Consider the following 457,926-nt stretch of genomic DNA (forward strand, 5'->3'; position numbering starts at 1 on the left):
ACAGCCAGAGCGGGTGACAGCCCCGTATAGGAAGCTCTGAGGGACGTATTAAGTAGGGCGGGACACGTGAAATCCTGTCTGAAGATCGGAGGACCACCTCCGAAGGCTAAGTACTCCTTACTGACCGATAGCGAACCAGTACCGTGAGGGAAAGGTGAAAAGCACCCCGACGAGGGGAGTGAAACAGTACCTGAAACCGAACGCCTACAATCAGTTGGAGGCTCCTTGCGAGCTGACAGCGTACCTTTTGTATAATGGGTCATCGACTTGGTCTTACGAGCAAGCTTAAGCCGTTAGGTGTAGGCGCAGCGAAAGCGAGTCTTAATAGGGCGCATGAGTTCGTGGGATCAGACCCGAAACCGAGTGATCTAGGCATGACCAGGATGAAGGTGCGGTAACACGCACTGGAGGTCCGAACCCACACCTGTTGAAAAAGGTCGGGATGAGTTGTGCCTAGGGGTGAAAGGCCAATCAAACTCGGAGATAGCTGGTTCTCTGCGAAATCTATTTAGGTAGAGCGTCATCCGAATACCCCGGGGGGTAGAGCACTGGATGGGTAATGGGGCCCCACAGGCTTACTGATCCTAACCAAACTCCGAATACCCGGGAGTACTAGATGGCAGACACACTGCGGATGCTAACGTCCGTAGTGGAGAGGGAAACAACCCTGACCTCCGGCTAAGGCCCCTAATTCATGGCTAAGTGGGAAAGCAGGTGGGATGTCCAAAACAACCAGGAGGTTGGCTTAGAAGCAGCCATCCTTTAAAGATAGCGTAACAGCTCACTGGTCTAAATAAGACGTCCTGCGGCGAAGATGTAACGGGGCTCAAGCCATGAGCCGAAGCCGAGGATGCACATAGTGCATGGTAGCAGAGCGTAGTGTGACATAGAACAGCTCCTCCTTAACGCCTTCGGGCGTATTGGAGGAACAGTTCTTTCGATGAAGCGGGCGCGTGAGCGATCCCGTGGAGAGATCACTAGCGAGAATGATGACATGAGTAGCGACAAAGAGTGTGAGAGACACTCTCGCCGAAAGTCCAAGGGTTCCTGCTTAAAGCTAATCTGAGCAGGGTAAGCCGGCCCCTAAGCCGAGGCCGAAAGGCGTAGGCGATGGGAACCAGGTTAATATTCCTGGGCCAGGAGGATGTGACGGATTGCGAAGGTAGTTTGCTCTTATCGGATTGAGCAGGCTGCTGAGCAGTCCCTGGAAATAGCCCTCCATCAGACCGTACCCTAAACCGACACAGGTGGACTGGTAGAGAATACCAAGGCGCTTGAGAGAACGATGTTGAAGGAACTCGGCAAAATACCTCCGTAAGTTCGCGAGAAGGAGGCCCGGGTTCAAGGCAACTTGGATCCGGGGGCACAAACCAGGGGGTGGCGACTGTTTATTAAAAACACAGGGCTCTGCGAAGTCGCAAGACGACGTATAGGGTCTGACGCCTGCCCGGTGCCTGAAGGTTAAAAGGAGGGGTGAGAGCTCCGAATTGAAGCCCAGGTAAACGGCGGCCGTAACTATAACGGTCCTAAGGTAGCGAAATTCCTTGTCGGGTAAGTTCCGACCTGCACGAATGGCGTAACGACTTCCCCGCTGTCTCCAACATCGACTCAGCGAAATTGAATTGCCTGTCAAGATGCAGGCTTCCCGCGGTTAGACGGAAAGACCCCGTGCACCTTTACTACAGCTTCGCACTGGCATCAGGATTGTGATGTGCAGGATAGGTGGTAGGCATCGAAACTGAAACGCAAGTATCAGTGGAGCCAACCTTGAGATACCACCCTTCGCACTCTTGATGTCTAACCGCGGTCCCTCAACGGGATCCGGGACCCTGCGTGGCGGGTAGTTTGACTGGGGCGGTCGCCTCCTAAAGCGTAACGGAGGCGCGCGAAGGTGGGCTCAGAGCGGTCGGAAATCGCTCGTTGAGTGCAATGGCAAAAGCCTGCCTGACTGCGAGACTGACAAGTCGAGCAGAGACGAAAGTCGGCCATAGTGATCCGGTGGTCCCGAGTGGAAGGGCCATCGCTCAACGGATAAAAGGTACGCCGGGGATAACAGGCTGATACTGCCCAAGAGTCCATATCGACGGCAGTGTTTGGCACCTCGATGTCGGCTCATCTCATCCTGGGGCTGGAGCAGGTCCCAAGGGTACGGCTGTTCGCCGTTTAAAGAGGTACGTGAGCTGGGTTTAGAACGTCGTGAGACAGTTCGGTCCCTATCTGCCGTGGGTGTAGGATACTTGAGAGGAGTTGCCCCTAGTACGAGAGGACCGGGGTGAACGATCCACTGGTGGACCTGTTATCGTGCCAACGGTAGTGCAGGGTAGCTATGATCGGAAAGGATAACCGCTGAAGGCATCTAAGCGGGAAGCCCCCCTCAAAACAAGGTATCCCTGAGGGCCGTGGAAGACCACCACGTCAATAGGCCGGAGATGTAAGCGCTGCAAGGCGTTCAGTTGACCGGTACTAATCGCCCGATTGGCTTGATCTGATCCAGTAAAAGACAGCCAAAACCAAAAACGCATACAATAAACTTGGACAACACGTTGATGATAAAATCGTCAACCCGTTGATCTCCTGAAAAGGACGATCAACACGTTGATGATCTCGATCCTGGAGTGCGCCATAAACCGGCAAGCCATCCGGAGGCTTACGAGACTTGATACTCAAGTCTCTCACAGCCGACCGAATAACCTCCTCAGGATCGAAGATTATGGGATGATTATTCGGTTTGGTGGCCAGAGCACAAGCGAAACACCCGGTCCCTTCCCGAACCCGGAAGTTAAGCGCTGTTGCGCCGATGGTACTGCGTCTTAAGGCGTGGGAGAGTAGGGCACCGCCAAACCTAATAATCACCCCAAAAACAAAATCCTCTCTAAACAAAACACAAAAACAAACACCGCGGGATGGAGCAGCCAGGTAGCTCGTCAGGCTCATAACCTGAAGGTCGTAGGTTCAAATCCTACTCCCGCAACCAATACTAATAAACAAAGGCCGCAGTCAAAAGACGAGCGGCCTTCTTGCTGTCCGCAGTACTCAACAATCCCAACAGCTTGCCGCGAACCGTAAGCGCGTCGTGCTCCTTTTGGGTGCGTGCAGTGGTCACCCAAAAGAACGCGCCCATGAAGCAAAGCGCTCCACTTCGGCAAAACGAGGATGATCGCCGCGGCTCACCGCCCAAAACCTTCTGCCAGGCAAACCCACGTCAGATAGGCGCACCAAGTGCCCGGCTGCGACAGCGGCGCCAGCCAAGACGCTGGACGCCAGTACCACGCCCTGACCGGCAAGCGCCGAGTCAATGGCATTGATTTCCTCGGAAAAGTGCTGTGTGATCTCCGGCACCATCGCCCCGAGCCCGGCTGCGCGAGACCAGCGCTGCCAGCTTGGTGACGCTTCCGCGCCGCAATTCCAACGGTACTCGATCAGCGGCAGGCGTAAAATACCGGCGTCATCGTTGATCGGAGTCCGGCGCAGAAGTTCCGGTGCGCAAAGCGGGACCAGCTTGTCTTGGAACAGCGGCAGCCAATGATCTTCGGGCTGCGCCTGGACGGCGTAGCGAACCGCAAAGTCGACATCGCTCCCCGAGAGATCTACCGGCTGGTTATCGGCCTCGACCTTCAGGTTCAATCCGGTCTGACTGCGCAACGCAGGCAGGCGCCGCATGAGCCAGAGGCTGGCAAAGGCCACCGTGACGGACACCGTTAGCGGACGGTCCGTCTCCTGCTGCGAAATCCCCGCGACGGCGCTGCTCATGCGGTCGAAACTCTCGCGCAGTACCGGGTACAATGCCGCGCCTTCTGCCGACAGGCGGATTGGGCGCGGATAGCGGTGGAAGAGTTTCACCTCCAGGATCTCTTCCAGCTGGCGGACCTGGTGACTGATCGCGGTTGGCGTCAGGTGAAGCTCGGCCGCTGCCCGGGCGAAATGCAGATGCCGCGCGGCGGCTTCAAAAGCACGTAGCGCGTGGAGCGGAGGCAAGCGCCGCATCGGTTCAATCCTTTCCGTTCGGGGGGGGGAGCCAGGGTGAATTTCACACACCCTGACCATGAGAAATTCGCTTTCGCCAAAGGGTTGGCCGCTTGGTAGGCACAATGTGCAGTGCATAAACTCAGGAGATTGCCCATGCCCACTCTGTTGCGAATTGATGCCAGCGCCCAGCTTGAAGAGCGCTCCCTCACACGTCATCTGACCGGGCTGTTCACGCAGACCTTTCTGGCGCAAGCACCGGACACGAAAGTGATCACCCGGGATGTCGGCCTGAACCCAATCCCTGCGATCGACCACAAATTCATCCATGCGGCCTTTACCCCGTCGGACGCGCGTGAGCCGTGGATGACCGAGCGTCTGGCCCTGTCCGACGAGTTGGTCGATGAGGTGATCGCGGCGGATATCGTCGTTCTGGGCGCGCCGATGTACAACTACGGAATGCCGGCCGCCCTGAAGGGCTGGATCGACCACATCGCGCGGATCGGTCGGACCTTTTCCTTTGACCTGGCCCGCGGCGACACGCCGATCGAACCGATCCTGTCGGGAAAACGGCTGGTGGTGCTGTCGTCGCGTGGTGAATTCGGCTTTGCCCCCGGTGGGCCGCGTGCCCATCTCAACGCGCTCGACCCGGCGCTGGCAGCTTGTGCGCATTATTTCGGCGTCGCGCAGGCGGATATCGAGACGATCGCGATCGAATATCAGGAATTCAAAGACGCGCGTCACGAGGCGTCGGTTGAATCGGCAGAGGGCCGTACCCGCTACCTGGCCATGAAACTGGCCGGTGGGGCGGTGCAAGCGGCCTGACACAACCCTTTGAAACGATAAAGCGGGGTGGCGCGGAACGACATCCGCGCCACCAATATGTTGTGCGGTCAGGTTCATTCGGGCACCCGGCTAAGCTTGACCTCCAGCGCGCTTGGCTCAGCATCTTCGCCATTGATCGGCAGAAGGTCCATCGGGCAGCAGGAAATCACCACCACAGCATCCATTTCAGCGCGGAACAGTACATGATCCCCTTTGCTCGAGACAGGGGGCCGCCATTCCATCGCGCCACCTTCGATGACGGGCGTATTCATCCAGAGGTTCAGCGGGCAGGGCACCGATGTCGGGCGCAGGCCGATGGCCCGCAGCGCCATGCGCAGGTTGTCGGTACAATTGTCGTGATACCCCTGATGTCCAAGTTGGGCGTACCGGTGAATATCGCAGGATGCGACAAGCGTGTCGTGAACGCCGGGTGAGCTGTCCTCAACCAGTGTCAGGATCGGGCGCCGCCGGTTGGTCACCAGCGCGTCGCCGGGACGTGGCGAAATGCGACGCAGCGTCGGACGCAGGTGCTCCATCGACAGATATTCATTGCAGTCCCTTTCGGCAAAGGCCCAGAAATCGCCGATCTGGCTGCCGTCGCGGTTGATAACCGACAGCAGGTCCCCCTTTTTCACGCGCATTGCCCGGCCCTGACGGGCGGGAATGGTGTAGGTGGTATCTGGGCTGAGGCGACCATCCTCTGCAAGCGTCTGATGTGCGCTCGGGTTTTCGCCGTCGGGTCGTGCGGCATCAAACGGGGTATCGCGGGTATCCATGTTTATTTCTCCATCAGGACGGGATGAGCGTAGGGGGCTGCGGGCTCACGATGCGGCTGCCAGGTGCCTTCGGCCTCCTGGCTGGCGGCATGGGCGGCGATTTCTTCCAGCGGTGCGAACCAGACATCGCCACGCGACAGCACCTCTTCGAGCCAGCGCTCCACCACGCGCCAGCGGGCCAGCCGCCCGGTCAGGAAGGGGTGCCAGATCCCGGTCCAGAGCCCGCCAGCCTCGTATTGCGCCTCGAACTCCTCAAAGGAGGCCTCCAGCCCGCGGCGTGGCGACATCACCGGCATCTTGTAGCCGATCTCGTCGAAATGCGCGAAAGGCGGCCAGTCATCGCTGCCCCAATGCACCGGCAATTCGAACAGAGAGCCGGCTGCGGTATCGATCCGATAGGGCAGATCGTCCGCCATCATCGAGCTTTCATAGGTCAGCCCGTGCTTTACCGCGAGCGACAGCACCTCGGGAGTGACATTATAGACCGGGGCGCGATAGCCGCGCGGGGTGGTGCCGGTCATCTGCCGGTGAACCTCAAGCGCGCGTTCGAACCAATAGGTCTGCTCCTCGGCGCTCTGTTCGGCGGGGTCTTCGTGCAGGTATCCGTGGTGGCCGATCTCATGCCCACCGGCAAGGATCGCCTCGACCGTTTCGGGGTATTGTTCCATCACCCAGCCGGGCATGAAAAAGGACTGTTTGAGCCCCAACCTCCGGTAGGTGTCCAGAATACGCGGCACACCGGAATTCGGACCATAGCGGCCCATGCTGATCGGGTAGAGGCGGCGGTGCCCGTCGTCCGGACGCGCGATGTGGATCAGGCTGTCGGCGTCCACGTCAAAGGTGATCGCACAGGCACAGCGGGCACCGTTTGGCCATTTTATCGGGTTACGGATCATGTCAGGGGTTCCTTTTGCATCAGCAGCGTTTCGACCATTTCTGCAGTGGCAAGCAGGGTGCGGTCGCTGTCTGGCGGACCGACCAGCTGCAATCCCACCCAAGCCCCCGCGTCCGTTTTCCCGATGGGGAGAGAAATGGCGGGCAAATCCAGCAGGCTGGCGGGCATGGTCAGACGTAGAGCCGCGGTATTTGTTGCGGCAAAGCTCTCGGGATCTTCCAGCAGCGGCCCCAGATGCGGGGCTTCGATGGCAACCGTCGGCAGGAGGTAGATGGTATCGGAGACCCGGACGGTTTTGCGCAACACTCTGGCACCCTGTTTGACGCGCGCGATCTTGTCCGGGTCCAGACCGGCCGACGCGCGCAGCCGCGCCGCGACAAAGGGGTCGAGATGAGGAGCGTTGTCGGTTTCGAGCAGATGCCCATAGGTTTCGACCGCCTCAATGGCGCCCGGCCAGCCGCCCGTGCGGATCAGCACCAGCGCCGCATCCAGAGGCGACTGTCTGGCGTGCTCCATCAGGACGCCCGCCTGTTCGAGTGCTGTGACCGCCGCCTTACAGCGCTGGGAGATCGGCGCGGCAACATCGCCCGCGTTGAGCGCGTCGCTGAGCACCGCAAGGCCTCTGGCCGCGTCTGGGCGGGCGGTGTCGCCGGACAGAATGGCATCCAACTCGATGATATCGGCAACCGAGCGGGCAAAGCTGCCGACCGTGTCATAGCTGGGCGCGAGTGGCATCACGCCGCGCATCGGATACCGTCCGCGCGTGGGCCGAAAGCCGACCACGCCCTGAAACGCCGCGGGCACCCGGCAGGAGCCTGCCGTATCGGTACCGACCGCGAGGCGGGTGATCCCGCGCGCAACGGAGGCCGCAGCCCCCGAGGAGGACCCGCCCGGCACCCGCCCGTCGAGGAGCGGAGTGCCGTGATGCGGATTGTAGCCGATGCCGGAGAACGCCAGTTCCGATTGATTGGTGACACCAATGCTGACCAGACCGGCCTCGCGGGCGCGCGCCACCACCTCAGCATCCGCTGCGGCAGGGGCCTCGGGGCGCCACTGGGCGGAGCCAGCACGCGAGGTGACGCCCTTGATCGCAATCATATCCTTCCAAGAGACCGTGCTCCCATCGAGGGGGCCCAATCTCTCGGTGCGACCATCGCTTTGACGTGCCTCCGCGCGGGCCCGATCCGGCAACAGGGACAGAAAAACCTCCCCTTCCCGACCGGCTCGACGCAGAGCCTCCATGGTCTTGTCGACAACAGACCTCATGCGGCCCTCACCCTGGGTCCCGGCCCCGATTGTTGCGCACGCTCCAGAAGAAAGCCGTCATCGGAGTGCCAGGATGCATAGACCCGCGCGCCGATGCTTGCGTCCAACTGCTCCAGATCCCGCTGCTGAAGCTGCGCCACAAGGCTGCGGCCTGATGCGGTTTCCAGGTGCAGATTGACGACGGCCCCGGCAAACTCCTCTGACACCAGCGTGCAGGCGATTTCGTTTTCGCCCCAGCCCGGCTCGACCGTCACGGAGATCCGGTCCGCCCGTACAGCCAGATCTGCGGCTGCGCCTTCGGCCAGCCCGCCGCTGTTGGCGAGCCGGACTTTGCCGTCGCGTGTGTCCAGAAAGCGTTTGCTGCCCTCGCTGCCCGATACCTTTCCTTCCAGCAGGCTGATCCCGCCGACAAACTGTGCAACAAATTTGCTGCGCGGCCGCAGAAAGATGTCCTGCGGGCTGCCAATTTGTTCGACCCTGCCAGCGTTCATGATGACAACCCGATCGGCGAGCGAAAAGGCCTCTGAATGGCTGTGGGTGACATAGACAAAGGTGATGCCGAGCTCGCGCTGGAGTTTCTTCAGCTCGCCCTGCATCTTGATGGCCATATGGGCGTCGAGCGCCGAAAGCGGCTCGTCCAAAAGCAGCACTTTGGGTTCCAGCACCAGGCTGCGGGCAAGGGCGACGCGTTGGCGCTGACCACCTGACAGCCGCGCGACATTGCGGTCTGCATAGGTGGAAATGCCCAACCGGTCCAGCCAGTCATCGGCGCGGCGACGGCGTTCTGGCCCGGTAACGCCGCGCATCTTTAGTCCGAACTCGACGTTTTCCCGCACGGTCATAAACGGAAACAGGGCCAGGCTTTGCCAGACCATGGGGGTTTCCCGCTCCCAGACCGGCAGTTGGTCGATCCGGTTGCCTGCAAGGGTGATCTCACCGCGGTCTGCGGTTTCAAGACCGGCAAGCATGCGCAGGCTCGTGGTCTTGCCGCAGCCGGACGGCCCCATGATTGCGATGAACTCCCCTTCGGCAATATCCAGCGAAAACTCTTCGACGGCGATGAAGCTACCATAGGACTTGGCAAGCCCCGCCAGTTTCAGATGTGTGTTGGTCATGATGTCTCCTCCTTGGACATAGCGCCGCCGCTCTGGCGCAGGACCACGGCAAGCGCGATCAGAACCAGCGTCAGCGTGACGGAAAAACTCAATGTGCCGATGACGTGGATGGTCGGGTCGACCTGCCCCTGAAGCGTGGTCAGAACCGCAACGGGAATGGTCTGATTCAAGCCGCCCGTGAACCAGGAGATCACATATTCGTCGAATGATACGGCAAAGGTGATCAGGAAGGCAGCCAAAATGGCCGGCAGCGTATGCGGCAGCACGATCCGGGCAAGGGCGGAATGCGGCAGCGCACCGAGGTTCTGGGCTGCGGTTTCCAGCGTCTCGTCCAGTTGCGCCAGCCGCAGACGGCAGACCGCCATCGCAAAGGGTGCGGCGATCACCACATGCGCGGCCACCACGGCGGCAAGCGTGCCGGCAATGCCGATGCGGGAGAAAAAGGCCAGCATCGCCAGACCCAGGATGACCAGCGGCACCGTCGGCGGCAGCAAGGCCAGCGCCAGCACGGCTTTCTGGCCAAAAAACCGAAACCGATAATCCGCATAGGCGGCGGCAAATCCCAGTGCGGTGGCGATCAGCGCGGTGATCCCCGCAACCGTCAGGCTGTTGCCGAGGGCCTCCAGCATGGCGCGGTCGGTCAGGACCTGCGCGTACCACTTGGTGCTGAACCCGGACATGCTGAGGCTTGGGAAGCGGTCAGCGCTGAAGGAAAACAGGACCGCCGACAGAATTGGTGCATAAAGCAGCAGGAAAACCAATGCGAGTCCGGCAACCCAGAAGGCTTTTGGCAAGGCGTGTTTCAGATGCGGAGGCATGTCTTATCCTTTCTCGCGATAGGCCCAGAGGACGGTTACAAAGGCGGTGACGAGCAGGCTGGCGATCATCAGCAACGACACCACGGCGGCGCGCGGCCATTGTTGACCGGCCCGGACAAGGTCCGTCACGAGGATTGGCAGGGTCTGGAAGGTGCCGCCGCCCAGATAGGAGGCGCTGACGAACTCCGCATAGGACAGCAGGAAGGCAAACAGCAGCCCCAGTGTCAGCCCGGGCCGGGCCGCGGGCAGGATGATGCGGAACAGGATGGCTCCGGGACGGGCGCCAAGGTTGGCGGCAGCCGAAATCCCGGTCCGGTTCACATTGGCAAGGGCGATGGTCTGCAGGATCAGCACCACCGGCAGCGCCAGCGTTGCATGGCCGAGAAACAGCGCGAAATAGGTGTTGAGAAGGCTTTCCCCCTTGCCACCAAACGCCTGAACAACCGAAGAGATCACGCCGCCTTCTGTCAGGAAGACCTGCCAGGAATAGATGCGCACGAGATAGCTTGTGAAAAACGGCGCGATCGCAAGCCCCAGCAGGATCAGCCGCTGGCGCGGGGCCGCGACAAAGGCCATCGCGTAGGACGCCGGGAAGGCCAGCAGCGAAATCGCGATCGCGCTGGCCATCGACAGACCGTAGCTGCGCCAGAAACTGGCCCAGAGGAAGTCGAGGCCGAGGACATACCGCCAGGCCGACAGCGTGGCATCCGGCGTCAGCCGGTAGTTCACCACGGACCAGAATGAAATCGCCACCAGCAAGCCAAGCGGCACCGCAAAGAACAGCAGCAGCCAGGCAGGCAGAGGCAGGACCCAAAGCGCCTGCCAGGCACGATTAAAGAGAAAGTGGAGCCGGCGCCCCGAAGTGCGGGCCGGAAAAGCAGGGGAAGTCATGTTGATATCTCCGATAAGGCTGCGGCCCCGACGACTGCGCCGGGGCCGGATCGGCCATCAGGCGTTCTTGTAACGCGTCCAGGCGTCGTTCCAGGCTTCCAGCGATTGCTGTACCGGAAGCTCCCGCAGCCGGATGCGCCCGGCGCGGATCTCATCGAGCGCATTGGGGCCGTTCAGTACCATGTTCTGGCGCTGCGCCTCTCCCGGCAGTTCATCATTCAGCCGCGCCCAGCCCGCCCGCGTCGGGATCATTGCCGGATAGGCCTTGAGCGTGGCGGTCTTTACCTGCCCCTCTGGCGACAGCATGTACTGGATGAATGTCCGGGCCAGATCCTGGTTTTCTGACCGCGCGCCGATCGACAGCGACTCTGTCCATTGCAGGCCGCCTTCTTCGGGGATGGTCGTGGTGACATCCGCACCATCGCGGGCCAGCACGCCGGTGATCCAGTCGCCGATGCCGGGGATCGCGGCTACCTCGCCCGAGCGCAGCGCCGACAGCATCCCGCCATAATCATAGAACCCGCGCACCTGCGGCCGGAGCGACATCATCGTCTCGGTCAGTTCCGCCCAATGCGCCTCATCAAGGTCAAACGGCGACGCGTTGCCATTGAGGAGGCTCAACGCGCCCAGGTTGGGCAGATGCCAGTCGAAATGGCCGATGCGTCCCTCGTGCTGCGGTCCCCACATGCTGCGATAGCTGCGGGCGTCCGCCTCGCTGATCGCGGCGCGGTTATGGGACAGCCCGAGGAAACCGAACCGCAAGAAGACCGCATAGGGCTGACCGTCGAACCAGTGGCCGCGGAAATTCTGAAACTCCGGGAAGAAGTCGTCGAACGGGTAGTCCTCAGGCGTCAGCGGTTCAATGAAGCCCGCTTGCTGCAATTGCACGACGTATTCCGCATCCGACAGGATAACATCGTAGGTTCCGGCCGGAGACTGCGCCATTTGCGCAAGCATTTGATCGCCGCCGACATACTCCTTGGCACGGATGCGAACATTGTGCGTCTCCTCGAATGCGCCGATCACATCGGGGTCGGCATGGCCTGCCCAGGTGAGCATCGACAGGTCACGGCGACCCTGTGCGCGCAGGACGGCCGGGGCGGTGATGACCGCCGCGCCCGCAAGCGCCCCCTTGATCAACCGCCGCCGGGTGGTGATAATATTATGTGTCATTTTTCCCTCCCTTTTCATTCCACAAGCTTCAGAAAGAGGAGGCCCAAAAACAAATGACCATTCGTCAGGCCAAGCTGAGTTTTCTTTGCGCAAGTGGGCGACGTCATGCGTAAACTACCGCCGTTAAACGCAATTCGAGCCTTCGAAGCGGTCGCCCGGAGGCTCAGTTTTGCCGAAGCCGCGGAAGAGTTGAGCGTCACCGCCACTGCCATCAGCCACCAGATCAGACATTTGGAAGCCTATCTTGGCTACCAAGTGGTAGAGCGCCGCCCCCGTCAGATCGCCCTCACTCCCGCCGGGCAAGAATTGTTCCCCAAGCTGCAGTCGGCGTTTGATATCTTGGGCGAAGCCTTCGCCATGCTCGACAAGGACGTCGAGCAATCGCTGGTCCGGGTCACGACCACATATGCCTTTGCGGAACGTTGGTTGGTTCCGCGCCTGCCAGATTTTTTCGACAAGCACGGCGAGATCCGGGTGGAGGTCGAAACCGACGACGACGTTTTGGACTTGCGGGTTGACCGGCTGGACCTGGCGATCCGATATGGCCCCGAGGCCTCGGTGAACGAGGACGTCGAGGTTCTGTTCTCGGATCGCTTCATTCCCGTCAGTCTTGCTGATCGTCCGGAAACCGGCGTGCAGGACAGCCGGCTGCTGGGCTTCCGCTGGCGCAACCCGGATATGGGCGGCCCGACCTGGGAAGAATGGTTCAAGGAAGCCGGGGAGCCGTTCCCGTCGGACCGCATTATCCGTTTCAGCGATGAAAGCGCCGCCTTTAACGCGCTGGATCAGGGGCTGGGGCTGCTTTTGTCCAGCAGCGCGCTAGTAGAAAGCGGACTGCAATCAGGGCTCTACCGGCAAATCTCAGGTCCTGATCTGCGCGGATTTGCCTATTGCCTTGTGCTCAATCCGCTGTCGCGCAACAAGCACGGCGTTAAGGCCTTCGCCGATTGGGTTCGGCACGCCGCGAAACAGATATGAGCCCAATCGCCCCCGTATCGACAGCATTCATCGTTCCACGTTTCACATATGGCCAGACATAGAACTGGGCATCTGGCGCACAAAAACTCTGGATCGCAATCGGTTCACACGCGCAATGATGCGTTGATCCACATGCCTCACTACCGATCAAGCAATCGGGACGTGCTTCGAAGAGTTTCAGCAATTGCCTGCGCGGGGTCGACCGATTGAAGGCAACAGCATCGCTGGCCGCAATGCTGTGACCCTGAAATATACTCCGTTACCGAGATGCTATTCTTCGGTTGTGCTTTCCAAGGCGGGAGCTCTCTCCTGCCGGAAGATGAACTCCTCCGCTCTCCACAACGCAGGGCGGCAGGCCAGGGGCGGGATCCGGGATCTGCACGGCAATCGGCGCCCGCCGTCGATGCAAGGTCGAAAAGTCTGGCAACGGCCAATCGCGTCCGGCAATCTAGATCAAACTCTCGACAAGCCCGACCGTAGAAGAGCGAAGAGCACCTTGAGCGTCAGGCAGGTTTGGATCGCGTTCGTCAGGCAAACGATCTCCCAGATCGTTGCCTGACCCTCCTCATTCCAAAAACATCTCGGGCCGTCCCGGCTTGTCGGATGTCTCTGCATGCCAAACCATGTCAGAGACGAACCAGACCGAGAGCGAACCGCGTTGCCTGAGCGACGCGTTGTGGGTTGACCTGTTTGTTGTGCGGTCTCGGGGGGATTCAGGCTTCGGCATGTGCCTGATCTCACCATCAGGACCCGCTTAGTGAATCCCTCTTTCCCATTAGCGCGACAACGCCGTCCTGACCCGAAGACTAGCTTAGCCCTCGGTTTCGAGTCTTGGGGTCGGTAAGGTAAGCCATCAGAGCAGCTTCTGTTTTCGCCTCGTCAAAATATCTGGTCGGGGCCAGCGTCTTGCCGCCGAACCACCTGAGCCAATCGAAGAAAAACACTGGGCCGCGCTGGAGTTTGTTCAGCCAATCGCCATTCCATGGTGCTCGATTTCCAGACTCATCATATAGATAACCGGACATGAAAGCCTGAATGAACATAAGCACATCGATGTTGTGATGTTCGTGGCAGGTTGGATAGGGACCCACCTGAAATTCCCGTTTATTTTCAGGATTATCCGCCTGAAACATCTGAATGGAAACCGGACCGGTGAAAGTTCCGAACATAATCGGGCGTCCTTTGGCAGCAGGGGCGATATCTGCGTGCAAACCATATAGGGAGGGGGAGACATCGGCGACGTAGAACGTTTTGCGGAACCAACTGGTGTGCCATGTGTAAATTACCTCGCGCTTGCGATCAAAGCGCACCGGGCAAGGGCGGGGCCAGAGCAGGCCGAACAGAAGGACCCAGAGGGGCGAGCCGAGGATAATATAGAGAGGGCTTGTTCTCAGGAATCGATTGCTATGGCCAGCCTCCATCTCTGACAAAAACTCATCCTCAGTGACAGTATCACCCAACCCATTTTTCCAAAAATCTTGATATTCACCTCTAATTTTTTCCTCAAAATTAAAGACATACTCGTAGTCATCCATAATCTGAGCCTTGGCTGCAGACAGCGACCCAAATGAAAAGATCAGGGCAAATAGCATTACGCCCAACAGAAAAACCGACAAGACATAGAAATGCACCCGAAAGATCTGGTCCCTGAAAGTCTTGATCTCCGCAATATCGGGACTTTTGAGCGTAATCGCTCGCGCGAGCGTATGCCAGTAATCTGCCCGATCATACGTGGGGAGGGATTTGTAATCGCGAGGGCGTTCGGGTTCGGACCAGCGATTGCTTGCCATAGTGTTTTCCTTGGCACCGTCAGGGATTTTTCAAATGCGCCGCCATGGGGGAGGCTCGATCACCCTTCTCTGCTGCGGGTTCCGGGCGCGGTCAGATATGCCATCAGCGCAGCCTCAGTCTGGGCCTCGTCAAAGTAGCGGGTCGGGGCTAGAGTCTTGCCGCCCAGCCACCTGAGCCAATCGAAGAAAAACACCGGGCCGCGCTGGAGTTTGTTCAGCCAATCGCTATTCCATGGTGCTCGATTTCCAGCCTCATCATATAGATAACCGGACATGAAAGCCTGAATGAACATGAGCACGTCGATGTTGTGATGCTCGTGGCAGGTTGGATAGGGGCCGACCTGAAATTTCCGTGTTTTTTCAGGGTTATCCGCCTGAAACATCTGAATGGAAACCGGGCCGGTGAAAGTTCCGAACATAGTGGGGCGTCCGTTGGCGGCAGGGGCGATATCGGCGTGCAAGCCAGACAAGGACGGAGCGACATCCGCGACGTAGAACGTTTTGCGGAACCAGCTGGAGTGCCATGTGTAAATCACCTCGCGCTTGCGATCAAAGCGCACCGGACAAGGGCGGGGCCAGAGCAGGCCGAACAGAAGGATCCAGAGTGGCAAGGCAGTAAATAAGATATAAAATGGAGCGCGCTTGAGAAAACGATTACCATGGCCACGTTTCATATCCGAAACAAATTCGCTCTCGGTTCGGCGCGCTTGCTCTCTAAGGACCCTTCTTTGGTATTGCTCCTTCACGCGCTCTTCAAAATTAAAAACGTAGTCATAATCATCCATGGCAGCTGCCGTGGCATTCGAGAGGGAGCCGTACGAGTATGTATATGCGCATAGTATTACGCCCGTCATAAAAACGGACAATACATAAAAATGCACGCGGAAGATCTGATCTCTGAAGGTCTTGATTTCCGCGATATCAGGACTTTTAAGCTTCACCGCACGAGCGAGTGTGTGCCAGTAACCTGCTCGATCATAGGCGGGGAGGGATTTATAGTCGGCGGGACGCTCAGGTTCAGCCCAGCGGTTGCTCACCATAGTGTATTCCTTTGAACTGTCAGAGATTCCTGAAAGACACCACCATGTGGAACGCGGGCCAAACGCACGTGAATTCGCACTGATCGAAATTTCGGATCATAATTCCCGTTCGGGATTGTGGCACTGGCGACGCCTGGAGAAACAAAATTCAGTTGGATGCCGCTAATATCTTCGGTTTCAACCCACATCGCGGGTCCAGGCTGCTGATATCGCAACTCTGCGGTGGCAGACAGGCGAGTCATATCTGCAGCGCTTTGTAGTGTACCACAGCGAATTTCTATTTTACCGTCTTTCTTCAGATCATCCGCCAAGGCAAGTTGGGATGTTACGTCCAAGTAGTAGATGACTTCTTGTTCGAAGAAGTTCTTGATGCGCGAGTAGTCAGCTGATTGGTCATTTGACAAGACCTTTGCGTCTGCAATTCGTTGAATCGCATCTTGATCTCGGTCTTCATCCCAGTAGTCGTCTGACGTTCCCCAAAAGCCCAGTTTCACCCACATCTCGCGATCCGAATAGGAAAACAGAGAGACGACGAAGCCGATGGCAATTGCGGCTACCGCCACCAGACCAAGTCCCCATCCGATTGGGCAAAGCAGGATAAGTGCACCCACCGCCATCAGGCCATTGCCGGTCGCCATATAGGCATCACCACGGTGCACCCCTTCGATTGCCATCGCGGCGCTCATTGCAACGCCAATAGCCCCTGCTGCCCGCGCCGACCATCCCAGTACTTTGCTCGCAATCGCGCGACCACCAAGCGTGGCGTTGGAGGCCGCGGCGCCGCGCAGCATTGCATTGTTCCCAAAAACTTCGGCCAGAACTGTGCGCGTGGCGGCGCTGTTAGCGCGCCCGACAATTGTCTTGGTGACCTCATAAGTGGCTTCATACGCGCCTGCAAAAGCGGCAGTCAGTTGCGATTCCGCACCTCCTGCGATTTGGCCGATATCCGAAAGGTTGCGGTTGGCGCTGGACCGCGCATTCAGACTGGTCATCAAACTTAATGTGGCGGCGACAAGACCGAAGCCATTTACGCCGAGGTCGAAATTTTCCGCCCGGCGGGCAAAAGAGTGAAACGAGGAAGAGAACTCCAGATCGATCTGTGCGTGAAACTCGACGACACCAATTTGGCCACTCTGTCCCGTGGTCTCCGTCAGCAGTGTCCTGGCCGATACGGCGTCCCCCAATTGTTCGAGTTCCGAAGGCATTTCCGCTGCGCCGTAACCTTCAGGTGTCAGCATGTTGACGAAGGCCTGTTGCAGATCATCAGCCGTGTGAAACTGCACGGACTCGCGAAAAAAGACCGTGGTCAATCGCCGTGCGGAGCTTCCACTCTGCATTGCAGAAGCGGCGGCGACCTGGGTGCCGTAAACGGTAAAAAACGCGCTGAGAGCGGGTTTGAAAATACGGTGAGTTTGCTTTCCGGAGGAAATCGCGATGCCCACAGCCTTGGTCGCATTCACCAGCTTTTCGAGCCATGACTTGTTCTCAGGAGCGGATTGAAGCGAGACCGCGCCTTGTAGGCCAAAGCGATCATTGAGGATTGCGGCGATCTGCCGGGAACTGGCAGCAGCGGTCATCACGCGGGCCGCCAGAAAAAGCCAAAATCCGATGACTTCTGTATGATCAAGCGGATGGTTTTGCAGACTGTAGCGGTTGGATACTGTCTCGCAGGCGTCTTCGAGGGCTTTTAGAGTACCAAAACCGGTACGTGCCACCATGTTGTCCCAACACTGGGCTAGGGCGGCGGACGTGTTTTCAAGACTCTGTACCGTATTGTCTAGCCGTGTGTACTCAGCCTCGAATTCTTTTGATAAGGGGCCATCAAAGAGCCCAAGCATTGCGGAGGTGGATATTTCATTATCCGCGTTGAGATTCTCAACGGCCTTTCCGATCACCAGAGGGTATTGGTGTTCTATCAGGAAGTTGCTGAGTGTCGTTGAGTACACCGTCATCAAGCCCAGCAAATCCTGTGTTTCCCCAACGGGGTCATGCAAAGCCACAAGGACGCCTGTGTCCTTGGTGCTTTGGCAGTTCAGAATCCGACCAGAACGCTCGATCTCCACGCCGGTATGGCGAATGGCGTTCTCAAGGGTGTAGTCCTTTTGAGGGAATGCCTGTGAGCCCTTGCGGAAGGCGGGCACTCGTTCTTCGAGATCTGTGATGGGGGCGCAGAAATCCCCTGAACGCGCGGCGAGGTCTACTTTGACCATCACCTTTGCACGAAAGGTGGCATTGTTCTCGGCTTCGTCGAAGAAACGCGTAGGCCAGAGTGTTTCACTGTAGGCGACCCATGCCTCTGGGGTGTCTTTCGGCACGAAGAGGAACGGGTACTGCGTGCCTTCTTGCGTCCACTCACCGCTCGCGGCGCCATCGCTCCATTGGTACTTGGTGAATGTGTAAGGAGGTTCGATGTTCTGTGCGACATCCTCGCGATAGATCCCGCAGTTTTCATCATCAGCGTAAGTGGTGAATTTGAACACCTGCATGTTGCCGTTGTGAAAAACATACACCCATCCTTTGCGGATCCGGACCAGTTCATGATGCGAGAGGTCATCGATGCTGGCAGGGGGTGTCGGCAAAGGCGCGCCTGCACCCTTCATGGCAAGAAGAGTTTCGGATTTCAGGGCAAAACGGACGGGAAAGATCGGAATAATACTGGGGTCGCAGGCGGCGACGGCACCTTCGGTGTCATTCTCTTCGGAAAATTCATCTTCGCTCATGTTGTTTGGCTTCTCAAATTGTCTTTCAAATGGTTCCAAATCTGCTTGGATCGTACTAAGGGGGACAGCTCCAGATGCGGGTCGACCTGGCGCTCAAGGTCTGAAAAAGACACGCCTTTAGACTGCGCGAGCAAGTTCGCACGAATGAAGTTGTAGGACGCCAGTTCGACGCTGTAATTTTGGCTGCGGCCCTGTTGATACAAATCCGCAATGCGGTTTTTGTCGGTGAAGCCGAGTAGAGAGGGATGGTCTTTTTCCAGCGCACGGGTCACTTTTTTGATGAAGTCAGCCCGCCTCATGCCTCCGGCCACCTCAAGATCACCGGAGCGCAAACGAACAGGTCCCTTCTTTCTGTCACGGTCTAGAACCGGACGTATGAAGACGTTTTCATCCTCGCGTAGAATGATGACACTGTGGACGATAGGGTCATGCCACACTGCAACAAAAGGTGAGGCGCCGTCCGTCTTGTGGTGCTCCAGAACTGTGGCGTTTCCCGGTTCCCAAAATCGGAAGTAATACCATTTACCAGAGGAATTCTGGAGTTTGGTGAACTTGCGGCAGTGGCTCCATACCGTGTCGAAGGTCGCGCGCGAGCGTACAAACAGCCCGACGTGTCGATGCCACAGGTGCAGGCTGCTCTGATCGTCGGCTTGTTCAGGCAAATGCGTGAACAACAGCCTGGTGAAATCACTGGCGATGTCTAACTCGACCAGGTAAGGCGCCGCGTCGCGATATTCTTTTGCCGCGTCTCCTTTGAACAAGGAACGATTTGGCAGTTGTGACGTCTCGATCAGATCAGCAAGCCCCATGGCCTTTGCCGCATCAACAATCGCGTAGGTTTTTAACGCCGGGACGTCTCCGGCCTGCCCATAGTGCGTGTGTTCAAGCTGTGATGGAACAGGTTGGCCAAACAGGTCTTCTGTTAAGGCGTCGGGAACCGACTTGCGCGGCCACTTTCCAAGTTGTGCATCCAGCGGAGGCGTGGCCGAGGCCGTTTTGATGGTCAGGAACTCAGCAGGCCATGAGGTGCCTCGCTCCTCGAACTCCGGAGAAAGCACCACAGGTGTTGCGGCTGAAACGCTTAGGGTCGGGCGCGCGTACTCGGTGGTACAGTGGTCTGCAGGCTGGCATTCATCAACCCATAGGATGCGGTAACCCTGTTTCTCCAGATGCTCTGCCAAGCGACGAATAGCGGTGTCATGACTGTTCGCCCAAATCGCAGCCCGACAAGAGACCTCTTGAGCGTCATCTCCTCCCACCAACAGGAGATCTGCGATCCATGACTGAAAATGCGCCATTCGAAACTCCAAAAACAGCAGTCACCTAACAACCATACGGAGATCGGGCAAGCGGCCAAACCACCATAGTCGGCGGTGTTCTGCCTGATCAGTCCCCTTCGGGAGAGAGCGAATGTTGTTTCCGCGGAGTAAGGAACGCGGCACGTTTAACCTAGTGCTTTCATCAAGGTGTATTTCCGCGGTCCATTCGAGTTTCGAGCTGTTACCTGTGAGGTGTCATTCGCAGGAGCTGTTGCAAAAGGTATCGGGGGCCTGCCCCTGCCACCTTAGTGCCACCTTTCTTTTCAACTGATCGCTGGAAGGGGCGGGAGGTTACGATGGTTGCCTGTCCTGCAACCAGAAATTCTGCACATTCCGCAACCGTCTCATCCGAGGCGGTTCTTGACTTTTGCGCCCCCTTCCAACTGCCAAGATACAGCCCAGAATAAGCCCCGCCTAATGCCTCCCGAAACTCGCGCTCGGGTTCGGTCAATGGCCAGTTTGCGCAATCTGCCTGGTCGGGTGCAGGACGCTTGAGGGCAGCTACCCTTGACCTCCGGCGCCAACGTGACAATCGCCGAAGAGGTAGGCGATTCGGGTTGGAATCGCACAAATTGTAGCAATTTTGGGATCAATACCCCTCCTGACGGTCAATTGTTGATGTCGCTCTGTGACTGCAGCGTGCCTACATTCAGCGCCAAAGGGGGACAGCTTTGAGTTGAGGGGTGAGGTGCCATGACACCTACCCAAAAAAGTAAAATTTAAAATAATATTCAAGAAATCATATGGTTAATGATTGGTTAATCAGTGCCCGAAATCACTCATGGGTAGAGTGCTCGTTTTTGGAAACCGGAGGGGGTGTTTGACCATCATTACGCTAAAGATTCAAAGCTATACCAAAGTATCTAAAATTGTTGATTTTGAATATGACCCATGACCAAATGCTCCAGACGTTCACGCAGATCGGTTTCGATCTACTGGGGGAGCGTAAGGCGTTGGCCTTTTTTTAATAGTAAAAACAGGAGCTTAATATGAGAATTTTCGCTGCCGCGGTCACTGCGATGCTTGCGACCGGTGCACTCGCTGACAACAATGAAATCTTCATCGATCAGCTTGGCAACTCGAACGCTGTGGGCTCTGCCGACACACCTGCAACGCAGGATGGGACTGACAACTGGATGAAGTTCACCCAGCGCGGGCACAGCAACGGCATCGGCCTTGATGCAAATGCACCAAACGCGCTGCAGGGCGCTCTGCAGCAAGGTGACCGTCAGAAGATGGAAGTCACTCAGCCGGGCAACCGCAACCTTGCGCGCCGCCTCGAGCAAGATGGTGGAGATCGCAATAAAATGTTTGTCCGCCAAAGCGGCAACGACAACTTGCTGAAACTACTGCGCCAGAACGGTGACAAGAACGACGCAAGCGTTGTTCAAAGCGGCAACGAGAACAACGGTTTGGCACGTCAGGTTGGTGACAACAACGAGATGACCGTTCTGCAGAGCGGCCACCGCAACGATTTCAAGATTCTCTCCGGTGATTTCGGCGGTAATGGACGTCCTGGCAGCTGCTTCTCCTGCGACGTCACGCTGACGCAATCGGGGAACGACAATTACGCGAGCGTCTGGCAGCAGGACACCAATCAAATGGCCACCATTACGCAAAGTGGCCATGGCAACGCGGCATACACCATGCAGAGCGCCAACTGATTGAGTTGACCTTGGGTCCGGTTCTGAAAGGCGCCGGACCCAATCGTATTGGAATGTTTAGGTTTCGAGCCTAAGCTGTTTTTGAAAATGGAGACTCTCCAAATGAAGAAAATCGCCTTTATCTCCAGTGTGTGTGCCGTTCTGGCAACCGCTGCTGTTGCAGATAACAACGATATTTGGATCAACCAGATGGGCAATGGCAACGTTGTCGGTGATGCCCTGAACCCGGTTACTCAAATCGGTAATCAGAATGAAATGACCCTGACCCAGGGTGGCGACGGCAACGCGATTGGCTCGCGTTCGCTTCAAGAGAACCCGGCGCCGACATGGCCCGCCGCGCTCCAGATTGGCTACTCGCAGAAAATGGTTGTGACCCAGCCCGGCAACCGTAACACTGCTGAATTGCTTCGGCAAAAAGGCGGTTCGAACAACGATATGAGCATCCGCCAGAGCGGCAATGACAACCGTATTGTGGAAGTTCATCAGCACGGCGATCAGAACACGTCGGACGTTGTCCAGAGCGGCAACCGCAACTTCGGCAACGCGACCCAGGTCGGCGCGAACAACCTGCTTGAGGTGCTCCAGTCCGGCAACGACAATGATTATGACGTCTGGCAGGGCGGTTTTGCGTCGGGCACTCAGCCTGGTGCGTGTCAGTCGTGCAAAATCGACATCATTCAGGGTGGCAACGATAACTCCGCAAACGTCTGGCAGCAGGACACCAGCCAGATGGCTCAGGTGATCCAGAGCGGCAGCGGCAACAGCGCCTATACCAAACAGATGCGTTAAGCATCTTGTCCTCCCCCTCTGACCAGAGGGGGAGGCACCACAGCTTTCCAGTCGTTGAGCCTTAGACCCGTGATTTTAGCTTTTTATACTCTCAGATGCTGCGCGTTCTGAAACTCTTCCCTTTGGCGTTGATCTTGCTTTGCCCTCCGACGTGGGCGCAGGGATTGAACCAGATGGCCTGCAAGATTGTTATTGAGCGGGACGGAGACGATGTGCGCGCCTTTGCAATCGCACAAGCCCTGCTCCGATCCAAAGCCAAGTACAAGTTCAAGGCGAGCAAAATCAGTGCGTCAGGGCTGGGGGCTTCAGAACAGAAGGGCGAAGAGGAATTGCCTGCTCAGGAGGTCACGGTCTTGTCTCAAGTCCGGTTTAATCTTGAGGCGAACGGTTGGGTCGACTTCGAGCTGAGTGTCACTGAGCAACTCACTGGTGCCACCTGCACGGCAAAAGAAACCGTTAGTCAAAACTAGGACGAGAGAATGCGCTATACTTGGGTGACGATCAGAGCCGCCGTGTTGTCGTTGGCCGTCAGCGTGTCAATGACCGCACCGGCATTCTCTGACAATTCAGAAATCCATGTCGAGCAGGTTGCCGAAACCCTTCGGATGAAGCCTGCGCATACCACGTCTCCGGTTTTGGGGAATGCTGCTGAGGTTGTTCAGCCTGCACCTCAATCCCTGAACCTGCAGTCACAAAGCACGATTGGCGTTACAAAGAGCCTGTCCATTGTTGAGCAATTGGGTTTGCGCAACACGGCAGAGGTCGCGGTAATCGGGACACGGAATTTTACCCTGCAACGGCAGCAGGGGGCGCTAAACGAGTCCAAAATCGACATAAATGGGTCGCGGAATAATATTCTTGTAGATCAAAGCGGTTTACGCCTGAATTCAGAGATAAATGTTGCTGATGGGGCACAGAAAACAATTCTTCACATTCAAAGAGGCAGAGGTGACGGACGGAGCGGTGACTCGATCGATTTGTCTGGTACAACTGCGCAACGGTTGATCGTTGTTGATACCCCCCTTGGGCGACGCGTTCTTGAGCGCTGATATGCATCTCAGCCAGCCTTTGGAGTAAGAAATGATTAAGCACTTCGTAGTCATGACAGCAGCTTGTCTATTCTCGGTGTCAGCGGCATCCGGAAGCGAGTTGGTTTACCGGCCAATCAACCCCTCTTTCGGTGGCAACCCGCTCAACAGTGGGCATTTGCTGCAGCTTGCTGAAATACAGAACCAGCATCTGGACAGTAATGCCTTTGGAGATTTGTTCGAGGAACCAACTCTTGCGGATGAATTTGCCGACGCAATTCGAAATGGCATGATTACGATTGCTGCGGGCGAGCTTTTGGACGCCGTTGTTCAACGCGAGAACCCCACCGGTACAATGGATCTGGACGGAGCCATAGTGAGTTGGGTCACCTCCGGGGATCGCGTCACTGTCACCATCAACGATGGTGTTTCCACCAATACCCTGGACCTCCCGATCCCGGTTCAAAACTAATCAACGATATATTGCATATCTCCGAGAGGGCCGACGCGAACTAATGAGAACATCTACTATCAGCAAAACCATTTTGGCAATTGTGGCGAGCTGTTCCCTGTCCGCATGTGCTCAAAATCTCCCAAGCCCGTTTGAGCCGGGTGAGCATGAAACACCGGCGCAGATCCTGCCCGATACCATGACAAGCGCTGCTGTCCGCAATCTGCCCGCGCCCTCGCGCGAGGTTACGGTGGCCGTTTATGAGTTCCCGGATCTGACTGGACAGAACAAGCCCAATCCCAATTTTGCAGAATATTCGCGCGCGGTCACCCAAGGGGCTGATGCAATTCTGGTCGATGTCCTTTCTGCGGCCGGGAACGGGAAATGGTTCAATGTCGTTGAACGTCGCGGACTTTCGAACGTGCTGCGCGAAAGGCAGCTTATCCAGGCAACGCGGCAGCAATTCCAGGGAGAGGCGGCTGAACCTCTGCCGGCGATGACGTTTGCGGGTGTGTTGATTGAAGGCGGGGTCGTCTCGTATGAATCCAATCTGCGGACCGGCGGTATCGGTGCGCGCTATCTTGGGATTGGCGGGAATACACAATACCAAGAGGACTATGTTACGGTTAATTTGCGGCTGGTCGCCGTCAATTCCGGGCGCGTTATCTTAAGTGTCACCAGCACGAAACAGATTTACTCCACTCTCGTGCAGGCTTCTGTTTTCCGGTATGTCTCCACAGACTCCCTCTTGGAAATCGATGCTGGATATACACGCAATTCGCCGCCGCAATTTGCACTCAGAGAGGCCATCGAACTCGGCGTATTTGCGCTGATCATGGAAGGCAAAGAGGCGGGGGTTTGGCGTTTCAAAAACCCCTCAGCCTCCAGCGAGGCCGTGCAACTCTACAAGCAGAGATCGGGCGAAGGGGTGCAGAGATCCCCGGCTGTAGAAAGCGCGTCTTTGAAATCGGAAGACGAGACACAGGAAGAGCTGCTTGCTGGGTATCAGGTCGAGGTGACACCACAGGAGTATGGTCTCTCGCTGCACCCGGAGACCGCTGAGGACTACAAAAGATACTCAAAATGGGCAGCATCTGAGCCGCGCAACTATTCTGAAGACATCCTGAACAAATCTCCGACGGAGCCTCGGGCCACGAGCGTTCGTCACTTCGGACTGGCCCCCGCGGCATCACAAGAAGACCTTGAAATCTGAACCACAACTCCATCAGTGAGTGATACTGCGCAGGGCGGACGGGACGACCGGGCCGCTCTGCTGGTCATAGAAATACCCCCAGAGCCGCAATGCTGTCCTGTCATTGCGGCTCTTTCTTTGGGGTCGATGTCCCGGCCCGCAGCGCGCGGTTTGGAGGCTGCATCGCTGTGTTGGTCCCAAGCTCCGCGCTCAAATCGGCAGGCCCGGCGATATCGGAAGCCATCAACCAAGGCGGAAGCGAATGTCTGCGCCGCATTGCAGACGTGGAGAGTGCCGCGCGATCAGTTGGTGTCAGTCACCGGCAAACATTCGAGCGTCGGGCCGCTCAGCTGAGGGCAAGCTCCAGCGTTTCGTGAACCGTGCGGTCGCGCCCCGCTGATTTGGCCTGCAACAGCGCGGAATCGGCCCGGCTGAGCAGTGTTTCCATCGACCCGCCGGAGGGCGCGACCGCAAGCCCTGCCGAAATCGTGATCCGGCCCAGCGATTGCCCGCGGTAGGAGAGCGCCATTTCCGCCGTGCGGCTGCGAATGTTCTCGGCCAAATCAAATGCGGCCCTGCCGTCTTGGCCGGGCAACAGGACCACGAACTCCTCGCCGCCAAACCGATAGCAGGTCCCCCGGTCGCCCACGGCTGCGGCAAGCAGACCGGCAAAGGACTTGATGACCTCATCCCCCGCCTCATGGCCGAAGCCGTCATTTATACGCTTGAAATGATCGATATCGATGATCAGACACGCGGTTGGAAAGGGCGGCGGGGTACAGGCATAGGTGCCAAAGGCCACATCCAGAGAGCGTCGGTTCAACAGCCCGGTGAGGGGATCGTGATCCACCATCTGCGAGAGGCGGTTCCGCAGGTTGAGGTTCACGGCCGCAAGCGCGACATTTTCCGCAATGAGTTCCAGGTACACGCGATCCTCCCGCGTGACCTCGGTTTCCGCGTGGACGCCGGAGAAACTCATCAGCCCGATCGTTTCTCCCTGCGCGGCAAGCGGGATGCACAGGGCGGAGCTGGAAGGATCGGCGAGGTGGCTGCACACAACATCCTCCTTGGCGCCTGAATTGCTGCGGTGGGCACGGCCCCGCCGCAGGGCCCAGCATTCTTCGCAATCGATATCCTCGGGCTCGGGCGGATCGGTCTGCCAGCAAGACGCACAGTGCAACATGCGCTGGCTGTCGCCGCGGACATACAGGACGCCCGCAAGATCGGGAAAGATCTGTGGTGCGTAGCGCGCGATCACAGCGCCCAGTTCATCAAGGGATTGGCAGGCCTGCACCCGGTGCATCAGTTTCAGGATCAGATCCTTGATCTTGATGTCACGGCGGCGCTCCGCATCGAGCTGTTCGCGCTCCAGCCCGTTCTTGCGGAACACATGCACGGCCCTGTTCAACTCACCGATTTCGTCACGCCGGCCATCCAGCGGCACCTCGACCTCGTAGTCCTGACTGGCGAGGCGTTTCACGATCCCGGCCATGCGCGCCAAGGGGACGGCCACACGGCGGCGCAGAACGAAATACAGCACGCCAAGGAACACGGTCGCCGTCAGTCCCAGCATGATCTGCGCAATGAACTCGAACCAGTCGCTGCGCTGATGCGCGGCCTGCAGGTCGCGATCCGTCCGGTTCTGAACCATGCGACGGAACTGTGTGACATCATCAATCAGCTTGAGGTGGAACTGGTAATGCTGCGCGCCAAACAGGAGATCCCGCGCGCGAGTGGTATCGCCCGACTGGTAGGTCGAAACCGCCTCCTGTTCCAACGCCTCCAACGTATCCAGATCCGCAAGAATCCGTTGCAGGAACGCCACCTCTTCGCTGGTGGCCCCGAGAGCGCCGGCCTCCTGCGCGGAGGCTTCCAGCTCCGCTTCGGCCTGATCGGCACGCGTGAAGGCATCCAGGTGGCTCGGGTCGCCGCGCATCACGTAGAGGCGCGCCTCATCGGTGCGGAGTTCCGCCCCGATCGCCAGTTCCTCACCCAGCTCATTCAGGATCAGATGTGTTTGAACCGCATCGCGTTCTTTGGCGGAACTGTTGATCGAAGCGATGAACGCGGCCCCGGACAGAGCGGTCAGCACCACCGTCAGTCCATAGGCCCAATTCGTAATGGTGTTAATCTTCATCAGCAAAGGTCCAAAACTGACACGCGCCCGGGTTATATTGTGCAGTGAAATCTGAGCGGATTTCCCTGTCCCGGGCAGGCCTAGCTTACTGCCCCGGCGATTGATATGCCAAGAGCAGCATATCGGCTGAGCAGGCCATATGCAGTGTGATTTTCGCAACCTATCGGCCGAGGTCCGGGCCTCTGGGGGAGCGGCCGCTGCGCGTTTCGCTTTGCGGCTGTGCTGCGATCTGGCTCCGGTTGGGGGCGTCAGGTGCGCGACCGCTCAAACCTGTCCCAGGCCTCTGCGAATGTCTCAAAATCGAACCCGGGGGCCTTTGCCGGCTCCAGCACCAGCTTCTCGGTCTCCAGCAGTTTGGAGATGGCCTCCGCCAGCATCGGGATCACCGCAGGCGGGATCACCAGGGCGCCATGGCGGTCGGCGTGGATCAGATCACCGGGGGCGACAGTCAGGCCGAAGATCTCGACGGGCGTGTCGATCTCGCGCACATGCACAAACCCGTGGCTTGGGCCGATCGAGCCTGCAACCACCGGAAAGCCCTCGGGCAGATCGCCAACGTCGCGCATGACACCATTGGTGAGCGCGCCGGAAATGCCAAAGCCCTTGTGCACGGTGGTGTTGATCTCGCCCCAATAGGCGCCGATGGCGTTGGGGTAATCCAGATCCTCGATCACGGTGACGGCGGGGGCAGGGGCCTCGGCCATGTATTTGTAATAGGCCATGCGACGGGCCTTGATGACCTCTGGCGGCTCGGATGGCGGCGCGACGGCAGCGATCTTGGCGGTGCGGGCATAGCCGACCATGGCCGGGGCCTCCGGGGCGGAGGCCAGCAGGGTGCCACGGGTAAAGGCGTCAAAGCCGCGTTTGCCCTCTGCGACCTCGATGGCGTTGCAGACCGTGGGCGTGTCCACCTGTCTCAGCAGGGTGAGCAAGTCGGGTGTCATATGTCCTCCAGCCAGCGGGCCAGTGCCGCCGTTGTCTGTTCGGGGGCCTCAAGGGTGGGCAGGTGACCGCAGTCGGGCAGCACGTCGAGGCGGCTGTGCGGCATCAGCTCCTGCATCAACTCGTGTCGCGCAACCGGGCAGAGCCGGTCCTGTGCGCCGCAGAGGATCAGCGCCGGCCCCGCAAAGGAGCGCAGCGTTGCGCATTGGTCCGGGCGATCACGCAGCGCCCGCGACTGGCGCACAAAAACCTCCGGCCCCAGTGTCAGGGCCATCTCCAGGCACAGCGTGGAGATCGGATGCGCGGGGTCGGGCGTGGCGAGGTAGTTGGGGATCATGATGTCGGTCATGAGCTCTGCCAGACGACCGCTCTGTGCGGCCTCGATCTGCGGCGCGCGCTTGGCCTTGACCTCCGGGACTTCGGCCAGCGGGTTGGTGTCCAGCAGCGCCAGCCCGGCCACGCGGTCGGGGGCCTGGCGCAGCACTTCCATCGCAAGGATGCCGCCCATCGACAGCCCCGCAAGGGCAAAGCGCGGCGGCGCGTTGTGCAGCACCTCTGCGGCCAGCGCCGCCATGGTGTCGTGACCGGTCAGCGCCGCGCAGGAGACGGTGCGCGTGGCAGAGAGGGCAGCGATCTGCGGCGCAAACAGCCGCGCGTCGCACATCATGCCGGGAAGAAAGACGAGGGGAGTCATAGCGGCCTCCGTTTGAAAGACGGGCAGCGCGGGGGGCGCTGCCCATGCGTGTGTGGCGGCAGCTTAGGCGGCACCGCTCCAGGTGGCCCCGGCGGGATCGTCGGTCTCGGTCACGCGGTAAAGGCTCGCCTCGCCGGTCATCGAGGGCGCAAGGCTGTAGCTCTCGCCCGGTTTCAACAGGCAGGTATCGCCGGGGTTCAGCACGGTGTCGAAATCGCCCACCCGCAGCGCCCAGTGGCCGCGCATCGGCATCAGCACCACGTGTTTTTCCGGTGTGATCGTGCTGTCGTCCAACGAGGTGCGGGACAGGAAGTCGACCTCGAAACCGGGCTTGTCCTTCAGGAGCGCATCGGTGCCGATCACCTTGGCGGGCTGTTTGCCCGAAAGCGCCATCAGGTCCCAGTAACGCGCCACATAGCGCGGCACCACGGACTCGACCGGGGTTTCGGGGAAGTCTTTCATCTGCTCTTCGGTCAGGGTGGGCATGGGCTGGACGTTGTGCGGCAGCTCCTGGCCCTGCTTGGTGTCGTAGAGCACGCCGTTGTTGCCCAGCACGAGCCCATGGGCGCGGGCTTCTTCGATCACCTGCGGCGCCCATGTGACACCGCCCCCGGCATCGTCACCGCCGAGGATCGCCATGATCATCCCGTAATCGGTGCCGACGTTTTCAAAGCCGCGAAAGATCCCGGTGGGAATGTTGAAGATATCGCCTTCTTCGGCAATGAACTCGCCCGCGTCGCCATTGCGGCCCCAGAAGAACCGCCAGCGGCCCTTGAGGACAAAGAACACCTCCGCCGTGGTGTGGCTATGGAGCGAGTTGCGGCATTTGGGCGGCTGGCCTGCCGCGCCGATGTTGAACCCGGGGGTGTCGCGGATGTGGACGTGCTGATCGGGGGACTCCGAGACGCCGCCGCCGATGATGGTGAAGTTTTCCTTCTGGTCCGACCCCGGTGTGTGGGCGTCGATAAAGGCGGTCTTGCAGGGACGCAGTTCGCCGTAACGGACGATGCGGTCATTCAGAGTGCTCATGGAGTTTATCCTTTGATATAAAACAGAAATACGTCAGCTTGAGAGACCCGCGCCGGGGGGGCGCAGGTTCAGCCGACGCGCCCGCAGTGAGGCGCGGTGCGCATGCATCCGCCCTGTGACCTCGCGGGCATCCAGTTTCATGTCAAAGGCGGGCATGATCACTCCGCCCCGGTTTGCATCAGGATCTGTTTCCAGACCGAGGTTTCATCAAACAGCGTGTATTCGCGGCGCAGCTTCACGTCGCCGCCCACCAGCGCGCCGAATTCGGCGTGGGAAATGCCAAGGATATAGACCTCGGCCCCTGTCGGCACACCAAAGGCGCCCCAGCCTTCGTGTTTGCCGTGCAGGCTCCAGCGCAGGGCGGAGCGCGGCGGCATATGCGGATCATCGCGGCCGATCTGGTGATGGATGGTGAAGGTTGCGTTCGGGAAGGCCGCGCGCAGCCCCATCCAGAAGCGATCCACCGCGCCAAAGGAATGCCCGGTGACACCGCCGGGATATTCGACATGGGCGGCGCGGTCATAGGTTTCCTCGATCGCGGCCATATCGGCATTCATGATCCGGGTGAGGATCTCGGCATGGCGGCTACCCCATTCATTGTCGTTGCCCTGGCCCGCGTAGGGACCGGGGCGGTCCGTGGCCGGGCTCAGGGGTTTAACGCAATTGGCCGCACCGCCTTCATTTTCGATCAACTGAGCGGCGTAGTCCCGAGGTGCCCAACCCATCTGGCGCACGATGGCGCCCTGATCGCGGATCAGCCATTCATCGTTGATCTGATTGTTGATGGCATGACAATCGGCGAGGATCCGGTATTGCAGCTTCTTGCCGGTCGCTTTGCCATAGACCCCGTCGCCCGCATGGGTCGCGGTGGAAATGATCCGGTGTGAGGACAGCATGCCCGTCTCCGGCGTGCCGGACCAGATCACATCCTCGCCCAAGAGCTCCCGGTCCGGGAATTCCGCCAGCGTGGCCATGGTGGCGCCGATCACATTCTGATTGCCGACCACCACAGAGGCAGGCGAGCGCACGACGATGTCCTCGCTGTAATAGCGGTGCAATGTGGCGATGCCGCGATCTTCCCAGATCTCCTTGGTGATGCCGATGATATAGTCGGGGAAGTCGCGAAATTTCGCATCAAAGCCTTGCATGGGGGTTATCCTTCTGTGGGCCAGTCGTCCGGTATACGCGCCGATCCACGCAGGATCAGCGGCGCTTCGATCTGCACATGGCAGGGGCTGGCAGTGTCGGGGGTGTCGATTTGCTCAAACATGGCGCGCACGGTCTCGGCCACCATCAGATTGGCGCGCTGCCGGATCGTGGTCAGGTTATAGGCGCGCCACGCGGCCGGCGGGACGTCATCATAGCCCACCACGGAGACATCCTCGGGGATGCGCAGGCCCAGCTCGAACCGCAGCACATCCATCACCGCAAAGGCCATGTGGTCATTGGCGACAAAGACCGCATCGGGGCGGTCGCCAGCGGGGACGGAGAACATGTCGCGGGCGGCCTGTTCGGCCTGCTCGACGCTGAAATTGCCCACGGCGCGGGCAAAGAGGTCCCGCCCGGCCCCGGAAAGGGCCTCGCGAAAGGCGGCCTCGCGGTCACGCTGGGTGGAGGCGCCTTCCCAACCGGCGATATAGGCGATCCGCTGGTGCCCGCCTGCCATCAGGAACTCGGCCACCCGCCGCCCACCGGCACGATTGTCCGAGGTCACGGCAGCGATGCCGTCGATATCCTGGGCGCGGTTGAACAGCACCACCGGCACGCCAAGTTGCTGACAACGCGCGGAAATATCCGAGGACATGGCAACCGAGGCGAGGATGATACCGTCGACCTGATGGTCGAGGATTTCCTCCATCACCTGATCGATGTTGCCCGCCGTCTGCGAGGCCATGAAGACCAGCACGTGATAGCCCTTGGCCTGCAAGGCGGTGGAGAGTTTCTCCAGCGCTTCGGGGTAGAAGTAGTTTTCCAGATAGGCGACCACCAGACCAATGATGCGCGACCGCCCCGAGGCCATGGCGCGCGCCAGCACATTGGGGCGATAGCCGAGGTCTTCGGCGGCCATGCGCACTTTGTCGGCGGTTTTCTTGCTGACCGAGGCACCGGGGGTGAAAAACCGGCTCACGGCGGATTGGCTGACGCCTGCGCGCTCGGCAACCTGGAGGATGGTGACTTTCTCGCTCATCAGTCTGCCGTCCAGCCGCCGTCGATCAGCATCGAGGTGCCGGTGACCATGGCCGACGCGCCCGAGGCCAGATAGAGCACCGCGCCCATGATGTCGTCCACCTCGCCGACGCGGGGCAGCTTGATCTTGTCCATGATCCAGGCGGCGCGCTCGGGGTCGTCAAAGGTGGCCTGCGTCAGTGGTGTGCGGATGAAGGTCGGGCAGACGGTGTTGATGCGCACGTTCGATTTGCCCCATTCGATCGCCATGGCTTTGACCATCCCCTCCAGCCCGTGTTTGCTGGCGCAATAGACGGCCCGGTCGATGCCGCCCACATGGCCCATCTGGCTGGAGATATGGATGATCGATCCGGGCTTTTGTGCCGCCTTCATCGCCCGCGCCGCCCAGGCCGACAGGAAATAGGCCGAGCGCAGGTTGACCCCCATCACCGCATCGTAGTCCTCGGGTGTCGTCTCAAGGGCGGGGCCATGGCGGGCCAGCCCGGCGGAATTCACCACCACGTCATAGGCCGTATCACTCAGCGCCGCCTCCAGCGCCACAAGGTCGCCCTGATCCAGGGGCAGCGCTTCGGCGCTGTAACCGGCCGCCTGCATCGCCGCCACCGTCGCCTCCAGCCGCTCCGCCCCGCGCGCGGCACAGACCACATGCGCCCCGGCACCCGCCAGCGCGACCGCGCAGCCCTGCCCGATGCCCGAAGAGGCTCCGGTCACCAGCGCGCGTTTGCCAGTGAGATCAAAGGACGGGGGGCGGGGCAGGTCGGTCATCAGCTCATTCCATTCGGGATATTGATCGGCGCAAGATTGCGTGCCTTGTTGAACTCACGCAGCCGGGCAAAGACGTCAACGCCAAGTTGCGCATAGGCATCCAGCAGATCGACCAGAACCCAGTTTTCCCGGATCTTGCCGTTCTCCAGCCGCCAGAAGTCCAGACTGCGCATGGTGATTTTCTTGCCCGCCGGCGCAATCCCCATCCAGCCGTCATGGGTGACGGTCTGGATCATGTTTGGCCAGCCGGTGACGGCGGCATAGTCGCCATCGCCAAAGAAATGATAGTTGATCTCGTCCACATACTGGCCACGATCCGGCATGCCGTTCAGAAACGGGATCTGATGCCAGTTGCGGAACCCCGCAATGCCGCGCCCGGTGCCAATGCCCGACGGACCGTACCAGTTCATGCGCGGATGCCAGAAGCGCTCCATCTCCATCACTTCGGGGCCACCCTGCGCGGGATGCTTCTTCAGATACTCCAGCATGTCGATGATATGCTGACAGGTGGCGGCACCCTTTTCGGTATCATAAGGTCCCGGCAGCAACCCGTCCTGCGTCGCAGGCCCCGGCACATGCCATTCACGCCCCAGCGAGGGCGCCATCGGCCAGGCGTTGGCCTGCATCATCACCTCGGGAATGTCCCAAAGCGCCTGCACCTCCACCACCTTGCCATCCACGATGCGATAAAACTCGTGAAACCGCATGCTGACCTGATGACCAGTGGGCGGAATGTCGAGCCAGGGCGCGGTAAAGACCCCGGTGTAATACCCGCCTGCACCCACCCAATCGTTGCCGAACTCATCCGGCCCGGCGATCACGATGGTGTCGCGACGTTCCAGATCGGGCCAGGCCTTGAAGAGGCCCGCATAAACCGCGTCATAAAAGGCCTCCACACCGGTCAGATCGCCAAAGGGGTGGCAGAACCGAAACACTGCATCCGGCGCGCAGATCGATCCAAGTGCAGCCCGCACGCCCGCCGCGTCAAAATCATACATTGCCGCCCGAAGTGGCGCGATCAGCGCCTTGTTCTGCGTATGAACATCCATGGCTCTTGCCTTCATCTTTTCAAAAATACCTCGGGGGAGGCCCCGCGAGGGGCCGGGGGCAGTGCCCCCTTCTTTACTCCGCTGCCTCGCGATAGGGGGCCGCCTCGCCATAGGGTACATTCACCCCGCCATAGCGGCGCACCCGGATGTTGCATTGTTCGGCATGGCCCACAAATCCCTCAAGCATGCACAGGCGCGAGCCGTATTCGCCCACCAACGTGGCCGCCTCATCGGTCATAACCTTCTGATAGCTGTGGGTTTTCAGGAACTTGCCAACCCAGAGCCCACCGGTGTAGCGCCCTGCCTTCAGCGTCGGCAGTGTGTGGTTGGTGCCGATCACCTTGTCGCCATTGGCCACATTGGTGCGCGGCCCGAGGAACAGCGCGCCATAGCAGGTCATCTGGTCGAGGAACCAGTCATCGCGGTCGGTCATCACCTGCACATGTTCCGATGCGATCTCATCGGCGATCTCGCGCATCTCCTCATAGCTGTCGCAGAGGATCACCTCGCCGTACTCCTCCCAGGAGACCCCAGCGGTGTCGGCGGTGGGCAGGATCTTCAGCAGCCGGTCGATCTCCTCGAGTGTGCCCTCGGCGAGCGCGCGCGAATTCGTCACCAGAACGGCGGGCGAATTATAGCCATGTTCCGCCTGTCCCAGAAGATCTGTGGCGCAGAGCTCGGGGTCGGCGGCGGTCTCATCGGCGATCACCATGGTCTCGGTGGGGCCGGCAAAGAGGTCGATGCCCACGCGGCCAAACAATTGCCGCTTGGCTTCGGCCACAAAGGCATTGCCGGGACCAACCAGCATATGCACCGCCTCGATGGTCTCGGTGCCGAGCGCCATGGCGCCCACGGCCTGAATACCACCAAGGATATGGATCTCATCGGCGCCGCCAAAATGCATAGCGGCGACCACGGCGGGGTTCGGCTTGCCCTTGAAGGGCGGCGTGCAGGCCACGATGCGCGGCACGCCGGCGACCTTGGCCGTGGCGACCGACATATGGGCCGAGGCGACCATGGGGAACTTGCCGCCCGGCACGTAGCAGCCCACCGATTGCACCGGGATGTTCTTGTGGCCGAGGATCACGCCGGGCAGGGTTTCCACCTCGATATCCAGCATGGAGTCGCGCTGCGCCTGCGCAAAGGCCACGACCTGTTCCTGCGCGAACTTGATGTCGGCAATCTCGCGCTCGGTCAGCTCGTCGATCAGGGCATCGATCTGCGCTTGGCTGAGGCGAAAGCTCTCGGGCGCGTAGCCGTCGAATTTCTCGCTGAGGTCGCGCACGGCGGCATCGCCGCGGGCCTCGATGTCGGCAAGGGTGGCCTCCACAATGGCGCGGGTCTTGGCGTTGTCTTCGGCGCGGGCGGCGTCGGATTTGCCGCGTTTGAGATAGGTGATTGCCATGGCTCTTATCCTTGGTTGTCGGTACGCGGAGTGTCGGGGCGCGGCGGGGTCTTTTCGCCGCGGTCATAGGTTTCCCAGCCGTGGCCGTTGAACAGATCCACACCGAGCTGTGCTGCCACATGGGCGAAATCCACATTCACCCAATTGTCGACGATCTTGCCGTCCTGGACCTTCCAGAAGTCCATATAGCGGATCTCGACCCGCTTGCCGGTGGGCGCAATGCCGAGGAATTCGCCCGAATGGGTGGCTTCCTGACGGCCAAAGGCGGCTGCCCATTCGCCCATATAGAGGCGGGCTTCGTCGATGCAGGTCTTGTCGGAGAACGCCGCCTGAAAGGGGCGCTGCCAATTGTCCTGAAATTCCCGCAGGCCGGTCTTGGTGCCGCAGCCCTGATTGCCGAGCCAGCGGAAGTTTTCTGCAAAGAATTCGCCGATGTCGGCAATGCGGTGGTCGTTGAGACCGTCGACCATGCCTTCGATCACGGCGCGGGTCTCTTCGGTCTTGGTCATATCCGTGTCACGGGTCAGCACGGCCTGTTCGGGGCGGGAACCTTTCATGAGGTCACTCCTGTAATGCGGTTTCTGTGGTGAGGGAGGGCAGGCTCCCTGCGGACAGAAAATCCCGTGGCAGGCGGTTCAGCGCCGGGTGGCGGGCGCTGGCCGTATGGCGAAAGGCGCAGCTCATCCCTTGACCGCCCCTGCTGTCAGACCAGAGACAATCTGGCGCTGGAACACCATCACCAGGATGAACAGAGGCGCGGTGATCGACACGGCGGCGGCAACGGCGACCACCTGATCGGTGGTGGTGGTCTCGCGGTTGAACATCCCCGCAATGGCCGGAACCATGGTCTGGTTCTGCGCATCGAGCAGAAGCGAGGTCACCAGAAAATCGTTGTAGGCCAGGAGGAACGAGAACAGCCCCGTGGTAATGACCCCCGGCCACATCACCGGCATGATGACCCGGCGAAAGGCCTGGAAATGGTTGCAGCCATCGACCCGCGCGGCCTCGTCCAGATCGGCGGGGATGTTCTGGAAGAACGACCGCAGCATCCAGATGGTGAAGGGCTGGTTGATCGCCACCAGCACCGCGATCACCGCCATCGGCTTGCCATAAAGCGTCGGCGCGTTCTCCCCGAGGATCGGTGCCAGCCACTCGGACGAGTTGATAAACACCGGCAGATATCCCGCCACCAGCACCGAATGTGGAAGGGCGCGGAACACCAATGCGACGATCAGGATCCAGAACGCCAGCGTCGAGCCGGACCTCGCCAGACCATAGCCCGCAAGCGTGCCCACGGTGAGCGATACGGTCACGACACCTGCCGTCACCACCAGAGAGTTCTGGAAGTTGTGGGAAAAGCCCCGGTCGATCCAGACGGTCTTGTAATGCTCCGTGGTGAGGCCGATCACATCCGCTCCAAAGGCCCCAAGCACCGGGTTCAGCGCGTTCGAGAGCACAGGCAGAAGGCCAAACAGCGTGACAAGCGCGACCAGAGCAAACGCAGCCGCACCGATGAGCCAGCCCAGCCAGACCGTGCCTGCGGGGGCATAGCTCCTGACCATCGAGGGCAGCAGCCGGGCCGCCCCCCGCCACAGCCCCCAGAGCGCAAGTCCCAGCAGGCAGATGTCGAAGAGCGACACGCCATGCCCCTTGGCGCGGGTTTCGGGGCCGAAGATCACATTGAGCGCGTTGGCATCAAAGGCATCCACCGGTGTCTTGAAGCTCATCACCGTGATCCAGAAGATCGGGAAGGCGGCGATGACGCACCACAGGATCAGGAGGCTGTTGGAGGTCAGCCGCAGGCTGAGGGGCTGGCGCATGGCACGGGACGACATGTCAGTGGCCTCCTTTATGATCGCGCCAGGTGCGGCGCAGGGGAGCGATGAGCAGGAGCGTGATGCCGATCATGGTCAGCATGGCGCTGGCGGAGGCGCGGCTGATCGAACGGTTGCCCGCCTGATCCGGAACCAGGAAATCATAGGTCAGCCATTGCAGCGAGATCACGTGCCCCTGGGAGGAGAAGCCGACGACCTCTTCGAACACGCGATAGGCGTCCATCAGGTGGATCATCGACACAAAGATGATCAGCGGCATCAGATGCGGGATCACGATGTAGCGCAGCCGTTGCCAGCGCGAGGCGCCGTCGATCACCGCACTTTCGAGACTGTCGGAATTCACCGTCTGAAGGCCCGCGTAAAAGACGATCGCGGCAAAGGGCGCGACGTGCCACACGCGGTAGAGCATCATCAAAAGCTCGATGGTCCAGGCCTGGGCGAACATGGCGATGTCGCGACCCGAGTACCATTCCATCGCCGCCGTCAGGATGCCGTCGCCGCGAAACAGCCAGTTGATCGACAGCGCGCCAATCACCGGCGTGATGATGAACGGCAGCAGCGAGATAAAGATCACCGGCCCGCGCACCGCACGGGCGGCGTTGTTGATCATCAGCGCAATGCCAAGGCCGAGGCCGATGTTCAGCGGCAGGGTGATGAGGGTGAAGGTCAGCGTAAAGCGCAGCGCCTTCCAGAAGTCGATGGTCTGAAAGGCCGACCAGCTGCCGGATTTCAGCGCATCCCACGCGCGGCCCAGCTCCAGCACATTGCGGTAGCTTTGCAGGCCGACAAATTCGGTGCGCGTCATCACGTCGCCGTTGTCATCCACAACCGGGACGGACTTTTCTTCGGTGGTGCAGGTCTGGGTCAGAAAGCCGGGGGTGCAGGTTTCCACCTCCACCACCTCATAGACGGTCTGGGTGACATAGAAGCTCTGCACAAAAACGCTGATCAGCGGAAAGGCGATGAACAGAAGCATCATAAAGACAGAGGGGCCGACAAAGGCGGCAAAGGTGCGGAAATTCATGTCTCTGCCTTTCTCATGGTTCCGTGGGACTGGGAAAAAGGGGGGAGGGCGCAGCCTCCCCCGAGGTCGACGAGGAGAGGGGAGGGTTACTCCAGGAGGCCCGCTTCCTTGGCGGCGGTGATATAGTTTGCCTCGATGTCGGCCAGCGTGGTTTCCGCATCCTTGGCGCCGGTCAGGTAGGCCGATAGCCCGTTGCCGAGGGCGGAATGCAGGATGCCCAGCGCGGTGGAGGCCGGGTAGGGGCGGGCGCCGTTGGCGGCAGATGCGGCGGCCCCGGCGGCCAGCGGGCCAGCCTCATAGCCGGGCACCAGCCAGACGGCGGCATCATTGTTGGCCTGCACCATTTCGGTGTCGAGCCCTTCCATCACCACCCTGAAGGCGGCCTCGGCCTCCTCATCGCTCATGTTGGCGGCCAGCACGACGCCATCCCACCACAGCGAGGTTGCAGGCGCGGCAGAGCCCATCGGGGCGGAGGCCATCTTGACCTTGCCCACCACCTGGCTTTCGGCGGCATCTTCCATCGCGGCGGCGCGGCTGGCCCAGAGGTTGGCCATGGCGATTTTGCCCTGCTGGAACTGCTGCTGCACATAGGTGGAGTCAGAAACGAGATACTCGGGGTCCATATAGGCGGTCATCGCCTTCAGGGTTTCCAGCGCCTTGATGCCTTCGGGGGTGTTGATGGTGGGGTTGTTGTCGGCGTCGACAAAATTGCCGCCCTCGCCGAGGTACATGTTGACGAATTCCTGCGCCAGGTTCCAGCCGGTCTTGAAGGTACCACCGAGCGGATAGTCAACGACGCCTGCGGCCTTGATTTGTTCGGCGGCGGCGAGGACATCGGCATAGGTCTTGGGCTCTTCGATGCCGAGATCAGCCAGGATGTCCTGCCGGTACATCAGGTGCTGGGCGTTCACCATCATGGCGATCGCCATGGTCTCGCCGTCGATCTTGATCAGCTGGTTGGGTGTCAGGTTTTCCCCGTATTTCGCCACCAGATCATCCAGCGGGCGGATGGTGCCGGCGTTCAGCAGCGGGATCAGCGTCTCGTTGGCGACGCCGCCGATCTGGTAAAGCGCCGGGTTGGCGGCAAAGGCCTCGGGCTGCTTTTCCTTGAACTCCTGATCGAGCGAGGCGGAGAAGTTGCCGCATTCCGCCATCGCGTCGGTCGCGGCCTTCCAGGCCTCAAACCCGGCGGTGAGGGATTTGAGCGGCACGGTGTTTTCAAACGCGCAAGAGGCCGAAGCCGCCGCGCCCGCAAGGGACAGCGCCCCTGCCATCAGAATGGTCTTGAGTGTCATGAAGTTGGCTCCCTGTGGGGTTCCTGTTGAGTTGAGGTCCGCCGGGTTGTCCCGGTCTGTTCTGGAATGGTCAGATGCGTTCGCCGGTTTCGGCATCAAACAGGTGGCAGATCGCGGGCGGCACGCTGAGGTGCACCGGATCGCCGATTTCGGCGCGGAAGGTCTTGTCTGCCTTGACCGAGACCAGCGCCCCACCGACGCGCACGGAAATCATCGTCGCATCGCCCAGGAGTTCGAGCGTGTAGATCGGCGCGGTGATCTGGCCCTGACCCTCGGGGGCGAGGCTGGCATCCTCGGCGCGGAAACCGAGCGTCAGCGGGCCATCCTTGGCCTCAAGGCCCGGAATTTCCACATGTTTGGCGCGGAAGGTGCCGCCGGTGACGGTGCCCTCCATCAGGTTCATTGCGGGAGACCCGATGAAGCTTGCGACAAATGTATTGGCCGGGTGGTCGTAAATTTCCGTGGGCGAGCCGACCTGCTGCACCACGCCTTTTTTCATCACCACCACCCGATCTGCCAGCGTCATCGCCTCGATCTGGTCATGGGTGACATAGATCGTGGTGATGGCCAGTTCGTGGCTGAGGTTCTTGATCTGGGCGCGGGTGGAGACGCGCAGCTTGGCGTCCAGATTGGACAGCGGCTCATCCATCAGGAACACATTGGGTTCGCGTACGATGGCGCGGGCCAGAGCGACGCGCTGACGCTGGCCACCGGACAGTTCCGCCGGCTTGCGATGCAGGAAATCGTCCAGCTCCACCATGGCGGAGGCGCGGCGCACCTTGTCGTCATGGGTCGCGGGGTCGACGCCGCGCACCTTCAGCGGAAAGCGGATGTTTTCATAGACATTGAGGTTCGGATACAGCGCATAGGACTGGAACACCATCGCCACGTCGCGGTCCTTGGGTTCCAGATCGTTCACCACCTTGCCGTCGATCAGGATTTCGCCCTCGGTCACATCCTCCAGCCCGGCGATCATCCGCATGGTGGTGGTCTTGCCGCAGCCCGAAGGGCCGAGCAGCACGAGGAATTCGCGATCGGCGATGGTCAGATCGAAGTTGTTCACCCCGACAAAACTGCCCCAGCGCTTGCCGATATTGCGCAGTTGGATTTCAGCCATTGATACTCCCCGCGTCTGATGGCGCTGCGCTTTGTCACAATCTCAAGGTTGAAATTGCAAGCGCTTGCAAAAAGGGTAGCGACAGGAAGCGCCATCTGGCAAGATGTTTTTGCAAGCGTTTGCAAAACTCTGCGGGGCGGCGGCGCGATCCGAAATCTAAGGGGCTGATTTTCCGAATGAAACCGACAGAACTCCAGCACGCGAAACACCTGGTGCGCGCCTTCTACAAGGCCCTGGACGGGGCCGAGGGGGCTGCGATTCCGGCTGCTATGGCGCGATATTGCAGCCCGAATCTGCGTTGGCGCGGCTATCATCCGTTTGATGAAATCATCGGGCCGGAGGCGGTGGCGCAAGCGTTCTGGCAGCCCCTCAGGGGCGCGCTGACCCGGATGCAGCGGCGGCTCGACGTGTTTATGGCCGGCGAGAACTACTATTCGGACCCGGGCGGGATCTGGGTCTGCTCGATGGGGCATCTGATGGGGCTGTTTGACGCGCCCTGGCTCCAGATCGCGCCGACGGGCAAGCTGGTCTTCCTGCGCTACTGCGCCTTTCATCGCGTCGAAGGAGACCGGATCACCGAGACGGCGATGTATTTCGACATCCCGCATCTGATGATGCAGGCCGGGCTGCAGCCCTTTCCGCCGCAGACCGCCAGCCATCAGGTGCAGCCGGGGCCGCAGACCCATGATGGCGTGATGTTCGACCCGCAGGACCCCGCCGCGGGGGCGCAGACGCTGGAGCTGATACAGCGGATGGTCACCGACCTTGGCACCTGGCAGGGTGCGCTGCCGCTGGAAGAGGAACTGGCCCGCACCTGGCATCAGGACATGCTGTGGTGGGGCCCGGCGGGGATCGGCGCCACCTACACGATCGAACGCTATGCCAAACAGCACTCCGGCCCCTTTCGCGCCGGGTTTTCAGAGCGTTCCAAGACCCAACACATCTGCCGGATCGGCGAGGGCAATTTCGGCGGCTTCTTCGGCTGGCCCAATTTCACCGCGGTGCCGAGCGGCGGTTTCATGGGCATGCCCGCCACCGGCAAACCCGGCGAGTTCCGGGTGATCGACATCTATCGCCGCGACGGTGACAAGCTGGCGGAGAACTGGGTCTTCATCGACCTGCTGCATTTCTGGAAACAGCAAGGCGTCGATGTGCTGGGGCGAATGGCCCAGATCGGGCCCGCAGCGCGCGCAGGGTCCTGACCCTCGCGCCGATGCTCAGGGGCATTTCCGCGCCCTGCGCGGTGACGGGGCTGTCAGGGAGGGGCGATCAGGCATAGACACGGTCGGACAGCGGCGTCGACTCCAGCCGTGCGATCAGGTTCGTGAGCAGCCTGTCCTCGGCGCGATTGCGGATCGTTTCGGGGTGCCAGACCAGGTAGACATCCACTTCGGGCAGGTCCTCGAACGGGGGGACCTGCCACAGCAACCCGTCGCGCAGGTCACGGGCCACCACATGTTTGGGCAATGGGCCGATGCCGAGCCCGGCCATGATCATGCGGCGCACCTCTTCGAGGTTCTCCGATACGCCGGTCACCTGGGACGCGAGGGCGGCGCGGGCGCGCAGCAGGGTCACATCCTGCAGCGCGTCTTGCAGCCGGTCGTTGTCAAACACCACCGCCGCGTGGCCTTTGAGGTCATCCAGTGTCAGGTCGCGGCGACCAAACAGCGGATGGCGCGGGCCGCAAAACAGCGCAAATGTCTCGCGGTAGACCGGGATGTAGCGCAGGTTCGGATCCTGTTCGCGCACCAGGGCGAGGGCAAAGCTCACCCGTTTGGCCGCCACCGCAGAGATCGCATCGCCGCTGGTGATCACGTCGATGGCAAGGCTCGCCTTTGGGTGGTCGGCGTAGAAATCGCCGATGACCGCATCAAACAGCGGACACAGCACATGGCTGGCCACGGCAATGCGCACATGGCCGCTGATTTCAGGCGTCACCGTGCGCATCAGGGTCGCCAGCCGCAGGATGGAGCCGTTGATGTTCACCGCCTCGCGATAGAGCATCGCGCCAGCCTCGGTGAGGGTGAACCGCCCCGGCGAGCGCTCGATCAGGCGCTGGCCCAGCTGGTCCTCCAGCTTCTTCAGGGCGACCGAAACCGTGGGCTGTTTCAGCCGCAACCGCTCCGCCGCCTCGGTGATGGAGCCGCTCTCTGCCAGCACCACAAAGGTGCGCAACAGGTTCCAGTTCATCTCTCGGGTGAGACGCTCGGGGTCGATATGTGGCGGCGCGGAGGCGGAGGGGGGCTGCGTCATGTTATTTGAAAACAATGCCTTATTGCGAGGGGCTGGCCTTGGCCTGTGGGGGTGAATGGATGTGTAATCCTCGCTGTATTATGAAAATCTATGGCGGGTTAATCAATTATCTATTTGATCTATTCCAGATCCCTCCGCAAATTTCACGGAAGATCAACGTGGCGACACGGCCCCTCCGCAGAAGCGGCACCAGCCGACAGAGGGGCCATCCGGTTGCGCGTTGCACTGACAACAGGGAACGGAGATTTTCATGCGTAAGTCACTTTGGACCACCGCAGCCACGGCGGCTGCTTTCACCCTGTCGCTGGGCGCGGCGGAGGCGGCCGATATGCGGCTCAAACTCGCGGGCGTCGTCCCGGTCGAACACTTCGGAAATGACATCCTGAAACAGATCGAGGCCGATATCGAAGGCGCTGATGTGGGCCTCTCGGTGACGTTGTTCGAGGCCGGGCAGCTTGGCTCCGGCGAAGAGCTGTTCGAGGACGCCGCGCGGGGCAACGTCGATCTGGTGCATTCCGTCATCTATGCCCACCGTGATCCGGTGCTGGAGATCAACTCCTTGCCCTATCTGGTGTCGAGCTTTGACGAGATGGAGAATATCTACCTCAACAAGGACAGCGCCTTTAACGCAATCTTTGCCGAACGGCTTGAAGGACTGGGGCTGAAGCTGCTGGCCAATGCGCCCGAAGGGTTTATCGGCGTGGTTGCGGAAAGCCTGCCCGAAAACGCAACATCTGTGGGCGACAAGGGCGTCAACATCCGTGTCTGGTCGAGCCAGGTGATCAAGAACACCGTGGAGGCCATGGGCTTCAACGCCACCACGATGAACTGGGGCGAGGTCTTCCCGGCGATCCAGTCCGGTGTTGTGGATGGCGCGATCTGCTGCACCGCGCAGCTGGCATACAGCGCCTTCGCCACCTCGGATGTGGGCAAGTATTTCATCCCCTATGGCGCGGTGGTCGAGAACACCACCTATTACGCCTCCATGGAGACATGGGAAGAGATGAACGACGAACAGCGCGCCGCCGTGCAGGCCGCGTTTGACAAGGCCGCGCAGAGCTATTTTGCCGAGGCCAAGGCCAATGAAGCGGGCTATATCGATAAGCTCAAGGAAACCGGCTATGAGGTGGTCGAGGTCTCTGACGCCGAGCGCAGCGCTATTGCCGAGACCGTGCGCAAGGATGTCTGGCCGGGGATTGCAGAGATTGTCGGTCAGGATGTGATCGACCGCCTGATGGCCCCCAGCAACTGATCCCAATGATCTGACAGCGCGCAGGCCCCGGCATCCGGGGCCTGTCCTTGATCTCCAGACGGTGACTGCATCATGAAAGACCTGAGCCGGGATTTGCCGCCCGGGCTGTCCAAGCTGGTCCGCACCCTGTTGCGGCTGCAAACGATCTACGTGTGCTTTGGCTGTATCGCCATGGCGCTGACCTTCTTCCTCGTGGTGGTGTTCCGATATGGCTTTAACGCCGATCTGTTCGCCTATGAGGAATGGCTGCTGATCATCTGTTTCTGGCTCTATTTCATCGCCGCCGCCATTGGCACCTGGGAGGGCGTGCATGTGAACGCCGATCTCCTGGACTTTGTGATCCTCGATCCCGTCAAACGGCGCGCGCGGGCGATCCTGATCACCGGGATCGAGCTTTTGGTGACCTTGGTGCTGTTTTACTGGTCCACGGTGATGATGATCGAGGAAATTGGCGATTATCCCCGCTATCAGACCACGATTGCCCTGCAAATTCCGTTCTTTGTGCCGCGTGCGGCGATCTTTGTCGGCTTTGGCCTGATGGGGCTCTACAGCGCGCTGCGGCTTTTTGTTTTCCTGAAACTTCCGGCGGCGCGCTTTGCCGTGCCCGCCGATCGCGACCCTGCCGCAGGAGCCTGACCCCATGATTATCCTCGGCAGTCTTTTGATCCTGTGTGTGCTGCTCCTCATTGGTGTCAGCGTGCCTTTGTCGTTCGGCGGCGTGCTGGTTTTTATCGGCGTCTTTGGCGGCCATGACGTGACCGGGTTCATGCCCACGGGACACTGGAAGATGAACTCCATCGTGCTGCTTGCGATCCCGCTGTTCATCTTCGCCGGTGCCATCATGGAGCGGGGGCGGATCGCTGCGCCGCTGGTCTCGGTGGCGGAGCTTCTGGTGGGGCGCATCCACGGGGGCCTCAGCGCGGCGGCGGTGTTTGCCAGCGGCATCTTCGGGTCGATCTCTGGCTCGGCGGCGGCAACGCTCACTTGCATCGGCTCGATCATGATGCCGCATCTGAAGGCCGCGAATTACCCGCGCGGCCCGGCGGCGGCGCTGATTGTGGCGGCCTGTCCACTGGGGCTGCTGATCCCGCCGTCCTCGTCGCAGATCCTTTATGCGTGGGTGGCGCAGCAATCGGTGCTCAAGTGTTTCCTCTCGACCGTGGTGCCGGGGCTGATCCTGATTACGCTTCTGTGCATCGTGAATTACGTGCTGATGCGCAAGGCGGATCTGAAACTGCTGGAACGCCCCGCAAGCTATCCACAGGAATTTGTGCGGCGCGGCGGGCGGGCCTTTCCGGCGCTGTTGATGCCGATCATCATTCTGGGTGGCATCTACGGCGGTATCATGACCCCCACTGAGGCTGCAGGCGTGGCGGTGATCTATGCCATTCCGGTGGGCCTGTTCATCTATCGCGGCCTTACGCCCCAGAACATCTGGCCGACCCTGCGCTATGCGGGCACCACCATTGGCGTGGTGATGTTGATGGTTTTTGTTGTGGTGATCGTCAGCCGCTTTCTGGTGTTCGAGGACATCCCCGGCATGGCCAAGGATCTGATCTTCTCGATCTCGGACAACCCGATCGTGATCCTGCTGATGGTCAATCTGGTGATGATCCTCATTGGCATGCTGATGGATGATATCTCGGGGCTGTTGCTGTCGGCACCGCTCCTGTTGCCCATCGTGCAAAGCGTCGGCATGGACCCGGTGCATTTTGCCGCTGTACTTGGCGTCAATCTTGGCATGGCCAATATCACGCCGCCGACCGCGCCGCTGTTGTACCTGGGCGCAAAGGTCACCGACACGCCCGTGAGCGAGATGCTGAAGCCCACCTTCATCATGATCGCATTTGCGTGGCTGCCGACGCTGCTGATCACCACCTTTGTGCCAGACGTGGCGCTGTGGCTGCCCAATTTTGTCTTTGGCTAAGGCCGCAAGGAGACCGACATGAAAGCGATCTATGATCCCCGCCAACGCGCCCATAATCCCAGCCAGTTCATGGCCTATGGGGTGATGAAGCCAAACCCGGAACAACCCGAACGTACCGAGATCTTGCGCACCGGCGCCGAGGCGGCAGGCTGTACATTTACCGCCCCCGAGGACGCCGGCCTTGGCCCCATCGCTGCGCTGCATTCGCCGGAATACCTGACTTTCCTGCAGACCATCCACGCCCGCTGGTCCGAGATTGAGGGCGCAGGTCCGGAAGTGATTTCCCACATCAAGCCGGGGGATCGCCGTGACAGCTATCCGCGGTCTGCGCTGGGGCAGGCGGGCTATCATCAGGCCGATACCTCCTGTCCGATCAATGCCGAGACATGGGGCTCTGCCTATTGGTCGGCGCAGACCGCGATCAGCGCCGCCGATCTGGTCGCAAATGGCGAACACGCTGCCTATGCGCTCTGTCGCCCGCCGGGGCATCATGCCTTTGGCGATATGGCGGGGGGCTTTTGTTTTCTCAACAACTCCGGCATCGCCGCGCAGCTGTTGCGGGATCGGGGTCTCAGGCCGGCAATTCTGGATGTGGACGTGCATCACGGTAATGGCACGCAGGGGCTGTTTTATGATCGCGACGATGTGCTGACGCTCTCGATCCACGCTGATCCTGCGGATTTTTACCCGTTCTTCTGGGGCCACAGCTCTGAACGCGGCGAGGGCCGGGGGCGGGGCTATAACCTCAACCTGCCGCTGCCGCGTGGTACCGATGATGCGCCCTTCCTGGCCGCGCTCGACACCTGCCTCGACCGCGTTCGCGCTTTTGGCACCGACGTATTGGTCATTGCGCTGGGCCTTGATGCCTCCAAGGACGATCCGTTTCAGGGCTTTCAGGTCACTGGCGACGGGTTTTCCCGCATTGGCGAGGCGATTGCCTGCGCGGGCCTTCCGACGCTTTTTGTGCAGGAGGGCGGTTACATCTCCGACAGCCTCGGCCATAACCTCACCCGCGTGCTTGGCGGTTTTACCTCTGCCGCACGCTGAGATTCCCTTTAATCCTCAAACCATAAGAGACGACTATGAGTGATATCACCTACGCCCACACCACCCAACGAATGAGCCAGATCGTCACCCATGGCGACACCATCTACCTCGCCGGTCAGGTCGGCACCGCCGGGGCCAGCGTGACCCAGCAGACGCAGGATTGCCTCGACAAGATTGACGCGCTGCTGGCCGAGGCGGGCTCCTCCAAGGAGCGCATCCTGCAAGCGACCATCTGGCTCGCCGATATGGCTGATTTTGCCGAGATGAACGCGGTCTGGGATGCCTGGGTCCCCGAAGGCCGTGCGCCCGCGCGGGCCTGTGGCGAATCCAAGCTCGCCACGCCCGAGTTCACCGTCGAGATCCTCGTTATCGCCGCCAAAGGCTGATTTCCGGGGGCCGTGGCCCCCTGCATGAAACACATCCCACGCCCGCGGCCTGCGGCGGGCGTGCGGGATACGCCTTGCCTACAGGAGCCCTCTCTCATGTCCGAAATTCTGGTTCTTGGTGGCGGCATGGTTGGGATTGCGACCGCGCTGGAGTTGCAGGCGCGGGGGCATGCGGTCACGGTTGTCGACCGCAAATCACCGGGGCAGGAGACCAGCTATGGCAATGCGGGGCTGATCCAGGCCGAAGCGGCAGAGCCCTACGCCATGCCCCGCGCGCTGCCCGAGATCCTCGACATCCTGCTGGGGCGCAGCAACGATGTGGTGTGGTCGCCGCGGGGTGTCCTCAGCCAACTGCCCGCGCTGTGGCAATACTACCGTTATTCCCATCCCCGGCGCCATCAGCTCCTGTCGCAACCCAATGCGCGGCTGATCCGCAGCGCCTGCGCCGATCACGACCGTTGGATCAGCCTTGCGGGCGCCGAGGATCTGATTGCGCGGGATGGCTATCTGTCCGTGTTTCAGGACCCGATCGCATTCGAGGCCATGGCGCGCGATCTCGACCGGCTGCAACAGCGCTACGGGATCGACGCGGTGCCACTCGATGGTGCCGAACTATGCCAGGCGGAGCCGATGTTTCGCACCCCGCCCGCCGGCGCGATCCATTGGCGCGAGGTCTGGAGCTGCACTGCGCCCGGTGAATTGGTCACCCGCTATGCGGAGCTGTTTCGTCGCCGGGGTGGCACCATCCGCCGCGGTGATGCCAGCACGCTGCGCCGTGCGGGCCACGCCTGGGAGGTGCAGACCGACGCAGGGCGGGTGAGTGCGGAACATGCCGTCATCGCACTCGGGCCATGGACGCCGCCCCTGCTGGCGCAATTGGGCTACCGGGTGCGGATGATCATGAAACACGGCGCGCATCGCATGTATCCGCAGGCCGCAACGCTGCGCCGCCCGGTGTTTGATGCCCGCCACGGGGTCGTGCTCTGCAGTATGAAGGGCGGCTTGCGGATGACCTGCGGTGTGGCGCTGGAGGCCTCGGGCCGGGTGCCGGATGTGCGCCAGCTTGACCGGGCCGCCAGCGGGCTTTCGGCCTATCTCGACCTCGGCGCGACCGAGGCCGGGCCGATCTGGCGCGGCACACGGCCCTTTCTGCCCGATATGTTGCCGATGGTCGGCGCTGCGCCCAGACATGACCGTCTCTGGTTCCATTTCGGGCATGGGCACCAGGGGTTCACCCTTGGGCCGACCACCGCGCGCCATCTGGGGGACATGCTGGACGGGGACGCCGATGAGGCCTGCGCGCCGCTGATGCCCGCCCATCGCCCCGCCATTATCACCTAGGGTCCTGACCCTGGCCCGCGACAGAACCAGCCAGCGCGCGTCAGGCGCACCGCACCGCACGTCGAGGCGCGCCGCCTGAGCCAGCCGGGCGGCACCGGCAGCGGTTATTGAAGCGGTGTGGCCAGCCAGCTGCGGAGGTCTTCGGTCATCTCCGCCAGCTGCATGCGTCCATTGACGCTTTTGTGGTATTCCAGCTGGATCGTCTCCCGCGCAAGAAGCGTGCGGCAGTCGTCAGGGCAGGGTTGGTGACGCGACAGCAGATGGACCTCCCAGCAGGATCTGTGCTGGGCAATCATCGCCCGGAGCTTTTCGGTGATCTCGTCACACAGGATGAACACGATCGGATCTCGCGTGCCGGGGCGCAGGCTGTCGAGCGCCGAGATGATCTTGCCGTCCCGCTCCAGATCGCAGAGCACGATGCGTGCGTCCGCGCCCTGGTTGGCCAGCGAAATCGGGAGCAAGTCCCGCAAGGCGGAGGCTTCCCCGTCCTGCGCGCGGCTGTCCGTGGCGGCGGAGGCGGTGCGGCGCCGTTGCGTGTCTCTGTTCTCCGCCCGGAGCGGTTGCAGCCAGGTGGCAGGGCGTGGGATGGCATAGCGTGCAATCCCGTGTTGCTCGGCATAGGTCACAAGCCATTCTTCGGCGCTGTCGCCGGCCTTGTGATCGGCCATCTTCAGGTTCACTGTCCCGGTGTGAAAGCCGCAGGAGCTGGTGGCGGGCACATGGATGCGACGGCGGCGCACCAGTGGATCCGTGGGGCGGAACCTGCTTTTTGCGCGTTTGATGTCGGCGGGCGATGCGGGATATTGCAGCAGGATGCCATCGACGCAGACGATCCCCTTGCCCTCGGTCTGGGCCAGTTCCTGCACCATCCGCAGGGCGTAATCGGTCGGGTAGAGATAGTCGTCGCTGCAGGCCAGGTAGATCGCGTTCTCGATGTGGTCGAGCCCCCAGAACCGACCCGCGTCGCCGGGCTGGGCCGGGTCTTCGCGCAGGACACAGGTGACCTTGTCCATGCGGTGCAGATACTCCGGCACCTCCGTGACGCCATGGAGATGGACAAACAGGCCGTCCACCTGCGGCAGCAGCGAGGTCACCGTTGCCCGCAGCGCGGCATCGTTTTCCACCGAGGTCGACAGCCCCGCATAGAGCCCCGAGGTCGCCGGCAGCTGCTCTGCGACGCTGTCCAGAATGCGTCTGGTGTAGCTGCGGCCGTCCTGCGCCCGCTCCAGACAGGTCCTGAAGAGATAAGCACCACTGTCGCCAAAACGCTCCGCCTTTTGATAGCCGAGGGGCCACAGCAGCTGTTCGATCCGGTTCAGTTCCTCACGACAGCTGGCCTCGGCGACGATCAGCGGTTTGCACCGCTCAATGGTCGACAGCCCCCCCTCCAGCACCTGGTCGCCCTGGCCCCGGACGTCGACCTTCAGGAGATCGACATGACGGGCCTGTGTCAGCGCATCCAGTGTGGAAATCTCCACGCTGCCCTGATCCGTTTCCTCCACGCGGGCGAACCCGAGGTTGCTGGCGGTCAGATCGACGATATCTCCGCGCCCGGCTGTGCGCCCAAGCGCCAGCTGGTGGCGTTCGACCTGATCTCCCAAATCATTGAGCTCGACATTCTTTTCAAGAATATCAAAGGCATCCGGGACCGGTTCGACGCTGATGACCTGCGCATCCAGCACCCGGCCAAAAAACAGGGTATGGTTGCCGATGTTGGCGCCCACGTCGACCACCGTCGGCGTTTCCGGCAGGCGCGCACAAAGCGCGATCAGCAGCTCTTCCTCATGGAAGCGCCCCGTCTCGCGGACGAATTTCTGCATCTGGTCGACCTCGGACGGGAGATAGACCGGGATATCGTGACCAAAGGCCTTGAGCGTCTTGACGTGACGCGTGGCAGTGCTGGCAAGGGGCATGGGGGGGATCTGCGAACTGTTGTGAGGGGCGCTGCGGTTGGTCACGGGCATCTGCTAGTCCTTTGCGACCGGAAAGGTCACGATCCCGGTGCCACCGATACCGCCGAGACATTGCTCCAGACCCACCGTCAGTTTCGCGGTTTGCTCGATCACCTGCGCGGCGACCTCGTTCCGGCTGAGCAGGGTGCAGAAGTGGAACCCGGACTGCGACAGGTATTCAGAGATCGCGGGCAGGGCGACAACGGCGAATGTGCCTTCGTTCTCCTCGGCGCGCGCATCCACGATCACCACGTCAAAGGGCGCGGTCTCGGAGAGCGCCGCGCAGGACGGGAACAGGCAGTCCTGATTGTTGAACTGCACCTTGGTCTTGGGCGCGGCGAGGATCTCGACCGTGCGGTCCAGCCCGAGCAGCGCAAGCCGCGCCCGAAGCGCCTGTTCGTCCCGGGGGCCCGCCATCAGGCAGGTCACGGAGGCCTCTGCGGCCAGCGCCACCACAAGCGTCGCAGTGTCGGGCGCGCCGATGTAGAGCACGCGCCCGGCGTGCCGGCTGATGATCCGAGACAGCGACAACAGTTGCAGCGGGGTTGTCCCGCTGTCCGCTGTCACGGCCAGCGCGGAGAGCAGGTCGGGATGCTGCATCCCCAGTTGACGGGCGGCCTGGGGGTGCCAGACCTGAGCGGGGTCGATGGACGGAACGTCGGACAATTTGATATCTCCGGACACTGAGCTGATGGGGGGGGCAGAGTCTGCGGGGGGCGCTGGCAGAGGCGAGCGCGGTTGATACAGCGGCAGCGGTGGCTTGGCATGGATCTCGATCGCGTTGTTGTACTGCAGCTTCGAGGTCAGAGAATTGAGCTTGGGGGTGCTGTTGTGTAGCGACAGCGGGTTGGTCATCGTGTAGCGATAGGCGAGTTTGGGGATGAACTTGTAGTTCCGCGTCTGATCCAGCACCGGCATCGCGAGCGCGACGTCACAGGCGCCCATATACCAGTCCCCTTTGCCGTCCTTGTAATAGCTCTCCGGGATGTTCTCCAGCAAGACACTGCGAAAGCTGAAGAAATGGCTGGTGCACCAACTTTGGCTCCGCGGCGAGCGCGTGGGGTCCAGGGCGCGGTTCTGCCCTTGCTGACCGCTGTCGGTAAAAAAATTGGTCCAGACCACATCCTTGCCAGCAGCATAATGTGCGGCCATTTCCCGGAGGATGTTTGAATCGGCAAGCTGGTCATCCGCATCCAGGATTGCGATGAAATCGAACCCCGCCGCCAGGGGGCGCAGATGGGTCCAGATGTTTTGCGATTTCCCAAGCCGTGTCGGATTGTGCACATAGGTGTGCCGCGCGGGAAAGAGTTCGGTCAGATAGTGTTGGGCGATCTCGCCTGTCTGGTCTTCGGAACCGTCATCGACATAGAGCACGTGAACGTCCTCATGGGTCTGCCGGGCAACGCTTCGAATGGCCTCTGCGGCGTAGATCTCGCAATTTCGTGCCGGCATGAAGACCAGGCAGTTGTTTTTCTGACTTGATGCCGAATCCAGCATGACAATCCCGACAAGCTTCACACCGTTCTGGTGCTGATGATGGCCTGCCGCGCGTCACAGCTCATGATCGTGCTCTGCGGGCATTGAGCAAGATCTATCACCAGTTTGGTTAAAACTTTCCCAAAGATCCGGCGCAAGATCAGCAGGACTCGTGTTTTTGCGCTTGTGTATTGCAGCCCGCTGCGGTGGCGTCCGCGTGCCGGGGGCGACGCCACAGGCCGGGGGCGGGGCGTGGCGCGGAGAGCTCCGCGCCACCTTGCAAGTGCGGCTTGTGTCTGCCGCTTCGGTTTCCTGCAGGATCAGGCGCGCAGGCGTTCGCCTTTGGGGTCAAACGGTGGCTCGGCCAGGATTTCCGCCCGATGCGGGCGACCCAATACCATGACCTCGACCGTATCGCCGGGGACGGCGCCCTTCACAAATCCAAGGGCAAGCGACATGCCGACCGTATAGCCATAGGTGCCCGAGGTGACCCGTCCGATGCCCTGGCCATCCTTGAAGATCGGCTCGCCACCGGTTGCATCTGCGTTGGAGGCGGTCACATCCGCCTCCTCAAGCCGCAAGAGCACCAGGGTCTCGCGGGCTTCCTGTGCCATGGCCGCTGCGGCGGCGTCCTTGTTGAGGAACGCCTTGTCCATCTTGCAGAGCCGGTCGAGGCCAACCTCCTGCGGATAGTATTCGGGAGAGTATTCCCGGCTCCAGGAGCCATAGCCCTTCTCGATGCGCATCGACATCAGGGCCCGCCCCCCGACAGGGCCCGCGCCGACGGTGCGGCCGGCTTCGATCAACGCCATATAAAGCTTTTGCTGATCTTCTGTGGCGCAGTGCAACTCCCAGCCGAGGTCCCCGGTGAAAGACACCCGCAGCGCCAGCACATTGATCCCATCCAACATCAGGCGCTTGCTGCGCATGAAGGGGAAGTCGGACGTGTCCAGCGACTCGTTGGTCATGCGTTGGAGCATTTCGCGCGACTTGGGACCGGCTACGTTAAAGCCGCAGACCGACTGGGTCATGCTCTCAAAGGACGTGCCCTCGGGCAGGGGCACCGCGCCAAAGAACCGCTTGTGATAGCGTTCCGCCATGCCGGAGCCGATGATCCAGAACTCGTCCTCTGCGGTGCGGGTGACAGTGAAATCCCCGGCAATGCCGCCGCGTTTTGAAATCAGCGGCGTCAGGCAGGAGCGGCCCACCGATTTTGGCATGGTGTTGGCAAAGACCGCGTTGAGCCAGTCTTCGGCGCCGGGGCCCTTGCAGAGGTATTTGGCAAAGTTCGAGATGTCGATGATGCCGGCGCGCTCGCGCAGCATCTTGCATTCCGCGCCCACCGGTTCCCACCAGTTCTGCCGGGTGAAGCCATTGGTGTCCTCGGTGCCGGGCTGATCGGCAAACCACAGGGGATGCTCCCACCCGGCGTTGAGGCCAAAGACCGCGCCCATCTCGCGCTGCATCTCGTAGATCGGGCGGGTGCGGGCCGGGCGGCCGGCGCTGCGTTCCTCGTTCGGGAAGTGGATGGCAAACCGGTGCGCATATTGATCCTGCACGCGGGCCTTGGTGAACTCCTTGGTGGCCCAGTCGTCAAACCGCGCCACGTCCCAGGCGAACATGTCGTATTCGGTTTCGCCCTCGATCATCCATTGCGCCGCCATCAGCCCCATGCCGCCGGACTGCGAGAAGCCGGGAATGATGCCGTTGCAGCAGAAATAGCCCTGCAGTTCCGGCACCGGGCCGAACAGAACGTTTGAATCCGGCGACCAGATCATCGGCCCGTTGATGACCCGCTTGATGCCCGCTTCGCCGACCAGCGGCAGGCGCTCGATGGCGTTCATCATGTTTTCCTCGATGCGCTCCAGATCATCGGGGAACAGGTCATGGGCAAAATCGAGCGGCGTGCCCTCTTCGGCCCAGAATTTCATGTTGCGCTCATAGGCACCGACCAGCAGCCCGTGGCCTTCCTGACGCAGGTAGTATTCGCCGTCGCGATCCGACACCGAGGGCAGGCGTCGGTCCATGTCCGTCACTTCCTTGATGGTCTCGGTGACAAAATACTGGTGCTCGGTGGGCTGCAAGGGCAGGTCCAGACCGGCCAGCTTTGCAACCTCGCGCCCCCAGAGGCCGGCGGCGTTGACCACCCAGTCGGTGCGGATATCGCCCTTGGGGGTCCTCACGATCCAGCTGCCGTCCTCCTGCTGCTCGGTGGCGGTAACCGGGGTAAAGCGATGGATCTCGGCGCCGCGCTGGCGTGCGCCGGTGGCATAGGCCTGGGTCACGCCCGAAGGATCGACATTGCCGCCATCGGGTTCATACATCACGCAGCGGATGCCGTCGTAATTCACCAGCGGATTGAGTTCCTGCGCTTCTTCGATGGAGATCTCGTAGAAATTCATGCCATAGAGCTTGGCCTTGGCGGCCTGCAGGCGCAGCTGGTGCTCGCGCGCTTCGGTCTGTGCCAGGTAGAGCGAGCCGGGCTGGAACACGCCGCAGCCCTGGCCGGTTTCCGCTTCCAGCTCCTTATACAGCGTCATGGTGTAGTGCTGGATGCGGGAGATATTGGTGCTGTCGTGCAGGCCGTGGATATTGGCCGCCGCATGCCAGGTGGAGCCGGAGGTCAGCTCGTCCCGCTCCAGGAGGACCACGTCGGACCAGCCGAGCTTGGTCAGGTGGTAGAGGATCGAGCATCCGATGACCCCGCCGCCGATCACGACGGCTTTGGCTTCTGTACGCATGATATTGGTGCTTTCGCTTTGCTGGTGGTGAAGGTTGGGTTGCGGATCAGTGTTCCACCGCCGCCCCCTGCGGGACAACGTCGAAAATTCTCATCCCCGCATGAGGTGAAGTAAACCGAAGGCGCGCGCGGTCATTCTGCCGCCAGGGGCAGGACCACATCGTCGACGGAGGAGAGGGGCGCCAGCGCATGGTCGCGCAGGGCGGCGTTGGCTCGGGCCCGCATCGGGTCGGCGCGATCCGCCGAGGGGCTGCGGCCGTAGATGCGGCGGTAGATGGCGTTAAAGGCGCTGGCGGTTTCATAGCCGACCGAAAAGGCGATTTCGGACAGGGGCGCATCGGTGTGCAGCACCTTCTGGCGCGCCGCATCCAGTCGCAGTTGCCGATAATAGGCCCCGGGCGTCGTGGCCATCTCCTGTTTGAAAACGCGTTCGAACTGGCGCAGCGACAGCCCCACCAGATCGGCGGCGTCCTGGATCAGCACCCGGTCCTCCAGATGGTCGGCAAAGAACTGTACCGCCTCGCGGATCGGGCGTGGCAGCATGTCCCTGGTCTGGTTGCGCGAATGGCCCGGCAGCAGTTGTGGCGTGCCTTCCCGGCGCTGGGTGGCATGCTGAAAGCGGCAGGCCACCTCCACCGCCACTTCGGCGCTGGTGCGTTCGGCGATCAGGGCCAGCATGTATTCGAACACTGCCGCCGCACCGCTGATGCTGATGCGGCCGCGGTCCTCGCTGAACAGGGTGGGGCAGACCTCCAGCCGGGGAAACCGCTCGCGCACCGCATCGGCATAGGTGAAATGCACGCTGCACCGGGTGCCGTCGAACACACCCGTTTCCGCCAGCGCGAAGATGGCGCCGTTGACCGCCCCGATGCGGCCGCCTTGGCGCAAAAGCCGGCGCAACAGCGCGCTGCTGGCGGCAGGATGGGACAAGGTGCTGTCGGCGGCGGCAAAGGTCAGCAGAACCTCGCTGCGCGCGGCCTCGGACAGAGCCGCATCCGGCGTCAGGCTCAGCCCGCTGCTCGAGTACACGGCTGCCCCATCCTCGCTCGCGGTCTGCCACTGGAAAACAGATGAACCGTGAATGCTCCCGGCCACACGCAGCGCGTCGATCGCCAGCGACAGGGGCGCCAGCGGGAACCCCGGCAGGCACAGAAAGGTGATGGTCATATCAAGCTCCCTCGGTCGGGCTGGGGGACCGCAGTCGGATCAGGCGCCGCAGCGCCTGGATCCTATGATTCCAGCGGCCAGGCGCGGCCATGGGCCACCAGCCTGCGGTTCAGCTCATAGGCGCGGGCCACCCCGGCCTCGAGCGCAAAGACAAAGGCCTGGGTCAGAAAGAAACAGGCGGCGTCCACATCGCCCTGCGCCTCCTCGCCGTCCGCGGCGATGGCGTAGAGCTCGACCAGCTGTTCCAGATCATGCTGCGCATGGGCGGAGAGGATCGCCGCATGCAGCGCTGCGGCGTCCTCCGGGCGAAGGTGTCTCCAGTCCGTGGTCATCATCTGGCGCGGCCCGCCTCAATCTGAGTTGCAACCCAGTGGTGGAAATTATGCGTCGGCCCGTCCATTGCCGGCGAAAACCGTCCGCCGTCGAACATCGGCCCGTGGCGGCCCTTCTGCATGCCCTCGACGACAAAGATGTCTTCCTCGAACACCGTCTTCCACAGTTGCGCGTTCTGATGCCGCATATGGTCGAGACCGGCGGTCTGCTCGCCGGATTTGGCATAGTAGATCTCGATATGCTCTACCGTGTTCTCGCAGTCCTTCGGCTCCAGCACGATGGCGAATGTATGGTCCCGCTGCACGCCCAAGAGCACGTTGGGATAGACCGCCACATATTCACCGCCGGTGTCCCATTTGTCGCTCAGCCCGTCGAAATCCGGGAATACCTCGCCTTCGGCGCCTTGCAGCTGGCGATAGACCAGCGTGCCTTGGCCGGAATATTTCCCCTGCATTTCAATGTTGTAGTGGTCTTCCAGCCGGGAATAGCTGTTCAGGCCCGGGTGCACCCAGGGCAGGTGGTAGCTCTCGCAGTAGTTCTCCACCGCCAGCTTCCAGTTGGTCTTCACCTCAAGCTGGAACGAGCTGTCGATGCCACCGTGATAAAGCGGCTTGTCGAATTCCTGCCAGCGCTCGATCAGATCGGCATGGACCTCCTCAAAGGGCGCGGCATTGCCATCGATATTGACGAAGATCACGTCCTGCCAGACATGGCTGCGAAACGAGATCAGGCTCAGCTCGCCCATCTTGACGTCCTCATGGGTGTTCTGGCCGACGCCCCCCACATGCGGCGCCGCCCGCAGCTTGCCCTTCAGGCTGTAGCACCAGCTATGGTAGGGGCAGCGGATGGTGCCGCGGATGTTCTTGGGTTCGTCCACCAGGACCATGCCCCGGTGGCGGCAGGTGTTCTGATAGACATGCACGGCCCCGTCCTGATCGCGCACCAGCAAGAGCGGCACACCGAGGAAATCCACCGGCTTGGCGTCTCCGGCCTCGGGGATGTCCTTGCCGAACCCCACGCCGGCCCAATTTGCAAAGAGCACCGACTCGCGTTCCTCGGCAAACACCACCGGGTCGATATAATGGGCGTTGGGCAGACCGTTGGCCCGGTTGACCGAGGTCATGACGGTTTCTAGCGAGCTTGGCTTGTTCATCACACTCTCCTGCGAACTGAAGTTGCGGGAGGATGTGGCTGGACGGTGTTTCGCTCAATATCCGAAAATCTCACTCTCGGATTAGCTGGGCTCATCCGAGATCAGCCGGGCCTCGCTGATGATCCAGTCGCGCAGCATGCGGGCGCTGGGCGACAGTTCTTCCTCGGGCTTGCAGATCAGGTAGAATTTCTGCGGCGCAGCCAGAACATGCGGCGTGATGATGCGCAGGTCGCCCCGGTTCAACACCGGAGAGATAAGCTGTTCCCAGCCCAGCGTCAGCCCGGCGCCGTCCTGCGCCGCCTGCAGGGCGATCGAATAGTTGTTGACCCGGATGCCGGAGGCGACCGGCCCCTTGTAGCCCAGCTGCCGGAACCAGTCGTGCCATTTGGTCCAGCTGATGTCATCGCCCTCCAGATGGATCAGGCGCTGCCGCGCCAGGACCTCAAGCGGAGCACCCGCCAGCTCCTCCGCCCGCTCCGGGGCCGCCACCGGCAGGAGGTGATCGCGATAGAGCGGGAATTGCTCCAGCCGCGGGTCCTTTTCCCGCCCATACCAGATGTAGAGGTCCAGCTCGGCCGAGGTGGTAAAGGCCTTGTCGCGCACCACCTGGTTGATGTTGATCTCCGGATGGTCGCGCCAGAACCGGATCACCGCCGGGGACAGCCACATCGTGGCCATGGCCGTGGTCGACCCCACCGTCACCACACCGGCGCTGCCATGGTCGCGAATGGCCTGCAGGCTCTGGGAAATGCGGGTGAAGGACCCGGCAAGCGTGTCATAGAGGGTCTGCCCCGGCGGCGTCAGTTCGACGCCGCGATGCTTGCGCTTGAACAGGGCAACGCCCAGCTCGCCCTCCAGCGCCTTGACCTGATGGCTCACCGCGCCAGGGGTCACCGACAGCTCCTCCGCCGCCTTCTTGAAGCTCAGATTCCGCGCCGCGGCCTCGAATGCGGTCAGTGTCGTCAGAGGCGGCAGATCGTAGTGGCGGCGCGACATGGGCATGTGCTCGTGGCTTGGGTGAAAGTCCCGGGAGTATGGGCATTTGCGGATCGTTTGGCGAGGGGACTTCCCGACATAAGACCGGTCACATCCGACACGCCCCACCAGCGGATCCGGAGGGGCCCGCGCGCGCCCACCGCCGGGATGGCGGAGCGACCCTATCGGCTGGCGCCCGCGCCGCGCGCCCGGCGCGGGTGCGCGGCGCGGGTCGCTTCGGGCCATGCCCGAAGCGAAACCCCTCACCAAGTGCAGGGGGGCGGTGTCCCGTTCAGAGACGCAGCCAGCGGGTCAGTTCCGTCTTGGCGCTGCGGCAGGCCGCGGCCAGATCGGCGCCGGCTGCAAGCTGGCAGGCGATGGCCGTGGCCAGACTGCATCCGGTTCCCCGTTTCCCGGCGGCGACGCGCGGGGCGGCAAACTGTTCTGCCCTCCGCGGTGTAAACAGGTGATCGACACAATGATCGCCGCGCGCATGGCCGCCCTTGATCAAAACCGCCCCGGCTCCCAACGCCAGGAGCGCCCGGGCCTGCGCTTCCAGGGCGTCGGCGCAGACCGCCTCGGGCAGGTCGCTCAGACAGGCCGCTTCGGGCAGGTTCGGGGTCAGCAGCGTTGATCGCCCGATCAGCGGGCGCAGGGCGGGTGCCGCGCTCAGCGTGCCCCCCGAACTGGCCCGCAGCACCGGATCGAAGACCAGCGGCAGATCCTGTGGCAGCAGCTCCGCGAGGGCGGCGACCTGTGCGTCTGTCGCGACCATGCCGATCTTGATCGCAGCGGGCAGGGGGACTGCAAGCGCGGCCTGCAGTTGCGCCCGCACCACCGACGGCGGCACCGGGTTGAGGGCATCGACCCCCGTATCTGTCTGCACCGTGACGGCCGTCACCACCGGTTTCACCTCGCAGCCCATGTGCACCGCCATGGCCGCGTCCCGCGTCAGCCCGGCACCGCCGCTGGGGTCCGTGCCGCCGATCGCGATCACCCGCGTCACGGGGCCTGCACCGCATGCAGGCTGAGGCGCTCGAACCCCGCCGCCCGGAGCTGGTGCGCCGCCTGCCAGGCCCGCAGCCCGCTGGCGCAGGCCAGGGTGATGTGCCTGCAGGTGCGATCATGGGATCGTCCAGCGCGAGAGGCCTCTCGCAGCTGGTCCAGCATCGCGCCGCCCAAGGCATCGGGTGCGATGCGCCAGGCGTCGGGTGTCACCGGCGACGGTGCTTCCTCGGTGCTGCGCAGATCCACCACAATCCGGTCCGGCTGCCTTTCGGCAGGCAGCGCCACAAAGTCAAAGCCCGCCGCCGGTTCCTCCGCCGTGTCGAAGCGAAAGCCCGCGGTCTGCAAACGCCCCATGTCAATGGAGAGCAATTGCCCCGCCACCGGTGGCGCTGTCATCAGGATCTGTTGCAGCACCATCTGCGCCTGGGCGGCACCGATCAGGCCCACCACCGGCCCCATGACACCGGCGCTGGCGCAGGTGGCGGCCCGGTCGGGCAGGTCGGGAAACACCGCCCGCAGCGAGGGGGCGGGCCCGCAGAACCCGCCGACATAGCCGGCGGTGCCAAGTACGGAGGCGGAGATCATCACCGTGCCGGCCACCCGACAGGCATCCGACAGGATATAGGACACGGCAAAGCTGTCAGCGGCATCGACCACCACATCGGCCCCCGCGATTGCGGCCACCGCGTTTGATGCTCCCAGCGGCTCGGCCCGCGCGACCACCTCGAGGGTGGGCGCAAGTCGGCGCAGCCCCCGGGCCGCGGTGTCGGCCTTGGGCGCGCCCACATCATCCGGCGCGTAGAGCGGCTGACGATGCAGGTTGGTCCGCTCGATCCGGTCGGGGTCCATCACGGTGATGCGGCCCACACCGGCCGTGGCGAGATACGTCAGCACCGGACAGCCCAGCCCGCCGGCGCCGACCACCAGCACATGTGCGGCCGCCAATCGCGCCTGGCCCTCCGCGCCGACCTCCGGCAGGGCGATCTGGCGCGCAAACGCGCTCAGGTCCGACACGCGGCCACCCACGCGCGGGTTTGGGCTTCGGGATCTTCCGCCGCCTGGATGTCGGTCACCACCGCAGCGCTGTCCGCCCCGGCCGCAAAGACATCCGGCAGGCGCTCCAGCGTCACCCCGCCGATGGCCACCAGCGGCACGGCGCCCGCGAGGCTCTTCCAGTGGGTCACCCGCTCCAGCCCCTGCGGGTCCCATTTCATCTGTTTCAGCTTGGTTTCATAGACCGGACCCAGGGCCACATAGGCCGGATCCTGCGCCAATGCCCGCTCCAGCTCCGCCTCGTCGTGGGTCGACAGACCAAACCGCACGTCCGCCCGGCGCAGGGCGTCGAAATCCGCTGTCTCCATGTCCTCCTGCCCGAGGTGCACAAAATCACAGTTGAGGTCGAGCGCCGCCTGCCAGTGATCGTTGACCACCAGCTGCGCGCCGTAAACGGCACAGAAGTCACGCGCCCGGGCAATCTGACGGCGCACCTCCGCATCGGGCTGATCCTTGATCCGCAGCTGCACCAGCCGCGCGCCCTGTGGCACCAGCAACTCCACCCGGCCCACATGGCCGACGATCAGATAAAATCGTTCCATCATGTCTTCTCCGCCAAATTCAGGTCCGCCAGCCCCATCACCGGGGTCGAGGGGACCGCCATGTCGCGTCGCTCCATCGGGTCGGCCAGGCAGGCCTTGTGTCCCGCGTCCACCGCCAGCGCCATGGCGCGCGCCATCAGCGCCGGATCGCCCGCCTTGGCCACCGCCGTGTTCAACAGCACCGCATCCATGCCCAGCTCCATCGCGGCCGCCGCATCCGAGGGCCGCCCGATGCCGGCATCCACCACCAGCGGAACATCCGGAAAATGCGCCCGCATCGCGCGCAGCCCCTCGGGGTTCGCCAGCCCGCGACCGGATCCGATCGGCGCGCCCCAGGGCATCAGCACCGCACAGCCGGCTTCCAGCAGCCGTTCGCCCACCACCAGATCCTCGGTGGTATAGGGAAAGACCTTGAACCCCTCGGCAGTCAGCACGCGCGCGGCCTCCACCAGGCCAAAGACATCCGGCTGCAGGGTGTCCGCATGGCCGATGACCTCCAGCTTGATCCAGTCGGTGCCAAAGACCTCCCGCGCCATCTGCGCGGTGGTGATGGCGTCGCGCGCCGAGTGGCACCCGGCCGTATTGGGCAGGATGCGCGCGCCGGTCTCGCGCAGCAGATCCCAGAAGCCCGTGCCAGATCCGTTGGCGGCCTCACGGCGCAAGGATACGGTGACCAGATCGGTGTCGCTGGCGCGGATCGCCGCCTGTAGGACGGCGGGCGAGGGGTATTGTGCGGTGCCCAGAAACAGGCGTGACGTCAGTTTTTCGCCATAGACCTCCATGATCTCAGCCCCCCTGCATTGGCGCCAGAACCTCGATCCGGTCGCCGGGGTGCAGCGGCTGCGCGGCGCGCGCGTCGCGGGCCACGAACTGCCCGTTCAGCGCCGTTGCGATGGCCGGGCTGGTGTAGCCCAGCTCCATCAGCGCGGCGGCCAGCGACGGGCCGGTGATCTCATGCGGTTCGGAATTCACGAGTATTTTCATCGCGGTGCTCCATCAATTGGTCTGCGGCGGCTTCGGCCATGGCCGGGGCCAGCAGGAACCCGTGTCGGTACAGCCCGTTGAGGAACAGCGTGCCGTCACGCCGCTCCAGCCGGGGCAGGTTGTCGGGATAGGCAGGGCGCAGACCGGCGCCGGTCTCCACCACTTCGGCCTCGGCAAAGGCGGGCGACAGCGCATAGGCGGCCCCCAGCAGCTCCATCAGGGCGCGCAGGGTCGGCGGGCCGGCGTGATCGCTTTCCACCATGGTCGCGCCCAGCATGTAGTGACCATCGCCCCGGGGCACGAGGTAGATCGGCGTGCGCGGATGCAGCAGGCGCAGGGTGCGGCTGATTTCCACCTCCGGGCAGCGCAGGATCGCCATCTCGCCCCGGACCGACCGCAAGGCCGGCAGCGGGGCCGCCATGCCGGTGCAATCCAGATCGACCTGCTGCGGGGCCTCGGTACCGAGGCTGATCTCTCCGCCCAGATCCATCACCGCGTGGGCCAGATCCCGCAGCGCCCGGCGCGGGTCCAGATGTGCCTCGCCCTCAAAGAACAGCCCCTGATCGAACCGCCCCGCCAGCGCCGGTTCCAGCGCGCCGATCTCCGCCCCGCCGACCTGCCGGTACGCACGGGTGCGACGTCCGAAACGCGCCACCTCCGCCCGGTCGCGGCGCGGTGCCACCACCAGCGTGCCGCGCCGGTGCACCGGGGTGATCCGGGCCCACCAGTCGAAGGCGCGGCTGCCGAGAGAGATCACCTCCTCCTCGGCGCTTTCGCGTTCGCACCAGGGCGCCAGCATGCCGCCTGCGTAGCGGGCCGCACTGTCGGCACCGATCCCCCCGGAGCGTTCGAACAGGCGCACCACCACGCCCCGGCGGGCCAGGGCATAGGCGCAGGCGAGGCCTGCCAGACCTGCGCCCGCGATGGTGATCACGCCGACTCCTCCGGCGTGTCCGCCGCAGCATCCGCCACCGGCACATAAAGCTCACCGCCTTCGCGGAACTTCGCCGCCATCGCTTCGAAGCCCTCCTTTTGGGCCTCGGCGCGGATGTCGTGGCTGATCCGCATGGAGCAGAACTTCGGCCCGCACATGGAACAGAAATGCGCCACCTTATGGGCCTCTTTCGGCAGGGTCTCGTCGTGAAAGCTCTGTGCCGTTTCCGGGTCCAGCGACAGGTTGAACTGGTCCTCCCAGCGGAACTCAAACCGTGCGCGGCTCAGCGCATCATCACGCCGCTGCGCGCCGGGCAGACCCTTGGCCAGATCAGCGGCATGGGCGGCGATCTTGTAGGTGATCACCCCGGTTTTGACGTCATCGCGGTCCGGCAGGCCGAGGTGCTCTTTCGGTGTCACGTAACAGAGCATCGCGCAGCCAAACCAGCCGATCATCGCCGCGCCAATGCCAGACGTGATGTGATCGTACCCCGGCGCAATATCCGTGGTCAGCGGGCCGAGCGTGTAAAACGGCGCCTCGTGGCAGCACTCCAGCTGCTTGTCCATGTTCTCCTTGATCTTGTGCATGGCCACATGGCCCGGCCCTTCGATCATCACCTGACAGTCCTTGGCCCAGGCGATCTTGGTCAGCTCGCCCAGCGTTTCCAGCTCGGCAAATTGCGCTTCGTCATTGGCATCGGCAATCGAGCCGGGACGCAGCCCATCGCCCAAGGAAAACGACACATCATAGCGGCGGCAGATATCGCAGATCTCCTCGAAATGCTCATAGAGAAAGCTCTCCTTGTGGTGATGCAGGCACCATTTCGCCATGATCGACCCACCGCGCGACACGATCCCGGTGACGCGTTCCACGGTCATCGGCACCATATGCAGCCGCACGCCTGCGTGGATGGTGAAGTAATCGACGCCTTGTTCCGCCTGCTCGATCAGCGTGTCGCGGAACACCTCCCAGGTCAGGTCCTCGGCGATGCCGTTCACCTTCTCCAGCGCCTGATAGATCGGCACCGTGCCGATCGGCACCGGGCTGTTGCGGATGATCCATTCGCGGGTGTTGTGGATGTTGCGGCCGGTGGACAGGTCCATCACCGTATCCGCGCCCCAGCGGATCGCCCAGACCAGCTTGTCCACTTCCTCCTCCATCGAGGAGGTGACGGCCGAGGTGCCCATATTGGCGTTGATCTTTACCTTGAAATTGCGGCCGATGATCATCGGCTCCAGCTCCGGGTGGTTGATATTGGCGGGGATAATGGCGCGCCCGGCGGCGATCTCGGAGCGTACAAATTCCGGCGTCACATAGTCGGGGATATTTGCGCCAAAATCCTCGCCATCGCGGCTGCCATGACAGGGCGACAGCTCGCGCAGCTGGTTCTCGCGAATGGCGATATATTCCATCTCCGGTGTGATGATCCCCGCCCGCGCATAGGCCAGTTGCGTAGGGGCGGCATCCCTGGTCCCGCGCAGGGGTGCGGGCCGCACCGGGAACTCCGGCACTAGCCGGTCGCCCGCGACAAAGCCATTGTCCGCAGGGGTAACATCGCGGCCCTGATAGGCTTCGACATCGCCGCGATCCTTGATCCAGGCGGCGCGCAGCGGCGCCAGACCCTCGCGAATGTCGGTCAGGATCTCCGGATCCGTATAGGGCCCGGAACTGTCATAGACCGGCAGCGGCGCCTCGCCCGCGGTCGGATGGGTGGCGATTTCGCGCATCGGCACACGGATGTCCTTGTGCATCTCGCCTGCCACATAGATCTTGCGCGACGCAGGCAATGCGCCTGTGGTGATCTTTGGGTTGGGGACGTTCATCTTGGTGCTCCTCGAGTCCATTCTCAAAAAGACACCAATTGAGCCGGGCCGGAGGAAAACGGGGCAGGGGGTACAGGTCCTGCCGTGTCAGAGCAGCGGCGGATCAACCCTGTACCGGGGCGATGCGCGACTGTCCTAGCTTCCTACGCCAGTATCAACTGGGTCAGGTTCTAAGGGTCGCGTCACCGGGATTTCTCCCTGTCTGCCTCTCAGTCCCCTCGGCGGGACTCCCCTGCGTGGCCCTAGGCGTAGGGGAGGACATGGCAGCCCGTCAAGAGATTTCTGATCCACGCCCTCCTGCAGAGGGTTGTGCCGTGAACTCGCGCTATGCGCGTATTTTTGATGCGCGCGCCTGAATGAAACTCAAATCTATTCAATGCTGTACTATGTCAAACCATGTTTTATATATTATCTATAAAAGATTCGCGCCCCCTTGGCGTGTAGTGTCATCCGTTATCCAGCGAGGCTTCCCATGCTCGACACCCCCCTTGTCCGCACGGACTGGACCCGGCAGGAGGCAGAGGAGATCTATGCTCAGCCCTTCATGGATCTGCTGTTTCAGGCCCAGAGCCTGCACCGGCAGATGTTTGATCCCAACGCGGTGCAGAAATCGCGCCTCCTGTCGATCAAGACCGGCGGCTGCGCCGAGGATTGCGCCTATTGTTCGCAATCGGCACGTAATGGCGCGCAGCTTCCGGCGTCCAAACTGATCGAGGTGCAGCGTGTCATCGCCGAAGCCAAGAAGGCCCGCGACGCCGGCGCTACCCGCTACTGCATGGGGGCGGCCTGGCGCGGCCCCAAGGCGCGCGACATGGCTCAGCTGGAAGCGATGATCGAAGGCGTCAAGGCGCTGGGGATGGAGACCTGCATGACGCTTGGCATGCTGGAGCAGGATCAGGTGCTGCGCCTGCGGGATGCGGGGCTGGATTACTACAATCACAACATCGACACCTCGGAGCGCTACTACCCGGAGGTCATCACCACCCGCAGTTTTGCGGATAGGCTGGACACCCTTGCGCGGGTGCGCGAGGCCGGGATCAACGTCTGCTCTGGCGGCATCCTTGGCATGGGTGAAGAGCGCGGCGACCGGATCGACATGCTGTTGAGCCTCGCGACGCTGCCGGAACATCCGCAATCGGTGCCGATCAACATGCTGATTCCGATGGCAGATACGCCTCTGGCCGACACGCCTCCGCTTGATCCGATCGAATTCGTCCGCACCATTGCGCTGGCCCGCATCCTGATGCCGCGCGCGCATGTGCGGCTCTCGGCCGGGCGCACCGAAATGAGCGATGAGCTGCAGGCGATGTGCATCTTTGCCGGGGCGAACTCGATCTTCATGGGCGACACGCTCCTGACCGCCGACAACCCGGAGGAGGAAGCGGACGAGGCGCTCTTTGCCCGGCTCGGCCTCAGCGCCATGGCGGCGGGCACACACGGTACGCGCTGATCTGCGACAATCACGGCCTGCGTCGCCACTGGCGGGCGCCGTCCTTTCGCGCTAATCTGCCGCTTGCGCAGACGACATGCAAAGGACGACCCCATGCAGCTTGCCTATGTGATGACCACCGAACGCGGCGCCACCGACCGCCTGTTGACCGCATTGGCAGAGCGGTTGGCCGAAAGGGGTATTCGCACCGCAGGCATCGTGCAGACCAACACCGATTGCTATGACAGCAAGCTCTGCGACATGGATGTGCGCGTCCTGCCCGAGGGGGAAACCATCCGGATCTCCCAGTCCCTGGGCGAGGGCGCCCGTGGCTGCCGCCTCAACCCCGAGGCGCTCGAACGCGCCGTCGGGCTGGTCACCGCTCAGCTTGCCACCACACCCGCGCCGCAGGTGCTGCTGGTCAATAAATTCGGCAAACACGAGGCCGATGGCCGTGGCATGCGCCCGGTCATCGCCGAAGCGCTGGCCATGGGGCTGCCGGTGGTGTCCGGCGTCAACCGGATGAACGTCGAGGCCTTCGAGGGGTTCGCCGAAGGTCTGGCCGTCGAAACCGCCCCCGATCTCGACGCGCTGGTCGCCTGGGTCGAAGCGGCGCTTGCCCAGACGGTCTGACAGCTCGGCCAGCGCGCGTCCGCGATCGGTTCCAGGCGACGCCGAGCTGCGGTCCATACCGCGGCGCTTGCCTTCATCTTCTTGGAAATATCCCGGGGTCCGGGGCAGCGCCCCGGCGCCATCGCTCACGCGCAAAATCTGCAACAATCCACCTGGCGCAGCCGCACTGGTTGCCCCGGTCGCGCGCGGGGGCGGATCACACCATTTGGAAAAACGACCCACAGGACGGCGGTCACCATCTAGTCTCAAGTCATTGATTTTTCAGTTGAAAGAGAGAAGATGGTGGGCGACCTAGGAATCGAACCTAGCGTGCGTCTCCGCGAGGGAGTTACAGTCCCCTGCCACACCTTGCGGCCTGTCGCCCACGGTCAGAAGCATGTTGCACCTGACGTGGAGGCGTGATTACTAGCGCACCAAACGGGCGTCAACCGGAAAATCGCAAGTTTTTTCCGCCGCCTCGCATTTTGTTTTCCGGAGCATGTCATGAACAAGAAACCCAGCAAGAAACCCGCCTGGGTGGTGGAAAAGGAAAAGGCCAAAAAGGCGGCCTCGGCGGAAACCGTCTGGCTGTTTGGCCTGCATGCGGTGCGTGATGCGCTGCTCAATCCCCGGCGCGAAAAGCTGCGCCTTGTGGTGACATTGAATGCCCAGAACAAGCTCGAAGACGCCATCGCCGCCTCCGGCATGACACCCGATGTGGTCGACCCGCGCAAGTTCTCGGTGCCGATCGATCCCGGCTCGGTGCACCAGGGGGCGGCGCTGGAAGTCAAGCCGCTGAACTGGGGCGGGCTTGAGGACAATTGCATCGGCGCGGAAATCCCGCGGGTGATCCTTCTGGATCGGGTGACCGACCCTCACAACGTTGGCGCCATCCTGCGTTCCGCCGAAGTGCTGGGCGCATCGGCGGTGATCGGCACCCGTCACCACTCGGCCCCGGAAACCGGTGCCCTGGCCAAAACCGCCTCCGGCGCGCTGGAACGCCAGCCCTACCTGCGCATGCGCAACCTCTCGGACAGTATCGTGGCGCTGCAACAGATGGGGTATCTGGTGCTGGGGCTGGATGGCGAGGCCGAGGAAACCATCGAGGAGGCGGTCGCGGGCCGCACCTCTGACCCGATCGCCCTGGTGCTGGGCGCCGAAGGGCCGGGCCTGCGGCAAAAGACCAAGGAAACCGTCGATAAGCTGGTCAAGATCGACGCGGCGCGCGGTTTTGGCTCGCTCAATGTTTCAAATGCGGCGGCGCTCTCCCTATATGCTTCGTTGAAGGGCTGAACAGGAGGAGGTCCCCATCGCACACAAGAGCATCCCCGGCGGCAAACTCATTCGCTGTTGTTACTGTGGCGTCCAGTCCACATTTGTGCCCGATGCGGCTGTGCACGCGCTGGTGTGTGGCACCTGCGGCGCGCCGCTGTCGGCGCAAAAGATGCGGCCGCTGGCTGGGCAGAAAACGGCGCAGACCCGTGGCAAACGGCCCAAGGCGCCAAAACCGGCCAAGCCCAACCCCACCCGCGCGGTAAAGACCGGCGATTGGGGCGATCTGGCAGCGGGGCTGGTGGCCAAGCAGCTGAAGAAGAAAAAGAAGAAGAAAAAGAAATCCGGCTGGAAGAAGGTCTTTGACGCGATCGAGGACATCTTCGACTGACACCGCGTGGCAGCCCCCTCAAGGGGGCGCGACAGGGCCGACAGGACAGGCGGGCGGGTCAGCCTGCGCGCAGGCCCGCCGTGGGCGGGCGCATTTTGAATCCTGTGTGCAACACTTGTCACAAGCTGTTCAAATTCCCGTATCCGGTCTTTTCCGAGGCCGCGCCAGGCGGCATTCTCTGTGCCATCTGAAATCGTGCCGGAGGGAGACTGTGCTGCATCATCGTCTGATACCCGCCCTGCGTGGGCTGGGCGCTGTCATCATGACCGCGGGGATGTGTGCCATGGTCCCCGCACCCCAAGCCGTGGCCGGGACGCTCTATATCGCGGTCGAGGACGGAATTGCCATCGGGGGCTACGACCCGGTGTCCTTCCATCTGGCCGACGCGCCGTTGAAGGGGCATTCGGATCACGCGCTGATGTGGAAAGGGGCGGTCTGGCTCTTCCACTCCGCCGAGAACCAGTCGCGCTTCGAGGCGAACCCCAGGGCCTACGCACCCCGTTTCGGCGGCCATTGCGCCTATGGCATGGCCCGCGGTCGGGTGTTCGACGGCAATCCCCTGACGTGGGAGATCGTCGACGGGCGGCTCTATCTGTTTCATACGCCGCGGGTCGAGGCCTTGTGGCTGGCAGAGCCGGACGGGATGATCCGGGCAGCGCGGGCGGTCTGGCCCGGAGTGCTGCAAGCGGATTGATCACGCGCTTGGTGCTGCGCGGGGCAGAGTCAAGCTGCAATACACGCGCCCTCTTCACAAAAAAGAGAGCCGCTCTTTCAATCCGCCGCGACAGCCCCAGATTCAATAACAGGCTGTGGCTTTGGAACCGCCACAGATCTTTTTCACTGTCCCTCGTTCCACACCTCGCGCCCGGAGCTTCTTCGGGCGCTTTTTTCTTGGCGCCTCCGCCCACAGGTCTGTGAGCTGCCTGCGAGGTGTCTGCGTGGCGGGGCTTGCGCTGACGGCACCACCTGCGCAGAGTGTCCGCATGTATTCGGATGCGCATCTCAGAACCATATTGACCCGGACAAAGGTGATCGCCGTTGTCGGGGTCTCGCCCAATCCGGTGCGGCCGAGCTATTACGTCGCCCGCTACCTGTCGCTGAAGGGCTATCGGGTGATCCCGGTCAATCCGGGACATGCCGGAACGCAGCTGTTTGGCGCAACGGTGCACGCGTCGTTATCCGAGATCAAAGAGCCGGTGGATATGGTCGATATCTTCCGCCGGTCGGACGCGGTGCCCGGCATCGTGGAAGAGGCGCTTGCGGCCTTTCCGACGCTGCAGACGATCTGGATGCAGATCGGGGTGGAGCACGCCGAGGCCGCGGCACAGGCGCAGGCCCGTGGCGTGGATGTGATCCAGAACCGCTGCCCAAAGATCGAATACCAGCGCCTGTTCGGGGAGCTGCGCCAGGGCGGCTTTGCAACCGGTATCATTTCCTCAAAACTCTGAAGGGCGGGCGAGGGGCGGCTCCCGCCCGTCGTTGCGCATGGGACATGCGCGCCTCCCGTTGGGCCCGGCGCCTTGCCTGGCGGCAAGGCGCGGCCGTCTGCTGGGGTTAGCGGAGGGGGCGCACGCCATCGTCGAACGTCACGTGGCGTTTCTGAAACCGGGTGCCCTCGATGCAGTGCGGGGCGCTGATCCGGTCCATGCGGAAATGGCGCACCGCCGCGCGGTCTGGATCCCAGGCCACCAGATACCACAGAGGCGGCAGCACCAGGATCGCCTGCGGCTCGACCCGGCGGGTTGAGGTGGCCCCCTTTGCATCGCGGTATCGGAACGCGAGGAGAACCCGATCCAGGAATGCCGTCTCGAAGGCTGGCAGCAGCGCCGGGTCCATCGGGCCGAGGTCGGAAATGTCCACCTGCGGGGCTAGCCTGCCGACATAGAGACAGTCCAGGAAACGCCGCAGGTCGCGGATCTTGTCCGCCGGCAGTGATCTTTCGATCTTGGCCAAACCGCTGTCGGCGAGCCCGGAGAACGGCAGCTGGCCGGCGGCCTTCATGCTTGCAACGCTGATCACCAGCGCAAAGACCTCGGTCACCGACAGGCGTGCGGTGGCCCGCACGGAGCCGGGATCAAGGCAGAGACCGCCGCCGCGCCCGGGATCGGCATGGATCACATACCCCTCATCCCGCAGTGCGGCGATGTCCCGCAGGATGGTGCGGCGCGAGGCGCTGACATCATGGGCCAGGGCGCGCACCGTCGTGCTGCCCCTGCGGCGCAGAATGCGCAGGATGCTGTCCTGTCGGTGACGCGGAGTCATATCCGTCTGCGGCCCCCTTAAATGGTGTCAGAATTTGGCACCATTGCAGATTAGGCCGCGTTTGACGTGTTCAACAAGGAGATAACGCGATGCCTGAGACGACCTTTTTTCCCGCCCCCAGCTTTGTTTGTGTGAATGGTGTCGAGCTGGAGGTGTTCGAGTGCGGCCAGGAAAACGCCGGCCACCCGATCCTGCTGTGCCACGGCTGGCCGGAGCATGCCTATTCCTGGCGCGACCAGATGCCGGCGCTGGCGGCGGCCGGGTACCATGTGATCGCCCCGAACCAGCGCGGCTATGGACGGTCGTCCCGTCCGGCCGAGGTCGAAGCCTATGACATTGCCGCCCTGACGGGGGATCTGGTGGGGCTGCTTGATCACTTCGGCTATCAGGAGGCCATATGTGTGGGGCATGACTGGGGCGCGAATGTGGTCTGGGGGCTGGCGCAACTGCATCCGGACCGGGTGTCCGGCATCGTCAGCCTGGCCTTGCCCTACCAGCCCCGCACACCGAAACCCTGGATCGAATTCATCGAGGAGGTGTTTGGCAGCGACCACTATTTTGTGCATTTCAACCGCCAGCCCGGGGTGGCGGATGCGGTGCTCGACCAGAACGCGGCGCAGTTCCTGCGCAACCTGTTTCGCAAGAACCTGCCGACGGCGCAGCCTTCACCGGGCATGATGATGATGGATCTGGCCCTTGCGCAGCAGCCGCAGGGCGACCCGGTGATGTGTGACGAGGATCTGGCGGTCTTTGTGTCCGCCTTTGCGGAGACCGGGTTCACCGGCAGCATCAACTGGTATCGCAACCTCGACCGCAACTGGCACCTTCTGGCCGATGTCGCGCCCCGGATCGACCAGCGCGCCCTGATGATCTATGGCGCGCAGGACACGATCCCCCAATCCGATAGTCTGACAGCGTTCGTGCCCAACGTGGAGATTGTCACGCTGGAGTGCGGCCACTGGATACAGCAGGAACGCCCGCAGGAGACGACAGAGGCGATCCTGACCTGGTTGACGCAGGCCCCCGCTGCCTGATCCGACCGCCTGAGCCGGGCACCGATCAGCGCGCGCTGCCCATCGATCTGATCGGTGGGCAGGCGTCCGGTGCCGTGTCGCGCCGTGCCGACAGGTGTTATCCCCTGGGGCGGGCGGCTTTTTCGGCGATGCCGCTCAGGCCCTGACGCTCGGCCAGAACCTTGAGCACATCATCCAAGGCCACATCGCGCGCGGCCAGCATCACCAGGAAATGATAGAGCACATCCGCGCCCTCGGACGCGAGCCCTGCCTTGTTATCCTTCACCGCCTCGATGATGGCCTCTATGGCTTCTTCGCCGAATTTCTCCGCACATTTCTCCGGCCCTTTGCACAGGAGTTTCGCGGTCCAGCTGGTGTCTGGATCGGTGCCCTTGCGCGACAGAATGGTCTGTTCGAGGTCATGCAGCAGGGTCATTGGAGCCTCATCGGGATGCCGTTGGCGATCATGTGTTCTTTGGCCTGTTGCACCGTGTATTCGCCAAAGTGGAAGATCGAGGCAGCCAGGACCGCGCTGGCGCCCCCTTTGGTCACACCGTCCACGAGGTGATCCAGAGTGCCGACACCGCCGGAGGCAATCACCGGCACATCCACCGCATCGGAAATCGCGCGGGTCATCTCGAGGTTGAAGCCCGATTTGGTGCCGTCGCGATCCATCGAGGTCAGCAGGATCTCGCCCGCGCCCTTGGCGGTTACAAGGCGGGCAAATTCCACCGCGTCGATGCCGGTCTCGCGGCGCCCGCCATGGGTGAAGATCTCCCAGTGGCCGGGAGCGACGGATTTGGCGTCGATGGCGCAGACGATGCACTGGCTGCCGAACTGGTCGGCGGCCTCGCGGATCACATCCGGGTTGGCCACCGCAGCAGAGTTGAAAGAGACCTTATCGGCCCCCGCCAACAGAAGCGCGCGCACATCGTCCTTGGTGCGTACGCCGCCGCCCACGGTGAGCGGCACAAAGCATTGCTCGGCGGTGCGGCGCACCATGTCAAACATCGTGCCGCGGTTTTCATGGGTCGCGTGGATGTCGAGGAAACAGATCTCATCGGCACCGGCGGCGTCATAGGCGCGCGCGGCCTCTACCGGATCGCCTGCGTCACGCAGGCCGACAAAATTCACGCCCTTGACCACACGGCCATCGGCGACATCGAGACAGGGAATGAGACGGGTCTTAAGCATATTTGCCTTATGGACCGGAACCGACGGCGGGAAAAGAGGGCATCGCGCACGGGCTTGCGAATTGCACGAGGTGGGCGCGGGGCAGGTGCGGGCCAGAGGGTGGCCGGTCTTTGCCGATTTCCGCGCTTGTCGCCTTTGTGACTGGCGAAGCCCGGTGGCGCGCGCCAGATTTTGCGCCAAATCGTCCATTTGTGATTGAGGAGATCTTATGAAAACCTTTGTAACCGCTGCCGCGATTGCCCTGATGAGCGCCGTACCCGCCCTTGCGGATCTGGTCAAAGTCGAAAGCCGCCATTCCGTGCCTGCAACACTGGATGCGCTCGAAATGGCGCTGGACAAGGCAGGCGCGACCGTCTTTGCCCGCGTCGATCATGCCAAAGGGGCCGAAGGGATTGGCGAGGAGCTTGCCGCCTCGCAGCTGCTGATCTTTGGCAACCCCAAGATCGGCACACCGGCGATGCAGGCCGATGCGCGCGCGGGGCTGTTTTTGCCGCTCAAGGCGCTGGCCTATGAGGACAGCGAGGGCAAGGTCTGGCTCACCTATGAGGACCCGGTCATGATGTTTGAAGGGCTTGATATCAAAGCCAACGCTGAATTCATCGCGGGCATGACCGCGGCGCTGCAAAACCTCTCGGAGGCCGCAACGCAGTAGCAGGTTTGCGGAATACTCTGTCTCGGCGTGAAGGCTGCGTTAGTGCGGCGTTTGCGCTGGGGCAGCAGACGTGTCTGCGCGCGCAATCCGGCGCATGGAATCGCGCACGATCAGGATGTGAAACGGCATCACCACCATCAGGTAGATCCGTCCCAGCCAATTGTTACGGTGCACCCAAGTCGCCATGTGAATGCGCCCTGCCTCCTGACGCACGCAGATGCGGAAATTCAGGTGGGTGTCATCGGTTCCCAAGATCACCTCCTGCGCATCTTCATAGGTGACCGGAAAAATCGCGCCTTCACCGGTATCGCTCACTTCGGTCTTGAGGCCCAAAGGGCGCACGATGCGGTTGCGCAACGCCAGCAGAGCACTGGCCCATTTGGGCATGCTGAGGCCGATATCCGCCGCCTCGCGTGGGCCAAGGTGGCTCTCTACCGCATAGCCATCGATGAAGTCGCCCGGTTGAACCATCCTCCACAGGGTGGAGGTTTTTGGCAGCGGGCTGGTCTCGATCTTCGGCATGGCGAGGCTCCTTTTCAGGGAGCGTGACAGGCGCGGGCGTGTGGCGCCAGTGGGCAAGCTGCCGCAGATCAAGCGCTGTGTTCTCCAGCGAGGGGAAGGCTCCCGCCCCCGATGCAATCCCCGCCTTTGGCGAGGATCTTTCGGCGTTGGGCCGGGCGCGGAGGCGCGTGTCCGCAGGACACGCGCCTCCGCGGTCGCTTCGGGCAAAGCCCGAAGCGAAACACCTCTTCGATAGGTCGTCTGAACAGCCGCTGGCGCGAGGCCCTGTGTGGCGGGAACGATCAGCCCTTGAGGACCGCCAGCGCCTCAGAGAGATCAATCGCGCCATCATAGAGCGCGCGGCCCGAAATTGCGCCATTGAGCGGCGCGCCGCAGGACTTCAGCGCGCGCAGATCGTCAAGCGAAGAGACGCCGCCAGAGGCGATCACCGGGATCGACACGGCATTCGCCAGCGCGGCGGTGGCGTCAATGTTTGGACCTTTCATCGCGCCGTCGCGCATGATGTCGGTGTAGATGATCGCTGCAACGCCCGCGTCCTCAAAGGACTTCGCCAGATCGGTGACGTCGACATCGGTTTCCTCCGCCCAGCCTTTGGTCGCAACCTTGCCACCACGCGCGTCGATGCCGACAGCGACCTTGCCCGGAAACGCCCGTGCCGCCTCGCGCACCAGATCGGGGTCCTCCACCGCCACGGTGCCAAGGATCACCCGCGCCAGCCCCTTGTCGAGCCAGCGCTCGATGGTCGCCATGTCGCGGATGCCACCGCCAAGCTGCGCGGGCACCTGACACTGCTTCAGGATCTCCTCAACCGGCGCGGCGTTCACCGGCTCCCCGGCGAAGGCACCGTTCAGATCCACCAGATGCAGCCATTCACAGCCCGCCGCCACGAATTCCAGCGCCTGCGCGGCCGGATTGTCGTTGAACACGGTGGTCTTATCCATGTCACCATGCAGAAGCCGCACGGCCTGGCCGTCCTTGAGGTCAATGGCAGGGTAGAGGATCATCGGCTGTGCCCTTTTGGTCATGGGGGAGAATGCTTTGGCTGCCCTTTTGCCCAAGGTGGCGGCGAATTGCAACGCGGGTGGCATCACCGCGCGTTGCAGGCGCAGGGGCAGGGCGACCCGAGGTCAATCTTGCCTGAATGCGCGCGCCTCGGTCAGACTTCCAACCCATAGGGAGGACGAATGACCATGAAACACCTGATTGCAACCCTTGCCGTGACGCTTGGGCTGACGACAGCCGCCTTTGCCGCCGACCCGATCGAGGGAACGTGGAAGACCCAGCCCGACGATGGCTCTTATGCGCATGTGGCGATGAAACCCTGCGGCAATGCTGTGTGCGGCACCATTGCGCGCACCTTCAACGACAGCGGCGAGTATAAATCCCCGAACCTTGGAAAAACGCTGGTGATCGATATGGTCCCGCAGGGCGGCGGTGCTTATGAGGGCAAGGTCTGGCGGCCCTCCAACAACAAGATCTACATCGGCAAGATGGATCTGAGCGGCGACAGCCTACGCCTGCGTGGTTGCGTGGCGGGCGGGCTGATCTGTTCGAAACAGACCTGGACGCGGGTGAAGTGACGCGCATCCAAACCTGAATGCGGTGGGCTCAGAACAGCCCCATCTGCACCGGGATCGGCACAAAGCCCCGTTTGACCTGCCGGTCCCGCGTGCTCTCGAACAGCGATTGCGCCTCATCAAGCGTGGGGCAGTAGTTGCGCCGCTCCTGCCCGCCGGGCTGGCCGATCGGGCCGGTGGATTGCACCACGCACCAGTCGCCGAACAGCGTCGGCGTCAGGCTCAGCACCAGATAGCGATGCTGCCCGTCCCGGTGGCTGAATTTTTCGAAACGCAAGTACAAGTGGAAGTGGGCCTGACCGTGAAAGTGGTCAGGCCCATATGCCTTGTTGCCAAGGCCATGTCCATTGCTCACATGGGTTTAGGGGACCGGTGATGCAGGACAAAAGCGGTTGGTCTCAGACGCTGCCGGTGTATTCGCCGCGCGCCGGGTAGCTGTTGGCGATGGCAAAATCCAGCGCTGCCACCAGTTCGGAAAAATGCGGGCGCACAAAGGGCATGGTCTGCACGGAGCCATAATAGAGCGTCTGTTCCGGCGTCACCATGAACAGGCCCGGCTCGGAAAACAGCGCCGGCTCTTCAATGCCGATCGAGGTGGTGCCGCGCGACGTCGAGATATAAAGCCCCCAGTCCTTGGCGACATTCAGCGGCAGATCATAGGCAAAGCGCAGATTTTTGGCTTCGATCTTTTCGGCCATCAACCGGGTGCGGTCCTCGTCGTCAGAGCTGATGGCGATGCAGTTGACGCCGCGTTCGGCAAAATCTGCGGCGCGCTTTTCAAACTCTTTCAGGTAGGTGGCGCAGATCGGGCAGTGCAGGCCGCGATAGAAGCAGATGACAGTGCCGCGCTCGGACACTTCGGAGGCAAGGTCGAACTGGCCGCTGCCCAGCAAAGGCAGCGACAGGGCAGGGGTTTTCTGGCGAGGGATCAGCATGGGCAACTCCGGTATGCTTGCGGCCGACAGGGGGTCGGTGTGTTGTGTGGGATCTCTATCGCACGCATTTGTGCTTGGTAATTCCGAAAAAACTGACCTAAAACCCGGATGTGCGCCGGATATGCGTATGTGGAGGATGTGATGGACCGTCTCACCAGTCTTATTTCGCGGTTTCGGATGCGGGTGGATATCGCGGCCTGTCCGCACGCAAATCTGTGCGTTCTGACCGGGCGCGCAGGGGGGCATACCCTGCTGTTTACACCCGGCAGCACAGTGCAGCCCACGGAGGCCGCTGCAGGCGCCGTCTGCCTTGCGCTGCGGGTGGACTGGGACGGGGCGCATAACCCTTTGGTGGCGGCGTTGCCGCAGCGGGTCGAGGTGGCGTTGTCCCAAACCCCGCAGTTGGCCGCGATTCTGGACCTGATGCGGCAGGAGCTTGAGGCCCATCGCTGCGGGGCGGAATTGGTTCTGTCCAGTCTCGGGCAGGCGTTGATGGTGCGGCTGTTGCGCCATCTGATCGAGGCAGGCACCGCAGAGCCGGGTCTGCTGGCAGGGCTTGCCGATCAGCGGCTGGCCCGCGCGATTGTGTCGATGCATGATGAGCCGGGACGGGTCTGGACCACCGCTGATCTGGCGCAGGAGGCGGGGTTGTCGCTGTCGCGGTTCTCGGAGCTGTTCTCAGCGCAGATGAACGAGACGCCGATGGGATACCTGCGACGCTGGCGGTTGACGCTGGCGCGGCAGGATCTGCTCCGGGGCGACCGGGTCGAGGCCGTTGCCCGCCGCTATGCGTATGAGTCACCCGAAGGGTTTACCCGTGCCTTTCGCAAAGCCTACGGCGTGGCGCCGGTGTTGCTGAGGCAAAGCGCGGCCTGAGGCTGGGCTGCGTTTGGCCCACCTGCGCGTGCCCCATGGGCATGGCCGGTGTTGCGTATTCTGACATCTGTTGAGTGTGAGGGCAAACGCCGCGCGCCCGCCCCTCGATGGGGCGGGCGCGCGGGCCTGCCGGTGGCGCGCAAGCGGCCAAGGGCCCCTTGCGCGCGCCGCCCTTCGGGCGGCAGGCGTCCAGATCAGAGCAGGGTGTCAGGGCGTCCAGGTGAGGAAGTTGCCGATCATCCTGAGGCCGACATGCTGGCTTTTTTCCGGGTGGAACTGCATGCCGAGCATGGTGTCGCGCCCGATCACCGCTGTTACATCCCCGGCGTAATCCACATGCGCCAGCCGTTCGGCCGGATTGGCGACACGGAAGTGATAGCTGTGAACAAAATAGCAGTGATCGCCCGTCGAGATGCCATCAAACACCGGGTGCGGGTTGTCTATCACCAGATCGTTCCAGCCCATATGCGGCACCTTGAGGCGCGTATCGGCAGGCGTGATCTTCACCACGTCTCCGCCCACCCAGCCGAGGCCCGGCGTCTCGGCATATTCGTGCCCCGTCGTGGCCATCAACTGCATGCCGACACAAATCCCGAGGAAGGGGCGGCCTTTCACCTCTACGGCCTCGACCATCGCGTCATAAATGCCTTTGTGGCCGCGCAACTCTGCCGCGCAGGCGGGAAAGGCCCCATCGCCCGGCAGCACCAGCCGGTCGGCGCGGGCGACCACATCGGCGTCGGAGGTCACCACAACCTCACCAGCGCCGACCTCGGCCGCCATGCGCTGAAACGCTTTTTCGGCGGAGTGCAGGTTGCCGGATTCATAGTCGATGATGGCGGTCAGCATGGGATCGTCCTCGGGATGGTGTGAACCCCGAGGTGGCGTTGAGCCATCACAGGGTCTAGGGGCACGGGATCAAAGGGCAGGGCAGCAGTCCGGCGCAAGCGCCTCAGAGCGCGCCTTTGGTGGAGGGCACGGCGTCCGCTTTGCGCGGGTCGACCTCGACCGCGGTGCGCAGCGCACGGGCGACGGCCTTGAATGCGGCCTCGGCGATGTGGTGGCTGTTCACCCCATGGATCTGGTCGATGTGCAGGGTGATGCCGCCATGGGTCGCAAGCGCCTGGAAGAACTCGCGCACCAGTTCGGTGTCAAAAGTGCCGATTTTTTGCGTGGGAAGATCCACATTCCACACAAGGAAAGGTCGGGCCGAAAGATCCAGCGCGGCACGCACCTGTGCGTCATCCATCGGCAAGTGGCACTCGCCGTAGCGGTTGATGCCTTTTTTGTCGCCAAGCGCCTGCACCAGCGCCTGACCCAGCGCGATACCGGTATCCTCGACGGTGTGGTGGTCGTCGATATGATAATCCCCCTTGGCGCGGATGGTCATGTCGATCAGCGAGTGGCGCGACAGCTGGTCCAGCATGTGGTCAAAAAAGCCAACGCCGGTCTGATTGTCATATGTGCCGCTGCCGTCGAGGTTGACGGAGACGGAGATCTCCGTCTCGGCGGTCGAGCGGGAAACCTGGGCTGTGCGCATGGTGAAATCCTCAATCTGTCGCCTAGGCTTATAGGGTGCGAGGTGGCGCAGGCTCAAGGGGGATCGCAGGATTGCTGTGCCTCTGCTGTATCTCTGTGGCGCATCAGGAGCGCTCAGCGGCGGGATTGCCCTTTTTCGCGCTGCGTGCGAGGTTGCCGGGCAACCAGACCTGACAGAAGCTGAGGCGAGAAATGTCCACCTGCGTCTTTATCCAGATCCGCTGCAAACCCGGCACCACCTATAAGGTGGCCGAGGATATTGCGCTGCATGAGATCCATTCGGAGCTTTATTCCACCAGCGGGGAATATGATCTGCTGATGAAGCTCTACATCCCCTCGGGCGAGGATGTGGGTAAATATATCAATGACCACCTGTTGCAGATCCCCAATATCGAGCGGTCGCTGACGACGATGACGTTCAAGGTCTTCTGAGGATTACCAAAAAGAGCGCCTTGCGGCGCGCCGGTTGCGCTTTTCCCTGTGGGAAAAGCCTGTTGCGAGGCGCTGCCTCGCGCTCCGGGATATTTGTAAGAAGATGAAAAGGCGCCCGCTTTGGTCGGGGCGCCTTTTGTTTTAGGTCAGCTGTTCAGGAGGCCTTCGGATTTGAGGGTCTCATAGGCGGTGTCGATGCCGGTCTTGGTGCGTTTGAGCATCTCGTCGACCTCTGCCTTTGTGATGATCAGCGGTGGGCAGAAGGCGAGCGCGTTTCCGGCCACGGCGCGCAGGATCAGGCCCGCGTCCTGGCAGGCTTTGACTGCTGCAGCGCCGCCTTTGCCTCCGGGGATGGTGGCGCCGGTGGTCTTGTTGGAGACCAGTTCGAGCGCCGCGATCAGGCCTTTGCCGCGCACCTCGCCCACCAGCGGGTGATCGGTAAAGATCTCGCGCAGCCGCGCTTGCATGTAAGCGCCCACCTCGGCGGCATGTTCAAAGATCTTGTCGCGCTCGTAGATTTCCAGCGTTTTCAGGGCGGCGGCGCAGGCGGCGGGGTGGCCGGAGTAGGTATAGCCGTGGCCAAAGACGCCGACCTCATTGGTCTGATCCACCATCGCCTTGTACATCCAGCCGGGAATGACCGAGGCGGAGATCGGGAAATAGGCCGAAGACAGCTGTTTGGCAAAGGTCATCAGGTCCGGCTTGATGCCCATGGTGGTGCAGCCGAAATCGGCGCCTGTGCGGCCAAAGCCGCAGATGACCTCATCCGCCCAGATCAGGATGTCATGTTTGCGCAGGAGAGCTTGCAGCCCCTCGTAGTAGCCTTCGGGGGGGACGATCACGCCGGAGGCGCCGGTGATCGGCTCTACGATCATCGCGGCGATGGTGTCGGGGTCCTCGGCGAGGATCTGGTCTTCTAGGTTCTGCAGAATGCGTTCGACAAACTGCGCCTCAGTCTCATTTCCCTGACGGCCTGTGTAGTAATGCGGTGCATCGGCGCGCAGGATCGACAGTGCCTCAAGGGGCGCGTCGAAATGGGCGAGGTTGGCGGGCAGGGAGGTCAGCGACCCGGCCGCCACCGTCACGCCATGGTAGCCGCGCTCGCGGGTGATGATCTTGCGCTTTTGCGGCTTGCCGATCGCGTTGAAGTAATAGCGCAGCATTTTGTAGTGGCTGTCGTTTGCGTCGGAGCCGGAGTTGCCAAAGAAGAAATAGGCATCCTCCACCGGCACCATCGCCTTGAGCTTCTCGGCCAGTTGCATCACCGGCGCGTGGGTCTTGCCGCCGAATGTGTGCTGGAAGGGCAGGCGGTTCAGCTGGTCGGTGATCGCCTCCACCACCTCGGTGTTGGAATAGCCCAGCGAGGTACACCACAGCCCCGCGAGCCCTTCGATGTATTCCTTGCCACTGTCGTCGTAGACGTAGATCCCCTCACCATGGGTGATGCAGAGCTGCTCCGTCGCGGTGAAATTCGTCGTCGGGTAGATCACGGAGGACATCTGGCCATTCCTTTGCTGTCTCAGGTTGTCACAAGGATTGGCGCGGTGCTGCGTGGCAGTCAAAGACTTTTGATCAAAAAGTGCAAGTAACTGCCCTGAAACGCGAAAAGCCGCCCCGGAGGAGCGGCCTTTTCGTTTTCGAATGGAGCGGGCGAGGCGATTCGAACGCCCGACCCTAACCTTGGCAAGGTTATGCTCTACCCCTGAGCTACGCCCGCGCTGCCATTCGGTGAGGCGGGGTTTATGAAATCCCGCCGGGGGCTGCAAGCGGAAAATGAAATCCATTGAGACTTTTCTTGGGGTCGTTTTATCACCCAACGGCGCGCGAATGGATGGGCGCGGCGATTGCATCGTCTGATGAAGGTTGCGCCAAAGCTACATCGGAAAACGGTGATGTTATGCTCGACCCTGGGTTGGGCATAGGGAGTTGGTCTCAACTATGTTAAGGACGTTTTCGACTGGGTGAGTTGGAATGACTTTTCAGCAAGGCAACGAATGGCCCCTAAGGTCTATTTGATATAAATGAAACTTCCCTTTCGGGGCGGTGGTTTAGGAGACTCTTCCGTGAAGAAAACTGACTTTTTAAGTGCTTTCTCTAGCGACATTGGCGTGGTTCTACAGTCGGAATTGGCAGCTGACACAGCGCAAAACATGGACCACGGTGAAACACTCACCGGCACTGCAGATGGCGAGCTTATAACGGGCACCAGTACCGATGATGAAATTGATGGCGGTGCCGGGAATGACACGCTGCTTGGCGGTTCGGGGTCGGATGTTCTGGACGGTGGTTCTGGCGACGACTTCATCTTTGGTACGGGCGAGGATGCCTCTGACACAGGTGCCGACACTTTGAACGGTGGTTCGGGGGACGATACGCTGCTTGGTGGCAGCGGTGCGAGCACGTTCTCTGGTGGTTCTGGCAACGATCAGATCACGTCGCTTTCGGGCGCGGACGACATTTCTGGTGGCATCGGGCATGACAGTATCTTTTCCGGTGAGGGGAATGATCGCGTCTTTGGGAATAGTGGCGACGATTTCATCAATGGTGGGGCTGGCAACGATTACCTAAGCGGACACACCGGTGCTGATACGATCTTTGGTGGTCTTGGGCGCGACAGCATCCGTGGTGGTTCAGGCAATGACAGCCTGATCGGTCAGGGCGGCAATGACATCATCGATGCCCATGACGGCGACGATTTTGTTCAGGGCGACATCGGAGAAGACAGCCTCGATGGGGGCGCTGGGAATGACACATTGGACGGCGGGATCGGTCACGACAGCATTCTTGGCGGCGCCGGTGATGATGAAATTTCGGCCGGTCGCGGAAACGATACTGTTTTCGCCGGAGAGGGAAATGACACCATCTCGAGCTGGGGGTTCGGCTCGACCCTCATGGGTGCAAATTATATTGATGGTGGGGCAGGCGACGACGACATCGAGGGCGCTTCGGGCAATGACACACTGATCGGCGGTGCCGGCAATGATACCATTAATGCGCGCAGTGGCGTGAATGATGTTTCTGGTGGCGATGGAAACGATTATGCTTACACTTCAGGCGACGGATCGACAATTCGCGGCGACGATGGTGATGATACAATCTCCGCCACATATGTAGATGATGCGCGCCTCTATGGCGGCACAGGTGACGACGTCATTGTGTTCTCTGGGAACAATACGATCGCGTATGGCGGCGAAGGGAACGACCATATCACAATCGGCGGCTACTACTACGCCAACGAAACTACCGGCGAAGCCCGGGGTGGTGCAGGGGATGATCTGATCGAAGGATCATGGTTGGACGATGTGATCTACGATGGCACCGGAAACGATAGCGTCGACGCAGGTCAAGGCGATGACAGTATTTTCTCATTTGGAGGCAACAACGTGCTCGACGGTGGTGCGGGCGCAGACACATTCTATTTTGGTGGCGCTGCCGGGGTTTCGACGATTGTTGATTTCGATGCCGAAGAAGACAGCGTGGTGTTCGATGCTGACGGTTCGGACTCCGCCGACGACTATGAACAGTTGTCCGCATCTCTGGCGCAGCAGGTCGGTACAGATGTGTACATCTACGCCTCTGTACCCGTGAGCGAAGGTAGCAGTACGATGGTGCCTCATGTGATTATTCTGCAAGAGGTCACTATGGCTGATCTGACTGCCAATGACATCTTGTTGAGCTGATCCACATTTGCGCTGGTGTGCCCTTAACTCGGCAACGCCAGCGCCGCAGCCTGAATTCTATGGTATCGCACAGGCCCGTGAGGGCGCAGTGTCGCATTTGGTTGCGCTTGGTGGGACGCTACCGTGAGTATGCTGGTGGCGTAAAAAAACCGCCCAGAGGGCGGTGCTTTTATTCGAATGGAGCGGGCGAGGCGATTCGAACGCCCGACCCTAACCTTGGCAAGGTTATGCTCTACCCCTGAGCTACGCCCGCGCTGCCATTCGGTGAAGCGGGGTTTATGAAATCCCGCCAAAGGCTGCAAGAGGAAAAATGCGAATTGGCGGAAATTCTTGCGGCGGGACCCGCGTCGCGCCGGGGCAGGGGGTGCTGTTTCATGGAGGCGGGGGAATGCGAAAGGCCGCCCCGACGACGGAGCGGCCTTTTCGATTTCGAATGGAGCGGGCGAGGCGATTCGAACGCCCGACCCTAACCTTGGCAAGGTTATGCTCTACCCCTGAGCTACGCCCGCGCTGCCATTCGGTGAGACGGGATTTATAAAACACCGCCGGGGGCTGCAAGGGCAAATCCCATCTGGGCGCGGATTTTTCTCATGTGCAAACGCCGGCGACGGATCTGGGCGCTACGAGCGTATCACGGAACAGGAGATCACAGCAGGCACAGCCGGGAGAGATGACATGAGCGTTTGGGATACGGTGCGGACAGGGGCCCTGGCGGGCGCCCTGGTGCTGGCGGGCGTGGCGCAGGAGGCGGGGCAGGGTGCGCCGCAGGCGCGTATCCCCGAGGCGCCGTCGGTGCAGCTCGACCCGCTCGCGCCGGTGCAGCCGGAGGCCACCACAACTGCCCCGGACCTGCGCCTGACTGGCCGGGTCGGTGACGAGGCGCAGGGATAACCTGCGCGTCATCCTCAGCTTAGGACCGACACCGGTTCCAAGGCGCAATGGCGTGTTGATACTGTCCCCGGGCGCGGCGCTACTTGACCGGCACCTTGTGTTTCTTAAGGGCCTTGGTCAGTTCCCTGTCGACCAGCGACATCAGCGCCTTGTCCTTTGCGGCGGCCTTGGCGGCCATATCGGTCATCTGGGCCTCGCTTTCCTTGCCGGTGGCGCGCGAAATGATGGCGCCATAGCCGACCTTGAGGCTTTCGTCGCTGACCTTGTTCATCACCTCCGCCCAGAGTTTCGCCTTCAGCGTATTGGGGATGTCGTTTGTCTTGGCGATCTTGGCGAGACGATCCGGGAAGATCTTGCCTTGCAGGATCTCCTTGTTCTTGTAGGCCCATTTCTTCTGGAAACCGCCGAGGTTCTTCACCAGCCCGCCCAGCAGGGCGGAATAGAGGATCGAGGTCACGATCGCCTGGAATTCCTTTTCGGTCGGGGCCTTGCCGCTCTTCATGATGCGGCCCAGTTCCTTGACCGCTTCGCCCAGCACTGTCTTGATCACCTCCTGACCCGAGCCGGCCAGGTAGTTGGCGATGAACTTCTGCATCTGCTTGGTGCTGAGGAAGGCCACCTTGCCGGCCAGTTTCGGCGCCACCCATTTGGCGGCGTCGTCGCAGAACCCCAGCGGGATCTTGCTGCCGATGCCACCGGTCAGCCCGCCGACGGTGCCGTCGATCACGATCGACTGGATAGAGCCCCAGACCGTCACCTTCTGGCCGCTGGCGTGTTTGCCCAGCTCCTGGCTGGCGCTTTGCAACACGCCAACCCCGGCGCCGGAGGCGATCGCCGCGCTGCCCGCGGACATGCCCGCCCCGGTGACCAGCACCGGCGCTGCCAGCGCGCCCACCACCGCAAAACAGGCCGCCGAGGACACCGTCAGCACCGTGGCCGTGGTCTGGGCGGAGCCGGTGAACTCCTTGAGGAACCGCAGCAAGTCGGCGTTGAAGGCGCCAATGGCTTTCTCCGCCTCCGGCAGCGCCTCGTTGATCAGTTTCAGATCCTTGGACACCATCGCCCGTTCCAGCTTGCCGCTGGCAGAGATCGACCTCAGGCAGAGCTTGTTCTTTGGCATTTCGACCGACCCGGCCTGAAGGATGATGGCCTGCGCCACCGCATCCAGGACCCCGTCCTTCATCTGCGCCACATCGAGATAGTGCCGGTAGGTTTCCAGCGCGTTGTCATGGTTGCGCAGCAACGATTTCATATAGGGGGTCAGGCGCTTGATCACATCGGCCTTGACGCTTTCGAATTCCTTCGGCGTGCAGAGGATCTTCTTGCCGCGGAAGTTCACCTCCACCATCGGCTCCTTGGCGGCCTTGGCCTCTTCGGCGAGCTGCTTCTTGTAGCCCGGCAGCAGCATCTTGAAGGTCCGCCCGCCGGGATCGACCACCTTGTCGGGATGTTTGAACCCGGCCTTCTTCTGAAAGGCGGCGATGGCCTTCAACAGCCCCGCGTCCATTTTCTTGGAGGTGCCGAGCGGGCCGATCTTGTTGGCTTCGAGCATCTGGCGCACCAGCAGCACATCGGCGGGCTTGTTCTTGACCTCATCGCCGGAACTAAGACGGGGCGACAGGCCCACCGGAGCGGAAAGTTTTGCAGACGACATGAGCCAACCTCGGAAACAGATAGATCAATAATGAATGGCGACAGTTTTGGGGCGCGGATCAAAAGGTGCAAGCTTGACAGGCGGGAATTGACGCAGCCCCGGGCAATTTTCCCCGGAGTCGGGTCAGTAATGCTGACCCGTTCGCCCGCGTCGCCATCGCCGGTCCGCCTGGGTCGTGCGGGCAGCGCCGGGACCTGTGGCGCAATCGCCGCACCCCTGTGCCTCGCGGGGCCGTGATCCCGCGACGGAGGCAAACTGCGCTACTGCGGTGACCACAGCCGCCACAGGAGCCCCCGGATGCCCGACCGTTCAGAGCAGATCGCGTTCCACCGCCTTCCCGACATCGCGCCGGAGGAGATCACCGCCCATATGTCCGACCCGCGCCTGCGGGACCATATGCCCCTGCTCGACGGGGTGCGCTGGGATGCCGCCACCACCGAGAAATTCGTCGCCGGCAAAGAGCGCTGTTGGGCGCAGGACGGGCTCGGGCATTGGGCCTTTGTGGTCGGGGGCCGCTATGTGGGCTGGGGTGGCTTCCAGAAAGAAGGCGACGACTGGGATTTTGGCCTGGTGCTACGCCCGGATGCGTTTGGCCTCGGCCGGCGCATCGCCGACAAGGCACTTCAGTTTGCCCGGAAGGACCCGCGCATTCCCTATGTGACCTTCCTGCTGCCCCCCAGCCGCCGCCACCTCGGCGCGCTGCGTCGCCTGGGCGCGGAGGAGATCGGGATGGTGCCGTATCAGGGGGCGGAGTTTCGCAAGTTCAGGTTGCTGACCGGCTCGGATGCCTGAGCGGCCCCCTGACACGCGGCCTCCTGACACCCCAGCTGTAATAACTTGAGACGCGCCCATGAAAAAGCCGCAGTCCCGGTGGGGAGCTGCGGCTCAATCCTAGCATGTGGCGTGGATCACTCCAGCTCGACCAGCAGGTCCTTGGCGTCGATCTGGCCGCCGGGCTGGACGTGCACGGCCTTCACCACCGCGTCGCGCTCGGCATGCAGGCCGGTTTCCATCTTCATCGCCTCGATGGTCAGCAACAGGTCGCCCTCATGCACCTGCTGGCCCACCTGCACCCCGATCGAGGCCACGACACCGGGCATCGGCGCGCCGACGTGGTTGGCATTGCCGACCTCGGCCTTGGGGCGCTGCGCGGTGGAGGATTTCACCAGACGGTTGGGCACCCGGATGACACGTGGCTGGCCGTTCAGTTCAAAGAACACCTTCACCTCACCCTGTTCATCGGTCTCGCCGATGGCTTGCAGGCGGATTTCCAGCGTCTTGCCGGGGTCAATCTCGGCGGTGATCTCGTCCCCCGGCTCCATGCCGTAGAAGAACGTCCGTGTCGGCAGCGCGCGCACCGGGCCGTACTGGCGGTGGCGCCCCATGTAATCCAGGAACACCTTGGGATACATCAGATAGCCGTTCAGATCCTCGTCATCGACCTTGAAGCCTTCGAGCTCTTTGGACAGCTCCGCGCGGGTGTTCTCAATGTCGACAGGCTCCAGATGCGCGCCGGGGCGTTCCAGATTGGGGGCCTCGCCCTTCAGCACCTTCTTGACGATGCCTTCGGGGAACCCGCCCGGAGGCTGGCCGAGGTTGCCGCGCATCATGTCCACCACCGAGTCGGGGAAGGAGACGTCGGTTTTGGGGTCCTCGACCTGCGCGCGGGTCAGGCCCTGAGAGACCATCATCAGCGCCATGTCGCCCACCACCTTGGAGGAGGGCGTCACCTTCACGATGTCACCAAACATCTGGTTCACATCGGCATAGGTCTGGGCGACCTCGTGCCAGCGCTCCTCCAGGCCGAGGCTGCGCGCCTGCGCCTTGAGGTTGGTGAACTGGCCGCCGGGCATCTCGTGCAGGTACACCTCGGAAGAGGGCGCCTGCATGCCGGATTCAAAGGCCGCGTAATGGGCGCGCACATCGTCCCAATAGTCCGAGATCTCGCGCACCGCGCCGATGTCGAGACCGGTGTCGCGGTCGGTATGGCGCAGGGCCTCGACCACGGTGCCCAGCGTCGCCTGCGAGGTATTGCCGGAGAAGGCATCCATGGCGCAGTCGACCGCATCGACCCCGGCCTCGGCGGCGGCAAGGATGGTGGCCACGGCGACACCGGCGGTGTCATGGGTGTGGAAGTGGATCGGCAGGCCGACCTCTTCCTTCAGCGCCTTGATCAGCTGACGCGCGGCGACCGGCTTCAGCAGGCCGGCCATGTCCTTGAGGCCCAGCACATGAGCGCCCGCGGCCTCCAGCTCCTTGGCCATGCCGACGTAGTATTTCACGTCATACTTGGCCCGCGCCGGATCGTTGATGTCGCCGGTATAGCAGATGGTGCCTTCGCAGATCTTGCCGCTCTCAACCACCGCATCCATGGCGACGCGCATGTTCTCGACCCAGTTGAGGCTGTCAAAAACGCGGAAGACGTCGATGCCCTTGGCGGCTTCCTTGACGAAGAACTGCACCACATTGTCGGGATAGTTGGTGTAACCCACCCCGTTGGAGCCGCGCAGCAGCATCTGCGTCATCAGGTTCGGCATCGCGTTGCGCAGGTCGCGCAGGCGCTGCCACGGGCATTCCTGCAAGAAGCGATAGGCCACATCGAACGTCGCCCCGCCCCAGCATTCAACCGAGAACAGCTGGCTGAGGTTCTGCGCATAGGCCGGCGCCACCTTGATCATGTCATGGCTGCGCATGCGGGTGGCCAGCAGCGACTGGTGTCCGTCGCGCATGGTGGTGTCGGTGAGCAGCAGCTGCCGCTGCGCCTTCATCCAGTCCGCGACCGCCTTGGCACCCTTTTGTTCCAACAGGTTACGGGTGCCGTAGGGCAGGTTGCCCTTGTCGACCTTGGGCGCGCGGGGCTCCTTCAGGTCGGGATGCGGCGCGGCACGGCCCTCGGTTTCCGGGTGACCGTTGACGGAGATATCCGCGATATAGGTCAGCACCTTGGTGCCCCGGTCACGCCGCTTGGCGAACTGGAACAGCTCCGGCGTCTCATCGATGAACTTGGTGGTGTATTCATTCGACAGGAAGGTCGGATGCTTCAGCAGGTTCTCGACAAAGGCGATGTTGGTGCTGACACCGCGCACGCGGAATTCACGCAGCGCGCGGTCCATACGGGCGATGGCTTTCTCCGGTGTCGGCGCCTTGGCCGTCACCTTGGTCAGCAGGCTGTCGTAATAGCGCGTGATCACCCCGCCCGCATAGGCGGTGCCGCCATCCAGACGGATGCCCATGCCGGTGGCCGAGCGATAAGCCGTGATGCGGCCATAGTCGGGGATGAAGTTGTTGAGCGGATCCTCGGTTGTCACACGGGTTTGCAGCGCGTGGCCATTGAGGGTGATATCACCCTGGCTGGCCTTGCCGGTGGCCTCTGCGAGAGTCTTGCCCTCGGCAATCAGGATCTGCGCCTGCACGATATCGATGCCGGTGACTTCTTCGGTAACGGTGTGTTCCACCTGCACCCGCGGGTTCACCTCGATGAAGTAGAAGTTGCCCGTCTCCATATCCATCAGGAATTCGACGGTGCCCGCACATTCATAGTTTACATGCTGGCAGATCTTGCGGCCCAGATCGCAGATCTCTTCGCGCTGCGCATCCGTCAGATAGGGCGCAGGGGCGCGTTCGACCACTTTTTGGTTGCGGCGCTGCACGGAGCAGTCGCGCTCAAACAGGTGGTAGATCTCGCCGTGCTTGTCGCCGAGGATCTGCACCTCGACGTGGCGGGCGCGGGTGATCATCTTTTCCAGATACCCTTCGCCATTGCCGAATGCGGCTTCGGCCTCGCGGCGGCCTTCCAGAACCTTCTCTTCCAGCTCGTCGTCCGAGTGGATCGGGCGCATGCCGCGTCCGCCGCCGCCCCAGCTCGCCTTGAGCATCAGGGGATAGCCGACCTCTGCCGCTTCCTTGCGGATCGCGTCCATGTCATCGCCCAGCACCTCGGTGGCGGGAATGACCGGCACGCCGGCCTCGATCGCCACGCGGCGGGCGCTGGCCTTGTCGCCCAGGGCGCGCATCGTCTCGGCCTTGGGGCCGATAAAGGTGATGCCGTTGCGTGCGCAGGCATCCACAAAATCGGGGTTTTCCGACAGCAGGCCATAGCCCGGGTGGATCGCATCGGCGCCGCATTCCTTGGCAACGCGAATGATCTCGTCGATCGACAGGTAGGCGGCAACCGGGCCGAGGCCCTCGCCGATGCGATAGGCTTCGTCCGCCTTAAAGCGGTGCAGGCCCAGTTTGTCCTCCTCCGCATAGACGGCCACGGTACGTTTGCCCATCTCGTTGGCGGCGCGCATCACACGGATGGCGATTTCGCCTCGGTTGGCAATCAGGATCTTGTTGAACTCAGTCATCTCTCCCCCGGGGTCTTGATGGATGGCGAAGTGGTAACGGCTGTATGACACGCAGAACATCCCGGCTTGTGGGTATCTGCGGCATGATCGCGTTCACTTGCGCCCCTTTTTCTTGAATTTCGGCGGATGGGAGTGCCGAAACGCGAAGGTTGCGCCGGAAATTCCGGCGTTCTGCCGCCACGGAAGGCCGTTTGGGAAGGCGGGCTGGCGTTGTTTTACCGATCCCGGGGCGCGGGTGCACGCATTTTTTTGCAGTGCAGCATTTCGCCCCTGTGCTTTGGAGGCGTTAACCACTCTAAAGGATAGTGCTTCTATTCGAGAGGATTTCGGATAAATTTTAATCAACAGCACCGGATCTGCAAAACGCGATCCCCAAAGACCACCGCAAACCAAGGTCACAGCCACACGCACCAAGGAACACCGAGATGCACCGCTTTGTCTATGTCAGCACCGCCAGCCAGGATCTCACCGCGCATCAGATCGCGGATATCGCAGGCACCTGTCATCGCAACAACCGCAACGCCGGGCTGACCGGTATGCTGCTGGCGCATCAGGGCCGGTTCCTGCACATTCTCGAAGGCGACGAAGCTGCCATCCGCCGTCGCGCCCAGAAAATCCAGGACGATCCGCGCCACCGCGATTTCGAGGTGCTGCAAGCTCGCGAAATTCAGATGCGCGCCTTTACCGACTGGGTCTTTGTGCATGAAACACCCGAGGCACTGCCGCTTCTGGGCGGCGAGAATATCGCGCCGCTGCGTGCCTTGTTGCCGATCAACAGCAGCCTGCGCGGTCGTGACCTGACGGTGCGCCATCTGGTGCGCGACTTCCTGGCCAGCTTCAGACAATTGCTGGCCGCATAAGGCCGGACGCGTCAGCGCATCACCCATAACAACCAGTCTGACCCGGGGGGGGGATAGGCGGGGGAGGCGCGGTCCTTGGGCGAGGATCGCGCCTGAACTTTTGCGCGCTCAGTCCAGATGCAGCCACCTGAGGTCGCGCAGCTCGGCCAGCGTGCCGATGCCCAGCTGTCCCATATTGGCGCTCAGATCCTTGCTCAGGATGTCATGCAGATGCGCCGGTCCCGCGGCCCCCAATGCTGCAAGCGCATAGTGCCACGCCCGCCCCAGCATCACAAAATCCGCCCCCAGCGCCATGGCGCGCAGAATATCCAGACCGCCCTCGATGCCGCTATCCAGGATCAGCGGCAGGCCGGTGGCGGCGCGCATCTCTTCCAGCACCTCGATCGGGGCAGGGGCCGCATCAAACTGACGGCCCGCGTGGTTGGAGATCCAGATCGCATCAACCCCTGCCGCCTCCAGCCGGGGCGCGTCGCGCGCATCCAACACGCCCTTGACCACCAGCGGCCCCTCCCAGTGATCGCGCAGCCATCGCAGGTAATCCCAATCGGGCGCAGTGCGCAGCAAATAGCCGATATGCGCGGTCGACGACAGCGCCGAGGCCGCGCCCTCGATGTATTTGTCCAGCGTGCGCATATGCGGCATGCCGCCATCGCCCCGATGCTGCCGCGCCATCCCCAGCGCCCATGTGGGGCGTATCGCCACCTGTGCCAGCAGGCGCGGGGTCAGGCGGGGTGGCTGTGTCAGCCCCGACCGCACCTGCCGTTCCCGGCGCGAGGCCACCGGCACATCAACCGTCAGCACCAAGACCTTGAACCCGGCCGCGCGGGCGCGGGCCAACATGTCCTTGCGGATGCCCTCATCCTTGGGCGGATACATCTGAAACCAGCCCTGTTCGCCCAGATGCGGGGCCAGATCCTCGGGGCTTTGGCTCGCCACTGTCGAGAGCCCATAGGGGATCTGGGTCGCCGCCGCATGACGGGCCAGATGACCCTCGGCATCGGGCCAGATCAGCCCCGACATCCCCACCGGCGCAATGCCAAAGGGGCGCGGCAGTCTGGTGCCAAACAGCGTGGTGCTCAGGTCCACCTCCTGCGGTCCCCCCAGGATCGCAGGCATCAGCCCGATCCGGTCAAGACAGCGGCGATTGCGCGCCTGCGTGGCTTCTCGCCCGGTGGCGCTGTCGAGATACTCCCAGACAAAACGGGGCAGGCGCGCGCGGGCCCTGGCGCGCAGATCATCAAGGCCGGGGAAACGTTGATCCAAAGTCATGACCGCCATCATTGGCGTTTCGGCGGCCCTGTCCAGCCCCCTCCGGCCCCGGCGCGGAGCGGGCTGGCGTCAGGCGGCCAGTTGCGGCGTGAACCGCGGCAGCAGATCCCGCAACCCGCGCCGCTGTGGCAGGGACCGCAGCGCGTAGAGAGAACCGAGCGCCTGCCGGGCATCCTCCGGCAGCTGATCCGGCAGCAGCAAGACCATGGGTGTCTCCGGATAACAGCGCAGGCCCGCGGGTGTATCGCTGATCACGGTGATGTCGTGATGACGGGCATCCGTCCGGATTGCGGCAAAGCGGGCGGCGACGGCCGCCTCCGGACCTTCGAGGATTTGCAGGAACGCACCATCGGAAAACACCAGCGCGCCGGTCAGCCCGCAGGCGGCATTCTTGCGCCGCGATTTCTCGACGATGGCGGCGGTCTTTTCCTCCGTCATCGAGGTCAGGGCGTGGCTCAGGTACATCAATCGGCGCATGGTGGCTCTACTCTCTCCGCATCCGGCGCGGTGTCCCGAGTTCTACAGACCGCGCTGCGCAGATGCGAGGTCCCATCGGCGCAGAGCCGTCCGCATTCGACCAGCGTCCCTATCCCTTTGGCGCGCGCAGCCGCCACTTTATTCCCGTGGGCGTCGCTGCTATGCGGATTGCCAGGGCAAACGGAAGGCACCGGTGTGAACGGAGCGTGAACACCTCTTTCCGATGTCGCCGAAACACGCTAGGATCGCCGCATGAGCACATTTGACGAAATGGACGCCTTTGAGGGCGCATCGCTGTCCGCCCGCGCCATGGCTGCGCGCCCCACACCCTATATGGACGGCCTCAACGCGGCCCAACGCGAGGCGGTGGAAACGCTGGACGGCCCGGTGCTGATGCTGGCGGGCGCGGGCACCGGCAAGACCAAGGCGCTGACCACCCGTATCGTGCATCTGTTGACCACCAACAGGGCGCGCACCAACGAGATCCTCGCGGTGACCTTCACCAACAAGGCCGCCCGCGAAATGAAGGAACGCGTGGGCCGCATGCTCGGCCAGCCCGCCGAGGGCATGCCCTGGCTCGGCACCTTCCACTCGATCTGCGTCAAGCTGCTGCGCCGTCACGCGGAGCTGGTGGGGTTGAAATCCAACTTCACCATTCTGGACACGGACGACCAGATCCGCCTGCTGAAACAGCTTATTCAGGCGGCGGGCATCGACGACAAGCGCTGGCCCGCGCGGATGCTGGCCAACATCATCGACGACTGGAAGAACCGCGCGCTGACGCCGGCCAAGGTGCCCGCAGGGGATGCCAGCGCCTATAATCATCGTGGCACCGAGTTCTACGATCAGTATCAGACCCGCCTCAAGGAGCTGAACGCGGTCGATTTTGGCGACCTCCTGCTGCACTGCGTTGAGATTTTCCAGAACAACCCGGACCTGCTGGCGCAATACCACCGCTGGTTCCGCTACATCCTCGTGGACGAGTATCAGGATACCAACGTTGCCCAATACCTCTGGCTGCGGCTCTTGGCGTCGGGGCACAAGAACATCTGTTGCGTCGGCGATGACGACCAGTCGATCTACGGCTGGCGCGGCGCCGAGGTGGGCAATATCCTGCGGTTTGAAAAGGATTTCTCCGGCGCCAAGGTGATCCGGCTGGAGCAGAACTACCGCTCCACCGCCCATATCCTCGCCGCCGCCTCCGGCGTCATTCGCGGCAATGAGGGCCGCTTGGGCAAGGAGCTGTGGACCGAAGCCGACGGCGGTGAAAAGGTCCGCCTGATCGGCCATTGGGACGGCGAGGAAGAGGCCCGCTGGATCGGCGAGGAAATCGAGGCGATGCAGCGCGGCACCCGGGGCATGCGCCAGTATGGCCTCAATGAAATGGCGATCCTCGTGCGCGCCTCGCATCAGATGCGCGCCTTTGAGGACCGGTTCCTGACCATCGGTCTGCCCTACCGCGTCATCGGCGGTCCGCGCTTTTACGAGCGGTTGGAAATCCGCGATGCCATGGCCTATTTCCGGGTGGTGATCTCGCCCGAGGATGATCTGGCCTTCGAGCGCATCGTCAACACACCCAAACGCGGCCTTGGGGACAAGGCACAGCAGACCATCCGGATGGTGGCGCGGGAAAACGGCGTCTCCCTCGTTGAGGGCGCGCGTCTTGCGGTCGAGGACGGGTTGATCAAGGGCAAGGGCGGGGCCGCCCTGCGCCGCCTCGTTGAAAACATCGCCCGCTGGGGGCAGATGACCCGCGCCGTGATCCCGAACGACGGTGACGAGGATGCGGTTCTCGAGGGCGTGCAGAGCTTTGAGGAATTTCAGGCCCGCACGGAGGTCTCTCATGTTGAGCTGGCCGAGATCATCCTTGATGAGAGCGGCTATACCGCCATGTGGCAGGCGGACAAGAACCCCGACAGCCCCGGACGACTCGAGAACCTCAAGGAATTGGTCAAGGCGCTGGAAAACTTCGACAATCTGCAAGGGTTCCTCGAACACGTCAGCCTTGTGATGGACAATGACAAGCAGGATGCGGAGCAAAAAGTGTCGATCATGACGCTGCATGCCGCCAAGGGGCTGGAGTTTCCGGCGGTGTTCCTGCCGGGCTGGGAGGATGGGCTGTTCCCCTCGCAACGCTCAATGGATGAAAGCGGCCTCAAGGGTCTCGAAGAGGAACGCCGTCTGGCCTATGTGGGCATCACCCGCGCCGAGGAGGTCTGCACGATCTCCTTTGCGGGCAACCGGCGGGTGTTTGGCCAGTGGCAGTCGCAATTGCCCTCGCGGTTTGTCGATGAGCTGCCCGAAGAGCATGTGGAGGTGCTGACGCCGCCCGGTCTTTATGGCGGGGGCTATGGCGCGGCGGCGCCCGGCGCAGGGGGCGGGTTCGCCGAGGCGAGCGCCAACCCCTACGGTCGTTCCACCATCGAGGCGCGCATGGCCGAGGCGGACGGGTACAACTCGCCCGGCTGGAAGCGGATGCAGGCGCGCGCCGGTGAGCGCGGGCTGAGCAAGCCGCGCGAAAGCCGGAACCAGGTGATCGATCTGACCGCGACATCCGCCTTCACCATCGGCGAACGCGTGTTTCACCAGAAGTTCGGCTATGGCGCCGTGATCGGAATGGAAGGCGACAAGCTGGAGGTGGCGTTTGAAAAGGCGGGCACCAAGAAGGTTGTGGCGCGGTTTGTGTCGGCCAGCGACGACGTGCCCTTCTGACCGTGGTTACCAAACGGACGGATCGCTGACGCGATCCGGCTGGTTTATGCGGGATCGGATCGCAACGCGATCCGACCCGGGCGGGGCAGGCGCAGAGGCCATGGCCCCCCCCCCCCACCCCCCCCCCAAAAAAAAACACAAATCAAAACACAAAGCCCCCGCCGCGGATGGACCGCTGCGGGGGCTTTTGTCGTTTCAGCTTTGCAGAATGGGGCAGAACAGGAAACGGCGGCGCCCAGGGAGGAGGAGAGGGCACCGCCGTTCTGTCAAACACCAGGTTAAAGGGAGGAGGAAACCCGGTGCATCTGGGTCCGGCTCTGGGCCGGTATAGGGTGCGGTGGCATCAGGGAGGAGGAAGATGCCACCGCCTAGGACAGGTCCTTAAGGGAGGAGGAGAAAGGACCTGATCTCTTGTGTTCTCAGATATTTCCGTAGGCCGCTTCGAGGGCGACCCGCTTCAGCATGGAGCGGTTGAGGCCGAGATCCGCCAATTCGCGACCGCTCAGGGCGTTCAGCTCGGTCAGGGTCTGGCGATAGACGCGGTACTGCGCGATCTTCTCCCGCAGCGCCTGCACCATCTGCGCGACGCCTGCAGGGGCGAAGGATTTCTGGGTGTGGATCTGGTTCAGAAGGGCCATCGTTTCGTCTCGCTCTGGATCGTCGGGGCCGTATGCCCGTTCGCTTGTGTCCGTGTTGTTGATCCTTAAGATAAGCGAATGCTGCAAATGCACAATCCGGGAATTGGTCATTTCTGCTATGCAGCAAGTGCATGGGTAAAACGGATATTTTTCGGAAACTGCCCAAAGCTTGCGCGATTTTATGTCCAGGCGCCACGGATCTGGGCAACAATTGATCGCGCGCGGCGTTACCGCTGCCATTTTGCCGCTTGGGCTGTGGGCGCAGAGCGCATATATGCCGAGACAGCCGCCCGCGGCGCCCACAGAAGGAGTACAGCTGATGTCCGTCACACAGGAAGAGATTCGCAACGCGCTGGAGCGCCTGGCTCTGCCGGACGGGGGAACGCTGGTGTCGCGGGACATGCTGCGTGCCCTGAGCATCGAGGGCGGCATGGTGCGGTTCGTGATCGAGGCCCCGTCGCCGCAGATCGCCGAGCAGATGGAGCCCCTGCGCCGCGCGGCAGAAGCAACGGTCCGCGAACTGCCCGGGGTGGAGGAGGTGTCGGTGGTCCTGACCGCCCATGGTCCGGCCGCGCAGAAACCCGCCCCAAGCCTCAAGCTGGGGGGGCACCCCAAACCCCAGGCGGCGCCGATGAAACCGGCCGGCGTAAAGCGGATTCTCGCGGTCGCCTCCGGCAAGGGCGGTGTCGGCAAGTCGACCGTCAGCGCCAACCTTGCGGTGGCGCTTGCGCGGCAGGGGCGCAAGGTGGGTCTGCTGGATGCGGATATATATGGCCCCTCGCAGCCGCGCATGATGGGGGTCTCGGGTCGTCCTGCCAGCCCCGACGGCACCACCATCGAACCGCTGCATGCGCATGGGGTCACCGTGATGTCGATCGGCTTCATGGTCGAGGAGCGCAAGGCGGTGGTCTGGCGCGGCCCGATGCTGATGGGGGCATTGCAGCAGATGCTGGGGCAGGTGAACTGGGGTGAGCTGGATGTGCTGATCGTGGATCTGCCGCCGGGCACCGGCGACGTGCAATTGACCCTGTGCACCAAGGCGGAGTTGTCCGGGGCCATCGTGGTCTCGACCCCGCAGGATGTGGCGCTTCTGGATGCCCGCAAGGCGCTGGACATGTTCGAGACGTTGAAGACCCCGGTGCTGGGTCTGATCGAGAACATGTCCTTCTTTACCTGCCCGGATTGCGGCGGCACGCATGAGATCTTTGGTTCCGGTGGCGTCGCGGCCGAAGCGGAGGCGCTTGGTTTGCCGCTTCTCGGCGCTTTGCCCATCGATCTGGAGACCCGCCTTGCAGGGGATCGCGGCACCCCTGTCGCCGCAGGGGCGGGCGTCATGTCAGATGCCTATGCGCGTATCGCAACCGGGCTTGTACAGGGTGGGATGGCCTGACACCGGCGCCTGACATAGCATTGGCCGCCGGCGCGGGCGCCGGGGGCAAATGCGTCCCCCGACCGCCGCTCGTGCGCACGGGGTGTAGACCTCGTATCCGTTGCACGACAGAGCGCGAAAGAAGGTTGGGCTGAAAAGAGGGGCAGGGCGGGGCGTCTGCGCATCCCGCAACGGGGGAGGCCCCTCCGGATCGCTCACCCCAACAGAGAGCAGTTAAGCCAAGCCAGCCTCAGACAAGGCTTCATCGATGCTGAGCTGCTGAGAAACCCATGCGGCGAACAGCTTGATCACCTCAATATCCATCGCGCTGAACGGGCGACGTGCTTCAGGGGAGGTAAAGTTCAAGGTTCCAAATATTCGCCCCCCGACGATGAGAGGCACCCCGATGTATGTTTCCAGCAAGAACATATTGTAGCAGGGATGTGTCGCCAATTCTGATTGCGACGCACAATGATAGGCCACCGGGCCATCCGACAGCAGCGTCTTTGAACAATAGGTATCGCCAAGGTCAAAGGTCGTGCCCGGCTCGACGGGCGCTTCCTCCGAGTAACAATAGGTGACGGTGTAGGTCTGATCTCGCACGCAACTGACGATCGCCGACATCGTCTCAAACCGTTCACAGCCCAGCTTCAGGATTTCATGAATTTTCTCTTTGGGTGAGAGCGACTGGCTGGTCGCGATATCAAACAGCACGCGAAGGAGCGTCTCGAACATTCGGGTATCCGAAATATCCTTGATGACAGCAAAGTAGCCGATCGGCTGATCGTCATCACCGCGAATGGGGCCGCCGGTGGTTTGGCTCAGAAACGCCTCGCCGTTCTTCTTGAGATAGCTGACCTCATAGTTGTGCTCTTGCGCGGAGGGGGCGGAGCTGAAGTGTTCGGAGCCCTTTTCAACGTAGCTGTTGTGAGACGCGTACAAGAACTCCGTCGTGCGCCCCAGGACGTCCTTACTCTGATGACCAAACAGGCGTTCAAACGCGGGATTTACCCATGTGATCTCGCGCGCGCTGTTTGCGACAATGACAGCATCCGGAAGATCGCTGAACAGCTGCGGCACGCGCAGGGCGTTTGGACCGTCTTCATCCAGTCCAGCGGAGCGCGCTGTCAGTACGGCTCTGGTTTCGGTCATCCTGTCCTCCGGTCGTCGTCTTCCATTTTAGTTCGGGGACAGCGTCGAAAGCAGGCCGTGAGATGCTGCAACCTGAGCCGGGCGCCCATTTCTCGACCACCATCAAAGCGGTTATGTCAGATGATCCCCTTGCTCTTCGAACCTGCCGCGACTTAAGCGTTCCTTCAGTTCCACCTCAACCCAAAATCTGGCTGCTGTAAAGAAGTCCGTAAATCACCGTAAAATAGTCCGTCACGCTACAAGCGGGGCAGGCGGCTTGGGGTGGCTTGGCGGGGCGGTTGGGAAATCATGGGATCTGTGGGAAACCGTGGGCGCTTCACGGCACCGGCTCAAAACGAATCACGCATTGGCCTCTGGAGGAGGGAAAAGACCTGCGAATTGGGCTGTTGCGTGAGAACGTTGTGAGAACACGCCAAGGCGCTCGTTCCGTTCCAGAAGAATCGTGGGAAACTAGGGGAGGTTTTTCTCGGCTGCAAGTCGTGCGTATATATGGTGGTCCCTTGTGGTTTCGCACCAATATACGGCAGAAAACTCCTAATTTTCTCTTGAGATCACGCGCAAAATGCGACTCGCACTGCCGATTCTGGGCGTGGCGTGGCAAAAATCCCTTGCGGGGCCATGTATTCCCATAGTATCCCTAACTCATCCGATGAGGACGAAGAGCACGGGGCACCAAACGACCCCAACCTTACAAAACGGCAGGTTTCATACAGGCCTTCGCTTTCATCAACAAAGAGATCCGGCGCGCGGGCGAGCAGACATCCCCCCAGGTGGCGCGCGCAGTCGGACACCCCGCAAAGCGGGTCAAGGCGGCGGGTTGATCAGTGGCAGCGGATCAACTCGCCCCTTTTAGTTTCGGGCCCCTGAATTGGGGCGACACGGCAACGCGAGGGACGCGGAAAGGGTCGGCACATTGGGCCGCAGGTTCAGAGGCGAAAGCCAGCACAAGGTCGATACGAAGGGGCGGGTGTCTATCCCGGCCTCTTTTCGGCGTGTGCTGGAGGCCTCCGATCCCAACTGGCAGCCCGGTGACAACCCGGAGCTGGTGATCGTCTACGGCGACCAGCGCCGCCAGTACCTGGAATGCTATACCATGGAAGCGATCGAGGAAGTCGACGCCAAGATCGCCGCCTTGCCGCGCGGCTCCAAAGGGCGCAAGATCCTCGAACGCATGTTCAACGGTCAGTCCCTGCCCACCACCGTCGATGAAACCGGTCGCCTGGTGCTGCCCGCGAAGCTGCGCCAGAAGATCGACCTCGACGGTGAGGCCTTCTTTATCGCCTCCGGTGACACCTTCCAGATCTGGAAGCCCGAGACCTATGAAGAGGTCGAAATGGCCGAAGCCGAGAAGATGATGGAAGAGCTGCCCGAAGACTTCGATCCCCTTGAGTTCCTAGACGGCGCCGGAGGCGCGTAACCGATGACGGACCGCCCCGCTGCCCCTTCCGGTCCCCATGTTCCCGTCCTGCTGAAACCGCTGCTGGAGGCGGTGGCGCCGGTCACAGGCCGCTGGCTTGATGGCACATTCGGCGCCGGAGGCTACACCAAGGGCCTCTTGGCGGCGGGCGCCGATCAGGTCATTGGCGTCGACCGTGACCCGCTGGCCTTTGAGATGGCGCAGGATTGGGTGGCGGAGTACGGTGACCGCCTGGTGCTGCAACAGGGCGTGTTCTCGCGCATGGATGAATACGCCTCTGATCTGGATGGCGTGGTGCTGGACCTTGGTGTGTCCTCGATGCAGCTGGATCTGGCGGAGCGCGGTTTTTCCTTTATGAAGGATGGCCCGCTGGATATGCGCATGTCGCAGGATGGCCCCTCGGCGGCGGATCTGGTGGCAGAGCTCACCGAGGTGCAACTGGCTGATATTATTTACAGCTTTGGCGAAGAGCGCGCCTCGCGCCGGATTGCCAAGGCGATCGTGCGGGAACGCGCGCTGGAGCCGATCACCACCACCCTGCGTCTGGCCGAAATTATCGAGGGCTGCCTGCCGCGTCCCAAACCCGGCCAGTCCCACCCGGCCACCCGCAGCTTTCAGGCGCTGCGCATAGCGGTGAACGGCGAATATGAGGAACTGATGGGCGGGCTCTTGGCCGCAGAACGCGCGCTTAAACCCGGCGGGCTCTTGGCGGTTGTGACCTTCCATTCGGTCGAGGACCGCATGGTCAAACGCTTCTTCCAGCACCGTGCCAATAAGACCGGCAATGCCAACCGTTTTGCGCCCGCAATGGAAGAACAGCCCAGCCAGTTTGAGCTGGTCACCCGCAAGGCCGTTGGCCCCGACAAGGACGAGCTGGCGCAGAACCCGCGTTCGCGCTCGGCGCTGTTGCGCGTGGGCCGCCGCACCGATGCCGCCCCGGTGGAGATCACCGCCAAGGAGCTGAGCATGCCGCAGCTGAAAGAGACGCGCTGATGAGAACCCTTGCCTATATCATGACGATCCTCGCGGTCTTTGGTCTGGCATTCTGGGCCTATCGCGAGAATTACGCCACCCAGCAGGTGCTGAAGGAAACCCGTGCGCTGCGCAGCGAGATCGCCGCGGCGCAGGTCCGGCTCAGCGTGCTGCGCGCCGAATGGGCCTATCTCAACCGTCCCGACCGCCTGCGCGAGCTGGCGGAGCTGAACTTTGAACGCCTCGGCCTGCTGCCGCTGCGTCCGGATCAGTTTGGCCGCGTCGATGAGGTCTCCTATCCGCCGTCGGGTCTGGTGATCGAGGAGGGGGTCGAGGTCTCCGCCTATGGCCGGGAGGACGACCAATGATCCGCACCCCCCTGCGTCCGCTGGCCCGTGTTCTGCCCGCCCGTGCGCGCGGCGAGAACCCGGATCTGATCGAACGCGAGAACCTCGCGCAGCGCCACCGCGACATGGAAGTCCGCGCCCGCACCCGGGCCGAGGGGCGCCTGCTGGTGCTGGCGGCCTTTTTTGTCTGCGCCTATCTGGCGATCGGCGGACGCATGGCGATCATGGCCACCTCGGAACCTTCCGAACCCGTGGCCTCGATCGGCGGCAGCGCCATTGCCAACCAGCGCGCCGACATCGTCGACCGGGCCGGGCGCATTCTGGCGACCAATTTCGAGACCCATTCGCTCTATGCCCAGCCGCCGCAGATGATCGACCCGATCGCTGCCGCCGACAAACTGGTGGCGATCTTCCCGGATCTGGAGCGCGAGCGCCTGGTCAAGGACTTCACCGGCAAGCGCAAGTTCCTGTGGATCAAGAAGAAAATCAGCCCCGAGCAGATGCAGGCGGTACATGACATCGGCGATCCCGGCCTGTTGTTCGGCCCTCGCGAAATGCGGCTCTATCCCAATGGCAAGCTTGCCGCCCATGTGCTGGGCGGGGCGTCCTTCGGCAAGGAGGGCGTCAGCGCGGCCGAGGTGATCGGGGTGGCCGGGGTCGAAAAGACCTTTGACGACTATCTGCGCGATCCGGCCAATGCGGGCAAGCCGCTGGAGCTGAGCCTCGATCTCTCGGTGCAGGACGCCACCGAAGAGGTGCTCTATGGCGGCATGAAGCTGATGAACGCCAAGGGCGCAACCTCGATCCTGATGGATGTGAACACCGGCGAGGTGATCTCTGTCGCGTCGCTGCCGGATTTTGATCCCAACGACCGCCCGCGCCCGCCGACCTCGGGCTTTGATCCCTCGCAGAGCCCGCTGTTCAACCGTTCGGTGCAGGGGGTCTATGAGCTGGGCTCCACCTTCAAGATCTTTGCCACTGCACAGGCGATGGAACTGGGGCTGGTGAACCCCTCGACCGTGATCGACATTCGCGGCCCGCTGCGCTGGGGCAAGTTCACGATCCGGGATTTCCACAACTACGGCAAGGAGTTGACGGTTTCCAAGATCATCGAGAAGTCCTCCAACATCGGCACCGCGCGGCTGGCACAGCAGATCGGCGCGGAGCGTCAGCGCAGCTTCCTGGAGGATCTGGGCATGCTGAAGCCGACTCCGTTCGAAATCGTCGAGGCCTCCGGTGGCCAGCCGCTGTTGCCGAAGAACTGGTCGGAGCTGTCGGCGATGACGATCTCTTATGGTCACGGTATTTCCACCACGCCGATGCATCTGGCGGCGGGCTATGCGGCGATTGCCAATGGCGGCCATTACGTGGCGCCGACGATCCTGAAACAGAAGACGCCGCAGCTGGGCCCCCGGGTGATGCGCGAGGAGGTGGCGAACGCCTCGCTCGACATGCTGCGCCGGGTGGTCAGCGAGGGCACCGCCTCCTTTGCCGAGGTCAAGGGCTACGAGGTGGGCGGCAAGACCGGCACCGCCGACAAGCCCAAGCCCCGGGGCGGCTATTACGAGAACAAGGTAATCGCCACCTTTGCCGCCGTTTTCCCGGTCAGCGAGCCCAAATATGTGCTGGTGGTGACACTGGATGAACCGGAGGTCGTGGCCCATGGCGAGCCGCGTCGCACCGCCGGTTGGACCGCGGCGCCGGTGGCGGCGGAGATGATCGCACGTCTGGCGCCGCTGCTGGGGCTCAGACCGCAGATTGAACCTGCCCGTATCTCTGGTGTAACCCTCACCTCAAACTAAAGAGGTGGGGACGCCATGACAGACAAACCAGCGCTCAAGCTCAGCCAGTTGGGGCTGACCGCCCGTGGCGGCATGGATCCGGAGATCACCGGGCTAGCGGTGGACAGCCGCGAGGTGCAAAAGGGCTTTGTCTTTGCGGCCTTGCCCGGGGTGCGCGTGCATGGTGCGGAATTTGTCGCACAGGTGCTGGAGCAGGGCGCGGTGGCGGTGCTGACCGATGCCAGGGGCGCCGAGATCGCGGGCGACGCCGTCACTGCGGCGGGTGCGGCGCTGGTGGTGACAGAAGACCCCCGGCAGGCGCTTTCGGGTGCAGCGGCGCTGTGGTTCGGCGGACAACCGCCGGTTTCGGTGGCGGTCACCGGCACCAATGGCAAGACCTCGGTCGCCACCTTCCTGCGCATGATCTGGACCGAGCTGGGCCACCAGGCCGTGAACCTCGGCACCACCGGGATCGAGGGCGCCTGGTCGCATCCGCTGGCCCACACCACACCGGAACCGATCACCCTGCATCGCGCCCTCGCAGCGGCGGCAGAGGCGGGGGTGACCCATGTCGCGATGGAGGCCTCCTCGCACGGGCTGGATCAGCGGCGTCTCGACGGGGTGCAGCTGATGGCGGGTGGCTTTACCAATTTCACCCAGGATCATCTGGATTATCACGAAACCTTCGAGGCCTATTTTGCCGCCAAGGCCGGGCTGTTCCGCCGGGTGCTGTCCGAGGACGGTGTTGCCGTCATCAACATGTCCGATCCGCGCGGTGCCGAAATGCGCGCCATTGCCGCCGCGCGCGGGCAGGAGATCATCTCGGTCGGGCGCGGTCTGGGCGACATTGCGCTGATGGGGGTGCGGGTGGATGCCACCGGGCAGGACATCCGCTTCAGCTGGCATGACCGGCCCTTTACCGCGCGGCTCAATCTGATCGGGGGCTTTCAGGCGGAAAACGTGCTGGTGGCCGCCGGTCTGGCGATCGCCAGCGGCGAGGTGCCGGAGCAGGTGTTTGAAACCCTGCCGCATCTGACCACCGTGCGGGGCCGGATGGAGCTGGCCGCGACCCGTGACAATGGCGCCACGGTCTTTGTCGATTACGCCCATACGCCCGATGCGGTGGCCACCGCGATCAAGGCACTGCGCCCGCATGTGCTGGGCCGCCTGGTGGCCATCGTCGGGGCAGGTGGGGATCGCGACGCGACCAAGCGACCCCTGATGGGGCAGGCGGCGCATGAAAACGCCGATGCGGTGATCGTCACCGATGACAACCCGCGCTCCGAAGATCCCGAGGCCATCCGCGCCGCGGTGATGGGCGGGGCGCCCGATGCGCTCAATGTCGGCGACCGGGCCGAAGCGATCCTGCGCGGTGTCGACATGCTGGAGCCGGGCGACGCGCTGCTGATCTGCGGCAAGGGCCACGAGAGCGGCCAGATCATCGGCACCGATGTGCTGCCTTTTGACGACGTCGAACAGGCCAGCATGGCCGTCGCCGCGCTGGACGGGAGAATGGTATGAGCCTCTGGACCTCTGTTGATGCCGCCGCCGCCACCGGTGGGCGGGCCACCACCGACTGGATGGTGGAGGGGATCTCCATCGACACCCGCAGCATCGCGCCCGGTGATCTCTTTGTGGCGCTGACGGCGGCGCGGGACGGTCATGACTTTGTGGCGCAGGCGCTGGCGAAGGGTGCAGGCGCGGCGCTGGTCTCGCGCATTCCCGACGGCGTTGCCGAGGACGCGCCGCTGCTGCTGGTCGACGACGTGCAGACCGCGCTGGAGGCTCTGGGCCGCGCCGGTCGGGCGCGCACGGCGGCAAAGGTCGTTGCCGTGACCGGATCTGTCGGCAAGACCTCGACCAAGGAAATGCTGGCGGCGATGCTGGCGCCGCAGGGGCGCACCCATGCCGCCGTGGCCAGTTTCAACAACCATTGGGGCGTGCCGCTGACGCTGGCCCGGATGCCCGCCGACACCGAATATGCGGTGATCGAGATCGGCATGAACCACCCCGGCGAGATCGCCCCGCTGGCCCGTCAGGCGCGCCCGCATGTGGCCATGGTCACCACCGTCGCCGCCGTGCATCTTGAGGCGTTCGAGGATGTCGCCGGCATCGCCCGCGAAAAGGCCGCCATTCTTGACGGGCTGGAACCCGGCGGGGTTGCGGTGCTGAACGCCGACCTGGTTGAGAGCCCGGTGCTGGCCGCTATGGCTGACGCCAAGGGCTGCGCCACCCGCTGGTTTGGTCGCAGCGCATCGGACTATACGCTCCGTGCCGTGGAGCTGGAGGGCGATGTAACCCGCGCCAGCTTCGGGGTCGAGGGGCGCGAAATCGCCGCCGAGATCCAGTCGCCGGGTGCGCATTTTGCCATGAACGCCATCGGCGCGCTGGCGGCGGTGACAGCACTTGGTGCGGATCTGGATCTGGCGCTGGCGGGTCTTGCGGGCTGGTCGCCGGTAAAGGGGCGCGGCGCGCGTTTCACGGTGGATCTGCCGGACGGGCCGGTGACGGTGCTGGATGATGCCTATAACGCCAACCCGACCTCGGTCGCCGCCGCATTGACCGTGCTGGCGGCAACGGTCGGGGAAGGGCGCCGGATCGCGGTGCTGGGCGACATGGGGGAGCTCGGACCGCAGGCTGAGGCGCTGCATGCCGGGCTGGCCGCGCTGCCGGCGATGCAGAAGATCGACACCGTGCATTGCGTCGGCCCGCTGATGGGCGCGCTGCATGCGGCGCTGCCCGAGGCCAAGCGCGGCCTGCGGGTGGAGACCAGCCAGCAGGCGGTCGCGGCCCTGACGGGCGAGATCCGCGGCGGCGATATGGTGCTGGCCAAGGGCTCTCTCTACATGCAGATGGCGCGCGTGGTTGACGCGATCCGGGAAATCGGTCAAGGCAACGCACCTTCATGACTCATCAACTTGCACCACACAGAACAGGAACCGCTCTGGTATGCTTTACTGGCTGACTGCCCTGTCGGACGGGGGGGACTTTTTCAACCTCTTCCGCTACATCACCTTCCGCGCGGGCGGAGCCTTTCTCACGGCGCTTGTCTTTGGCTTCATGTTCGGCAAGCCGCTGATCAACGTCCTGCGCCGCACCCAGGGCAAGGGCCAGCCGATCCGCGATGACGGGCCGGAGGCGCATCTGGCCAAGGCGGGCACCCCGACCATGGGCGGCCTGCTGATCGTGGGCGCGCTGTTGTTCTCGACGCTGATGTGGGCGCGCTGGGACAATCCGTTTGTCTGGCTGGTGCTGTTTGTGACCATGGCCTTTGGCCTCATCGGGTTTGCCGACGACTATGCCAAGGTCTCCAAGCAGAACACCAAGGGCGTGCCGGGCAAGCTGCGGCTGCTGCTGGGATTTGCCATTGCGGTGATCGCGGCGCTCTGGGCCAGCTGGAACCACCCCGGCGACTTGCAGAACCAGCTGGCGCTGCCGGTGTTCAAGGACACGCTGGTGAACCTCGGGTTCCTTTATGTGCCGTTCTGCATCTGCGTCATTGTCGGTGCGGCCAATGCGGTGAACCTGACCGACGGGCTTGACGGGCTGGCGATCATGCCGGTGATGATTGCCGCCGGCACGCTGGGGATCATTGCCTATGCGGTGGGCCGGGTCGACTTTACCGAATATCTGGACGTGCACTATGTGCCGGGCACCGGCGAGATCCTGATTTTCACCGCCGCATTGTTCGGCGGCGGGCTCGGGTTCCTGTGGTACAACGCGCCCCCGGCGGCGGTGTTCATGGGCGATACCGGATCCTTGGCGCTGGGCGGCGCGCTTGGGGCGATCGCGGTGGCCACCAAACACGAGCTGGTGCTGGCGATCGTCGGCGGTCTGTTTGTGGTGGAGGCGCTGTCGGTCATCGTGCAGGTGCTCTATTTCAAACGCACCGGCAAGCGGGTGTTCCTGATGGCACCGATCCATCACCACTATGAGAAGAAGGGCTGGGCGGAGCCGACCATCGTGATCCGTTTCTGGATCATCTCGCTGATCCTGGCGATGATCGGGCTCGCAACGCTGAAGGTCCGCTAGGGCCAATCGCAAGGGCAGCGCCCGACCCTGGGTGGGTGCGGAGCGCCCTCCCGTGGGGAGGGTCGGGCGCTGTCCGACCTATCGGTCGAACGGGTGATGAGGCATTTACCCAGCTTTGGCCACCTGCCGGCTGGAGGGGCGGTTGCAATCTGTCCGGTCGTCAGGCCGGACAGCCCCCGACCTCCCCCACGGGAGGGGGCTACACCCCCACCCGAGGTCGGCGGCTGTCCTTGCTCTTCTGTCGTGGGGGCGTCATGGCAGGACCTTTGGCACCCGACCTGCTGGCGGGGCGCTCAAGCGTAACTCCTGGATATGTGACACCGCGTTGGGGAAGCCTTGCGCGGTGTTTTTGTCAAAAGAAGGCGGCGCCGCCGGGAGGGCGGAGCATCGGCTGGCCTTTTTTAAGGGCCAGATCCGCTGAGGCCTCGGGTGGACCCGCCCTGCACCCAATGAGGGGGTGGTCTCGGGGTGGGCCGAACTCCTGTGGTCTTTTGATGTCGCGACGGGTGGACTGTAGCGCGTCGGCATGAAGGCGGCGTCAGCAGGGCGTGCGCGGGGGCGGCAACGGTTCGGTCCGACCGAGAGGTCGGACAGCGCCTGACCTTCCCCCCGGGAAGGCGCTGTCCGGGTGCGCAAGCCCGCTTGCATTCCCGCCGCGCTCCGGTGCAGTGTCGCGCCGAACTGAGATGTCAGAAGAGGTAAGGCATGATCCCGGTACGAGGCGTTCAAGGTCAGAAGGTAGCGGTTCTGGGATTGGGCCGGTCCGGTCTGGCCACCGCGCGGGCTCTGCGCGCAGGCGGTGCGGAGGCGATCTGCTGGGACGACAACCCGGCGGCGCGCGACACCGCCGAAGGTGAGGGCTTTGCCTGTCGTGAGCTGACGAAACAGGGGGCCTTTGACGACATCGCGGCGCTGATCGTGTCGCCGGGCATTCCGCATCTCTACCCCAGGCCCAACCCGGTGGTGCGCGCCGCGCTGATCGCCGGCGTGCCGGTGGACAATGACATCGGGCTGTTCTTCCGCTCGGTTGCCTCGGGCGAGTGGGACGAGTTCGACACCCCGCCCAAGGTGGTCGCGATCACCGGTTCCAACGGCAAATCGACCACGGTGGCGCTGTTGCATCATATCCTCGAGCATGTGGGCCGCGACAGCCAGATGGCGGGCAATATCGGCCGCGGTGTGCTGGACATCGACCCGCCGCGCGATGGCGGTGTGGTGGTGCTGGAGCTGTCCTCCTACCAGACCGATCTGGCCCGGGCGCTGACGCCGGATGTGGCGGTATTCACCAATCTGACCCCGGATCACCTGGACCGCCACGCCGGCATGGGCGGCTATTTTGCGGCCAAGCGACGGCTGTTTGCCGAAGGCGGGCCGGATCGCGCGGTCGTTGGCGTCGACGAGGACGAGGGGCTGTTCCTGGCCGGGCAGCTGAGCGAGGGCAACGGTGACGACCGGGTCATTCGTGTGTCCTCGGGGCAGAAGCTGACGGGCAGCGCGGGCTGGACGGTCTTTGCCCGCAAGGGGTTCCTGTCGGAATACCGCAAGGGGCGGCAGGCGGGGTCGATCGACCTGCGCGATATTCCCGGTCTGCCCGGCGCCCACAACCATCAGAACGCCTGCGCGGCCTATGCGGCGGCGCGCACCCTGGGCCTGGCGCCCCGGGTGATCGAGGCGGCGATGCGCACATATCCCGGATTGCCGCACCGCAGCCAGCGCGTGGCCGAGGTGGCGGGCGTGTCCTACGTGAACGACAGCAAGGCCACCAATGTGGACAGCGCGGTCAAGGCGCTGAGCGCCTTCAAAAAGATCCGCTGGATCTGCGGCGGGCTGGAAAAGGAAGGCGGGCTGGAGGGCCTCAAAGGTGCGACCGGCGAGGTGGTCAAAGCCTATGTGATCGGCCGCGAGGCGGCGCAGTTCGCCATGCAACTGGATGTGGAGGCCGAGGTCTGCACCACCATGGCGCAGGCGGTGGCGCAGGCGAGTGCGGAGGCCGCGGCGGGCGAAACCGTGCTGCTGGCCCCGGCGGCGGCGAGTTTCGACCAATACGACAGTTTCGAGAAACGCGGCGAGGATTTCATCGCCGAAGTCACGGCCCGATTGCAGCTCTGAGGTCTGAGGCCGCCCGGACCTGCTGTCGCGGCCTTGGTTATAGCCCGAGGTCGCGCAGCATGTGGTCGGACATATGCGACAGCTCACGGCGGGCCTGGCTGTGCAGGGCGTGCAGACCCGGGCCGCGTTTGTGTGTGGGGTGGGTAAAAAACCTGCTGATGGCGGGCCAGAGGCTCAGCTGTGCGATCATGGTGGTCATGGCAGTCTTCCTTGCGTGTTGTCGCGTAGATGTGCGCTTTGCAGAGGCAAATGACCAATTGAAACTCAAGGGGCGTGGTATAAGCTGGCTTTATGGATAAAGCGAAATCCCCCCTGCCACCCCTGCCTGCGGTGCGCGCCTTTGAGGCGGCGGCCCGGTTGGGCAGTTTCAGCCGCGCCGCGGAAGAGCTTGCGATGACGCAGGCGGCGGTCAGCTATCAGATCAAGCTGCTTGAGGATCGCGCCGGTCAGCCCCTGTTTCGGCGCCTGCCGCGCGGGGTGGTGCCGACAGCGGCGGGCAAGGCGCTGCAGCTGCAGGTTGGTGAGGCGCTGGACATGGTGCGTCGCGGCTGGGCCGAGGTGCGCGGCGGTGGGCAGGAGCTGGTGATCAGCGCCATTGCCAGTTTCGCGGCCTTCATCCTGGGCCCGCGACTGGGGCTGTTTCAGGTCGCCCATCCCGGCATCACCACGCGGGTCGAGGTCAATCACCGCTACGTCGATCTGGAGGCAGGCGAGGCCAGCGTGGCCATTCGTGTCGGACATGGCAGCTGGCCCGGGTTGGCGGCGGACCTGCTGTTTCGCTCCAGCTATACGCCGCTCCTGACCCCGGCCCTGATGGAGGCCTATGGCCCGATCACGCAGCCCGAAGATCTGCTGCGGGTGCCCTTGGTGGATGCGGGAGATCCGGCCTGGGAGATGTGGTTCCGGGCGGCCGGTGTCGACTATGTTCCTCAGGCAGACCTGCACAGTCTGGGCACTCAGGTGCTGGAGGTGCAGGCGGCCTTGGCAGGGCATGGCGCCTGCCTGCTGACCCCGGCCTATGCCAGCGGCATGATCGCCAGCGGCGCGTTGGTGCAGCCGTTTGATCAGGTGACGGAGGATGATATCTCGGTGTGGCTGGTCTATCCGGAAGCGCGTCGCGCGGACCCTGCGGTTGCCGCCTTTCGCAACTGGCTGCTGGCCGAGGTTGCGGATTTCGACAGCACCTGAGGCGGGCTGGATCGCAGTGCCGGTGTCAGGGGGCGTATCAGGCGCTGGTGGCGATGGCCTGTCCGGCGGCATGGCCCGAGGCCCAGGCCCATTGGAAGTTGTAGCCGCCGAGCCAGCCGGTGACATCCACCGCCTCGCCGATCGCATAGAGGCCGGGCTGGGCCTTGGCCTCCATCGTGCGCGAGGAGAGCGCGTCTGTGTCGATGCCGCCAAGGGTCACTTCGGCGGTGCGGTAGCCCTCGGTGCCGGTGGGCTTCAGCTGCCAGTTGTGCAGCCGGTCGCACAGCGCTTGCAGGGCGGCGTCGGATTGGTCTGCCAGGCGTCCCTTTAGGCTGCCATCGGCGGCGAGGTCCTCAACCAGCCGGGCGGGCAGGTAGCGCGCAAGCTCGGTGGTCAGATCCTTGCGCCCGCTTTGCTGGCGCTGGTCGCGCAGGGCGCTGAACAGGTCGACGTCGGGCAGCAGATGCGCGGTGATCTCCTCGCCTTCATGCCAGTAGCTGGAGATCTGCAGCACCGCCGGGCCGGAGAGGCCGCGATGGGTGAACAGCAGCGCCTCGTCAAAGCTGGCGCGCGCGTTCGACAGCCGCGCGGGCAGGGCGACGCCGGCCAGCGGCTTGAACCGCTCCGCGCCAAAGGTGAAGGGCACGAGGCCGGGCCGGGTGTCCAGCACCGGCAGGCCGAACTGCTGCGCGATGTCATAGGCCAGCCCGGTGGCGCCCATCTTGGGGATCGACTTGCCGCCGGTGGCCAGCACCAGGTTCTGCGCGGTGACGGTGACGGGCGTGCCCTCGCGCTCCAGCCGCACGGTGTATCCGTCGGTGCTGTGGCGCACGTCCACCACCGAGGTTTGCAACCACAGATCCGCGCCCGCATCGCGCAGTTCCTGCACCAGCATGGCAACGATTTGGCGGGCGGAGTCGTCGCAAAACAGCTGCCCGAGGGTCTTTTCGTGCCAGGCGATGCCGTGGCGGGTCACCAGATCGATGAAATCCCACTGGGTGTAGCGGGCCATGGCCGATTTGCAGAAATGCGGGTTCTGCGAGATGTAGTTTTCGGGCGCGGCATACATATTGGTGAAGTTGCAGCGCCCGCCGCCGGAAATGCGGATCTTCTCGCCCGGGTTCCTGGCATGATCCACCACCAGACAGTCGCCGCCCGCATGGGCTGCACACATCATGCCAGCCGCGCCGGCGCCGAGAATCAGGGTCTTTATCCGCATGAGGCGCATCGACCACGAAAGCCGCAGCCGCGCAAGCGGCCACCTCCGGCCCGGCACATGCCTGCGGCAATTGATGCGAATGTGACGGATCTGCGGCGGTGCAGCGGAATTTTCCCGGCACCAAGGGCAGGAAGAGGCTGGCCTGTGCGTCGCAATCGGGGTACAGTTTCCTCAATAAATCCCGAAAAAGGGATATTTTTGAGGCAAAACGCGCCCTTGCAGCTGTATTTGCACCTGCGGGGCCGAACCAAGGCAGTGAACCCATGACTGAGATGGTCTATGGCGCGCTTCCCGCGCAAGAGGGGGAGCCGATCCTCCCGAAATGGTGGCGGACGCTGGACAAGTGGACGATGACCTTTGTCATCACCCTGTTCATCATCGGGTTGCTGCTGGGGCTGGCCGCCTCGGTGCCGCTGGCGGCGCGCAACGGGTTCGACAATTTCCACTATGTGCAACGGCAGGCCTTTTTTGGCTGCACGGCGCTGGTGGCGATGGTGCTGACCTCGATGATGTCGCCGACGCTGGTGCGACGGCTGGCGGTGATCGGCTTTGCCTGCGCGTTTGTGGCGCTGGCGCTGCTGCCGATCTTTGGCACCGACTTTGGCAAGGGGGCGGTGCGCTGGTACAGCCTCGGCTTTGCCTCGCTGCAACCGTCGGAATTCCTGAAGCCCGGCTTCATCGTGCTGGCGGCCTGGATGATCGCGGCCAGCCAGCAGATCTATGGCCCGCCGGGGACGCTGTTGTCCTTTGGCCTGTGTCTGTCGGTGGTGATGTTGCTGGTGATGCAGCCGGATTTCGGGCAGGCTTGTCTGATCCTGTTTGGCTGGGGCGTGATGTATTTCGTCGCCGGGGCGCCGATGCTGCTCTTGGTGGGCATGGCGGGCGTGGTGATCTTTGGCGGTGTGGTTGCCTATTCCAACTCGGAACATTTTGCCCGCCGCATCGATGGCTTTCTGAGCCCGGACCTCGACCCGACCACGCAGCTTGGCTATGCCACCAACGCGATCCGTGAGGGTGGTCTGTTTGGTGTCGGTGTCGGCGAGGGGCAGGTGAAATGGTCGCTGCCGGATGCGCATACCGATTTCATCATTGCCGTCGCGGCGGAGGAATACGGGCTGGTGCTCGTCTCCATCATCATCTTCCTCTATGCGATGATCGTTGTGCGCTCCCTGTTTCGCCTGATGCGCGAGCGGGATACATTCATCCGCCTCGCCGGGGCGGGTCTGGCCTGCACATTCGGCGTTCAGGCGATGATCAACATGGGCGTTGCGGTGCGTCTTCTGCCCGCGAAAGGCATGACTTTGCCGTTCGTGAGCTATGGCGGCTCCTCCCTGATTGCAGGCGGCATCGCAATGGGTATGCTCCTGGCCTTCACCCGGTCCCGACCTCAGGGCGAAATCGCGGACGCCTTGCGCGGACGTGGGCGCGGATAAGAGAGGTGGGCCGGTCAACGGATAAGAACGCGAAGGCAGGCACGAGATGACACAGAAACTGCTCCTGATGGCGGCGGGCGGCACCGGGGGGCATATGTTCCCCGCACAGGCCCTGGCAGAGGCGATGCTGCGCAAGGGCTGGCGGGTGAAGCTCTCCACCGATGCGCGTGGTGCGCGCTATACCGGCGGCTTTCCCCATTCGACCGAGATCACCGAAGTTTCTTCGGCCACATTTGCGCGTGGCGGGCTGCTGGCAAAGGCCATGGTCGCGCCCCGGATCGCGGCGGGCGTGGCGGCGATGGCGCTGGAGATGCGGCGTGAGCGACCCGATGCGGTGATCGGCTTTGGCGGTTACCCGTCGATCCCGGCGCTGGGGGCGGCGACGCTGTTGGGGCTGCCGCGCATGATCCACGAACAAAACGGCGTGCTGGGCAAGGTGAACCAGAAATTCGCCACCCGGGTGGCGCAGGTCGCTTGCGGCGTCTGGCCCACGGAGCTGCCGGAGGGCGCGCAGGGCGTGCATGTCGGAAATCCGGTGCGCGGCGCGGTGCTGGAGCGTCAGGGTGCGCCTTATATTCCGCCCGGTGATTATCCGATGTCGCTCTTGGTGATCGGCGGTAGTCAGGGCGCGCGCATCCTATCGGATGTGGTGCCCGGCGCGATCGCCGCGCTGCCGGATGAGGTGCGCCGCCATTTGCGCGTCAGCCATCAGGCCCGCGACGAGGATCAGGCGCGTGTTGCGCAGTTTTACGCCGATGCGGGGATTGATGCCGAGGTGCAGCCGTTCTTTACCGATGTGCCTGCGCGCATTTCCGAGGCGCAGCTGGTGATTTCGCGCTCCGGTGCGTCCTCCATCGCCGATATTTCCGTCATTGGACGGCCCTCGATCCTGATCCCGCTGGCCACAGCCGCTGGCGATCACCAGACCGCCAATGCCCGCGGGCTGGTCGAGGCCGGGGCGGCGATCCGCATCCCGGAGAGTGCCCTTGACACCGCATCGCTCGCAGAGCAAATCGCCGCAGTCCTGACCAATGCCCAAGGCGCCACCCAGATGGCGAATGCCGCATTGAGCACAGGTATCCCCGATGCCACGGATCGTCTGGTGGCGTGTGTTGAACAATTGTCCGAGGAAGCTGCCCCATGACCCCTGCCACCAAACTGCCCGGCGACGTTGGCCCGATCCATTTTGTCGGCATCGGTGGCATCGGCATGTCCGGCATCGCCGAAGTGCTCTTGAACCTCGGCTATGTGGTGCAGGGCTCGGATCTGAAATCCTCCAAGATCACCCAGCGGCTGGAGACCCTCGGGGCCACCGTGTTTGAGGGCCAGCGGGCCGAGAACCTGGAAAACGCCGAAGTGGTGGTGATCTCCTCCGCGATCAAACCCGGCAATGCCGAACTGGATGAGGCGCGCGCGCGCGGCCTGCCGGTGGTGCGCCGGGCCGAGATGTTGGCCGAGCTGATGCGGCTCAAGTCCAACATCGCCATCGGCGGCACCCACGGCAAGACCACCACCACCACCATGATGGCCGAGCTGATGGTCGCGGGCGGTTTTGATCCTACCGTGGTCAACGGCGGCATCATCCACGCCTATGGATCGAACGCGCGGATGGGGCAGGGCGAATGGATGGTGGTCGAGGCCGACGAGAGCGACGGCACCTTCAACCGGCTGCCCGCCACCATCGCCGTGGTGACCAATATCGACCCCGAGCATATGGAACACTGGGGCGACTTTGACCGGCTGCGCGATGGGTTTTACGAGTTTGTCTCCAACATCCCCTTTTACGGTCTTGCGGTCTGCTGCACCGACCACGCCGAGGTACAGGCGCTGGTGGGGCGGATTTCCGACCGCCGCGTGGTGACCTATGGCTTTAACGCGCAAGCGGACGTGCGGGCGGTGAATCTGACGTACAAAGGCGGCGTGGCGCATTTCGACATCCTGCTGCAGGCCGAAGGACAAAAGATCGAAGGCTGCACGCTGCCGATGCCGGGCGACCATAACGTCTCCAACGCGCTGTCGGCTGTGGCGGTGTGTCGTCACCTCGGCATGAAACGCGACGAGATCCGCACGGCGCTGGCGGCCTTTGGCGGTGTGAACCGGCGCTTTACCAAAGTGGGCGAAGTCGACGGCGTCACCATCATCGACGACTACGGCCACCACCCGGTGGAGATTGCCGCGGTGCTGAAGGCCGCGCGTCAGGCGATCGGAACTGAGGGCGACGGTCGGGTCATCGCGGTGCATCAGCCCCACCGCTATTCGCGCCTGTCGAGCCTGTTCGACGATTTCTGCGCCTGTTTCAACGACGCCGATGTGGTCGCCATTGCCGAGGTCTTTGCCGCCGGCGAAGACCCCATTGAGGGCGCCAGCCGCGATGATCTGGTGGCGGGGCTGATCCGCCACGGCCACCGCCATGCCCGCGCGATCCTCAACGAGGACGACCTGCTGCGTCTGGTGCGCGAACAGACCCGCCCCGGCGACATGGTGGTCTGCCTCGGGGCCGGTACCATTTCCGCCTGGGCCAACGGCCTGCCCGAAAGGCTGCAGGGGTGAGGGCGCGCGCACTCCGGCCCGCGATGGCAGGGGAGGGGACAGGGATGCTGTCCGCCTTGCGCCTTGCCGATGGGGGCCGGGGGGCTGGCGACGGCGCGGCAGGGGGTGACCCGGGTGGCACCCGCGACATCTCAATGGCGGGAGGGGCGCGCCCATGAACACCTCCCTGATCCTCGCGTGCCTCTGGGTGGTGCTGGCGAATGTGCTGGCAATGCTGCCGTCAAAGGACAACCACTGGTCCCGGGCCTATGTGCTGATTGCCCTCGGCATCCCGATCCTCGGCTATGTGACCCTGGAAAACGGCCCCTGGTGGGGGCTGGCGATGCTGGTTGCGGGCATGTCGATCCTGCGCTGGCCGGTGATCCATCTGGTGCGCTGGCTGCGGAGCGTGCGGCGCGGCTAGGCGCTCGGCAAGAAATGCGTGATCGACGGGTGGCGCGGGCGCGGGGGTTTTCCTTGGCACGCGCATGGCCTAAACCCGCCTTGAAACCAGAGACGAGCCATCATGACCGATCTTCCTGCCGTGCGCGGGCGGCTGACGCCGAACCGTGACCTTTCAGACCTGACCTGGCTGCGCGTGGGCGGGCCGGCGGATTACCTGTTTCAGCCTGCGGATCTGGAAGATTTGCAGAGCTTCCTGCGGGATCTGCCCGCCGAAGTGACGGTGTTCCCGATGGGCGTGGGGTCGAACCTGATCGTGCGCGATGGCGGTTTGCGGGCGGTGGTGATCCGGCTCGGGCGGGGCTTTAACGGCATTGACGTGGACGGCGATACCGTGACTGCGGGGGCCGCGGCGCTGGACAGCCATGTGGCGCGCAAATCGGCGGAGGCGGGCGTCGATCTGACCTTCTTGCGGACCATCCCCGGCAGCATCGGCGGCGCGGTGCGGATGAACGCGGGCTGCTATGGCGCCTATGTGGCGGATGTCTTTGTCTCGGCGCAGGTGGTGCTGCGCGATGGCAGCCTGACCACGCTGACCGCCGAGGACCTGCAATTCCGGTATCGCCAGACCGAGCTGCCCGCGGGCGCGGTGCTGGTCTCTGCCACCCTGCGCGGCCCGGCGGGCGACCCCGGGGCGCTGGCCGACCGCATGCAGGCGCAGCTGCAAAAGCGCGATGAAAGCCAGCCCACCAAAGAGCGTTCGGCAGGCTCGACCTTCCGCAACCCGGCCGGGTTTTCCTCTACCGGCAGGGCCGATGACGTGATGGATCTGAAGGCCTGGAAGGTGATCGACAACGCCGGAATGCGCGGGGCGACCCTTGGCGGGGCGCAGATGAGCGAGAAACATTCCAATTTCATGATTAACGCGGGTGGCGCAACCGCCGCAGATCTTGAAGGTCTTGGCGAAAATGTGCGAAAAAAGGTTTACGCGGACTCCGGCATTTGGCTAGAGTGGGAAATCATGCGTGTTGGCGATCCTGAGCGGTCGTGATCCTAGAAAACCCAGTGAATTCATACGATTGCCCCAGTCTGGCGACATGCTGGTCGAGGGCGGGTGGTTCAGGTGTCACGGCGGGCGTCGGCTGCGGCTGGCAATCTTGGTTAATCAAGCCGTAAGGTTTTGGTCATATCCTGATTGCCGCGGGCATCGTCCTGGACCACAGGCATGCGTGACATGCTGGCGATGGGGAACAGGCCCCCGCTGCCGGAATGCGGATTTGCTATGCGGAAGCCGGAAAACCGGCCCTGCAAGAATGATAAAATGGGCGCAAACGCCCGGGTATAATTGAGGCAGTGATCGTGGGTGGAGCGAGCGGAACACTCCCGAAGGTTGCGATGTTGATGGGTGGCCCCTCTGCCGAGCGCGAGGTGTCACTGTCGACGGGGCGTGAATGCGCCCGCGCGCTGAGGGGCGAAGGCTATGAGGTGGTCGAGGTCGATGCGGGCCCGGACCTCGTGGCGCAACTCAAGGACATCAAGCCGGATGTGGTATTCAACGCGCTGCATGGCCGTTGGGGCGAGGATGGCTGCGTGCAGGGCATCCTGGAATGGCTGCGCATCCCCTATACGCACTCCGGCGTGCTGGCCTCGGCGCTGGCGATGGACAAGGAGCGCTCCAAAGCGGCCTATCGCACCGCGGGCCTGCCGGTGGTGGACAGCGTGATTGCCGCCAAGGCCGATGTCATGGCCGCGCATGTGATGGCGCCGCCCTATGTGGTCAAACCCAACAACGAAGGCTCCTCGGTCGGGATCTATATCGTCTGGGAGGCGGCCAACAGCCCGCCGCAGCTGTCGCAGGACATGCCCGCCGAAGTGATGGTGGAGACCTATGCGCCGGGCCGGGAGCTGACCGTGACGGTGATGGGAGAGCGGGCGCTGTGCGTGACCGACATCCTCACCGATGGCTGGTATGATTACGAGGCGAAATATGCCGATGGTGGCTCGCGGCATGTGCTGCCGGCGGAGCTGCCCGAGGAGATCACGCAGCTCTGTCTGGACTATGCGGTGCGCGCCCATCAGGTGCTGGGATGCCGGGGCGTGTCGCGCACGGATTTCCGCTGGGATGAGGCGCGCGGCGCGGCAGGGCTGGTGCTGCTGGAGACCAACACCCAGCCCGGCATGACGCCGACCTCTCTGACGCCGGAACAGGCGGAGCATTGCGGCCTGTCCTTTGGTGCCTTCTGTGCCTGGCTGGTGGAGGATGCCTCATGCGAGCGCTGACCGGGGCGAAACGCAGGAAGCAGGCTGCCGAGGGCAAGGCTGATCCGGCGCCCTCGCGTCTGAAGTATCGCATTCAGCGCTGGATGCTGACCCCCGGCATTCGCACGGGGCTGCGGCTGGGCGTGCCGACCTGCCTGCTGGCGGCGGCGATCGGCGGCTACCTGGCGGATGAGGCGCGGCGGGACCATCTCATGGGGCTTTATGCCGAGGCGCGGGCGTCCTTCGAGACCCGGCCGGAATTCATGGTCAACGTGATGGCGATCGACGGGGCGGGGGACAGTGTCGCCACCGACATTCGCGAGGTGACGGCGCTGGATCTGCCGCTCAGTTCCTTTGACCTTGATCTGGCGGCGATCCGCGAGTTGATCGTGGGGCTTGATCCGGTGAAAACGGCGGCGGTGCGCATTCGTCCCGGCGGCATTCTGCAAGTCGATGTGGTGGAGCGTCAGCCCGCCATCGTCTGGCGCAGCCGCGACGGGCTGGCGCTGCTGGATGACACCGGCGCCTTTGTCGCGGAACTGGGTCAGCGCAGCCTGCATCCGGACCTGCCGCTGATTGCGGGGCGGGGCGCGGACAAACGCGCCGCCGAGGCGCTGCGGCTGTTTGCGGCGGCGCGTCCGTTGGGCGAACGGCTGCGCGGCCTTGTGCGCATCGGCGAGCGGCGCTGGGACGTGGTGCTGGATCGCGGTCAGCGCATCCAGTTGCCGGTCGAGCGTCCGGTGGCGGCGCTGGAGCGGGTGATCGCCGTCAGCGAAGTCAAAGACCTTTTGGAACGGGATGTGGCGGTGGTCGATCTGCGCCTGCCGACCCGCCTGACCGTGCGGATGAATGCACCGGCCGTCGAGGACTGGTGGCGCATCCGCCAATTGAACGAGAGCTCCTATTGATATGACAGACCTGTATCAATCCCAACGTGCGATGCGGCAGATGCGCCGCCAGGCTATGCAACGCGGTGTGGTGGCCATTCTGGATGTGGGCAGTTCCAAGATCTCCTGTCTGGTGCTGCGGTTCGACGGCATCGGGCGGCTGAGCGAGGACAATTCCATCGGTTCGCTGGCGGGGCAGTCGGGGTTCCGCGTCATCGGCGCGGCAACCACGCGCTCGCGCGGGGTGCAGTTCGGCGAGATTTCCGCCATGCAGGAAACCGAGCGTGCTATCCGCACCGCCGTTCAGGCGGCGCAGAAGATGGCCGAGGTTCGGGTCGACCATGTGATCGCCTGTTTCTCTGGCGCGCTGCCGCGCTCTTATGGGCTGGACGCCACGGTCGAACTGGAAGGGCAGGAAGTCACCGAAAATGAAATCGCCCGCGTGCTGGCCGCCTGCGAGGTGCCGGAGTACGGCGCGGGGCGCGAGGTGCTGCACGCCCAGCCGGTGAATTTCGCACTCGACAATCGTTCCGGTCTTGAGGATCCCCGCGGCCAGATGGGGCAGGCGCTGTCGGTGGACATGCATATGCTGACGGTCGAGGCTACAGCGATCCAGAACCTGGTGCGCTGCGTGCAGCGTTGTGATCTGGAACTGGCAGGGATTGCGTCCTCGGCCTATGTGTCGGGCATTTCCGCCCTTGTTGAGGACGAGCAGGAGCTGGGCGCGGCCTGTATCGACATGGGGGGCGGAACCACCTCGGTGTCGATCTTCATGAAGAAACACATGATCTATGCCGATGCGGTGCGCATGGGCGGCGATCACATCACCAGCGACATTTCCATGGGGCTTGGGGTGCCGACCGCCACCGCCGAGCGCATCAAGACCATGTCCGGCGGCGTGCATGCCACCGGGGCGGATGACCGGGACATGATCGACATCGGCGGCGAGACCGGCGACTGGGAGCGGGACCGCCGCACGGTCAGCCGGGCGGAGCTGATCGGGATCATGCGCCCCCGGGTCGAGGAGATCCTGGAGGAGGTGCGCGTCCGGCTGGATGCGGCCGGGTTCGACCATCTGCCGAGCCAGCAAATCGTTCTGACCGGTGGCTCCAGCCAGATCCTCGGGCTGGATGGGCTGGCGAGCCGCATCCTGGGCCAGCAGGTGCGTCTGGGCCGCCCGATGCGGGTGCACGGGCTGCCGCAGGCAGTGACCGGGCCGGGCTTTGCCTCGGCGGTGGGGATGTGTCTCTTTGCCGCCCATCCGCAGGATGAATGGTGGGATTTCGACGCGCCGGTGGACCGGATGGCGGGCGGGTCGATGCGCCGCGTCGTGCGTTGGTTCAAGGACAACTGGTAGGATCGCGGCGCTCGGCAGAGGTTTGCCGATTGCCGCCACCGCCGGCGGGGTTATCCACAGGTTTCCCACAGCTTCTCCACATTGCGGGTGACAGCGGCGTCGGGATGCGATAAACAGGCGCCAATACGCTGAAATCAGCGATGCGCGAGGCCGAGCAGGGGTTCGCCAGCACAATTTGACCGATTTGCGCGACATGGCTTGCCATGTGCGGTCTCTGTCCTGTTGTGTGTTCGTGGCTCCTGACCCTCAATATTTCGCCTGAATGGCGAAATCCGGCAAGAATCCCCTCAGTTTGGTCCATATTTTGTGGGGCAATGCGCTTTTGGGGATGACGAGACTCATGCATCGCGATAGGATTGAGGCAGAATAGTGACAATCGACGCCCTTGCGGGAGGGCTAAAACCACAGGCGGAAAGAGCATGACCCTGAACCTTTCGATGCCCGGAGAAGAAGACCTGAAGCCAAAGATCACCGTATTCGGTGTGGGCGGTGCTGGCGGCAATGCCGTGAACAACATGATCGCCAAGCAGCTTGAAGGTGTGGACTTCGTCGTGGCCAATACCGACGCGCAGGCGTTGCAGCAGAACGCGGCACAGAACCGCGTGCAGCTGGGCGTCAAAGTGACCGAAGGCCTGGGCGCCGGCGCGCGCCCCTCGGTCGGATCGGCTGCGGCGGAAGAAAGCATCGAACAGATCGTGGATCATCTGGCGGGCGCGCATATGTGCTTTATCACCGCCGGCATGGGCGGCGGCACCGGCACCGGCGCAGCGCCGATCATCGCGCAGGCCGCGCGTGAGCTGGGCGTGCTGACCGTGGGTGTCGTGACCAAGCCGTTCCAGTTCGAAGGCGCCAAGCGCATGCGTCAGGCCGAGGAGGGTGTCGAAAGCCTCCAGAAGGTCGTCGACACGCTGATCATCATTCCGAACCAGAACCTGTTCCGTCTGGCCAATGAGAAGACCACCTTTACCGAGGCGTTCTCCCTGGCTGATGACGTCCTTTATCAGGGCGTCAAGGGCGTCACCGACCTGATGGTGCGTCCGGGTCTCATCAACCTCGACTTTGCCGACGTACGTGCGGTGATGGACGAGATGGGCAAGGCGATGATGGGCACCGGCGAGGCCGAGGGCGAAGATCGCGCCATCCAGGCCGCCGAGAAGGCCATCGCCAACCCGCTGCTCGACGAAATCAGCCTCAAGGGCGCCAAGGGCGTGCTCATCAATATCACCGGTGCGCATGACCTCACCCTGTTCGAGCTGGACGAGGCCGCCAACCGGATCCGCGAGGAAGTCGACCCGGACGCCAATATCATCGTTGGCTCTACCCTCGACACCGATATGGAAGGCAAGATGCGCGTCTCCGTCGTTGCCACCGGCATCGACGCGAGCGACATGGTGCATGACGTGCCGGTGCCGCGCCGCCCGATGTCCGCGCCGCTGACCAAGACCGTCAGCGTGGAAGAAAGCCGCCGCGCGCCGCTGGAACTGACCGAGCCGGTTGAGACCGCCCCCGCTGCGACACCAGCCGCGACCCCGGCTGCACAGCCCGCAGCCGCAGAAGCGCCCGCCGGACAGGAACCCTCGCTGTTTTCCGAGTTCGACCGCGAACAGGCAAATACGGCACAGGCCTCCGACGAGCTGTTTGAAGACGTGAGCGAAAGCGCCGACGCCAATGACGGCCTGCCGCCGCCGGCCTACCAGCCGCAACCGCAACCGGCGCAGCCCGCACCGCAGGCGCAGGCACAACAGCCCGCGCCGCAACCGCAGCCTCAGCCGCAACAGCGTCCTGCTGCCGCGCCGGAAGAAGCCTTTGTTGCGCCGCGTGCACCTGCGCCCGGAACACCGTCGCAGGACGCCATCGTGCGTCTGCGTGAGGCCGCGCAGCGTCACCAGGGAGCGCAGAAGGCACCGCAACAGCATGGCGCCCAACCGGCGGCAGCACCGCAGGCGCAGCAGCAACAGCCGCAGCGCCGCACCGCCGATGCGCAGGAGCAGCGCCGCTTTGGTCTCAACTCGCTGATCAACCGCATGACGGGGCATCCGCAGGAAACCACGCAGAACCGCCCGCAGGCCGCGCAGCGGGTGCAGCCGAGTGTCCAGAACACCCAGCCGCAGCAGGCGGAGCAGCCCTATGACGAGGATCAGGAGCGCATCGAAATCCCCGCGTTCCTGCGTCGCCAGGCCAACTAATTGCTCACAATACACCTTAAAAGAGCCGCCGTTTGGCGGCTCTTTTTCGTTTTGAAACAGCGTATTAGCCTGTCCTGAGCGGCCTTCTGCCGAGTTGTTTTTTCGATGTTACATTCGGTTGCAAAGATTGAATTGTGAGGCGGAAGCAGAGCCCTTAGGTGTACCCTCGACGCGGTCCTTGAGGCCGCAGGCAACCCAAGAGGCACGTTGTGCAAAACACGCTCAAAGCAGCAGTCACCTTTGATGGGATTGGTTTGCATTCCGGCGAACCGGCCAGGATGATCGTGCATCCTGCCGGGGCAGGGCATGGCATCACCTTCAAACGGACTGACATCGCATTGGGCGACACCACCATCCCGGCGCGCTGGGACATGGTGGAGCGGACCGCGCTGTGCACCCGGCTGGTGAACCGCGCTGGCGTGTCTGTCTCCACGGTGGAGCACATCATGGCGGCGCTGGCTGGCTGTGGCGTCCACAACGCCCGGGTTGAGCTGGACGGGCCGGAAGTGCCGATCATGGACGGGTCCTCGGCGCAGTTCGTGCGCGAGATCATGGCCACCGGTATCCATCGCCTTGGCGTTGCGGTACAGGCCTGGGAAGTGCTGAAACCGGTGATGGTGGAAACCCGCGAGGCGCGGGCGACCCTGCTGCCATGCGACCGGCTGAAAATCTCCTTTGACATCGAGTTCGCCGAAGAAGGCATCGGCCATCAGAGCCGCGAGCTGGATCTGCGCAACGGCACGTTTGCCCGCGAACTCTGCGACAGCCGCACCTTCTGCCGCCGCGCCGATGTGGAGGCGATGCAGGCCAACGGTTTGGCCCTGGGCGGTCTGCCGGGCGAAAACGCGGTGGTGTTTGACGGCCCCGTCGTGCATGCGGGCTCCGGCCTGCGGCACTCGGACGAGCCGGTGCGCCACAAGATGCTGGACGCGCTGGGGGATCTGGCGCTGGCCGGGCTGCCGATCTTTGGCCACTACGTGGGCGAAAAGGCGGGCCATTCGCTGACCAACACGCTGCTGCGGGCGCTGTTTGCAGAGCCGGGTGCGGTGCGCCTGGTCACCTGTGACCCGATCATGACCGCCCGCCTGCCGGGGCAGGGGCTGGTGTGGTCCGAAATTCCCGCCCAGGTGCGCCGCGTCGCCTGAGACGGGGCGGGGCCCCGCAGACGTGACACATGTGATCCCGGCTGGCGCTGCGCCAGCCGTTTTTCGTTTCGGCCGCCGGCATTTCCTGTCCCGGGGCGCCGGGGCGTGGAATTCCCCGGTGGCGGATCGCATCGGCACGGCTTGCAGCCTTGACCCTCACCGGCTTTCTCTGCCAATTGAACGGGAGCAGTGTGAAAGGCGTTTTGCACATCATATGAATGTGCTAGACCGTGGCGGTGCCGGGGCCGAATGTTCCGCAATCCGCCTCCGCACAGACAAAGAGGACACCCCGCGCGGGGGTCAACGAGACGGTGAAGTGAGGCAGGAATGATCGGCATCAGGGCAGCAGCCAAAGGGATCGGAGCGGTCGCACTGATGGCGACTCTCGCCGCATGTGGTGGCGCGGATGGCGACGCACGGCAGGCCTCGCAGAACCTGGAGGTGTTCTCTCCGGCCCAGATCTACGAGCGCGGCGAATTCGAGCTGGCCCGCGAACGGGAAGAGGACGCGGCCTATTTCTTTTCCGAGGTGGAGCGGCTTTACCCCTATTCGGAATGGGCCAAGCAGGCGCTGATCATGCAGGCCTTTACCTATCATCAGGCTAAGGATTACGAGAACAGCCGGTCGGCGGCGCAGCGCTATATCGACTTCTACCCGACGGACGAAGACGCGGCCTATGCGCAGTATCTGCTGGCGCTGAGCTATTATGACCAGATCGACGAGGTGGGCCGCGATCAGGGGCTGACCTTCCAGGCGCTTCAGGCGCTGCGCACGGTGATCGAGGTCTATCCCGACAGCGAATATGCCACATCGGCGATTCTGAAATTCGACCTCGCCTTTGACCATCTGGCGGGCAAGGAAATGGAGATCGGGCGCTATTACCTGAAGGGGCAGCACTACAGCGCGGCGATCAACCGGTTCCGCGTGGTGGTGGAGGATTTCCAGACCACATCGCACACGCCCGAAGCGCTGCACCGTCTGGTGGAGGCCTATCTGTCGCTGGGCCTGACCGAAGAGGCGCAGTCCGCCGGCGCGATTCTCGGCCACAATTTCCGCTCGACGGAGTGGTACGAAGACAGTTTCCGGCTGCTGACCTCGCAGGGGCTGAAGCCAAAGGATCGCGGCAACAACTGGTTGGCCAAAATCTATCGTCAGTCGATCAAGGGCGAATGGCTCTGATCGGTATCGGTTTCGCGCACTCGGGTCCCCAGGGCGGGTCCGCCGGATCGGGGTGCGCTTTTTACGGGGCATCTTGATGCTGCGCGCGCTTGATATTCGCGACCTTCTGATCATCGACCATCTGGAACTGACCTTCCAGCCGGGTCTGAACGTGCTGACCGGGGAAACCGGGGCGGGCAAGTCGATCCTGCTGGATTCGCTCGGCTTTGTGCTGGGCTGGCGGGGCCGTGCCGCACTGGTGCGGCAGGGGGCCGCGCAGGGCGAGGTGGTGGCGGAATTCGATCTGCCCGAGGGCCATGCGGCGCGTGCGGTCCTCGAAGAGGCGGGATTGCCGGTCTCCGACAGCCTGCTGCTGCGCCGGGTCAACACCGCCGATGGCCGCAAGACCGCCTGGGTCAACGACCGGCGCTGCTCGGGCGAGGTGCTGCGGGCGCTGTCGGACACGTTGCTGGAGCTGCACGGCCAGCATGACGACCGGGGGCTTTTGAACCCGCGCGGCCACCGCGCGATGCTGGATGAGTTTGCCGGTGTGGCAGCGCAGGTCGGCGAGGTGCGCAGCGCCTGGGCCACCGTGGCGCAGGCCCGCAAACAGGTTGAGGACACGCGGGAAGCCCTGGACGCGGTGCGCGCCGAGGAGGAATTCCTGCGTCATGCGGTGGCGGAGCTGGACCAGCTCAGCCCCGAACCCGGCGAGGACGAGAGCCTGGACGAACAGCGCCGCCGGATGCAGGCCGCCGAACGCATTCGTGGCGATATTGCCCGCGCCCACAGCCTGCTGTCCGAAGGGGCAGAGGGGGCCATGGGCGAGGCGCAGCGCTGGCTGGAGGCGGTCGCCGGGGATGCGGGCGAGGCGCTGGAGCCGCCGCTGGCCGCCCTGAGCCGGGCCATGATCGAACTGGGCGAGGCGCAGGACGGGGTTGAGCGCTTCCTTGAGGGGTTGGAGTTCAATCCCGGCGATCTGGAGGATTGCGAGGAGCGCCTGTTTGCGATCCGGGCCATGGCGCGCAAGCACAACGTGCAGCCGGACGAGCTGGCCGCCCATGCGGATGTTCTGCGCGAGAAGTTGCAGGCGCTGGATGCCGGCGATCAGAACCTGGCCGATCAGGAACAGGCGCTGAAGGCGGCGGAGCAGGCCTATCAGACGGCGGCGGACCGGCTGTCGGCAAAACGCCGCGACAGCGCCGCCACCCTGGATGCCGCGGTGATGGCGGAGCTGGCGCCGCTCAAGATGGAGCGGGCGGTGTTCGAGACCTGCATCACCCCGGCCGACCCGGGCCCCGAGGGCGTCGATGCGGTGGCCTTTACCGTGGCGACCAATCCCGGCGCCCCGGCGGGACCATTGAACAAGATCGCCTCCGGCGGCGAACTCAGCCGGTTCCTGCTGGCGCTGAAGGTCTGTCTGCGCGGCGAGGATGCTGAAAAGACGCTGATCTTTGACGAGATCGACCGGGGCGTGGGCGGCGCGACGGCGGATGCGGTGGGCCGTCGCCTGAAGGCGCTGGCCGATGGCAGCCAGGTGCTGGTGGTGACCCATTCGCCGCAGGTGGCCGCCCAGGGCGCGCATCACTGGCGGGTGCAGAAATCGGTCGCGGAGGGCGTGACCCTGTCCGAGGTGGTGCCGCTGGATGCGGCCGAGCGGGTCGACGAGATCGCCCGCATGGTCTCCGGGGATCGGATCACGCCGGAGGCGCGCGCCGCCGCACAGGCGCTCTTGACGGTCGAATGACGGTTTACCCCACGGAAAGGTCTCTTCGATATCCCTCTTGGGCACCGCGCGCGTCTGATTTATTACTCAATTGATCGGAGATCCCTGATGGCGCCCCAGCACCGTTCCGCCCTGTCCGCCTATTTCGCCCAGACCCGGGCGAAACTTGCGGATGCGCGGCGGGTGCTGGTGCATCGGGGGCCGAGCCAGATCCAGTTCTGGCTGATCGCGCTGGTGATCGGGGTGCTTGCGGGGTTTGCGGCGCTGTTCTTTCGCAAGGGGATCACGGCGCTTCAGGGTGCGGTCTATGGCGCCGAGGACGTGGATTACCTGCACAGTTTTGCCGCCACATTGCCCTGGTATCTGCTGCTGGCGGTGCCGGTGGCGGGCGGCCTGGTGGTCGGTCTCATCCTGCATCGTTTCACGCCGGACGGGCGGGTGCGCTCGGTCGCCGATGTGATCGAGGGCGCGGCCCTGCGCGACGGGCGGGTGGAAATCCGCGAGGGGCTGGCCTCGGCCTGTGCCTCCTTCCTGACCCTGTCCACCGGCGGCTCCTCCGGGCGGGAGGGGCCGGTGGTGCATATGGCGGGGATGATCTCCACCTGGGTCAGCGAGCGCATCCGCGCCGATGGTGTCACCGGGCGCGACCTGCTGGGCTGCGCGGTGGCGGCGGCGGTGTCGGCGAGCTTCAACGCGCCGATTGCCGGGGCGCTGTTTGCGATGGAGGTGGTGCTGCGGCATTTCTCGGTCAATGCCTTTGCGCCGATTGTGGTGGCCTCGGTGGCGGGCACGGTCATCAACCGGCTGGAATACGGCGATGTGACCGAGTTTGTGCTGACCACCCCCGGCGCGTTGCAATTCTATGTGGAACTGCCCGCCTTTCTGATGCTGGGGCTGATCTGCGGCGTGGTGGCGGTGGTGCTGATGCACTCCATCTTCATGGCGGACCGGATGGGCACCATGCTGCAATCGGCGCTGCATGTGCCGCGCTGGCTGCGCCCGGCGGGGGCGGGGCTGTTGCTCGGCCTGATCGCGATCTGGTTTCCCCATATCATCGGGGTCGGCTACGAGACCACGGTGCTGGCGCTTTCCGGCCAGCTGCTGCTGATGCAGGCGATCCTGTTTGCCATCGTCAAGGTGGCTGCGGTGTCGATCACCATGGGCGGGCGCATGGGCGGCGGCGTGTTCTCGCCCTCGCTGATGGTGGGGGCGCTGACCGGGCTGGCCTTTGGTCTGATTGCCACCGCGGTGCTGCCGGATGTGTCCGGGACCCATACGCTCTATGCTTTTGCGGGCATGGGGGCGGTGGCGGCGGCGGTGCTGGGCGCGCCGATTTCCACAACCCTGATCGTGTTCGAGCTGACCGGCGACTGGCAGATCGGCCTGGCGGTGATGGTGTCGATTTCCATGTCCACGGCGCTCGCCTCGCGGCTGGTGGACCGGTCGTTCTTTCTCACCCAGCTGGAAAAACGCAACCTGCGCTGCGCCGCCGGGCCGCAGTCCTACCTGTTGGCCACCTTGCAGGTGGGCAAGGTGATGCGGCCGCTGTCGGCCTCCGACCCGGAGGGGGCAGAGGCGCTGATGGCGGAGGGGATCGCGATCAGCCCGACCGCGACGCTGGAGGCCGCCTTGCCGATCTTTGACCGGGCGGATGTGGAGTTCCTGCCCGTGGTCGAAGAGGAGGCCCGCGCCGAGGAGACCGGAGAGCCGGCGCTGAGGCTGATCGGGGTGATCCACCACCTGGATGCGCTCAAGGCCTATAACCGCGCGCTGGTGGCGGTTTCTGCCGAAGAACACCGATGAGGCGGTAACGGCGCTGCGGGGCCGCGCGCTCAGCGGCTCAGGGCGCTGCGCAGGGCCTGTTGCGTCGCATCGTGCAGCAGATCGGAGCGTTCGCTCAGCGCCGTCTTGATCGCCATCAGCAACCATTCGAGCCGCGCGGAATTTGCATAACGCCGGTGCCAGACCATGTCGAACTGCATCGGCGCCAGGTCGATCGGGAAGGGCGAGGACGCCAGCACATCCCCCGCGGTGCGGGCGACGCGGGCGGGCAGGCTGGCGATCATGTCGGTGCCGCGCATCAGCCGGATCAGGGCCCACAGGTTGGGCGCGCCAAGCACGATCCGGCGATGGATCGACAGCGCGTCCAACTCGCCTTGCAGCAGGCTCTTGCGGCCCTGGCCGATGGCCACGGTGGCATGCGCGGCGGCGCAGTAGTCATCGACGCTGGAGACGGGGCCGCGGGCCTTCGGATCGTAGAACACCCGCATGTGGTCCTGAAACAGCGGCAGCCGGCTGAGCGTATTGGGGTAGCTGCGCGGCCGCAGGGTCAGCACGACATCCACATGGCGGGAGTCCAGCAGCGGCTCGATCACCCCGCTGGTGCCGAGGTCGCGAAAGATCACGTGTTTCTGCGGCAGGCTCGCGCGCAGCGCCTTGGCAATCGTCTCCATCTCGGTGTCGAGAATGCTGGTGCTGAGCGCGATCACAAAAGGATCGGGATCGGTCACCGGATCATAGATCCCCTGATCGGCGAGCGCTTCGAGATCGACCAGGATGCGGCGCACCTTTGGGGCCAGGGCATCGGCGCGGGCACTGGGCACGATCCCGCGACCGGATTGCACAAACAGAGTATCGCCCAGTAATCCGCGCAGTTTCTCCAGATTATGGCTCACCGTGGATTGGCTGCTGTTGAGCACTTCGGCGGCGCGGCTGACGGATTTCTCATCATAAACTGTGAGGAAAACACGCAATACCCGCCCGCTGATTTGGGAAATATCAATTCGCTGCATAACGCGCCCCACATTTTACTTGATAACAAAGGTTAACCCGGGCAGTTTTATTACCAAAAGATTAACAATAGCAGGCATCGGGTGGAAGATAATAATGCGTGCTTGGGCAGGCGGTCCGCAAGAGATCGCGTCCGCGAGGACAAAGACAGAGCAGGAAAATGAGCGGGCGGCACTGACGGCCCTCATTGACTATGTTGTTGAAACAACATGCAATTCCCATGAGTCTCAGGACCGGGATGGGGCTGATTTCATGCGACGAAGTCTGTGTGAATCGCTGCTGGCCGGCTGAATTAAACGACGGTAAAAATCCCCTACAATTGTAGGGAGTGCCGGCTGCGCTCACGCGCGCCGCAGAAACGCGTCATCCTTTTTCACGACATTTCGGGGACGCAAACAGGCGGAAACTTCGGGAATTTGAAATTTCCGGCGGCCTGCCCGAGAAAAAAACCGGAAACTGTTGCAAAAAAGCCGGGCAGTCCTGCCCGGCTTTGCATTTGAGATCTTGATGTCGGAACACCGCAGCGGCGGGACCGGCTCAGACCTGTTCCACCTTGACGGAGTCCAGCGGCAGAAAGGCCAGATGGCCCTTGATCTGCGCAACTGCGTCCAGCGGGGTTTCATAGCTCCAGACCGCATCGGCGGTGACCGAGGATTTGTTGACGATGGAATAATAGGTGGCATCGCCCTTGTGTGGGCAATGGGTGGTCTTCTCGGTTTTGTCGAGGAAGGCCATGGCGACGTCTTCCCGGGGGAAGTAGATCACCGGGGCCAGATCGCCCTCGCTCAGTTCCAGTGCATTGGACGTCTCGCCCAGAACGGCGCCGCCCGAACGGACAACCCATCTGCCTGTCGCTTTGCGGATCGTGATCTTGCTCATCGGGTTCCCCCTCCTTCTAGCTTTGGTAAGGCTTCTGCCCGGTCAATGTAACAGTCGAGTATCAGAGCGGCGCACAGGCCGCGTCCAACCACTTGGCCGCCGACGCGCTCAGGCGCGGTGCGATCTTGTGATATACCTCTGCGTGATAGCTGTTGAGCCAGTCGCGCTCGCCCGGGGACAGCATCTCGGGCACCACCAGTCGGCGGTCGATGGGCGCAAACGTCAGCGTGCGCCACGACAGCATCTTGCGGTCTGCGTCGCCGGTGTCAAGGGCTGGCGCTGTCTCGACCACCAGGAGATTTTCGATCCGGATGCCAAAGGCGCCCTCGCGGTAGTAGCCGGGTTCGTTGGACAGGATCATGCCCGGCTCCAGCGGCACGGTATTGAGCCGCGACAGCCCCTGTGGCCCCTCGTGCACGCTGAGGAACGCGCCGACGCCATGGCCCAGCCCGTGGTTGAAATCCTGCCCCGCCATCCAGAGGGGCAGGCGGCCGATCGCCTCCAGTTCGCGTCCCGTGCGGCCCTCGGGCCAGCGCAGGCGGGACATGGCGATCATGCCCTGCAGCACGCGGGTGAAGGCCTCGGCCTCGGCGCGGCCCGGGGTGCCGATGGCGATGGTGCGGGTGATGTCGGTGGTGCCGTCGACATACTGCCCACCGCTGTCGAGCACCAGCAGGTGGCCGTCCTGGAGCGTTGCGTTGGTGTCCTCGGTGACCCGGTAGTGGATCACGGCGCCATGGGGGCCGGTGCCGGAGATGGTCTCAAAGCTGATATCGCGCAGGCTGGGATCGGCGGCGCGAAACCCTTCCAGCGTCTTGACCACGTCGATTTCGGTCACGGTGCCCGGCGCCTGGGCATCGAGCCAGGCGAGGGTTTCCGCCACCGCTGCACCGTCGCGTTCATGGGCGGCGGCGCTGCCGGCGATTTCGGCGGCGTTCTTGCGGGCCTTGGGCAGGGCACAGGGATCGCCCGCCGCGACCAGTTGCGGCCCCAGCACCTTGGCCACCGCCTGCGGCAGGCTGCGGATGTCTGCGGCGATCTTGCCATCGAGGCGCGCAACCGCATCGAGGAAGGTTTCAGGGTCGTGGCGGGTGACGCTCGGGTCGAGGCGCAGATCGGTGAGTTTTGCGGCGGCCATGAACAGATCCACGCGTCCGTCTGTGTGCAGGATGGCAAACCCATGGGCGACCGGATTGCGGGGAATGTCGCTGCCGCGCAGGTTCAGAAGCCACATGATGCTGTCTGGCAGGGTGATGACGGCGGCGGCCTGGCCGGCCCTGCTCAGGTCGGCGGCGAGGCGGTTGATCTTGTCGGCTGCGCTTTCGCCCGCGATCTCGTCAGGGTGCGGGACAGCGGGCTGCATCGGCGGGGCGGGTTGATCCTGCCAGATCCGGTCGACCAGGTTGTCCGTCTCCACCAGCGTGATGCCGCTGCCGTCGAGACGGGTGGTCAGATCGCGGATCTCCTGGGCGGCATGCAACCAGGGGTCATAGGCGATGGTGCCGCCCTCGGGCAGATGGTCCAGCAGCCAGTCTCCCAGCGTGATCTCGGGCCAGGGCACGGGGGTGTAGACATCGGCGACCTGCTCTTTCACCTGGGTGCGGTAGCGCCCGTCGATGAAGACCCCGGCGACCTGGCGCAGGGCGGCGCAGAACCCCGCCGATCCGGTAAAGCCGGTCAGCCAGGACAGGCGTTCGTCGTGCGCGGCGACATATTCGCCCTGATGGGCATCGGCGCGGGGGATCAGGAAGCCGTCGTAGCCTTCGGTCTCCAGCTGCGCCCGCAGCGCGGCTAGGCGATCCGGTCCCTGTTCCGGGCGTGCGGTGACATCGAAGGTCTGAAACATCTCTCTCTCCTGATGGCGAGGCCCGGACCCCGGAGGGGCAGAAGGCAGGTGGGTGGGGCATCATCGGTGCTGTCGCGACAGGCGCCGGGTTACGGCGTGCGGTGACCGGGAGTTGTTTTGTTACAGATCACGCCCGCCCAGACAAGCCCATGTGGCGTGATGCCCCGGGAGAGGGGGGCGGAGGGGGAAGCTCCCGCCCGTTGCCCGGCCTCCCTTGCGGGACCCCGGGCGCCCGTTGGGCCGGGCGCCGCGCCTCCCGGGGGGAGGCGCGGCGCGGGTGCGCTACGCCGTTATCGGTGCGTGACGTTTACAGGGGGGCGCTGGAGCCGCGCGCCGTCAGGCGCGCGGCCGGGCCCAAGGCTTTGTCTTGCATCTGTGATGCGGGGCAAAGGGGCGGGAGCCCTGCGCCCGCCGCAGGCGCAATCGGACGGGAGGTCAGCTGACCTTGCGCATCCCCATCACGCGGGCACGGGCGCGTGGATCGCTGTCGAACAGCGCCGCCAGCTGTTCGGTCATGGCGCCGGCCAGCTGCTCCACATCGGTGATGGTCACCGCGCGGTCGTAATAGCGGGTCACGTCATGGCCGATGCCGATCGCCAGCAGCTCCACCTGCTTCTTCTTCTCCACCATCGCGATCACGTCGCGCAGGTGTTTTTCGAGATAATTGGCAGGGTTCACCGAAAGCGTGGAATCATCCACCGGCGCGCCATCGGAGATCACCATCAGGATCTTGCGCGCTTCGGGGCGTCCGACCATGCGGCGGTGCGCCCATTCCAGCGCCTCGCCGTCGATGTTTTCCTTCAGAAGCCCCTCTTTCATCATCAAGCCAAGGTTCGGGCGCACCCGGCGCCAGGGCGCGTCGGCCCCCTTGTAGATGATGTGGCGCAGGTCGTTCAGGCGGCCCGGCAATTGCGGACGCCCGTCGTTCAGCCAGGCCTCGCGCGAGAGCCCGCCCTTCCACGCGCGGGTGGTGAAGCCGAGGATCTCGACCTTGACGTTGCAGCGCTCCAGCGTGCGGGCCAGAACATCGGCGCAGATCGCGGCAATGGAAATCGGTCGGCCCCGCATGGAGCCGGAGTTATCGAGCAGCAGCGTCACCACAGTGTCGCGGAATTCCATGTCCTTTTCGACCTTGAAGGACAGCGGTGTGGTTGGATTGGCCACGACGCGCGCCAGCCGGCCCGCATCCAGCACGCCTTCTTCCTTGTCGAACTCCCAGGAGCGGTTCTGCTGCGCTTGCAGCCGGCGTTGCAGCTTGTTGGCCAGCCGCGAGACCGCGCCCTTGAGCGGCTCCAGCTGCTGGTCGAGATAGGCGCGCAGGCGCTCCAGTTCCGCCGGTTCGGCCAGATCCTCGGCGGCGATTTCCTCGTCATGGGCATCAAGGAACACACGATAGTCCGGATCGGCGTCCGAGACCGGCGGCGGCGCGGGGGGCTCCTGCGGGGCCTCGCCATCGGGCATTTCGGTCTCGTCGGTGATCTCTTCCTCGGCCATGTCGTCGGCAGAGACCTGGGCCTGGCTTTCGTCCTGCTGCTGTTCCTGGGCCTGTTCGGGAGAGGCGTCGGCTTCTTCCTCGTCGCTGTCGTCCTGGCCGGAGCTGTCGGGCTGTTCCTCTTCCTCGGCGGTTTCCTCGGACTCGTCGTTCATCTCGTCATCGAGGTCGTCGGGATCGTCGCCCAACTGATCGCCGTAGCCGAGATCGGAAATCACCCGTCGGGCGAATTTGGCGAAGGCGGCCTGGTCGGCGATGGTCTCGTCGAGGTTCTCCAGCGTTTCACCGGCTTGTGCCTCGATAAAGCCGCGCCACAGTTCCATCACATTGGCGGCGGCCTCCGGCAGTGGGCGGCCGGTGGCGAGGTGGCGGATGAGATAGCCGGCAGAGACCGCGAGCGGCGCTTCGGAGGAGGAGGTGACCTGATCGTAGCCGCGCCGCAGCGCCTCATTCTGGATCTTGACGTCGATATTGGAGGCGGTGCCGGGCATGTCGCGGGCGCCCATCGCCTCGCACCGCGCGCTTTCCATCGCGTCATAAAGCTCGCGCGCCATATCACCCGAAGGCGCATAGCGGCTGGCGACGCCTTCGTCGTGGTACTTGCGGCGCAGGGCAAGTGCGTCGGCGGTGCCGCGGGCGAGCAGTACCTCCTCGCGGGTCATCCGGCGGGAGACCTGCGGCAGGCGCATGGTGTCGCCGCTCATGCCCGAGGGGTCGACCGAGTAGTTCACCGTCAGTTCGGTATCGTCGGCCATGACCTTGGTGGCCTCGGCCAGCGCCTTTTTGAACGGATCTGCGGGGTTATCTGAGGGTTTGGTCATGAACCGGTGCTCCTAGGGCAAGCATTCGTCCTTTGCGCGGCGCTGTCCAGTCATTTGAACAATGACTGGTCCCGCCCCGCCGGGGCGGGGTGCCGAGGCCCCCGTCGAGGGGGCCTCGGCACCGGTCGGACGGCGCAGCCGTCCGACCCCCGCTCCTTAGCCGAGGCTTACGTTTGCAGCACTCTCCGGCAGTTCCTCGTCAAAGCAGCGCTGGTAGAACTCTGCCACCGTCTGGCGCTCCAGTTCATCGCATTTGTTGAGGAAGGACAGGCGGAAGGCATAGCCGATGTCGCGGAAGATCTCGGCGTTTTGCGCCCAGTTGATCACCGTCCGCGGGCTCATCACCGTCGACAGGTCGCCGTTCATGAAGGCGGTTCGGGTCAGATCCGCCACGGTCACCATCTGGGCGATCTGCTTGCGGCCTTTCTCGGTGTTGTAATGCGGCGCCTTGGACAGGACGATGGCGGTTTCCGCATCGTGACGCAGGTAGTTCAGCGTCGCCACCAGCGACCAGCGGTCCATCTGGGCCTGGTTGATCTGCTGGGTGCCGTGATAAAGCCCGGTGGTGTCGCCGAGACCCACGGTATTGGCGGTTGCAAACAGGCGGAAGAACGGGTTCGGCGTGATGATCTCGTTCTGGTCCAGGAGCGTCAGCTTGCCGTCATGTTCCAGCACGCGCTGGATCACGAACATCACGTCGGCGCGGCCCGCGTCATACTCATCGAACACGATCGCCACCGGGTTGCGCAGCGCCCAGGGCAGGATGCCTTCGTGAAACTCGGTGACCTGCTTGCCATCGCGCAGCTTGATCGCGTCCTTGCCGATCAGGTCGATCCGGGAGATGTGGCTGTCGAGGTTGACCCGCACCGAGGGCCAGTTCAGGCGCGCGGCGACCTGTTCGATATGGGTCGATTTGCCGGTGCCGTGGTAGCCCTGGATCATCACGCGGCGGTTGTGGCTGAAACCGGCAAGGATCGCCATCGTGGTGTCGGGATCGAACTTGTAGGTGGGGTCCAGCGCCGGCACGCGTTCGGTGCCGTCGGCGAACCCTTTCACCGTCATGTCGGTGTCGATGCCAAAGACCTCACGCACCGAGATCGTCTCGGTCGGTTTTGCGTTCATATCCAGCAGGCCGTCGGTCATGGGGTCAGTCCTTGTCTTGTCAGTCTCGGGCGCGGGCGATTGGCGTCTGTCAGGTGGCCCGTCGGTCTCTATCGGGATGCGTCTTGCGCGTAATCGCAGGATTGGTGCCTGAAGATGCCCGGGAGGGCAAGGGAAACCGTTGTGTTGATACGCCAAAGCCGCAGTGCGGTGCAGGTAGCGGCAAAACCTGCCGATGCAAGGGCCGCGCGCACATCGGCCCAAACGCAGGACGGCCCCCGGGAGAGGAGGCCGTCTGTGGCGGAGGGTGCGCGGCGGGGTTTGCCGTTGGGCAGGGTCAGAGCGCGGCGCGCAGGCGTTCGAGGCTGCGTTCGTCCACGAAACGCGGCGTCGAGCGCATGTAGTCGGCAAAGGCCTGGCCATAGCCCTTCAGCAGCCAGCGTTCCTCGTTCAGCACAAACAGGAAATAGAGCGCAAACAGCACCACCGCCAGCACCACGGTGATCCAGGACCCGGTGGTGATGCCGAGGCCGACGGTGGCCAGCACGGAGGTCACATATTGCGGGTTGCGGGAGTATTCGTACATACCGCCGGTCACCAGCCCGCCGTTGTCGCAGTAGGTGTTGTCGATCCCGAGGAACCGATAGCCCCAGAGCGTGATGCCAAAGGCCATCACCATGATCGGCAGGCCGACCACGTAGCGCGCCCAGTGGCCCCAGCCGTTCACCCCGATTTCAGTCAGGGCAAACACCACGGTTGCGCCGCAGAACACCCGGAACAGGCCAAAGGCCAGATGGTGACGCCAGCCTTCGGCGGCGGGCCAGAGCCCGAGGTCGGGGCGTTTCAGACTGTAGCCGAGATGGGCGGCCAGGGCCACGGCCGCACCGCAGGCCACGAGGAGAGCAATGTCATGCAAGGTCAGGACGAGGTCGTACAACATGGCGTCTTCGAATCCCTTTCTGAAGATCTGGACTGACACTCCGGGGCGCGCGGCCCCTCGGATCTGGTTGTGCGCCGGGGCGTGCCCGGGTTGACGCATCGCGTAACAACTCAATGTAACAGAAAATCCTGCATTCCCGCATCTGCCTGTGCTCAAGCCGTTTCACGCCTGTGAGAGCTGCCCAAAAAGAAGGCGCCCGGCGCCATGACGGCCCGGGCGGGAAAACATCGGCGACCAGAACCGTGTCGGGAAGAGCCGTGTCGGGAAGGGCCGAACAGCGACCCGAGACAGCGCCCCGGGCGCGGGGGCTGCTGGCGGTCGGCTTATTTGAAGCTGCGGCTGTCCTTGACCTGATCCCAGGCCCACATGACCTCTTGCAGCTGCTCTTCCTGGCTGCGGTCGCCGCCGTTCATATCCGGGTGCAGCACCTTGATGAGCTTCTTGTAGGCCTTGCGGATCTCGGCCTTGGACCAGTCGTCCTTGGCTTCGAGGATCTCCAGCGCGCGGCGTTCGGTGGGGGGCAGGCGGCGGCCGGCGGACTGGCCGTTCTTGCCCGGGTTCTTGGTCGCATTCTGACCCAGCACCTGATGCGGGTCCTCGATGCCCAGACGCGCCCAGGCGCGGGCTTCGGGGTCGCCCAGCGGCTTGGTGGTGCGTTCCCAGACCTTGTCCTTGGAGGCCTGGGCGTTCATCTCCGCCTCGGTGGTGCCTTCGAAGAAGTTCCATTTCTGGTTGTACTCGCGCACATGCTGCTGGCAGAACCAGTAGAAGTCGTCGAGCACATCGGGGGCCTTGGGGGCGCGGAACTTTCCGGGCTCTTCGCAGCCGGGGTGATCGCAGACCCGCACGGAGGTTTCCGAGGCGCCGGACATGCTCCGCCGCCCGCGCGGATTTTTCTTTTTCGCGGAGCGAATGGACATATCGAAGCCAAAGGGATCGGATTTGGTCATGCGGGAGCACCTTCTAGACGCATCTGTTCGACTCGGAGGCAGCAGTTTAGTCTAACGGTCGAGAGATAAAAGGGGGGCGGGCACAGTTTTATGAACAACAGGCGGAGTGACGCTGCAATGAGCGTAAGAGACGAAATCGAAGACACCCTGGAGAAGACCTTTGCGCCCAGTCGCTTGGAGGTTGTGGACGACAGCGACAGCCATATCGGGCATGCCGGGCACGACGGCAAAGGCGAAAGCCATTTTAACGTGCTGATCCGGGCGGAGGCCTTTGAGGGCATGACCCGGGTGGCGCAGCATCGCGCCGTACACAAGGCGCTGGGCGACATCGTACCGCGAATCCACGCCCTGGCACTGGACATCGGCGCCTAAGGCGCGGGGACCGGCCGCCCTGATGGTGGCCGGTCCGTCATGATCGAGGCTCAGTCCTGCGGTTTGCCGCGGCTGGCGCGGGCCTTGAGCGCCGCGGTCAGACCCGACACCGGGCTCAGTTCCTCGACCCCGTCGTCGGCAACCATGCGGCGAGCGCCGGGACCGGGCACCGGGACCGCTTCGGGCGGGGCTTCGGGGTCGCCGGCGATCGCCGTCAGCGGCGCCGGTTCCGGGGCGTGCTGGGCGTCGGGCAGGGAGACGCGCGGCGTCTCGGCAATCCGCTGCGCGTCCGGCTCTGATGTGGCGGCGGGCGTGGCTGCGGGGGCCGCGGCCTCGGCTGTTGCGTCGGCGGCAGGCGTGGGATCCGCCGCGGCGGCGGGCGTGGGCTCTGCCAGGCCGGGGGCGGCAAGGGCGCGGCGAAACACCAGGATATTGCGCCAGGTGGTCTTGGTCCCGGTGAGGCCCGACCGCTCTTCGCTGGGTAGCATCTCGGCGCGCTGGAACTCCCAGCCCTGTGCGGCCATCTCGTTCAGCACCCCTTCGATCCCGTTGGCAAAGCGGGCCTCCGGGGTTTTGACACCGCGGGCCTTCTTGCCGCGATTGGGGGCGGGGACGACCTTATACTCGTAGTTCTGCATCACATGTTCCTATGCGGCCCACGCCACCAGCCTAGCAGCTGTGCGGGGCGGAGAGAAAGAAGATCAGAGGCATCTGTCACTTTGGCACGGCAGCGGCGCGCGCTGCCAGCTTCAGGCACATCTGCGTCGCCAGCGACATATCCTGAACCGAGATCCACTCCAAGGGGCCATGGATGCATTGCATGCCGGTAAAGAGATTCGGCGTCGGCGTGCCGAACTCTGTCAGCCGCGAGCCGTCGGTGCCACCGCGGATCGGCACAGAGACCGGCTCCAGCCCGATATCCCGGCAGGCGGCATGGGCAAGCTCGACCGGGGTCATGTCCTGTTCCAGCCAGTAGCGCATGTTGCGGTATTGCGGCGTGATCTCGCAGGTGATCTCCGCCCGCGGCTCGGTCGCGGCGACCGCGGCGCAGACGCTGCGCAACAGCGCGCCCTTGGCCTCCAGCCCGTCCAGTTCGAAATCGCGCAGGATGAAGCGGAGCTCCATCTCGGAGGAGCCGCCCAGCATATCGGTGGCGTGGATGAACCCCTCGCGATCATCGGTGGTTTCCGGCGTCATCGTGGCCTGCGGCAGGGTCTGGATAATCTTGGAGGCGAGGTGGATGGCGTTGACCATCTTTTCCTTGGCAAAGCCGGGGTGGATCGACACGCCGGTGATTTTCACCACGGCGCGGTCGGCAGAAAAGCTTTCATATTCGACCTCGCCCACTCTGCCACCATCGAGCGTATAGGCAAAATCTGCCCCCAGGTCCTGTTCCAGCTGTGGCTGCACGCCACGGCCGATTTCCTCGTCGGGCGTGAAGGCGATGCGGATCGGCGGGCGGGGGGCACCGGGGTTTTGCAACAGATGTTCGGCCATGGTCATGATGATGGCCACGCCGGCCTTGTCATCCGCGCCCAGCAGCGTGGTGCCGGAGGCGGTGATCAGGTCGTGGCCGATCTTCCTCGCCAGATAGGGATGTTCGGCGGGGGAGAGCACCAGGTCGGGGTCGTCGGGAAAGCTGATGTCGCCGCCGTTGTAGCCCTTGACGACGCGCGGTTTGACGCCCGTCGCGTTGAACTGCGGCGCGGTGTCGACATGGGCGAGGAAGCCCACAGTGGGGGCCTCCGTGGTGCCGGGGATGGTCGCGAGCACGGTGCCATACTCCGTGAGGGTGACATCCTGCGCCCCCATCGCTGTCAGCTCGTCCCGCAACAGGTGCAGCATGTCGAACTGGAGTGCGGTGCTGGGGGTGCTGTCGGAGGTTTCATCGCTCTGGCTGTCGATGGCGGCATAGCGGGTAAGACGGGCTTCGAGCGCGTCCGTAAAAGGCGTGGTCATCCATAAGCTCCTGCTGATGGCGGCAAGATTGCCGAGGGGCGCGGGGAGGTCAAGCGCCCTTGCCGAGCAGCACGCGCCGGCGCGGGGTGGAGGAATTGGATGCGGACGGATTTGGGCAGGCAATGGTTCAGGTTGAAGAGATTACGGATCGCGAGAGTTTTGCGGCGTGGCTGGAGGCGCTGCCAGAGGATCGGCGCTATGAGGTCGCGGTGACTTTGGCGACACGCTGCGCGCTGCGGGTGTTTCCGATCTGGGCGGCGGCAATGCAGCAGGACTGGGCGCGCAAAGGTGATTTGACACCCCTAGCGTCATTGCGCAGCATATTGATATCCGGGGGTGCGGTTAAAACGCCAACCCCGGATATTAGAAACGCCGCCGCCGCCGTCGCCTACGTCGCCGCCGACGCCGCCGCCGACTCCGCCGACGCCGCCGCCGCCGACACCTACGCCGCCGCCGCCGCCTACGTCGCCGCCGCCGTCGCTGGCGCCGACTCCGCTGCCGACGCCGTCTCCACCGACGCCGCCTACGCCGCCTATGCCGCCGCCGCTGCCGACGACGAAATATGGAGTCTTCTCCGTCAAGAGATTCAGGGGATTGAGCGCGGGGATGACCTGCTGACACTGCCACTGTGGCCGGAAGAGATCCCCGACAAGTTTGCAACCGCTTGGACCAGCGGTCGGACCTGGATGCAGAACACCCCCGGCTACAGCTTCTGGATCCGTTGGTATGAGGCCGTCCTTGCAGGCCGCCCGCTGACGGGTGACTGGCAGAGCCATTGGCAGTTGATGCAGGACATCGCCCTGATCGCGCCCGAGGATTGGGACAAGGGCGCGGAGCATGTGTCGGGGGAGATTGAAAAGCTTGAGGAAAAGCACAGCTATCCTGTTTCAACTGAGACGCAGGGCGAGGCAACCACATTGCTGCATGCTGCGCTGGGGCAATTCGGTTTCAACGACATCCGTCACTTGATGGAGCTGCTGCCCTTCGCAGAGGACCTGAAGCATCTCAAAGATCCCGACGCGGTTTCGGATTTCGTGGCTGGCATGGACCAACAAAGGCATGAAATCGAGACATTTATGCGCGCAGTTGACCGGGAGGGGCGGTCCCTTCAAGGAGCAGGCGGCATCCTGACCTATTTTGAAGAGGTGCTGACGGAGGCCTCCAAGGCACGGCAGCTCAACCAACTCAATGTGGGCTGGATTATTGATTGTGGGGAAATTTTACAGGGCTACGCGCAGAGTTCGGAAACTGTAGCGGAGCTTGGCCCGCTGAACATCCCGTTTCAGCGGACGGTGCAAAATCTGCTGGACCTGATCCACAGTCATTTCTCGGCCACTTTGCTGCGCTTTGGTGCTCTGCGTGATATTCGATCATCGGACGAGACGCGGCTTGCGGATCTGATGGAAGATCTCCGGCGCGGATTGGCGCAGGTCAAGGAGGACACAGCGGGTAATCGTGTTCCCATGGCGCCGGAAGCGATTGCTGTTTTTGAAAAACTGTTGGATGATCTCGACGGTATGATCCAGCGGGAGTTTATTGCAGGAAATTCCGCGATCAAGAGCCAGATTCGCAGAGATATCGACTACCGGATGGCTCAGGTTGCTGTGTCACTTCGACTGTATTGGGAGCAATCTGCGGCCCCGCGTATGGCTGTCGGACAGGTGATATCGGGCGTCGCGAAAAAGAAACTTAAAGAAGGGATCGAAGGTCTGGTGCAATGGGCGCTTGATTGGTGAGGTCGCCCGGACGATAGGCCGGGCAGCCCCCGCCCGCCCCCCAGGCGGGGGCTTTGCCCCCACCTCGGGCGAGCGCTGCCCTATGCTCTAGAGCGCAAAAGGGCGACCCGATGGGCCGCCCTCGTTTAACTTGGAACGTCTAAGCCTCAGGCCAGTTTCTTGGCCACCAGCTCGTTCACAGCCTTGGGGTTGGCCTGACCGCCGGTGGCTTTCATCACCTGGCCGACGAACCAGCCGGCGAGCTTTGGGTTGACCTTGGCCTTTTCCACTTGGGCGGGGTTGGCGGCGATGATCTCGTCCAGCGCGGCCTCGATGGCGCCGGTGTCCGTCACCTGCTTCATGCCGCGCTCTTCGACGATAACCGCCGGGTCGCCGCCTTCGGTATAGACGATCTCGAACAGCTCCTTGGCCATCTTGCCGGAGATGGTGTCGGCGGCGATCAGGTCGATGATGCTGCCAAGCTGTGCGGGCGATACCGGGCTTTCGGTGATCTCCTTGTCGTCCTTCTTGAGGCGGCCGAAGAGTTCATTGATGATCCAGTTCGCGGCAAGCTTGCCGCTGCGGCCCTCGGCCACGGCGTCGAAGTAATTGGCGCTCTCTACATCGGCTGTCAGCACGGAGGCGTCATAATCGGTCAGGCCGAAGTCCTTGATGAAGCGGGCTTTCTTCTCGTCCGGCAGCTCGGGCAGGGCGGATTTGATGCCGTCGACCCAATCCTGTTCGATTTCCAGCGGCAGCAGATCCGGGTCGGGGAAATAGCGGTAGTCATGCGCTTCTTCCTTGGAGCGCATCGAACGGGTTTCGCCCTTGTCGGGGTCATAGAGCCGGGTTTCCTGCTCCACTTCGCCGCCGCCCTCGACAATGGCGATCTGACGCCGGGCCTCGACCTCGATCGCCTGCTGGATAAAGCGCATGGAGTTCATGTTCTTGATCTCGCAACGGGTGCCGAGATGGGAGAAATCCTGGGTTTCCTGATACTTTTCGTACTGGCCGGGGCGGCAGATGGAGACGTTCACATCGGCGCGCAGGTTGCCGTTCTGCATGTTGCCGTCGCAGGTGCCCAGATAGCGCATGATCTGGCGCAGCTTGGCGATATAGGCGGCGGCTTCCTCGGGGCCACGAATGTCGGGGCGCGAGACGATTTCCATCAGGCAGACGCCGGTGCGGTTCAGGTCCACGAAGGACATCGACGGGTCCATGTCGTGGATCGACTTGCCGGCGTCCTGCTCCATGTGGATGCGCTCGATCCGCACGGTGCGGGCGGTGCCGTCGCCGAGTTCCACCAGCACCTCGCCCTCGCCCACGATGGGGTGGTAGAGCTGCGAGATCTGATAGCCCTGCGGCAGGTCGGGGTAGAAGTAGTTCTTGCGGTCAAAGGCGGACCAGAGGTTGATGTCGGCCTTGAGGCCGAGGCCCGTGCGCACCGCCTGTTCGACGCAATATTCGTTGATCACCGGCAGCATGCCGGGCATGGCCGCATCCACAAAGGCGACGTTGGCGTTCGGCTCAGCGCCGAATTGGGTCGAGGCGCCGGAAAACAGCTTGGCATTGGAGCTGACCTGGGCATGCACCTCCATGCCGATGACCAGTTCCCAGTCATGCTTGGCGCCCGCGATCACCTTGGGCTTGGGGAGTTCATATGTCAGGTCGAGCATGGTTTTCCGCCGTATCCGTATATCTGTGTCTGCACAGCGTTCTAGGCCCGCGGGCGGCAGGGGGCAAGGGGGCAGGGGCTACATGCAACCGGGAGCCGGGTCGATATTTCCACTTTTGCACGGGCTGTACGCCCGGGCAGCGCCCGTCCGCCCCCATGGGCGGGCGCTTCGCTTCCGCCCGCGGACGTGTGCTGCCCTCAGCGAAGGATGGCTTGGTGGCGATTCAGCCTCTTGGCGGCGTGTGCCGGCAGGGCTAGAAGTGGCAGCCCGAGCAGTTCAAAAGGAGGCCGCCTTGGACACATCCGCACGCATCAGCCAGACCATCGCCGGTGAAATCAGCGCCAGCGCCAAACAGGTCAGCGCCGCCGTGGCGCTGCTGGACGAAGGCGCCACCGTGCCCTTCATCGCGCGCTACCGCAAGGAGGTCACTGGCGGGCTGGACGACACCCAGCTGCGCACCCTGTCGGAGCGGCTGGAGTATCTGCGCGAGATGGAGAAACGCCGTGCGGCCATCCTCGAGTCGATCCGGTCGCAGGACAAGCTGACGGAGGATCTGGCGGCCTCCATCGCCAAGGCGGAGACCAAGGCGCAGCTGGAAGACATCTATCTGCCCTACAAGCCCAAGCGCCGCACCAAGGCGATGATCGCGCGGGAAAACGGGCTGGAGCCGCTGCTGGATGCGATTCTGGCGGATCGCGCAGCCGATCCCGAGGCGCTGGCGGCAGGCTATCTGTCCGAGGCGGTTGCCGATACCAAATCGGCCCTGAATGGTGCGCGTGACATTCTGACCGAACGCCTGACCGAAAACGCCGATCTGTTGGGGCGGTTGCGGACCTATATGCAATCCGAGGCGGTGCTGAGCGCCAAGGTTGTCGAGGGTCAGGAACAGGCGGGGGCCAAGTTCTCGGACTATTTCGAGCATTCCGAGGCCTGGAAAACCACGCCGTCGCACCGGGCGCTGGCGATGCTGCGGGGCTCGAACGAAGGCGTGCTGACGCTGGACATCGCGCCCCCGGGCGACGACGGCGTGGCGCGGGCCGAGGAGATGGTCGCGGCAGTCCTGGATGTGCGCGGCAGTGCGCCGGGGGACAAATGGCTGCGCAAGGTGGCAGGCTGGACCTGGCGGGTGAAACTGTCGCTGTCGATGATGCTGGAGCTGATGGGCGATCTGCGCACGCGGGCGCAGGACGAGGCCATCGCGGTCTTTGCGCGCAATCTCAAGGACTTGCTCTTTGCCGCGCCGGCCGGTGCGCGACCGACTCTTGGGTTGGACCCGGGCATTCGCACCGGCGTCAAGGCGGCGGTGGTTGACGCCACCGGCAAATTGGTGGCCACCGAGACCCTGTACCCGTTTCAACCCAAAAACGATCTGCGCGGGGCGCAGGTCTCCATCCTGAAGCTGATCGCGGAACATGGCGTCGAGCTGATCGCGATCGGCAATGGCACCGCCAGCCGCGAAACCGAACGTATGGTGGCCGAGGTCATCAAGAACCTGCCGGCCAAGGTGAAGGCCCCGACCAAGGTGGTGGTTTCTGAGGCTGGTGCCTCGGTCTATTCCGCGTCCGAACTGGCCGCGCGGGAATTCCCCGATCTGGACGTCAGCCTGCGCGGGGCGGTCTCGATCGCCCGCCGCTTGCAAGATCCGCTGGCGGAGCTGGTCAAGATCGAACCCAAGAGCATCGGCGTCGGCCAGTACCAGCATGACGTGGACCAGCACAAACTGTCGAAATCGCTGGAGGCAGTCATCGAGGATGTGGTGAACGCGGTGGGCGTGGACCTCAATATGGCCTCGGCGCCCCTGCTGGCGCATGTTTCAGGCCTTGGTCCCGGTCTCGCCGAAGCCATCGTGGCCCATCGCGACATCAACGGCGCCTTTGCCACCCGCAAGGAGCTGCTGAAAGTCGCGCGCCTCGGCCCCAAGGCGTTTGAGCAATGTGCGGGCTTTCTGCGTATCCAGGGCGGCAAGGAGCCGCTGGATGCCTCTGCCGTGCACCCCGAAAGCTATGACGTGGCGCGCAAGATCGTCGCCGCCTGCGGGCGTGATATTCGTCAGATCATGGGCGATGGGTCGGCGTTGAAATCGGTCCGCGCCGAGACCTTTGTCTCTGGCGATGTCGGCCTGCCGACGGTGCGCGACATCTTTGCCGAATTGGAAAAACCGGGCCGCGACCCGCGCCCCTCTTTCGTGACCGCGAGCTTTACCGATGGGGTGGAGGAGATCACCGACCTCAAGCCCGGCATGGTGCTGGAAGGCACGGTGACAAATGTCGCGGCCTTTGGCGCCTTTGTCGACATCGGCGTGCATCAGGACGGGTTGGTGCATGTGAGCCAGCTGGCCGACAAATTCGTCAAGGATCCGCATGAGATCGTGAAAACCGGCCAGGTGGTGAAGGTGACCGTGGTCGAGGTGGATGTGCCGCGCAAACGCATCGGTCTCACCATGAAAAAGGATGGCGGCGCTTCGGCCCGGGACGACCGCAATGCCCGCGGTCCCGCCAAGAGCGACAGCAAGGGCGGCCCCAGGGGGCGCGGTGCGCCCGCGCCAAGGGGCAAGATGTCCGCGGCACCCAAGGGCGGTAAACCGGGCAATGACACCGGGGCGCTGGGCGCGGCCCTGATGGATGCGTTCAAGAAGAAATAGCGGCGCGCGGCGGCCTGCGCACGTGCCGTCGCGCGCCGGCGCCCCCGCGATCCCGGCCAGCCCCTGCGGCTAGCCGGGGGTGACCTCGGGGCCATCGGCGGTGAACACCACGCGGTAGCCGGCTTCGATCTCGTCGCGAAACAGATCGGCGATGGCGCGCAGCGCATCCATGCGGCCGCGTTCGGCGAACTGGCGCAGCGAACGCACCGGCGCGTCATTGTCAAAACCCGCCGAGGCATGGGCCCAGATCATCGGGTGCAACTCGCGCAGGTGGTCCCGGATCAGCCAATGGGCGGCCTCGGCGATCTGCGCCCGCACCTGTGCCGCCGCGGGGGGGCTGTCGGGGCGCGGCTTCAGGGCGATGCTGCAATAGGCGGACATCAGGTTGATGCGCTCCTGGCTGGGCGCGCGGGCAACGATGTCGGCAATCCCATCGAGGAAAAACGCCACATCGACCCCGAGGCAGGCCGCGTCGGACTGGGCCAGGGCGTCGAAATAGACCCAGGCATATCCCGCCGCACCCCAGTGATCCTGGACCAGCGCGGCGACGCGGCGGGCTTCGAGCTCCAGCGCCGACAGCCCGTGTGTGCCCTGCTCGGCCAAATGCGTGCCTAGCGCGCGCTGATGGCGCGGGTTGCAGGGATCGAGCCGGATCAGGTCGATATAGTCATCGGCGATCTGCAGTGGCTCCGCCGCGCCGCCTGCGCTGTAGAGCGCACAGCGCGCGGCGGCGACAAAGGGCTGTTGGGCGGCCTCGTCGGGCAGCTGCTCCAGCAGGGCCCGGGCGCGGCTCTGATGTGCCTCGGCGCGGGACAGGATGGCGTTGCGCTGCCGGTTCACCTTGCGCCTGGCCGCACGGCGACAGGCCCAGGAAATATCGAGATGCGCCAGCGCCACCACCGTGGACATCACCGGCGTGCGGGCGCATTCCAGCCGCATGCGCTCCAGCGACATGATGCCGTCCAGGGTGACACGCTCGGTCAGGGGCAGCCCCTCGGACAGCGCGTGTTCCACCGCGTTGACGACGTCGGCCCGCGCCCCGTAGGCGAGGAGATCGGCGATCGGCGTGCCCCCGGGGGTGGCATCGCGGGCGGTGTCCGCCGCGATGATCCGCGCCTCGGCGTCTTCCCACAGTTCCTGACGGGCCAGGAACTGCCCCTTGGCGATGGCGGCATCGGCAGCCTCATCCTCGGCATTGGTCGCCGGCACCGGGATCGAGAGCACATCCTCGAGGCTGAGCGGGGCTGTTGCCTCGGCCGCGTCGGTCGCGCCCGCAGCAAGGGCGCGCGGCAGCGGCAGGTGCGGCAGGCGAATCCCGCCGGGGGATCGCAGAGGCGGCAGGCGCGTCGAGATGAGGCGAAGCGCCTTTTTCAAACCGTCTTTTGCCGGTGGTGCAGAAAGTGGCATCAGCTGGTCCCAGATATGTGCAGCAGTCTTTGGTCTGGGTCCGACTGTCGGAAAGCTTTGGGGCGCAAACATGGCAGCGACGGGGTGTTCGCCGGATCAATTCCGGCGCCAGGTCAGCAAATGGCGGCAAAAGCGCGGCATTTTGCCGAAGGCCCGGGAAATGCTGGCGAATTCCGGCCGATTGATGCGTCTCAGAGAACAGTAAAATGCTGTCTTTTCACCGCAATCCCGCGCTGCGTCAGCGCGTCCTCGAGGGCGGTGGCCTTTGGCGTGACTTCGGCCGGGAGGCGGTGGTGGGTGCCGACGCGGGTGTGAACCGTCGCGCGGATCGAGAAATCCCAGCGCGTGACCAGCAGCACATGGTCGATTTCCGCCAGCGCGATGTCGGCGGTGCTGCGCGCGGAGGTCCAGCGCAGGCGGTCGGCGGTGAGTTCGAACCAGGCTTCGGGATTGCGCCACAGCTCCCACAGCGAGGGCAGGAGCGGCAGGGCGAGGAGCGCGACAATCCAGCCGCGCGCCTCGAACAGCAGCCAGAGCGCGGCCACCACCCCGGCCCAGCTGGCGATCACCAGAACCGTTCCGGCCGACCGCGCGTCCCGACAAAAGCGGAACACGCCCGGGGCAGGGGCACCGCGGTCAGGCATCGAGAATCCGGCTGACCATCTCGTTGGTGTCGCGGCTGAGCCCTTCGGTGGACTTGATCCGCTCCAGCGCGGTCAGGATCTTTGCCTGGCGCTCCGCATCATAGCGTTTCCAGGTCTGGAAGGCGGTGCACATGCGGGCAGTGGTTTGCGGGTTCAGCGCATCCAGTGCGATCAACTGATCGGCCAGCAGCCGATAGCCGCTGCCGTCGGCCTGATGGAAGCCTGCGTGGTTCATCGATAGCGCCCCCATCACGGCGCGGAACCGGTTGGGGTTGCGGATGGTGAACAGCGGATGCCGGGTCAGCTCTGCCGCCACCGCGGGCGCGCGGTCGGGGCGGGCGGTGGCCACCTGCAAGGCAAACCATTTGTCCATGACCAGCCGGTCGTCCTGCCATTGGTCAAAGAACGCCTGGCTCTGGGTGTCGCCCTTCTCGGCCTTCAGCAGGCAGGCGAGGGCGGTGTTCTGGACGGTCATATTGTCGGCCAGCTCGAACTGTTTGGCGGCGGCATCGCCCCCGTCGATCCGGGTCAGCAGCGCCAGCAGCCGGCCGTTCAGCGCCCGCAGGCCCGCATCCCTGGCTTCCGGTTGGTAGGGGCCTTCGACCTGGGTGGCCGAGAACAGCCGCGGCAGACTGTCCGAGAGGCTCTGGGCAAGCGTCTGGGCAAAGGTCTCGGCGGCGTCGTGGATCGCATCCGGGTCGGGGGTCACGCCGCGGTCGGCCAGCGCCTGGGCGATCTCGCTCTCGCTGGGCGGTGTCAGCACCAGCGCGCGAAAGGCCGGGTCCAGCGTGTCGTCGCGCACCAGCGATTGCAGCGCCTCCAGATACTGCGCATCGGGGCTTGCGCCCTCGGTCACCATGGCGATGCGCGAGGCCTTGGCCAATTCTCGGCCCGCCTCCCAGCGGTTGAACGGATCGGTGTCATGGGCCAGCAGGAAGGCCCGTTCCTGCGCCGAGGTGTCGCGGGTCAGGATCACCGGCGCCGAGAAATCCCGCAGAATCGAGGGGATCGGGCGGGCCGACAGCCCGTCAAAGCGGAAGCTCTGTTCGGCCTCAGTCATCTCCAGCACCGTTGTCGGGACCACCTCGTCACCATCAGGGCCAAGCAGCCCCACGGCGATCGGGATCACCTTCGGGTCCTTGTGGTCCTGACCTGGCGTCGGCGGCGTGCTCTGGCGGAAGGTCAGCGTGTAGGTGCCGTCGTCATAGCTGTCTTCGACCGACAGGCGCGGGGTGCCGGCCTGGCTGTACCAGTTCTTGAACTGCCCCAGGTCGCGGCCGGTGCTGTCCTCGAACACCTTGATCCAATCCTCGATGGTGCAGGCCTGCCCGTCGTGACGGTCGAAATAGAGGTCAAGCGCGGTGTAGTAGGCGTCATCCCCGACCAGCCGTTTCAGCATGCCGATCACCTCGGCGCCCTTTTCATAGACGGTGGCGGTGTAGAAGTTGTTGATCTCCTGGAACGACTCGGGGCGCACCGGGTGGGCGAGGGGGCCGTTGTCCTCGGGGAACTGGCGGGCGCGCAGGTCGATCGCATCCTCGATCCGCTTCACCGGGGCGGAGCGCATGTCGGCGGTGAACTGCGCGTCGCGATAGACCGTCAGGCCCTCCTTCAGGCAGAGCTGGAACCAGTCGCGGCAGGTGATCCGGTTGCCGGTCCAGTTGTGAAAATACTCATGGGCGATAATCGCCTCAATTCTCTCAAAATTGGAATCAGTGGAGGTCTCAGGGCTGGCCAGGACGCAGGAAGAGTTGAAAATGTTCAATCCCTTGTTCTCCATCGCGCCCATGTTGAAGTCATCCACGGCGACGATATTGAACACGTCGAGGTCGTATTCGCGGCCATAGACCTTCTCGTCCCAGGTCATCGACTTTTTCAGCGCCTCCATGCCAAAGGCGCATTTGTGTTCATCGCCCGGGCGCACCCAGATGTTGAGCAGAACCTCCTTGCCCGAGCGGGTGGTGAAGCGGTCGGAATGGTTGACCAGATCACCGGCCACCAGGGCAAAGAGATAGGCCGGTTTGGGCCAGGGATCGTGCCATTCGGCAAAGCCGCTGCCCGCATCCACCGGGTTGCCGTTGGACAGCATCACCTTTTCCGCACCTTCGATGCGCACGCTGAAGGTGGCCATCACGTCGGGGCGGTCCGGGTAGTAGGTGATCTTGCGAAACCCTTCGGCCTCGCATTGGGTGCAATACATGCCGTTGGACATATAGAGCCCCTCGAGCGCGGTATTGGCCTTGGGGTTGATCTCCACCTCGGCCTCCCAGGTGAAGGGGCGGTCGGGCACGTCGCAGGTGAGGCCCGTATCGGTGACCTCGGGGGTGACCTCGGCGCCGTCAATACGTGAAGAGATCAGCTTAAGCTGCTCGCCATGCAGGAAAAACCGCCGGTCCTGCGCATCCTCCCTGGGTGCGAACCGGATTTTCGACAGCACGCGGGTGGCCTCCGGCGCGAGGCGAAAGACCAGTTCGACGCTTTCCACCACATAGCCGAAGGGGGTGTAGTCCTTCAGGTAGAAGGTCTCGGGATCGGTGCTTGGGGCGGCGTCTTTCATGGATACATCCTTCGCGATTTCTGGGAACCTGCGCCGGGGCGCGTGCGTTGTTCACCAGAGGTATGCAACCGGAGACAGTCGGGCAAGCGCCCTTCGTCTCTTTGTTCAAAAAGGAGAGTATCATGTCCGATGCAGAGACCCCGATGACCACCCGCAAGGAAGTGCGCCAGCGCCGTTACGGGCTGTATTGGCTGGTGGCTCTGTTGGCGCTGATCGTTCTGGGGCTGGCCCTGTTCGGGTTTGCCGACGATCTGACCGATGACGGGCAACCGCTGCTTGGCGGCGAAGTCGAGACATCAACCGATGACGCAGCCGGCACAGCGGGCACTGCGGGCGAATAAGAGGCCCGCACCACCTCCGCCTGATCGGCCGCCGCCCCGCCTGGCTGAGCGCGCCGGGTGGTCCGGCAGCGCGCCAACGGCCGGGGCGGGGGCTTGCTAACCTTTGGCCAGTTTTTTGCCCCGGCCCTGTTCCATGCCGTGGGTCAGGAGGGGTAAAATCGGAAATCCCGGAACACTTTCTTGAAAAACGAGAAGATGCGTTCGCATTTCCTGAGTGCCGGATTTGTTGCTGATCGGAAACTTTTCCCGTATCAGGCGGCATGCAATTGTGTACCGCCGAGAGGAGCAGGAAAATGAGTCGGATCGAACGGAATGGACTTCAGGTGGCTTCCGCTCTGGCGGCCTTTGTCGAGGACAAGGCACTGCCGGGCACCGGCGTCAGCGCGGATGCGTTCTGGGCGGGCCTGTCCGGGCTGGTGAACGGCATGGGCGACGAGAACCGCGCGCTGCTGGCCAAGCGCGAGGCGATCCAGGGCAAGATCGACGCCTGGCATCTGGAACGCCGTGGCCAGCCGCATGACGCAGCGGCCTACAAGGCGTTTCTTCAGGAGATCGGCTATCTGGTGCCCGAAGGCGCGGATTTCGAGGTGGAGACGACCCATGTGGACCCCGAGATCGCGCATGTGCCGGGACCGCAGCTGGTGGTGCCGATCACCAATGCGCGCTTTGCCCTGAACGCGGCCAACGCCCGCTGGGGCAGCCTCTATGATGCGCTTTACGGCACCGATGCGATGGGCGACCTGCCCACCGGCAAGGGCTATGACGCCGCGCGCGGCGCCCGCGTTATCGCCTGGGGCCGTGGTTTCCTCGATGAGACCTTCCCGCTGGCGAGCGGCTCCTGGTCCGATATTTCCGGCCTGCGGGTCGAGGATGGCGCCTTGGTTCCGGCGCTGAAAGACGCCAGCCAGTTCGCGGGCTATGTCGGCGACACGGGTGCCCCGACACGTATTGTGTTGAAAAACAACGGGCTGCACGCGATCCTTGAGATCGACGCCGCGGGCAACATCGGCAAGGATGACGCCGCAGGGATCAATGACATCACGCTGGAATCGGCGCTCTCCACCATCATGGACTGCGAGGACTCCGTCGCCTGCGTCGACGCCGAGGACAAGGTCACCGCCTATTCCAACTGGCTGGGCCTGATGAAGCGTGACCTCGCCGAAGACGTCACCAAGGGCGGCAAGAGCTTCACCCGGGTGCTGAACGAGGATCTGGCCTACAAGACGCCCACCGGCGCGGAGGCCACTCTGAAGGGGCGCTCGCTGCTGTTGGTGCGTAACGTTGGCCACCTGATGACCAACCCGGCGGTGCTGGACAGCGACGGGCGCGAGGCCGGTGAAGGCTTCCTCGATGCGATGATCACGGTGCTCTGCGCCATGCACGACCTCAAGGCGGAGGGCGGCAATTCGCTGCACGGCTCGGTCTATGTGGTGAAGCCCAAGATGCACGGGCCGGAAGAGGTCGCCTTTGCGGTGAAGATCTTTGATCATGTCGAGGACGCGCTGGGCCTGCCGCGCAACACCGTCAAGATCGGCATCATGGACGAGGAGCGCCGCACCAGCGCCAACCTCAAGGAATGCATCCGCGCCGCAAAATCCCGCGTTGCCTTTATCAACACGGGCTTCCTGGACCGCACCGGCGACGAGATTCACACCTCGATGGAGGCGGGACCTATGCTCCGCAAGGGCGAGATGAAGGGCACCGCATGGATTGCCTCCTATGAGGATCGCAACGTCGACATCGGTCTGGCCTGCGGGCTGAAGGGCCGGGCCCAGATCGGCAAGGGCATGTGGGCGATGCCCGACCGCATGGGCGAGATGCTGGAGGCCAAGATCGGCCACCCGCAATCCGGCGCCACCTGCGCCTGGGTGCCGTCGCCGACCGCCGCGACCCTGCACGCGACCCATTACCACAAGGTCGATGTTCTGGCCCGTCAGGATGCGCTTAAGGCGGGCGGCGCGCGTGGTACGCTCGACGATCTGCTGACCATCCCGGTGATGGACGGGCAGAACCTGTCGGAGGAGGACATCGCCCGCGAGATCGAGAACAACGCCCAGGGCATCCTCGGCTATGTCGTGCGCTGGGTCGATCAGGGCGTCGGTTGTTCCAAGGTGCCGGACATCAACGATGTCGGCCTGATGGAAGACCGCGCCACCTGCCGGATCTCCAGCCAGGCGCTGGCCAACTGGCTGCACCACGGCGTGGTGTCCGAACAGCAGGTGATGGCCGCGATGCAGAAGATGGCCGCGGTGGTGGATGGTCAGAACGCCTCCGATCCCAGCTATCGCGCGATGGCACCGGGCTTTGATGGCGTCGCCTTTCAGGCCGCCTGCGATCTGGTGTTCAAGGGCCGTATCCAGCCCTCGGGCTATACCGAACCGGTGCTGCACGCCCGCCGCCTTGAACTGAAGGCGCAAGGCTGACATGGTTTCGAGGCCGGGGAGTTTCCCCGGCCTTTCTTCTTCCCGACCAAGGATTTGCAGATATGAGCCTCTCTCTTGACCAGGCCCGCACCATCATCGAGACCGCCCGCGCCAAGGGCCGTGACATGAACCTGAAGCCGCTCTCCGTCGTGGTGCTGGATGCGGGCGGCCATGTGCTGGCGTTTGAACGCGAGGATGGCGCCGCGCCGGGCCGGTTCGGGATCGCCCAGGGCAAGGCCTATGGCGCGGTGATGCTGGGCATGGCCGGCACCGCGCAGATGGCCCGGGCCGAACAGCAGGCCTATTTCATGGCAGCGGTGAACGGTGTCTACGGGGGACAGGTTGTGCCGGTGCCGGGCGGCGTCTTGGTGCGCGATGACACCGGCGCGGTGATCGGCGCCGTCGGCGTGACCGGCGATACCTCCGACAATGACGCGGTGGCGGCCAAGGCAGGTGTCGAGGCCGCAGGTCTCACCGCCGAGATCTGAGCCGCACACCTGTCGGATTGAAAACGCGGGGCTGCACTGGGGCATACGCTCGGAGCAGCCCTTTGCGTATGGGGCATCCTCCTGGGGCAAGAGGGCAGCATCACCGCGTTGCCGCAGCCCATATGCACGGACGGCAGGCAGCGTCAGCTGCTGTTTTTGTGACCTGTCGCCCCTGTGCACCAGTGAACAGGGGCTTGCGCCACGCTAAAGAGTTGCGCGCTGATGGGGCGTCACGCTACCGTGACCTTTGATCCAATAGCGTCCATTTGTTCCGGAGACTTCCAGCGTGCGCCCCAAAGTCGGCATTATCGGCAATTCCTACCTGATGAACGATCAATACCCGACCCATGCGGGCGGCACCATGAATTCGGATGCGGTGGCGAATGTGTCCGGCTGCCTGCCGCTGCTGATCCCCACCGACCCGCGCTATGTCAGCGTTGCGGAACTGCTGGAGAGCTTTGACGGGTTTCTGCTGACCGGCGGGCGTCCCAACGTGCACCCGGAGGAGTATGGCGAGGACCCGACCGAGGCGCATGGAGATTTCGACCGCGCCCGCGATGCCATCACCCTGCCGCTGGTGCGGGCCTGCGTGGAGCGGGGCCAGCCGTTTTTCGGGATCTGTCGCGGCTTTCAGGAGGTCAACGTGGCCATGGGCGGCACGCTTTACCCCGAGATCCGTGACTTGCCGGGCCGGATGAACCACCGCATGCCGCCGGATGGCAGCATCGAGGAAAAGTTCGCCCTGCGCCACCCGGTGACCCTGGTCGAGGGCGGCCTGTTCCATCGCCTGCTCGGCGCGCGCGAAGTCATGACCAACACGCTGCACGGGCAGGGGATCAAGACACCGGGGGCGCGCATCGTGGTCGAAGGACAGGCCGAGGATGGCACCCCGGAAGCGATATATGTCAAGGACGCGCCCGGGTTCAGCCTCGCCGTGCAATGGCACCCGGAATATCGCGCTGGTGAGGATCCGGTCTCGCGCCCCTTGTTCGAAGCCTTCGGAGAGGCCGCGCGGGCCTGGGCCGGGGGCACCCGCCCGGCCGCGCTGCAACGCTCTGCCTGAGGGGGCGCTGCGACGGGGGCAACGGGCCAACTGTGCCACGGCGTCTTTTTGGCAAATGCAGAAAGACATTTTGGCGAGATTCTTGCGCAGGGTGACGGAAAACGCGGTTGTTTTGTCGCAATCGGCAAAAATTCTCGTGATCCATGCTTTTCATTCGCCGGAACATCTGTTGCTTTGAGCGCGCGTGCGCGGCGGTTGAGGCCTGTCGGCCCTGCACCCGTGGGGACCGCCCAAGATGTGCCGCGACGCAGCGAAAAGCTTGCGCAATATTCTTGCGCACCTTATGCAGTGTATTTGCGAAACGTGCGCACCTGACCGCCGTGGTCGGTGCAGACAGGGGGACGACTGGTGAAAATAGGCACACCAAAAGAGATAGCCGAGGGCGAGTCGCGCGTAGCGATGACGCCATTGTCGGCGCGTGATCTTCAGAAGCTGGGGTTTGAGTGCTGTATTGAGTCTGGTGCGGGTGAGGCTGCGGGGTTTACCGATGCGGCCTATGCCGAGGCCGGGGTGGAGGTGATCAAGACCGCCGCCGGGCTGTGGAAGGCCGCCGATATCATCGCCAAGGTCCGCGCACCCAATGAGACCGAGCTGAAGCGGCTCAATAAATCCAAGACGCTGATTTCCTTCTTCAATCCGGGTGGCAATGAAGAAGGGCTGGAGCTCGCCAAATCCAAGGGCGCCACCGTGATCGCCATGGAAATGGTGCCGCGCATCAGCCGCGCGCAGAAGATGGACGCGCTGAGTTCCATGGCCAATATCGCCGGCTACCGCGCGGTGATCGAGGCGGGCAACAATTTTGACCGGTTCTTCACCGGCCAGATCACAGCGGCGGGCAAGGTGCCCCCGGCCAAGGTTCTGGTGGTGGGCGCCGGTGTTGCCGGCCTCGCTGCGATCGGCACCTCCACCTCGCTGGGCGCCGTGACCTACGCCTTTGATGTGCGCCCCGAAGTGGCCGAGCAGGTCGAGTCGATGGGCGCGGAATTTGTCTATCTCGACTTTGAGGAAGAGCAGCAGGATGGGGCCGCCACCGGCGGCTATGCCTCTGTCTCCTCGCCGGAATTCCGCGAGGCCCAGCTGGCCAAATTCCGCGAGCTGGCGCCGGAGGTGGACATCGTCATCACCACCGCGCTGATCCCCAACCGCGAGGCCCCGAAGCTGTGGCTGGCGGATATGGTCGCGGCGATGAAGCGCGGCTCGGTCATCGTCGACCTTGCGGCCGAGCGCGGCGGCAATGTCGAAGGCACCGTTCGGGACGAGAAAATCGTCACCGACAATGGCGTCACCATCATCGGCTATACCGATTTCCCCAGCCGGATGGCGAGCCAGTCCTCCAGCCTCTATGCCACCAACATCCGTCACATGATGACCGATCTGACCCCGGAAAAGGACGGTCAGGTGGTGCATGACATGGAGGATGACGTGATCCGCGGGGCCACCGTGACCCATGCGGGCGAGATCACCTTCCCGCCGCCGCCGCCCAAGGTGCAGGCCATTGCGGCGCAAAAGAAACCCGAACCGCCCAAGGAGCTGACGGCCGAGGAAAAACGCGCCGCAGAAGTCGCGGCCTTCAAGCAGCAGACCCGGAATCAGGTCACATTGCTGGCCATTGGCGCGGCGCTGATCCTGGGCATCGGGCTGATCCCCGACATGCCGGCAAGCTTCATGCAGCACTTCATCGTCTTTGTGCTCTCGGTCTTTATCGGCTTCCAGGTGATCTGGAATGTGGCGCACAGCCTGCACACGCCGTTGATGGCGGTCACCAACGCGATCTCCTCGATCATCATCCTCGGCGCGCTGATCCAGATCGGCTCCGGCGGCGTGCTGGTCACGATCCTCGCGGCGCTGTCGGTGTTCATGGCCGGGATCAACATCTTCGGTGGCTTCATGGTCACCCGGCGCATGCTTGCCATGTTCCAGAAATCTTAAGCAGGGGCAGGAGTTATGGAAAACGCATTCACAATCGCGGCCTATGTGGTCGCCGGCGTTCTGTTCATCCTGAGCCTGGGCGGATTGTCGGGACAGGAAAGCGCCAAACGCGCGGTCTGGTATGGCATTGCCGGCATGGCGCTGGCGGTCTTTGCCACGCTTGTCGGCCCCGGGGCGGGCCTGTGGTGGCTGTCGGTCATCCTGATTGCGCTTGGCGGCGTCATCGGCATGCAGCTGGCGCAGCGGGTGCAGATGACCCAGATGCCGGAACTGGTGGCGGCGATGCATTCGCTGGTCGGCCTGGCGGCGGTCTTTGTCGGCTTCAACGCCGAGATGACCATCAATCTGGTCGAGGCGGCGAAGGCCGCGGGCGACAGCGTCGAGGGCGCCTTTGCGCTGCTGGTGGCCAAGAAGGAGCCGATCGAGATCGCCATCCTGAAGGTGGAGCTGTCGCTGGGCATCTGGATTGGTGCGGTGACCTTTACGGGCTCTGTGATTGCCTATGGCAAGCTGGCGGGCCGGGTGAACTCGGCGGCGACAAAACTGCCGGGCGGGCATCTGCTGAACGCGGCGGCGGCGGGGCTCTCGCTGATCTGCCTGATCTGGTATCTCTCCTCCGGGGCGCTGTTCCCGCTGCTGATCCTGACGCTGGCGGCCTTGTTCATCGGCTATCACCTGATCATGGGCATCGGCGGGGCAGACATGCCGGTGGTAGTCTCCATGCTGAACAGCTACTCCGGCTGGGCGGCGGCGGCGATCGGCTTCAGCCTTGGCAATGATCTCCTGATCGTGGTCGGCGCGCTGGTGGGCTCTTCGGGGGCGATCCTGAGCTACATCATGTGCAAGGCGATGAACCGCTCGTTTGTCTCGGTGATCCTGGGCGGTTTTGGTGGCAGCGCCGGCCCCGCGATGGAGGTCGAGGGCGAGCAGGTGGCGATCGATGCCGATGGCGTCGCCGCGGCCCTGGAAGAAGCGGACAGCGTGGTGATCATCCCCGGCTACGGCATGGCGGTGGCGCAGGCGCAATCCAATGTGGCCGAGCTCACGCGCCGCCTGCGCGCCAAGGGCAAGACCGTGCGCTTTGCGATCCACCCGGTGGCCGGGCGCCTGCCCGGGCATATGAACGTGCTCCTGGCCGAGGCGAAAGTTCCCTACGACATCGTGCTGGAGATGGAGGAGATCAACGACGACTTCCCGGAGACGGATGTGGCCATCGTGATCGGCTCCAACGACATCGTGAACCCGGCCGCGCAGGAAGACCCCAACTCGCCCATCGCCGGCATGCCGGTTCTGGAGTGCTGGAAGGCGAAACAGGTGTTTGTCTCCAAACGCGGTCAGGGCACGGGCTATTCCGGCATCGAGAACCCGCTGTTCTTCAAGGACAACACCTGCATGTTCTACGGCGACGCAAAACAATCCCTCAGCACGCTCCTCAATATCATCGAGTGAGCGGCGGCAGAGCTGACACGACACAGGGGGCGCTCCGAACGGGGCGCCCTTTTTGCTTTCATCTTTTCCATAAATATCTCGGGGGAGGCCCGTTCGGGCCGGGGGCAGAGCCCCCAATACCCCCGCAGAAGAAACCGCTTGTGCTGGAGTGCACTCCAGCACCTATGCTGCCCGCGACTCATCACCACAACAGGGAGAGCGCCCATGCGGATATCGCAGGTGGCCGCGAAGACCGGCCTCAGCATCGACACGCTGCGCTTTTACGAAAAGATCGGCCTGATCGAGCCGCCGCCGCGCGATGGGGCCGGGCGGCGCGACTACCCGGAGGAGGTGCTGGGCTGGATCCGCTTTCTGGGGCAGCTCAACGCCACCGGCATGAAACAGGCCGACCGGGTGCGCTATGCCCGCCTGCGGGCCGAAGGCGCGGCCACGGTGCCGGAGCGCCGCCGCATGCTGGAAGCGCACCGCAGCCAAATGCAGGCCCAGATGCAGGCGCTGGAGGAGACGCTGGCGCTGATGGACCGCAAGGTCGCGCTCTATCGGGACATGGAACACAAGCTGACACAGGAGAGTACAGATGTCTGACGCATTGGAGCAGGGCCGCGCCCTCTTGGCCGACATGAACCCGGGGCTGGAGGCGGCTCTGGCGGAGACCTACGACGCCCACGTGCCCGACATGGCGGAGAGCCTTGTGGAATGGGCCTATGGCCGCCACTACGCACGCTCCGGGCTCGATCACAAGACCCGGCAGCTCTGTACCGTGGCGGCCCTGACGGCGCTGGGGGGACAGACCGGACCGCAGCTCAAGGTCAATATCCGCCACACGCTGGCCACCGGCGCCAGCCAGCAGGAGATCCTGGAGGTGATCTGGCAGATGGCCGTTTATGGCGGCATGCCCGCCGCAATCAACGGGCTCAATGCCGCAATCGAGGTGTTCGAGGCCGAGGCTGCCTGATCTGTATACCGTTGCATCCCGCTAAGTTATTGAATGCCATGAAAAACTTTACAAAGGGCGGTGATCCTGACTAGGGTCTGGAAACTCGTTCCGGAAGGTTGCCATGGCTGCAATAGAAGATCACCCGCTGCGCTACCAGCTTGCCAATGAGCTGCATGCGCGCCCGTTTCCGACCATTCCGGTGCCCGCCACCGTGGCCTATCTGGCGGTGAAACAGCCCAAGGAAGCGGTGCACCGGGACCGGATGGCGGATCTTCAGCATCTGAAGGATCTGCTGGATCGTCACGGGGCCCCGCATCCGCAACCGGGGGCGACGCATCATACGGCGCAGCTGGGGCGCCATACGCTCAAATGGGAGCAACACACGGAGTTTGTGTCCTACACGCTGCACGGGGAGGGCGTCAGCGACCGCGCCTTTGATCCGCAGGACTTCGACCTGTTCCCGCCCGATTGGCTGGCGCAGGCCCCGGGGCAGCGCGTGACCTCGGCGCTGATCCGCATCGTGCCGCGCCCGCCGCAGGAGCAGATCAAGAAGAAGGTGCACGACTGGTTTGTGCCCGAAAGCCTCGCCATGGCCTCGGTTCTGGATGACAATGCGGTGGTGGCGGGCGATTTCCGCATCGACCCGGCGGGCCATGTGCGCTTTGCGCTTTTCATCAATGCCGAGACCGGCCCGCAGCGGGTGGGACGCGTGGTGCAGCGGATCTGCGAGATTGAGACCTATCGCGCCATGTCGATGCTCGGGTTTTCGCGGGCGCGGGGGCTTACGCCGACGATCAGCGCCATGGATGCCTCCCTGTCGGAGATGATGAGCGAGATGACCCGTGGCCATGTGCCGGCGGAGCAGACCTTGTCCCAGCTCCTGACGATCTCGGCGGAGCTGGAGGCGATGGCGGCGCAATCGGCGTTCCGGTTCGGCGCGACGGGGGCTTATGAGGCGCTGGTCAATCAGCGCATCGCGCTGTTGCGCGAACAGCGGTTCGAGGGGTTTCAGACCATGGCGGAATTCATGTTGCGCCGGTTCGAACCCGCGATGCGCACAGTGCAGTCCAGCGAGAAACGGCTGGCGGTGCTGGCGGACAGGGCACGGCGGGCAGGGGAGCTGCTGCGGACCCGGGTCGATGTGGAACGCTCGGCGCAGAACCAGGCCCTGCTGGAAAGCATGGACCGGCGCGCGGATCTGCAGCTGCGCTTGCAGCACACGGTCGAGGGGCTCTCCGTGGTGGCGATCAGCTATTACGCGGTGTCGCTTGCGGCCTACGCGCTCTACCCGCTGGGCAAGGCCTTGGATCTCAGCAAGGGCATGCTGACCGCGATCCTGACGCCGCTGGTGATCGGCGCGGTGTTTCTGGCGGTACGCCGCATTCGCAAGAGCCTGCATTAGAAAACGGATGTCCGCCCCTTGCAGGTTGAAATCAAAAAGGCCGCCTCATCGGGCGGCCTTTTCGATTGTTAATAGTGCCTCAGCGGCCCCGGATGCGTGGATCCAGCGCGTCGCGCAGGCCGTCGCCGAGGTAGTTCACCGACAGCACCGTCAGCGAGATCAGAATACCGGGCCAGAGCACACGCTCCGGGAACAGCGTCATCCGGTCCACCGCATCATTCAGCAGGCGGCCCCAGGTCGGGAAATCCGGCGGGAAGCCAAAGCCGAGGAACGACAGCGCCGACTCGGTGATGATCGCGGTGGCGATGCCGAGCGTGGCCGAGACCATGATCGGCGACAGCACGTTCGGCAGGATGTGACGCGCGATGATATTGCCCGGCTTGGTGCCGATGGAGCGCGCCGCGAGCACGAACTCGCGTTCCTTGATCGCCAGCACATCGCCGCGCACGATCCGCGCGGTCGGCATCCAGGAGGTGATGCCGATCAGGCAGACGATCAGCACGAAGATGCCGCCTTCGGGGCCGATGGATTGCGACAGGCTCTCGCGGAACAGCACCGCCGCCACCAGGATCATCGGCAACAGGGGCAGGGCGAGGAACAGGTCGGTCAACCGCATTAGGAGGCCGTCGAGCTTTTTGAAGTAACCCGCCAGCACCCCGATCAGGCTGCCGAGGATCAGCGCCAGGATCATCGCCGCCATACCTACCGCCAGCGAGACGCGACCGCCGAACATCAGCCGCGCCAGCGTGTCACGACCGAGGTTGTCGGTGCCCAGCGGATAGGCCCAGTCCATCTTGGCCGAGGGGTCCCACAGCGCGTGATAGATCGGGCGCATGTCGCGCAGGGTGATGAAGTCGCGGCCCGTGGGCACGAATTTCGCATCGTTCCAGTAGACGAACGGGCCCACCACCACGCCGAGCACGATGAGCAGGAACAGGCAGCCGCCAAACAGCGCCCCGCGGTGGGATTTGAACTGGTCCCAGATGTCGCGCCATTGGCTGCGCGGCGGGGTCGAAAGCTCCTCCTGCACGCTGGAATGCTGCAGGGTCTTGTCTTTTGCAGCGTCAGTCATAGCGGATCCTCGGGTCGAGAATGCCATAGAGCACATCGGCGATCAGGTTGAACAGCACGATGAGCACGGCAAAGATGAAGGTCAGGGTTTGCACCATGGGCAGGTCGTTGGCCTGGATGGCGCCGATCAGGAGCTGGCCGATGCCGTTCACCTTGAACACCTGTTCGGTGATGATGGCGCCGCCAAAGATCGCGGGAATCCCCAGCGCGATCACGGTCACCACCGGGATCATGGAGTTGCGCAGCACATGCACCATGACCACGACATACTCGCCCAGACCCTTGGCCCGCGCGGTGCGCACGTAATCCTGGTTGAGGTTGTCGAGCATCGAGGCGCGCATGAAGCGGCTGAGCTGTGCGGTGATCTGCAGCGCGAGCACCATCACCGGCATCACCATCTGCTGCAGCTGCTTCACGAAGGTTTCCCAGCTGGTGACCTCCAGCGTGGTGTCATAGATCGACGGGAACCAGCCCAGCTGCACCGAGAAGATCACGATCACCAGCACGCCGGAAAAGAACGGCGGCACGGAAAAACCCACCATCGACACGAAGGTGCCGAGCTGGTCGAACCAGCTGTACTGGCGATAGGCGGAATAGATGCCGATCGGCAGCGCGATCAGGATCGCGACGATATAGGCGGTGCCCACCACCCAGAGGGTCTGCGGCAGGCGCTGCACCACGATGTCCATCACCGGCGAGCGGGTCTGCCAGGAGATGACGCGCAGGTCACCTGCGGAAAAGGACGTGCCGAAGATATGGTCGACCAGAACCTGCGGTTCGATCCAGAAGAACTGCACGATCCACTTCCAGAACCGGATGTGGACGGGCTCGCCAAGGCCGAGGGCGATGCGCATCTTCTCTTTCACTTCGGGGGGAACGGTCAGGGGAACCTGCGCCATCGGATCGCCAGGGGCGAGTTCCAGGAGCAGGAAGATCACGAGACTGATGAACAGCAGCGTCGGCACTGCGAGGATCAGCCGTCGGATGGTAAAAGTCAGCATCAGCCGGGCGCCTTTGCAATTGAGTTTGTCGAGAGGTCCGCGTCTGCCTTACCCCAGCGGGGCGGGGTGCGCGTCATGCCGGGTCTCTTAAGTCAACTCCGACGTGACAACAATGCCGGATTGGTTTGAGAAACGGTAACGCGAAAACCAGTGGGCCCCGGTACGATGTCCGGGGCCCTGTTGACTGCGGATGAGCGCTTATTCGGCGCGGTACCAGTCTGCTGCGTTCCACAGCTCGCTGTCCCACACGTTCAGGTCAACACCGCCGAGGGTGTTGGAATGTGCGGACAGACGGCCACGGTGCACCAGCGGTATCATGCCGCCTTTTTCGAACACGATGGTGTTCAGCTTCTGACCGATCTCGATCCGCTTTGCCATGTCGGCGGTCTGGGTCAGCTCCTTGTGCAGGGCGTCGAATTCTTCGTCGCAGAAGCGGGAGATGTTCTCACCCTGCCACTGGGACGCCGGAGTCGGTGCCTTGTCGCACAGGCCGTTGCCGAAGTAGGACTGCGGGTCGGTGCCATTGAAGGTGTTGGCGTACATTTCAACGTCCGCGTAGAACTTCTGGAAGGTGTCCGGGGAGCCCGGGTCGCCGCCGAAGAACACGGAGGAGTTGATGTTGCGCAGTTCGGTTTCGATGCCGATCTCGCTCCACCACTGTTTGATCAGCGCCTGGAAGTCCTGACGAACGGCGTTGGTCGAGGTCTGGTAGAGGATCTTCAGCGGAACACCGTCTTTTTCGCGGATGCCGTCGCCGTCGGTGTCAACGATACCTGCCTGGTCGAGCAGGGCGTTTGCACCGGCGATGTCCTGAGTGTCACAGCCTTCGGGGTTGATCGCAAAGGCTTCGGGGGCCGGTACCCAGGAGCAGGACACACGACCGGCCTTGCCGTAGCCGATTTCAACCAGCAGCGGACGGTCGATGGCCATGGACATCGCCTTGTAGACCGCCGGGTCGGACAGGAACGGGTGCGGACGGATCACCGAACGCTCTTCCGGGCCGAGATCCGGAGAGGGGTTGGTGTTGTTGAGCATGATGCGCTCCAGCAGCGGACCAAAGCCCGCAACGGCCTTGCCTTTGCCGCCGGCTTCCATCTGCGAGATGACATCAGGTGCCAGCTGCAGGTTCCAGGCATAGTCGAACTCGCCGGTTTCCATCACGGCACGGCCGGCTGCGGTCGCATCGCCGCCACCTTTGAACAGGACCTTTGCAAAGGCGGGCTTTGCCGGGTCACGATAGTTCGGGTTCGCGGAGAGGGTGATCACGTCGTTCGGCTTGAACTCGTCGACCACGAAGGGGCCGGTGCCGATCGGGCTGAAGTTCGCTTCGGTACATTCCGGGGCCTTGGCGCCGAGACAGTCCGCGAACTGGGCGGCCTGGATGATCGGGCTTTCGCCACCGACGAAGGGACCGTAGGGGAAGGGCGTTGCCTCTTCGAAGGTCACGACGATGGTGCTGTCGTCCGGGGTTTCAACGGAGGTCACGCCTTCGAACTTGGTCACCTGCGCGCAGCCGCCCTCGGGGTGGGTGCAGTAGTCATAGGTGAATTTCACATCGGCAGAGGTAAGATCGGAGCCGTCGGACCATTTGATCCCGGGCTTCAGCTTCCAGGTGATCTGGGTCAGGTCTTCGCTCACGCCGCCGTTCTCGACGGTGGGGACCTCTTCGACCAGCCATGGCACCATCTCGCCAGAGGCGTTGTAGCGCGCCAGCGGCTCGATCACGAGCGAGGCCGCTTCCACGTCCTTGGTGCCGCCGGACAGGAACGGGTTCATGATGGACGGGGCTTGCCAATAGATGATGTTGACCTGGCCGTCCGAGCCACGCTCGGCAAAGGCAGCCGGGGCGAAGGCGGCGGATGCCACAGCCCCCAGCAGAAGGGTTTTCAATGTCATTGCACTCTCCTTGTCGGAACCGACATAGTGTTTTTGTTGTGCAGGTTACGCCTGTTAACGGCGCATCCCGTGCCCGCGCATATCCTGCGCGGCGCAGTTTGGAATGTGCGTCCACCGCGGACGTATGGATGTCAGGAAAGCCCGAAAGCCGAAGCTCCGGATCTGCGGTCCGTTGTGTCGGACCTGTTTTCATAACCCCCTGTCGCCTTTGGCGTTCACTGCCGGTATCGAAACAGAGTTTTCAGAAAATGCAAGACCTGCGTAACAGGAAATCCGTGCGGGGGTTTGACGCTACCGGTTGCATCGGCTTAGATCGCGCCCCAACAGGTACTGCTCCGGTGCCGCCAAAAAACAGACAGGATACGTGGATGTTGGACCAGCCCATTGCTCAGATCAAAGGCCTCCGGGTCGAGTTCGAAACCAAGGACGGCCCGGTGGTCGGGGTTGAGAATGTTTCGTTTGACGTCACGGCCGGTGAAACATTGTGCATCGTGGGAGAGTCCGGATCGGGCAAATCTGTCTCCTCGCTCTCGCTCATGCGTCTGGTCGAATACGGCGGCGGCACCATCGCGGGTGGCGAATTGATGTTCGATCCGGGCGACGACAAGCCCATCGATCTGGCCAAGGCCGAGAGCGATCTGATGAAGCAGATTCGCGGAAATCAGATCGGGATGATTTTCCAGGAACCGATGACCGCGCTCAATCCGGTGTTCACCGTGGGCCGCCAGTTGACCGAGGGTCTGCGAATCCACAAGGGCATGACCAAAAAAGAGGCAGAAGCCCGCGCCATCGAGATTCTGCGCGAGGTCCGCATCCCCGAGGCCGAGCGGCGGATGAAGCAATATCCGCATGAACTGTCTGGCGGCATGCGCCAGCGGGTGGTGATCGCCATGGCCATGGCCTGCGAGCCGCGCCTGCTGATCGCGGATGAGCCCACAACCGCGCTTGACGTGACCATCCAGGCCGAAATCCTTGCGCTGATGGATCGCCTGAAGCGCGAAACCGGCACTGCCGTGATGTTCATCACCCACGATATGGCCGTTGTGGCGCAGATGGCCGACCGCGTGGTGGTCATGTACCGCGGCAACAAGGTCGAGGAGGGCACCGTCCACGAGATCTTTGAGAACCCGCAGCACGACTATACCAAGGCGCTGCTGGCGGCGGTTCCAAAACTCGGCGAGATGCGCGGCAAGGATTACCCGGAGCCGATGAAGCTGATGGGAGTCGAACAGGCCGAGATCAAGCCGATCAAGGGCACTGATGAGGTGCTGCTGAACGTGGAAAACCTCGTCACCCGCTTTCCGGTGAAGGGCGGGCTGCTGCGCCGTACCGTGGCGCAGGTGCATGCGGTCGAGGATGTGTCGTTCAAGGTGTTCAAGGGTCAGACCCTGAGCCTTGTGGGGGAATCGGGCTGTGGCAAATCCACCTGTGGCCGGTCGCTCCTGCGGTTGGTGGAACCCACCTCCGGCAAGATCGAGTTCGAGGGCCGCGATGTCCTCGGTCTCAACCAGAGGGATCTGCACAAGGCGCGCCTGGATATGCAGATGATCTTTCAGGATCCCTTTGCCTCGCTCAATCCGCAGATGCAGCTGATGGATCAGGTCGCAGAGCCGATGAAGAACTACAACATCGCCTCTGGCTCTGAAATTCAGGACCGGGTGGCGGCGCTGTTTGACCGCGTGCATCTGCCGCGCAGCTTCATGCGTCGCTTCCCGCACGAGATGTCCGGTGGTCAGCGTCAGCGGATCGCGATCGCCCGCGCCCTTGCACTGAATCCAAAACTGATCGTCGCGGATGAGGCCGTCTCGGCGCTGGACGTGTCGGTGCAGGCGCAGGTTCTGAACCTGATGATGGAATTGCAGGCCGATCTGGAGCTGTCGTTCCTGTTCATCAGCCACGACATGGCGGTGGTGGAGCGCGTCAGCCATCAGGTCGGCGTGATGTATCTGGGGCGTCTGGTTGAAATCGGCCCGCGGGCGCGGGTGTTCGAAAACCCCGCCCATGCCTATACGCAGGCGCTGATGAAGGCGGTGCCGATCGCCGACCCCAACCAGCGCAAGAGCGAGAAGGATCTGAACTTCAAGCCGATCCCGTCGCCGATCCACGACATGAGCTACACGCCCGAACCTTCGGACTATGTTGAGGTGGAGCCGGGCCATTTTGTGCTGATGACCGATTCCGGGTACTGAGGCATGGCCGACCGTCTGACCCCGCTTGAGATCATGGCGCGACTGGTGGCGTTTCCGACCGTGAGCCGCGCCACCAATCGCCCGCTGGTGGACTGGGTGTCGGGGTATCTCGACAGCCACGGCATCGCCCATCACATCTGGGTGGATCCGGAGCAGCCGGAAAAGGCCGGGCTTTACGCCCATGTCGGCCCGATGATCGACGGTGGCGTGCTGCTGTCGGGCCATACCGATGTGGTGCCGGTGGAGGGGCAGGACTGGACCTCTGACCCCTATGAGGTCGTGGAGCGCGACGGCAAATACTTTGGCCGTGGTTGCGCCGACATGAAGGGGTTCGACGCGCTGGCGCTCTGGGCGCTGGTCGAGGGCCATTATGCGGATCTGAAACGGCCCTTGCAGCTGGCCTATACCTTTGACGAGGAAATCGGCTGCACGGGCGCGCCGCCGCTGATTGTCGAGATCCAGAAACACCTGCCCAGGGCCGAAGCCGTGATCGTCGGAGAGCCGTCGATGCTGAAGGCCGTCACCGGTCACAAGGGCGGTGCCGGGTTTGCCACGCGGGTGGTGGGCCACGAGGTGCACAGCTCGCTCATGCATGAGGGCGTCAGTGCCATCATGGAAGGGGCGCGGCTGATCGACTGGGCCAATCAGCGCAATGCGGAGAACCGCGCTAAGCCCGCCACCAAGGTGGCCGCGATGTTCACCCCGCCCTGGACCACCTGTCACGTCGGCATGGTGTCCGGCGGGACGGCGCATAACATCACCGCGGGCGCGTGCCAGTTCTGGATGGATTTCCGCGCCGTTCCGGGCGAGTCGCTGGCCCAGTGGGACGCCGCCTATCGCGCCGAGGTTGCCCGGGTCGAGGCCGACATGCAGGCGGTGCATCCCGACACGCGTATCGAGGTCGAGCAGGTGTTTTACGTTCCGGGGCTGGTGCCCGAGGAGGATGGCGCCGCCGAGAGCCTGGTGCGCGGCCTGACCGGCGACAACGGCAGCCATGTGGTGAGCTATGGCACCGAGGCGGGGCAATATCAGGAGGCCGGCTATTCCGCAGTGATCTGTGGACCCGGCGATATTGCCCAGGCCCATCAGGCGGATGAGTTCATTACCGTGGCGCAATTCGAGGCGGGCCACCAGTTCGTGCGGGATCTGGTGGCGCGGCTTATGCAGTGACCTGACAGGGGGGCGCCGGTGGTCCGGGGCCCTCGGTCGATCTGACGCAACGTCACTCCTGCTGGCACGCCGTGTGGCGTCGGCGCGCTGGGAGGCCACGTGGTGGTTCGCCCGGCCACAGCCCTTGCGTTCCGTCGAGGCTTGCGTCACTCATTCGCTAACAGGTTAAGGAAGGTCTCTCATGCCCGTCAGGAATCGCTTTGCCGAGTTGCTGCCCGAAATCACCGCGTGGCGCCATGATTTCCACGAACACCCCGAGCTGATGTATGACGTTCATCGCACCGCCGGGCTGGTGCAGGAGCGACTGACCGCCTTTGGCTGTGACGAGGTGGTGCCGGGCATCGGCAAGACCGGCGTGGTTGGCGTCATCAAGGGCAAGAGCACCGAATCCGGAAAGGTGATCGCCCTGCGCGCCGATATGGACGCGCTGCCCATCCACGAGGAAACCGGGCTCGACTATGCCTCCAAGACGCCGGGCAAGATGCACGCCTGCGGCCACGACGGCCACACCGCGATCCTGCTGGGGGCTGCGAAATACCTCTCTGAGACACGCAATTTCGACGGCACCGTGGTGCTCTTGTTCCAGCCCGCCGAGGAAGGCGGGGCAGGGGGCAAGGCCATGGTCGATGATGGCGTGATGGACCGTTGGGGCGTGCAGGAGGTCTATGGCCTGCACAATATGCCGGGCCTGCCGGTGGGCCATATCGCCACCCGCGTCGGCGGGCTCCTGGCCTCCTCGGACGAGTTCGAGATCGAAGTGACCGGCAAGGGCGGCCATGCCGCCGCGCCCCATGATGCCATCGACACCACGCTGGTGGCGTCGCAGATCGTGGTCTCGCTGCACTCCATCGTGTCGCGCAATGTGGACCCGATCCACCGCGTCGTGCTGACCGTCGGCACCTTTGAAACCGACAGCACCGCCTCCAACGTGATCGCCCATCGGGCCAAGCTCAAGGGCACCGTGCGCACGCTGGATGCCGAGAACCGCAAGCTGGCCGAGGCGCGCGTGCGCCGTGTCGCCGAGGATACCGCCTCGGCCTTTGGCGCGACGGCCAGGGTCACATGGACGCCGGGCTATCCGGTGACGGAAAACACCGCCGCCGAGGTCGCCCATGCGGTCAAGGCTGCGCAGGCCGTGACCGAGAGCGTCGATCCCGATGCCGCGCCGATCATGCCGTCGGAGGATTTCGCCTATATGCTTGAAGCCCGGCCCGGCGCCTATATCTTTTTGGGCAATGGCGACACCGCCATGTGCCACCATCCGGCCTATCAGTTCGATGACGATGCCATCCCGCTGGGATGCAGCTGGTTTGTGGAACTGTGCGAAGGCCGGATGCCCATCGCCTGAAGACAGGCCCACCCCAAGGCCGGCCAACCCGTGCGCGCGGCCTTGGATTCACCGAACACCTAGGAGAGACTTATGCCCGTCAAGAACCGTTTTGCCGAATTGCAGGCCGAGATCACTGAATGGCGACGAGACATTCACGAAAACCCGGAAATCCTGTTTGAAACCCATCGCACCAGTGCGCTGGTTGAGGAAAAGCTGAAGGCATTCGGCTGCGACGAGGTGGTCACGGGCATTGGCCGCACGGGCGTCGTGGGCGTGATCAAGGGCAAATCCGATACCTCTGGCAAGGTCATCGGTCTGCGCGCCGACATGGACGCGCTGCCGATCCACGAGGAAACCGGTCTGGAGTATGCCTCCAAGACCGCAAACGCCATGCACGCCTGCGGCCATGACGGCCATACCGCGATGCTCCTTGGCGCGGCAAAGTACCTGTCGGAGACCCGCAACTTCGACGGCACCGTGGTGGTGATCTTCCAACCCGCCGAAGAAGGCGGCGGCGGCGGCAAGGAAATGTGCGACGACGGCATGATGGACCGTTGGGGCATCCAGGAGGTCTATGGCATGCACAACTGGCCGGGCCGTCCGGTGGGCAGCTTCGCAATCCGCCCGGGCGCGTTTTTTGCCGCGACCGACCAGTTCGACATCACCTTCACCGGCAAGGGCGGCCACGCGGCAAAACCGCATGAAACCGTGGATTCGACCGTGATGGCCGCGCAGGCGGTGCTGGCGCTGCAAACCATCGCCGCGCGCAACGCTGATCCAGTGCATCAGATCGTGGTGTCGGTGACCTCGTTCGAGACCTCTTCCAAGGCGTTCAACGTGATCCCAGAGCGGGTGCAGATCAAAGGCACCGTGCGCACCATGGCCAAGGAACTGCGCGACCTGGCCGAAACCCGCATCAACGAGATCTGCTCCGGCATCGCCGCCACCTTTGGCGGCGCGGCTGAGGTGACCTATCACCGGGGCTATCCGGTGATGGTGAACCACGAGGAACAGACCGAATTCGCCGCCAAAGTGGCGCGTGATGTTTCCGGTCAGTGTGACGAGGCGCCGCTGGTCATGGGCGGTGAGGATTTTGCCTTCATGCTGGAAGAGCGCCCCGGGGCCTATATCCTGGTGGGCAACGGCGACACCGCCGCAGTGCACCACCCCAAATACAACTTCACCGATGATGCAATCCCGGCGGGATGCAGCTGGTGGGCCGAAATCGTCGAGCAACGCCTGCCGGCAGCCTGATCGCGGCCCGCGCGACCGATCCCCTTGCCCTGCGGGGGGGCGGGGCGCGTCTGATTTGATGGAACGATGAAAAAGGGGGCCACACGGCCCCCTTTTTGCGGTGTAGATTAATGCAGCTGTCACGGGGTGCGAATCAGCGTGTCGTCGATCCCCGGCCCGTGCTGGTAACTTTCGTGCTGGTTATTTGTCGAAACTCTGGCCGACGATGGCGCAGCTGTCGAACCCGTCGGGCAGATTGGCCTGACACTGGCTCATGGCAGCGATGTCGGCCGCTTTCTGATCGTCAAACCCCCAGGACTGACCCACCGGCAGCACGGCGGCCGGTTCGGCACAATCGATCGACGCGTTGGCAGGGTAGACCGGCACGGCGTAGGACCCGTGCCCGTCGATGCGCGCCGCCCAGGCGGCCATTTCCTGCTTGGCACTGTCACAGACGCCAGTCGACACCCGCAGGACGCGCAGATCCTTGTCGACCATCGGGTTTGCGGATTGGGCAAATGCGGGAACGGTGAGGGCGATGGCGGATCCAAGCGTAACGACGGCAAGCGAAACTTTATTGAACATCAAAAACCTCCTGGTCATGGCTCTGCATGACATCTGTCAATAGACGAGGCGCCGTGTGGCACCGACTGCCCTAACAACGGCGGTTCGACAGAAAAGGTTCCGAGAATTTTATGTATCGCGTCGGCTCAGGTTCGGAATGAATCCGGAAAATGTCGGCCTTTCAGCGCCTTGACGGCATTCCGTCAGGCCGAAAGGAGCTGGCGATAGACCGCGAGAATTGCCGCGGCTTCGCCCTGCAGACGAAAATTCCGCTGTACGTGATCGCGCGCGGCGGCGGACATGCGGCGCAGCCGGTCCGGGTCTGACATCAGGTCGATCATATCCGCGGTGATCTTGTCGAGATCCTCGATGTCGCACAGGGTGCCGGTTTCACCGGGCACCACTAGCTCCTCAAAGGCGCCAACGCGTGTTGCCACTGCTGGCGCGCCGCAGGCCATCGCTTCGAGCGGGGTCAGGCCAAACCCTTCCCAGCGCTGTGGCGCCACATAAAGATCCAGCGCCTGAAAATGGCGGGGCACATCCTCGACCGGCACTTCGTCGCGAAACAGGATGCGATCCGACAGGCCGGCGGCGGCGACCTCGTCCTTCAGGCCTTGCAGAAACTCGGCATTGTCGGCGGTTGCCCGCCCCATCATCAGGCCGCGCGCCTGCGGGTTGGCGCGGCAGGCTTCGATCATCGCTTTGACAAAAAGGTCATTGCCTTTCTGATGGCGAATACGTCCGAAGCATCCGACCAGAATGCCGTCCTCCGGCAGGTCCAGGGCACGGCGCAGGGCGGCGCGGTCCTCGACCGGCTGGAACAGATCGCAGTCGATCCCGTGGCGAATGACCGTCGCTTCGCGCTCCAGATAGCTTGCGGATTTCGCCGAGGTGGCAATCACCGCATCCATGCGCCGGATCAGCCAGCGGGTGAACCCGGTGTGACGGCGTTGCGCGGCGGAGGTGAACAGGAGCTTGAGTTTCTTGCCCAGCAGGTATTTGAGCGCCAGCCCGGCGACCATCTCGTTGTTGCGCCGGGCGTGCCAGACGCGCGCGCCGGAGGGCCCGTTGCGCGACATCGACCAGAGCGCGGAGGGTTTCACCTGCGGCACCTCCGGTGGCAGGTCGGGGGTGGCAGCACAGATGCCGATCTCGCGGGCTTGCAGCGGCACCAGCCGGATCACGGTCGAGGTCACGCCGGAGTAGCGTTTCTTGAAATTCGGCGCGATCACGTCGATCTGGCGGAGGTCGATCTGGCTCATGGGGCGCCCTTCATGGCTGGGGCGGCAGCAGGTCCAGCAGCGCTGCCACGGTGTGATGCATCTGATCCGACTGGCGTGCCAGAAAGGCGCGGCCCCGGTCGCGCGCCGTGTCTAGGGCATGGGGCGTGTCGAGCCAAGTCCCCACAGCCGCGGTCAGCGTCTCGGCGCTGGTGACTTCCAGGGCTGCGCCGGTCTCGATCAGCTCGGCAAAGGATTCGGCAAAGTTGTAGGCCCCGGGGCCGGTCAGCACCGCGCCACCGGTCTGCAGCACCTCAAACGGGTTGTGGCCGCCGATGTCGCGCAGGGAGCCGCCGAGAAAGACCAGCGGACACAGGCTGTACCAGATGCCGACCTCGCCCAGCGTGTCGGCAAGATACACTTGTGTGGACGTGCGGGGCAGGGCGTCGCGGCTGCGCCGGATCAAGGTCAGGCCCGCCTCGGCAATCATCGCCTCCAGCTGGTCGCCTCGGTGGGGATGGCGCGGGGCCAGCAGCAGCAACAAATCGGGGTGATCCGCCAACAGCGCCTTATGCGCTGCCAGCACGGTCTCCTCTTCGCCCTCATGGGTTGAGGACGCCACCCAGACCGGGCGCGGGCCGATAGCGTCGCGGACCTCTGTCAGCGTGTCTTGATCCACCGGCAGCGGATCAGAGAGCGCCTTGAGGTTGCTACCTTCCCGCAGACGGGCGGGATCGGCACCCATGGCATTCAGGTTGACGGCGGTTTGCGCATTCTGCGTCAGCATCAGTGCGAACTGATCCAGCAGGAACCGCGCCGTGGCGTGGCGTTTGGTCCAACTGGCGACGGATTTCGGCGACAGGCGCGCATTCAGCAGCACCAGCGGCACGCCCGCCCCCCGTGCGCGCACCAGCATTTGCGGCCAAAGCTCGCTCTCGACAAAAACGCCGAGGTCGGGTTTCCAATGGTTCAGAAACCGCGCCACAGCCGCACCGGTATCCAGCGGCGGAAACTGATGGCGGGTGCGGGGTGGCAGCCGCTTGGCAATCAGATCGGCCGAGGTCGGCGTGCCGGATGTGATCAGAAACTCCAGATCCGGCGCCGCCTCGCCAAGTCGGTGGATCAGCGTCAGCACCGACAGGCTCTCTCCGACGCTTGCGGCGTGAAACCAGACCAGACGGCCCGCGGGGCGGGGCAGGGTGGCATGGCCCAGACGTTCGCGCACTCGCGCCTCTGGCACGCCATGTTGGCGCAGCTTGCCCGCGACCTTGGACCACATCAGCGGCGCCAACAGCGCAGAGGCACCGCGATACAGATGATAGAGCAGGGTCGGACGGACCTGCGATTGATCGGTCATGCGATGGGGCCTTACCCGCCGGTGTGGCTCATGTGGCGCGGCATCTGGCCGTCCACGGTCTGGCGGGAGTAGTCAAAATCATGCCCTTTGGGCTTGAGGTTGATGGCGGCGCGAATGGCCTCTTCCAGCGGGGCCTCCGTGTCGGGGTGGTCCCGCAGCGGCGCGCGCAGATCGGCCATGTCTTCCTGACCGAGGCACATATACAGCTCGCCAGTGCAGGTGAGGCGCACCCGGTTGCAGCTTTCGCAGAAATTATGGCTGAGCGGCGTGATGAACCCGATCTTCTGGCCGGTTTCCTCCAGCCGCACATAGCGGGCAGGGCCACCGGTGCGCTCGGCCAGATCGGTAACCTGATAGCCGGCCTCATAGGCTTTGCGCACGTCCTTCAGCGACCAATATTGGCCCAAGCGGCTTTCATTGCCGATATCGCCCATTGGCATCACTTCGATCCACGTCAGATCAATGCCTCGCTCGGCGCACCATGCGGTCATCGAGAACAGCTCGTCCTCGTTAAAGCCTTTGAGCGCGACCGCGTTGATCTTGATCCTGAGCCCCGCAGCCTGCGCCGCATCAATGCCTCGCAGCACCTGCGGCAAGCGACCCCAGCGGGTGACATCCGCGAATTTCTTCTCATCCAGCGTATCAAGCGAGACATTGACCCGCCGCACACCCGCATCAAACAGCGCTTGTGCGTGTTTTTCCAGCTGCGAGCCGTTGGTGGTCAGGGTCAGCTCCTTGAGCGCGCCGCTGTCCAGGTGGCGGGTCATCGACCGGAAGAAGGTCATGATGTCGCGGCGCACCAAAGGCTCACCGCCGGTGATGCGCAGCTTCTCGACCCCGAGATTTACAAAGGTGGAGCACATGCGGTCCAGCTCTTCCAGCGTCAGAAGCTCTTTCTTTGGCAGGAAGGTCATGTTCTCGGACATGCAGTAGACGCAGCGAAAATCGCAACGGTCGGTGACCGAGACCCGCAGGTAGGTGATCGCGCGCGCGAAGGGATCAATAAGAGGTGCTGTCATAAAGACATAGGTAAGGCGGTAATTCGCTCAGGACAATAGCGAGACGGTATCAGATGCCCGCATTCTTGCTGGTATCCTCGCCGCGCTGCGGCTAGGGTCGCGGCATGACTCGACGTGTTTTCAAACATCTGACGCTTGCCGTCCTCGTTGCCGGTGGCGTTTCCGCCTGTAACGCCCTTGGTGGCGTTCATCTGAATTCGCAGGTCCTGCAAGGGCTGGGCAGCGGCGTCCAGATGGAGCCGATGACCCCGCGGTCCCCGGATGCGCCGCCGTCTGTCGAGACAGAGGAACTGGCCGCCTCCGGTGGGCAGTCCTGGTCGTCGCCGGCCTCCACCCAGGAGGCCATTCGGCCGACCCCGCAGGCCGCCCCTGCGACCGCGCCGCAGACCACCGCCGCAGCAGCGCCGCAGACGACGCAGGCACCGGCTGCCACACCGCAAACCAGCGCGCCCGCGCCCGTGGTGGCGTCGGCGCAGTCGTTTGTTGGCCAGAAAACCACCGTTGCAGGTCTGGGTGATCCCGGTCGCGATGGGTTGTGGATGGAAACACCGCTGGTGTCCTCGCGCCGCAATGCCCGCCTGACCGCGCCGAACGGCAAATCGGTCGTGGTGACGCTGGAGCCGATCTCCGGTTCCGCCGGTCAGGGCAGCCGCTTGTCGATCGACGGAATGCGCGCGCTTGGCCTGCCTCTGACGGAACTGGTGGAGATCCGGGTCGGCCCGGTCTGACCCCCGGACGCGGTTTACTCTCGGGATCTGGCCCGCCGGATCAGGTCAGGTATTTTGCCGCTTCCTTGCGCGCAAAGGCTTTCATCTGATCGCCATGGTCCGCCAGGAACGCGCGGGTGCGGTCCGCGTCATGTTTCGAGAGATCCCGCAGCCACCAGCCAATGGATTTCTGGATGAACCAGTCGCGGTCCGCAACATAGGTCGCTGCCCAGCCCAGGATGCGCGCGCGCGTGTCCAGATCCGCAGGTTTTGGATTGGACAGCTTGGCCCAGGGCAAGGTGGAGACCAGAGCCGCACGGCGGCTCCACATATGGTCCGATGTGGTCCAGCCTTCGACCACATCCAGCCGCGCCGGATCAGCCTGCAACCGCTTGGAAATGGCCGAGGCCGCGTGATCGGCAATCGCCCAGCTGTCGAAATCGGGAACCCAGGTTTGCACAAGATCCCAGACCGCCGTGTCCGGCTTGATCCGGGCCTGCGTCAGTAGCTTGGCCGCGAGAATGCGCGCTTCAAAGATGTCACTGGCCCAGAGGCCTGCGGCAAGTTCCACGCGGGCCTCAAGATCCAGCTGCCCGCGCCAGTCACGCGACAGCGTGTTGAGCACCTCATTGCCGACACCCAGAACCGTGCGGCTCTGTTTGTGATAGGCGATCATCTGCTCCGCGCGCCCCGGTTCAACCTGCGCCCGGAGCGCGTCCAGCGCCGCGTCCGGCGTCATTCCACCGTCACCGATTTGGCGAGGTTACGCGGCTGATCCACATCCGTGCCTTTGGCAATCGCGGTGAAATAGGCGATCTGCTGTGCCGGAATGGCATAGAGGATCGGCGCCAGCGCATCGGGCACCTGCGGCATGGTGATGACCTCGGCGGTGCCGTCAGAGGCTTCGCGCGCGCCATCGGCATCGGTCACCAGCACCACGCGCCCGCCGCGTGCCATCACCTCCTGCATGTTGGAGATGGTCTTTTCAAACAATGCATCGCGCGGCGCCATCACGATCACCGGCACGCTGTCATCGATCAATGCGATGGGCCCGTGTTTCAGCTCGCCCGAGGCATAGCCTTCGGCGTGGATATAGCTCAGTTCCTTCAGCTTCAGCGCGCCCTCCAGTGCCAGCGGATAGAGCTGACCGCGCCCAAGGAAGATAATATCACGTGCCCCCGCCAGATCGCGCGATGCCGCAGCGATCTGTGCTTCAGACGCCAGCGACTGATGGATCAGACCGGGCAGGGCGCGCAGATCGGCGGGCATGCCCTCGGGCAGGGGCAGACCGCGATCCTGCGCCGCCTTGAGTGCCAGCATCAACAGCACCGTCAACTGGCAGGTGAAGGCTTTGGTCGAGGCCACGGAGATTTCCGGGCCTGCATAGATCGGCAGCACCACATCGCTTTCCCGCGCAATGGAGCTTTCGGGCACATTCACCAGCCCGGCAATGACATCCGCCTTGCCCGCCATGTAGCGCAGTGCGGCCAGTGTGTCGGCGGTCTCGCCGGACTGCGAGACAAACAGCGCCAGCGTGCCGGGGCTGACGGGCGGTTCGCGGTAGCGAAACTCGGAGGCCACATCGACCTCGACCGGCAGGCGCGCGATGGTTTCCAGCCAGTATTTCGCCACCATACAGGCGTAATAGGCCGTACCGCAGGCGACCAGAGACAGGCGCTCGATCTTGCTGAAATCCAGCCCCTCGGGCATCTGGATCTCGCCACCGTCGCTCAGATAGGCCTTCAGCGCCTTATCAACCGCGACGGGTTGTTCGGCGATTTCCTTGGCCATGAAGTGCTTGTGGCCGTCCTTGTCGACGCGGGCGTTTTCCAGCTTGATCTGGCGCATCTCGCGGTTGGCGAGGTTGCCCTTGGCGTCCCAGATCTCAAGGCTCTGGCGGGTCAGGACGGCAAAATCGCCCTCTTCGAGATAGGTGATCTGATCCGTCAGCGGGGCCAGCGCGATCGCGTCTGAACCCACATACATTTCGCCCTCACCATGGCCCACCGCCAGCGGCGAGCCCTTGCGCGCGGCGACCATCAGATCCTCTTGACCGTCAAACAGGAAGGCCAGCGCAAAAGCGCCCTCCAGTCGCGCCACGGTCTTACGCGCGGCCTCCGTCGCAGAGGTGCCGTCACGCATGTAGAACTCGCACAAAAGCGCCACGGTCTCGGTATCGGTCTCAGTGACAAAGCGGATGCCGTGAGCGGCAAGCTCGTCGCGCAAGTCCTTGAAATTCTCGATGATGCCGTTGTGAACCACCGCCACGCAGCCTGCCTGATGCGGGTGCGCGTTGGAGACGGTCGGCGCGCCATGGGTGGCCCAGCGAGTATGGCCGATGCCGGATTTCCCACGCAGCGGATCATGCACCAGCGCATCCGAGAGGTTGACCAGCTTGCCCACCGCGCGGCGACGGTCCAGCCGCCCTTCATAGACCGTGGCAATGCCGGCGCTGTCATAGCCGCGGTACTCCAGCCGTTTCAGCGCTTCGACCAGAATGGGCGAAACCTCGTGGTTGCCGAGTACTCCAACAATGCCGCACATGGGATTATCCTTTGTTTTGGCGGGATTTTTTCGCGCGCAGCATGTCCATCAGCTTGCGCGCGCGGCCGGGTTTGTTTGTCTGCTGGGCGCGTGCAATGGCAAGATCCCCGTCACCGACGTCCTTGGTGACAATGGTGCCGGTTGCGGTCATTGCCTCATTGCCGACCTTCACCGGCGCCACCAGACAGGTGTTGGAGCCGATAAAGGCCCGCGCGCCGATCTCCGTGCGGTGCTTCATCACGCCATCGTAGTTGCAGGTGATGGTGCCCGCACCGATGTTCGTCGCTTCGCCCACAGAGGCATCGCCGATGTAGCTCAGGTGGTTGACCTTGGCGCCCGCCGCGATTTCGGCGTTTTTGATCTCGACGAAGTTGCCCACACGGGTGTCCTCGGCCAGCTCTGCACCGGGGCGCAGGCGGGCGTAGGGGCCGACCTTGGCGCCACGCGACACGTGACAACCCTCGAGATGCGAAAACGCCCGGATCAACGCGCCGCTCTCGACGGTGACGCCGGGACCAAAGACCACATTGGGTTCGATCACGCTGTCGCGCCCCACGATGGTGTCAAACGCCAGATAGACCGTCTCCGGTGCCATCAGCGTGACGCCGAGGTCCAACAGCTTTGCCCGTGCGCGGGCCTGAAAGACCGCATCCGCAGTGGCCAGATCGGCACGAGAATTGATGCCGAGCGTCTCGTCCTCGGGGCAGGCCACAGCCGTCACCGCAAGCCCCTCCGCACGGGCCAGCTCCACCAGATCGGTCAGGTAATATTCGCCAGAGGCATTGTCGTTGCCGACCTTATCAAGCAGGCGGAACATGACCTCCGCATCGCAGGCCATCAGGCCCGAATTGCAAAAGGTGATCGCGCGCTCGGCTTCGCTTGCGTCCTTGAACTCGACAATCTTCTCAAGGCTTTCGCCGTCCATGATCAACCGGCCATAGCGTGCGGGGTCCGCCGCCTCAAAGCCAAGGATCACCAGATCAGCGCGGCTGCGGGCGGCAATCATGCGCTCCAGCGTGTCTGCAGACACAAACGGCGTGTCGCCGTAAAGCACCACCACATCGCCCTGAAACCCCTCAAGCGCCGCACGCGCCTGCAGGACGGCATGACCGGTGCCAAGTTGCTCTTCTTGCAGGACCACCGTGGCATCCGGGTCGATCTCGTCGGTGGCGGCGCGCACCATGTCAGCCTCATGACCTGCCACGACAACCGTGCGATCCGGGTCGAGCGCACGCCCTGCGCGCATGGCATGTTCCAGCATCGGGGCCTGGGCGATCGGATGCAGGACCTTGGGCAGGTCGGAATTCATCCTGGTGCCTTTGCCTGCGGCGAGGATGACGAGGGCGGTGCTCATGGGGTGTTTCCCTTTGGGGTCTTGTTGCCCCCGTTTTATCCGCTAACAGTGGGCGTGCAAGGTGCTGGACCATAAACTTCGGTTGCGACTTGCAATATGTGACGGCGAAATCGCGCCGAAAAAGGAGTTTTTGATGCGGACGGTGATCTTTGATCTCGATGGCACCCTGGCCGATACCTCTGTCGATTTGCTGGCGGCAGCCAATCACTGCTTTGGGGTTATGGGGCTGGGCGACATGCTGACCCACCCCGAGGACGCCAAGATTGCCCTGCGTGGTGGCAAGCGGATGCTGACCGAGGGGCTGACCCGTGCGGGCCAGTTCAAGGATGCCACCGTGGCAGAATACTACCCCGTGCTGCTGGAGGCCTACCGCGATGGTATCGACACCCATACGGTGATGTATCCCGGGGCCATGGACGCGGTGGAGGCGCTGAAAGCGGCGGGCTACGGCGTCGGCATCTGCACCAACAAACCCGAGGCGCTTGCCGAGGACCTGATGCAGCGTCTTGGCGTGCGCGATGCCTTTGCCTCCCTTGTCGGGGCAGACACCTTGCCGGTGCGCAAACCGGACCCCAAACCGCTGTTCGAGGCCGCGCGCCGGGCCGGGGGCGCACCTGAGATGTGCGTGCTGATCGGGGACAGCGACACGGACCGGGAAACCTCGAGGAACGCAGGGGTGCCCTCGGTGCTGGTGACATTTGGTCCGGCCGGGCCGGACATGGCGGCGCTCAACCCCGAGGCGCTGCTGGATGATTATGCCGATCTGCCCGCCGTCGTGACCCGGCTGATCGGGCGCAATGCGGCGGCCTGATCCGGACGCCCGGCGGCGGACTAGGGCGTCATCACATCCTTGCGCGTAAAGCTCGCGTCTGCGGTGGTCAGATCGTCATAGATCAGGCGCACCTTGACCGATTGCACCGAACCACCGGCGAAGCTGCGGAACGGGTCGCCATCACCGCTCTTGATCGCGCCGGGGGATCCTTCGTCCGCGTGACAGTCGGGCATCGGCCAGACCTCGAACGGGCCATCGTTGATCGCCACGTCGATCCGCGCCAGCCCGCAGCGCCAGGCCCACAGATGGGTGACATAGACCAGATCCTGACCCTCGAACTCCCGCACCGCGATCCAGTTCGCCTGCGTGGCCTGAAGCACCGGCTTGACCTCGGTCGCGGTCAGGAAGCGGCCGGTGATCTCTTGCGGTTCGGCCTCCAGTCCGGAGAGATCCTGCGCCAAGGCGGCTGTCCCGGCCAAGGCAAACAGAGCGGTGCTGAAAACTGTCAAAACGGAACCCATCGGGCATGTCCCTTTTCGTCGCTGTTGCGTCCTGTGTCCTGGGGCGGCCTCATTGCGCGCGCCCGGCTTCTTTGGTGCACCATTGCAGCGGGAAAGAAAAGCCGAAGTGCGGCCCGTGGGTGCCCGACGCCCGCGATCACGGGGCGGAGAGCAGAATCTGCCACAGGCGCTCCAGCGGGCCGTGTTCCAGCGTGTCGATGATCTGTGCCAGCTCGGTTGCGCTGCGCTGCCCCAGCACGGGATCAGCCAGCGCGTGGAATTTGGCGTGAAGCTCGGCGGCTGTCGGCGGGGCGGTGTGGTCCCAGCGCGGCTCCATCCGGGGGCTGCGCAGGCGGGTCCCATCCAGAAGCAACACCTCCACAGTGGCGTAGCGGCGCAGCGGGAAGGCGGCATTGGCGGCGTCGCTTTCCTGCATGATCAGGGCGCGCGACAGGCGCAGGACCTCCGGATGGTGCAGGGCGTCTCCGACAAGATGCTCCGGACGGACATCCCCATGCACCAGCGCCACCGCGCAGGGAAAGGAGGTCGAATATTGCGCCGCCTCCGTGGAGGTTGGGGCGTCTGTGGCGAGGCGCAGGCTTTCATGAAAGGTGGTGACCTCGATCCGCTGGACCTGATCCGGTGTCAGCCCATGGGTGCGGCGCAGATGCAGCACGGCTTCGATCGGGGCCTGCGCCCATCGGCACACCGGGTAGGGTTTGTAATATTGCTCCAGCGCGTACCAGCGCTGGCCGAGATCAGCCCAGTAGGCGGGGGCCTCTTCGACCGTGAGCGCCGGGGCGCCGGTAAACCCCGCCTCTGCCAGCATCACCGCCGATGCGCCGCACATGGCGCCCCAGCCGGCGCCATCCTTGACCATCGTGGGGTGGTCGATACAGCGCATCATCTGGCTGCGCGGGCCGTGATATTCGGCAATGCCGAGGGCGTGGCGCGTGGTTGCCGGGGGCAGGCCTGCCAGCTCTGCCCCCACAAGCGCGCCGGTGACCGCCCCCCAGCTGCCCGATGTGTGGTAGTCCGGGGTTGTTCCGTGCTGGGCCATGGCGGCGCGGGCGCCAAACTCATAGCCCGCCACCAGCGCCCGCAGAAGCGCAGAGCCATCGGCCTCATGTGCGTGGGCAAAGGCCAGGGCCACCGGCATCATCGGTGCCGCGATATGACCCTTGGCCGGGTTGAAGCCATCGTGCCCATCCAGTGCATCGATGGTCATGCCGGCGGCGAGTGCCCAGCCCGGCAGCGACACAGGCCGGCCGTCGAACAGCATCGGCAGCGCGCCCGGCATCGCGGTCGCGGCAAAATCGCGTGAGAGATGGCTGGCCTGCATCGACAGCCCGCCCACCGCAATGCCGAGCGTATCCAGCAGCGACAATTTGACCTGCCGCTGCACCGCGGGCGGGATAGCATCGAGGGTCAGGCTCTGAACCCAGGCGAGAGGCGCGGAGGTGTTCTGTGACATGGAGCAAGCCTGCGCTCTCTGGGCGGGGCGCACTGTTCGCTCCGCGACATATTCCAGCTTGTTCCGGACGTGGGCCCGCGCGCGGCTCTTGATGTCCGGGCCTGGCCGGTGGGGTGACGCTCTTGACCTTGCACCTGCGGCGGCGCATGACTTTGCCCATGACAGAGCGTTTCACAGGCAATTTCACCCAGCAGGAACCCCTCCCGGATGCGGCCATCGCGGCGGCGCTGGAGGTGATGCAGCATGGGCGCATTCACCGATATAACCTCGCAGGCGACGAAGCGGGTGAAGTGGCGCTGCTGGAGCAGGAGTTTGCCGCGCAGATGGGGGCCAAATACTGCCTTGCGGTGGCCTCCGGCGGCTATGCACTGGCGACAGCGCTGCGGGCGCTGGGTGTGGGGCACGGGGACAAGGTGTTGACCAATGCCTTTACGCTGGCACCGGTGCCGGGGGCCATTGCGTCGGTGGGGGCAGAGCCAGTGTTTGTCGGCGTGACCGAGGCGCTGACCATCGATCTTGCGGACCTTGAGGCCAAACTGGGCGCCGCCAAGGTTCTGATGCTGAGCCATATGCGCGGCCATTTGTGCGACATGGACCGTCTGATGCAGATCTGTGATCGCGCGGGTGTCACGGTGGTCGAGGATTGCGCCCACACGATGGGAGCGGCCTGGAGCGGCGTGCCGTCGGGGCGGCACGGGCGGATCGGTTGTTATTCCTGCCAGACCTACAAACATGTGAATTCCGGCGAGGGTGGCCTGCTGATCACGGACGATGAGGAGGTTGCTGCGCGCGCGATCGTGCTGTCGGGATCCTATATGCTCTATTCCCGCCACTTGGCCGCGCCGGCGCCCGAGGTGTTTGAGCGCGTCAAATACGAGACGCCGAATATTTCAGGTCGTATGGACAACCTGCGCGCCGCCATCCTGCGGCCGCAACTGCGCGATCTCGACACTCAGGTTGCGCGCTGGAACGACCGCTATCGCAGGTTGGAGGCAGGTTTGCGCGACACGCCTGGTCTGACGGTGGTCGAGCGGCCCGCGGCGGAGACCTATGTGGGCTCCTCGATCCAGTTCCTGCTGCTGGACTGGTCCCCCGAGGCGGTTCAGGCGGTGCTGTCTCGTTGCGCGGCGCGTGGGGTCGAACTGAAATGGTTCGGCGGGGCGGAGCCGGTGGCGTTTACGTCGCGCTATGACAGCTGGCGCTACGCACCGGCACAAAGCCTGCCCGAGAGCGACCGCATCCTTGCCGGTATCATCGACATGCGGGTGCCGCTGACCTTCAGCCTGGAGGATTGCGATCTGATTGCCCGCATCATCCGCGCCGAGGTTAGTGCCGTCTGGCAGGCCGGCGGCTGACACGCAGTACTGCCACATTCCTGATTAACGAGGACCTTAGCGGTGTCGCCCTCCTGACGGAGCGCGACGCAGGTGAGGTTTTGCGCTTTGCTGTGCAAATCGCGGTGGGGCGCGCCCGCACCTGAGGTGCGGGCGCGCCCGGCCCAACTGGACCGGATGCATGTCTCATGCAGAGGGGACGGGCGGGAGCCACCCCGAGACTGCGCGCATCACTGGACTTGACGAATGGGATCCTATTTGCCAATAAATGAACAAGTGTTCAGATAATCAGAGTGACTCGAATGCGACTGGCTCGGGAGGAGACGCGCAAATGTTCAACGCAAGCATGACATTCGATCTAGGCGAGGACGTGAACGCCCTGCGCGACATGGTGCATCGCTGGGCGCAAGAGCGCGTCAAGCCAATGGCGCAGGAGATCGACCAGAGCAATGAATTCCCCGCCGACCTCTGGAAAGAGATGGGGGAGCTGGGCCTTTTGGGGATCACCGTGGATGAGGAATATGGCGGCGCGGGCATGTCCTATCTGGCGCATACCGTCGCGGTTGAGGAAATCGCGCGGGCCTCGGCCTCGGTGTCGCTGTCCTACGGCGCGCATTCCAACCTCTGCGTCAACCAGATCAAGCTCAACGGCAACGCCGAGCAAAAAGCCAAATACCTGCCGCGGCTGATTTCCGGCGACCATGTGGGCGCGCTGGCAATGTCCGAGGCCGGCGCGGGCTCCGACGTGGTGTCGATGTCGCTGCGCGCCGAAAAGCGCAACGACCGCTATGTTCTGAACGGCAACAAATACTGGATCACCAACGGCCCCGACGCCGATACGCTGGTGGTCTATGCCAAGACTGATCCAGAGGCGGGCTCCAAAGGCATCACCGCCTTCCTGATCGAGAAGGAATTCAAGGGCTTTTCCACCTCCAAGCATTTCGACAAGCTCGGCATGCGCGGGTCTAACACCGCCGAGCTGGTGTTTGAAGACGTCGAGGTGCCGTTTGAAAACGTGCTGGGCGAGGAGGGCAAGGGCGTGCGCGTCCTGATGTCCGGTCTTGATTACGAGCGCGTGGTGCTTGCGGGCATCGGCACCGGGATCATGGCGTCATGCATGGATGAGATGATGCCCTATATGGCCGAACGCAAACAGTTCGGCCAACCCATCGGAAACTTCCAGCTGATGCAGGGCAAAATCGCGGATATGTACACCGCGATGAACACCGCGCGCGCCTATGTCTATGAGGTCGCCAAGGCCTGCGACAAGGGTACGGTGACCCGTCAGGATGCGGCTGCCTGCTGTCTCTATGCCTCCGAGGTGGCGATGACGCAGGCGCATCAGGCAGTGCAGGCCTTTGGCGGGGCGGGCTATCTCAGCGACAACCCGGTGGGTCGGATCTTCCGCGATGCCAAGCTGATGGAGATCGGCGCGGGCACATCGGAAATCCGGCGCATGCTGATCGGGCGCGAACTGATGTCGTATATGAGCTGATGCGGATCGCCTACTGGATCCCGATTGCGGTGCTGGCGGTGGTGCTGGCCGGGATCGGGTTTCGCTATGGCATCATGCGGCAAGGCATCACCGAGTCCGATGTGATCACGCGCTACGCGCAACAATACCTTGCCGATCACGCGGCCTCCGGTGGGGTCGGGATAGCGCGGATCAGCGACTGCGCGGCGCGACCGGCCGAGGGGATCTGGGCCTGGCTGGTGATTACCTGCCGCCCGGAGGAATCCGTGTCTGATGCGGGTTTTCGCTACACGGTCAACTGGTTGGGCGGGCTGATCGACCTGGTGGTGCCGGGGCAGACACCACCTGCCACGCCGCAGGCCTGACGGCACATGGAACGGAGCCAGTCGGCGTTGGTCGCGGCGCCGGACGGGTCCGAAGCGGGTACGAAAAAAGGCGCCGCAGGCAGGCGACGCCACTTGGATCGAAAATCGCCGGGCGGGCCGCGCCCACCCGGCATCTGGAAGGGATCAGAAGCGGTGCACGTAAGAGACACCCACAGTGATCGGATCAATCTCGGCGGTGCCGATGGAGGCGCCGTTCAGCTTGGCGTCGGCGTCGATATCCATGTAGCGCACGTTCAGACGCAGCGCGCCCTGCTCGGAGATCTTCCAGTCCGCGCCGACGGTCGCGGCGAGACCAAAGCTGTTGTCCAGATCCAGACGCCCCAGCGGGGTCTCTTCGGAGAAGAAGGTGGTATAGTTCACACCCAGCCCAACAAAGGGCGTGATCTTGCCGTTGGTGGGGATGTGATAGACCATCGACAGGGTCGGCGGCAGGTGCTTGGTGGAGCCGACATTGCTGCCGCCAAGCGCGATGTCATGTTCGAACGGCGACGCCGCCAGCAACTCGATGCCGAGGTTGTCGCGGATGAAATACTCCGCCGTGAGCGACAGCTGGGTGTCGTCGTCAATCGTGGCCGCAGCACCGGCGAGGGTGCCATTGTCGGATTTGGGATTCACGTTGATGATCCCGACACCAAAGGTCCAGTCGCCCTGCGATTGGGCCATGACAGGGGCGGCAAAGCTCGACGCGGCAACGCCCAAAGCGAGGGCGGAAACCAGGGTTTTCATGGGGGTAATCCCTTCTTCAATCAGTACGCGGCGACTGTGCCACGTCCGGCGCGCGACATCTCTGATCCAGATCAAATTGCCCCTGCCTTTCCCTTTGGAAAGACTGGGAAAAACCGCATATCAGCTATGCGCTACGTGCAGGGTTAAACATGACCGAGAAACGCATCATTCCGGGGCTGACAGAGGCCGGCGCTTGGGACATTCCGGAGCGGCTCAATATGGCCGCGCAGGTGATGGATCACGCGGCTGATAAGCTGGCGATCATCGACCTCACCTCCGGGACCCGCCGTGATGTGAGCCATGGGGATCTGGCCGTGATGGTCGATGGTCTGGCGCGCGCATTGCTGCAACGTGTCGCCCCCGGTGATCGGGTTGGCGTGCTCCTGTCCCAGTCGCCGTGGTGTGCGGCGGCGCATCTGGCGATCTGGAAGATCGGCGCCATCTCGGTGCCGCTGTTCAAACTGTTCCAGCATGACGCCCTTGCCAACCGGGTCGAGGATGCGGGCGCACGCTTCGTACTGACCGACCGGGAGGGGGCGGCGCAGCTTGGCGATCTGGCCACGCCGCTGATCGCCGCAGAGATTGGTGTCGAGGGCGAACCGGTGCCCTTTGCCGGCACGGGATCCGAGGACCCGGCGGTCATTATCTATACCTCCGGCACCACCGGCAAACCCAAGGGAGCCTTGCACGGGCACCGGATGCTGACAGGGCATCTGCCGGGCGTGTCGATCAGTCACGACCATCTGGGCCAGCCCGGCGATTGTCTCTGGACGCCTGCGGATTGGGCGTGGATCGGCGGGCTCTTTGACGTCGCCATGCCGGGGCTTGCGCTGGGCGTACCGGTGGTGGCCGCGCGATTGGATAAGTTCACGTCGGACACCTGCGCCGAGGTGATCCGCTTGGGCGAGGTGCGCAACGTCTTCTTTCCCCCCACCGCCCTGCGCATGCTGAAAGCGGCGGGGCAGGGGCTTCGGGCCTTGCGTTCCGTGGCCTCTGGTGGAGAGCCCCTGGGCGCGGAGATGCTCGCTTGGGGCCAGCGTCATCTGGGCGTCACCATCAATGAATTCTACGGCCAGACCGAATGCAACATGACGGTGTCCTCCTGTGGCGCAGATTTCCCCGTGCGCCCCGGCTGCATCGGCAAACCGGTGCCGGGGCATGTGGTCGAGGTGATCGACGTAGACGGCCAGCCCACCCGTGAGGAAGGCGATGTGGCGGTGCGCCGTGGTTCCGGGTCGATGATGCTGGAATACTGGAACCGCCCCGACGCTACCGCCGAGAAGTTTCACGGTGACTGGCTGGTGACCGGGGATCGCGGCATCTGGGAAGAGGGCTATCTGCGCTTTGTGGGGCGTGAGGATGACGTGATCACCTCTGCCGGTTACCGCATCGGCCCCTCCGAGATCGAAGATTGCCTGATGACCCACCCGGCCGTTGCCACCGTCGGTGTGGTCGGCAAGCCCGACGCCCTGCGCACTGAGATCGTCAAGGCCTATGTGGTGCTGAAGCCGGACCACGCCCCGAGCGAAAAAGAGCTGCAAGACTACGTCAAAGAGCGCCTTGCCAGCTATTCCTATCCCCGCGAGATCGCCTTTCTGGAGGCCTTGCCGATGACGGTCACGGGCAAGGTGATCCGTAAGGAACTCAAGGCGCGGGCTGCGGGGGAGGGGAAGTGATGAGGGCAAGGAATCGCAGTTTGAGTGACCAGCATGTCGCTTGGGCGTCTCGCCTGTTTTGTCATACTTGTCCAACATGCGGCGGAGCGGTGCCGCTTTCGCATCTCACGGGGCGCGGGCGCGGCTGGCCGCAGATTGCCGAGTGCCGAAGTTGTGGACGACATTGGCGGGTCGCGCTGAGTTTTCGAGCATACCTTTGGCGGTTTATATCGTGCGCAATACCACTGGTATTTCTTTCTCTTTTTGTGACAAGCGCCGCGCTCCACTTCGCCTTTCCTGAATTGTCGTATCTGGCGCAAAACGGTCAGACCAAGCTGCGTTTCGTGGCTTTCCCATTTCTGGTTTTTGCCGCTTTCGCGTCCGTACTATTTTTCTCACGTCGTCTCCCTTTGGAAGAGGAACCGAAATGAAACTCCAATCCAAGGCAATGCCTTCCTCCGAGGGCTTCAAACAAAACACCAAGGCGCATCTCTCCGCTTTGGCCGAGATCAGCGAGGCCGCCGAGGCTGCACGCTTGGGCGGGGGCGAAAAATCCCGTGCCCGTCATGAAAGCCGTGGCAAGATGCTGCCGCGCCGCCGGGTGGCGAACCTGCTTGATCCCGGCTCGCCCTTTCTTGAGGTTGGCGCGACGGCGGCCCATGGCATGTATGATGGCGCAGCCCCGGCGGCAGGCGTGATCGCAGGCATCGGGCGTGTCCACGGTCAGGAGGTCATGGTGGTCTGCAACGACGCCACTGTGAAGGGCGGCACCTATTTCCCGATGACGGTGAAAAAACACCTGCGCGCGCAGGAGATTGCCGAGGAAAACAACCTCCCCTGCGTTTATCTGGTGGACAGTGGCGGCGCCAACCTGCCGCAGCAGGATGAGGTGTTTCCCGACCGCGACCACTTTGGCCGCATCTTCTACAATCAGGCGCGGATGTCGGCCAAGGGCATTCCGCAGATCGCGGTGGTCATGGGGTCATGCACCGCAGGCGGTGCTTATGTGCCGGCAATGTCCGACGTCACCATCATCGTCAAGGAACAGGGCACCATCTTCCTGGCTGGCCCGCCGCTGGTGAAGGCCGCCACGGGCGAGGTCGTCTCGGCCGAGGATCTGGGCGGCGGGGATGTGCACACGCGGCTTTCGGGCGTGGCGGATTACCTCGCTGAGGATGACGCCCATGCGCTGGCTTTGGCACGGCGCGCGGTCAGCCATCTCAATCGCACCAAACCCCAAGGCGTGAACTGGCAGAGCCCGGAAGAGCCCGCCTATGACCCGGAGGAAATCCTCGGCGTGGTGCCGGGCGATCTGCGCACGCCCTATGACATCCGCGAGGTGATCGCGCGTCTCGTTGATGGTTCGCGCTTTGATGAGTTCAAACCCCGCTTTGGCGAAACGCTGGTCACCGGCTTTGCCCACCTCAAGGGCTGCCCCATCGGCATCATCGCCAACAATGGCGTGCTGTTCTCGGAAGCCGCCCAGAAGGGTGCGCATTTCGTAGAGCTGTGCAGCCAGCGCAAGATCCCGCTGGTTTTCCTGCAAAACATCACCGGCTTCATGGTGGGGCGGAAGTATGAGAACGAAGGCATCGCCCGCCATGGGGCCAAGATGGTGACGGCGGTGGCCTCCACCAATGTGCCCAAGATCACCATGCTGGTCGGCGGCTCCTTTGGAGCGGGCAACTACGGCATGGCAGGGCGGGCCTATTCGCCGCGGTTCCTCTGGACATGGCCCAATTCGCGCATCTCCGTGATGGGCGGCGAGCAGGCGGCGGGCGTTCTGGCCACGGTCAAACGCGATGCGATCGAGCGTCAGGGCGGCACATGGTCCGCTGAAGAAGAGGCACAGTTCAAGCAGCCCACCATCGACATGTTCGCCGAACAAAGCCACCCGCTCTACGCCTCGGCGCGGCTTTGGGATGACGGTATTATCGACCCGCGCAAAAGCCGCGATGTGCTGTCACTGTCGCTCAGCGCCGCCCTCAACGCCCCCATCGAGGACACACGCTTTGGCGTGTTCCGCATGTAGTTTCATCTTTTCGTAAATACCTCGGGGGGCCGGGGGCAGCGCCCCCGTATGCACCCACCCGACACAGGAGCACCGCAAGATGTTCAACAAGATCCTGATTGCCAACCGTGGCGAAATTGCATGCCGGGTGATGGAAACCGCCCGTCGTCTGGGTGTACGCACCGTCGCCGTCTATTCTGATGCCGACCGAGACGCCAAACATGTGGCTCTTGCGGATGAGGCGGTCCATATCGGTCATGGACCTGCCCCGGCGGATAGCTACCTGCTGCAGGACGAGATCCTCGCCGCCGCCAAGGCCACCGGTGCGCAAGGCATACATCCGGGCTATGGGTTTCTGTCGGAAAACCCCGATTTCGTGGAAAAGGTCGAGGCCGCAGGTCTCGCCTTCATCGGTCCCTCTGCCAGCGCGATCCGCAAGATGGGTCTCAAGGACGCCGCCAAGGCTCTGATGGAAGAGGCAGGCGTGCCCGTTGTTCCCGGCTATCACGGCGACACTCAGGACGCCGGCTTCCTTGCCGAACAGGCCGAGAGCATCGGCTATCCGGTCCTGATCAAGGCGGTCGCAGGCGGCGGTGGCAAGGGCATGCGGCTGGTCGAGGACCCCAAGGACTTCAACGATGCTTTGGCTTCGGCGCAGGGTGAAGCCACCACATCCTTTGGCAACCCGGCGGTGCTGATTGAAAAATACATCCAGAAACCACGCCATATCGAGGTGCAGGTCTTTGGCGACGGCACATCGGCGGTGCATCTGTTTGAACGGGACTGTTCGCTGCAACGCCGCCACCAGAAGGTGATCGAAGAAGCCCCGGCCCCCGGCATGACCGAAGAGATGCGCGCCGCTATGGGGCAGGCCGCCGTGCGCGCGGCCGAGGCGATCGGCTATGCGGGCGCGGGCACGGTGGAGTTCATCGTCGATGGCTCGGACGGGCTGCGTGCGGACGGGTTCTGGTTCATGGAGATGAACACCCGTTTGCAGGTGGAGCATCCGGTCACGGAACTCATCACTGGCGTTGATCTGGTGGAATGGCAGTTGCGCGTCGCCTCCGGCGAAGGGCTGCCCATGCGGCAGGAGGATCTCACCATCAGCGGCCACGCCTTTGAGGCGCGGCTTTATGCCGAGGATGTGCCCAAGGGCTTTTTGCCCGCCACCGGCACGCTCTCGCATCTGGCCTTTCCCGAAGGTGTGCGCGCCGACAGCGGGGTGAGGGCAGGGGACACCATCAGCCCGTGGTATGATCCGATGATCTCCAAGGTGATCGTGCACGGCCCCTCCCGCGCCGCCGCGCTGCGCCAGCTGGATGACGCGTTGGCCCGTACCGAGGTTGCCGGAACCGTGACCAACCTTGCCTTCCTCGGCGCACTGACCCGTCACGCGGGCTTTGCAGCGGGCGACGTGGACACGGGGCTGATCGCGCGGGATCTCGACACACTCGCGGCAGCACCAGTCGCCACGCCCGAGCATAAGGCTGCCGCTGCGATGGCCGCGCTCGATCTGATCGAAGCGCGCCCCGACATGGGCTTTACGCTATGGGCCGACCTGCACCGCTCCGTCACGCTGGAGTGGCAGGGCGAGCGGTTTGAGGCCACCGTCGAGGTCAACGGCCCCGACCGTCAGGACTGGACGATCGAGGGCGAACATATCGCCGTGAACCGCATGGCCTCGGGCTGGGTGATTGGCAGCATGCCCCTGCCGCCCCTGTCGATCTGCGGCGACACGATCACGGTGTTTGATCACTACGGGCTGAGCTTTACGGTGATCGACTCGCTGGAGCGCGCCGCAGGGGCTGCCGGGGATGGCAACCTGATCGAGGCCCCGATGCCCGGCCTGGTCAAGGCGGTCTTTGCCGAGGCGGGTGCCACCGTCAAGGAAGGCGACCGGCTCGCCATCCTAGAGGCCATGAAAATGGAGCACTCTTTGCTGGCCGCCCGGGACGGTGTGGTTGCAGAAGTTCTTGCGCAAGCCGGCGATCAGGTGGAGGCTGGAGCGGCGCTGGTCTGGCTGGAGGAAGACGCCTGAGCCGCGCCCATGAACCGGGAGGAGCAAAACCCATGAAAGACCGCGTCGAGATCTTTGAGGTGGGCCCACGCGACGGGCTGCAGAATGAAAAGCGCGACATCCCCGTCGCCGACAAGGTGGCGCTGGTGGATTGCCTCAGCCGCGCAGGCTTTTCCCGGATCGAGGTGGCAAGCTTCGTGTCTCCGAAATGGGTGCCGCAGATGGCCGGTAGCGCCGAGGTGCTGGCCGGGATCACCAAGGCCAAAGGCGTGCGCTATGCGGCGCTCACCCCGAATATGCGGGGCTATGAGGACGCGCTGGCCGCGCGCGCCGATGAAATCGCCATCTTTGCCTCCGCATCCGAGGGGTTTTCGCAGGCCAATATCAATGCCTCGATTGCCGAGAGCATCGACCGGTTTGCACCCATTCTGGAGGCCGCGCGCCATATCGACCTGCCGGTGCGGGGGTATGTCTCCTGCGTGACCGACTGCCCCTATGATGGCGCTGTCGCCCCCGACAAAGTGGCCGAGGTCGCGGATCGGCTGTTCTCGATGGGCTGCTATGAGATCTCGCTGGGCGACACCATCGGCAAGGCGACGCCCGACAAGATCGCCAAGATGCTGATTGCGGTCAAAGACGCCGTGCCAGTGACGCGGCTTGCCGGGCATTACCACGACACCGCAGGCCGGGCGGTGGACAATATCGACGCCTCGCTGGCGCTGGGCGTGCGGGTGTTTGATGCCGCTGTGGGCGGGCTTGGCGGCTGCCCCTATGCGCCGGGTACGGCGGGCAATGTCGCCACCGAGGTCGTGCACGACCACCTGACCCGGCTGGGCTATGACACTGGGCTGGATGGCGATGTCCTGCAGGAGGCCGCCGCCATGGCGCGCGCCCTGCGCCCCATTGCCGCCGATGCCTGATACTTCATCACAATAAGGACCCTTTGGCCATGTATGACACGCTAACGCTCACGCGCGATGATCGCGGCGTGGCGACCCTGACGCTCAACCGTCCCGAAAAGCACAACGCCATGTCGGGGCAGATGCTGCAGGAATTGCAGGATGCAGCGCGCGCGCTGGCTGCGGATCGAAGCGTGCGTGTGGTGGTCCTCACCGGCGCGGGCAAGAGCTTCTGCGCCGGGGGCGATCTGGCGTGGATGCAGGCGCAGATGGATGCGGATGCCGAGACCCGCGCCCGCGAGGCGCGGATGCTGGCGGACATGCTGAACCTTCTGAACACCTTGCCGCAGCCCTTGATCGGGCGGCTACAGGGCAACGCGTTTGGCGGTGGCGTGGGCATGGCCTCGGTCTGTGATGTGGCGATCGGCGTCGACAGCCTCAGGATGGGGCTGACCGAGACCCGCCTTGGCCTGATCCCAGCCACCATCGGCCCCTATGTCATCGCCCGCATGGGCGAGGCGCGCGCGCGGCGCGTGTTCATGTCGGCGCGGCTCTTTGACGCGTCGGAAGCGGTGGAGCTGGGGCTTCTGGCCCGGGTGGTTCCAGCCGACTCACTCGACGCCGCGGTCGAGGCAGAAGTGGTGCCATACCTGGATTGTGCACCGGGCGCGGTCGCTGACGCCAAGGCACTGGCGCGCGCCCTAGGCCCGCAGATCGATAAATCCGTGATTGATTTTACCATTTCGGCCCTTGTGGACCGCTGGGAAAGCCCCGAGGCCGTGGACGGCATCAACGCGTTTTTTGAAAAACGCGCCCCCGCCTGGCGTAGCAAATAAGGGGTTTCCCGCCGCTGTGGCCGGGCCGGTCCGCACCATCTTGTCGCGCGCTAAATTCCGACAAAAACCATCAGTTTTTGAGGCGTTGTTGCGTGTCTGCCGGTCTGGTCGAGAAAGCTTTTCACATTAACTACCCCTTGGTTGACGGTGTAGGGGGACGGGAGTAGTAACGGCCCAAGTCAACACGCCAATTGACGGTGCACGAGCAGATCTTGCCGTGTGCGCGGAAAGGAGCCACTCGTGGAAGAGATGTTGCGGGAATACCTGCCCATTCTGGTGTTTTTGGCCGTCGCCATCGGCCTTGGTCTCGTGCTTATTCTTGCTGCCGTTGTTGTTGCGGTGCGCAATCCCGACCCGGAAAAAGTCAGCGCCTATGAGTGCGGTTTCAACGCATTCGATGACGCCCGCATGAAATTCGACGTGCGCTTTTATCTGGTCTCGATCCTGTTCATCATCTTCGATCTGGAGATTGCCTTCCTGTTTCCCTGGGCCGTCGGCTTTAAGGACATCAGCGATACCGGCTTCTGGTCGATGATGGTGTTCCTGGGCGTGCTGACGATCGGCTTTGCCTACGAATGGAAGAAAGGGGCTCTGGAATGGGAGTGACAGCTGGCGCGAACACCGCAGGTGTCGACAAGGAAGTGGTCACCCAGGCCCTCAATGCGGAACTGCAGGACAAGGGGTTTCTGCTGACCTCGGCCGAGGACATCATCAACTGGGCGCGCACTGGATCGCTGCACTGGATGACCTTTGGTCTGGCCTGCTGCGCGGTGGAGATGATGCATACATCCATGCCGCGCTATGACGCCGAACGCTTCGGGATCGCACCGCGTGCCTCCCCGCGTCAATCGGATGTGATGATCGTTGCGGGCACCCTCACCAACAAAATGGCCCCGGCACTGCGCAAGGTCTACGACCAGATGCCAGAGCCGCGCTATGTGATCTCGATGGGGTCCTGCGCCAATGGCGGTGGCTATTATCACTACAGCTATTCCGTTGTGCGCGGTTGTGACCGGATCGTGCCGGTCGACATCTACGTGCCCGGCTGCCCGCCCACCGCAGAGGCGCTGCTTTATGGGCTGATGCAACTGCAGCGCAAGATCCGCCGCACCGGCACCCTTGTGCGCTAAGGGCAGGAGACACAGATGATTGAAGCATTGCAAGACCTTGGCCATCAGATCGAAGCCAAGCGCCCCGATTGCGTGTTGTCCTGGGACATCGCGCATGGCGAGCTGAATATCGACGTGAAACCGGCCAATATCGCAGGTCTTGTGGAGTTCCTGCGCGTGGACAGCGCCTGCCGGTTCTCCACCCTGGTTGACATCACCGCCGTGGACTACCCCGAGCGCACCAAGCGCTTTGACGTGGTGTATCACCTGCTGTCGATGTACCAGAACCACCGCATCCGCCTGCGGGTTGCGGTGCGCGAAGAGGACATGGTGCCCTCCATCGTGGATGTGCACCCCTCCGCCAACTGGTTCGAGCGCGAAGTCTTTGACATGTTCGGCATCCTGTTTACGGGCCACCCGGACCTGCGCCGCCTGCTGACGGACTACGGCTTTCGCGGCCACCCGCTGCGCAAGGATTTCCCGACCACCGGCTACACCGAAGTGCGCTATGACGAGGCGCAAAAGCGCGTAGTCTACGAGCCGGTGAAGCTGGTTCAGGAATATCGCCAGTTTGACTTCATGAGCCCATGGGAGGGTGCCGACTACATCCTGCCCGGTGACGAGAAAGAGGGGGCGAAATGATGGACGGCTCCAAAGGTTTCGACGACGCCCAGACGGGCGAGCAGAAGATCCGTAACTTCAACATCAACTTCGGCCCGCAACACCCGGCGGCCCACGGCGTTTTGCGTCTGGTGCTGGAACTCGATGGCGAGATCGTGGAACGCTGCGATCCGCATATCGGCCTGTTGCACCGTGGCACAGAAAAGCTGATGGAGAGCCGCACCTACCTGCAGAACCTGCCGTATTTCGACCGCCTCGATTATGTGGCGCCGATGAACCAGGAGCATGCATGGTGTCTGGCGATCGAGAAACTCACCGGGGTTGAGGTGCCGCGCCGCGCGCAGCTCATTCGGGTGCTTTATTCGGAAATCGGCCGCATCCTCAATCACCTGCTGAACGTCACTACGCAGGCGATGGACGTGGGCGCGCTGACGCCGCCGCTCTGGGGCTTTGAAGAGCGCGAAAAGCTGATGATCTTCTACGAGCGGGCCTGTGGGGCACGTCTGCACGCGGCCTACTTACGCCCCGGTGGTGTGCATCAGGACCTGCCGGATGAATTGCTCGACGATATCGAGGAATGGGCGATCGAGTTCCCCGCCGTGATGGACGACATCGACGGGCTTCTGACCGAGAACCGCATCTTCAAGCAGCGCAACTGCGACATCGGCGTCGTCACCGAGGAAGAGATCCAGCAATACGGCTTCTCCGGCGTCATGGTGCGGGGCTCCGGTCTGGCCTGGGATCTGCGCCGTGCGCAGCCCTATGAATGCTACGACGAGTTCGACTTTCAGATCCCGGTGGGCAAGAACGGCGACTGCTACGACCGCTACCTTGTCCGGATGGAAGAGATGCGCCAGTCGCTGTCGATCATCCGTCAGGCGATCCACAAGCTGCGCGAGGCCACCGGCGACGTGATGGCGCGCGGCAAGATCAGCCCGCCCAAGCGCACCGACATGAAAACCTCGATGGAGAGCCTGATCCACCACTTCAAGCTCTATACCGAAGGCTTCCACGTCCCCGAGGGCGAGGTCTACGCCGCGGTCGAGGCGCCCAAGGGCGAATTCGGGGTCTATCTGGTGGCGGATGGCACCAACAAACCCTACCGCGCCAAGCTGCGCGCGCCGGGCTTCCTGCATTTGCAGGCGATGGATCACGTCGCCAAGGGCCACCAGCTCGCCGACGTCGCGGCCATCATCGGCACCATGGACATCGTTTTTGGAGAGATTGACCGCTAATGCTCCGTCGTCTGCATTCCGAACAACCCGATAGTTTTGCCTTCACCCCGGCCAACCAGGCCTGGGCAGAGGCGCAAATGACCAAATACCCCGAGGGCCGTCAGGCCTCGGCGGTGATCCCGATCCTGTGGCGCGCGCAGGAACAAGAAGGCTGGATCACCAAACCGGCGATCGAATATGTCGCCGATATGCTCGGTATGGCCTATATCCGCGTGCTGGAGGTGGCCTCCTTCTACTTTATGTTCCAGCTGCAACCCACAGGTTCTGTTGCGCATATTCAGGTTTGCGGCACCACGTCCTGCATGATCTGCGGCGCTGAGGATCTGATTGCGGTCTGCAAGGACAAGATCGCCGCAAAGCCGCATACGCTGTCGGCGGATGGCAAATTTTCCTGGGAAGAGGTGGAATGCCTCGGGTCCTGCACCAATGCGCCGATGGCGCAGATCGGCAAGGATTACTACGAGGATCTGACCGCCGCGAGCTTTACCAAGCTGATCGACGATCTGGCTGCGGGCAAAGCTGTTGTGCCCGGTCCGCAAAATGGCCGTTACGCGGCAGAGCCAAAATCCGGTCTCACCTCGCTCAAGGACTATGAGGCGGACAAGCCGCAGTATAACGCGTCTGCCGCGCTGGCGACCGAGCTTGGCGATGGTGTGAAGCGCATTCAGGGCGATGAAGTACCGCTGCTGACCCCTTGGGTCGGCAAAGATGGCGTGGTTGCGGGGCGTGCTGCGGCAGAGCCCACTCCGGCAGCACCGGAGCGTCCGAAACCCGCCGCCAAGCAGGCGGAAGCGGCCAAGGCAGAGGCGCCCTCCAAACCTCCGGCCAAGAAATCCGACGCCGCCACCCCGGCACAGCCCGAGGCCGCCGCCGCAAAGGTGACAGAGCCGAAGACAGAGCCCAAGGCGGATGCGGCAGATGCGGTCGAGGAAAAAGAGCCCGAGACGCTGACCGCGGCGCGCGAGGGCGGGGCGGACGACCTCAAACTCCTCAAAGGGGTGGGGCCGAAGCTTGAACAGACGCTGAATGAACTGGGCTTTTTCCACTTTGACCAGATCGCCAAATGGACCGAGGCCGAGGTGGCCTGGGTGGATGCGCGCCTGAAGTTCAAAGGCCGCATCGAACGGGACGGCTGGATCGACCAATCCAAGAAACTGGCAGCCGGTGAAGAGACCGAGTTTGCCAAATCGGCCAAGACAGACGGCCGTTACAAAGACAAATCATAATCGCAGATCGCGGCCATGGGCCGTGCGCTGTGGTCAAGGATGACTGGACCCGATGACGAAGGACGCACAGGATAAGGCCATTGCAGCCAAGGGGCGGCACATCTCGCTGGTGATCGCCGGCACGATGGTGGCTTGGCTGGTCCTGTCGCTTCTGATCGGTCCCGCGATCGGCCTGCCGGGCCGCTATGCGCTGCTGTTCGATTTCGCCGCTCTGGCGGCGATGATCTATGCGGGCGTCAACATCATTCAACTCTGGCGCATGCGTCAGAACAGTCAAAGGTAGGCACACATGCTGAAGGATCAGGACCGGATCTTTACCAACCTTTACGGGATGCACGAACGCACGTTGGCGGGCGCACAAAAGCGTGGCCATTGGGACGGTACGGCGGGCCTCATTGAAAAAGGGCGCGACTGGATCATCCAGACCATGAAGGATTCCGGTCTGCGCGGGCGCGGCGGTGCGGGCTTCCCCACCGGCCTCAAATGGTCCTTCATGCCCAAGGAAAGCGACGGACGTCCGGCCTATCTTGTGATAAACGCCGATGAGTCCGAGCCTGGCACCTGTAAAGACCGCGAAATCATGCGCCACGATCCGCACACGCTGATCGAGGGCGCGCTGATCGCTTCCTTCGCGATGAACGCGCACACCTGCTACATCTATCTGCGCGGCGAATATATCCGCGAGCGCGAGGCGCTGCAGGCGGCGATTGACGAATGCTACGACAAGGGTCTGTTGGGCAAAAACGCCGCAGGCTCCGGCTGGGATTTCGACGTCTTCCTGCACCACGGGGCAGGGGCCTACATCTGCGGCGAGGAAACCGCCCTGATCGAGAGCCTTGAGGGCAAAAAAGGCATGCCGCGCATGAAGCCGCCGTTCCCGGCAGGCGCGGGGCTTTATGGCTGCCCGACTACCGTGAACAACGTGGAATCCATCGCTGTTGTGCCGACCATCCTGCGGCGCGGGGCGGAGTGGTTTGCGGGCTTTGGCCGTCAGAACAACGCGGGCACCAAGCTCTTTGCGATCTCCGGTCACGTCAACAACCCCTGCGTCGTCGAGGAAGCGATGAGCATTTCCTTTGAGGAACTCATCGAAAAACATTGCGGTGGCATTCGTGGCGGCTGGGACAACCTTCTGGCGGTGATCCCCGGCGGCTCTTCCGTCCCTTGCGTGCGCGGCGAGAAGATGCGCGACGCGATCATGGATTTTGATTACCTGCGCGGCGAGCTGGGCTCCGGCCTTGGCACCGCGGCGGTGATCGTGATGGACAAACAGACCGACATCATTAAGGCGATCTGGCGGCTGTCCAAATTCTACAAACACGAGAGCTGCGGCCAGTGTACCCCGTGCCGTGAGGGCACCGGCTGGATGATGCGCGTCATGGATCGTCTGGTCCGGGGCGAAGCAGAACTCGAAGAAATTGACATGCTCTGGGATGTCACAAAACAAGTTGAAGGCCACACCATCTGTGCATTGGGTGATGCAGCTGCTTGGCCCATTCAGGGTCTCATTCGCAACTTCCGCGAAGAAATCGAAGACCGCATCAAGGCTCAGAAAACGGGTCGCGTCGGCGTGATGGCAGCGGAATAACCTGAAGAGATGATAATGACCTCACGTTTTACTTTAACGCTGATATTGGCGGCCTCGGTCGGGCTTGCGGCCTGTGGCGGCAAAACCCGCGAGGACAAGCGCATGCGGTTCGACGGCATCGCGTTCCGCACAAGCGTCAAAGCGATCAACAAAAAAGAGACCCTCGCGAATTTCCGCGTCGAGGTGCGTGATGCGCTGCGATCCCAGCGTGGTGCGCTGGCGGCTGCCGATCACGAGGCGAAACGCTACTGTATCGAAAACTACGGCACCTCGCGGTTTGATTGGACCAACATCGCGCTGGACACTGAGGGCAACTACAAGATCCAGCTCGACAAGAGCGATGCGATCTACACGGGAAGCTGCGAGTCTTGATGCACAGATCGGCATATCATGGCCGGTTCGGCGGGGCGTTATTGAATAACAGCGCGTCTCACTCCTGTGGTTCTGTCAGAACCACAAAGGAGTCTGACATGTCTGAATCAATTACCATTTCCCCGGCACGCACCGCCGTGATGGCTACCTCTCTGGCGGCTCTGGCGGCCTTGCTTCTGGCCTTTGGTGCCAGCGCGGGCGAGGCCCGGCCGTCATTGCGCGATGTGCAGGAAATCGAGGATCCGCTGTTTGCCGTCGCCGTGGCCAGCGAAGTGGCCGATCAATGTGATCGCCTTGCGCCGCGCACGCTTAAAGGGCTCAACCAGCTCTATCAGATCCGCAGCCGCGCCAATGCGCTTGGCTACAGCGACGCGGAAATCAAGTCCTACATCAAGTCGGACCAGGAAAAATCCCGGATGCGCGCCAAGGGCGAGCGCCTGCTGCGGCAGGAAGGGGTCAACCTGGACCAGCCAGAAACATTCTGCGCCTACGGGCTGGCGGAAATCGAGAAAAACAGCGCGATCGGCGTGTTACTGAGGGCGAAATAGACCATGTCTGACCTCCGCAAGATCAACATTGACGGAACCGAGATCGAAGTCGACGGGGCGATGACCCTGATCCAGGCCTGCGAGCAGGCCGGGATCGAGATCCCGCGCTTCTGCTACCACGAGCGTCTCTCGATTGCGGGCAACTGTCGTATGTGCCTTGTGGAGGTCGTCGGCGGCCCGCCCAAGCCTGCTGCCTCCTGCGCGATGCAGGTGCGCGATCTGCGTCCCGGTCCCGAGGGCCAGGCGCCGCAGGTTAAGACCAATTCACCGATGGTGAAAAAGGCGCGCGAAGGGGTGATGGAGTTCCTCCTGATCAACCACCCGCTCGATTGCCCGATCTGCGATCAGGGCGGCGAATGCGACCTGCAGGATCAGGCGATGGCCTACGGCGTTGATTTCTCGCGCTTCCGCGAGCCCAAGCGCGCCGTGGACGATCTGAACCTCGGCCCGCTTGTGGGCACCGCAATGACCCGCTGCATTTCCTGCACCCGCTGCGTGCGCTTCACCACCGAGGTCGCAGGCATTTCCCAGATGGGCCAGACCGGTCGCGGCGAGGATGCGGAGATCACCTCCTATCTGAACGAGACGCTGGATTCGAACCTTCAGGGCAACATCATTGACCTGTGCCCAGTCGGCGCGCTGACCTCGAAACCCTATGCGTTTACCGCGCGTCCGTGGGAACTCACCAAGACCGAGACCATCGACGTGATGGACGCGCTGGGATCGAACATCCGCGTGGACACCAAGGGGCGCGAAGTGATGCGCATTTTGCCGCGCAACCATGATGGCGTGAACGAAGAATGGATCTCCGACAAGACCCGTTTTGTCTGGGACGGCCTGCGCCGCCAACGTCTGGACCGCCCCTATGTGCGCGTCGACGGCAAGCTGAAGCCCGCCACATGGCCCGAGGCGCTAGAGGCTGTCGCCACCGCGATGAAGGGCAAGAAAGTCGCAGGTCTGATCGGTGATCTGGTCCCGGTCGAGGCGGCCTATGCGCTGAAGAACCTGATCGAGAGCCTTGAGGGTAAGGTCGAATGCCGCACCGATAATGCGCGTCTGCCCATCGGCAACCGCGCGGGCTATGTCGGCACCGCCACCATCGAGGATATCGACACCGCCAAGGACATCATCCTGATTGGCACCAACCCGCGCGACGAGGCGCCGGTCCTGAACGCCCGCATCCGCAAGGCGTGGCTCAAGGGGGCCAATGTGAAACTGGTCGGCCCGGCCGCAGATCTGACCTATGATCACGATCATGTGGGAACGGATCGCGCCGCGCTTGACGGGCTGACAGCACCGGAAGATGCGATCGTCATCGTGGGGCAGGGTGCTCTGCGCGAAGCCGATGGTCTCGCGGTGCTGGCCAAGGCGCAATCTCTGGGTAAGCTGCTGGTCCTGCACAGCGCCGCCGCACGTGTGGGCGCCATGGACATCGGGGCCGTCACCGAAGGGGGCATGGCCGCCGCCATCGACGGGGCCGAGGTGATCTATAACCTCGGGGCCGATGAGGTCGAAATCGATGCAGGTGCATTTGTGATCTATCAGGGCAGCCACGGCGACCGTGGCGCGCATCGCGCCGACGTGATCCTGCCCGGTGCGGCCTATACCGAGGAAAACGGCCTGTTCGTGAACACCGAAGGCCGTCCGCAGCTTGCCATGCGCGCGGGTTTTGCTCCGGGCGAGGCCAAGGAAAACTGGGCCATCCTGCGGGCGCTTTCCGCAGAGCTGGACGCCAAACTGCCCTATGACAGCCTCGCGCAACTGCGCAAGGCGCTGATCAAGGACGTCCCGCATCTGGCCAAGGTGGATCGCGTTGTTGCCAATGAGGGCGAGGCGCTGCCGGTTGAAAAACTCGGCAAGGCGGATTTCCTGCCTGCGATCAAAGACTTCTACCTGACCAACCCGATTGCGCGCGCATCGCAGCTGATGGCGGAGCTCTCCGCCCAGGCCAAGGCGCGGCGCGACACGGCGATTGCGGCAGAGTGATCCGGGCGGCGCTCATATCGCTCGCGGGGCTTGCCCTCATGGCCTGCACGGATGTGTCGGGCGATGAGGTGAGCCGCGCCGCGCCCGATTATCTGGGCGTGGACACCAGCCTCCTCGATGGGGATCTGGTGCAATTCCATGTCACCATGGATCGGGTCGGGGCGCTTGAGGATCTGAACGACTATGCCGATTGCGCGGCAGCACAATATGCGCTGATCCGGGGATACGGCTTTGCGCGTCATGTGCGCACAAAAACGAAACAAGAGGCTGGTATTTGGAAGGCCGATGCGGTCTACACCATCTCGCCAGCCTTACCGCGCGGTTTGCGCACCCTCGACGCCGAAGTCGTGGTGCAGGACTGCAAGGCAAACGGAATACCTACGGTGTGAGGACCCATGGCTGAATTCTTTAACACCCCAGGCGGCATTGCTGTCATCATCCTGGCGCAGACCCTGGCGGTTGTCGCCTTTGTGATGATCTCGCTTCTGTTCCTTGTCTACGGCGACCGCAAAATCTGGGCGGCTGTCCAGATGCGGCGCGGTCCCAACGTGGTGGGCGTCTATGGCCTGTTGCAGACCGTCGCGGATGCGCTGAAATACGTGGTCAAGGAGGTGGTCATCCCGGCCGGCTCTGACCGGACCGTGTTTATCATGGCGCCGCTCACCTCCTTTGTGTTGGCGATGATCGCCTGGGCTGTGATCCCGTTCAACGACACATGGGTGCTATCGGACATCAATGTCGCCATCCTCTATGTGTTCGCGGTCTCCTCGCTTGAGGTCTACGGCGTCATCATGGGCGGCTGGGCGTCGAACTCCAAATACCCGTTCCTTGGCTCCTTGCGCTCTGCGGCGCAGATGATCTCCTACGAGGTCTCCATCGGCCTCATCATCATTGGTGTGATCCTGTCGACGGGCTCCATGAACTTTGGCGACATCGTGCGGGCACAGGACGGCAATGCTGGCCTGTTCAACTGGTACTGGCTGCCGCATTTCCCGATGGTGTTCCTGTTCTTCATTTCCTGCCTTGCGGAAACCAACCGCCCACCGTTCGACCTTCCCGAAGCGGAATCGGAACTGGTGGCGGGCTATCAGGTGGAATACTCCTCGACGCCGTTCCTGTTGTTCATGGCCGGTGAATATATCGCCATCTTCCTGATGTGCGCGCTCACCTCGCTGTTGTTCTTTGGTGGCTGGCTGTCGCCGGTGCCGTTCCTGCCGGACAGCCCGCTGTGGATGATCGCAAAGATGGCGTTCTTCTTCTTCCTCTTCGCCATGGTCAAAGCCATCACCCCGCGTTACCGCTACGACCAGCTGATGCGTCTGGGCTGGAAAGTCTTCCTGCCGTTCAGCCTGGTCTGGGTGGTCTTCGTGGCCTTTGCCGCACGTTTCGATTGGTTCTGGGGGGCGTTCGCCCGCTGGAGCACAGGAGGCTGATATGACCCAGATCGATTACACCCGCGCCGCCAAATACTTCCTGCTGCAAGACGTGTGGCAGGGGTTCAAACTGGGGCTGAAGTATTTCTTCGCCCCCAAGGCGACCCTGAACTACCCGCATGAAAAAGGCCCGCTCAGCCCGCGTTTTCGCGGCGAGCACGCGCTGCGTCGCTACCCCAACGGCGAGGAACGCTGCATTGCCTGCAAACTCTGCGAGGCGATCTGCCCGGCGCAGGCCATCACCATTGATGCCGAACCGCGCGAGGACGGCAGCCGCCGCACCACGCGCTACGACATCGACATGACCAAATGCATCTACTGCGGTTTCTGTCAGGAAGCCTGCCCGGTGGACGCCATTGTCGAGGGGCCGAATTTTGAATTCGCCACCGAGACCCGCGAGGAGCTGTTCTACGACAAGGACAAGCTTCTGGCCAATGGCGAGCGCTGGGAAGCCGAGATTGCCCGCAACCTTGAGCTGGACGCGCCGTACAGATGAGTGAGACGCCAAAAAACCCTTTCGAGGCCATGATGGCCCAGGCGCAGGAGATGGCCAAGGCCCTCAATCCTGCGCTTGAGAGTTTCTCTCCCAAAGGGTTTGAGGCGCTCTGGCCCACCATGCCCAAAGAGGTCATGGAGATGATGTTCGGCAACACCGTCAACAAGGACGGGCTTGATGCCAAAACCCGGCTGCTGCTGACGCTGGCGGGGTTGACCATGCAGGGCGCGCAGGCCGATACGGCCGTGCGTCAGACCGTGCGCCACGCTCTTGCGGCGGGCGCGAAGAAACAAGAGATCGTTGAAACGATCGGACAGATGTCGGTCTTTGCCGGCATTCCGGCCATGACCCGCGCAATGGATTTGGCGCAGGAGGTCATGGACGACAAAGGGGACGATGAGACATGAGCGTGTTTGCCTTTTACCTCTTCGCCATCAGCGCCATCACCGGCGGGCTGTTCACTGTGATCAGCCGTCAGCCGGTGCATTCGGTGCTGTGGCTGATCCTGGCGTTTATTTCCTCGGCCGGGCTGTTTGTGCTGCTGGGGGCGGAATTTGTCGCCATGCTGCTGGTGATCGTCTACGTGGGCGCGGTCGCGGTGCTGTTCCTCTTTGTGGTGATGATGCTCGACGTGGACTTTGCCGAGCTCAAGGCCGAAATGGCCCGCTACATGCCGCTGGCGCTGCTGATCGGGCTGGTGATCCTGATGCAATTTGTGATCGCCTATGGTTCGTGGGAGAGTGCGCATGACGTGGCGCAGAACCTGAGCCAGCCGATCCCTGTTGATCGGCACAACACCGAGGCGCTTGGCCTCATTATCTACGACCAATATTTCCTTCAGTTCCAGCTTGCGGGTCTGATCCTTCTGGTGGCCATGATCGGTGCCATCGTTCTGACCCTGCGCCACCGCCAGGATGTGAAGCGTCAGGACGTGCTCGCCCAGATGTATCGCGACCCGGCCAAGGCAATGGAGCTCAAGGACATCAAACCGGGGCAGGGGCTTTGATCGATGATCGGACTTGAACATTATCTCACCGTCGCGGCGACGCTGTTCGTTATCGGCATTTTCGGGCTCTTCCTGAACCGCAAGAACGTGATCATCCTCTTGATGAGCATCGAACTCATGCTGCTGGCCGTGAACATCAACCTCGTCGCCTTCTCGTCGTTCCTTGGCGATCTGGTGGGGCAGGTGTTCACGCTGTTCGTGCTGACCGTCGCCGCCGCTGAGGCCGCGATTGGCCTTGCGATCCTCGTCTGCTTCTTCCGGAACCGCGGCACCATCGCTGTCGAAGACATCAACGTGATGAAGGGCTGAGCTCGTTGCGCGGATTGACCTTCATAGCAACATTGACTTCAGCGGGTGTGCTTTGCGCGACCTCGGCTGTTGCAACCGGGTACGACGCCGGTTGCGATGATCCGGACGGCACAGGCTATCGCTGGGTCACGAACTACGGTTCCGTTATGCGGGCTGATTTGGTCGCTCCAAATTCTGACGAGGCAGAACGCGTAATTTTGCTTCATTGCCAGTCAAACCAAGCATTAATTGCAGAAAACTCGCCCTACTTGCTGCGAGAGTTTTACAAGATGGCGACCTCCAAACGCCGTTTTACTCTCGATGCGGTTGAGCGTTACCTGCGAGAACAGCCAGGTTTTATCGAGCGGATAGCCTGGAATCCCGATACATGTCTGTGCGATGAGGCAACTCAGTCTTTGGCCTTTCAAGAAGACCCGAGGACGCCTCAGTCGAGACAAAAGGTGGAAGAATAATGGAAACAACCCTCCTCTTTGCCCCGCTGGTGGGGGCGGTGATCTGCGGCTTTGGCCATAAGATCATCGGCGAAAAAGCCGCCATGTGGACCGCTACCGGCCTGTTGTTCCTCACGGCGCTGTTGTCGTGGATCACATTCCTGTCCTTTGACGGCGAAACCCGCATCATCGAGATTTTCCGCTGGATCGAGAGCGGCAGCCTGTCGACCTCCTGGTCGATCCGACTGGACCGGCTGACCGCGATCATGCTGATCGTGATCTCCACCGTGTCGGCGCTCGTGCATCTTTATTCCTTCGGCTACATGGATCACGATCCGCAGTACAAAGAGGGCGAGAGCTACAAGCCGCGCTTCTTTGCCTATCTGTCGTTCTTCACCTTCGCCATGTTGATGCTGGTGACCTCCGACAACCTGGTGCAGATGTTCTTCGGCTGGGAAGGCGTGGGCGTTGCCTCTTACCTGTTGATCGGGTTTTACTACCGCAAGCCCTCTGCCGGGGCAGCGGCGATGAAAGCCTTTATCGTCAACCGTGTGGGCGACTTTGGCTTTTCGCTCGGGATCTTTGCGCTGTTTTTCCTGACGGACAGCGTCAACCTTGGCACCATCTTTGCCGAGACGCCGGATCTGGCGGAAACCACCGTGTCGTTCCTCTGGACCGACTGGAACGCGGCCAACCTGATTGCCTTCCTGCTGTTTGTCGGCGCGATGGGGAAATCGGCGCAGCTGATCCTGCACACATGGCTGCCGGACGCGATGGAAGGCCCGACCCCGGTGTCGGCACTCATTCACGCCGCAACCATGGTGACGGCGGGTGTGTTCCTCGTGTGCCGCATGTCGCCCTTGATGGAGGTTGCGCCCGAAGCGACGACCTTTATCACCGTGCTGGGTGCCACCACCGCGTTCTTTGCCGCGACCGTGGGTCTGGTTCAGACCGACATCAAGCGCGTGATCGCCTATTCGACCTGCTCGCAGCTGGGCTACATGTTCGTGGCCGCAGGCGTCGGCATGTACTCGGCGGCGATGTTCCACCTGTTCACCCACGCGTTCTTTAAGGCGATGCTGTTCCTTGGGGCTGGCTCCGTCATTCACGCGATGCACCACGAGCAGGACATGATGAACTACGGCGGCCTGCGCAAAAAGATCCCCTATACCTTCTGGGCGATGATGATCGGCACGCTGGCCATCACTGGCGTTGGCATTCCGCTCACCCACATCGGTTTTGCGGGCTTCCTGTCCAAGGATGCCATCATCGAAAGCGCCTATGCGGGCGGCTCCATGTATGGCTTCTGGATGCTGGTGATCGCGGCGGCGATGACGTCCTTCTACAGCTGGCGCCTGATCTTCCTGACCTTCTACGGCAAGCCGCGCGGCGACAAGCATACCCATGATCACGCGCATGAAAGCCCGATGGTCATGCTGATCCCGCTGGGTGTTCTGGCGCTGGGGGCGGTGTTTGCCGGTATGCTCTGGTACAACTCCTTCTTTGGTCACGCCGACAAGGTGGGCAAATTCTACGGCATCCCTGTGGCCGAGGCAGCTGCGCACGGCGATGCCGCCTCCCACGGCGATGACCACGCAAGTGACACGCATGCCGCAGAGGAGGACCACGGTTCGGCGGATCACGGGACGGATTCCACCCATGGCGCCGAGGGCGAACATCACTATGCCTTTGTTGGCAAACCGGGTGAGGGCGCGCTGTATATGGCACCGGACAACCATGTTCTGGATGACGCCCATGCAACCCATTGGCTCGTGAAGGTCTCGCCCTTCATTGCCATGCTCCTGGGCTTTGGTCTGGCGGTCCTGTTCTACATCGTAAAACCGGAGCTGCCCAAACGCCTCGCGCAGCAGCAGCGGCCGCTCTACCTGTTCCTCAAGAACAAGTGGTACTTTGACGAGCTTTATAACGTCGTCTTTGTCAAACCGGCGCTGGCGCTTGGCCGCTTCTTCTGGAAGAAGGGCGACGGCAAGACCATTGACGGGTTCCTCAACGGTGTGGCGATGGGCATCGTGCCCTTCTTCACCCGTCTCGCTGGCCGGGCCCAGTCCGGTTACATCTTCACTTACGCCTTCTGGATGGTGCTGGGGATCGCAGCCCTTGTCACCTGGATGTCGATCGGCGGAGGATCGCACTGATGGATCACAATCTCCTTTCCATCGTAACCTTCATTCCTGCGCTGGCGGCAGCGTTCATGGCGCTGCTGATGCGCGGTGACGACGAAGCCGCACGACGCAATGCAAAGATCCTGGCGCTCTTTGCCACCACCATCACTTTTGTGGTGAGCCTGTTCATCTATGCGGGCTTTGACCCGGCCAATCCCGGCTTTCAGTTCGTCGAGGAGCGCGCCTGGATCTTTGGCCTGCAGTACAAGATGGGCGTAGATGGCATCTCGGTGCTGTTCGTGCTGCTGACGACCTTTGTGATGCCGCTGACCATTCTGGCCAGCTGGTCCGTCACCACCCGGGTCAAGGAATACATGATCGCCTTCCTGGTGCTGGAGACGCTGATGCTCGGCGTGTTCATGGCGCTGGACATGGTGCTCTTCTACCTGTTCTTCGAAGCCGGCCTTATTCCGATGTTCCTGATCATCGGCATCTGGGGCGGCAAGGACCGGATCTACGCCTCGTTCAAGTTCTTCCTCTACACCTTCTTTGGCTCGGTGCTGATGCTGGTGGCGATGGTTGCGATGTATTTCGATGCGGGCACCACCGATATGGTCCGGCTGCTGGCGCATGAGTTCTCTTATGCGGGCTTTGACGTGCTGGGCGTTCACGTGGTGGGCGGCATGCAGACGCTGCTGTTCCTCGCCTTCTTTGCCTCCTTTGCGGTGAAGATGCCGATGTGGCCGGTGCACACATGGCTGCCGGACGCACACGTTCAGGCCCCGACGGCGGGCTCCGTGGTGCTGGCGGCGATCCTGTTGAAGATGGGCGGCTACGGCTTCCTGCGCTTTTCCCTGCCAATGTTCCCGATCGGGGCGGAGGTGATGACAGATGTCGTCCTGTGGATGTCGGCGATCGCGATTGTCTACACCTCGCTGGTGGCGATGGTGCAGGAGGACATGAAAAAGCTGATCGCCTATTCCTCGGTCGCCCACATGGGGTTTGTCACCATGGGCATCTTTGCGGCGAACCAGCAGGGTGTGGACGGGGCGATTTTCCAGATGCTCAGCCACGGCTTCATCTCTGCCGCCCTCTTCCTCTGCGTAGGCGTCATCTATGACCGCATGCATACCCGCGACATCGACGCCTATGGCGGTCTCGTGATCCGCATGCCCGCCTATGCGCTGGTGTTCATGTTCTTCACCATGGGCAACGTCGGCCTGCCGGGCACCTCTGGTTTCATCGGGGAGTTCCTGACGCTGGTCGGCACCTTCCAGGAGAACACCTGGGTTGCCTTTGTCGCCACCACCGGCGTGATCTTCTCGGCCTGCTATGCGCTCTGGCTCTATCGCCGGGTGGTCTTTGGCGATCTGATCAAGGAGAGCCTCAAGGCCATTCAGGACATGAACGCCCGCGAAAAATGGATCTTTGCGCCGCTCATCGCGATGACGCTGCTGCTTGGTATCTACCCGTCCGTCGTCACTGATGTGATCGGTCCCTCGACCGAAGCGCTGGTGCAATCCGTCAACACGGCCGTTGCCGACGCGGGGCCCCTCTGGGATGCCGCCGAGGTCGATGTCGCCGCCACCAATTCCCACTAAGGAGCTGATGAGATGCAAGCTGATCTCTCCGTGATCCTGCCCGAGATCATCCTCGCCGTCTTTGCGATGGCGGCGCTGCTCGGAGCTGTCTACACCGTCAAGGACAAGCTGGCGCCGATGCTCGTGTGGGTGACCGCCGCGCTGATGGTGGTGCTGGGCATCTGGATCGGAACCTCCGGCTCCGGCTCGACCGAGGCCTTTGGCGGCATGATCGTCAACGACGCCTTCGCGCGCTTTGCCAAAGTGGCGATCCTGTTCTCTGCCGCCGCCGTGATGGTGATGGGGCAGGACTATATGTCGAAACGCGGCATGCTGCGGTTTGAATACCCGATCCTGATCGCGCTCTCTGTCATCGGCATGATGGTGATGGTCTCCGCAGGCGATCTGATGGCGCTTTATATGGGGCTGGAGCTGCAGTCGCTGGCGCTCTATGTGGTCGCTGCCCTGCGCCGCGACAGCATCAAATCCACCGAGGCGGGCCTCAAGTATTTCGTGCTTGGTGCGCTGTCCTCCGGTCTGCTGCTCTATGGCGCGTCGCTGGTCTATGGCTTTGCGGGCACCACCAAATTTGCCGGCATCATCGAGGTCGCCCAGCACGGCGAGGTCTCCATCGGCCTGTTGTTCGGGATCGTGTTCCTGATCTCCGGCATGGCGTTCAAGGTCTCTGCGGTGCCGTTCCACATGTGGACGCCGGACGTCTACGAGGGCGCGCCGACCCCGGTCACCGCCTTCTTTGCCTCCGCACCCAAAGTGGCCGCGATGGGTCTCTTTGCCCGCGTGCTGCATGATGCCTTTGGCTACGCGATCGAGGACTGGAGCCAGGTCATCGCGCTGTTGTCGGTGCTGTCGATGTTCCTCGGCGCGGTTGCGGCCATTGGCCAGACCGATCTCAAACGTCTGATGGCCTATTCGTCGATTGCCCATATGGGCTATGCGCTGATCGGTCTGGCGGCGGGCACTGCGCTGGGTGTGCAGGCGCTGCTGATCTACATGTCGATCTATGTGGCGATGAATATCGGCACCTTTGCCTTCATCATGATGCTGCACCGGGACGGCCAGCCTGTCACCGACATTGCCGCGTTGAACCAATACGCCAAACGAGAACCGGGCCGCGCGCTTGGCATGCTGGTGCTCTTGTTCTCGCTTGCGGGCGTGCCGCCGATGCTGGGCTTCTTTGGCAAGTTCTTCGTGCTGCGCGCCGCGGTCGAGGCGGACATGGCATGGCTCGCCATTGCCGGTGTGATCGCTTCGGTCATCGGGGCCTACTACTACCTGCGCATCGTGTTCTTCATGTACTTCGGCGCGGAGGGCGATGACGTGGAAACCTCCCGCTCGCCGGTGCTGCTGGCCTTCTTTACGGTTGGGGCCGGGCTGATGCTGGTCGGGGTTGTCACCACCTTTGGCGTCGAGGGGGCCGCGGCCTCTGCGGCGGCCATGCTGGTCAACTGATGATTGCAGGCAAAAATTTCACAAAAGGCCCGGTCCGGCGCGACCGGGCCTTTTGCCTTTTGTCACACCGGGTGCTAAAGGGGCGCGCATGACAGATTGGCCGATCGGATACGGGCGCCGTGTGCTGGCAGAAGTCGACAGCACGTTGGACGAGGCCGCCCGCCTTGCGCCCGACCTTCCCGGGCCGGAGTGGATACTCGCCCTGCGCCAGACCAAAGGCCGCGGACGTCGCGGACGCGCGTGGACCGATCCCAAGGGCAACTTTGCAGGCACGCTGGTCTATCGCCCCGAGGGCACACCCGACCAGATCGCGCTGCGCAGCTTTGTCGCCGCACTGGCACTCTATGACGCCGTGGAGACCGTCACCGGCCGCACCAGCGGTCTGGCGCTCAAATGGCCCAATGATGTGCTGCTGAATGGCGGCAAGCTTGCGGGCATCCTCCTTGAAAGCGCGGGCGTGAAATCCGGTGTCGATCATCTCTCTATCGGGATTGGCGTCAATCTGGCCGAGACGCCGATGAAGGAATGGCTGGAGCCCGGCGCAGTGTGGCCGGTGTCGCTCCAGTCGGAAACCGGCGTGCGCGTTGACCCGGAGACGTTTCTGTCGGCGCTTGCCCTTGCATTTGCCCGCCATGAGGACCAGTTCACCACCTACGGCTTTGCGCCCATCCGCGAGTTGTGGCTGTCACGCGCGGCCAAGCTGGGTGAGGTGATCACCGCCCGTACCGCGCGCGAGGAAACCTCGGGCACCTTTGAAACCATCGACGACGCGGGCAACCTCGTTCTCAAGACCGCAAAGGGGAAAGTCACCATCCCCGCCGCGGATATCTTTTTCTGACGGAGGCGGGGCACATGCTTCTCGCGGTTGATTGCGGCAACACCAACACTGTCTTTGCACTTTGGAATGGCGATCAGATGATCGGCCATTGGCGCACCTCGACCGAATGGCAGCGCACCGCAGATCAGTATTACGTCTGGCTCTCCACCCTGATGAATCTGCAAGGCATCAAGGCGCAGATCACTGATATGATTATCTCGTCGACTGTGCCGCGCGTGGTTTTCAACCTGCGCGTGCTGTCGGACCGCTATTTCAAGACCCGCCCGCTGGTGGTGGGCAAACCCGAATGCGCGCTCCCGGTGGATGTGCGCGTCGACGAAGGCACCACCGTCGGCCCCGACCGTCTGGTCAACACGGTTGCCGGCTATCACAAATACGGCGGCGATCTGATCGTCGTTGATTTTGGAACCGCAACCACATTCGACGTGGTGGCCGTGGACGGCGCCTATGTGGGCGGCGTCATCGCGCCGGGGGTGAACCTCAGCCTTGAGGCGCTGCACCATGCCGCCGCCGCGCTGCCTCATGTCGACATCTCGAAACCACAAAATGTCATCGGCACCAACACGGTCGCCTGTATGCAATCCGGCGTGTTCTGGGGCTATGTCGGCCTCGTGCGCGAGATCTGCGATCGCATCAAGGCCGAATCCGGCGTGCCGATGACAGTCATATCAACCGGCGGGCTGGCGCCGCTCTTCCAGCAGACAGCAGATCTATTTGACGCATACGAGGATGACCTGACCATGCAAGGTCTGCGGCGCATCCACGAACATAATAAGGATATCGGTACTCACGCATGAGCAGTGAACGTTTAATCTATTTGCCCCTCGGTGGGGCAGGTGAAATCGGCATGAACGCCTACGTCTATGGCTATGGCGCGCCGGGCAAGGAACGCCTGATCCTGGTGGATCTGGGCGTGGCCTTTCCCGACATGGACACCACCCCCGGCGTGGATCTGATTATGCCCGACATCAGCTGGTTGGCGGAGCGCGCCGATCAGCTGGAGGGGATTTTCATCACCCACGCCCACGAGGACCACATCGGCGCGGTGGCGCATCTTTATAGCCGCCTCAATGTGCCGGTCTATGCGCGCGCCTTTACCGCCAATATCGCCCGTCGCAAGATGGAAGAGCAGGGCCATGACCCCGACGCCGTGGTGACGATCTCGCCCTGGCCCGAAGTGACCAAGCTCGGCCCCTTCACCATCGGCGCGGTGCCGATCTCGCACTCGATCCCGGAATCGGGTGGTCTGGTGATCGACAGCCCCGCAGGCCGGGTGATCCACACAGGCGATTTCAAACTGGACGCCAATCCCATCGTGGGCGAGGCCTTTGATCCCGACCTCTGGGCCGAGATTTCCAAGGACGGCGTGCAGGCGCTGGTGTGCGATTCCACCAATGTGTTCTCACCGCATGCGGGCCGCTCCGAGAGCGATCTGGGTGACAACATCACCAAACTCATCTCTGAGGCCTCCGGCATGGTGGCGGCGACCACCTTTGCCTCCAACGTCGCGCGCGTCAAAACGCTGGCGCAGGCGGGCGAACGGGCAGGGCGCTCTATTGTGCTCTTGGGCCGTGCCATGCGCCGGATGATCGAAGCCTCGATCGAAACCGGGGTGCTGAGCGATTTTCCCAATGTGGTGCAACCCGAGGAAGCGGCTGATATTCCGCGCGAAAACCTGATGCTGATCACCACGGGATCGCAGGGCGAACGCCGCGCTGCTACCGCACAGCTGGCCCGTGGCAAGTATCGCGGCATGGAACTCAAGGAGGGCGATCTGTTCCTGTTCTCCTCCAAGACCATTCCCGGCAATGAAAAAGGTGTGATCTGGATCATCAACCAGTTCTCCGAGAAGGGCGTCGATGTGGTGGATGACAGCTCCGGTCTCTATCACGTGTCAGGTCACGCCAACCGCCCCGACCTTGAGCAGATGCATGACATCGTGAAGCCCAGGATCCTGATCCCGATGCACGGCGAACACCGCCACCTGCGCCAGCATGCGCGCCTCGGCGAGGAGAAGGGCATTGCCTCCGCCATTGCCGTCAACGGTATGATGATGGACCTCACGGGCGATACGCCGAAGGTGGCCGACTATATCGACACCGGCCGCACCTATCTGGACGGTTCGGTCAAGATCGGCGCCATGGATGGCATCGTGCGCGACCGTATTCGTATGGCGCTTAACGGTCATGTGGTGGTCACGGCCATCCTCGACGAAGAGGACGAACCGCTAGGCGAACCTTGGGTGGACCTCAAGGGCCTTGCCGAGACCGGTCAGTCCAACGCCGCATTGGCCGAGGTCATGGAAGAAGATCTGAACCAGTTCCTGATGCGCGCGGGCAAGAAGACCCTCAAGGATGACGACAAGCTGGAACAGGAACTGAAGCGTATTGCGCGTCAGACCGCCCAGTCCGAGATCGGCAAGAAGCCCGAAGTGACGGTTGTCGTCAGCCGTATGCGCTGATCGGGGAGGAGGGGGCGCTGCCCCCTCGTGTCCCTTCGGGTCACTTCACCCCCGAGGTCCTTTTAAAAGATGAAGGGGGCGCAGGCCTCTGAAACGGAAAACGCCCGGACCGCTCTGGTCCGGGCGTTTTTCGCAAGAGCGCCGGTCGGCACAGGGCCGCAGCCCTGATCAGGCGTGGCGCGGGCGGCTCAGCAGCAGGGCCGGGGCCTTGATCACGCGCTGAAGACCGGCACCGATGGCCAGCAACATGCTGCGGAAGGCTTCGGCACGCATCTTGCGGGCACGCAGTTCGATTTCTTTCAGGTCGTCGCTCAGAAGCGGTGCGGTTGTCATCAAGTCCATAACATCACCTTGGGGGTATCGTGTTGATAGCGCCGATGTAGAGGATCTCGGGCCTGATGACATCGCATAGCTCGGCAATCCCGCTATGCCGCTGCTGCAATGCAGCACCAATTGGGGGCGCGTGTGGCCACGAAAAACCGCCCGTGCCTGGGGCAGGGCGGTTTTCCGATTATTCGATCCGATCAAGGGTCAGCTGGCGCGGCGCTCGTCGAAACTCAGCGCGATGAAGCTGGGCATATGGTCGCCCATGCCCACGACCTTGTCGTCGCGGCGATCATCCTTGCGGCCGCGCCCACGGGACTTGCCGGATTTCTGGCTGTCCTGCTTGTCTGCACGGTCGGATTTGTGTGGTGCCTTGGGAGACTGTTCAGCCGCCTGTTCGGGGGCGGGTGCCGCCGCCGGTGCGGCTGTCTGGGCCTCCGCAGCGGCCTCGCTGTTGCCACCACGGCTGCGGCTGCGACGGCTGGGTTTGGGCTTGTCGGCGGTCTCGGGCGCATCCGCTGCGTCCTTGGCGGCGGCTTTGCGCGGCGCCGGCTTGACCGGGTTGTCCAGCCGGTTGATCTGCTTCTGGACCAGACCTTCGACCGCATCCAGCGCCTTCTCGTCGCGCGGGGTGCAGATGGTGATCGCCTTGCCGTCCCGACCCGCGCGCCCGGTGCGGCCGATGCGGTGCACGTAGTCCTCGGCATGGCCGGGCACGTCGAAGTTGAACACATGGCTCACCGACGGGACATCCAGACCGCGTGCGGCCACGTCAGAGGCCACGAGGATCTTCAGCGCGCCATCGCGGAACCCGTCCAGTGTTTTTGTCCGCTGGCTCTGATCCAGATCGCCATGGATCGGCGCCGCGTCATAGCCGTATTTCTTCAGCGATTTGGCAACGATATCCACGTCGGTTTTGCGGTTGCAGAAGATGATGGCGTTCTTGACCGCTTCGCCTTCCTGATTGATCAGCTCGCGCAGAACCCGGCGTTTCTCGCTGCCTTCGCGATCCTTGCGGGAGGCTTTGAACATCACCACCGCCTGTTCGATGGTCTCGGATGTGGTCGCTTGCCGCGCGATCTCCACCCGTTCGGGGCCGGAGAGGAACGTATTGGTGATGCGCTCGATCTCCGGCGCCATGGTGGCGGAGAAGAACAGCGTCTGGCGGGTGAAGGGCGTCAGCGAGAAGATGCGTTCGATATCGGGAATAAAGCCCATATCGAGCATCCGGTCGGCCTCATCCACCACCATGATCTCGATGCCGGTCAAGAGCAGCTTGCCGCGCTCGAAATGGTCCAGCAGGCGGCCCGGTGTGGCGATCAGCACGTCAACACCGCGGTCGATGGCTGCATCCTGCTCCTTGAAGGAGACGCCGCCGATCAGCAGGGCCTTCGTCAGTTTGACGTGTTTGGCATAGGTGTCGAAGTTCTCCGCCACCTGTGCGGCCAATTCGCGCGTCGGGCAGAGCACCAGCGAGCGCGGCATCCGCGCCCGGGCGCGGCCACGGGCAAGGCGGGTGATCATCGGCAGGGTGAAGGAGGCGGTCTTGCCGGTGCCGGTCTGAGCGATCCCGAGGACATCGCGTCCTTCCAGGGCGGCGGGAATCGCGCCTGCCTGGATCGGGGTCGGGCTTTCATATCCTGCTTCCTCAATGGCTTTGAGGACCTTCGGATTAAGGTTCAGATCGGTGAATTTTGTCATATGCGTCCGTTTTTGCGGACACTGACCTGGCCCGCGCGTGTGTCTCTATGCCGGTATCAGTCGGACGCCTGAATAGACAGGAGTCCCCGGTTGAGGCGGCACATAGCAAAATTGCGTGATATGGTCAAATGATCGCGAATTTCCGCCGAGAATTCGCCGGAGGTTCTGGGCATTTGCAGTATTTTGGGAACAGTTCAGCGGAAGTCGGGGAAATGTTTCTGCCGCGCCTTCGTTGGGTCCAGCGGGCGGGCGCGCAACAGGCCCTCCGCCTGAAGCCGCCGGCGCAATTCGGGGCCATCGGCGCAGACCTCGTCAAAAAAGGCGCGCAGCCCAGATTCGCCCTGTTCGGCCTCGAGCGCGGACAGCACCTCGTGCAGCGTGACACCGCCTGCCGCGCGCGGTTTCGCCGGGCGCAGATCTGATCGGTAGGATCCTTTTTGCAGGCGGTAGCGGTAGTGGTGCAGCCAATGATCCCAGTCGGTCGCATGCCGGTGGCACAGGTCGACCGCGTCCAGTTCCGCCTGGGCGGGATTCTCCGCCCCGCCGACAAAGACGTTATGGATGCGCAGATCAACATCGTCGAGGCCGGTGCGCACGAACAGCTTGCCCTGCACGTGACTGATGAACCCGCCCTTCAGGTAGCTGCCGAACCGGGGATAGAGACGGGTGCCCGTCGCCTCGGCGTCCTTACCGGCAGGGAGGCGCGCCTTGTAGTGATCCGCACTGCCGGCCAGCAGTTCCAAGGGGCGCACGCGGGCGCAGAGCGTGTCGGGCGCGAGGTCTGCCAGATGCGCCGAGATTGGCGTGTCCGACCAGAGGAATTCATCCACGTCGATGTGGATCAGCCAATCCAGGTCGCGGGCCTGACGGCGATAGGCTCGGGTGGCGTTAAGGCTCTGACGGACCTGATGTTTCTGCGGCACCCGGCCCCTGCGTTTTTGCCAATGGGCCTCGGTGGTCTCGATCACCCGGATACGCGGATGCGCCTTCAGATGCGGCAGGGCCGCGGGGCAGGGCGCATCCAGGTAGAGAAATAGCCGGTGGGCCCCCTGTTCAAGGTGCCAGGCGGCAAAGTTCAGGATCGCGCGTGCCTCGGCCTTGAGCGTCGCAACGAGGCCCCATGTCCCCGGGGCTGCGGGATCTTGCATCTCAACACCTGCCTGCCTGATTGAAAACGGGCGCCCGGTGAAGGGCGCCCGCGGTCTCAGACCATCATTTCCTTGGTGGAGGAGAGTTTCAAGTCGGGATAATCCCGTTCCACCCTATCGATGTCCCACTGAAGACGCGTCAGATAGACGATGTCGCCATCGTTATCATGGGCGATGTGCTGTTTGTTGGCGTTGGTGAATTTGTCCACCGCCGCCTTGTCGCCATGCACCCAGCGCGCCGAGGTGAACTGGCTGGCCTCAAAACGCACCGGCAGGCCGTATTCCATCTCGATCCGGCTGGCGAGCACTTCGAACTGCAACTGGCCGACGACGCCGACGATGAAGCCCGAGCCGATCGAGGGTTTGAACACTTTGGCGGCCCCTTCTTCGGCAAATTGCATCAGCGCCTTTTCCAGATGTTTGGCCTTCATCGGGTCGCCCGCCCGCACGCCTTGCAGCAGTTCCGGCGCAAAGGACGGAATACCTGTGACGCGCAGCGCCTCGCCCTCGGTCAGCGTGTCGCCGATACGCAGCTGGCCGTGGTTGGGGATGCCGATGATGTCACCGCCCCAGGCCTCTTCGGCAAGCTCGCGGTCGGAGGCGAGGAACAGCACCGGGTTGGAGATCGCCATGGGTTTCTTGGTGCGCACATGGGTCAGCTTCATGCCGCGTTTGAAATGGCCGGAGGCCAGTCGCACAAAGGCGACGCGGTCGCGGTGCTTGGGATCCATATTGGCCTGCACCTTGAAGACAAAGCCCGCGACCTTCTTTTCCTCGGGGGCAATCTGGCGGGGCTCGGCGGACTGGACCTGCGGCAAGGGGCCGTAGGCGCCGATGCCGTCCATCAGCTCGCGCACGCCAAAGGAGTTGATCGCAGAGCCGAACCAGATCGGGGTCATATGGCCCTCAAGCACCGCCTGCGGGTCGAGCGCGGGCAGCAGCTCGCGCGCCATTTCAACCTCTTCGAGCAGCTTTTCCAAAAGATGCTCGGGCACATGTTCGGCCAGTTTGGGATCATCGAGCCCGTTGATGGAGATGCTCTCGGCAACCTTGTTGCGGTCGGCGCGGTCCATCAGCTCCAGCCGGTCACGCAAGAGGTCATAACAGCCGATGAAATCGCGCCCCACACCGATGGGCCAGCTGGCGGGCGTCACATCAATGGCGAGGTTTTCTTGAATCTCGTCAATGATTTCAAAGGTGTCGCGGCTTTCGCGGTCCATCTTGTTACAGAAGGTCAGGATCGGCAGGTCGCGCAGGCGGCAAACCTCAAAGAGCTTCTGGGTCTGGCTCTCCACGCCCTTGGCACCGTCGATCACCATGACGGCTGCATCCACCGCCGTGAGCGTGCGGTAGGTGTCCTCGGAAAAGTCCGAGTGGCCGGGGGTGTCGACGAGGTTGTAGCGGAAATTGCCGTAGTCAAAGGACATCGCGGAGGCTGAGACGGAGATGCCGCGGTCTTTTTCCATTTGCATGAAGTCCGACCGCGTGCGCCGCGCTTCGCCCTTGGCGCGCACCTGTCCGGCCATCTGGATGGCGCCACCATAGAGGAGGAACTTCTCGGTCAGCGTGGTCTTGCCTGCATCCGGGTGCGAGATGATCGCAAAGGTGCGGCGCCGCGCGATTTCCGGCGGCAGATCGGGGCGGTTATGAGCGGTGTCCAACATGGGGCTGGCCTTAGCCAGAAAGCGGGTGCGAGGCAAGGAAAAGCGGTGTCTGTGCCATGATCGAAGGGGGCGCAGGGACGGGGGCGCTCCCGCCCATCCGTCGGTGCGCCTCATACGGGGCACCCCGCGTCCGGTTGGGCCGGGCGCCGGGCCATTCGGCCCGGCGAGGCTCACAGCCCCGCATCGGGGCTGTGAGCCATGCCCAACGCCGGACTGGGCGTCTTGTCGTCAGACGAGACACCAGGCCGGGGGCGGGAGGCATTGCGACCGCCGCAAATTTTTCCGGAACAAAATGGTTCTGCGTCACGTTTCCTCTGCGAACGCGAAACAAAACGGAAAGGAATATCCCATGCCGAAGGATCAAGCCGCCCCGTCCACCGAAGACATTGCAACCCAGATGGACGTGCTGCGCTCCGACATTTCCGCGCTCAGCAAATCCGTGTCCGACCTCGCCAAGGATAGCGCAGGCAAGGCGCGGGATGCTGCGCGGGACACTGCACGCGAACAGAGCCAGGCCGTGGCCGATGGCGCAGCCCAGATGACCCGTCAGGCCGAAGACGCGGTGCGCGCGCAGCCCCTGACCGCCACCGCAATTGCGGCCGGGCTGGGCTTTGCCCTGGGGTATCTGAGCAATCGCCGCTGATCCGATGCTGGGTCACATCAAATCCAAGGCCCGGCGTGGCGCACGCCGGGTCCAGTTCTCCCTGCTGATTGCGGGGTGTGCCGCGGTTGGTGCCGGGTTTGGCTCTGCCTCGCTCTATGTCGCATTGCTGCAGGCGGGGCAGGGACACGCCATGGCCGCTTTTGTGCTGACCTGTATCTGGTTCGGCCTGTCAGGGGTGTTCCTGCTGCTGAAGGGGATGGTCGGAGACCGGACGTCTGACCGCGAGGATGCCCCGGCCGCAACCGCGCCGCCGGTGGCGCATCCCAATGGTCATGCGGCGACCGCGCCAGGGGTTGCCGATGCGTTTCTCGCTGGCATGAACGAAGGTGCGGGCTTTGCCCGGATACAGCAGCGGCGCGGTGACTGACCGCGGCCCGCTCGTCCGCGGGCCGGGGCCTGCGTGCCGCGACAGGTGCCGACGTTGCGGGGGCTGAGTGAACGCGCAGCTCCGCTGCCCCTGAGTGCAACGTGGGCGCGGATCAGCGCAGCGAGGCCCGCCGCAGCAGGTCCACCGCATCCGGCCGCTCTTCCAGGAGCGGCCGCTTGACCTCCAGCCCATGATCGAACCGCGCACCATGGCGTCGCGCGCTGCGCATGCGCCATTGTACGTCTGCCGGCAGGGTCGGCTGCGAGATCGGGTCGACCAGAAGCGATTCCGCCGCGATGCCCTCGGCATAGATGATGTAATGCCGGTCAAACAGGATCTGGAAATAGTCGACAAAACCGCCATCCTGCACCACCACGGTATCGCCATTGACCAGATCGCGGGCGCGCAGCAACAGTTCCAGCCGACCCGCCTGTAGGGCATCGGAGCGCTGATAGACCATCAGCCGATGATCCGGGCTGACCAGCAGGTCGCGCGCGTTGTTCAACGCTCCCTCGCGGATCAGGATCGGCGCCATTTCCCCGACCGCCCGCAGCGTTGTCTGGCCGATCCAGGTGATGGGCTGCGCGCCGCTGTCGCGCGTCAGAATGCGATCACCGGGGCGCAGATCCTCGATGGCGCGCTGCGCGCCGGTGGCCAGCGTGATGCGGGTGCCACGCGCAAAGGCGACGCAGGACATTTGCGCCAGCCGGTGCTGCAGGCCCTGTCGTGTGCCGTTCACCAGACGATAGCCTGTAAACGGGGCCATCGGGGCCTGTGGCAGCAGGTAGATCGCCGCGATCATGCCCTCCGGATCGGTTTCGACGATCAACAGCGCCTCCACCGCCGCGCCGAGCTCCGGCATCAGTGTCACGACGCCATCCAGGAACAAGGGCGCCCCCGGCGTGCCGAGCGCACTGTCGTGATGCACGGAAAACCCGCCATCCAGCTGCGCGCAAATGCCCAGCCGCGCCGGGCTGGCACTGCTGCGCAATTCATAGACATCATCCATCACCAACTCGTCCAGGATGCCGATCGGATCGCCTGCGTTCACACCAAAACTGGCGCGGAACAGGTCCGCCGGATAGGCCGGCAGCGACTGGATGGAATGGGCGGTGCGGCTCACGTTGATCATGCGCGGTGGTCCAGGCTTTGGGTTTCAGGGGGCGCGGCGCCTCGAACAGGACACCCGATATTGCGCGGGTCTTGGTAAACACTAAGTTCACACTTGGGCGAGAACCGGGCGCTGGCGGGAAAAATTCTGGTCCGGACGCTCTGTGCCGGCTGGTCAATCCCCTGTGCGGCTGGCAGGGTCTGGCAAACCACACGCATGGGGAGAAGTGTCATGGATCTGGGTATTCGCGGAAAGCGCGCATTGGTATGTGCATCGAGCAAAGGGCTCGGTCTGGGCTGTGCAGAAGCATTGGCAGAGGCCGGTGTCGACCTGTTGATGAATGCCCGTGGTGCCGAGGCGCTGGAGGCCTCGGCGCAGGAACTCCGGGATCGGTTTGGCGTCCGCGTGGATACGGCCGCCTGCGATGTGACCGATGAAGGCGCGCGCGCAGAGCTGATCGAACGCGCCAAAGGGGTCGACATTCTGGTGACCAACGCCGGTGGCCCGCCTCCGGGCGTCTGGAGCGATTGGGATCGCGACGATTTCATCACCGCGCTTGACGCCAACATGCTGACGCCGATCGCGCTGATGAAAGCGCTGCTGCCGGATATGATGGATGCGGGGTGGGGCCGGGTGGTCAATATCACCTCGCAATCCGTCAAGGCGCCGATCGCGGCGCTGGGCCTGTCCAATTCCGCCCGCGCCGGGCTGACCGGATATGTGGCGGGCACCGCGCGCCAGGTCGCGGGGGCGGGCGTAACGATCAACAATCTGCTGCCGGGGATCCATGCCACCGACCGGGCCGTGTCGCTCGACACCGGGGTGGCGCAGTCTCAGGGGATCAGTCTCGACGAGGCCCGCGACCAACGCGCCGCCACCATCCCGGCGGGGCGCTACGGCACCCGGCAGGAGTTCGGCGCAACCTGCGCCTTCCTTTGTTCGCAGCACGCAGGGTTCATCGTGGGCCAGAATATCCTCTTGGACGGTGGTGCCACCAATATGACGATCTGATCCATGGCTGAGAAATTCTCTTTGAAGGATCAATTGTTCAACCTTCAGAAGACCCGCTACCTCGCCGGTCTGTTTGCGGGCGCGACCTCCGATTTCGACGCAGCGGGGTTCGAGGCGTCGGTGATGGCACGGCTGCTGGACCTGGAGCTGAAAGACCGCATCAACTGGATTGCCGAGCAGCTTGCGGTGCATGTGCCGGGCCCCTTGTCGCAGGTGGCGCCGGTGATTGTGGCGGCCCTGCCGCCGCCGCTTGATCCGAGCCTGCGCGATGATGATTTCGGCGATTTCATCTTTGCCCCGCTGGGCGAATGGGTCACGGCGCTGACCACGCAGGAGGCTGATTTGCCGCTGGCGCTCGACACGCTCGAAGCGCTCACCCAGCGCTTTTCGATGGAGTTTGCCCTGCGGCCCCTCCTGAAACGCTGGCCCGATCCGGTGCTTTCCCGCATGATGCAGTGGACGGATCATGACCATTACCACGTGCGCCGGCTGGCCAGCGAGGGCAGCCGGCCGCGTCTGCCCTGGGGGCTGGCGGTGAACCTGCCGTTGGAGGCGCCGCTGCCGATCCTCGACCGGCTGCATCGGGATCCGGCGCGCTTTGTGACCCGCTCCGTTGCCAATCACCTCAACGACATTGCCAAGAAGGAGCCGCAGATCATCATCGACCGGCTGACCGATTGGCAAGGGCAGGGGATGCAGGCGCAGAAAGAGCTGGACTGGATCACCGCACACGCGCTGCGCGGGTTGGTGAAGGCGGGCGATCCACGGGCCTTGCGGCTGTTGGGCTTTGACCCGGATCTGGAGCTGACCGCGCGGTTGCAGCTGCCCGCCAGCGTGCGCATCGGCGACAAGCTCGCGCTGGGAGCCGATGTGCAGGGCGCGCGGGGCGCGCGGGTGCTGGTGGATTATGCGCTGACCTTTCAGCGCGCCGGGGGCAAGACCGCCACCAAGGTTTTCAAGTGGAAGACCGGCAGCCTCGGCGCCGACGGGCTCAGCCTGCAGAAGTCGCACCCGCTGAAGGCGCAGGCCTCCACCTTTACCTTGCTGCCGGGGGCGCATCGGGTGACGCTGCTGGTCAATGGGGTGCCGCGGGCCGAAGGCGAGGTGGAGCTCCTTGCCTGACCTGCGCCGGCTTGGTATCAGCCCGCGATGCCCCAATGTGCACCCGACACAGGATAGAAGGCCCCGCAATGTCCGAGCAGATGACCCAATCCGCGCTGCCGCCCGCCCAGGCTGACGGCCATGAGGTGACGCCGCGGCTGGAGATCCGCAACCTGCGCCGTTTCTTTGACGGGCGCGCGGTGGTGGATGACGTGTCCCTCCGGGTTCTGCCGGGGCAGGTCACCTGTCTCCTCGGCCCGTCGGGCTGCGGCAAGTCCACCACCCTGCGCATGGTCGCAGGCGTGGAGATGCAGGACGCTGGCGAAATCTATGTCGACGGCAGCCTGATCTGCGACACCGTGTTTCGGGTGCCGCCGGAGCGGCGCGAAATCGGACTGATGTTTCAGGATTTTGCGCTGTTTCCGCATCTGAGCGTCGGGGACAACGTGGCCTTTGGCCTGAAGGGCGCGAAGGAGAAGAAACGCGCCCGCGCCCGCGAGCTGCTGGATCGGGTCTCGCTTGGCCAGTATATCGACGAGTATCCGCATCAGCTGTCTGGCGGCGAACAGCAGCGGGTGGCGCTGGCCCGGGCGCTGGCGCCGCGCCCCAAGATCATGCTGATGGATGAGCCGTTCTCCGGGCTCGACAACCGGCTGCGCGACGGTATTCGCGATGAGACACTGAGCCTGCTGAAAGAGGAGGACACCGCGGTCCTGCTGGTCACCCATGAGCCGGAGGAAGCGATGCGCATGGCCGACGAGATCGCGCTGATGCGCGATGGCCGGATCGTGCAGCAGGGGGCGCCCTACAATGTCTACACCCGCCCGGTGGACAAGGCGGCGGTGGCCTTCTTTTCCGATGTGAACACGCTGCCGGCGCGGGTCAACGGCGCTCTGGCGGATACGCCCTTCGGGCAGTTCCTGGCGCCCGGGGTGCCGGATGGCACGGATGTGGAAATCGTCTTTCGCCCGCAGCACATCCGTATCGATTTCGACCGCAACGGCCGCGGACCGGAGGCAACCCATACGCAGGGTGTGCCCGCCCGTGGCGTGGTCCAGCGGGCGCGGTTTCTCGGCAATGAGAGCCTGGTCGAGTTCCGGATGGATTTCGACGGGTCGATCCTGAAGGCGACGGTGCCCAATGTCTTTCTGCCGGCGGTGGGGCGCGCGATGTGGCTGACCGTCCCACGTGATCGGTGTTTCGTCTTTCCACGGTGATCTTCCTCCGTCATGGTGGCCGCGGAATCGACGGAGGTCGCCATGTTGGAACACTATGAAATCCGCCCGCTGTCGCGGGATGAAATCGACACGGCCGTGGACTGGGCCGCGCGCGAGGGCTGGAACCCGGGCGCCCAGGATGCGGCCTGTTTCGCCGTTCAGGACGGGCAGGGGTTCTGGGGCGGTTTCCTCGACGGTGAGATGATCGCCTGTATTTCGGTCGTGACCTATGGCGCGGCGTTTGCCTTTCTCGGTTTTTATATCGTCGACCCGGTGCACCGGGGGCAGGGCTACGGCTATGCGTTGTGGCAAAAGGCGCTGGAGCATGCCGGCCGGCGCACGGTGGGGCTCGACGGGGTGGTGGCGCAGCAGGAGGCCTATCGCCGTTCCGGGTTCGAGTTTGCCTGGCGCAATATTCGGTTCGGCGGGGTGCCCAAGGGGCGGCTCAAGGTGTCGGATGCCTTTACGCTGACCTGGCTCGACGGGCTGTCGCCCGAGGTGGCGGGGCTGGATGCGCGGGTGTTTCCCGCGCCGCGGCCGAGTTTCTGGCAGGCCTGGCTCAGCGCGCCGGGGCATGTGAGCATCGCGGTCCATGCCGACGGCGAAATGCAGGGGTTCGGCACCCTGCGCCGCTGTCGCACCGGGGCCAAGATCGGCCCGCTGGTGGCCACCCATCGGGCGGCGGCGCTGTCGGTTCTGGCGGGGCTGCTGAAGGACTGGCCGCAGGATCAGGAGATCTTTCTCGACGTGCCCGAGACCAACACCAGCGCGGTAGAGCTGGCCAAATCGCTGGGATTGCAACCGGTGTTCGAGACCGCCCGGATGTATCGCGGCAAGGCGCCCGAGGTGGCACAGGACCTGATCTACGGCGTGACAAGTTTCGAACTCGGGTAGGGGCTGCCCTAGAAAGGGGCTGTGCCCAAGGATCAGGGGACGACCGCGCCGGACCCTGGGGACCACCCGCCGGGGGCGCTCCCGCCCGTTTCCACCGCCGCAAGGCGGCGATCAAAACCGTTGGGCCGGGCGCCGCGCCCCTGACGGGACGCGGCGGGGACCTGCGCCAATGTCAGCGCAGCGCCACCCCCTTGCGTCCGGCCAGATCGGTGAAGAACTGCCACGCGACCCGGCCCGAGCGAGCGCCTCGCGTGGCCTGCCATTCGACCGCCTCGGCCCGCAGCGTCTCGGCATCGACCTCGACGCCATAGGCCGCGCAATAGCCCGCGATCATCGCCAGATAGGCGTCCTGGTTGCAGGGGTGGAACCCAAGCCAAAGACCAAAACGATCCGAGAGCGAGACCTTCTCCTCCACCGCCTCGGAGGGGTTGATCGCCGAGGAGCGTTCATTCTCGATCATGTCGCGGGGCATCAGGTGGCGGCGGTTGGAGGTGGCGTAGAATACCACATTCTCGGGCCGGCCCTCGATGCCGCCATCCAGCACGGCCTTCAGGCTCTTGTAATGCTGGTCGTCATGGCTGAACGACAGGTCATCGCAGAACAGGATGAACCGGTAGGGCGCGCCGCGCAGATGGTTCAGCAGGCGCGCGACCGAAGGCAGATCCTCCCGTTGCAGCTCCACCAGCTTGAGGTCGGGATGCGTCGCCACCAGGGAGCCGTGGATCGCTTTCACCAGCGAGGATTTCCCCATCCCGCGCGCGCCCCACAGCAGCGCATTATTGGCCGCATGACCTGCCGCAAACCGGCGGGTATTGTCCAACAGCGTGTCGCGCGAGCGATCAATCCCCACCAGGAGATCCAGCTCCACGCGGTTGATCTCAGGCACCGGCTCCAGCCGGTCCGGGCCCACATGCCAGACGAAGCCGGACGCTGCCGCAAAATCCGGTGTCGCCAGCGGGGCGGGCGCCATGCGTTCCAGCGCCTCGGCAATGCGGCTGAGTGTGTCGTGATCCAAGTCCTGCGCCATCGCTCGGGGTCCTCCTGTGCGTCTTGGGCGAGACAAACCATGTTCCGCCGCACCCGGCAAGAGGCAGCCACCAGATCCGGCCCCGGCTGCCGCCCCCCGGAAGCGACGGGGTGGTGGGTCACTGGTCGTGCAGTCCCTTGCCGGCGAGGATGCGCGGCGCGTGTTTGTCGATCCGGGCGCTACGTGTCTTGGCCTGTTTGGCACCTGACACATGCAGGACATAGCCGCGCTGCCGCCCCGGCGTGAGCGCGGCAAACGCCTCGGCCAGTGCGGCATCCGCCTCCAGACGGGCGATCAGCTCTTCCGGCCACTCCAGATCATCCTTCGGGAAGGGGACGGTCACACCGGCGTCTTCGGCTGCGATGGCCTGACCGACAAATGCGCGGAGCTGATCGGCGTCGTGCGCCACCTCGGCCGCGGTGGTAAACCGCATCACGCGCATGGACCGGGAATTGGCGCCGGGGGCGACCAGACGCGCATCGGGGTCCTCCAGCAGGACCCCTTTGAAGAACGAGACCGAGCAATAGTCCTTCATCGCCCAGAGCGTGGCGAGATTGCTGCCTTTGTAGGTGTAGCAGGGGGAATTCCATTTGAAATCCTCCGCCAGCGGGCTGTCTTGCAGGATCATGCGCAGGGCGGTGAGCGGATCTTGCCAGCGGGTCAAGGCGACAAAATACGCCTCCACCCTGGGATCGGACACTGACATGGCTGGGCTCCAATGATGTACTCAAATCGCAACCAGAGTGCCGCGCGCCGGCGCCGCTGTCCAGTTACGCCCCAAAGCGAGCCCCCCGCCGGCCTGCCCGGGCCGAGACCCAAAAGGCGCGCCCCGTGGGACGCGCCTTCTGATCGGGTCATTGCAGGGGGCGGAGCTTACTCGCCGTCCAGCTCGTCATCGTAGTAGCCTTCGGCGCGCAGCTGCTCCTCGCGCTTTTTCTCGACACGGGCGACGAGGAAAATCGACACCTCATAAAGCCCGTAGACCACCGTGAAGAGGATGACCTGGGTGATGACATCCGGCGGGGTGACCAGTGCGGCCAACACCAGAATGGCGACCACGGCATATTTGCGCATGCCGCCCAGCCCTTCGGCACTGACCAGACCGGCCTTGCCCATCAGGGTCAAAAGCACCGGCAACTGGAAGCACAGGCCAAAGGCCATGATGAATTTGAGCGTGATATCAAGGCTCTCGTTCACCTTGCCAAAGAAGGTGATCTTCACCCCTTCCGAGGTTTCCGGCACCACTGCCACATCCGCCGGCACTTCGCCGCCGGTGGCCTGCGACAACAGACCGGCAAAGATCGAACTCACGTCCGCAAAGCCCAGAAAGAACTGCATCGCCAGCGGCGTGACCACAAATTGCGCAAAGCTTGCGCCCAGCAGGAACATGAAGGGCGAGGCAATGAGAAACGGCAAAAACGCGCCCTTTTCGCTCTTGTAGAGCCCGGGCGCCACGAACCGCCACAGCTGGAACCCGATCACCGGGAAGGACAGCGCAAAGCCAAACACCATGGAGATCCGGAACAGCGTGAACAGATATTCCTGCGGCGAGGTATATTGCAGCGTCGGGGAGGGATCGCCCAATTCGCGCAGGGTCTGCTCGATCGGGGCCACCAGGAACTGCAGGATCGGCTCTGCCACCATGAAGGCCAGCACGATGCCGACGGCAAAGGCGATCACCGCCCGGATCAGGCGGCTGCGCAGCTCCGCCAGATGCTCGATCAGCGGCGCTGTGGAATCGTCAAGATCTTCTGTCTGGCTCATGCCTTGGTCTCACTGTCGGAAGACGGCGCGCTGCTGGCTGGTGCAGACAGGGCCGCCTCGGCTTCTTCTGCCTTCGCCATCGCCTCGGCGGCCTCCTTGGCCTTGCGCTCTGCCGCGGCCCGCGCGGTGGCGGCCTGGATCTTTTTGGCGCTTTCGGCCCGCTCTGCGGCCAGCTTGCCGGTCTCGCTGTCGGGGTCGAATTTCGTCGGGTCGATGGAATCGGTCAGGTCACGCGTGGCCTGTTTGACGCTGTCCATCGCCGACCCCATCGGGTTCGTCGCCGTTTTAAAACTCTTCTGGATGTCACTGACGCCCGCCTCATCCGCCGCGTCTTCCATCGCGCGGCTGAATTCGCGGGCCATGCCACGTGCCTTGCCCACGAAACGGCCCACGTTGCGGAACAACTTGGGCAGATCCTTGGGCCCGACCACGATCAGGGCCACAACGCCAATGACCAGAAGCTCGGTCCAGCCAAGATCGAACATCTAGGGGTTACGCCTTGTCTTTGTCGGCTTCGGGGGTGACGTCCTTGGCCTCTGCGGCGGCGTCGTCTTCCAGCTCCTTGCTGCCCTCGCTGATGCCCTTCTTGAAGGAGGTGATGCCTTTGCCCACTTCGCCCATCAGCGAAGAGATCTTGCCGCGGCCAAAGAGAACCAGAACCACGACAGCGATGAGGAGAATGCCGGGAAGGCCGATGTTGTTCAGCATGGGGTTTGCCTTTCGTTATGCGGGGCGCGGGACCTGGTCCGAAGCGCCGAAATACGGTGTCCTGCCTTGAGTGTTAGGCGCTGCATGGGCCGGAGCAAAGCACAGGCTGGCAATCGCGCCCTCCGATCGGCCCCGGAACTGCGATTTTTTCCGCAGGCCCGCACTCAACTGACAGGTTTGTGTCAGTTGCTTTGGTCTAGGACAGGATCATCGAAACCGTCAAGACAAGGATGACGACAGATGACCAAGACCGTGGTGGAAGTGGTAACCTTCAAACTGAACCCGGGCGTCAGCGACGCCGACTATGTGGCCGCAACCCAAAAGACCGAGAGCTTCATCGGCGGCATGCGCGGCTTTGTCGACCGGCGCCTGTCCAAGGGCGAGGACGGCACCTGGATGGACTATGTGATCTGGGCCGATCTGGCGGCCGCGCAGGAGGCCAGCGCCAAGTTTCCGCAAGCCGACTGCACCGCCGACATCATGCGCATGATCGACCAGAGCAGCCTGGTAATGCGGCATGAAACGCAGATGTGGACGATGCAATCGGCGCCTGCCATGGGTTGACCTTGAGGTGCGGCGCAGGTGAAAGATCTCTCCATGCGCCGCACCGACCGCCTCTTTGAGATTATCCAGATCCTGCGCGACGGGAAATTGCACCGGGCGCAGGACATTGCCGCACGGCTGGAGGTTTCCACCCGCACCATCTATCGCGATATGGACACGCTGGTGGCCTCGGGCGTGCCGGTCGAGGGCGAGCGCGGTGTCGGCTATCTGGTGCGCGAGGCGATCACCCTGCCACCGCTGACCCTGACCCCGTCCGAGCTGGAGGCGCTCAACCTCGGCATGGCGATCGTGGCCGAGGCCGCCGATCCGGAGCTGAAGGCCGCGGCAGAGAGCCTCGCCACCAAGGTCGACGCGGTACTGCCCATTGAGACGGTGACAGAGGCGGATGCCTGGAAATTCGCGGTCTACCCCTTTGCCGATGCGGCGCGGGGGTTCACCTGGATGCCGACGCTGCGGGCGGCGATCAAGGCCCGCCAGAAACTCGCCCTGCGCTATCGCCGCATTGACGAGACCCTGACCGAACGGGTGATCCGCCCCTTGCATATGGAGTATTGGGGCCGGGTCTGGACCCTGACCGCATGGTGCGAGACGCGGGGGGATTTCCGGGTGTTCCGCGTCGACCTGATCGAGAGCGCCGAGCCCTTGCCGGAACTGTTTGTCGATGAACCCGGCAAGCGTTTGCAGGACTATGAACCCGACGCGGAAAAACACGGTGCCTCGCGCGGCGGCGCCGCACCCTGAGGGCGCGGCGCGCGATCCCCTTGTGGGGCACACATGTGGGGCACAATGGTCAGCCGGGTGGGGCAGCTGGCCCCGCCGTGGCCTTATTGCAGATAGGGCAGCGGATCGACGCTTTCGAAGCCGTCGCGCACCTCGAAATGGACATAGGCCTCTTCCGCCGTGCCGCGCAGCTGGGCGATGGACTGGCCGCGATTGACGCGATCACCCTTCTTGACCTTGATGCCATCCACATTGGCATAGACCGACAGCAGGTTGCGGTCGTGGCGGATGACGATGATCGGCACTTTGTTGGAATCGGCGGTGATCGCCGCCACCGTGCCGGCCTCTGCGGCCTTTACCGCGCTGCCCGGCGCGGCGGAGATGTCGATGCCGTCGTTCTTGCCCTTGGAGTAGGCCCGAATGATCTTGCCGGTCACCGGATAGCCCATCGCCGCCTGCGAGGCGCGGGTGGGCTGTTCGACATCGACCGAAGGTTTGGGTTCGGACTTCACGTCGGCGACGGGGGCGACCTCCTCATCCGGCAGCGGCTTGGTGGCGCTGGGCGGCGTGGGGGTGGCGCTGCCCTGTCCGGGCGCGGTCACCGCGGCCTCGGTGGCCTCCGGCGTGGGGGCCGGGGCGTTGGGGTCCTTCAGCGGGATCAGCAGGTATTGGCCTTCGCGGATGGCAAAGTCACTGCCCAGCCCGTTCCATTCCGCCAGTGACTTGACCGGGATCTGGTAGAGCCGGGCGATGGTATAGGCGGTTTCGCCGCGCGTCACCTTGTGGCGCACCGGCTCCGGGCCCTCCTGAACGCGGGTGGGCGCGGGTTTGGCCGGCGTCTCCTGAAGCGTGGTGGTGGTCACCGACCCCGGATTGGGCGAGCTGGCCGGGGCGCTGTCGATGGCGTTGCCGGCCAGCGATGCGATATCGACGCCGCCGGGGCTGCGGTTGCCGCTGCGTGCCGAGGCGTCGGGGGCACGGCGCGGCAGCACCAGCACCTCGCCCTTGCGCAGCGGATCGCGGGTTTCGACGCCGTTGAACCGGGCGACCTCCACCGCAGGCAGGCCGACCCGCGTGGCCAGATCAGCGACGGTATCGCCATTGCGCGCCACCGCCACCTGATACGACGGATAGGTGATCAGCCCGCGCGAGTCCGGCGCCGGGCGGCTCTCGGTCGCGGTCTGGGCGGCCTTGGTGGTGTTGAAGGCACCGATCTGCCCGCGCAGGTCGTAATCCAGCGGCGCGGTGCAGGCGGCGGCGATCAGCGCCAGCGGCAGCAGGGCGGTGGGGCGCAGGAACTTCGGGTGGAAGACCGTCTGGGGGCGGGTCATGTCTCTTGCTCTCCTCGAATGACGTCTCCTGTTGGGCGGAGACTTGGACGGCAGCGGTTCTGTCTTGCCCGGGCCTGACCGGTGGACCGCTACAGTGCAACGGGGCTGACCCCGGAATAGGACAGCTCAGGTGTCTTTTCCAAGCCCTTCCAGCAGCGGAACAAAGCGCACCGGGCGCAATTCGTCATATTCCAGCCCATTTTCGCTCTTGCGGACGCGAATGAGGGTCTGCACCGCGTCGGATTGGCCGACAGGCACCACCATGATACCGCCGACCTTGAGCTGCGCCAACAGCGGGCCGGGCGGGTCCTCGGCGGCGGCGGTCACGATGATTCGATCAAAGGGCGCCTGCTCCGGCAACCCATGGCTGCCGTCGCCCACCAGCGAGGTGATATTGGCCAGTCCCAGGGTCTGGAACACCTGCCGGGCCTCCTGCACCAGGCGGCCATGACGGTCGACGGTGTAGACCCGGCGCGCCAGCTTGGCCAGGATCGCAGCCTGATAGCCCGAGCCGGTGCCCACCTCCAGGACGGTATCGCGGGGCGAGATCTGAAGCGCCTGCGTCATCAGCCCCACCACCGAGGGCTGCGAGATGGTCTGACCGCAGGCGATCGGCAGCGGCACATCCTCATAGGCGCGTTCGGAGAAGAAGCCGCGCAGGAACAGGCCGCGGTCCACCGCTTCCATGGCTTCCAGCACAGAAGCCTCCGTCACCCCGCGCGAGCGCAGGGCAAACAGGAACTGCATTTTGGTTTCCGCGTCCGGGCCAGTCATTCGATCGCCTTCAGGGCCTCCAGCGCGTCATGGGCGGTCAGATCCGCCCGCATCGGCGTGACGGAGACATAGCCCTCCAGGTTGACCGCCGCATCGGTGCCCGGCGCGGTGGCCACCTGCTGGTCGCCGCCCTTGACCCACATGTAGCGCCGCCCGTTGGGCGAGAACTGTTCTTCGGCCGAAAACCGGGTGCCGGGACGGGCGCCCTGGGTGCTGACCCGCAGGCCCTTCACATCCGCAGCCGCCACCGGCGGGAAATTTATGTTGTAGAACAGGCCGTAGTCATGATCGTTTTCGGGCTGCGCCGCCAACAGCTTGCGCAGCACCTCTGCGCCATGCTGGCGGGCGGCCTCGAACGGGTTGTCCAGATCGCGATTGGCAGGCCCGTAATATTGCGACAGCGCCATGGCAGGCAGCCCCTGCAACGCGCCTTCCATCGCCCCGCCCAGAGTGCCGGAATAGAGCGCGTTCTCGGCAGAGTTGTTGCCCCGGTTCACCCCTGACAGCACCAGATCGGGGCGGTGATCCTTCATCACCACATGCAGACCGGCCAACACGCAATCGGCCGGAGACCCTTCGGCGGCAAAGCGGCGCGGCCCCAGTTCCGAAATCATCGAGGGATGGGTGTAGCTGATGCAGTGACCAACGCCGGATTGCTCAAACGCGGGCGCCACGGTCCAGACCTCGCCGTCGGGACCGGCAAGCTCGGCTGCGATCTCTTCCAGCACCGCCAGCCCCGGGGCGCTGATGCCGTCGTCGTTGGTGACCAGAATGCGCATTTTGCCCCCTTGCCTGCGTGCGGTTTTCTCCGGTGTCGGCGGGAATTCGCCCCCGCGCCGGTTGCTGCCCTGCATAGGCGGCAGGGGCGGGCAGGGCAAGGAATTTGCAGGCCGGTGACCGGGCGGATGCGCCGGGGTGTGGCCAAATCACCCGCCGCCGTTGCGCGGGCCAGCGGGCGCTGGCCGGTGTGGGGCGTGATGGCGCTGTCGGCCGGGCGCTAGTCCGACAGGATCTGAGGCAGGAGATCGGCCGCAGCCTCAGCGGGCGCGGTCAGCACGGCCCGGTCCTCGCCGGGGAAAAATCGCGCCCGCAGGGCGGTTGGCATCGGCGGCGGCGTCAGCAGCGTGACCCGTGGGCCGGTGCGCAGGGTTTCCTCCTGCCAGCTGCGGGCCAGGGCGATCTGCGCCGATTTGGTCGCGCCGTATGCGCCAAAGAACTTCTCGCCGGCGCGCGGGTCGTCAAAGAACACCGCCTTGCCGTGCTGTCCCAGCAGCGGCGCCACATAGGGGATCAGGACCGAGGTCGCAGTGGCATTGATCTCCATCGACTTCTGCCAGTCCTTGGCGGCCACATGATGCGCCGGGCTGAGCGGGGCGGCGTGGATGGCGCTGTGCACCCAGAGATCCAGCTTGCCCCAGCGGTCAAAGATGCCCCGGCACAGGGTCGCCATGGCCTCCGGCACGGTGATGTCCATCGGGGCCAGCGTGGCAGAACCGCCTGCAGCCTTGATCCGGTCGTCCAGCTCTTCCAGCGCGCCGGTGGTCCGGGCGACGGCAATGATGTGATGGGTGGGCGCAAGCGCCTCGGCCAAAGCGGCGCCAAGGCCCCGCGAGGCCCCGGTGATAAGGGCGAGTCTGTCGGTCATGGCGCTTACATGCGGTGACCTCGCGCCGGGGTCAAGCCCCGCCGGGCGGCCGCGGTAGCGGATGCGACGAGATGCGCCGGCTGCGCGCCTCAGTTGGCGAGGATCGGCAACCGCCCGACGGTGCCGCCGCGCTCCACCAGCAGACCGTCGGGGTCGATGGCGACGATGCGGCCGATCGGCAGGCGCGCGCCGGGTTGCACCGTCTTGATCCGGCCCGACGACAGGCGGACCATTCCCTGCAAGGCGTCCTGCGGACCAAACAGCCCGATCAGGGTGACGCGGCGATCCGGCAGGGCGTCCTTTTGGGTGGCGATGGATTCTGCGGTGGTCTGTGCTGTGTTGGCCATTGGCATCCGGTTCTCCCGCGGCGACCGGTCCGTCGACCGCGCCGCCACGGGATCTGTCTTGTGTGAGTGGTGAGTGGTGTCTGGTGTATCGGCAGGTCGGTATCAGGCCCGCCGCGGCGGCAAAAGCAGATCCCGCCAACCGCCGATGCAACCGGCCAGAGATGGCCGAGGTGCCCGGAAAAATGCGCGGCAGCTTGCCGGTCAGCCGGCGTGCTCAGGCATCATAGACCAGCGAGGCAAGATCATGCCCATAGGCATGCAGGAAGGTCAGCAGATCCTCCAGGTCGAGGCCGATCTCCTGCATCCGGGCGAGGTCGTGATTCACCTCGGAGACCTGCAACTCCGGGTACTGGCCTTCTGGACGCATATGCAGCATGCAGGCCAGCGGGCCGCCGCTTTCGGGCGGGATCTGGTTCGACAGCCAGGCGGGCTGGCTGCCCATGCTCTCGGCCTCGCGCAGCTCGAACAGGTCGAGATACGCGTCGAACACCTCTTCGCTGACACCGGCCCAGGTGCCGAGGATGAACTCTTCGCCGCGCGAATCCGCCAGCGGGATCGCCAGCACCGCCCGCAGGAACCGCAGGCTGCCGAAACGGCAGAAATCCTCGGTCAGCACATCGCCTTCGGAGACAAATATGGCGGTGTTGTCCTGCACCTGCAGATCCGCCGGCACGATGTCGGGCCGGTCGCAGGAGAGGCTGAGGAGCTGGGCAAAGGTCGCGCCGCAACAGCGGCACTGACGCGATGAGCTCAGCATGCGGGCGAGATGCGCGTCCAAGAAGGCGCCCCTTTCGAAAGTCAAATAGAGAATGGCGCCGACCTGTCCGGGTCAGCGCCATCGCGTTACACGCGGCTCCCTTACGCCTGTTGGCGGCAACTTGCAATCACCGCGCCGCAGCACGCGCCAGAACCCGCCGGGCGGCGGCGCGCATCTCGCGCCGGTCGCATGCGGGGCCTGTCGCGCTCAGGTGGCCAGCGTGGCCCCGTTCCAGGACGCCCCCGCATCGGGCATGTCCTTGATTTTCTTGCTCACGCGGCTGCTGCCTTCGAGCGTGTCGAGATATTCCGCGCTCACCGAGCCGGTGACATATTGGCCGTCGAAACAGGAACAATCAAAGGCTTCGATATCCGGGTTGCCGCCCTGCGCCGCCCAGATCAGATCGTCGAGGTTCTGATAGAACAGCTCATCCGCGCCCAGTTCTTCGCGAATCTCATCGATCGAGCGGCCATTGGCGATCAGCTCATGCTTGGTGGGCATGTCGATGCCATAGACATTGGGGTATTTCACCGGCGGTGAGGCGGAGGCGATATAGACCTTCTTGGCGCCCGCTTCACGACACATCTGCACGATCTTCTTGATGGTGTTGCCACGCACGATCGAGTCGTCGATCAGCAGGATGTTGCGGTCCTGCATTTCGCGCGGGATCGCATTCAGCTTGCGACGCACGGATTTCTGCCGCTCTTCCTGACCGGGCATGATGAAGGTGCGGCCCACATAGCGGTTCTTGACCAGCGCCTCGCGGTAGCGGATGCCGGTGATGTTGGCGACTTCCAATGCCACGGGGCGTGCGCTGTCCGGGACAGGGATGATGGCATCGATGTCCAGCCCCGATGCCTCGATCTGCTTGGCCAGGGTCTGACCCATGCGGATCTGGGTCTTGTAGACCGAAATCCCGTCAAGCAGGCTGTCGGGCCGCGCGAGGTAGACATATTCAAAGATGCAGGGGGTGAGTTTGCCCTCGACCGCCTGAAACTCATGCTTGTTGCCGTCGAGATCAATCAGGATCGCCTCGCCGGGCTTCAGATCGCGCAGCTTGGTGAACCCGTTGATGCCAAAGGCCACATCTTCCGAGGCAAAGGCGTAGTCGGCCCCGTCGCCCTCGGCCTCGCGTTGGGCGACCGACAGCGGCCGGATGCCATGCGGATCGCGGAAGGCCAGCATGCCGACACCAGCGATGAGGCAGATCACCGAATAGGCGCCCTGCACGCGCTCCATCGTCATCTTCACCCCGGCAAAGATGTTGCGGATCGGATCGGCGTTGCCGTTGACCTTGATCGCATCAGCCACCTTGTCGGCCAGCACGTTCAGGAGGATCTCGGAATCCGAGGTGGTGCGCAGGTGGCGGCTGTATTTGCCGGTGACCTTGGCGCGCTGCTCCTCGGTATTGGTGATATTGCCGTTGTGGACCAGATAGATGCCATAGGGCGCGTTTACGAAAAACGGCTGCGCCTCGGCGGCCGACAGCGACCCGGCGGTGGGGTAGCGCACGTGGCCCATGCCGACGCGGCCCTGAAGCGTCTCGGCATCCTTGGCGCCAAAGACATCCTTGACCAGACCGTTGGCCTTGCGTTCGCGAAAGAACCCGTCGCCATAGGTCACGATGCCAGAGGCATCCTGGCCGCGATGCTGTAGCATCAACAGCCCGTCATAGAGTTCCGCAAACACTTGTTCGGTTCTGCTTGCGATGCCCAAGATACCGCACATGGCGAGGCTCCAATATAGTCGTTCGTGTGGCTTACAGCCCGCAGGCTGCGGCAGGAGAGACCCGGGCAAGGGTGCCACGAGTCGCGAGCCCGATGCGGGGCACCGGGACAATACTAGGGGAATTTCTCGTGAACGGGGAGGCGGAGCGCAGGCGGTGCAGCGGGCGGCATGCCTTGGCTGCACTGCGGCTGTGGCGGGCCAGAGGGGCAGATCCTGCCGCGCACGACGGGCGGCGCAGGTCAGCTGGGGACTGGGTCAACACAGGGGCTTTGGCTCCGAATCCTGTCGAACAGTGACGGCTCTCACATAGGCGGTCTGGCAGACAATGTCACCAAAGGATCACATTCAACAGACAGATCGGGGCGGGAATTCGGGTCTGGCGCGGGCTGCGCCTGTTCCGCAGGTAGGCGGAACGGGGTCCAGGCCCATCACGGGCCGGAAAACGGTGCGCGATCAGGCGGCGTAGCGGCCAAAGAGCAGGTCGATCGGATCGAAGGTCGGCGCCATGTCGCCACCAAAGAAACGCGCATCCTCGGCGTCCTCGTCTGCATCCTCTACGGCAGTGTGGTCCTGTTCCGGCTCCATGCGCCCGGCGTTGACGATCAGGCGGGTCTCGGCGAGGGACAGCACGCTGTAGTAGCTTTCGTCCTCGACTGCACCGGCATTCATCACCATGCCGCCTTCGGTCCAGAGCAGCTCTTCTTCTTCGCAATCGACATGAGTACGCGCCAGACGCTGGGGCAGGGCGGTGCTGATGCCGTTATGGCCGATCAGCGCCACCAGCTTGACCGTGACCACCGGCAGGTCAAAGAGATCCAGTGCCAGATCGCCCTCGATGGCGACAATGGCATCGGAGGGCAGGTCGAGGTCGGCGTCATTGCCAAGAGCGCCGGCGGGCACATGCACCATGGCCGTCAGACGCGGAACCGAGTGTCGGATATTGACCACTTCGCGCAGGCCGCCGTCAAAGGTCTGAACCATGTCGCCGGGGCGCAGGGCGCGGGCTTGCTTGAAGCCGAATTCGGTCTCGATCAGGGTGCCGGGGAGCACGCCGCCATGTTGCGGACGCAGACGGGTGTTTGTCTGATCTTCGGCCTCCTGCGAGCGCAGGTCCAGAAGCAGGTCAACCGGCTGATAGTCTGTAAACGCGGTGGTGTGATCCAGCAGCATGTCCAAATGTCCCTTCTGAGAGCGTCGAGGCTTTTTGCCTTCGTTGATCTCAATTGGCCTCTGAATTGGGACAAGAATGGGGCAGGCTTGCGTCGGTTTCGGTACCAGAGCCGCTTTCATGCAGGAAAATCACAGTCAAACCCAAAGGTTAACGCCTGATCTGGGGGTAATTAAGGGTTTGTTAAGGTAATCGGCAGCGCGTTTGCGAAAACTTTACGGAGTTAAGAATCGATTCTTCATTCTTAACAAAACGTTAATGCCAGGCCTCTTGGGGTTAACGTTACGGCAGCGGTGGGGATAACTCTGTGTATAGTCGCCACTGCCTCTGACCGTTTTCAAAAATGTAAAAGGGCGCTCCGCAGGAGCGCCCAATCATACGGTAACTGTGAGAAGGAGATCAGCCCTCGCAGGAGGAGATCAGATCTTCGTATTTCTGCGTCACCCAGCCCAGTGCCTGTTCGGGGTTCTGTTCCTCGACCTTGCCGATCACCCGGTTGAACACCGCCGCCGAGCGGCTTTCGTCGACCATGGTAAAGCTCTGCCCGGTCATCACCACGTTGTAAACGAAGAACCCGATCACCACGAGCAGGATGCCGCGCAGCACGCCAAAGAAGAACCCCGCGCCCTGATCCAGACCGCCAAGCGCCGACCGTTGCACCAGCCCGGCCAGCAGAGGCGTGAAGAAGGAGACGACGATCAGCGCGATCGCAAAAACTGCAAAGAAGGCCGCGATCAGCGACAATTCGCAGCTGTCGGCGATGAATTCGCCGACCACCGGGATTTCCGCCATCAGCGGTTCCGCCTGTGGCGCGAACATATAGGCCAGGATACCGGCGGCGACCCAGCCGATGATGGCCATGACTTCGCGTACGAAGCCGCGTGCATAGGCGAGTAGCGCCGACACTACGATAACCAGCGCCACTGCGCCGTCGATTATGGTGAAACCTTCCATGTCCCTCGCCTGTTTGCCCGCGAAATATCTCTTGAGTGGCCTTTTAGCCTGCTCCGAAATATTCGCCAACAAATCCTGTGAGGTCGGCGGCCGGGCGCAGGGTCAGGCCGGGGACAGAGACAGATTTGCCACCGCTCGGAGCGATCGCTGACGTGAAACCAAGTTTTTGCGCTTCTTTCAACCGGTTTTCCGTCTGTGGCGCCGGTCTGAGCGCCCCGGACAGGGATATTTCGCCAAATATTGCCGTATCCGCCGGAAGTGCCGTGTCCTCGCGGGCGCTGAGCAGCGCCGCGGCCACCGCCAGGTCGGCGGCAGGTTCGGAGATTTTCATACCACCCGCGACGTTGAGATAGACATCAAGCCCGGCAAAGGGGATGCCGCAGCGCGCCTCCAGCACCGCGAGGATCATCGCAAGGCGCGAGCTGTCCCAGCCCACCACCGCGCGGCGCGGCTGCGAATGGGGCGAGGGCGCGACCAGCGCCTGCATCTCCACCAGCACCGGGCGGGTGCCTTCGATGCCGGCAAAGACCACCGACCCGGGCGAGGGCTGACCGCGTTCCGACAGAAACAATGCCGAGGGGTTGAGGACCTGTGCCAGCCCGCCACCGGTCATCTCAAACACGCCAATCTCGTCGGCGGGGCCAAAGCGGTTCTTGACCGCGCGCAGGATGCGGAACTGATGGCCGCGCTCGCCCTCGAAATAGAGCACCGTGTCGACCATATGCTCCACCACGCGAGGGCCTGCTATCTGGCCTTCCTTGGTGACATGGCCCACCATGATGATGCTGATGCCGTTGGTTTTGGCGAATGTGGTCAGCTCATGCGCGGCGGCGCGCACCTGGCTGACCGATCCCGGTGCGCTGTCGACGTTGTCGGCCCACATGGTCTGGATGGAATCGATGATCGCCAGTTGCGGCTTTTCCGCCTCCAGCGTGGTCAGGATATCGCGCAGATTGGTTTCTGCTGCGAGCTTGACCGGCGCCTGCTCCAGCCCCAGCCGCTGCGCCCGCATCCGCACCTGGGCAGAGGCTTCCTCGCCGGAGACATAGACGGTCTTCAGCCCCGCATGGGCGAACTGCGCCGCGGCCTGCAACAAGAGCGTCGATTTGCCGATACCGGGATCGCCCCCCACTAGGATCGCCGACGCCTCCACCAAACCGCCCCCAAGCACGCGGTCGAGTTCGGCGACACCGCAGAGGGTACGTGGCGGTGGAGTTTCCTGCGTCGCCAGATCGGTGAGCGGCACCCGCTTGCCCCGCATGGCGCCCAGTGATTTCTTGGCCGGACCGGCGGAGGTGAGGCCCTTGTCCTCGGAAATGGTGTTCCATTCGCCGCAGCCTTCGCAGCGACCGGACCATTTGGAATAGGAGGCCCCACAGGCGGAGCAGGAGAATGTTGTCTTTGCCATGGGCGATCAGTGGCAGATGTTTCCGGTTTGTTCAAGGGGGGCGCTGGGGCCTTGTGCCATTCGACGCCTGAGCGTTTGCGATCCGCACGGGGGCGCTCCCGCCAGTCGCACGATCATCACAGATGATCTCCTCCTGTTGGGCCGCGCGCCGCTGCGCGGCGCTAAGGGGGCTGCTGAGAAGCGGTTCAGGGGCAGGTCTGCCCTGAACACGCCCTGTCCAGCCTGAATGCGAGTCGCCTGCGCCTCAATGATCTGCGACCGCGCGGAGCGCGGCGGCCCGCTGGGCCGTCATTGACCCGCCGCCAACTCACGTTTGATCTGACGGTCCGTCAGGATCGACAGAAGGATGGAGGCCAGGATGCAGGCGGTGAAGAGATACATCCCCCAGGCCACCTCGATCGTGGCGTAGCTGATGCCCTTTGCCAGGGTGATGTAGAGCGCAATCAGGAAGACATCGGCCATCGCAAGTTTGCCGAGGATGTTGAGTACGGGCAGGCTGCGCGCATCCAGCAGGCGGAACTGCACCAGGGCGAGGCCGATGGTCTTGAGGTAGGGGGCGAAGAGCGCAAATGCGGTGACCACCAGCGCCAGCACGATGTCACTGTCCCAGAGGCTCTGAAGGCCGGTGAGGACGGAGATTTCCGACAGGCCGAAGATCGGCAGCAGGCCCGCCCGCAACAGGGGCGCAAACCACGCGACGGGGTAGAGGATCAGCAGGGAGAGGTTGGCGAGGCGGAGGAGGGGCACCTTATTCCAACTCGATCTCGTCACTCTTGTCTTCAATACGAAGAGGGTCCGGTTGTTTTTCGATTTGCGCATTCTCTCGCTTGAAAACGCGTAGAGAGTCCATGATGTCTTTCACGCGATCTGTAGCAGGCTTTATGCGTTTTCCGAATTCTCCGATCGCATCACCGAGTTCGACAAGTTGCCCCAGTTTTCTTGTGTAGCTTCCGACCTTCGCATCCAGTTCAGTCTGAAGTACGTTTAAACTGCGTAGTACACGCTCAAGGTGTTCCTCACTGTCCCATTGTCCACTTTCAATAGCTAAACGAAGTTCATTCAACTTTTCCTGAATGTGGTGCTTTTGAGATTGATTTAGTACAAGTATGTCTGGGTACGCCGACACTGCCTCGGGAGATGGGAGTGTTGCCGCTACGATCTCTGAAAATTCAGCTTCTGTCTCCAAGATACTTCGGCGGCGCGATAGATCTTTGAAAACCTCAGAAAAGAGGTCTTCAAATTCTATTAATTCCATAACGATCTCAACGCGATGCTTTCCTGAAATCTCTACACTAGGTACCTGCATGCCGATAGTTTCCAAGGCCACTTTGGCTTTGGCATATGCGCTAACCAATGGTTTGAAGCGTGATGCTAGCGATGTCGTATTTCGGTTCTCGGACCGAAGTTGTTTCGCCTGCGAAATTTCACTTCGAACGCTCTGAACAGCGTTAATCAGACTAATTAAATCTTTCAAATCATCCATTCAAATACCTATTTGCTCACCGTACCGCCTCGATCGGGCCCTCCGCGCTGCCTGAGATGAATTGCTCCACGTAGGGGTCGCCCGACTGGTCCATGTCGGCCACAGGACCCGTCCAGCGGATCTTGCCGCCGTGGAGCATGGCAACATTGTCGGCAATGGCACGCACTGAGGTCATGTCGTGGGTGATGGTCATGGCGGTGGCGCCCATCTCCACCACGATCTCGCGGATGAGGTCGTTGATGACGCCGGACATGATCGGATCCAGCCCGGTGGTGGGCTCGTCGAAAAAGATGATCTCCGGGTCGGCGGCAATGGCGCGGGCAAGGCCCACGCGTTTTTGCATACCGCCGGACAGCTCTGCGGGCAGGCGGTCGGCGACATCGGCCTTCAGACCCACACGGCGGAGTTTCTCGATGGCGATCTCGCGGGCCTCATCACGGGGGCGAGCAAGGCTGCCACGCAACAGGCGAAAGGCCACATTCTGCCAGACCGGCAGGCTGTCAAACAGTGCCGCACCCTGAAACAACATGCCAAAGCGGGCAAGGAAGGCATCGCGGTCGCCCTGGCCGACGGGTTTGCCATCCACGCGGATTTCGCCGGTGTCGGGTTCAATCAGGCCAAGCACACATTTCAGCGCCACCGACTTGCCGGTGCCGGAGCCGCCGATGATGATCAGAGAGGAGCCCTTGGCGACCTCCAGATCGACACCGCGCAGAACTTCGTTGGAGCCGAAGGCCTTGGCGACCTGGCGCATTTCAATCATCGGATGGGTCATAGCGAGAAAAACACCCCGGTCAGCACAAAGTTGGCGGCGAGGATCAGCACGGCGGCGGCCTCGACCGAGCCTTTGGTGGCGCGGCCCACGCCCTGCGCGCCGCGGCCCGACTGCATGCCGTAGTAGCAGCCCATGAGGGCGGAGATGGTGCCAAAGGCCGCGCCCTTGACCAGGCTGGAGACGATATCGCGCAGCTCAAGGAAATCGACGGTGTTTTTCAGATAGGCAGCGGCGTTGAAATCCAAGGTCTCGGTGGCGACTACATAGCCGCCCATGATGCCGATGATGTCGCCGACGCCAACCAGCACAGGCACGGTGATCAGGGCCGCCAGCACACGCGGCGCGACGAGGTATTTCATCGGGTTGGTGGAGAGGGTGACCAGCGCGTCGATCTGCTCGGTGACTTTCATGGTGGCGATTTCGGCGGCAATGGAGGACGTTACCCGCGCCGCAATCATCAGGCCTACAAGGACCGGGCCCAACTCGCGCACCATGCCAATGGCGACGATCTGCGGCACCACGGCCTCGGCATTGAACCGCGCGCCGCCGGCGTAGATCTGCAGCGCCAGCGCGCCGCCGGTGAAAATCGCAGTCAGGGCAACGACAGGCAGGCTGAGCCAGCCGACCTGCAGCAGCGCATTGGCCAGCTCGCGTGGATAGAACGGCGGGCGCAGCATGTGGCTGAAGGTCGAGGCGGCAAAGCGGGTGATCCGCCCGAGGGCCGCGAGGCGGCCCAGCGAGGTGCGGCCGATCATCCCAAGGGCGGAGATGGGGCTCATGCGCTATAGGTCCTCGCATAGCGGTTGCCGAGCGCGGTCAGAACCTCATAGCCGATGGTGTCGGCGGCATTGGCCAGCACATCCACCGTCTGCGCCTCGTTCATCAAGCTCAGATAGGGGGGGACCTCGTCCAGATCGGTGACGTCAACGGTGACCAGATCCATCGAGATCCGCCCCACCACGGGACAGGGGGTGGAACCCGCATAGGCCATGATGCCCTGCCGCTGAAAGGCGCGGTGCAGACCGTCGGCGTAGCCTGCGGCAATGGTGGCAATGCGGGTGTCGCGCTGTGCGATCCAGGTGTTACCGTAGCCCACGCTTTCGCCGGGCGCGAGGTCGCGGGTCTGGATCACCGGCACCTCCAGTTCGACCACCGGCAGCGCGTCGCTGTAGGGCGCACCGCCATAAAGACCGATGCCCGGACGGCAGAGATCAAAGTGATAGTCGCGCCCCAGGAGCAGACCGCCGGTGGCGGCGAGCGAGCGGGGCAGGTTCAGCCCCTCGGTCATCTCGATGAAGTTCTTGAGCTGATAGGGGTTCATGCCGTGTCCGGGTTCGTCCGAACAGGCCAGATGCGACATCAAAAGGACCGGGTTCTGATCCAGTGCAATGTCGCGCACCGCCATCCATTCGGCGGCCTCCATCCCGAGCCGGTTCATGCCGCTGTCGAGCTGCACGCCAAAGGGATGTCCCGGCAGGCTCTCGAAATGGCGCAGCATCTGGTCGAGCGAGTTGAGCATCGGCGTCAACTGGAAGTCGCGCAACAGTTTTGCGTCGCCCTCCATATGACCGGAAAAGACCGAAATCCCGGGTCCCGGTCCCAGCGCACGCCGGAGCGCGATGCCCTCTTCGGCGATGGCGACAAAGAAGTTGCGTGCGCCTGCCTGGGCCAGCGCCTTGCCGACGCGGCCAGCCTCCAGACCGTAGCCATTGGCCTTGACCACGGCTGCGGTCTCGCAGTTGGTCTTGGCATCCAGATTGCGCCAGTTGATCGCCAGCGCATCCAGGTTGATTTTCAAACGTGCCGTACTCATGCGTCGTTCATGACATGGAGGCCACCGGGGTCAAGGGGGAAACCGCAGCGGTGTGGCTTTGGGCAGGCTGTTGCGCTGTGTTTGCGGGCGGGGAGGGGGCGCTGCCCCCGGCCCGATGGGCCTCCCCCGAGATATTTTTTGAAAAGATGAAGGGGCTTGATGAAGAAGGTCAGTGGCCCCGGCGCGGTTTTGCGCTCAATAGCCGTCGGGCTGCTGTTGCCAGGATTTGGCAAGGTTGCCAAAGCGGGTGAATTGCGCCTCAAACGCCAGTTCCACCGTACCGATGGGGCCGTGACGCTGTTTGCCGACGATGACCTCGGCTTTGGCGTGCAGACGCTCCATCGCCTGTTTCCACTCTTCCATCTTGTCAAGCTCGTGATCGCCGGGTTTTTCGCGTTCCTTGTAGTATTCTTCACGGAACACGAACATCACCACATCGGCGTCCTGTTCGATCGAGCCCGATTCCCTGAGGTCCGACAGCTGAGGGCGTTTGTCCTCGCGGCTTTCCACCTGACGGGACAGCTGCGACAGGGCGACCACGGGGATGTTCAATTCCTTGGCGATGGCTTTCATGCCCATGGAAATCTCGGCGATCTCGTTCACCCGGTTGTCGGACATGCCGCGGCAGAGCTGCAGGTAGTCGATCACCAGAAGATCGAGCCCGTGGGTCCGTTTGAGACGTCGCGCGCGTGCCGCAAGCTGCGAGATCGGGATCGCGGGCGTGTCGTCGATAAAGAGCGGGCAGCTCTCCAGATCCTTGGCGGCCTGCACGAAGCGGCGGAATTCCTCTTCGGTCATGTCGCCCTGACGGATCTTGTGCGAGGAAATCTCGGAGGCTTCGGCCAGGATACGACCCGCCAGCTGTTCGGCCGACATCTCAAGCGAGAAGAAGCCGACGACGCCGCCGTCCACCGCGCCTTCGCTGCCGTCCTGTTTGATGCCGCGCTTGTAGGCCTTGGCCACGTTGAAGGCGATGTTGGTCGCGAGCGAGGTTTTCCCCATCGAGGGACGTCCCGCGAGGATCAACAGGTCCGACGGGTGCAAACCGCCGAGTTGTTTGTCGAGATCGTCCAGCCCGGTGGAAATCCCGGCCATGCCGCCGCCGCGCTGGTAGGCCTCATTGGTGACATTGACCGCCTCGGTCACCGCGCGCAGGAAGGATTTGAACCCCTGTTCGGTCTGGCCCTGTTCGGCCAGTTGATAGAGCGACTGTTCCGCCTCGACGATCTGTTCCTTGGGTTCGGAGGCGACATCGACGCGGCGGGCCTTTTCGGCGATGGTCTGACCAAGGGCGATCAACTCGCGCCGGATCGCCAGATCATAGATCATCTGCGCATAGTCGCGCACCGCAAAGGCGGAGATCGACGCAGAGGCCAGCTTGGCCAGATAGGCGGGGCCACCCAGTTCGCGCAGGCCCTGATCGTCCTCCATGAAGGCCTTGAGCGTGACCGGCGAGGCCAGCGCATTTTTCGAGATGCGGGCAGCGGCCACCTCGTAGATCCGGGCGTGCACGGGATCATAGAAATGCGAGGAGTTTATGATCGAGGCGACTTTGTCGTAGACGTCGTTGTTGGTGAGAATTGCCCCCAGCAGTTGCTGTTCCGCCTCGACGGAGTGGGGCAATTCCGATGCCTGTGCGTCATCTGCCGTACCGCTGGCGTCCGGGGACGCGGGCGGCTGTGGATCGCCGTTGAAAGAGGTGATCTCGTTCATGTCTGCTCTCTATTAATAGGCTCGTGTTCTACGCCGGAACCGGGCCGGATTTCCATCTGGAAATCCCTGTGGATGGTTTGAGGATAACCGCAGAGACGGGTGTGGGCAATTTTTCGAAAAACCATGAGGGTCTGCCGCAGCTTCTGTATCTGGTGTGTCACCCCTGCTTCGGCCACAGGATATGGGAAAGGCCGCCCCGATTCGGTGCGGCCTTGTCCACAGTATGCAGGGGCTCTGGTGGGAAAGTTTTCCTCAGCCTGTCTTGTTGGCCTCTTGCCAGGCGCGCGGATCGCGCAGGAATTTCTCTACCTCGTCAAGGGTTTCGGTGCTGAAGGCCCCCTGGGCGCGGGCCTCTTTCAGCACGTCCCACCAAGTGCACAAGTAGTGCAGCGCGACGCCGTGATCGCCCAGCGTCTTGGTGGTTTCGGGGAAGATGTCATAGTAGAAGATCACTGCCGTATGGCCGCAGGAGGCGCCGGTGTCGCGGATCGCATCCACAAAGGAGAGCTTGGAGCCGCCATCGGTGGTCAGGTCCTCGACCAGAAGAACCCGCTCGCCTTCGGACATTGCGCCCTCGATACGGGCGTTGCGACCGTAGCCTTTGGGCTTTTTGCGCACATAGGTCATCGGCAGGGCGAGGCGTTCGGCCACCAAGGCGGCAAAGGGGATGCCCGCGGTTTCGCCGCCGGCGATATTGTCAAAAGCCTCAAATCCTGCATCCCGCATCACGGTGACGGCCATGAAATCCATCAGGGTGGAGCGGATGCGCGGGAAGGAGATCAGCTTGCGGCAGTCGATGTAGCTTGGCGAGGGCAGGCCGGAGGCCAGCGTATAAGGCTCATCGGTGTTGAAGTTCACCGCGCCGATTTCCAACAGCATCCGGGCGGAGAGGCGGGCGATTTCTTCGGGTGAAGGGTAGGAGGAGGGGATCATGGCGTATCCTTCGAGAGCAGAGTGCCAGAGGCGCGGGCGGGAGCCTCCGGCGGGGATTTTTGGCGAGAAGATGAAGTCAGGCGACCGTCCAATGCACCGGGAAACCGGGGTCAAAAACGGTGACCGGGCCGTCCGGCGTGTCGATCTGTTCCGGGAACGCGACGGGGGCGTCCTGTTTCACCAGCGTGATCTGGCCGGGGTTTTCCGGCAGACGGTAGAAGGCGGGACCGTTCTTGGAGGCAAAGCCTTCGAGCTGGTCCAGCGCGCCGTCTTCTTCGAACACATGGGCCAGCAGCGCCATGGTGTTGGTGGCGGTGAAACAGCCGGCACAGCCGCAGGCTTGCAGCTTGTTGGCATCCGTATGCGGGGCCGAGTCGGTGCCAAGGAAGAACCGATGATCGCCCGAGGTGGCGGCCGCGCGCAGGGCGATCCGGTGTTCTTCGCGCTTGGCAACCGGCAGGCAGTAGTAATGCGGCTTGATGCCACCGACGAGGATGTGGTTGCGGTTGATGATCAGGTGATGCGTGGTGATGGTCGCGCCCAGATCCGTGTCCTGCGACCGCACGTAGTCGGCAGCGTCCTTGGTGGTGATATGTTCCATCACCACACGCAGGCTCGGCGTCGCCTGACGGATCGGATCCAGAACCCGGTCGATAAACACCGCCTCGCGGTCAAAGATGTCGATGTCGGGATCGGTGACCTCGCCATGGGTGCAGAGCGGCAGGCCAATCTCGGCCATCTTCTCTAGCACCGGGCGCACCTTGTCGAAATCGCGCACGCCTGAAGCGGAGTTTGTGGTCGCCCCGGCTGGGTAGAGTTTGACCGCTTTCACCAGGCCCGACGCATGGGCGGCGGCCACATCCTCCGGGTCGGTGTCCTCGGTGAGGTAGAGCGTCATCAGCGGCTCGAACGTCATGTCGCCGGGCAGGGCGGACAGGATGCGGTCGCGGTAAGCGCCTGCCTGTTCGCCGGTCACCACCGGCGGCACCAGGTTTGGCATGATGATGGCACGGCCAAAATGGCGGGCGGTCTCCGGCAGCACCGCGCGCAGCATGTCGCCGTCGCGCAGATGCAGATGCCAGTCGTCGGGGCGGGTGATCGTCAGGCTCTGGGTCATGGCGCAGGCGTTAGCACAGCCCCATGAACTTGGGAAGGCGCTCCGAACGCCGGTGTTACCCCCGCGTCTGCGGACCGGGCGGGGGGCCGGGCGGGGGCGCGCGGAAAGCGCCCTGTTCCGCCTGGTCCTCCAGCGCCCGCAGGCGGCGGCGGAACCGTGGCATCCGGCGGCGGTCGTTCACGTTGCGGCACAGCAGCATGGTCAGATAGGGGCGCTCCAGATAGTCCAGCCGGTTCAACAGGTTGCGCAGGTAGACATTGTTGTCCCGCCGCGCCCGTGCCAGGCGGTGGAACGCCGGGGCGGACAGCCGCCCGCTGCCGGCCAGCGACATGATCCGATAGAGGATCTCCATTTCGATCAGGCGTGTCTGGATCGCCTCTCCCATGCAGGGCATCCGCAAGCGGGTCACATTGGGCCGGGCAAACAGCGCCGCATGCATCGCATCCAGCGATTGATAGGGATCATAAAGCACAAAGGCCCGCGCGGCCGCGTCCAGCATGTCCGGCGCATAGCCGTAGCGGTCGGTAAAGGAGGTGCGGCGCATCTCGACAAAGCGGTCGTCCCATTCGGTCATGCGCGGATCGAGCGTCGCCTGCGGCTGGATTGCCACCACGGTTGCGCCCGGGGCCGCCACCGAATAGGCCGCCGCCGCATAGCCGCAGGGGCCGGCGCCATAGAACACGACATTGTCGAATTCCTCAAAGAACCCGTCGTCGATCAACTGGTCGAAGAACCCGTAGATACGGTTTTCGCGGAACCAGGTGTCGCCGTCGGAAATTAGGCAAAGGTGGGACCAGCCCAGGTTTTTCACCAGGTCAAACCCCAGCGGCTGCGCGGTCTCGGAAAAGCTCTCGATTCCCTGGCGGCTTTCGAAGGTCACCAGCAGCGTGTTGCCCTGATCGATGAAGGTGGCGAAATGGCGCGGGCCCAGCGGCTGATACATGCCGTTTTCCTCGGCCATATCCGCCAGCCGCTGCTGCCATTCGGCGGGCTTCAACCCGGAAAGGTCCTGCTCCAGAATATCTGTGTCGTCCTGCATGCGCGCCACCTGCCACCCGTTATTCGGTGTTGTTCAGATCCAGACCTAGGCGCAGATTGAGGCTAAATTTAGAAAAACCTTGGCCCAATTGTCGACGATCGCCGCCACGCTGCGCTGCTGTGACAGGTGGGGCAGGGGGCGGCCGTGTCAATCCTGACCGGAGGGGGCATCGGGCTTTGGCTTGCGCTCGACCGGCGTCACCGGTGTGCCGCGCCGACCCAGGGTGGCAAAGCCGGCCAGGGTGCGCCCGGTGACCTCGCTGATGGGGCGCGAGGGCGGCGTCATCATCAGCCGCCCGAACAGGGCGCGATAGGGTTCCTGGCGCATCAGCTCCATGAACCGGTCCTTGCGCCATTGCACCGCGCTGTCGTGCAGTTTGCGCAGCTTGCGATCCTCCAGCAGCATGTCGAGGATGGCATCGCGGGCCGGGCGGTAGCGGGCGATGGAGCTGTCCTCGGCGGTGTTGAAATTGCGCTCCACCCAATAGTCGATGTCCAGCAGGTCTTCCGAGTGCACCGCGCGGCCGCGATCCGCCTTCAGGATATAGCTCTCCATCGCGCCCAGCGGATAATGGTTCAGCTGCGCCAGCTGGTAGTTGTCCTGACCGTAGTTTGAAAACACCCGCTTGGTCTTGAAATCCCCCATCAGTTCGCGACCGCCGCAATCGAACCAGCGGTACTGCTCCAGTGCGGCGTCGTCCTTGATGCTGCGGGGGCGGTGGATGCCGATCTTGCGATAGGTGCCGGAGTTGCGAAACAGGGTCTTGAACATCGACGCCCGCCACGGCCAGTGCATCACCGTCGGGGCGGCCCGGGTGAAACGGTCGGTGACACGCTCGCCCTGATAGCGCACCTGATCGGCATTGCCGAACAGTCGCCAGGTCAGGGTGATCGCATCCGCATCGGGCAGCGCCGCCAGCAGATCCGCGATCTGGCCCTTGCCGGCGTGGATGTTGACAAATTCGTCGATGTCCAGCGCCAGAATCCAGTCGGCGCCCTTGGTCAGCGGATGCTTGTCGGCGCGTTTCATTGCGGTGAACTGGATGCCGCCTTTGTCAAAGGGGCCGGTGTTTTCCTCATGCGTCAGATGGCCCAGCGCATCCAGCCGGTCCAGCATCTGGCTCGTGGGGTCATCGCAATCGTTTGAAAAGACAAGAATATCCGTGAAACCCACCGCCTTGTGATGGGCCAGCCACTCCAGCAGGAATGCGGCTTCGTTGCGAACGGTCAAAACAGCCAGCGTGCGCATTCTCAGCTCTCCAGATCCAGCGAAAGCGCCCAGGCCACGCGTTCGGTCGCGCTGAGGTCGATCTCCAGCGCCTGTTGGTACAGCTCTTCGAACTCCGCGCGCTGGTGCAACTCGGCCGCCTTGGCCCGATGCCAGTCCAGCCCCGCCGCATGCAGATCGCGCAGGGCCTTGTCCTGCATCAGCCGTGCCAGTTCCGCCTGCATGCGCGGCAGGTTGCGCTGGATGGTGACGTCGCGGTGATCGTTCCAGTCCATGCGGATCCAGTAGTTGAGCCCGATCGAACGGTCCACATGCAGCGCGCGGCCGCGCTGGCGTTTGACCAGAAAGCTCTCGGCCGAGCGCAGCGCATAGTGGTTCAGCTGCAACAGGTCATAGCCGATGGATTTCTTCGAGCTGCGCCAGCCGTTGTCGACCACCTCCGCCGTCATGTCCTGACCGGAGCCATTGACCCATGTGACCTGCGCGCGTTTGTCCTCCACCAGCTTGTTGGGCCGGTGGCAGGAGATTTTCTGATAGGCGCCAATGGGTTTGAACATGGTCTTGAAGCCCCAGACCGTATGCGGCTTGGGGCAGAACTGCGGCGCGCAGTGGTCGAATTGGGCAATGACCGGCCGGTCGGCCAGCGCGGTGACGCCATTGTGGCCAAACAGCCGCCAGGTCATCGCGACATTGGTGGCCTCCGGCACATGGTCAAAGAAATCCGCCAGCGTGCCATTGCCGCAGCGCACGTTGATGAACTCGTCGACGTCGATATGGATCACCCAGTCGGCCTGTTTGATCACCGGCTCTTTCAGCGCCTGGTTCAGCGCATATTGCTGCGGCGAGTTGCCCTTCCAATTGTCGTTGTTGCGATGCTGGAGGAGGCCAAGCTCCTGCAGGCGATCCAGCAGCTCGGCGGTGCCATCGCTGCATCCATTGGTGTAGATCAGGAAATGATCCACCCCGATCATGCGGTGATAGGCCACCCATTCCAGGATATAGGGGGCTTCATCCTTCATGCAGCCGACGATCACATTGCCGCTGCGACCCTTGGGCAGCGCGCGCGCGGGCGTTTCCGCGTAGGACGGCATCGGCGTGGTCTCGTCGAGGCTGCCGATCCGGTTGTGCGGCTTGAACGAGGAGCCCTGCAACATCTCGAAATTTTTTAACGCCAGCGGTGGCATTAGCCGCTGGGCCCGGGCGCTCGGGGCGGCAGGCGCCTCGGCCTCCTGCGCCGCGCGGGCGCTCCGGTGCGCCTGCAAGTCCCCCTCGCGTGCGGCGCGCTCCTCGCGGGTGGCTTTCTCGATCCGGTGCAGGAAGGCCAGCAGGTATTGCGAGGCGCGAAACCCCATCTGCGGGTCCGCCTCCGCCCAGTCCTCGGAGGAGATCTCCACATCAAACAGCGCCGGCGACAGATCCGCATGCCGGGCACAGATGCGGGCGTTGTCGGCGGCAAAGAACCGCGTCACCGCCCCCAGCCGGGCCGGGTCGATGGGCGCACCGTCAACCTGGAGATCCTGGATCATCTGCCGCCACAGCTTGCGCGGCAGGATGTGGTTGCCCTGCGCCAGAAGCCGCAACAAAAGCGCGTTGAACTGGCGCCCCCGCGTCAGCCAGGCCGCCGGGATCGGCGCGTCGGGCTGCTGTTCGGCGACCCGCCCGATCTGGCCATCGATGCCAAAGGCGGCGCGGATTTCTTCGGTTACATCGGCGCTGCCGAAGCGTGCCGGATCATAGGGGCGAAAGGTCACCGAGCCAACGCCAAAGACCTCTTCCCAGAACTCTTGCAGCGCCAGATAATCGAGCCAGAAGGGCGCGCCCTGGCTTTCCTCGAACTGGCCGGCCTGAGGATCCACCGGCGGCAGGGTCTCCAGGGCCGCCTGCCACCAGCTGTCCTCGCGCGTCATCTCCACCTCGCGGGCCAGCCCGGCGGCGCGCCCTTCGAGGACCTGCGCGGCAAAGACCTCCGCCAGCATCCGCGCCTGTGCGTCCAGATGCGCCACGATGCGGATATCCTCCGACAGCGGCGCTAGCAGCGCCTTCAGCCGCTCCAATTCGCTCCGGCGCGACAGCTGCGTGCCCAGCTGATGGGCGCTCAGGATCAGCGTGTGCGGGCTGTGCTGGGCCACATCGCGGCGCAGATCCTCCAGCAGCGTTTCGCGGAGCTGGGCCTGTTTGGCGGCGCCGATATAGCCGCGATTGTAGCGCAGCGGGTCCACGTGGTCGGGATCGGTGACCGCCATGAACAGGCGGGTGTGGTTCTTGGCGCCCGCCGCGCGGGGCACCAGCACGCCCTTGTCCAGCAGCTGTGCCCGTTTCTCCGCCAGCACCGCCTGCACGCGCGTCGCGCCCGCCACATGAAGCCCGATATGTAGATAGATCCGCATCAGCCCGCCCTGTCCTGCGTTGTGTCCGGCGCTGTGTCCGGCGCCGCGTCGGACGGGGGCTGGCATTCCCCGTCCGGGTTGATGTTGGACTGTCCCCACCAGGGCAGGCGCCGCCCCAGGAACCGCTCCAGCCGCTGCGGCGCGTCCGCTGCGGCCACATCGACCTCCAGATACAGGGGGTCATCGCGGAACCAATGGGCCAGCGCCTCGTAATGGCCATCGATCCAGATCATCTGCTCGTCCATGTCGTGCCCATATCCGACCGGCAACCCCGGCACCGTCGACAGCGGCAAACGCAGCTTGCCGAGGTTGTTCCAGCGCATGATCGAACGCGCCATCTCCTCGGTCGCCCGCCGGGTGGCGACAAAGCGCAGTTTCGGGTGCAGCTTGCGCAGCGCCAGCAGCATCGCATGGTCGCATTGCGGCCAGACCGAATTGCCGCCGTAGATGAAGCTCACCTCGCTCAGCGCGGTATAGCCCGCCAGCAGCGCCGCCGGGTCGCCGTATTTATAGAGCCCCTCGTACATCAGGTTGCCGACAAACACCCGGTCGCTTGGATCGGCGGGATCTTCCTGGTCCTTGATACGGTGATCGGCCACGCGGTAACCGGCGCGGATCAGCGCGTGTTTCAGCGTGGTGGTCCCGGATTTCGGCAGCCCGAGGTTGATGACGTCCAGTCCCATCAGTGCGGCCTCACGCCAGTCCCAGTCGCTGCAGCATTGCGTCTTCCTGCGGTGGCAGCGGCGCGGCGGCCTGCAACTGCGCCCGCATCTGCTGATAGGCGGGGTCCGCCAGCAGCGCATCGCGCCGCGCCAGGTGGCGGGCCACGCAGTCCGCGTGCAGGCGGGCGATCTCCGGATCGGCCTTCAGCTGCGCCAGCGCGTCGTGCAGGGCCGGCAGCATCCGCTGGATCGAGCGATCCTCCCAGGCCGGGTCATTGCGCTCGCGCCAGTAAGTGTCGTCAAAGGCCCGGTTCTCGCGGTTCACATCGCCGCGGTCGGTCTTGACCAGATAGCTGTCCAGCGCCCGCAGCGCATAGTGGTTGAGCGTCGCCAGCGCGCGCGCGCCGCGGGCGGGAAACTTGCGAATGCGGCGCGGGTTTGCCGCCACCAGGAACCGGTGCGGCACCGCCCGTCCGCTGCCGTCGCACCAGCGCGGGCGGGCCTCGGCCGGGGTGTTCTTGCGCAGGAACGGGCGATGCGCGCCGTAATAGCCCAGCGGAAAGTCCCGCCGGGTCAGCGTCTTGACCTCGATCGCCGTCTCGCCACACCAGATATCCGGGTTGTGGCTGTGGGTGAATTGCTCGATCACCGGACGGTCCTCAAATGCCTCGACCCCGCCATTGGCAAAGAACTGGAAATTGAGCGAAATCGCCTGCGGCTCGGCACAGGCGGCAATCAGCGCCGGGATGCTGTGATCGCCCACATGAATGTTGAGGAACTCGTCCACATCCGCGATCCACAGCCAGTCGGCCTGCTGCACCACCGGCTGGTGGGCGCAATCCTTCAGCGCCTCCATCTGATAGGCGCGCCCCTTGGCCGGGTTGGGCAGATGCGTGACACCGCCCCGCGCCGCCAGCGCATCCAGCAACGCATCGGTGCCATCGCTGCAATCGTTGGAGTAGAACAGGAAATCGGTCACCCCGATCAGACGGTTGTAGGCAATCCACTCCAGCAGGAACGGACCCTCGTTCTTGACGCAGGTCACCGCGGTGATGCGCATGTCGCTGTTCCTTCCCCTCGTCGGCCCAGGCCGCGGCGCGGTCCGGTCTGCCCTCTGCGCGTCTGCCCCCTGTGCCCGGGGCTGTGCGCGCGTATGACTTGTTGCATCCCCGCGCGCGCGCCGTCAATTGCCCTGACAGGAGAACGCCGCACCTGTTGCATCGCCTCCGCGTGACGCCTGTTGACGGCTGTTGACGGCTGGGCGCAGAGCGTGTCCTCTGGGCGTCGGAATATGCAATACAGGGGCACGCGGGCGGATGACCACAGAGGCAACAGAAGCGATGCCGCAGCAGGCGGCAGGGACGCAGGGATTTGCATCGATCGACGCGGTGCAGGCCCGGCTGGCCGCGGCCGGCTATGTCTGTGGCCGGGCGCTGGCCACCGTGGTCTTCCTCTCCGCGCGCCTCGGACGACCCCTGTTCCTGGAGGGCGAGGCCGGCGTCGGCAAGACCGAGATCGCGAGGGCGCTGGCCACCGTTACTGGCCGCCCCCTGATCCGGCTGCAATGCTACGAGGGGCTGGATGCGGCCAGTGCGGTCTATGAGTGGAACTTTGCCGCCCAGATGGTGGCGATCCGCGCCGCCGAGGCCTCCGGCACCGCCGACCGCAAGACCCTGCAGACCGAGATGTTCTCCGAGGACTTCCTGATCGCGCGGCCCTTGCTGCGGGCGATGCAGCCCGATCCGCGCGGCGCGCCGATCCTGCTCATCGACGAGCTGGACCGCACCGACGAGCCGTTCGAGGCCTTCCTGCTGGAGGCGCTCTCGGACTTCCAGGTCACCATTCCGGAGCTGGGCACCATCAAGGCGCCAGAGCCGCCGACGGTGATCCTCACCTCCAACCGCACCCGCGAGGTGCATGACGCGCTGAAGCGGCGCTGCCTCTATCACTGGGTCGATTATCCCGATTTCGACCGCGAAATGCAGATCCTGCGCGCCCGCGTCCCCGAGGCCGCCGAGACCCTCAGCCGCGAGGTGGTCGCCTTTGTGCAGGCGCTGCGCACCGAGGATCTGTTCAAGAAACCCGGCGTGGCCGAAACCATCGACTGGGCCAACTGCCTGCTGGCGCTCGACGTGGTGGCGCTCAGCCCCGAGGTCATCGCCGACACGCTGGGCGCGATCCTGAAATATCAGGACGACATTGCAAAACTCCAGGGGTCCGAGGCCAAGCGCCTGCTGGATCAGGCCCGTGCCGCGCTGCCGGAGGGCTGACATGCGCCTTCATCTTCTTAAAAATATCCTGGGGGTGCGGGGGCAAGGCCCCCGCGACGGCTGATGGCGGACTACGCCCAACTTGCCCTGCCGGATCGCCCGAAACTGGTGGCCAATCTCACCCATTTCGCCCGGGCGCTGCGCAAGGCCGGGCTGAAGGTCGGCACCGGGCGCGTCATCGATGCGGTGGAGGCGGTGGCCGCGGCGGGGTTCACCTCGCGGCGCGATTTCTACTGGACGCTGCACGCCTGTTTTGTGTCGCGCCCCGAGGACCGGGCGGTGTTTGCGCAGGTGTTCCGGCTCTACTGGCGTGATCCGCGCTATCTGGAACATATGATGGCGGCGATGCTGCCAGCGATCCGCGGTGTGCAGGAGGAGCGCAGCGCCAAACCCGCCGAGAAACGCGCCGCCGAGGCGCTTTTGGACGGGCAACTGCCCGATGTGCCGCCCGAAGACACGCCCGAAGGCACCGAGATCGAGCTGGACGCAACCATGACGCTCTCGGCCGAGGAGCGGCTGAAAACGCTGGATTTCGAACAGATGAGCGCGGCGGAGATCGCCGCGGCCAAACGCATGCTTGCAGGTCTGACCCTGCCGGTGAAACCGTTGAAAACGCGCCGCCATCGACCGGATGCGCATGGCGCGCGGGCGGATTGGCGGCGCACGATACGGGACGCCTGCCGCACCGGGGGCGACATCCACCGGATGGCCCGGACCGCCCGGGCGGAACGCGATCCGGCCCTGGTGGTGCTCTGCGACATCTCCGGCTCGATGAGCCAGTACAGCCGCATGGTACTGCAGTTCCTGCATGCTGTCGCCAATGCACGTGGCAGGGGCAGGGCGCAGGGCTGGGCCAATGTGCATGGGTTCACCTTCGGCACCCGCCTGACCAATATCACCCGGCATCTGCGCCAGCGCGATGTGGACGCAGCGCTGGCCGCCGCCGGGGCCGAGGCGCAGGACTGGCAGGGCGGCACCCGGATCGGCGCCTGCCTGCATGCCTTCAACCGCGATTGGTCGCGCCGGGTGATGGGGCAGGGGGCGGTGGTGCTTCTGGTGACCGACGGGCTGGATCGCGAAGCACCGGAGGACCTGGCCCACGAGATGCAGCGCCTGCGGTTGTCTTCCCGGCGCCTGATCTGGCTCAACCCGCTGTTGCGGTGGGACGGGTTTGCCCCGCGCGCCCAGGGCATCCGCGCCATGCTGCCCCATGTGGACAGCCTGCGCGCCGGTCACAGCATTGCCGCGCTCGAAGATCTGGCCGCCGTGATCTCGCGCCCCGAGGATGCGGGCGAAAAGGCGCGGCTGTTGGCGATGCTGGCGGAGTGAGCACGCACGCCCCCGCCGCCGAACGCCACCGGCAGGCACAATTTGGCACGATTTGTCCTTGATCTTCGCGGCGTTAGGGCCAAGCTTTGAGGGGCAACAGGCACCGGGATCCACACCATGACATCTGGCACCGAACAGGCTGACGCCGCCCGCTTTGAAAACGCCCCCGAACTGGCGCTGCACTGGCACCGAGAGGGGATCGGCGCGGTGCTGTGCACGGTGGTGCAGACCTGGGGATCGGCGCCGCGCCGCACCGGCTCGCAACTGGTGGTGGGCGGTGACGGCCGCATCGAGGGCTCGGTCTCCGGCGGCTGTGTCGAGGGGGCGGTGATCCTGGAGGCGCAGGAGGCGCTGGCGCAGGGCACCCACAAGCTGCTGGAATTCGGCGTCAGCGATGATGATGCCTTTGCCGTCGGGCTGGCCTGCGGCGGCACCATCAAGGTGCTGCTGGAACCGGTCGGCAAGACGCTGGACGAAGAGACATTGGAGGCGCTGGTGCTGGCCCGTGCCGAACGCCGCCCGCTGGCCTATGAGGTCGACCTGACCAGCGGTCAGGGCCATCTGGTCAATACCGCCTCCTACCCCGACCGCATGCGGATGGATCGCTCCGGTGTCGAGGAGGATGGCGCGACCTTCGTGGCGGTGCACAACCCACCGCTGCGGCTGATCCTGGTCGGCGCGGTGCATATCGCCAAGGCGCTGGTGCCGATGGCCCGGATCGCCGGCTATGACCCGATCCTGATCGAACCGCGCGCCGCCTTTGGCTCTGCCGAGCGGTTCCCGGGCGAGCGTATTCTCGACGACTGGCCGGATGAGGCGGTTGAGAAACTGGGACTGGATGCGCGCACTGCGCTGGTGCTCTTGACCCATGACCCGAAACTGGATGACCCGGCGCTGATGGCGGCGCTGCGGGCGGAGTGTTTCTATATCGGCGCGCTGGGCTCCAAACGCACCCACGGCCAGCGCCAGCAGCGGATGATCGCGGCGGGCTTCTCGCAGGACGATCTGGCCCGCGTCCACGGGCCTGTCGGGCTTGACATCGGCGCCGCCAGCCCGGCGGAAATCGCGGTGTCGATCCTCGCCGAGATGACCGGCGTGCTGCGGGGCAAGGTGGCATGAAATTCGGCCCACTCGCGCTGACCGCCGCCGAGGGGGCGCTCTTGGCGCACTCGTTGCAAGGCGCCGGCGGTCGGATTGCCAAGGGCACGCGGCTGACGGCGCAGGACCTCGACGACCTCCGGGCTGCCGGCCATACCGAGGTGATCGCCGCGCGGCTGGACCCCGGCGACATGCATGAGGACGATGCGGCGTTGCGGCTGGCGCAGGCGATGGCGCCGGATGCGGCGGCTCTGGGGCTCAGGATTTCGGGCGCGGGGGCCGGGCGGGTGAACCTCTATGCCACCACGCCGGGGGTGGCGCGGGTGCGCGCCGATCAGATCCTGGCGATGAACAGCGTCGACCCGATGATTTCGGTGGCGACAGTGCCGGATTTTCACCGGGTGGATGCAAACAGCATGGTCGCGACGATCAAGATCATCGCCTACGCGGTGCCCGATGCGGATCTGGCGCGCGCCGTGGCGGCGGCCTGGGCGGCGCTTCAGGTGCTGCCGCCGGTCTATGGCACCGCCAGCCTGATCGAAACCCGGGTGACCGACGACACGCCCGCCGACAAGGGTCGCGCCGCCATGGCAGGGCGGCTGGACCGGATGGCAATGACCCTCAGCCCCCGCGTGGTGGTGCCGCACCGCGCTGCGGATATTGCGCAGGCGCTGGGCGACGCCCCGGGCGAGGTGCTGTTCGTCCTCACCGGCTCTGCCACCTCCGACCCGGCCGATGTGGCGCCCGAGGCCGTGCGGCTGGCGGGGGGCGCGGTCACGCGCTTTGGCATGCCGGTGGACCCGGGCAACCTGCTGTTTCTCGGACAGCTGGGGCGCAAGCCGGTGATCGGCCTGCCGGGCTGCGCCCGCTCGCCGGCGCTCAATGGTGCCGATTGGGTGTTGGAGCGGGTGGTCTGCGGCATTGACGTGACGTCGGCGGATATCGCCGCGATGGGCGTGGGCGGTCTGTTGAAGGAAATCCCGACCCGGCCGCGGCCGCGGCGGGATGGGGAGTAAACACCGAAGCCCGTGCCTGTCGGTCAGATGGGAAAACCTCACGCCGCGCCCCTTGCCGCAAAAATTCCTCGCGCCATCTCAAGACGCGTGATTAACTGATCTCAGCCAGACAAAGAATTTCAAGCTAGGGAGGAATTTATGACGAAGGTCTCCATGACCGTGAACGGTCGCCCCATGTCCGGGGAGGTCGAAGGTCGTACACTCTTGGTGTCGTTCTTGCGCGACCAGCAGGGGCTCACCGGCACCCATGTGGGCTGCGACACCAGCCAATGCGGAGCCTGTGTTGTCCATGTGGACGGCAAGGCGGTGAAATCCTGCACCATGCTGGCACTTGAGGCCGAAGGGGCGGAGGTTGCCACCATCGAAGGCCAGGCGGCTCCTGACGGCACACTCAACGCGATCCAGGCGGCGTTTCAAGAACATCACGGCCTGCAATGCGGATTTTGCACGCCGGGCATGGTGATGTCTGCGGCGGCGCTGCTGAAGGAGAACCCAAAACCCTCCGAGGCTGAGATCCGCCATTATCTGGAGGGCAACCTCTGCCGGTGCACCGGCTACCACAATATCGTCAAGGCGATCATGGCAGCCTCGGGTCAGGACGTGACCTCCATCGCGGCGGAATAACGCCCGCCCCAAGTGACCAGTGCCAGCCCGTTTGCAGACGGGCTGAGGAACGTAGCCCGTATCAATCCAGCGGACCGCTCGGTCAGGCGGCGCGGCGGGAAGAGGAGCCCAAAGCGCAACAGCCCCAAAGGACCCGGCCCGCATTCTGGGAGGAGTTTGGATTATGCCCAAGGATATTGACGCCAAGGAGAGCGGCATCGGCGCCGCCACCAAACGGCGCGAAGACATCAGGTTCCTGACGGGAACCGGCAATTACACCGACGACATCAATGTAAATGGTCAGGCCTATGTGCATTTCCTGCGCTCGGATGTGGCGCATGGGCGGATCACTTCGCTTGATACATCCGCGGCGGCGGCGATGCCCGGCGTGCTGCGGGTGTTCACCGGCGCGGATTTCGAAGGGATCGGCGGTCTGCCCTGCGGCTGGCAGGTGACCGACCGCTTTGGCGAGGTGATGCAGGAACCGGCGCATCCGGTGTTGGCGCAGGGCAAGGTGCGTCATGTGGGCGATCCCATCGCCGCCGTGGTGGCCGAGAGCGCCGAATTGGCCCGCGATGCCGCCGAGGCGATCGAGCTGGAGATCGAAGAGCTGCCCGCCGTGATCGACATGAAGGCGGCGCTGGCTGAGGATGCGCCGAAGGTACATGACGATCTGACCTCCAACCTTTGTTACGACTGGGGGTTTGTGGAGGAAAACAAGGAGGCGGTGGCCAAGGCCTTTGACGCCGCCGCCCATGTCACCACGCTGGAGCTGGTCAACAACCGCCTCGTCGCCAACCCGATGGAGCCGCGCGTGGCGGTGGGCGATTTCAACCGCGCCACCGGCGAGAGCACGCTTTATACCACCAGCCAGAACCCGCATGTGATCCGGCTTTTGATGGGGGCCTTCGTGCTTGGCATCCCGGAGCATAAATTGCGCGTGGTGGCCCCGGATGTGGGCGGCGGCTTTGGCTCCAAGATCTTTCACTACGCCGAAGAGGCGTTTTGTACCTTTGCCGCCAAGGCGCTCAATCGTGCAGTGAAATGGACCTCCTCGCGGTCCGAGGCCTTTATGTCCGACGCCCATGGCCGCGATCATGTGACCAAGATCGAGCTGGCGCTGGACGCGGACAACAACTTCACCGCGCTGCGCACGGAGACCCATGCCAATATGGGCGCGTATCTCTCGACCTTTGCGCCCTCGGTGCCCACCTGGCTGCATGGCACGCTGATGGCGGGCAATTACCGCACACCGCTGATCTATGTGAACGTCAAGGCGGTCTTCACCAATACGGTGCCGGTCGATGCCTATCGCGGTGCAGGGCGGCCAGAGGCGACCTTCCAGCTGGAACGCGTCATCGACAAGGCGGCGCGCGAACTGGATGTCGACCCGATCGCACTGCGGCGGCAGAACTTTGTCACCGAGTTCCCCTATGCCACGCCTGTGGCGGTGGAATATGACACCGGCGACTATGTGGCGACGATGGATAAGCTCGAAGAGATCGCCGACATCAAGGGCTTTGATGCCCGCCGGGCCGAGAGCGAAAAATCCGGCAAGCTGCGCGGTCTGGGGGTGAACTGCTATATCGAGGCCTGCGGCATCGCGCCCTCGAACCTCGTGGGGCAGCTCGGAGCCCGTGCGGGCCTTTATGAGAGTGCGACGGTGCGGGTCAACGCCACCGGTGGCATCGTGGTGATGACCGGCAGCCATAGCCACGGGCAGGGGCATGAGACGTCCTTTCCGCAGGTGATCGCCGAGATGATCGGCATCCCCGAGGATATGGTGGAGATCGAGCACGGCGACACCAACAACGCACCCATGGGCATGGGCACCTATGGCTCGCGCTCGCTTGCGGTGGGCGGCTCTGCCATGGTGCGCGCGACCGAGAAGATCATCAACAAGGCCAAGAAGATCGCCGCCCATCTGATGGAGGCCGCAGATGCCGATATCGAGCTGAAGGACGGCAAGTTCTCGGTTGCGGGCACGGATAAATCCGTGGCCTGGGGCGATGTGACGCTCGCCGCCTATGTGCCGCATAACTACCCGCTGGAAGAGATCGAGCCGGGGTTGGAGGAGACGGCGTTCTACGATCCGGCCAATTTCACCTATCCGGCGGGGGCCTATGCCTGCGAGGTGGAGGTCGATCCCGATACCGGCAAGGTCACCATCGAACGCTTTGCCGCCGCCGATGACTTTGGCAATGTGGTCAACCCGATGATCGTCGACGGTCAGGTGCATGGCGGTCTGGGGCAGGGCATCGGTCAGGCGCTCTTGGAGGGCTGTGTGTATGACGAGGACGGCCAGTTGCTGTCGGCGTCGTTCATGGATTACGCCATGCCGCGCGCTGACGATGTGCCGTTCTATCAGGTCGATCATTCCTGCCAGACGCCCTGCACCCACAACCCGCTGGGGGTGAAGGGCTGTGGCGAGGCCGGGGCGATCGGCTCGCCGCCGGCGGTGGTCAATGCGGTGGTGGATGCGCTGCGCTCCGCTGGCAAGGATGTGACCCATATCGACATGCCGCTGACCCCCGCGCGGGTCTGGGCGGCGATGCAAGGTTAAAGTGGGGCGAGGGGCGCTGCCCCTCGCGCTCCCCGAGGTATTTGGAAAAAGATGAAAGCCCCGGCCGGGGATCTTTCGGAAAGGATGAGCGATGTATGAGTTTGAATTCGCGCGACCATCGAGCGTCGCTGAGGCCGTCACGGCGCTGAGCGAAGAGGATGCGCAGGCGCTGGGCGGCGGGCAGACCCTGATCCCGACGCTGAAGCAACGTCTGGCGATGCCCACGACCCTGGTGAGCCTGGGCGGCATTGCCGAGATCAAGGGGGTTTGCCAGACCGACGATGGCAAGCTGGTGATCGGTGGCGGGACGACCCATGCCGACGTGGCAGCGGGCGCGGGCGCCTATCCGGCGCTGGCCGCGCTTGCGGGGCAGATCGGTGATCCGGCGGTGCGCAACCGGGGCACCATCGGTGGATCTTTGGCCAACAACGACCCGGCTGCCTGCTATCCGGCGGCGGCGCTGGCGTCTGGCGCAACCATTGTGACCAATGCCCGCGAGATTGCGGCGGATGACTATTTCCAGGGCATGTTCACCACCGCGCTGGAGGAGGGTGAGATCATCACCGAGGTGCGCTTTCCGGTGCCCGAGGCGGCGAACTATCAGAAGTTTCTGCAACCGGCGTCGCGCTTTGCCATGGTTGGCGTTTTTGTCGCCAAATTTGCGGATGGCGTGCGGGTGGCGGTCACCGGCGCCTCAGAGGAGGGCGTGTTCCGCTGGGCCGAGGCCGAAGCGGCGCTGTCGGCCAATTTCAGCGCGGATGCGATCACCGGCCTCAGCGTTGCGGAGGACGGTATGATCGGCGATATCCACGGCACCAAGGCCTATCGCGCGCATCTGGTCGGCGTGATGACCAAACGGGCGGTCACCGCCGCAGGCTGACAGCCCGGTTTTGGAAAACGGGTCGAACGCAGGAAAGCGCTCTGTCGATGACAGGGCGCTTTTTTACAGCGTCGCGCCACGTGTCGATCAGGTGCGCAGGAAGCCGGCGATGTCGGTCAGCAGCGTCTGGGTGTGATCCGCCAGACCGCGGATTTCGGTTGCGATCACGGCAAACCCCTTGCCCTGATCGCCGATCCGCGCCGCCTCGATCGAGGCGTTGAAGGCGATCAGGCGAATGTTGCGGCCCACGGCCTCGGCATTCTTGATCGCGTCGAGCATGTCGCCGGAGCGCTGCGCGTCCCGGCTGCGTTGTGCCGCGCTCAGCTGCTCCACCAGCGCATCGAGGAAACCGGAGATGGCGGGCTCCAGCCGGTGCAGGCAGAGTTCCTCCACCTGGGGGAGGGCACGGATCCGCTCCATCATCGAGGCGCCGCCACCGGTGGTCACCGCATGGAGCGGTTCCAGCACATCGAGACAGGCGACGCGGCGCTCCTCCAGATGTTCGGGCAGCTCATAGCTGCTGTCCTGCAAACGGGCCACCAGATCCTCCGACAGCATCTGATGGGCGGTCGCGATCCGCTTTGCCGAGAGGGTCAGCGCGCGCTCGCTCTCCGGGTCGCCGCTGACCTTTGTGTCCTGATGCAGCAGGGCGACGAGCGACAGCGCTGCGATGCGACACGGGCCGATCGCCATCACGGCATCGCTTTGAATATCGGTGAGAGTCATATGGCCCGTCCCTGGTTAAACTGCGGTAATGCTACGCCGGGTTAGATTAAGGCTCCGCTAATGAATGCAAGAATTTCACGACAGATTTGCGCGCGCCGCCGGACGCGGGTGGGGGATTGCGGAGATATATGAAGCGTATATATTTCATATTCGAATCAGGAATGGAGCGTAAAATGGGGCTTGTCAAAATCGGGGACGATCTGCACGAGGATATCCGGCGTGCCAGCGGTGTGATGTGCCGCTCGATCAATGCCCAGGCGGAGTTCTGGATGAAGATCGGCATGCTGGCGGAGGCCAACCCGACCCTCACCTTCAGCGAGATCCTGCACCAGCAATTGCAGGCCGCCGCGGCGGCGCCGTCGGACGAGACGGCCGCCTGACATGGTCAAGTCGCCTCAGGAACTGACCTTGATGCGGCAGTCCGGGCGTCTGCTTGCCTCGGTGTTTGACATGCTGGACCAGCTGCCCTTGCTGGGGCGCAGCACGCTGGAGATCAACGATTGCGTCGAACGCTTTATCGAGCAGGAGCTTCAGGCCCGCCCGGCGAGCAAGGGTCAATACGGGTTTGACTATGTGCTGAACTGCTCTCGCAACCATGTGGTCTGTCACGGGGTGCCGAACGCGTCGGAGATGATCACCGACGGCGACATCATCAACCTGGATATCACCCTGGAAAAGAACGGCTATATCGCCGATTCCAGCAAGACCTATCTGGTTGGCAATGTGTCCGGCGCCGCCCGGCGGCTGGTCCGCATCGCCTATGGTGCGATGTGGCAGGGCATTGCCCAGGTGCGCCCCGGGGGCCGGATGGGGGATGTCGGCCATGCGATCGAGCGGTACGCGCGCAGACATGCCTGCTCGGTGGTGCGGGAGTATTGCGGTCACGGGATCGGACGGCAGATGCACGAGGCGCCACAGGTGCTGAACTTCGGCCGCCCCGGCACCGGCGAACGGCTGCGCGCAGGCATGGTCTTTACGGTAGAGCCGATGGTGAACCTCGGCAGTCGCCGGGTGGAAACGGAGCCGGACGGCTGGACCATCGTTACACGGGACCGCCGGCTGTCGGCGCAGTTCGAACATACGGTGGCGGTGACCGATGCCGGGGTCGAGGTTCTGACGTTGCGCCGGGGCGAGCGGCCCGCAGGACAGCCGCTCCGCGCGTGACCACGGCCCCGCCACAACAATCCCGCCAACACAGCCCCGGCAACCCGGCCCGTGGCGCTGGGCGGACGGCAACGCGGCATAAAAAACCTCCCGGCACCAGGTGCGGGGAGGTCGCGGGCGCAGGGAGACCCCGCGCCGGATCGCCATAAGGGCGTTACTTGCTCGGAAGCGGGCCGATCATCATGATCATCTGACGACCTTCCATCTTCGGCATGTTTTCGACCTTGCCGAGTTCCTTGATGTCCTCGGCCACCCGTTGCAGCAGCTCGCGGCCCAGGTTCTGGTGCGCCATCTCACGGCCACGGAAACGCAGGGTGACCTTCACCTTGTCGCCGTTTTCCAGAAACTTGACCACGTTGCGCATCTTCACGTCATAGTCGTGGGTGTCCGTGTTGGGACGGAACTTGACCTCTTTGACCTCGATGATCTTCTGCTTCTTGCGCGCTTCGCTTTCGCGTTTCTGCTGTTCATACTTGAACTTGCCGTAGTCCATGATCTTGCAGACCGGCGGATTGGCGTTGGGCGAGATCTCCACCAGGTCCAGACCGGCCTCTTCGGCCATCTGCATGGCCTTGGCGGGATGCACAACACCGACGTTATCGCCATCTGCACCGATCAGGCGGATTTCGGGAGCGCGGATTTTGTCGTTGACGCGCGGGCCGGTATCACGGGTCGGCGGCGCGTTATGAGGTCTGCGAGCTATGGGTTCTATCCTTTGATAATTGCAGAAATTTGAGCCGGGAATTTAATCGGTGTCCGGCGGTCTTGCAAGCCGGAAACACGGTGCTTTTCATCATTGAGGGGAGTTTTCACGATAGAGCGCCCCCCGGCGGCGGAGCATGGCCGAGGGGAGCAGTATTTACCACTTCCCCCTTGTTGTCGACGCTTAAGACGCACATGAACATGCGCAATCCGTCCCGCGTCGGGACGTCAGCATGGAAGGACTATGCCATGAAAATCGCAGGAGTGGGCGCCGCTGTCGGCGTCGTGGTCGTCGCAGGGGCGTTCTGGTATCTGAACCAATCCGAGGAACCGCTTGCCACGGAGGCCCCGGCAGAGGTGGCAAACGAAGTCGCCCCGGCGGACACCGAAACCGCGGCTGAGACCGAAGCCGAGACCGACACCGCCGCCGAGGCGGCCGCAGAGGCCGCAGCCGAGGCCGAAGCCACCGCCGAGGATCTGCAACAGCAGGTCGAGGATGGCGTTGCCGCGGCGGAGGACGCCGCCGAAGAATTGGCCGATCAGGCCGCTGACGCGGTCTCGGATGCCGCCGACGCCGCCTCCGAGGCGGCCGCCGACCTCGGTGAAGGCGCCAGCGCCGCAGCCGACGCCGCGCAGGAGCAGGCCGCCGAGGCCGTGGACGCCGCAGAGGACACCGCCGCCGCCGTGGCAGAGACCGCAAGCGAGGCGGTCGATAGCGTGACCGAAGGCGCGGCTGATCTTGCCGAGGGCGCTCAGGAGGCTGCCGAGACCGCAGCGCAGGAGGTACAGGACAGCCTGACGCAGGATGTGGGCGAGGCGCTGCCGGACGAGAGCACCGTGGCAGAGCAGGCCGAGACCGGCGCGGAGGTCGATACCGAGGCAGCGGCAGACGCCGCCGCTGCGGACACCGATGTCACCACCGAGAGCTCGACCGAGACCTCGACGGAGACCACAGCCGAAGCCGATGCCGGCACCGACGCCGATGTGGCGGCGGACACCCCGGCCACGCTGCTCACGCCCGAGGGCTTTGACTATGACCGGGTGATCGAGCTGATCGACGGCTCGCAACTGGACCCGCTGAAAAAGACCGCGGTGAAATCCGCGATCACCCAGGCGCGCGACAACCCCGATTTGCTGAAAGCGGCGCTGGAGCAGGCCCGCACCGCGCTCGGGCTCTAACGCCCCTCGGCAAACGCCAGACGCAGACATCAGAAACCAGACAAGGGCGGCGCATCAGCGCCGCCTTTTTTGTTGCGCGTCCCCATGCGCAAATAATTCTGCTGGAGCGCTGCGGTCACAAGCCCTGGCAGGAGGGGCACGCGCGAGAGGCCTTCTATCGCGGTCTCAGGGCAGCGCTGCTGAGACGAAAAATGCGGACCTCGCTGACGAGATCCGCACTGTTTCTGTTTGATGCGATGTGCCCGAGGGCTCAGTCGAGGAAGGCTTTTTCCACCACGAAATGTGCGGGCTTGGAATTGGCGCCTTCTTCCAGACCATAGGTGTTTTCAAACAGGTCTTTTAGTTCCAGGTTGAACGCCAGGTTACCGCAGATCATCGCGCGGTCGCTTTCCGGGTTCAGCGGCGGCACGCCCAGATCCTCAAACGCCTCGCCCGAGCGCATCAGGTCGGTGATCCGGCCCATCTTGGCGCTTTCTTCGCGGGTGGTGGTGGGGTAGTATTTGATCTTCTTCCAGAAACCCTCACCGATCACCTCGTTCAGAAGCTCGTCGTCCTTCAGGCTCTCGATCAACTCGCGGCCATAGGTCAGCTCACCGGCCTCGCGGCAGGTGTGGGTGATGATGACCTCGTCGAATTTCTCGTAGGTTTCCGGCTCGCGCAGCAGGGAGGCAAAAGGCGCAAAGCCGGTGCCGGTGGCAAAGAACCAGATCCGCTTGCCGGGGACCAGCGCGTCATGCACGAGGGTGCCGACGGGTTTCGGGCGCAGGATGATCTCGTCGCCGACCTTGATGTGCTGCAGCTTGGAGGTCAGCGGACCGTCCTGCACCTTGATCGAATAGAACTCCATTTCCTCGTCCCAGCTTGGGGACGCGATGGAATAGGCGCGCAACAGCGGTTTCTGCTTGCCGGTCTTTGGGTCCGGATCGTTCATCAGGCCGATCATCACGAACTCGCCCGAGCGGAACCGCAGGGACGCAGGCCGCGTGCAGCGGAAGGAAAACAGCCGGTCGGTCCAGTGCTTGACCTCCGTTACGGTCTGGGCGTCGGGCAGGGTCGGTTTGGCCTTTGCAGGCGCGGCGGCTTCGGTCACAGGCTCACTCACAGTCTCGGTCACGGCGGCAATCTCGTTCATCATGTCTCTGCCAGCGGGGATAGGCCGGCACCTCTGATTAAGCATTGATCCAGGTCAGGGGAACCCCTCCTGCGGCAATCTTGCGCAGATCCGGCCCGGCATCGCAGATGCGGGGCCGGGCAGGGGTGCCTGACGGCGGGGTCTTGGGGCTGGCTTAGCGCGCGGCGTTCGATTGCGCGCGCAGGCGGGCCTGATAGTTGTGGCTTTGCCAATTGGCGCGAAATTGCCACTGGTCCTCGGGCTGGCGGGTGGCCAGGTCGTCGGAGATTTCCACCTCGTCGAACCCCACCCGGCGCGCCATGGCATATTGATCCGAGATCACATGCCCCTTGGCCCGCAGACGCCCCTCGTATCCCATCAGGCGCAGCATGCGCGCAATGGTGAATCCGCGCCCGTCGGCAAAAGAGGGGAAATCAACGCGGATCATCTCCACGCCGTCCAGCTGCCCGGCCAGCGCGGCCGCATCGGTGTCGGAGGCCAGGTCGAGCACATGCTCGCCCTCAAAGCCGCCGGTCCAGTCATCATGGGCAAAGCCCGTATCGGTCACGATAACGCTCATGTCACTCAAGCTCCTGTACGGACGAATTTGCCATCCACCACGTGGATGCCGCATTCTTCCTTGTTCTGGTTGCGCCAGCGGCCGGCGCGGGGGTCTTCGCCTTCGGCTACCGGGCTGGTGCAGGGGGCACAGCCGATCGACGGATAGCCCTTGGCCACCAGCGGGTGCCGGGGCAGGCGGTTTTCATCCATGTAGGCGCGCACGTCCTCGGGCGCCCAATGGGCCAGCGGGTTGATCTTCATCCGCCCCGTTCCGTCCTCGACCTCAAAGAAGTCGAGCGCGGCGCGGGTGCCGGACTGGAACCGCTTGCGGCCGGTGATCCAGCCGTCATAGCCCGCCAGCGCCTTTTGCAGCGGGATGGTCTTGCGCAGGGCGCAGCAGGCATCGGTGTCGGAAAACCGCAGCGCGCCATAGGGGTCCTTGTCGGCGATGTCATCGGCCTTGATGACATGCACGTTCCGCAGCCCCAGGCGCTCGCTCACCTCCTGCTGGTAGACCAGCGTTTCGGTGAACAAGAGTTCGGTATCGACAAACAGCACCGGCACCATCGGGTCGATGATGGCGGCCATGTGCAGCAGCACCACCGACTCCGCGCCGAAAGACGAGACCAGCGCGATATTGCCGGCATCGCGAAGCGCCCCCTCCATCACGGAGGTCGCCGAATGGTGCTTGAACCGCGCATTGAGCGCCGCCACCTGTTCGGCCAGGGCCACCGCGCTGCGCGAGGCAGCGGGCTGTCCCTGTATTTCCTGGTCTATGCGGGTCATGGCTCAGGCCACCTTTTTGTCTGCCGCCGGGTAGAGCGCCGCCTTGAAGGGCTCCATGCCAACGCGGCGATAGGTCTGGAGGAATTCCTCCTCCGCACTCTCGCGCTGCTCCAGATAGGTCTCCACGATGCGCTCCACCGCGGGGACGATCTCGTCATAGGCAAAGCCGGGTCCGGTGCGGGTGCCGATCGCTGCCGTTTCGGTCGCGTCACCGCCAAGGGTGATCTGGTAGTTCTCGACGCCGGCGCGATCCAGACCAAGGATGCCGATATGGCCGACGTGGTGGTGACCGCAGGCGTTGATGCAGCCGGAGATCTTGATCTGCAGATGGCCCACGTCGTGCTCCATCTTCAGATCCTCGAACCGGGTGGCAATCTCCTGCGCGACCGGGATCGAGCGCGCGGTGGCCAGGGCGCAGTAATCCATGCCGGGGCAGGCGATGATGTCCGAGATCAGCCCGATGTTGGCGGTGGCCAAATCGGCGGCCTTCAGGCGCGCGTGGATCGCCGGCAGGTCGTTCTTGTGCACATGCGGCAGGATCACGTTCTGCTCGTGGCTGATGCGCAGCTCGCCATAGGCGAACTCTTCTGCAATATCGGCCATCTCGCGCATCTGCGCGGCGGTCGCATCGCCCGGGGTCGCCCCGTGTTTCTTGATCGAGATCGTCACGATCGCATGCCCCGGCGCCTTGTGCGCGGCCAGGTTGGTGTCGGCCCAGGCGCGGAACACCGGGTCGGAGTCGTAGGCGGCGTCAAAGGCCTCGGTGCCGCCGCTGCGGAACTCCGGCGCGGCAAAGTGGCGCTTGATGTCCTGGAACAGCGCCTGATCGGCACCGCCAAAGGTCGGGCGCACCTGTTCAAACCGCGCGTCGGTCAGCTCGCGGATCTTCTCCAGACCCATTTCGTGCACGGTGATCTTGATGCGGGCCTTGTATTTGTTGTCGCGGCGCCCGTACTGGTTCCAGACCGAGATCACGCTCTCGATATAGGGCAGCAGGTCATCGGCAGCGACAAAGTCATTGAGCACCTTGCCGATCATCGGGGTGCGGCCGAGGCCACCGCCCACCAGCACCTGATAGCCGATCTCGCCCGCGTCATTGCGAACGATCTTCACCGCCAGGTCATGCGCCTTCAGCACCGCACGGTCATTGGCGGCGCCAGAGACGGCGATCTTGAACTTGCGGCCCATGAACTGGAATTCCGGGTGGTCGGTGGACCACTGCCGGATCAGCTCGGCGATCGGGCGCGGATCTTCGATCTCGTCGGCGGCTGCACCGGCGAAATGGTCCGCGGTCACGTTGCGGATGGTGTTGCCCGAGGTCTGGATCGCATGCAGGTTCACCTCTGCCAGCGCGTCCAGCATGTCCGGCACGTCCTTCAGCTTCGGCCAGTTGTACTGGATGTTCTGCCGGGTGGTGAAATGGCCATAGCCCTTGTCCCATTTCTCGGCCAGCAGCGCCAGCGCGCGCATCTGGTCGGGATTGAGCGTGCCATAGGGGATCGCGACCCGCAGCATATAGGCATGCAGTTGCAGGTAGAGCCCGTTCATCAGGCGCAGCGGCTTGAACTCGTCTTCGGTCAGCGCGCCGTCGATGCGACGCTCGACCTGGGCGCGGAACTGACGGTTGCGCTCGGCGAGAAAGGCGTGGTCGAAGTCGTTGTACTTATACATTGGCTGCGGCCTCCTGTTTGCCGTGGCGGTAGTTCGAGGGCCCGGTGCGGCGGAACTCCTCGCGGAAGTGGGTGGGTTCAGGGCCGGTCTCCCCGGCCTGGGCATCGGCGAGATAGGCGCCCACCGCGACCTGCGGCTGGCTCTGTGCCTCCAGCAGGCGCAGCTGCGCCTCCGCCTCGTCGACGATCAGCTCGGCCTCTTCCAGGACGCGGGTCCAGCCGCCCGCGGCGGTGAGATAGATCACATCGCCTTCGAGCAGGTCGTTGGCGGTGACGACTTTGGGGGTAAATGCACGGGCCATCAGGCAAGCTCCATCTGAATATCGGTGCGGGCGGCGGTGGCGGCAGCTGCGCGCGGCGCCAGCCCGAGGAAGGTGAGGGCCGGGCCGTCAAAGGCGGCGGCGGCCAGATCGGCGGGCAGCCGGTCGAGGGTGGTGGCCAGCACGCGCTGGCTGTCACGAGAGGCATTCTCCACCACGGTCACCGGCGTCGCCGGGTCGGCGCCATGCATCAGCATGCGTCCCTGCACGAACCGGGCGGATTTCTTGCCCATATAGACGGCAGCCACTTCGCCCGGACGGGCAAGCTGCGCCCAGTCGTGATCGGCAAAGCCCTTCATGTCGTGACCGGTGAGGAACCGCACCGAGGAATTGCGCCCGCGCTGCGTCAGGCTCTGGCCGATCGCGGCCACCGCGGCAGAGGCGGCGGTGATGCCGGGCAGGATCTGCGTGTCCACATCGGCGGCTTCGCAGGCGGAAAGCTCCTCGTCGAGGCGGCCAAAGATGGTCGGGTCGCCGGATTTCAGCCGCAGTACGCTGCGCCCGCGCTTGGCGTGATGCACCAGCCGCGCGCAGATCTCGTCCTGCGCCATCGAGGGGCCGAAGCCCTCCTTGCCGACGTCTTCGAGAATGGCCCCGTCATGGGCCAGCGCCATGATCTCGGCGCTGACCAGGCGGTCGTAAAGGATCACATCCGCCGTGCGCAGCGCCTTCAGCACCTTGAGCGTCAGCAGGTCCGGGTCTCCGGGGCCGGAGCCGGCAAAGGCCACCACGCCCGGGCACATCACGCCCTGCGGTCCCGGAAGGGCGGGCAGGTCGGCGGGGATATGGCTGGTGTCGCGTGGCATTGGCGGGTCCGTCCGTGGTGTTTGACTTGGGATTAGATATAGGAAATATTCCCGTCTGGACGCTATATGCGCCGGGAAATAAGGACATGCGTCCGCAGCCCTCCGGGCAGAAAGTCCGGATGTCCTCAGGTTTGGAGAATTTTGGAATGACAGTGCGGATCGACGCCACGGATCGGAAAATTCTGGCGGAACTGCAACGCGATGCGGGGCAATCCCTGGACGAAATCGCCAAGCAGGTGGGCAGTTCCAAGACGCCGGTGTGGAATCGTATCCGCAAGCTGCGCGAGGCTGGGGTGGTGGGCAATCAGACCATGATCCTCGATGCCGAGGCGCTGGGGTTCGAGGCCTGTTTCTTCGTGCTGATCCGCACTTCGGAGCACGAGGCCGACTGGCAGGCCGCGTTCCTCAAGGCGCTGCGCGAACGCCCCGAGGTGCAGGAGGCGCATCGGCTTGCCGGTGACATCGACTACATCCTCAAGGTCCGGGTCCGCAACGCGCGCGCCTATGACAAGTTCTATCAGGCGCTGATCTCCGAGGTGCGGGTGCACAATGTCACCGCGCTCCTGTCGATGGAGGAGATCAAATCCACCACCCATCTGCCGCTGGAGCAGATCCGGGTGGAGTGACCCGGGGGCGATCCGCAGCGCCAACCTGTGTATCGCAGCAAACTCTGACCGCCGCGTGACGAGGGCACGCCCGCGCGCCGTCGTGGGCGGCGCCGTGCCGCGCCCCTAGCTAGAGGGGCGAGCGCAGCACCAGTTGCCGCCCGTCCTCCAGTCGCCACGGCAGCTGATCCTTGTCGCTTGTGGCAGGCTGTACGCCAATGTCGGCCAGCAGATGCGGCGAGGTCTCTACCAATCTGTGCAGATCCTGTTCCGGAATCCTGACAACCGGCGCAGGTTTTCTCACGCCAAATCTCTCACGAATCCGGCGAAGCAGAGTTTGGACCCCGGAGCGTCTGCCCTGTACGGCCTGGGTGTTCAATAACGCTGTCATGGTCTCATCTCCCTGATCTCGGCGTCCGTGCTCTGGAAATACGGGGTCTGGGGGCTTGCGCGCAAATCAGTTAAATTCCATGATTGGATCAGGAAAGCTGATCCATAAGGGAGTGTCATGCGCCTGCCGCCGTTGAATGCCCTGCGCGCCTTCGAGGCCGCCGCCCGCCATCAGGGGTTCATCCAGGCGGCCGAAGAGCTGTTCGTGACCCGCGGTGCCATCAGCCGTCAGGTCAAGATCCTGGAGGATCACCTCGGGGTGGCGCTGTTTCACCGCCAGGCCCGCGGGGTGGAGCTGACCACCGCCGGGCGGCGGCTCTATCCGGTGCTGACCGAGGCGTTCCAGATGATGCAGCGGCAGGTCGAACAGATCGCCTCCGATGCCTCCGAGCTGCGGGTGATCTGCCCGCCAACCCTGTCGATCCGCTGGCTGCTGCCGCAGTTGGAAACGTTCCGGGCGGCCCATCCGGAGATCAAGCTGCGGCTGACCACCGATTTCTACAGCACCAAGGGGTTTGAGGCCGCCGAGTACGACCTTGGCATCTCCTTGCAGAACCGCCCCGGCCGGTCGGCGTCGCTCCAGGTACTGCCGCTGTTTGAAATGGTGCTGTCACCGGCCTGCGCGCCGGCGCTGCTGCAGGACCTGGCGGCGAAGGGACCTGCGGCGCTGGCGCAGCAGCGGCTGCTGCACGAGAGCCCGCGGCGCAGCGACTGGCCCACCTGGGTGCAGCATTTCGGCGTCGCGCAGGTCGACGCTACCGCCGGCGAGGTGTTTCCCAACCTCGACATGGCCACGCGCGCGGCGGTGATCGGGGCCGGTGTGGTGATGGCGGATCTGGTCCTCTGTGCCGAGGAGCTGGCGCGCGGCGACCTGGTGCTGCCCTTCCCGGAGATGACCTGCGGTACCCCGGATGGCGCCTATGCGCTGGTTGGCGAGGCGGAGAAATGGCACGACCCCAAGGTGGTGGCCTTTCGCGACTGGCTGATGGCGGGGCCCTGCGCGGCGGCGCTTTCGGCACTGCCGCAGTGACGGGACGCAGGCTGCGAAGGTGGGGGCGCTGCCCCCTCGGCGCGTTCGCGCCTCCCCCCCGAGGTATTTGGCAAAAGGCGAAAGAGACGCGCCGCGCCGCGTCAGCGGCGCCGGGCCCAACGGCGCAAGGGGATCTGTGATCCCCGCCGCGCGGGCGGGAGCGCCCCCGGCCGGGTTTGTCCTCAGCTGCGCGTCACCCACAGGCGGGTCAGCCCGTGGAAGTGATAGGTGTTGGAATAGACAGGCTGTTCCGCCAGCGTCAGCTCCGGGCAACGCGCAAACAGGATCGGCAGGGCAATCTCCATCTCCAACCGCGCCAGCGGCGCGCCGACACAGAAATGCAGCCCGCCGCCAAAGCTCTTGTTCACCTTGGGGGGGCGGGTCGGGTCAAACTGATCTGGGCGCGCCAGCGCCTCCGGATCGCGGTTGGCCGCCGCCAGCATCAGCGCCACCTGATCGCCGCGCTGGAAGGTGTGGCCGAGCACCTCGATCTCCTCATAGGCGTAGCGGGTAAACATATGCAGCGGCGGATCATAGCGCAGGATCTCCTCCACCAGCCCGCTGATGCCCTCGGGGGCCAGCCACTCGGGCGACCAGCCCTGTTCCAGCATCGTCTTCACCCCGTTGCCGAGCGAATGCACCGTGGCCTCGTGCCCGGCATTGAGCAGCAGGATGCAGGTGCCGATCAGTTCATCGGTGGAGAGGCTCTCGCCATCTTCTTCGGCCTGAATGAGCCGGGTGATCAGATCATCACCCGGTGTCTTGCGACGCTCGTCCACATAGTCGGTGAGAAAGGCAATGAACTCTTCGCTGGCCTTGGCGGCGGCATGTTCGGTCTCGATGGTTTTGGAGGCCTGATACATCGCCACCATCTTGTGCGACCAATCCAAAAGCTTCGGGGCCATGTCTTCCGGCACGCCGAGCAGACGACAGATCGCGATCACCGGCACCTGCGTGCAATAGGCGGTCAGCAGGTCAAAGGGCGCATCCTTGGGAAAGGCGTCAATCAGTTCGTGGCACAGCGTCTCCAGCCCCGGTGCCAGCGCCCTGATCTCGCGGCTGGTAAAGGCGCGCAGCACCAGCTTGCGCAGGCGTGTGTGCCGGGGCGGTTCCGCATCCAGCAAGGAATGTGCTTCGACCTGCAAGAAGGGCGCCAGATGGGCCGGGCCTTCGGTGGCCATCTCGGCGGGGATTTCGCGGCCAAAGCGGCGGTCGCGCAGCAGCATATGCACCGCGTCATGGCCAAAGGCCGCCACCATCTTGTAATCCTGCCAGTACCCGAGCTTGCCGGCCGCGCGCGCGGCGTCGTAAAACGGGTAGGGGTCCTGGACAAACGCCGGCTCGGTCGGGGATTGGATCAGTGTTTTCATGGCTATGGGTTTTTGCCGAGGTCTCTGGCCTTGGCAAGGGGGGCTTTGCTACTGTGGCGCAATGTTGAAAACACGTCACCCCCGTCTGGCCCTGATCCTGGGCGTTGCCATCGCCATTGCGCTGCTGTCGGCTGCGGTCTGGTCCTCGGGCTACCGGCAGGCGCTGACCGCCCTGGCAGAGCGCAGCGCATCCGATCTGGCGCTGGCCTCCGACCGGGTCAGCACGCAGTTGCAGATCTACCGCGAACAGGCGGTGCTGGTGGCGACCCATCCGGCGCTGCGGCGGCTGGATGAGCCGGTGGGCCGGCGCGCCGCCCAGGCGCTGCTGCGCGGGGTGGCGGATAAGACCGGTGCGCTCGACGTGTTCTATGCGGATGCGCAGGGGCAGGTGCTGGCCGCCGCCGAAGGGGTCACCGGCCCCAGCGTGGCCACCAGTGACTATTTCCGCCGCGCCATGCAGGGCGCCATGGGCACCGAGGCCCGGGTGCTGGCGGGCAGCGACCGGCGGGTCTATTTCTTTGCCGCGCCGGATTTCGGCCCCGATGGCCGGGTGCGCGGCACCCTGGTGGTGGCGGCGGATATCGAGCTGGTCGAGCAGACCTGGCGCGGCTCCTTGCCGGCGGTCTATTTCACCATCCGCGACGGGCAGGTGTTCATGTCGAACCACTCCGAACTGCTGTTCTGGCAGCGCGAGAGCACCCGTCCGGGTTTGCGCGCGGCGTCGGGCGCGCCGCAGCCGCTGCGGGTGCGCCACATCGGATCGCACGAGATCTGGCAGCAACGCTGGAGCCCCTATCTGCCCAACCAGGCGCTGCATCTGGGCATCGACCTGCCGGCGATCGACATGCAGGGCGAGATCCTGGTGGACATTGCCCCGGCGCGGCGGCTGGCGGCGCTTCAGACCATGGCAATGGCGGCGGTGGGGCTGGCGTTCGGCACGATCCTGTTCCTCGTGGCAGAGCGCCGCCGGACCCTGGCCGCCGCCAATGCGGAGCTGGAACAGCGCGTCGACACCCGCACCCGCGCTTTGTCGGAGGCCAACGTCCAGCTGCGCCGCGAGGTGCGCGAGCGCAAGGAGGCGGAAGCGGCACTGAAACAGGCGCAGGCCGAACTGGTGCAGGCCGACAAGCTCTCGGCGCTGGGGCAGATGTCGGCGGGCATCAGCCACGAGCTGAACCAGCCCTTGATGGCGATCCAGCAGTTTGCCGAGAACGGTCAGGCCTTTCTGGAGCGCGGAAAATCGGAGCGTGCGGGCGAGAACCTCACCCGCATCGCGCAGATGTCGGCGCGGATGGCCCGGATCATCAAGAACCTGCGCGCCTTTGCCCGCAACGAGAGCGAGCCGGTGGGCCGGGTCGATCTGGTGCAGGTGATCACTGCGGCGGTGGAACTGACAGAGACCCGGTTGCGCGACCATGACGTGACGCTTGACTGGCAACCGCCCGAGGCGGGCGCGATCTGGGTGCGTGGCGGCGAGGTGCGTCTGACGCAGGTGTTTGTGAACCTGATCAACAATGCGGTGGATGCGATGATGGGACAGGACGACCGCCTGGTTCGGATCGTCGTCAACGAGGGCAACCGACTGACGGTGACCGTGCAGGACATCGGCCCCGGTCTGAAACAGCCCGAAAAGGTGTTTGAACCGTTCTATTCCACCAAGGCGGTGGGCAGTTCCGAAGGCATGGGGCTGGGGCTGTCCATTTCCTACGGTCTGGTGCAAAGCTTTGGCGGCAACATCCGGGGCACCAACACCGAACATGGCGCCCTGTTCACGGTCGAACTGGACTACTGGAAAGAGGAAACCGCCGCATGATGCGCTCCCTGTCACCGCTGCCCACGCGCAAGGTCCTGCTGGTGGATGACGACGCCGCCGTGCGCGAGGCGCTGGGCCAGACGCTGGAACTGGCCGATCTGGACACGATGACGGCGGGGTCGTTTGTGGCCGCCAAGGATCACATCACCGCCGATTTCGACGGGGTGATCCTGTCGGACATGCGGATGCCGGGGCGCGACGGGTTCCACCTGCTGGACTACGCCCAGGGGGTGGATGCGGAGCTGCCCGTGGTGCTGCTGACCGGCGAAGGCGACATTCCGATGGCGGTCAAGGCGATGTCCGAAGGGGCGTTTGATTTCCTCGAAAAACCCTGCGAGGCGGCGACGCTGCTGGCGGTGCTGGAACGGGCGCTCAAGACCCGCGCACTGGTGCTGGAAAACCGCCGGCTGCAAACCCAGCTCGAAAGCGGCGATCCGGCGGCGCGGATGCTGTTCGGCTCTTCGCCACAGGCGCAGGAGCTGCGGGCGCGGGTGCGCTCTGTGGCGCCGACCGAGGCGGAGGTGCTGGTCTCCGGCCCGCCGGGCAGTGGCATTCCCAAGGTGGCCGAAGTGGTGCATCTGATGTCGCGTCGCGGGCAGGGGGCCTTTGTCAAACGTCCCGCCGCCGGGCTCACGCCCGAGGCGTTCGAGGAGCTGTGCCACCGCGCCGAGGGGGGATCGCTGTTCCTGGACGAGCTGTCGGCGATGCCCGAGGCGACGCAATTTGCGGTGCTGGAGCGGCTGGAGCAGGGCCCGGAGGTGCGCATCATCGGCGGCTCCTCCGCCGATCTGGCCGATCTTGTTGCGGCGGGAAAATTCAACGCCGACCTGTTCTACCGGCTCGATGTGATGCGGGTGCGCATCCCCGCGCTGGCAGAGCGGCGCGACGACATTCCGGTGCTGTTTCGCCACTATGTGAGCCAGGCCGCCGAACAGGCCGGGATCGAGGCGCCGGAAATCAGCGCCGACACCCTCGCCGGCCTGATGGCGCAGGATTGGCCCGGCAACGCGCGCTCGCTGATGTCGGCGGCGATGCGCTTTGTGCTTGGCATGCCGGAAGAGGTCTCCGAGGCCGCCGATCTGGGGCTGGCCGAGCAGATGGCACAGGTGGAGCGCTCGCTGCTGATCGCCGCGCTGGGCCGGCAGAACGGCAAGGCCTCTGCCGCCGCCGAGGCGCTGAAGCTGCCGCGCAAGACCTTCTATGACAAGCTCACGCGCTACGGGATTCGCCCCGAGGATTACCGGCGCTAACAGATGTGCGGTTTTTCGCACAATGCCCGGCACCCCATGTGCGGGATTTCGCACAGCCGCGCCGCACGGCCGTGTGCGTAACGCAAAGAACCTAGAATAACCGCAAGATAAGAAACAAAAAAACGGTTTGTTTGATCGATTCTCGAATCATCGCTTGAGCCTGTCTCCCCCATTGCCAATTCTACCTGCCAAGCCCCGGGCGCTGTTTCGGGGTTGGAGGACAAATTAGGATTCTTAGGGAGGATCACCATGAAGTTCCTGACTGCTGCCGCCACCGCAATGGCGCTGACCGTGACCGCTGGCGTGGCCCAGGCGGATGCCTGTGATGATGGCGAGATCGTCGTCAAGTTCAGCCATGTGACCAACACCGACAAGCACCCCAAGGGGATCGCGGCCTCGTTGCTGGAAAAGCGCGTGAACGAGGAAATGGACGGCACCATGTGCATGGTGGTCTATCCGAACTCCACGCTCTATGACGACAACAAGGTGCTGGAGGCGATGCTCCAGGGCGACGTGCAGCTGGCCGCGCCGTCCCTGTCGAAGTTCGAGAAATTCACCAAGCAGTTCCGCCTCTTCGACCTGCCGTTCATGTTCAAGAACATCGACGCCGTGGACGCGTTCCAGGCTTCTGAAAACGGTCAGGCGATGCTCGACAGCATGCAGCGCCGTGGTCTGCAAGGTCTGGGTTACTGGCACAATGGCATGAAGCAGATGTCGGCCAACAAGCCGCTATTGCTGCCCGAAGATGCCAATGGTCTGAAGTTCCGCGTGCAATCCTCTGACGTGCTGGTTGCGCAGATGGAAGCGATCGGCGGCAGCCCGCAGAAAATGGCGTTTTCCGAGGTCTATGGCGCGCTGCAGCAGGGTGTTGTGGACGGTCAGGAAAACACTTGGTCCAACATCTACGGCAAGAAATTCTTCGAGGTGCAGGACGGTGTGACCGAAACCAACCACGGGGTGCTGGACTATCTGGTGGTGGCCTCCGTCGACTGGCTCGACAGCCTCGACCCGGAGGTGCGCGACCAGTTCATGACCATCATGGATGAGGTCACCGCAACCCGGAACGCCGAATCCACCAAGGTCAACAACGAAGCCAAACAGGCGATCGTCGAGGCCGGCGGCACCGTGCGTCAGCTGAGCCCGGAACAGCGTCAGGCCTGGGTCGACGTGATGAAGCCGGTGTGGGAGCAATTCGCCGGTGACGTGGGTCAGGACATGATCGACGCGGCGCAATCCATCAACGCCGGGCTGTAATCCGGCCCGCCTGATCCGCTGCCACGCTCCGGGGCCCGCGATACGGCCCCGGACCCCGCGGCGGTCAGGTCCGAGACATCGACGAGAGCGCGCACCACCGGGCGCTCCGTCAGACTGGCGGCAGTGATTTTCCTGCCGCGCTTTTTTCCAAAAAACTGGGGAGACGACCATGTCGGGGGCAAGAACCGGCCCAACGGGGTTCATCCATTCGCTTGAAGAGACGCTGATCGCGCTGCTCCTGGGGTTCATGACACTCCTGACCTTTGCCAATGTGATCGCGCGCTATGTGTTCAATTCCAATATCCTCTGGGCGCTGGAGGTCACCGTGTTCCTCTTTGCCTGGCTGGTGCTGCTGGGCGCGTCCTATGCGGTCAAGGTGCATGCGCATCTGGGGGTCGACGCGATCGTCAACATGCTGCCGGCAAGCGCCCGTCGCACGCTGGGCCTGATTGCCGCGACCGCCTGCATCGTGTTTTCGCTGCTGATGCTGAAGGGGGCCTATGACTACTGGGCGGTGTTTGCCGACCTGCCGCCGACCTCGGGCCGCTGGTTCCCCACCGGGTTTGACACCGGCGCGCGCAGCCAGAGCTTTTACGAGGTGCAGGACGTGCCGATGATCGGGGTGCTGCGGTTCCTTGAGGATCTCATCAACTACGGCGAGTCCTACGAAAAGCTGCCCAAGGTGGTGCCCTATCTGGTGCTGCCGCTGTCGATGCTGTTGCTGGTGCTGCGGTTTTTCCAGGCGGCGCTGCAAATCCTGCGCGGTCAGGCGGATCGCCTGGTTGCAAGTCACGAAGTCGAAGACGAACTCGAAGCGGTTCGCGCTCAACAGGGAGAGCATGACTGATGGAAGTTGTCCTTCTTTTTGCACTCGTCATTGGTCTGCTGCTGATCGGGGTGCCGATCGCGGTGTCGCTGGGGCTGTCCTCGACCCTGTTCCTGCTGTTTTATTCCGACAGCTCTCTGGCCTCGGTGGCGGGCACGCTGTTCCAGGCCTTCGAGGGGCATTTCACCCTGCTGGCGATCCCCTTCTTCATCCTGGCCTCCAGTTTCATGACCACGGGCGGCGTGGCGCGGCGGATCATCCGCTTCTCCATCGCCTGCGTCGGTCACCTGCCGGGCGGTCTGGCCATTGCAGGCGTCTTTGCCTGTATGCTGTTTGCGGCGCTCTCGGGGTCCTCTCCGGCCACCGTTGTGGCGATCGGCTCGATCGTGATCGCGGGCATGCGCCAGGTGGGTTATTCCAAGGAGTTCGCCGCCGGGGTGATCTGTAACGCCGGCACGCTTGGCATCCTGATCCCGCCCTCCATCGTGATGGTGGTCTATGCGGCGGCGGTCGAGGTTTCGGTCGGGCGGATGTTCCTTGCCGGTGTCATTCCGGGCCTGATGGCGGGGCTGATGCTGATGGTGACCATCTATGTGATGGCCAAGGTCAAGAACCTGCCCAAGGGCGACTGGAACGGCTGGAGCGAGGTCTTTGCCTCTGCCCGCGAGGCCGGCTGGGGCCTGTTCCTGATCGTCATCATCCTCGGCGGCATCTATGGCGGCATCTTCACCCCGACCGAAGCGGCGGCGGTGGCGGCGGTCTATGCCTTCCTGATCGCCTGTTTCGTCTACAAGGACATGGGGCCGCTGTCGAACGGCGAGGGCGCGGCCAAGACCTCGCTCCTGAAGATGCCGCAGGCGCTGATCACCGCCTTTGTGCATCCCGACACCAAACACACGCTGTTCGAGGCCGGCAAGCTGACCGTGACGCTCTTGTTCGTGATCGCCAATGCGCTGATCCTGAAGCACGTGCTGACCGACGAGCAGGTGCCGCAGCATATCGCCAATGCGATGCTGTCGGCGGGCTTTGGTCCGGTGATGTTCCTGATCGTGGTCAATGTGATCCTGCTGATCGGTGGCCAGTTCATGGAGCCCTCGGGGCTTCTGGTGATCGTGGCGCCGCTGGTGTTCCCGATCGCCATCGAGCTGGGCATCGATCCGATCCATCTGGGCATCATCATGGTGGTGAACATGGAGATCGGCATGATTACACCGCCGGTGGGGCTGAACCTCTTTGTCACCTCGGGCGTGGCGGGCATGCCGATGATGGGCGTGGTGCGGGCGGCGCTGCCGTTCCTTGCGGTGCTCTTCGTGTTCCTGATCATGATCACCTATATCCCCTGGCTGTCGACGGTGCTGCCAAATGCGATCATGGGGCCGGAGATCATAACCAACTGATCCGATGTCTGAAAAGATGTCTGAAAAACGGAAAAGCGCCCGGGGAGTGTCCTCCCCGGGCGCTTTGCTTTTTTGCTGGTGTCAGGGGCGCTGCCCCTCTTGGCCTGGCGGCCAATTCACCCCGAGATATTTGGGAAAAGATGAAGGAGGGCCAGCTCAGCTGGCGCCAAGCGCGGCGATGATCGGCTTGAAATCCGCAGCTTTCAGGCTTGCGCCGCCGACCAGGGCCCCGTCGACGTTGGAGACGGCAAAGATCTCTGCCGCATTGCCCGGTTTCACCGAGCCGCCATAGAGCAGCGGGATGTCGGCGCCGGCATCGCCATAGCGCTGGGTCAGCGCGTCGCGCAGCGCATCATGCACCTCGGCGATCTGATCGGGGGTCGGCACCTTGCCGGTGCCGATCGCCCAGACCGGCTCATAGGCCACCACGGTGTTGTCGGCGGTGACGCTGTCGGGCAGGGAGCCGGCCAGCTGCATGCAGACCACTTGCAGGGTGGAGCCGGCCTCGCGGTCCTCCAGCGTTTCCCCGACGCAGACCACGGCGGTCAGATCGGCGGCAAAGGCGGCTTCGGTCTTGGCCCGCACCACCTCGTCGCTCTCGCTATGGTCGCTGCGGCGTTCGGAGTGGCCGAGGATCACGTAGCTGGCGCCCGCGTCGCGGAGCATCGGAGCGCTGATGTCGCCGGTATGAGCGCCGGAGGTCTCCGCATGGCAGTCCTGGCCGCCGAGGCGGACCGCACCGGCCAGCGCCGCCGCGCGCGAGAGCAACGTGGCGGGCGGGCAGATCAGCACCTCGACCCCTTGGGGCAGGTCCGCCTCGGCCAGAGCTTCCAGCTCTGCCAGGTTGTCGCCGGTGCCGTTCATCTTCCAGTTGCCTGCCGCGAGTTTGCGCGCCATGTCGCCCCCCATGTGTTGTTCCATACTATTGTCATCACAGGTGGTAGCACCGGGGCGCGAGGCGGGCAATCACCGCCGCACCGGACAGCAAAAAAGGGCGGCGCATGGCCACCCTTCTGATCCGGACGATACGGGATGTGCGGCGGTTACTCGCCCACCTTGAAGCTGATCGATTCACCGCAGCCGCAGGCCTCAGAGACGTTGGGGTTGTTGAACTTGAAGCTCGACTCCAACAGTGTGGTCTCATAGTCGATCTCGGTGCCGAACAGGAACATCTGCGCCATCGGGGCGATCAGCACCCGGGCACCATCCTGTTCCACCACCTCGTCATTGGGGTCGGCGGCGTCGACATATTCCATGGTGTATTCCATGCCCGCACAGCCGCCTTTCTTGATGCCGATGCGCAGACCGGCATGGCCCGCCTTCTCCATCAGTCTGGAGATCTGCGCGGCGGCGCGGGGGGTCATGGTGACAGCTTGCTTGCCGGGAATGGCGAACATGGGAAGGCTCCGTTTTCTGTTACCCTGTAACCTAGGGGGGGCGAGGCGGCGCATCAAGGGGCGACCATCGGCAGGGCCGTGGTCAGCGCGGGGGGCAGGGGGCGTGCGATCACGATGCCGCGACCGCACAGGGCGCACAGGGCGCCGTTACATAAAGCCCAGTTCCAGCCGGGCCTCGTCCGACATCATGTCCATGCCCCAAGGCGGCTCCCAGGTCATTTCCACATCGACGCTCTTGACCCCGGGCACCGGAGAAATCGCATCGACGATCCAGCCGGGCATTTCACCCGCCACCGGACAGCCGGGGGCAGTCAGGGTCATAATGATCTTCACGTCGTTTTCATCCGAAATTTCAACGGTGTAGATCAGCCCCAGCTCGTAGATGTTCACCGGGATTTCCGGGTCATAGACGGTGCGGCAGGCATCGACCACCGGCTCGTAGAGCGGATGGGACACGGAGGAGGGCGCGATCAGCGGGGCGCCTTCAAGCGGTTCGGATGCGTCGGTCATTCAAGCCTCGGTCAGTTATCTGACGGTTTATATAGGAAACATGGCAGGCGGGGTCCAGTGGGCGTGCCGCCGCGGCGGTCAGATCACCCGCGCTGCGGTTCAGTCGTTGATGTCGGTGTCGAAGGTCTTGACCTGGCCCTTGGGCAGCGCGAACAGGCGTTTCAGGATCAGCCAGGCCGCCAGCGACAGGGCGGCAAAGATCAGCAGCAAAAGCGGCAGCGACACCTTCAGCGACATCAGGAGCAGCACCGCCACGCAGGTGGCGCCGATGGCAAAGCCGAGGAAGATGAACCCCGGCAGCAGGATCTCGGCAATCCCCAGCAGCAGCGCAAAGGCGCCCCAGATCCACCACAGTGACCAGAGCGCGCCCATCATTTGCCCTTCAGCATCTTGAAGGCATCGCCAAAGGCCTCGATCGCCTGGGCGGGCACGATGATGGTCTGCTTGCCGTCGCCGTTGCCAAGGGCATTGAGCGCCTCGACCTGTTTCAGCGCCACCTGATACTGCGCCGCCGACAGGCCGTTGTCGGCGATCGCCTTGGCGACGACCTCGGTGGCAAAGGCCTCGGCCTCGGCCTGAATGCGGCGGGCCTTGGCGGTCTGCTCGGCGGCATAGAGCTCCGCATCGGCAGAGAGTTCCACCGCGCGTTTCTTGCCCTCGGCCTCGGTGACCTGGGCGCGGCGGGCGCGTTCGGCATTGAGCTGTTGCAGCATCGCGTCGCGGGTGGCCTGGTCGAGGTTCACATCGAGGATCTCGGCGCGGGTCACTTCGATGCCCCAGTCATCCACCGCGCTTTCGACGCTGTGCTTGATCTCGGCAATCAGCTGCGAGCGGTTGGATTGCACCTCGTCCAGATCCATCTTGCCGATCTCGGCGCGCACGATGCCCGCCACGGTGGTGGAAATCGCCCCATCCACATCGCGGATGCGGTAGACGGTCTTTTCCGGTTCGAGAATGCGGTAGAACACCGAGGTGTCGATCTCCACCAGCACGTTGTCGCGGGTGATCGCGTCCTGGCTGGCGTTGGGCAGCTGACGTTCCAGGATGGAGACCTTGTGGCGCACAACATCCAGAAATGGAACGATAAAATTGATGCCCGGACCAAGCACGGATTTCAGCCGGCCAAAGCGTTCGACCACGAATTTCTCCGACTGGGGCACGATGCGCACCCCTTTGAAGATCACGATGACGAGGAAGACCGCCCCGAGGATATACAGCAAGCCGCCAGAGAGGGCGTCGATGATCTCTTGTTCGTTCATGGGAAAAATCCGGCTATGACATGGTGTTGGGAGGCACCGTCCCTGCTGGGCCGGGGCGGGTCAAGGGGAAAGCCGCTGCCGGGCGCCCCTTCCGTCATTCGGCGGCATCCCCCAGCGCCTTGCGGCTGCGCAGGGGCATGGGGCGCACGTTGGCCTCGATCTCGTCATGGATCAGGGACGCGATGTCCTTTTTCGAGGTCTTCTCGATCCCCTCCAGCCCCGGCGAGGAATTGACCTCCAGCACCTTGGGCCCGGATTCCGAGCGCAGCAGGTCCACCCCCGCCACGCCAAGGCCAAAGCAGCGCGCGGCCCGGATCGCGGTGGAGCGTTCCTCCTTGGTGATGCGCACCGACACGGCGCTGCCGCCCAGATGCAGGTTGGAGCGGAAATCGCCCTCCGCACCGGAGCGTTTCATCGCCGCCACCACCTTGGAGCCGATCACAAGGCAGCGAATGTCGACGCCGGCGGCCTCCTTGACGAACTGCTGCACCAGAAAGTTGGCCTTGAGGCCGCGAAAGGCGGTGATGACGGAGTCTGCCGCCTTCTTGGTTTCCGCCAGCACCACGCCCTTGCCCTGGGTGCTTTCCAGGAGCTTCACGATCAGGGGGGCGCCGCCAACGATGTCGATCAGCGCCGACGTGTCCTTGGGCGAGGCGGCGAAGGCGGTGGGCGGCATGCCGATCTTGTGACGCGCCAGCATCTGATGCGCATGCAGCTTGTCGCGGCTGGCGGTGATGCCGGCGCTGCCGTTGACGCAATAGGTGCCGATGGTCTCGAACTGGCGCAGGAGCGCGGTGCCATATTGGGTGATCGAGGCACCGATGCGCGGGATCACCGCATCATAGCGGGGCAGGCGCTTGCCGTCATAGTGGATCTCGGGCGACAGCGAGTTGATCGACATGTAGCAGCGGGTGGTGTCGATCACCTCGACCGAATGGCCGCGTTTCTCGCCCTCTTCGACCAGGCGGCGGGTGGAATAATTGTCCTCGCGGCTCAGCACGGCAATGCGCAGCGCCCGGTTCGGCGCCTTCTTGCGGATCGCGGGGGTGGCATAGACGGAATAGTCCAGCTCCGGCTGGCAATAGCGTTCGGAGGGCACGATGGAGATATTGTCGCTCAGCGCCTGACGCCCCAGCAGCATATGCAGCGCCATGCCGCGCCGGTCGGTCAGCGTCACCTCCACCGGCCAGGTGACACCGCCGATTTCCAGCGTGGTCTCGATCACGCAGCGCAGCTCGCGATCCCCGTTGGAGGAGGTCACCTCGCGCCGGTCCTTCAGCTGGGCCGAACAGGGGATCAGCAGATCGTCCCGACCCGGGATCGGATGCACGGTAAAGCGCACCTTGGGCGCTTTTGACGGCCCGAAGGTCTCGATATCGGTGGCATGAAGCGCCGAGGTCCGGGCGCCGGTATCAACCTTGGCGCGCAGGGCGGGCAGGCCGAGTTCGGGCAATTTGACCCATTCCTCCCAGCCGAGACGCAGATTCTGGTTCGGGTCATCTGTGGACATGGGGGCGCCTCCTTGGCATTAGGGGTGAATCACCGCCGGGGCGGTGCGCAGACTGACGCAGGAACATGAGATGGCAGAGCTTTTCAACTTTGAAATGACAGCAACGGATGGCAAGGCGCGGACAGGTGTCATTCACACACCGCGTGGCGATATCCGCACCCCTGCCTTCATGCCCGTCGGCACTGCGGCGACGGTCAAGGCGATGATGCCCGAAAGCGTGCGCGCCACCGGTGCTGACATTCTGCTGGGCAATACCTACCATCTGATGCTGCGCCCCACCGCCGAGCGGATCGACCGCTTGGGGGGCTTGCACAAGTTCATGAACTGGGACCGGCCGATCCTGACGGACTCGGGCGGTTTTCAGGTGATGTCGCTGGCGGGGCTGCGCAAGCTCACCGAAAAGGGCGTGACCTTCAAATCCCACATTGACGGCTCGCGGCACGAGCTGACGCCGGAACGCTCGATGGAGATCCAGCGGCTGTTGGGGTCCGACATCGTGATGTGTTTTGACGAATGCCCTGCGCTGCCCGCCGACCGCGACCGCATCGCCGAGAGCATGCGCCTGTCGATGCGATGGGCGGAACGCTCGCGCGAGGCTTTTGGCGACCGGCCGGGCCATGCGCTCTTTGGCATTCAGCAGGGCGGTCTGGAACAGGATTTCCGCGAGGAAAGCGCCGAAGCTCTCACCAAGATCGGCTTTGACGGCTACGCCGTGGGCGGCCTTGCGGTGGGCGAAGGACAAGAGGCGATGTTTGGCTGTCTTGACTATGCGCTCGACATGCTGCCGGTGGACAAGCCGCGCTACCTGATGGGTGTGGGCAAGCCCGACGACATCGTCGGCGCGGTGGCCCGGGGCATCGACATGATGGATTGCGTGCTGCCCTCGCGCTCTGGTCGTACCGGGCAGGCGTTTACCCGTCACGGCGTGGTCAATATCAAGAACGCCCGCCATCAGGACGACCCGCGCCCGCTGGACGAAAACTGCAGCTGTCCGGCGTGCAGCAACTATTCGCGCGCCTATCTGCACCACGTGTTCCGGTCGAACGAGATGATCTCCGGCATGCTTCTGACATGGCACAACCTGCATTACTTTCAGGACATCATGGCGGGCATGCGCGAGTCAATCGCGGCGGGCACATTTGACGCCTGGCAGAAGACCTTTCACGACATGCGTGCCCAAGGTGACATCGAACCCCTGTGACCCCCTGTGAGGCACGCAGCGCGGAAGGCGCCGCCTGTCCTGCGGGGCTTGATGGCGATGCGGCAGCACATTTTATTGTGAACAGAACCGGGCCACCTCTAGGGGTGGCCCTTTAGCGTTTTGATAGTACGCGCCTTTTTCCGAAATCCGTTTGGGGGTGCCGGCAGAAATACGGGGATGTTTCTGCGCCCCGAAACATTCTTGTGGCTGGAGGGTTGAAAGGCGGAGAGGGCATGCTCAGTTCTTGTGGGGCAACGTTCCCGTTGCTGGATACTTTGAGCGAAGGATACTCCCCGTGAGCCAGAACCCCGTGAGCCAGAACCTGTTTGCCGCAACCACCGCCGGTGCCCTTGAGTTGACAAATCGCGTGGTGATGGCGCCGCTGACGCGCAACCGCGCCGACGACAGCACCGGAGAGGTGCTCGACCGTCACGTCGAATACTATGCCCAACGCGCCAGCGCCGGTCTGATCATCACCGAAGGCAGCCAGATCAGCGCCGAGGCCAAAGGCTATATCCAGACCCCCGGCATCCACACCGCCGCGCAGGCTGCCGCATGGCGCAAGGTCACTGATGCGGTGCATGCCAAGGGCGGCAAGATCGTGATCCAACTGTGGCACGTGGGGCGGATCACCCATGACTCGTTGCTGCCCGAGGGGGTGAAGGCTGTCGGCCCCACCGATCAGGCGGCGGAGGCGCAGACCTTTACCCATGCCGGTTTTGAACCCACCGCGACGCCCGAGGCGCTGACCGTTGCAGGCATTCAGCGCGTGATCGAAGATTACGTTCAGGCCGCAAAATACGCCAAAGAGGCAGGATTTGACGGCGTCGAGCTGCATGCCGCCAATGGCTATCTGCTGGAACAATTCCTCAAGGATGGGGTCAACACCCGCAGTGATGCCTATGGCGGCTCGGCAGAAAACCGGGCGCGTTTCCTGTTTGAGGTCTTGGATGCATTGACCACCGTCTGGGAGCCGGGGCGCATTGGCCTGCGGCTGTCGCCCTTTGCCAGCTTTAACGATGTCTCCGACAGCGACCCGGTGGCCCATTACACCCCGGTGATCGAGCGGCTGAACACCTATGATCTGGCCTATCTGCACCTGATCGAAGGCGACACCGGCGGCGCGCGCGAGGGGGATTTTGAGACCCTGCGCCAGCTTTATACCGGAACCTATATGGCCAATAACGGCTATGACCGCGAGACGGCCCTGGCCCGGACCCAAAGCGGCGCGGTGGATCTGGTGGCCTTTGGGCGGCCCTTCATATCCAACCCGGATCTGGTGGCGCGGCTGAAGGCGGACGCTCCACTGGCGGAAGGCGATCAAGCGACCTTTTATGGCGGTGGAGACGAAGGGTTCACCGACTATCCGACGCTGGAACTTCAGGCGGCGGAATAAGGCTCGACCTCCGGCCGGATCACCTTAGCTATACCAATGCAGGCGGGGAAACCCGCCTGCGGACCCACAACGATTTGCGCCCGCTTGATGGCGACAGAGCGGCGTCGACCAAAGATGTTAGGTCTTTGCTCACCGTTTCACCATTTGCGCCCTTGTGGTCAGGTCAGGCACGAGTCATTCTGGCAGCCAACGTTTGAGGCAAGGCGGTTGAATATCTCGACCCGCCTGACCAGATTAATAATCCGAGTGAGGAGACGACCGCGGTTGCCGTGAAACGGGGCCTGGCCGTCTTGCTAAGAAAAAGGACCGAGTATGCAAGAGCCTCTCAATTCCTCCTACCCCGTACTGCCGCTGCGCGACATCGTGGTCTTTCCCCACATGATCGTGCCGCTGTTTGTGGGCCGGGAGAAGTCGGTACATGCCCTCGAAGAAGTCATGTCCGATGACAAGCAGATTCTCTTGTCCAGCCAGATCGACCCGTCCGAGGACGATCCGGATCAGGATGGTATCTACCGCACTGGCGTGCTGGCCAATGTGCTGCAACTGCTGAAGCTGCCCGATGGCACCGTAAAGGTGCTGGTCGAAGGCCACCAGCGGGTGAAGATCACCGAGTTTCTGGACAACGACACGTTCTTTGAGGCCCGCGCCGAGGCGCTGTCGGAAATGCCCGGCGATGTGACCACCACCGAGGCACTGCTGCGCACCGTCGGTGATGAGTTCGAGCGCTATGCCAAGGTGCGCAAGAACATCCCCGAAGAGGCGCTGACCGCCGTTGGCGAAACAACCGAGCCTGCCAAACTGGCGGACCTCGTCGCCGGGCACCTCGGCATCGAGGTGGACCGCAAGCAGGAGCTGCTGGAAACCCTGCCGGTCAGCGAGCGGCTGGAGAAGGTCTATGCGCTGATGCAGTCCGAACTGTCGGTGCTGCAGGTCGAGAAAAAGATCAAGACCCGCGTCAAGTCGCAGATGGAGAAGACCCAGCGCGAGTACTATCTGAATGAGCAGATGAAGGCCATTCAGAAGGAGCTGGGCGACGGCGAGGATGGCGCTGGCGAAATTGCCGAGCTGGAAGAAAAGATCGAAGGCACGAAGCTGTCGAAAGAGGCCCGTGAAAAGGCCGATGCCGAGATCAAGAAGCTCAAGAACATGTCGCCGATGTCGGCCGAAGCCACGGTTGTGCGCAACTACCTCGACTGGATGCTGTCGATCCCGTGGGGCACCAAATCCCGCGTCAAAAAGGATCTGGGCCGCGCGCAGGACATTCTCGATACCGATCACTACGGTCTGGAGAAGGTCAAGGAACGCATCGTCGAATATCTCGCGGTGCAGCAGCGGTCGAAGAAACTCAAGGGGCCGATCCTCTGCCTCGTGGGGCCTCCGGGCGTGGGCAAGACCTCGCTGGGCAAATCCGTGGCCAAGGCGACGGGCCGCGAGTTCATCCGAATTTCTCTGGGTGGCGTGCGCGACGAGTCCGAGATCCGTGGTCACCGCCGGACCTACATTGGCTCGATGCCGGGCAAGATCATCCAGGCGCTGAAAAAGGCCAAGACCACGAACCCGCTGATCCTGCTCGATGAGATCGACAAGATGGGGCAGGACTTCCGTGGTGATCCGGCCTCGGCGATGCTCGAAGTGCTTGATCCGGAACAGAACGGCACCTTTGTGGACCACTATCTGGAGGTTGAATATGACCTCTCGAACGTGATGTTCCTGACCACCTCGAACAGCTACAACATGCCGGGTCCGCTTCTGGACCGGATGGAGATCATTCCGCTGTCGGGCTACACCGAGGACGAAAAGCGCGAGATCGCCAAGCAGCACCTGATTTCCAAACAGGTGAAGAACCACGGCCTGAAGGCGAAGGAGTTCGAACTGACCGACGAGGCGCTGACCGAGATCATCCGCACCTACACCCGCGAGGCAGGCGTGCGGAACCTCGAACGCGAGATCGCCAAGGTGGCCCGCAAGGCGCTGACCTCCATCGTGAAGAAAGAGACCGAGAGCGTGAAAGTCACGCCCGACAATCTCGACGATTTCCTCGGCGTGGCGAAGTATCGCTACGGTCTGGCGGAGCTGGAGGATCAGGTCGGTGTGGTCACCGGGCTTGCCTATACCTCCGTCGGGGGGGAGCTGCTGTCCATCGAGGCGCTGCGCCTGCCGGGCAAGGGCCGGATGAAGACCACCGGCAAGCTGGGCGATGTGATGAAGGAGTCGATCGAGGCGGCAAGCTCTTATGTGCGCTCCGTCTCGCCGCGTCTGGGCATCAAGCCGCCGCGCTTTGACAAGTGGGACATCCACGTGCACGTCCCCGAAGGCGCGACGCCCAAGGATGGCCCCTCGGCGGGTCTGGCGATGGTGACCTCGATCGTATCGGTGCTGACGGGTATTCCCGTGCGCAAGGACATCGCCATGACCGGCGAGGTCACCCTGCGCGGCAATGCGCTGGCCATCGGTGGTCTGAAGGAAAAACTGCTCGCGGCGCTGCGTGGCGGCATCAAGACCGTTCTTATCCCCAAGGAGAACGAGAAAGATCTGCCGGAGATCCCGGACAATGTGAAAGAAGGGCTGGACATCATCCCGGTCGATCACGTCTCTGAGGTGCTGAAACACGCGCTGGTCCGCCAGCCCGAAGCCATCGAGTGGGACGAGGAGGCCGAAGAGGCCGCCGCCGCTGCCGCTGCGCTGAAAGGCGGAGACGACGCCAGCGGCGCCACGGCGCACTAAGCACCGTCGCGTATTGAGTGTGATGGAGGGCGTCCCGGTTCGGGGCGCCCTTTCTTTATGCAGGGCGTCGTTGGGTTGGGTGCGGTGCGATCCTTAGGTTTCGCGGTGTTGCACCAGATGGCGGCGCCGCCGGGAGGGCAGGCGGGTTTGATCCACGCGAGCCTGTCCCGCGCGTGATCCGGATGAAGTCTTCAGATCGGACCCCCTGCACCTTTGGTTGAGAGGTGATCTCTGGGGGCAAATCCCGGTCCGGAGGTGTCAACTCCGGTGCCATGTCGCGACATCCGGCAGTCTGCCACACAGAGATGAACGCGCGCCGATCAGGGCGCGCGCTCTACTGGCAACAGGATGCGAGGCTCTGCCTCGCGCTCCGAGATATTTATAAAAAGCTGAAGGGGGCGGTCGGCCTGTTGCCCGCTGATGGGGTTATTCGGCCGCCTGCGGCGCTGCCATCATCCGGTCCACGGTGTTGATCGCGACCGTGTCGGGGCTGACGTCCTTGGCCTGCGCGTCCGCGAGGATCTGGCGCAAGGTCTGATCGAGCGCGGCGAGCTTGTCGTCGACGAACTGCGCGCGGTCGGAGATTTTCAGGATTTCGGTGGCCACGTTGATGATGCCGCCGCCATTGGCCACGAAGTCGGGTGCATAGAGAATGCCGCGATCATGCAGCGCCTTGGCATCCGCGGGGGTGGCCAGCTGGTTGTTGGCGCCGCCGGCGACGATGGCGGTTTTGAGCTGTGGGATGGTCTCGGCGTTGAGAATGCCGCCGATGGCGCAGGGGGCAAAGATGTCCGCCTCGACCCCGTAGATGTCATCCAGCGCCACCGGGCGGGCACCAAAGGCCTGCACCGCGGCGGTGACACGCACCGGATCCACATCGGTTACGATCAGCTTTGCGCCCGCCTGATGCAGCAAGCCGGCCAGATGCCAGCCGACATGCCCGAGGCCCTGCAGGCTGACGGTGCAGCCGCTCAGGTCGCCGCTGCCGTGGCGGGCGGCCCAGGTGGAACAGATGGCGTTGAAAATCCCGCGCGCGGTGACCGGAGAGGGGTCGCCGCTGGCAAATTCGCCTTCCGGCAGGCCCGCGACATGGCGGGTTTCCGTGCCGATCACCGCCATGTCCTCCGGGGTCATGCCCATGTCCTCGGCGGTGATGTAGCGCCCGTCCAGGCGTTCGATCGCCCGGCCGAAGGCGCGCAGCAGTTCGGGTGTTTTCTGGGTGGCGGGATCGGCGATGATCACCGCCTTGCCGCCGCCCAGCGGCAGGCCGGCAGCGGCGTTCTTGTAGGTCATGCCCAGGGACAGCCGCGAGACGTCCTCCAGCGCGGCTTCGAAACTGTCGTAGGGGCGCATGCGCAGCCCCCCGGCGGCCGGGCCCAGTTGGGTGGAATGAATGGCAATCAGGCCAAGAAGCCCGCTGTCGGGGTCTTCGACCCGGTGAATGGCGTCATGGGTGTCGCTGGGAATCAAGTTCATGGCTGCTCCTCCTACTGGGGGAAGTGTAGCCCGGGGGCCATGCAGAAAAACTCCAATTGCCGCTGGTTTGCGGGTAGTGTTTGGAGGAATCCTCTATTCATATGGCTTTGATTGGTGAAAATCGTGGATAATCTGGATCGAAAGATCATTTCTGCATTGCAGCGCGACGGGCGTATGACCATGGCGGAGCTGTCGGAGGTGGTGGGGCTGTCGCCGACGCCCTGCGCGCGGCGGGTGGCCAACCTGGAGAAGTCCGGGGTGATTTCCGGCTATGGCGCCCGGGTTGATCAGACCCGGCTGGGGTTGCCGGTGACGATCTTTGTGGCGGTCGAGCTGGAACGGCAGTCCCGCGATGCCTTGCAGAGGTTCGAGGCGGCGGTGCGGCAGTTCGATCAGGTCATGGAGTGCTATCTGATGACCGGCACGCGGGATATTCTGTTGCGGGTGGTGGCGGCCAGTCTCAGCGATTTTGACGATTTCCTGGAAAACCGCCTGATGTGCGTGCCGGGCATTCGCAATACGCGCTCCAGCTTTACCCTGCGCACGATGGTCCAGCGCAGCGCGCTGCCGGATCGGGGCGTGCGCGGGTGATCCCGCTGCCGGTTTCGGGGCGTGGCGGGGCATGATCTTGAAATGCCCGGATTTTGTTACTGTGCCGGGAACGGATGGGCTCTGCGCTTGCAACCCGGTGGCACCTGCCCCTAGGCTTGCCCCATAGCGTGCGACTGGCGGGTTGCGATCAGGGGCCGGCCACAGGCCCCGGCCCGCCAGCGCAGCCGGAGATGTAACGAGCAGAAGGACCACAGGCCCCATGACACGTTCGAAATCCCCCGCAACAGCCACAACAGGCACGACACCCCCCGGCGATCCGCAGCCGACAGAGGCGCATCTGACGCCCGGGCAGCGTCCGGCGCCCTCGGACCCGAAGGAGACACCGGCGGCGGGGAATGATCCCGCAGCAGCGGGTGCTTCGGTGACGCTCGAGCTGCGCAAGAAGGAGCTGATCGAGCAGGCCGTGGAGCGCAGCGGGGTCAAGAAACGCGACGCCAAACCGGTGATCGAGGCCATGCTGGCGCTGCTGGGCGAGGCGATCGGCGCCGAGCGGCCCCTGAACCTGGAGCCAATGGGCAAGCTGCGGGTGACCCGTATCAAGGACAATCCCAACGGGCGCGTGCATGTCTGCAAGCTGCGCCGCAAACGGATCCAGCCGGAAAAACCCGATACGGCGGAAAAAACTGCATCAGACCCTCTTGCAGAGGCAGATCGCTCGGGATAAAAGCCGTCCTCACGGGTGATTAGCTCAGTGGTAGAGCGCTTCGTTCACATCGAAGATGTCAGGAGTTCAAATCTCTTATCACCCACCATCTTACCTCTTGAAAATAATGAGATTTATCTAATCTCCGCACTGACATACAAAGTGTTCCTTGGTCGTGTGAACCTAGCGGTGCGCTTTGAGGTTCATAAAGTCCAGAACATTTACGGCGTCGGTCATGTGTTCCGGCAGGTAGCGACCGTAGGTCGAGAACGTGATTGCTGTGTTGCTGTGACCTAAAACTTGGCTCACTTTTTCCAACGGCACACCACTGGCCAGCATCGTTACCGCCGCCGTGTGCCGCAGATCGTGGATCCGAACATGCCCGATCTTTGACCTGGTCACCGCACCTTGAAACCCCTTGCGGATCGACTTGATCTGTCCGCCGGCATATTCGACGACATGTTCTGAGAGGGCGGCTCGATACGCCACATCCAGCGCAGCGCGGGTGCTTGGGTTCATCGGCACGACGGCGCGGCCTTTCCTGGTCTTGGAATCTTCGAGCCTCAGATTGATGGTGCCCCGCTCAAAATCGACCCGGTCCCATGTGAGATCCAGGACAGCGCCAACCCTCCCTGCGGTGCCGAGAAGCAGGATGAGAGCGAGCCTGATGTGGGGTTCAATTGCACCATCGATCAATGCGCGGGCTTCACCAGCTGACAGGATGCGCTTGTCGGTCAGGGGTTTGGCAGGGCGCCATATCTTCGGCGCAGTTTCGATCATCCTGGTGTCGCAGGCGAATTTCAGAGCTGACCGAAGGTGGCCGAGTTCGGTGTGGACGGTGCCCTGGCTCTTGCCTGCTGCGCGGCGCAGCGCCTCGTATTCGATGCAGGTCTTTTTCTCCACGTTGTCGGGGCGCAGGTGTCCGAAGTGGGGCAGAATTGCTTTCCCGGTCCACTTCATCGTCTCAGCCGTGGGCTTGCCCTCGAGGTCTTCCCGGTAGGCTTCCCAAATTTGCGCAATGGTCGGGTTCTGGGGGCGGATCGAGAATGTAGCAGCGCGATAGACCTCTATCGCCTCGGATTCTGCTTCCTTTCTGGTGCGTGCCTCAAGTTTACGACGCACTCGCTTTCCGTCGGGCCCCGTCCAGTAGACGCACAAGCCGCCGCGCAGTCTTCCAATGTTGACGTCTGGCATTCGAATTCCTCTACTTCTTTTTGTGGAATGCGGATCATGCGACCGATGCGGAATCCACGCAACTCGCCTCGTTTCACCATTTGCCGGACGGTTTCGCCCGAGCAGCCCCAGCGTTCGCCGAGCTGGTCGGGAGTGAATGGCTTGGGTTGCATGTCAGGCATCTCTTTTCTCCCGTTTCAGTGTGAGGGGCGTCATGCTGCACCTCGCTCGACTCTCGCCTGTCCAGTGTCCGCCTCGTCGCCCCATTGGCGCGCGGCGGCGTTCATCTTGCCTTCGAAGGAGCGACTGCGCAGGCGGGTGCGCTCGGGCCCCGGCGGCATGCGGTGCACGCGGTTCCAGCGCTTCCATTCGGCGGAGAGCCGTTCCGGTTCCGGCAGGCGATTTGTCTCGCGCAGCGGCGACAGCCCGTCCAGATACCAGCCCGTTGCTTTGTAGGCCGGATCACCAAACTGGAACGGTTGCACGATGCTGGGTGCGGGTAGATCTGCCGGCATGCGGTCGCGGGCGAGGTCATTCATTTCCGGGTTTTCAATAGCCCGGCACGGGATGGGCGCTTGCCAGCAAGCGGTGAAGATGCTGACGCCCAGCTCAAACTCGGCTTTGAGATCCGCCCAGCTCCGCCCCTTCGGTAGCAGCTTTGGTGGTGTCCATTTGCCGGGGCCTGACATCCAGCGGCGACCGGACCGGCAAAGGCGGGTGCAGGGCGGGTGCATCACCGCCAGCAGATCCCAGCCCTCGGACAGGATGCCGTCGCGCACGTCACAAATAATGTGCCGGTTTGTCCGATCCTCGGCGGGTTCGATATCGCAGGACCAGACGTCATGGCCGAGGGCCAGAAGAGCGCGGCGCATGATGCCGCTGGTTTCGCAGGCGACCAGTGCTTTAGCCATTGAAGCCACCTTGCACCAAAGTTGGCGCGGGAGGTTGACCGTTGTAGGGGCAATCCGGACGGCCATCGCTGGCGCGGCGGGGGATGCGCGTGGAGGCGGTCTTGATCCAATGGCTCAGGGCGCTTTGGCGGGATGTGCCGGTGCATTGAATGTCCATCAGATCGACCAGCCAAAGCGCCTCGTCGTGGGTCCATGCATCTGACATGGGCGCAGTCAGGCATCCGCCGAGATCCGCGAATTGCTCGGACCTCTGGTGCATCGGCGTCGCCTTGAGCGTCTCCGTCGCGGCATAGAGCGCGAGAGTGTTGATCTCGGCGGATGATGCGCGGGCGGTGGGCAACTTGGAGGATTGATCCGCCCGCGCCAGATCCGCACCGCGGGAGCGGTGCGAAACCTCGGGACAATCGGCGGCGCGCAATCCTCCAACGCGCCGCGTGTGTTCATTGGTCTCAGAGGGGCGGGGCCCTCGGGATGCGTCCGCCATGGATGCGGAAGCGTGAGAGATAGGGTTTGTCATTGCGGGTGCGCCTCGCCTTACGCCGCATGGGGGCCGTGTGGGGTGATCTGGCGATCCGCCATGACGCGGCGGACCTTTTGGCCGACGCGGTCGAGAACCTGCTCGGTCGGCTCTGGCGTCGGCGCCGGGCGCTCGACCAGGTGCGCAGCCCGCAGGCGCGCCGGGTCAAAGCCCTGGCCGCGCGCGGCCTTCAGCGTTGCCCAGGCAGTTGTGAAGAGGTGCGGGCTGTCGAGGTGTTCCTCGGGCGAGCCTGCGATCTGCTGCGCGTTCAGCAGCACGGTTTCAAGTCTATCTTGCATTCAATCCTCCATCGGTTGATGGGTTTAGGTAGATACGGATATTTCGTATTAGTCAACACATAAATACGAAAATATCGCATATCAATTAGCCATCATGATCTTGCTCTGTTTGTGCAAATGAGTACAAAAGGAGAACAAAAACGGGAATCGAATGTTATACAGGCTAGTCGCTAAGCTGCTCCTGCCGCTTGGAGTGAATTTGAATTGGGTTTTCGCGCCGTTGGTTTGGTGGCGCGTCAGTCGAAGTGCTTCACTATCTCTTGAAGAACGTCGCCGGGAAGCCGAGCAGGGTCTCCACCGAGAATGAAGTTGTAGTCTACTTGGAAGGCACCAAGAAAATAGGTCATCAGGCGCACTGAGGGTGAGCCTGATTGCTCCTGAGAGCGGAAGGTTGTGTACTTGATGCCGGCTTTCGCGGCGAGTTCCTTTTGGGACAGCCCAGTCATTCTGCGAGCCGCTACCAGGCGCTTATGAATGGCTTCCGGTGAGGTGTCGCCGCGAAGGCATCGTTTTTCTATCTCTAGGTAATCCATGCCTATGTACTCGCTGAAGTACGGAAATTTCGCACCAATAAACGAATGCATCATTGTAAGTGCGAAAATATCGTATTATTGGTGCGTGTATGGATACTCGTGACTTCATCACCGCCCTTGGCGGATACCGCTCTGTTGCGTCCCATCTCGGAAAGGGTGCGACCACCGTGCATACCCACATGCAAGCGGGCAAGCTGCCAGCCGCATGGTATGATGCACTTTGCCGTTTGGCTGGACAAAAAGGCGTCGCGATGCCCCCGCGCAGCCTCTTCACCTTCCTCGCCCTTGGCGAAGGTCAACTCAGAGATACAAAGGACGCAGCCGCATGAACCGCCCGCGTCTAACCCTGATTGTGAACAATGATCTGCCATGCGGCCAGCCTGGCACGTCAGCTGACCAAGCGTCTTGGTCAAATCAGTTGGACCCTCATGCGCTGAAGGTCAGCGCGCCTGACCTTTGGTCGGCCTATTTCCACGCGCGGTTTCACAGCCCGCGCGAAGTGGCGCTGTTTTGCGATGTCTCGTTTCAGACCGCGCTCAACTGGTGGGGCGCGGTGACAGCGCCCGCCAGCCATACCGCTTTGCTGATGATCCTCACCGATCCCGGCGCGGCGGCGTTCTTCCAGGATCAATTGGCGAGGGCCGCATGATGGCACAGAATTCCTCACCCCGGATCGAGCGGATTGCCTATCAGATCTGGTGGCTGATCCAGGACAGTGCCGGCGAATGCACCCTGCAAGATATGGCGGAGTTTACCGGCGCCTCAATGCGCACCTGCACCCAGATCTGCCGCCATCGCGGCTGGGCCGGGGCCTATCGCAAGATGGTGCAGAGACCCGCGGCGGAGAGCGGTCCGCGGATGATCGAGGCGCTGGATGGTGAGCTGTCCGCTCTGTTCGGGGAGGCGGCGTGATGTTGAATGCAGCAGGTTTGCAGCCGGTCTCGACCGATGATTTGCCGGAATATCCGCTGGGGTCCGAGGATCGGCTCGACAGCCATTACTTCATGGCCTGGGAACGGCGGCGCTGGCTCAATTCGGACATGCGCCTCAAGGGCACACCGGAGTGCCGGGCGCTCTTTTTTGATCTGATCAATATCTCTTACGATCAGACGCCGGTCGGCACCGTGCCGCAGGATCTGGAAATTCTGGCAAAGCTCTTGCTGGTGGATCCGGTGCACTTTCGGGCGTTGTGCAAGCTGGACTACGGTCCGCTGCACAAATGGACGCCCTGCATCTGCGAGGGCGGCGAGGTGCGGCTGATGCACCCGATGGTGCTGCGCACGCTGACGGAGGCGCTGTCACGCAAGGAGGACAACCGCGCCAAGCATGAGGCGGCCAATGCCGCCAAGCGCTTGCAGCGGCTGCGCTCGACCGTGGCGGGCTATCATGCGGAGCTTGCCAAGAATGACGCCGCCATCCGTTGGATGGATGAATGGCTTGTCCAGGAGGGCTGCGAATACCGCAACACCACCTGGGTCGAACGCGCCATGCAGTCCTGGTCGACACATATGTTTGACCTCGGGCAGGCGCGTTCCGGAACTCACAGAACATTGTCCTGACACTGTCCAACACTGTCCGGCGGACAGTTCAAGACAGTCTCGGACAGTCTCGGACTGTCCTGCACGACAGGGATAGAGACAGAGACATAACAAAACAGAAGGACAGTCGCCGGACACATTGGCGTCGGCGGCTGTGGATAACTCGGATTTGCTGAGAAAAGAGGTGCAGACATGGATGCAAAGGAACAGGCCGCCGGTGAGGCGCGGGTGCAGGAGGTGTTGATCACGCCGCTGGAGGCGCTGGGGCTGGCGCGGCCCTCGACGCTGACCAAGGCGCAGTTTGCGGTGATGCTGGGCGAGCTGCGCCAGAAGCTGGCGTATATGACACCGGCGAGCCTCGCGGTGCTGCGGGATTGGGTTGAGGCGCATCCCGGCGGCAAGGACAAGGATCGGTTTCCGATTGGGCTCAAGATCCTGAACAAGGCGCGCGAGATCCAGCCGCCGGAGAGCGGGCCATCGCCGCTGATGCTCAAGGTATTCGGGCATGCACTGGGGCAGGAAGCTCTGGCCGGAGGCTGGGCGCCTGAGCTGCTGCGCTATTTGAGGGGCGCGCGGGAATGGCCGGGACGCTACACCGTCACCCAGATCCGCAATGAGGCGGATGGCGCGGTGCGCCGGATGGCGGACATCGAAATGCGGGCAGGGCGCGGGGATCACCTGTCGGCCGAGGATGAGAATTTCCGAGCGCGCCGGTCTGAAGCGCTGCAGAAATGCCGGGAGATCGCAGATCAGGCGCAGCGGGGTGCAGCAGCATGAGCGAGCATGTTGTGATTGTTGCACCCGATGGCGTGGCGGATCTGACCCCGATGGCAAAGTTTATGGCGGCGCGCCAACGGCGCCTAAAGGCAGAGGCGGATCGCATCCAGGCGGTGAAGGCGCGGGGGCAGGTGCCAGAGGTCTGCGGCGATGCCATCCCCGAAGCACCGGCCCGGGGAGCGATCCGCGTGTTCCAGCCGATGAGCCTGTTTCCCGATGGTGAAAGCGACTGGAAAGCCCGCCCCTCTGGCTACCGTGGCCGGTCAGCCATGCAGCGGGCGGATGTGTTCGACGTGATGGCAGCCAAGGCGGCCAGCAACGGCAAGCCCGCGCCTTTCACCCGCGCGCAGGTGGCCGCAGGGCGGTATTATCGGGATCTGGTCGAACGCCACGCCTGCGCCGGCGTGCGCTGCTCCTCTGTCGAGGCCATCCGCAGCGGCGGTGGGGGTGGCAGTGGCAGCTTCATTGATGCGGTGCTGCGGGATCGCGAAGAGATCGAGCGCATCCAAAGACGTATCGGAACGGGCACTGCCATGGCCGTGCGCAAGATCCGCCCGTCCAAGCGGGGTTCGCGGGTGAACATCACGGATCGGCGGCTGGTGGATATGGTGTGCCTAGAGGACAAGCCGATCAGCGCGGTCCTGCGGGCACATGGGTGGAGTGTCCGGGGGCAGACGTCCGGTGCATTACGGCAGGCTTTGGCCGAGGCGTTTGGGCGGATGGTTTGGTGATGACTTTGGTCTGCCAATCGCACATCGCATGAACTTGAGGCGGGGTATTCATCCTTGACGTGTGTCGTCAATTGTGGATAGGTCTGCGTTGGAAGCTAGCGCCTCGCCCGCCAAGATAGCAATTTGTGAGGGCGCGATGTTTGGAAGCTTCATTTATTCATTTAAAGACAAGATTGCTTACAGCTCATGGTCTGGTGGATCAGGCGGTGGGTCTGGGACTGAAGATGATCCATATGACCTTGGTACGATAACTGTAAGCCCGGGTGATGGCGGAGATGGATGGCCGGATGATGATCATGGTGACGGTTCTTCAAGCGGTGGCAGCAATTCAACCCCTCCCGAACCAGAAACGTCCGTTGAAATCGTAGGTGTGAATTTTGTAGAAACTGCGATCATTTCAGGCAGTGGTTCTCCTAGCATCAGTGGGCCAGTGACTCTGCTCATTGCGGAAGAGTACATCATTGAATATGGAGCAGAACTTGGAGAAGCATTTAGTATTCAAGACAGTTTCGTACATGCTTTAGGCATGAGTGATGCAACTGCTGCAGAGGTCAGAGCACATGTCGAAACGATTCAAGGAGCTGGCAAGCCAGGCGCGCCGGTATCAGTTTGGGATTTTGCAATCCATGAGCAAATTGAATTGCGTCCAGGTGTTTTTGAAGAGATCGAGAATGCAAATCAAATTACGGAAGAGCATTTGAAAGCTCTTGAACTCGTCGAGCAAGGATACTCAATAGCTGAAGCTCAGATGATCGCAAATGGAACCGCTGTAGATGAATTTGTGTTCACCGATGCTGCTGGTAACTACGCAGAAGCCGATATCATAAATAATGATCCAAATGTCGCAGTAGCCTCCGGGATTACGGTTCATGAGACCACAACAATAATATCTGGAGATGAAGTTTCCACGGTGAATGGTTTGTTAGTTATTGACCCTGTTCTCGATGGTCTTCCAAACTTCGCGTTACCGGCCCGTATCGGAATGGATCCCTACGATGCCACAGACACTTTGGTTTTCTCAAATTGGGGCGAGCCACCCGTGCAAACACCTCATGCATATAGCATGAGCTTTGAAGTTGACGCTGCTCTTACTGGGGGCGACGGGCTTGAAGCTTTTGAAGCGGCTCTCAACAACCGACCTACACCGGATAACAGTCAAGGTGCATCCATAAACGGAACCGTTAACGACGTTGGGGCGTTAGACCCATTCACGCCTGATTGGCTCGTTGAAAACCTAGTGTACAGTTTCCGTGTGCCGAACAGTAGTCCAAACCAAACCGATTATTTCATAAACTACACCCGCTCTGAACACCATCAAGCCTCAGATGGGATAGTGGTTCACTATGCTGAGCTCGATGATGATGGAGCAATAACGCACAATGTATATGGCGAAGGTGACGCGTTCCTGCAGAATACTGGATTCGAACTTGTGGATGAGTTTGTGGCAAACAGAACACATGAAGTATGGGAGGGCGTTTCTACTCAGCTTGGTCTCGACGCGCTTGAGTTGTGAGCATGGCAACACCTAGTTCGAAATATAGGATAGTATGGGTGATCGTCCTTGTCGCAATATGTACGTGGCAAGTGGTTTTTTGGTTTGCGGCATTTTATTGGCCACGAACCAATCTGCCTGCATACGCTTTTGGGGCATTCGCTTTCCTCGTGGTTTTGTTTGCCTACACTTCACGGGGGATTTTTCTAGTTTTAGCGACACTGGGCGCTGTGGCCTTCTTTTACGTTTTCTATTTCATTTTAGAGCCGTCTGGGTACAGCACACCTTCTTGGGTTTACATTTCTCAGGTAGCCTCTGTTGCTGCCTCAGTTCTTTGCTCGCACTTTCGAAATTTGGACGAGAAGTCCTATGATTAATGTTTGTCAGTCTATTCACATGATGGGGCGATTGATTTTTTTGGGGCTCATTTTTTTATGGGTGCCAAGTCAATCTCACTCAGGAGTTTCAAAGGAAACTTACGATAGAGTTGTAGAAGTTCATCGGTATTACTTTCAAATGAGGGAGTTGGGTGAATACGAAATTGCTTACGGTTTGCTTGCCGAGCGACAAAAAGGGAATGTATCTCCGGAGGAGTTCTCAAACCATTGGAAAGCTGTGCGTGAAAAGTTTGGCGCCCTCACCCATCTGAGTAACACCAAAGTCACATGGTACAGAAACCCAAAAGGTGCCCCAGAAGGTCTTTATGCGGCAATAGATTTTCGCGCGAGTTTTGAGCGCCTCCCGATCTATTGCGGTTTCTTGGTTTGGTCTATCGATGAAGGGTACAAAATTCAGCGAGAAGAAATGAATTTTTTGGAGAACAAATCCGAACGACCAATGACGAACGAAGACAAGAATAGGGCTTACCGCGAGCTATCCTGTCAGTAGCTCACAGCTCAGGCTCTTTGCTCCCTCCCCACATCCTTCTTGACGCCAAAGTCACCGGCGTGCCACTAGATATGCATCATCGATAACTGCGCCCACGGGAAACCGGCGGGCGCTTTTGCGTTCCGGGGGTATGGTATGACGGCACGGAGCGAGTATCACCATTTGTACAACCTGTCGGCGTGGCGGCGTCGGCTGCGGCCTCAGCATCTGGCGCGGGAGCCGCTGTGCCGGGCGTGCCTGCGGCGGGGGATCGTCAATGACGGCACCCTGATGGCGTCCGGATCTCGACAGGGGAACCCAAAGCGCTGCCGCCTGGTGGTGGATCATGTGATCCCGCATCGAGGTGATCCGGCGCTGTTTCTGGATCCGGGCAATCTGCAGACGCTGTGCCCGGATGATCATGATCAGAACAAGCAACGGCTGGAGGCGCGCGGGTACTCGCAAGAGCGCGGCGCGGATGGCTGGCCGGTGGATCCACAGCACCCCGCCAACCGCTGACGCAGCGGAGCGAATGCCCCGGGGGGAGGGTCCGAAGGAATTCCAGATGCGCTGGCAACCGGAGGGGGAGCCTTTGTGTGTGCAAAGTGGAAATTGAATAGAAAAAGCCACATGAACAAGGAGTTGATCGGGATATGCGAGGGCGCAGACCGGCAGAGGGAAAAGTTGTGGCCCTCGCAGAAGAGGGCGCACCGCTTCACAATCTGGAAGAGCGGGCGCGGATGCGTCTGGAGGAAATCCGGCCCGAGGGGCTGTCCGGCGAGCTGCGCTGGACCTTTGACCGGCTGGCGCTGCCGCTGTGCCACCCGACGGTGGATCGGCTCAAGCCCAGCAATGTGATGATGTTCAAACAGCTCTGCAAAGCGGTGCTGCGGTTTGAACGTCTGGAGCTGGAGCTCGAGGAGACCGGCGAGACCTATCAAAGCGAGACGCGCAACGGGGGGGCAGATCAAGGCGCGGCCCGAGGTGGCGCAGCTCAATGAGACCTTCCGCCAGATCCGCGGGCTGGCCAATGACTTTGGCATGACGCCGGCGGCGGAGCGGGGTCTGTCGGGGGCAGGGCAGATGGGGTTCAGTTTTGCCGACCCCGAAGGCCCCGAGAGCTATCTGACGTGAGCGCATCCCCGGACCGGGTCTCGGCCAGCGAGGATCCGGTGACAGCCTGGGCGCAAGCAGTGCAGGCTGGCGAGGTTGTTGCCGGGCCCTATGTGCGGGCGGCGGATCGGCATCTGCACGATCTGGCGGCGGTCCCACGCTGCACGAGCAATGGAAAGAGCAGACCATCGCCGCAGGTGCAGCCTCCGACCACCATGGAACGGCTAGGAGCGGCCGCAATGCTACCGCACAGGACGTGCTGTGCGGGCGAACGCAGACATTGTGACCAAGGTCCGCAGAAGGCTTTCATCCATCCACTCCCACTCCCACTTCCGCCGACGCCAAGAACGCGCCCCCACGATCTTTCAGAAGACCTCGCTGAGTGAATGCAAGCAGATCTTCCATCTGGTATCGGGGACGAATTCACCGTAGCTCTTGACTGCTTCTGCTCTGGCAAATCAAGGATCGGGATGTGGAATTGCCTATGAAGCGTCAGCATCTGCTATTAGAGTTGTTCCTCTTCGCCATTCGATACAGGTTTCAAGATAGCTTCGACTATCGGCTGTTAAGCGATTGATGCCTACCAGGCGCGAAAGGTCGCGAGCCGGATCGTCACTTTCATCGAGCGCCGCGGCATTGGCGTCGTAAAGCCAGGCAACTTCGGCACGTGAGATGTCGCGGATGCCGCGTGTCAGATCAGTCTGGAACGGCACACGGTTTGAGTGGCCGCCCTTGCTCCAGGCGAACTCGACGCCATTCTCTTCGTGAATATCGATGCGCGTCAAGGCTGCGCCTACCTGGTCAACGATACGTCGGCCAGTGCGTTGCCACCCGTGTTGTTGGGCAACACGCCGCGAAAGGAGCGTCACCGGAAGTGGCCCTTCAGTTCTGACGATGTCCTCAATCAAACGCTCAAGACGCGGGATGTAGGTCGGCTCGTAGAATTGCTCCGGGTCCGGGATAAGGTCGTCATATTGCATGATGGCGGCTACGTCTGTTTCATCATATTCCGGTGCAGCCACTCCAGCAACGAGAGGCTCCTTCCGATATTCGGACTCACGCATGCCTGGGGCCGGCAGCGGCTCCATGTTCGAAGTCGACGTTGCCTTGTCGGCTGCAAAACCCTGATCGTCGGGTTGGAAATCACTGGCTGGCAAAACCTCTTCTGACGATATGGTTCGAGCGGAGTCCTCTTCCACACGCCTTTCCCTATCTGCCTCCAAATGCTCAGTCAGCGCCTCGTGGATGCGCTCCACGACGGCTTTTGGGTTCTTGAACCAATCGGTCGACCAGATGCGCAAGATCTTCCAACCGAGGTTTTCCAGAACGGCTTGCCGGACCTTGTCCCGGTCTCGTGCCGTGGCAGAGCCGTGATAAGTCGCCCCGTCGCATTCGATCCCTGCAAGGTAGACGCCTGCATGATCCGGATGCACGACGCCCAAGTCGATGCGGAAGCCGGAGACGCCGATTTGTGGTCGCAGCTCCCACCCCTTCGCCTCGATGGCCGCCTTGATCGCCGCCTCAAAGGCATTCTCCACTGGGCCGAGTGAGCCGTCGTCTTGCGAGGGCAGTGCGACCGGCCCGCGCGCCGCGAAGTCGAGGAAGCCCTTGAGGTGTTTGACGCCAAGCGCCTTCGTGCGGGTCAAATCGATCTGATCCGCGCGGATCGAGGCGAAGATGTGCAACTCCTGCCGGGCGCGGGTGATCGCCACGTTCAGCCGCTTTTCGCCGCCATCGCCGTTGAGCGCACCAAATGCCATGGACAGCTTGCCCGCGTGATCCGGGCCGAAGGTGATCGAGAAAAGCATGACATCGCGTTCATCCCCTTGGATGTTTTCCAGATTCTTAACGATAACGGGTTCTTCGCGATCATCTTCGAAGAACCATTCCAGATCGGGATTCTTGCGGCGTTCTTCGTCCAGCAGGTCGAGGATCAGCCCTTGTTGCTCACCGTTAAAAGTGATGACGCCGAGCGTGAGGCGCTCTTCTTCGGGCAAGGCGAGCCATTCCGTCAGGCGTCGCACGACCATAAGTGTGATGGCGCGGGCTTCGTCCTCGTTGGTGCGGCTCATACCACGGGCGTAGGTGCCATTGATCTGGTGCAACTGCACCGCCTGAGATTCCGTAGTGGGAGAGGGGAAAGTCACCAGTCTTCCGCCATAGTAATGCCAATTGGAGAATGCGATGAGGGATTCATCCCGGCTGCGGTAGTGCCAGTCGAGTTGCTGGGTCGGGATGCCAGCGGCGGCCACCTCGTCAAGGATCGAGGCAAGGTCTTTTTCGCTTTCCGGCAGGTCCTCGTCGGTGTCCTCGGTGCGGCCAAAGAAGTTGGTCGGGGGCAGCTGCTTGGGATCACCGACGATGATGGCCTGCCGTCCCCGCGCAATGGCCCCGATCGCGTCCCAGGTCGTAATCTGGGAGGCCTCGTCGAATATCACCACGTCAAAAGCGGCTTGCCCGGCTGGCAGGTATTGCGCGACAGACAGAGGCGACATCAACACGCACGGCGCGAGTTTGGTGAAGGTAGCCGGCATCTCTGAGATCAGCGTTCGGATCGGCATGCTGGGACGTTGCAGGCCAAGCTGGTGGCGCAGGGTTCCCAACTCGGATTTGCGGGCCACGCCATCGCGGGCTGGCAGTCCGTGCCGGATGCGGTGAAGAACTTGCTCTGCCGCCATCTCGGTAGCGCGATCATCGAGGGCGCGGAACTTGGTGACCGCGTCCTCGTGTGACCAATGGGAAAAGCCCCGCAGCACGGGTTCTGCGTCCATGGCTTGCGGCAGCCACCACTGAGCGTAGGCCGTGGTGAGCGCTTCTTCCGCCGAGCCAGCCAGAGTTCGAGCTTCGATCGCTTCGACGAGGGAGGTCAAACCCGCCGCGCAGGCTTGATTGCGCGCATTCATCCAGCGCGTCCAATCCTCCAACGCCTCGCGGTTTTCCAGCGTCTGATCAAGGAGCTGGGCGAGGTCATCGAGGGCATGCTGTGTCGGGTCGGTTTCGGCGGTGTCCCGGAACGCATCCGCCTGCGTTGCCCAGCTTTGATAAAGCACGCGGAAACGATCGAGTGCTGCTCGCAGGTCGCCAGCCTCGCGGCGGGCCAGTGCGGCTTTGGCCTCCGTCCATCGCGAGTGATCCGAAACCTGTTGTGCCAGCGGCTCGGTGACCGCTCGGAATTGCCGCGCTTCGGCAATGAACTGCGTCAATCGGGCAGGGTCCGTCGCAACCTTGTCGAAAGCGGGACAACCGGACAATGCGATGGTGTCGATGTCGTCGTTGATCCGCTGCAAGGCATCTAGACCGGCAATGTCCGTTGCCGGATCGGCCTTGCCGTCCGTGGCGTAGGTCTGGAGAAGCTTCCGCACGGCGGATTTGGCGAAGATCGAGAATGGCCAGGACTTTGTCTGGGCCCGCCGCCAGTCGGCGTCCATCTGGACGAGCGGCATCGCACCCAGCCGATCCAGAGGATAGCTTGCTGACAGCGCCCCGGCAGCGTCCCGATGCGCGTTCAGCAGTGGGCCAAGTCGTTCGCTCTCTTCCTCCGCTTTCGATAAGTCCGCATCCAGGCCCCAGCTGACATCGGACCCGTTGGTCGGCCATCCGGCGAGCGCCACCAGTTTTTCGAGCCGGTCCCGGGTCAGCACCTCATCGGTCAACCCGCACAGCGCAGACAGGGCGGCACCGCCCTTAGCTAGGTCACGGGAGACTGTGCGCAAATTCTCGGCCCGCTTTAACAGCTCCGCCTGCCAGCCAAAGGACCACTCCTCAGCTCCGACAAGCGGCAGGCCGGGGCGGCCTTGGACAATCTGATGGCACCTCCCGACCGCCTCGGCCAAGTTGCTCAAATGCGCATAGCTCTCGGCATCGTGGGCATCCTTGTTGTCGAAGGACAGGCTAAAGGGCACCTCGGCGCGAGCAGCGCAGCCACGGCGTCGTAGACGCTGAAGCCCTGCGTTCCCTTGCGGTGTAAGGCAGCCACGTATTCGTTCAGCTGAGTGCGCGTGACCGAGAGGTCATCGGTAACTCGTATCCATTCGGCCTCGGACACCTCGCCCTGCCGGTCCCAGCTGCGCCCAAGTTGGTCAAGCACGGACTTTCGGTCCGCCTTGTTGGAATGTAGCTCCAGCACTGCATCGCCCAGACCGTGCGCCGATAGACGGCGATGAACCACGTCCAGCGCAGCGGACTTCTCGGCAACGAAAAGCACTGTCTTGCCCACTGCAAGGCACTGCGAAATGATGTTGGCGATAGTCTGGCTCTTTCCTGTACCGGGAGGGCCGATCAGGACAAAGTCGTGCCCCTCTTGTGCGGCAAGCACTGCCGACAACTGCGACGAATCCGCAGGCAACGGCGTGAAGAGATCACGTGGCGCCACTCGTCGATCCACATCCGCGGCAGAAGGAAGCGCAGCCGCGCCTTCGGCAAGGAACGGTTCGGTGGGATTGTCGACGAGGTGCTGTACCAAGGCATTGTTTCGCAGGCTGTCCGTCCGGTCGACCAAGTCTTTCCACATCAGGAACTTGGCAAAGGAGAAGGTGGACATGGCCAGTTCTTCCACCACCTCGAACCCGGCTACGTCGCGCACTTTGCGTCGCATGATTTCGAAGATCAGCGGCAGGTCGTAACCGCTGTCATCACGCGGCAACTCACCCTCAAGTTCCGGGATGTGCAGGTCAAAGTCGCGCTTGAGGAATTCGAGCAAAGTCGCGTTCAAGCGAACATCATCTTCGTGATGCTCGATGATAAAATCGGATTGGGCTGAGCGGCGCGATATCTTGACGGGGATCAGCAGCAAAGGTGCGCGGTAGCTGCGCGTATCGGCTTCGGTCTTCTTCCAGCGCAGAAAACCTGCCGCCAGGAACAACGTATTGGTGCCGCCTTCCTGCATGTCGCTCTTGGCCTTGCGAAACAGTGCGAGGAGGCGGTTGTTCGTATCCTTTCCCGTCAGCGGAACTGCCACTTGTCCCTTGGCGAAGGCATCAAGCGCGACCTCTTCGAGCAGCTGCGGCTCTTCCTTGTTGAGCAGGTCACGTTGTCCAACTGGGTCTTCGTCCTTGAGTGCGAGGGCTTTGAATTTCTTGCCGTCGGCCAGTTGATCTTCAAGGCTCGACACGTCGGGGCAGATGAACGGGATTGTCTGCTTGGTACCGCGGAAGTTCAGCAGGCGGTTGCGCAGAGAGAGGTCGAGCAGCTTGCGCTGCCAACGGGAGATACGATCCTGCGGCGTTTTGGGCTCTTCATCCACCAGATCGCCCGGCAGGAAATCGAAGGCCAACGGTTTTGGCAGGGCTGGCGGCGCGGCCTCGATCTGCTCAGAATCCTGAGTTGTTTCAGTGCAGTGAGAGGCGAGAGGCCGAATACGCGCCACGCGGGCCCGGCGAATGTCGACAGCCAGCTGGAACGTGTGTTCGTTGCGCTCCGCCGTCAAATCTCGACCCACGCTGACCGCCTCTTCAAAGCCGATGGTTGGCCTTTTAGTCAGAAGCGTGGTTTCCATGGTGACAAACTCGCGGGCGTCGATGGCCTTGCGCACAGTCATCACGTCGGGTTCCGTCACTTGACCGAAATCGCGCTCCGTAAGCCATACCCCCGTCCAGGCGTGACCCTCGGAAAACAGAACCGCCGGGTTCAGCCCCGCAGCCTCGAAACACGCTGCCAGCAGCAAGGCGCTGTCCAGGCAGGTGGCCAGCCCTTCGGACTTGATGCGGGCAGGGCTGCGTACCTTCTGGCCGCGGGTCTCGAAAGACGCTGGCGGATAGGCATAGGTCAGCCCGAGCGCAGTGGTCGCGGACCAGATCGCTCCCGCCAGCATCCACGCCCGTCCCGGGTCTTTAGAGTGGTAGCCGTCGATTGCGCCACTTTGCCCACTACGCTCCAGCAAGAGACCCGCTTCCTTCAGGATCGCGGCAATCACGGCATCGTTGGGCGAGACATAAGCGGCCAGCAGATGCGCCATGTCACCGATCCCGCCCCACTCATCGCGGGCCAGCATTTCAACCCGGCGTTCTTCGCGAAACAACTCGGTGTCATTGGCGGACACCGTCAAGGCCATTTGGCCAAATTCCGCCTCATTCAGCCCGGAAAGAAGCGTGTCGTTCAAAGGAGTTTCGAGGCCTGACAGGTTCCGTTCTTCGCCGGCGGCGAGCCGATCCAGCGTCCAGGTTTTCGGTTTGATGATGGAGGGGCTGCTCTCGATGGAAATAGTGAGGTTTTCCAGCGGCTCTTCTGTTCCATTGATCAAGGTAATCTTGCGCAGGATCGAAACGCCGTTCTGAGCAGAGGAGAAATTGACCTTATCCGCCGTTGAGAACGCAACCCTAAGGTTCTGGCTTTCCGCGATTGTAACTCCCTGATCAATGACTTCTGACATAATGCAACCCTTGGCGAATTTATATCGATGCTGCACACGTACCGCTGCGTGTCAATCCGTAGTGAACGAGCGGATCATGACGTTGGATTGGCATCGGCCACTTTCCGTGAGGACCTTGCATTGGCCGCTTAGCGCCACTTCGCTACATGCTGCGCATGCGAAGGCCTCCACTTGACCGACGGCAGCTGTGGGCTCAAAGCCGACTTGCGGCGCTGCGGCAGTCGGGGCGCAGCGAATCCGCGCCTCGTCCCCGTCGCCAGATGACGCCTTCCAGCCCGAAGCAGACATGGTGCTCGACCTGGTTCGGCGCCCCATCTCTTAGCAGGTAGGGCGGGATGCGGACTTTCGCTGCAGAAGATAAAACAAGCGATCAAACCATCGAAAACGGACATTAAGGTGGTCGTTTCGCGACAGGGTTGTGAAACCTGAGCTTCAAGCACTTTCACTGTGTTCTTGCAAATAGGAACTTTCGTAAAATCGCCCCGATCGAACAGTATTCTCATCGAGTTCTATCCTAAGTCCCGACGATATCCATTCGCACCGCCAACGAAATGCGGTCTGGACGATCATCAATGCCACTACGCACCATGAGCCTGCGAACATTGTTGTGATAGATGCCTCCCGCGGGAGCCAAGTATTGAAAGCGCCCCGCCAAGCCAGCACTTGCATTGTCACCAAACTGGCGCTCCACATCGTCGGCGACGCGATCAAACTCATGGATCAGCTTGCCCTCTGGAAGCGGTGCATCTGCCGCTAACAGGCCGTCATTCAGCATTTCAATCCATTTACGATGCTCTTGCAGTTTGCCATCCGCCAGCATCGCATCGGCACCCAACAAATCCTCGCAAACGGGTACCGCAGTTTCGGAGATATGATCCATCACCTTGGGTGCGCGTGAGCGTACGATGCCTGCATCACGGTGACTTGAACCCTGAAGCTCTCCCCAGCGGTGATGGCTATCGGTCACAATAAAGGCTCCTGTTGCCTGCGAGATCATCAGCATCAGCTCGAAATTTGGTGCCATCTGAAGAGGCGTGAGTTGCCCCCCGCGATCGCCGCCATCGAAGATGCCATCCCGTAGCAGCACCAGCGGGTTCTCTTCGCGCATTTGTTCCAGATGTTTCAGATAATACTGCACGTATTCTTCAGGGGCGTTCGGGTCTGCCCGCCGCGCCATGCTCTCCTGCGAGGCTTTCGGTAGCATGCATAGCGTCTGCTGAAAATCCTGTTCATGAAGACTCATCATCATCTCGGCGTCGCGCTCAAAGGTGCGCATACCTGCCGAGCGCTGTTGTGCAAGCTCCATGACTTCGCGTTGCAGAATGGGATCAACCGACGAGGGGTCGGGGAACAGATTGACTTGCCCGCTCTCGATCAATGGAAAGATCTGGAAAAAGAAAAGTAAATTCTTGAGCGTCTGAATGAGGTAGGCATGCGGGTTTTCGACAGGCGAGAATCTCGGATTGACCTGATTGGGACTGATGAATGGATTCTGCACCATAACATCACCAAAATACAGGCAGGCATTCGATACTATGAACGGCGTGGTGCGCGGATCGAGAATGCCAGCGTATAGCGCACGTGTGTTACCGTCCGGCTTTGGTAATAGCTCGAAAAGGTCGGTGTCCAACGGCCATGTGTAGCCGTAGAGTTCATGAATTCTCTTTACTTTGTCTTCGTCGAGCTCGCGGCGGACGTCGTTCCAGTCCTTGCCTGCGTCCAATCCCAGGATCGCGTTGACAGCGCGGAAAAATCCGAGGTTGCGCTCACGAATACTCAGAACCTTCCAACTCGTCCGCTTTGATCTCGGCTTGTACTTGCAGCATTTTTTGTACTTCTTGCCCGATCCGCACCCGCAAGGGTCGTTTACTCCCAGATCAGATTCCTTGACATCCTTTTTCAGAAAATCTGCGGATTTGGTCTTGCGGCCATACGCATCCTGGTAGTCAACGCTTCCATCCTCGTAGCCAATGAATGTTTCGCCTCCGAAGCTCCAAAGCTCGTTATTGGGTGGTAGTAGCACCTGGCGGATGTCCTGCCACGTCCCTTCCACCGCCTTTTCAGGCCAAAGCCAATCTCGATTGCCTGCCGCGATAAACCTATTCGCGCGGGACTTCAGGATATGGTTGATCGCTATGACCTCCGCGTCACAGAGCGTGCGCGTCTTAATGAATTTGTCCGTTCGGACCAAGGAGTGTCGTACCTGACGCGCATGTGTGCGCTTTTCCAGCGGATCGGCCAAATCCGGTTCTTGTGCGTATTCTAAATTGGTCAGGATCAAGCACTGATCTTGATCCAATGGGAAAAGTGTTTGGCTGGCTTTCAGCGCAATCGACGGATCATTCGGATAAGCGCAGAGCGGGTGATCCGGCGGGCAGGCATGGTTATAGATCGTGACCGGGTGATCGGTCAGAATGAATTTTACCCCTGCCTCGCGCGCGGAGACGATTTCGCGCACCCCCTCGCTCCAAAGCGTGCAGTTGATCGTGCGGATGCCTTGCATCTCCTTCATCAGGGCATTCTGGTCTAAGGACGGATACCTGGCACTGATCCACTCTAGACCTTTTGGCGTCCGAAACTTTTGAGCATCTAGGTAGATAAAGAAACTCTCGAAATTTTCGTGCCATGCAGAAATATCGTTTCCTAGAAACGCCCGAATAGCATTTGATCCTCTAGTATCAATCTCGCCGAAGAGCTTTTGTTCGATCTCGTCATCCACATGTTCGCCGAAAAAGGTGCTGTAGAGATCGGTCTGGTAGAAGCATTGAGAGGGGTAGCTTTCGAACAGGTCGCGGTGATGCTTAATGCGCCCGTCCGGGAGAGGGATTTCGTCAGGCGACATGTTCAAATAGTGGAGCTTTGCTCTGCCGCTCGAAAGAAAGCCCTTTTGATGCCAGATCGGCACATAGTGATTATCTCTTGTGATGCCCTTCTTGCTCATGGTGAAACTCGTTTCTTCTGCCGAGAGCCCAGTCTGCTCAGGGCGAGGTAGTTGTCTATGTTGGCGGACTTTCCTTCAGGCAGTCAACATCTGGTGATTGGTCGTAACTTCCGGATTACTGCAATTTTTGCGCTTGCAGCGAAATTCCAATTCGACGGGCCGCGCCGCGGCATCGGTAGTATGTGTTGGAGGTCGGGTCTGAGCCGACCCGTGGGGAAAGCGCCTGGGGCTAATCACTTGCTTCAGCTTCCGTCACTGAAGCTACCGCAAGTGTGGCACCAAGCTGCATCATAGTCTTCCTCACCATCTGACAATACATTGCCTGGGCACTCGTCTAGGGGACATTCATCACGTCGAACAGGAAAGTCCTTTTCACACATCCAACATTCCAGGGTGACAGTGTCCGTAAGGTGGGCGGTTTTTACATTTCCGTTATATGACCAGTCCGACCACTTTGTTCGTGCTTCTTCCATACAGTCATAGCAGAAATACCTCCGCTTCGATTTAGCCTCCCCGAAGAGCCTCTTGAACTGACCTTTGCTAAGAAGGTTCACGATAATTGGAAAGTACTCGAAAACGTCGCTATGTGCGCTTGCGATGCGTCCGTCATGGAAGAAGGAACGACGCCCGCTTGAAACGCTTCGAACCCACTCTCCGAGCCAGCTTCTCTCTGGCCACAGTTCGCTGAAAAGGGTCACGAGGCTTTCAACCAGTTCATCGACCGAAAAATAGCTATAAGCATCGCCCAAGTGGATCGCTTTGTTTCGGAGGCGCCGCAGGTGGCTGAATTGCTCAATTAGCCGTTCAGAAACCGGAGTGTCGCAAAAAGTGTTGATTGCTCCGGGCAGATCCACCGCATGAACAGTCCGAAGGTCCGTAAAGTCGACTTGCTCACTAGATGTCGAGTAGCGGGCTTCCTGACCGAGAAGCAAGAGGAATGGGCTCGTTGCGCAGAGCTTGCCCTTCAGTGCTAGCTCTGCTGATTGGGAGGCAAGATTGGTAATGGTTTCGAAGTCTTTCTGAGAGACGTCAAGATACTCTTGCCATTCGATGGGCCAATGATCTTTCCCGCCTGCAAATGAGCTCTCAAATTCTTCGAAAACTTCAGCCACACGTGTCCAGGCCTGGAAATAGAGGATCAGTGCAAAGTCATTCAGCTTGTCCGTCGAGGGTGTGTTCACGATTGGCATCTTAGCGGATTCCAGTCAGGCTGTGAGGTTGATCAAGGGCGAGCAGCATTTCTTGAATTTACGGCCACTGTTGCAGATGCAAGTGTCATTTCGACCTGTGATTTGCGCCAACTCTTTTAAGACCAGAGCGCTTGCATGCATGACATCGGATTGGATGCTCTCGAAGGTTCGCAGGTCGATATTAGCTGTTCTTCCAACGGAACTCGCCTCGAGAAAGCGTTGCCTTTCAGAGTACCAATATAGGAGTGAAGCGACGGCCGGCGATGGAGAAAGAGGGTGTCTTTGATTATCAATTCTACTGTTGCCATCGAAGTCGTATGTCCGCATTGGATCGGGGAGAAACAGAATTTTCTCCTCGCCATCCCTACGGGGCGTAACGTCGATCATCTTGCCGTGGATTTCCCAAACCGCGTGGTGCTCTGCTTCGACAAAAACCCGAGGCCAAACCCAAATGGCCCAGCCGTATGCGATCCGGCCGCCACTCGCTTCGACTTGAGATCGGACATTGTAGAAGCACTCGAGAGGCTTTGTCCCAGCGGATGGAGTAACAGCCAGCTGAACCGGATCATGCTCTGGACTCAGTGAATGGCAGAAGTCCCTAATCTGAGGCGTGATAAGCTCAGGGCGGCGTAGAAAAGATTTGCTAAAAATCTGTGGATCAACTGCAAGCATGGCTTAGCGTTTGTCCTCGGTTAAGGAAATTGCCCTTGGCGTTTCTGATATCCATGTGGACATGGGCGTAATTCACCAACCCCAAGAACGGCGCAAACATTTTCTGGGCTTGCTCCATGTGAGTTGCCTCAAAGGGAAGACGCCTGATGTCTTTCTGCACATCCCTTGCCAACTTCACGATATGAGCAGCTGCGAAAGCATCAGAGTCTTCACCGTCAAGTTCCAATACCTGCGTCACGGCATCGAGAAATCTAGTGCTATCTGTATGTCTTGTGGCGGCAGCTAGGATTTGATGCAGCGCTTGTGCAGAAGTGAACAATGTCGAATCCTCTTGGCAAAATCTAACTCAAATTTCGCGTGGACCGGCATCGTATCACTATGGAATTGAGCCGCTAGAGAAATCCTCTCAGCGCCTCAACTTTTACCTCTACGCCTGTCACAAAGTCCGCCCACTTTTGCATCAGGATCCGGCGCTGATCCAGCAAGTCAGAACGGGTACACGCGATGCCAGTTTTATGCTCCACCCATGACGAGCGGCAGCTTTTGGTCGCGGCAGTACGGCAATAACCGAGACCTCACCACTTGCCAGGGATGGGTTTGCAAAGGGCGTTTTCCGCGCCAAGCTGACCAGGGATGGTGCGCAGGCTACACCTTCGGCGAACGGCAGCTCCGCCCCGCAGTGTGAGTTCTCATGTCGCCTGACTTCGCGAGTGCAGCGAATGTCTCATCTGACGGGCTGCGCTGCAGCGCCCGCTTTCTGTGGCGAGTGACTGCTATGGGCTGGGACACGCCTTGATCGCAAACGGCGGAGAAGCAAGCCTGAATTCCGCGTCGGCGGCGAACAGAGTGGACGTCGGTCCTGTTGCCCCGCTACCTCCACTTGCTAAGATCGCCCAGAACACCGGAGTACCGAAGTATGTACGATGAAAGCCCAATACCGCGCGGGGATCTTCTAGCGATGATCTCTGACCAGATTCCGGAGGTCTATCCGGACTATGGAATAAAAAAATCTGAAGCGCTGGCCGTGCGTGTCTTAGAGGATCTCTACATACTGGCGAGATGTGCGATCAGCAAATGCCGTGTGACCTACACCGATGCGATAACACTTCGTGGCTACGGCAACAGGCAAAACGGCAGATGGTTGGATGACGTCTATAGCTTCGCCATCTCTCCCTTGGGCTTCCCGGACCTCACCATGCTGGTCGTGAACGCCGCGACCGGGCAGCCGAGTGAGGATGCCTTCCAGGCACGCCGGAGCAAGCTCAGCGAGATCCAGATATCAGAAGTCCCTCGGGAGCAGAACCGGTGCGTTTGGTTCGAGGGCTATGAAGCAGTGCTCGGGCCGCTGGAGCCTATTCCGGCGGAATATCACTACGCGCGATCAGTGATGCCGGAGCCGGCCCAGGAGGCCGAGATCCGTCGGGCAGTCTCGAACGCGATCCAGCGTGTGAATGGGGTCGGCAAGGTGACCATGAAGGTCGGTAAGGAGTACGTGGGTTCTGGAAACTACTCCGAGCTCTGTCTTCTGACGAGCCAGCTGTTGAAAATGCAGAAAGGTCGCTGTGCCCTGACCGGACAGCCTTTCGAGATGCGCTCGACCGAAGAGGGCGGCATTCAGGATGATCGGATGTCACTAGACCGGATCGACAACTCCCGCGGCTACTACGATGGGAACGTCCAGCTCGTGACGCAGTTCGCGAACCGCGCGCGCGGGCAGATGTCGACCCAAGAAGCCCGGTGCCGGCTCACTCAGTATGAGGAGCCTTGATCGCTTACATATCTGAACCGTCACTAACGGCCGGTTCGGGGAAGCTGCAACGCAGCGAGGCCCATCCCGGCGAATGGCAGCTTAGGGCCGTCCGTGACGACGGCCCACGCCTTTAGATTTCGATGGCTTCGGCGATAGCCAGCGCATCCTAAAGCTCAACGCCAAGGTACCTGACTGTGCTGTCCATCTTGGTATGGCCCAACAGCAGCTGGACTGCCCGAAGATTGCCGGTCTTCTTATAGATTTGGGTCACCTTCGTTCGCCTCATCGAGTGCGTTCCGTAGGCGCTGGCCTCAAGACCAACGGACGTCACCCACTCACAGACAATACGCGCGTACTGGCGGGTCGAGATGTGAAGCCGTTCGTGAAAACGCCCGGGCCAGAGGTATTCGGAGCCGACCATGAGCGGCTCCCGCATCCATCTTGCCAGCGATGCACGGGTGCCTTCAGAAAATTCGAAACGCACAGGTTTCTGTGTCTTGCTCTGCAAAACCGACGCGCGTTCCTTGATTTGGCCTGACGCCATGACATCGACCACCTTCATCTTCACCAGATCGCAGCCACGCAGCTTGCTGTCGATGGCGAGATTGAAGAGGGCCAGATCACGATGGTTCTCGGCCAGCTCCAGCCGCACCCTGATCGCCCAGACGTGTTTGGGCTTGAGCGGCCGTTTCTGACCGACGATCCGGCCCTTGTTCCAGGCTGGACGTAGTGCGCGGATGGCGGGTAAGTTTGGTGTTTCCATGATGGATCCTCCGATCCACCACGCCCTCCCACATCGGCAACCCGACGTTGACAAGACATCATATCAAATGGTGCTGCATTGCATCCGAGGTCCGGTGTGAGCCCAACCTGCTCATTCGTCAGTGTGCAGCGAATGACCGAAATCGAATTGAGTTTCTCCAGCGATCTGGGTAGCGTTCAAGTGTGGCCTTGCTCGGGCCTCCCCCCTCCACTGGGGCAGCATTTGACATGCGGAGCGACACGATTTCGGACCTATCCTGTTCGAGCACGCGCATAAGGAGGGATTGCGGAGACCGCTCGCAAAAGGAGGTTCACGATGAGACTATCATCGCCAATCTACACCCTTAAGCGCCACGCCAAACGGCTCGCGCGCGAAAATGGCATCAAGCTCCACGCGGCACTTAACCATATTGCCGTCAACGAGGGCTTCAAGGACTGGAGCCACTTGGCGTCCAGCTACTCCAAAACCACGCCAGCTCACGAAGTCATGAGCCAGCTCAAATCAGGAGAGATGGTGTTGATTGGTGCGCGCCCTGGTCATGGGAAAACACTTCTTGGATTGGAACTGACTGCATTGGCAGAGAGGAATAATCGCACAGGCTATGTGTTTTCATTGGACTACAATGAAGCGGATGTCTGGATGCGGTTTGAGAAGCTTGGTTTCGATCCAAAAGAACATGACCGATCAGTCGTCGTTGATACTTCGGACGATATCTGCGCAGCGCATATCATTGAACGCATCAGTAAGTCGCCGGGTCACGCACTTGTCGTTGTCGATTACCTGCAGCTATTGGATCAGAAGCGCAGTAATCCTCCGCTCGAAGAACAAATCCGGGCGCTCAAGGAATTTGCTATCGAATGCGGAGCGGTTGTGGTTCTGATCTCCCAGATCGACCGCGCTTTTGAGCTATCGTCGAGCAACATGCCAACCCTTGCCGACATCCGTTTGCCAAACCCTGTCGATCTATCGCTTTTCGACAAAAAGTGTTTCCTACATGACGGTCAAATCCAGATAGAGGCGGCGGCATAGCCCAAAGCTGAATTCCTTTGCGGACGTTCGTCGAAGGTCCGCAAAGTCCGCTCCCTTCCGTTCGATAGTAGTTGGTGGCTGCGTCTGCAGCGAAGGTCTGCTCCCTCCATCTCGCAGAGCGGCAGGCCTGGACCGACCGGGCACAGCTTGTCCTTCTCGGTTATGCGCCCACGGATGCGCGCGCCTTCCAGCGCTCCGCCGGCCTGACCGTGGACGGGGTGGTCGGCCCCAAGACCCGCACCGCGCTGCATCAGGCGCTGCTTGCCCTGCCGCCGGTATCCACATCCCCAAAACCCGCGCCGCGTCTGAACTGGCAGCGGCGCGTCCTCGCCATCCTCCACGGCTAAGCGGCGGTCGGCTTTCTTCCCCCCTCAAATCGAAAGGATTGACTGATGAATGACATCTTGCAGGAATTGCTGCCGGTGGCCCTAAGCGGGCTGAGCGTGCTGTTGGCGGCACTGATCGGCAGCGCGGCCCATACCGCCAAACGGCGCTGGGTTCTCGACATCGAGGCCGGCCACCGCGACGCGCTGCAAAGCGCTCTGATGAGCGGTATCCGCGCCGGTCTGGAGCGCGGCCCAGATGAAGCTGCAGAGGTCCTGGTCCGCGAGGCCGTGGATCACGCAAAGGCCTCTGTTCCCGACGCGATCCTGCGCCTGGGGCCAAACGATCACGTGTTGCAGAACCTCGCCCGAAGCAAACTCGCCAGCGTGGTGGGCGGCCTCATTCCATGACGAAAACGGACTGGCGACAATCGTCGCCAGTCCGGCAAAAAGGAATCTCCTGTATTGCCGTCAGGCGTCGCGCGGCAACGGGTGACAGGGGCCAGCAGAGTGCCAGCCTTTCTTGCCTCGTAATCAAAATACATGAAGGGGGTCAGTCTATCCATGGCAGCCATCCGCTAGGCTCCTGCTTGGATACACTGCAGCCCGCAATTTCTTTGCCTGTGTCGTCGACTAGAACCCAGCAGCCCTCATCGCATTGAGACATATTCTGCATCCCAACGGTATCCGTGCTGGAGGAGCCCAAACGAATAAACTTGGCCCTCCGAAAGGTGTTGCGCACATAGATGAGTATCTCCGTGCCATCATGCGGCGCACTCTCCATTGAGTTTATTCGAAGTGATTCTCTGATCTTGGAAATCCAATATATCGGTTGCTGGGAAGACGGTTGCTGACCCAACTATAGTTCAGGAATGCGAATCTCGTCAAACGAACACAAAAAAAGCGTTGGAGAGACTGGTTAATCAGTTTGAGGTGTTTGTGTTTTACTAAACTTTTATCGTTTCCATTTTGTTGGCAATTTCGGCGCAAGTTCGGCAATGCCCACACTTGGAGAACTGTGATGCCGACTGCCATTCACGCAAACCCAGAGTTTCGATCAAATTTCACACAAGATCATTTCGGTGGAAACTTTCTGTTCCATAGGGACACCCTAGAGGGTGATCAGTCTTATCCGCAGTTGGTTCAGGATTTGGGAGTTGAAACGGTACGTTTCCCTGGTGGGTCCGTTACCGAAGAGTACTTCGATATCTCAAACCCCAACAGCTCCTCTGTTATCAATCCGGAGACCGGTGCACCGGTGAACCTGGTCCCGCTCAGTGATTGGCTAAACACTGCAGGGGAACTTGGAATATCGACGACTGTCGTCATCCCGACAAGAACTTACCTATCTGAAACGGTGGACGAAAACGGGGATCGCCAACCAGAATTTGATCATGAAGAACTCTATAGCTTTGTTAACGACGTCGTGCGTGGAGTACACGGAAACGGTGAAATCGCAGCGTTTGAGATCGGTAACGAGTACTGGGGTGCGGGGCAAATGTCGTCGGTCGAGTACGGTCGGCTGTCGAGTGAAATGTCCTCGGTCATTGATCAAGCGTTATCAGATTCTCAGAATATGGGCTTCGACACCGGAGACATCGATATTGTCGTACAGGCAGGCACAAACTTCGATTTTGCTAGGTTGGACAGCTCCTACGACGACTTAGATACTTCAGAAGAGATTTTGAGCGCGTTGTCCGAAGAGTACAGTCAAGACTTTAGCGAAGGTTTCACTTTTTCAAGTGGAGAGATCAATTGGTCAAAAGTTAACAATGCGCTCATCATGAATGAGTTCGACGATCAGGAAATCGAGCAGATCGACGGAGTTGCATCTCATATCTATACAAGGGGTGAACTCAATCCTGAGATGCGTGACTTCTCGACTGGACTTGTCGAAAATACTTGGCTCGCGAGGAACGAAGACCTCGACTCATATGTAACTGAGTGGAATTTGAAATCCACGTCTTCTCTTGATCCCGACACCGACTACGGCTTGCGACAAGCGCATGAAATGTTGGAAATTCTGGAGCAGTTTCCTGAACATGGCGTCGACACTGCTCACGCTTGGCCGCTACTTCAAAACACCCGAAACGCTCTAAGCTCCGGTTTTGAGCACGACGAGCTCACCGTCGGCGGTGAGATGTTTCGTTTGATGGAAGAGAGCTTGCCCGGAAACCGATCCATAGATTTGGTGGGGTCGGAAAACTCAGAAACCGAGTACTCTTCCTCCACAATCGATGTGCATGCATTCGGAAACCCGGACGAGCTGGTACTGTTTCTAACATCGAAGTCTGAAGAGGTTACGTCAAACGACTTCGATCTTTCGGGGATTTTAAGTGGTGGTGAGAACATATCGGTAACCTACCTTGGTGTTGAGCAGGGGGATGCTCCTGGTAGTAGGAATGCAAACGCTACCGTTGAAGAAGCGTCCTCCGAAGAAATCGAGAGCGAAATATTCAATAATGGTATTCTGCACGCCGATCTCGATAGCTTGGAAGTCATGCGGGTGGTTATCTCCCAGCCTACTTGGGTCGAAGAGATGGAGGTGTACTGGGAAGCAGTAGAGATAGCGGAAGATGAAGTCGGAGAGATTGAGGGAGTCTATGACGCCGAAGCACTCATCGAATCCCTTATGCTATCTCCAGGTGATGGACCTCCTGCGGATGAACCATCACCTGAACCAGATGAAGAGTTTGATGATGACGATGGTGGCTTGGGTTTTGCGGCGATTGCTCTGGGGCTGCTTCCGTTGTTGGCACTAGTACTTTAGGCAATCTTACTAGCTGCGTGTCTGGCGCTAACCCATATCGTGTACACCCATGGTGGCTAGGTGCGACATCAGTCTATCTAGGTCTAGATTCTCTTCTTCGACTAGCTGTGTGAGCATTGTAGCTAACCACTCTTCACCGGACCAGGCGCCGAGAGGTATGGTTTCACGACTGCCAGCTTCAAAGCGCTCAGGAAGATCCCGACCATCCTCGTAGCGAGAAAGGCCAATCACTCCACACGGAGAGTAGAACTTAAACATTTCAACGGAACCTTTATGAAGCTAGGCTTGCTGATCTTGCGTGGAACCCATGTGAAGGGAAGCTTCAAGGAGAGCATGAAGTACTGACTGCCGGTCCGCTCTGGTCTTGGCATTCGAGAGGTTATATCGCTTATCAAAGTCTGTAAGCTGCTCTGAGGCATACAGAAAAGTGTAAGCTAGTACTTGTTCATAGTTCAGGATAGCCGATTTTACAGCAGTGTCGAATTCTGGCGCGATTGGTGTTTCGGGCTTTCTTGTGAATAGCGTTCGCCGATCTCTTGTTCTGTGAGGAGGGTGTCTACTCTTCAAGAGGCTAGGCGTTCTCGGCCCCCACCAATGAACTTTCTCAAAGAACTTTTTTGCGGTTTTGGAAGTGATTTTTGCACACATAACAATGTCCCCAGGTGTGTAAGCGCACGACCTAGGATTTTAGAAAGTGGTAAACAAAGTGATAACCAATGCTGCGCATAGACACGCATCGCGTGTGATGTGGATGCCATCACGTAGTTCAGCATAAAAAGAACCGATGCCACTGATAGGGCGGGCCTACATTTAGGCTGCGTTTCTGATTGTTGCACCATATATGTGCGCATTCTGCCATTTGCGCTAGTTTTTGAATTTTTTATATTTTTACGTTCGCGGTAATTTATCGGTCACCTTTTTTGCTGATTGGGTAGATTTCAATAATTTAAATAAATTGCATTGTATCTATTTTGGAAACTTAGCTCCTCAGAAACCAGGAATGTCTACCGATAAGGGTGCCTGCAGTCTTCATCAAGCTAACGGCACAAGTTCCATTCCTTCCGGTTAGGGGTAACCAATGAACATATCGCGGAAACTAAAATTCGTGCCGGTCCTGAGCTTGGCGCTGCTGACTGCTTGCGGCAACTACCGCTCTCACAGTCTGGATGTTGTCAACCGAGCGAGCACGACGCTCGGGTATCGTGACATTTCAACGTTGTCTGTAGAGACGCCCATGAACGCATATCTGACGGGTTACAGCTACTGGGATAACACGCCGCGCGGTTCGGCCCAGATCGCCCGTCCGGTGATACACCGCTCAGCTGGAGGAACCGGAACTTTTTCCGACCCAATCACTCTCGCTGTTGGGCACGTAAAACAGGGGGGGCGTAGTATTATGGATTATCCAGCAGGAACTCGCTTCTACATTAAGAGATTGCGAAAGTACGCCATTGTGGAAGATCTTTGCGGCGATGGGAATCGACCGCAGGACGGTCCTTGCCATTCGGGGCACCAAGGTCACGATTGGATAGACATCTACGTTGGGGGGAGAAGGATGGCAGAGGCGTCTGTCGACGCCTGCATGCGACACATTACAGGTATCCAGCCAGTTATTCTCAATCCGCAACCTGGGCACCCTGTCGAACCCGGTGAGATTGCTTCAACCGGATGTCGGAAATTCTAGGCTCCGACGTCACTATACATAGCTCTGAATAAACGGGAGCCACGTCTCTTTGAGAACGTTGAGCAACGCGGAACAAAAATTACGAGGTTTTGGCCTGCTGTTGGCTTAGTAGGCGGTAGCAGGCCAGATCCACGCCAACAAAAAAGAGAAATCCACCGAAGCCGTAGCTCCATCCGCAGAAAAGGCCCCGGTTGCGCATGTGATGGCTAGCAGCCCGAAGCGGCCATAGACTGAAGTTTCTAGGCCAATGATGCTGCGCGTACGAAACTCCAGGGTCTTCTTCCCGGAAGCGGACCCTGGGCAGGACTAAGCTACCTCATGTGATGCTACGGGATGCGCCGGGGGGCGCGGAGCGCCTGTGCGTCTATTTGCATAGTTGAGGTGATCGGGCACGATTTCTACTCTGACCGGCCGAATGGATCTTCGCGTTCACCGGCAGCGTCACCCAAGCGGTCAATCATCCGAGCCTTAACATTCTAAACAGCCCGTGATCTACTGTGCGGCATGATGCTCACGCTGGTTACGCCGCAGCCTAGTAGGATTAGTCCAAAACGGTTGCCCGACTTCCTTACAATTTCTGAGGAGCGGCACGGCACACGCTTCGTTCAATGATCTAACGGGCCCTCTGAGCCCGACCGCGATCATGAGCTCGGTCAATAGCTGCAATCTACATCCAAGTGTGTCTGACACCCGAGACCTGACTTACTGACCTGAGATCTAAGGTTGATGAATCACTCGAATAGATGCACCGCCTCTTCTCGCAAAATCGCTTTCAACTTATCGATTCCGACTGGTTTCGTGATGAAACGACCCGACTCAAGTCCACGTGCTTCTGCAATCATGCGTGCTGCAAGTGCAGAACTGTGTGAACCTCCTGTTATAAAGCGAATGCGCAAGCGTCTATTGATCGACTTCAACTCTTCGATCACTTGGATCCCGTCGACTTCGGGCATGTTGATATCTACGATCATAAGCGCCGGCCCATCCTCGGATGCTACTGCGGCTGCAAGCATGGCACCGTTTGCACAGGTCGTCACTGCCCAACCATCCGATTTCGCGACACGCGACACGAATTGCGAGAACTCTTCATTATCATCGGCCACATAGAGTCGCATCGTTATATCACCCCTATTCAGCGCGTTGCGGCAATCAAAAAACCGGCTTCACTGTTTCCTTAGCTTCTGAAGCCGACGCGCAAGCTGGTCGCGCGTGAAGGGCTTCGATATCAGTTCGACTTCTGGGTCTAGCTGTCCGTTGTGGACGATTGCATTTTCCGTGTAGCCCGACATGAAGAGTACTTTGATCGTCGGCCAGAGTTCGTATGCGAGATCTGCTAGGCGCCGTCCATTCAAGCTCCCAGGCAGAATGACATCGGTGAGCAGGATGTCATAGGATCGTGACTGTAGCAGTTCAGCGGCGGCATCACCTGTGAGCGCAGTGTCCACCTCGTATCCCAGCAATATCAGCGTGCGTTCGGCATAACGCAGTATATGCGGATCGTCCTCCACCAGCAGAATAAAACCGTTCGCACTTGCCCGTAGGGCCGCCGAAGCAAGTTGCTCTCCAGATCCAGATCCAGCTCCAGAAGCCGCAGTGTCACGAGGAAAGTACATTTTGACGCTCGTGCCCTGCCCGGGCTCAGAGTAGATTTTCACATGACCGCCGGATTGCTTTACGAAGCCGAAGACCATGCTCAGGCCAAGCCCACTGCCTTGACCTACGCCCTTTGTCGTGAAGAATGGGGTGAATGCCTCGCGGATGACGTCCGGCGTCATGCCCGTCCCGGTATCGGAAACCGCGATCATGACGTACTGGCCCGGCGTCACCTCCAAATGCTGCGCGGCATATTCCGTATCAAGTCGGGTATTCGCGGTTTCGATGGTCAATCGACCGCCATCAGGCATCGCATCACGCGCATTCACGGCGAGGTTCAGCAATGCATTCTCGAACTGTCCTTGATCGAGGCGGGTCTTCCACAGCCCGCCAGCCCAGACCACCTCGATATCCACGATCTCTCCCAAGGCACGTCGAAGCAGCGGATCGAGGTCGCGCAGGACCGTGTTGAGCGACAGCGATTGCGGCATCAGCGGTTGCTTGCGGGCAAAGGACAGCAGCCGCGAGGTCAGCGTTGCCCCCCGCAGCGTTGCGTCGCGGATCGCATTGGCGAGCTCCATCTCGAGCGCTTCCGGACGATCTTTCTCGATCCCGTCGATAATGAGCTCAGCATTCCCCAGAATCACCGAAAGAATGTTATTAAAGTCATGTGCAATCCCGCCGGTCAGTTCACCGATCGCCTGCAACTTTTGCGCATGCCTCAGTTCGGTCTCGACGTTGACACGGCTCAATAGGCTTGCCACGGCTTCGGATAAGATCTCGACTTCGGTTGGGAACTCACAGGGGCCCTGCAACACGAGGCACGACTTTGCTTCGGGCCCGACGAACAGCGGCCAGACCGTGAGATCGCTCAGATCGCATGGCGTCTTCGCGACCTCGTCTAGGGCCGAGCGCACCGTTTCAGCGCGGTCGGCCTCAGGCATATCCCAGAAATCGGCCAGTCCCATGGGCAGAAAAAGGGGTGCATTCATGTCGAAGCTGCCCGCCAGTCGGCCATTCAAGGCTCGCAGCAGAAGCTGTCCGGCCTCAACGCCGATGACCGCAGCGCCAGGGCAGCCACAGGCTCGCCACAGTACGTCCAGTGCGTGATTCAGACTGGCGGGGTCGCCGGATTCGATCTCCGCAATTTGCCGAACCGCAACCAGCGTCCGGTCCCGCGCCAGAGCGTTGCGTGAAAGCTCTGACTCGACCGCTTTACGGTGTTCGATTTCTAGGTCGAGCGCTGTGATCTTGTCGGCCAACAGTCTAAAGCGTCGAGACAGCTCCGTATCCGCCTTAAGCGCCACTGCGATTAAGGGCCGACCGTCCTTCCCAACGACACGTTGCCCTTTTGCCGTCAGCGCGGCTCCGTCTGACAGTCGCCGGACGCGGGAAATCAGTGGGCTTGTGACGGTTGCCGCATCGTTGAGGAAACGGAGCAGATGCCCATCATCGCAATTGAGCAGATCGGTCAACCGACAGGTGGCGTCGGGAGGGCTCGCGACATAAAGCAAGTCCATGGCGCGAGGGCTTGCATATAGCAGCATGTGCGATCCCGCTTCGACGACCGCAAGCGCTTCGTCAGTCAAGGCAACGACTTGCTGAAGCGATAGGGACAACGTTCGCGACATGGGCAATACTCAGATAGATGCGCCAAAGAAATCGGTCTCGTTTCTCTGCGGCTCGTCCTTGGTTTCTTTGAGGTTCACGACTACGCGGCACCGTGCATCGCCGCGTGCGATCGCTTCCTCGATGCCAACGCGGGCATACCCGAGGTTCTCGGCCGCAATATGGCCGAAAACATTGGCCGTCATCCTGCAAAGGGAGGGGCGACCGATGACCTTGTCGCCGAACGGGCAGGCCGAATTGACTAGAGTGATCGCCTCGTCGTCGATGCTTTCGATTGAAAAGCCGCCGTCGATCCGTTTCTTCAGGTGTACCAGCGCCGATGCGACCTGCGCTGGATCGAGCCTTTCCGTGCCGCAGGCGGCCCGATACGCTTGATTCAGCGCTCGTCCAATCAACAGGCCGACATGATTGACATAGGCCGAGGCCTCCTGCTCTCCGACGGTCTCTTCAAGTATCCCAGCCAATTCCCTAATAACCGACCGCATGAAATTGTCCTTGTCCAGCCCTGGTTCAGGTATCGTGACATCAAATTCCATTAGAATCTCTATCCCCGGTTTCGGACCTGCGTTCATTACAACTTTAGCATGCACCTTTTGGGTATCGGTTGTCAGCCCTTCATTTCCAACTTGGTGTTGGTCATTAGCGAAATTGCGAGCAGTAAGAATGGTCGGGACAGATGGTCCCAAGATGCTGTTGAAGGCCAAAATTCTCTTCAAGATGTTTCGGAACTTCTCAACCTGCGACGTGAAGATCATGTTCAAACGCTGTCCGCTCGACTTGTTAAACTTCATTCTGATCGAAGAGTGTCACCGTATTTTGGTGCGCTTCGCGCCGCGGTCTTTGGCAAATTGATTCGGAGAGTAGTGCGCAAGGTAAAGATCCGCTTTTGTGATATTGGCTTGAATGTTCGCATCCGGAGCCAAGGATCGCTTCCCGTGACTCGCCGGGCCTTTAGGTCGGGCCATTTGATGCACGTGCAGAACCGATGTCTTTTTTGGCTGACTGCGGCACTTGCTCTCGAACAAGCGAATGATGTGCTTTTAACTCTGTGCTTCGGGCGGCCTGTGCCAGACTAGAGCTGAGAGCAGATTCCCCGTCTCTCTCGAAGCATTTTGGGAAATGGACACTCTCACAACGCTTGATAAGCCCCGCCGCAGTGCGGGGCTTATTCGTTTCCAACTGCGCAGTATACGCGAGTCCCGACGAAGTGTTCCTTGGTTCACTGAACTTGGTTGAACCGAAATTGATTTGAAAGACCGTGATTTCATGTCCAATGAAAAGAGTGCCTTGGGCCAAAAATCAGTACCTTGGCCTCAAGGTTCTTTGTTCACATCGAAGATGTCAGGAGTTCAAATCTCTTATCACCCACCATTCTCCTTTTTCTGATAGCGATGGTCGAAGGCCGGGAACGCTGATGCGCGTGTCCTGGTGATGAGATTTGGTGAACCGTCCGCAAAATCACTCTCCCTTAATTGATGCATCCCGGATGGCGCGGCGATGTGTTTCTTCCTGTTGGCATCGGGTGGCACTGGCGGCCGGCCCACGCCTGTGACAGCGGGCTTGATCACAGAGCGAAACAAGGCGACACTCGTGTATAGATTGCACTTATTTTTCAGACACACGTCCGCGTTGCGTTGTATCGACCCCAGCCATCGGGAGACATCTTTTGGGGAAGAATAAATTCACTCTTGAGGATATCGATGCCTATCGGGGACGGCCTGCGTTCACCGACGAAACCAAGGCGGAGATGGAAGCGCGCTGGAGCCGCCAGTCAAAGATCTATCAGCCGCAATTGGTCGATGTGAACGCTGAGCCGCAATTGCATGTCATCTGTCAGGCCTGCGGATGCCTTGGTCAGGCGGCGACGATGCACATCGGCCATATCACCACCTGGAAGGAGCATGTGAAGGCGGCGATGCGCGCCCAGCAGGCCGACAGGATTTCCACCCGCACCCTGATCGCGCTGTTCAACGATCCGTCAAACCTGCGCTGGGAGCATGCGGTCTGCAACGAGTCCCATGCCTTTGAGGAAGGCGATCCATTTGCCAAGGGTCTGGACCCGGAGATCAAACTGGCGATGTTGGCGCGGGTGAAATTCATCCGCGAAGGCGGGTTCGCGCCCGACGCCATCAAACAGATGACGCCGCAAGAGTTTCAGCGCCACGCCAATCGCAAATTTGTCCCCACTGGGCAGGAGGGTGCTCCGCAGGCCAGCGAGATGACGACCGGCGCGCAGATCAGCACCGCGGCGCTGCCGCCCCGGATCGACAATGACGAGGACAAGCCCATCGACCTGTCGACGCTCGCGCGCAAGAGCCTCGGCTGGTTTGGTGACACGCGCAAGGCGCTGTTTCGCGTCTGGAACGGTCTGGGCTTGGTTGGTGATGTCGGGCAGATCACCTACCTCAGATGCGGATCCTGTCAGAGGTTCACCGAGGGCTCCTCGATGCATATGGGGCACAAGACGGTCTGGAAATTGCATCTGCAAAACAAGGGTGTCACCAATCTTAAGGATGCCAAGATCGCCTATAACGATCTGGATAATCTGCGCTTCGAATGTTCCAAGTGCAACACCAGCCATGACTGGGAAAGCCTGACCGAAGAAGAACAGGACGCGCTTGATAACGCGTTGTACCGGGTTGCGGACCAAAGCGGGATGACGGACGAAAGCCGGCTGATGCGCACCCTCGTGTTCGGCGAACTCAAGAACCTGCCGGACGATCTTGTGGTCGACGGCGAGCTGATGCGCCGGGTGGCGGCCTTTGCCCGGGCCCAGGGTGCAATGGAGGCGCTTGGCGCCATGGCCGAGGCGCTGGCCGGCGAGCTGGACGCGGAACGCCGGGCGGCGGATTTGAGCGGTCAGGCCGTGATCGATGATGCCATCGCCAGCGAGGCCGAGTCGCGCGCACATGAGGCCGAAGAGACCGCCCGGCAAATGCAGGACTACGTGATTGCGGAACGCGCCCGGTTCGATCAGGAGGCGGCACAAGCCCACGACCGCGCCCAGGCGATGATCCATGAGGCCGAACTGGCCGCCAGTCAGGGTCGGGCGACCCAATCCGACGTCGATCAGGCCTATTACGCGTTTGAGCAGGTCAGACAGGACTTTGAAGAGCGCAACCTGATCGTGTCCGGACATGAACATGACACGGCACAGGCAGTGGGGGCGGCGCAGGAGGCCCGACATGTGGCGGAGGGGCTGATCCGCGATGCGCAGCTCTCTCTCGCGCGGTTCGAACAGGCCGATACCGCCCTGAAAACGCTGCGCGCCGAGAATGAACGTCAGCGCGAAGCCCGCGCCGATGCGATGTATGGGATCGCCCGGCAGGCGGCCGATGACTGGAATGCGGACGAACAGTATTTCATGCTGCGCGGTGTTCTCGATCCGGCGCAGCTGGACGGGCTGAAGCTGTTGCAGGCCGCGCTGCGCGCCGAAGAGGATTATCCCCATGAAAACAGCGCGTTCCGAAAGGACCGGATCCTGAACGAAGTCGAACTTGGGCTGCGCTACAGCAAGCTCGATTACAAATCGCCCGAGTTCAGGGATGCGGACAGCCGCCGGGCGCTGGTTGATCGCGCCTTTGCCTATGCCCATGCACGGGAGGCCGGGCTCCGGCGTTTGCCCGACCCCAAGCTGCGATTGGGCGGGCAGGAGGTGCCGATGGATCTGCTCTATGACAATCTGGTGGTGATCCGGGAAACCGGGCAACCCTCGGATGAGGTCAAACGGATCTTCATGCAGAAGCTGAACGGCGCGTATTGAGGCACGGCAGGGGAAGAGTGAACATGGCACCCAGTTTGGACAGGCTGAACGACAGACAAGCGGACTTCATCCGTCGTTTCGTGCTGTCGGTCCCGGCAACCACCGGCGCTGACGCGGCCGGTATCGACTCCCCGGGGCGCGACGCCCCGGAGGCTGGCACCATGAGCACGGCGCCGCTGGCGGGGGCGATCAGCCTTGTGGCGCTGCAAAAGGCGCGGTTGGGCTGGGACGGCGAGCGCAAGCGCGTGGCGGCGGAGTTGAAAAAGCTGGAAGCGGCGATGGTCGCAGCCTTCAAGGAGGCCGATGATGCGCGTGACATGGCGGGTATCGCAACAAAGGTCCATGGGGTTCTGGAGGTGATCGACGCGCGCCTGCTGGACACGCTGGACGCCGCGTTGACGGCCCCGGACGCCAGCGCGCGTGGGGCGTTGCTGTCGAAATCGGCGGGGCTGATTGACCAGTATTTGGCCGATCTGGACGGGCATCCGCTGATCCAGCTGGTCGAACACAACCCGTTCCTGCGCGTGAATGTCACCACCAGCCTGCGCCGCGCATTGCGGGGGCTGCGGGCGGAGCTGGTCTAACCGGCGGCGCGTCGGGAAGGATCCCGGCGCCAGGCCGACACACGCGCAGATCGCAACACCGACACAGGCGCAACACCCGCCGCCGGGTATGGGATTCTGGTGGGGAATGGCACGAGACCTATCGTGCGAGGTGCCGCTCCGGTTCAGGGCAACGGTTCGCTATGCGTGAAACCGCTGGCGGTATTCGCCCGGTGTCAGCCCAACGATCCGATGGAAGACCTTGCGGAACGCGCCGGCGTCGGCATAGCCCACCTCCCAGGAGATACGCTCGACAGGGTGGCGGCTGAATTGCAGCAGCTCCTGCGCCTTGGCCACGCGCAGGCGCTGGGTGTACTCCGTGGTTGTCAGGCCGGTGGCCTTGCGAAAACGGCGCAGCAAGGTGCGCTGCTCCAGCCCGGCCTCTGCCGCCAGGGTCGCAAGCCGCGCCTCCTTGCCCTCGTGCCGTTGCAGGAAATGCTGGACCTTGAGAACCGGCGCATCGCCATGGGTCAGCCGCGGGGCGAAGCCGCTGTAATAGCGCTGTTCCCGCCCCGGCGGGTCGACCAGCATCATCCGCGCTGTCTTTGACATGACCAGGGGGCCGAGGAAGCGATCGACCAGCTTGAGCCCGAGATCGGTCCAGGACATCAGCCCGCCCGCCGAAAGGATGTCACCGCCATCGATGATGAGACGATCGGGGTCCAGATCGACCTCAGGAAAGCGGTCGCGGAAGGCATCGGCATAGGCCCAGTGCGTGGTGACCGCACGCTGCCCCAGCAATCCGGTCTCGGCCAAGAGGAACGCCCCACCGCAGACGGAGGCCAGGATCGCACCGTTTGCGTGGTGCTGGCGCAGCCAACTGGCGATCGGCGCTGCGGTTTCGGCCCGGATCGGCGCGTCGAGCGAGGGCGGCAAAATCAGCACGTGCCAGGGATCAGCCGACGGCTCCGGCAGCGCCGGCGCAGTGTCGGCGGCCGTGCTGCTCATCGCCTCGATCATCCTGACCCGAAGCCCCCGCGTGTCTTCCTGTGGTTCCCGGATCATGCGTGCGGCGACCTGAAACAGGTCTGCCAGCCCCATGGCCGCGGAGCGCTGCGCACCAGGGTAGAGGACGATGCCGATCCTCACCTCTCCCATTTGTCGATATCACCCTCTTTAATGTCGATTACGCCAATGGTGAAAGGCCTACGCCGCTGCCAATTTGACGTCAAGAGAGACGCAGAACGGACAAGACCCCGTCGAACGGGGCCTGACCGCCCTCGACATTCAAAGCGGGTCTTGGCCCGGTGGCACCCCGCCATCGGCCCAGATCGCCGCTGCCAGCGCGATGCGCCACATCGCCCACAGACTTGGAGTGAGACCATGAAAATTCACCAGATCCGCAACGCCACCCTGACCGTGACCTTCGGCGGCAAGCGTTTTCTTGTTGATCCCTACCTGGCCGAAAAAGACGCCTATCCCGGCTTTGAGGGCACGGTAAACAGCGAGATCCGCCACCCGCGCGTGGCGCTGCGCACGCCGATGGACAGAATTCTCGATTTTGATGCGCTGATCCTGACACACCTGCATCCCGACCATTTCGACGAGGCCGCCGTGGCGCTGCTGCCGCGGGACAAGCCGGTCTTTGTGCAGAACTACTCGGATGCCGAGCTGATCAAGGCCATGGGCTTTACCGATGTGCGGCTGCTGGGTATCGAAACCCGGTTCGGCGAGATCACGCTGTCGCGCACGCGCGGCCAGCATGGCTCGGACGAGGCCTATGTCTACGGCGCCGAACGTCTGGGCAGCGTGATGGGCGTCGTCTTCCGCGCCGAGGGGGAAAAGACGCTCTATCTCGCGGGGGACACCGTCTGGAACCAGATGGTTGCGACAAACCTGGACATGTTCGCACCCGATGTGATCGTGCTCGCCGCAGGCGATGCGCAGGTGCCGGGGCTGGGGTCGATCATCATGGGGGCGGCCGACGTCAAGACCGTCCATGATGCGGCGCCCACGGCGCAGATCATCGCCAGCCACATGGAAACCGTGAACCATTGCGTGCTGTCCCGCGATGCGTTGCGGGACTTTGCCGCGCGCAACGGCATGACCGAGCGCCTGTGGATTCCGGCAGATGACGAGATACTGGAGTTCTGAACACAGAGCCGTGCCCGTGCAAAACGTGATGATCGGGGGAGGGCTGGGGGCTGGCGGCCCTGCAGCACCCGCGCGCCTCTTCCAGCGCCAACGCGGGCAACCTCGGCTTTTTTGCGCCAGGCCCTTGCTGCGCCGGGCGATGTTTTCTAAGCTCAGGTGGAAAAGTCACGATCCACAACGGGAGGGCACAAGCTGAACATGCGTATCATCCGCCGACTTCAGCATGGTCCCCGTTTCGCCCTGTGAATTCGTTTGCAGGGCGGGCCTGAGGCATAATATCTCAATCGGTCTGCCCAGAGCCGCACCGCGGCACCCTGATCTATGAGCAGAGATTTCGATGACTGTTATGAATATCAACGCCCTGAGCGTTGTCCTGGGCGCGCCCCTTTTTGAAAACCTGAACCTGACCATCTCCAAAGGCGACCGCATCGGGCTGGTTGCTGCCAATGGCCGCGGGAAAACCTCGCTTCTGGACTGTTTGTCCGGTGGCTCCGAGCCCACAAGCGGCACCATCGTGCGCGGACGCGGGGTGCGGGTCGGATATGTGACGCAATATGTTCCGCAGGAGGCCTATTCCCGGACCCTCTACGACTATGTGTTGGGCGCGCTCCCGCCCGAGCAGGCCGATTATGAAAGCTGGCGCGTGGATGTTGTTCTCGGGGATCTCAGCATCCCTTATGAGCTGCAACACCGGCCGTTGAAAGAGCTTAGCGGCGGCTGGCAGCGCACGGCGCTCCTTGCGGCGGCCTGGATCACGGAACCCGATGTTCTGTTGCTGGATGAGCCAACCAACCATCTGGACCTGAGGCGTATCGGGTTGTTGCAGGACTGGCTTTCGCAGCTGCCGCGGGATGTCTCGGTTGTGATCACCTCGCATGATCGGGCCTTTCTGGACGCCACAACCAACCGAACGCTGTTCCTGCGTGCCGAGCGGTCGCGTGCATTTGCGCTGCCGTTCACCAAGGCCCGCGCCGCGCTCGACGAGGCCGACGCCACGGACCAGCGGCGTTTTGAAAATGATCTGAACAAGGCGCAACAATTGCGCAAGCAGGCCGCAAAGCTGAAGAATATCGGCATCAATTCGGGCTCTGACCTTCTGGTCACCAAGACAAAGCAGCTCAACGCCCGCGCCGACAAGCTTGAGGCCGCTGCCAGCCCCGCCCATCAGGATCGCAGTGCGGGCGACATCAAGCTGGCCAACAGCGGCACCCATGCCAAGGCATTGGTGACGTTGGACGACGTGCCGGTTCAAACGCCAGAACGTCAGCTGCTCTACAGGACCGGGCAGAAATGGATCCTTCCGGGCGATCGCATCGTGCTTCTCGGGGCCAACGGCACTGGAAAGACGCGGCTGGTCACTCTGATCCAGCAGGCTCTGACGGGGCAGGAGGGGCCGGTCAAATGCGCGCCGTCGGTTGTGCCGGCCTATTCGGATCAGCATCTGAGCCAGCTGTCAGACCGGGACACGCCCATGACTGCGGTGACCGGACAATTCGACATCGGTGACCAGAGGGCGCGCGGTGTCCTGGCCGGGGCCGGGGTCAGTATACAGATGCAGGATACCCGGATTGCAGCCCTGTCTGGCGGGCAGAAGGCGCGGTTGGCGATGTTGATCCTGCGCCTGAAGAACCCGAACTTCTACCTGCTTGATGAACCAACCAATCACCTGGATATCGATGGGCAAGAAGCGCTTGAGGAAGAGCTGATTGCGCACAACGTGTCGTGTCTGCTCGTCAGTCACGACCGCAGTTTCCTGCGCAACGTTGGCAACCGGTTCTGGCTGATCAACGGCAGAAGGCTGGAGGAGGTTGACAGCCCTGACCCCTTCCTGGCGGGGGAAATGAGCGCCCGGTGAATGGCATGGTCCGCATTGAGCGCTGGGCACCCGGCGTTCGCTGCGGCTCTTTGTGCCCGGTGTGCCCGCCCGCAGCAAACGCGCGTGTCATCGGCGCTGGCGTTCAGGACCCGTGTCCGCTGCGGGCGGGCTTGGTTGTCCAAGCCGGTTCCAGAGCTCATCGGCAACAACCCCCACGGCGCGATCCCGGCGCCGCATCTTGAAAATCACGGTCCGGCGCGGCGGGAACCCCTCGACATTCAAGGGCAGCAAAGCGCCGGATCGCCGTTCCGCCTCTGTCATGTGATCGGGCAAACCGCCCCAGCCCAGACCGGCAAGGATCACCTTTTTCTTGGCGGTCAGGTCCGACACGGTCCATTTAAGCCCGCCGGGCAGCAGATCGCGGCTCTGATCGTGGGTCGCGCCACCTGTGCCGGCGGCGACCACCTGGACATGGCTTTGCATTTCGGAGGCGGCCAAGGCGCGGGGACCGGTGGGCAGGCCCAGGCCGGGACTGGCCACGGGCCGGATCGTGACCTCTGCAACCGCTTCGGCCTCAACGTCGTTCAGGGGCACCCCCTCGAGGGAGGCGAGCGCAATATCCGCCTGGCCCTCCATCAACCGGGCAATCGGACCTCCCATCATCTCCATCCGCAGCCGAAGATGGGTGACCGGGTGGCGCCGGCCGGTCTCTGCAAGCGCGGGCAACAGAGGGGCGAGGTCCAGTGTCGCGCTGACGGCCAGGGTCAGCTCCGGCTCCTCGCGGGCGCGCAGCTGGGCGGCAGTGGTGCGCAGCCCCTGCATCTGCCGCAGCACCCGGGACGCCTCGCGATAGAAGACCTCACCCGCCGGGGTCAGCACGGGACGGTAGGCGTCGCGGCTGAACAGGTCCAGCTCCAGTTCCGCTTCCAGCTGGCGGATCGAATGGCTGATGGCGGATTGTGACTTGTGCAGCCGGTCCGCCGCGCCCCGAAAGGTGCCGGTCGCGACAATGGCATCCAGGGCAATGAGCTGATCGTGTTTCATGGGCCTCCAACATGATCGAATATTTCGATCATAATGACGAGAACACAATATTATCAATCCATCATGTCAAGGGCTAGTCAGAGGACATCATAACCACAGGAGACTGTCATGAAACTCTACTACAAGCCCGGAGCCTGCCCGCTGGCCAGCCATATCGCCCTGCATGAAACCGGCCGTCAGTTCGACATCGAAGCGGTCGATACCGCCACCGGCCGCACCGAAAGCGGCGCCGATTATCGCGCGATCAATCCCAAGGGCTATGTTCCGGCGCTGGGTCTGGACGACGGCACCGTCCTGACCGAAGGCGCGGCTGTCTTGCAGTATATCGCAGATACCACCCCGGACGCAGGGCTGGCGCCGACAGCGGGCACTCTGGCACGGGCGCGGATGCAGGAACAGCTCAACTGGATCGGAACCGAATTGCACAAGGCCTTTGGTCCGCTGTTCCGCGAGGGCACGTCCGAGGCAGAGCAAGACGCGGCGCGGGTCGCGGTTGCGGGCAAGTTTGATTTCATGGAGACCCAGCTGGCGGATGGTCGCGCCTGGCTGGTCGACGACCGGTTCTCGGTGGCAGATGCCTATCTGTTCGTGGTGTCGAACTGGGCCAATTTCACCGGCATCGATCTGGCCCGCTGGCCCAATCTGGCCGCCTTTGTCGGCCGCTGTGCCGCCCGACCGTCCGCACAGGCGGCGATGCGCGCCGAGGGGCTGATCCAATGACGCCCGCCGCCCACACACAGGTCGGCGCGGTGATGGAGGCCTATTTCGAGGGGCTTCATCAGGCCGACAGCACCCTGCTGCGCAAGGTCTTCCATCCGCATCTGGCCTATGTCTGCGCCACCGAAGGGGATGAGCTCTATCTTGATCTTGAGACCTACATGGCCCGCGTGGACGGGCGCGAGCCCCCGGCGGCACGTGGCGATCCGCGAGAGGAGCATATCCTGGAGATTGCCTTCGCGAGCAGCCGACTGGCCCATGTCAGCGCCCGGATGACGATGATGGGCCGCGACTTCCACGACCTCCTGACCCTGGTCCGTTACGGTGCGGAGTGGCGCATTGTCACCAAGGTGTTTTCCTATGTGCCGCGAGAGGATTGAGTGATGCCCTATGTGAACATCAAAGTGACCCGCGAAGGTGGCCCCGACGGCGCCGGTCCCAGCGCCGCGCAGAAAGCGCAGCTGATCAAGGGGGTGACCGACTTGCTGCAGGACATCCTGGGCAAGAGCCCGGCGACAACGTTTGTTGTGATCGACGCGGTTGCGCTGGACGATTGGGGGATCGGCGGCCTGCCGGTGCAGGACTACCGGGCGCAGACCCGGTGAAGCACGGCTGACAGAGAGGTCTGCGCCAACCGGTGCGGCCTGTGGGGGCGGTCACTGCGCATCGCCCCCATCTCCGCACGCTCTGGCGGGGCTCGCCCTGCCGTCGTTGAGCGGCGATGTTCCGGGGGCTTAGTGCGAGGAGGGCGGTGGTCTCCGCTGTCCTGCACCACATCGAAGACAAGGTTGCGGGTTGGGGTGTGGCCAGGACGTCATCAAACACCCTGGTGTTGAACATTTGCAGAGTTTCCTCGATGATGCGCCAAAGGCAATTTTCAAAGACGTTTTGACCACATCCGGACCACCGGTCTTGCAACCAAATCAATTATCCAAGGAGTGCAGCGCATGCCAGCCGCGGGACGAAAAGACGACATCGGATCAGGGCATGATGGCTTCCCGCCAACACCGGCCACCTCCGGAAGCGGTGATGTGGGCATCAACGGCAAACCCGCGCTCCGCGAGGGAGATCCCTTTGAGGCGCATTCGAAGCCGAAGCATCCGCCGCATGGGCGGGCCCTGGCGGTTGGATCTGGCAGCGTGTTCATCAATGGAAAACCTGCGGGCCGTGTCGGCGACGCCATTGACTGCGGCGGGTCCGTCGCCAATGGCTCTGATGATGTGTTTATTGGCGGGTGACTGCGTCACGCCGTGCCCTGCGCCGGGTGAGCGCGGCGGCCTATTGACGCGGCGCTTGCGGGCCGGGTGCTGCGGTGGGGTGGAGGAGGCCTGTGCCCCCTCCACTTTGGCACGTTGTCAGAGCAGTCTTCACACCAGCCCGGCCAGCCAGAGATAGAGCGGCAGGCCGATGGTGATGTTGAAGGGAAACGTCACGCCGAGAGAGAGCGTCAGGTAGATCCCGACCTCGGCCTGGGGCAGAGCGATCTTCATCGCGGCGGGCACGGCGATGTAGGAGGCGGAGGCGGCCAGCACCATCAACAGGAACAGGCTGCCGGTCTGTAGCCCGATCAATGTACCCGCGCCCATGGCAAGCGTCGCGCCGATCATCGGCATCAGCAGGCCAAAGGCGAACAGCCCCGCGCTCAGCAGGTGCCGGTTGCGCAGCAGGCTGCGGCCGGCCGACAGACCCATGTCCAGCAGGAACAGGCAGAGGATGCCGGTGAAGGGCGTCACCACGAAGGGGGCGATCATCTCCATCCCCTTGTCCTGCGTCACCGCGCCGATCAGGAACGCCCCGGTCAGCAACACGATGGAGCCGTTGGCGAAGAGTTCACGCATCGGCACATGGGCGGTCTGGGCGTCGCGGCCAAAGCGCTGCGCGATCCACAGGGCCGACAGGATCGCGGGCACCTCCATCATTGCGGCCACCGCAACCATGTAGCCATCCGACGCGATCCCGGTGAGGTCCAGCAGGCTTGTGGCGGCGACGAAGGTCACGATCGAGATCGACCCGTAGTGCCCCGCCACGGCAGCGGCATTGAGCGCGTTCAGTCGCGTCATGCTGCGCAGCAGCGCATAGGCGAGGAAGGGGATCGCGAAGGACAGCGCAAGCCCAGCGGCGATGGCGGTAAAGACCTCGGTATCAAGACCGTTTTGCGCCAGGCTGTGGCCCCCTTTGAAGCCGATGGCGAGCAGCAGGTACAGCGACATGAATTTCGCCGCGCCCTCCGGGATCGACAGGTCGCTGCGCACCACGGCGGCCAGCAGCCCAAGGACAAAGAACAGGATCGTCGGCACCATCAGATTGCCGAGCAGGGTGTCGAGTATTTGCATCGCGGGAGTCTCCGGAACAGGGTTTTGCGCCTGTTGCCAGCTTTCGATCCATAGCTTAAATACAATCTACTGCTCTGCAAAATAGCTTTAGTGAATACATGCGTCCGACCCTGCGCCAGATGGACTATATCGTCACGGTTCACCAGCTCGCCAGTTTCAGCCTTGCGGCGGACAAGCTGAACGTGAGCCAGCCCAGCCTGTCGAACCAGGTTGCGGCGGTGGAGACCGATCTGGGCGTGCGCCTGTTCGAGCGCAGCCGGGCCGGGGTCCGGACCACCGCGCGCGGGCTGGAGTTCGTCACCCGGGCCCGCCGCATCCTCTCCGAGGTCGAGACGCTGCGCGGGGTGATGCTGTCGGACCTGCCCTTTGGCGGGCGTCTGCGGCTGGGCGTGCTGCCCTCCATTGGCCCCTATCTGTTGCCGCAGGCGATGAAAGCCCTGCACGAGGCGCAGCCCGATCTGCGGGTCATCGTGCGCGAGGAGAATACGCTCAGCCTCGATGAGGGGCTGCGCAACGGGCGCTTTGACGCGATCATCTCCACCCCCGAAGACCACCCCAACACCGTGCAGCATCCGCTGTTCGTCGAGCCGCTCTGGGCGGCGGTGGCCGAGGATCATCCGCTGTCGGAACGGGAGGGGATCGGGGCGGCGGATCTTGGCGGGCAGCGGTTGCTGACGCTTGACACCGGGCACCGGCTGGCGCGCATCGTTTACGGCATCGCGGGGCAGAGCGGGGCGATCGTGTCGGACGACTACGAAGGCACGAGCCTCGACTCGATCCTGCTGATGGCGGCCACCGGTGCCGGGATCGGCATCCTCCCGGACCTGTTTGCGCGCCGGCAAGGTATCCACCGCAGCGAGGTACGCGTGCTGCCCCTGCAGATGGCCGAGGCGGATCGCACCATCAGCCTGCTGTCGCCGATCGACCGGTCGAGCGCGACGACAGAGCATCTCGCCGAGATCCTGCGGACCGCAGCCGAGGCGTATCACCTGAACACGTTGCGGCGCTGAAATGTCCGCCGCGCCGTCGTGGTGGGGGGCTTGGGGCCTCAGCGCACGTCGAAGGTGGCGATGGCGAGGGCGGCGCGACCGGAGAGGCTGCCGGGCAGGTCGCTGAACACATCGGCGGCCAGGCGGCCGCTGCGATCGCGGATCTGGCGCAGCGGGCTCGGGCTGGCGACCGCAAGCAGCATCTGCGCGGTGTCGCGTTGCGGTCCGGCCCTTGTCACCGGCACGTCAAAGCGGGTGAAGTTGCCCGATTGCGACAGAAACCGTTGCAGGTCCTGAACCACGCCATTGTTGTCCACCAGCAGCAGCGCCACGTATTTTCCGGCTGTGCCACGCAGCACGCCGGTGATCCGTCCACCGCTGGCGACACTGCGGCTTTCGAGGCGCAGGCCAAGGCGGGTGGCCGGGTAGTCCCGGTTGCCACGCACATAGTCGACCGCCGGGCATTGGCGCGGATCCAGCAGCGTTCGCGTCTGGCGCAGCGCCGCGTCGGTCTGGGTCAGCACGGTGTCGGAGAAGGTGGCAAAGGCGGTGTCCTGTGCCGCCATCATGTCGAGGCCGACGCCCTCTGCGCCATCGCGCCGGGGCAGGGTGAGCAGGCAGTCCGGGCCGCCGTTGTTGCGGATCTGGCGGATCAGGTCACCGACAGCAAGATCCTGCGCGCTGGCCACCGGACGGGCGGGCGCGGCGGATGTGGTCTCGCCTGTCGGGGCCGTCGGGGCGGCGCTGGGCTCGGGCGCGACCAGAGAGACCGGCTGCAAGCCGCCCTGTGGATCGGCGGCGGCGGTCAGAGTGCTGCCGCTGGCGACCGGGGCAACCGGGGTTGCGGAGATCGTCTCGGCGCTGCTGGCGGGCAGGGCCGACAGGGTTTCGGGGATCAGCGGGTTGCTGTCCTCGGGGATCAGCGGCGACAGGGGCGAGTCCTGCGGGGCGGGCTCCGCGACCACCGGGCTCAGCGTCTCCAGCTCCGGTTCGAGGGTCTCCGCCTCGACCGGCGTGGCGGTTTCGGGCTCCGCCGGGGCGGGGTCCGGGGTGACGACCTCGGCCTCCAGCGTTTCTGGGACAACCGGCTCTGGCGTGTCGGGCTCCGGCTCCGGCGCCAGCACTTCGGGATCGGGGCCGGGGTCGGCGGACAGGCTGTCCTCGGTGCTGTCCACCGGCTCCAGCGGTGGCACTTCGGTCGCGCTCTCCGCCAGAGCCTCGGCCCCGGCCAGCCCGTCGCGCAGCTCCAGCCCGGCGAGCGTGTCGGAATCCAGCGGTTGCAGGGTGACCGTGTAGCGCGGCCCGTCCGGCTCGGCGTCGGGCAGGCTCAGAAACGGCTGCACCCCGCCAAGAAGCAGCGCCGCCACCGCGGCATGCGCCAAGAGCGAGCCGCCGCTGGCGAAGATCCAGCCCCGGGAGTCGGAACGGCCATAGGGGAGCGTGCTCACGTCTGCGCCTGTTCGTGGATGGTGACCAGGGTGATGTTGAGATCGCCAAACACCGGCTGCGCAAGCAGGTCCAGCAGATCGAGGGCGGGGGCGGTGCGTTCCATCAGCACATAGAGGGTGGTGCCGGCGGGCACGGAAGCGGCGAGCTGATCCAGCGTGGTGACATCGCCATCCAGCCGAAGGCTGCCGTCCGGGCGCACTTCCAGCAGCGGACTGGGCAGCTGCTCGGGGGCGAGTTCCTCGGTCGCGGGCAGGTCGATCTGGATGTCGCGGGTCGACAGGAGCGACCCGCTGGCAAGGAAGAACAGCAGCAGCAACAGCACCACGTTGACGATCGCCAGTGAGGTATCGGTCTGCACCATCTGCGGGCGCGGCGGCAGGAGCGGGGCGCGGCGGGCCATGGTCACAGCCCCCCTGCGCTGATCTGCACAGCGGTGACATCGGCGGCCTGGAGATGCGCCAGAACCGTGGCCACATCCTGCACCCGGGCCGAGGCCCGCACGATCAGGATCACCGAGGCGGGGCCGCCATCGCTGCCGAGGGCGGCGGCGAGATCGGGCAGGGCAGAGAAGTCGAACCTCTGGCCCTGGATGTTCAGCGCATCCGCATCCAGGTTCCACAGCGGCGCGGAGGTCGCCCCTCCGGGCTGTGCCGCAACCGGATCAGCTGCCCCCGCCCCGGTGCCGACGCGCTGGTCCGACACCGGATCGGTGTGTTGCAGCGGCAGCAGCGCATAGGGGGTCAGGCTGGAGGACAGCATGAAGAAGACCAGCAGCTGAAACATCACATCCGCGAGCGAGGTCAGGGTGAAACTGACCCGACGCTTGCGGACGGGAAGGTCGAGCCGGTTCAGATGCATGCCGGGTCAGCCCTGTACGCGCGCGGATTGATCGACCCGACCGTGGATGGCGGCGGAGATCAGCACCTCGATCAGGTTGCGCTCGCGCTCGATGCGGGAATCCAGCCAGCTGGTCAGGAAGAAGGCCACCAGCGCCACGGCCAGACCGGCGGCGGTGGTGGTCAGCGCGGTCCAGATCCCGCCGGCCAGAGCAGCCGGGTCGGCAGCGGCCTGGGATTGCGCCAGGACGGAGAAGGCGTCGATCATGCCGATCACCGTGCCCAAAAGGCCCATCATCGGCGCCGCATGCACCGCGATCTCCAGAAGCCGCATGCGATCTGACAGTGTCGACAGTTCGGCAATGGCGGTCTGGCGGCCCAGCTCCTCGGCATAGGCGGTTTCGCCGGGCCGCGCGCGCAGCCCGGTAAAGACCGCATGCAGAATGCGCGACAGCACCGATTGCCGGGCGGCCGCCTGCTGCATCGCCGTTTCCGCCTGACCGGACAGCCAGGTGTTGATGATCTGCTCGGCCAGATGCCGCCGCCCCACACCCAGGCGCGAGAATTGCAGCAGTTTGAAGAAGAAGACGGACACCACGGTGACCGACATCACCGCCAGGGCGGCAAAGACGGTCAGCGTCAGCGGGTCGAACATATCAGCCCGGAACTGGGTCATGAAGCTACTCCATGGCGCGGCCACTGGAGGCGGCCGGGCATTCAGGAAACAAAGGGAACGGTTCAGATACCGAACTGGATCGGGGTGCGGGAGCTGGCCACCAGCCCGGCCATGCAGAGATCGCTGGCGGTGCCGTCACTGGTGACGCAGGCGGGGGAATCATTGACCACGATGCGCGAGATCGAGCCGCAGCCGGTCTCGGCCAGATCGAATTGCAGGATCTTGGTCTTGCCCTCGGTCAGCGCGCCGAATTCCAGCACCAGAAGCCGTGTCACCACGCCCTCACCGTCAAACAGCGCGATCTGGTAGGAGGCACGCTCCAGCGCGGTGGTGGATTGGTTGGTCGCCACATAGGTCAGTCGACAGCTGCCGTTGCCGGTCTCGGTCACCGAATTCAGGTCGAGCTGAAACGCGTCAGCGGCCTCGGTGGCCTCCTGCGCGGCGACGGTGGTTGTGTGCGATGCGATAAATGCGGTGGCCAGCAGGGTGGCCCTGGCCGCGGAAAGAATGCCCATATTGCCCTCAACGAGTCTGTTCGTGAAATCGCGGCCATTTGGGCGACAATACCGCCTACAGGTCAACCGGGAAATTTCGGAAATTGATGCCCGTCAGGGGCGAATCACCGGAAAACGCCGATGAAGAAACTGGGGCTGGGGGTCTCGGCCGGGCGACGCGCCAGTTGAGGCGGCAGCGACACCAGGGCCGGGCTGTGGTCCGACGCCAGCTCCACCCGTTGCGGGGCGACCGGCAGCAGCGGATCTGCTTCGGCGACGACAATGCCGGACGGGCGGGCCTTTGGCCGCGGCGAGGTCGACGCAGAGGATGCCGGGTCCGCGGATGCCGGATCCGTGGACGCCGGAGACACAAGCAGCGGGGCCGCCTGCGCATCAAGATCGATCACCTGGCGCAGCCGTTGCGGCCGGGTGGACTCCTGCTGGTCGGACAGCGCGGCCTGACGGTAGAGCGGCGCGCGTGGCTCTGCCAAGGGCTGCGGCGCCGTTTCGGCCTGTTCCGGCAGGGTGGCGCGCGGTGTCACCGCGGTTGCCTCGGGGTCCGGGGAGGTCGTCATCTTCGCGGCAGGCTGTGGCAGGGCTGTGGGCTCGACCAAAGCCTGTGTCGCGATCCCTGCTGGCTCGGACGGGGCAGCCGGAAGCGTCTGCAACGTGCTGAGACGGCTCTGACCGGACATCATTCCGTGCCCATAGGCCAGGACAAGCCCGGCAGAGACAGAGAGTGCGGCGATACCTGCGGTGATTGCAATCAAACGAACCATGGCGGAAATGTAGACCTCATTTTCCGGATTGCCAGCCCATTGCGAAACGAACAGTCTGCAGCGGGCGGCACATGTTGCCATAATCTCACGTCCGGGACTGGCCGCCGCGAGTATCTTGAGGTCTGATGGTGAAGGAATGCTGAAGATTTTCAATTCTATGGCACTGATGGCCTGCGGTGTCGGCGTAATCCTGCTGGGCACGGGCACCGCGGCGCGGGCGGCGTTTACCTTCTGCAACCAGACGCTGGACGTGGCCAATGTGGCGATCGCCTCCTACGAGGATGGCGGCTTTGAAAGCGCCGGCTGGTGGGTGGTGGGCCCCAACCAATGTGCCGAGGTCATCAGCCAGAGGTTGACCTCGCGATTTGTCTATGTGTTTGCCAAGGACGTGTTTGGCCGGGCGCTGCTGGACGGGGCGACACCGATGTGCGTGGATCAGGGCCGGTTCAGCATTCGCGGCGAGGGGGATTGCCTGACCCGCGGGTTCCTGGACGCGCGGTTTTACGAGGTGGACACGCAGCAATCTGACAGTTGGTCATTTTTTCTGCGTTCTGCGCGTGATTGAGGTGAGGTTACGGTCGCTTCTGGTGCGCGTGCACGGTATGGTTGCGGCATTGCGCCCGCTGTTCTTCTGTATTCACCGTCGAGGCTGATTTTGACGTTTGCTCCCCGCTGGATTTCTTGGCTGTTTGGCCGTGGCGCCTGTTTGCGTGGCGCGCTGGCGGCCTGTCTCTGTGCCGGTCCCGTGACCGCCCAGGACTGGTCGGCGCTGGTGGTCGGCGATACCGGTGACGGCGCGGGCCGGGCCTTTGCCGATGCCTATTATGCCGCAGAGGCGCTGCGCGGCTGGACGCAGGCGACGCCGGTGCTGTTGCGCAATGCCCGGCTCGATGCGGTCGAGGCGGCGCTGACGGAAATCGAGGGGCAGCAGCGGCTGGTGATCTATTTTGCCGGACCGATGTCCGGAACCGCGCCCCGGATCGACGGTGCGGCGGTGCCCCTGACCCCGCGGGTGGCGCCGCTGGCGGCGGCGGGCTTGCGTGAAGTGCTGGTGCTGGTGGAAAATTGTGCCGGAGAGGGCGCTGCCACCGCATTGCCGGATCTGGAGGTGGCGGCGGAGGTGACGCTGGTGCTTGCCAGCAGCGCCGCGCCCGGGGCGGCCTGTCCGCCAAGCGGGCAGCGCCTGAGCGGTGTGCTGAAGGCGGCGGCGGCCAGTGCGCAAGCCCCGGATCAGAGCCTGCGTCCGTTTCTGCGCAGGGGGCAGCTGGAGGAGCTGAGCGATCTGTCGGGCGCATCTGCACCCTCGGCAGCGCCAGCGGCGGAGGCGCCGGTGGCGGCGGTTGCTGATCCGGCTCCGGCGCGTCCGCGCGAACAGGTGACGATCACCGATGTGGTTCGGATCACTCCGGTTGGCACCTCGGTCGGCACGCCTGTCAGCACCCCGGTCAGCGCTCCGGCCAGCGTCGCGATCCAGCCCGCTCCGAATGGCGCGGCGGGGACGTCTACAGCGGCACTGACACCGGTGCGGGCGCCGGCCTCCTCGTCTGCTACGGCTCCGGCGCAGGGGGGCGGTACTGCCGGAGCGCCGGTGGTGATCTTCTCTCCGGTGAACCAGTCGCAGCTGGCGGCGGTGCCACAGGCCGACGGGTTGCCCGAGCCCTCGATCATTGTCGGGCTGATCGAGGAGGGGGATGCGAATTTCGCCGCGGCGCTGGACACCGTGGATCTGTCGGGCAGCGAGATCAGCTATGATGACGTGATCGCGCGCAACCAGCTGCGGGGGGCTGATCCGGAGCTTTATGCCTCGCTGCTGGAGGCGGGGGCTTTTGATCCGCCGGGGCCGGTGCTGGTGCAGGCCCTGCAGCAGGAGCTGGCGCGCATGGGCTGCTACACCAGCCGGATCGACGGCGCCTGGGGACCGGGGTCGCAGGGAGCGGTGCGGCGCTACTATGCCGAGGTCGGCAGCCCGGTGCTGTCGCTGGCGGCCGAGATCCCGCTGTTCCGGGATATTGTCAGCCGGGCCGATGTCACCTGTGCAGCGCCGGTGGCAGCGGCGCGGCCGCGCAGCACTACCCCCGCAGCGACGCGACAGCCGGCAGCATCCTCTGGCACATCGGCGCCCGCCAATACGCCGGCCCAGACGCAGATTGCCCCGGGGGCCGCCCTGGGTGGGGTCTTCCGCTAGAGGGGACGTCGGGTGAGCTTTACCATTGATCCGGCGTTTCAGCGCTCGACCGCGCAGGCCCGCAAGCGACGGCGGCGCCGCCTGCTGCTGCGGGGGCTGGGGGCAGGCGTGGCGCTGGCGGCGCTGGCCACGGTTGGTGTCTGGCTCTGGGGGCGGCAGGACGCAGGCGGTGCGGGAGAGCTGGCGATGGTGCCGGCCGAGGTACCGGATCCGTCGGCAACCGAGGCCCGCAGCCGGGCGATGCTGAACCTGCGTCGGGCGCCGATGCTGCTGCATCTGGAGGCGGGCGCGGCGCGCGGGGTGCGTCAGGTGCCGCTGCCCGCCGGTGGCCTGCCCGGGCGGGCCGCAGCCGGGCAGGAGGCACAGGTGACGGTGGTGCAGGACAGCCTGCTGGCGCCGGGGCGCAACCTGGTGCTGCAACTGCCGTCCGGGCGCGATGATTTCGCGCTGTTTCAGGCCCAGCGGCGCCGGGCGCTGGATCACGCCACAGGCACCGCCGGGCAGGCCACAGGCGCCGCCGGGCAGGGCAGTGGTGGCCTGTCGCAGGCGCGCGACAGCAGCGTCGCCCTTGCGCGCAGTGCCGACCGCCGCGCGCCCCTCGCCGAAGAAAAGATCATCGTGCTCAACGCCGATCAGCCCTTGTCGGAGGTGCTGGTCGACAGTGGCTTTGCGGCGGGGCAGGCGGCACGGGTGGCGGCGGCCGCCGTCCGCGAGGTCGGGGCACCGGAGGCGGCGCTGCCTGCGGGCAGCGTGGTGGCACTGCGCTGGCGCACCCGCCCGGAGGCGGCAGCGCAGCGCCAGCTGTTGCAGATGTCGCTTTACGGGCCTGAGCGCTACCTTGCCAGCCTGGCGCAGACCGGGCCGGGACGGTTCGCCCGCGCCGCCGACCCCTGGGCGGAGCAGGATCTGCTCGGCCGCTCGGCCCGCGCCGCCAGTCCGGAGCCCGTCGGGCGCAGCGTGCGCCTGATGGATGCGCTCTATTCCACCGCCCTGCGCAACGGGGTGGCGACCGGCGTGGCGGGGGAGCTGATCGTGATGATGTCACGCCAGTTCGACCTGGAGCGCCTGGCCGAGCGCGACGATCAGGCGGTGGTGCTGCTGGCGCCGGGCGGTGGCGCCGGGGCGGGCGGGCGCGCCGGGCAGATCCTCTATGCCGGCATCGAAGGGCCCGCCGGGCAGATGCGCTGCTACGTGATCCCGCTGCCGGGACCGGATGGCGGCTTTGGCTGCTATGACGGGGCCGCGGGCACGTCGGCGGCGGCCGGAGGTGTGCGGCTGGGGGCCGGGTTGGTGATCCCGGTGACCGGGGTCAAGACCAGCGGATTTGGCATGCGGATGCACCCGATCCGCAACAAGATGCTGCCGCATAATGGCGTCGACTGGGCGGCGCCGGAGGGCACCCCGGTCTATGCCGCGCGTACCGGAAAGATCCGCCTCGCCGGAGACAGCGGCAGCTATGGCACCCTTGTCGCCATCGACCACGGCGATGGGCTGGAAACGCGCTACGCCCATCTTCAGCGATTGGCGGATGGTATGGCACCGGGGGTGCAGGTGGCGGCGGGCGACCAGATCGGCTTTGTCGGCTCCACCGGGCGCTCCACCGGGCCGCATCTGCATTTCGAGTTGTGGGTGGACGGGCGCCCCACCGATCCGGCGCGGTTTGGCAGCACCGCCGTGGCGGCGCTGGTCGACCGGATCATCCAGGTGGAAAGCGGCGGGCGTGCCGATGCGCAGAACCCGCTGTCCTCGGCAACCGGGGCGGGGCAGTTCATCGCCAGCACCTGGATCCGGATGATGCAGAGCTATCGCCCTGATCTGGTGGCGGAGATGTCGCGCGAGGAGCTGCTGGCGCTGCGGCTCGATCCGCGGCTGAGCCGGGAGATGGTGGAGCGGCTGGCCCAGGAGGGCGAATCCTATCTGCGCGCGCGCGGTCACCAGGTCACCGCGGGGCGGCTGTATCTGGCGCATTTCCTCGGCGCGGAGGGCGCGCATCGGGCATTGGCGAGCGATCCGGAGCAGAGCGTCGAAGAGGTGCTGGGGGCGCAAGTGGTCAGCGCAAACCCGTTCCTGACCGGCAAGCGGATCGCGGATCTGCTGGCCTGGGCGGATCGCAAGATGCGCCACAAGGGCCGGCAGCGGACCGCGCCGGTGCCGCCAGAGGTCCGCACCTATATGGCAAAGGTGGATGCGATGCTTGCCGCGTTGTAGTCGGACCTGCGCTCCCGCAGCGGCCCGATCAACACTGGCCCTAGTCCGGATCGGTGCAACCGGCCACGGGCGGGGCGGTGAGTTCCTGCAACGAGAACAGGCGCAGGGGCGGGGTGAAGTCGCGGCCCGTGGCCGTCACCTGTTGCGACAGCACCAGATAGCCCGCCGCAGGCAGCAGCAGCGCCAGCACGACAATGCCGGCCAGAAGGGCGCTGTGGTGACGCTCCGGCAGCCGGGCCAGGGCCGGGAACAGCGGCAGCACCGCCAGACCGAGAAACCACAGGGCGCTGGTGTCAAAGATCACCGCTGCCGCGCAGTCGCGCAGGGCGGCGCGGGCGCTGGCAATGTCCCAGACGCCCCAGCCTGCCATCGCCAGGCCAAAGAGGGCAAAGCCCGCGAGCACCGCCAGCGCCAGCCCCCGTGGCATCAGCGCGGCCCGATGTGGCCGAGGGCCTGATTGACCAGGTGCTCCTCCCAGGCGCGGATCTGCCGCGCCAGCACCCGCAGCGGGTTTTCAAATGAATCGACGGTGTCCTCGATCGCCCGGACCAGGGTTTCGGTGAGGCCGAATTTGCGATCCACCCGATCCAGCAGGATCGACACGCCGATGCCGACGATGATCGCGGCGACCACCGGCCCGGCGGCGATGGTGGTGAGCGCCCCGACCGCGGCCCCGGCGAGGAAACCGGCGCCAGCGGCCACGGCGAATTTGCCGACATCGGCGGCGATGGTGCCCAGAAGCTGCGTCAGGCGCGGATCATTGTCCGACAGCACATGTTCGACCACGCGCAGCGCCGCAAAGGCCACCACCGCGATGCCGGTCATCCGTGCCGCGCCCTGGCCCAGGCTCTTGGCGCCGAGGACGAGTTTTGCCACCTTGGGGTTGCTGGCCAGATAGCGGGTGCCGCGCAGCACCGCGCGCTGGCCGGGATAGCCCTTGATGATGACGTAATCCTTGCCGTTGACGTGTTTGATATAGGCCCGCCCGCTGAGCCCGAGGGTGCGCACCAGCTTGGCCGCGCCCGCCGCATCGATCCCCGCGGTGGCGGCGGTCACCAGGTCGATGCCGCTGGCCTCGGCCATCTCGTTGTTGATCTCGACCACATAGAGCAGCGTTTCATCGAGGGTGATGTTGCGGCGGTCGGTGCGGATGGTGCAGCTGCCGGTTTCAAGTGTTTCGGGCATGGGAACTCTCGCAAATCTGAAAAAGGGTGAAGGTACAGGTGAAGGAATAATGGGGTGAAAAATCAGCTCAGGGCATAGTGGAAGCCATCCGCATCGGCCGTCACCGTGACGCGGTGGATCTCGCCTCCGGTGCTGAGGGTCTTCAGCAGCTTGCGGCTCAGCTCCGGCAGGATGGAATTGGAGATGATATTGTCGATCATCCGCCCGCCGCTGTCGGGGTCGCGGCAGAGGCTGGTGATATGATCGATCACATCGTCGCCATAGACCAGTTCGGTGCCATGCGCGCCCTTGAGGCGTTTTTCCACTGCCGAGAGTTTCAGACGGGCAATTCCGCCGAGGACGTCCGGGCTGAGCGGCAGGTAGGGGATGGTGACGATGCGGCCCAGCAAGGCGGGGGGGAAGACCTCCAGCAGGCTGGGTTTCAGCGCCACGTCGAGCTCCTCCAGATCAAGCTCTGCTGCGCTGGCGTCGGTGCCTACACGGTCCATGATGACCTCGGTGCCCACATTCGAGGTGAGCAGGATCAACGTGTTCTTGAAGTCGATCATGCGGCCATTGCCGTCTTCCATGACGCCTTTGTCAAAGACCTGAAAGAAGATCTCGTGCACATCCGGGTGCGCTTTTTCGATCTCGTCGAGCAAGACCACGGAGTAGGGTTTGCGGCGCACCGCCTCGGTCAGGCGTCCGCCTTCACCATAGCCGACGTAGCCCGGAGGCGCGCCTTTCAGGAGCGAGACGGTATGGGCCTCCTGGAATTCGCTCATATTGATGGTGATGACGTTCTGCTCTCCCCCATAAAGTGCCTCTGCCAGAGCCAGCGCGGTTTCGGTCTTGCCGACACCCGAGGGGCCGCAGAGCATGAAGACGCCGATGGGCTTGTTGGGATTGCCAAGGCCCGCACGGCTGATCTCGATGCGTTTGGCGATGGATTTGAGGCCGTGATCCTGACCGATGACGCGGGCGCGCAGATCGTCGGAGAGGTTCAGCACCGCGTCGAGTTCATCCTGCATCATCCGACCCGCAGGGATGCCGGTCCAGTCCGAGATCACGGCGGCGACGGCCTGTTCGTCCACATGGGCAAAGACCATGCGGTCGTCCGGGTTGGTCTCGTCCAGCGCGGTCATCTGCGCCTGCATTTCGCGGCGCAAGGCATCCGGGTCGCTGTCGGCTGTTGCGTCAGGGGCTGTTGCGTCAGGGGCGTCCACCTCCGGTGGCCCGGCGTCTTCGGTCTCGCTGCGGGCAGCGTCCTGTGCGCCGGGTGTGTCGGAGGTCTGTTCTTTGAGGCGCTGGCGCAGGTCAAGCACCTGATCGACGATCTCTTTCTCGCGGGCGTAGCCGGTATCAAGCGCAGCCAGCCGGTCCGTCAGGTCAGTGATCTCGGTCCTGATCTCGGCGATGCGGTCGTCGTGGCTCTCACCCAGATCGCGGGCCTCTGTCTTGCCAGCAAGCTCTGCCTCCAGCGCGTCGATCCGGGCGCGGGTGGCGGTGATGCGGGCGGGCAGGGCGGATTGGCTGAGCGCCACCCGGGCGCAGGCGGTATCCAGAAGCGAGACCGCCTTGTCCGGCAGTTGCCGGGCCGGGATGTAGCGATGCGAGAGCGTGACCGCGCTGACAATGGCGGCGTCGGAAATCCGCACCTTGTGGTGGTCCTGCATCGGGCCAAGGATCCCGCGCAGCATGTCGCAGCAGACCTCGATCGAGGGTTCATCCACATTGACCGGCTGGAACCGCCGGGTCAGGGCCGGGTCTTTTTCGATGTGCTGGCGATACTCGCTCCAGGTTGTTGCGGCGATGGTGCGCAGGGTGCCGCGGGCCAGCGCCGGTTTCAACAGATTGGCGGCGTCCCCGGTTCCGGCCTGACCGCCCGCACCGATCAGCGTGTGGGCCTCGTCGATGAAGAGGATGATGGGTTCGGGCGCGGATTGGACCTCGTCGATGACCGATTTCAGGCGCTGTTCGAATTCGCCCTTGATCGAGGCACCCGCCTGCATCGACTGGATGTCCAGCTCAAACAGGCGCGTGCCCTTGAGCTTGGGCGGTACATCCCCGGCGGCGAGCAACTGGGCAAAGCCCTCGACCACGGCGGTTTTGCCGACACCGGCCTCGCCCGTCAGGATCGGGTTGTTCTGGCGTCGGCGCAGCAGCACATCGATGAGCTGGCGGATCTCGTCGTTGCGGCCTTTGATCGGGTCCATCTCGCCCGCTGCGGCGGTCATGTCCTTGGCAAAGCGGCCAAGCGCGGTGGCGCCGCCCTTGCCCTCGGCGGCTGCGCCGCTGTCCTCGGCCGTCGAAAGGTTGGCGCCATCCATTGGGCGCATGTTGTCCTCTTCGCTGCCGGCCCAGAGGCTGCGGCTGTCCTGACCCAGTTGTTCGGCGGAAATCTGTTCAAACACTGCGGAGTAGCGCAGCAACTGCCGACGCAGGGAGGGATCGTTGAGCAGCGCGGTCAGGACATGGCCGGTGCGGATCTGCGCCTCGCCAAAGAACAGCGTCGCATAGGTCCAGGCGTGGTTCAGCGCATCGGCCAGATGATCGCTGATGCCCGGGGTTTCGGTCACATTCTTGTCGAGCCGGTCCATCGCGCCGGACAGATCCTTGAGCACGCGACCGCGATCCAGGTTCAGCTGGCGCAGGGTGACGGAGATGTCGGCGTTCTGGTTGGAGACGGAATGAAACAGCCAGTGGCAGAGATCGACGTAGCGGTTGCGGGCGCCGCGGGCCTCGCGCATGCCGTGGAGGAAGGCGTCATAGCCCGCGCGGTTCATCTTGCCGGCGTATTTTTCAATGCTGATTTCGGTCATAAAGTCAGGGCCTCAATAAGTCCGCAGGGCTGTCAGGCCGCGGTGGTCTTCAATTCGGGGGTGTCAAACGGGTCCGGCAGCAGCGGGTAGCGGCTGACTTGCAGGTGATCGCCGTGGGTCGGCAGGGCGCTGGCCCCGGCGGGGGCGTCGGTCGCGGCGACGGGGCCGATACAGGCGAGCCAGCCGACCTGCGTGCTCTCGCCCAGCACGGCGGTGGAGATCTGCGGGCGCGGCAGCCAGAGGGCGGTTTCGATGTCGAAGGTCTGGCCCAGATACCAGAACACGATGTCCTGCAGGGCCGCATGATCGGGGCCACCGGGCAGGAACCGCTGGTACTGGGACAGCTCCCGCAGCATCACATGGATGCGGATCTTGGCGCTGAGCGATTGCACATGGCCGCCAAGCACGGCGTTTTCGCCCAGGGTGCAGCCCTGCGCGCCAAGCAGGCAGAGGGCGTCGGGCTCCAGCGCCAGCCAGCTGGGCACATGTTCCTCGATCGAGAACCGGGCGAGGCCCCGGAAATGCAACTCCAGCATCTGGCGCAGACGCACCGGGCTCTTGACCCGGCCGGCGGCCAGCGGGGCCAGATGCAGGCGGGTCATGTCGGCGGGGCGGGACCCGGCGCGGGCGGCAGGCGTGCCGCAGCCAAGGAGGGACAGGATATAGGCCTGAAAGCGATCGCTGCCGGCGTGGTCGAACTGGCTGATGGCGCGGGCATCGGACCAGGCGCGAAAGAACAGTTCCTGAAACCGTGCGGTGAAAATGTCGCAGAAGGCGACAAAGCTCTCGTCCCCGGCGGCAAACCACGACTCGACCTCTTCGGTCCAGTTCAGCGGCAGCGCGCCAAAGGCGCCAAACAGCCCCATGAACTGCGCCCGCAGCCGGGCCGTGCTCTGGCTGAGGTCGACACGGGCCACGTCACGGGTGGGAAAGGCCAGCGCCGGATCCTGACCCAGATGCACGATGGCATCGCGCAGCCGCTTGTTCTGGCCGATCGCAGGCTTGTGCCCGGCGCGGCGTTCCAGCTCGCGCAGGAGCGTGAACAGGCCGACGCCGCTGGCCGCCTGTTCCTCTTGCGCGCGGCGGTCCAGCGTGTCGCTGGCACGCGGCGCGGCGGGCAGGGGGAGGGCATCGCCGGTCATAGCAGCGGCCCCGATCCCGACCGCGGCGCAAAGCGGGTAATCTCGCCCCGTTGCAGGCTGTGGATCACCGTCTGGGTGAAGCTGTTGACCGCCGCATATTCGGCAAAGAAATGATCCAGCACCGCCCCCAGCGGCAGGATGCCGGTGCTTTCGAATTCGGTTTCGTCAAACGTCACGCGCACCAGCAGCCCGCGTGCGGTGTGATAGCCGTCGGGGGCGGCGATGGTGCGGGTCACCGGGGTGCAGTCGAGCCCGCGCACGCCGCTGATCTGCGCCTCGCTGACACTGTCGGAGAGATCGGCAAACAGCGACAGCATCTCCCGCAGGGAGGCGGCGGACATGCCGCCCTCGGCGCTTTGCAGGCCGGTGGTGCCGAGCGACAGATAGGACAGCAGCCGCCAATAGGTGTCCCCCGCCGTGGTGCGGTGATTGGCGGTGGTTTCGCGATCCGCGAGGCTGTCGCGCGGCGGCGTCGGCCCGGCGAGGCAGTTCAGCGCCACGGTCTGATCCTCGCAGAGATGAAAGCTCTCGGCGCTGTCGGCGATCGGCAGGTATTCCGGCAGATGGCGGTTGGAGCACAAGAGCTTGACCTGCAACCGGTTGGCGGTCTCCTGGCCGGGGGGCTCGTAGAGGCTGATGAGGGTCTCGGTGCCGCGGTAGAGGTTGCGAGGAATGCCGTTGCGCTGTTCGGCCAGCGTGCGGCGGCGCGGCTTGCGCCGGGTGGTGTAATAGAGCGTCTGGCGCGGGCTGCGGCCCTCGGGCGGGAGCGCATAGAGCGGATGCACCTCGGATTTGCTCTGCCGTTCGGTGTAATGGGCCCAGACCTCGGTCACGTGGTGCACCTCGTAATGGGTGATCGGCGAGGAATTGGGCGTGATGGTGTATTCGTGCCGCTTGCGGTCCAGATGCAGATGGCTGGACATTTCCTCGAACAGGTTGACGGCAGGGGCGGCGTTCAGGGCCAGGTCCTGCGGGTCGAGGCTGGTGGCCAGGCGCTGGCGGGCGCTGGAGAATTCGAACACCAGCTGCACGGTGTTGCTGCGCACATGTGGCAGGATGTCCCCGAGGCCGGTCAGCCGCAGCCCGAGGAACTTGCGCGGGAACACGAAGAATTCGCGCAGCCGGGCAAACCCGTCGAAGAGCCGGGTCTGATGCGGGAACAGCTGTTCCTCGGCGTTGAACCCGATGCGGTGCAGCTGGTGCGGCGCAAGGCGGGCAAAGACCGGATCGCCCTGCGCGTTGAGCCAGCGCAGCGACACCCGGGTGCAGTCGCAGAACACCTGCTCATAGAGCGCGGCAGCCTCGTCCATCGGGGCGGTGAAATGCAGGGTCAGCGCATCCATCGACAGGCTGTTCAGCCCGGCGGTGGTGCTGGGTTTGTCGTCGGCGTCCTTCAGGGTGATTTCGGTCACCAGACCGGCCTTGGTGCCGGTGGCGATTTCCTGCCCCAGCGCTCCGATCGGGCCGGCGCTGGCGTGGTAGGCCGCGCGGCTAACCGCGAGCGGCCAGACCGTCAGCGGCGCGGCCAGGGCAAAGCGGCAGGAGACCCTTTGCTGGGCATCGAGGAAACGCGCATCCATGTATTCCCCGGCGCCGAAGGATAGGCCGTTTTCGATCTCGGGGCTGTCGGCGGGGGCATGGGCGCGCACCAGCATGACACTGGGCGTCGGGGCCAGCGCGTCGGGAAAGACCTGCTCCAGCAATTCGCGGGTAAAGGTCTGGTATTCCTCCGACATCTTGACCTTGACCTGGGCGGAGAGGAAGGCAGAGCCTTCGAGGAGACCGGCAACAGCCGGGTCCATGTTCTCCTCCAGCAAGCCCCCCAGCCGGTCGGCAAGGCCCGGGTATTCGCCGGCAAACTCCGCCGCGCGTTCCTTCAGCAGGCCCAGCTCCTGGTTATACGCCTCGCGAAGAGCCCGCCTCATGCGTTCACCCGCAGGTTCGACAGCGACATCTTGCCCGCGCCGAGGTCGATCTCGGCATCGAAATCAAGTGGCACATCCACCGGATCGCCCAGCAGCTCGGCGGTGACAAAAATCGCGAGGTGGTGGGTCTTGCCGCTGCCGGTGTCGCGGATCTGCACATCGAGGGTCTCGGCAATCAGCCGGGGCTCGAAGCGGATCAGCGACTGGCGCAGGGTATCGACCACGGCGGGGGTGTTCAGCGCCACCTTGCCCAGCCCGCTGAGGTCGCGGAACCCGTAGTTCAGGATCGACCCGGCCACATGCGGGGTCTCGTCCAGCGCGCAGGCGGCTTCGAGGTGGATGGTATTCAGCAGGGCGGCCAGGTCCGCTTCGAGGTGCTGGCGCAGCTGGTGCTCGGACACCCCGAACCGGCGCTGTTTGCGCGCCGAGGTCAGCCGGGTGGTGCCGTCACCGGACATTTCGCGGCGGTGGTGGGAATCGCGGTCATGATGAGAGGCCCGGAACACCTGTAGGATGGAGGTCTTGGCCTTGCGACCGGTCTGCCAGGGCTGATCGCCGGCATCAGAGTTCTCCGCTTCGCCGCGCCGCATGTCTGCACCTTCTGCACCGGAACTGGAAAGTCATGTGAAATCACGGCCATTTCGACAGGGGCGGGCCGTGGCGCCGGGGAGGGAGGGCCATAATGTGGCCCTCCCGGAGATGTGTAGACCGGAACCCGGTGGGCTTACTTGCCCCATTCCTTGTTCTCGGCGATTTCCCAGCCAGCCAGGCTCTCGGGGCCAGCGGCACCGGACTGCTCCTGGAAGGTGTAGGTCACCTGGAAGCGGCGGAAGTTCAGGGTCAGGGTTTCCTGGACGCGGTCCAGGCCATCCTTGCTGCCACCGGTCTGGTAGTTGGTGATCATCACGTCTTCGAAGTCGATTTTCAGGTAATCGACCGGGGCGGTGCCGCCGGATTTGCGCACCACCAGCTGACCGGACTTGATATGCTCGCCCGAGCAGCAGCGCTTGATCAGGTCATGCGTCGCTTTGTCGACGTATTTGGTGACCTGGATGTCCTGGACGTCGACCTTGCCGCCGCCGCCGCCGCCGCCCATGTGGGTGGTGCCGGATTGGGACATCGACCAGCCCCAGGACAGGATGTCGATCCAGTCTTTGTGTTTGTCATCCTGGCATTCGCCAACGATGCCGTTGTCAAGTTTCAAAAAACAATCAATCGCCATGAAATAACTCCTTAAGGCGTTACACTCCGCTTCCCGTGAGGAAACGAATTACTTTCCAGAGGGAAGCTTCGACACGAGGCTCATGCCGATATCCATGCCTTCCATCTGGAAATGCGGTTTGAGGAAGAACTTGCCCTGGTAGTAGCCGGGGTTCAGTTCGTCCTCGACAACTTCGACCCTGGCACCGGCCAGGGGCTTCTTGGCCTTCTCGATCTCGCTGGCGCTTTCGGGATTGCCAGCGACATATTTGTTGACCCAGGCCTGAAGGTCGCGCTGCAGCTGCGACACATCCGGGCTCTGGCCGATCTTGTCGCGCACCATGGCCTTCAGATAGTGGCTGAAGCGCGAGACCGCGAAGATATAGGGGATGCGCGAGGACATGTTGTCCGACGCGGTGGCCTGGTCATCGACGTAAGTCTTGGGCCGATAGAGGCTCTGGGCGCCGATAAAGGCGGCCTTGTCGGTGTGCTGGCGGTGGATCAGGCCGATCAGGCCCGCCTTGCTCAGCTCGCCCTCGCGACGGTCGGTGATCGACACTTCTGTCGGGCACTTCAGATCCTTGGCGCCATCGCCGGTGTCAAACACATGGGTCGGCAGGTTTGCCACCTCGCCACCGGAGGTGACGCCGCGGATGCGGACGGTCCAGCCGTGTTCCTTGAACGCGCGGTTGATGTTCGCCGCCATCGCATGGGCGGAGTTCATCCAGGCATATTGCTGGCCGGCGTGACCGTCGGTTTCCTCTTCGAAGTTGAATTCCTCAACCACCGAATTGGAGTTCTGGCTGTAGGGCTCACGCGACAGCACGCGGGGCAGGGTCAGGGCGACAAAACGCGAATTCTCGCTGTCGCGCAGGCTGTTCCACTGCGCATATTCCGGCGTTTCGAAAATCTCCGACAGGTCCGGCGGGGTGGCGATCTCGTTCCAGTCGTCGAGCCCCAGCAGGTTGGGCGATGCGCCGGAAATGAAGGGCGCCAGCGCCGCTTCGGAGATCTTGCCGATGGAATTCAGCAGGTTCACATCCGGCGAGGAGTGGTCGAAGTGATAGTCGCCGACCAGACAGCCGAAGGGCTTGCCGCCGAGCGTGCCGAGGTTCTGTTCGTAGACGATGTTGAACAGCGGCGACTTGTCCCATTTGGCCCCGGGGAACCGGCGCATCATGCCCTGAAGCTCCTGCTTGGAGACGTTCAGCACCTTGACCCGCAGCGTGGCGTCGGTTTCCGCGTTGTTGAGCGTGTAGGCGAGGCCGCGCCAGCTGGCTTCGAAGCGCTGGAACTCCTCGTTGTGCAGGATGGCATTCATCTGGTCGGACAGTTTCTTGTCCAGCTTGGCCAGCATCGCATCCACGGTGTCGATCACGTCCTCGGAGACCACGGACTGATCGTCCAGCGCCTCGCGCACCAGTGCCACCACGGCATTGTCCACCTCTTGCGCGGCGATGTCGCTGCGCGGTTTGATGGTCTGTTTCAGGATGTCGGAGAATTCCGACAGTTCGTCCAGTTCTGCGGCGGCTTCGCCACCCTGTACCTGTGCTTCGTTGTCCATGTGTCTTCCCTGTCCCCGTCCAAGGCCAAAGTGGCGCTCAGGCGTCCTCGCCGTCGGTTTCGTCCTGCGCTGCACGTTCCGCCAGCGCTGCCATCAGCTCCGGGTCATCCAGCAGTTTTCTGAGGTGATCCTGCGCCTTGGGCTTTGACGCCATGTAGCGTTGCAGGTTGGCCAGCTGTTCGCGTGCCTCCAGCAGCTTTTTCAGCGCCGGAACCTGTCGGGCGATCGCCGCCGGTTCCAGGTCGCCCATGCTTTCGAATTTCAGATCGACGCCGATGCGCTCCTTGCCGTCGCCGCCGCCGAGCCGGTTTTCGGCCATGAAGGTCATGCCCGGTTGGATCGCGGCCATGTAGTCATCCATCGTGTCCTTGGTGACATCGGCAAAGCTGCGCTCTTCGACCGGCTCCTTCTCGACGCCGGGATTGTTGCCGGACAGATCCGACATCACCCCCATGACAAAGGGGAGTTCGACCATTTGTTCGCTGTCGAAGGGATCCTCGTACTGGATCTGCACCCGCGGCGGGCGGTTGCGTTTGATGAAGCTGGAACCTGAATCTGAGGCCATGAATGCTACTCCGGTTGCGTGCGGCTCAAAATGGGCCTGTCGGTTGTTGATGCCCCGGGGGCGAAATCGGGTGCACCCCGAATGAACTGATGTGAAAGCTCTATCTTAAGCTGTATTCTGCTGAGGTATAAGTTCCTCAATCAGAGATTGAAAGTCCTTATCGAGGTAGCTTTGCGCGCGCTGCAACAGCACCGGCACCGGGCTGGAGCGTTCGGTCTGTCTGAAATAGGCTTCGACCGCCTGCAGCGCCTGCGCCGCTTGGGGGGCGGTGGTGATTTTCGGGTCGGGGCCGGGATCCTGCGGCAGCGCCGGTGGGGCGCCGCTGTCCTCGGGCAGGGCATTGCTGAGTTCGGCAAGCCGTTCGGCGCCGAGCAGAAAGCCGGTGGGCGCGCCGAAATCCACCACGGCGCTCTCGGCCTGGCTGGGCAGCAGGGCGCGCAGCGCCTCGATCAGCGGTTTGCCGATCAGCAGCCGGGCCTGGGTGACCAGCAACAGCGCCGCCGATGACGGCTCTTCCTTGCGGTAGTAGTGTTCGCAGGCTTCCAGCACGCGGCGGGCATGCAGCTGGCTGAGAATCGCGATCGCATGTGCCGGGCCGCGCGCTGTGTTGGCGGCGGCGGGCGCCTGCGGGGCGGCCAGCGAGGGCGGCGCCTGAAGGTCCGGTTTTGGTGCCGGGGCCTGGTCCTGGGGGGGCTCCGGGGCGACCTCTTCCGCCAGATCGGGCCGGGCGGTGGTCAGCGTGTCGACAATGTCGTCCAGCACGCTCTGCACCTGGTCGAGTGCGGGCTGAAAGGGCTTGTCTGCATGGCTGGAACAGGCGGTCTGGATGCGCTGGACCGCGGTGGACATGGCGGCGAAATCCGCCAGCGCCTCTTCGACCTTCTTGCCATTGGCGGGGGTGCTGAGCGCATCCAGCAGCGGTTTCAGCTCCAGCTCGGCCTCATGTTGCAGCGGCGCGCTGTCGCCCCGGGCCACGCGCAGCTTGCGCAAGGTGACCTCGGTGGTGCCCGACAGCCCCATGAACATCAGCGGCTGCACCATGGTGACGGTCTGGTTGAGGTCATTGATCGCCTCGCGCCGATCAGAGACCCCCTCGGCCAGCGTCGGATGCACCTCGTCGGGATGCTGTTCCAGCAGCTCTGCCATGTCGTCGATGGTGGCACGCAGCGCGGCGCGCTGACCGGCCAGCGCATCCCATTGCGCCTGCAACACAAGCAGGCGCAGGTCGCGGCTGCGGGCGAGCAGGGCGTCGATCTCGCGGCGCTCGGCGCGGTGGTCCACGTCCTTGGGATCAAACAGCCGGTCCGGGGTGCGGCCCTTGTTGTCCGGACGTTCGATGCCGGGTTGCATGTAGAACCCGGGCAAGCGGCCAAGCGCCCCGAAATAATACTCCTCATAGGCCGGATCGAAGCTGGCGTTCAGATCCGGGCCGCAGGGATGATCGTCAGACAGGGGGGCGGTGCGTGCGCTGGAGCGCATCAAACAATCCTATTTATTATTCAACTTAAGGGGTCGGCTCGCAAAAATCGTTTTTGAAAGTAATCAACTCTGAATTGTCGTCAAGGGTGAGGGTTCAGTCAAAATTCCCATATTGACCCGCAGCCTCGGAATAGGCCTGTGCAAAGGCCTTGAGAAACACATCGAGCATGCCGTGGTCGGCTTCGGCGGCCTTCTTGTCCCAGCGCGCGACATACTGGTCCCAGAGCTTGCCCCGGCGCGCGCCGCTCAGCAGGGCGCGGCCGTCTTCGGATGATTCGATCTCCTCGGGCGACAACCCGTCCAGAACCGCGGCGAGGGCCGGTTGCAGGGCGGCAAACACCGCCTGTTGGTGGCCACGCAGGTCGGCCAGCGCGGTGGCAAAGCTCTCGGGGCCTTCCATGAAGCCTTCGCGCGGGGTCAGGAACATCGCCTCCAGCGCCTGCGGCGTGTCGGGCAGGAATTTCATCGGGTTGTTGCCGTGGGCGTTGCGCATGGTGCGGGCGCCCCCCTTGGTGAACTGTTTGACGCTCGCCCGGTCCTGCAACATCCGCATGATTTCCTGCGAGGCCGCCGCGACCGCCTGACCCAGCGCATGGGCCAGATGTTCGGGGTCGGTGGAGTCGGCAAGGCTGGGATCAAGACCGGCCCCCTGGCAAAAGGCGCGCAGCACATCCGCCTGCGCCGCTGCGGGCGCTGCGGCCGGGGACGCGGGGCGCGGCGGCGCGGGGGGGGCGGCAGGCGGGTCCAGCGGGGCCGCCTGCGGTGGCGGCGGCGACGCTGGCGAGGGCATCGGCACCGGGGCGATCGGCGGCTGGCCGGCCGGAGGCAGATCGGTTGCCGGGGGCTGCGCCTGATACGCCGCCGGAGAGGCGGCTGGCGGCACCTGTGGCGGCGGGCTCTGCGGTGAGGGGGCAGCCGGCGGAGGGGCAGGCTGCTGCGGTGGCGGTGGCGGGACGGCGCCCTGCTGCGGCGGGATCTGCGGTGTCAGTTGCAGGAACTCCTGCGCCACATCGTCAAAGGCCCGCGCATCGGCCGGGGGCTGTGGCAGCGGGTTCACCGGGTCCTGCGGGTGCAGGCCCAGATCCCAGGGATCGGCCTCGTCATAGCTCGGTTGCGGCGTCTGCGGACCGGGCGCCATCGCAGCCTGCGGCGCGCCGGCTGCCGCGGTCTCGACAGAGATGATATAGTGCCCGACGATCAGCCGCTCGCCACCTTTCAATTGCAGCGGTCCCTGAATGCGGTGCTTCTGCCCCTGCAGGAAGGTGCCATTGGTGGAGGCATCGCTGAGCCAGTAGGCGCCATTGTGGTATGTGATGTCGAAGTGGTGCCCCGACACATGCCGGGACGGATCCGGCAGCACCCAGTCCATCGCGCGATTGCGCCCGACGCTGGCGTTCTGCCCGTCCAGGGTCAGCCAGGCGGGGCTGCCATCTTGCAGCAGTTCCAGGTTTTCCAGTCTCAGGGTCAGGGTCAGGGTCATCTTCGGCGCAGTTCTTGATTCATGTGAAGGGGCGTACCCGGGGGTCCTGAACACAGTGTAGCAGTTTAAAAGGATCGAAATAGGGGGGCTGCAAGATCAATGAAACGCGCCAGATGGACGGGCCGCTCCATGAGCGGTGCGCCGCTGAGGCAGGACAACACCGCCGAGTTGATCGCCCGCGGCGCGCGATGGTCGGGAACCTGGGCCGGGTCATTGGGCGCGATCGGCCCGCCCGACCAGGTCACCGCCAGCCCGAGGAACACGGCGGGGCTGCGCACCGGTGCGAACAACGCCGCCCGCGCGGCGCGAAAGCGGTTTTCGTTGTCGGGGTAGGTGGTCCAGGTGGCCACCAGCTCCATGATCCGGCGATCTTCTGCCCCCAGTTCCTGTGTTGCCATGCGCAGGCACTCATAACCCCACCAGATCGCCATCTTGGGTTTGGCGGCAAAGGACGAGAAGGTCACCGCATCTTCCGGGGTGGTGGAGGCCCGCAGGCGCATCAGGAACGCCAGACCGTCCTCCTCCGGGCGCGGACGATTCTGCGTCAGCTGAGCCAGTTGCGGCATGCCCTGGAACAGCTCTTGCGGCGTGTCAAAGCGCAGCGCCGACAGGGGCGGCTGGGTCTTGTCCTGGTCGTCATCGGCAAGGCGCGTGTCGGCGGGCGGTGTTATGCTGTTGGGGTCGGGGATCACTTTGGGTGGTCATCCAGAACTGGGTGTCGTGACGACATGTTGAAATAGGGTGGGCAGTCGAAAAAACGGGTATACAAACGGAACGCAAATGGATCTCTCGCCCCGGTGTATAGTCATGTTCTGGTTGTGGCAAGACACGCGGGAGTTGGCGCAGGTAACGCAGGGGCAAGGCCGGTGTGATTGAGCGCGCTGTCACGGGGGCTGCGGGGCGATGTCGCAGGTGTTTCCGTGGCCTGGGCGTTCCGGTTGCCCTGTGTCGCCAGTTTGCGGGCTGCCTTTCGAAAACCGAATTGGAATCATCCGCGGCATGCGAAACGAGGTATCGGAACGCAGGGGTTGACCCCGGGGGCAGTCAGCGGTTGCAGCGCGATACGGATGCGCCCTCGCTGCGCAGCGTGTTGGCTGCGGTGTGTTGGGCGCTGTGTGTTGGTCTTCGGGCGCGATCCACGTGGCGTGGCGGTGTATCGAACACGGCTCATTAAACTGGCGACGGCGCTGCGCAAGGGTAAAGAAACCATTAAGTTTCACCGCAACTTTGTTGACATTTGCCCTTAAGTTGCTTTTTTGCTCGCCATTAGAGAGGCGTGCTGCCGCCACTCATCTTTACGTAGCATTTGTAACATCTGGTATTTTCATTAATGCGCATCCTTCTGCTTGGAACCACTGCCATCTACGCCGGTCTGACTGCTGGTCCATCCTTCTCTCAGGTCTGGACCAACGACAACGGATCCTTCAACTGGGGTGAGGCCGGCAACTGGGACAGCGGCACGGTGCCCGACAGCGATGCGGCGGCGGTTGAATTCTCCGGTGTGGATGCAGATGCCACGGTACAGCTGAGCGATGGCGTGGGCGGCACCACCTTCACGGCCAACACGCTGGATATCCAGGCCGCGACGCAGCTGGCCGGTGGGACGTTGATCCTCGACGGCATCGGGGCGGCTCTGTCCTACAGTGGCGATCTGGTCGGAGACGTGCTGGCCGACAGCCTGTCCTTGCAGTTGAACGCCAGTGCGGCCTTTACGCTGCTGGCCAATTTCACCTCCGCCGCAGAGATTTCCGCCACCGACGACGTGACCCTGGACGTGTCCGCGGACACCGGCACCGATGCGACCTTCTCCGGGGTGCTGGAGGATGGCAGTGGCACCCTGTCGCTGGAGGTCTCCGGCCCGGGCACGGTGGCCCTGGAGGCGGACAATACCTACACCGGGTCGACATCGGTGACGGACGGGACGCTCGACGTCAGCGGCAGCCTGGCTTCCACCGAGGTCACCGTTGGCGGCACTGGCCGGTTGGAGACGGACGGCGGCGCCCTGGCCGCGGGGACGGATCTCGACAATGACGGCACCGTGGTGCTGGGGGGCAGCGAAACCATCCAGAGCGTGAACGGGACCGGTGACCTTGAGGTGACGACTGGAAGCCTGAGCCTTACGAGCGGCACCTCCGATGTCGACGGGGTCGTTTCCGGCGCCGGCGGTCTGACGGTGGCGGGCGGTGATGTGACCCTGAGCGGCAACAATACCTACACAGGCGCCACCGATGTCACGTCGGGAACGCTCAACATCGACGGCAACGTCAGCCGCTCTGACATAACGGTGGCGTCTGGCGGCGCGCTTGCGACCAGCGGCACGGCCGGCTCGGTGGACAACAGTGGCGATGTGACCGTCTCGGGCGGTGATGTTGCGGATCTCGATAACCTCTCGGGCGGCGACGTGACGGTCTCGGGTGGTGATGTCACCGATCTGGACAATCTCTCGGGGGGCGCGGTCACGGTGTCCGGCGGCACGGTGGCGGATCTGGACAATGCTGCGGGTGGCGATGTGGCGGTGCAGTCCGGCGGCGCGGTGACTGCGCTGTCGAATGCGGGCACGGGCTCCAACGCGGGCGAGGTGGGGACGCTGACGCAGACGGCGGGCAGCTTCACCAACAGCGGCGATGTGACCGGCGCCACCACGGTCTCGGGCGGCACGCTGACCAATGACGCCAGTGGCGATCTGCAGGGCGCGGTGAGCGTGACCGAGGACGGCAGTCTGAGCAACAGCGGCAGCATCAGCGGCAGCACCACGATCACCGGCGGCACCAATGGCGCCACGGTGGTCAACAGCGGCGGCAGCTTTGGCGATGATGTGATCCTGTCGGATGGCACCGCGCGGCTGGAGCTGGAATCGGACACCACTGTGGACGGCGATGTGCAGAACGCGGGCACCATTGTCGCGACCTCGGGCGGGTCGGTGGCGCTGGGGTTGACCAGCGGCCACGAACTGACCAACAGCGGCACGCTGAATGGCAGCAACGGTGGCCTGACGGTGACGGCGGATGAGATCACGCTGACGGGCAGTTCCTCGGTGACGGCCGGGGTGACGCTGGTGGGCAATGTGACCAACGAGGGCGACCTGACGCTGGACACGGATCTGAGCGGCAGCCTGACGGCGGCGGCGGGCTCGGAGGCGACGATCAGCGGCGATGTGGATGCGGATGGCAATGCGGTGACCGTGGATGACGGCGGCGCGGTGACGGTCTCTGCCGGGGTGAGCCTGACGGGAGTGGGCACGCTGACCAACGCGGGCGAGGTGGAGGTCGGCGCGGGCGGCACGCTGGCTGCCGCGGTGATCGACAACCAGGCGGATGGCGAGCTGACGCTGGGGGCCAACGCGACCCTGAGCGGCACCAGCAACACGCTGACCAACAGCGGGTTGATCACCGTGGGCGACGGCGGCGTGGTGCAGGACCTGGGCGCGATCACCAATGCGGCCGGGGGCGAGATCAGCTTTACCGGCTCCGGGGTGCTGAATGCGGATACCAACAATGACGGCGACGGGCTGAGCAACGCCGGCACCATCTCGACGGCAGCGGGCGGCAGCGACACGCTGACCCTGGGCGATGGCAGCGGCGACAGTTTTGACAATGTGGCGGGCGGCCTGTTTGAGATCGGCGCTGATGACACGGTCTCGGGCAGCGGCACGGAGATTGTGAACGCGGGCAGCCTGGGGTCCGCGGCGGAGATCACGCTGGGGGCGGGCTCGGCGCTGAACGTGGCGCGTCTGAGCAATGACGCCTATGGCGAGATCCGCAATGCGGGCACCATCGACACCACCCATGGCACGCTGAGCAATGCGGCAAATGCGGTGCTGGAGAACCTCTCGGGCGGGGTGATCGTGGATGACGTGGAAAGCTCGGGCAACTTTACCAACGCGGGCACGGTCAGCGGCACGACGGCGGTACAGGCGGGCACGACGACCAACACCGGCACGCTGACGGGCGATGTGACGGTGGCCTCGGGCGCCACGCTGACGACCAGCGGCACGGCGGGGTCGGTGGACAACAGCGGCGATGTAACCGTCTCGGGCGGCACTGTGGCGGATCTGGACAACCTCTCGGGCGGTGAGGTCACGGTGTCCGGCGGCACGGTGGCCGATCTGGACAATGCTGCGGGCGGCACTGTGACGGTGCAATCCGGCGGCGCGGTGACGGCACTGTCGACGGCAGGCACGGGCTCGAACGCGGGCGAGGTGGGCACGCTGACGCAGACGGCGGGCAGCTTTACCAACAGCGGTGATGTGACCGGCACCACCACGGTCTCGGGCGGCACGCTGACCAATGACACCAACGGCGAGCTGGTGGGCGACGTGACGGTGGCCTCGGGCGGCGCGCTTGCGACCAGCGGTACGGTGGGCTCGGTGGACAACAGCGGCGATGTGACCGTCTCGGACGGCACTGTCGCCGATCTGGACAACCTGTCGGGCGGCGAGGTCACGGTGTCCGGCGGCACGGTGGCCGACCTGGACAATGCGGCGGGCGGCGATGTGACGGTGCAGTCGGGTGGCGCGGTGACGGCGCTGTCGAATGCGGGCACGGGCTCGAATGCGGGCGAGGTGGGCACGCTGACGCAGACGGCGGGCAGCTTCACCAACAGCGGCGATGTGACCGGTACCACCACGGTCTCGGGCGGCACGCTGACCAATGACGGCGATGGCGAGCTGGTGGGCGACGTGACAGTTGCGTCTGGCGGCGCGCTTGCGACCAGCGGCACGGCCGGCTCGGTGGACAACAGCGGCGACGTGACCGTCTCGGGCGGCACTGTGGCGGATCTGGACAACCTGTCGGGCGGCGACGTGACTGTCTCGGGTGGTGATGTCACCGATCTGGACAATCTCTCGGGGGGCGCAGTCACGGTGTCGGGTGGCACGGTCGAGGATCTGGACAATGCGTCGGGCGGCGATGTGACGGTGCAGGCGGGTGGCACGGTGACGGCGCTGTCGACGGCGGGCACGGGCTCGAACGCGGGTGAGGTGGGGACGCTGACGCAGACGGCGGGCAGCTTTACCAACAGCGGCAATGTGACCGGCACCACCACGGTCTCGGGCGGCACGCTGACCAATGACGCCAGCGGCGACCTGCAGGGCGGGGTGAGCGTGACCGAGGACGGCAGTCTGAGCAACAGCGGCAGCATCAGCGGCAGCACCACGATCACCGGCGGCACCAATGGCGCCACGGTGGTCAACAGCGGCGGCAGCTTTGGCGATGATGTGATCCTGTCGGATGGCACCGCGCGGCTGGAGCTGGAATCGGACACCACTGTGGACGGCGATGTGCAGAACGCGGGCACCATTGTCGCGACCTCGGGCGGGTCGGTGGCGCTGGGGTTGACCAGCGGCCACGAACTGACCAACAGCGGCACGCTGAATGGCAGCAACGGTGGCCTGACGGTGACGGCGGATGAGATCACGCTGACGGGCAGTTCCTCGGTGACGGCCGGGGTGACGCTGGTGGGCAATGTGACCAACGAGGGCGACCTGACGCTGGACACGGATCTGAGCGGCAGCCTGATGGCGGCGGCGGGCTCGGTTGCGACGATCAGCGGCGATGTGGATGCGGATGGCAATGCGGTGACCGTGGATGACGGCGGCGCGGTGACGGTCTCTGCCGGGGTGAGCCTGACGGGAGTGGGCACGCTGACCAACGCGGGCGAGGTGGAGGTCGGCGCGGGCGGCACGCTGGCTGCCGCGGTGATCGACAACCAGGCGGATGGCGAGCTGACGCTGGGGGCCAACGCGACCCTGAGCGGCACCAGCAACACGCTGACCAACAGCGGGTTGATCACCGTGGGCGACGGCGGCGTGGTGCAGGACCTGGGCGCGATCACCAATGCGGCCGGGGGCGAGATCAGCTTTACCGGCTCCGGGGTGCTGAATGCGGATACCAACAATGACGGCGACGGGCTGAGCAACGCCGGCACCATCTCGACGGCAGCGGGCGGCAGCGACACGCTGACCCTGGGCGATGGCAGCGGCGACAGTTTTGACAATGTGGCGGGCGGCCTGTTTGAGATCGGCGCTGATGACACGGTCTCGGGCAGCGGCACGGAGATTGTGAACGCGGGCAGCCTGGGGTCCGCGGCGGAGATCACGCTGGGGGCGGGCTCGGCGCTGAACGTGGCACAACTGAGCAATGACGCCTATGGCGAGATCCGCAATGCGGGCACCATCGACACCACCCATGGCACGCTGAGCAATGCGGCAAATGCGGTGCTGGAGAACCTCTCGGGCGGGGTGATCGAGGATGATGTGGAAAGCTCGGGCAGCTTTACCAACGCGGGCACGGTCAGCGGCACGACGGCGGTGCAGGCGGGCACGACGACGAACACCGGCACGCTGACGGGCGATGTGACGGTGGCCTCCGGCGCCACGCTGACGACCAGCGGCACGGCGGGGTCGGTGGACAACAGCGGCGATGTAACCGTCTCGGGCGGCAATGTCGCGGATCTGGACAACCTCTCGGGCGGCGCGGTCACGGTGTCGGGCGGCACGGTGGCGGATCTGGACAATGCTGCGGGCGGCACTGTGGCGGTGCAGTCGGGTGGCACGGTGACGGCGCTGTCGACGGCGGGCACGGGCTCGAACGCCGGTACGGTGGGGACGCTGACGCAGACGGCGGGCAGCTTTACCAACAGCAGTGATGTGACCGGCACCACCACGGTGTCGGGCGGCACGCTGACCAATGACAGCAACGGCGACTTGCAGGGCGACGTGACTGTGGCCTCCGGCGGCGCACTCGCGACCAGCGGCGAGGCCGGCTCGGTGGACAACAGCGGCGACGTGACCGTCTCGGGCGGCACTGTGGCGGATCTGGACAACCTGTCGGGCGGCGCAGTCACGGTCTCGGGTGGTGATGTCACCGATCTTGATAACCTCTCGGGGGGCGCGGTCACGGTGTCCGGCGGCACGGTGGCCGACCTGGACAATGCGTCGGGCGGCGATGTGGCGGTGCAGTCGGGTGGCGCGGTGACGGCGCTGTCGAATGCGGGCACGGGCTCCAACGCGGGCGAGGTGGGGACGCTGACGCAGACGGCGGGCAGCTTCACCAACAGCGGCGATGTGACCGGCGCCACCACGGTGTCGGGCGGCACGCTGACCAATGACAGCAACGGCGAGCTGCAGGGCGACGTGACAGTGGCCTCCGGCGGCGCACTCGCGACCAGCGGCGAGGCCGGCTCGGTGGACAACAGCGGCGACGTGACCGTCTCGGGCGGCACTGTGGCGGATCTGGACAACCTGTCGGGCGGCGCAGTCACGGTGTCGGGTGGCACGGTCGCGGATCTGGACAATGCGTCGGGCGGCGATGTGACGGTGCAGTCCGGCGGCGCGGTGACTGCGCTGTCGAATGCGGGCACGGGCTCCAACGCGGGCGAGGTGGGGACGCTGACGCAGACGGCGGGCAGCTTCACCAACAGCGGCGATGTGACCGGCGCCACCACGGTCTCGGGCGGCACGCTGACCAATGACGCCAGTGGCGATCTGCAGGGCGCGGTGAGCGTGACCGAGGACGGCAGTCTGAGCAACAGCGGCAGCATCAGCGGCAGCACCACGATCACCGGCGGCACCAATGGCGCCACGGTGGTCAACAGCGGCGGCAGCTTTGGCGATGATGTGATCCTGTCGGATGGCACCGCGCGGCTGGAGCTGGAATCGGACACCACTGTGGACGGCGATGTGCAGAACGCGGGCACCATTGTCGCGACCTCGGGCGGGTCGGTGGCGCTGGGGTTGACCAGCGGCCACGAACTGACCAACAGCGGCACGCTGAATGGCAGCAACGGTGGCCTGACGGTGACGGCGGATGAGATCACGCTGACGGGCAGTTCCTCGGTGACGGCCGGGGTGACGCTGGTGGGCAATGTGACCAACGAGGGCGACCTGACGCTGGACACGGATCTGAGCGGCAGCCTGACGGCGGCGGCGGGCTCGGAGGCGACGATCAGCGGCAATGTGGATGCGAATGGCAATGCGGTGACCGTGGATGACGGCGGCGCGGTGACGGTCTCTGCCGGGGTGAGCCTGACGGATGTGGGCACGCTGACCAATGCGGGCGAGGTGGAGATCGGCGCGGGCGGCACGCTGGCGGCCTCGGCGGTCGACAACCAGGCGGATGGCGAGCTGACGCTGGGGGCCAACGCGACCCTGAGCGGCACCAGCAACACGCTGACCAACAGCGGGCTGATCACCGTGGGCGACGGCGGCGTGGTGCAGGACCTGGGCGCGATCACCAATGCGGCCGGGGGCGAGATCAGCTTTACCGGCTCCGGGGTGCTGAATGCGGATACCAACAATGATGGCGACGGGCTGAGCAACGCCGGCACCATCTCGACGGCGGCGGGCGGCAGCGACACGCTGACCCTGGGCAATGGCAGCGGCGACAGTTTTGACAATGTGGCGGGGGGCCTGTTTGAGATCGGCGCCGATGACACGGTCTCGGGCAGCGGCACGGAGATTGTGAACGCGGGCAGCCTGGGGTCTGCGGCGGAGATCACGCTGGGGGCGGGGTCGGTGCTGAACGTGGCACAACTGAGCAATGACGCCTATGGCGAGATCCGCAATGCGGGCACCATCGACACCACCCATGGCACGCTGAGCAATGCGGCGGATGCGGTGCTGGAGAACCTCTCGGGCGGGGTGATCGTGGATGATGTGGAAAGCTCGGGCAGCTTTACCAACGCGGGCACGGTCAGCGGCACGACGGCGGTGCAGGCGGGCACGACGACCAACACCGGCACGCTGACGGGCGATGTGACGGTGGCCTCGGGCGGTGCGCTGACGACCAGCGGCACGGCGGGGTCGGTGGACAACAGCGGCGATGTGACCGTCTCGGGCGGCACTGTCGCGGATTTGGACAACCTCTCGGGCGGCGACGTCACGGTGTCCGGTGGCACGGTGGCGGATCTGGACAATGCGGCGGGCGGCGATGTGACGGTGCAGTCCGGCGGCACGGTGACGGCGCTGTCGACGGCCGGCACGGTCTCGAACGCTGGCACGGTGGGATCGCTGACGCAGACGGCGGGCAGCTTTACCAACAGCGGCGATGTGACCGGCACCACCACGGTGTCGGGCGGCACGCTGACCAATGACACCAACGGCGACCTGGTGGGCGACGTGACGGTGGCCTCGGGCGGCACACTTGCGACCAGCGGCACGGCGGGGTCGGTGGACAACAGCGGCGATGTGACCGTCTCGGGCGGCACTGTTGCGGATCTGGACAACCTGTCGGGCGGCGACGTCACGGTCTCCGGCGGCACGGTGGCGGATCTGGACAATGCGTCGGGCGGCGATGTGACGGTGCAGTCGGGCGGCGCGGTGACGGCGCTGTCGACGGCAGGCACGGGCTCCAACGCGGGCGAGGTGGGCACGCTGACGCAGACGGCGGGCAGCTTCACCAACAGTGGCGATGTGACTGGCTCCACCACTGTCTCGGGCGGCACGCTGACCAATGACGGCGACGGCGATTTGCAGGGCGACGTGACGGTGGCCTCCGGCGGTGCGCTTGCGACCAGCGGCACGGCCGGCTCGGTGGACAACAGCGGTGACGTGACTGTCTCGGGCGGCACTGTTGCGGATCTGGACAACCTCTCGGGCGGCGACGTGACGGTCTCTGGCGGCACGGTCGGCGATCTGGACAATGACGGCGAGGCCACCCTATCCGGCGGTACTGTAACCCAGGTCCGCAATATCGGCAGTGCCACGCTGACCGTATCGGGCGGAACCGTGGATGAGGTGGTCAACAGCGCCACCATGTCGATGTCCGACGGCTCCGTGACGGAGCTGAGCAACAGCGGCGGCAGCGCCAGCATTTCGGATGGCACCGTGGGGAGCATTGACAACAACGGCGGAGCTACGCTGGTGGTCGGTGCGGATGCCTCCGTGTCGACGGTTGCGAACACAGGGGGCAGCACGGTAACAAGCGCAGGCACCATCGGCAGCCTGACCACGAGCGGCAGCGGGGTGATCACCAACACGGGCACTATCACCGGCACAGCCAGCCTGACCGGAAGTTCGCAACTGGACAACGACGGTGGTGTGATCGGCGGCGATGTCACGGTTGTGGGGAGCGGGACGCTGACCAACAGCGGCACCATTCAGGGCACCATCTCGGGCGCGGGTGCCAATACGATCACCAACAGCGGTGTAGTGGTCGGCGCGGTGACCGTGTCCTCCGACACCACCTTCACCACCAGCGGTACCGCCGGGACCGTGACCAACCACGGCACCACCCATGTGACCGATGGCAATGTGTCGGAGCTGGAGAATGGCACCGAGGGCACGCTGGAGATTGCCTCCGGCGCGACTGTCGCCACCGTGACCAATGCGGGCAGCGGCACCAGCGCGGGCGCCATTGGCAGCCTGACCAACACCGGCGGCAGCTTCACCACCAGCGGGGATGTGACTGGCACCACCACGGTGTCGGGCGGCACTGTCACCAATGACGGTGGCAGCTTGCAGGGCGATGTCACCGTGGCGGATGGGGCAACGCTGGTGACCAGCGGCACCGCCGGCATGGTCAGCAATGCGGGCAGCACCTCGGTCACGGGCGGATCGGTGGATGATCTCGACAACAGCGCCAGCGGCACGGTGTCGGTGTCCGCGAGCGCCAGCGTCGCAAGCCTGAGCAATGCGGGCACGGGGTCGAACGCGGGCGAGGTGGGGACGGTGACGCAGACCACCGGCAGCTTTACCAACACCGGCGATGTCACCGGCACCACCACCATCACCGGCGGCAGCGTGAGCAACGATGGCGGCGACCTGCAAGGCGCGGTCAGGGTGGCCGCGGGCGCGACGCTGGAGACCAGCGGCAGCGCCGATGAGGTGACCAGCGCGGGCACCGTCGCGATCAGCGGCGGAACGGTTGCGGAGCTGACCAACAGTGGCGCGGTGACAATTGCCGCAGGAGGAACGCTTGGCGCGCTGACGACCTCTGCCGGCAGCGTCGACAACAGCGGCGCCATCAGCGGTGACGTGGCCATAACCGGTGGCACGGTGAGCAGCAGCGGCTCCATTGGCGGCGCGGTGACGCTGAGCGGCGGATCTCTGGAGACAAGCGGCAGCATCGGCGGGGCGCTGACCAATACCGCCTCTCTGGTCTCGACCGGGTCCATCGGCGGCGATCTGGTGAACCAGGGCAGCGCGACGGCAAGCCTGAGCGGCAGCCTCAGCGGCACCCTGAGCACCGCGGACAGCGCTGCGGTGACCATCTCCGGGGATCTGAGCGGGCTGGCGGGGATCACCCACGACAGTTCCGAGGATTTTGTCGTCGATGGCGGCACGACGGTCCTGGCGGCGGATGCCTCCGTTGCCAACGCGGGGAGCTTTGTCATCTCCGGGGCCAGCCTTAACGGGTCCGGCACCGGCAGTTTCGTCAATGCCGCCTCCGCCAGCCTGAGCGTCGGCAGCGGCGGCGGGTTGGGGCTGGACCTCAGCAATGCCGGCAGCGTCGAGGTTGTCGCGGGCGGCACAGTGACCGGCACGATCACCAACGCGTCGGGCGCGACGCTGGATCTGGACGGCAGTGTTGGTGGCGACGTCAGCAACGCCGGCGTTATGGCGCTGGCGGGCGACATCAGCGGCGGGCTGTCCAATACCGGCACCCTGACCGTGGATGGAACCGCCGAGGTGGGCGGTCAGTTCAGCAACACCGGCACGCTGACGGTGAGCGGAAGCCTTGCCCATGGCGTGTTCAACAATACCGGCAGCGACAGCGCCGAGGGCACGCCGATCTGGTCTGCGGAAATGGCCGTCTCGGATGCAGTGTTGCAGGTCGCCAGCGGCGGTGCGCTGACCTCGGGCACCCTGAACAACGCCTCCACGCTGGGGCTCAACGACGGGGCCAGCGTCACATCGGCGGTGGTCAACAGCGGCACCATCTTTGCCGATGGCAGCGTCACCGGGGCCGGCAACCTGACCCATGAAACCGGCGCGCTCATCGATCTGGCGGATGGCGACAGCGATGATGTGTTCACGGTGACCGGCGATGCGGTCCTGAACGGCACCTTCGAGGTCGACATCGTTCTGGAGGGCGAGGAGCTGACCGGAGACCAGATCGCGGTTGCGGGGGCGGTTTCGGGCCATGCCACCTTTAACCTGAACCTGTCGGATGATGATCCGAACGACCTGCTCGGCAGTGTCGATGTGCTGACCTATGGCAGCGGGTCGCTGGACAGTGTGACGGTGAACGGCCTGCCCAATTCCGGTGCGGCGGTGTTTGCGCTGGTGAACAATACCGACACCGGGTCCTATCAGCTTCAGAGCGGCGCCAACCCGGCGATCGGCGGGTTGGCCACGGGGCTGGCCCTGACGCAATCGCTGATCGGCAGCGTTGTGAACCGCCCCACCAGCCCCTTTGTCACCGGGCTTGCGGTGCCGGGGGACGAACCTTGCGGGTTCGGCACCTGGAGCCGGGCCACCGGCGGTACGGCAACCGCGTCGGGGTCGTCGGAAACCGCGTTGGGCACCTATGAAAGCGAACTGTCGGCGGATTACCACGGCTTGCAGATCGGTGCGGATTACTCCTGCTTCGGCGGCGCCTTCAACGGCTGGGATCTGAGCTTTGGCGGCATCCTGGGCTACAACGGTGGCAGCACCAACCAGCCGGTCTACTTCTTCGATGCCAGCACCGGCGAAGTGAACACCGACATCCTGACCAGCACCAACCGCACCAGCTTTACCCAGACCTACGGCAGCGCCTATATCGCGGCATCGCGCAGCTTTGCCGACAGCGGGCGGGTGTTGTTTGCGGACTTGCAGGTGCGCACCGACAAGACCGGGTTCGATCTCGACAACACGGTGAACGGGGCGGCGCTGGATGCGGTGCGCACCCTCAGCGATGATCCGACCCTGACCCTCGAAGACCTCAGCTTTGGCGTCCGGGACCAGTCCTATGACAGCACCGGCGTGACCATTGGCGGCTCTGCCGGTCTGTCGATCCCGATCAACGAGGCCAAGGATCTGCGCATCGTGCCGACGCTGGGCTTCTCGCTGGCCAATATCGAGACCGACACGCTGTTCTTCGAGAATGGCGAGCTGGAAATCGAGGAGATCGAAAGCCGCGTCGGGTTTGCCGGGCTGACCATCGCCAAGACCAAGATCGCCCCCTCCGGCACCGCGGCCTTCAACTATTTCGCCACGGCGACGGTCTATCACGATTTCGGTTCGCCGGCGGTGTCGAACTTCTACCTCTATGACAGCGACACCGGAGAACGAAACGGCGAGGTCCTGAGCAGCACCAGCAGCAACCTGGGCACCTATGGGGAATTGAGCGTGGGGATGAACTTTACCAAGATCCTTCAGGCCGGCAGCGCCTTGCCCGCCCGTCAGCTCGATACATCGGTCCGCCTCGACAGCCGGTTCAGCGATAAGCTGGACAGCTGGGGCCTGACAGCGCAGGTGCGGCTTCAGTTCTAGAATAATCCACCACAACGTGTTGACCGCAGGGAGGGAGGCCTTAAAGGTTGTATCGTTTCCACAAGGGGCTGCGGTCCTTGTACTACAGAAGCGATTGAACAGCATATGTCGAATTTCAGCAAAGTCGCGTGGAAAGAAGGTCTCTTTCTGCAGCCACATCATCTTCAGCAGGCGGACCGGTATCTGGAGCACCAGCTGCGCGAGCGGACCGCGACCATTTCGCCTTATCCCTGGGGGGTGAGCGAGCTGCGGTTTGATCGCGACCTGGCGCAGCAGGGCAAGATCGGATTGCGCGCGGTGGCGGGGATCATGCCCGACGGCATGGCCTTTGATGCGCCGGGGTCGGTGCCGCTGCCGGTGCCGGTGGCCGTGCCCGAGGACGAGGCGCAGGGGCTGGAAGTGTGGCTGACGCTGCCCGACGCCAGTGTCAGCGGTCTCGATGTGTCGCCCGCGGCGGCCGATGCGGCGACGCGCTATGTGCTGGATGCGGAAACGGTGGTCAACAATGCCTCTGCCAGCCGCTCGGAACATCTGGTGGAAATCGCCCAGCCGCGGCTGGAGCTGGTGCTGCGCAAGACGCCGCGCCCCGGCTATCAGAACATCCGGCTGGGGCGGATCATCGAGATGCGCGACGGCATCGTCACCCTCGACGAGACTGTGCCGCCGGTGGGGCTGGTGACCCGGGTGCATCCCGCCTATGAGGGCTACCTGAGCCGGGTTATCGGCTGGATGGAGGCCAAGCTGGACACGCTGGCGCGCTTTGCCTCCGATCCCAGTTCCGGCGGCGGCATGCAGGCCACCGACTATCTGATGCTGATGGTGCTGAACCGGGAACTGCCGGTGCTGCGGCATTTGCAGGGGCTGGCCAATCTGCATCCCGAACGTCTTTATGAAAAGCTGCTGGCGCTGGCGGGCGAATTGTCGACCTTTGACAATGGCGCGCGCAAGGCGCCGGACTATGCGCGCTACGATCACCACGCCAGCCGCGATGCCTTTACCGCGCTGGTGCAGGACATCCAGCAATTGCTGGCGCGGGACGTGGGCCGGGCGGTGCGGCTGCCGCTCAACGAGGTGCGCGCCAATTCCTATGCCGCGCTGGTCAACGATCGCAGCCTCTTTGCCAAGGCGACATTCGTGATCGAAGTGTCCTCGGGGTTGCCCCTGACGCAGGTCCAGCAGGAGTTCCCGCGGCTGTGCAAGGTGGGCCCCTCCACCGCGATGAAGCAGATCGTCAGCAACAACCTGCCGGGCATCGGCCTGGTGCATCTGCCCAATCCGCCGCGCCAGATCCGGGTGGTGTCGACCAGCGTCTATTTCCTGTTGGACAAATCCACCGAGCTGTGGCGGGAGTTCTCTACCGCGCCGGCGATCGGCATGCATTTTGCCGGCAACTGGCCTGACATGAAACTGGAATGCTGGGCCGTGCCGGAGGGTGCCTGATGTCGGATGATGACGACAAGACAGTCTTTGGCCAGCCGATTTCCCCGGTCTCTCCGCCGCAGCCGGGCGCGCCCCAGCCGCCGGAGAAAACCGTGTTTGGCCAGCCGGTGCCCCCGCAGCCGCCGGGCGGAGGGTATGCTCCTGCGGCGCAGCCGCCGGCCGATGATACCTGGCATCGCGGCCCCCTAGCGCCGCAACCCTCCCCGGCGGCCCCGACACCGCCGCCCGCTCAGCCGCGACCCCCGGTGCAGCAGCCCTATTACGCCCCCGGCACCGGTCAGGCGGCAGGCAATGGCATCTTTCCCGAGATCGGTCAGGCGCCCCAGCCGCAGGCCGCCCAGCAACAGCCCCGGATCGCGCTTGCCGATGCGTTGAAGGCGCGTGGCAGCGGCGCGGGGCAGTCCTCCAACCCGCTGATTGCGGCCGCCGCGGATTTGCTGGTGCTGCTCGGTCGGCTGCGCACCGGGCTGGTCGAAATGCAGGCCGGACCGCTGATCGACCATGTCACCCGCGAAATCGACGGGTTCGAACGCCGCGCCCAGGACGCGGGCCTGCCGGCGCAGGACGTGATGGATGCCAAATACGCGCTATCGGCCACGGCGGATGACATCGTGCAGAACCTGCCCGGCGCCAACCGGGGCATGTGGCAGGAATATTCCATGGCGGCGCGGTTCTTTGGCGACCGATCCTCGGGCGTGGGATTCTTTCAGAAGATGGACGAGGCCATGCGCGCCCCCGGCCAGCGGTTTCACCTGCTGGAGCTGATGCTCACCTGCCTGTCGCTGGGGTTCGAGGGCCAATATCGCGCCATGCCCAACGGGGCGGTGGACTGCGCCCGTATCCGCACCGCGATCTACGAGACCCTGCGCCGGGTCCAGCCCCGCCCCGACGATGACATCTCGCCGCGCTGGAGCGCGGTGCCGATGGGCGGGCGCCGCAACCAGGGCAAGCTGCCGCTGTGGATCGTGCTCAGCCTCGGGGCGGTGATGGTGACGGGCATGTTTGCCACCCTGTCGACGGTGCTGACACAGCAGAGCACGCAGGTCCGGGACGGCATCCTGGCGCTGCATCGCGGTCAGCCCAGCATTGCCATCGAACGCACCCAGCCGGTGGTGCGCCCCTACGAGCCGCCCCCGAGCACCCAGATGGAGCGCCTCACCGGCGCCCTGCAGGACGAGCTGGAAACCGGCCAGATCGAGCTGGACCGCACCAATGACTGGGTGCTGATCCGGGTCAGCGAGGCGCTGCGGTTCCGCTCCGGGTCCGAAGAGCTGACCAGCGACATCTCGGCGCTGGTGGGCGCGGCGGCCCGGGCGCTGGACGAAGAACGCGGCCCGGTGCGGGTCGTCGGCCACACCGACAGCGTGCCGATGTCCGGGCGGGGCCGGTTCAAGACCAACGAGCAGCTGTCCGAAGCGCGCGCCCAGACCGTCGCCGACCTGCTGGCGCAGGATCTGGCCAACCCCGACCGGATTTCGGTCGAGGGCAAGGGCGCGGTCGATCCGATCGCCGACAATACCACCCGCGAAGGACGCGCCCGCAACCGGCGTGTCGAAATCCTGATCCCGAGAGAGAACTGACATGTACGGGCTCATCAATCTGTTTAGCCGGATGTTCCGCTGGATGAAAAAGCCCTGGGCGCGGGTGGTCTTTGCCATTCTGGGCGTGGTGGCGCTGGTGGCCGCGATCTGGTTCGGCCTGCCGATGACCGGCTTTGCCCTGGCGGCGACGATCTGGTTCCGGCTGACGCTGATCGGCCTGTTCCTGGGCATTCTGGGTCTGGTCTACGGGCTGCGCTGGCGCCGCCGTCGCCGGCGCGCGCAGGAGCTGGAAGACAGCCTGCTGCACGAACCGGTGGGCGATGCTTCGGTGCTGGCGGAACGCATGCAGGAGGCGCTTGCCAAGCTGAAGAAAGCGGGCGGCAAGAACTATCTCTATGATCTGCCGTGGTATGTCATCATCGGCCCGCCGGCGGCGGGCAAGACCACCGCGCTCACCAATGCCGGGATCGAGTTTCCGGGGCAGGAGGCGCTGCCGGACAAGGCGCAGGGCTTTGGCGGCACCCGCAACTGCGATTTCTGGTTTGCCGAGGATGCGGTGCTGATCGACACTGCCGGGCGCTACACCATGCACGACAGCGATGCGGCGGCGGACAAGGCCAGCTGGGACGCCTTCCTCGGCCTGCTGAAAAAGGGCCGCCCGGACCAGCCGGTGAACGGCGTGATCCTTGCGTTCTCGATCGAGGACATGATGGGAGGCTCCAGCGAGAGCATCGCCGCCCACGCCGCCACCGTGCGGGCGCGGCTGGCAGAGATCCACGAGGTCTTGCGCATCGACTTTCCGGTCTATGTGCTGTTCACCAAGGCCGATCTGGTTGCGGGCTTCCGCGAGTATTTCTCCAGCTTCAGCCAGAGCCGGCGCAAGGCCGCCTGGGGGGTGACCTTCCAGACAAAGGACCGCCAGCTTGAGACCTACAAACAGGCGGGGACGGAATATGACCAGCTGCTGAGCCGGCTGTCGGACGAGGTCATCGACCGCATGAACGAGGAACCGGACGGGGCCAGCCGCATCGCGATCTTTGGCCTGCCGGGGCAGATGGGCATGCTGCGCGACAACATCTGCGAGTTCCTGCGGGTGGTGTTCGAACCGACCCGCTACAAGACCAATGCGATCCTGCGCGGGTTCTATTTCACCTCCGGCACCCAGGAGGGCACGCCGGTCGATCAGGTGCTGGGCGAGATGTCCCGCAACAGTGACAGTTCCGGCATGTTCCAGCCCGCCTTCATGTCGGGCAAGGGCAAGTCGTTCTTCCTGCATGATCTGATCAAGAAGGTGATCTTTGAGGAACGCGACTGGGTCGGCTATGACCGGGTCGCGATGCGGCGCACGGCGGTGCTGCGCAGTGCGGCGCTGATCTCCATCGTGCTGGCGACGCTCGGTTCCGTCAGCGCCTTTGGCTACAGCTACTGGCAGAACGCGACCCTGACCCGGAGCGCGGAACAGGATGCGGTGGCCTTCTTTGACGCGGCGCGCAATGAGCTGTCGCGCTCGGTGATCAATGACAGCGACCCGTCGGTGGTGATGCCCTATCTGCAGGACCTGCGCGACATGACCACCGGGTACGGCGATACGCAGGAGCCCGGCTTTTGGGAAGGGCTGGGCCTGTCGCGGTATCAGGAACTGGCGGGCGCCACCCGCCGGGCCTATTCCGACGGGCTGGAGCGGATGCTGCGCCCGCGCCTGATCCTGCACATGGAAAACGCCATCCCGCAGTTGATCGCGGATGAGGAGACCGCCGAGGTCTATCGCGCGCTCAAGGTCTATCTGCTGCTCGGCGGCGAGGGGCAGGGGGATCACGCCGCCAATGATGCGGCCGTGGTCAGCTATTTCGAGACCCTCTGGCGCGGCCAGTTCAACGCCACCGGCCAGTTCGACGAGCGCGCTCAGCTGAAGGCGCATCTGACCGCGATGCTGGAAATGGACGGCGACCGGCGGCCGGAAATCGGGATCGACCCGGAAATCCTGCGCAAGGCGCGCGAGGTGATCGTCAACCTGCCGCTGGCGGATCAGGCCTATGCCTCGATCAAGGAACGTGCGGCGACCTCCGGCATTGCCGATTTCAACCTGGCCGAACGTCTGTCCGGGCAGGTGGATCAGGTGCTGGAGACGACCGATGGCACGCCGCTGGCCTCCGTCGGGGTGCCGGCGCTTTACACCTTCGAAGGCTACTGGGGGTTCTTCCTGGAAGAGCTGACATCGGCCCGCAGCCGCCTGCGCGAGGATCAATGGGTGCTGGGCGAGGCCGCGACGCGGGTCAGCTATGACACCCAGCTTGCCGGGCTGGAGGGCGAATTGCACCGGATGTACCGGCTGGAGTTCACCGCCGCCTGGAAGGAGATGCTGTCGCGCATCGCGCTTTCGGACATGTCCGAGGATCCGCCGCAATACGCGGCCCTGGCGGCAGCGGCCTCGCCGGTGGCTTCGCCGCTTTTGAACCTCGTGCAGGCGATCGAGGCCGAGACCCGTCTGGTGCGGCTCTACGATCAGCTCGAAAACCTCGACCCGGCGGCTGTGGCGGCCTCCGGCGGCGATCTCAGCGCCAATATGGGCGATGCGGTGTTCAGCCGGATCTACAGCCAGTCCGGCGTGTTCCAGCGGGTCGCGATGGACAGTTTCCGCAACAGCAGCAAGGTGCAGACCCAGGCCGGGGCCGCGGGCCAGGCCCATGGCGAGGATCTGCAACGGCGCCAGGTGGAGCGGATTTCCAACGATTTTGCCCAGTGGCACAGCCTGCTGAACGGAGAGCCGGGACAGCGGCCGATCGACATCGTGCTCGCCTCGCTGGGGGATCTGCGGGAAAACCGCCGGCAGGCCGCCGTGGCGCCGACCCCGGCGGATGAGGTGATGCTGAACGAGACGCTGCTGGCGCTGACCATGAACAACACCGCGCTGCCCGAACCGCTGGCGCGGCTGCTGAACGAGGCGGAAACCGAGTTCCGCTCCGAGGCGCAGGATGCCTCCATGGCGCAGCTGAACCGGGCGCTCAACGATGATGTCAGCCAGTTCTGCCGCGACTTCATCGCGCCGCTCTATCCCTTTGGGGGCGGGCGGCATGTGTCGCCCGCGGTGTTTGGCCAGTTCTTCGGTCCCGGCGGGCGGATGGATCGCTATTACAGCTCCTACCTGCAACCGCATGTGATCCGCACCCCGGAAGGGCTGCGCCCGGCGCCGGGCAGCGCCATCGGCCAGCGCCTGTCGCCGCAGGCCCTGCGCCAGTTCGACAATGCCCAGGCGATCCAGCTGGCGTTCTTTGCCACCGGCGCGCCGGAACCGGAGGTGGGCATGTCGGTGATCCACACCGATTCCTCCCCCTCGGTCGAATTGGCGGTGCTGTCGGTCAATGGCGCTTCTGTGCGCACGCAACCGGGCAGCAGCCCGGCGGCCCTGTCCTGGCCCGGGCAGTCCTCGGGCGTGTCGGTGCAGCTGTTCCCCGAGAAACGGCAGCGCCAGTCGACGCTCAGCTTTGCCGAGGGGCGCTGGGACATTGTCAGCTTCCTGCGGCGTGGACGCGCCCGGGTGACCGGCAACGTGGTGGATGTGCGCCACGAGATCGGCGGCCGCTCGATCAACTACCGGATCGAGTTCGACAGCACCACGGTGCCCTTCCTGATGCCGGAGCTGGCGGATTTCGCCTGCCCGGTGACGCTGGAGTAACGGTGATGACAGCAGAGATCGGCCTCTTTGGGAAACATCCGGGCTATGGAGATTTCCTGCGCGCCAATGTGGACCCTGCGGTCGGCGGCCATCTGGAGACCTGGCTTGACCGGGCGCTGTCCGACATCCGCGACCAGCAGGGGCAGGCCTGGCCGACCTTCTGGCAGCAGGCACAGGATCTGCGGTTCTGGATCGGGCGCGGGGTGCTGGGCCGCAGCCTGATGGGGGTGATGCGCTGTTCTCGTGACCGGGGTGGGCGGCGCTACCCGCTGGTGCTGATCGCGCAGGGGGCGGCGGTTCCGGCGCCGGTGCGCGATGGCGATCAGGCCCCCTATGCGGCGCTGACGGCGCATTTCTCCGCCATGCAGCCCGGGCAGGGCGGTGCCGCGCTGCTGGACGGGTTGCAGCTGCAATTGCCGCGCGAGGACGAGGCCGAGGCCCGGATCGGCGATACGCTCTGGGCGCATCAGCCCAACGGTGATCTGGCGGCGCTGCTGGATGCGGCGCGCGGGGCGGATGCGGAGCGGGCGCTGCTGACCCGCAGCTACTGGTGGTCGCCGGCGACCGAGACCCGGGCCGCGATCTGGCTCGGCTGTGCGGGCCTGCCCAGCACCGCGGCGCTGCACTGGCTGCTGGCCGGCACGCCGCTTGTGACCGGGCTTGCGACCGGGGAGGAGGCGTGATGGAGGGAGACATGGCCCTTGGGTTCGAGACCGGACAGGCCACCGATGTGGGCTGCCGGCGCCAGATCAACGAGGATGCGTTGCTGGCGCGGCCGGACCTCGGGCTGTGGGTGGTGGCGGATGGCATGGGCGGCCATGCGGCCGGGGATTTTGCCAGCCAGACCATCGTTGCGCAGCTTGATACGGTGGGTTGTGCGGTCTCGACCGAAGACCTGCTGGCCCGCAGCCTGGAGCGGTTGCAACGGGCCAACGACCTGATCCGCACCCGCAGTGGCGAGCTGGGCGGCAGCACCGTGGGCGCCACCGTAGTGGCGGTGCTGGCGCATGGTCCGACCTTTGCCTGCCTCTGGGCTGGTGACAGCCGGGTTTATCTCTTTCGAAAGGGTCAACTGGTACAGCAGACCCGGGATCACACGGAGGTAAACGCATTGCTGGCAGCCGGCACCATCACCCAGGCGGAGGCGGACACCTGGCCACGCAAAAATGTGATCACCCGTGCCATCGGAGTGGACGCCGCGGTGGCTTGCGATCAGGTGCAGGGCACTCTAGAGCAGGGTGACGTGCTGCTCTTGTGCTCGGACGGTCTGACCGAACATTTGCAAGACCATGAAATTGCAGCCTGTCTGGGCAATTTGCCGCCGCAGCAGGCCTGTGATGCGCTGATCCGCGAAACCCTGGACCGGGGGGCACGGGACAATGTGACGGTGGTGGCTGTCAGATGCGCGCCGCCCTTTGACGGGGCGCGCGCCAGTGAGGACGATATCTTGGATGATCTCGCATGACTGAGTCGGAAAGCCCGCGCCGAGGCGCAGAACGGCAGGCGTCTGACGCGGATGAAGACCGCACCAGACTGATCTCTCCCGAAGAGGCGCTGAAGCGCCCGCGTGAGGGCTCGGCGCGACCCGGTCCGCTGCCCGATCAGCAACCTGCGGCGGAGGCGGAGCAACACTCCTCCGCGCCGACGGAAATTGCCCCCTCCGCAGCTGACGCCGCCCCTGCGGCCCCCTCGCACGCGACCCCGGCCCAAGCAACCCCGGCCCCCGCAGCCCCGACCGGTGGCGCCCAGACCGAACTCGCGGCAGGCACGGTCATCAACAACAACTACCGCATTCAAACCGCCCTCAAGAGTGGCGGCATGGGCGAGGTCTATCGCGGTGTCGAGGTCGGCACCGAGGACCCGGTGGCGATCAAGGCCATCCGCCCGGACCTGATCCGGGATGCGCAGGCCAGCGACATGTTCCGGCGCGAGGCGCGCACCCTGCGGCTGCTGCATGATGATGCCATCGTGCGGTACTACAACTACGTGCATGACCGGGACCTGGACCGCTATTTCCTGGTGATGGAGTTCATCGACGGCATCCCGCTGTCGGATCACATCCGCCAGTACGGCGCCTTGCCGGTCGATGCCGGTCGTACCCTGCTGACACGGCTGGCCAAGGGGCTGGCCAAGGCCCATGCCAAGGGCGTGGTCCACCGCGACCTGTCGCCGGACAATGTGATGCTGGCCAGCGGCATCATCAGCGAGGCGCGGCTGATCGATTTCGGCATCGCCAAATCGCAGACCATTGCCGAAGGCACCATCGCCGGTCAGTTTGCGGGCAAGTTCAAATATGTCGCCCCGGAACAGCTTGGCCATTTTGGCGGCGAAATGGGGCCGGCGGTCGACATCTACGGGCTGGCCCTGCTGATGGCGGCGGCCCTGCGCGGCAAGCCGCTCGACATGGGCGGCTCCATCGTCGAGGCCGTGGAGGCGCGGCGCTCCATTCCCGACCTGAGTCAGGTCCCGGCAGAGTTCCGCCCCTTGCTGTCGCATATGCTGGAGCCGGATCCGACCCACCGGCCCGGCACCATGCGCGACGTGCTGCATCTGCTGGACAACCCGGCTGCGCTGCCGGTGCATTACTATCAGGACGGGTTTGCCCCGCATGAGGTCACCCAGGGCAGTCGCGGCTCTGCCTCGCCACTGTCGTTGCCGCCGCAACCCTCGCTGGCGAACCTTCAGGTGCCCAACACGGCCCGCCCGGCGCATATCCCCAGTTTCCCGCCCGCCCAGCCCGCAGCGCCGCCGCCGCAACCGGTGCGCGAAACGCGCGGCAGCGGCGGGCTTCTGTGGGGGCTGCTGGCCTGTCTCGCCCTGGCGGGCGGCGGGGGCTGGTACGGCTGGCAGGCAGGCTGGATACCGGGAGGTGCCGGAGCAGAGCTTGCAGCGCAGTCCGCCTCCGACCTTCCGGCGGCAGAGGGCGAGCTGCCCGCGATCGACACCGACACCCGAGAGGGGTATCTGGCCATGTTCGACACCGGCCCGTGCAGCCTGTCGACGCGCCTGTCCGCCGGTCGCAATGCCGGGCGGATCGAGACCTACGCCGCCAGCGACGGCGGCTTCGAGGGGCTGCCGGTGGCCTATGAAGAACGCTTTGGCGCACGTCCGTCTCTGCTTCACCGGGTGGTGTCCCCCGATCAATGCGCAGCCGTCGATTTTACCCGCAGCCTTCAGGGACGCTGGCCAGATCCGGTCAGCATGTCGCTCTCTGCCCATCAGGCCGCCAGCGGAGATGCCTTGCAGGCTCGGCTGCGCAGCCAGCCCGGGCAATCGCTGTGGACGGTGCTCATCACGCCGACCGGCGGGGTCTACAACCTGACGCAGCGGCTCAAGGGCGGCAGCAACGGAGCCTATACGCTTGATTTTGGACTGACCCTGTCGTCGGGGGCGGAGGCTGCCCCGCAGCTGGTGCTGGCGGTTGCCAGCGACACGCCGCTCGCGCGCGCGGCCATTCTGCGGGACGGCGCGCAGGCGGCCAAGGTGCTGCCGGACATCCTGCAGGAGATCCGCGACAAGGGCACCACCGCCAGTGCCGCGCTCGCCTATGTGTTGCTGTCACCGGCAGAGACTGGACAAGACGGTGATGAACCCGAAAACTGAGTGCCAGTGCCAGTGCCACGCGCGATAGCGCCTCTGCGGGCCGGGTGATCGCTCGCAAGCACAGCGTGATACAGTCGTCCCGTTTGGGACGGGTGGCGCTGGCTGGCAACACGCTGCGCAGGCCGACCGGGGCAGGGTGGCTGACAGATGAGGAAGATTTTTGATGAACGACTTTCCCAAGATCTGGTTTCTGCGCCATGGTGAGACCGAATGGAATGCCGAAGGCCGGATCCAAGGGCAGCTGGAGTCGGATCTGACAGGGGCCGGCCTGCAACAGGCCCGCCGCCAGGCGGAACTGATCGACACGGTCCTTGCTGCCGAAACGGTGCAACCACCTGCTATTGTCTCGCCGCTGCGGCGGGCCCAGCAGACGGCGCGCATCGCGCTTGGGGGGCGGCGGTTTGTCACCGATGCGCGTCTGGCCGAGGTGCAGGCCGGTGTGTTTCAGGGGCTGACCCGCCACGACATCGCGCAGCGCTATCCGCAGATCCACGCGCGGGCGGAAACCAATCTTGACCTGTTCTGCTCGGCACCGGAGGGCGAGGGCTATGGCGGCCTGCATGCCCGGGTTCTGGACCTGCTGCGCACGCTCGAAGCGCCCACCGTGCTGGTCGCCCACGGCCTCTGGGGGCAGGTGTTGCGGGGCATTATCTGTGGTCTTGAGTACGAGGACATGGCGGCGCTGCCCAATGAACAGGGCTGTATCTACGTGCTCGAAAAGGGCGCGGAAACGGTGCTGCGATAGGCAGTGTCGCAATTTCCGAAAAAACCCGCTGCAGCCCTCTTGCACTTTCTCTGCGCTTTGACTAAATCCCCGCTCACCGGGTCGTTAGCTCAGTTGGTAGAGCGCTTCGTTTACACCGAAGATGTCGGGAGTTCGAGCCTCTCACGACCCACCATTCTACCCCGAAAACACGTCAAATGGTCGCGCGGACGCAGCTTGTATTGTGTGGCAGTTTCCCATTTTGCGCAGCGGGTTTCCCAAAACCAGGTAACAGCAGCACGGACTCGGTGTTGGTTTGTTCCGTGATCGCATGCCGTGCGTAGTGCTCTGACATTCGCTTGGATCGGTGGCCGAGCATCGACCGGACGCGCTCAATGCCGCCGTAAAACTCGGGCGACTTCGCCACCGCATTGGCGATCAACGTTGCATTGGTCGTGCGGCGGCCCTGAAATGTCAGTCGTGGTTCAACGGCATGGAGTTTGAGGGGGACCCGCTCTTTCTTCCATGATGCGCCAAAGCCGCTACCCCGAGGCGCCCCTCTGGAACTCTTCAAGATCGGCACACTCGGATCTACGCGGTTTCTTTATCGCATCCACTCGTTATGTTCTTACGCTTCATTGCACGCCACAATTTGCGCGCCCGTGTAAGGAACGGTTCTACGCCCAAATATCCTTTATTTCTTTACGTAGATAGACCTGTGAGCGCGGAAGCTACGGAAAGAAAAAGACATTCATACGTTACTCCTAGAGTATTGTTTTGGTCTGAAGGGCATCTGTGTCAATAAACGGATCTGGATCAGTTGGTTTCGGAGATTGTTGGACTGATACTGGAAGTGGATGGGCGCAGGCGTTGTCGGACAAGGATCACACCAACCAATCCCAAGAGCAGGAGATCGCCAGCGGCCCAGGCCAGCCAAACTCCGACTTCGCCCGTGACCAAGGGCAGTAGAAAAATCAGGGGGATCACAAACAGATAAGGTTTGGTTAGCCCGAGCAACAGTGACGTTCGCGCATCCCCGATGGCCTGGAAGTGAGCGCCAATGACAATCAATGGGCCAGTGAGAAAGAACGTTAGAAACGCAAGCGGCAGGATGGCGCTTAGTTCTGCGACGACCGATGGATCCGAAACGAATGCAAATCCGATCTCTTCCCTGAAATGGATCAAGCATGCTTGCAAGGTCACAGCAAAGACAAACGCCGAGCAAAGTGCAAAACGTAGGCTTATGATCACGCGATCCTTGAGGTTTGCGCCATAATTGTTTCCTGTGATCGATTGCATCGCCTGGCTCAGCCCCAAAAGAGGCACGAACACGAATATCTGCAAACGTGTAATGATGCCGTAGGCAGAGACGGTTGTTGCGTAATCTCTCACGGCCAAGTGTTGCACCATCGCAATGATCGCCACTGATGCGATGGAAACGCTCAACAGACCCAGGCTCTGCGAAGCGCCAAGCGCAAAGATGTTACGCCATGCTGTAAACAGACGACCATCGAGCGCGTCGGAAACGCGCAGGCGAGTACTTTTGGAGAGCCCCCAAACATAGACGATCGCCAGACCAATGGTCTGGGCGGCAGCCGTTCCAATTGCAGCCCCCGCGACCCCAAGGCCGAGACTGACGATAAAGACGTAGTTGAACACGAGATTCGCCAAAGAAACGAACAGGCTCATCATCGTCATGAAGCGGATGCGCCCTTGGTTTTGCAGCGCCCTGGCGTGAAGCGAAAGAAGGAAGGCAAGAAGAGCGGTTGAGACGGTGATCTGCAGATAGGGTATGGCAAGACTCGCCAGGTCGTCGTCGCCTTTGGCCGCCATTTGCACAGCGGCTTCGCCGAACAAGGCAAAAAGCAGCACGAGACCTGCGCAAAGAGCCGAGGATAAACCGGTTGCGCCAGCGAAAAGGTCGCGCGCTTTTTCCAACGCGCCTGCGCCCAGATGCCGAGCCATCACGCTGGACATGCCCGCCGAAACCAGTGTTGAGAGGGCCGCAACCCCCATGTAGAATGGGAAGATAAGCGTGACGGCTGCAAGCGCCTCGGGCCCGACGAAACGGCCGAGAAACCAAGCATCTGCGATACTGATGAAACCGTGCACCGCCAATAGTAGGATGATCGGCAAGGCGGTGCGGGCGTAGAGCGCCCCCATGCCAAGGATCAGAAAAGGGTTCTTCGGCGTCTCCGTCATTAACAAGACACCTCGGACCCTTCTCCCGTGCCGTCGTCAAGATAGTGGCGAACGGTGAAGCCTTCGTCTGCAACAGGCGCTGCGAAATGGTCGGTCACGACGCGAAACTGTTCGTCGGTCACCGCGAACGGGTGACTATCGGTGGCGTTTCTTGCATGCAGCCTCGACAGGCACACATCGTCTGAGACGTCGAGGAAATGCAGGACGTGGGGTACGCTGGCAGCCTCGGCGATGGTTTTCAGCCATCTGCGCTGATCGCGCGTGTTTGCATGAAAGTCGAGCACGACGGAGACACCCGTCTCTAGCACCGAGATGACATGCGGCCGCACGATGTCCCGTAGCTTGGCGGAGCATCGCACGTAATCCTTCAGCGTCTGCATCTGATCGGCAAAGAGGGTCTTGAGCCAGACGTCTTCAGAAATCCGGATCGTTCCCGGTTGCGCGGCGAGCCTCTCCGCAAGGGTCGATTTTCCTGCAGCAACCTTACCACAAAGCAGGTGCAGCGTTGGCGTATTCACGGTCATGTGCATGAGTTCCGAATGTTTGGGTATCCGTTTGGCCAATGAGACGGGATCAAAGCGGGGGAGCAAGAAGGCGCTCCATCCAATCGCGGAGCCAGGCCTCAAGACCGAGCTGATCGGCGATGAGAAACAACGTTGGTACCGGCGCGACTGCGACCGCCGCGCAGAGGAGAAACTCTCTGAACGCAAGGGTTCGGCTATAGCCAACGGCCATCGCGATACCGCCACCGCCCCCCACAACCGTGTTGCCCGGCATATTGATCATGGCAATGAGAGACAGCCCCCGGAATCGCAGCATCCGCCGCAGGATTGGCCGATCACGAAACCTCTCGTGCAGAATGGCGATTGCAGGCGTGGGGTCCATGGAGTCGTCCTTGACGTTGCTGCGCTGGTACAAATGCGCCTGCCGCCCCGCGGTGAACGCGATGGTCAGGCCCAGGATGGTTGCTACATACACCGGCAGCGCCATGGAGGATCCCAAGACAAGCATGATGGCGAGGCCCATTTCGGCGCTTGGTACAAACGGGATTGCCAGCAACAGGACGTAGCCCAGCAAAAGGGTCCAGGTTATTGATGCTGATGGCGTGCCGGTTTTGAACTCTGCCATGACCGTGGAAGGCAGCTCCAGCCAGCGGAGTAAGAGGCATACCGCACCCCCCACCAGGAATGCCAAGCCGATCACGCAAAAACGTCTTATCACGAGGGGTGCTTTGCCTGTTTGAATGGTGGGCGCGGTAGGGGCGAGGCAGGTCATGACTGAACTTGTTTGTTTGCCGTGCCAAGTGACGCCCACGCGATCCACGAAATTGCAGCCAGCGCAAAGAATGCGACCGAGAAGTGCAGTACGTCGTCGAGGTCGGTCGGCGGCGCTAGGATCGCTGGGCCGGCCGTGAACACCACCGCAACAGCGGTCGCCGGACGAAGCCAGCGTGGCTCAAGCAGAAGCGACAGGAGGACCATTGAAATCGGCACAAGCGCCAAAAAACCACCAAGCAGCATCAACTCATCTGTGATCAGCGTGCCGTCGTAGTATCCGGTCAGGAGCATCTCGAGGTGCGATTTCAGAACGAACTGGTGAATGTCGCGAAAGATGATGTTCAGCAGGATGAACAGCCAGAGCGATGACAGCAGCGTGTGAGGATCGAGTTTGCGCATATCGGTATCTTCGTAATCTGGGTCTGAGGGCGTCAGGCTTGGGACGAAGCCCGACGCGAGACGGCCACAGGAAATGTGCGAGTCGCAGAGGCGCGGCGGATCAAGAACTCCGCGGCCACGAGGTTGGCCCCCCACGCCGCGATCATGATCAGATCCCGCACGAGACCAAGTGGCTCGACACCGGATAGTGCCATAGCTATGATGAGGAGCATCGTTTGTGTCGAAGCCCCCTGGCCAATGGCGTAGGACCGAAGCATTGCGGCGCGGTGCCCTGCGACATTGCGGGCGCGGATCGCGATCACCGCCCAGACAAGGGACGCGAACATAGCAAGGCTCAGAAAGACGCGTGCCCAATAGAGCAGGGGACCCTGGAGCGCTTGGGGGAAGACGTAGGACACAGTCATCCAAAGCCCGGTCAACGCGCTGATTGAGCCGGTTGCCACCACGATGCGGCCAAGGCTTCTGTGAAAGGCGGGGCGAGCCCGCCGTAAACTCGGCAGAAACTGCACCGCGCCGGCAAGACAGAAGATCGAGCTCGCCAGGATGTGGAGGATGATCGGAACCGGGGCGATGACCGCGCGCGGATTGGGTGGCACAAGCGGTGGCGCGCCCAAAAGTTCGGGTATCCGGACGAGGGCCAGGACTGCCGGAATGAAAGAGTAGACGAGCACGATCGCCAGGAATGCCCATTCGGATTTGGTGAGGCTGCGCATTATCGGATACCGGTTGTGTTGACGCGCGCTGTCGAAAGGAGGACGCGAAAGGTGCAGAGCGAGGTCAGCGCGGACTGCTGATATCGACAATCGAGCCGTCCAAATCATTCAAAAGTACACGCATCTGGCCGTATGGCGTCAGGGTCGGCGTTTCAATGATCCTGGCGTCGAGAGCCGTTGCGCGTTCGAGAACGGCCTCGAGGTCAGCGACAACAAACGTCAGTACGACGCCTGAGGGAACCGCACGGCATACGGCAGGCACTGTTTCATGATCTCGGCTTAGAATACCGAATTCGAAGCCCGGAAAGTCTGGGTGCGTCAGGAGGACGAACCAGTCGGAATCGAAATGACGGACGAGGCCGAGCAGTGTTTGGTAGAAGGTGGCGGCCTTGTCGGGGTCCCCGCTCAGGATGTTCGTGAATGCGCGGTACATCTTGCTGTCTTCCATGCGTTTCGCCCGGGATCGGCGCCAGAGTCGTTGGTTGGATTAATTTGGTAAGTGTGCCCATGCATCTGCGATTGGTCGATTGCCGAATACTGTTCATCTGCTATACGCAGGTGTATGAACTGGCAGGCGATCTCCTTTGACTGGAACCAAGTGCGCGCATTTCTTGCGACCGCCGAGAAGGGCTCATTCAGTGCTGCAGCCCGGGCTCTGAAGACGAGCCAACCGACAATCGGCCGACAGATCGGTGCATTGGAAGATGCGCTTGGCGTGACGCTCGTCGAACGCAGTGTGCGCGGTTTGAAGCTGACCGAAGCTGGTCGCAACCTTCTTGGCCATGTGCGCGCCATGGGCGAAGCTGCGACTCTGATCTCGATGGTGGCCGATGGCAGCTCTCAGGAGATCACGGGAGAAGTCACAGTGACCGGTACAGATTTGCTGTCAACATTTGTACTGCCAGGTGTGCTCTTGCCACTGCGGGAGGCAGCACCTGGGGTTCGTGTTCGTATTCTTCCATCGAGCGAGCAGAAAAACCTGACCGAACGCGACGCTGACATCGCAATTCGTCACGTCCGGCCGGAGCAGCCGGATCTGATCGCCCGGCACCTTGGCGATTTTCGCGCCAACCTGTTTGCAACCTCGGCCTATCTTGATCGGGTGGGGCGTCCAGAGAGTTTGCGCGACATTGCCGACTTCGATTTCGTCGGCAACGCAGACCCCGAACGCCTGATGGCACCGCTGCACAACATGGGCATACCGGTGCGCCCCGAGAGCTTTGTCATGTCCAGCGCGAATGGTGTCGTGGCGTGGGAATTGCTGAAGGCCGGATATGGTGTGTCGATGCAGCCCGAAGCGCTCGCCGATGCGGAACCGACTCTTGAAAGGGTTATCGCTGATTTCCCGACGCTAAAGTTTCCGATCTGGCTCGTCACGCACCGGGAACTGCAAACGAGCCGGCGTATCCGCATCGTGTTCGACACCTTGGCGCGAGGGCTCGCGGAACGCCTGGCGAGACAAAGGCCGTCGGGCCTTTCGTCCTAAACACTCTCTCCTAGCGATGGCGTTGAATAGGCGGAGCTCGTTGGTGGTGGAGGTCTGCAGCCCATAGTGTGACCAGAAGATGAGGTCACTGAAGGAGGCGGGAAAGGGTAACCGTCACGGGGGTGGAGCCGAGCCAGACGATGACGCCTGCGGCCAGGACGAGGGCGGTACCCAGTTCCAGAACGAATTCCTGTGGGGGCTGCTTATCCCATTTTGGTAAACGTTTATAGGCTCTGACTGGCAAGGCGCGACCAGTTCACCCAATGGCCTTGCAGGTGAGTGTGGCGGGCATCCGGAGATGCTTGCTCGTCCTAAAAGGAGGCCGACAGGATCTGGTGCATGGAAGGGCCGAATTTCTAGCGTGCGGCGCGGCGTCTCAATTGGTGGCAACGTTCCTTCGATGCGTCGTTTGCCCGGTGTTGCATTTCGGTCCTCGAAGCTCGGCCGTCGCAGCCTGATCTAAGCGGTGTACCTCATACCTGTCAGGTCATCGCCATGCGCGGGCGGCATGTTATGAGGTGCTCTCAGCGTCGGGATTGCCTCAGTTCACGACCCGATGCACGCGACAGTGAGGGTATGAAACCAGTCAAAGTCGGCCCCCTCACGAGGCTTTTGTTTTGCTTCGTGTACGAAACTGGACCGAAGCATAAACTGATACCTGTAACCAAACATAGATACCACGCTGGCAAGGAGGCAATGACCCGATAGGTTCAGCTTGGTGAAATTTCCGAGGTTTCATGCATTGGTGTATAGCTTATGTGTGAAACTGGGCAATCGACCAATCAGCAGCGCATATGCTTCTTTCACGCAACAGGGGTCTAGTACCTGAGTGTTATGAACTGAGGCAAAACCATGCAGAGCCTTTTCTTGGATGTGCTCGTGATTGGCTGCGGCGCTACATTGGTCATGGATACCGTGGCTTTTATCCTGAAACGTGCCTTTGGCGTTCAACCACTGGACTACGGTCTTGTGGGCCGGTGGGTCCACTGGCGACTTCGCGGCAAGGGGGCGCCGCGCCCGATCTCACAAGTCCCACCTTTCCGGTACGAGAGGTCCTTCGGGTGGTTCCTGCACTACCTTATCGGTGTCGTGTTCGCCCTTGTGTTTTTGACGTTGATGGGTGCCGGATGGGTGGCAACGCCAAGCTTGCTACCGGCATTGGTCTTCGGCGCGCTCACAGTTGCTGCGCCATTCTTCATCCTGCAGCCCGCGCTAGGTGCGGGCGTTGCCGCACGTCGTACACCCAAGCCGGGTCTCGCACGCGCGAAGAGCCTTATGGCTCACTTAAGCTTCGGCGCAGGGATCTGGCTAGCGGCGGTGCTTTGGGCATCGCTCAAGTGACGGATCGAGCGGCACTTGCTTCTAGGTGCTCCTACGCCCGGTGTATTGTTCGCCTCGAATTGGTGAGGGAATGTTGATTATCAAACCCTACAAGCCGGTCGATGCAGCCGCTCTGACGGAGCTCCAGTATGGGGGTGTCCACTCCACTGAGGCGCGAAACGAGGCTCCCGCAGAGAGTCCCCTCTACGCCGCGTATCGATCCACGAATATGCCATGGTTCTTCGGAAAGTACGGTCGAAGCCGGGCCATTTGCTCATCACGCCCCCTAAAGTTTGGGAGCTTGAAGCAAGATCGCCGGCGAACGGAAACCAAATTAACGGGTCCAGAGCCGAATATACAGCTCACGATTGGAGCCACGAAATACTGCCAGTACCTTGGATGTTTTTTTGGGTTTGTCGTGTCACAGGTGCCCCAACTCGGTCGTCATCTTAGTGCAATGAACTGGATGAATGCATGAGAGACACCACCGAAACCCTGCTGCCGTTGCGCGATGACCATCTGGCTCAGATGCCCCTGGGAATGGCCAAGCTGAATTTCGCTCTGACACCTTCCACACTCATCGAGTTGCGCGCGTCACAGAACAATCAGCGCGAGTTGCGTAACAAGATGCGTCTTTCACGCCCCGCAAGACCGGTGGGACGCAGGACAAGTTCAATCTGGTTTTCTTGGGGGGGGCGGGACGTGACGAACAGGTCTTCTTCGACGCCGAACGCGCCTTAGTGGCGGGGATAGGAAGAGTAACCGATCTCGATCTTGGAGGCGTTTGCGCAGCACGCGACAAAGATCGCCAAGGTCACCTTAGGCCTGTTAAAGCCGAAAGATCCCGATGAAACGATCACTTCATTCCGTAGAAAAGATCCCCTTACCAATGGGTTCATTGCTTGAGCAATATGTTATGGGGGAGGATTTTCTGGACAGCTATGCCGTCAGCGCTCATGTGCCTGTGCGAAAGGCTGCGGAAGAAATTGTGCGCTTTCCCGGCTGGGCTCGCTTGCTCGTCGGTCTGCGGAATGTTCTGACAGCACCATTTGGCCTGTCAGCCAACGGGCCCGAGGCGTCGGATAAGCTAGGCGTTTTCCCCGTCGAAGCAGAAACGAGTGATGAGATAATCGCCGGTTTCGATGATCGGCATCTGAATTTTCGTGTATCGGTATTATCGCGCGACGGCAGCGTGACTTTGTCCACATGGGTACGTCCGCACAATGCCGCTGGGCGACTATATCTCTGCGCGAATTTACCATTTCATATCGCCATCGCTCGTGACGCAGTCAGGCGTGTGGCGCGAATGGCCGATGCCACCCCACCATGAAGCTATGCTCTATCAGGGCTTTTAATGGAATGAAGCGTTCTATGCGTTCAGTCCCGGCATTTGATCGTTCACGTCAGTGTCTTCCTTTTGGGAATTACCCTGACAGCCGTGGTCATATGCTGGAAATTATTCCTAGTCCTTAGATCTTGGTCATTGAAATCACACCTTAGGCTAAAAGTTTGCAAAGGAACTTTCTAATGGAATATGAAGCAACAATTACCGTCTCCTCCGCAGAAGAACTCACCAATGCGCTTAATTCCGCAACAGGTGGTGAAACGATTCTGTTGGAACCCGGCGATTACGGAGATCTCGATATCTCTCCCAAGAGTTTGGATAACTCACATGGCGTATATAACAGCACCGTCACCATTCGTTCCGCAAACCCAGATGATCCAGCTGTGTTTTCGAGCGTTGGAATCGCAGGTGGGCAGAACATCCACTTTGCGGATTTGGAATTTGAACTGACCCCAACCGAAGAAACCACCACGACGACCCGCTTGTTCAATGTGCGCAACTGGTCGCCTGATGGGCGCGACGCCAGCAATATCACGGTTGAGAATTCAAAGTTTACCGGGCAGCCCGTCCCAGAGGAGCTGGGCGGCGATCCGCTGGACCACGAAGATGTCGCGGCGCATGGTGGTAATGTTGCGGGTATGAGCACCGGGATCGCGTTTTCGGCGCGTGGTGCTGAAAATGTCACGTTTGTTGGCAATGAAATCGACGGTTTTTTTCGGGGTGCGGTGTTTACCCAAATCGATAATCTGGATGTTTCAAACAACTATGTGCATGATCTTCGTTCTGACGGCTTCGATTTCGTTGAGGTCACAAATGTCCTGATCGAAGGCAATGAGATCCGCGACATGACCCCCTGGCGTCACGAGGATGCACCCGGCCGTGGCGACCACGCGGATTTGATCCAGTTTTGGACCGCCGGCACAGATTCCCCATCGGAGAACATTATCATCCGGGGTAATATCCTTATGGCCACGGATGGAGATGGATCCCAGTCGGTCTTCCTGCGCAATGAACAGGTCGACAGAGGTTTGGCCGGTGAGGAAATGTTCTATCGCAATATTCTGGTCGAAGACAATGTGGTCTACAACGCGGTGGCCAATTCCATCGTTGTGGGCGCAACGCATGGTTTGGAGATTAATAACAATACAGTCATCCAGAATCTTGATCGTGATTATGGAAGCGTGACGGTCCCATCCATCAGGCTGTCCCCTGCGTCTGTAGATGTCGCGATCCAGAACAATATCGTGCCGCGTATCGCCAACATGGAAGAATTGTTGGAGAGCGGATACACGATCTCGGGCAATTTGATTACTCAGAATACAAACCCCGGTGGGGAAAACTATGTTGGCAACATTTTCGTAGATGCGCTTTCGGGGATGTATTCTTCAATATCTGATTTACAATTTCTGCCCGATTCTGAATATGCGGGCCAGAACCTGGGGGCATCGCCCACGCAGTTTGACGCAACGCCGGACGCATTGACCCCGCTTGCCGTGGTCAGCTCGGGTGAGTTCAGCGGCAACGATTTTGCCTTTTCGTTTGATGCGGGCCTGACCGCGGATGCGCAAGGCTTCACCGATGAGCGGGCAACATATGTCTGGGATTTCGGCGACGGTACCCAAGCTTCGGGGCAGGCGGTGAACCACACCTATGCCGCGCCTGGCAATTATGTGGTAACCCTCACAGTGACGGGCGAGGATGGAACGGTTGCGGTCAACGAGATCCGGGCAAACGTGGACGAGCCGACCTTGTTTGAATTGGAACTGACTGCCGATGGCCCCGTGGATGGCTCCTCCTATGGGGTGGGTCTGAGCGGCGAAGGACTGGCAGATGCGGTTGTAACATTGGAGGATGGCAGCCTTGCGTATCATCTGAACAATGACACGACGATCACGTTGGATCGCTCCGCAGAGCACCTCTATAGCCAAGACCAGATTACCTTCAGCTTGGATCTCAAACGAGACATGGATAGCGATGGTGGCGGCTATCTAATGATGTGGATTAGCTCCATGCGCTTGCGCATGAACGATGATGGCTTCCTCACGTTTGATTTCTGGAATGCTGATGAGGAGCACTATGAGCTTGTGTCCGACATCGCGATCAGTGACACCGATTGGCACAATGTCGCCATCAGCTACAATTCACACAATGAACAGGCCGTGATGTATCTGGACGGCGAAGAAATCGGCAGCGCGCATATGGAGGGGCTGACCGATGTTCAGGAAAGCTGGGGCATGCAACTCGGCTATACATTCCAAGACAACTTCGAGGGTCTGATCCGGGATGTGCGTTATTTGAACGAAGCGACGGATGGTTCTGTGCCAGAACCCGAAGGTCCGGAAGAACCGCTCCCTGAAAATGTGATCGAACTCGAAGCGACTGGAGAAATACAGAGCGGCACCAGAGACGCGGATCTTATCCTGGGTACAGAGGTGGACGACATTGCCAAGGGGCTTGGCGGCGATGACGTTATCTACATGGGCGAGGGCAATGACCTTGTGAACGCCGGAGACGGTGATGACACGATGTACGGCGGCGCCGGCAACGACACGTTGCGTGGTTTCGAGGGCGAAGACATCGCATTTGGCGGCGAGGGTGACGACCTGATTTACGCCGATGTCGCTTTTGGTGAAGGAGGCAACGACACGTTGCGGGGCGACTCTGGCGCAGACAGCCTGTCAGGTGGCGAAGGCCGCGACGCAATCATCGGGGGGGCGGGCGATGACGTTCTATCCGGTGGCAATGGTGTTGATCGCCTGGCCGGCGGAGCGGGCGACGATGTTCTCATCGCTGATATGGAAGATGCGCGCCTCAGTGGCGGCAGAGGCTTTGACATCGTTGTTTTTGCAGAGGCTGCAGATGTATTTGAATTCGCGGGCAGGCGCGTCGACGGTATCGAAGCCATGGACTTCACCAATGGCCTTGAGAACACGCTAAATATCACCCGCTGGTATGATATCCGGCAGTCCAATCTAGATGAACTCGCAGTGTCTGGTGATCTGGGTGATGTTGTGAACATTGGCCTTGAAATGGAGGGCGACGGTCAAGAAGAGCGCGATGGTGTCACCTATGATCGCTATATTGGCGCAACGGGTGAGACCACTCTGTTGCTAGACGAAGATCTAACCGTCAACTGGTTGCTCTAGTTGGTCCAGCCTTTGAATGACGCCGGCTCTCACAGAGGTGAGGGCCGGTGTTATGTGTTATTTGGCTTCGGTCACATCGACGTACGCGCATGGCCTCTGACCTGCTCCATATAGAGGCCGCGCTCATAAGTTCGCTCTGTTCAGGTTTGATGTGCTACCCAACGGACCCGCGGCCGTTGTTAGAATTTCCGCGGTTCCATCAGGTTCACGGGCCGGTGTCGTGAACTGATTTCATCAGGTCTGCCGGGGCCTTTTTCCCGATAGCCCCGTGCGGGCGTTCTTCATTGTAGGCTCTACGCCAAACCTCGAACTGTTTGGCTACATCTTCAAGGCTCATGAACCAGTGCGCGTTCATGCGTTTCCGCTCCTCTCCCAACCAGGGGTTCTCTGCGGAAACCTATAGTCAAAACCGGGGGCGTTTTCTGGGATCACATCACAGGTCATGAGGCATCTGCCTTCGGTAAAACCGGGGTGGTTCACTTACCCGACAGTGTTCTAGCTGACGTATTGGCGCACAAGATCTATTCAGACCGTTTTCATACGACTGAAGAACTTTCGCTGGTGCGCGCAGACAGATATCCCACCCGACCCCAATATGGAGAAATATCCATATGTTTGCCTCCGCCGGCTGTCGCTATCAAGCGCTGGCAAAACGTCAAACAGGTAAACGACCATGAAATTCACGACCATTCTTGCGGCCCTTGCGCTGACGCTTTCCGCGCCTGCCTTTGCACAGGAAGCCAAAGACGCCGAAAAACAAAGTGCGCCTTCATCCGCTGCGGACAACCAGGAGCGTGGCACCAACGTCGGCAGGGGTACCCGAGGGACGGTTGCGTCCAATAAGGGCAGGACCGAGCTTCTGTAACCAATGGTTTGCTGCGCAGGTCGGCGCTGACAGGTGCAATTATCTGCCTCGTTTGTACCTGACAGACGTCGCCTGCGCGCAAATCAAGGTCCTAAAGAGTAACCTGTTCACCTGGCTTCGGGTTGGCCCGAACCGAACGGGTAGGTACCCATTTTAAGAAGAATTTTGAGTATCTGAGCCTCGCCAAATGAAAATCTACCTAAATGAACCCGATCACCTGATCCTGAAGGGCACAACGAACGTCATTACGGGTGTGTTGTGCATTATACTTCTTGCTGTCGTCGGGCTCAGCCTGAGCGCAGCCTTGGCCGGTTACTCCGTCGGTTGGGGCGTTGCTGTGGGGGGTGTTTTCATTGGCGGGGGTATTTTATGGCTGGTCTACCACAAAACAGAAGTTGTGTTTGATCGCGCCGGTAACCTCCTGACCCTGCGCAAGACCATGTTGCATGGCACGCGCGAGGACACCATCACGCTGGATAACGTGAAGCAGGCCGATGTTGATCTGAGGCGCAATGAGCGCAGCAACAACCGGCTGCACGCCAGCTATACCTATCGGCTGTGCGTGGTCACAGGCGCTGCCCAGAACCGGCATCGTGTTGCACTGTCTCATGGGTACACGACGAGCAGGCGCCATCTGTTGACGGCGCAGAAAATCAACGACTGGCTGGGCGTCCCCGATGCGCCGATCGCCGTTGGGCCCAGCATGGCAGATGTTGCCGAAGTCATCAAAACCTTGGGTTTTGGCAAAAGCACCTGACCCGAAATTCGCACTAACCTCAAAAGGCTCAAATCGTGTCTCAGTTCACAGAAACAACGCAAGTTGGCCTGTTCGCCCGGCTAAAAAACGCCATCAAAGGCATCGGGCTTGGGATCAGCTTTATCGGTATCGCTGTATATTTTCTGTTTTGGAACGAAGGCAATGCCGTGCGTACTGCTCGGGCGCTTGCCGAAGGGGCCGGCCTGGTCGTCTCGGTCGACCACACAGAAATAGATCCGCAAAACGAAGATCGCCTTCTGCATATAAGGGGCCCGATTGCGCTTGAGGTGCCGCTGGCGGATGTGGCGCTGGGGGTGGTCGCGTCTGCACAAACCGTGCGTCTTGAACGCAAGGTAGAGCAATTTGCCTGGATCGAAGACAAGCAAACCAAGACGGAGACAAAACTAGGTGGCGGGCAGGAAAAGACCACACGATACACCTATCGTCAGGATTGGACGGATGCGCCAGCCAGTGGAGCAGAGTTTCGGGTCCCCGAGGGGCATATGAACCCGCCGATGCCAATCGCATCGAAAGTGATCCGACAGCCAGAGGGCACAATTGGTGCTTTTACCGTAGATGATGAGATTTCAGATCTGGGCGGTTCGACACCAATGCGGTTGAACGCACAGCAAGCGGAGGATGTCGCGCGCGCCCTCTCGCTGGAGCAGCTGGCGAAACTGGTCGCGGGGCGGGTCGTTTTTGGTGCGGATGTCACGGCTCCTCAGCTTGGTGATATCCGGGTGAGCTATCACGCGTCTGAAATCGAGAAGGCAAGCGTGGTCGGTGTACAGCGCGGCGACACGTTGGTGCCCTACACTGCCCAAAATGGACGCAAGGTCTACTTGGTGGAAGAAGGACTGAAGACCGCGGACGAGATGTTCCAGACAGCAGTTTCCAACAACACCTTCAAAACCTGGATGTTGCGCATTGGTCTCATGGTCCTGCTGTTTTTGGGCTTCAAGGCGCTGTTCGGCGTGGTGGACGTGATTGCCAGCATTCTGCCTTTTCTAGGATGGATCACGGCCTCTGTTACCTCGTTGATCAGCGTCGCTCTTACGCTGGTTGTCGGTGGCACCACGATAGCGATTGCCTGGGTCTATTTCCGGCCTGTTCTGGCGCTCCTCATCATTGCTGTCGCTCTGGCTGGAGCTGCCGCCAGCGCCTATTGGCTGCGTAAATCAGCGCCCGAGACACCCGAGACACCCTGAATTTCCAACCTATTCCGCGTGACAGGACACAATATGAAACAGATATACCTTTCGATTGGGCTGATGTTTGGCGCAGGCGCGCTTCAAGCCGGGCAATTCTGCAAACTTGACGGCACCGAAATGTTCACCTGCACGTTGAAGGGCGGCACGCAGGGTGTCGAGGTCTGCAACGCAGTCTGGGCAGACGGGTTCAAGGCTGCCTATGGGTACTTCAAATCCAACGGCACAGTGGAAAAAGAGATCCTGCAGGACATGGCCACGATCACCGCATCGCCCTGGAACGGCATGGGGAATTTCATGAGCGAGTCCGTGACCTTTGATGGTGGCGGCGGCTACGGCTATGAGGTCTGGTGGGGCGGTGAACGCGCGGCAGATGCCACCGAAATGGGCGGGGTCAATGTTCTGAAAGACGGCGCGCTGATCGCTGATATTCCCTGTGACGCGGGCAGCGTAAACAGCGACCTGTCTTCGCTCATCGAACTGATCGAAGCGGCGCAGTAAGGGCTGTTATGATGCTGCCAAGAACTCTGTCAGCGGCTGTCATGATGATGATTGCGACCGGGTGGTCCGGCACAGCCAACGCGCAACCTGTTTGCGGCGGCGAGGTGCTGTTTCAATGTGCAACGGACAACGCCGACTTTCGCGAGCAGATTACCGTCTGCGCAAAGGATCACAGCTATATGCTGACACGTCACGCGTTGGCGTCGGGCGAAATGTACTATGACACGCCGCTGATCGCCGATGCGAATACAACGTGGTTCAGCTGGTCCGAGGACGATCAAGTACGGCTGGAAATCGGGTTCTGGAGCACCGACCTGGCGGAGCCCGTGACTCTGCATGCGGCGCTGCCATGGGACGACATGGAGGAAACGCTTGCAGCGACCGGCGAGTACAGCATGTGGCTGCAATCGCCGCATTGGCGCGCGCAAGTCGATCAGACACTATGCACGCCGGAAACGATCTATGCCGACCCCGAGGCACTGTGGGGCGCCCAGGATACCCGCGGCCCGATTGCCGCGTTCTTTTCCCAGGATGAGATCATTCCGCGCGTAAATACGGTTGGGGTGGCACGGGTGGCTGACACCTCTGATCACCCCGAGGGCTTGCCAGTCTATGCCGCTGCACGCCCCTCGGCCGCAACCCCGATCTGGTGGATGCTACAGCCCGGCGACATCGTTGATATCATTGATCGTGAAAATGATTTCGTCGCCGTTGCCATCCCGACACTGGGCCTGACGGGGTGCTTCTTGCGGCCCGAAGCCCTTGGCCAGCCCTACACCGGGCCCTGCGCCACAGGTTGGGTCGATGGCGCCTATCTTCAGCAAATACAATAACACCGCAGGCATGTGGCGCGCGGTTCCATTTGGCCTAAGCCAGGCACACGCGCCGCACCTGTTTAAGGAGAATACAATGAAAGCACTGGTTCTAACTGCAGCCCTGACCTGCACTGCGGGCACTGCAAGTGCCTTGTGTGAGGACGCGTGGTATTTGCGGAATATGGCCTTCGACAGAGCAGGTTATTGCTTTGGCTCTGCCCTGGGTAAGTCGGTTTTTAGTGCTGAGTGTTCGACGAAATCTCCCAGCCTGAATGACTGGGATCAGCGAATGGTCAGCGCACATAAACAACTGGAAGCCAGCTATAGCTGTAAGATTAATACCAAAGGTCGCCATTTGGCCTCTTCGTTGATCGGAAAGCTGGATGATGTCGACCTCTTGCCGACGCTGTCACAGTTTGAATCCTCCTGTGTTGGCTACACTGGCGCACCGGTTACCCTGACCAGTGGCATCGGCATGCGTGACAGCTATCCGACAGGCACCATACAAGGCGGCGCGACGGTGTACTTTCGTTTTGAACCATGGGGTGGGTTTGAGTTCGTTGAGACGAAGACGGGAGCGGGCTGGATTCCCGAAGGATCGGTCAGCCCCGATGACTGCACTGCCTTTGCTGGGTGAACGGGCTCATGCGTTCGAAGTTGCTTTGTCTTTTGGCCTTTGCGCCTGTCGTTGGTCATGCGGAGTGCCTGCCGTCTGAAACCCAGGCCCTATCATGCGCCTTGCCGAGTGGAGGGCGTCTGGAACTTTGCTGGACGCCGCAAGACGCCCGATTGGCGTTTGAAAAAGAGCCGGGCCTTCCCGCCGAAGTCAGCGTTCCTTTAGGGGATGTGACAGGTCTCACCGCGAATGACTGGGCGTCCTCCACACTGCGCGGCGTGGGGGCGAGCTATGAAGTTTACGTATCTGGACAGATTGCAGGCATGAACCTGATCCGGGACGGCGGTGGAGCCTCTTCATATACTTGTGCAACCGGCACAGTGAATGGATCGCGTGCGGAGCTGAACGAAGCGGCACTTTACGCCCCAGCCTCAAAGGAGAACTAAACGTGCGGTCGTTTTTGACAATATTCGGGGTCAGCCTACTGAGCTCTGCCGGAGTGGCACAGGCCTTTTGCGACGACATTCTGGCGACACAGGTGCTGTGCCTTACTGAGGATGCAGATGAAATCAAAGTCTGCAGCAGTCAGCATCCTGAAACAGGAGATCCTGTGTTTGAACTCCACGTGACGCCTCAGATCTCGGATGGTCCGATCTATCGGCTTGCCGCCGATGTACCTTTCGGCATGACGCCGGGTACGGGCGGGTTCCCGTGGGATGTGCATGAGTTTTCTTTTCTGCATGAGGGCGGGCGCGCTGTACTCAGTGTGAAAACACCTATGGATACTGACGACACCTCTGATGCGGAGATTTGGCTGGATCTGTTTGGACGTGGAACCGCCCCGGATCGCAGCCTCTCTTGCATGCAACCGGCCTTGAGTGCGGAAATCGACAACCTCTTGGCGTTGCGTCGCGTCTCAATGAATACCATGCGGACGGGGCCAAGCGCCGATAGCGCTCCGTTCTACCAGCCCAGCAAGCCCATCACCGGAGCCACGCCTCATGGCAGCTACGACTGTCGAGAGGTCGCCGGGGTGTTGAGCAATGAAGGCACCGAAAACGGCCAGATCGCGCTCTATGCGGCACCATCAGACGAGGCCGCGATCCTTGGCTATGCCTTTCCCTCCGTTCTTGGCTCCGCTTTTGAATGCGTCTCTGAGGACGGCTACTCTGGCATAATCTGGATAGATCCCAACAAAGGCGACGGTGCCGGTGGCTATATGGCCCAGCTCGATTATGAGGAACGTCTGGCTGCGTGCTCCATGACGCCCGATGATTGGCCGCCGAACATGGCTTACCGGGGCAATTGCTCCAGCGCGTGGGTGAAACAAGGCAATATTGCCGGGTTTGGGGGCTAACGCAAATGAAGCGCTACTTAATCGCGGCGAGTTTCGCCGCCTGTGCAGCTCCGGCCTTTGCCGGCTGTGAGGGCGGCGGGACACAGGTATTCTATTGTGACACGGAGAACGCCTCTCGCGGCCAAGTGTGCCTGCAGAATGACACCGTTCAGTTCCGCGGCGGTCCTGACCTGTCTGACCCTGTCTATGACCTGTCCATGCCCGTGCGGTTCATGCCCTACCTTTCAACTGGTCTCGCGCAATCCGAAGAAGATTTTAGCTACATCCGTTTTTATGAAGGAAAACGGGTTTTCACTGTGGGCGTAGATCGGGATCTGGAATTCGCCTCCGTGTCTCTGGGACTGGCGCATGACGTCCTGCCTGCGAACGACGAGGCCTGTAATCCGGATTCTATTGTCGATAACTTCCACATGCTTGACCAGTTTGCCCATACTACGGGCCGGGTTGCTCCGGTTGTATCCGTTCCCGAGGTGTCACGGGACTGTGGGTCGATCCATGCACTGCGGCCTGCGGAGTGGATGGAGGACAAGGACGTCACTCCGATCCACCTCGGGCCTGAGGAGGTCACAACCGAGGTCATCCCGGTGGATCAGAAAGTGCGCGTCTGTGGCGCTCCGGTTGAGGGCTGGCAGGGGGTACGGTTCCAGTCATATGGGTTTGAGTGCGATTTGAACGCACCGGATGCAATCGGCGCTGTGTGTAGCTCCGGCTATGTGCGCCTGTCTCAACTTGCAGAGAGCTCTGGCCCGGCGTCAGAGCTTTCCCGCCCACAGGCGCTTGCCTGTCAGGCTGGTGGCTTTCGGTTTGTGATGGCGCGCGCCGATAACGGGGCCGTCGCAATTGAAAACGATCAGCTGCGTTTGACCCTGTCACCGGGATCGGGGCCACAGACCACCACCGGCACCGGGTCTGAGCAGGTCATGCGCTTGAACGACAAGCTAACCCTTTCGGTCTCTTACGAGACGCTTGAACTCAATGCGTCCCACAGCGAGCAGGGCCAGCAATCCGGCATCTGCGTACCTGTAGATCTGAGCGAAGTGTCAAAATGATCTGAGATTTGCCCCTGCTGCGGGTTTACCCATGGCAGGACTTTGTTTTTCAAACCAGTTTCCAGGAATACCTTGATGATTTTCAATCGGGCTCTTGCGACAACCGTCGCATTGATATTGTCGCATAGCGCAGCGTCTGCCGCAGATCTGGCAACCATCGGCGGCGCCAATTTTTCCCAATCTTCCGCACAAATCCGCGCAACTTTTGAGGCGGAGGGCTATCGCTGTGAACGCATGGACGTGATGGACCCTGACGATGGAAGACTCGATGAAAAAGGCTGCGCACTTTGGAAGGACGAGTTTTCCTTTTCTAGCTCGGATACGCGCGTGATGTGGACGATGCGCTATCAAAAAGACAACGAGATGCGGATCCTCGTCCTTGGTGAGCAGCAAGACCAGGATCGCGTGTTGATGCTTGGCCAGGCCACGTTTTTCGAAGATGCGGCCATCGAGATGTCCTCCTCGGAATTCCTGGAGGATAGGCATGCTGTATTGTTCGAGGTCACACCGACATTCGGCACCTTCGATCCCTCTGAGGATGCGTTAGATCTGTGCTTTCTGATGACGGAAGACGCTACTGTACTGACCCCTGCGGGCTTGCCGAGTTCTGCTTTGGAGGAGAACCAGAGGTTTCTTGGCTCTCCAATCAGTCCCGCAGCCATCCTCTGCGAACGTTGGATGAACCACAAACGCGATGCGGTTGTCGATTTTGCCCGATCAGATGCAGGACCAGCTTATGCGCGTAAGGTCGTGTATTACACCGAGGGCGGTAAACCTCAACAATACATGGATATGTTGTGGAACGTTCAGGCAACTGTGGATTGGAACAGTGGAAGCGTTCCTACTTTGGACAAATAGCATTTTGCAGCAAACAAAAGGTCACTGGCCATGAAAGGTTCCGTTCGCCGTTGAACCTTTCATGGCAATCCTCTTGTGGGTCATGCCCTTCAGAGTGCAGCCAAGTTGACCAGCGCCCAAACCGTAGAAGGATATGCCCGGCGAGGAAACAGTGCAGAGGCGGCAGCGTGTTGCTCTCACGGCTAGAAAATTCCCCTTAACTCCTTAATAAAGATTGATATCTCGGATTTTGAATTTAACCTTGTGGCACTTCAAAATCTGTGAGATCGAACCATGCACGCCCCCTTCGACCTGATGGTGGATATCACCGAAGCGCCTTCTCTTGATGCAAAGTATGAGATTTTTTCGAGCTTCATTGAGGCGGAGTATGGCTACATCGGTGTCAACTACGTCCTTTTCACAGATACGCGGTCGCTACAGGGCATTCACAGCAACCATGTCTCAAAACGGTCGGGTCTCCCCGATGAATGGCGTGAGATCTATCAGCGAAACAACTATGCTCGGGACGATCTTGGCATGCGGATGGGTGCCTTGGCCCATCAACCCATCCTCCAATCGAGCTTTTACCGTCTATTGCAGGAGGAGAAGCTGCCCCAAAATTTAGCCCGTGTGGTGGGCGGGGTGCGCGATTTCGTGTCGTCTGGAGTGGTAATCCCACTTGAGGCCAATGGTGTCAGAGCAGTCGTGGGACTTTATGATACCTCAGGAAAAATTGCCAACCATGACGCGCGTTTTGAAAGGGACAGGACGATCATCCAAACGCTCGCAACTCATCTTCACATGTGCAGTGATTGGACGGACGACATAATAGTCCAGATGGGTTTGAGCGATATGAACCTACAGGTGCTGCGTTTGAAAGCGCAAGGCCTGCGGGTGAAGGAAATCCTATATGAAATCAAGCGGGACAATCCCAAAACTGTTGATAATCACATGCAACGCATCCGCAAGGCTTTGGGTACACGCAACGACATGGAGACTATTCAGCGTGCGGCGAAGCTTGGGTTGCTACAAGAGGATAGCCTACACGCTTACCAGGTTAACCCCCAGCTTTATGACGCGCTGAGGCTACGGTGAAATCAGATTGGGAAACCGTTTGTGTCAGAGATTTCATGAATCTCTCCACTGGAATGCCAAAGGTCCTGTTGGGGCTGTGAGCCGATCGGTGTGCCTTAGGGGGCATGACGTGCAGCACAATCGCCGCGTTGGAGCTGGTCTTTGGGAGACAGCGACCGAAGGCCCGGAACGTGCTGGCAGCCTCCTTGTGCCTGCCGCGGTGTCTGCCGCGCGCGGCGCACGACAGCCCCGCATATCTCCAAACCCCGAACGGCGACCACGTCCGCGTGCGGCCGTTGCTGCGCAACAATCGTTTCTTCACCTCTTTGACTAGGAGTAACGGTAGCAAGCAGAGGGTGACGACATTGACTGATTTAGAAAAGTGTAAGGCTTGTCGCAACGGTAAGGGGTTCGAGATCCCCATTTCGATGGCGTTTCAGCCGATCGTTTCGCTCGGGGCTGGCAAGGTTTTTGCCTATGAGGCTCTTGTGCGGGGACAAGACGGGTCCGGCGCCGGGCAAGTGTTCGAACAGGTAAACGAAGACAACCTCTATGCCTTCGATCAGACATGTCGAAAAACCGCAATCGAACATGCCAGCCGCCTGGACCTCGGGGACAGCGGGGCGCTTCTTTCGATCAACTTCCTGCCCAACGCGGTCTACGATCCAAATGCTTGCATTCGACTGACGTTGGAAACAGCCAAAAAGACAGGCTTTCCGCTAACTCAGATCATGTTTGAGTTCACTGAAGTCGAACGGATCTCCGTTCCGCATCTTCTCAATATTCTCAGCACGTATCGCCGCCTTGGTTTCCTGACTGCAATTGACGATTTCGGGTCAGGCTATGCCGGCCTCGACCTGCTGTCGCGCTTCCAGCCCGATGTGGTCAAGCTCGATGCTGGTCTGATCAGAGACATTGACGACTCAAACGTCAAACAAACCATTGTTCGGCACGTGGTCAGGATGTTGGAGCAGCTTGGTATCATCGTCGTCGCTGAAGGTATCGAGACAGAGGGTGAGTTCTCTTGTCTCTACGACCTGGGCATCGACTTGATGCAGGGCTGGCTGTTCGCCAAGCCAGGTTTTGAAAGCCTGCCCGGAGTAAAATGGCCGCAAGCCCTTGTGGAGCCGCGGAATAGCCGCCCGGCATGAGACACCCGCTGTAAGATCCGTCGCGTTGGATCACATGTCGCCGCAAAGTGCGGGCGTTGCGCCGCGACGCATTTGGCAGGTTGCACGCGCTATTCCGTCGCGCGGGTGCGTCGTTCCTCGGCAGAGATCGCTTCGGCCAGATGCAGGAAACTTGCCGGGTTGCCGCTCGACGCGCGCCAGGCCAGGCCGACCTGCCGGTCGAGGCCGGGTTTCAGGGCGACGACGCTGACATCGCCTTTGCGGTTGTCGATTTCCGATTGCGTGTAGGATCGCGGCATCAGCGTCACCCCCATGCCGAGCGCAACCATCTGCCGGATCGCGTCCAGGCTGGTCCCGTCGATGTCATCCCGCATTTGAGCGCCGACTGATTGCGCCAGGGTCTCGACCTGTTGTCGCAGCGAATAGGCCGGGTTCAGGCTCAGAAGCTGCTCCTGCTCCAGCTCGCGCCTGTGCACCGTGCCGGCGTCAGCCAGCGGGTGGTCGCGCGGCACCACCAGATGCAATGGCTCACGGAACATGGGGTGAAAGCAGATGTCATCCCGCAGGATCGGCGCCTGCGTGAGGATCAGGTCATGTTTGCCCGCGGCAAGGTCGTCCAGCAGGTCGCGCGAGGGACCGTCCCGGATGATCAGTTTGAACTCCGGGTAGGTTTCATGCAGGCGCTTCAGAACCAGCGGCAGGATATAGGGGCCGATGGTCGGCGACGACCCCAGTCGCAGGGTGCCGGTCAGGGTGTCATGCCGTGTGGCCGAGGCATTCACCAGCAGGTCGCAATCCGCAAGAATGCGTTCCGCCTTGGCGGCGATGTCGCGGCCGGCCGCGGTCAGGATCAGCCCGTTGCGCCGCCGTTCGACCAGCGATGTTCCGACGATCTCCTCCAGCGCCGCGATCTGCAGGCTGAGCGAGGGTTGGCTGATGCCCAGCTGTCGCGCGGCGCGGCGATACTGCAGGGCGCGGCTCAGGACCACAAAATAGCGCAGGTGGCGCAAGCTGAGTTCTGGCATTCCGCCCTCCTGAATGTGGCCCCAGTAGAATAGGTTATTTCTATGCTAATCCATATTAGAATTGTATTGCTTGTGGTCAATGCCCTCCCCACATGACCTGTACCTGCACAGCAAGCACGCAGGATTGTTCGGTAAATAGGAGGTTCGAGATGAAAGACAGCCCCAAGGTCAAAGCGTTTTCCTTGGAGGTTCGGTTGACGAAACTGCGCCTGAAGCACCAAACGCTCAAAGCGAGGATCGCGCGTGAAATGAAACGCCCGTCCCCCTGCAGTGCGAGCCTGCAGATGCTGAAACGTCAGCGGTTGCGGATCAAGGACGAGATCGTCAGCTGCGCCAAACGGCTGCACTCTCTGGGGCACACGACCTTGGCCCAGCGAGAATGGATATAGGGAGCCGCCGATGTTTCTGATGATCCCTCTCACCCACACGACGTCGCCGCATTGGCACAGCGGCGACCTCGACGATATGCGCCGTGCCATTCTGGACGAGGATGAAGACTGCGACGGACCCGACGGAGGCTGTCCCGATGTCATCCCCTTGACCGTTGCGTCAAGGTCCAGAACCTAGCCGGCTGCCGCTCCCCTCACGGACATGGGAGCAGGGACCCCTGATCACCGTCGCCGCGTTTGCGGGCGGTGATCGGGGGTATCACCGTTTCTCCGAAACACTACAGCGCGCGCCCCTCTCGGGCTTCAGCCGCGCAAGCGGGGGCGTGTTGCGCAATCAGGCAGGTGCAATGGCGCGTTCAATAGTGGCCACGTCGATCCGTGACATATGCATCATGGCCTCAAAAGCCCGTTGCGCAGGGGCGCCTCCGGTCTCCATCGCCTCCATCAGCACCCGTGGAGTGATTTGCCAGGAAATGCCCCAGCGATCACGGCACCAACCGCAGGCACTCTCTTCGCCGCCATTGGTGACAATGGCGTCCCAGTAGCGGTCGGTTTCCGCCTGATCTTCGGTCGAAACCTGAAAGGAAAACGCCTCGCTATGGGAAAAGCGGGTGCCACCGTTCAGGCCGAGGCACGGGAGGCCCAAGACGGTGAAGGAGACGGTCAGCACCGTGCCCGCCGTACCCCCCGGATAATCGGCGGGCGCGCGGTTGACCGCGTGCAGCGCGCTGTCGGGAAAGGTCTCGGCATAGAACCCTGCGGCGGCTTCTGCCTCGGTCTCATACCAGAGACAGATGGTGTTCTTTGCAAGTGGCATGATGGGACCTCCTGTTGTGAGGGTCTGGCATGGTGCGCTGTCAAAGCGGGCGCGCGGGGCAGGGGCGTCAACTGCGCGCGCTGCAATCGAGCAGGGGCTCAAACCCGCCCCACATCATGCGCATGCCGTCAAAGGGCATGTCGGGAATGTCGGGGGCATCCTGTTTTTCGTCCATCAGCTTGATGGCCTGCAAATAGGTCTCCCGGTCGGGCCAGGTGGTCCAGCCGATGACCGGAACTTCGCCGTCCTGCGCCTTGGTTGCACGGAAGAAATCGGTCTGTTTGCCCTTGGGGATATCGGTGCCCCAGGCTTCGGTGATGCTGCTGGCACCGCCGCTTTGGAACATCTGCCAGATCGGTTCGATCATGGCCTCATACTGCGATTTGTTGTCTTCGGGCACGGCGAGCAGGAAGCCCTGATAATAGCCGGTGTCGGGCGTTTCTCCGGCCGCAAAGAGCGGGGAGAAGCCGCCAAAGATCATGCGGGCGCCATCAAAGGGCATCTCCGGCAGATCTGTTATGGCGGGGTCGTTTTCCATTTTCTGCCAGGAGGCATCCGCGGTCGCCTTGTCGGGCCATTCCATCCAGGAAAACACCACCGTTTCATCGTCCTGCGCGGCCACGGCCTGATAGAAATCGGTGATTTTTCCGCTTGGCACATCGCTGCCCCAGGTCTCCACCATGCGCAAGGCACCATAGGAGCGGAACAGCGGCCAGGCGGCCTTGGCATGGTGCAGGTACTTGTCCTTGTTGGCGGTTGGAACGGCTGCCACGGCACCTGTGAAATAACTCATGATGTATCACCTCTCAAAAAAGAACAGGCAGGCGAATCCCTGCTTGCAGCATCAGCGTGCCAGCGGTAGTATGAAAAAACAACTGAAAGTACCAAAAAGTGACTAAACAGGCAAAGCCCAAACGACCGCGCTACGACGAAGGCTGCCTTGCGGCGCATGCGCTGAACCTGATCGGCGACCGCTGGGCGTTGCTTGTGGTGCGCGAATTGATGTTCACGCCCAAACGGTTCCAGATGATCCGCGCCGGTCTGCCGGGGATCACCGCAAGCGTGCTCACCGGGCGTTTGACGCAACTGGTGGAGATCGGCGTGGTGCTGCATGACACGCGGCTAGGGCTCTATTCCCTGAGCGGGCAGGGGCGGGGCCTGCTGCCGGTGCTGGAATCCCTGTGCCGCTGGGCGCTGATGATGCCGGGACATGATCCGTCGCGGTTCATCAGCCCGTCTGCCCTGATGATCTCCATGGGGGTGAACCTGATCCGGGAACGCGCCATGGGGCGCCGCCTGGCCGCAGGCTTTGATTTCACCGATGAGGCGTTTGAGATGCGTCTGGACGGCGCGGCTCTTGAGACCCGCTTTGTGATCCCGCCGCAGGCCCCGTTTGTGATCACGGGGACCGGGAACACAATGGCGGCTGCGGTCTATGGTGCAAGGCCGCTGCCGGACCTTGTGGCGGCCAATATGGTCACCGTCAGCGGCGACATGGCGGCGGCGCAGGAGTTTCTGGCGCTGTTCCAGCTGGCAAAGACCTGATCGCGGGGTATTCTCGAGGATTTTCAGGCTGTTATTCAAAAGAGCCATTTTTTTCAGTGGAAAGCCCGGAAAATGGCATTTCTGCGCTTGACGCCCCCCGCGACCTGCGAATATTACACCCCAACGTTCAGCCACGGTGCTGGACGCAACAGCAAGCGGTTGTAGCTCAGTTGGTTAGAGTGCCGGCCTGTCACGCCGGAGGTCGCGGGTTCGAGCCCCGTCAACCGCGCCACTGTTGCCCTGCCTGAAGGGCCTCTTAGGAGGATCAGGACCGTCCCGGAGGGAAGCTGCTGGCCAAGGTCAGCAATGAAAGTGCGGTTGTAGCTCAGTTGGTTAGAGTACCGGCCTGTCACGCCGGGGGTCGCGGGTTCGAGCCCCGTCAACCGCGCCACTTTCACCCCGCCTGTGGGGCCTGTCACAAGGCATCAGGACCGTCCCGGAGGGAGCCCGCTGGCCGAGGCCAGCACTGAAAATGCGCGGTTGTAGCTCAGTTGGTTAGAGTGCCGGCCTGTCACGCCGGAGGTCGCGGGTTCGAGCCCCGTCAACCGCGCCACTTTCACCCCTTCTTCCTTAAAGCTCTCAAAACACAGGCATTTGACGCGCCGTGGCGCGATCACTGCGGTTTTGCCTTTTCCTGTGCGGGCGCGGGCGACACAGTGGGGATCACCCCAGCCATCCGTTGACAGATGAGAGCCAGCCCATGTCTTTGCCAGAAAGCCCCCCTGAAACCCAACCCACAATCCGCGTGATTGCGATGCCGACCGACACCAACCCGGCAGGCGATATCTTTGGCGGCTGGTTGATGAGCCAAATGGACCTTGCCGCAGGCACCATCGCTGCGCGGGTGTCAAAAGGACGGGCCTCGACCGTGTCGGTCGAAGAAATCCAGTTTCACCGCCCGGTTCTGGTCGGCGACGAGGTCTCGCTTTATGCGGAAATGCTGAAGATCGGGCGGACCTCGATGCGAATACGTGTCCGTGCGTGGCGGCGGGCTCGTCATCAGGAAGAGACCCAGCAGGTGACCGAAGCGATCTTTACCTTTGTGGCGCTGGATGACCACGCGCGCCCAAGGCCGGTGCTGCGCGCGGAGGAATAAGAGCCGCGTTTAGTTTAAGGATCGTATCGTCCGACCGTTAGGTTGGACAGCCCCCACCCTAGGTCGGGGGCTGTCCTTGTGGCTGAGACGGGGGCGCTGAGTGCCCCCGGGATGCTTTATGCCTTGCTCAACGCATCCAGCACCCGCGCCCAGGAGCGGATGCCTTTGTGAAAGCTCTCCAGGTCATATTTCTCATTCGGAGAGTGGATCGCGTCATCCTCATTGGCAAAGCCGATCAGCATCGCGTCCATTCCGAGGATCGACTTGAAATAGCCGGCCACCGGGATGGACCCGCCCATGCCCGAGAACACCGCCTCGCGGTTCCATTCCTCGGTCAGCGCGCCACGGGCGGCCTCAAACTCGGGGCGGGTGGTGTCGATGACATAGGCGGGCGCTCCATCCAGATCGAGATCCCATTTCACGGTGCAATCCGTGGGCAGGCGATCCTCGACATGTTTGCGGATCTTCTTGCGCAGGTCTGCCGGGTCCATGTCGCCCACCAGACGGCAGGTGATCTTGCAATGCGCCTCGGACGGAATCACTGTCTTGGTGCCCGCGCCCTGATAGCCGCCCCATAGACCGTTGATCTCCAGCGTCGGACGCGCCCATTGCTGTTCCAGGGTGGAGTACTTCTTCTCGCCATGCGCCTCGGTGTAGCCGGCGTTGGACAGGTAGTCTTTTTCGTCAAATCCGCAGCCTTCCCACTGGCGCAGGATATCGGCGGGCACCTCATGCACCCCCTCATAGAACCCCTCCACGGCGACGGCACCGGTTTCGGGGTCGTGGAAAGAGGCGATGATGTGGGATATTTCGCGCAGCGGGTTGAGGCCGGGGCCGCCGTAATGACCGGAATGCAGGTCGATCTTGGGGCCGATCAGGGTGAACTCATCCTTCATCATGCCGCGCAGTTGCGACGCCACCGACGGCACCCCGCGCGCCACCATCGACGTATCGCAGATCAGCGCAATATCCGCCGACAGCTCTTCCTTGGCCGCGTTGAGGAAGGGGATCAGCGAGGGCGAGCCGGATTCCTCTTCGCCCTCAAAGAAGAAGGTGATGCGGCAGGGCAGGGTGCCATGCACCGCCTGCCAGGCGCGGCAGGCCTCCACAAAGGTCATCAGCTGGCCCTTGTCATCCGATGCCCCACGGCCCCGGATCACTGTGCCATTGGCGGTCTCTTCGAGCTTCGGCTCAAAGGGCGGCGTGTTCCACAGGTTCAGCGGATCCACCGGCTGCACGTCGTAATGGCCGTAAAACAGCAGATGCGGGCCGTCGGTGTTGTCTTCGCCCACATGGCCCACCACCATGGGGTGGCCCGGTGTTTCACGCTTTTCGGCCTTGATGCCGATGGAATTCAGATCCTTCACCAGCCAGTCAGCGGCGGCGTCACAGTCGGCCTTGTAGGCGGGGTCGGTGGAAATGGAGGGAATACGCAAAAGCTCCAGCAGCCGGTCGGTGGCGGCGGAAATATCGGAATCGATTTTGTCGAGAACTGGGGTAAGGGACATGGGTCGCTCCTGAAAATAGTGCCTGCCCGCACCGGGCGCGATCACACATCGACAGGGCCGGGCGGGTCTCGGGGCGGAGCCTAGCAGTGCACTCTGACAAGGGCCAGTCGCACGATTGTATCAGAACATCGCGGGCGGTTTTCGGCGGGTGCGGGGCTTTTCAAATACCCTCTATGCGCAAAACTCGTTGCAGAACAAAGGTTTCCGATCCGCGACATCGCCCACCCCCTGCGGCGTTTTGCGCGCCAGCTGCATGGCAGCTTTGATGGTCGGCATGCTTGCCCGAAATCCAGAATGGTTCTAAAACCCCTGAAAGGTTTATTTGACCTGTATCAAGGATGGTGGGGGCCGTGACACTCTATCACGTTGATGAGGACAAGGGTGCCGGTTAGATACCGCGACAAGGATTGCGGCGGTTGCTGCCCCGAGGGGCAGGTCGGGATCAAGACGCAGCCAGGCCGGAGTGGCACCGGCAGACAGCTATGGAGATGACGGTGGACTATACCGCACAACTCGACGCAGCGATTGAACGCCTTCACGAGGAAGGCCGCTATCGGACGTTCATTGATATCGAACGCCGTCGCGGTCAGTTCCCGCATGCGGTCTGGACCCGCCCCGATGGCAGCGAGCAGGAGATCACCGTCTGGTGCGGCAATGACTACCTCGGCATGGGCCAGCATCCGGTTGTGCTGAAGGCAATGCGCGAAGCGATCGACGCCACCGGTGCGGGCTCCGGCGGGACGCGTAATATCTCCGGCACCACGGTCTACCACAAGGAACTGGAACACGAGCTGGCCGATCTGCATGGCAAGGAGGCGGCACTTCTGTTCACCTCCGCCTATATCGCCAATGACGCGACCCTGTCGACGCTGCCCAAGCTGCTGCCGGGGCTCATCATCTATTCCGACGCGCTGAACCATGCCTCGATGATCGAGGGCGTGCGCCGCAACGGCGGCGCCAAGCGGGTCTTCCGCCACAATGACGTCGCCCATCTGCGCGAGTTGCTGGAGGCCGACGATCCCGCCGCGCCCAAGCTCATCGCCTTTGAGAGCATCTATTCCATGGACGGCGATTTTGGTCCGATCGAGGAAATCTGCGATCTCGCCGATGAGTTCAACGCGCTGACCTATATCGACGAGGTGCATGCGGTGGGCATGTATGGCCCGCGCGGCGGGGGCGTGACCGAGCGCGACAACCTCGCGCATCGCATCGACATCATCAACGGCACCCTCGCCAAGGCCTATGGCGTCATGGGCGGCTATATCGCGGCGTCGGAAAAGATGTGCGACGCGATCCGCTCCTATGCGCCGGGGTTCATCTTCACCACCTCGCTGGCGCCGTCTCTGGCGGCCGGGGCTGCGGCCTCCGTGCGCTATCTGAAAACCGCGCAGGAGCTGCGCGACAAACATCAGGAACAGGCACGCATCCTGAAAACCCGGCTCAAGATGATGGGGCTTCCGATCATCGACCATGGCAGCCACATCGTGCCGGTGATGGTCGGCAACCCGGTGCACACCAAGAAACTGTCGGACATGCTGCTGGCGGATTACGGGATCTACGTGCAGCCGATCAATTTCCCCACCGTGCCGCGTGGCACCGAACGGCTGCGTTTCACGCCGTCTCCGGTGCATGGGGGCGGGGAAATGGATCACCTTGTACGTGCAATGGACAGTCTGTGGTCGCATTGTGCGCTAAATCGCGCCGAATTGGCCGGTTAATCCACAGCGAAGTGTTCTGTAAACGGAATCGTGTTATCGTTTCATCAATGAAACCTCGCTGACGAATCGGGAATCGGGTGATACAGCGGGGAATGTCGCAAAACGGCAGGTATCGATGGGACAGCAGGCATGATCGGGCGCCTTACGCAGCGCACATCCAAACGTCGTGAAGACACGTCAGAAGCCCCCCGCGGTTTTGACGATTTCGAGTTGCGACTTGGTGACATGATGCGCGGCGAACGCGCCACCATGGGCAAATCGCTCCTGGACGTGCAGCGTGAGTTGCGGATCAAGGCCTCCTACATCGACGCCATCGAGAATTGCGACCCCTCCGTCTTTGATACGCCGGGCTTCATCGCTGGCTATGTCCGGTCCTATGCCCGCTATCTGGGTATGGATTCCGAGCGCGCGTTTGAGGCCTTCTGCGCCGAAAGCGGCTTCTCCGTGGCCCATGGCATGTCGTCCGAGGCCTCCGTGCGCAAGCGCCAGGATCTGCCCGCCGCAAGTCCCAAAGGGCTGGGCGGCGATGCCTTTGCAACCTCCACGACCCCTTTTGTACCTGTGTCCGACGGGATCTGGTCGCAGATCGAACCCCGGGCGATCGGGTCGTTGCTGGTGCTGTTCATGGTGATCGGATGTCTGGGCTACGGCGGCTGGCTGGTGCTGCGCGAGGTGCAGCAGGTGACCTTTGCGCCGGTCGACCAGACACCGGAGGTGCTGGCGGAACTGGATCCGCTGGCCTCCGCCGCGCTCACCACAGCAGGGGCAACCACAGAAGACCCCGCCGCAGAGGCGCTGGACCGGCTCTATCGCCCGCAGGCGCTGGACGTGCCGGTGCTGGTGGCGCGCGATGCGCCGATTTCCACCCTCGATCCGCGCGCCCAGGGCAACTTTGCTGCGCCGGAGCAGCCGGGTGTTGTGCTGGCCGAGGCGAGATTGCCCGCAGATGCGGCGTCCGAAACCCAGGTGCCGCAGGTGCTTGAACCGGAGACCCCCTCGGTCGAGATGCTGGCGGTGCGCCCTTCCTGGGTGCAGGTCAAGGCCGCCGACGGCAGCGTAATCTATGAAACCATCATGGAGCCGGGTCAGACCTTCTCGGTGCCGCTGACCGAGGATGCGCCGCGCCTGCGCACCGGCGAAAGCAGCGCCATCTACTTCGCGGTCAATGGCCAGCACTACGGCCCCGTTGGCGGCCGCGGGCAGGTGACCAAGAATGTGGTTCTGTCGCCGGATGCGCTGAGCGAACGCTTCCAGGTTGCAGATCTGGACGCCGAGCAGAACAAGGCCCTGGCCATCATGGTCGCCCAGTTGCGCGCCGCCACCCAGCCGGTGCCCGGCACCGATTGACCCGCGCCGTTTGGTGCGCGCGCACCGATCAACTCTTTGACCGAGGCCCCGGACAGCCATTGCAGGCGCCGGGGCCTCGGCCTATTTAAGGCGCAAGCGACACGCAGGACGAGGCAGCCCATGTCCATGAACCACATCCGCCCCTGGCGGAACATCGAACGCCGCAAGAGCCGCCAGATCCACGTGGGCAATGTGCCCATCGGGGGCGATGCGCCCATTGCGGTGCAGACGATGACCAACACATTGACCACCGATATCAAGGGCACCATCGCGCAGGTGCAGGCCGCCGCAGAGGCGGGCGCGGATATCGTGCGCGTTTCGGTGCCGGATGAACCCTCGGCCCGGGCGCTGAGGGAAATCGTCAAGGAAAGCCCGGTCCCGATCGTGGCCGACATCCATTTCCACTACAAACGTGGCATCGAGGCCGCCGAGGCAGGCGCTGCCTGCCTGCGCATCAACCCCGGCAATATCGGCGATGAAAAACGCGTCGCCGAGGTCATCCGCGCCGCCCGCGACCACAATTGCTCGATCCGCATCGGGGTGAACGCGGGCAGCCTGGAAAAACACCTGCTGGAAAAATACGGCGAGCCCTGTCCCGATGCGATGGTCGAAAGCGGCATGGATCACATCAAGATCCTGCAAGATCACGATTTCCACGAGTTCAAGATCTCGGTAAAGGCGTCCGACGTCTTCATGTCCGCCGCCGCCTATCAGATGCTGGCGGAGGCCACCGACGCCCCCATTCATCTCGGCATCACCGAGGCCGGCGGGCTGATGTCCGGCACCATAAAATCCGCCATCGGCCTTGGCCAGCTGTTGTGGATGGGCATCGGCGACACCCTGCGCGTCAGCCTTTCGGCGGACCCGGTCGAAGAGGTCAAGGTCGGCTTTGAAATCCTCAAATCCCTTGGGCTTCGGCACCGCGGCGTCAATATCATCTCCTGCCCCAGCTGCGCACGACAGGGCTTTGACGTCATCAAGACGGTCGAAACGCTGGAAGAACGGCTCGAACACATCAAGACCCCGATGAGCCTGTCGATCATCGGCTGCGTCGTGAACGGGCCCGGCGAGGCGCTGATGACCGATGTGGGCTTCACCGGCGGTGGCGCAGGCTCCGGCATGGTCTATCTGGCCGGCAAGGCCAGCCACAAGATGTCCAACGACCAGATGATCGACCACATTGTCGAAGAGGTCGAAAAGAAAGCCGCCGCACTCGATGCTGAGGCGGCGGCGGTGGAGCAGGCGGCAGAGTAACCGTTGCCCTTCATCTTTTCATAAATATCTCGGGGGTTTGGGGGCAGAGCCCCCATGTTCTCAGGAAATTGCCGGGACGCGCCGCCGCGGAGGTCACAGCGGTCGGGCGCGTCGACGGTCACAACCCTCAGCTGCGCCCGGCGCGGATCTCCTCGATCATGATCTGGATCTGATCGGCGGGCAAATAGCCCCGCAGCATGTCCTGTTCCAGCACAAAGGTCGGGGTGCCCGAAATCGACAGGGTCTGCGCCAGACGCCGGGTGCGTTGCAGCTGTTCTGTCACCTCCGGCGCGTCCATCTTGGCAAAGATCGCATCCGCATCCAGCGACAGCCCCTCGGCCATCCGCCGCATCGCCACCTCGTTGGGCTCGCCCTGAAAGGCGATCAGCGTGTCATGGATGTCCTTGTAGGCGTCGTCCCCGGCCACCAGCCGGGTGGCGATGGCAAAGCGCGAGGACAGTACCGAGGCTTCGCCGAGAATCGGGAATTCCTTGATGACAAAGCGAATATTGTCATCCGCGGCCAGCAGCGCCTCGATCTCGGGCGCGGCCTTGCGGCAATAACCACACCGGTAGTCCATGAATTCCACCAGGGTGATGTCCCCCTCGGGGTTGCCGCCGACCCAGGAATAGCCGTCGTCCTGCAATTCCTGCAGGTTTGCGGCCACAAGCGCGTCGTCGCGGGCGGCATCGGCCTGGGCCTGCTGCTGTTCCAGCACATCCACCGCTTCGAGGATCACCTCGGGGTTTTCCAGCAGATAGCTGCGCACGGCGGCGCCAAAGGCTTCCTGTTCGGCGGGACTCATATTGTCGAGGTCAAGCGCCCGGGCCGCCGGAGCGGTGAGAGAGAGCGCACAGGCCGCAATCATGGCCATGCGGGACGGGGCAATCATTTTCGTTTCCTTTTCTCGTCTTGTTCAAATGCGATCAGCACATCCTCGGCCCGTCGCCACGCGGGCGACCCTTTGGGCAGAATGGCCACCGCACGTTTTGCATGTGGGCCGGCGTCTTTCAGGCGCCCGCTCAGGGCATAGCGTTCGGCCGTGACCAGGGCGGCCATGCCGGTCTGTTTGGTCTGGGCATAGGCCAGGGACATATCCCGAAGCAAGGTTGCATTGCGAAAATCGAGACCACGGGCCTTTTCCATCGTGGCAAGTGCTGCCTTGGCATCTCCGGCCGCCAATTGCGCCCGTCCGAGACTGGCCAGGATCAGCGGCTCGTTCGGCGCCAATTGCGCGGCGGTGCGATAGGCGGCAACGGCGGCGTCCCAGCGGCGGTTTTCATAAAGCATCTGGCCCCAGAGTTCGTGATAATAGGCATCCTGCGGGCGCGCGGCCAGCAGCGCCTGCATGGTCTTCTGCGCGCCGGAAAACGCGTGCTGGCGGTGCTGTGCAACCGCCAGGCGCATCCGCTTCACATCGGCAAACGCCTCGGACGTGGCCCGCCGTTTGGTCCAGCTGGGGGCCCGGGTGAAGGCGGAGAGCTTGCCCTGCACCCGCGCCAGCCAATAGGCGGCCTCGGGGCGGGTTGCGGGACCTTCTCCGGCGCTGGCGACAAAGGCTTCGGCGGCGCGCATCCGGTCACGGGACAGCGGATGTGATCGCATGTAGGGATCCTGCGAGGCGCGGCTCAGCACCTCTTGCCCGGCAAAGATCCGGTGCAGGTCGACCATGCCCCTGGGGTTGATCCCGGCGGCCGTCAGAAAGCCGATGGCGGACCGGTCGGCAGAGGCTTCCTCGGCGCGGGTGTGCGACAGGAAGCTGCGCAGTGCGGAGGATTGCGCGCCAATCGCCACGCCCGCGCCCGCGCGCCCGCCACCTGCCGCCGCCGCAAGCATGCCAAGCGCCGTCCCGAACCCCGCCGCCGTGCTGGCGGACCGCATGTTCTGGATGCGGCGCCCGATATGGCCATTGGCGATATGGGCGGCCTCATGCGCCAGCACCGCCTGCAGCATCTCCGGCGTTTCCGCTTTGAGGATCAGCCCGTAGTTGACGAAGATCGCGCGGTGATCGATCACGAAGGCGTTGAAACTGCTGTCATCAACAACAAGAATGCGCACCCGTTTCGGGCTCAGCCCGGCCGCCGCAAGGATCGGGCGGGCCAGTTCCGACAGCCCGTGTTCAATATCGGCATCGCGCAGCAGTTGGATGGATCGGGCCTGCGCGGTGATCGGCGCAAGGGTCAGCGCGGCCACCAGCACCAGGCCCTGAAGCTGCACAAGCCCGCGAGGGCCCCTGACCGCGCGGGACAGAAGTCGAAACAGGCGTGCACACGGGATTGACGCCAGAGAGAATACGCGGTCAAAACTCATGGCCGCACCATGGGAGATCAACATGCGAAACTCAAGCCGGTCCAAGGTCGATCCCTTCATTGTGATGGATGTGATGGAAGCCGCCCGCAAAGCGGAGGAGCAGGGCCGTCATATCATTCATATGGAAGTGGGCCAGCCCTCTACTGGCGCGCCAGAAGCCGCGCGGCGGGCGCTTGCCGAGGCGCTTGATACAGACGCCATGGGCTATACCGTGGCGCTTGGCTTGCCGGCGCTGCGCCGTCGCATCGCGCAGCTTTATGGCGAATGGTACAATGTCGATCTGAACCCCGACCGGGTGGTGATCACGCCTGGCTCCTCGGGGGCGTTCATCCTCAGTTTCACATCGCTCTTTGACAGTGGCGACCGGGTCGGCATCGGCGCGCCGGGCTATCCGTCCTATCGCCAGATCCTGAGCGCCCTTGGCATGCAGCCCGTCGACATCCAGACCGCGCCGGAGCATCGCCTGCAACCGGTGGCGGAGGATATTCGCAACCAGAACCTGGCCGGTCTGATGGTGGCCAGCCCCGCCAACCCTACCGGCACCATGCTCGACAAACCGGCGCTGGCGGCGCTGATGGAGGCGGCACAGGCCGAGGGCGCCAGCTTTATCTCTGACGAGATCTATCACGGGCTGGAATATGAGGCGAAGGCGGTGACGGCGCTGGAAGTCTCGGACGAGGCCTATGTCATCAACTCCTTTTCCAAGTATTTCTCCATGACCGGCTGGCGCGTCGGCTGGATGGTGGTGCCCGAGGATCATATCCGCACCGTGGAGCGGATCGCGCAGAACATGTTCATCTGTGCCCCGCACGCCAGTCAGGTCGCGGCCCTCGCGGCGATGGATTGCCACGAGGAACTGGAGGCCAACCTTGCGGTCTATGCCAGGAACCGCGCCCTGATGCTGGAGGGGCTGCCCAAGGCCGGGTTCACCAGGATCGCACCGCCGGACGGGGCGTTTTATGTCTATGCGGATGTTTCGGACCTCACCGACGACAGCCGCAGCTTTGCCGCAGAAATACTTGAAAACGCAGGGGTTGCGGTGACGCCGGGGCTGGATTTCGACCCGGTGCGCGGCGCCACCACGCTGCGGTTTTCCTATGCGCGTTCAACGGCGGACATCGAGGAAGGGCTGGCGCGGCTGAAGACCTTTATGGAGGCGCGAGGTTGATGCGACTGATTGCGGCCCGGGTCCTGACCTGCCTGATCCTGTCCTGTGTGGCGCTGTTGCCCGGGGCTGCGCAGGCGCAGGGGTTCTCCGCCCTGGCGCGTGTCCTGCCGGAGCAGAGCCGTCTGGAAGATTCCGGCGCCGGGGTGGCGCTGCAACTGGGGCTCAGCCAGGGCGTGCCCTACCGGATCTTTGCGCTGGATGATCCCTATCGGCTGGTGCTGGATTTTCAGGAGGTGGACTGGACCGGGTTGCAGGCGGAGACCTTTGACCGGTCGGAGGCGATCACGCGCGCCCGGTTCGGCGGCTATGTGCCCGGCTGGTCGCGGATGGTGCTGGAGCTAACCGGCCCCATGCAGCTGCGCACCGCCGCGATGGAAATCGATCCCGAGACCAGCGCCGCCACCCTTTCGGCGACCCTGGCGCCCACGGATGCGGAGACCTTTGCCGCGACGGCTGGCGCTCCTTATGATCCGCGTCTGGATCTGCCCCCGCCGAAGAAGTTCGAACCCGCCACCCCCCGCGACGCGGACGCACCGCTGGTGGTGATGCTGGACCCGGGCCATGGCGGCCTTGATCCCGGCGCCGAAGCCGACGGCGGCATCGCGGAAAAGGACCTGATGCTGGCCTTTGCCTATGATCTGGGCGAGCGGCTGGTGCGCTCCGGCGCGTTCGAGGTGCTGCTGACGCGTGAGGGCGACTATTTCGTCTCGCTCGAACGCCGCATCGCGATGGCGCATCAGCAGGGGGCGGATGTGTTCATCTCGCTGCATGCGGATGCGGTGACCGAGGGCATGGCCCATGGCACGGTGGTCTACACCCTGTCCGATTCCGCCTCCGATGTGGCGTCCGCCAAACTGGCCGAGCGTCACGACCGCGCCGATCTCCTGTCCGGCAGCGATCTGAGCACCGCCGACGACGTGGTCACCGACGTCATGCTGGACCTGGCGCGGCAGGAAACCCATCCGCGCAGCACCGCGCTGGCGCGCGCCGTGATCGAGTCGCTGATGGAGCAGGGCGGACCGGTCAACCGCCGCCCGCTGCGCACCGCCGGGTTCTCGGTGCTGAAGTCCGCCGACATCCCCTCGGTGCTGATCGAGCTGGGCTTCATGTCGAGCCCGCGGGATCTGGAACTGCTCACCGATCCTGACTGGCAGGCCCGGACCGCCCAGGGCATCCTCAATGCCTTGCTGGCCTGGCGCGACGCGGATGCCGCCCGCCGGGCCTTGGTGCGGCAATGAGGCGGGGCGGCATCAGGAATGAGCCGGGCTACCGGTCTCTCCCCTTGCCAACCACCGCGCCCGCTGGTTTTTGCCGGTCGCGGACACACATCGGATTGTGAGCATACAGCCCCGCGCGGGTCTGCTATGCTATCTGCCACCCCATCCGCCGGTGCGTCCTTGCGCGCCTGCGATCACGTTTTGACCCTTGTCATGTTGGCGCCTATATAGGGCGCACCGTGCGAGAGAGGCCCACACTGTGCTTAGATTCATACTGTCCATCCTTGGAGCGATTTTCAGTACCATTACCCTTGGAATCGGGGTCATGGCGCTGTCGATCGGGGCGATCTTCTGGGTCTACGGACGCGATCTGCCAAGCCATGAGTCGCTGGCACAGTACCAGCCGCCAACCATCAGCCGGATCTATTCCGGCGAGGGGCAGCTGATCGACGAATTTGCCAAGGAACGCCGGCTGTTCACACCCTCAAACGAGATCCCGGCGCTGGTGAAACAGGCGTTCATCTCGGCAGAGGACAAGAACTTCTACTCCCACGCGGGCTATGACGCGCGCGGCATCCTTGCGGCGGGGATCGAGGCGGTCAGATCGCGCGGACAGAACGTGCGCGGTGCCTCCACCATCACCCAGCAGGTGATGAAGAACTTCCTCTTGTCCGGCGACCGCCGCGCCGAGCGCAAGATCAAGGAGATCATCCTCGCGACAAGGCTGGAGGAGACGCTCACCAAGGACAAGATCCTGGAGCTCTATCTGAACGAGATCTTCCTCGGGCAGAACTCCTACGGGGTGACGGCCGCGGCGCAGACCTATTTCAACAAGACCCTGGGCGAGCTGGAACCGCATGAGGCGGCGACCCTGGCCGCGATGCCCAAGGCGCCCTCCGACTATCACCCGGTGCGGGAACGCGAACGGCTGCTCGATCGTCGCAACTACGTGCTGCGCGAGATGAAAGAGAACGGCTATATTTCTCAGGCGGTCTATGAGGTGGAGCGCGACCAGCCGCTGCGCTCGGTGCAGAACGGCGATTTCGACGCCTTCCGCACGGCGCTGCCGCCGCGGGATTACTTCACCGACGAGATCCGCCGCCAGCTGTCGGTCGATTTTGGCGAGGGCGAGTTCTTTACCGGGGGCTTCACCATCCGCGCCACCATCGACGCACAGATGCAGGAGGAAGCCGCCCGGGCCATGCGCAAGGGGCTGGAGAAATTCGACCGCTCCACCGGCATCTGGCGCGGCACCGATGTGACCCTGCCGCAAGAGGCGCTGGCGGATGAGGCCAGCTGGCGCGCGGCCCTGACCGAAAGCGATGTGGCCCGCGATATTCTGACCGAAGAGGGCGCCTGGCTGCCCGCCGTGGTGCTGGAGGTGGCTGACAATGCCCTGACCCTCGGGATCGAGAGCGTCGAAGGCACGGGCACCGTGCCGCGCGCCGACATCAAATGGCTGAAGGGCAATTTCTTCGACAATTTCGAGGTCGGCGACGTCATTCATGCCATGGCGGTGCGCGATGGCGATGCGGTGTCGCATTGGTCGGTGCGGCAGGTGCCCGAGGTGCAGGGCGGTTTTGTCGCCATGGACGTGAACTCGGGCCGGGTGCTGGCGATGCAGGGGGGCTTTTCCTATCAGCATTCGGTGTTCAACCGTGCCACCCAGGCGCAGCGCCAGCCGGGGTCGAGCTTCAAACCCTTCGTCTATGCCGCGGCGCTGGACAGCGGCTACAGCCCGGCGACGATCGTGATCGACGCGCCGATCGAGATCAACACGCCGCAGGGCGTCTGGCGGCCGAAGAACTCCACCCACAAGTTCTATGGCCCGACGCCGCTGCGCACCGGCATCGAGATGAGCCGGAACCTGATGACCATCCGCCTGGCACAGGAGGTCGGCATGCCGGTTGTGGCAGGCTATGCGGAACGCTTTGGCGTCTATGACAACATGGGCACCTTCCTTGCGAACTCGCTGGGGTCGGAGGAAACCACGCTCTACAAGATGGTGGCAGCCTATGCGATGTTCGCCAACGGCGGTGAACGGGTGGAGCCGACGCTGGTGGACCGGATTCAGGACCGGCTCGGCCAGACCATCTACCGTCATGATGATCGCGACTGCGTCGATTGCAGCTACACGGAACTCGAGCCCGGACGCGCGCCCAAGATCGTGACCAATCGCGAACAGGTGATGGATCCGATCACCGCCTATCAGCTCACCTCGATGCTGAAAGGGGTGGTGGATCGCGGCACCGCGTCGAGTGTCATCAACCTGCCGGTGCCCGCCGCGGGCAAGACCGGCACCACCAATGACGCGCGCGATGCCTGGTTCGTGGGCTTCACCTCCAATATCGTGGCGGGGTGCTACATCGGCTATGACAACCCGCGTCCGATGAAGGGCGGGCGGGGCTACGGCGGCACCCTCTGCGGGCCAGTGTTCCAGCAGTTCATGACCAAGGCGACCGAAAAATACGGCGGCGGACCTTTTGACGTGCCCCCCGGCGGCCACTTCATCAAGATCGACCGCTACACCGGCGGGCGGCTGCCCAATGATGCCAGCGGCGCCTATGTGGTGGCGGAGTATTTCCGCGATGGTGAGGAGCCGATCTTTGGTCTGACCTATGATGGCGGCTTTGGCATGGGATCGAACCTGCCGCTGATCGAGGAAGTCACCGAGTCCGGTCGCCAGGTCACCACCTCCAGCGGTGGCACGGCGGTGCTTGGACCCAAGGCCACCTTTGGGGATGTCTCCTCCGGTGGGCTTTACTGACACAACCGGTTTGCGCGTCGGGCGGGCGGGGGCATTCCCGCTTGCCCGCGCTCTTGTAGTGGTCCCGGACGTGCGGTATCACCCACTCTCAAACAAGATTTCAAGGAATGTCCATGCGCGCCGAGATCCAGACCATCGTGGCCGATATCGAAAAATCGCTCGACCTGCTTGCCCAGCGGATGAACTGGGAGACGGCGGAATTCCGGCTGGAGGAATTCAACGCGCGGGTCGAGGACCCCAACCTCTGGGATGATCCGGCCGCGGCGCAGAAACTGATGCGGGATCGCCAGTCTCTGGTTGATGCGATCGACACCTACAAGGCGATCAAACAGGATCTCGACGACAGCGTCGAACTGATCGAACTTGGCGAGATGGAAGAGGACGACGAGGTCGTCGCCGACGCCGAGGAGACCCTGAAGGCGCTGAAGGAAAAAGCCGCCAAGAAGGAGCTGGAAGCCCTTCTGGATGGCGAGACCGACCCCAATGACGCCTTTCTGGAGATCAAGGCCGGCGCCGGCGGCACCGAGGCCTGCGACTGGGCGTCGATGCTGGCGCGGATGTATGTGCGCTGGGCCGAGAGCCGGGGCTTTACCGTCGATTTGCAGGAAGAGCAGGCCGGTGCCGAGGCGGGCATCAAATCCGCCACCTACCAGATCAAGGGCCACAACGCCTATGGCTGGCTGAAGTCCGAGAGCGGCACCCACCGGTTGGTGCGGATCTCGCCCTTTGGCAAGGGCACGCGCGAGACATCCTTTGCCGCCGTGGGCGCCTATCCGGTGATTGATGATAATATCGAGATCGAGGTCAACCCGGCCGACATCCGCATCGACACGTATCGGTCGTCCGGTGCAGGTGGTCAGCACGTCAACACCACCGACTCTGCGGTGCGGATCACCCACGAACCGACGGGCATCGTGGTGACCTCATCCGAGAAATCGCAGCACCAGAACCGCGACATCGCCATGAAGGCGCTGAAATCGCGGCTCTATCAATTGGAGCTCGACCGTCGCAACGCCGAGGTGAACGCCCTGCACGAGGCCAAGGGGGACGCGGGCTGGGGCAACCAGATCCGATCCTACGTGATGCAGCCCTACCAGATGGTCAAAGACCTGCGCACCAACCATGAGACCGCCGACACCAAAGGGGTGCTGGATGGCGACCTCGACGGGTTCATGGCGGCAACGCTCGCGATGAAGGTGGCCGGCAAGAGCCGCGCCGACGCCCAAGGCGAAGACTGACGCCATGCGCAGATCTGCTCGGAAGCTGGCCGCGCTCACATGCCTGCTTCTGGCAGGCGGCCTTCCAGCAGCGGCACAGGATCGTGCCCCCCGTCCGGAGACAGAAGACGCGGCACTGTTGACCCACCTCGGGGGGGATGGCTGCGTGATCGGCCCGCATAGCGCGGGCGCTGCGACGGCGGCGGGGTTTGACGGGGACGCACTGACGGCCCTCGGCGCGCGGCTTCTGGCAGACGGATCTGCAGAAAAACAAGGCGACTGGATTGTGCTTGGCCCGGAGGTCTGCACGATCCGCATTCCCGATGTCAGATCAGAGTTGACGCTGAACAGTCCCGAGGTTCAAGCCACCTTGCGGAGAGACTTGCGGGTGCCTTCGCTGGCGTACCTTCAAGATTCTCCTGAGACGACGGCAACGCTTCGTGAGCAGGGCTTGTCGTTGCGTGATTTTCAGGAAGAAGGAATATCGGCTGACGAGCTGCGCGAGGTTGGTATAGACCCGGATGACCTCGCCGAACATAAGACACGCCCTCATTGCCTTTCCGGGGGGGTAACTGCTTTGATGGAAGAATTAGTAGAAAGCCGTGGTTTGTCGCAAGACCAGAGTTTCCGTATGGCGATGGAGTTCTTCGCAGCAGGTCTAAGTGAGGGAAAACTCACGTTTTTCTCTGACAACTTACTCGCAACCCCACCCGGTTTCATGCTGACAGAGACCGCATGCTGGACACCGGTGGAGCAGGCTGCAATCACCCGCAGCCATGCCATTCTGGAGCAGCATTTTGGCAGGTTCGTCAGGGTGCGCGGCGCGGAAACCTCTTGCGATACGACGAATGAGGTATCTGACGCTCTTATGGGCAGGGAGGCGCATCTGCTTTGGACGCAGTTGGCAGGTCGCGAACCTGAAAATGCCTGGATCGGAATTGAGGTGTTTTTGATCGCTATTGGCGCCGGATGGTTCGAAGGCGCGTCAGCAACTGAAAAGGGCAGGCCGCGTCCGCCGTTGTGCCGTCTCTAGGCGTCTCTGTCCGTCGGGTGTTTCCGGCCATTGGCGCTACGTTGGCCTGACGGCCACGCCCCTTGCTGGCGCGCAGGGCTCCCGCCCCCGGTGCAGGCATCACAGATGCCCTTCCGGCGTTGGGCGTGGCAGCCCGCCCTGCGGGCGGGCTGCGGGCGCGCGGGGAGATCTGACACCGGCAGGACCTGCGGTGGGCCCGGAGAGTTTCGGGGCTTTCCAGATGGTTATCCGCACCCTAGGCTTGGTTTCGGCAGGATCAGGAGGCCAGGATCAGGGGGAGGATGCGATCATGCTTTGCGACAGGACGGCCACCGCGCTTGTGCAGGACTTGCAAAACGGGGCGCTGCGGGCCGAGACGCTCATGGAGGCGACGCTTGCGCGGATTTCCGAACGCAATCCGGAGCTGAACGCCATTGTCGCGCTGCGCCCGGCCGAGGATCTGATGGCAGAGGCCCGGGCGGCGGACGCGGTGCCGGTGGCAGAGCGCGGCGCGCTGCACGGCATCCCGATGGCGATCAAGGATCTGGCCAACGCACGGGGTTTGGTCACCTCTCAGGGATCGCCGATTCTGGCCGGGAAGGTGGCAGAGACGGACGACATCTTTGTCGCGCGGCTGCGTGCGGCCGGGGTGATCGTCATCGGCAAGACAAACACTCCGGAGTTTGGCCTCGGGTCGCATACCTACAATCCGGTCTATGGTGCAACCCGCAACGTGATCGATCCGACGCGGTCGGCAGGCGGGTCTTCGGGTGGGGCGGCGGTGGCGCTGGCGGCGGGCATGGTGCCGCTGGCGGATGGCTCCGACATGATGGGGTCGCTGCGCAATCCGGCCGGCTGGAACGAGGTCTACGGCCTGCGTCCGACCTGGGGCTGGGTGCCGTCGGAGCCCGCGGGAGACATGTTCCTGCACCCGCTGTCCACCAACGGTCCGATGGCGCGCACCCCGGCAGATCTGGCGCTGTTGCTGGATGTGATGGCGGGCGGGGACGCCAGATTGCCGCTGCACAGGGGCGCGCGGCCCGTGCAGCCTCTGCGCAGCGTCGCGCCGCTGCGGCTGGGCTGGCTGGGAGACTGGGGCGGCGCCTACCCGATGGAGCCCGGGGTGCTGGAGACCTGCGAGGCGGCACTGGCGCGGTTCGAAGCGCTGGGGCACAGCGTCACGCGGCTTGCACCGCCGTTTCCGGCCGAGAAACTCTGGCAGAGCTGGACCACGCTGCGCTCCTTTGCGGTGGCAGCCGGGCTGCGACCGCTGCTGGCGCAGCGCGACCAGTTGAAAGCGGCCGCCTGCTGGGAGTTGGAGCGCGGCATGTCCTTTGCGGCAACAGAGATCCAGGCGGCTTCGGATCTGCGTGCGGCATGGATGCGCGCCGCCGCCCGGATGTTCGCGCAATATGACGCGGTGCTGCTGCCCACCGCCCAGTGCTGGCCGTTTCCCGTCGACTGGACCCATCCGCAGCAGATTGCCGGGGTGGAGATGGACAGCTACCATCGCTGGATGGAGGTTGTGGTGCCGGCAAGCCTGATCGGCCTGCCGGCCCTGGCTGTGCCCGCAGGCCGGGGGGCAGCGGGCCTGCCGATGGGGATGCAGATCATCGGCCCGCACAACAGCGACGCGCAGCTATTGGGGCTTGCTGCGGCCTATCATGCCGCTGCATCCTGACAGGGACCGAGAGCCAAGCAAGCGGAGCCAGCAACGGGCGGAGGCAAGGATGACAGAGACAATCGGAGCAGTTCAGACCGACCCGCGGCCAGCGGGGGTTCCGGCGCTTGGGCCGGTGACCAAAGCAACCCTGCGCCAGGCCCTGGCCAGCGGCTGGACGGATTTCCGCAGCTGTCCTCGGTACGGGCTGATGTTTGCGGGATTCTATGTGCTTGCCGGCTGGGTCATGGCCTGGATCACGCTGCAGACCGAAACCAGCTACTGGCTGGTGCTGGCGGCGATCGGCTTTCCTCTGATCGGGCCCTTTGCGGCGGTAGGGCTCTATGAGGTCTCGCACCGTCTGGAGCAGGGGCAGGCGCTGGATGCGCGGGGTATCTTTGGCGTCATTCTGGCGCAGAGCGGGCGGCAGCTGCCCTCGATCTGTGCCATAATCGTGGTGGTCTTTATGTTCTGGTTCTTTCTGGGGCACATGATCTTTGCGCTTTTCCTCGGCCATATGCCGATGGTCAATGTCTCCACTTCGATGGAGGTGTTCCTGACGTTTCAGGGGCTGACCATGCTGGCGGCGGGAACCGCGATCGGTGCCTTGTTTGCGCTGTTGATCTACATGATCACGGTGCTGGGGCTGCCGCTGCTGCTGGATCGGGAGATCGATTTTGTTACCGCGATGATCACCAGTTTCACCTATGTGCAGGCCTATCCGGTGCAGATGCTGGGCTGGGCGGTGCTGGTGGCGGTGCTGACGTTCCTGGCGCTCTTGCCCGGGTTTCTGGGGCTGCTGCTGGTGCTGCCGTGGCTCGGGCACTCCAGCTGGCATCTCTATCGGCTGCTGCGCGACAGCGCCGCGTGACCCATCAGCGAAACGGCGTGCCCAGCTGCAACAGCCGCTTGTGGAAGGGAATGATGTCCGGCGCGCTGGTAAAGCCGCATCCGCGCGCTGCGGCAATGGCGGTGCTGACGTCATTGCCGAGGTATTCATAGATCATCCGCAGCACCCGTTCGCCGCTCTCGCTTTCGCGGATGGTGCGGGCGACATAGCCGGTCCAGAGACTGTTTTCGGCGGCAGAGACCCGGGCGAGATAGTTGAAAGAATAGGTCAGCGTGTTGCGGCGGCTGAGCACAAAGGCCACGCCGTCCTCGTGACAGGTCATGTAACCGCGGTATTCGCGGGTGGGGCCGTAGGTGGACAGCCCCTGAAAGCGCATGCCGGCGCGCGGCTCATAACCCTTCACATAGGTGATCCCGTCGATGCGGTGCACATGGACGATGCCCAGAACAAAGCTCTCTTCGCTGATGAAGCTGCGGCGGGTGAACCGGTAGAAGCCGGAGGGGAAGACATCCTCGGTGACGCGGGTGATGCCGGTGTCGAAGAAGTCCTTCAGGTAGTCGCTGTGGACCACATTGCCCTGCGGCGGGGCAAGGGCCTGCACGGGATCGAGCAGGATACGGGCGTCAACATCGAAGAAACTACAGATCCGGTCCAGCACGTCCGGCCGCGGGAAGCTCTCGCCCGACAGGTAGCGATTAAACTGTGTGCGATTGATCCCCAGCCTGCGTGAAAGTTCCGAAATCGACGGGTAGTCGCGGGACAGGCTGCGCAGATTGTCCCCGAACACTGTCCTCAATTCGGCGGGAGATCGGTTATGTTTCAACATGTTTGTTCCGCAAAATGCTGGCTGGCCCTGAACTGCATCAATATGTGACGCGAATTGGGTGCAAATGAGCTCTATGTGACGCTTAATAGTATCAATGCAGACACAAATTGCAATTCCCTATTCGACAGTTTGGGATGTTTGAGACTTCCGAATTGACGCACAATGGAGTCGGAAAAGCATGGGGAATGCTATGATCGGGGTTGTCGTCTGGGCCGATACCGCCAAGAACAAGGCGGTTATCTGGTGTGAAGATCAAAGAGATTTGGCGTATTACCTGCGTCCGTCGGAGGCGCGGGAGGGCTGTGTTCCGAACAAGGGAGACCTTGTGGAATTCGAGACGCACTACGAGGGCAATATGCGTATTGCGGAGAATGTGATGGTTCTGGAAGCCCAGACCCAGAGCACGCTTGCGGATGCCCTGCAGGCCGGAGAGCGATGGAACCGACGCGACAGCAATGGCTATCGCGGTGCACAGGTTGCGACCCTCTCGGTGCCAGAGCGTGGGGAGCGGTCCGAACTGCGCCGCAAGCCGGCACAGCGGCAGGAGCGCGAGAGCGCCACGATCCTGTCCTTCCCGGATCGCATGCGGGCCTGAGGCCTGAAGGGCTGTTCCCGGCGCAACCGTCTCGCTGCCAGAGTGCGGGGCAACCCGCTCCGCCTGTGCCATCCGGTCCCTATCGGGCGGTGACGAGGGGTGCGTGACGCGGCACAGCGACAGTCGTACCCGGAGCGGTGTCATGACCCCGACCGGGAGGCGCATTGGCGCTATCCCAGCCAATCGCGGGACGTTGGTAACGAGCATAGGCTGCAAGTCAGCGCCGCTCTAGACGCCAGCGTTCTGTCGCGAGGGTTTGGCCATCAACAGACGGGTCAAAGTGACCTCAGCCCAATGGGACGCATTTCGGAGACCAAAATGGAAAAAGCGCATCAAAGGATGCGCTTTTTTCAGGTTTGAGCCTTGGTCAGATGCGACCAAGGCCGTTGGGGCTACCCGCTGATGTTGGGTGCCCCGCAGAGGGGGGTTATTCGCCGCGCAACAGCGCCGCCACGCCGGTTCGCGCGATCTTGGTCAGGCCAAGCGGGCGCATCAGATCGGCAAAGGCATCGATCTTGTCCGGGGTGCCGGTGATCTCAAAAATGAAGCTGTTGAGCGTGGTATCCACCACTTTGGCGCGGAAGATATCCGCCAGCCGCATGGCTTCGACGCGTTTTTCGCCTTCGCCCACGACTTTGACGATGGCCAGTTCACGCTCCACAAAGGGGCCCGCCACGGTGAGGTCGGTGACCTCATGCACGGGCACGATGCGGCCGAGCTGCGCCTTGATCTGTTCGATCACCTGCGGCGTGCCGGTGGTGACCACGGTGATGCGGCTCAGATGCCCGGTGTGGTCGACCTCGGCCACGGTGAGGCTGTCGATGTTGTAGCCACGGCCCGAAAACAGCCCGATGACGCGCGCCAGTACGCCGGGTTCATTCTCCACCAGCACGGTGATCGTGTGCCGCTCCTGCACGTCGGAGAAATTCGGGCGCAGGTTATAGGCGGAGTGCTTGGTAGCACCTTTTTTGATGTGTAGGGCAGACATGTCAGTCCCTTTCCTCGAAATATCGGGGCGAGGCGCGATCGGCGCGCCTCGCAAGCAAACCTCAGATGATCAGACCAGAACCGCGCCGCCGGATTGGATGACGCCCTGCGTTTCCGCGGCGCCGAGCAGCATCTCGTTATGCGCCTTGCCTGAGGGGATCATCGGGAAGCAGTTCTCGTGCTTTTCCACCAGGCAGTCAAAGATCACCGGCCCGTCATATTCGATCATTTCCATCAGGGCATCATCCAGATCCGCCGGATCGGAGCAGACAATCCCTTTGGCCCCGAAGGCTTCGGCGAGTTTCACGAAGTCGGGCAGCGCTTCGGACCAGCTGTGAGAATAGCGCTCGCCATGCAGCAGCTCCTGCCACTGGCGCACCATGCCGAGGCGTTCGTTGTTGAGGATGAACTGTTTCACCGGCAGGCGGTACTGGGTCGCGGTGCCCATTTCCTGCATGTTCATCAGCCAGGAGGCTTCGCCCGCCACGTTGATCACCAGCGCATCCGGATGGGCGATCTGCACGCCGATCGATGCCGGTGTGCCATAGCCCATGGTGCCAAGGCCACCGGAGGTCATCCAGCGGTTGGGGTCTTCAAAGCCCAGGAATTGCGCCGCCCACATCTGGTGCTGGCCCACCTCGGTGGTGATGTAGCGATCCCGGCCCTTGGTCAGCGCTTCGAGGCGCTCCAGGGCATATTGCGGCTTGATGGTCTTTTGAGAGCCGGCATAGGTCAGGCAGTTCACCGCGCGCCATTCCGAGATCTGGCCCTGCCATTTTTCAAGCGCGGCCCGGTTGGTCTTGCGCCCGCGGCTCTTCCAGACCTTGAGGATGTCCTCGAGCACATGGGCCACGTCGCCGACGATCGGGATGTCGACGCGGATCACCTTGTTGATCGAGGAGGGATCGATGTCGATATGGGCCTTTTTCGAGTTGGGCGAGAAGGCGTCGATGCGGCCGGTGATCCGGTCGTCGAAGCGGGCGCCGATATTGATCATCAGGTCGCAGTCATGCATCGCCATATTGGCCTCGTAGAGACCATGCATGCCGAGCATGCCGAGCCATTGTTCCCCGGACGCGGGATAGGCGCCCAGCCCCATCAGGGTCGAGGTGATCGGAAAGCCGGTGGCCTCCACCAGTTCGCGCAGCAGCTGGCTCGCGGCCGGGCCGGAGTTGATCACGCCGCCGCCGGTGTAGAACACCGGGCGTTCGGCCTTCTCGATGGCGGCGACCAGCTCGGTGATCTCTTCCATGTCGCCCTTGACCACGGGCTGGTAGTGCGAGGCCGAGGGTTTTGGCGGCTGGTAGCTGCCGGTGGCGAACTGCACGTCCTTGGGCACGTCGATCAGCACCGGACCGGGGCGGCCGGAGGTGGCGACGTGAAAGCCCTCGTGGATGGTGGCGGCCAGGGCGTCGGTGTCCTTCACCAGCCAGTTGTGCTTGGTGCAGGGGCGGGTGATGCCGACGGTGTCGGCCTCCTGGAAGGCATCCGAGCCGATCATGAAGGTGGGCACCTGGCCGGTCAGCACCACCAGCGGAATGGAATCCAGCAGCGCATCGGTCAGGCCTGTCACCGCATTGGTGGCGCCGGGACCGGAGGTCACCAGCACGACGCCGGGCTTGCCGGTCGAGCGGGCATAGCCCTCGGCGGCATGCACCGCGCCCTGTTCGTGACGCACCAGCACGTGGCGAATGTCATTTTGCAAGAAGATTTCATCGTAAATGGGTAGAACAGCGCCGCCGGGGTAGCCGAATACCGTGTCCACGCCCTGATCCTTGAGGGCTTGAACAACCATTTTTGCGCCGGTCATTTCACGTGTCATCTGCTTTGCTCCAGTTCACGACATCGTCTTTCGTCTGTGTCGCCCCGAGGCCGGTCTTGATGGCGTCGGGCGCGGCGGGTTTGGCATAAAAAAGCCCCCGATTTTGAGGATCGGAGGCGCATGGGTTTGATTATGGTCTACCGTCACCGGCCCATGCGCGTGTGTCCTACGATTACGACTAGCTGTGCCATCGTCAGAGGCTCCTTCATGCGTTCCGGGGCGACATTATGGGCGGCGGCGCGGAGGGTCAACCGCAAAAATGCCGATTTGGAGGGGTGGTGTGGCGTTTTGTTTCTCTGCAGTGGTGATTTTGGACATTTTTGCCAAGAACTGGCGCGGGTTTTGAAACGCTGGCGGGGCGACGGGTGCTCAGTGGAGCGCCTGCGGCGCACAGGTTCAGCAGCGCCTGTGCGCTGCCGGTTGCGAGGCGCTGCCTCGCGCTCCGAGGTTTTTGGGAAAAGGCGAAGGGTCGGGCGCAGGGGCCGCCGGGCGGCAGCCCGGCGCCGGGCCCAACGGGAGCGGATCGGGCCCTGCCGATCCGGCGACGGGCGGGAGCGCCCCCGTTTCGGGACGCACTGCCGCCTGCGCCGATACCGGGCTCAGATGCCACGTCCGGTGCCCTGCAATACGCCGTGTTCCAGGGCGTAGCGGGTGAGGCCGGCGGTGGAGGAGATCCCGAGCTTGCGCTTGATGTTCTTGCGATGGGTTTCCACCGTGCGCACCGAAATATCGAGTGCGATCGCCACTTCCTTGTTGGATTTGCCCTGCGCCAGTTCCAGCAGGATGGTCTGTTCGCGCCCCGTGAGCGCCTCGCGGTTGCTGCCGGTGCCGGGCGAGAGCGATCCGGCGGCGCCGGTGCACAGGTACTGTTCGCCGCGCATGACCGCGTCGATGGCGGTCTTGATCTCTTCGGGCTGCACGTCCTTCAGCACGTAGCCCACCGCGCCATGGCTGAGGGCGGTGGAGATATATTCCGGGCTGTCATGCATCGACAGGATCAGCACCCGGGTTTCGGGGCGGCGTTCAAGGATGATCTCGGTGGCGCTGAGGCCGCCGACATCGGGCATGTTGAGGTCCATCAGGATCACATCCGGGGACAGATCCTCGGCCCGGGCGATCGCCTCGCGGCCGCCGGAGACGGCACCGACCACATCGATGTCGGCATAGCTTTCCAGGATCGACTGAATGCCTTCGGCCACCATCGGGTGATCGTCGACGATCAGGATGCGGGTGATGTTCTGCATGATAGGTTCCTCGCTCCCGGTCTGGACCGCGTCAGGGCAGGCGGTGGGCCGCGACCTCGTCGCCGGGGGGCAGCAGGTGGCTCAGCGGCAGGCTGGCCTCGATCACCGTGCCGCTGCCGCTCTTGCCGAGGGTCTTGCCCGGACCGGCGTTGCGAGATGACAGAATGCGCAGGGTGCCGTCAAGCTGTTCCATCCGTTCCTGCATGTTGCGCAGCCCGATCCCGGCGCCGCTGCGGGCCTGCTCCGGGGGCAGCCCGCTGCCGTTGTCGGTGATTCGCATGGTCGCGCCCTTGGCATGACCGCGCAGATCCATGGTGACGCGGGTGGCCCCGGAATGGCGTTCGATATTGGTGAGCGCCTCCTGCGCGACGCGGTAGAGGGCGATCTTTGCCTCCTGGTCCAGCCGGTTGCGAAACACCACCGTGGTGAACTCGGTGACGATGCCGGTGCGGGTGGCAAAGTCATCGGTCAGCGCCTTCAGCGCCGGGCCGAGGCCGAGGTCATCCAGCACGCCGGGGCGCAGATCGCGGCTGATGCGGCGCACTTCGGTGATCGCGGTGGCCAGCCCGTCGACGCCGCGATCCAGTGGCTGCGCCACCGCGTCATGCTCGCCGCGCGAAATCCGGCGTTTCACGGTTTCCAGCGCGTAGCGCACCCCGACCAGCAGCTGGCTGATGGAATCGTGCAGTTCGCGCGCCACCCGGCCGCGCTCTTCTTCCTGGGCATCAAAAACCCGCTGGGTCAGCTCCTTCAACTTGGCATCTGCCAGCCGCCGCTCGCGAATGTTCAGCAGCATGCCGGAGGCAAAGACCAGGATCAGCGCCACCAGGGTGATCGCCCCGATATAAAGAAAGGTGCGCCGCACGCGGTTTTCGACCTCCTGGCGCGAGCTGGCGATCGAGGCGAGGACATCGTCGATGAACACGCCGGTGCCGACGGCCCATTGCCAGTCCTGTAGCCCGACCACATAGGCGATCATCTGCGCTTCTTCGCCGGTGGAGGGTTTCTCCCACATGAAACTGTGCCAGCCGGCCCCCTGGCGGGCGATGTCGATGAAGGTATCGACGATAGGCACGCCATTGCCGTCGGTCAGCCCTGACCAGTTGCGGTTGATGAACTCGGTCTGGCGCGGGCTGACCAGATTGGTGCCGTCGTAGTCATAGACAAAGAAGAACCCGTCCTTGCCATAGATCATCGCGCTCAGGGTCTGGGTGACCTTTTCCTTGGCGGCCTGATCATCGGGGGCGGCGGGGCCGTAGATATGCATGAACCCGTTGCGGGCCTGGGTGACATAATTGCGCAGCTCGGCCTTCTTGGCCTCGATCAGCTGCCGCTCCAGCACCTGGATTTCGCGCTCGGCCATCGAGCGGGACTGTATCGCCACCAGCGCGGCGATGCACAGGCCCGCCACGATCAGGGGCAGGGTGGCCAGCAGTGACAGCTTTTGTGCGTAGTTCGGACGAAACAGGCGCCGGATCATCTTGTGGTCCCGAATATGGCTCTTTGGGCGGGCGTGCGGGGTGCGTTTCGAATCGTTACGGCACTGGCGCGCGGAATCAAAGCCCGGAAACCTGTCGGCCCTGTGTGATCGCCCCGAACGGGCGCGTCCAAGATGTGAATGACAGCGATCCGAGTGAAAAAATCGCCGTTTCTACGTAGTACTTGGTATTCACATGTTTCACGGGCAGGGTAGGGTTGTGCCACTTCAAGAAGGCCGCGCGAGGAAGGGCGCACAATCGTGTGTCGGAGCGGCCAATACGTTTTGGGAGGAAAAGAACATGGATCGTCGATCCTTTCTGAAGACATCTGCTATGGGCGGCTCCGCTGCTGCCGCATCCGCCGCGCTGGCGGCTCCGGCCTATGCGCAGGGCAACCGCACCCTGACCATGGTCACCACCTGGGGCCGTGGCCTTGCCGGCGTGCATGACTCCGCACAGCGTGTGGCCGACAGCATCACCGCAATGACCGACGGCGCGCTGACCGTTGACCTCAAGGCCGCAGGCGAACTCGTCGGCGCGTTCGAGGTGTTTGACGCCGTGACCGCCGGTCAGGCCGACATGTATCACGGTGCCGACTACTACTTTGTCGGTCAGCACCCGGCCTATGCGTTCTTTACCGCCGTGCCCTTTGGCATGACCGCGCAGGAACTGGCGAACTGGTACTATCAGGACGGCGGCATGGAGCTGCACGACGAGCTGGGTCAGATCTTTGGTCTGAAATCCTTCCTCGGCGGCAACACCGGCGCGCAGGCCGGTGGCTGGTACTCCAAGGAGATCAACAGCCCCGACGACTTCAACGGCCTCAAGTTCCGTATGCCGGGTCTTGGCGGTAAAGCACTGGGCAAACTGGGCGCCTCCGTTCAGAACATCCCGGGCTCCGAAGTGTATCAGGCGCTGTCCTCCGGTGCGATCGACGGCACCGAGTGGATCGGGCCCTGGGCGGACGAAAAAGCCGGTTTCCAGGAAATCACCAAGACCTATTACACCGCGGGCTTCCACGAGCCGGGTGCGGGTCTGTCCGTGGCGACCAACCGCGACGTGTTCGAGAGCCTGTCTCCCGCGCATCAGAAGGTGATCGAGATCGCCTCCGCCGAAGCGCACCAGTGGAACCTGAGCCAGTTCCTCGCCAACAACGGTGCGGCGCTGCAGCGTCTGCAGGCCGGTGGCGTCAAGGTCATGGAATTCCCCGACAGCGTCTGGGATGCCTTCGGCAAGGCGTCGATGGAAGTGCACCAGGAAAACATGGGCGACGATCTCTACAAGAAGATCTACGACAGCGCCATGGCGTCGATGAAATCCTCCTCCGCGTGGATCAACACATCGTCCGGCACCTATGTGGCACAGCGCGACCGCGTTCTGGGCTAAGGTCCCACGACACGCCTGAAACGGATCCCCCGCGTCTGATGCGGGGGATCTCTTTTGCACTCGCGGTCTGATGCGCCGCGTCGCCGGACCTGTCCGATGAAAGACGCGCCCGACCGCCTGCCTGACCTTCCGGGGGAGCCATGCAGGACGACATGAGTATTTCCTTTTTCGGCGCGATCGGCGGCTTCCTTTGGTGGCTCGCCTCGAATGTTTTTGGCGCCTTCTACAATCTCGGCTATGCCGTCACCCATCCCGAGCTGTGGCTCGACTGGCTGACCTGGGCGGGCACCACCGAGGACAAGCAAGCGGTGATGCGCTTTGTCTACTACGGGGGCTCGGTCGAGTTCTTCTTTGTGGTCTTTACCACATTCTTGGTGCTGACCGGCGTCGGGATCTATTTCCGCGGCTTCATGTGGGGCATGGTGCGCGCGCTTGAGGGCTTTGCCAACGGTCTGGGCCGTTTCTTTGCCTGGGCCGGGCTGTTGATGGTGGTTCAGCAGATCATCATCGTGTTCATGCAGCGTGTGTTTGCCCGCCCGGACATGAGCTTTGGTCTCGGGATTGCACTGGAAAAAGACATCTCCTGGTTCGCCGAAGAGCTGAAGCTCTATAACGCGCTCGTGGTGTGTTTCTGCGTCACCTACACCTTTGTGCAGGGCGGCCATGTGCGGGTGGACCTCGTTTATGCCGGGATTTCGCATCGCGCCAAACGCGTGGTTGATATGGTCGGCTCGCTGATCTTCATGATGCCGGTTGCGGTTCTGACGTGGATGTACGGCTGGTTCTTCCTGTGGCGTCACCTGATCGTGCCGAACCCCTCGGCCTCTGATGCCCTGGATCGTCTGGTGATGAAGGCCCGCGCGCTGCGCTGGAACGTGGAAACCATCGGGTTTTCGCCCAACGGCTTTGACGGCTATTTCCTCTTCAAGATCCTGCTGGTCGCCTTTGCGGGCCTCGTGTTCCTGCATGCGGTGGCGTTCTTCTACCGCTCTTTCCTCGAGTTCATCGAGGGTGAGGAGTCGGAAGGGAAATACCTCGACAAGGACAGCCTTGGCGCAGGCGAAGAAGCCTATGAAGGCGCTCATTAACTAAGGGACAGCACCCATGCTATTCGGACTTGATGGCGTCGAAATCGGCCTGATCATCGTCTTTCTCTGCCTCTTCGGGGGCATTCTCTCGGGCTTTCCGGTGGCCTTTGCCATCGGTGGCGCCGGGGTCATCTCCTTCGGGATCATCGCCGCACTGGACAGTGCCGGACTGCTGATCCACCAGGCCATTGACACCTCCAGTCAGGCCTACCGCGATATTGTCAATTCCGGCGTGAAGCCGGATGTGATCTCCGTGTTCCGATACCCGGAGTTGCCACGGATCGGCGAACCCGTGTTCCCGCAGGGCTGGGAAGTTGCGATGGACCGCAACGTCTCCTTCATCGTGAACCGGATCAACGAGCGGGTGCTGGCAGGCGCGTCCATTGAAACGCTGCTGGCGGTGTTGATGTTCGTCCTGATGGGCATCACGCTGGAACGATCCAAGATCGCAAACGATCTGCTGACCACCATGGCGCGCGTCTTTGGCCCGCTACCGGGCGGTCTGGCGGTGTCCATCGTGGTTGTGGGCGCGTTTCTTGCCGCCTCCACCGGGATCGTGGGCGCGACCGTTGTGACCATGGGCCTCCTGGCGTTGCCGACGATGCTGCGCAACAACTACTCGCCGGAACTGGCGACGGGTGTGATCGCGGCTTCGGGCACCCTGGGGCAGATCATTCCGCCCTCCATCGTGATCGTGCTTCTGGGCACGCTGGCCGGTGATCTCTATTCCACCGCGCAGGAAAACCGCGCGCAGGAGGCGGGCTGTACGGACGCGCTGACCTATCTCGGTGAGCCTGCGGTGGTGTCGGTGGGCACGCTGTTCCAGGCGGCTTTGCTGCCGGGCATCATGCTGGCGCTTCTTTATGCGCTTTATGCCTTTGGTTATGCGCTCCTTAATCCGCACAAGGCACCTGCGGTGCAGATGGGTGCGGCCAATGAGGAGCCGATCACCCGGGGAGAAAGCCTCACCTGGTTCCTCGGCGTTCCGGCAGCCCTGATTGTCGGCACCGTGCTCCTGAGCAGCATGAATATCGTCGGCAGCCAGAACATCACCGTCTCGGCCTTCTCCGACGCGGGGCAGACCGCAAGCCTGCGCACCAATGTGGGTCCGGAGTGTCAGGCGGCGATGATCGACCTGCATGGTCAGGCGGCCTGGGATGCGGCCGTGGCCGAACAAGCCGAAATCGACGCCGCCGGCGGCGTGGAAGAAGCGCATAAGCTCTCGGAAGAAGAACTGACCACCGCGCTGGAGCAGAAGATCGGCAATGCAGCCCCCATTGGCTCCGGCATTGCGACGATGATCGTGCTTCTGGGTCTGACGCTGGCGGTGGGCCGTGGGGTTGCCCCCTCGCGCGATGCTAAGCCGCTGATCCTTGGCGCCATTGGCCTCTTGCTGCTGGCGCTTGTGGATGTGCTGGCGATTTCGCCGACCACCTCGGCGTCGGCCACGGTGGCGTGGATGCTGTTGCCGACATTGCTTGCGCTTTATGGCTGCAAGGAAGCGGCGGCGCGCTGTGCCCGCAATGACCTGATCCGGGTGGTGTTCCCGCCGCTGGTTCTGATCGTCGCGGTGCTGGGCTCGATCCTGGGCGGGATCACCAACCCGACGCCGGCTGCGGCGCTAGGGGCCGGTGGGGCGATCATGCTGGCGGCCTATCGTCGTCTGAAGGACGAGGGCCAATCCGGCAATATCATCATCTGGGCCACCTTCGCGGTGATCCTCGCGATCCTGACCGGCGTGAATTTCGATCTGCGCATCAATCAGGACGTGGTTCCGGCAGAAAGCTATGCGGCGTTCTTCTTTGCCTATGCCTGCTACCTGTTTGCGCTCTTTGGTCTGCTCTACGGGATCTGGGTGCTGTTCCGGGGCGGGGTGATGACGCCGATCGTGCGCGAAACGGCCAAGGTCACCTCGATGGTGTTCACCATCCTGATTGGCTCGCAGCTGTTGAACCTCGTGGTGATCTCCTTTGGCGGCGAACACTACATCCAGCAGTTCCTGAAGAGCTTTGACAATGAGCTGACGGTGTTCCTGATCGTGATGATCGTTCTGTTCATCCTCGGCTTTGTGCTCGACTTCCTGGAGATCATCTACATCGTGATCCCCATTGTCGGGCCGGTGATCTATGGCGGCTCGTTCGACCCCAAATGGGTGACGATCATGGTGGCGGTGAACCTGCAGACCTCCTTCCTGACGCCGCCCTTCGGCTTTGCGCTGTTCTACCTGCGTGGGGTGGCGCCCAAGGAGGTCACCACCGGGCATATCTATCGCGGGGTGCTGCCCTTCGTGCTGATCCAGGTGGTGGGGCTGTCGATCCTGTGGTTCTTCCCGTCGATCGTGACCCTGGTGCCGGCGCTGATCCCGAACTGATCGGACATTCCAACCAAACGGAAAAAGGCCCCGCTGCGGCGGGGCCTTTTGCTGTTCTGAGCCAGGCTCGGGGCGGTGCCCCTCGCGGCCGGCCGCCAATGTTGCGGATCTTCGGGCGGCGGCGCGGTTCGGGGTCAGGTGAACTGGATCAGGTCCCAGCGGTTGCCGAATGGATCCCGCCAGACCGCAACGGTGCCGTAGGGCTCATGCCGAGGCGTTTCTTCGAAGCGCACGCCTGCGCGTTGCATGGCGGCATGGTCGCGGGCAAAATTGTCCGTGGCGAGGAACAGGCCGACGCGGCCGCCAAACTGGTTGCCGATGGCGGCCTGTTGCTGATCCCCGTCGGCGCGGGCCAGGATCAGGCTGCCTTGCCTGTGATCGGCTGTGGTGCCGGGGGGCTGGATGCGCACCCAGCGTTTATGGCCCTGATCCACATCCTCCATCAACTGCCAGCCAAGCGTGCCACAGTAAAAGGCGATGGCCGCGTCATAGTCCGGTACGACGAGGGAGACAGCGAGGAGATATTGCAGGGGATTACCTCTTGGAGGGGTGTTTGCCTTGCGGCAGCTGGATATTGGCCACCTGTTCGGCAATCGGCGCCGTGCACAGCGGGTGCTCCTGTGCGGCGAATGTTTCGGGGTCCTTCAGTGGCACCCATTCGCCGCCGAAATAGACCTCCAGCCCCGAGAAATTGGCCTTGTAGCCCATCTTCTGGCTGCCGGGCACCCAGTAGCCGAGGTAGATATAGGGCAGCCCCGCCTCGCGCGCGATCTCGATATGGTCGAGCACCATGAAGGTGCCGAGCGAATTCTGCGGCAGGTCGGGCGTGTAGAAGGAATAGACCATGCTGAGCCCGTCATCGAGCACATCGGTGAGCGCCACCGCGATCAGGGCATTGGTGTCCGGATCGGTGTATTCGACCACACGAGTCCGCACCGGGGTTTCCTCGACCATGGCGGCATATTCGAACACATCCATATCCGCCATGCCGCCATCCGCGTGGCGCTGGTCCAGATACTGACGGAACAGCGCGTATTGATCTTCGGTGGCCCAGGGCGAGGTGGCGCGCCGTTCCAGGTGGCGGCTGCGGTTCAGGGTCTTGCGCTGGCTGCGGGTGGCGCGAAAGGCCTCGACATTGATGCGCGCGGACATGCAGGCGGAACAGTCGGAACAGGAGGGGCGATACAGCACATTCTGCGAACGCCGAAACCCCTGCTGGCTGAGCGAGTTGTTCAGCTGCTCCACCCCGTCGCCTTGCAGTGCGGTGAACAGCTTGCGCTCCATCCGACCCTCCAGATAGGGGCAGGGCTGCGGAGCCGTCACATAGAACTGGGGGGCGATCGGAAGGGTGTGGCGCATGCGGGAGGTCGTGGGCTTTCTGGTCTGTTTTGGCGTGAGACTGTCGTGATTGAAATGGGTTGGACCGGTCCGGGGGGCTGATAGCACCTCGGGTATTTATGCGATGATAACAACAGCCTCGTTCCAGACAAGTGGCGATGTGAAAAATGGATTAACGCGAATGGCCCCCACACGCGCGCGGGCGGCGGGGGAGGCAGGGGCGGGTCTGCGGCGCAGACCTGCCATGACGGAGCGTGATCCTAGGCGCGCCGCTTCAGCATCACGGTTCCCAGCATGTGATCGCTGAGCCCCTGGCCCCGGGCGGTTGTCAGCATCAGCAGGATGGAAATGATCTGCAGCACCGGCACCGCCATCGAGACCGTATAGCCCACGGTATGCAAGAGCGCGCTGCCGCCATCGAGGCGCGCGCCGGAGTATTCGCGCAACTCGATGCCGCAGAACCGCATACCCAAGGTCGCCGAGCCATTGGCCAGCGTCGCCACCCGGTAGACAAACCCCACCGTCAGATAGAGCGCCGGCCAGACCAGCAGGCCGACAAAGGCGGTAAAGGGCACGATCACGGCGGCCATGGCAAAGATCAGAACGGAATCGATCAGGAAGGCAAACAGGCGCTTGGGCGCGACGCCAGAGTAGAACTCGGCCTGGATGTCAGGATCGGGGAGGGCGGTCATACGGGGCTCCTGCAAGATCTCAGAGGGAAAGGGCCCGGCCCCGGTGGCGGGGCAGGGCGATGGTGTCGATCAGGCCTGGCTGGCCGGGCGCGTGGCTTCGTCGTCGTCTGTGGCCTCATCCTCGGACTCGTCGCCGGCATGGCGGGCGCGCTCATCCATGAACTGGTCGAACTCGGCCTTGTCCTTGGCGGCGCGCAGCCGGGCGAGGAAGGCTTCGAAATCGCTCTGTTCCTGCTCCAGACGGGCCAGCGTGTCGGCCTTGTAGGCGTCAAACGCGCTGTTACCACTGGATTTCATCGCGTGAAAGCCGCGATGCATATGATGGGACCGTTTGCGGCAAGAGGATTTGAACATGCGTTTGCTCCAGATCATATAGGCAAGAAGGGCGAGGCCAACAGGCCAGAAGAAGATGAAACCAAGAACCATCGCGGCGATCCAGGCGCCCTTGCCCTTGGAATCCAGCCAGGCTTCGCTTTTGGCCAGCCACCCCTGATGCGGGGTCGGCGGCAGGTTGGTCGTGTAACTCGTCATCTGTCTCTCCACGGTGCTGGGGTGATGTTGCGTATGTAAACATCATTTACATCACCGATATGTGCAGTCGGGGGGACGCCTTCAAGGGTGTATGTAAATGTTTTTCACATTTACTTTGAATTTGCGCGCGCGCAGCCGGACAGAGTGCCTAGCGTCGCCTGAGTCAATCGCATGCGTGTTTCATTTTATCTATATTTTCCAGCAGGATGCTCGGGTGTCCTCACGCGGGCTGCGCGCGGATCACTCGGTCGAGGCCACCAGTCCCATTTCTGCGGCGAGGGCACTATAGGTGCTGCTCACCTGGTCTCCGGGTGACAGCGGCGCGGTGGAATAGGGAAACCACGGCCCGTTCAGACCGCCGGTGGTGGACCACATGGTGCCCTTGCGATCAACGCGGAACCGGGTGCAGGTCTTGACGCGGCTGCGTTCGACGCCGAAATCCTGACGCCAGGCCCAATCGGCCTCGTAGCACATGCGGCCGCGGTTGGTGGCATACCAGCGCCCGGCGCCAATGCTGCCTTCCGCCTGGTTGACCGCCACAAAACGACCGTCCGGCGCCCAGTAGGCCCCGGATCCGCCGCCCCAGTCGGCGGATTTCCCGGCAAACATGCGATAGACATAGTCCGGTGCAAGCGGCGCCGAGTTGTCCGGGTCCGGCATCTCGGCACGGGTGTCGGTGGCAGAGAGCGCAAGGCTCCCCACCACCAGCAAAGAGGCACTCAAAACGGCATTCGGGATACTCATCAACCATCCTCCAAACAGCGCCTGTATGGAAAACAATAGACAACGCTCCTCTCGTCACATGGCGCGTGAAATACGACGCATGTGCCGCGAAACCTGCTCCGTTTCGCGCCCGCCAGTGACATGAAACCCGAGAACGTCATGCCGCTGGAGATTTGGGAGATCTTGTTTTGAGCGTGGCACAAAACCAATGTGAAATCAACAATAACAGTTTGAAAACAAACAAGGAGGGGAGGGCGGTGCAGGCCCGCCTGCGGCGGGGCATTGCCCCTATTGCAGGGCGGAGAGGCGCGGTCCGCGGCTGCGGATCGCCTTCAGATAGGCCGCCCCCACCGGGGTGGGCTGCAAGGTGTCGCTGACCAGATTGATTTCGGGAACCCGTCCGTTCCAGGGGTAGGGGTTGGCGGCGAACCAGGCGTAGCGTTCGACAAAGGCAAGCCCGTCCATCATCCGGCTGGCCTCGCGGGCAAAGCGGGCATTCTGGCGATAGCTGGCACGGGCGGGTTGGCGCCAGTCGATATGGGCAAATTCGGTTACCCAGATCGGGCGGCCATAGGTGCGATGCACCGCGATCAGCCAGTCGCGGAACGCCCGCACGTCGCCATCGGTGGAATAGTAATGCACCGCCATGAAATCGACGCGCAGCCCGCGGGCCTCCACCTGTTGCATGAACCGCTGCTGCCAGCTGCCCGCGCCCAGGGTCTGGCCCTGGGTGGTGGCGGGGCTGCCCAGACGCAGGCCGTGCGCTTCGAGCCGGGGCCAGAGACGGAGCGCGCGTTTGACGCTCAGTTTCGCCTGATGCGCACCGCTGCCGCCGTCCGGTTCATTGAACCCCAGCAGGGCGCGGGGCCGGGGCTGGCTGCGAATGGGGTCACCGACGTTCTTTGCGCTGTGGATCATCGGCACGAATTCCACGGATCGCGGAACGGGCGCGGGCGTCCAGAGCGGATCCGCCCGCCAGTTGTAATACCATTGCAAGCCCGGCTGCCGCTCGATCCACGACATCATGCCGTAATCGGAATTCTCCCAGGCGCCGATCCCGGCCTGTTGCGCCCGTGACGCGCTGGGGCTGGCCGCCATCATGACCAGCGCAATCAGCAGCAGGCCAGACATGTACAGGCAGCGCGCCACAACAGCGGATTGGCGCAGAGAGAGCCGGGGGGCGTACCGCATATCCTGTTTCGCGCGTAGCGGCCGACGCCGGATCAGTTGGCGTAGCAGCGGGAGCGCTGCCCGAACCCGGCGGCAGAGCAGATGTAGCTGCCGCTGCCGACCTGGCGCACGGGGCGGGTGGTTTTTGTCGGTTTGCGCGGCGGGCTGCTCAACAGGTTCAGATTTGCCGTGGCCACACGGATCTGCTGTGGCGCGGCCTCGCCCTTGGCGGAGTTTGCCTGCGCCCCGGTGGGGGCGAGGATCGCAGCGCCGAACGCGAGCAGCGCCGGAGCGATGCCCTTGCGGACCAGATGCCGGGCGGATGTGGAAAAGAAGAATGCGCGTGAGGTCACGCACGCAAATGCGAGTCTTGCCATGTTCACTGCCTCTTTATGCCCGGTTCCGGGCGTTATGCTGCCTTCGGGGTCGAACCCTGGGCGCAGATTAGCAAACTGGAAAAGGGCCGACAAAACCATTGTCGCCGCAGCAGGCTAATATCGCGTTAACCCAGATGAACAGGAGCGGGAAGGCGCCACCCCTGTCTGCATTCCGGTGCCGGTCCGCGTTGGGGCCTTGGCTAAGTGCCTGAAACACGAAGACCCGCCGGGGGCGGGTCCTCATGGGGTGTTGGGGCAGGTCCATGTGCGGAAACCTGCCGATGTTCGGGGTGAGGCGTCACTCTCCCAGCGCGGCCTGCACCTCGCCCAGGGTGTTTTGCGGGAACCGCCAGTCCGGCAGGCCATAGCCATCGGGCCAGGGGTAGACCTCTTTTTGGTTGAAATAGACCACGGCCTGGAGTTCCGGATAGTCCTCCAGATCCTGGCGCACGGTCTCGTTCCAATCCGTCACATAGTCCGCATCGCCCACATAGCCGAGTTCGGCAACCACGATCGGCAGGTCGAATTGCAGCGCACGCTCGTAGCGGGGCTTGAAGATGTCGTGAAAGCTCTGCTCCGCGCCGAGGATTTCCTGCTCCCAGGCTTGCAGCCCAAAGACCGACAGGCCGATGACATCGACGTAATCATCCCCGGGGTAGAACTCGGCCAGCGTCTCGAACCCAAGGGGCGACCACATGAAGTCAAATCGATCCGAGGTCTCCCGGCAGATGTCGACGACGCGCTGATAGGCGGCGATATAGGTCTCGGGCCGCCATTGCGCCCAGATGAACTGGCCCGAGGTATCATCCATTTCCTGCGCCCAGCGGATGGTGACCGGAGAGTCGAAATCCGCCAATGTGCCGCAGATGGCGCGCAGGTTGCTGTCATAGCTGCCGTCGAAGATCCCCTCGATCAGCGCCGTGGCGGTGTTGCGCTCGCTGCGGCTCCAGGTCCAGGGCTCGATGGTGACAAGAACCGACCGGCCGCGTTCCTGTGCATAGGCGTCCGCCTCCAGCAGCGACGGCAGGAAGATGTCCTCCCAGGGCAGGAACAGATGTTCGATCTGCACGTCCGGGTCATCGGAAAATCCGCCGGTTGGATCATAGGCGCCGAACGGCAGGTCGCCGGGCGGGGCTGCGGCTGCCACCAGCGGCAGCACGGCCAGCGCCGCGCCGCCGACGACAGCGCCGAGAACGCCGCGATGCATCGGGCTTTGCTTTGGCTGGGTCATGTCACTCCTCCGGGGTCAATGTGTGGCTGCGATCCCGCCAATGGGGATCAAAGATCAGGATGGGATCGCCGGGCGCGCCAAGCCCGGCACCTGCGACGGCATATTGCACGCGGATCAGCGACAGGGGCTCCAGCCCGGTGCTCAGCGCATGGGTGCTTTCAAGTCCGCGGGCGGATACGGCGGCCATCAGCACCCCGGCGAGCCCGTAGGGCAACAGGGTCTTGGCCGCATCGCGCAGGTCAAAGGGCTCTGACCGGGCGCTGGCACCGCGGTAGTGGTGAAACACCATGACGCCGGTGATCACCGTGTAGATCATACCATTGATCGCCGACAAAAGGTAGAAGCCCTGCGCCTGCGCCACATCGTCCACCAGCAGCACCGGCACCAGACAGCCGAGCGCCAGCGCCGCATAGGTCAGCACGATGCGCCAGGGCAGGCTGGACTGCGCGGCCTCGCCCTTTGGGGTGATGCGGAAATCGACAAATCCGCCGCTCAGCGTGTCGCGCAGCGCCATCACGCAGCCGCACAGCACCCAGGGCCATTGCAGCACTAGGAACAGGGCTTTCTCCCAGGCGATCACCTTGCCATCGGCGGGGCGCAGATAGCCGTCGCCCTTCAGCAGATAGACCAGCAGTGTCAGCACCAGCGCCTGCGGCGCCAGATGACCGATAAAGGCGGGAAAGGTGACTTCGGCGTAGCGGATGTCAAAGAGGATCGCCACGATCGGCATCAGGTAGAACAGGGTCATGAAGCCGGCAATCAGCGGATAGAGCAGCTGGCAGAACAGGAATTGCAGCTTCAGCCGCAGCGGCAACTGCGCAAGATAGCGCGGCGTGTATTGCAACAGCAGCGTCACCAGACTGCGCGACCACTGGAACTCCTGGGTGCAGAGATCGGCAATATTGGCCGGGCCATCCCCCACCGCGATCGCGTCAAGCGCATGTACCCCGCGCCAGCCGCCCGCGTTCATCAGCAGCGTGGTGGAGTGGTCCTCCGCCAGCTCCGGTCCCAGCCCGCCGATGTCCCGCAGCGCCCGGGTGCGCACCGCGTAATGCGAGCCGATGCACATCGGCGCCAGGATCGCCGCATAGCCGGACTGGAAAATCCCGTGAAAGCTCGCCTCGGTATAAAGACGCGTGCGTGCGGCCCAGCTTTGATGTGCGTTCTTGGCGCAGATGCTCGGGGCGCTCACATAGCCCACAGTCGGGTCGGCAAAGCCGCGCAGGATCTCCGCCAGATAGCTGGGGCGCGGTACGTGATCGGCGTCCAGCTGAGAGACGAAATCATAGCGGGCATAGCCATAGGTGTCGTAGAAATAGGCTAGGTTGCCCTCTTTGCAGCGGGTGCGGCGCGGCCAGGTCTTGCGATGATAGTCGGGGCGGTTCTGCCGGCTGGAGATCCGCACCCCATTGGCCTCGCACCAGGCGATGGTTTCGGCATCCGGGGCCTCATCCGCCAGCCAGGTGTCATGCGGATAGGTCTGATGCAGCATCGCCATCAAGGTGGGCTTCAGCACCGACAGCGGCTCCGACGGGGTCTTGGTCACCACCATGGCCACCCGGGTGCGATCCGCATCCGGCACGGGACCGGTCGGCTTGCTGGCGCGCGGGAACACCGCGATAAAGAAACATTGCAGGAAGCTCAGCCATGCCAGCGCCAGGGTGGCCAGCCAGTATTGCGGCCCGCTGGCGGCATGCTCCGGGCGCAGCCACCAGCTCCAAAAGAACACCAGCCCCATCGCCCAGAGCAGGATCATCACCCGGTTGCGCCACCGCTGGCGCGGCGACCACAGCGATGTCAGGCTGCGCTCCGGTTGCCCCGACTGCGCGGCCCCCGGCAGGCGCGGGCCAGAGGGGGCGAGGGGGGCGATGCTGTCAGGCCGGGATGTCATCACGCACCTCCAGTCCAAAGCTGGCTGCCGCATCGCGCAGGATCGTGGGCAAGGTGGAGCGCTGCGCGACAAACCCAAGCCGGGCGCGGGCCAGGCCGGGATCGGCCACCAGCACCGGCGGATCACCGGCACGACGCGGCGCGGCTTGCCAGCGCGGCTTGCGCCCACTGAGACGCTCGATCACGCTCAGGATGTCGAGGATCGAATGCCCGTGGCCGGTGCCCAGGTTCACCGTCAGATCCTGGCGCCCCTCCAGCAGCCACCGCGTCGCAGCGACATGGGCGTCGGCCAGATCGCTGACATGGATGTAGTCGCGCACGCAGGTCCCGTCGGGCGTGTCGTAGTCGGTGCCAAAGACCTTGAGGCCCGGACCGGTGCCCGCCGCCGCCATCAGCGCCAGCGGGATCAGATGTGTTTCCGGGTCATGGCGCTCGTGCAGCTCGCCCTCGGGATCGGCGCCGCAGGCGTTGAAGTAGCGCAGCATCGCAAATCGCAGCCCGGTGGCCGCGGCGGTGTCGCGGATGATCTGCTCGCAGATCAGCTTGCTGCGCCCATAGGGGTTGATCGGCGCCTGCGGCTGGTCTTCGCGGATCGGTTGCCGGGTGGGAATGCCGTAGGTGGCGCAGCTGGAGGAAAAGACGATCTGGCCGACGCCGCAATCCTGCATCGCTGCCAGCAGCGCCACGGTGCCGCAGACGTTGTTGTCATAGTAGAAGCCGGGCTTCTGCATCGACTCGCCGACATAGGCGGCGGCGGCGAAATGCATCACCAGTCGCACCCGATACCGGCGCAGCACGTCGCGCAGGGCGCGGCGGTCGCGGATATCGGCCACTTCCAACGGCCCCCATTTCACCGCCCTGCGGTGACCGGTGCGCAGATTGTCCAGCGCCACCGGCAGATACCCGGCCGCGGCCAGCGCCTTGCAGGCGTGGCTACCGATGAACCCGGCGCCGCCGGTGACCAGGATTGCGGGCGTGTCACTCATATCGCCACCTGGCTCTTGCGCCCGTCGAGCGGAGCGGTGGTGCGGAAATAGGTCAGGGTTTCCTTCAGCCCCTCCGCCAGCGAGACCCGGGGTTGCCAGTTCAGCTGCGCGCGTGCGGTGCTGATGTCGGGGCAGCGCTGGCAGGGGTCATCCTGCGGCAACGGCATATAGCTGATCCGCGAGCGCGCACCGGTCAGCGCCAGCACCTTTTCGGCCAGCGCCGCGATGGTGAATTCCTCCGGGTTGCCGATGTTCACCGGCGCGCTCAGACCCCGGGGGCAGTGCATCAGGGCAATCAGCCCCTCCACCAGATCGTCCCGGTAGCAGAACGACCGGGTCTGCGCGCCGGTGCCGTAGATGGTGATCGGCGTCCCGCGCAGGGCCTGGGTGATGAAGTTCGACACCACGCGCCCGTCGTCGGGGTCCATGCCCGGCCCATAGGTGTTGAAGATCCGCGCAATGCGGATGTCGACCCCACGGCACAGGTGGTAGTCGTGGAACAGGGTCTCCGCCGCCCGTTTGCCCTCGTCGTAGCAGGAGCGCGGCCCGATGGTATTGACGTTGCCGTGATAGCTCTCTTGCTGCGGGCTGATGGCCGGGTCGCCATAGACCTCCGAGGTGGAGGCCTGGAGGATGCGCGCCCCATGGGTCAGGGCCAGTTCCAGCAAGTTGATGGCACCGCTGACGCTGGTGCGCATGGTCTGGATCGGATCGGCCTGATAGCGCGGCGGCGAGGCCGGGCAGGCCATGTTGTAGATCAGCGAGACCGGACCCGGCAGGCTGACCGGCCGCACCACATCATGTTTGATGAAGTGAAAGCGGGCATGCGGGATCAAATCCGCCACATTGGCCATGCGCCCCGTCGACAGGTTGTCCAGGCAATAGACCCGATAGCCCTTCTCGATGTAGCGATGGCACAGCCATGACCCGAGAAACCCCGCGCCGCCGGTAATCAGAACCGATGTTTGTCGTTTTGGCTGGGACGCGTCAGGTGCAAACGGGTGATACCCCTCACTGGCGTCACTTATATAGTTCACAACGAGTGCTCCTCTGCACAAGGGCAGGAATTCGTCATGCACTACTCGAAATGGCCAAATGTCTCGGCTGCAAATAACCTTTGCAAATGGCCGCATGTTGGGGGCTCACGGCCCCTTCTTACTCTTTATCCGCCCACTCTTTACGCGACTGGTACAAATTTGGGTTAGAAAAGCTTCTCCTACGTATAATCATCGTAAGCTGCTCAAAGTTTAGTCAAGCTTGCATTGAATTATATTCACAATTTTCAATTCTTGATGTAGGCAGGACGCGGATCTTGCAGCCCCCGGTTGTCGGTGACGGTGTTGGACTTCCGAAAAACACGAGACGCATGCGCTTTCCGACAGAATCAGTCTGCGCCGCATCCCCGGCGGATTCGGGGCTGGTTTTACGGATTCGGTCGTCGCTCGGGTCGGAGGGCAGGGCGCGCTGCGTCGTCGGCCGGTCCGGTCGCCTCCCAGCCAGATGGCGCGAGGTTGCCTGTCCACCTGCCGGTTCCGGCGCAGGGGGCGATGCATCTGATGACAGGGAGGGGGCCGGTCACGCGGCCGAGTCTTAACAGATCAGGAGCAAGGTCAGGCGCGCCGATGCGACGGGACTTCACCCATCGCTGCGCGTGGGGCACCGGCGGTGGGGCGTGTCACCTGGGTCAAAATTACAGGATATATGTCGAAAAACAGGCAGAAAACGCAGCGCAAACAGCAAGGGCTGAGCCATGCGACCTCGGGACGCGCGACGCTGTCTCGTGAATGAAGGCAAAGGGTGCGGTCACGCTCCCAAAACCACGTGTTAACCTTTACGCTAAATCCGGACTGTCGCCCGGCAATCCAGACAAAGACTGTGCCTGGACATTTGTACTGTTTACCTGAATCACTCGGTCCCCGAAACAGGAACGTGACCACGTTACCATAATATCGCAGTTTCTGCATTCGTGGAAGTGGGCAGTGCGCCGGAATTTGGTAAGGAATACCTCCTTTTATGCGACATTTTGTCGTTTTTAAAACCTCTGGTGTCTTTTCCGGCCACCGTGCTCGACCAGCGCCTTTGGGAAAGTCAAATCTGTCACCGGAGTGATCCGGGCTCTGGCGCGAGATTGGGATTGACCCTCCCGGCTGGGCGCCACAGTCTCTCGCCATGACGACCTCGCTGACGATACATCGCTGTCCCCGCCCGCTGGACCCGGAGATCGGGACCGAGGCGGTTGCCGGTCTTGCGCATCTGGCACCCGATGCCAGGGCCGTGCTCGTGGGGGCCGCTGGCAGCAGCCCCTACCTGAAGACGCTGATCCAATCCGAGCGCGACTGGATCGAGGCGGCCCTGTCCGATCCCGAAGGCGCGCGCGACGCGGTGTTTCAAACCTGCCGCGCCTCTGCCCCGGATCAGGTGAAATCTGTGCTGCGCGCGGGCAAACGCCGGATCGCGCTGCTTTGTGCGTTGTGCGATCTTTCGGGCCATTGGCCGCTCGAAGAGGTCACCGGCACGCTCACCTGGTTTGGCGAGTTGGCGGTGGATGTGGCGCTGAAGGCGGAAATCGCGCTGCTGATCAAACGGCGCAAGCTGCCGGGGATGAGCGAGGACGACATCGCCACCGCAGGCGGGATGAGTGTCTTTGCCATGGGCAAGATGGGGGCGTATGAGCTGAACTACAGCTCCGACATCGACCTCATCTGCCTCTTTGATGAAACCCGGTTTGAACGGGATGATTTCCTTGAGGCCCGTCAGGCCATGGTGCGCGCCACACGCAATATGAGCGCGACGCTGAACGATCGCACCGCCGAGGGCTATGTCTTTCGTACCGATCTCAGGCTGCGCCCGGACCCGTCGGTGACGCCGGTGGCGCTGGCGATGGCAGCCGCGGAACAGTATTACGAGAGCCTTGGCCGCACCTGGGAGCGCGCCGCCTACATCAAGGCGCGCAGCTGTGCGGGGGATATTGCGGCAGGAGAAAAATTCCTCAAGACGCTGACGCCTTTCGTGTGGCGGCGGCATCTGGATTTTGCCGCCATTGAAGACGCCCACAACATGCGCCTGCGCATCCGCGAGAACAAAGGCACCGGTGGCCCGATCACGGTTCTGGGGCACGATATGAAGCTCGGGCGCGGCGGCATTCGCGAGATTGAGTTCTTCACCCAGACGCGCCAGCTCATTGCGGGGGGGCGCGATCCGTCGCTCCGGGTGCGTGGTACGATCGAAGGGTTGCAGGCGCTGTCCGACGCGGGCTGGATCTCGGCGGAGGTGTCCGACACGCTGGCGCGTCACTACCGCGACCACCGCGAGATCGAGCATCGCATCCAGATGGTCCATGATGCCCAGACCCACCGCATGCCCACCTCCGAGGAAGGGCTGTCGCGCGTGGCCTGCCTGATGGACGTGGAGCCGGAGGCCTTTATTGCGGATCTGCGCGAGCGGCTGGAAGAGGTGCATCGCCTGACCGAGGATTTCTTTGCCCCTGGCACCAGCGCCAAACCGGCAGAGCCGCTGCCGGAGGATCTCGACCAATCGGTGATTGCGCGCTGGCCCAGCTATCCGGCGCTGCGCTCTGATCGCGGTGCGCGGATCTTTGAACGTCTGAAACCGGAACTGCTGAGCCGCCTGTCGCGCACCGCCAATCCGGGTGAGGCGCTGCTGGCGCTGGATGGGTTTCTGGCCGGGATGCCCGCCGGGGTGCAGCTGTTCTCCCTCTTTGAGGCCAACCCGCAACTGATTGATCTGCTGGTCGATATTGTTGGCACCTCGCCGGCGCTTGCCAATTACCTGTCACGCAATGCATCGGTGTTCGACGCGGTGCTCGATGGCGGCTTTTTTGCCGACTGGCCCGGACGTGACGCACTGATTGCAGAACTCAAGGACGCCTTGGACAGTGAGAGCGACTATGAACGCCAGCTCGATCTGACCCGACGCTGGCACCGCGAATGGCACTTTCGCACCGGAGTGCATCACCTGCGCGGTCTGATCGATGCCGATACCGCCGGTCAGCAATATGCCGACCTTGCCGATGCGGTGATCATTGGCCTGCTGCCCAAGGTCGCCGCGCAATTTGCCGCCAAACACGGGCCGATGCCGGGGCGCGGCTGCGTGATCCTCGGGATGGGGTCGCTGGGGGCAGGGCGGCTGACGGCGACCTCCGATCTGGATCTGATCATGATCTACGATCCGCTGGAGGAGGAGAGTTCCGATGGCAAGCGCCCGCTGGCGGTGCGGCCTTACTATGCGCGGCTGACGCAGGCGATGGTGACCGCCCTGACCGCCCCCATGGCGGAGGGGCGTCTCTACGAGGTCGACATGCGCCTGCGCCCCTCCGGCAATCAGGGGCCGGTGGCCACCAGTTGGCAGAGCTTCACCCAGTATCAGGAAAACGACGCCTGGGTCTGGGAGCATCTGGCGCTGACGCGGGCGCGTGTGGTGGCCGGAGAAGAGACGCTTGCGCGGGATCTGGAAAAATTCCGCTGCGATTTCCTCGCCCGTCCCCGGGATCGCACCGATGTCCTGCGCGAGGTGGCCGAGATGCGCCGCAGGCTTGCGGCCGCAAAATCGCCTGACGGGCCGTGGGACGCCAAGACCGGCCCGGGCCGGATGCTTGATATCGAATTGGTGGCACAGGCCGGAACACTTTTGGCCGGGCAGCCCAAGCGCGCGGTGCAGGACGGGCTGACCGCAGGGGTCGCCAGCGGGTGGCTGGATGACGCGGATGCGCAGGCGCTGGGCGCTGCCTATCGGCTATGCTGGGCGGTACAAAGCGCGGCGCGGCTGATTGCAGGCAAGGGATCTGATGGTGCGGTGCGTGGTGAGGGGGGCTCGGCCTTCCTGCTGCGCAGCACCGGTTATGATACCATCGGGCTGCTGCAGCAGGCCCTTGAGGACGCCTATGCAAGCGCGGCCGTGCGGATCGACGCGGGCGTGCGCCAGTTCGCGGCAGAAGAAACGGAGACCAAGACGGATGACGACACAGACCTCTGAGCTTCAGGGACTGGACCCGAAGGGGCTGATCCGCGAATCCTATCGCATCGAGGGCATCGACCCCAGCCAGTGCCGCAGCATCTTTTTCGACTGGGCGCTGTCGATGCCGGTGGACACCGACACCGAGGCGGCGCTCTCTATGTTGCTCGACCATTACGGCGCGGCCCATCCCGATCATCCGATGACCGTGGTCCTGCGCGACGGGCTGGCCGGGGGGCAGCAGCGTCCCAAACGGCGCGGCGGCTGGCGCTCCCGGCCACGGGATCCGGCGTCCTGATCCGGACACTGGCCGGGAACTCGGCGAGGCTGGTGACAGGCGGCCCCGTCGCTGACCT

The 457,926-nt window shown here is 63.0% G+C and carries 404 protein-coding genes, 10 tRNA genes, 2 rRNA genes, 2 pseudogenes and 1 riboswitch (1 of these 419 cut by a window edge); of the genes and pseudogenes, 210 read left to right on the top strand and 208 right to left on the bottom strand.

Annotated elements, in window-relative coordinates; all coding sequences use genetic code 11:
- The 3 genes from ACXAF5_RS06625 to ACXAF5_RS06635 form a co-directional block, all read left to right on the top strand.
- Positions 1-2,488, top strand: a 23S ribosomal RNA gene (locus tag ACXAF5_RS06625) (it extends 343 nt beyond the left edge of the window).
- A gap of 239 nt (positions 2,489-2,727) precedes the next feature.
- Positions 2,728-2,842, top strand: a 5S ribosomal RNA gene (gene rrf, locus ACXAF5_RS06630).
- Positions 2,843-2,897: 55 nt separating this feature from the next.
- Positions 2,898-2,974 (top strand) — tRNA-Met (locus ACXAF5_RS06635).
- A gap of 125 nt (positions 2,975-3,099) precedes the next feature.
- Here the strand turns inward: ACXAF5_RS06635 and ACXAF5_RS06640 are convergent.
- Complete coding sequence (locus ACXAF5_RS06640; protein WP_474945997.1) at positions 3,100-3,984, bottom strand: LysR substrate-binding domain-containing protein; 885 nt, start codon at positions 3,982-3,984, stop codon at positions 3,100-3,102.
- A gap of 135 nt (positions 3,985-4,119) precedes the next feature.
- Here ACXAF5_RS06640 and ACXAF5_RS06645 point away from each other — a divergent pair, with 135 nt between their 5' ends.
- Complete coding sequence (locus ACXAF5_RS06645) at positions 4,120-4,788, top strand: FMN-dependent NADH-azoreductase (protein ID WP_474945998.1); 669 nt, start codon at positions 4,120-4,122, stop codon at positions 4,786-4,788.
- Between the two features lie 74 nt (positions 4,789-4,862).
- On the opposite strand, the gene ACXAF5_RS06650 is transcribed toward ACXAF5_RS06645, so the two are convergent.
- From ACXAF5_RS06650 to ACXAF5_RS06680, 7 genes are read right to left on the bottom strand one after another with little or no spacing between them, the layout of a single operon-like run.
- A complete protein-coding gene (locus ACXAF5_RS06650) occupies positions 4,863-5,564 on the bottom strand; it encodes a DUF1989 domain-containing protein (RefSeq protein ID WP_474945999.1) in 702 nt (233 codons plus the stop codon).
- 2 nt (positions 5,565-5,566) lie between these two features.
- Complete coding sequence (locus ACXAF5_RS06655; RefSeq protein ID WP_474946000.1) at positions 5,567-6,460, bottom strand: polysaccharide deacetylase family protein; 894 nt, start codon at positions 6,458-6,460, stop codon at positions 5,567-5,569.
- A complete protein-coding gene (locus ACXAF5_RS06660) occupies positions 6,457-7,725 on the bottom strand; it encodes an amidase family protein (RefSeq protein ID WP_474946001.1) in 1,269 nt (422 codons plus the stop codon). The genes ACXAF5_RS06655 and ACXAF5_RS06660 overlap by 4 nt, the downstream gene beginning before the upstream one ends.
- Entirely contained in the window at positions 7,722-8,840 is a 1,119-nt protein-coding gene (locus ACXAF5_RS06665; RefSeq protein ID WP_474946002.1) for an ABC transporter ATP-binding protein, read from the bottom strand. The genes ACXAF5_RS06660 and ACXAF5_RS06665 overlap by 4 nt, the downstream gene beginning before the upstream one ends.
- Positions 8,837-9,658, bottom strand: coding sequence for an ABC transporter permease (locus ACXAF5_RS06670; RefSeq protein WP_474946003.1), 822 nt, complete (start codon positions 9,656-9,658; stop codon positions 8,837-8,839). Before ACXAF5_RS06670 ends, ACXAF5_RS06665 begins: the two co-directional genes overlap by 4 nt.
- 3 nt (positions 9,659-9,661) lie before the next feature.
- Positions 9,662-10,549, bottom strand: coding sequence for an ABC transporter permease (locus tag ACXAF5_RS06675; RefSeq protein WP_474946004.1), 888 nt, complete (start codon positions 10,547-10,549; stop codon positions 9,662-9,664).
- A gap of 57 nt (positions 10,550-10,606) precedes the next feature.
- Positions 10,607-11,722: a polyamine ABC transporter substrate-binding protein gene (locus ACXAF5_RS06680; RefSeq protein ID WP_474946005.1), complete on the bottom strand. Its 1,116-nt coding sequence runs from the start codon at positions 11,720-11,722 to the stop codon at positions 10,607-10,609.
- A gap of 105 nt (positions 11,723-11,827) precedes the next feature.
- Here ACXAF5_RS06680 and ACXAF5_RS06685 point away from each other — a divergent pair, with 105 nt between their 5' ends.
- Positions 11,828-12,700, top strand: coding sequence for a LysR substrate-binding domain-containing protein (locus ACXAF5_RS06685; protein ID WP_474946006.1), 873 nt, complete (start codon positions 11,828-11,830; stop codon positions 12,698-12,700).
- Between the two features lie 322 nt (positions 12,701-13,022).
- On the opposite strand, the pseudogene ACXAF5_RS06690 reads toward ACXAF5_RS06685, so the two are convergent.
- From ACXAF5_RS06690 to ACXAF5_RS06710, 5 genes and pseudogenes are all read right to left on the bottom strand, one after another.
- Positions 13,023-13,427 (bottom strand): annotated as a pseudogene (locus ACXAF5_RS06690) (transposase); the annotation flags it as partial.
- Positions 13,428-13,506: 79 nt separating this feature from the next.
- Positions 13,507-14,490: a hypothetical protein gene (locus ACXAF5_RS06695; protein ID WP_474946007.1), complete on the bottom strand. Its 984-nt coding sequence runs from the start codon at positions 14,488-14,490 to the stop codon at positions 13,507-13,509.
- A gap of 59 nt (positions 14,491-14,549) precedes the next feature.
- The gene (locus ACXAF5_RS06700; RefSeq protein ID WP_474946008.1) at positions 14,550-15,530 is read right to left on the bottom strand and encodes a hypothetical protein; all 981 of its coding nucleotides are present in this window, start codon (positions 15,528-15,530) and stop codon (positions 14,550-14,552) included.
- Positions 15,524-18,250 (bottom strand): toxin VasX, encoded by a 2,727-nt coding sequence (locus tag ACXAF5_RS06705; RefSeq protein ID WP_474946009.1) that lies wholly within the window; start codon positions 18,248-18,250, stop codon positions 15,524-15,526. The genes ACXAF5_RS06700 and ACXAF5_RS06705 overlap by 7 nt, the downstream gene beginning before the upstream one ends.
- Positions 18,247-19,548, bottom strand: a complete 1,302-nt coding sequence (locus ACXAF5_RS06710; protein ID WP_474946010.1) for a DUF4123 domain-containing protein — start codon at positions 19,546-19,548, stop codon at positions 18,247-18,249. The genes ACXAF5_RS06705 and ACXAF5_RS06710 overlap by 4 nt, the downstream gene beginning before the upstream one ends.
- Positions 19,549-20,558: 1,010 nt before the next feature.
- Here ACXAF5_RS06710 and ACXAF5_RS06715 point away from each other — a divergent pair.
- The 6 genes from ACXAF5_RS06715 to ACXAF5_RS06740 all read left to right on the top strand — a co-directional run bounded on the left by ACXAF5_RS06715 (position 20,559) and on the right by ACXAF5_RS06740 (position 24,714).
- Positions 20,559-21,233, top strand: a complete 675-nt coding sequence (locus tag ACXAF5_RS06715; RefSeq protein ID WP_474946011.1) for a hypothetical protein — start codon at positions 20,559-20,561, stop codon at positions 21,231-21,233.
- A 102-nt stretch (positions 21,234-21,335) separates the two neighbouring features.
- Complete coding sequence (locus ACXAF5_RS06720; protein ID WP_474946012.1) at positions 21,336-22,022, top strand: hypothetical protein; 687 nt, start codon at positions 21,336-21,338, stop codon at positions 22,020-22,022.
- Positions 22,023-22,195: 173 nt separating this feature from the next.
- Positions 22,196-22,492: a curli-like amyloid fiber formation chaperone CsgH gene (csgH, locus tag ACXAF5_RS06725; protein WP_239323878.1), complete on the top strand. Its 297-nt coding sequence runs from the start codon at positions 22,196-22,198 to the stop codon at positions 22,490-22,492.
- Between the two features lie 9 nt (positions 22,493-22,501).
- On the top strand, positions 22,502-23,071 hold the full coding sequence (locus ACXAF5_RS06730) for a hypothetical protein (RefSeq protein WP_474946013.1): 570 nt from the start codon (positions 22,502-22,504) through the stop codon (positions 23,069-23,071).
- Positions 23,072-23,102: 31 nt separating this feature from the next.
- Positions 23,103-23,522 (top strand): curli assembly protein CsgF, encoded by a 420-nt coding sequence (locus ACXAF5_RS06735; RefSeq protein WP_239323880.1) that lies wholly within the window; start codon positions 23,103-23,105, stop codon positions 23,520-23,522.
- Positions 23,523-23,565: 43 nt separating this feature from the next.
- Positions 23,566-24,714 (top strand): CsgG/HfaB family protein, encoded by a 1,149-nt coding sequence (locus ACXAF5_RS06740; RefSeq protein ID WP_474946014.1) that lies wholly within the window; start codon positions 23,566-23,568, stop codon positions 24,712-24,714.
- 325 nt (positions 24,715-25,039) lie between these two features.
- Here ACXAF5_RS06740 and ACXAF5_RS06745 read toward each other — a convergent pair whose 3' ends face one another.
- The 15 genes from ACXAF5_RS06745 to ACXAF5_RS06815 all read right to left on the bottom strand — a co-directional run bounded on the left by ACXAF5_RS06745 (position 25,040) and on the right by ACXAF5_RS06815 (position 40,172).
- Entirely contained in the window at positions 25,040-26,830 is a 1,791-nt protein-coding gene (locus ACXAF5_RS06745) for a GGDEF domain-containing protein (protein ID WP_474946015.1), read from the bottom strand.
- 248 nt (positions 26,831-27,078) lie between these two features.
- Positions 27,079-27,774 carry an RraA family protein gene (locus ACXAF5_RS06750; protein WP_474946016.1) on the bottom strand — a complete coding sequence of 232 codons (696 nt, stop codon included), beginning with the start codon at positions 27,772-27,774 and terminating at the stop codon, positions 27,079-27,081.
- Positions 27,771-28,466 carry an alpha/beta fold hydrolase gene (locus ACXAF5_RS06755; protein ID WP_474946017.1) on the bottom strand — a complete coding sequence of 232 codons (696 nt, stop codon included), beginning with the start codon at positions 28,464-28,466 and terminating at the stop codon, positions 27,771-27,773. Before ACXAF5_RS06755 ends, ACXAF5_RS06750 begins: the two co-directional genes overlap by 4 nt.
- A gap of 63 nt (positions 28,467-28,529) precedes the next feature.
- Entirely contained in the window at positions 28,530-29,495 is a 966-nt protein-coding gene (locus ACXAF5_RS06760; protein WP_474946018.1) for a cupin domain-containing protein, read from the bottom strand.
- Between the two features lie 33 nt (positions 29,496-29,528).
- The gene (locus ACXAF5_RS06765) at positions 29,529-29,651 is read right to left on the bottom strand and encodes a hypothetical protein (protein WP_474946019.1); all 123 of its coding nucleotides are present in this window, start codon (positions 29,649-29,651) and stop codon (positions 29,529-29,531) included.
- A gap of 2 nt (positions 29,652-29,653) precedes the next feature.
- Entirely contained in the window at positions 29,654-30,643 is a 990-nt protein-coding gene (locus ACXAF5_RS06770; RefSeq protein ID WP_474946020.1) for a nuclear transport factor 2 family protein, read from the bottom strand.
- A 5-nt stretch (positions 30,644-30,648) separates the two neighbouring features.
- Complete coding sequence (locus ACXAF5_RS06775; protein WP_474946021.1) at positions 30,649-31,683, bottom strand: LacI family DNA-binding transcriptional regulator; 1,035 nt, start codon at positions 31,681-31,683, stop codon at positions 30,649-30,651.
- A complete protein-coding gene (locus ACXAF5_RS06780; RefSeq protein WP_474946022.1) occupies positions 31,683-32,447 on the bottom strand; it encodes an SDR family NAD(P)-dependent oxidoreductase in 765 nt (254 codons plus the stop codon). Before ACXAF5_RS06780 ends, ACXAF5_RS06775 begins: the two co-directional genes overlap by 1 nt.
- The gene (locus tag ACXAF5_RS06785) at positions 32,447-33,496 is read right to left on the bottom strand and encodes an ester cyclase (RefSeq protein WP_474946023.1); all 1,050 of its coding nucleotides are present in this window, start codon (positions 33,494-33,496) and stop codon (positions 32,447-32,449) included. The genes ACXAF5_RS06780 and ACXAF5_RS06785 overlap by 1 nt, the downstream gene beginning before the upstream one ends.
- Before the next feature lie 73 nt (positions 33,497-33,569).
- Positions 33,570-34,901 (bottom strand): histidinol dehydrogenase, encoded by a 1,332-nt coding sequence (gene hisD / locus ACXAF5_RS06790; RefSeq protein ID WP_474946024.1) that lies wholly within the window; start codon positions 34,899-34,901, stop codon positions 33,570-33,572.
- A 5-nt stretch (positions 34,902-34,906) separates the two neighbouring features.
- Positions 34,907-35,458, bottom strand: coding sequence for an ester cyclase (locus ACXAF5_RS06795; protein WP_474946025.1), 552 nt, complete (start codon positions 35,456-35,458; stop codon positions 34,907-34,909).
- A gap of 123 nt (positions 35,459-35,581) precedes the next feature.
- Positions 35,582-36,736 (bottom strand): carbohydrate ABC transporter permease, encoded by a 1,155-nt coding sequence (locus ACXAF5_RS06800; protein WP_474946026.1) that lies wholly within the window; start codon positions 36,734-36,736, stop codon positions 35,582-35,584.
- A gap of 1 nt (position 36,737) precedes the next feature.
- A complete protein-coding gene (locus ACXAF5_RS06805; RefSeq protein WP_065322605.1) occupies positions 36,738-37,760 on the bottom strand; it encodes a carbohydrate ABC transporter permease in 1,023 nt (340 codons plus the stop codon).
- A gap of 86 nt (positions 37,761-37,846) precedes the next feature.
- Positions 37,847-39,055: an ABC transporter substrate-binding protein gene (locus ACXAF5_RS06810; protein WP_474946027.1), complete on the bottom strand. Its 1,209-nt coding sequence runs from the start codon at positions 39,053-39,055 to the stop codon at positions 37,847-37,849.
- Between the two features lie 70 nt (positions 39,056-39,125).
- Complete coding sequence (locus ACXAF5_RS06815) at positions 39,126-40,172, bottom strand: ABC transporter ATP-binding protein (RefSeq protein ID WP_474946028.1); 1,047 nt, start codon at positions 40,170-40,172, stop codon at positions 39,126-39,128.
- Positions 40,173-40,348: 176 nt separating this feature from the next.
- On the opposite strand from ACXAF5_RS06815, the gene ACXAF5_RS06820 reads away from it, so the two are divergent.
- The gene (locus ACXAF5_RS06820) at positions 40,349-41,374 is read left to right on the top strand and encodes a nuclear transport factor 2 family protein (protein ID WP_474946029.1); all 1,026 of its coding nucleotides are present in this window, start codon (positions 40,349-40,351) and stop codon (positions 41,372-41,374) included.
- Between the two features lie 67 nt (positions 41,375-41,441).
- Here ACXAF5_RS06820 and ACXAF5_RS06825 read toward each other — a convergent pair whose 3' ends face one another.
- Positions 41,442-42,425 (bottom strand): LysR family transcriptional regulator, encoded by a 984-nt coding sequence (locus ACXAF5_RS06825; RefSeq protein WP_474946030.1) that lies wholly within the window; start codon positions 42,423-42,425, stop codon positions 41,442-41,444.
- Positions 42,426-42,675: 250 nt separating this feature from the next.
- On the opposite strand from ACXAF5_RS06825, the gene dctP reads away from it, so the two are divergent.
- The 6 genes from dctP (at position 42,676) to ACXAF5_RS06855 (ending at position 48,378) form a co-directional block, all read left to right on the top strand.
- Positions 42,676-43,677 carry a TRAP transporter substrate-binding protein DctP gene (gene dctP, locus ACXAF5_RS06830; RefSeq protein ID WP_474946031.1) on the top strand — a complete coding sequence of 334 codons (1,002 nt, stop codon included), beginning with the start codon at positions 42,676-42,678 and terminating at the stop codon, positions 43,675-43,677.
- A gap of 72 nt (positions 43,678-43,749) precedes the next feature.
- On the top strand, positions 43,750-44,313 hold the full coding sequence (locus ACXAF5_RS06835) for a TRAP transporter small permease (RefSeq protein ID WP_474946032.1): 564 nt from the start codon (positions 43,750-43,752) through the stop codon (positions 44,311-44,313).
- Between the two features lie 4 nt (positions 44,314-44,317).
- A complete protein-coding gene (locus ACXAF5_RS06840; RefSeq protein ID WP_474946033.1) occupies positions 44,318-45,604 on the top strand; it encodes a TRAP transporter large permease in 1,287 nt (428 codons plus the stop codon).
- A gap of 18 nt (positions 45,605-45,622) precedes the next feature.
- Positions 45,623-46,651 (top strand): histone deacetylase family protein, encoded by a 1,029-nt coding sequence (locus ACXAF5_RS06845; RefSeq protein ID WP_474946034.1) that lies wholly within the window; start codon positions 45,623-45,625, stop codon positions 46,649-46,651.
- 35 nt (positions 46,652-46,686) lie between these two features.
- Positions 46,687-47,037, top strand: a complete 351-nt coding sequence (locus ACXAF5_RS06850; RefSeq protein ID WP_474946035.1) for a RidA family protein — start codon at positions 46,687-46,689, stop codon at positions 47,035-47,037.
- Positions 47,038-47,133: 96 nt separating this feature from the next.
- Positions 47,134-48,378 (top strand): NAD(P)/FAD-dependent oxidoreductase, encoded by a 1,245-nt coding sequence (locus ACXAF5_RS06855; protein ID WP_474946036.1) that lies wholly within the window; start codon positions 47,134-47,136, stop codon positions 48,376-48,378.
- Positions 48,379-48,482: 104 nt separating this feature from the next.
- On the opposite strand, the gene ACXAF5_RS06860 is transcribed toward ACXAF5_RS06855, so the two are convergent.
- The 14 genes from ACXAF5_RS06860 to thiC all read right to left on the bottom strand — a co-directional run bounded on the left by ACXAF5_RS06860 (position 48,483) and on the right by thiC (position 64,518).
- Positions 48,483-50,342: an FkbM family methyltransferase gene (locus tag ACXAF5_RS06860; protein ID WP_474946037.1), complete on the bottom strand. Its 1,860-nt coding sequence runs from the start codon at positions 50,340-50,342 to the stop codon at positions 48,483-48,485.
- A gap of 3 nt (positions 50,343-50,345) precedes the next feature.
- Positions 50,346-51,782, bottom strand: coding sequence for a glycosyltransferase family 2 protein (locus ACXAF5_RS06865; protein WP_474946038.1), 1,437 nt, complete (start codon positions 51,780-51,782; stop codon positions 50,346-50,348).
- A 344-nt stretch (positions 51,783-52,126) separates the two neighbouring features.
- A complete protein-coding gene (locus ACXAF5_RS06870; RefSeq protein ID WP_474946039.1) occupies positions 52,127-54,547 on the bottom strand; it encodes a GcvT family protein in 2,421 nt (806 codons plus the stop codon).
- 131 nt (positions 54,548-54,678) lie between these two features.
- Positions 54,679-55,713, bottom strand: coding sequence for a GlxA family transcriptional regulator (locus ACXAF5_RS06875; RefSeq protein ID WP_474946040.1), 1,035 nt, complete (start codon positions 55,711-55,713; stop codon positions 54,679-54,681).
- A 62-nt stretch (positions 55,714-55,775) separates the two neighbouring features.
- Positions 55,776-56,045 (bottom strand): hypothetical protein, encoded by a 270-nt coding sequence (locus tag ACXAF5_RS06880; RefSeq protein ID WP_474947810.1) that lies wholly within the window; start codon positions 56,043-56,045, stop codon positions 55,776-55,778.
- Complete coding sequence (locus tag ACXAF5_RS06885) at positions 56,045-57,199, bottom strand: aromatic ring-hydroxylating oxygenase subunit alpha (protein WP_474946041.1); 1,155 nt, start codon at positions 57,197-57,199, stop codon at positions 56,045-56,047. The genes ACXAF5_RS06880 and ACXAF5_RS06885 overlap by 1 nt, the downstream gene beginning before the upstream one ends.
- 81 nt (positions 57,200-57,280) lie before the next feature.
- Entirely contained in the window at positions 57,281-58,195 is a 915-nt protein-coding gene (locus ACXAF5_RS06890) for a LysR substrate-binding domain-containing protein (RefSeq protein ID WP_474946042.1), read from the bottom strand.
- A gap of 271 nt (positions 58,196-58,466) precedes the next feature.
- Positions 58,467-59,180, bottom strand: a complete 714-nt coding sequence (thiD, locus tag ACXAF5_RS06895; protein ID WP_474946043.1) for a bifunctional hydroxymethylpyrimidine kinase/phosphomethylpyrimidine kinase — start codon at positions 59,178-59,180, stop codon at positions 58,467-58,469.
- Complete coding sequence (locus tag ACXAF5_RS06900) at positions 59,177-60,196, bottom strand: ThiF family adenylyltransferase (protein WP_474946044.1); 1,020 nt, start codon at positions 60,194-60,196, stop codon at positions 59,177-59,179. The genes thiD and ACXAF5_RS06900 overlap by 4 nt, the downstream gene beginning before the upstream one ends.
- Entirely contained in the window at positions 60,184-60,777 is a 594-nt protein-coding gene (locus ACXAF5_RS06905) for a thiamine phosphate synthase (protein WP_474947811.1), read from the bottom strand. Before ACXAF5_RS06905 ends, ACXAF5_RS06900 begins: the two co-directional genes overlap by 13 nt.
- Positions 60,777-61,559 carry a thiazole synthase gene (locus ACXAF5_RS06910; protein ID WP_474946045.1) on the bottom strand — a complete coding sequence of 261 codons (783 nt, stop codon included), beginning with the start codon at positions 61,557-61,559 and terminating at the stop codon, positions 60,777-60,779. Before ACXAF5_RS06910 ends, ACXAF5_RS06905 begins: the two co-directional genes overlap by 1 nt.
- A gap of 4 nt (positions 61,560-61,563) precedes the next feature.
- Entirely contained in the window at positions 61,564-61,761 is a 198-nt protein-coding gene (gene thiS / locus ACXAF5_RS06915) for a sulfur carrier protein ThiS (RefSeq protein ID WP_239368649.1), read from the bottom strand.
- A complete protein-coding gene (locus ACXAF5_RS06920) occupies positions 61,730-62,695 on the bottom strand; it encodes an FAD-dependent oxidoreductase (protein ID WP_474946046.1) in 966 nt (321 codons plus the stop codon). The genes thiS and ACXAF5_RS06920 overlap by 32 nt, the downstream gene beginning before the upstream one ends.
- Entirely contained in the window at positions 62,692-64,518 is a 1,827-nt protein-coding gene (gene thiC, locus ACXAF5_RS06925; RefSeq protein WP_474946047.1) for a phosphomethylpyrimidine synthase ThiC, read from the bottom strand. Before thiC ends, ACXAF5_RS06920 begins: the two co-directional genes overlap by 4 nt.
- A gap of 123 nt (positions 64,519-64,641) precedes the next feature.
- Positions 64,642-64,762: riboswitch (TPP riboswitch) on the bottom strand.
- A 228-nt stretch (positions 64,763-64,990) separates the two neighbouring features.
- Between thiC and bioB the strand changes: the two genes are divergently transcribed.
- Complete coding sequence (gene bioB / locus ACXAF5_RS06930) at positions 64,991-65,968, top strand: biotin synthase BioB (RefSeq protein WP_474946048.1); 978 nt, start codon at positions 64,991-64,993, stop codon at positions 65,966-65,968.
- A 93-nt stretch (positions 65,969-66,061) separates the two neighbouring features.
- Positions 66,062-66,580 carry a DUF2478 domain-containing protein gene (locus tag ACXAF5_RS06935; protein WP_239323951.1) on the top strand — a complete coding sequence of 173 codons (519 nt, stop codon included), beginning with the start codon at positions 66,062-66,064 and terminating at the stop codon, positions 66,578-66,580.
- Between the two features lie 280 nt (positions 66,581-66,860).
- Here ACXAF5_RS06935 and ACXAF5_RS06940 read toward each other — a convergent pair.
- Positions 66,861-66,944 (bottom strand) — tRNA-Tyr (locus tag ACXAF5_RS06940).
- Between the two features lie 119 nt (positions 66,945-67,063).
- Between ACXAF5_RS06940 and rlmB the strand changes: the two genes are divergently transcribed.
- The 4 genes from rlmB (at position 67,064) to ACXAF5_RS06960 (ending at position 69,670) form a co-directional block, all read left to right on the top strand.
- Positions 67,064-67,852, top strand: coding sequence for a 23S rRNA (guanosine(2251)-2'-O)-methyltransferase RlmB (gene rlmB / locus ACXAF5_RS06945; protein WP_239368639.1), 789 nt, complete (start codon positions 67,064-67,066; stop codon positions 67,850-67,852).
- An 85-nt stretch (positions 67,853-67,937) separates the two neighbouring features.
- Positions 67,938-68,222 carry a hypothetical protein gene (locus ACXAF5_RS06950; RefSeq protein ID WP_474946049.1) on the top strand — a complete coding sequence of 95 codons (285 nt, stop codon included), beginning with the start codon at positions 67,938-67,940 and terminating at the stop codon, positions 68,220-68,222.
- A gap of 283 nt (positions 68,223-68,505) precedes the next feature.
- Positions 68,506-68,916 (top strand): YHS domain-containing (seleno)protein, encoded by a 411-nt coding sequence (locus tag ACXAF5_RS06955; RefSeq protein ID WP_474946050.1) that lies wholly within the window; start codon positions 68,506-68,508, stop codon positions 68,914-68,916.
- Positions 68,917-69,205: 289 nt separating this feature from the next.
- The gene (locus ACXAF5_RS06960; protein WP_474946051.1) at positions 69,206-69,670 is read left to right on the top strand and encodes a CoA-binding protein; all 465 of its coding nucleotides are present in this window, start codon (positions 69,206-69,208) and stop codon (positions 69,668-69,670) included.
- 106 nt (positions 69,671-69,776) lie between these two features.
- Here the strand turns inward: ACXAF5_RS06960 and ACXAF5_RS06965 are convergent, their stop codons facing one another.
- Positions 69,777-70,484, bottom strand: a complete 708-nt coding sequence (locus tag ACXAF5_RS06965) for a helix-turn-helix transcriptional regulator (protein WP_474946052.1) — start codon at positions 70,482-70,484, stop codon at positions 69,777-69,779.
- 89 nt (positions 70,485-70,573) lie between these two features.
- Between ACXAF5_RS06965 and ACXAF5_RS06970 the strand changes: the two genes are divergently transcribed.
- Positions 70,574-71,518, top strand: a complete 945-nt coding sequence (locus ACXAF5_RS06970) for an alpha/beta fold hydrolase (RefSeq protein ID WP_474946053.1) — start codon at positions 70,574-70,576, stop codon at positions 71,516-71,518.
- A 97-nt stretch (positions 71,519-71,615) separates the two neighbouring features.
- Here ACXAF5_RS06970 and ACXAF5_RS06975 read toward each other — a convergent pair whose 3' ends face one another.
- Positions 71,616-71,933 carry a phosphoribosyl-ATP diphosphatase gene (locus ACXAF5_RS06975; RefSeq protein ID WP_474946054.1) on the bottom strand — a complete coding sequence of 106 codons (318 nt, stop codon included), beginning with the start codon at positions 71,931-71,933 and terminating at the stop codon, positions 71,616-71,618.
- Positions 71,930-72,691: an imidazole glycerol phosphate synthase subunit HisF gene (hisF, locus tag ACXAF5_RS06980; protein WP_474946055.1), complete on the bottom strand. Its 762-nt coding sequence runs from the start codon at positions 72,689-72,691 to the stop codon at positions 71,930-71,932. The genes ACXAF5_RS06975 and hisF overlap by 4 nt, the downstream gene beginning before the upstream one ends.
- Before the next feature lie 208 nt (positions 72,692-72,899).
- Here hisF and ACXAF5_RS06985 point away from each other — a divergent pair, with 208 nt between their 5' ends.
- Positions 72,900-73,343, top strand: coding sequence for a DUF302 domain-containing protein (locus tag ACXAF5_RS06985; protein WP_009176477.1), 444 nt, complete (start codon positions 72,900-72,902; stop codon positions 73,341-73,343).
- 39 nt (positions 73,344-73,382) lie between these two features.
- On the opposite strand, the gene ACXAF5_RS06990 is transcribed toward ACXAF5_RS06985, so the two are convergent.
- Together ACXAF5_RS06990 and hisA are read right to left on the bottom strand one after the other, a co-directional pair.
- Positions 73,383-73,865, bottom strand: coding sequence for a DUF2867 domain-containing protein (locus ACXAF5_RS06990; protein WP_474946056.1), 483 nt, complete (start codon positions 73,863-73,865; stop codon positions 73,383-73,385).
- Between the two features lie 281 nt (positions 73,866-74,146).
- The gene (gene hisA / locus ACXAF5_RS06995; protein WP_239324141.1) at positions 74,147-74,869 is read right to left on the bottom strand and encodes a 1-(5-phosphoribosyl)-5-[(5-phosphoribosylamino)methylideneamino]imidazole-4-carboxamide isomerase; all 723 of its coding nucleotides are present in this window, start codon (positions 74,867-74,869) and stop codon (positions 74,147-74,149) included.
- 186 nt (positions 74,870-75,055) lie between these two features.
- On the opposite strand from hisA, the gene ACXAF5_RS07000 reads away from it, so the two are divergent.
- Complete coding sequence (locus ACXAF5_RS07000; protein WP_474947812.1) at positions 75,056-75,445, top strand: DUF2147 domain-containing protein; 390 nt, start codon at positions 75,056-75,058, stop codon at positions 75,443-75,445.
- A gap of 28 nt (positions 75,446-75,473) precedes the next feature.
- Here the strand turns inward: ACXAF5_RS07000 and ACXAF5_RS07005 are convergent, their stop codons facing one another.
- On the bottom strand, positions 75,474-75,725 hold the full coding sequence (locus tag ACXAF5_RS07005; protein WP_239323982.1) for a WGR domain-containing protein: 252 nt from the start codon (positions 75,723-75,725) through the stop codon (positions 75,474-75,476).
- A gap of 115 nt (positions 75,726-75,840) precedes the next feature.
- A complete protein-coding gene (locus ACXAF5_RS07010) occupies positions 75,841-76,377 on the bottom strand; it encodes a peroxiredoxin-like family protein (RefSeq protein WP_474946057.1) in 537 nt (178 codons plus the stop codon).
- A 141-nt stretch (positions 76,378-76,518) separates the two neighbouring features.
- Between ACXAF5_RS07010 and ACXAF5_RS07015 the strand changes: the two genes are divergently transcribed.
- Complete coding sequence (locus ACXAF5_RS07015; protein ID WP_474946058.1) at positions 76,519-77,253, top strand: helix-turn-helix transcriptional regulator; 735 nt, start codon at positions 76,519-76,521, stop codon at positions 77,251-77,253.
- Between the two features lie 207 nt (positions 77,254-77,460).
- Here the strand turns inward: ACXAF5_RS07015 and hisH are convergent, their stop codons facing one another.
- On the bottom strand, positions 77,461-78,099 hold the full coding sequence (gene hisH, locus ACXAF5_RS07020) for an imidazole glycerol phosphate synthase subunit HisH (protein ID WP_474946059.1): 639 nt from the start codon (positions 78,097-78,099) through the stop codon (positions 77,461-77,463).
- A gap of 103 nt (positions 78,100-78,202) precedes the next feature.
- Positions 78,203-78,790: an imidazoleglycerol-phosphate dehydratase HisB gene (gene hisB / locus ACXAF5_RS07025; protein ID WP_065322726.1), complete on the bottom strand. Its 588-nt coding sequence runs from the start codon at positions 78,788-78,790 to the stop codon at positions 78,203-78,205.
- 191 nt (positions 78,791-78,981) lie between these two features.
- On the opposite strand from hisB, the gene ACXAF5_RS07030 reads away from it, so the two are divergent.
- Positions 78,982-79,221: an Lrp/AsnC family transcriptional regulator gene (locus tag ACXAF5_RS07030; protein ID WP_005652398.1), complete on the top strand. Its 240-nt coding sequence runs from the start codon at positions 78,982-78,984 to the stop codon at positions 79,219-79,221.
- A gap of 146 nt (positions 79,222-79,367) precedes the next feature.
- On the opposite strand, the gene ACXAF5_RS07035 is transcribed toward ACXAF5_RS07030, so the two are convergent.
- Together ACXAF5_RS07035 and ACXAF5_RS07040 are read right to left on the bottom strand one after the other, a co-directional pair.
- Positions 79,368-80,720 carry an aminotransferase gene (locus ACXAF5_RS07035; RefSeq protein ID WP_474946060.1) on the bottom strand — a complete coding sequence of 451 codons (1,353 nt, stop codon included), beginning with the start codon at positions 80,718-80,720 and terminating at the stop codon, positions 79,368-79,370.
- 143 nt (positions 80,721-80,863) lie between these two features.
- Positions 80,864-80,938, bottom strand: a tRNA-Gly gene (locus tag ACXAF5_RS07040).
- Positions 80,939-81,284: 346 nt separating this feature from the next.
- Here ACXAF5_RS07040 and ACXAF5_RS07045 point away from each other — a divergent pair.
- Positions 81,285-82,901, top strand: a complete 1,617-nt coding sequence (locus ACXAF5_RS07045; RefSeq protein ID WP_474946061.1) for a calcium-binding protein — start codon at positions 81,285-81,287, stop codon at positions 82,899-82,901.
- Positions 82,902-83,079: 178 nt separating this feature from the next.
- Here the strand turns inward: ACXAF5_RS07045 and ACXAF5_RS07050 are convergent.
- Both ACXAF5_RS07050 and ACXAF5_RS07055 read right to left on the bottom strand, forming a co-directional pair.
- A tRNA-Gly gene (locus ACXAF5_RS07050) sits at positions 83,080-83,154 on the bottom strand.
- 181 nt (positions 83,155-83,335) lie between these two features.
- Positions 83,336-83,410, bottom strand: a tRNA-Gly gene (locus ACXAF5_RS07055).
- 166 nt (positions 83,411-83,576) lie between these two features.
- On the opposite strand from ACXAF5_RS07055, the gene ACXAF5_RS07060 reads away from it, so the two are divergent.
- Complete coding sequence (locus ACXAF5_RS07060) at positions 83,577-83,792, top strand: hypothetical protein (protein ID WP_474946062.1); 216 nt, start codon at positions 83,577-83,579, stop codon at positions 83,790-83,792.
- A gap of 79 nt (positions 83,793-83,871) precedes the next feature.
- On the opposite strand, the gene ACXAF5_RS07065 is transcribed toward ACXAF5_RS07060, so the two are convergent.
- Positions 83,872-85,446: a hypothetical protein gene (locus ACXAF5_RS07065; protein WP_474946063.1), complete on the bottom strand. Its 1,575-nt coding sequence runs from the start codon at positions 85,444-85,446 to the stop codon at positions 83,872-83,874.
- Between the two features lie 297 nt (positions 85,447-85,743).
- On the opposite strand from ACXAF5_RS07065, the gene ACXAF5_RS07070 reads away from it, so the two are divergent.
- Positions 85,744-86,238 (top strand): GNAT family protein, encoded by a 495-nt coding sequence (locus ACXAF5_RS07070; protein ID WP_474946064.1) that lies wholly within the window; start codon positions 85,744-85,746, stop codon positions 86,236-86,238.
- A 116-nt stretch (positions 86,239-86,354) separates the two neighbouring features.
- On the opposite strand, the gene ACXAF5_RS07075 is transcribed toward ACXAF5_RS07070, so the two are convergent.
- Together ACXAF5_RS07075 and ACXAF5_RS07080 are read right to left on the bottom strand one after the other, a co-directional pair.
- Complete coding sequence (locus ACXAF5_RS07075; protein ID WP_474946065.1) at positions 86,355-89,795, bottom strand: pyruvate carboxylase; 3,441 nt, start codon at positions 89,793-89,795, stop codon at positions 86,355-86,357.
- Positions 89,796-89,888: 93 nt separating this feature from the next.
- Complete coding sequence (locus ACXAF5_RS07080; RefSeq protein ID WP_474946066.1) at positions 89,889-90,206, bottom strand: hypothetical protein; 318 nt, start codon at positions 90,204-90,206, stop codon at positions 89,889-89,891.
- Positions 90,207-90,220: 14 nt separating this feature from the next.
- Here ACXAF5_RS07080 and ACXAF5_RS07085 point away from each other — a divergent pair, with 14 nt between their 5' ends.
- Entirely contained in the window at positions 90,221-90,655 is a 435-nt protein-coding gene (locus ACXAF5_RS07085; protein WP_474946067.1) for a BLUF domain-containing protein, read from the top strand.
- 108 nt (positions 90,656-90,763) lie between these two features.
- Here ACXAF5_RS07085 and ACXAF5_RS07090 read toward each other — a convergent pair whose 3' ends face one another.
- Complete coding sequence (locus ACXAF5_RS07090; RefSeq protein ID WP_474946068.1) at positions 90,764-91,924, bottom strand: alpha-hydroxy acid oxidase; 1,161 nt, start codon at positions 91,922-91,924, stop codon at positions 90,764-90,766.
- A 69-nt stretch (positions 91,925-91,993) separates the two neighbouring features.
- A complete protein-coding gene (locus tag ACXAF5_RS07095) occupies positions 91,994-92,401 on the bottom strand; it encodes a BLUF domain-containing protein (protein WP_474946069.1) in 408 nt (135 codons plus the stop codon).
- A gap of 252 nt (positions 92,402-92,653) precedes the next feature.
- Between ACXAF5_RS07095 and ACXAF5_RS07100 the strand changes: the two genes are divergently transcribed.
- Entirely contained in the window at positions 92,654-95,113 is a 2,460-nt protein-coding gene (locus tag ACXAF5_RS07100; protein ID WP_474946070.1) for an ATP-dependent helicase, read from the top strand.
- Positions 95,114-95,532: 419 nt separating this feature from the next.
- On the opposite strand, the gene ACXAF5_RS07105 is transcribed toward ACXAF5_RS07100, so the two are convergent.
- Positions 95,533-95,751 (bottom strand): DUF1127 domain-containing protein, encoded by a 219-nt coding sequence (locus ACXAF5_RS07105; RefSeq protein WP_474946071.1) that lies wholly within the window; start codon positions 95,749-95,751, stop codon positions 95,533-95,535.
- 319 nt (positions 95,752-96,070) lie between these two features.
- On the opposite strand from ACXAF5_RS07105, the gene ACXAF5_RS07110 reads away from it, so the two are divergent.
- Positions 96,071-97,141, top strand: a complete 1,071-nt coding sequence (locus ACXAF5_RS07110) for an Mrp/NBP35 family ATP-binding protein (RefSeq protein ID WP_474946072.1) — start codon at positions 96,071-96,073, stop codon at positions 97,139-97,141.
- Positions 97,142-97,354: 213 nt separating this feature from the next.
- Here the strand turns inward: ACXAF5_RS07110 and ACXAF5_RS07115 are convergent, their stop codons facing one another.
- Positions 97,355-98,272 (bottom strand): PAS domain S-box protein, encoded by a 918-nt coding sequence (locus ACXAF5_RS07115; protein WP_474946073.1) that lies wholly within the window; start codon positions 98,270-98,272, stop codon positions 97,355-97,357.
- 913 nt (positions 98,273-99,185) lie between these two features.
- Between ACXAF5_RS07115 and mraZ the strand changes: the two genes are divergently transcribed.
- The 8 genes from mraZ (at position 99,186) to murD (ending at position 108,930) form a co-directional block, all read left to right on the top strand.
- Positions 99,186-99,689: a division/cell wall cluster transcriptional repressor MraZ gene (gene mraZ / locus ACXAF5_RS07120; protein ID WP_239324029.1), complete on the top strand. Its 504-nt coding sequence runs from the start codon at positions 99,186-99,188 to the stop codon at positions 99,687-99,689.
- Positions 99,690-99,692: 3 nt separating this feature from the next.
- On the top strand, positions 99,693-100,682 hold the full coding sequence (gene rsmH / locus ACXAF5_RS07125; protein WP_474946074.1) for a 16S rRNA (cytosine(1402)-N(4))-methyltransferase RsmH: 990 nt from the start codon (positions 99,693-99,695) through the stop codon (positions 100,680-100,682).
- The gene (ftsL, locus tag ACXAF5_RS07130; protein WP_239368913.1) at positions 100,682-101,029 is read left to right on the top strand and encodes a cell division protein FtsL; all 348 of its coding nucleotides are present in this window, start codon (positions 100,682-100,684) and stop codon (positions 101,027-101,029) included. The genes rsmH and ftsL overlap by 1 nt, the downstream gene beginning before the upstream one ends.
- On the top strand, positions 101,026-102,810 hold the full coding sequence (locus tag ACXAF5_RS07135; protein WP_239324045.1) for a peptidoglycan D,D-transpeptidase FtsI family protein: 1,785 nt from the start codon (positions 101,026-101,028) through the stop codon (positions 102,808-102,810). Before ftsL ends, ACXAF5_RS07135 begins: the two co-directional genes overlap by 4 nt.
- Positions 102,811-102,825: 15 nt before the next feature.
- Complete coding sequence (locus ACXAF5_RS07140) at positions 102,826-104,310, top strand: UDP-N-acetylmuramoyl-L-alanyl-D-glutamate--2,6-diaminopimelate ligase (protein WP_474946075.1); 1,485 nt, start codon at positions 102,826-102,828, stop codon at positions 104,308-104,310.
- Positions 104,307-105,698 carry a UDP-N-acetylmuramoyl-tripeptide--D-alanyl-D-alanine ligase gene (locus ACXAF5_RS07145; RefSeq protein WP_474946076.1) on the top strand — a complete coding sequence of 464 codons (1,392 nt, stop codon included), beginning with the start codon at positions 104,307-104,309 and terminating at the stop codon, positions 105,696-105,698. Before ACXAF5_RS07140 ends, ACXAF5_RS07145 begins: the two co-directional genes overlap by 4 nt.
- Positions 105,699-105,738: 40 nt before the next feature.
- Positions 105,739-106,821: a phospho-N-acetylmuramoyl-pentapeptide-transferase gene (gene mraY / locus ACXAF5_RS07150; protein ID WP_474946077.1), complete on the top strand. Its 1,083-nt coding sequence runs from the start codon at positions 105,739-105,741 to the stop codon at positions 106,819-106,821.
- A 705-nt stretch (positions 106,822-107,526) separates the two neighbouring features.
- Positions 107,527-108,930 (top strand): UDP-N-acetylmuramoyl-L-alanine--D-glutamate ligase, encoded by a 1,404-nt coding sequence (gene murD / locus ACXAF5_RS07155; RefSeq protein ID WP_474946078.1) that lies wholly within the window; start codon positions 107,527-107,529, stop codon positions 108,928-108,930.
- A gap of 37 nt (positions 108,931-108,967) precedes the next feature.
- Here murD and ACXAF5_RS07160 read toward each other — a convergent pair whose 3' ends face one another.
- Positions 108,968-109,129, bottom strand: coding sequence for a DUF1127 domain-containing protein (locus ACXAF5_RS07160; RefSeq protein WP_474946079.1), 162 nt, complete (start codon positions 109,127-109,129; stop codon positions 108,968-108,970).
- Between the two features lie 92 nt (positions 109,130-109,221).
- Here ACXAF5_RS07160 and ACXAF5_RS07165 point away from each other — a divergent pair, with 92 nt between their 5' ends.
- Entirely contained in the window at positions 109,222-110,118 is an 897-nt protein-coding gene (locus tag ACXAF5_RS07165; RefSeq protein WP_239368899.1) for a LysR substrate-binding domain-containing protein, read from the top strand.
- 37 nt (positions 110,119-110,155) lie between these two features.
- Here the strand turns inward: ACXAF5_RS07165 and ACXAF5_RS07170 are convergent, their stop codons facing one another.
- On the bottom strand, positions 110,156-111,337 hold the full coding sequence (locus ACXAF5_RS07170) for a BaiN/RdsA family NAD(P)/FAD-dependent oxidoreductase (protein ID WP_474946080.1): 1,182 nt from the start codon (positions 111,335-111,337) through the stop codon (positions 110,156-110,158).
- 263 nt (positions 111,338-111,600) lie between these two features.
- On the opposite strand from ACXAF5_RS07170, the gene ftsW reads away from it, so the two are divergent.
- The 13 genes from ftsW (at position 111,601) to ACXAF5_RS07235 (ending at position 128,222) form a co-directional block, all read left to right on the top strand.
- On the top strand, positions 111,601-112,770 hold the full coding sequence (gene ftsW, locus ACXAF5_RS07175; RefSeq protein WP_239324083.1) for a putative lipid II flippase FtsW: 1,170 nt from the start codon (positions 111,601-111,603) through the stop codon (positions 112,768-112,770).
- Between the two features lie 46 nt (positions 112,771-112,816).
- Positions 112,817-113,914, top strand: a complete 1,098-nt coding sequence (locus ACXAF5_RS07180) for a UDP-N-acetylglucosamine--N-acetylmuramyl-(pentapeptide) pyrophosphoryl-undecaprenol N-acetylglucosamine transferase (protein ID WP_474946081.1) — start codon at positions 112,817-112,819, stop codon at positions 113,912-113,914.
- Positions 113,911-115,320: a UDP-N-acetylmuramate--L-alanine ligase gene (gene murC, locus ACXAF5_RS07185; protein WP_474946082.1), complete on the top strand. Its 1,410-nt coding sequence runs from the start codon at positions 113,911-113,913 to the stop codon at positions 115,318-115,320. Before ACXAF5_RS07180 ends, murC begins: the two co-directional genes overlap by 4 nt.
- 154 nt (positions 115,321-115,474) lie before the next feature.
- Complete coding sequence (locus ACXAF5_RS07190; protein WP_239324089.1) at positions 115,475-115,723, top strand: DUF2484 family protein; 249 nt, start codon at positions 115,475-115,477, stop codon at positions 115,721-115,723.
- A 102-nt stretch (positions 115,724-115,825) separates the two neighbouring features.
- Positions 115,826-116,752, top strand: coding sequence for a UDP-N-acetylmuramate dehydrogenase (gene murB / locus ACXAF5_RS07195; RefSeq protein WP_474946083.1), 927 nt, complete (start codon positions 115,826-115,828; stop codon positions 116,750-116,752).
- A gap of 344 nt (positions 116,753-117,096) precedes the next feature.
- Positions 117,097-117,981 (top strand): D-alanine--D-alanine ligase, encoded by an 885-nt coding sequence (locus ACXAF5_RS07200; RefSeq protein ID WP_239324145.1) that lies wholly within the window; start codon positions 117,097-117,099, stop codon positions 117,979-117,981.
- Positions 117,969-118,868 carry a cell division protein FtsQ/DivIB gene (locus ACXAF5_RS07205; RefSeq protein ID WP_239324093.1) on the top strand — a complete coding sequence of 300 codons (900 nt, stop codon included), beginning with the start codon at positions 117,969-117,971 and terminating at the stop codon, positions 118,866-118,868. The genes ACXAF5_RS07200 and ACXAF5_RS07205 overlap by 13 nt, the downstream gene beginning before the upstream one ends.
- A 1-nt stretch (position 118,869) precedes the next feature.
- Positions 118,870-120,204, top strand: coding sequence for a cell division protein FtsA (gene ftsA / locus ACXAF5_RS07210; protein ID WP_474946084.1), 1,335 nt, complete (start codon positions 118,870-118,872; stop codon positions 120,202-120,204).
- A gap of 419 nt (positions 120,205-120,623) precedes the next feature.
- Positions 120,624-122,390 (top strand): cell division protein FtsZ, encoded by a 1,767-nt coding sequence (gene ftsZ, locus ACXAF5_RS07215; RefSeq protein ID WP_239324095.1) that lies wholly within the window; start codon positions 120,624-120,626, stop codon positions 122,388-122,390.
- A gap of 209 nt (positions 122,391-122,599) precedes the next feature.
- Positions 122,600-123,535 (top strand): UDP-3-O-acyl-N-acetylglucosamine deacetylase, encoded by a 936-nt coding sequence (lpxC, locus tag ACXAF5_RS07220; RefSeq protein WP_474946085.1) that lies wholly within the window; start codon positions 122,600-122,602, stop codon positions 123,533-123,535.
- A gap of 327 nt (positions 123,536-123,862) precedes the next feature.
- Complete coding sequence (locus ACXAF5_RS07225; protein ID WP_474946086.1) at positions 123,863-124,714, top strand: outer membrane protein assembly factor BamD; 852 nt, start codon at positions 123,863-123,865, stop codon at positions 124,712-124,714.
- A 76-nt stretch (positions 124,715-124,790) separates the two neighbouring features.
- Positions 124,791-126,440 (top strand): DNA repair protein RecN, encoded by a 1,650-nt coding sequence (recN, locus tag ACXAF5_RS07230; RefSeq protein ID WP_474946087.1) that lies wholly within the window; start codon positions 124,791-124,793, stop codon positions 126,438-126,440.
- Between the two features lie 87 nt (positions 126,441-126,527).
- The gene (locus tag ACXAF5_RS07235) at positions 126,528-128,222 is read left to right on the top strand and encodes a chloride channel protein (protein WP_474946088.1); all 1,695 of its coding nucleotides are present in this window, start codon (positions 126,528-126,530) and stop codon (positions 128,220-128,222) included.
- Positions 128,223-128,251: 29 nt separating this feature from the next.
- Here the strand turns inward: ACXAF5_RS07235 and ACXAF5_RS07240 are convergent, their stop codons facing one another.
- From ACXAF5_RS07240 to ACXAF5_RS07270, 7 genes are all read right to left on the bottom strand, one after another.
- Positions 128,252-129,211 (bottom strand): LysR family transcriptional regulator, encoded by a 960-nt coding sequence (locus ACXAF5_RS07240; protein WP_474946089.1) that lies wholly within the window; start codon positions 129,209-129,211, stop codon positions 128,252-128,254.
- 535 nt (positions 129,212-129,746) lie between these two features.
- Positions 129,747-130,088 carry a DUF427 domain-containing protein gene (locus ACXAF5_RS07245; RefSeq protein WP_239324102.1) on the bottom strand — a complete coding sequence of 114 codons (342 nt, stop codon included), beginning with the start codon at positions 130,086-130,088 and terminating at the stop codon, positions 129,747-129,749.
- Between the two features lie 61 nt (positions 130,089-130,149).
- A complete protein-coding gene (locus ACXAF5_RS07250; protein ID WP_474946090.1) occupies positions 130,150-131,934 on the bottom strand; it encodes an aminopeptidase P family protein in 1,785 nt (594 codons plus the stop codon).
- A 435-nt stretch (positions 131,935-132,369) separates the two neighbouring features.
- Positions 132,370-134,247, bottom strand: a complete 1,878-nt coding sequence (gene cobT, locus ACXAF5_RS07255; protein ID WP_474946091.1) for a cobaltochelatase subunit CobT — start codon at positions 134,245-134,247, stop codon at positions 132,370-132,372.
- 156 nt (positions 134,248-134,403) lie between these two features.
- A complete protein-coding gene (gene cobS, locus ACXAF5_RS07260; protein ID WP_126137404.1) occupies positions 134,404-135,390 on the bottom strand; it encodes a cobaltochelatase subunit CobS in 987 nt (328 codons plus the stop codon).
- A gap of 295 nt (positions 135,391-135,685) precedes the next feature.
- On the bottom strand, positions 135,686-136,288 hold the full coding sequence (locus ACXAF5_RS07265) for a methyltransferase family protein (RefSeq protein WP_474946092.1): 603 nt from the start codon (positions 136,286-136,288) through the stop codon (positions 135,686-135,688).
- 323 nt (positions 136,289-136,611) lie between these two features.
- Positions 136,612-137,238 (bottom strand): DnaJ domain-containing protein, encoded by a 627-nt coding sequence (locus tag ACXAF5_RS07270; protein ID WP_239324110.1) that lies wholly within the window; start codon positions 137,236-137,238, stop codon positions 136,612-136,614.
- Positions 137,239-137,355: 117 nt separating this feature from the next.
- Here ACXAF5_RS07270 and ACXAF5_RS07275 point away from each other — a divergent pair, with 117 nt between their 5' ends.
- A complete protein-coding gene (locus ACXAF5_RS07275; protein ID WP_474946093.1) occupies positions 137,356-137,610 on the top strand; it encodes a BolA family protein in 255 nt (84 codons plus the stop codon).
- Positions 137,611-137,660: 50 nt separating this feature from the next.
- Here the strand turns inward: ACXAF5_RS07275 and ACXAF5_RS07280 are convergent, their stop codons facing one another.
- Positions 137,661-138,248, bottom strand: coding sequence for a DUF4177 domain-containing protein (locus ACXAF5_RS07280; RefSeq protein WP_474946094.1), 588 nt, complete (start codon positions 138,246-138,248; stop codon positions 137,661-137,663).
- Positions 138,249-138,324: 76 nt separating this feature from the next.
- Positions 138,325-139,569, bottom strand: a complete 1,245-nt coding sequence (pepT, locus tag ACXAF5_RS07285; RefSeq protein WP_474946095.1) for a peptidase T — start codon at positions 139,567-139,569, stop codon at positions 138,325-138,327.
- A gap of 59 nt (positions 139,570-139,628) precedes the next feature.
- Between pepT and ACXAF5_RS07290 the strand changes: the two genes are divergently transcribed.
- Positions 139,629-141,305, top strand: a complete 1,677-nt coding sequence (locus ACXAF5_RS07290) for a hypothetical protein (RefSeq protein WP_474946096.1) — start codon at positions 139,629-139,631, stop codon at positions 141,303-141,305.
- Between the two features lie 146 nt (positions 141,306-141,451).
- Here the strand turns inward: ACXAF5_RS07290 and gatB are convergent, their stop codons facing one another.
- On the bottom strand, positions 141,452-142,960 hold the full coding sequence (gene gatB, locus ACXAF5_RS07295) for an Asp-tRNA(Asn)/Glu-tRNA(Gln) amidotransferase subunit GatB (protein WP_474946097.1): 1,509 nt from the start codon (positions 142,958-142,960) through the stop codon (positions 141,452-141,454).
- A 292-nt stretch (positions 142,961-143,252) separates the two neighbouring features.
- Here gatB and ACXAF5_RS07300 point away from each other — a divergent pair, with 292 nt between their 5' ends.
- Positions 143,253-145,601 carry a Tex family protein gene (locus ACXAF5_RS07300; RefSeq protein ID WP_474946098.1) on the top strand — a complete coding sequence of 783 codons (2,349 nt, stop codon included), beginning with the start codon at positions 143,253-143,255 and terminating at the stop codon, positions 145,599-145,601.
- A 69-nt stretch (positions 145,602-145,670) separates the two neighbouring features.
- Here ACXAF5_RS07300 and ACXAF5_RS07305 read toward each other — a convergent pair whose 3' ends face one another.
- From ACXAF5_RS07305 to pepN, 3 genes are all read right to left on the bottom strand, one after another.
- Positions 145,671-147,008: a hypothetical protein gene (locus ACXAF5_RS07305; RefSeq protein ID WP_474946099.1), complete on the bottom strand. Its 1,338-nt coding sequence runs from the start codon at positions 147,006-147,008 to the stop codon at positions 145,671-145,673.
- A gap of 191 nt (positions 147,009-147,199) precedes the next feature.
- Complete coding sequence (locus ACXAF5_RS07310) at positions 147,200-147,652, bottom strand: hypothetical protein (protein ID WP_474946100.1); 453 nt, start codon at positions 147,650-147,652, stop codon at positions 147,200-147,202.
- Positions 147,645-150,209 carry an aminopeptidase N gene (gene pepN, locus ACXAF5_RS07315; RefSeq protein WP_474946101.1) on the bottom strand — a complete coding sequence of 855 codons (2,565 nt, stop codon included), beginning with the start codon at positions 150,207-150,209 and terminating at the stop codon, positions 147,645-147,647. The genes ACXAF5_RS07310 and pepN overlap by 8 nt, the downstream gene beginning before the upstream one ends.
- 122 nt (positions 150,210-150,331) lie before the next feature.
- Between pepN and ACXAF5_RS07320 the strand changes: the two genes are divergently transcribed.
- From ACXAF5_RS07320 to ACXAF5_RS07360, 9 genes are all read left to right on the top strand, one after another.
- Complete coding sequence (locus ACXAF5_RS07320) at positions 150,332-150,550, top strand: hypothetical protein (protein ID WP_474946102.1); 219 nt, start codon at positions 150,332-150,334, stop codon at positions 150,548-150,550.
- Between the two features lie 293 nt (positions 150,551-150,843).
- On the top strand, positions 150,844-152,973 hold the full coding sequence (locus ACXAF5_RS07325; RefSeq protein WP_474946103.1) for a malate synthase G: 2,130 nt from the start codon (positions 150,844-150,846) through the stop codon (positions 152,971-152,973).
- 62 nt (positions 152,974-153,035) lie between these two features.
- Positions 153,036-153,461, top strand: a complete 426-nt coding sequence (locus tag ACXAF5_RS07330; protein WP_239324133.1) for a GlcG/HbpS family heme-binding protein — start codon at positions 153,036-153,038, stop codon at positions 153,459-153,461.
- Between the two features lie 286 nt (positions 153,462-153,747).
- Positions 153,748-154,524 (top strand): gamma-glutamyl-gamma-aminobutyrate hydrolase family protein, encoded by a 777-nt coding sequence (locus ACXAF5_RS07335; protein WP_370645759.1) that lies wholly within the window; start codon positions 153,748-153,750, stop codon positions 154,522-154,524.
- A gap of 348 nt (positions 154,525-154,872) precedes the next feature.
- Positions 154,873-156,453 (top strand): Re/Si-specific NAD(P)(+) transhydrogenase subunit alpha, encoded by a 1,581-nt coding sequence (locus ACXAF5_RS07340; protein WP_474946105.1) that lies wholly within the window; start codon positions 154,873-154,875, stop codon positions 156,451-156,453.
- Between the two features lie 15 nt (positions 156,454-156,468).
- Complete coding sequence (locus ACXAF5_RS07345; protein WP_474946106.1) at positions 156,469-157,902, top strand: NAD(P)(+) transhydrogenase (Re/Si-specific) subunit beta; 1,434 nt, start codon at positions 156,469-156,471, stop codon at positions 157,900-157,902.
- 204 nt (positions 157,903-158,106) lie between these two features.
- On the top strand, positions 158,107-158,487 hold the full coding sequence (locus ACXAF5_RS07350; protein ID WP_474946107.1) for a MerR family transcriptional regulator: 381 nt from the start codon (positions 158,107-158,109) through the stop codon (positions 158,485-158,487).
- On the top strand, positions 158,480-158,857 hold the full coding sequence (locus ACXAF5_RS07355) for a carboxymuconolactone decarboxylase family protein (RefSeq protein WP_239367746.1): 378 nt from the start codon (positions 158,480-158,482) through the stop codon (positions 158,855-158,857). Before ACXAF5_RS07350 ends, ACXAF5_RS07355 begins: the two co-directional genes overlap by 8 nt.
- Before the next feature lie 103 nt (positions 158,858-158,960).
- A complete protein-coding gene (locus ACXAF5_RS07360) occupies positions 158,961-160,241 on the top strand; it encodes a DUF3422 family protein (protein ID WP_474946108.1) in 1,281 nt (426 codons plus the stop codon).
- A gap of 79 nt (positions 160,242-160,320) precedes the next feature.
- On the opposite strand, the gene ACXAF5_RS07365 is transcribed toward ACXAF5_RS07360, so the two are convergent.
- The 3 genes from ACXAF5_RS07365 to ACXAF5_RS07375 form a co-directional block, all read right to left on the bottom strand.
- On the bottom strand, positions 160,321-161,313 hold the full coding sequence (locus ACXAF5_RS07365; RefSeq protein ID WP_474946109.1) for an ABC transporter permease: 993 nt from the start codon (positions 161,311-161,313) through the stop codon (positions 160,321-160,323).
- Positions 161,306-162,313 (bottom strand): ABC transporter permease, encoded by a 1,008-nt coding sequence (locus tag ACXAF5_RS07370; protein WP_239323324.1) that lies wholly within the window; start codon positions 162,311-162,313, stop codon positions 161,306-161,308. Before ACXAF5_RS07370 ends, ACXAF5_RS07365 begins: the two co-directional genes overlap by 8 nt.
- A gap of 198 nt (positions 162,314-162,511) precedes the next feature.
- The gene (locus ACXAF5_RS07375) at positions 162,512-164,209 is read right to left on the bottom strand and encodes a peptide ABC transporter substrate-binding protein (protein WP_239323325.1); all 1,698 of its coding nucleotides are present in this window, start codon (positions 164,207-164,209) and stop codon (positions 162,512-162,514) included.
- A 368-nt stretch (positions 164,210-164,577) separates the two neighbouring features.
- On the opposite strand from ACXAF5_RS07375, the gene ACXAF5_RS07380 reads away from it, so the two are divergent.
- The 4 genes from ACXAF5_RS07380 to ACXAF5_RS07395 all read left to right on the top strand — a co-directional run bounded on the left by ACXAF5_RS07380 (position 164,578) and on the right by ACXAF5_RS07395 (position 170,152).
- Complete coding sequence (locus ACXAF5_RS07380; protein ID WP_239323326.1) at positions 164,578-166,398, top strand: ABC transporter ATP-binding protein; 1,821 nt, start codon at positions 164,578-164,580, stop codon at positions 166,396-166,398.
- A 3-nt stretch (positions 166,399-166,401) separates the two neighbouring features.
- Complete coding sequence (gene argE / locus ACXAF5_RS07385) at positions 166,402-167,568, top strand: acetylornithine deacetylase (RefSeq protein WP_474946110.1); 1,167 nt, start codon at positions 166,402-166,404, stop codon at positions 167,566-167,568.
- Between the two features lie 181 nt (positions 167,569-167,749).
- Positions 167,750-168,916 carry a M20 aminoacylase family protein gene (locus ACXAF5_RS07390; RefSeq protein WP_474946111.1) on the top strand — a complete coding sequence of 389 codons (1,167 nt, stop codon included), beginning with the start codon at positions 167,750-167,752 and terminating at the stop codon, positions 168,914-168,916.
- A 72-nt stretch (positions 168,917-168,988) separates the two neighbouring features.
- Complete coding sequence (locus ACXAF5_RS07395) at positions 168,989-170,152, top strand: M20 aminoacylase family protein (protein ID WP_239323329.1); 1,164 nt, start codon at positions 168,989-168,991, stop codon at positions 170,150-170,152.
- A 180-nt stretch (positions 170,153-170,332) separates the two neighbouring features.
- Here the strand turns inward: ACXAF5_RS07395 and ACXAF5_RS07400 are convergent, their stop codons facing one another.
- From ACXAF5_RS07400 to moaA, 4 genes are all read right to left on the bottom strand, one after another.
- Positions 170,333-170,716 (bottom strand): hypothetical protein, encoded by a 384-nt coding sequence (locus tag ACXAF5_RS07400; protein ID WP_474946112.1) that lies wholly within the window; start codon positions 170,714-170,716, stop codon positions 170,333-170,335.
- Positions 170,717-170,898: 182 nt separating this feature from the next.
- Complete coding sequence (locus ACXAF5_RS07405) at positions 170,899-171,957, bottom strand: glycosyltransferase family 4 protein (protein ID WP_474946113.1); 1,059 nt, start codon at positions 171,955-171,957, stop codon at positions 170,899-170,901.
- A 10-nt stretch (positions 171,958-171,967) separates the two neighbouring features.
- The gene (locus tag ACXAF5_RS07410) at positions 171,968-173,272 is read right to left on the bottom strand and encodes a 3-deoxy-D-manno-octulosonic acid transferase (protein ID WP_474946114.1); all 1,305 of its coding nucleotides are present in this window, start codon (positions 173,270-173,272) and stop codon (positions 171,968-171,970) included.
- 11 nt (positions 173,273-173,283) lie between these two features.
- Positions 173,284-174,291 (bottom strand): GTP 3',8-cyclase MoaA, encoded by a 1,008-nt coding sequence (gene moaA / locus ACXAF5_RS07415; RefSeq protein WP_239323333.1) that lies wholly within the window; start codon positions 174,289-174,291, stop codon positions 173,284-173,286.
- Positions 174,292-174,395: 104 nt separating this feature from the next.
- On the opposite strand from moaA, the gene ACXAF5_RS07420 reads away from it, so the two are divergent.
- Positions 174,396-175,019 carry a hypothetical protein gene (locus ACXAF5_RS07420; RefSeq protein WP_474946115.1) on the top strand — a complete coding sequence of 208 codons (624 nt, stop codon included), beginning with the start codon at positions 174,396-174,398 and terminating at the stop codon, positions 175,017-175,019.
- Positions 175,020-175,059: 40 nt separating this feature from the next.
- On the opposite strand, the gene ACXAF5_RS07425 is transcribed toward ACXAF5_RS07420, so the two are convergent.
- Genes ACXAF5_RS07425 through glmU form a run of 3 tightly spaced genes read right to left on the bottom strand, consistent with a single transcriptional unit; the run spans position 175,060 to position 178,896 of the window.
- Positions 175,060-175,737, bottom strand: a complete 678-nt coding sequence (locus tag ACXAF5_RS07425; RefSeq protein WP_474946116.1) for a DNA alkylation repair protein — start codon at positions 175,735-175,737, stop codon at positions 175,060-175,062.
- A complete protein-coding gene (gene glmS / locus ACXAF5_RS07430) occupies positions 175,734-177,542 on the bottom strand; it encodes a glutamine--fructose-6-phosphate transaminase (isomerizing) (RefSeq protein ID WP_474946117.1) in 1,809 nt (602 codons plus the stop codon). The genes ACXAF5_RS07425 and glmS overlap by 4 nt, the downstream gene beginning before the upstream one ends.
- Before the next feature lie 4 nt (positions 177,543-177,546).
- On the bottom strand, positions 177,547-178,896 hold the full coding sequence (glmU, locus tag ACXAF5_RS07435; RefSeq protein WP_474946118.1) for a bifunctional UDP-N-acetylglucosamine diphosphorylase/glucosamine-1-phosphate N-acetyltransferase GlmU: 1,350 nt from the start codon (positions 178,894-178,896) through the stop codon (positions 177,547-177,549).
- A gap of 133 nt (positions 178,897-179,029) precedes the next feature.
- Here glmU and ACXAF5_RS07440 point away from each other — a divergent pair, with 133 nt between their 5' ends.
- Positions 179,030-179,707, top strand: a complete 678-nt coding sequence (locus ACXAF5_RS07440; protein ID WP_474946119.1) for an HAD-IA family hydrolase — start codon at positions 179,030-179,032, stop codon at positions 179,705-179,707.
- A gap of 20 nt (positions 179,708-179,727) precedes the next feature.
- Here the strand turns inward: ACXAF5_RS07440 and ACXAF5_RS07445 are convergent, their stop codons facing one another.
- Both ACXAF5_RS07445 and ACXAF5_RS07450 read right to left on the bottom strand, forming a co-directional pair.
- On the bottom strand, positions 179,728-180,189 hold the full coding sequence (locus ACXAF5_RS07445) for a hypothetical protein (protein ID WP_474946120.1): 462 nt from the start codon (positions 180,187-180,189) through the stop codon (positions 179,728-179,730).
- A gap of 136 nt (positions 180,190-180,325) precedes the next feature.
- Positions 180,326-181,642 (bottom strand): MmgE/PrpD family protein, encoded by a 1,317-nt coding sequence (locus ACXAF5_RS07450; RefSeq protein WP_474946121.1) that lies wholly within the window; start codon positions 181,640-181,642, stop codon positions 180,326-180,328.
- Between the two features lie 158 nt (positions 181,643-181,800).
- Here ACXAF5_RS07450 and ACXAF5_RS07455 point away from each other — a divergent pair, with 158 nt between their 5' ends.
- The 3 genes from ACXAF5_RS07455 to ACXAF5_RS07465 all read left to right on the top strand — a co-directional run bounded on the left by ACXAF5_RS07455 (position 181,801) and on the right by ACXAF5_RS07465 (position 184,815).
- Positions 181,801-182,997, top strand: a complete 1,197-nt coding sequence (locus tag ACXAF5_RS07455) for a DegT/DnrJ/EryC1/StrS family aminotransferase (protein ID WP_474946122.1) — start codon at positions 181,801-181,803, stop codon at positions 182,995-182,997.
- Positions 182,998-183,307: 310 nt separating this feature from the next.
- Positions 183,308-184,471, top strand: a complete 1,164-nt coding sequence (locus ACXAF5_RS07460) for an isovaleryl-CoA dehydrogenase (RefSeq protein ID WP_474946123.1) — start codon at positions 183,308-183,310, stop codon at positions 184,469-184,471.
- On the top strand, positions 184,471-184,815 hold the full coding sequence (locus tag ACXAF5_RS07465) for a hypothetical protein (RefSeq protein WP_474946124.1): 345 nt from the start codon (positions 184,471-184,473) through the stop codon (positions 184,813-184,815). The genes ACXAF5_RS07460 and ACXAF5_RS07465 overlap by 1 nt, the downstream gene beginning before the upstream one ends.
- Before the next feature lie 144 nt (positions 184,816-184,959).
- On the opposite strand, the gene ACXAF5_RS07470 is transcribed toward ACXAF5_RS07465, so the two are convergent.
- Positions 184,960-185,562, bottom strand: a complete 603-nt coding sequence (locus tag ACXAF5_RS07470; protein ID WP_474946125.1) for an OmpW/AlkL family protein — start codon at positions 185,560-185,562, stop codon at positions 184,960-184,962.
- 149 nt (positions 185,563-185,711) lie between these two features.
- On the opposite strand from ACXAF5_RS07470, the gene ACXAF5_RS07475 reads away from it, so the two are divergent.
- The 28 genes from ACXAF5_RS07475 (at position 185,712) to ACXAF5_RS07610 (ending at position 213,812) form a co-directional block, all read left to right on the top strand.
- Positions 185,712-187,238, top strand: a complete 1,527-nt coding sequence (locus ACXAF5_RS07475; protein WP_474946126.1) for an AMP-binding protein — start codon at positions 185,712-185,714, stop codon at positions 187,236-187,238.
- A gap of 406 nt (positions 187,239-187,644) precedes the next feature.
- Positions 187,645-189,249: a carboxyl transferase domain-containing protein gene (locus ACXAF5_RS07480; RefSeq protein ID WP_474946127.1), complete on the top strand. Its 1,605-nt coding sequence runs from the start codon at positions 187,645-187,647 to the stop codon at positions 189,247-189,249.
- Positions 189,250-189,328: 79 nt separating this feature from the next.
- Positions 189,329-191,266, top strand: a complete 1,938-nt coding sequence (locus ACXAF5_RS07485) for an ATP-binding protein (protein WP_474946128.1) — start codon at positions 189,329-189,331, stop codon at positions 191,264-191,266.
- Between the two features lie 32 nt (positions 191,267-191,298).
- Entirely contained in the window at positions 191,299-192,165 is an 867-nt protein-coding gene (locus ACXAF5_RS07490; protein WP_474946129.1) for a hydroxymethylglutaryl-CoA lyase, read from the top strand.
- Between the two features lie 29 nt (positions 192,166-192,194).
- Complete coding sequence (locus ACXAF5_RS07495) at positions 192,195-192,980, top strand: crotonase/enoyl-CoA hydratase family protein (RefSeq protein ID WP_474946130.1); 786 nt, start codon at positions 192,195-192,197, stop codon at positions 192,978-192,980.
- A gap of 240 nt (positions 192,981-193,220) precedes the next feature.
- Positions 193,221-193,586: an NADH-quinone oxidoreductase subunit A gene (locus ACXAF5_RS07500; RefSeq protein WP_005618552.1), complete on the top strand. Its 366-nt coding sequence runs from the start codon at positions 193,221-193,223 to the stop codon at positions 193,584-193,586.
- Positions 193,577-194,110 (top strand): NuoB/complex I 20 kDa subunit family protein, encoded by a 534-nt coding sequence (locus ACXAF5_RS07505; protein WP_474946131.1) that lies wholly within the window; start codon positions 193,577-193,579, stop codon positions 194,108-194,110. The genes ACXAF5_RS07500 and ACXAF5_RS07505 overlap by 10 nt, the downstream gene beginning before the upstream one ends.
- Positions 194,111-194,125: 15 nt before the next feature.
- Positions 194,126-194,731: an NADH-quinone oxidoreductase subunit C gene (locus tag ACXAF5_RS07510; protein WP_005618556.1), complete on the top strand. Its 606-nt coding sequence runs from the start codon at positions 194,126-194,128 to the stop codon at positions 194,729-194,731.
- Positions 194,731-195,945, top strand: a complete 1,215-nt coding sequence (locus ACXAF5_RS07515; RefSeq protein ID WP_474947813.1) for an NADH-quinone oxidoreductase subunit D — start codon at positions 194,731-194,733, stop codon at positions 195,943-195,945. Before ACXAF5_RS07510 ends, ACXAF5_RS07515 begins: the two co-directional genes overlap by 1 nt.
- On the top strand, positions 195,945-197,171 hold the full coding sequence (locus tag ACXAF5_RS07520; RefSeq protein ID WP_474946132.1) for an NADH-quinone oxidoreductase subunit E: 1,227 nt from the start codon (positions 195,945-195,947) through the stop codon (positions 197,169-197,171). Before ACXAF5_RS07515 ends, ACXAF5_RS07520 begins: the two co-directional genes overlap by 1 nt.
- A 52-nt stretch (positions 197,172-197,223) precedes the next feature.
- On the top strand, positions 197,224-197,454 hold the full coding sequence (locus ACXAF5_RS07525) for a DUF5337 domain-containing protein (RefSeq protein WP_474946133.1): 231 nt from the start codon (positions 197,224-197,226) through the stop codon (positions 197,452-197,454).
- Between the two features lie 6 nt (positions 197,455-197,460).
- Complete coding sequence (nuoF, locus tag ACXAF5_RS07530) at positions 197,461-198,759, top strand: NADH-quinone oxidoreductase subunit NuoF (protein ID WP_005618566.1); 1,299 nt, start codon at positions 197,461-197,463, stop codon at positions 198,757-198,759.
- A 15-nt stretch (positions 198,760-198,774) separates the two neighbouring features.
- Positions 198,775-199,131, top strand: a complete 357-nt coding sequence (locus tag ACXAF5_RS07535) for a hypothetical protein (RefSeq protein WP_009178962.1) — start codon at positions 198,775-198,777, stop codon at positions 199,129-199,131.
- Positions 199,132-199,229: 98 nt separating this feature from the next.
- Positions 199,230-199,679, top strand: coding sequence for a DUF5333 domain-containing protein (locus ACXAF5_RS07540; protein ID WP_474946134.1), 450 nt, complete (start codon positions 199,230-199,232; stop codon positions 199,677-199,679).
- Positions 199,680-199,682: 3 nt separating this feature from the next.
- Positions 199,683-201,665, top strand: a complete 1,983-nt coding sequence (gene nuoG / locus ACXAF5_RS07545; RefSeq protein ID WP_474946135.1) for an NADH-quinone oxidoreductase subunit NuoG — start codon at positions 199,683-199,685, stop codon at positions 201,663-201,665.
- Entirely contained in the window at positions 201,662-202,054 is a 393-nt protein-coding gene (locus ACXAF5_RS07550) for a hypothetical protein (protein WP_005624612.1), read from the top strand. Before nuoG ends, ACXAF5_RS07550 begins: the two co-directional genes overlap by 4 nt.
- A gap of 6 nt (positions 202,055-202,060) precedes the next feature.
- Positions 202,061-203,098, top strand: a complete 1,038-nt coding sequence (nuoH, locus tag ACXAF5_RS07555) for an NADH-quinone oxidoreductase subunit NuoH (RefSeq protein ID WP_065330698.1) — start codon at positions 202,061-202,063, stop codon at positions 203,096-203,098.
- A 1-nt stretch (position 203,099) separates the two neighbouring features.
- The gene (gene nuoI / locus ACXAF5_RS07560) at positions 203,100-203,594 is read left to right on the top strand and encodes an NADH-quinone oxidoreductase subunit NuoI (protein ID WP_005624618.1); all 495 of its coding nucleotides are present in this window, start codon (positions 203,100-203,102) and stop codon (positions 203,592-203,594) included.
- On the top strand, positions 203,591-204,001 hold the full coding sequence (locus tag ACXAF5_RS07565) for a carboxymuconolactone decarboxylase family protein (RefSeq protein WP_005624621.1): 411 nt from the start codon (positions 203,591-203,593) through the stop codon (positions 203,999-204,001). The genes nuoI and ACXAF5_RS07565 overlap by 4 nt, the downstream gene beginning before the upstream one ends.
- A complete protein-coding gene (locus tag ACXAF5_RS07570) occupies positions 203,998-204,600 on the top strand; it encodes an NADH-quinone oxidoreductase subunit J (protein ID WP_474946136.1) in 603 nt (200 codons plus the stop codon). Before ACXAF5_RS07565 ends, ACXAF5_RS07570 begins: the two co-directional genes overlap by 4 nt.
- A gap of 3 nt (positions 204,601-204,603) precedes the next feature.
- A complete protein-coding gene (nuoK, locus tag ACXAF5_RS07575; RefSeq protein ID WP_005624625.1) occupies positions 204,604-204,909 on the top strand; it encodes an NADH-quinone oxidoreductase subunit NuoK in 306 nt (101 codons plus the stop codon).
- A gap of 5 nt (positions 204,910-204,914) precedes the next feature.
- Positions 204,915-205,361 (top strand): hypothetical protein, encoded by a 447-nt coding sequence (locus ACXAF5_RS07580; RefSeq protein WP_474946137.1) that lies wholly within the window; start codon positions 204,915-204,917, stop codon positions 205,359-205,361.
- A complete protein-coding gene (nuoL, locus tag ACXAF5_RS07585; protein ID WP_474946138.1) occupies positions 205,361-207,496 on the top strand; it encodes an NADH-quinone oxidoreductase subunit L in 2,136 nt (711 codons plus the stop codon). The genes ACXAF5_RS07580 and nuoL overlap by 1 nt, the downstream gene beginning before the upstream one ends.
- Positions 207,496-209,064 (top strand): NADH-quinone oxidoreductase subunit M, encoded by a 1,569-nt coding sequence (locus ACXAF5_RS07590; RefSeq protein ID WP_474946139.1) that lies wholly within the window; start codon positions 207,496-207,498, stop codon positions 209,062-209,064. Before nuoL ends, ACXAF5_RS07590 begins: the two co-directional genes overlap by 1 nt.
- A 12-nt stretch (positions 209,065-209,076) precedes the next feature.
- Positions 209,077-210,513 carry an NADH-quinone oxidoreductase subunit NuoN gene (gene nuoN, locus ACXAF5_RS07595; protein ID WP_474946140.1) on the top strand — a complete coding sequence of 479 codons (1,437 nt, stop codon included), beginning with the start codon at positions 209,077-209,079 and terminating at the stop codon, positions 210,511-210,513.
- Between the two features lie 88 nt (positions 210,514-210,601).
- Positions 210,602-211,351: a biotin--[acetyl-CoA-carboxylase] ligase gene (locus ACXAF5_RS07600; RefSeq protein ID WP_239323363.1), complete on the top strand. Its 750-nt coding sequence runs from the start codon at positions 210,602-210,604 to the stop codon at positions 211,349-211,351.
- Between the two features lie 14 nt (positions 211,352-211,365).
- Entirely contained in the window at positions 211,366-212,148 is a 783-nt protein-coding gene (locus tag ACXAF5_RS07605; RefSeq protein ID WP_474946141.1) for a type III pantothenate kinase, read from the top strand.
- Positions 212,145-213,812, top strand: coding sequence for a ribonuclease J (locus ACXAF5_RS07610; protein ID WP_474946142.1), 1,668 nt, complete (start codon positions 212,145-212,147; stop codon positions 213,810-213,812). The genes ACXAF5_RS07605 and ACXAF5_RS07610 overlap by 4 nt, the downstream gene beginning before the upstream one ends.
- Positions 213,813-213,980: 168 nt before the next feature.
- On the opposite strand, the gene ACXAF5_RS07615 is transcribed toward ACXAF5_RS07610, so the two are convergent.
- The 4 genes from ACXAF5_RS07615 to ACXAF5_RS07630 all read right to left on the bottom strand — a co-directional run bounded on the left by ACXAF5_RS07615 (position 213,981) and on the right by ACXAF5_RS07630 (position 218,649).
- Positions 213,981-214,154 (bottom strand): RSP_7527 family protein, encoded by a 174-nt coding sequence (locus tag ACXAF5_RS07615; RefSeq protein WP_239323366.1) that lies wholly within the window; start codon positions 214,152-214,154, stop codon positions 213,981-213,983.
- Positions 214,155-214,343: 189 nt separating this feature from the next.
- The gene (locus ACXAF5_RS07620; RefSeq protein WP_474946143.1) at positions 214,344-215,837 is read right to left on the bottom strand and encodes a DEAD/DEAH box helicase; all 1,494 of its coding nucleotides are present in this window, start codon (positions 215,835-215,837) and stop codon (positions 214,344-214,346) included.
- A gap of 194 nt (positions 215,838-216,031) precedes the next feature.
- On the bottom strand, positions 216,032-216,985 hold the full coding sequence (locus ACXAF5_RS07625) for a glycosyltransferase family 2 protein (RefSeq protein WP_474946144.1): 954 nt from the start codon (positions 216,983-216,985) through the stop codon (positions 216,032-216,034).
- Between the two features lie 56 nt (positions 216,986-217,041).
- On the bottom strand, positions 217,042-218,649 hold the full coding sequence (locus ACXAF5_RS07630) for a peptide chain release factor 3 (RefSeq protein ID WP_239323369.1): 1,608 nt from the start codon (positions 218,647-218,649) through the stop codon (positions 217,042-217,044).
- A gap of 349 nt (positions 218,650-218,998) precedes the next feature.
- On the opposite strand from ACXAF5_RS07630, the gene ACXAF5_RS07635 reads away from it, so the two are divergent.
- Positions 218,999-219,292 carry an ElaB/YgaM/YqjD family protein gene (locus ACXAF5_RS07635; RefSeq protein ID WP_474946145.1) on the top strand — a complete coding sequence of 98 codons (294 nt, stop codon included), beginning with the start codon at positions 218,999-219,001 and terminating at the stop codon, positions 219,290-219,292.
- A gap of 4 nt (positions 219,293-219,296) precedes the next feature.
- A complete protein-coding gene (locus ACXAF5_RS07640; RefSeq protein WP_474946146.1) occupies positions 219,297-219,680 on the top strand; it encodes a hypothetical protein in 384 nt (127 codons plus the stop codon).
- A gap of 112 nt (positions 219,681-219,792) precedes the next feature.
- Here the strand turns inward: ACXAF5_RS07640 and ACXAF5_RS07645 are convergent, their stop codons facing one another.
- Positions 219,793-220,812 carry a Hint domain-containing protein gene (locus tag ACXAF5_RS07645; protein ID WP_474946147.1) on the bottom strand — a complete coding sequence of 340 codons (1,020 nt, stop codon included), beginning with the start codon at positions 220,810-220,812 and terminating at the stop codon, positions 219,793-219,795.
- A gap of 210 nt (positions 220,813-221,022) precedes the next feature.
- Here ACXAF5_RS07645 and ACXAF5_RS07650 point away from each other — a divergent pair, with 210 nt between their 5' ends.
- From ACXAF5_RS07650 to ACXAF5_RS07665, 4 genes are all read left to right on the top strand, one after another.
- Positions 221,023-221,802, top strand: coding sequence for an SDR family oxidoreductase (locus tag ACXAF5_RS07650; protein ID WP_474946148.1), 780 nt, complete (start codon positions 221,023-221,025; stop codon positions 221,800-221,802).
- Positions 221,803-221,805: 3 nt separating this feature from the next.
- Positions 221,806-222,924, top strand: coding sequence for a hypothetical protein (locus ACXAF5_RS07655; protein WP_474946149.1), 1,119 nt, complete (start codon positions 221,806-221,808; stop codon positions 222,922-222,924).
- Positions 222,925-223,004: 80 nt separating this feature from the next.
- Positions 223,005-224,120 carry an ABC transporter ATP-binding protein gene (locus ACXAF5_RS07660; RefSeq protein ID WP_239323513.1) on the top strand — a complete coding sequence of 372 codons (1,116 nt, stop codon included), beginning with the start codon at positions 223,005-223,007 and terminating at the stop codon, positions 224,118-224,120.
- Between the two features lie 42 nt (positions 224,121-224,162).
- A complete protein-coding gene (locus tag ACXAF5_RS07665; RefSeq protein WP_239367662.1) occupies positions 224,163-225,014 on the top strand; it encodes a GNAT family N-acetyltransferase in 852 nt (283 codons plus the stop codon).
- Positions 225,015-225,186: 172 nt separating this feature from the next.
- Here the strand turns inward: ACXAF5_RS07665 and ACXAF5_RS07670 are convergent, their stop codons facing one another.
- From ACXAF5_RS07670 to ACXAF5_RS07690, 5 genes are all read right to left on the bottom strand, one after another.
- The gene (locus ACXAF5_RS07670) at positions 225,187-226,041 is read right to left on the bottom strand and encodes an ATP-binding protein (RefSeq protein ID WP_324634618.1); all 855 of its coding nucleotides are present in this window, start codon (positions 226,039-226,041) and stop codon (positions 225,187-225,189) included.
- 118 nt (positions 226,042-226,159) lie between these two features.
- Positions 226,160-226,747 (bottom strand): YdeI/OmpD-associated family protein, encoded by a 588-nt coding sequence (locus tag ACXAF5_RS07675; protein WP_474946150.1) that lies wholly within the window; start codon positions 226,745-226,747, stop codon positions 226,160-226,162.
- A gap of 167 nt (positions 226,748-226,914) precedes the next feature.
- Positions 226,915-227,805 carry a twin-arginine translocase subunit TatC gene (tatC, locus tag ACXAF5_RS07680; RefSeq protein WP_239323377.1) on the bottom strand — a complete coding sequence of 297 codons (891 nt, stop codon included), beginning with the start codon at positions 227,803-227,805 and terminating at the stop codon, positions 226,915-226,917.
- Positions 227,802-228,290 carry a Sec-independent protein translocase protein TatB gene (gene tatB, locus ACXAF5_RS07685; protein WP_239323378.1) on the bottom strand — a complete coding sequence of 163 codons (489 nt, stop codon included), beginning with the start codon at positions 228,288-228,290 and terminating at the stop codon, positions 227,802-227,804. Before tatB ends, tatC begins: the two co-directional genes overlap by 4 nt.
- A gap of 7 nt (positions 228,291-228,297) precedes the next feature.
- On the bottom strand, positions 228,298-228,513 hold the full coding sequence (locus tag ACXAF5_RS07690; protein WP_239323379.1) for a twin-arginine translocase TatA/TatE family subunit: 216 nt from the start codon (positions 228,511-228,513) through the stop codon (positions 228,298-228,300).
- Between the two features lie 240 nt (positions 228,514-228,753).
- Here ACXAF5_RS07690 and ACXAF5_RS07695 point away from each other — a divergent pair, with 240 nt between their 5' ends.
- Both ACXAF5_RS07695 and ACXAF5_RS07700 read left to right on the top strand, forming a co-directional pair.
- Positions 228,754-229,077, top strand: coding sequence for a hypothetical protein (locus ACXAF5_RS07695; protein WP_474946151.1), 324 nt, complete (start codon positions 228,754-228,756; stop codon positions 229,075-229,077).
- A 33-nt stretch (positions 229,078-229,110) separates the two neighbouring features.
- Positions 229,111-229,818, top strand: a complete 708-nt coding sequence (locus ACXAF5_RS07700) for a helix-turn-helix transcriptional regulator (RefSeq protein WP_239367654.1) — start codon at positions 229,111-229,113, stop codon at positions 229,816-229,818.
- A gap of 83 nt (positions 229,819-229,901) precedes the next feature.
- Here the strand turns inward: ACXAF5_RS07700 and ACXAF5_RS07705 are convergent, their stop codons facing one another.
- The 23 genes from ACXAF5_RS07705 to ACXAF5_RS07815 all read right to left on the bottom strand — a co-directional run bounded on the left by ACXAF5_RS07705 (position 229,902) and on the right by ACXAF5_RS07815 (position 254,118).
- Positions 229,902-231,128: a peptidoglycan DD-metalloendopeptidase family protein gene (locus tag ACXAF5_RS07705; RefSeq protein WP_474946152.1), complete on the bottom strand. Its 1,227-nt coding sequence runs from the start codon at positions 231,126-231,128 to the stop codon at positions 229,902-229,904.
- Positions 231,129-231,254: 126 nt separating this feature from the next.
- The gene (locus ACXAF5_RS07710) at positions 231,255-231,902 is read right to left on the bottom strand and encodes a protein-L-isoaspartate(D-aspartate) O-methyltransferase (RefSeq protein ID WP_239323383.1); all 648 of its coding nucleotides are present in this window, start codon (positions 231,900-231,902) and stop codon (positions 231,255-231,257) included.
- Positions 231,899-232,681, bottom strand: a complete 783-nt coding sequence (gene surE, locus ACXAF5_RS07715; RefSeq protein WP_239323384.1) for a 5'/3'-nucleotidase SurE — start codon at positions 232,679-232,681, stop codon at positions 231,899-231,901. The genes ACXAF5_RS07710 and surE overlap by 4 nt, the downstream gene beginning before the upstream one ends.
- Positions 232,682-232,899: 218 nt before the next feature.
- A complete protein-coding gene (locus ACXAF5_RS07720) occupies positions 232,900-233,547 on the bottom strand; it encodes an SDR family NAD(P)-dependent oxidoreductase (protein WP_474946153.1) in 648 nt (215 codons plus the stop codon).
- Positions 233,548-233,636: 89 nt separating this feature from the next.
- A complete protein-coding gene (locus tag ACXAF5_RS07725; RefSeq protein WP_239367646.1) occupies positions 233,637-233,894 on the bottom strand; it encodes a hypothetical protein in 258 nt (85 codons plus the stop codon).
- Positions 233,895-234,108: 214 nt separating this feature from the next.
- Positions 234,109-234,672 carry a DUF2199 domain-containing protein gene (locus tag ACXAF5_RS07730; RefSeq protein WP_474946154.1) on the bottom strand — a complete coding sequence of 188 codons (564 nt, stop codon included), beginning with the start codon at positions 234,670-234,672 and terminating at the stop codon, positions 234,109-234,111.
- A 186-nt stretch (positions 234,673-234,858) separates the two neighbouring features.
- The gene (gene purF / locus ACXAF5_RS07735; RefSeq protein WP_474946155.1) at positions 234,859-236,379 is read right to left on the bottom strand and encodes an amidophosphoribosyltransferase; all 1,521 of its coding nucleotides are present in this window, start codon (positions 236,377-236,379) and stop codon (positions 234,859-234,861) included.
- A gap of 453 nt (positions 236,380-236,832) precedes the next feature.
- A complete protein-coding gene (locus ACXAF5_RS07740; protein ID WP_474946156.1) occupies positions 236,833-237,549 on the bottom strand; it encodes a Hint domain-containing protein in 717 nt (238 codons plus the stop codon).
- 397 nt (positions 237,550-237,946) lie between these two features.
- Positions 237,947-238,501 (bottom strand): CvpA family protein, encoded by a 555-nt coding sequence (locus ACXAF5_RS07745; protein ID WP_239323390.1) that lies wholly within the window; start codon positions 238,499-238,501, stop codon positions 237,947-237,949.
- Positions 238,502-238,544: 43 nt separating this feature from the next.
- On the bottom strand, positions 238,545-239,909 hold the full coding sequence (radA, locus tag ACXAF5_RS07750; RefSeq protein ID WP_474946157.1) for a DNA repair protein RadA: 1,365 nt from the start codon (positions 239,907-239,909) through the stop codon (positions 238,545-238,547).
- Positions 239,910-240,197: 288 nt separating this feature from the next.
- Complete coding sequence (locus ACXAF5_RS07755; protein WP_474946158.1) at positions 240,198-240,656, bottom strand: paraquat-inducible protein A; 459 nt, start codon at positions 240,654-240,656, stop codon at positions 240,198-240,200.
- 1 nt (position 240,657) lies between these two features.
- Positions 240,658-241,392, bottom strand: coding sequence for a hypothetical protein (locus ACXAF5_RS07760; RefSeq protein ID WP_474946159.1), 735 nt, complete (start codon positions 241,390-241,392; stop codon positions 240,658-240,660).
- Positions 241,393-241,408: 16 nt separating this feature from the next.
- Complete coding sequence (locus ACXAF5_RS07765) at positions 241,409-242,155, bottom strand: ABC transporter ATP-binding protein (protein ID WP_474947814.1); 747 nt, start codon at positions 242,153-242,155, stop codon at positions 241,409-241,411.
- An 8-nt stretch (positions 242,156-242,163) separates the two neighbouring features.
- A complete protein-coding gene (locus ACXAF5_RS07770) occupies positions 242,164-242,946 on the bottom strand; it encodes an MlaE family ABC transporter permease (RefSeq protein ID WP_474946160.1) in 783 nt (260 codons plus the stop codon).
- A complete protein-coding gene (gene alr / locus ACXAF5_RS07775) occupies positions 242,943-243,980 on the bottom strand; it encodes an alanine racemase (RefSeq protein ID WP_474946161.1) in 1,038 nt (345 codons plus the stop codon). Before alr ends, ACXAF5_RS07770 begins: the two co-directional genes overlap by 4 nt.
- A gap of 195 nt (positions 243,981-244,175) precedes the next feature.
- Entirely contained in the window at positions 244,176-245,693 is a 1,518-nt protein-coding gene (locus ACXAF5_RS07780; RefSeq protein ID WP_239367630.1) for a replicative DNA helicase, read from the bottom strand.
- A gap of 252 nt (positions 245,694-245,945) precedes the next feature.
- Positions 245,946-246,626 (bottom strand): orotate phosphoribosyltransferase, encoded by a 681-nt coding sequence (locus tag ACXAF5_RS07785; protein ID WP_474946162.1) that lies wholly within the window; start codon positions 246,624-246,626, stop codon positions 245,946-245,948.
- Between the two features lie 76 nt (positions 246,627-246,702).
- The gene (pyrC, locus tag ACXAF5_RS07790) at positions 246,703-247,743 is read right to left on the bottom strand and encodes a dihydroorotase (protein WP_474946163.1); all 1,041 of its coding nucleotides are present in this window, start codon (positions 247,741-247,743) and stop codon (positions 246,703-246,705) included.
- A gap of 55 nt (positions 247,744-247,798) precedes the next feature.
- Positions 247,799-248,782, bottom strand: a complete 984-nt coding sequence (locus ACXAF5_RS07795; RefSeq protein WP_474946164.1) for a phosphoadenosine phosphosulfate reductase — start codon at positions 248,780-248,782, stop codon at positions 247,799-247,801.
- A gap of 147 nt (positions 248,783-248,929) precedes the next feature.
- The gene (locus ACXAF5_RS07800; protein ID WP_474946165.1) at positions 248,930-250,030 is read right to left on the bottom strand and encodes a glycosyltransferase family 2 protein; all 1,101 of its coding nucleotides are present in this window, start codon (positions 250,028-250,030) and stop codon (positions 248,930-248,932) included.
- A 2-nt stretch (positions 250,031-250,032) separates the two neighbouring features.
- The gene (locus tag ACXAF5_RS07805; protein WP_474946166.1) at positions 250,033-252,396 is read right to left on the bottom strand and encodes a glycosyltransferase family 2 protein; all 2,364 of its coding nucleotides are present in this window, start codon (positions 252,394-252,396) and stop codon (positions 250,033-250,035) included.
- Positions 252,396-253,079 (bottom strand): sulfotransferase, encoded by a 684-nt coding sequence (locus tag ACXAF5_RS07810; RefSeq protein ID WP_474946167.1) that lies wholly within the window; start codon positions 253,077-253,079, stop codon positions 252,396-252,398. The genes ACXAF5_RS07805 and ACXAF5_RS07810 overlap by 1 nt, the downstream gene beginning before the upstream one ends.
- Positions 253,080-253,089: 10 nt before the next feature.
- Positions 253,090-254,118 (bottom strand): glycosyltransferase family 2 protein, encoded by a 1,029-nt coding sequence (locus tag ACXAF5_RS07815; protein WP_474946168.1) that lies wholly within the window; start codon positions 254,116-254,118, stop codon positions 253,090-253,092.
- Between the two features lie 256 nt (positions 254,119-254,374).
- Between ACXAF5_RS07815 and ACXAF5_RS07820 the strand changes: the two genes are divergently transcribed.
- The 7 genes from ACXAF5_RS07820 to ACXAF5_RS07850 all read left to right on the top strand — a co-directional run bounded on the left by ACXAF5_RS07820 (position 254,375) and on the right by ACXAF5_RS07850 (position 262,817).
- Positions 254,375-255,328: an AAA family ATPase gene (locus ACXAF5_RS07820; RefSeq protein WP_474946169.1), complete on the top strand. Its 954-nt coding sequence runs from the start codon at positions 254,375-254,377 to the stop codon at positions 255,326-255,328.
- Positions 255,329-255,391: 63 nt separating this feature from the next.
- Entirely contained in the window at positions 255,392-256,657 is a 1,266-nt protein-coding gene (locus tag ACXAF5_RS07825) for a vWA domain-containing protein (RefSeq protein WP_474946170.1), read from the top strand.
- A gap of 117 nt (positions 256,658-256,774) precedes the next feature.
- Positions 256,775-257,776 (top strand): XdhC family protein, encoded by a 1,002-nt coding sequence (locus ACXAF5_RS07830; protein WP_474946171.1) that lies wholly within the window; start codon positions 256,775-256,777, stop codon positions 257,774-257,776.
- Positions 257,773-258,771: a molybdopterin-binding protein gene (locus ACXAF5_RS07835; RefSeq protein WP_474946172.1), complete on the top strand. Its 999-nt coding sequence runs from the start codon at positions 257,773-257,775 to the stop codon at positions 258,769-258,771. The genes ACXAF5_RS07830 and ACXAF5_RS07835 overlap by 4 nt, the downstream gene beginning before the upstream one ends.
- A gap of 138 nt (positions 258,772-258,909) precedes the next feature.
- Positions 258,910-259,395, top strand: coding sequence for a (2Fe-2S)-binding protein (locus tag ACXAF5_RS07840; protein WP_239367606.1), 486 nt, complete (start codon positions 258,910-258,912; stop codon positions 259,393-259,395).
- 163 nt (positions 259,396-259,558) lie between these two features.
- A complete protein-coding gene (locus tag ACXAF5_RS07845) occupies positions 259,559-261,937 on the top strand; it encodes a xanthine dehydrogenase family protein molybdopterin-binding subunit (protein ID WP_474946173.1) in 2,379 nt (792 codons plus the stop codon).
- 91 nt (positions 261,938-262,028) lie between these two features.
- A complete protein-coding gene (locus ACXAF5_RS07850; protein WP_474946174.1) occupies positions 262,029-262,817 on the top strand; it encodes an FAD binding domain-containing protein in 789 nt (262 codons plus the stop codon).
- Between the two features lie 87 nt (positions 262,818-262,904).
- On the opposite strand, the gene ACXAF5_RS07855 is transcribed toward ACXAF5_RS07850, so the two are convergent.
- Entirely contained in the window at positions 262,905-263,543 is a 639-nt protein-coding gene (locus ACXAF5_RS07855; RefSeq protein WP_305037473.1) for a methyl-accepting chemotaxis protein, read from the bottom strand.
- A gap of 173 nt (positions 263,544-263,716) precedes the next feature.
- On the opposite strand from ACXAF5_RS07855, the gene ACXAF5_RS07860 reads away from it, so the two are divergent.
- Together ACXAF5_RS07860 and map are read left to right on the top strand one after the other, a co-directional pair.
- Positions 263,717-263,923: a ParD-like family protein gene (locus ACXAF5_RS07860; protein ID WP_474946175.1), complete on the top strand. Its 207-nt coding sequence runs from the start codon at positions 263,717-263,719 to the stop codon at positions 263,921-263,923.
- 1 nt (position 263,924) lies between these two features.
- A complete protein-coding gene (gene map, locus ACXAF5_RS07865) occupies positions 263,925-264,707 on the top strand; it encodes a type I methionyl aminopeptidase (protein ID WP_474946176.1) in 783 nt (260 codons plus the stop codon).
- 154 nt (positions 264,708-264,861) lie between these two features.
- Here map and infC read toward each other — a convergent pair whose 3' ends face one another.
- Positions 264,862-265,452: a translation initiation factor IF-3 gene (infC, locus tag ACXAF5_RS07870; protein WP_441316274.1), complete on the bottom strand. Its 591-nt coding sequence runs from the start codon at positions 265,450-265,452 to the stop codon at positions 264,862-264,864.
- A 206-nt stretch (positions 265,453-265,658) separates the two neighbouring features.
- Here infC and ACXAF5_RS07875 point away from each other — a divergent pair, with 206 nt between their 5' ends.
- Complete coding sequence (locus tag ACXAF5_RS07875; RefSeq protein WP_474946177.1) at positions 265,659-266,588, top strand: hypothetical protein; 930 nt, start codon at positions 265,659-265,661, stop codon at positions 266,586-266,588.
- A 250-nt stretch (positions 266,589-266,838) separates the two neighbouring features.
- Here the strand turns inward: ACXAF5_RS07875 and ACXAF5_RS07880 are convergent, their stop codons facing one another.
- The 6 genes from ACXAF5_RS07880 to cobA form a co-directional block, all read right to left on the bottom strand.
- A complete protein-coding gene (locus ACXAF5_RS07880) occupies positions 266,839-267,720 on the bottom strand; it encodes a ferredoxin--NADP reductase (protein WP_474946178.1) in 882 nt (293 codons plus the stop codon).
- Between the two features lie 154 nt (positions 267,721-267,874).
- A complete protein-coding gene (locus ACXAF5_RS07885) occupies positions 267,875-268,279 on the bottom strand; it encodes a DUF934 domain-containing protein (RefSeq protein WP_474946179.1) in 405 nt (134 codons plus the stop codon).
- Positions 268,280-268,284: 5 nt separating this feature from the next.
- Entirely contained in the window at positions 268,285-269,046 is a 762-nt protein-coding gene (locus tag ACXAF5_RS07890) for a phosphoadenylyl-sulfate reductase (protein ID WP_239323414.1), read from the bottom strand.
- A 3-nt stretch (positions 269,047-269,049) separates the two neighbouring features.
- Entirely contained in the window at positions 269,050-270,717 is a 1,668-nt protein-coding gene (locus tag ACXAF5_RS07895) for a nitrite/sulfite reductase (RefSeq protein WP_474946180.1), read from the bottom strand.
- On the bottom strand, positions 270,710-271,018 hold the full coding sequence (locus tag ACXAF5_RS07900; RefSeq protein WP_239367592.1) for a DUF2849 domain-containing protein: 309 nt from the start codon (positions 271,016-271,018) through the stop codon (positions 270,710-270,712). Before ACXAF5_RS07900 ends, ACXAF5_RS07895 begins: the two co-directional genes overlap by 8 nt.
- Positions 271,018-271,779 (bottom strand): uroporphyrinogen-III C-methyltransferase, encoded by a 762-nt coding sequence (gene cobA / locus ACXAF5_RS07905; protein WP_474947815.1) that lies wholly within the window; start codon positions 271,777-271,779, stop codon positions 271,018-271,020. Before cobA ends, ACXAF5_RS07900 begins: the two co-directional genes overlap by 1 nt.
- A 209-nt stretch (positions 271,780-271,988) precedes the next feature.
- On the opposite strand from cobA, the gene ACXAF5_RS07910 reads away from it, so the two are divergent.
- Positions 271,989-272,468 carry an Lrp/AsnC family transcriptional regulator gene (locus ACXAF5_RS07910; protein ID WP_239323417.1) on the top strand — a complete coding sequence of 160 codons (480 nt, stop codon included), beginning with the start codon at positions 271,989-271,991 and terminating at the stop codon, positions 272,466-272,468.
- Between the two features lie 109 nt (positions 272,469-272,577).
- Here ACXAF5_RS07910 and ACXAF5_RS07915 read toward each other — a convergent pair whose 3' ends face one another.
- Complete coding sequence (locus ACXAF5_RS07915; RefSeq protein WP_474946181.1) at positions 272,578-272,751, bottom strand: hypothetical protein; 174 nt, start codon at positions 272,749-272,751, stop codon at positions 272,578-272,580.
- Positions 272,752-272,955: 204 nt separating this feature from the next.
- On the opposite strand from ACXAF5_RS07915, the gene ACXAF5_RS07920 reads away from it, so the two are divergent.
- Complete coding sequence (locus tag ACXAF5_RS07920) at positions 272,956-273,867, top strand: LysR substrate-binding domain-containing protein (protein ID WP_474946182.1); 912 nt, start codon at positions 272,956-272,958, stop codon at positions 273,865-273,867.
- Between the two features lie 182 nt (positions 273,868-274,049).
- Here the strand turns inward: ACXAF5_RS07920 and ACXAF5_RS07925 are convergent, their stop codons facing one another.
- Positions 274,050-275,237, bottom strand: coding sequence for a cytochrome P450 (locus tag ACXAF5_RS07925; protein ID WP_474946183.1), 1,188 nt, complete (start codon positions 275,235-275,237; stop codon positions 274,050-274,052).
- Positions 275,238-275,298: 61 nt separating this feature from the next.
- Here ACXAF5_RS07925 and ACXAF5_RS07930 point away from each other — a divergent pair, with 61 nt between their 5' ends.
- The 5 genes from ACXAF5_RS07930 (at position 275,299) to ACXAF5_RS07950 (ending at position 281,777) form a co-directional block, all read left to right on the top strand.
- The gene (locus tag ACXAF5_RS07930; protein WP_474946184.1) at positions 275,299-277,050 is read left to right on the top strand and encodes an ATP-binding protein; all 1,752 of its coding nucleotides are present in this window, start codon (positions 275,299-275,301) and stop codon (positions 277,048-277,050) included.
- Entirely contained in the window at positions 277,047-278,300 is a 1,254-nt protein-coding gene (locus ACXAF5_RS07935; RefSeq protein ID WP_239323422.1) for a sigma-54-dependent transcriptional regulator, read from the top strand. The genes ACXAF5_RS07930 and ACXAF5_RS07935 overlap by 4 nt, the downstream gene beginning before the upstream one ends.
- Positions 278,301-278,549: 249 nt before the next feature.
- Entirely contained in the window at positions 278,550-279,554 is a 1,005-nt protein-coding gene (locus ACXAF5_RS07940) for a DctP family TRAP transporter solute-binding subunit (RefSeq protein WP_239367582.1), read from the top strand.
- 169 nt (positions 279,555-279,723) lie between these two features.
- Positions 279,724-280,401 carry a TRAP transporter small permease gene (locus ACXAF5_RS07945; protein WP_239323424.1) on the top strand — a complete coding sequence of 226 codons (678 nt, stop codon included), beginning with the start codon at positions 279,724-279,726 and terminating at the stop codon, positions 280,399-280,401.
- Complete coding sequence (locus tag ACXAF5_RS07950) at positions 280,401-281,777, top strand: TRAP transporter large permease (RefSeq protein ID WP_239323425.1); 1,377 nt, start codon at positions 280,401-280,403, stop codon at positions 281,775-281,777. Before ACXAF5_RS07945 ends, ACXAF5_RS07950 begins: the two co-directional genes overlap by 1 nt.
- A 156-nt stretch (positions 281,778-281,933) precedes the next feature.
- On the opposite strand, the gene tpiA is transcribed toward ACXAF5_RS07950, so the two are convergent.
- The 6 genes from tpiA to rimK form a co-directional block, all read right to left on the bottom strand.
- Complete coding sequence (gene tpiA / locus ACXAF5_RS07955; RefSeq protein WP_474946185.1) at positions 281,934-282,674, bottom strand: triose-phosphate isomerase; 741 nt, start codon at positions 282,672-282,674, stop codon at positions 281,934-281,936.
- A 146-nt stretch (positions 282,675-282,820) separates the two neighbouring features.
- On the bottom strand, positions 282,821-283,174 hold the full coding sequence (locus tag ACXAF5_RS07960) for a HesB/IscA family protein (protein ID WP_474946186.1): 354 nt from the start codon (positions 283,172-283,174) through the stop codon (positions 282,821-282,823).
- 147 nt (positions 283,175-283,321) lie between these two features.
- On the bottom strand, positions 283,322-283,684 hold the full coding sequence (locus ACXAF5_RS07965) for an SUF system Fe-S cluster assembly protein (RefSeq protein ID WP_239323428.1): 363 nt from the start codon (positions 283,682-283,684) through the stop codon (positions 283,322-283,324).
- A gap of 99 nt (positions 283,685-283,783) precedes the next feature.
- Positions 283,784-284,056: an NfeD family protein gene (locus ACXAF5_RS07970; RefSeq protein ID WP_474946187.1), complete on the bottom strand. Its 273-nt coding sequence runs from the start codon at positions 284,054-284,056 to the stop codon at positions 283,784-283,786.
- Positions 284,056-284,943 (bottom strand): SPFH domain-containing protein, encoded by an 888-nt coding sequence (locus tag ACXAF5_RS07975; RefSeq protein ID WP_239323429.1) that lies wholly within the window; start codon positions 284,941-284,943, stop codon positions 284,056-284,058. The genes ACXAF5_RS07970 and ACXAF5_RS07975 overlap by 1 nt, the downstream gene beginning before the upstream one ends.
- Before the next feature lie 94 nt (positions 284,944-285,037).
- Positions 285,038-286,453 (bottom strand): 30S ribosomal protein S6--L-glutamate ligase, encoded by a 1,416-nt coding sequence (gene rimK, locus ACXAF5_RS07980; RefSeq protein WP_239323430.1) that lies wholly within the window; start codon positions 286,451-286,453, stop codon positions 285,038-285,040.
- Between the two features lie 70 nt (positions 286,454-286,523).
- Between rimK and tgt the strand changes: the two genes are divergently transcribed.
- From tgt to lon, 3 genes are all read left to right on the top strand, one after another.
- Positions 286,524-287,654 carry a tRNA guanosine(34) transglycosylase Tgt gene (gene tgt / locus ACXAF5_RS07985; protein ID WP_474946188.1) on the top strand — a complete coding sequence of 377 codons (1,131 nt, stop codon included), beginning with the start codon at positions 286,524-286,526 and terminating at the stop codon, positions 287,652-287,654.
- A gap of 295 nt (positions 287,655-287,949) precedes the next feature.
- Complete coding sequence (locus ACXAF5_RS07990) at positions 287,950-289,050, top strand: alkene reductase (protein WP_474946189.1); 1,101 nt, start codon at positions 287,950-287,952, stop codon at positions 289,048-289,050.
- Between the two features lie 312 nt (positions 289,051-289,362).
- Positions 289,363-291,774 (top strand): endopeptidase La, encoded by a 2,412-nt coding sequence (gene lon / locus ACXAF5_RS07995; protein WP_474946190.1) that lies wholly within the window; start codon positions 289,363-289,365, stop codon positions 291,772-291,774.
- Between the two features lie 426 nt (positions 291,775-292,200).
- On the opposite strand, the gene ACXAF5_RS08000 is transcribed toward lon, so the two are convergent.
- Positions 292,201-293,250 carry a Glu/Leu/Phe/Val family dehydrogenase gene (locus tag ACXAF5_RS08000; RefSeq protein ID WP_474946191.1) on the bottom strand — a complete coding sequence of 350 codons (1,050 nt, stop codon included), beginning with the start codon at positions 293,248-293,250 and terminating at the stop codon, positions 292,201-292,203.
- A 123-nt stretch (positions 293,251-293,373) separates the two neighbouring features.
- Here ACXAF5_RS08000 and ACXAF5_RS08005 point away from each other — a divergent pair, with 123 nt between their 5' ends.
- The 3 genes from ACXAF5_RS08005 (at position 293,374) to ACXAF5_RS08015 (ending at position 294,614) form a co-directional block, all read left to right on the top strand.
- Positions 293,374-293,841, top strand: coding sequence for an Lrp/AsnC family transcriptional regulator (locus ACXAF5_RS08005; protein ID WP_474946192.1), 468 nt, complete (start codon positions 293,374-293,376; stop codon positions 293,839-293,841).
- Between the two features lie 220 nt (positions 293,842-294,061).
- Positions 294,062-294,526, top strand: coding sequence for an HU family DNA-binding protein (locus ACXAF5_RS08010; RefSeq protein ID WP_474946193.1), 465 nt, complete (start codon positions 294,062-294,064; stop codon positions 294,524-294,526).
- Positions 294,527-294,539: 13 nt separating this feature from the next.
- Positions 294,540-294,614 (top strand) — tRNA-Val (locus tag ACXAF5_RS08015).
- Positions 294,615-294,688: 74 nt separating this feature from the next.
- Here the strand turns inward: ACXAF5_RS08015 and ACXAF5_RS08020 are convergent.
- The 6 genes from ACXAF5_RS08020 to ACXAF5_RS08045 form a co-directional block, all read right to left on the bottom strand.
- Positions 294,689-295,663 carry a tyrosine-type recombinase/integrase gene (locus ACXAF5_RS08020; protein ID WP_474947816.1) on the bottom strand — a complete coding sequence of 325 codons (975 nt, stop codon included), beginning with the start codon at positions 295,661-295,663 and terminating at the stop codon, positions 294,689-294,691.
- The gene (locus ACXAF5_RS08025) at positions 295,573-295,860 is read right to left on the bottom strand and encodes a helix-turn-helix domain-containing protein (protein WP_370645746.1); all 288 of its coding nucleotides are present in this window, start codon (positions 295,858-295,860) and stop codon (positions 295,573-295,575) included. The genes ACXAF5_RS08020 and ACXAF5_RS08025 overlap by 91 nt, the downstream gene beginning before the upstream one ends.
- A 30-nt stretch (positions 295,861-295,890) precedes the next feature.
- Positions 295,891-296,598: a hypothetical protein gene (locus tag ACXAF5_RS08030; protein WP_474946194.1), complete on the bottom strand. Its 708-nt coding sequence runs from the start codon at positions 296,596-296,598 to the stop codon at positions 295,891-295,893.
- The gene (locus ACXAF5_RS08035) at positions 296,582-297,073 is read right to left on the bottom strand and encodes a hypothetical protein (RefSeq protein ID WP_474946195.1); all 492 of its coding nucleotides are present in this window, start codon (positions 297,071-297,073) and stop codon (positions 296,582-296,584) included. The genes ACXAF5_RS08030 and ACXAF5_RS08035 overlap by 17 nt, the downstream gene beginning before the upstream one ends.
- 50 nt (positions 297,074-297,123) lie before the next feature.
- The gene (locus tag ACXAF5_RS08040) at positions 297,124-297,405 is read right to left on the bottom strand and encodes a hypothetical protein (RefSeq protein ID WP_474946196.1); all 282 of its coding nucleotides are present in this window, start codon (positions 297,403-297,405) and stop codon (positions 297,124-297,126) included.
- Positions 297,406-297,641: 236 nt separating this feature from the next.
- Complete coding sequence (locus ACXAF5_RS08045) at positions 297,642-297,992, bottom strand: helix-turn-helix domain-containing protein (protein ID WP_474946197.1); 351 nt, start codon at positions 297,990-297,992, stop codon at positions 297,642-297,644.
- A gap of 271 nt (positions 297,993-298,263) precedes the next feature.
- Here ACXAF5_RS08045 and ACXAF5_RS08050 point away from each other — a divergent pair, with 271 nt between their 5' ends.
- The 10 genes from ACXAF5_RS08050 (at position 298,264) to ACXAF5_RS08095 (ending at position 304,477) form a co-directional block, all read left to right on the top strand.
- Positions 298,264-298,587, top strand: coding sequence for a hypothetical protein (locus tag ACXAF5_RS08050; protein ID WP_474946198.1), 324 nt, complete (start codon positions 298,264-298,266; stop codon positions 298,585-298,587).
- The gene (locus ACXAF5_RS08055; protein ID WP_412073252.1) at positions 298,587-298,850 is read left to right on the top strand and encodes a hypothetical protein; all 264 of its coding nucleotides are present in this window, start codon (positions 298,587-298,589) and stop codon (positions 298,848-298,850) included. The genes ACXAF5_RS08050 and ACXAF5_RS08055 overlap by 1 nt, the downstream gene beginning before the upstream one ends.
- Positions 298,850-299,497 (top strand): hypothetical protein, encoded by a 648-nt coding sequence (locus ACXAF5_RS08060; RefSeq protein ID WP_474946199.1) that lies wholly within the window; start codon positions 298,850-298,852, stop codon positions 299,495-299,497. The genes ACXAF5_RS08055 and ACXAF5_RS08060 overlap by 1 nt, the downstream gene beginning before the upstream one ends.
- Positions 299,498-299,668: 171 nt before the next feature.
- Complete coding sequence (locus tag ACXAF5_RS08065; protein WP_474946200.1) at positions 299,669-300,253, top strand: hypothetical protein; 585 nt, start codon at positions 299,669-299,671, stop codon at positions 300,251-300,253.
- The gene (locus ACXAF5_RS08070) at positions 300,250-300,984 is read left to right on the top strand and encodes a hypothetical protein (protein ID WP_474946201.1); all 735 of its coding nucleotides are present in this window, start codon (positions 300,250-300,252) and stop codon (positions 300,982-300,984) included. Before ACXAF5_RS08065 ends, ACXAF5_RS08070 begins: the two co-directional genes overlap by 4 nt.
- Before the next feature lie 136 nt (positions 300,985-301,120).
- Entirely contained in the window at positions 301,121-302,497 is a 1,377-nt protein-coding gene (locus tag ACXAF5_RS08075; protein WP_474946202.1) for a hypothetical protein, read from the top strand.
- A 348-nt stretch (positions 302,498-302,845) separates the two neighbouring features.
- A complete protein-coding gene (locus ACXAF5_RS08080) occupies positions 302,846-303,364 on the top strand; it encodes a DUF4019 domain-containing protein (RefSeq protein WP_474946203.1) in 519 nt (172 codons plus the stop codon).
- A 135-nt stretch (positions 303,365-303,499) separates the two neighbouring features.
- Complete coding sequence (locus ACXAF5_RS08085; RefSeq protein WP_474946204.1) at positions 303,500-303,862, top strand: HNH endonuclease signature motif containing protein; 363 nt, start codon at positions 303,500-303,502, stop codon at positions 303,860-303,862.
- Between the two features lie 167 nt (positions 303,863-304,029).
- Positions 304,030-304,344, top strand: coding sequence for a hypothetical protein (locus ACXAF5_RS08090; protein ID WP_474946205.1), 315 nt, complete (start codon positions 304,030-304,032; stop codon positions 304,342-304,344).
- A complete protein-coding gene (locus ACXAF5_RS08095; protein ID WP_474946206.1) occupies positions 304,328-304,477 on the top strand; it encodes a hypothetical protein in 150 nt (49 codons plus the stop codon). Before ACXAF5_RS08090 ends, ACXAF5_RS08095 begins: the two co-directional genes overlap by 17 nt.
- 461 nt (positions 304,478-304,938) lie before the next feature.
- Here the strand turns inward: ACXAF5_RS08095 and ACXAF5_RS08100 are convergent, their stop codons facing one another.
- The 6 genes from ACXAF5_RS08100 to ACXAF5_RS08125 form a co-directional block, all read right to left on the bottom strand.
- Entirely contained in the window at positions 304,939-308,358 is a 3,420-nt protein-coding gene (locus ACXAF5_RS08100; RefSeq protein ID WP_474946207.1) for a DUF3320 domain-containing protein, read from the bottom strand.
- Entirely contained in the window at positions 308,295-310,823 is a 2,529-nt protein-coding gene (locus tag ACXAF5_RS08105; RefSeq protein WP_474946208.1) for a DUF4011 domain-containing protein, read from the bottom strand. Before ACXAF5_RS08105 ends, ACXAF5_RS08100 begins: the two co-directional genes overlap by 64 nt.
- A gap of 514 nt (positions 310,824-311,337) precedes the next feature.
- Complete coding sequence (locus ACXAF5_RS08110; RefSeq protein WP_474946209.1) at positions 311,338-313,764, bottom strand: SEC-C metal-binding domain-containing protein; 2,427 nt, start codon at positions 313,762-313,764, stop codon at positions 311,338-311,340.
- A 242-nt stretch (positions 313,765-314,006) separates the two neighbouring features.
- On the bottom strand, positions 314,007-314,954 hold the full coding sequence (locus tag ACXAF5_RS08115; protein WP_474946210.1) for a hypothetical protein: 948 nt from the start codon (positions 314,952-314,954) through the stop codon (positions 314,007-314,009).
- 15 nt (positions 314,955-314,969) lie between these two features.
- Positions 314,970-315,626 carry an SEC-C metal-binding domain-containing protein gene (locus ACXAF5_RS08120; protein ID WP_474946211.1) on the bottom strand — a complete coding sequence of 219 codons (657 nt, stop codon included), beginning with the start codon at positions 315,624-315,626 and terminating at the stop codon, positions 314,970-314,972.
- Positions 315,613-315,945 (bottom strand): hypothetical protein, encoded by a 333-nt coding sequence (locus ACXAF5_RS08125; RefSeq protein WP_474946212.1) that lies wholly within the window; start codon positions 315,943-315,945, stop codon positions 315,613-315,615. The genes ACXAF5_RS08120 and ACXAF5_RS08125 overlap by 14 nt, the downstream gene beginning before the upstream one ends.
- Positions 315,946-316,542: 597 nt before the next feature.
- Here ACXAF5_RS08125 and ACXAF5_RS08130 point away from each other — a divergent pair.
- On the top strand, positions 316,543-317,394 hold the full coding sequence (locus ACXAF5_RS08130) for a hypothetical protein (RefSeq protein ID WP_474946213.1): 852 nt from the start codon (positions 316,543-316,545) through the stop codon (positions 317,392-317,394).
- 148 nt (positions 317,395-317,542) lie between these two features.
- On the opposite strand, the gene ACXAF5_RS08135 is transcribed toward ACXAF5_RS08130, so the two are convergent.
- Positions 317,543-318,139, bottom strand: coding sequence for a tyrosine-type recombinase/integrase (locus ACXAF5_RS08135; protein WP_474946214.1), 597 nt, complete (start codon positions 318,137-318,139; stop codon positions 317,543-317,545).
- Between the two features lie 315 nt (positions 318,140-318,454).
- Between ACXAF5_RS08135 and ACXAF5_RS08140 the strand changes: the two genes are divergently transcribed.
- The 4 genes from ACXAF5_RS08140 (at position 318,455) to ACXAF5_RS08155 (ending at position 322,261) form a co-directional block, all read left to right on the top strand.
- Entirely contained in the window at positions 318,455-319,168 is a 714-nt protein-coding gene (locus ACXAF5_RS08140; RefSeq protein ID WP_474946215.1) for a DNA helicase, read from the top strand.
- Between the two features lie 74 nt (positions 319,169-319,242).
- Positions 319,243-319,515, top strand: a complete 273-nt coding sequence (locus ACXAF5_RS08145; protein ID WP_474946216.1) for a peptidoglycan-binding domain-containing protein — start codon at positions 319,243-319,245, stop codon at positions 319,513-319,515.
- 45 nt (positions 319,516-319,560) lie between these two features.
- A complete protein-coding gene (locus tag ACXAF5_RS08150; protein ID WP_474946217.1) occupies positions 319,561-319,902 on the top strand; it encodes a hypothetical protein in 342 nt (113 codons plus the stop codon).
- A 610-nt stretch (positions 319,903-320,512) separates the two neighbouring features.
- Entirely contained in the window at positions 320,513-322,261 is a 1,749-nt protein-coding gene (locus tag ACXAF5_RS08155) for a type I secretion protein (RefSeq protein ID WP_474946218.1), read from the top strand.
- Between the two features lie 2,415 nt (positions 322,262-324,676).
- On the opposite strand, the gene ACXAF5_RS08160 is transcribed toward ACXAF5_RS08155, so the two are convergent.
- Genes ACXAF5_RS08160 through ACXAF5_RS08170 form a run of 3 tightly spaced genes read right to left on the bottom strand, consistent with a single transcriptional unit; the run spans position 324,677 to position 327,922 of the window.
- Positions 324,677-325,060, bottom strand: coding sequence for a response regulator transcription factor (locus ACXAF5_RS08160; RefSeq protein ID WP_239323463.1), 384 nt, complete (start codon positions 325,058-325,060; stop codon positions 324,677-324,679).
- A 48-nt stretch (positions 325,061-325,108) separates the two neighbouring features.
- Positions 325,109-327,127: an ATP-binding protein gene (locus ACXAF5_RS08165; protein ID WP_474946219.1), complete on the bottom strand. Its 2,019-nt coding sequence runs from the start codon at positions 327,125-327,127 to the stop codon at positions 325,109-325,111.
- Between the two features lie 51 nt (positions 327,128-327,178).
- Positions 327,179-327,922 (bottom strand): methanogen output domain 1-containing protein, encoded by a 744-nt coding sequence (locus ACXAF5_RS08170; protein ID WP_474947817.1) that lies wholly within the window; start codon positions 327,920-327,922, stop codon positions 327,179-327,181.
- 911 nt (positions 327,923-328,833) lie between these two features.
- Between ACXAF5_RS08170 and ACXAF5_RS08175 the strand changes: the two genes are divergently transcribed.
- Entirely contained in the window at positions 328,834-330,930 is a 2,097-nt protein-coding gene (locus tag ACXAF5_RS08175; protein ID WP_474946220.1) for a GH-E family nuclease, read from the top strand.
- Between the two features lie 23 nt (positions 330,931-330,953).
- A complete protein-coding gene (locus ACXAF5_RS08180) occupies positions 330,954-331,514 on the top strand; it encodes a hypothetical protein (RefSeq protein WP_474946221.1) in 561 nt (186 codons plus the stop codon).
- 159 nt (positions 331,515-331,673) lie between these two features.
- Here ACXAF5_RS08180 and ACXAF5_RS08185 read toward each other — a convergent pair whose 3' ends face one another.
- The gene (locus ACXAF5_RS08185) at positions 331,674-332,630 is read right to left on the bottom strand and encodes a GlxA family transcriptional regulator (RefSeq protein WP_474946222.1); all 957 of its coding nucleotides are present in this window, start codon (positions 332,628-332,630) and stop codon (positions 331,674-331,676) included.
- A 225-nt stretch (positions 332,631-332,855) separates the two neighbouring features.
- Between ACXAF5_RS08185 and ACXAF5_RS08190 the strand changes: the two genes are divergently transcribed.
- Positions 332,856-333,626, top strand: a complete 771-nt coding sequence (locus ACXAF5_RS08190; RefSeq protein ID WP_474946223.1) for an MBL fold metallo-hydrolase — start codon at positions 332,856-332,858, stop codon at positions 333,624-333,626.
- A 337-nt stretch (positions 333,627-333,963) separates the two neighbouring features.
- Complete coding sequence (locus ACXAF5_RS08195) at positions 333,964-335,481, top strand: ABC-F family ATP-binding cassette domain-containing protein (protein ID WP_474946224.1); 1,518 nt, start codon at positions 333,964-333,966, stop codon at positions 335,479-335,481.
- An 87-nt stretch (positions 335,482-335,568) separates the two neighbouring features.
- Here the strand turns inward: ACXAF5_RS08195 and ACXAF5_RS08200 are convergent, their stop codons facing one another.
- The gene (locus tag ACXAF5_RS08200) at positions 335,569-336,486 is read right to left on the bottom strand and encodes a LysR family transcriptional regulator (RefSeq protein ID WP_474946225.1); all 918 of its coding nucleotides are present in this window, start codon (positions 336,484-336,486) and stop codon (positions 335,569-335,571) included.
- A gap of 108 nt (positions 336,487-336,594) precedes the next feature.
- Between ACXAF5_RS08200 and gstA the strand changes: the two genes are divergently transcribed.
- From gstA to ACXAF5_RS08220, 4 genes are all read left to right on the top strand, one after another.
- Positions 336,595-337,206, top strand: a complete 612-nt coding sequence (gene gstA / locus ACXAF5_RS08205) for a glutathione transferase GstA (protein WP_474946226.1) — start codon at positions 336,595-336,597, stop codon at positions 337,204-337,206.
- On the top strand, positions 337,203-337,583 hold the full coding sequence (locus tag ACXAF5_RS08210; RefSeq protein WP_474946227.1) for a nuclear transport factor 2 family protein: 381 nt from the start codon (positions 337,203-337,205) through the stop codon (positions 337,581-337,583). Before gstA ends, ACXAF5_RS08210 begins: the two co-directional genes overlap by 4 nt.
- 3 nt (positions 337,584-337,586) lie before the next feature.
- Positions 337,587-337,808, top strand: coding sequence for a tautomerase family protein (locus tag ACXAF5_RS08215; protein WP_239369034.1), 222 nt, complete (start codon positions 337,587-337,589; stop codon positions 337,806-337,808).
- A gap of 342 nt (positions 337,809-338,150) precedes the next feature.
- On the top strand, positions 338,151-338,441 hold the full coding sequence (locus tag ACXAF5_RS08220) for a PAAR domain-containing protein (protein ID WP_474946228.1): 291 nt from the start codon (positions 338,151-338,153) through the stop codon (positions 338,439-338,441).
- Positions 338,442-338,570: 129 nt separating this feature from the next.
- On the opposite strand, the gene ACXAF5_RS08225 is transcribed toward ACXAF5_RS08220, so the two are convergent.
- Positions 338,571-339,536, bottom strand: coding sequence for a sodium-dependent bicarbonate transport family permease (locus ACXAF5_RS08225; protein ID WP_474946229.1), 966 nt, complete (start codon positions 339,534-339,536; stop codon positions 338,571-338,573).
- A 98-nt stretch (positions 339,537-339,634) separates the two neighbouring features.
- Here ACXAF5_RS08225 and ACXAF5_RS08230 point away from each other — a divergent pair, with 98 nt between their 5' ends.
- On the top strand, positions 339,635-340,546 hold the full coding sequence (locus tag ACXAF5_RS08230) for a hydrogen peroxide-inducible genes activator (RefSeq protein WP_239323476.1): 912 nt from the start codon (positions 339,635-339,637) through the stop codon (positions 340,544-340,546).
- Between the two features lie 38 nt (positions 340,547-340,584).
- On the opposite strand, the gene ACXAF5_RS08235 is transcribed toward ACXAF5_RS08230, so the two are convergent.
- The 6 genes from ACXAF5_RS08235 to ACXAF5_RS08260 form a co-directional block, all read right to left on the bottom strand.
- A complete protein-coding gene (locus ACXAF5_RS08235) occupies positions 340,585-341,973 on the bottom strand; it encodes a serine/threonine protein kinase (RefSeq protein WP_474946230.1) in 1,389 nt (462 codons plus the stop codon).
- A complete protein-coding gene (locus tag ACXAF5_RS08240; RefSeq protein WP_239323478.1) occupies positions 341,970-342,374 on the bottom strand; it encodes a biopolymer transporter ExbD in 405 nt (134 codons plus the stop codon). Before ACXAF5_RS08240 ends, ACXAF5_RS08235 begins: the two co-directional genes overlap by 4 nt.
- A gap of 2 nt (positions 342,375-342,376) precedes the next feature.
- Positions 342,377-342,832 (bottom strand): ExbD/TolR family protein, encoded by a 456-nt coding sequence (locus ACXAF5_RS08245; RefSeq protein ID WP_239323479.1) that lies wholly within the window; start codon positions 342,830-342,832, stop codon positions 342,377-342,379.
- Between the two features lie 6 nt (positions 342,833-342,838).
- The gene (locus ACXAF5_RS08250; RefSeq protein WP_239323480.1) at positions 342,839-343,486 is read right to left on the bottom strand and encodes a MotA/TolQ/ExbB proton channel family protein; all 648 of its coding nucleotides are present in this window, start codon (positions 343,484-343,486) and stop codon (positions 342,839-342,841) included.
- Positions 343,487-343,548: 62 nt separating this feature from the next.
- Positions 343,549-344,001, bottom strand: a complete 453-nt coding sequence (locus ACXAF5_RS08255) for a hypothetical protein (RefSeq protein ID WP_239323481.1) — start codon at positions 343,999-344,001, stop codon at positions 343,549-343,551.
- Between the two features lie 104 nt (positions 344,002-344,105).
- Positions 344,106-344,759, bottom strand: a complete 654-nt coding sequence (locus ACXAF5_RS08260) for a hypothetical protein (RefSeq protein ID WP_474946231.1) — start codon at positions 344,757-344,759, stop codon at positions 344,106-344,108.
- Between the two features lie 136 nt (positions 344,760-344,895).
- Between ACXAF5_RS08260 and ACXAF5_RS08265 the strand changes: the two genes are divergently transcribed.
- From ACXAF5_RS08265 to ACXAF5_RS08275, 3 genes are all read left to right on the top strand, one after another.
- The gene (locus ACXAF5_RS08265) at positions 344,896-345,324 is read left to right on the top strand and encodes a DUF1036 domain-containing protein (RefSeq protein WP_474946232.1); all 429 of its coding nucleotides are present in this window, start codon (positions 344,896-344,898) and stop codon (positions 345,322-345,324) included.
- 90 nt (positions 345,325-345,414) lie between these two features.
- Positions 345,415-346,944 (top strand): peptidoglycan-binding domain-containing protein, encoded by a 1,530-nt coding sequence (locus tag ACXAF5_RS08270; protein WP_474946233.1) that lies wholly within the window; start codon positions 345,415-345,417, stop codon positions 346,942-346,944.
- Positions 346,945-346,956: 12 nt separating this feature from the next.
- On the top strand, positions 346,957-349,152 hold the full coding sequence (locus ACXAF5_RS08275) for a peptidoglycan DD-metalloendopeptidase family protein (RefSeq protein ID WP_474946234.1): 2,196 nt from the start codon (positions 346,957-346,959) through the stop codon (positions 349,150-349,152).
- 40 nt (positions 349,153-349,192) lie between these two features.
- Here ACXAF5_RS08275 and ACXAF5_RS08280 read toward each other — a convergent pair whose 3' ends face one another.
- The 12 genes from ACXAF5_RS08280 to ACXAF5_RS08335 form a co-directional block, all read right to left on the bottom strand.
- Positions 349,193-349,579 (bottom strand): hypothetical protein, encoded by a 387-nt coding sequence (locus tag ACXAF5_RS08280; RefSeq protein ID WP_474946235.1) that lies wholly within the window; start codon positions 349,577-349,579, stop codon positions 349,193-349,195.
- Complete coding sequence (locus ACXAF5_RS08285; RefSeq protein WP_239369016.1) at positions 349,579-350,337, bottom strand: hypothetical protein; 759 nt, start codon at positions 350,335-350,337, stop codon at positions 349,579-349,581. Before ACXAF5_RS08285 ends, ACXAF5_RS08280 begins: the two co-directional genes overlap by 1 nt.
- 62 nt (positions 350,338-350,399) lie before the next feature.
- Positions 350,400-353,138 carry a type VI secretion system ATPase TssH gene (tssH, locus tag ACXAF5_RS08290; protein ID WP_474946236.1) on the bottom strand — a complete coding sequence of 913 codons (2,739 nt, stop codon included), beginning with the start codon at positions 353,136-353,138 and terminating at the stop codon, positions 350,400-350,402.
- Between the two features lie 32 nt (positions 353,139-353,170).
- Positions 353,171-354,280 (bottom strand): type VI secretion system baseplate subunit TssG, encoded by a 1,110-nt coding sequence (gene tssG, locus ACXAF5_RS08295; RefSeq protein ID WP_474946237.1) that lies wholly within the window; start codon positions 354,278-354,280, stop codon positions 353,171-353,173.
- A complete protein-coding gene (tssF, locus tag ACXAF5_RS08300; RefSeq protein ID WP_474946238.1) occupies positions 354,277-356,205 on the bottom strand; it encodes a type VI secretion system baseplate subunit TssF in 1,929 nt (642 codons plus the stop codon). Before tssF ends, tssG begins: the two co-directional genes overlap by 4 nt.
- Entirely contained in the window at positions 356,202-356,795 is a 594-nt protein-coding gene (tssE, locus tag ACXAF5_RS08305; protein WP_474946239.1) for a type VI secretion system baseplate subunit TssE, read from the bottom strand. Before tssE ends, tssF begins: the two co-directional genes overlap by 4 nt.
- A 134-nt stretch (positions 356,796-356,929) precedes the next feature.
- Positions 356,930-357,427 (bottom strand): Hcp family type VI secretion system effector, encoded by a 498-nt coding sequence (locus ACXAF5_RS08310; protein ID WP_009178194.1) that lies wholly within the window; start codon positions 357,425-357,427, stop codon positions 356,930-356,932.
- A gap of 48 nt (positions 357,428-357,475) precedes the next feature.
- Positions 357,476-358,969: a type VI secretion system contractile sheath large subunit gene (gene tssC, locus ACXAF5_RS08315; RefSeq protein ID WP_239323492.1), complete on the bottom strand. Its 1,494-nt coding sequence runs from the start codon at positions 358,967-358,969 to the stop codon at positions 357,476-357,478.
- Positions 358,970-359,006: 37 nt separating this feature from the next.
- On the bottom strand, positions 359,007-359,534 hold the full coding sequence (tssB, locus tag ACXAF5_RS08320) for a type VI secretion system contractile sheath small subunit (RefSeq protein ID WP_474946240.1): 528 nt from the start codon (positions 359,532-359,534) through the stop codon (positions 359,007-359,009).
- 105 nt (positions 359,535-359,639) lie between these two features.
- Entirely contained in the window at positions 359,640-361,013 is a 1,374-nt protein-coding gene (locus ACXAF5_RS08325) for a type VI secretion system protein TssA (RefSeq protein ID WP_474946241.1), read from the bottom strand.
- A gap of 94 nt (positions 361,014-361,107) precedes the next feature.
- Entirely contained in the window at positions 361,108-362,493 is a 1,386-nt protein-coding gene (tagH, locus tag ACXAF5_RS08330) for a type VI secretion system-associated FHA domain protein TagH (protein WP_474946242.1), read from the bottom strand.
- Between the two features lie 65 nt (positions 362,494-362,558).
- Positions 362,559-363,185: a DUF6931 family protein gene (locus ACXAF5_RS08335; protein ID WP_474946243.1), complete on the bottom strand. Its 627-nt coding sequence runs from the start codon at positions 363,183-363,185 to the stop codon at positions 362,559-362,561.
- Positions 363,186-363,823: 638 nt separating this feature from the next.
- Between ACXAF5_RS08335 and ACXAF5_RS08340 the strand changes: the two genes are divergently transcribed.
- The 9 genes from ACXAF5_RS08340 (at position 363,824) to ACXAF5_RS08380 (ending at position 387,063) form a co-directional block, all read left to right on the top strand.
- Complete coding sequence (locus tag ACXAF5_RS08340; RefSeq protein ID WP_474946244.1) at positions 363,824-375,907, top strand: beta strand repeat-containing protein; 12,084 nt, start codon at positions 363,824-363,826, stop codon at positions 375,905-375,907.
- Positions 375,908-376,012: 105 nt separating this feature from the next.
- Positions 376,013-377,347 carry a type VI secretion system baseplate subunit TssK gene (tssK, locus tag ACXAF5_RS08345; RefSeq protein ID WP_239322024.1) on the top strand — a complete coding sequence of 445 codons (1,335 nt, stop codon included), beginning with the start codon at positions 376,013-376,015 and terminating at the stop codon, positions 377,345-377,347.
- The gene (gene icmH / locus ACXAF5_RS08350) at positions 377,347-378,927 is read left to right on the top strand and encodes a type IVB secretion system protein IcmH/DotU (RefSeq protein ID WP_474946245.1); all 1,581 of its coding nucleotides are present in this window, start codon (positions 377,347-377,349) and stop codon (positions 378,925-378,927) included. The genes tssK and icmH overlap by 1 nt, the downstream gene beginning before the upstream one ends.
- A gap of 1 nt (position 378,928) precedes the next feature.
- A complete protein-coding gene (gene tssM, locus ACXAF5_RS08355) occupies positions 378,929-382,561 on the top strand; it encodes a type VI secretion system membrane subunit TssM (protein WP_474946246.1) in 3,633 nt (1,210 codons plus the stop codon).
- A 5-nt stretch (positions 382,562-382,566) separates the two neighbouring features.
- Positions 382,567-383,244 carry a type VI secretion system-associated protein TagF gene (gene tagF / locus ACXAF5_RS08360; protein ID WP_474946247.1) on the top strand — a complete coding sequence of 226 codons (678 nt, stop codon included), beginning with the start codon at positions 382,567-382,569 and terminating at the stop codon, positions 383,242-383,244.
- An 11-nt stretch (positions 383,245-383,255) separates the two neighbouring features.
- Complete coding sequence (locus ACXAF5_RS08365; protein WP_474946248.1) at positions 383,256-384,026, top strand: PP2C family protein-serine/threonine phosphatase; 771 nt, start codon at positions 383,256-383,258, stop codon at positions 384,024-384,026.
- The gene (locus ACXAF5_RS08370; RefSeq protein WP_474946249.1) at positions 384,023-386,164 is read left to right on the top strand and encodes a serine/threonine-protein kinase; all 2,142 of its coding nucleotides are present in this window, start codon (positions 384,023-384,025) and stop codon (positions 386,162-386,164) included. The genes ACXAF5_RS08365 and ACXAF5_RS08370 overlap by 4 nt, the downstream gene beginning before the upstream one ends.
- Before the next feature lie 163 nt (positions 386,165-386,327).
- Positions 386,328-386,909: a histidine phosphatase family protein gene (locus ACXAF5_RS08375; protein WP_474946250.1), complete on the top strand. Its 582-nt coding sequence runs from the start codon at positions 386,328-386,330 to the stop codon at positions 386,907-386,909.
- A 78-nt stretch (positions 386,910-386,987) separates the two neighbouring features.
- A tRNA-Val gene (locus tag ACXAF5_RS08380) sits at positions 386,988-387,063 on the top strand.
- 620 nt (positions 387,064-387,683) lie between these two features.
- Here the strand turns inward: ACXAF5_RS08380 and ACXAF5_RS08385 are convergent.
- The 6 genes from ACXAF5_RS08385 to ACXAF5_RS08410 all read right to left on the bottom strand — a co-directional run bounded on the left by ACXAF5_RS08385 (position 387,684) and on the right by ACXAF5_RS08410 (position 391,906).
- A complete protein-coding gene (locus tag ACXAF5_RS08385) occupies positions 387,684-389,069 on the bottom strand; it encodes an MATE family efflux transporter (RefSeq protein WP_474946251.1) in 1,386 nt (461 codons plus the stop codon).
- Positions 389,069-389,593 (bottom strand): P-loop nucleotide/nucleoside kinase family protein, encoded by a 525-nt coding sequence (locus tag ACXAF5_RS08390; protein ID WP_474946252.1) that lies wholly within the window; start codon positions 389,591-389,593, stop codon positions 389,069-389,071. The genes ACXAF5_RS08385 and ACXAF5_RS08390 overlap by 1 nt, the downstream gene beginning before the upstream one ends.
- Before the next feature lie 49 nt (positions 389,594-389,642).
- Positions 389,643-390,344, bottom strand: a complete 702-nt coding sequence (locus tag ACXAF5_RS08395) for a hypothetical protein (protein ID WP_474946253.1) — start codon at positions 390,342-390,344, stop codon at positions 389,643-389,645.
- Positions 390,341-390,745 (bottom strand): DUF6326 family protein, encoded by a 405-nt coding sequence (locus ACXAF5_RS08400; RefSeq protein ID WP_474946254.1) that lies wholly within the window; start codon positions 390,743-390,745, stop codon positions 390,341-390,343. Before ACXAF5_RS08400 ends, ACXAF5_RS08395 begins: the two co-directional genes overlap by 4 nt.
- 32 nt (positions 390,746-390,777) lie before the next feature.
- Entirely contained in the window at positions 390,778-391,458 is a 681-nt protein-coding gene (locus tag ACXAF5_RS08405; RefSeq protein WP_474946255.1) for a DUF2306 domain-containing protein, read from the bottom strand.
- A gap of 64 nt (positions 391,459-391,522) precedes the next feature.
- On the bottom strand, positions 391,523-391,906 hold the full coding sequence (locus ACXAF5_RS08410; RefSeq protein WP_474946256.1) for a VOC family protein: 384 nt from the start codon (positions 391,904-391,906) through the stop codon (positions 391,523-391,525).
- Positions 391,907-392,020: 114 nt separating this feature from the next.
- On the opposite strand from ACXAF5_RS08410, the gene ACXAF5_RS08415 reads away from it, so the two are divergent.
- The 4 genes from ACXAF5_RS08415 (at position 392,021) to ACXAF5_RS08430 (ending at position 398,755) form a co-directional block, all read left to right on the top strand.
- The gene (locus tag ACXAF5_RS08415) at positions 392,021-392,944 is read left to right on the top strand and encodes a LysR family transcriptional regulator (protein ID WP_474946257.1); all 924 of its coding nucleotides are present in this window, start codon (positions 392,021-392,023) and stop codon (positions 392,942-392,944) included.
- A gap of 852 nt (positions 392,945-393,796) precedes the next feature.
- Positions 393,797-394,285 (top strand): DUF2938 domain-containing protein, encoded by a 489-nt coding sequence (locus ACXAF5_RS08420; RefSeq protein WP_474946258.1) that lies wholly within the window; start codon positions 393,797-393,799, stop codon positions 394,283-394,285.
- Between the two features lie 826 nt (positions 394,286-395,111).
- On the top strand, positions 395,112-395,594 hold the full coding sequence (locus ACXAF5_RS08425) for a DUF2867 domain-containing protein (RefSeq protein WP_474946259.1): 483 nt from the start codon (positions 395,112-395,114) through the stop codon (positions 395,592-395,594).
- Between the two features lie 197 nt (positions 395,595-395,791).
- Complete coding sequence (locus ACXAF5_RS08430; protein ID WP_474946260.1) at positions 395,792-398,755, top strand: PKD domain-containing protein; 2,964 nt, start codon at positions 395,792-395,794, stop codon at positions 398,753-398,755.
- Positions 398,756-398,960: 205 nt separating this feature from the next.
- Here ACXAF5_RS08430 and ACXAF5_RS08435 read toward each other — a convergent pair.
- Positions 398,961-399,110 (bottom strand): annotated as a pseudogene (locus ACXAF5_RS08435) (integrase core domain-containing protein); the annotation flags it as partial.
- Between the two features lie 318 nt (positions 399,111-399,428).
- Between ACXAF5_RS08435 and ACXAF5_RS08440 the strand changes: the two are divergent.
- The 11 genes from ACXAF5_RS08440 (at position 399,429) to ACXAF5_RS08490 (ending at position 408,985) form a co-directional block, all read left to right on the top strand.
- On the top strand, positions 399,429-399,620 hold the full coding sequence (locus tag ACXAF5_RS08440; RefSeq protein ID WP_474946261.1) for a hypothetical protein: 192 nt from the start codon (positions 399,429-399,431) through the stop codon (positions 399,618-399,620).
- Between the two features lie 187 nt (positions 399,621-399,807).
- Positions 399,808-400,377, top strand: a complete 570-nt coding sequence (locus ACXAF5_RS08445; RefSeq protein ID WP_474946262.1) for a hypothetical protein — start codon at positions 399,808-399,810, stop codon at positions 400,375-400,377.
- Positions 400,378-400,412: 35 nt separating this feature from the next.
- On the top strand, positions 400,413-401,585 hold the full coding sequence (locus ACXAF5_RS08450; protein ID WP_474946263.1) for a TMEM43 family protein: 1,173 nt from the start codon (positions 400,413-400,415) through the stop codon (positions 401,583-401,585).
- 33 nt (positions 401,586-401,618) lie between these two features.
- Entirely contained in the window at positions 401,619-402,086 is a 468-nt protein-coding gene (locus ACXAF5_RS08455) for a hypothetical protein (RefSeq protein WP_474946264.1), read from the top strand.
- A 179-nt stretch (positions 402,087-402,265) separates the two neighbouring features.
- Positions 402,266-402,919: a hypothetical protein gene (locus ACXAF5_RS08460; RefSeq protein ID WP_474946265.1), complete on the top strand. Its 654-nt coding sequence runs from the start codon at positions 402,266-402,268 to the stop codon at positions 402,917-402,919.
- A 76-nt stretch (positions 402,920-402,995) separates the two neighbouring features.
- Positions 402,996-403,538: a DUF4453 domain-containing protein gene (locus ACXAF5_RS08465; protein WP_474946266.1), complete on the top strand. Its 543-nt coding sequence runs from the start codon at positions 402,996-402,998 to the stop codon at positions 403,536-403,538.
- 478 nt (positions 403,539-404,016) lie between these two features.
- Positions 404,017-404,874 carry a hypothetical protein gene (locus ACXAF5_RS08470; RefSeq protein WP_474946267.1) on the top strand — a complete coding sequence of 286 codons (858 nt, stop codon included), beginning with the start codon at positions 404,017-404,019 and terminating at the stop codon, positions 404,872-404,874.
- Positions 404,875-404,879: 5 nt separating this feature from the next.
- Entirely contained in the window at positions 404,880-405,923 is a 1,044-nt protein-coding gene (locus tag ACXAF5_RS08475) for a hypothetical protein (RefSeq protein ID WP_474946268.1), read from the top strand.
- A 75-nt stretch (positions 405,924-405,998) separates the two neighbouring features.
- Positions 405,999-406,781, top strand: a complete 783-nt coding sequence (locus tag ACXAF5_RS08480; RefSeq protein WP_474946269.1) for a hypothetical protein — start codon at positions 405,999-406,001, stop codon at positions 406,779-406,781.
- A gap of 273 nt (positions 406,782-407,054) precedes the next feature.
- Entirely contained in the window at positions 407,055-407,855 is an 801-nt protein-coding gene (locus ACXAF5_RS08485) for an autoinducer binding domain-containing protein (protein WP_474946270.1), read from the top strand.
- Positions 407,856-408,199: 344 nt separating this feature from the next.
- Positions 408,200-408,985 (top strand): EAL domain-containing protein, encoded by a 786-nt coding sequence (locus ACXAF5_RS08490; RefSeq protein WP_474946271.1) that lies wholly within the window; start codon positions 408,200-408,202, stop codon positions 408,983-408,985.
- An 89-nt stretch (positions 408,986-409,074) separates the two neighbouring features.
- Here the strand turns inward: ACXAF5_RS08490 and ACXAF5_RS08495 are convergent, their stop codons facing one another.
- On the bottom strand, positions 409,075-409,989 hold the full coding sequence (locus tag ACXAF5_RS08495) for a hydrogen peroxide-inducible genes activator (RefSeq protein ID WP_474946272.1): 915 nt from the start codon (positions 409,987-409,989) through the stop codon (positions 409,075-409,077).
- 149 nt (positions 409,990-410,138) lie between these two features.
- Here ACXAF5_RS08495 and ACXAF5_RS08500 point away from each other — a divergent pair, with 149 nt between their 5' ends.
- Positions 410,139-410,378, top strand: coding sequence for a YdcH family protein (locus ACXAF5_RS08500; protein WP_239358809.1), 240 nt, complete (start codon positions 410,139-410,141; stop codon positions 410,376-410,378).
- A gap of 334 nt (positions 410,379-410,712) precedes the next feature.
- On the opposite strand, the gene ACXAF5_RS08505 is transcribed toward ACXAF5_RS08500, so the two are convergent.
- Positions 410,713-411,195 carry a VOC family protein gene (locus tag ACXAF5_RS08505; RefSeq protein WP_474946273.1) on the bottom strand — a complete coding sequence of 161 codons (483 nt, stop codon included), beginning with the start codon at positions 411,193-411,195 and terminating at the stop codon, positions 410,713-410,715.
- 67 nt (positions 411,196-411,262) lie between these two features.
- A complete protein-coding gene (locus ACXAF5_RS08510) occupies positions 411,263-411,988 on the bottom strand; it encodes a DUF1428 domain-containing protein (RefSeq protein WP_474946274.1) in 726 nt (241 codons plus the stop codon).
- Between the two features lie 98 nt (positions 411,989-412,086).
- Between ACXAF5_RS08510 and ACXAF5_RS08515 the strand changes: the two genes are divergently transcribed.
- The 5 genes from ACXAF5_RS08515 to ACXAF5_RS08535 all read left to right on the top strand — a co-directional run bounded on the left by ACXAF5_RS08515 (position 412,087) and on the right by ACXAF5_RS08535 (position 413,836).
- On the top strand, positions 412,087-412,740 hold the full coding sequence (locus ACXAF5_RS08515) for a winged helix-turn-helix transcriptional regulator (protein WP_474946275.1): 654 nt from the start codon (positions 412,087-412,089) through the stop codon (positions 412,738-412,740).
- A gap of 155 nt (positions 412,741-412,895) precedes the next feature.
- Positions 412,896-412,972, top strand: a tRNA-Asp gene (locus ACXAF5_RS08520).
- Positions 412,973-413,054: 82 nt separating this feature from the next.
- A tRNA-Asp gene (locus ACXAF5_RS08525) sits at positions 413,055-413,131 on the top strand.
- An 85-nt stretch (positions 413,132-413,216) separates the two neighbouring features.
- A tRNA-Asp gene (locus ACXAF5_RS08530) sits at positions 413,217-413,293 on the top strand.
- A 147-nt stretch (positions 413,294-413,440) separates the two neighbouring features.
- Positions 413,441-413,836 carry an acyl-CoA thioesterase gene (locus ACXAF5_RS08535; RefSeq protein ID WP_005622856.1) on the top strand — a complete coding sequence of 132 codons (396 nt, stop codon included), beginning with the start codon at positions 413,441-413,443 and terminating at the stop codon, positions 413,834-413,836.
- Positions 413,837-413,952: 116 nt separating this feature from the next.
- Here the strand turns inward: ACXAF5_RS08535 and ACXAF5_RS08540 are convergent, their stop codons facing one another.
- Positions 413,953-415,344, bottom strand: a complete 1,392-nt coding sequence (locus ACXAF5_RS08540) for a dipeptidase (protein ID WP_474946276.1) — start codon at positions 415,342-415,344, stop codon at positions 413,953-413,955.
- A 482-nt stretch (positions 415,345-415,826) separates the two neighbouring features.
- Here ACXAF5_RS08540 and hemA point away from each other — a divergent pair, with 482 nt between their 5' ends.
- The 3 genes from hemA to ispG all read left to right on the top strand — a co-directional run bounded on the left by hemA (position 415,827) and on the right by ispG (position 419,663).
- A complete protein-coding gene (gene hemA, locus ACXAF5_RS08545) occupies positions 415,827-417,062 on the top strand; it encodes a 5-aminolevulinate synthase (RefSeq protein WP_474946277.1) in 1,236 nt (411 codons plus the stop codon).
- Positions 417,063-417,191: 129 nt separating this feature from the next.
- Positions 417,192-418,409: a helix-turn-helix domain-containing protein gene (locus ACXAF5_RS08550; RefSeq protein ID WP_474946278.1), complete on the top strand. Its 1,218-nt coding sequence runs from the start codon at positions 417,192-417,194 to the stop codon at positions 418,407-418,409.
- A 120-nt stretch (positions 418,410-418,529) separates the two neighbouring features.
- Positions 418,530-419,663 (top strand): flavodoxin-dependent (E)-4-hydroxy-3-methylbut-2-enyl-diphosphate synthase, encoded by a 1,134-nt coding sequence (gene ispG / locus ACXAF5_RS08555; protein ID WP_239321954.1) that lies wholly within the window; start codon positions 418,530-418,532, stop codon positions 419,661-419,663.
- A 127-nt stretch (positions 419,664-419,790) separates the two neighbouring features.
- Here ispG and ACXAF5_RS08560 read toward each other — a convergent pair whose 3' ends face one another.
- A complete protein-coding gene (locus tag ACXAF5_RS08560; protein WP_474946279.1) occupies positions 419,791-420,555 on the bottom strand; it encodes a DsbA family protein in 765 nt (254 codons plus the stop codon).
- Positions 420,552-421,997: a M48 family metalloprotease gene (locus ACXAF5_RS08565; RefSeq protein ID WP_474946280.1), complete on the bottom strand. Its 1,446-nt coding sequence runs from the start codon at positions 421,995-421,997 to the stop codon at positions 420,552-420,554. Before ACXAF5_RS08565 ends, ACXAF5_RS08560 begins: the two co-directional genes overlap by 4 nt.
- Between ACXAF5_RS08565 and ACXAF5_RS08570 the strand changes: the two genes are divergently transcribed.
- The 7 genes from ACXAF5_RS08570 to ACXAF5_RS08600 all read left to right on the top strand — a co-directional run bounded on the left by ACXAF5_RS08570 (position 421,996) and on the right by ACXAF5_RS08600 (position 431,885).
- Entirely contained in the window at positions 421,996-423,141 is a 1,146-nt protein-coding gene (locus ACXAF5_RS08570) for a pyridoxal phosphate-dependent aminotransferase (protein WP_474946281.1), read from the top strand. The two genes, ACXAF5_RS08565 and ACXAF5_RS08570, sit on opposite strands and share 2 nt — an antisense overlap.
- Positions 423,141-424,379: an N-acetylmuramoyl-L-alanine amidase gene (locus ACXAF5_RS08575; protein WP_474946282.1), complete on the top strand. Its 1,239-nt coding sequence runs from the start codon at positions 423,141-423,143 to the stop codon at positions 424,377-424,379. Before ACXAF5_RS08570 ends, ACXAF5_RS08575 begins: the two co-directional genes overlap by 1 nt.
- A 238-nt stretch (positions 424,380-424,617) precedes the next feature.
- Complete coding sequence (locus tag ACXAF5_RS08580; protein WP_474946283.1) at positions 424,618-427,125, top strand: penicillin-binding protein 1A; 2,508 nt, start codon at positions 424,618-424,620, stop codon at positions 427,123-427,125.
- 113 nt (positions 427,126-427,238) lie between these two features.
- Positions 427,239-428,363 carry a peptide chain release factor 2 gene (gene prfB, locus ACXAF5_RS08585; RefSeq protein WP_474946284.1) on the top strand — a complete coding sequence of 375 codons (1,125 nt, stop codon included), beginning with the start codon at positions 427,239-427,241 and terminating at the stop codon, positions 428,361-428,363.
- Between the two features lie 145 nt (positions 428,364-428,508).
- Positions 428,509-429,375 carry a hypothetical protein gene (locus tag ACXAF5_RS08590; protein ID WP_474946285.1) on the top strand — a complete coding sequence of 289 codons (867 nt, stop codon included), beginning with the start codon at positions 428,509-428,511 and terminating at the stop codon, positions 429,373-429,375.
- 289 nt (positions 429,376-429,664) lie between these two features.
- Positions 429,665-431,035: an amidase gene (locus ACXAF5_RS08595; RefSeq protein WP_474946286.1), complete on the top strand. Its 1,371-nt coding sequence runs from the start codon at positions 429,665-429,667 to the stop codon at positions 431,033-431,035.
- 49 nt (positions 431,036-431,084) lie between these two features.
- Positions 431,085-431,885, top strand: coding sequence for a DUF2189 domain-containing protein (locus ACXAF5_RS08600; RefSeq protein ID WP_474946287.1), 801 nt, complete (start codon positions 431,085-431,087; stop codon positions 431,883-431,885).
- A gap of 4 nt (positions 431,886-431,889) precedes the next feature.
- On the opposite strand, the gene ACXAF5_RS08605 is transcribed toward ACXAF5_RS08600, so the two are convergent.
- A complete protein-coding gene (locus ACXAF5_RS08605) occupies positions 431,890-432,690 on the bottom strand; it encodes a helix-turn-helix domain-containing protein (protein WP_239321935.1) in 801 nt (266 codons plus the stop codon).
- A 178-nt stretch (positions 432,691-432,868) separates the two neighbouring features.
- Here ACXAF5_RS08605 and ACXAF5_RS08610 point away from each other — a divergent pair, with 178 nt between their 5' ends.
- Positions 432,869-433,285 (top strand): hypothetical protein, encoded by a 417-nt coding sequence (locus tag ACXAF5_RS08610; protein WP_239321933.1) that lies wholly within the window; start codon positions 432,869-432,871, stop codon positions 433,283-433,285.
- A 427-nt stretch (positions 433,286-433,712) separates the two neighbouring features.
- On the opposite strand, the gene ilvN is transcribed toward ACXAF5_RS08610, so the two are convergent.
- From ilvN to ACXAF5_RS08630, 4 genes are all read right to left on the bottom strand, one after another.
- Positions 433,713-434,273 (bottom strand): acetolactate synthase small subunit, encoded by a 561-nt coding sequence (gene ilvN / locus ACXAF5_RS08615; protein ID WP_239321931.1) that lies wholly within the window; start codon positions 434,271-434,273, stop codon positions 433,713-433,715.
- Between the two features lie 69 nt (positions 434,274-434,342).
- Positions 434,343-436,094 carry an acetolactate synthase 3 large subunit gene (locus ACXAF5_RS08620; protein ID WP_239321929.1) on the bottom strand — a complete coding sequence of 584 codons (1,752 nt, stop codon included), beginning with the start codon at positions 436,092-436,094 and terminating at the stop codon, positions 434,343-434,345.
- A 599-nt stretch (positions 436,095-436,693) separates the two neighbouring features.
- Positions 436,694-437,338, bottom strand: coding sequence for a response regulator transcription factor (locus ACXAF5_RS08625; protein WP_239321927.1), 645 nt, complete (start codon positions 437,336-437,338; stop codon positions 436,694-436,696).
- A gap of 31 nt (positions 437,339-437,369) precedes the next feature.
- Positions 437,370-438,818, bottom strand: a complete 1,449-nt coding sequence (locus ACXAF5_RS08630; RefSeq protein WP_474946288.1) for a cache domain-containing protein — start codon at positions 438,816-438,818, stop codon at positions 437,370-437,372.
- 298 nt (positions 438,819-439,116) lie between these two features.
- Here ACXAF5_RS08630 and ACXAF5_RS08635 point away from each other — a divergent pair, with 298 nt between their 5' ends.
- The 3 genes from ACXAF5_RS08635 to ACXAF5_RS08645 all read left to right on the top strand — a co-directional run bounded on the left by ACXAF5_RS08635 (position 439,117) and on the right by ACXAF5_RS08645 (position 443,661).
- On the top strand, positions 439,117-440,202 hold the full coding sequence (locus ACXAF5_RS08635) for a TRAP transporter substrate-binding protein (RefSeq protein WP_239358851.1): 1,086 nt from the start codon (positions 439,117-439,119) through the stop codon (positions 440,200-440,202).
- A gap of 140 nt (positions 440,203-440,342) precedes the next feature.
- Positions 440,343-441,290: a TRAP transporter small permease subunit gene (locus ACXAF5_RS08640; protein ID WP_239358853.1), complete on the top strand. Its 948-nt coding sequence runs from the start codon at positions 440,343-440,345 to the stop codon at positions 441,288-441,290.
- 16 nt (positions 441,291-441,306) lie between these two features.
- Positions 441,307-443,661: a TRAP transporter large permease gene (locus ACXAF5_RS08645; RefSeq protein WP_474946289.1), complete on the top strand. Its 2,355-nt coding sequence runs from the start codon at positions 441,307-441,309 to the stop codon at positions 443,659-443,661.
- Positions 443,662-443,795: 134 nt separating this feature from the next.
- On the opposite strand, the gene ACXAF5_RS08650 is transcribed toward ACXAF5_RS08645, so the two are convergent.
- The 11 genes from ACXAF5_RS08650 to ACXAF5_RS08700 form a co-directional block, all read right to left on the bottom strand.
- On the bottom strand, positions 443,796-444,191 hold the full coding sequence (locus tag ACXAF5_RS08650; RefSeq protein ID WP_474947818.1) for a VOC family protein: 396 nt from the start codon (positions 444,189-444,191) through the stop codon (positions 443,796-443,798).
- Positions 444,192-444,195: 4 nt separating this feature from the next.
- Positions 444,196-445,020 (bottom strand): arginyltransferase, encoded by an 825-nt coding sequence (locus ACXAF5_RS08655; protein ID WP_239321918.1) that lies wholly within the window; start codon positions 445,018-445,020, stop codon positions 444,196-444,198.
- Positions 445,021-445,259: 239 nt separating this feature from the next.
- Positions 445,260-445,691, bottom strand: coding sequence for an RDD family protein (locus ACXAF5_RS08660; RefSeq protein ID WP_239321916.1), 432 nt, complete (start codon positions 445,689-445,691; stop codon positions 445,260-445,262).
- A 69-nt stretch (positions 445,692-445,760) separates the two neighbouring features.
- Entirely contained in the window at positions 445,761-446,222 is a 462-nt protein-coding gene (locus tag ACXAF5_RS08665; protein ID WP_474946290.1) for a DUF2852 domain-containing protein, read from the bottom strand.
- A gap of 240 nt (positions 446,223-446,462) precedes the next feature.
- Entirely contained in the window at positions 446,463-446,966 is a 504-nt protein-coding gene (locus tag ACXAF5_RS08670; RefSeq protein ID WP_474946291.1) for a DUF995 domain-containing protein, read from the bottom strand.
- Between the two features lie 267 nt (positions 446,967-447,233).
- Complete coding sequence (locus ACXAF5_RS08675; RefSeq protein ID WP_474946292.1) at positions 447,234-448,136, bottom strand: glycosyl hydrolase; 903 nt, start codon at positions 448,134-448,136, stop codon at positions 447,234-447,236.
- A 32-nt stretch (positions 448,137-448,168) separates the two neighbouring features.
- On the bottom strand, positions 448,169-448,492 hold the full coding sequence (locus tag ACXAF5_RS08680) for a hypothetical protein (protein WP_474946293.1): 324 nt from the start codon (positions 448,490-448,492) through the stop codon (positions 448,169-448,171).
- A 298-nt stretch (positions 448,493-448,790) separates the two neighbouring features.
- Positions 448,791-449,723 carry a glycoside hydrolase family 26 protein gene (locus ACXAF5_RS08685; protein WP_239321906.1) on the bottom strand — a complete coding sequence of 311 codons (933 nt, stop codon included), beginning with the start codon at positions 449,721-449,723 and terminating at the stop codon, positions 448,791-448,793.
- 1 nt (position 449,724) lies between these two features.
- Complete coding sequence (locus tag ACXAF5_RS08690; RefSeq protein ID WP_474946294.1) at positions 449,725-451,614, bottom strand: glycosyltransferase family 2 protein; 1,890 nt, start codon at positions 451,612-451,614, stop codon at positions 449,725-449,727.
- The gene (galE, locus tag ACXAF5_RS08695) at positions 451,598-452,599 is read right to left on the bottom strand and encodes a UDP-glucose 4-epimerase GalE (RefSeq protein ID WP_474946295.1); all 1,002 of its coding nucleotides are present in this window, start codon (positions 452,597-452,599) and stop codon (positions 451,598-451,600) included. The genes ACXAF5_RS08690 and galE overlap by 17 nt, the downstream gene beginning before the upstream one ends.
- Entirely contained in the window at positions 452,596-453,627 is a 1,032-nt protein-coding gene (locus ACXAF5_RS08700) for a UDP-glucuronic acid decarboxylase family protein (protein WP_474947819.1), read from the bottom strand. Before ACXAF5_RS08700 ends, galE begins: the two co-directional genes overlap by 4 nt.
- A gap of 1,141 nt (positions 453,628-454,768) precedes the next feature.
- Between ACXAF5_RS08700 and ACXAF5_RS08705 the strand changes: the two genes are divergently transcribed.
- Together ACXAF5_RS08705 and ACXAF5_RS08710 are read left to right on the top strand one after the other, a co-directional pair.
- A complete protein-coding gene (locus tag ACXAF5_RS08705) occupies positions 454,769-457,591 on the top strand; it encodes a [protein-PII] uridylyltransferase family protein (RefSeq protein ID WP_474946296.1) in 2,823 nt (940 codons plus the stop codon).
- The gene (locus tag ACXAF5_RS08710) at positions 457,572-457,868 is read left to right on the top strand and encodes a hypothetical protein (RefSeq protein ID WP_474946297.1); all 297 of its coding nucleotides are present in this window, start codon (positions 457,572-457,574) and stop codon (positions 457,866-457,868) included. The genes ACXAF5_RS08705 and ACXAF5_RS08710 overlap by 20 nt, the downstream gene beginning before the upstream one ends.
- Positions 457,869-457,926: the final 58 nt, after the last annotated feature.

The organism is Epibacterium sp. ABV4_022, from assembly GCF_056159345.1.

Excerpts from the sequence above, each read along its gene's own strand:
- ACXAF5_RS06640 (WP_474945997.1), bottom strand. The coding sequence starts at position 3,984 with ATGCGGCGCTTGCCTCCGCTCCACGCGCTACGTGCTTTTGAAGCCGCC.
- ACXAF5_RS06645 (WP_474945998.1), top strand. The coding sequence starts at position 4,120 with ATGCCCACTCTGTTGCGAATTGATGCCAGCGCCCAGCTTGAAGAGCGC.
- ACXAF5_RS06650 (WP_474945999.1), bottom strand. The coding sequence starts at position 5,564 with ATGGATACCCGCGATACCCCGTTTGATGCCGCACGACCCGACGGCGAA.
- ACXAF5_RS06655 (WP_474946000.1), bottom strand. The coding sequence starts at position 6,460 with ATGATCCGTAACCCGATAAAATGGCCAAACGGTGCCCGCTGTGCCTGT.
- ACXAF5_RS06660 (WP_474946001.1), bottom strand. The coding sequence starts at position 7,725 with ATGAGGTCTGTTGTCGACAAGACCATGGAGGCTCTGCGTCGAGCCGGT.
- ACXAF5_RS06665 (WP_474946002.1), bottom strand. The coding sequence starts at position 8,840 with ATGACCAACACACATCTGAAACTGGCGGGGCTTGCCAAGTCCTATGGT.
- ACXAF5_RS06670 (WP_474946003.1), bottom strand. The coding sequence starts at position 9,658 with ATGCCTCCGCATCTGAAACACGCCTTGCCAAAAGCCTTCTGGGTTGCC.
- ACXAF5_RS06675 (WP_474946004.1), bottom strand. The coding sequence starts at position 10,549 with ATGACTTCCCCTGCTTTTCCGGCCCGCACTTCGGGGCGCCGGCTCCAC.
- ACXAF5_RS06680 (WP_474946005.1), bottom strand. The coding sequence starts at position 11,722 with ATGACACATAATATTATCACCACCCGGCGGCGGTTGATCAAGGGGGCG.
- ACXAF5_RS06685 (WP_474946006.1), top strand. The coding sequence starts at position 11,828 with ATGCGTAAACTACCGCCGTTAAACGCAATTCGAGCCTTCGAAGCGGTC.
- ACXAF5_RS06695 (WP_474946007.1), bottom strand. The coding sequence starts at position 14,490 with ATGGCAAGCAATCGCTGGTCCGAACCCGAACGCCCTCGCGATTACAAA.
- ACXAF5_RS06700 (WP_474946008.1), bottom strand. The coding sequence starts at position 15,530 with ATGGTGAGCAACCGCTGGGCTGAACCTGAGCGTCCCGCCGACTATAAA.
- ACXAF5_RS06705 (WP_474946009.1), bottom strand. The coding sequence starts at position 18,250 with ATGAGCGAAGATGAATTTTCCGAAGAGAATGACACCGAAGGTGCCGTC.
- ACXAF5_RS06710 (WP_474946010.1), bottom strand. The coding sequence starts at position 19,548 with ATGGCGCATTTTCAGTCATGGATCGCAGATCTCCTGTTGGTGGGAGGA.
- ACXAF5_RS06715 (WP_474946011.1), top strand. The coding sequence starts at position 20,559 with ATGAGAATTTTCGCTGCCGCGGTCACTGCGATGCTTGCGACCGGTGCA.
- ACXAF5_RS06720 (WP_474946012.1), top strand. The coding sequence starts at position 21,336 with ATGAAGAAAATCGCCTTTATCTCCAGTGTGTGTGCCGTTCTGGCAACC.
- csgH (WP_239323878.1), top strand. The coding sequence starts at position 22,196 with ATGGCCTGCAAGATTGTTATTGAGCGGGACGGAGACGATGTGCGCGCC.
- ACXAF5_RS06730 (WP_474946013.1), top strand. The coding sequence starts at position 22,502 with ATGCGCTATACTTGGGTGACGATCAGAGCCGCCGTGTTGTCGTTGGCC.
- ACXAF5_RS06735 (WP_239323880.1), top strand. The coding sequence starts at position 23,103 with ATGATTAAGCACTTCGTAGTCATGACAGCAGCTTGTCTATTCTCGGTG.
- ACXAF5_RS06740 (WP_474946014.1), top strand. The coding sequence starts at position 23,566 with ATGAGAACATCTACTATCAGCAAAACCATTTTGGCAATTGTGGCGAGC.
- ACXAF5_RS06745 (WP_474946015.1), bottom strand. The coding sequence starts at position 26,830 with ATGAAGATTAACACCATTACGAATTGGGCCTATGGACTGACGGTGGTG.
- ACXAF5_RS06750 (WP_474946016.1), bottom strand. The coding sequence starts at position 27,774 with ATGACACCCGACTTGCTCACCCTGCTGAGACAGGTGGACACGCCCACG.
- ACXAF5_RS06755 (WP_474946017.1), bottom strand. The coding sequence starts at position 28,466 with ATGACTCCCCTCGTCTTTCTTCCCGGCATGATGTGCGACGCGCGGCTG.
- ACXAF5_RS06760 (WP_474946018.1), bottom strand. The coding sequence starts at position 29,495 with ATGAGCACTCTGAATGACCGCATCGTCCGTTACGGCGAACTGCGTCCC.
- ACXAF5_RS06765 (WP_474946019.1), bottom strand. The coding sequence starts at position 29,651 with ATGCCCGCCTTTGACATGAAACTGGATGCCCGCGAGGTCACAGGGCGG.
- ACXAF5_RS06770 (WP_474946020.1), bottom strand. The coding sequence starts at position 30,643 with ATGCAAGGCTTTGATGCGAAATTTCGCGACTTCCCCGACTATATCATC.
- ACXAF5_RS06775 (WP_474946021.1), bottom strand. The coding sequence starts at position 31,683 with ATGAGCGAGAAAGTCACCATCCTCCAGGTTGCCGAGCGCGCAGGCGTC.
- ACXAF5_RS06780 (WP_474946022.1), bottom strand. The coding sequence starts at position 32,447 with ATGACCGACCTGCCCCGCCCCCCGTCCTTTGATCTCACTGGCAAACGC.
- ACXAF5_RS06785 (WP_474946023.1), bottom strand. The coding sequence starts at position 33,496 with ATGGATGTTCATACGCAGAACAAGGCGCTGATCGCGCCACTTCGGGCG.
- hisD (WP_474946024.1), bottom strand. The coding sequence starts at position 34,901 with ATGGCAATCACCTATCTCAAACGCGGCAAATCCGACGCCGCCCGCGCC.
- ACXAF5_RS06795 (WP_474946025.1), bottom strand. The coding sequence starts at position 35,458 with ATGAAAGGTTCCCGCCCCGAACAGGCCGTGCTGACCCGTGACACGGAT.
- ACXAF5_RS06800 (WP_474946026.1), bottom strand. The coding sequence starts at position 36,736 with ATGTCGTCCCGTGCCATGCGCCAGCCCCTCAGCCTGCGGCTGACCTCC.
- ACXAF5_RS06805 (WP_065322605.1), bottom strand. The coding sequence starts at position 37,760 with ATGAATTTCCGCACCTTTGCCGCCTTTGTCGGCCCCTCTGTCTTTATG.
- ACXAF5_RS06810 (WP_474946027.1), bottom strand. The coding sequence starts at position 39,055 with ATGACACTCAAGACCATTCTGATGGCAGGGGCGCTGTCCCTTGCGGGC.
- ACXAF5_RS06815 (WP_474946028.1), bottom strand. The coding sequence starts at position 40,172 with ATGGCTGAAATCCAACTGCGCAATATCGGCAAGCGCTGGGGCAGTTTT.
- ACXAF5_RS06820 (WP_474946029.1), top strand. The coding sequence starts at position 40,349 with ATGAAACCGACAGAACTCCAGCACGCGAAACACCTGGTGCGCGCCTTC.
- ACXAF5_RS06825 (WP_474946030.1), bottom strand. The coding sequence starts at position 42,425 with ATGACGCAGCCCCCCTCCGCCTCCGCGCCGCCACATATCGACCCCGAG.
- dctP (WP_474946031.1), top strand. The coding sequence starts at position 42,676 with ATGCGTAAGTCACTTTGGACCACCGCAGCCACGGCGGCTGCTTTCACC.
- ACXAF5_RS06835 (WP_474946032.1), top strand. The coding sequence starts at position 43,750 with ATGAAAGACCTGAGCCGGGATTTGCCGCCCGGGCTGTCCAAGCTGGTC.
- ACXAF5_RS06840 (WP_474946033.1), top strand. The coding sequence starts at position 44,318 with ATGATTATCCTCGGCAGTCTTTTGATCCTGTGTGTGCTGCTCCTCATT.
- ACXAF5_RS06845 (WP_474946034.1), top strand. The coding sequence starts at position 45,623 with ATGAAAGCGATCTATGATCCCCGCCAACGCGCCCATAATCCCAGCCAG.
- ACXAF5_RS06850 (WP_474946035.1), top strand. The coding sequence starts at position 46,687 with ATGAGTGATATCACCTACGCCCACACCACCCAACGAATGAGCCAGATC.
- ACXAF5_RS06855 (WP_474946036.1), top strand. The coding sequence starts at position 47,134 with ATGTCCGAAATTCTGGTTCTTGGTGGCGGCATGGTTGGGATTGCGACC.
- ACXAF5_RS06860 (WP_474946037.1), bottom strand. The coding sequence starts at position 50,342 with ATGCCCGTGACCAACCGCAGCGCCCCTCACAACAGTTCGCAGATCCCC.
- ACXAF5_RS06865 (WP_474946038.1), bottom strand. The coding sequence starts at position 51,782 with ATGCCGGCACGAAATTGCGAGATCTACGCCGCAGAGGCCATTCGAAGC.
- ACXAF5_RS06870 (WP_474946039.1), bottom strand. The coding sequence starts at position 54,547 with ATGCGTACAGAAGCCAAAGCCGTCGTGATCGGCGGCGGGGTCATCGGA.
- ACXAF5_RS06875 (WP_474946040.1), bottom strand. The coding sequence starts at position 55,713 with ATGACCATCACCTTTCTGTGCCTGCCGGGGTTCCCGCTGGCGCCCCTG.
- ACXAF5_RS06880 (WP_474947810.1), bottom strand. The coding sequence starts at position 56,045 with ATGACCACGGACTGGAGACACCTTCGCCCGGAGGACGCCGCAGCGCTG.
- ACXAF5_RS06885 (WP_474946041.1), bottom strand. The coding sequence starts at position 57,199 with ATGAACAAGCCAAGCTCGCTAGAAACCGTCATGACCTCGGTCAACCGG.
- ACXAF5_RS06890 (WP_474946042.1), bottom strand. The coding sequence starts at position 58,195 with ATGTCGCGCCGCCACTACGATCTGCCGCCTCTGACGACACTGACCGCA.
- ACXAF5_RS06905 (WP_474947811.1), bottom strand. The coding sequence starts at position 60,777 with ATGGAACGATTTTATCTGATCGTCGGCCATGTGGGCCGGGTGGAGTTG.
- ACXAF5_RS06910 (WP_474946045.1), bottom strand. The coding sequence starts at position 61,559 with ATGGAGGTCTATGGCGAAAAACTGACGTCACGCCTGTTTCTGGGCACC.
- thiS (WP_239368649.1), bottom strand. The coding sequence starts at position 61,761 with ATGAAAATACTCGTGAATTCCGAACCGCATGAGATCACCGGCCCGTCG.
- thiC (WP_474946047.1), bottom strand. The coding sequence starts at position 64,518 with ATGAACGTCCCCAACCCAAAGATCACCACAGGCGCATTGCCTGCGTCG.
- bioB (WP_474946048.1), top strand. The coding sequence starts at position 64,991 with ATGCTCGACACCCCCCTTGTCCGCACGGACTGGACCCGGCAGGAGGCA.
- ACXAF5_RS06935 (WP_239323951.1), top strand. The coding sequence starts at position 66,062 with ATGCAGCTTGCCTATGTGATGACCACCGAACGCGGCGCCACCGACCGC.
- rlmB (WP_239368639.1), top strand. The coding sequence starts at position 67,064 with ATGAACAAGAAACCCAGCAAGAAACCCGCCTGGGTGGTGGAAAAGGAA.
- ACXAF5_RS06955 (WP_474946050.1), top strand. The coding sequence starts at position 68,506 with ATGGTCCCCGCACCCCAAGCCGTGGCCGGGACGCTCTATATCGCGGTC.
- ACXAF5_RS06960 (WP_474946051.1), top strand. The coding sequence starts at position 69,206 with ATGTATTCGGATGCGCATCTCAGAACCATATTGACCCGGACAAAGGTG.
- ACXAF5_RS06965 (WP_474946052.1), bottom strand. The coding sequence starts at position 70,484 with ATGACTCCGCGTCACCGACAGGACAGCATCCTGCGCATTCTGCGCCGC.
- ACXAF5_RS06970 (WP_474946053.1), top strand. The coding sequence starts at position 70,574 with ATGCCTGAGACGACCTTTTTTCCCGCCCCCAGCTTTGTTTGTGTGAAT.
- ACXAF5_RS06975 (WP_474946054.1), bottom strand. The coding sequence starts at position 71,933 with ATGACCCTGCTGCATGACCTCGAACAGACCATTCTGTCGCGCAAGGGC.
- hisF (WP_474946055.1), bottom strand. The coding sequence starts at position 72,691 with ATGCTTAAGACCCGTCTCATTCCCTGTCTCGATGTCGCCGATGGCCGT.
- ACXAF5_RS06985 (WP_009176477.1), top strand. The coding sequence starts at position 72,900 with ATGAAAACCTTTGTAACCGCTGCCGCGATTGCCCTGATGAGCGCCGTA.
- ACXAF5_RS06990 (WP_474946056.1), bottom strand. The coding sequence starts at position 73,865 with ATGCCGAAGATCGAGACCAGCCCGCTGCCAAAAACCTCCACCCTGTGG.
- hisA (WP_239324141.1), bottom strand. The coding sequence starts at position 74,869 with ATGATCCTCTACCCTGCCATTGACCTCAAGGACGGCCAGGCCGTGCGG.
- ACXAF5_RS07000 (WP_474947812.1), top strand. The coding sequence starts at position 75,056 with ATGAAACACCTGATTGCAACCCTTGCCGTGACGCTTGGGCTGACGACA.
- ACXAF5_RS07010 (WP_474946057.1), bottom strand. The coding sequence starts at position 76,377 with ATGCTGATCCCTCGCCAGAAAACCCCTGCCCTGTCGCTGCCTTTGCTG.
- ACXAF5_RS07015 (WP_474946058.1), top strand. The coding sequence starts at position 76,519 with ATGGACCGTCTCACCAGTCTTATTTCGCGGTTTCGGATGCGGGTGGAT.
- hisH (WP_474946059.1), bottom strand. The coding sequence starts at position 78,099 with ATGCTGACCGCCATCATCGACTATGAATCCGGCAACCTGCACTCCGCC.
- hisB (WP_065322726.1), bottom strand. The coding sequence starts at position 78,790 with ATGCGCACAGCCCAGGTTTCCCGCTCGACCGCCGAGACGGAGATCTCC.
- ACXAF5_RS07030 (WP_005652398.1), top strand. The coding sequence starts at position 78,982 with ATGTCCACCTGCGTCTTTATCCAGATCCGCTGCAAACCCGGCACCACC.
- ACXAF5_RS07035 (WP_474946060.1), bottom strand. The coding sequence starts at position 80,720 with ATGTCCTCCGTGATCTACCCGACGACGAATTTCACCGCGACGGAGCAG.
- ACXAF5_RS07060 (WP_474946062.1), top strand. The coding sequence starts at position 83,577 with ATGAGCGTTTGGGATACGGTGCGGACAGGGGCCCTGGCGGGCGCCCTG.
- ACXAF5_RS07065 (WP_474946063.1), bottom strand. The coding sequence starts at position 85,446 with ATGTCGTCTGCAAAACTTTCCGCTCCGGTGGGCCTGTCGCCCCGTCTT.
- ACXAF5_RS07070 (WP_474946064.1), top strand. The coding sequence starts at position 85,744 with ATGCCCGACCGTTCAGAGCAGATCGCGTTCCACCGCCTTCCCGACATC.
- ACXAF5_RS07075 (WP_474946065.1), bottom strand. The coding sequence starts at position 89,795 with ATGACTGAGTTCAACAAGATCCTGATTGCCAACCGAGGCGAAATCGCC.
- ACXAF5_RS07085 (WP_474946067.1), top strand. The coding sequence starts at position 90,221 with ATGCACCGCTTTGTCTATGTCAGCACCGCCAGCCAGGATCTCACCGCG.
- ACXAF5_RS07090 (WP_474946068.1), bottom strand. The coding sequence starts at position 91,924 with ATGACTTTGGATCAACGTTTCCCCGGCCTTGATGATCTGCGCGCCAGG.
- ACXAF5_RS07095 (WP_474946069.1), bottom strand. The coding sequence starts at position 92,401 with ATGCGCCGATTGATGTACCTGAGCCACGCCCTGACCTCGATGACGGAG.
- ACXAF5_RS07100 (WP_474946070.1), top strand. The coding sequence starts at position 92,654 with ATGAGCACATTTGACGAAATGGACGCCTTTGAGGGCGCATCGCTGTCC.
- ACXAF5_RS07105 (WP_474946071.1), bottom strand. The coding sequence starts at position 95,751 with ATGGCCCTTCTGAACCAGATCCACACCCAGAAATCCTTCGCCCCTGCA.
- ACXAF5_RS07110 (WP_474946072.1), top strand. The coding sequence starts at position 96,071 with ATGTCCGTCACACAGGAAGAGATTCGCAACGCGCTGGAGCGCCTGGCT.
- ACXAF5_RS07115 (WP_474946073.1), bottom strand. The coding sequence starts at position 98,272 with ATGACCGAAACCAGAGCCGTACTGACAGCGCGCTCCGCTGGACTGGAT.
- rsmH (WP_474946074.1), top strand. The coding sequence starts at position 99,693 with ATGACGGACCGCCCCGCTGCCCCTTCCGGTCCCCATGTTCCCGTCCTG.
- ftsL (WP_239368913.1), top strand. The coding sequence starts at position 100,682 with ATGAGAACCCTTGCCTATATCATGACGATCCTCGCGGTCTTTGGTCTG.
- ACXAF5_RS07135 (WP_239324045.1), top strand. The coding sequence starts at position 101,026 with ATGATCCGCACCCCCCTGCGTCCGCTGGCCCGTGTTCTGCCCGCCCGT.
- ACXAF5_RS07140 (WP_474946075.1), top strand. The coding sequence starts at position 102,826 with ATGACAGACAAACCAGCGCTCAAGCTCAGCCAGTTGGGGCTGACCGCC.
- ACXAF5_RS07145 (WP_474946076.1), top strand. The coding sequence starts at position 104,307 with ATGAGCCTCTGGACCTCTGTTGATGCCGCCGCCGCCACCGGTGGGCGG.
- mraY (WP_474946077.1), top strand. The coding sequence starts at position 105,739 with ATGCTTTACTGGCTGACTGCCCTGTCGGACGGGGGGGACTTTTTCAAC.
- murD (WP_474946078.1), top strand. The coding sequence starts at position 107,527 with ATGATCCCGGTACGAGGCGTTCAAGGTCAGAAGGTAGCGGTTCTGGGA.
- ACXAF5_RS07160 (WP_474946079.1), bottom strand. The coding sequence starts at position 109,129 with ATGACCACCATGATCGCACAGCTGAGCCTCTGGCCCGCCATCAGCAGG.
- ACXAF5_RS07165 (WP_239368899.1), top strand. The coding sequence starts at position 109,222 with ATGGATAAAGCGAAATCCCCCCTGCCACCCCTGCCTGCGGTGCGCGCC.
- ACXAF5_RS07170 (WP_474946080.1), bottom strand. The coding sequence starts at position 111,337 with ATGCGGATAAAGACCCTGATTCTCGGCGCCGGCGCGGCTGGCATGATG.
- ftsW (WP_239324083.1), top strand. The coding sequence starts at position 111,601 with ATGACTGAGATGGTCTATGGCGCGCTTCCCGCGCAAGAGGGGGAGCCG.
- ACXAF5_RS07180 (WP_474946081.1), top strand. The coding sequence starts at position 112,817 with ATGACACAGAAACTGCTCCTGATGGCGGCGGGCGGCACCGGGGGGCAT.
- murC (WP_474946082.1), top strand. The coding sequence starts at position 113,911 with ATGACCCCTGCCACCAAACTGCCCGGCGACGTTGGCCCGATCCATTTT.
- ACXAF5_RS07190 (WP_239324089.1), top strand. The coding sequence starts at position 115,475 with ATGAACACCTCCCTGATCCTCGCGTGCCTCTGGGTGGTGCTGGCGAAT.
- murB (WP_474946083.1), top strand. The coding sequence starts at position 115,826 with ATGACCGATCTTCCTGCCGTGCGCGGGCGGCTGACGCCGAACCGTGAC.
- ACXAF5_RS07200 (WP_239324145.1), top strand. The coding sequence starts at position 117,097 with ATGTTGATGGGTGGCCCCTCTGCCGAGCGCGAGGTGTCACTGTCGACG.
- ACXAF5_RS07205 (WP_239324093.1), top strand. The coding sequence starts at position 117,969 with ATGCGAGCGCTGACCGGGGCGAAACGCAGGAAGCAGGCTGCCGAGGGC.
- ftsA (WP_474946084.1), top strand. The coding sequence starts at position 118,870 with ATGACAGACCTGTATCAATCCCAACGTGCGATGCGGCAGATGCGCCGC.
- ftsZ (WP_239324095.1), top strand. The coding sequence starts at position 120,624 with ATGACCCTGAACCTTTCGATGCCCGGAGAAGAAGACCTGAAGCCAAAG.
- ACXAF5_RS07225 (WP_474946086.1), top strand. The coding sequence starts at position 123,863 with ATGATCGGCATCAGGGCAGCAGCCAAAGGGATCGGAGCGGTCGCACTG.
- recN (WP_474946087.1), top strand. The coding sequence starts at position 124,791 with ATGCTGCGCGCGCTTGATATTCGCGACCTTCTGATCATCGACCATCTG.
- ACXAF5_RS07235 (WP_474946088.1), top strand. The coding sequence starts at position 126,528 with ATGGCGCCCCAGCACCGTTCCGCCCTGTCCGCCTATTTCGCCCAGACC.
- ACXAF5_RS07240 (WP_474946089.1), bottom strand. The coding sequence starts at position 129,211 with ATGCAGCGAATTGATATTTCCCAAATCAGCGGGCGGGTATTGCGTGTT.
- ACXAF5_RS07245 (WP_239324102.1), bottom strand. The coding sequence starts at position 130,088 with ATGAGCAAGATCACGATCCGCAAAGCGACAGGCAGATGGGTTGTCCGT.
- ACXAF5_RS07250 (WP_474946090.1), bottom strand. The coding sequence starts at position 131,934 with ATGTTTCAGACCTTCGATGTCACCGCACGCCCGGAACAGGGACCGGAT.
- cobT (WP_474946091.1), bottom strand. The coding sequence starts at position 134,247 with ATGACCAAACCCTCAGATAACCCCGCAGATCCGTTCAAAAAGGCGCTG.
- cobS (WP_126137404.1), bottom strand. The coding sequence starts at position 135,390 with ATGACCGACGGCCTGCTGGATATGAACGCAAAACCGACCGAGACGATC.
- ACXAF5_RS07265 (WP_474946092.1), bottom strand. The coding sequence starts at position 136,288 with ATGTTGTACGACCTCGTCCTGACCTTGCATGACATTGCTCTCCTCGTG.
- ACXAF5_RS07270 (WP_239324110.1), bottom strand. The coding sequence starts at position 137,238 with ATGACCAAATCCGATCCCTTTGGCTTCGATATGTCCATTCGCTCCGCG.
- ACXAF5_RS07275 (WP_474946093.1), top strand. The coding sequence starts at position 137,356 with ATGAGCGTAAGAGACGAAATCGAAGACACCCTGGAGAAGACCTTTGCG.
- ACXAF5_RS07280 (WP_474946094.1), bottom strand. The coding sequence starts at position 138,248 with ATGCAGAACTACGAGTATAAGGTCGTCCCCGCCCCCAATCGCGGCAAG.
- pepT (WP_474946095.1), bottom strand. The coding sequence starts at position 139,569 with ATGACCACGCCTTTTACGGACGCGCTCGAAGCCCGTCTTACCCGCTAT.
- gatB (WP_474946097.1), bottom strand. The coding sequence starts at position 142,960 with ATGCTCGACCTGACATATGAACTCCCCAAGCCCAAGGTGATCGCGGGC.
- ACXAF5_RS07305 (WP_474946099.1), bottom strand. The coding sequence starts at position 147,008 with ATGCCACTTTCTGCACCACCGGCAAAAGACGGTTTGAAAAAGGCGCTT.
- ACXAF5_RS07310 (WP_474946100.1), bottom strand. The coding sequence starts at position 147,652 with ATGCCTGACCGCGGTGCCCCTGCCCCGGGCGTGTTCCGCTTTTGTCGG.
- pepN (WP_474946101.1), bottom strand. The coding sequence starts at position 150,209 with ATGAAAGACGCCGCCCCAAGCACCGATCCCGAGACCTTCTACCTGAAG.
- ACXAF5_RS07320 (WP_474946102.1), top strand. The coding sequence starts at position 150,332 with ATGTCCGATGCAGAGACCCCGATGACCACCCGCAAGGAAGTGCGCCAG.
- ACXAF5_RS07325 (WP_474946103.1), top strand. The coding sequence starts at position 150,844 with ATGAGTCGGATCGAACGGAATGGACTTCAGGTGGCTTCCGCTCTGGCG.
- ACXAF5_RS07330 (WP_239324133.1), top strand. The coding sequence starts at position 153,036 with ATGAGCCTCTCTCTTGACCAGGCCCGCACCATCATCGAGACCGCCCGC.
- ACXAF5_RS07345 (WP_474946106.1), top strand. The coding sequence starts at position 156,469 with ATGGAAAACGCATTCACAATCGCGGCCTATGTGGTCGCCGGCGTTCTG.
- ACXAF5_RS07350 (WP_474946107.1), top strand. The coding sequence starts at position 158,107 with ATGCGGATATCGCAGGTGGCCGCGAAGACCGGCCTCAGCATCGACACG.
- ACXAF5_RS07355 (WP_239367746.1), top strand. The coding sequence starts at position 158,480 with ATGTCTGACGCATTGGAGCAGGGCCGCGCCCTCTTGGCCGACATGAAC.
- ACXAF5_RS07360 (WP_474946108.1), top strand. The coding sequence starts at position 158,961 with ATGGCTGCAATAGAAGATCACCCGCTGCGCTACCAGCTTGCCAATGAG.
- ACXAF5_RS07365 (WP_474946109.1), bottom strand. The coding sequence starts at position 161,313 with ATGACTGACGCTGCAAAAGACAAGACCCTGCAGCATTCCAGCGTGCAG.
- ACXAF5_RS07370 (WP_239323324.1), bottom strand. The coding sequence starts at position 162,313 with ATGCTGACTTTTACCATCCGACGGCTGATCCTCGCAGTGCCGACGCTG.
- ACXAF5_RS07375 (WP_239323325.1), bottom strand. The coding sequence starts at position 164,209 with ATGACATTGAAAACCCTTCTGCTGGGGGCTGTGGCATCCGCCGCCTTC.
- ACXAF5_RS07380 (WP_239323326.1), top strand. The coding sequence starts at position 164,578 with ATGTTGGACCAGCCCATTGCTCAGATCAAAGGCCTCCGGGTCGAGTTC.
- argE (WP_474946110.1), top strand. The coding sequence starts at position 166,402 with ATGGCCGACCGTCTGACCCCGCTTGAGATCATGGCGCGACTGGTGGCG.
- ACXAF5_RS07390 (WP_474946111.1), top strand. The coding sequence starts at position 167,750 with ATGCCCGTCAGGAATCGCTTTGCCGAGTTGCTGCCCGAAATCACCGCG.
- ACXAF5_RS07395 (WP_239323329.1), top strand. The coding sequence starts at position 168,989 with ATGCCCGTCAAGAACCGTTTTGCCGAATTGCAGGCCGAGATCACTGAA.
- ACXAF5_RS07400 (WP_474946112.1), bottom strand. The coding sequence starts at position 170,716 with ATGTTCAATAAAGTTTCGCTTGCCGTCGTTACGCTTGGATCCGCCATC.
- ACXAF5_RS07405 (WP_474946113.1), bottom strand. The coding sequence starts at position 171,957 with ATGAGCCAGATCGACCTCCGCCAGATCGACGTGATCGCGCCGAATTTC.
- ACXAF5_RS07410 (WP_474946114.1), bottom strand. The coding sequence starts at position 173,272 with ATGACCGATCAATCGCAGGTCCGTCCGACCCTGCTCTATCATCTGTAT.
- moaA (WP_239323333.1), bottom strand. The coding sequence starts at position 174,291 with ATGACAGCACCTCTTATTGATCCCTTCGCGCGCGCGATCACCTACCTG.
- ACXAF5_RS07420 (WP_474946115.1), top strand. The coding sequence starts at position 174,396 with ATGACTCGACGTGTTTTCAAACATCTGACGCTTGCCGTCCTCGTTGCC.
- ACXAF5_RS07425 (WP_474946116.1), bottom strand. The coding sequence starts at position 175,737 with ATGACGCCGGACGCGGCGCTGGACGCGCTCCGGGCGCAGGTTGAACCG.
- glmS (WP_474946117.1), bottom strand. The coding sequence starts at position 177,542 with ATGTGCGGCATTGTTGGAGTACTCGGCAACCACGAGGTTTCGCCCATT.
- glmU (WP_474946118.1), bottom strand. The coding sequence starts at position 178,896 with ATGAGCACCGCCCTCGTCATCCTCGCCGCAGGCAAAGGCACCAGGATG.
- ACXAF5_RS07440 (WP_474946119.1), top strand. The coding sequence starts at position 179,030 with ATGCGGACGGTGATCTTTGATCTCGATGGCACCCTGGCCGATACCTCT.
- ACXAF5_RS07445 (WP_474946120.1), bottom strand. The coding sequence starts at position 180,189 with ATGGGTTCCGTTTTGACAGTTTTCAGCACCGCTCTGTTTGCCTTGGCC.
- ACXAF5_RS07450 (WP_474946121.1), bottom strand. The coding sequence starts at position 181,642 with ATGTCACAGAACACCTCCGCGCCTCTCGCCTGGGTTCAGAGCCTGACC.
- ACXAF5_RS07455 (WP_474946122.1), top strand. The coding sequence starts at position 181,801 with ATGACAGAGCGTTTCACAGGCAATTTCACCCAGCAGGAACCCCTCCCG.
- ACXAF5_RS07460 (WP_474946123.1), top strand. The coding sequence starts at position 183,308 with ATGTTCAACGCAAGCATGACATTCGATCTAGGCGAGGACGTGAACGCC.
- ACXAF5_RS07465 (WP_474946124.1), top strand. The coding sequence starts at position 184,471 with ATGCGGATCGCCTACTGGATCCCGATTGCGGTGCTGGCGGTGGTGCTG.
- ACXAF5_RS07470 (WP_474946125.1), bottom strand. The coding sequence starts at position 185,562 with ATGAAAACCCTGGTTTCCGCCCTCGCTTTGGGCGTTGCCGCGTCGAGC.
- ACXAF5_RS07475 (WP_474946126.1), top strand. The coding sequence starts at position 185,712 with ATGACCGAGAAACGCATCATTCCGGGGCTGACAGAGGCCGGCGCTTGG.
- ACXAF5_RS07480 (WP_474946127.1), top strand. The coding sequence starts at position 187,645 with ATGAAACTCCAATCCAAGGCAATGCCTTCCTCCGAGGGCTTCAAACAA.
- ACXAF5_RS07485 (WP_474946128.1), top strand. The coding sequence starts at position 189,329 with ATGTTCAACAAGATCCTGATTGCCAACCGTGGCGAAATTGCATGCCGG.
- ACXAF5_RS07490 (WP_474946129.1), top strand. The coding sequence starts at position 191,299 with ATGAAAGACCGCGTCGAGATCTTTGAGGTGGGCCCACGCGACGGGCTG.
- ACXAF5_RS07495 (WP_474946130.1), top strand. The coding sequence starts at position 192,195 with ATGTATGACACGCTAACGCTCACGCGCGATGATCGCGGCGTGGCGACC.
- ACXAF5_RS07505 (WP_474946131.1), top strand. The coding sequence starts at position 193,577 with ATGGGAGTGACAGCTGGCGCGAACACCGCAGGTGTCGACAAGGAAGTG.
- ACXAF5_RS07510 (WP_005618556.1), top strand. The coding sequence starts at position 194,126 with ATGATTGAAGCATTGCAAGACCTTGGCCATCAGATCGAAGCCAAGCGC.
- ACXAF5_RS07515 (WP_474947813.1), top strand. The coding sequence starts at position 194,731 with ATGGACGGCTCCAAAGGTTTCGACGACGCCCAGACGGGCGAGCAGAAG.
- ACXAF5_RS07520 (WP_474946132.1), top strand. The coding sequence starts at position 195,945 with ATGCTCCGTCGTCTGCATTCCGAACAACCCGATAGTTTTGCCTTCACC.
- ACXAF5_RS07525 (WP_474946133.1), top strand. The coding sequence starts at position 197,224 with ATGACGAAGGACGCACAGGATAAGGCCATTGCAGCCAAGGGGCGGCAC.
- nuoF (WP_005618566.1), top strand. The coding sequence starts at position 197,461 with ATGCTGAAGGATCAGGACCGGATCTTTACCAACCTTTACGGGATGCAC.
- ACXAF5_RS07535 (WP_009178962.1), top strand. The coding sequence starts at position 198,775 with ATGACCTCACGTTTTACTTTAACGCTGATATTGGCGGCCTCGGTCGGG.
- ACXAF5_RS07540 (WP_474946134.1), top strand. The coding sequence starts at position 199,230 with ATGTCTGAATCAATTACCATTTCCCCGGCACGCACCGCCGTGATGGCT.
- nuoG (WP_474946135.1), top strand. The coding sequence starts at position 199,683 with ATGTCTGACCTCCGCAAGATCAACATTGACGGAACCGAGATCGAAGTC.
- nuoH (WP_065330698.1), top strand. The coding sequence starts at position 202,061 with ATGGCTGAATTCTTTAACACCCCAGGCGGCATTGCTGTCATCATCCTG.
- nuoI (WP_005624618.1), top strand. The coding sequence starts at position 203,100 with ATGACCCAGATCGATTACACCCGCGCCGCCAAATACTTCCTGCTGCAA.
- ACXAF5_RS07565 (WP_005624621.1), top strand. The coding sequence starts at position 203,591 with ATGAGTGAGACGCCAAAAAACCCTTTCGAGGCCATGATGGCCCAGGCG.
- ACXAF5_RS07570 (WP_474946136.1), top strand. The coding sequence starts at position 203,998 with ATGAGCGTGTTTGCCTTTTACCTCTTCGCCATCAGCGCCATCACCGGC.
- nuoK (WP_005624625.1), top strand. The coding sequence starts at position 204,604 with ATGATCGGACTTGAACATTATCTCACCGTCGCGGCGACGCTGTTCGTT.
- nuoL (WP_474946138.1), top strand. The coding sequence starts at position 205,361 with ATGGAAACAACCCTCCTCTTTGCCCCGCTGGTGGGGGCGGTGATCTGC.
- ACXAF5_RS07590 (WP_474946139.1), top strand. The coding sequence starts at position 207,496 with ATGGATCACAATCTCCTTTCCATCGTAACCTTCATTCCTGCGCTGGCG.
- nuoN (WP_474946140.1), top strand. The coding sequence starts at position 209,077 with ATGCAAGCTGATCTCTCCGTGATCCTGCCCGAGATCATCCTCGCCGTC.
- ACXAF5_RS07600 (WP_239323363.1), top strand. The coding sequence starts at position 210,602 with ATGACAGATTGGCCGATCGGATACGGGCGCCGTGTGCTGGCAGAAGTC.
- ACXAF5_RS07605 (WP_474946141.1), top strand. The coding sequence starts at position 211,366 with ATGCTTCTCGCGGTTGATTGCGGCAACACCAACACTGTCTTTGCACTT.
- ACXAF5_RS07610 (WP_474946142.1), top strand. The coding sequence starts at position 212,145 with ATGAGCAGTGAACGTTTAATCTATTTGCCCCTCGGTGGGGCAGGTGAA.
- ACXAF5_RS07615 (WP_239323366.1), bottom strand. The coding sequence starts at position 214,154 with ATGGACTTGATGACAACCGCACCGCTTCTGAGCGACGACCTGAAAGAA.
- ACXAF5_RS07620 (WP_474946143.1), bottom strand. The coding sequence starts at position 215,837 with ATGACAAAATTCACCGATCTGAACCTTAATCCGAAGGTCCTCAAAGCC.
- ACXAF5_RS07625 (WP_474946144.1), bottom strand. The coding sequence starts at position 216,985 with ATGCAAGATCCCGCAGCCCCGGGGACATGGGGCCTCGTTGCGACGCTC.
- ACXAF5_RS07630 (WP_239323369.1), bottom strand. The coding sequence starts at position 218,649 with ATGTTGGACACCGCTCATAACCGCCCCGATCTGCCGCCGGAAATCGCG.
- ACXAF5_RS07635 (WP_474946145.1), top strand. The coding sequence starts at position 218,999 with ATGCCGAAGGATCAAGCCGCCCCGTCCACCGAAGACATTGCAACCCAG.
- ACXAF5_RS07640 (WP_474946146.1), top strand. The coding sequence starts at position 219,297 with ATGCTGGGTCACATCAAATCCAAGGCCCGGCGTGGCGCACGCCGGGTC.
- ACXAF5_RS07645 (WP_474946147.1), bottom strand. The coding sequence starts at position 220,812 with ATGATCAACGTGAGCCGCACCGCCCATTCCATCCAGTCGCTGCCGGCC.
- ACXAF5_RS07650 (WP_474946148.1), top strand. The coding sequence starts at position 221,023 with ATGGATCTGGGTATTCGCGGAAAGCGCGCATTGGTATGTGCATCGAGC.
- ACXAF5_RS07655 (WP_474946149.1), top strand. The coding sequence starts at position 221,806 with ATGGCTGAGAAATTCTCTTTGAAGGATCAATTGTTCAACCTTCAGAAG.
- ACXAF5_RS07660 (WP_239323513.1), top strand. The coding sequence starts at position 223,005 with ATGACCCAATCCGCGCTGCCGCCCGCCCAGGCTGACGGCCATGAGGTG.
- ACXAF5_RS07665 (WP_239367662.1), top strand. The coding sequence starts at position 224,163 with ATGTTGGAACACTATGAAATCCGCCCGCTGTCGCGGGATGAAATCGAC.
- ACXAF5_RS07670 (WP_324634618.1), bottom strand. The coding sequence starts at position 226,041 with ATGGCGCAGGACTTGGATCACGACACACTCAGCCGCATTGCCGAGGCG.
- ACXAF5_RS07675 (WP_474946150.1), bottom strand. The coding sequence starts at position 226,747 with ATGTCAGTGTCCGATCCCAGGGTGGAGGCGTATTTTGTCGCCTTGACC.
- tatC (WP_239323377.1), bottom strand. The coding sequence starts at position 227,805 with ATGAGCCAGACAGAAGATCTTGACGATTCCACAGCGCCGCTGATCGAG.
- tatB (WP_239323378.1), bottom strand. The coding sequence starts at position 228,290 with ATGTTCGATCTTGGCTGGACCGAGCTTCTGGTCATTGGCGTTGTGGCC.
- ACXAF5_RS07690 (WP_239323379.1), bottom strand. The coding sequence starts at position 228,513 with ATGCTGAACAACATCGGCCTTCCCGGCATTCTCCTCATCGCTGTCGTG.
- ACXAF5_RS07695 (WP_474946151.1), top strand. The coding sequence starts at position 228,754 with ATGACCAAGACCGTGGTGGAAGTGGTAACCTTCAAACTGAACCCGGGC.
- ACXAF5_RS07700 (WP_239367654.1), top strand. The coding sequence starts at position 229,111 with ATGCGCCGCACCGACCGCCTCTTTGAGATTATCCAGATCCTGCGCGAC.
- ACXAF5_RS07705 (WP_474946152.1), bottom strand. The coding sequence starts at position 231,128 with ATGACCCGCCCCCAGACGGTCTTCCACCCGAAGTTCCTGCGCCCCACC.
- ACXAF5_RS07710 (WP_239323383.1), bottom strand. The coding sequence starts at position 231,902 with ATGACTGGCCCGGACGCGGAAACCAAAATGCAGTTCCTGTTTGCCCTG.
- surE (WP_239323384.1), bottom strand. The coding sequence starts at position 232,681 with ATGCGCATTCTGGTCACCAACGACGACGGCATCAGCGCCCCGGGGCTG.
- ACXAF5_RS07720 (WP_474946153.1), bottom strand. The coding sequence starts at position 233,547 with ATGACCGACAGACTCGCCCTTATCACCGGGGCCTCGCGGGGCCTTGGC.
- ACXAF5_RS07725 (WP_239367646.1), bottom strand. The coding sequence starts at position 233,894 with ATGGCCAACACAGCACAGACCACCGCAGAATCCATCGCCACCCAAAAG.
- purF (WP_474946155.1), bottom strand. The coding sequence starts at position 236,379 with ATGTGCGGTATCTTGGGCATCGCAAGCAGAACCGAACAAGTGTTTGCG.
- ACXAF5_RS07740 (WP_474946156.1), bottom strand. The coding sequence starts at position 237,549 with ATGCTGCTGGATCACACCACCGCGTTTACAGACTATCAGCCGGTTGAC.
- ACXAF5_RS07745 (WP_239323390.1), bottom strand. The coding sequence starts at position 238,501 with ATGGAAGGTTTCACCATAATCGACGGCGCAGTGGCGCTGGTTATCGTA.
- radA (WP_474946157.1), bottom strand. The coding sequence starts at position 239,909 with ATGGCAAAGACAACATTCTCCTGCTCCGCCTGTGGGGCCTCCTATTCC.
- ACXAF5_RS07760 (WP_474946159.1), bottom strand. The coding sequence starts at position 241,392 with ATGGATGATTTGAAAGATTTAATTAGTCTGATTAACGCTGTTCAGAGC.
- ACXAF5_RS07765 (WP_474947814.1), bottom strand. The coding sequence starts at position 242,155 with ATGATTGAAATGCGCCAGGTCGCCAAGGCCTTCGGCTCCAACGAAGTT.
- ACXAF5_RS07770 (WP_474946160.1), bottom strand. The coding sequence starts at position 242,946 with ATGAGCCCCATCTCCGCCCTTGGGATGATCGGCCGCACCTCGCTGGGC.
- alr (WP_474946161.1), bottom strand. The coding sequence starts at position 243,980 with ATGAGTACGGCACGTTTGAAAATCAACCTGGATGCGCTGGCGATCAAC.
- ACXAF5_RS07780 (WP_239367630.1), bottom strand. The coding sequence starts at position 245,693 with ATGAACGAGATCACCTCTTTCAACGGCGATCCACAGCCGCCCGCGTCC.
- ACXAF5_RS07785 (WP_474946162.1), bottom strand. The coding sequence starts at position 246,626 with ATGATCCCCTCCTCCTACCCTTCACCCGAAGAAATCGCCCGCCTCTCC.
- pyrC (WP_474946163.1), bottom strand. The coding sequence starts at position 247,743 with ATGACCCAGAGCCTGACGATCACCCGCCCCGACGACTGGCATCTGCAT.
- ACXAF5_RS07795 (WP_474946164.1), bottom strand. The coding sequence starts at position 248,782 with ATGCAGGACGACACAGATATTCTGGAGCAGGACCTTTCCGGGTTGAAG.
- ACXAF5_RS07800 (WP_474946165.1), bottom strand. The coding sequence starts at position 250,030 with ATGCGCACGCTGGCTGTTTTGACCGTTCGCAACGAAGCCGCATTCCTG.
- ACXAF5_RS07805 (WP_474946166.1), bottom strand. The coding sequence starts at position 252,396 with ATGCGGATCTATCTACATATCGGGCTTCATGTGGCGGGCGCGACGCGC.
- ACXAF5_RS07810 (WP_474946167.1), bottom strand. The coding sequence starts at position 253,079 with ATGGGACTGGACGTCATCAACCTCGGGCTGCCGAAATCCGGGACCACC.
- ACXAF5_RS07815 (WP_474946168.1), bottom strand. The coding sequence starts at position 254,118 with ATGCGCATCACCGCGGTGACCTGCGTCAAGAACGAGGGTCCGTTCCTG.
- ACXAF5_RS07820 (WP_474946169.1), top strand. The coding sequence starts at position 254,375 with ATGACCACAGAGGCAACAGAAGCGATGCCGCAGCAGGCGGCAGGGACG.
- ACXAF5_RS07825 (WP_474946170.1), top strand. The coding sequence starts at position 255,392 with ATGGCGGACTACGCCCAACTTGCCCTGCCGGATCGCCCGAAACTGGTG.
- ACXAF5_RS07830 (WP_474946171.1), top strand. The coding sequence starts at position 256,775 with ATGACATCTGGCACCGAACAGGCTGACGCCGCCCGCTTTGAAAACGCC.
- ACXAF5_RS07835 (WP_474946172.1), top strand. The coding sequence starts at position 257,773 with ATGAAATTCGGCCCACTCGCGCTGACCGCCGCCGAGGGGGCGCTCTTG.
- ACXAF5_RS07840 (WP_239367606.1), top strand. The coding sequence starts at position 258,910 with ATGACGAAGGTCTCCATGACCGTGAACGGTCGCCCCATGTCCGGGGAG.
- ACXAF5_RS07845 (WP_474946173.1), top strand. The coding sequence starts at position 259,559 with ATGCCCAAGGATATTGACGCCAAGGAGAGCGGCATCGGCGCCGCCACC.
- ACXAF5_RS07850 (WP_474946174.1), top strand. The coding sequence starts at position 262,029 with ATGTATGAGTTTGAATTCGCGCGACCATCGAGCGTCGCTGAGGCCGTC.
- ACXAF5_RS07855 (WP_305037473.1), bottom strand. The coding sequence starts at position 263,543 with ATGACTCTCACCGATATTCAAAGCGATGCCGTGATGGCGATCGGCCCG.
- ACXAF5_RS07860 (WP_474946175.1), top strand. The coding sequence starts at position 263,717 with ATGGGGCTTGTCAAAATCGGGGACGATCTGCACGAGGATATCCGGCGT.
- map (WP_474946176.1), top strand. The coding sequence starts at position 263,925 with ATGGTCAAGTCGCCTCAGGAACTGACCTTGATGCGGCAGTCCGGGCGT.
- ACXAF5_RS07875 (WP_474946177.1), top strand. The coding sequence starts at position 265,659 with ATGAAAATCGCAGGAGTGGGCGCCGCTGTCGGCGTCGTGGTCGTCGCA.
- ACXAF5_RS07880 (WP_474946178.1), bottom strand. The coding sequence starts at position 267,720 with ATGAACGAGATTGCCGCCGTGACCGAGACTGTGAGTGAGCCTGTGACC.
- ACXAF5_RS07885 (WP_474946179.1), bottom strand. The coding sequence starts at position 268,279 with ATGAGCGTTATCGTGACCGATACGGGCTTTGCCCATGATGACTGGACC.
- ACXAF5_RS07890 (WP_239323414.1), bottom strand. The coding sequence starts at position 269,046 with ATGACCCGCATAGACCAGGAAATACAGGGACAGCCCGCTGCCTCGCGC.
- ACXAF5_RS07895 (WP_474946180.1), bottom strand. The coding sequence starts at position 270,717 with ATGTATAAGTACAACGACTTCGACCACGCCTTTCTCGCCGAGCGCAAC.
- ACXAF5_RS07900 (WP_239367592.1), bottom strand. The coding sequence starts at position 271,018 with ATGGCCCGTGCATTTACCCCCAAAGTCGTCACCGCCAACGACCTGCTC.
- cobA (WP_474947815.1), bottom strand. The coding sequence starts at position 271,779 with ATGTGCCCGGGCGTGGTGGCCTTTGCCGGCTCCGGCCCCGGAGACCCG.
- ACXAF5_RS07910 (WP_239323417.1), top strand. The coding sequence starts at position 271,989 with ATGACAGTGCGGATCGACGCCACGGATCGGAAAATTCTGGCGGAACTG.
- ACXAF5_RS07920 (WP_474946182.1), top strand. The coding sequence starts at position 272,956 with ATGCGCCTGCCGCCGTTGAATGCCCTGCGCGCCTTCGAGGCCGCCGCC.
- ACXAF5_RS07925 (WP_474946183.1), bottom strand. The coding sequence starts at position 275,237 with ATGAAAACACTGATCCAATCCCCGACCGAGCCGGCGTTTGTCCAGGAC.
- ACXAF5_RS07930 (WP_474946184.1), top strand. The coding sequence starts at position 275,299 with ATGTTGAAAACACGTCACCCCCGTCTGGCCCTGATCCTGGGCGTTGCC.
- ACXAF5_RS07935 (WP_239323422.1), top strand. The coding sequence starts at position 277,047 with ATGATGCGCTCCCTGTCACCGCTGCCCACGCGCAAGGTCCTGCTGGTG.
- ACXAF5_RS07940 (WP_239367582.1), top strand. The coding sequence starts at position 278,550 with ATGAAGTTCCTGACTGCTGCCGCCACCGCAATGGCGCTGACCGTGACC.
- ACXAF5_RS07945 (WP_239323424.1), top strand. The coding sequence starts at position 279,724 with ATGTCGGGGGCAAGAACCGGCCCAACGGGGTTCATCCATTCGCTTGAA.
- ACXAF5_RS07950 (WP_239323425.1), top strand. The coding sequence starts at position 280,401 with ATGGAAGTTGTCCTTCTTTTTGCACTCGTCATTGGTCTGCTGCTGATC.
- tpiA (WP_474946185.1), bottom strand. The coding sequence starts at position 282,674 with ATGGCGCGCAAACTCGCGGCAGGCAACTGGAAGATGAACGGCACCGGC.
- ACXAF5_RS07960 (WP_474946186.1), bottom strand. The coding sequence starts at position 283,174 with ATGTTCGCCATTCCCGGCAAGCAAGCTGTCACCATGACCCCCCGCGCC.
- ACXAF5_RS07965 (WP_239323428.1), bottom strand. The coding sequence starts at position 283,684 with ATGACCGACGCATCCGAACCGCTTGAAGGCGCCCCGCTGATCGCGCCC.
- ACXAF5_RS07970 (WP_474946187.1), bottom strand. The coding sequence starts at position 284,056 with ATGGGCGCGCTCTGGTCACTGTGGTGGATCTGGGGCGCCTTTGCGCTG.
- ACXAF5_RS07975 (WP_239323429.1), bottom strand. The coding sequence starts at position 284,943 with ATGAACGAACAAGAGATCATCGACGCCCTCTCTGGCGGCTTGCTGTAT.
- rimK (WP_239323430.1), bottom strand. The coding sequence starts at position 286,453 with ATGTCCACAGATGACCCGAACCAGAATCTGCGTCTCGGCTGGGAGGAA.
- tgt (WP_474946188.1), top strand. The coding sequence starts at position 286,524 with ATGGCAGAGCTTTTCAACTTTGAAATGACAGCAACGGATGGCAAGGCG.
- lon (WP_474946190.1), top strand. The coding sequence starts at position 289,363 with ATGCAAGAGCCTCTCAATTCCTCCTACCCCGTACTGCCGCTGCGCGAC.
- ACXAF5_RS08000 (WP_474946191.1), bottom strand. The coding sequence starts at position 293,250 with ATGAACTTGATTCCCAGCGACACCCATGACGCCATTCACCGGGTCGAA.
- ACXAF5_RS08010 (WP_474946193.1), top strand. The coding sequence starts at position 294,062 with ATGACACGTTCGAAATCCCCCGCAACAGCCACAACAGGCACGACACCC.
- ACXAF5_RS08025 (WP_370645746.1), bottom strand. The coding sequence starts at position 295,860 with ATGCCTGACATGCAACCCAAGCCATTCACTCCCGACCAGCTCGGCGAA.
- ACXAF5_RS08035 (WP_474946195.1), bottom strand. The coding sequence starts at position 297,073 with ATGGCGGACGCATCCCGAGGGCCCCGCCCCTCTGAGACCAATGAACAC.
- ACXAF5_RS08040 (WP_474946196.1), bottom strand. The coding sequence starts at position 297,405 with ATGCAAGATAGACTTGAAACCGTGCTGCTGAACGCGCAGCAGATCGCA.
- ACXAF5_RS08045 (WP_474946197.1), bottom strand. The coding sequence starts at position 297,992 with ATGATGCATTCGTTTATTGGTGCGAAATTTCCGTACTTCAGCGAGTAC.
- ACXAF5_RS08050 (WP_474946198.1), top strand. The coding sequence starts at position 298,264 with ATGAACCGCCCGCGTCTAACCCTGATTGTGAACAATGATCTGCCATGC.
- ACXAF5_RS08055 (WP_412073252.1), top strand. The coding sequence starts at position 298,587 with ATGGCACAGAATTCCTCACCCCGGATCGAGCGGATTGCCTATCAGATC.
- ACXAF5_RS08060 (WP_474946199.1), top strand. The coding sequence starts at position 298,850 with ATGTTGAATGCAGCAGGTTTGCAGCCGGTCTCGACCGATGATTTGCCG.
- ACXAF5_RS08065 (WP_474946200.1), top strand. The coding sequence starts at position 299,669 with ATGGATGCAAAGGAACAGGCCGCCGGTGAGGCGCGGGTGCAGGAGGTG.
- ACXAF5_RS08070 (WP_474946201.1), top strand. The coding sequence starts at position 300,250 with ATGAGCGAGCATGTTGTGATTGTTGCACCCGATGGCGTGGCGGATCTG.
- ACXAF5_RS08075 (WP_474946202.1), top strand. The coding sequence starts at position 301,121 with ATGTTTGGAAGCTTCATTTATTCATTTAAAGACAAGATTGCTTACAGC.
- ACXAF5_RS08080 (WP_474946203.1), top strand. The coding sequence starts at position 302,846 with ATGATTAATGTTTGTCAGTCTATTCACATGATGGGGCGATTGATTTTT.
- ACXAF5_RS08085 (WP_474946204.1), top strand. The coding sequence starts at position 303,500 with ATGACGGCACGGAGCGAGTATCACCATTTGTACAACCTGTCGGCGTGG.
- ACXAF5_RS08105 (WP_474946208.1), bottom strand. The coding sequence starts at position 310,823 with ATGTCAGAAGTCATTGATCAGGGAGTTACAATCGCGGAAAGCCAGAAC.
- ACXAF5_RS08110 (WP_474946209.1), bottom strand. The coding sequence starts at position 313,764 with ATGAGCAAGAAGGGCATCACAAGAGATAATCACTATGTGCCGATCTGG.
- ACXAF5_RS08115 (WP_474946210.1), bottom strand. The coding sequence starts at position 314,954 with ATGCCAATCGTGAACACACCCTCGACGGACAAGCTGAATGACTTTGCA.
- ACXAF5_RS08120 (WP_474946211.1), bottom strand. The coding sequence starts at position 315,626 with ATGCTTGCAGTTGATCCACAGATTTTTAGCAAATCTTTTCTACGCCGC.
- ACXAF5_RS08130 (WP_474946213.1), top strand. The coding sequence starts at position 316,543 with ATGTACGATGAAAGCCCAATACCGCGCGGGGATCTTCTAGCGATGATC.
- ACXAF5_RS08135 (WP_474946214.1), bottom strand. The coding sequence starts at position 318,139 with ATGGAAACACCAAACTTACCCGCCATCCGCGCACTACGTCCAGCCTGG.
- ACXAF5_RS08140 (WP_474946215.1), top strand. The coding sequence starts at position 318,455 with ATGAGACTATCATCGCCAATCTACACCCTTAAGCGCCACGCCAAACGG.
- ACXAF5_RS08150 (WP_474946217.1), top strand. The coding sequence starts at position 319,561 with ATGAATGACATCTTGCAGGAATTGCTGCCGGTGGCCCTAAGCGGGCTG.
- ACXAF5_RS08155 (WP_474946218.1), top strand. The coding sequence starts at position 320,513 with ATGCCGACTGCCATTCACGCAAACCCAGAGTTTCGATCAAATTTCACA.
- ACXAF5_RS08160 (WP_239323463.1), bottom strand. The coding sequence starts at position 325,060 with ATGCGACTCTATGTGGCCGATGATAATGAAGAGTTCTCGCAATTCGTG.
- ACXAF5_RS08170 (WP_474947817.1), bottom strand. The coding sequence starts at position 327,922 with ATGATCTTCACGTCGCAGGTTGAGAAGTTCCGAAACATCTTGAAGAGA.
- ACXAF5_RS08180 (WP_474946221.1), top strand. The coding sequence starts at position 330,954 with ATGGCACCCAGTTTGGACAGGCTGAACGACAGACAAGCGGACTTCATC.
- ACXAF5_RS08185 (WP_474946222.1), bottom strand. The coding sequence starts at position 332,630 with ATGGGAGAGGTGAGGATCGGCATCGTCCTCTACCCTGGTGCGCAGCGC.
- ACXAF5_RS08190 (WP_474946223.1), top strand. The coding sequence starts at position 332,856 with ATGAAAATTCACCAGATCCGCAACGCCACCCTGACCGTGACCTTCGGC.
- ACXAF5_RS08195 (WP_474946224.1), top strand. The coding sequence starts at position 333,964 with ATGACTGTTATGAATATCAACGCCCTGAGCGTTGTCCTGGGCGCGCCC.
- ACXAF5_RS08200 (WP_474946225.1), bottom strand. The coding sequence starts at position 336,486 with ATGAAACACGATCAGCTCATTGCCCTGGATGCCATTGTCGCGACCGGC.
- gstA (WP_474946226.1), top strand. The coding sequence starts at position 336,595 with ATGAAACTCTACTACAAGCCCGGAGCCTGCCCGCTGGCCAGCCATATC.
- ACXAF5_RS08210 (WP_474946227.1), top strand. The coding sequence starts at position 337,203 with ATGACGCCCGCCGCCCACACACAGGTCGGCGCGGTGATGGAGGCCTAT.
- ACXAF5_RS08215 (WP_239369034.1), top strand. The coding sequence starts at position 337,587 with ATGCCCTATGTGAACATCAAAGTGACCCGCGAAGGTGGCCCCGACGGC.
- ACXAF5_RS08220 (WP_474946228.1), top strand. The coding sequence starts at position 338,151 with ATGCCAGCCGCGGGACGAAAAGACGACATCGGATCAGGGCATGATGGC.
- ACXAF5_RS08225 (WP_474946229.1), bottom strand. The coding sequence starts at position 339,536 with ATGCAAATACTCGACACCCTGCTCGGCAATCTGATGGTGCCGACGATC.
- ACXAF5_RS08230 (WP_239323476.1), top strand. The coding sequence starts at position 339,635 with ATGCGTCCGACCCTGCGCCAGATGGACTATATCGTCACGGTTCACCAG.
- ACXAF5_RS08240 (WP_239323478.1), bottom strand. The coding sequence starts at position 342,374 with ATGGCCCGCCGCGCCCCGCTCCTGCCGCCGCGCCCGCAGATGGTGCAG.
- ACXAF5_RS08245 (WP_239323479.1), bottom strand. The coding sequence starts at position 342,832 with ATGCATCTGAACCGGCTCGACCTTCCCGTCCGCAAGCGTCGGGTCAGT.
- ACXAF5_RS08250 (WP_239323480.1), bottom strand. The coding sequence starts at position 343,486 with ATGACCCAGTTCCGGGCTGATATGTTCGACCCGCTGACGCTGACCGTC.
- ACXAF5_RS08255 (WP_239323481.1), bottom strand. The coding sequence starts at position 344,001 with ATGGGCATTCTTTCCGCGGCCAGGGCCACCCTGCTGGCCACCGCATTT.
- ACXAF5_RS08260 (WP_474946231.1), bottom strand. The coding sequence starts at position 344,759 with ATGGTTCGTTTGATTGCAATCACCGCAGGTATCGCCGCACTCTCTGTC.
- ACXAF5_RS08265 (WP_474946232.1), top strand. The coding sequence starts at position 344,896 with ATGCTGAAGATTTTCAATTCTATGGCACTGATGGCCTGCGGTGTCGGC.
- ACXAF5_RS08280 (WP_474946235.1), bottom strand. The coding sequence starts at position 349,579 with ATGCCACGGGGGCTGGCGCTGGCGGTGCTCGCGGGCTTTGCCCTCTTT.
- ACXAF5_RS08285 (WP_239369016.1), bottom strand. The coding sequence starts at position 350,337 with ATGCCCGAAACACTTGAAACCGGCAGCTGCACCATCCGCACCGACCGC.
- tssH (WP_474946236.1), bottom strand. The coding sequence starts at position 353,138 with ATGACCGAAATCAGCATTGAAAAATACGCCGGCAAGATGAACCGCGCG.
- tssG (WP_474946237.1), bottom strand. The coding sequence starts at position 354,280 with ATGACCGGCGATGCCCTCCCCCTGCCCGCCGCGCCGCGTGCCAGCGAC.
- tssF (WP_474946238.1), bottom strand. The coding sequence starts at position 356,205 with ATGAGGCGGGCTCTTCGCGAGGCGTATAACCAGGAGCTGGGCCTGCTG.
- tssE (WP_474946239.1), bottom strand. The coding sequence starts at position 356,795 with ATGCGGCGCGGCGAAGCGGAGAACTCTGATGCCGGCGATCAGCCCTGG.
- ACXAF5_RS08310 (WP_009178194.1), bottom strand. The coding sequence starts at position 357,427 with ATGGCGATTGATTGTTTTTTGAAACTTGACAACGGCATCGTTGGCGAA.
- tssC (WP_239323492.1), bottom strand. The coding sequence starts at position 358,969 with ATGGACAACGAAGCACAGGTACAGGGTGGCGAAGCCGCCGCAGAACTG.
- tssB (WP_474946240.1), bottom strand. The coding sequence starts at position 359,534 with ATGGCCTCAGATTCAGGTTCCAGCTTCATCAAACGCAACCGCCCGCCG.
- ACXAF5_RS08325 (WP_474946241.1), bottom strand. The coding sequence starts at position 361,013 with ATGCGCTCCAGCGCACGCACCGCCCCCCTGTCTGACGATCATCCCTGC.
- tagH (WP_474946242.1), bottom strand. The coding sequence starts at position 362,493 with ATGACCCTGACCCTGACCCTGAGACTGGAAAACCTGGAACTGCTGCAA.
- ACXAF5_RS08340 (WP_474946244.1), top strand. The coding sequence starts at position 363,824 with ATGCGCATCCTTCTGCTTGGAACCACTGCCATCTACGCCGGTCTGACT.
- tssK (WP_239322024.1), top strand. The coding sequence starts at position 376,013 with ATGTCGAATTTCAGCAAAGTCGCGTGGAAAGAAGGTCTCTTTCTGCAG.
- icmH (WP_474946245.1), top strand. The coding sequence starts at position 377,347 with ATGTCGGATGATGACGACAAGACAGTCTTTGGCCAGCCGATTTCCCCG.
- tssM (WP_474946246.1), top strand. The coding sequence starts at position 378,929 with ATGTACGGGCTCATCAATCTGTTTAGCCGGATGTTCCGCTGGATGAAA.
- tagF (WP_474946247.1), top strand. The coding sequence starts at position 382,567 with ATGACAGCAGAGATCGGCCTCTTTGGGAAACATCCGGGCTATGGAGAT.
- ACXAF5_RS08365 (WP_474946248.1), top strand. The coding sequence starts at position 383,256 with ATGGCCCTTGGGTTCGAGACCGGACAGGCCACCGATGTGGGCTGCCGG.
- ACXAF5_RS08370 (WP_474946249.1), top strand. The coding sequence starts at position 384,023 with ATGACTGAGTCGGAAAGCCCGCGCCGAGGCGCAGAACGGCAGGCGTCT.
- ACXAF5_RS08375 (WP_474946250.1), top strand. The coding sequence starts at position 386,328 with ATGAACGACTTTCCCAAGATCTGGTTTCTGCGCCATGGTGAGACCGAA.
- ACXAF5_RS08385 (WP_474946251.1), bottom strand. The coding sequence starts at position 389,069 with ATGACGGAGACGCCGAAGAACCCTTTTCTGATCCTTGGCATGGGGGCG.
- ACXAF5_RS08390 (WP_474946252.1), bottom strand. The coding sequence starts at position 389,593 with ATGACCGTGAATACGCCAACGCTGCACCTGCTTTGTGGTAAGGTTGCT.
- ACXAF5_RS08395 (WP_474946253.1), bottom strand. The coding sequence starts at position 390,344 with ATGACCTGCCTCGCCCCTACCGCGCCCACCATTCAAACAGGCAAAGCA.
- ACXAF5_RS08400 (WP_474946254.1), bottom strand. The coding sequence starts at position 390,745 with ATGCGCAAACTCGATCCTCACACGCTGCTGTCATCGCTCTGGCTGTTC.
- ACXAF5_RS08405 (WP_474946255.1), bottom strand. The coding sequence starts at position 391,458 with ATGCGCAGCCTCACCAAATCCGAATGGGCATTCCTGGCGATCGTGCTC.
- ACXAF5_RS08410 (WP_474946256.1), bottom strand. The coding sequence starts at position 391,906 with ATGGAAGACAGCAAGATGTACCGCGCATTCACGAACATCCTGAGCGGG.
- ACXAF5_RS08415 (WP_474946257.1), top strand. The coding sequence starts at position 392,021 with ATGAACTGGCAGGCGATCTCCTTTGACTGGAACCAAGTGCGCGCATTT.
- ACXAF5_RS08420 (WP_474946258.1), top strand. The coding sequence starts at position 393,797 with ATGCAGAGCCTTTTCTTGGATGTGCTCGTGATTGGCTGCGGCGCTACA.
- ACXAF5_RS08425 (WP_474946259.1), top strand. The coding sequence starts at position 395,112 with ATGAAACGATCACTTCATTCCGTAGAAAAGATCCCCTTACCAATGGGT.
- ACXAF5_RS08430 (WP_474946260.1), top strand. The coding sequence starts at position 395,792 with ATGGAATATGAAGCAACAATTACCGTCTCCTCCGCAGAAGAACTCACC.
- ACXAF5_RS08440 (WP_474946261.1), top strand. The coding sequence starts at position 399,429 with ATGAAATTCACGACCATTCTTGCGGCCCTTGCGCTGACGCTTTCCGCG.
- ACXAF5_RS08445 (WP_474946262.1), top strand. The coding sequence starts at position 399,808 with ATGAAAATCTACCTAAATGAACCCGATCACCTGATCCTGAAGGGCACA.
- ACXAF5_RS08455 (WP_474946264.1), top strand. The coding sequence starts at position 401,619 with ATGAAACAGATATACCTTTCGATTGGGCTGATGTTTGGCGCAGGCGCG.
- ACXAF5_RS08460 (WP_474946265.1), top strand. The coding sequence starts at position 402,266 with ATGCTGACACGTCACGCGTTGGCGTCGGGCGAAATGTACTATGACACG.
- ACXAF5_RS08465 (WP_474946266.1), top strand. The coding sequence starts at position 402,996 with ATGAAAGCACTGGTTCTAACTGCAGCCCTGACCTGCACTGCGGGCACT.
- ACXAF5_RS08475 (WP_474946268.1), top strand. The coding sequence starts at position 404,880 with ATGAAGCGCTACTTAATCGCGGCGAGTTTCGCCGCCTGTGCAGCTCCG.
- ACXAF5_RS08480 (WP_474946269.1), top strand. The coding sequence starts at position 405,999 with ATGATTTTCAATCGGGCTCTTGCGACAACCGTCGCATTGATATTGTCG.
- ACXAF5_RS08485 (WP_474946270.1), top strand. The coding sequence starts at position 407,055 with ATGCACGCCCCCTTCGACCTGATGGTGGATATCACCGAAGCGCCTTCT.
- ACXAF5_RS08495 (WP_474946272.1), bottom strand. The coding sequence starts at position 409,989 with ATGCCAGAACTCAGCTTGCGCCACCTGCGCTATTTTGTGGTCCTGAGC.
- ACXAF5_RS08500 (WP_239358809.1), top strand. The coding sequence starts at position 410,139 with ATGAAAGACAGCCCCAAGGTCAAAGCGTTTTCCTTGGAGGTTCGGTTG.
- ACXAF5_RS08505 (WP_474946273.1), bottom strand. The coding sequence starts at position 411,195 with ATGCCACTTGCAAAGAACACCATCTGTCTCTGGTATGAGACCGAGGCA.
- ACXAF5_RS08510 (WP_474946274.1), bottom strand. The coding sequence starts at position 411,988 with ATGAGTTATTTCACAGGTGCCGTGGCAGCCGTTCCAACCGCCAACAAG.
- ACXAF5_RS08535 (WP_005622856.1), top strand. The coding sequence starts at position 413,441 with ATGTCTTTGCCAGAAAGCCCCCCTGAAACCCAACCCACAATCCGCGTG.
- ACXAF5_RS08540 (WP_474946276.1), bottom strand. The coding sequence starts at position 415,344 with ATGTCCCTTACCCCAGTTCTCGACAAAATCGATTCCGATATTTCCGCC.
- hemA (WP_474946277.1), top strand. The coding sequence starts at position 415,827 with ATGGAGATGACGGTGGACTATACCGCACAACTCGACGCAGCGATTGAA.
- ACXAF5_RS08550 (WP_474946278.1), top strand. The coding sequence starts at position 417,192 with ATGATCGGGCGCCTTACGCAGCGCACATCCAAACGTCGTGAAGACACG.
- ispG (WP_239321954.1), top strand. The coding sequence starts at position 418,530 with ATGTCCATGAACCACATCCGCCCCTGGCGGAACATCGAACGCCGCAAG.
- ACXAF5_RS08560 (WP_474946279.1), bottom strand. The coding sequence starts at position 420,555 with ATGATTGCCCCGTCCCGCATGGCCATGATTGCGGCCTGTGCGCTCTCT.
- ACXAF5_RS08570 (WP_474946281.1), top strand. The coding sequence starts at position 421,996 with ATGCGAAACTCAAGCCGGTCCAAGGTCGATCCCTTCATTGTGATGGAT.
- ACXAF5_RS08565 (WP_474946280.1), bottom strand. The coding sequence starts at position 421,997 with ATGTTGATCTCCCATGGTGCGGCCATGAGTTTTGACCGCGTATTCTCT.
- ACXAF5_RS08575 (WP_474946282.1), top strand. The coding sequence starts at position 423,141 with ATGCGACTGATTGCGGCCCGGGTCCTGACCTGCCTGATCCTGTCCTGT.
- prfB (WP_474946284.1), top strand. The coding sequence starts at position 427,239 with ATGCGCGCCGAGATCCAGACCATCGTGGCCGATATCGAAAAATCGCTC.
- ACXAF5_RS08595 (WP_474946286.1), top strand. The coding sequence starts at position 429,665 with ATGCTTTGCGACAGGACGGCCACCGCGCTTGTGCAGGACTTGCAAAAC.
- ACXAF5_RS08600 (WP_474946287.1), top strand. The coding sequence starts at position 431,085 with ATGACAGAGACAATCGGAGCAGTTCAGACCGACCCGCGGCCAGCGGGG.
- ACXAF5_RS08605 (WP_239321935.1), bottom strand. The coding sequence starts at position 432,690 with ATGTTGAAACATAACCGATCTCCCGCCGAATTGAGGACAGTGTTCGGG.
- ACXAF5_RS08610 (WP_239321933.1), top strand. The coding sequence starts at position 432,869 with ATGGGGAATGCTATGATCGGGGTTGTCGTCTGGGCCGATACCGCCAAG.
- ilvN (WP_239321931.1), bottom strand. The coding sequence starts at position 434,273 with ATGTCTGCCCTACACATCAAAAAAGGTGCTACCAAGCACTCCGCCTAT.
- ACXAF5_RS08620 (WP_239321929.1), bottom strand. The coding sequence starts at position 436,094 with ATGACACGTGAAATGACCGGCGCAAAAATGGTTGTTCAAGCCCTCAAG.
- ACXAF5_RS08625 (WP_239321927.1), bottom strand. The coding sequence starts at position 437,338 with ATGCAGAACATCACCCGCATCCTGATCGTCGACGATCACCCGATGGTG.
- ACXAF5_RS08630 (WP_474946288.1), bottom strand. The coding sequence starts at position 438,818 with ATGATCCGGCGCCTGTTTCGTCCGAACTACGCACAAAAGCTGTCACTG.
- ACXAF5_RS08635 (WP_239358851.1), top strand. The coding sequence starts at position 439,117 with ATGGATCGTCGATCCTTTCTGAAGACATCTGCTATGGGCGGCTCCGCT.
- ACXAF5_RS08640 (WP_239358853.1), top strand. The coding sequence starts at position 440,343 with ATGCAGGACGACATGAGTATTTCCTTTTTCGGCGCGATCGGCGGCTTC.
- ACXAF5_RS08645 (WP_474946289.1), top strand. The coding sequence starts at position 441,307 with ATGCTATTCGGACTTGATGGCGTCGAAATCGGCCTGATCATCGTCTTT.
- ACXAF5_RS08655 (WP_239321918.1), bottom strand. The coding sequence starts at position 445,020 with ATGCGCCACACCCTTCCGATCGCCCCCCAGTTCTATGTGACGGCTCCG.
- ACXAF5_RS08660 (WP_239321916.1), bottom strand. The coding sequence starts at position 445,691 with ATGACCGCCCTCCCCGATCCTGACATCCAGGCCGAGTTCTACTCTGGC.
- ACXAF5_RS08665 (WP_474946290.1), bottom strand. The coding sequence starts at position 446,222 with ATGACGAGTTACACGACCAACCTGCCGCCGACCCCGCATCAGGGGTGG.
- ACXAF5_RS08670 (WP_474946291.1), bottom strand. The coding sequence starts at position 446,966 with ATGAGTATCCCGAATGCCGTTTTGAGTGCCTCTTTGCTGGTGGTGGGG.
- ACXAF5_RS08675 (WP_474946292.1), bottom strand. The coding sequence starts at position 448,136 with ATGCGGTACGCCCCCCGGCTCTCTCTGCGCCAATCCGCTGTTGTGGCG.
- ACXAF5_RS08680 (WP_474946293.1), bottom strand. The coding sequence starts at position 448,492 with ATGGCAAGACTCGCATTTGCGTGCGTGACCTCACGCGCATTCTTCTTT.
- ACXAF5_RS08685 (WP_239321906.1), bottom strand. The coding sequence starts at position 449,723 with ATGACCCAGCCAAAGCAAAGCCCGATGCATCGCGGCGTTCTCGGCGCT.
- ACXAF5_RS08690 (WP_474946294.1), bottom strand. The coding sequence starts at position 451,614 with ATGACATCCCGGCCTGACAGCATCGCCCCCCTCGCCCCCTCTGGCCCG.
- galE (WP_474946295.1), bottom strand. The coding sequence starts at position 452,599 with ATGAGTGACACGCCCGCAATCCTGGTCACCGGCGGCGCCGGGTTCATC.
- ACXAF5_RS08705 (WP_474946296.1), top strand. The coding sequence starts at position 454,769 with ATGACGACCTCGCTGACGATACATCGCTGTCCCCGCCCGCTGGACCCG.
- ACXAF5_RS08710 (WP_474946297.1), top strand. The coding sequence starts at position 457,572 with ATGACGACACAGACCTCTGAGCTTCAGGGACTGGACCCGAAGGGGCTG.